Below are 343,722 nucleotides of genomic sequence, written 5' to 3'. Positions count from 1 at the left end.
GTCGAGGCGACTCGTGTCGAGCAGCGCACCGACTTCGACAAGCTGATCGTCGACGTCGAGACCAAGCAGGCGATGCGTCCGCGTGACGCCATGGCGTCGGCTGGTAAGACCCTGGTCGAGCTGTTCGGGCTTGCCCGTGAGCTCAACATCGACGCCGAGGGCATCGACATGGGTCCGTCCCCGACGGACGCCGCGCTCGCCGCTGATCTGGCGCTGCCGATCGAGGAGCTGGAGCTCACCGTTCGGTCGTACAACTGCCTGAAGCGTGAGGGCATCCACTCCGTGGGTGAGCTCGTGGCTCGCTCCGAGGCCGACCTGCTCGACATTCGTAACTTCGGTGCGAAGTCGATCGACGAGGTCAAGGCGAAGCTGGCCGGCATGGGCCTGGCCCTCAAGGACAGCCCGCCCGGATTCGACCCCACGGCCGCTGCCGACGCCTTCGGCGCCGACGACGACGCGGACGCGGGTTTCGTGGAGACCGAGCAGTACTGATCTCCACCACCCTCCGGGGTTCGCGTCAGCGGGCCCCGGATCTCCGACAGGCGACCGCCTGCTCGGATACTGACCCCGGTACCTGATACGGCCGGGGCAGACACCTAGGAGAAACACCATGCCGAAGCCCACCAAGGGTGCCCGTCTGGGCGGCAGTGCCGCGCACGAGAAGCTGCTGCTCGCGAACCTCGCGAAGAGCCTCTTCGAGCACGGCCGTATCACCACCACCGAGGCGAAGGCCCGCCGTCTGCGGCCGTACGCCGAGCGTCTGGTCACCAAGGCGAAGAAGGGCGACCTTCACAACCGCCGTCAGGTGCTCCAGGTCATCACGGACAAGAGCGTCGTCCACACGCTCTTCACCGAGATCGGCCCGCGCTACGAGAACCGTCCGGGTGGCTACACCCGCATCACCAAGATCGGTAACCGCCGTGGCGACAACGCGCCCATGGCTGTCATCGAGCTGGTCGAGGCGCTGACGGTGGCGCAGCAGGCGACCGGTGAGGCCGAGGCCGCGACGAAGCGTGCGGTCAAGGAGGCCGAGGAGACCAAGGCCGCCGAGGCGACCGAGGTCGAGGACGCCGCCGAGGCTCCCGCCGAGGAGTCCAAGGACGCGTAAGCATCTGCGGGGTTCTGTTCGGTTGGCGGCTGCGGCTTCGCCGTGGTTGTTCGCGCAGTTCCCCGCGCCCCTTTAGGGCGTTGCGGGCCCGTTCCTTTCGAGGAGCGGGCCCGCTCTTGTGTTCCTGAGAGGATCTCCACGTGAGTGATGAAGTAGCACCCGGTCATGTCCGCGTCCGCCTCGACCTTTCCTATGACGGCACCGAGTTCTCCGGGTGGGCCAAGCAGGCCGGGGGGCGGCGGACCGTGCAGGGGGAGATCGAGGATGCCCTGCGGACCGTTACGCGGTCGAGGGACACCACGTACGAGTTGACCGTGGCAGGGCGGACCGACGCCGGGGTGCACGCGCGGGGGCAGGTTGCCCATGTCGATCTGCCGGAGGGGGTCTGGCGGGAGCACCACGAGAAGCTGTTGAAGCGGCTCGCGGGGCGGCTGCCGCGGGATGTGCGGGTGTGGGCGCTGCGGGAGGCGCCCAGCGGCTTCAACGCACGGTTCTCGGCCGTCTGGCGGCGGTACGCGTACCGGGTCACCGACAACCCCGGGGGCGTGGATCCGCTGCTGCGGAATCATGTGCTGTGGCACGACTGGCCGCTCGACGTCGACGCGATGAACGAGGCCGCCCAGCGGCTGCTGGGGGAGCACGACTTCGCGGCCTACTGCAAGCGTCGGGAGGGGGCCACCACCATCCGTACGCTCCAGGAGCTGAGCCTGGTCAAGGGTGAGGACGGGATCATCACCGCCACCGTGCGGGCGGACGCCTTCTGCCACAACATGGTGCGCTCGCTCATCGGGGCGCTGCTGTTCGTGGGGGACGGGCACCGGGGGGCGGAGTGGCCCGGGAAGGTGCTGGCCGCCGGCGTACGGGACTCGGCGGTGCATGTCGTACGGCCGCACGGACTGACGCTGGAGGAGGTCGGCTACCCGGCGGACGAGCTGCTGGCCGCGCGCAACAAGGAGGCGCGCAACAAGCGGACGCTGCCCGGGGCCGGGTGCTGCTGACCCGGCCCCGCTCGGAGGCAGTCAGGAGTTGGCGGCCGCGGACGCCTGGGCCTCGCCGCGCCTGCGGATCTGGCGGAACGTGAACTCGGCGAGGTCGTCGCCGGCCGAGAAGACGGCCGTGTCCTTCGTGGTCACGTCCTTGCCGTTGGTGAAGCCTGCGATGGTGAAGTAGGCGTAGCGGCCGTAGGCGTTGGTGGTCGAGCGGCAGACGGCGCCGTCGCAGAAGGCGCCCACGCCCTTGCCGGTGAGCGACTTCACGATGCTCTTGCTGTCGGCCTGCCCCTTGGCCTTGGTGGCCTGGGCCTCGGTGTCGAACACGGCCACGCCGACCGTCACCGCGACGCCGCCCTTGGTGTAGGTGACGCGCATCAGGCGGGTGCAGCCGTTGTCCTTGAGGACCTTGGGCAGCGTGCCCTGGACGGCCGAGGCGCAGTCGGTGGTGTCGCCCTTCGGACCCTTCTTGTACACGGTCGAGCCCATGGTGAGCTGCGTGCCCGGGAAGAGGATGTCCGGGCTGTTCGAGGCCGTGTCCTTGCCCTTGTCGGAGACGAACTCCTTCGGGTCCAGCGGGGGAGGGGCGCTGGTCGGCGCGAACGACGGTGCCGAGGCGGACTCGCTCGGAAGGTCCGAGGCCGCGGGCAGCGAGGACGTCGGCTTGTTCGCCTCGTCACCGCCGCTCGCCGACACCACGGCCATGGCCACGGCCGTGCCCACGGCGAGCGTGGCCACCACACCGCCGCCGATGAAGAACAGCCGACGGCGCCTGGCACGTGTCTCCGACGCTTCAGCGAGAGCGGCCCAGTCCGGAGAGTCGCCGCTACCGCCGTTCCACGGCTGCTGCGAATTCGGTTTCCAGGGATCCCACTGCGACTGAGGTCCCCCCTGCCCATAGCTCATGGGGCGCATCTTAGACGGGACATGGGGTGTGCTGTTCCGCTCCGACAGGCTTCGCAGCACCTAGCGTTCCGTCAATGAGGACGGGCAAAAACGACATCTCCGGGTGGTTGGTGCGACGGGCACCCTGGCAGTCGTGGGTGGTGCTCGCGGCCGTGCTGGGGGCGATGGCGGCTCATGTGGCGCGGGCGACCCCGGACGGCGGGATGGACAACGCGATCGTCGTCCGGGCGGCCCGGACCTGGCTGGCGGGGGGTTCGCCGTACGACGATCCGCACTTCCTGTATCTGCCGAGCGCGGTGCTCGCCGCCGTTCCGCAGGCGCTGTTGCCGCAGGACGTGCTGCGGGTGCTGGTGCCGCTCGCGGTCACGGGCTGCGTGGCCGTGGGCTGGGCCTGTGCCCTGCGTCTGCACGGTGTCCCGCTGCGCAGCCGCCTCGCCGCCCTGGGCCTGACCGGGCTCGCGGTCGGCTTCGCGCCCTTCGCGCACCTGGTCCTGCTCGGGAACTGGACCGTGACCGCGGCGCTCGCGCTGCCGCTGGGTCTGCTCCTGGCGAGCCGGGGCGGGTGGCCGGCGGCGGGGGCGGTGATCGGCGCCGCGGTGGCCCTGAAGCCGCTGCTGGCACCGGTCGCGCTGCTGTTCGTCTTCGCCCGCCGTCGGCGTGCGCTCGGTCTGCTGGTCCTGGTGCCGACGGGTGCGTCCGCCGTCTCGGCGCTCCTGCTGCCCGACCCGGCGGGCTTCCTCACCCGCACCCTGCCGTTCCTGCTGCGCGGCGACGACGCCTTCGTACGGCTCTACGAGGCGTCCCCGGCCGCGGTGCTGCCCCGGCTCGGGGTGCCGGTGCCTCTGGCCGAGGCCCTGGCCGTGCTCGCCTGCGCGGCCGGGGCGGTCTGCGCGTACCGGCGCTGGCGCCGCGCCGATCCGGGCCCGCTGCGCCTCGCCGAGACCGCCACGACCCTGATGCTCTCCGTGTTCCTTGTCTCAAGACCGTCGTACGACCACTACCTCCTGGTCGTGCTGCCGCTGCTGCTCGCCGGAGTGCCGTACGTCGGCTCGGCCGCCCGCGGTCCCTGGTTCTGGCTCGCGCTGGTGCCGCAGGTACCCGGCCTGACCTGGCCGTATCTGGAACCGGGGCGACGGCGGGCCTTCAAGGACGCGGTGACGCTGTGCGCTCTCGCGGTGACGGTGATGTGCCACTGCGCCCGGGCCAGGCCCTCCCGGGGCGCCGGGGCGTTCGTCGCGCCGCGCCGGGAGGGAGAAGCGGCCGGTAAGGTGAGAACCAGCAGTGATCCCGCGTTTTGACCCCTCAGGGGCGACACGGGTATCCTGCATGTTCGTTGTGTATTGGCTTGCTCATTCTCACGGGACGGGCCCTTACACCGGTCCACCGGGCCGATGACCAGCGACCAGCACGCGGTATGCGTCACCGCAGTGCGGTCTGGGCTGTCGTGATCGTCTTCGGTGACCTGTCAGGACCATTCACTGAAGAAGCGAAGGCTACGAACCGTGCGTACGTACAGCCCCAAGCCCGGCGATGTGACGCGCCAGTGGCACGTCATTGACGCTCAGGACATCGTCCTGGGCCGTCTCGCCAGCACTGCCGCCTCCATCCTGCGCGGCAAGCACAAGCCGATCTACGCCCCCCACGTTGACACCGGTGACTTCGTCATCATCATCAACGCCGACAAGGTGCACCTCTCCGGGAACAAGCGGACCCAGAAGATGGCGTACCGCCACTCGGGCTACCCGGGTGGTCTGCGCTCCGTCCGTTACGACGAGCTGCTCGACAAGAACCCCGAGAAGGCCATCGAGAAGGCCGTCAAGGGCATGCTTCCCAAGAACACGCTGGGCCGTCAGATGCTCTCGAAGCTGAAGGTCTACAAGGGTGACCAGCACCCCCACGCTGCGCAGCAGCCGGTGCCGTTCGAGATCACCCAGGTCGCGCAGTAAGTCCGGCCACCCCCTAAGACTGAACAGAATCTGAGGAGAATCGTGGCCGAGACCACCACCGAGCAGCCGGTCGAAGAGACTGAGCTCGTCGACATTGACAGCTACACCACGGAGTCGGACGTCCCCGTCGAGGGCGAGTACACCTCCGAGTCCATGGCCTCCCGCTTCGGCGACCCGCAGCCGGCCGCCGGCCTGGGCCGTCGCAAGAACGCCATCGCCCGCGTCCGGATCGTCCCGGGCTCCGGCAAGTGGAAGATCAACGGTCGCACCCTCGAGGACTACTTCCCGAACAAGGTGCACCAGCAGGAAGTCAACGAGCCCTTCAAGGTGCTCGAGCTCGAGGGCCGCTACGACGTCGTCGCCCGCATCGCCGGTGGCGGTGTCTCCGGTCAGGCCGGTGCGCTCCGTCTCGGTGTCGCCCGTGCGCTGAACGAGGCCGACGTCGACAACAACCGCGGCCCGCTCAAGAAGGCCGGCTTCCTCAAGCGCGACGACCGTGCGGTCGAGCGCAAGAAGGCCGGTCTGAAGAAGGCCCGCAAGGCCCCGCAGTACAGCAAGCGCTAATCGCTCGCTGCCTGCACGTACTCCGAACGCCCCGGCGGCACGCCTGTGCCGCCGGGGCGTTCGTTTATCACAGCCTTCGGGCGTATAACGGCACAAGACGCTCAAAGGCTTGTGCGATCGGATGATCAGGCATCGTAGGCCTGGTACGCGGAAGTCCCGTGCGTGGGCCGCACCGGCACACGACTTCCGTCACTGACGCTTCCTCAGGAGGACACGTGGGACGACTCTTCGGCACGGACGGCGTGCGCGGTGTCGCCAACGCGGATCTGACGGCCGAGATGGCGCTCGGTCTGTCCGTCGCGGCGGCGCACGTACTGGCCGAGGCGGGCACCTTCGAGGGCCACAGGCCGACCGCGGTGGTCGGACGGGACCCGCGAGCGTCCGGGGAGTTCCTGGAGGCCGCCGTGGTCGCCGGTCTCGCCAGCGCCGGCGTGGACGTCCTGCGCGTCGGCGTGCTGCCGACACCCGCCGTCGCCTACCTCACCGGCGTGCTCGGTGCCGACCTCGGCGTGATGCTCTCCGCGAGCCACAACGCCATGCCCGACAACGGCATCAAGTTCTTCGCCCGCGGCGGCCACAAACTCGCCGACGAGCTCGAGGGCCGGATCGAGTCCGTCTACGACGAGCACCGCACGGGCGCGCCCTGGGACCGGCCGACCGGCTCGGGCGTCGGACGCGTACGGACCTACAGCGAGGGCTTCGACCGGTACGTCGCCCACCTCATCGCCGTACTCCCCAACCGCCTCGACGGGCTGAAGATCGTCCTCGACGAGGCGCACGGCGCCGCCGCCCGGGTCTCGCCGGAGGCGTTCGCGCGGGCCGGCGCGGAGGTCGTCACCATCGGCGCTGAGCCGAACGGGCTCAACATCAACGACGGCTGCGGGTCGACGCATCTGGAGAAGCTGAAGGAAGCCGTCGTCGCTCAGGGCGCGGATCTCGGTATCGCGCACGACGGGGACGCCGACCGGTGCCTCGCCGTGGACCACACGGGTGAGGAGATCGACGGGGACCAGATCCTCGCGGTGCTCGCCCTCGCCATGCGGGAGCGTTCCGTGCTGCGGTCCGACACCGTCGTCGCGACCGTCATGTCCAACCTCGGCTTCAAGCTCGCGCTGGAGCGCGAGGGGCTGCGGCTCATCCAGACGGCGGTCGGTGACCGGTACGTGCTGGAGGAGATGAAGGAGCACGGCTACGCCCTCGGCGGCGAGCAGTCCGGGCACGTGATCATCCTGGATCACGCGACCACCGGCGACGGCACGCTGACCGGGCTCATGCTGGCGGCTCGGGTCGCACAGACCGGACGGACGCTTCGGGAGCTGGCGTCCGTCATGGAGCGGTTGCCGCAGGTGCTGATCAATGTGCCGGACGTGGACAGGACCCGTGTCGGGGACTCGGCCGAGCTTGCTGCTGCCGTCAGTGAGGCGGAGCGGGAGTTGGGGGCGACCGGGCGGGTGTTGCTGCGGCCTTCGGGGACTGAGCAGTTGGTGCGGGTGATGGTTGAGGCCGCGGACATCGATCAGGCTCGGTCCGTGGCTGGGCGGTTGGCGGATGTGGTGAAGTCAGCGCTGGGTTAAGAGCCGGTTGGGGTGGAGGGATCTGTGCGTTTCGGCCTGCGGATTCGTCGTGGCTGGTCGCGCAGTTCCCCGCGCCCCTTGGCGGTGCTGTTCTACCGCTTGATCGCACGTTGACGGGACCAGAGCCATTTCTGGGCCAGCAGGGTCATCGTTCCCGCCAGGATGATGCCCAGGAGGTTCAGGAGGAGTTGTTCTGTTGAGCCCCAGGTTTGTTTCGTGTCGCCGAAGCTGAGAGCCACTGCCGCGTTGGCGGCTGCGGGGACCGTCGTCACCGAGATGGCCACGCCTACGAGGGCGCCGGACTTGGCGGAGGTCAGGGAGAGGGTGCCCGCGACGCCGGCGAGGACGGCGACGATGAACGAGAAGGCGTCGGGGGCGTAGACGAAGCCGGTCTGGGGGCGGTCGGCCTCCAGCTGGGCTTTGCTGAACAGGTCGAGGGCGTCCATGAAGAGGCTGAAGCCCACGGTCACCGCCATGGCGACGGCGAAGCCCACCAGAAGTGCGATCAGGGAGCGCAGGGCCAGGCGGGGGGCGCGCTGCACGATCGAGGTGGAGATGCCGGCGAGCGGGCCGAACTCCGGGCCCACGGCCATCGCGCCGACGATCAGGACCGCGTTGTCCAGCACCACACCGCAGGCCGCGATCATCGTGGCCAGTGTGATGAAGGCGAGGTAGGTGACGGAGAGGGTCGACTCCTCGTGTGTGGCGTCGGTCAGGTGCTCCCACAGGACCGCGTCCGCGCCTTCGCCGGGAGCCTCCGCCTCGGCCTTGTCGGCCCGCATGGACAGCGACAGGTCGATGTTCTCGACAGCGATGGAGCCGCTTTTTTCGAGGCCCAACTCCTGAAGGGCGCTGAGGAGTTCGTCTCCCGCCTCGCGGGCGACGTCGCACATGACGACGTCCCCCGCCGGGTTGCGGGCGGCGCCCGGCAGCACGACGACATGCGTGGTGCCGACCGTCGTCTCGATCAGACGAACCACGTCGTCGGTCTTGTCGGACGGCGTGATCAGGCGCAGATGCAGCATGACGCCTATCTAACAGGTCGCCGTCACAGCTTCCGCAGCCGCAGGCGCTGCACCTTGTGGTCCTGGCCCTTGCGCACGACCAGGGTGGCCCGGCCGCGGGTGGGGGCGATGTTCTCCACCAGGTTGGGCTTGTTGATGGTGCGCCACAGCGTGCGGGCGTAGTCGAGGGCCTCCTCCTCGGAGACCTGGGTGTACTTGCGGAAGTACGAGTTCGGGTTCTGGAAGGCGGTCGCGCGCAGTTTGCGGAACCGGCTGAGGTACCAGTGCTCGATGTCCTCGGTGCTCGCGTCGACGTACACGCTGAAGTCGAAGTAGTCGGCGAGGCCGACGCGGGTGCGGCCGTCGCTGCCGGGGAGGGCCGGCTGGAGGACGTTCAGGCCCTCGACGATGAGGATGTCGGGGCGGCGGACCGTGAGGCGCTGGTCGGGGACGATGTCGTAGATGAGGTGCGAGTAGACGGGGGCCGTCACCTCGTCCTTGCCGGCCTTGATGTCGGCGACGAAGCGGGTGAGGGCGCGGCGGTCGTAGGACTCGGGGAAACCTTTCCGCGACATCAGGCCGCGGGCCTCCAGCTCTCTGGTGGGGAGCAGGAAACCGTCCGTGGTGACCAGTTCCACGCGTGGGTGCTCGGGCCAGCGGGAGAGCAGGGCCTGCAGGAGTCGGGCGACGGTGGACTTGCCGACTGCGACCGAACCGGCGACCCCTATGACGAAGGGCGTGCCCGACTGGGAGCCCTGTTCGCCGAGGAAGGTGTTGAGGGCGCCTCTGAGGCCGTCCGTGGCGCCGACGTAGAGGTTGAGGAGGCGGGAGAGCGGGAGGTAGATGTCCCGCACCTCGTCGAGGTCGATGACGTCACCGAGGCCGCGCAGCTTCTCGACCTCCTCCGCGGTGAGCGGCAGCGGCGTCTTGTCACGCAGCGCGCTCCACTCGGCGCGGGTGAGGTCGACGTAGGGAGTCGCCTCCGGCTTCTGCCGGTGGGCGCTCCGGGGTATCGAGGAGACCGGAGAGATCACAGTCCATTGTTAACGGAGTTTGAAGGCGATGGCGGGTGGGCTCCGTCACGCTCGGCGTTGTAGTGGGTTTTCGTGGTCGTTCGGGGCTGAAAATTTCCGAATTCGGGCACGCGGTGCCGGAAAATGCCGGGCTTCGGCCCGTAGGCTGCGGCTCATGTGCGGAATCGTGGGATACGTGGGGCCACAGTCGGCCCTCGAAGTCGTGATGGCCGGGCTGAAGCGTCTGGAGTACCGGGGGTACGACTCGGCGGGCGTCGCCGTGTTGGCGGACGGCGGGCTGGCCGCCGCGAAGAGGGCCGGGAAACTGGTCAACCTGGAGAAGGAGCTGGTGGACCGGCCCCTGCCGACGGGGGCCACGGGCATCGGGCACACCCGGTGGGCCACGCACGGCGGGCCGACCGACGCCAACGCCCACCCGCACCTCGACAACGCGGGGCGCGTCGCCGTGGTGCACAACGGCATCATCGAGAACTTCGCCGTGCTGCGGGCGGAGCTGACGGAGCGTGGGCACGACCTGACCTCCGAGACGGACACCGAGGTCGTCGCGCATCTGCTCGCCGAGGAGTACTCCTCCTGCGCCGACCTGGCGGAGGCGATGCGGCTGGTCTGCCGGCGCCTGGAGGGCGCGTTCACGTTGGTCGCGGTGCATGCCGACGATCCGGACGTGGTCGTGGGGGCGCGGCGGAACTCGCCGCTGGTGGTGGGCGTCGGACAGGGCGAGGCGTTTCTCGCCTCGGACGTCGCCGCGTTCATCGCCCACACGCGGTCGGCCATCGAGCTGGGCCAGGACCAGGTGGTGGAGCTGCGCCGGGACGGGGTGACCGTCACCGGCTTCGACGGCCGTCCGGCTGAGGTGCGCTCCTACCACGTCGACTGGGACGCGTCGGCCGCGGAGAAGGGGGGTTACGACTACTTCATGCTCAAGGAGATCGCCGAGCAGCCGAAGGCGGTCGCCGACACGTTGCTGGGGCGCATCGACGCGTCCGGTTCGCTGACGCTGGACGAGGTGCGGATCCCTACGGGGGTGCTGCGCGAGGTCGACAAGATCGTCATCATCGCCTGCGGTACGGCCTTCCACGCCGGGCTGATCGCCAAGTACGCCATCGAGCACTGGACCCGTATCCCGTGCGAGGTGGAACTGGCGAGCGAGTTCCGGTACCGGGACCCGATCCTCGACCCGCGCACGCTGGTCATCGCCATCTCGCAGTCCGGCGAGACCATGGACACGCTGATGGCGCTGCGGCACGCCCGGGAGCAGGGCTCCAAGGTGCTGGCGATCTGCAACACCAACGGCTCGACCATCCCACGCGAGTCGGACGCGGTGCTTTACACGCACGCGGGCCCGGAGGTCGCGGTCGCCTCCACCAAGGCGTTCCTCACCCAGCTGGTCGCCTGCTACCTCGTCGCGCTGTATCTCGGCCAGGTGCGCGGTACCAAGTGGGGCGACGAGATCTCGGCCGTGATCCGGGACCTGGCGCACATCTCCGGTGAGGTGGAGCGGGTCCTGGAGACGATGGAGCCGGTACGGGAACTGGCGCGGACGCTCGCTCGCAAGAACACGGTGCTGTTCCTGGGGCGGCACGTGGGCTACCCGGTGGCGCTGGAGGGCGCGCTGAAGCTGAAGGAGCTGGCGTACATGCACGCCGAGGGCTTCTCGGCGGGCGAGCTGAAGCACGGGCCGATCGCGCTGATCGAGGAGGACCTGCCGGTGGTGGTGGTCGTTCCGTCGCCGCGAGGCCGGTCCGTCCTGCACGACAAGATCGTGTCCAACATCCAGGAGATCCGGGCGAGGGGCGCGCGGACGATCGTGATCGCGGAGGAGGGCGACGAGGCGGTCGTCCCCTACGCCGACCACCTGATCTGGATCCCGGCCACCCCGACGCTGCTCCAGCCACTGGTGGCGACGGTGCCGTTGCAGGTGTTCGCGTGTGAGCTGGCTACGGCCCGGGGGAACGAGGTGGATCAGCCTCGGAACCTGGCGAAGTCGGTGACAGTGGAGTGAGTTGAGGGGGAGGGGCCGAGGGGCTGAGGCGTTGAGGTGCCGAGGAACTGGGGCGCGCAAGCGCGACACCGGCAGCGAAGCGGGCGGCCCCGACGGTCACTTCGCAGGCTGGGCAGGACCTAAGGTGCACCACATGAGCATCATCGGGGTCGGCATCGACGTAGCCGAGATCGAGCGGTTCGCGGCGTCGTTGGAGCGTACGCCTGGGCTGTTGAAGCGGCTGTTCTGTGAGAAGGAGTTGTTGTTGCCGAGCGGGGAGCGTCGGGGCGTCGCCTCGCTCGCCGTGCGGTTTGCCGCCAAGGAGGCTCTCGCCAAGGCGCTCGGGGCCCCGCCCGGGCTGCTGTGGACGGACGCCGAGGTGTACGTCGAGGACAGCGGGCGGCCCCGGTTGCGGGTGACCGGGACGGTGGCGGCTCGGGCGGCGGAGCTGGGGGTGATGTCGTGGCATGTGTCGTTGAGCCATGACGCGGGGGTGGCCTCGGCGGTCGTGATCGCGGAAGGGTGAGGCCGGTCTTGCCCGGCCCCACCCCGTCCGGCTCGCCTCAGCAGATGTTCTGGCTCGTGTTGACCCGGGTGATGTTGCGGAACGTCGTGTTCTCGCCGCACGGGCTTTCCCTGATGGCCGAGTTGGTGACCGTCAGGTTCTGGACGGTGATGTCCTTGTTGTTCGGGAACTCGGAGCGGGCCGCGAGGCGGATCTCGCCGCCGCCTGTGACGGTGCCGTTCTGAGCGGCGAGGGTCACGTTGTAGCAGTTCTCGATCAGGATCGCGTTGTTGCCGGTGTGGGACAGCGTCACCTTGTCGATGACAGCGCCGCCGCTCTCCGAGACGCAGAAAACGCCGCGTCCGCCGCCGCGCGCGACGACCTCGCCGACACGGATGTTGGCGGGGTAGCCGCTGCCCACGCGGCCGTTGCGGTTGGCCATGCGGAAGGCGGCGTAGCCGGTGCCGGTGCCCGCGTTCTCCGCGTCCACCTTCGTGACGGTGGCGTTGATGGTCTGGTTGAGCAGCAGCCCCGACTCGCCCACGTTACGGGCGGTGACCGTGCCGAGGGTGAGCCCGTCGACGCCGTACGTCTCGACCGCGTGGCTGGACGCGCCGGAGACGTACACGGTGTCGATGCGGACGTTCCGCGTCCACTGGCTGGTGTCGCCGCGGTTGTCGATGCGTACGCCGAGGCCGCGGGAGAGGCGCATGTCGAGCCGGCCGAGGACCACGTTCTGGACGTTGCGCAGGAAGACGCCGTACAGCGGGGTGCCGGTCAGGTTGAGGTGCTGGACCTCGATGTCCCGGGTGCCGCGGGAGTAGATCGGGGCCTGGTCACCGGATCCCGTACCGGTGACGTTGATGGTGCCGCAGACGTCGAGGGTCGTATAGCTGGGGAGTGAGATGCGTGAGCCGGCGGAGACGGAGCCGGAGCCGCGGACCACGACGCGTTCCTTGGCCGTGCGGCCGGCGGTGAGGCTGTTCACGGCCGCCTGGACCGCGGCGCGCAGGTCGGTGCCGGTGTAGACGGTGCCGCTGCCGCGCCGGGCGGTCCAGGTGCTGCCGTTGAGGACGGCTTCGGCCTGGTAGGTGCCTTCGCCGCAGGCGGCGGCCGGGGCCGGGGAGGGGGCCGCGGTGGCGGGGGCCGTCAAGGCGGCGGCAGCGGTGGCGAGGGTGGCGGCGGCTGTGGTGATGCGGCAGAAGAGCGCGGCTCTGCGTCCCATGGTCCGTACCGTCCGTCCTGTCGTCGAATCGAAAGGGCCCGCGTTCGACTGAATCGATTCATCCTGTGGGGGTCGCGAGTTTGGCAAAGGGGTGGCAAAGCGTCAATGGGTGCGGCGCGGTGGGCCCGGACGGGGAAGTTTCGTCGGGGACGGGGAAGACTCGACCGCATGCGTAGTGCGTACAGCGTGGAGACGGTCAGGACGGCGGAGCGGGAGCTGATGGCGAGGCTTCCGGAAGGGGCGTTGATGCAGCGGGCGGTGGCCGGACTGGCCGCCGCCTGCGCCGACTTGCTGGGCCGGGTGTACGGCAGCCGTGTCGTCCTGCTGGTCGGCAGCGGTGACAACGGCGGCGACACCCTGTACGCCGGAGCCCGGCTCGCCCGGCGTGGCGCGGGGGTCACGGCGGTGCTGCTGGCGCCCGAGCGGACCCATGCGGGGGGTCTGGCGGCGTTGCGGAGGGCGGGTGGGCGCACGGTCCCACCCAGCGCCGCGGACGCGCTGATCGAGCGGGCCGATCTGGTGCTGGACGGCATCGTCGGGATCGGCGGCAAGGGCGGTCTGCGGCCGGACGCGGTGCCGCTGGCGGCCGCGGCGCAGCGATCGCGGGCCGCGGTCGTCGCCGTGGACCTGCCGAGTGGCGTGGACGTGGACACGGGCGAGGTGCACGGCGCCGCCGTGCGGGCGGATCTGACGGTCACGTTCGGTACGCACAAGCCGGGGTTGCTCGTCGACCCGGCGCGGGAGTACGCCGGGGCGGTGCGGTTGGTCGACATCGGGCTGGAACTGCCCGCGCAGGCTGAATTGGAGGCCCTGCAGCACGCCGATGTGGCGCGGTTGCTGCCCAGGCCCGCCGCCGAGAGCGACAAGTACCGGCGGGGTGTGGTGGGAATCGCGGCCGGGTCCGCGCGCTATCCCGGGGCGGCCGTGCTCGCGGTGGCGGGGGCGCTGCGGGGCGGGGCGGGGGCCGTGCGGTACGTGGGCCCTGCGGGGAACGCTGTGATCGCCCGGTTCCCGGAGACGCTCGTGTCGGACCAGGGACCGCGGAGGGCGGGGCGGGTGCAGGCGTGGGTCGTCGGGCCGGGGGCCGGGGACGACGCGGCGACCGTGGCGGAGGTGCTGGAGGCGGAGGTGCCGGTGCTGATCGACGCGGACGGGTTGCGGTTGGCGGAGGTGGGGGCTGTGCGGGGGCGCGGGGCGCCGACGTTGATGACTCCGCATGCGGGGGAGGCGGCCGCGTTGTTGGGGGTCGCGCGCGAGGAGGTCGAGGGGGCGCGGCTGGCCGCGGTGCGGGAGTTGGCGGGGCGGTATGGGGCGACGGTGTTGTTGAAGGGATCGACGACGTTGGTCGCTGGGGCGGGGGGTGCGGGTGTGGTGCGGGTGAATGCCACAGGGACCGGGTGGCTGGCGACCGCAGGGAGTGGGGATGTGCTGTCGGGGCTGGCGGGGTCCCTGTTGGCGGCGGGATTGTCGGCGGTGGATGCGGGGAGTGTGGGGGCTTATCTGCACGGGCTGGCGGGGCGGTTTGCGGCGGAGGGGGCGCCGGTGGGGGCGCATGATGTGGCTGAGGCGGTGGGGCGGGCCTGGCGGGACGTCGTGTCGTGAGGGTTCTCGCTCCCGCCGCCCTCACCCGTCCCGTCCCGCGGGCGGCGCCCCGGACCCGGCCCCCGCTTCGGCCCGACGGGCCTCGTTCCCCAACCGCCGGACGGGCTGGATGATGTTGGTTGCCGTGGGCTGTCCGGTGGCTCTGAGACACTGGGTGCGCCATGAATGAGACAGCACCTGTGCCGACGGCGCCCCTGCGAGCCCGTGCCGAGATCGATCTGGCCGCGTTGCGGGCCAATGTGAGGGCCCTGCGCGCGCTGGCGTCGGGCGCGGAGCTCATGGCCGTGGTCAAGTCCGACGGGTACGGCCACGGCGCGATCCCGTGTGCGCGGGCGGCCGTGGAGGCGGGCGCGACCTGGCTCGGTACGGCCACGCCGGAGGAGGCCCTCGCGCTGCGTGAACGCGCCGGGGTGCCGGCCGAGGTGCGGATCCTGTGCTGGCTGTGGACGCCCGGCGGGCCCTGGCGGGAGGCGATCGAGGCCGATCTCGACGTCTCGGTGAGCGGGATGTGGGCCCTGGCCGAGGTGCGGGAGGCGGCGCGGTCGGCCGGACGGCCTGCCCGGATCCAGCTCAAGGCCGACACCGGGCTCGGGCGCAACGGCTGCCAGCCGGGGGCGGACTGGGCCGAACTGGTCGGCGAGGCCCTGCGCGCCGAGGCCGAGGGGCTCGTCCGGGTCACCGGGCTGTGGTCGCACCTCGCCTGTGCCGACGAGCCCGGGCATCCCTCCATCGAGGCCCAGGTCAGCCTCTTCCGGAAAATGGTGGCGTACGCCGAACAGCAGGGCGTACGCCCCGAGGTGCGGCACATCGCCAACTCGCCGGCCACGCTCACGCTCCCCGAGACCCACTTCGACCTCGTCCGCACCGGGATCGCCCTCTACGGCATCTCGCCCAGCCCCGAGCTCGGCGCGCCCGCCGACTTCGGGCTGCGTCCCGTGATGACGCTGTCGGCGTCCGTCGCGCTGGTGAAGCACGTCCCCGGCGGACATGGCGTCAGCTACGGCCACCACTACGTCACTCCGGGTGCCACCACCCTCGGTCTCGTCCCCGTCGGCTACGCGGACGGCGTCCCGCGGCACGCCTCGGGGGCCGGACCGGTCCTGGTCGGCGGTAAATGGCGTACCGTCGCCGGGCGCGTAGCGATGGACCAGTTCGTCGTCGACCTCGGCGGCGACGAGCCCGAAGTCGGCTCGGAGGCGGTCCTGTTCGGGCCCGGCGACCGCGGTGAGCCCACCGCCGAGGACTGGGCGCAGGCGGCGGGCACCATCGCGTATGAGATCGTCACCCGGATCGGAACACGCGTTCCCCGCGTCTACGTCAATGTGGCCACCTGAATGCGTCCACATGTGTGCGGCCGCACGGATGCGGCCATGTGAATAAGCAACAAGACGGGTAACCCGCACGGACACGGCATGGGCAACACCTGCATCACCCCCACCGGCGAGACCAGCGATTCAGCAGCGAAGAGGAGCGGTACGTGAGCGAGAGCAGTGCGGAGGCCGTCGCGCACGCCGCCTCGGTGGCCGTGGCCTCCGCCGCTGACGCGACAGCTGGGGGCTGGCGCAGGGCGACCGGCATCGCGGGCGCCGCGATAGGTGTCCTCGCCGCGGGCGCGGCCGCCGGGGTCGCCATCGAACGGATGACGGTCGGCCGGGGCATGCGCAGAAAGGCGCAGCTCGCCCTCGACTCCACCGGACCGTACGGGTCGCTGCGCGGGACGCCCGGCAAGGCGTACGCGGACGACGGCACCGAGCTGTACTACGAGGTCGACGACGTCGAGCCCGAGGGCGGCCCCGCCCCTCGTCGTCGCCGGCTCTTCGGCCGCAAGGCCCCCCTGCCGGTCACCGTCGTCTTCAGCCACGGCTACTGCCTCAACCAGGACTCCTGGCACTTCCAGCGGGCGGCGCTGCGGGGTGTCGTACGGACCGTGCACTGGGACCAGCGCAGCCACGGGCGGTCCGGGCGGGGGGCGGCGCAGATCCAGGACGACGCGCCCGTCACCATCGACCAGTTGGGCCGCGACCTGAAGGCCGTCGTCGACGCCGCCGCGCCGGACGGGCCGATCGTGCTCGTCGGGCACTCCATGGGCGGCATGACGGTGATGGCGCTGGCCGCCCTGTACCCCGACTTCATCCGGGAACGCGTGGTGGGTACCGCACTGGTCGGTACGTCGTCGGGACGGCTCGGCGAGGTCAACTTCGGGCTGCCCGTCGCGGGCGTCAACGCGGTGCGGCGGGTGCTCCCCGGAGTGCTGAAGGCGCTGGGGCAGCGGGCCGAGCTGGTGGAGAAGGGGCGCCGGGCGACGGCGGAGCTGTTCGCCGGGATCATCAAGCGTTACTCGTTCGCGTCCCGGGACGTCGACCCCGGGGTCGAGCGGTTCGCCGAGCGGATGATCGAGGGCACGCCGATCGACGTGGTCGCCGAGTTCTACCCGGCGTTCACCGACCACGACAAGACCGAGGCGCTCGCCCACTTCACCGGCATGCCGGTGCTCGTGCTGGCCGGGGTCGCCGACCTGGTCACGCCCAGCGAGCACAGCGAGGCCATCGCCGACCTGCTGCCCGAGGCCGAACTGGTCCTCGTGCCGGACGCCGGGCACCTGGTGATGCTGGAACACCCGGAAGTGGTCACCGACCGCCTCGCCGACCTGCTCACCCGCGCGGGTGCGGTGCCCGCAGGGGCTACCGTGGGTGGCTATGGAAGCACCAGCAGCACCGCGCAACCCGGCTGACCTCGAACTGACCGTCACCTCCCCCGAGCAGATGCGGGAACTGGGCCGCCGACTGGCCAAGCTGGCGCGCGCCGGTGACCTCGTGATGCTCAGCGGGGAGCTCGGCGCGGGCAAGACGACGCTCACGCGCGGGCTCGGCGAGGGCCTCGGCGTGCGGGGTGCCGTCACGTCACCGACCTTCGTCATCGCCCGTGTGCACCCCTCCCTCGGGGACGGCCCGCCGCTCGTCCATGTCGATGCCTACCGTCTCTCCGGGGGGCTCGACGAGATGGAGGACCTCGACCTCGACGTCTCGCTGCCCGACTCGGTGATCGTTGTGGAGTGGGGCGAGGGCAAGGTCGAGGAGCTGACGGAGGACCGGCTGCAGGTCGTCATCCACCGGGCCGTCGGGGACACCACCGACGAGGTACGGCACGTGACGGTGACCGGGCTCGGGGAGCGGTGGGCGACGGTGGATCTGAGCGTGCTCTCGGCTTGACGAGTCGGCGGGCGCTGAGAGGTTCGTATGAAGGTTCCGACAACACGTCGGCACGATGTTGCGCCGGGCGTCCCGGGCGTGGTCACATGGTATCCAGTCCGTAGTTAGGTGTACCTAACTACGTCCGCCCCCGGCCCTCCAGGAGGCGTCCATGTCCACTGCCGAGACCAAGGTGGTCCAGCCGCGGCCGTATGCGCTGCCCGGGGTGTCCATGCGCGACCTGCTGGCCTCCTGCGCGGCCGCCCACACGATCTCCACGCCGCCGCGCCTGCCGGGCCCGGAGACAGCGGAGCGGGCCGAGGTGCGCAGGAAAGCCGCCTAGGGCCTCTCGTTGGATCAGGCCGGACCCCGCTCCCTGATCCGGCCTGATCCAAGTGAAAGACCCCAGGCCCGTCCGGCGGATCACGCCGGAGAAGCGGGGGCAACGCGGGGTCAGGCACGCCCTCTCCCACGCTCGGCTTCGCTCGCACGGGGCCCCATGGCCCCGCTCACCTGTGCCCATGAGGCGCCGCGGCTTTGCTCCGACTTGGTCCGCCGGACAGGCCCTGGCAGATCACCGGAACGGCTGATCGTGGCGTCACCGGATCAGCGGACCACCACGATGCGCCGGCCGATCGTCGCGAACCGCCACATCGCCTCGCCGTCCGCGCGTGACTCGCGGATGCCGCCCGTGCGCACCGACGGGTCGGCCGATCGCGCGACACCGTTCGTGGCCGCGCTGAAGCCGACGGGCACGCCGTCCAGGATGGCGAAGCGCACGACGTGCTCGATGGGGATGCCGTCGGTGCCCGTGACGGCATTGGAGCGCGACGTGACCCGGTAGTGGCCCGGGGTCGGGTCGACCGTGCCGGGGGACACGGTGAACGTACGCCGGATCGCGCCGTCCTCGTCGACGAGCCACACCCGGTCGCCGCCCACCGAGTACACGACCCGCTCGCCCGTGCCGGAGCCGCCGGGGAGGACGGTGGGGTTCTTCTTCACCCGGGGGGCTTTCGTCACCGCGGGTGACGCGCTCGCCTTCGGCTTGCCGAGCGAGGCGGGCACGCTCGCCGACGCCTGGTAGGCGAGGAAACCGACCGCCCCGACGGCCGCCACGGTGAGCCCGGCCACGATTCCCGAGCTTCTGCTTGCCACCGTCGCCACCTCTGCCTTTGTGCGCCGCGTTTCGTCGTGCCGCGTTGTGCTTCGTCGTGCTTCGCCGGGCCCGGTCGCGCTTGATCGTGCTTCCAGGTGCTCCTTGGCGACGTTAGCAGTCACCGGGCGCCCGACCGTGACGGCCGACACGGGCCCCGGGGCGCCGTAGGCTGTTTGCGTGCTCTTGCTCGCTCTGGATACCGCCACCCCCGCCGTCACCGTCGCCGTGCACGACGGTACGGACGTCATCGCCTCGTCGAGCCAGGTGGACGCGCGCCGCCACGGCGAGCTGCTGCTGCCGGCCGTCGACCGTGTGTTCGCCGAGGCCGGGCTGAAGCTCGACGCCGTCACCGGGATCGTCGTCGGCATCGGCCCCGGCCCCTACACGGGGCTGCGCGTCGGGCTGATGACCGCCGACACCTTCGGCCTCGCGCTCGGCGTCCCCGTGCACGGCCTGTGCACCCTCGACGGCCTCGCCTACGCGTCCGACATCGACGGCCCCTTCGTCGTGGCGACCGACGCCCGGCGCAAGGAGGTCTACTGGGCGCGGTACGCCGACTCCCGGACCCGTCTGTCGGGCCCGGCCGTCGACCGGCCCGCCGACATCGCCGACCAGGTGGCCGGACTCCCGGCGGTCGGCGCGGGCGCGCTGCTGTACCCGGACACCTTCCCGAACGCCCACGAGCCGCAGCACGTGTCGGCAGCGGCCCTGGCCTCCCTGGCCGCCGAGAAGCTGGCGGCGGGCGAGGAGCTGCCCGCGCCCCGGCCGCTGTACCTGCGCCGGCCGGACGCCCAGGTCCCGAAGAACTACAAGGTGGTCACCCCCAAGTGACCGAGACGACCGTGACTCCTCGGCTGCGCGAGATGCGCTGGTGGGACATCGACCCGGTGCTCGAACTGGAGAAGGACCTCTTCCCCGAGGACGCCTGGTCGCGGGGCATGTTCTGGTCCGAGCTGGCCCACTCGCGCGGCCCCGAGGCGACGCGCCGCTACCTGGTGGCCGAGGTGGGGGACCGGATCGTCGGGTACGCCGGGCTGGCCTGCGCCGGCATCGCGTCCGACAGCGGCTCCGCAGTGGGCGCCGACATCCAGACCATCGCGGTCGCCCGCGACCACTGGAGCACGGGCCTCGGCAGCCGTCTCCTCACCGAGCTGCTGAAGGCGGCGACCGCCTTCGACTGCGCCGAAGTGATGCTTGAGTGCCGGATCGACAACGTCCGCGCGCAGAAGCTGTACGAGCGCTTCGGCTTTGAACCCATCGGGTTCAGGCGCGGCTACTACCAGCCGGGGAACGTGGACGCCCTGGTGATGCGCCTGACCGACCCAGCGACCTTTGTACAAGGAACCGAGATCAATGGCTGACGAACCACTCGTCCTCGGCATCGAGACCTCCTGCGACGAGACCGGCGTCGGCATCGTGCGGGGCCACACCCTGCTGGCCGACGCCGTCGCCTCCAGCGTCGACGAGCACGCCCGCTTCGGCGGTGTGGTGCCGGAGGTCGCCTCCCGGGCACACCTGGAGGCGATGGTGCCGACCATCGACCGCGCGCTGAAGGAGGCGGGGGTGAGTGCGCGGGACCTGGACGGCATCGCTGTGACCGCGGGCCCCGGCCTGGCGGGAGCGCTGCTCGTCGGCGTCTCGGCGGCGAAGGCGTACGCCTACGCGCTCGGCAAACCGCTCTACGGGGTGAATCACCTGGCCTCCCACATCTGCGTGGACCAGCTGGAGCACGGGGCGCTGCCGGAGCCGACGATGGCCCTGCTGGTGTCCGGGGGGCACTCGTCCCTGCTGCTGTCGACGGACATCACGTCGGACGTCCGCCCGATGGGCTCGACGATCGACGACGCGGCGGGCGAGGCCTTCGACAAGATCGCGCGCGTGCTGAACCTGGGCTTCCCCGGGGGTCCGGTCATCGACCGGTACGCGCGCGAGGGCGACCCGGAGGCGATCGCCTTCCCGCGCGGCCTGACCGGCCCGCGCGATCCGGCGTACGACTTCTCCTTCTCCGGTCTGAAGACGGCCGTGGCCCGCTGGATCGAGGCGAAGCGGGCGGCCGGCGAGGAGGTGCCGGTCCGTGACGTGGCGGCCTCCTTCCAGGAGGCAGTGGTGGACGTGCTGACGCGGAAGGCCGTACGGGCCTGCAAGGACCAGGGTGTCGACCACCTCATGATCGGCGGCGGCGTCGCGGCCAACTCGCGACTGCGGGCCCTGGCGCAGGAGCGCTGCGCATCGGCCGGCATCCGGCTCAGGGTGCCTCGCCCCAAGCTGTGCACGGACAACGGGGCGATGGTGGCGGCACTGGGCGCGGAGATGGTGGCCCGGGGGCGGTCGGCGTCCAGTTGGGACCTCTCGGCGGATTCCTCCCTGCCGGTGACGGACCCTCACGTGCCCGGCACCCATGAACATGTGCACGAGGTGAGCGCGGAGAACCTGTACTCATGACGGTCGCGCTGATGTGGGAGGCGCGGGCGGTTCCCGGGCACGGGGAGGAGCTGCTGGCCTGGGCACGGGCGCAGGAGCTGCCCGGGGCGGCCCTGCGCCGGGAGACCTTTCGGGCGCCGGGCGACCGGGTCCTCGTCATCACCTGGTGGGACGCGCCGTACGACGCCGAACTCCCGGAACTGCCGGAACCGGCGGGCGAATTGGTGGCGCGCGCCGTGCACCGGTGGCGGTTCGAGTCGGTGGAGACCCGGTAGCGGTCACGCCTTCGCACCTTGTCTCCGCCCGCGTCACATGCGTCTCACGTGACTTCGTCAACGCGGCAGAGGGAATTCACCCCCTCCAGCCGACCGAGGACTCGGCCCGGGACGGCACGTACGACCTGGACATCGATGCGGGAGGGATGGTGACAGGCCCAAGTGGATCGCCGAGTGAGTGTGGAGCTCGTCGTCGCCCCGCGCACCGAGGAGGTGAGGACGGCACTGGATGAGGCACCCGGCTGGCCCGCGTACGCCGCGGAGCTGCGCCGTCTGCTGGCGGCGGTGACCGAGGCGGGCGGCGCCGACACCCTGGAGGTGCGGGACCTGCTGGTGGGCCGGCCGCTTCCCGAGCGGTACGCGGGACTGCGCAACGGCTCGCGGGTGAGCTCGGCGCAGGCCGTCGACCTCGTGGAGGGAATGGCGGCGGGGCAGGGCCCGTACTGCGGGCTGGCCGCCCAGGGGCGGCTTCGGATCGAGTCCGGATGGGACGGGGCGGTGCACGTCTTCGTCCCGCCCGGGACGGCCGAGGCGGTGAGTGGCTTTCACGGCGACGCTCTGAGCGTCGAGCGGCGCACGGCAGAGCCGGAGCCCACAAAGGTGTCGAAATGCGTCACCGCCGCGGCGGACGACGCGTTCTGGGCCGAGGTGCGCGCGACGGCTGACGCGGTGGTCCTGCTGTGCGAGCGCTGGGCCCACGGGGCCTACGGGTGCACATGGTTCCGGGTCACGCCGGAGAACGCCGACGAGGTGGCCGCGGCGGTCCGCCCCCGGTCCCTGCTGTGCGTCGCCGTCGACCCGGACCTGCGCCTCGAACCGCTCTTCCTGGAGGACGACTGCACGGCCTTCCGTCCTCCCCTGGCCCCCGGCGAGCTGACGTACCGGGCCGGGCCCGGCGGTGCCGACGACCTGGCCGAGCTGACCGGTGACGGCTTCACCCTCCTGCTCAGGGATTCCCTCCTGGCCGCTTGGTGCGCCGTCGTGCCGGACCCCGACGGCGTGGTGAGAGGTCGGTGGGAGGACATCGAGGGGATGTGAGCTCCGGCGGGCGGGGGTGCCCCCGCCCGCCGTGCCTCACCCCGTCTCCGCCACCCGCGTCTCCGCCACCCGCGTCTCGCACCGCAACCGTCGATCAAGACCCAGTGCCCGCACCGGGCCGGTCAGGTTCAGCCGCGCCGCGTGCCTGACCTCCGCACTCGACGCCCCCAGCCGCAGCTCCAGCGTCCCCGGTTCGACGATCCGGCGGCCGGTGCGGTCGGTGAAGGCGGAGAGGTCCGCGTGGAAGGAGAAGGTCAGGCGCCGGGACTCGCCCGGGGCGAGTTCCAGCCGCTGATAGCCGATCAGGCGGACGTCCGGGCGGGTCACCGAGGCGACCGGGTCGTGCAGGTACAGCTGGACGACCTCCGCGCCCGCCCGGTCGCCGGTGTTGCGGACGGTGAGGGAGACGTCGTACGAGCCGTCCGTGGCGATCTCCGCCACCCCGTCGCCGCCCGTGAAGTCCTCCCAGGCGAAGGTCGTGTATGAGCGGCCGTGTCCGAAGGCGTACAGCGGGGTCGGGTCCAGGTTGCTGACCTCGTCGGCCAGGCCCAGGGGCGGCTGGAGGTAGGTCCACGGCTGGCCGCCCGGCACCTGCGGGACGCTCACCGGGAGGCGGCCCGAGGGATTGACGCGGCCCGACAGCACTCCCGCCACTGCCGGGCCGCCCTCCTCCCCCGGGAAGAAGGCCTGGACGGCCGCGCCGAGACGGCCGTGCCAGCGGCCGAGCGCGTAGGGGCGGCCCGTGAGGAGGACCAGGACCACCGGGACGCCCGTCGAGATCAGGGCGTCCAGCAACTCGCCCTGCGCGCCCGGCAGCCGCAGCTCCGTCACGTCGCAGCCCTCGCCCGAGGTGCCCCGGCCGAACAGGCCCGCGCGGTCGCCCAGGACCGCCACGCACACGTCGGCCTCCGCCGTCCGCGCCACCGCCTCCTCGAAGCCGGAGGTGTCCGGGTCGGACACCGCGCAGCCCTCGGCGAAGGTGACCTTCGCGTCCGGGAGTTCGGTGCGCAGGGACTCCAGCAGCGTCGGGATCTCGATGCCCAGCGGCACCTCGGGGTGGTGGGGCAGGACATGGGAGGGGAAGGAGTAGCAGCCGAGCATCGCCAGCGCGTCCGCCGCCCTCGGGCCCACCACCGCGATACGGGTGTCGGGGGAGAGGGGGAGCAGACCGTCGGGGTTGTCCAGCAGGACCACCGACTCCTCGGCCAGCCGGCGGGCCAGCACCCGGTTGGCCGCCGAGTCCAGGTCGATCCGCTCCGGCGACTCCGGGCGCCAGTCCTCGTCGAGGAGACCCAGCTCGCACTTCTGCTCCAGGACCCGACGGGCGGCGCGGTCCACCAGCGCCTCCGGGACCCGGCCCTCGCGGACGGCCGTGATCAGCGGCTCGGCGTAGCACTTCAGCGTCGGCAGCTCCACGTCGATGCCGGCCGCCAGCGCCAGGTGGGCCGCGTCTGCGGTGGATCCGGCCACGCGGTGCAGGGTCTGCAGGAAGCCGATGCCGAAGTAGTCGGCGACCACCGTGCCCGTGAACCCCCATTCCTCGCGGAGCAGTCGGGTCAGCAGGGCGGGGTCCGCCGACGCCGGGATGCCGTCGGTCTCCGTGTACGCGGCCATCACCGAGCGCGCCCCGCCCTCGCGCAGCGCCATCTCGAAGGGGGGCAGGGTCACGTCGGCGAACTCGCGGACACCCGCCCGGACGGGCGCGAGGTTGCGGGCGCCCGCCGAGGAGGCGTACCCGGCGAAGTGCTTGAGCGTGGCGACGACCCCGGCCGACTCCAGGCCGCGCACGTAGGCCGCGCCGACCGTGCCGACCAGGTACGGGTCCTCGCCGATGGTCTCCTCCACCCGGCCCCAGCGCGCGTCCCGTACGACATCCAGGACGGGCGCGAGGCCCTGGTGGACGCCGACCGAGCGCAGGTCGCGGCCGATGTGCCGGCCCATCTCCTCGACCAGCGGCGGGTCGAAGCTCGCGCCCCAGGCCAGGGGGACGGGGTACGCCGTGGCGCCCCACGTCGTGAAGCCGGCCAGGCACTCCTCGTGGGCCACGGCCGGAATGCCGAAGCGGCCCGCGTCGGCGATGCGGCGCTGGGCGCGGGCCAGTGCCTGCGCGCCCAGCGCCGGGTTCACGGGGGCCGTGCCGAAGGAGCGGGTGAGCTGGCCGAGGCCCCGGGTGATCAGCTCGTCCCAGTCGTAGTCGGCGGTCATGTCGTGCTGGTGCGGGGCGACGCCCTCGCCGTCCGTGTCGGCGCCCACCCACACGCCGTACAGCTGGGCGGTCTTCTCCTCCAAGGTCATCCGGGAGAGGAGGTCCTCGACGCGGGCGGCGGCGGGCAGGGCGGGGTCACGCCAGGGGGCGGTGGTCATGAAACTCCTGTCAGAGGTCGGTGAGCCACCAGGTGGACGTCCGGTTCGTCGAATGTTTCGTTGTGCACATCGAATGTTCCGGGAACCTATGGCGCCGCACGGGGTTCGTCAAGAGGTCGTGCGGGGATACGATCGCCGCCATGACACCCTCCGAGCCCGCTGAAACACGGACGGAAGACCGGCCGACACCACCGACGGGGGACCGGCCGGCGCAGACGGCGACGCTCGCCGAGATCGCCCGAGAGGCCGGCGTCTCGGCGCCGACTGTTTCGAAGGTCCTCAACGGCCGCGCCGACGTCGCCCCCGCGACCCGCACCCGCGTGGAGGAACTGCTGCGCGCCTACGGCTATCGGCGCCGCCGCGCCGAGGCCACCCGCTCGCCCCTGATCGACCTGGTCTTCCACGAGCTGGAGAGCGCGTGGGCGATGGAGGTGATCCGGGGCGTGGAGAACGTGGCGCGCGACGCCGGGCTCAGCGTCGTGCTCAGCGAGAGCGCGGGCCGGCTCACGCCGGGCCGGACCTGGGCCGACCAGGTCGCCGCCCGCCGGCCGCACGGGGTGATCCTCGTGCTGTCCGGGCTCGACGAGTCCCAGCGCGCGTTGCTGACCAGTCGGTCCATCCCGTTCGTCGTCATGGACCCGGCCGGTGATCCGGGCGCCGACGTGCCGTCCATCGGCGCGACCAACTGGCAGGGCGGGCTCGCCGCCACCCGGCATCTGGTCGACCTCGGGCACCGGCGGATCGGAGCCATCAGCGGGCCGCCGCAGATGATGTGCAGCCGGGCCCGCGTCGATGGCTACCGGGCCGCCCTGGAGACGGCAGGGCTGCCTGTCGAGCAGGACCTGATCAAGACCGGCGACTTCCACCACGAGGCCGGCTACCGGCTGGGGCGCGAACTGCTGAGCCAGGACGACCGCCCCACCGCGGTCTTCGCCGGCAACGACCTCCAGGCGCTCGGGCTGTACGAGGCCGCCCGCGAGCTGGGGCTGCGCATTCCGGAGGACGTGAGTGTGGTCGGGTTCGACGATCTGCCGGTGGCGCGCTTGGTGGGGCCGCCGCTGACGACCGTACGGCAGCCGCTGATGGAGATGGCCGAGGCCGCGGCCCGGCTGGTGCTGGAGCTGGGGCGCGAGGAGCAGGCTCCGACGGCGACCAGGGTGGAGCTGGCGACCAGTTTGGTGGTGCGGACGAGTACCGGGAGGCCGTTGGCCGGAAGTTGACGTATTGACGGGTGTGGGGGGTGCCTCCACACTCCTCCGAAGTCAATCGGTTACGCGACCGAAACTTTCGGAGGCACCCGCGCATGAGATCCTCCCGAACCTCCCGAAGCTCCAGCGCCCCCGGCACCTCGACCTCCCGGCCCTCCCTGCGGCGCCGGATCGCGGCGCTGTGCACCGGCGTGGTCGCCACGGCCGCCCTGCTCGCCGCCGGCACCACGGCCGCCAAGGCAGCCGACACCCCGCTGCGTGATCTTGCCACCGCCAAGAACAAGGTCATGGGCACGGCGGTCACCGGCTCCAAGCTCACCGGTACCTACGGCGACATCGCGGGGCGGGAATTCAGCTCGCTCACCCCCGGCAACGCCATGAAGTGGGGCTCCGTCGAGCCGACCCAGGGGAACTTCGACTGGACCGAGGCCGACCAGATCGTGGCCTTCGCGCAGGCCCACGACCAGCAGGTGCGCGGCCACACCCTGGTCTGGCACAACCAGAACCCGAGCTGGCTGACGAACGGCAGTTGGACGCCGGCCCAGCTCAGCAGCCTGCTCCAGAACCACATCACCACCGAGGTCGGCCGCTACAAGGGGAAGCTCGCCGCCTGGGACGTCGTCAACGAGCCCTTCAACGAGGACGGCACCTACCGCTCCACCCTCTGGTACAACGGCCTCGGCGTCGACTACATCGCGAACGCCCTGACCTGGGCGCGAGCCGCGGACCCGGCCGCCAAGCTCTACATCAACGACTACAACGTCGAGGGCGTCAACGCGAAGTCCACCGCCCTGTACAACCTGGTCAAGTCGCTGAAGGAGCGCGGAGTCCCGATCGACGGCGTGGGCCTCCAGGCGCACCTGATCCTCGGTCAGGTGCCCTCCTCCCTCCAGCAGAACATCCGGCGCTTCGCCGACCTCGGCGTCGACGTGGCGATCACCGAGCTGGACATCCGGATGACACTGCCCTCCGACAGCACCAAGCTCGCCCAGCAGAGGGACGACTACAAGGCGGTCACCGCCGCCTGCGTCGCCGTCGCACGCTGTGTGAACCTCACCGTCTGGGGCTTCACCGACTCCGACTCCTGGGTGGAGAGCACCTTCCCGGGAGAGGGGGCGGCGACGCCGTACGACGCGAACTACGCGCCCAAACCGGCCTACTACGGCATCGCCGAGGCGCTCGGCGGCGACACGACCACTGAGCCGCCCACCGGGGCGTGCACGGCGACCTACAGCGTGGGCAGTCAGTGGAACACCGGGTTCACCGGGAGCGTGACGATCTCCTGCTCGGGTGCCTCGCTCTCGTCGTGGAAGGTGAGCTGGGCCTACGGAGCGGGGCAGCGGATCACACAGGCCTGGAACGCGACGTGCAGTCAGTCGGGGGCGGCGGTCACCTGTTCCAACGCCTCGTACAACGGGACGGTTCCCAGCGGCGGTTCGGTGAGCTTCGGGTTCAACGCGTCGTGGAGCGGCAGCAATCCGGTGCCGACGGTGACGCTGGGCTGACTTCCGGAGGGCCGCCGCCCTCCCTCACCCGCGCGACAGGAGGCCGTCCACCACGGCCTCCAGTTGCGCGGCGACGTCGTAGGAGGCCGTCACGTCCCCCCACTGCGCCGACAGGGCTGTCAGGCGGGGGAGTTCACCGGCGTCGTCCACGGTGACGAGGGACGGGAAGAAGGGCTTGCGGCCCGGGTCCGCGGCACGCCGGTCCTCGGCGCGACGGAAGACCAGGGCGCCGTACACGACGTACCAGATCGTGCGGTACGCATGGATCGCGGCCTCCGGGGTCAGGCCGCAGGTGATGGCCGAGTCGACGATCTCCTCCGTCATCCACAGCGCGCTCTTGTCCGTGAGGTCACCTCTGCTCAGCACGTCGACGACCCACACCATCCCGCTCAGTGCGGCGTGCATGTGGACGGCGGTGGCGACGATGCGGTCGCGTGGGTTCTCGGGCAGGTCGGGGCGCGGGACGGTCGCCGCTACGCCCGCCAGGGTGAGCATCAGCAGTTCGTCCTTGTCGCGCACGTGGTGGTAGAGCGCCATCGGGGTGGCGCCGACCTCCTTGGCGACGCGGCGCATGGAGAGCGCCTCGACGCCCTCCTCCTGGATGATCCGCCGCGTCACGTCCACGATCTGCTGCCGCTCGATGCGCCGGGGCCGACCCGCCGCCCGTTTCTGCCCGTTGCCTGTCACCCGAGCATTCTCCACCTCCCCCTCCTTGCTCTTTCTTCCTCGCTCTCCGCTTCCTCTTCCTCTCCTCCTCCCCCTCCCTCGTCCTTTTCTGTACGCGTATAGCAATTTTCTGTACGCGTATATTAATGTGCTGGGCATGCTGAACTCGCAGACGCACGCCTCGCGTTGGTTACTGCCGGTGCTGCTCACCGTGCAGTTCCTCGTCTCCCTCGACATGTCCGTCGTCAACGTCGCCCTGCCGGACATCGGCAGCGGCCTGGGCTTCGGCACGGAATCGCTCGCCTGGGTCGTCAACGCCTACGCCCTGGCCTTCGGCGGGCTGCTCATGCTCGGCGGACGGCTCGCCGACGTCGTCGGCCGACGGCGGGTCCTGGTGACCGGCTTCGCCGTGTTCGGCCTCGCGAGCCTGGTCGGGGGACTCGCCCAGGCGCCGGGCCAGTTGGTCGCCGCACGGGCCGCGCAGGGCGCCGGTGCCGCCGCGCTCGCGCCGGTCGCGCTCACCCTCATCACCGTCACCTACGCGGCCGGGCCCGCCCGTTCGCGCGCCCTGGGCCTGTGGGGCGCCGCGGGGGCGCTCGGCGGGGCCGTCGGGGTCCTCGCCGGGGGACTGCTCACCGACTGGGCCGGCTGGCGGGCGGTGATGCTCGTCAACGTGCCGGTGGTGGCGCTCGCCCTGCCCCTCGCCCGGCTCGCCGTTCCCGCCGACGACCGGCGCCCCGGTGCCCGCCCCCGCCTCGACCTCTTCGGCGCGCTGCTGGCCACCGCCGGGACCACGCTGCTCGTGCTCGGTCTGGTACGCACGGAGACCCATGGCTGGGCGGCCTGGCAGACGGCGGGTGTCCTGGGCGCCGCCGTGGTTCTGCTGGCCGCCTTCGCGGTGGTCGAGACCCGGGTGTCACAGCCGCTGCTGCGGCTCGGGCTCCTCACCCGGGGACCGGTGCTCGCCGCCAACGTCTTCGCCCTGCTGATGTCGGCGGGCCAGTTCGCCGCCTTCTACTTCACCTCCCTCTACCTCCAGCAGGTCCTCGCCTACGGGCCGACCGCCGCCGGGTGCGCGTTCCTGCCGTTCTGCGCGGGCGTCGTGGTCGGTACGGCGGTCTCCGCCCGGGCGGTCGGGCGGCTGGGGGCCGGGACGCTGCTGGTGGCGGGCGGACTGCTCGGGGCGGCGGGCATCGCGTGGTTCGCGATGGCGGTCGCGGTCGACGGCGGCTTCCTGCTCTCCGTGCTCGGGCCGTCGGCGGTCGCGAGCGTCGGCATCGGCATGTGCTTCGTACCGCTGGGCACGGCCGCCACGGCGGGGGTCGCCCCCGAGGAGACGGGGATGGCCTCCGGGCTGCTCAACACCTCCCGCCAGGTCGGTGGGGCTGTGGGGCTGGGCGTGCTGGTGACGGTCGCCGCGGCCCGTGACTCAGCGGGCGGGGCCCAGGGGCTCGTCGACGGGTACGCGGCCGCGTACTGGGTGTCGGCGGTGCTGCTGGCGGTGGCCGCGGTGGCGGCCGGTGCGCTGTACGGCAGGCGCGTGAGGGGGCCGCTACCTGCGCAAACACCCACCGGAGAGAACTCGCCGGAAAAATCCGGTGAGCGTGTCGATCCGGATGTCTCCCGTTCGACGTACAGGTGAGAGGCGGGGAGAGGCCCCGCCCGCGAGACTCGTCACCGTACGGGTCACCGTTCCTGAGGAGGCACCATGCCCCGCTACCTGTCGCTCGTGAGGGTCGACGAGAACACCGCCCCCGCCGAGGGCCCCAGCCCCGAGCTGATGCAGCGGATGGGCGAGCTGATCGAGGAGATGACCAAGGCCGGCGTGATGCTGGAGACCGCCGGGCTGACGCCGACCGCCCAGGGCACCCGCGTGCACTACGAGGGCGGCGCGATCTCCGTCACCGACGGGCCGTTCACCGAGACCAAGGAGGCCGTCGGCGGCTACGCGATCATGCAGTGCAAGGACCAGGCCGAGGCGCTCGAGTGGACCAAGCGGTTCCTGAAGGTGCACGAGGACAAGTGGACCGTGACCTGTGAGGTGCGGGAGATCATGGAGGGCTGACGGGTTCCGCTTGGTGGTGTGCCGTCCGGGGTGTTCGATGGTGGGTTGTGGAACAGCAGCCCACCGCGGACGCCCGCGGTGCCACCGAATCCGTCTCCGGCCCGGACGCCCGCCGCGCCATCGAGACCGTCTTCCGTATCGAGTCCCCGCGTGTCATCGCCGCCGTCGCCCGCGTCGTGCGTGACGTCGGCATCGCCGAGGAACTCGCACAGGACGCCCTGGTCGCGGCGCTGGAGAGGTGGCCGCGGGAAGGGGTGCCGGACAACCCCGGAGCCTGGCTCACCGCCACCGCCAAGCACCGCGCCGTCGACCTCGTGCGCCGCCGGGAGAACTACGCCCGCAAGCTGGCGGAGATCGGCCGCGACCTGGAGACCGCGGCGCCCCCGGAGGAACCCGCCGCCTCCTACGACCCCGACGACATCGACGACGACCTGCTCCGCCTGGTCTTCACCGCCTGCCACCCCGTCCTGTCCGCCGAGGCCCGCATCGCCCTCACCCTGCGCCTGCTCGGCGGCCTGACCACGCCCGAGATCGCCCGCGCCTTCCTGGCCCCGGAGGCGACGGTCGCCCAGCGCATCGTCCGCGCGAAACGGACCCTCGCCGCCAGGAACGTCCCCTTCGAGGTGCCGTACGGCCCCGACCGCGAGGCCCGCCTCGGCTCGGTCCTCGACGTCATCTACCTGATCTTCAACGAGGGGTACGCGGCCACCGCCGGCGACGACTGGCTGCGTCCGGCGCTGTGCGAGGACGCCCTGCGGCTGGCCCGGCAGCTGGCCGCCCTCATGCCGAAGGAACCCGAGGTGCACGCCCTGGCCGCGCTGCTGGAGTTCCAGGCGTCCCGCACCGCCGCCCGCACGGGCCCCGACGGCGAACCGATCCTCCTCGCCGACCAGGACCGCCGCCGCTGGAACCGCAGGCTCATCGCCCGAGGCGTCACGGCCCTGACCCGCGCCGAGGCCACCTCCACGGGCGCCCCGGGCCCGTACGCCCTCCAGGCCACGATCGCCGCCTGCCACGCGCACGCGTACACCTACGAGGAGACCGACTGGGCGACCATCGCCACCCTCTACGGCCTTCTCGCCGCCCGCGCGCCCTCCCCGGTCGTCGAACTCAACCGGGCGGTCGCCGTGTCGATGGCGGACGGCCCGGCGTCGGCCCTGGAGATCGTCGACACCCTCTCCACCGAACCGGCCCTCCGCGACTACCACCTGCTCCCCAGCGTCCGCGGTGACCTCCTCCAGCGCCTCGGCCGTACGACGGAGGCGCGCGCGGAGTTCGAACGGGCGGCGGAACTGGCCCGCAATGAACGGGAGCGGGAGTTGCTGTTGAGACGCGCGGCCTCGGCTGCGGGTCAGGGCGTGGTGGGAAACACGCCCTAGGTGTGCTGTTCGGATCATGCCGGGCTCGCGGGCCCCGCTCCCTGATCCGGCCTGATCCAAACGAAAGACCCTAGGCGGGTCGGCCGATCAGCATCGTCGGCGCCCCCGCCACCCGGGTCAGGAACACCGTCGCCGAGTTGGGCCCCTGGGGCTTCACCTTGCGCCGGAGCTCTTCGGGCTCGACCGCCGACCCCCGCTTCTTCACGGTGAGGACGCCGACCTGCCGCTCCCGGAGCAGGGCCTTCAGCTTCTTGACGTTGAAGGGGAGTCGGTCGGTGATCTCGTAGGCGGTGGCGTACGGGGTCGCCCGCAGCTCGTCGGACGTGACATAGGCGATCGTCGCGTCGACCAGCCCGCCCGCCACCTCCTCGGCCACCTCGGCGACCAGGTGGGCGCGGATGACGGCGCCGTCGGGCTCGTACAGGTACCGTCCGACGGGCCGGACCTCGGGGTCGGGCAGCATCGTGTCGGGTGTGGCCCGCACGGCCGCGAGCGAGGGCAGCAGCATCGCCCGCCGCGCGCCGGGTACCGCGGCGCCGAACCACAGCACGGCCTCCTTGACGTCGCCCCGGTCCGAGATCCACTCGGCCTCGGCGTCGGGCGGGATCATCTCGTGCGGAATGCCGGGAGCGATCTTCAGGGCGGCCCGGGGTGCCCTGCGGGCGGCCTCGACCGCCCAGGACAGCGGCGGCGCGTACGCCTCCGGGTCGAAGATCCGCCCGCGTCCGCCGCGCCGCGCAGGGTCCACGAACACGGCGTCGTAGCCCTCCGTGTCCACCTCCGTGACATCGGCCTCCCGCACCTCGATCAGGTCCCCCAGCCCCAGCGCCTCCGCGTTGGCGCGCGCCACGGCCGCCGTCAGTGGATCCCGGTCCACGGCGAGCACCTGGATCCCGGCCCGGGCCAGCGCGATCGCGTCCCCGCCGATCCCGCAGCACAGGTCGGCGACGGACCGAACCCCCGTCGCACGGAAACAGTCCGCCCGGTACGTGGCGACACTCGTCCGCGTCGACTGCTCGACCCCGTTCGGCGTGAAGAACATGCGTTCCGCGTCCTCGGCCCCGAACTTCGCCGCCGCCCGCTGCCGCAGCCGCGCCTGACCGAGCGCCGCCGACACCAGCTCGGCGGGGTGCTCGCGGCGCAGCCGGGTGGCGACGGCCAGTTCCTGGGCGGGGTCGGTGCCGCGCACCTCGTCGAGGAGGGCGCGGCCCTCTGGGGCGAGCAGGGCGGCGAAGGCGAGGAGAGGGTCGTTCACCGGGTCATTGTGGGCCAGTCGGTGGATGGCGTGCCCGCGCCCGCGGTGTCGGGGAGGGTTCCGGAGCGGGGGCTGCGAGGATCCGGCACCATGCGAGTGGTCGTACAAAACGATAAAAATCTGGCGTGTCGGCGCGGGGTGAGCCGTGGTGTCCTCGCCGCCGTCACCGCCGCGACCGTCCTCTCGGGCTGCGGCCATGCCCCCGCCGACGGCACCGACACCCACCCGGCCCCGGGCCAACAGCAGCGCCTCCAGGCCCCCGCCGCCCGCGCCCTCGACGCCTACGCCACCGAACTGCGCGCCGCGTACAAGGCCCGCGTCGCCGCGGCCAGGCGCTGGGGACTGCGGCGGGTCCCGCTCACTCCCCCGCCGCCGCCCGCGAAGAAGCCGAGGATCACCACCCGCGAGGGCTTCGAAGTCGACGACCACGAGGAACTGGACCTGCCGCCCGTCTTCACCACGGTCCCCACAAAGCAGAAGGTCGTCTTCCTCACCATCGACGACGGCGCCGAGAAGGACCCGGCGTTCCTGCGCATGATGAGCGAGCTGAAGGTGCCGTACACCGCCTTCCTCAGCGACTACCTGGTGAAGGAGGACTACGGCTACTTCGCGAGGATGCAGGCCGGGGGAGTGACCCTGAGCAACCACACCCTGCACCACCCCTACCTGCCCGGGCTGTCCTACGCCCGCCAGAAGCGCGAGATCTGCGGCATGCAGGACGTGATCGAGAAGCGCTACGGCAAGCGCCCGACCCTCTTCCGCCCGCCCTTCGGCAACTACGACCAGGCCACCCTGCGCGCGGCGAAGACCTGCGGCATCAAGTACGCGCCCCTGTGGGACGAGGAGGTCTTCGTCGACCACTGGGAGTACCGCGAGTGGGACAGCGGCCTCCATCCCGGCGACATCGTCCTCAGCCACTTCCGCGGCCGGCGCGACTGGAAGGGCACGATGCCCGACATGATCCGCCGGTTCCTGAACAAGGTCACGGCGCAGGGGTACGCGGTGGCCCGGCTCGAGGACTACCTGTGAGGGGGCCACGGCTGCGGGGGCTTGGGGCGGGGGTGCTGGCGGCCGCCGTACTCCTCACCGGCTGCGCCCAGTCCGTCGACCCGATCGAGAGGCTGGGCAAGAAGGCGGCCCAGCGCGTACGGCCGCACGACCCGGCCGGAGAGCGCCCGTACGCCCGCTGGGGCCTGGTGGCTCCGCTGCCCCCCGCCCCCGAGCCACCGGCACGGGCCGTCGCCGGTGGCGCTGACGCGGGGCGCGGCGGCCTCCCACCCGTCGTCGACCACGTACCGACCCGCGACAAGGTCGTGTTCCTGACCTACGACGACGGCTCCGAACGGGACCCCCGGTTCGTCGACATGGTCCGCGAACTGCGGCTTCCGGTCAGCATGTTCCTCACGGACAGTGTCGTCGGCCCGGGCTACGGCCACTTCGCGCGCCTGCGCTCCGTCGGCGCCACCATCCAGAACCACACGCTCGACCACCCCTCCCTGCGCGGCCTCCCCTACGCCGGGCAACGCGCCGAGATCTGCGGCCAGCAGGACAAACTCAGGTCCCGCTTCGGCCTGCGCCCCCGCCTCTTCCGCCCGCCCTACGGCACGTACGACACGACCACCCTGCGCGCGGCCGCCGACTGCGGCATCGCGGCGGTCGTGCTGTGGCGGGTCTCGACGGAGAACGGTGAGCCCGTCTTCGCCGACGGCGAGCGCCGGTTGCGCCCCGGCGACATCGTCTCGGTGGCCTCCGGCGACGCGACCGGCCCGACCCTGCGGGAACGGACGACCCGGTTGCTGCGGGAGATCCAGGGGAGGGGACTGACGGTGGGACGGCTGGAGGACTACCTGTAGCGCCGGGCGACTTCAGCCGGCCTGCACCAGCACCGCGAGGGCCAGGAAGAGCCCAGCCGCCACCACCTGCCCGGCCCCGGCGCCGGGGTACCCGCGCCGGAACAGGAGGGTGGCACTTCCGAGAGCCACCAGCCCCATCACGCCCAGCCATGCCAGCATCCCCGTCGGATGCCCCGCCATCGCGAAGAGCAGCGCGAAGACGTACCCGAAGGCGACTTCCGCGACCATCAGGACGGCGAGGACGCAGCCGTCGGCCGGCGAAGATCCAGACGTCATGGGGGAACGGTACGAAAATCGGCCCGCCCGTGACCGCCGCACCGACACAGGCCACCGGACGCTCGGGTCAACCGGAAAGCGCGCCGCGCCCCGCGGGGATTGGCACTCCGCTTGACCGAGTGCTAATCGCGGTCATAGTCTCAGCTCTGGCACTCCCCCCTGGAGAGTGCCAACAACGCGACGGGCAGGTCCGGCACCCGCGACGACGGATCGACCTGGTCGCCACCTCAGACAGTTAACCCCGTGAGATCTCCGAAGGGGGAGGTCGGATCGTGACGACCACCAGCTCCAAGGTTGCCATCAAGCCGCTCGAGGACCGCATCGTGGTCCAGCCGCTGGACGCCGAGCAGACCACGGCCTCTGGCCTGGTCATTCCGGACACCGCCAAGGAGAAGCCCCAGGAGGGCGTCGTCCTGGCCGTGGGCCCGGGCCGCTTCGAGAACGGCGAGCGCCTTCCGCTCGACGTCAAGACCGGCGACATCGTGCTGTACAGCAAGTACGGCGGCACCGAGGTGAAGTACAACGGCGAGGAGTACCTCGTCCTCTCGGCTCGCGACGTGCTCGCGATCATCGAGAAGTAGTTCACCCGGCTTCATACCGAAGCACATTGCTTTGATCTGCGCCCCTGGCCCCCGCGACCATTAATCAGCCGGGCGCCCGGGGCGCAGTTCGTTTTCGTTCCCATTTTTCCGAGAGGGCTACGCTCCCATGGCGAAGATCCTGAAGTTCGACGAGGACGCCCGTCGCGCCCTCGAGCGCGGCGTCAACAAGCTTGCCGACACGGTCAAGGTGACGATCGGCCCCAAGGGCCGCAACGTCGTCATCGACAAGAAGTTCGGCGCCCCCACCATCACCAACGACGGCGTCACCATCGCCCGCGAGGTCGAGCTCGACGACCCGTACGAGAACCTCGGTGCGCAGCTGGTGAAGGAGGTGGCGACCAAGACCAACGACATCGCGGGTGACGGCACCACCACCGCCACCGTGCTGGCCCAGGCGCTCGTCCGCGAGGGCCTGAAGAACGTCGCCGCGGGTGCCTCCCCGGCTCTGCTGAAGAAGGGCATCGACGCGGCGGTCAAGGCCGTGTCCGAGGACCTGCTCGCCTCGGCCCGCCCGATCGACGAGAAGTCCGACATCGCCGCCGTGGCCGCGCTGTCCGCCCAGGACCAGCAGGTCGGCGAGCTCATCGCCGAGGCGATGGACAAGGTCGGCAAGGACGGTGTCATCACCGTCGAGGAGTCCAACACCTTCGGTCTTGAGCTGGACTTCACCGAGGGCATGGCCTTCGACAAGGGCTACCTGTCGCCGTACTTCGTGACGGACCAGGAGCGCATGGAGGCCGTCCTGGAGGACCCCTACATCCTCATCAACCAGGGCAAGATCTCCTCGATCCAGGACCTGCTGCCGCTGCTCGAGAAGGTCATCCAGGCGGGTGCCTCCAAGCCGCTGCTGATCATCGCCGAGGACGTCGAGGGCGAGGCCCTGTCGACGCTGGTCGTGAACAAGATCCGCGGCACCTTCAACGCCGTCGCCGTCAAGGCGCCCGGCTTCGGTGACCGTCGCAAGGCGATGCTGCAGGACATGGCAGTGCTCACCGGCGCCACGGTCATCTCCGAGGAGGTCGGCCTCAAGCTCGACCAGGCCGGCCTGGACGTGCTCGGCTCCGCCCGCCGCATCACCGTCACCAAGGACGACACCACGATCGTCGACGGCGCCGGCAACAAGGCGGACGTCGAGGGTCGCGTCAACCAGATCAAGGCCGAGATCGAGAACACCGACTCCGACTGGGACCGCGAGAAGCTCCAGGAGCGCCTCGCGAAGCTGGCCGGCGGCGTGTGCGTGATCAAGGTCGGCGCCGCCACCGAGGTGGAGCTGAAGGAGAAGAAGCACCGTCTGGAGGACGCCATCTCCGCGACTCGCGCCGCGGTCGAGGAGGGCATCGTCTCCGGTGGTGGCTCCGCGCTGGTCCACGCCGTCAAGGTCCTCGAGGGCAACCTCGACAAGACCGGCGACGAGGCCACCGGTGTCGCGGTCGTCCGCAAGGCCGCCGTCGAGCCGCTGCGCTGGATCGCCGAGAACGCCGGCCTCGAGGGCTACGTCATCGTCTCCAAGGTGGCCGAGCTCGAGAAGGGCAACGGCTACAACGCCGCGACGGGTGAGTACGGCGACCTCGTGAAGGCCGGCGTCATCGACCCGGTGAAGGTCACCCGCTCCGCCCTGGAGAACGCCGCCTCCATCGCCTCCCTCCTCCTCACGACCGAGACCCTGGTCGTCGAGAAGAAGGAAGAGGAAGAGCCGGCCGCTGCCGGCCACGGCCACGGCCACTCGCACTGACCCACGCCGACACAGCGTAGGTGAGGCCCGGCGCCCCTCGGGGGTGCCGGGCCTTCGCGTTGCCATGACGAGCTCACCCACCGCGCCGCCCCGAAGCCGATGACCAGCGGCTCCCAGCGGGAATGCGGAAAGGCTCAACGGCCGGACTGATCCGGGTGTGGCCGACGACTGACGCGGTGCGCGTGAAGTCGTACGACGGTTTCCCCGGCGCCTGTCGACCGCTCAGCGAACGCAGGCAACGGTGTTCGCCGCGAGCCGCCCGCTCAACCTCCGGACGGGTGCCTCTCCAGCCAGCGGCGGGCGCCGACTTCGCTCGGGTATTCGCGGACAGTGAGCGTGGCGACGGTCCAGCCGACGCCGAAGGCGGCGAGCGCCGGAAGGACGGGCGCGGCGAGCACGAGGAGGCCGCGGCCGAGCATGGCGAGCCCCGTGCTGCGTCTGACCTCGTCGCGCTTGGCGCTGCTGAACTCCGCCGGGGTGGGCGGGTCCAGAAGTTGTCTGTCGTGGGATCGGCGCTGCACCAGCCACCCCCACACCACGGCCAGGCAGGACGCGGCCACCTGCGCCCAGTCCCACACGGTGCGCACGGCCGGAGGCAGCACACTGCGGAATCCGTCATAGAACGCGAGCGCCATGAAGCAGCACAAGGCCATCACGGCGAGGAAGACGACGGCTGTGAGGACACGGCGCAACCAGTAGCGTGGGCCGCGCTCGTACCAGCTGGTACCGAGACCCTTCAGCGCCGGGATCTGGGCGGGGGGCCCGTAACCGGAGCGGGAGCGGGAGCGGGAGTCTTCAGAAGATGCTTTTGATGCCACTCCAGCAGTCCTTCGCCAGTCGTTTGCCGTCGTCCCAGGTCTCCGAGGCGACATGCCCAGAGCCGTGCAGGACACCGCCGACCACCCCGTGGTCGTGGATGTCCTCGCTCCAGTGTTCGTGGAAGCCGTGGTCGATGAGGCCGGTCGCACCGATCACGATGACGCCGCCGACACCGGCTACCACGGCGGCGGGCACCTCGACGGGCGCGAGGGCCACCACGCCCGCTGTGATGGCCGTACCGGCGGCCAGCCCGGCGAGGTTGGCACCGCCGTCGACGGCGATCGAGTGCTGCCAGGACCACCCCTGGTCATGGTCGCCCTTCGCCTCCAGCAGCCCGCAGGCACCGGCGGCGGCGACGTCCAGGACCGGGATCTCCTTGAGGAAGTCCGGCACCTTCTCCAGGCCTTCACCCATGCGCAGTGCCTCAGCCGCATCGGCCAGTTTGACGTTGAGGGCACGGTCGTAGGGGAGCTTGGTGCTGCCGTTGTCGGCGCCCGCGATCGCGTCTTCCAGGGAGTCGACCTTGGTCACCGCGTCGCGGTAGGCACTCTTGGCCGGGAGATCGTCAGGCATGGCGCGGCCCTGTTGCTGGAACACCCTGCGCTCCGCGCGGAGTTCCTTCTTGGCGGCCCGCGCCTCGGCCTTGGCCGCGTCGATCCGGGTACGGGCCTTGGCGCCGCCCGCCCGGGCGTCCTCGGCGTCGTACGCGTAGAGACCGCGCAGATAGTCGGCGATGGTGACCTTGTCCCCCGGGGACACCGCGTCGTCCCCGCCGTCCTCCGACGTCACCTGCGCGTACAGCCCGCGCAACTTGTCCCCCGCCACCAGCCGCGCGTGCTGCGCGGTGTGCAGGACCTCGGTGCGGACCGTCTCGTACTCCTTCAGGGCCGCGGCCACCTTGGCGTCGGAGGTGACGATCGGTGCGACGACGCCCTTTCCGGCCATCGGCAGGCCCTTGCGCGTGGCGACGTGTTCCGCGTTCTGGAGGGCGGTCTCGCAGGTGGTGAGGGCGTCGGCAAGGTCGCCGAGGACGGTGCCCACGGAGTGCACGAACGTGGCGAACGCCCCGACGGTGATCGCGTCGGCAGTCCACTGCGCGCGGAAGGTCGTGGCCGCGTCGCCCTTCCAGCTCCCGCTCGTGTCGTCGGCCAGTCGGTCGACGGCGTTGGTGAGCGGCTTCGCGACGCCGTCCAACTTGTCCTTGGCGTTCTTGAACGTGTCGGACATCGTGCGCAGCCCGCCGATGTCGCCGCCGACCCAGCTGTCGCTCATCAGCCGTCCTCCAGCTTCAGGTCGTCGAACAGGCCGTGCACGTCGATGTCGTGCCGGTGGAAGGAGTCCCGCGCGTATCCCACCTTGTCCCCGTGGTCGTCCAACGTGTCCGCCAGGCCGATGTGCAGGCCGACGATGAGGTCGGCGACCTCCTTGATCGCGTGGTCCAGCCCGCTGTCGCCCCCGCCGGCCACGGGCGGTGCCACGTCGGCGTGCAGCTTTCGCCAGTCGGTGGCCTGGTCGTGGAACGTCTTCGCCATCATGGTGAGGTCGTCGTAGATCGCCTTGAAATCGGCCGACATCAGCGCACCTCCCGCGCGTAGGCGGCCAGGTCGGCCGGCTGCCAGTTGTGGTGTCCGGGTGCCACCCGTGGGTCCAGGAGGACGGTGACGCCCTGCTCGTGCATGCCTTCGGCGAAAGGACCGATGGACGTGGCGACCCATGGCTGCGACTCGCCGAGCGCTTCCACCAGCCGTTCCGTGGTGGTGAAGGCGAAGGCCACGGTTCCGTTCGCCGGGTGCTCGAAGAGCTCGTAGACGATGTACGGCACGCGGGCCGGACGGCCTCCCGCGCCCACCGTCGCGAGTGACCTGGGGTGTGCCGGTACGAACACCGGCGTGTGGTAGGCGGGAACCCCCGGTTGCGGGCCCGTCAGGTAGTCGGCGTCCAGTCGCGCGGGCGGTGCCTCGTCGACGAAGTCCAGCAGACGCGAACGCCGCGGCTCGGGGGCCGGTTCCGGGGGAGCGACCGGATCCGGATGTGCCGCCGCCTGCAGGTCGACGTAGTCGAACAGGCGTGAGCGTATCGGCGTTCCCACCGCCGTCACCTCTTCCCCGTTGTCCTCCGCGCCGGTTGAGGCCTGCCACGGTAGCCAGCGGGCGCTGGTTCAAGTCCGCTTATGTCGGGTTACCGACCGGGGCTCACACGGAACTCATGCGATGTTTTGGCGGCGCGCTGATCAGCCCTTGACTGGTTGATGAGCCGGCAGCGGCGTGGTCCAGGCGTTCGCGGCCAGGCGCGCCAGCCGGGCGATCTTCGAGGCCCGACTGATCGTTTCAGAATGAGAGGACACCGCGTCATCCGAGGCCGCGCGCGTCCGCGCGCCTGCCGCGTCGGCTGCGAAAATCGCTGTCCGGTTGCCGGAGCGTGGTGATAGACACCCGGAGTGAAAAACACTCTGGAGTTCCCCGATCTGCTGCGGCTGATCGACGAACGGGCGGCTGCCTTCCGCGCCGCGGTCGCCTCCGCGCCCAGCCTCGACGTGCAGGTGCCGACCTGCCCCGAGTGGACGCTGTTCGATCTGGCGCAGCACATCGGTGAGGGGCGCCGCTCCTGGGCCGCCACCGTCGCCGCAGGGCCTGCTCCGGCCAAGTCCGCAGCGGAGGGCGCCCCGGCTGCGCCTCGGGAGCGCGAGGCGCTGCTGGCCTGGTTGGCGGAGTCCACGGAGCAACTGCTGGACGCACTGCGGAAGGCCGGCCCGGATCGCGGTTGCTGGACGTGGTGGGAGACGTCGCAGTCGCCGCAGACCTCCGGTGCCGTAGCTCGGCACCAGCTCCAACAGATCGCGGTGCACACCTACGACGCCCAGATCACCGTGGGTGCCCCGCAGCCGCTGCCGGACGAGGTGGCACTCGACGGTGTCGACGAGTTCCTGTCCACCTGCTGCGCAACGACGAGCGCCTGGCCGCATGGGCCTGCCGCCGTCGACTACCACGCCACCGAGGGCCGCTCCTGGCGTCTCCTGCTCTCCGCCGACGGCGCACGGACCGCCCGCCTCCCCGAACCCGGCACAACGCCCGCCACCGCTGCCGCCGAGGACCTGGACGCGAGCGATGCCTCCCTCCGGGGTACGGCCGGTGAGCTGGTCCTGGCCCTGCACGGCCGTATTCCGGTGGACTCCCTGAAGGTCGACGGCGACCGGCGTCTCTTCGACCAGCTCATGGCCTGGGACCCGGACGAGTAGGACGTGGCGTAGCCAGGCGAGGGCGCGCTCGACCACCCAGCGGACCTTGCCCAGTCCGGAGCCGTGGGCGACGACGCGTCGGGCGATCATCGGTTTGATGCCGCGGAGCCACAGCAGGCGGCGGTACTTGTCGAGGTCGTAGCCCCGGTCGGCGTACGACGCCGGGCTTGTGGCGAGGCCGTCCCCGCAGGCCCCGCATGGAGGGAACCGCGTCCAGCAACGGCAGCAGCTGGGTGACGTCGTGTCGGTTCCCGCCGGTGAGTGTGACGGCGAGCGGGGTTCCGTGGCTGTCGACGATCAGGTGGTGTTCGGAGCCGGGTCGGGCGCGGTGGACAGGTGAGGGGCCGACGTGATCCCCGAGGCAAGCAGCCCCGAGCCTGCCGCCGGCGAACTGAGCTGGTTCAAGAGCAGCTACGGCTCTGGCAGCGGCGGCGACCGCGTCGAGGTCGCGGACGCCGGTACGGCCGTGCTGGGGGCGGCCGGGCAACCGCGAGGCAGTCCGGCGCTCACTGCGGCAAGCAGCACACGAAGAAGCCCCCGTCCCGTAACCGGAACAGGGGCTTCTCCCCTCGCGGGCGACCTTGGGACCCAGGTTCCGGGTCCGTCCCCTACCTCTCCAGCGCGTCCAGCGCCCCCAGCTGCGCCATCAGCCCCAGGCGGTCGTACTGCCACCACGCCTCGGCGATCTTTCCGTCGTCACCGAACCGGTGGATGGTCGCGCCGGTCATGCTGACCTGCCTTCCGGTGGCCGGGAGCCCCATGAACTCGCCCTTGTGGGTGCCGCGCCAGGTCCAACGGCTGCACACGCGGTCGTCGTGGGCGATCTGGTCCTCCACGGAGAAGGCGAAGTCGAAGCCGCTGCGCCACATCTCGACCTCTCTTCGCATCGCGTCCATCCCCATGGTGTCCTGCTCGTTCGCCGGATCGTGGTCGTGGTAGCTCTCCGCGATCAGGCCGTCGAGCGGCGGCAGGTTCCCGTGGATCGCGATCGTGTCGAAGAACCGCCGGGCGGTGGCCGCGTCCAGCTGCTCGTCCCGCACCACGTCCAGATCGGTGAAGGTCGGCATCTCGTCACACAGGGCCACCAGATCCCGGAAGATCTTGTCGGTCTCCGGAAGGTTCGAGTTCCGCATCGCCTCCTCGTACGACGGGAACTCCACGATCTCGATGAAGTGCGACGCGTCCGAGCGGTCCTTGCCGACCACCGCGTGCGTCGCTGTCCGCTTCCCCTTGGTCTGCTCGACCCATGTGTCCATCAGCCGGTCCATCTCGTCGAACCGGCTGGTCCTGCAGTCGATGAGCTGTACGAACGTCATGGCACCGCCTCCGGCCCCCCTGGTCCGGTTCCGTCACGCCCATCTTCCCACCGGAGCGTCGGCCTCACCCGTTACGGCCGACCGCTCACTGCGGCCCGTACTTGCGCCCCGTCTTCGAGCTGATCCCGCCCAGCAGCGAGCGCGGGGTCACCTTCACCAGGCCCATCAGCGCCTTGTACCGCGGATCCGGGATGGACAGCGACTTCCCCCGCGCCAGATCGTTCAGCGCCGCCGCCACGAGCTTGTCCGCGTCCAGCCACATCCAGCCCGGGATGTTGTCCGTCCCCATCCCGGCCCGCTGGTGGAACTCCGTCCGTACGAACCCCGGGCACAGCGCCATCAGCCGCACCCCGCTGCCCGCCAGGTCCTTCGCGGCACCCTGCGTGAACTGCACGACCCACGCCTTTGACGCCCCGTACGTACCCCGGGGCACGAACGCGGCGACCGAGGCCACGTTCACCACCCCGCCGCGCCCCCGCTCCCGCATCGCCTCCGTCGCCGCCGACGTCAGCCGCAGCACCGCCTCGCAGTGCACCTTGAGCATCTTCAGCTCGTCGGCCATCGACACCTCGAGGTAGCGGCCCTTGTTGCCGAAGCCGGCGTTGTTGATCAGCAGGTCGACGGGGTTCCTGCGGTCGGCGAGCCGGTCGGCCACCGCCTCGATGCCCTTGTCCGTCGCCAGGTCGGCGGTCAGCACCTCCGCCTCGATGCCGTGCCGGTCATGCAGCTCGGTCGCCTGCTCCCGCAGCCGCTTGGTGTCCCGTGCGACCAGGACCAGGTCGTGCCCGTCCGCCGCCAGCCGCCGCGCGAACGCGGCGCCGATGCCCGCGGTCGATCCCGTAATAAGAGCCGTTGTCATGGCCCAAGCGTAGTTACCCGGACCGCGCGAATCCGCTCCGGCGCCTGGTCGGGCGCGGGATGGCCCCCGCCCCGCCCGACACCGGATGACGGCACGTCAGGCGCCATGTGCGGTGTCTCGTGGCGGCAGGCCAGGCGCCCCCCGCCCCTGCATCCGGCGCGGCTGTGTGAGGCGTCCCGTCCCTGCATCCGGCGCGGCTGTGTGAGGCGTCCAGTCCCTGCATCCGGCGCGGCCACGTGAGGCGTCCCGTCCCCCCGCCCGGCATCGGCACGCCAAGCGTCCGCCCCCGCGCACCGGCACCCGGTGCCCGTACATCAGACCCCGTACTTCTCCACGTATTTCCGCGCCTCCGCCAGCGACTCCGGATGCAACGCCTCGCCCGCCGCGAGCAGCCGCGGCAGCAGCTTCCGCTCCAGCGTCACCGCCCGGAACTGCAGGGCGACCGTCACGTCGTGGTCGGGGCGGTGCACGACCTCGATCGGGTCGCCCGCGCGGATCTCACCCGGCCGCACCACCCGCAGATACGCACCGGGCGCGCCCTTGGCGGTGAACCGCTTCACCCACCGCTGCTCACCCAGATGGCCCTGGAAGGTCAGGCAGGGGATCCGCCCGCAGGTGACCTCCAGCACCACCTCCGGCCCTATGCGCCACCGCTCACCGATCCGCGCGCCGGAGACGTCGAGGCCCTGTGTGGTGAGGTTCTCGCCGAACGAGCCACTGGCCAGCGGGCGCCCCAGTTCGTGTTCCCAGTCGTCGAGGTCCTCGCGGGCCACGGCGTAGACGGCCTGGTCGTCGCCGCCGTGATGGCGTGTGTCGCACACCGTGTCCCCGGCCAGTCCGCTCGCCCCGACCCCCTTGGGCCCGGGCGCCGCCACCCGCACCGGCCCCTGCACCGGCTGCTTGTCGATGCCGGTCAGGCCCGCCGCCTGGTCCGTGTACGGCACGGACCTCGGTCGGCCCAGGTTCAAGGAAAGAAGCTTCATGGCCCGCACGGTAGGGGACCGGGGCCCCAAGCGGCGACGCATTATTCGGCGTCGTACCCAAGGTTCACTTATGCTCGAAGGGTGATCGAGGCCCGTCATCTGCGTGTGCTGCGCGCCGTAGCCACCACCGGCTCCTTCTCGGCGGCCGGGCGCGAGCTCGGCTGCACCCAGCCCGCCGTCAGCCAGCAGATGAAGGCCCTGGAGACATCCGTCGGCACGCCCTTGCTGATCCGCAGTGGCCGCGAGATGCGCCTGACACAGGCGGGCGAGGCGCTGGTGCGGCACGCGACCGGCATCCTCGCCGGCCTCACCGCGGCCGAGGAGGAGGTCGCGGCCATCGCGGGCCTGCGCGCCGGCCGGGTCCGGCTGGTCTCCTTCCCCAGCGGCAGCTCCACGCTGGTCCCGACCGCCCTCGCCGCCCTGCGCGCCGCCCACCCCGGCACCCGCGTCTCCCTGGAGGAGGCCGAACCGCCGGCCTCCGTCGAGATGCTGCGCCAGGGTGACTGCGACCTCGCGCTCGCCTTCCGCTACGAGGGTGCGGCGGGCGCGGAGGAGTGGGACGACCTGGTCGTACGGCCGCTGCTGACGGACCGGCTCGTCGCCCTGGTCCCCGAACGGCACAGGCTCGCGCGTGCGGAGTCCGTCGCCATCGGCGAACTCGCCGCGGAACCGTGGATCGCGGGCTGCCCCCGCTGCCGCGGGCAACTGGTGGAGGTGTGCGAGGGCGCGGGCTTCACGCCCCGCATCGACTTCGCCACCGACGACTACCCGGCCGTCGTGGGACTCGTGGGCGCCGAACTGGGTGTCGCCGTCCTGCCCCAGCTCGCCGTCGAGTCCGTACGACCCAGGGGTGCACGCACGGTGACGCTGGAACCGGCGGTGCGGCGGGAGATCGTGGCGCTGACGCTGCCCGATCTGGCGCAGGTGCCAGCGGTGGTGGCGACTCTGGAGCAGCTGGCGCGGGCGGCGGAGAGGCCGCGAGGGCCCGAGGGGCAGCAGCAATAAAGGGCACGCGCGCGTGCCCTGCGTTGTGCGGCAAGCGTGTCCGTGCCCTGCGTTTCTGCGCGTGATTTTGCGCGTACCCCCGTGCGTACCCCCGGCCCCTGCGTACCCCCGGCCCCGTGCGTGCCCCGTGGGTGCTCTGGGTCTGTAGCCCTGTCTGTGGTCTGTAGCCCTGTCCGTGCCCCGTCTCTGCAGAAACGTTCCTTCAGGTGTTCGAGGCGGTGTCCCCGCCGGTCGGCGATGCCGACACCAGCCGGTTGCGCGCCCGCCCCATCAGCTCCTCGCGCTCGTCCTCGGTCAACCCGCCCCACACGCCGTACGGCTCTCTCACCGCCAGCGCGTGTGCCGCGCACTGGGCGCGGACCGGGCACCTCATGCAGACCTCTTTGGCCGAGTTCTCGCGAGCGCTCCGAGCCGCTCCGCGCTCGCCCTCCGGATGGAAGAAGAGCGAGCTGTCCACCCCGCGACAGGCAGCCAGCAGCTGCCAGTCCCACAGGTCCGCGTTCGGTCCGGGAAGGCGGGAGAAATCTGCCATTGCGTGACCCCTTGCAGCCGTTCTGAACGGATACGGTGCTCACGACCGTACATCTACGATCTAAGGAGATGAAAATATGACTCATTGCGAATCTAGCCTCAGACACCAAGAAATGGGAAGAAAAGGGTCTGAACGGGGCATAGGTTGTGATGAAACGTTGTGGGTCTGTCGCTCATATCTGCACCGTGTTGGCGCCCTCACGTAGAGTGCCGAAGACGGCATGTGGCCCCGTAACTCTTTCGAGTGACCGTCGTTGAGAGTGCGGAGGCGGTTGAGAACACAAACGCTCGGGCAAGCGTCCGAGGCGGTCGACCGCACAGGTGACGATTTCGTACCAGCCTGGAGGCACAAGGTGACGCGCATCAGCTGCGGAGGGCGGCCATGACTTCCGTCCTCGTCTGCGACGACTCCCCGCTTGCCCGAGAGGCGCTCCGCCGCGCGGTCGCGACCGTGCCCGGCGTCGAGCGCGTGACGACAGCGGCCAACGGCGAGGAAGTCCTCCGCCGCTGGGGCGCCGACCGCTCGGACCTGATTCTGATGGACGTACGCATGCCCGGCCTGGGCGGCGTCGAGACCGTCCGGCGGCTGCTGTCCGCCGACCCCGGTGCGCGCATCATCATGCTCACCGTCGCCGAGGACCTGGACGGCGTGGCCCTCGCCGTCGCCGCCGGAGCCCGCGGCTACCTGCACAAGGACGCCTCCCGCGCGGAACTGCGCGCCACGGTGACCCAGGCCCTCGCCGACCCGACCTGGCGGCTCGCCCCGCGTCGGCTGCGCTCGGCCGAGATGGGCGCAGCCCCCACGCTCACCGCGCGTGAGATCCAGGTGCTGGAGGGCATGAGCCACGGCCGCTCCAACGCCGAGATCGGCCGCGAGCTGTTCCTCTCCGAGGACACCGTCAAGACCCACGCGCGGCGGCTGTTCAAGAAGCTGGGCGCCTCGGACCGGGCCCACGCGGTGGCGCTCGGCTTCCGGTGGGGTCTGGTCCGCTGAAGCCACTCCGGCCGACCGGGCCGGAGGAAGGCGACGGCAGATGGGGCCCGCTGGTGCGGCGGGACCAGCCGGAGCCCCAGGCCGTGCAGAGTGTGTCGCAGCGGGGGTACGGAGGCCCGGGAAATCCCCGCTCACCGCAGGTGGGCGGGGGTGACGACCGGGCTCGCCGGGTGCCCGCTGCTCGTTTCGCCGCGGATGCCGCATCCTTGAGGGTGTGGAGTTCCTCGCGGACAAGTCGGTCGAGCGGAAGGGGAGGGCGCAGGGGATGAGTTCCGGCGCACCTGCTCATAACGCTTCGGTGCACAACCACGAAGGCGGTGCCGCGGACCCCGTGGCCGCAAGGCACCATGGTCCGATGCGCGAGGACGAGGCGGTCACTGCCCATGGGGCGATCGGTGCGCTCGTCCACCGCGCCGTCGACGGTGACGAGCAGGCCACGCACGACCTGCTCGCCCACGTCCACCCCCTCGCCCTGCGCTACTGCCGCACCCGCCTGTCCCGCCTGCCGGGCGACGCCCGCCACTTCGTGGAGGACCTGGCCCAGGAGGTCTGCGTGGCGGTCCTCCTCGCGCTGCCGCGCTACCGGGACACCGGCCGTCCCTTCGAGGCCTTCGTCTTCGCCATCGCCGCCCACAAGGTCGCCGACCTGCAGCGCGCGGCCATGCGCCACCCGGGTTCGACTGCCGTCCCCTCCGACGAGATGCCGGAGCGGCCGGATGACTCCCTCGGCCCGGAGGAGCGAGCCCTGCTCAGCAGCGACGCGGAGTGGGCGAAGAAACTGCTGGCCAACCTCCCCGAGAACCAGCGCGAACTGCTCCTGCTGAGGATCGCGGTGGGCCTCACGGCGGAGGAGACCGGCCAGATGTTGGGAATGTCACCCGGCGCGGTACGGGTGGCACAGCACAGGGCGCTCAGCCGCCTGCGCGCGCTCGCCGAGCAGTAGCAACAGCGGCAGTACTGCCGTGCTGGCGCCCGGATGAACAGGCGTCCACCTCATTCCGTACGACATTCCGTACGAACATACGAAGCCCGGAGCCATCCGGAACCGTGGAATTCGAGAGCCGCGCTTCCCGTTAGCATGGACATCCGCACCGATCAAGGCCATTTGGGGAAGGTGTCATGACTGCCAACGTCGACGGAGTACCCGGTAAATTCGCGACACTCGGGCTGACCTACGACGACGTGCTGCTGCTGCCGGGTGCATCCGAAGTGCTCCCGGGCGCGGTCGACACCTCGTCCCGCATCTCCCGCAACGTCCGAGTCAACATCCCGCTGCTCTCCGCGGCGATGGACAAGGTGACCGAGTCCCGCATGGCGATCGCGATGGCCCGCCAGGGCGGCGTCGGCGTGCTGCACCGCAACCTCTCCATCGAGGACCAGGTCAACCAGGTCGACCTCGTGAAGCGCTCCGAGTCCGGCATGGTCACCGACCCGATCACGGTGCACCCCGACGCGACGCTGGCCGAGGCCGACGCCCTGTGCGCCAAGTTCCGCATCAGCGGCGTCCCGGTCACCGACGGCAACAAGAAGCTGCTCGGCATCGTCACCAACCGCGACATGGCCTTCGAGACCGACCGTACGCGGCAGGTGCGCGAGGTCATGACCCCGATGCCGCTGGTCACCGGCAAGGTCGGCATCTCCGGTGCCGACGCCATGGAGCTGCTGCGCCGCCACAAGATCGAGAAGCTTCCCCTGGTCGACGACGCGGGCGTCCTCAAGGGCCTCATCACCGTCAAGGACTTCGTCAAGGCCGAGCAGTACCCCCACGCGGCGAAGGACGCCGAGGGCCGGCTCCTCGTCGGTGCGGCCGTGGGCGCCAGCCCCGAGGCCCTGGAGCGCGCCCAGGCGCTTGCCGAGGCCGGCGTGGACTTCCTGGTCGTCGACACCTCGCACGGCCACAACAGCAACGCCCTCAGCTGGATGGCGAAGATCAAGTCGAGCGTGCGCGTCGACGTGATCGGCGGCAACGTCGCCACGCGTGACGGCGCCCAGGCGCTGATCGACGCCGGTGTCGACGGCATCAAGGTGGGCGTGGGCCCCGGCTCGATCTGCACCACCCGCGTGGTCGCCGGCATCGGCGTCCCGCAGGTCACCGCCATCTACGAGGCGTCCCTTGCCGCCCGCCCGGCCGGTATCCCGCTGATCGGCGACGGCGGTCTGCAGTACTCCGGCGACATCGGCAAGGCCCTCGCCGCCGGCGCCGACACGGTGATGCTGGGCAGCCTCCTCGCGGGCTGCGAGGAATCGCCGGGCGAGCTGCAGTTCATCAACGGCAAGCAGTTCAAGTCGTACCGCGGCATGGGTTCGCTCGGTGCGATGCAGTCCCGCGGTCAGGCGAAGTCGTACTCCAAGGACCGCTACTTCCAGGCGGAGGTGGCGGCCGACGACAAGCTCGTGCCCGAGGGCATCGAGGGCCAGGTGCCCTACCGCGGTCCGCTGGCCAACGTCCTGCACCAGCTCGTCGGCGGTCTGCGCCAGACGATGGGCTATGTGGGCGCGGCCTCCATCGACGAGATGGAGACCAAGGGCCGCTTCGTCCGGATCACCTCCGCGGGCCTCAAGGAGAGCCACCCGCACGACATCCAGATGACGGTCGAGGCGCCGAACTACAGCAGCAAGTGACCCGCACGCGCGCGTGAGACATCCCGAGGGCGGCCACGGAGACTCCGGGGCCGCCCTCGTCGTACCCGTCGGCGATACTGGAAGACGCTGAAACGCATCAGGAAAGGCCACAGACGTGACTGAGATCGAGATCGGGCGCGGCAAGCGCGGCCGCCGGGCGTACGCCTTCGACGACATCGCCGTCGTCCCCAGCCGTCGTACGCGGGACCCGAAGGAGGTCTCGATCGCCTGGCAGATCGACGCCTACCGCTTCGAGCTGCCGTTCCTGGCCGCTCCCATGGACTCGGTCGTCTCTCCGGCCACCGCGATCCGTATCGGCGAGCTCGGCGGCCTCGGCGTGCTGAACCTCGAGGGCCTGTGGACGCGGTACGAGGACCCGCAGCCGCTGCTCGACGAGATCGTCGGCCTGGACGCGGAGACCGCGACCCGCCGCCTCCAGGAGATCTACTCCGCCCCCATCAAGGAGGAGCTGATCGGCGCGCGCATCAAGGAGGTGCGCGACTCCGGCGTGGTCACGGCCGCCGCGCTCTCCCCGCAGCGCACCGCCCAGTTCTCCAAGGCGGTCGTCGACGCGGGCGTGGACATCTTCGTCATCCGCGGTACGACGGTGTCGGCGGAGCACGTCTCCGGCTCGCACGAGCCGCTGAACCTGAAGCAGTTCATCTACGAGCTGGACGTCCCGGTGATCGTCGGCGGCTGCGCCACCTACACCGCCGCCCTGCACCTGATGCGCACCGGCGCGGCCGGCGTCCTGGTCGGCTTCGGCGGCGGCGCGGCGCACACCACGCGCAATGTGCTGGGCATCCAGGTCCCGATGGCCACGGCGGTCGCGGACGTGGCCGCCGCCCGCCGCGACTACATGGACGAGTCCGGCGGCCGGTACGTGCACGTGATCGCGGACGGTGGTGTCGGCTGGTCCGGCGACCTGCCCAAGGCGATCGCCTGTGGCGCCGACGCGGTCATGATGGGCTCCCCGCTGGCCCGCGCCACGGACGCGCCCGGCAAGGGCAACCACTGGGGCATGGAGGCCGTCAACGAGGAGCTGCCCCGCGGCAAGAAGGTCGACCTCGGCACGGTCGGGACCATCGAGGAGGTCCTGGCGGGCCCGTCCCACACCCCGGACGGCTCCATGAACCTCTTCGGCGCCCTCCGCCGCGCCATGGCCACCACCGGCTACAGCGAGCTGAAGGAGTTCCAGCGCGTGGAGGTCACGGTCGCGGACTCGCAGCACAAGCGGTAGGCGGTACGAGGACCTCGGAAGGGGCCGGTCATCTCACTCGGGTGAGGTGACCGGCCCCTTTTGCGTGGCCGGGCGGGCGCGGGGGCGTGTGGGGCGGGCTGGGGGCGCACGGTTGCCTTCGACGTCGATCTGCGCTGGTCAGCAGGGTCGAGAGCGATAACGTGCGCGTGGCGCCCCAGGTTTCTGGAGCGCCCCCTTCCAAGGACTTGTTCCGGGCCCCCGCCTTCGGGGCCCGGCCCGATTTCCGACGGACCGCCTACCGGGTCAATGGGTGGTGTCGTGGAAGGGGGCGCCCATGGGACGCCACCGCAAGCCCACTCGCTGGGATCGGATCCGGCTTTGGCTGGTGAAGTGCCGGAGGAGGTGGATCTTGCGGATCTTCGGATGGTGAGCGGCCGCCCCTACAAAAGCTAGGGGCGGACACTCCGTGATCCATCCTGGAGCCTGCCGCAGTACCCCCTGCGGTGGGCTCCGCCTTGTTGCAAGGATAGTGAGCGACCGCCCCTAAGGAACATAGGGGCGGACACTCCGTGATCCATCCTGGAGCCTGCCGCAGTACCCGCTGCGGTGGGCTCCGCCTGTTTCCACCGTACTGGCGCAGAGAACCGCATGCCACTAACCGCAGCGGTCGGCAACCCCACGCGCCCCCCTTCACAACCGATGCGCCGCCCCCGTAGGCGTGGCCCCCCGCGTGTCCAGCAGCAACTGTGCCTTCACCGAGAGGCCCTGGAGGTCGTACGTGCGGTGGTTCTGGAGCAGGATCGTCAGGTCGGCGTCGGCGGCGGCCTCGTAGAGGGAGTCCGCGCGGGGGACCGGGCGGTCGAGGACGTTCCAGGACGGGACGTGCGGGTCGTGGTAGCTGACGGCCGCGCCGAGGTCCATCAGACGGATCGCGATCTCCCGCGCGGGAGTCGCCTGCTGGTCGGCCAGGTCGGGCTTGTAGGTGACGCCGAGCAGCAGCACGCGCGCGCCCCTGGCCGACTTGCCGTGCTCGTTGAGCAGCGCGGCGGCGCGCTGGACGACGTACCGGGGCATCCGGCTGTTGACCTGCTGGGCCAGCTCCACCATCCGCAGGGGGTGGACGGGGCGGCCGTCCAGGCCCGCCAGGTCCTGCGGGGCGGAGTGGCCGCCGACGCCGGGGCCGGGGCGGAAGGCCTGGAAGCCGTACGGCTTGGTCTCGGCGCAGCGGATGACGTCCCACAGGTCGACGCCCAAGTCGTGGCACAGGACGGCCATTTCGTTGACCAGGGCGATGTTGACGTGCCGGTAGTTGGTCTCCAGCAGCTGCACGGTCTCCGCTTCCCGCAGTCCACGCGCGCGTACCACCTTGTCGGTGAGCCGGCCGTAGAAGGTGGCGGCGGACTCGGTGCAGGCGGGGGTGAGACCGCCGATGACCTTGGGGGTGCCGGCCGGGGTGACGTCCCGGTTGCCGGGGTCGACGCGGCTGGGGGAGTGGGCGAGGTGGAAGTCGCGGCCCGCGTGCAGCCCCGAGCCCTCCTCGAGAAGCGGACGCAGGAATTCCTCCGTCGTCCCGGGGTACACGGGCGATTCCAGGATCACCGTGGTGTGCGGGCGCAGGTGTGCGGCCAGGGTGCGGGCGGCCGCCTCCACCTGACTCAGGTCCGGCCCGCCGTCCGCGCGGCGCGGGGTCGGCGCACAGATGACCGCGGTGCGCACCCGGCCGAGCTCGGCGGGGTCGGTGGCGGGCCGGAAGCCCCCCGAGAGCATCCGGCGCAGTTCTGCGGGGCTGAGGGAGCCGGCCTCCGGCCCGGTCCGGTAACCGAGCGTGGAGATGCCGACGGCGACCGCGGCCTGCGCCAGCGGCAGACCGAACGGGCCGAGTCCGATGACGGCGAGATCTGCGGGCATGGCGTGGGCCGTCCTTCCCGATAGCCGAAGTGGGACAGGTACGCAAGCCCTGTGGACAGGATGGGCGAGCGCAATGTCAGACTAGGAGTAAATATGACCGTTATGCGGGATTGGTCGGCTGTGTTTCTTCGGCGGTCACGTGGCGGTTGTCCACAGGCTGGGAGTGAGTGGTGGCTGAAGTCGGGCAACCCGGTCAGGATTGTGGGCAGGGGGAACCGAACCGGGCCTCGCCCTGAGGATGCGGCCGGCCCGGCCGACAGCGGGAGGCAGCGGTGAGGACAGCGACACTGGGGCCGGCGCAGCGCGCCGAGTCACTGGCAGCCATGGCCGAGCGCGAACTGGACATCCTGGTCGTCGGCGCCGGCGTGGTGGGGGCGGGCACCGCCCTCGACGCCGCGACCCGCGGCCTGTCCACAGGACTGGTCGAGGCGCGCGACTGGGCATCGGGCACGTCCAGCAGGTCCAGCAAGCTGATCCACGGCGGACTGCGCTATCTGGAGATGCTCGACTTCGCACTCGTCCGCGAGGCGCTCAAGGAACGCGGCCTGTTGCTGGAGCGGCTGGCACCCCACCTGGTCAAACCCGTGCCGTTCCTGTACCCGCTCCAGCACAAGGGCTGGGAGCGCCTGTACGCCGGTTCGGGCGTCGCGCTCTACGACGCCATGTCGATGGCCCGCGGCCACGGCCGGGGCCTGCCCCTGCACCGGCACCTGAGCCGCAGTCACGCCCTGCGCGTGGCCCCCGCCCTGAAGAAGGACGCCCTGGTCGGCGCCCTGCAGTACTACGACGCCCAGATGGACGACGCCCGCTACGTGGCCACGTTGGTGCGCACGGCCGCGGCGTACGGCGCGAAGGTCGCCAACCGCGCGAGGGTCACCGGTTTCCTGCGCGAGGGCGAACGCGTCGTCGGCGCCCGGGTGCAGGACGTGGAGAACGGCGGCGAGTACGAGGTCCACGCCAAGCAGGTCGTCAACGCCACGGGCGTGTGGACCGACGACACCCAGGGCATGGTCGGTGAGCGCGGACAGTTCCACGTCCGGGCCTCCAAGGGCATCCACCTGGTCGTACCCAAGGACCGCATCCACTCGACGACCGGACTGATCCTGCGCACCGAGAAGTCCGTGCTGTTCGTCATCCCCTGGGGCCGGCACTGGATCATCGGGACCACCGACACCGACTGGGACCTCGACAAGGCGCACCCCGCCGCCTCCAGCGCCGACATCGACTACCTCCTGGAACACGTCAACTCGGTCCTCGCGGTACCGCTCACCAGGGACGACGTCGAGGGCGTGTACGCGGGGCTGCGCCCGCTGCTCGCCGGGGAGTCGGACGCCACCAGCAAGCTCTCGCGCGAGCACACCGTGGCGCATCCCGTGCCGGGACTCGTGGTCGTCGCGGGCGGCAAGTACACGACGTACCGGGTGATGGCCAAGGACGCGGTCGACGAGGCCGTGCACGGGCTCGACATGCGGGTCGCCGAGTGCGTAACGGAGGACGTCCCGCTGCTGGGCGCGGAAGGGTACCGGGCCCTGTGGAACGCACGGGCGCGCATCGCCGCCCGGACCGGGCTGCACGTGGTGCGGGTGGAGCACCTGCTGAACCGGTACGGCGTGCTGGCGGAGGAAGTCCTCGACCTCATCACCGCCGACCCCTCACTGGGCGAGCCCCTGAGCGCGGCCGACGACTATCTGCGCGCCGAGATCGTCTACGCCGCCTCGCACGAGGGCGCGCGGCACCTGGACGACGCTCTGACCCGGCGCACCCGCATCTCCATCGAGACCTTCGACCGCGGCACCCGCACCGCCCGTGAGGCCGCCGCGCTGATGGCTCGGGTGCTGGGCTGGGACAAGGACCAGATCGAGCGCGAGGTCGAGCACTACGAGAAGCGGGTGGAGGCGGAGCGGGAGTCCCAGCGGCAACCGGACGACCTGACGGCGGACGCGGCACGGCTGGGGGCGCCGGACATCGTGCCGCTGTGAGCAGCGGCCGGCCGGGGCGGCTTCACCCGAACGAGTGTCACGGATCGGGATCTCCGTTCGGAACCGGCTCGTTCAAGGAGTGCGAGGGCAGAACTCGGCGGCGAGCAGGGCCGGTTCGAGGCCGGGATCTGCGATCGCCGTCGTGTTCACCCGAAAGGTGAGGACACGTCGGCCGTCGACGGTGGCAGCGGTGCGCACGTAGCTGCCGGAGATCCGGCCGTTGTGCCCCCACACCGTGGTGCCGCACGGCAGCTTCACCGGAAACAGCCCCATGCCGTACGAGCCGTGTGCGGCACGGGTGTCGAGCATCTCGCGCAGTTGGCGCGCGGGCAGCAGCTCGCCCCCGAGCAGCGCCGCGTAGAAGCGGTCCAGGTCGGCGAGCGTGGTCACCAGCTCGCCCGCGGCTCCGGCCACCCGCGGGTCGAGTTCGGTGACGTCGGTTCCGTCGGCGGCGTAGGCCCGCCCGTGCGGAGAGGGCAGTGAAGTGCGGGAGCCCGGGAAGGAGGTGCCCGTCAGACGCAGCGGAGCGATGATGCGCCGCTCGGCCTCGGTCGCGTAGGAGCGGCCGGTGACCTGCTCGACGACCAGGCCGAGCAGCACGTAATTGGTGTTGGAGTAGGAGAAGCGGCCGGGGTCGGCCGGGGGGTGGGTGAGTGCGATGCGTACGGCCTGAAGAGGGGTCAGGGGAACGGCCCCCTCGGTGTCCCGGGTGAAGTCGTACAGGCCGCTGGTGTGGGTGAGCAGCGAACGAAGGGTCAGCGCGCGCCCGTCGTTGCCCGCTCCTCGCACCAGTTCCGGCAGATGCTCCTCCACCGTGTCCGACAGGGAGAGCCGGTGGTCGGCGGCCAGTTGCAGCACGAGTGTCGCGACGAAGGTCTTCGTGATGCTGCCGGCGCGGAAGTGGTCGGTGCGGGTGACGGCGTGACCGGCCCGGACGTAGCGGACGTCGGTCTCCTCCTGGGCCAGGAGCGCGGCGGCGTGGTCCTTGCCGCGGGGGACCAGCAGCGGGAGCAGCGCGTCCGTAGGCTTCGAGGTCGCCTGCGAGCCGGCCGCGGTCAGGGCGAGGAGCCCCACGGACACGGGCACGGCCAGGCGCGTTGCGAGCTGCGGCATCCGGGGCCCTTCCTTGTCACGGCCCATCATGCAGGGCGACGGGACCCGCGGTGGCGGCCGGGCCACCGCTGCGGGGACCTCGGACGGGGCCTGTGAAGGACTCGGGTGTCCCAAGAGCCACCCTGGGCGTTGGGCACTTGTCGGGTGAGGGACAATGGAGGCTCTGTCAGGGCGGGTTGCATGAGGGGACGCATGTCGGAGGCGGAGCGGGCGGGGACATCCCGTCAGGACAAGAGCGCACGTCTCCTCGCCGGGCGGTACCGGCTGGGAGAAGTGCTCGGCCGCGGCGGCATGGGTACGGTGTGGCGCGCGGAGGACGAGACCCTCGGCCGAACGGTCGCCGTCAAGGAGCTGCGGTTCCCGGGGAACATCGACGAGGACGAGAAGCGCCGGCTGATCACACGGACGCTGCGCGAGGCCAAGGCCATCGCCCGGATCCGCAACAACAGCGCGGTGACGGTCTTCGACGTGGTCGACGAGGACGACCGGCCGTGGATCGTGATGGAGCTCGTCGAGGGCAAGTCGCTCGCCGAGGTCATCCGCGAGGACGGCGTGCTGGAGCCGAGGCGTGCGGCGGAGGTCGGACTCGCGGTCCTCGACGTGCTGCGCTCGGCGCACCGCGAGGGCATCCTGCACCGTGACGTGAAGCCGTCGAACGTGCTGATCGCGGAGGACGGCCGGGTCGTGCTCACCGACTTCGGCATCGCCCAGGTCGAGGGCGACCCGTCGATCACCTCGACCGGCATGCTCGTCGGCGCGCCCTCCTACATCTCCCCGGAGCGGGCCCGCGGGCACAAGCCGGGACCGGCGGCCGACCTGTGGTCGCTCGGCGGACTGCTGTACGCGTCGGTCGAGGGCGCACCGCCCTACGACAAGGGCTCCGCGATCGCGACGCTCACCGCGGTGATGACCGAGCCGTTGGACGAGCCGAAGAACGCGGGGCCGCTGAGGGACGTCATCTACGGGCTCCTCACCAAGGACTCGGCCAAGCGGCTCGACGACTCGGGTGCCCGGGCCATGCTCAACGCGGTGATCCACGCGCCCGAGCCGAAGCAGGCCGAGCCGGAGCCGCCGCTCGACGCCACGAGGGTCGTGCCGCTGCCCGTGCAGCCGGACGGGCCCGGGGACGAGGGTGGTTCGGCGGGCGCCGGGGGCAAGCGGGGCGAGGAGGCCGCGGAGAAGCTGCGGGGCGCGCTGCGTTCCGTGCGGAAGGCGGCCGTCGCGGCGGGGGCGGCCACGTCGGCGGCTGCCGCCCGCGCCAAGTCCGGAAGCGGGACGGCGGCTTCGGGGTCGGGCGGTGGGGCTTCGGTGGGGGATGTCGACTCCGGGGCTTCGGGTGGTGCTGGTTCAGGTGCTTCGGGTGGTTCCGGCGGCTTGAGCGGGTCGGGCGGTTCTGGTGGCTCGGGCGTCTCTGGTGGTTCCGCGGCCGGTGTCCGGGAGCAGGGGGCGCGGAGCGCGCTCGGGGTTCCGGCAGCTCGGGGAGCCGAGGGGGCCGCGGGTGCGCGGAGCGCTCAGGGGGCGCGAGGGGTGCGGACTGCCTCTGGTGCTGAGGGTGCGTCGAGTGCGCCCAGCGCGTCGGGCATTTCTGGTACCCCGGGTGCTTCTGGTGCGAACGGGATTGGGAACGGGCGGAGTTCCGGGTGGCCTGTGATGACGCCACCGGATCTGGATCTGCCGCCGCGGCCCGTGCCGAGGGCGCCGCTCACCGATGTGGTGCCGCGGCGGACGCTGGTGATCATCGCGGTGGTCGTGGCGCTCGCCGTGATCGGTACCGTGCTGGCCATCGCGTTCGGCGACGACGAAAAATCGAACGGGTCGAAGGGCAGCGGTGGTTCGCAGACCGTCGCCAGCGAGAGTGCCCGTACGGACACCAAGGAGGACAAGAGCGGCGGGACGCGTACGGACGGTGAGACGTCCAAGTCCTCGACGGCCGGCTCGAAGTCCGAGGACACGCCCGGCACGGGGGTGAGCGCGTCCGGCGGCAGCGGGTCGCCCGCGGACGGGTCCGGTGGCTCCGGCGACAGCGCCGCGGCGAAGACTCACCGCGGGAGCCAGGGGTACTCGATAGGCCTGCCCGAGGGGTGGAAGTACCAGTCCACGGGCACGGCGGGGGACCGTTTCACCGGGCCTGACGGGCAGAAGCTGCTGGTCGCCTGGACATCCACGCCGAAGGGTGACCCCGTCTCGGACTGGAAGAACCAGGAGCGCTACATGGTGCGCTCGCAGTACGACCCGATCCGAATAGAGGAGGTGAACTACCGCGGCTGGAACACCGCCGACTGGGAGTTCACCTATGTGGAGAGCGGGACGAAGTACCGGACGATCGACCGGGGCTTCGTCGTCAACGGCCATCTCGGGTACGCGCTGATGTACACGGCGAAGGCCGATGACTGGGGTTCGCAACTGCGTGAGACCACGTGGCGGACGCTGACGGAGACCTTCCAACCGAAGAAGTGACCGGGCCGCCTCCCGGTTCGGGGCGGGTTTGGGGCGTCAGATCTGGCATCCCCTCCTTGCAGGTTGCCTCCGGCACGTATCGTGAATGGCTGCGGACCGTACGCAATCCAGTTCTTGCGGGAACGGGACGCGGGACGAGCGAAATTGAGCGACCGGGCGGCCGGGGGAGGCAACGTGGACGACTATGCGGGTCGGGTACTCGCCGACCGCTACCGCCTGCCGCTGCCGCCGTCCGACGCGTACGAACTCAGCGAGAGCCGGGCCTTCGACACCTACAGCGGGCAGGAAGTCCTGGTCAGGCAGGTGCCGTTGCCGGAAGTCGTCGAGGCGGAGGTGCTCGACGCGGAGGGGCTGCCCGACGGGTTCACGGCGCGTGACCGCGGGGCGCGACGCCCGCAGACGCGGGCAGGGAGCGGTACGCGGCGGCCCGCCGATCCCGTGGTGCGGCGCGCGGTCGAGGCCGCGCAGGCCACGGCCCGGATCCCCGACCATCCACGGCTCGACCAGGTCTTCGACGTGTTCGCCGAGGGCGGGTCGCTGTGGATAGTGAGTGAGTTCGTGGCCGCGCGGCCGCTTGCCGCGCTGCTCGCCGAGAAGCCACTGACGCCGTATCGCGCGGCTGAGGTCGCCTCCGACGTGCTCATGGCGCTGCGGGTGCTGCACGGACACGGCTGGGTGCATCGGAACATCACCGCGCGCACGGTGCTCGTCTGCGACGACGGCCGGGTCATGCTGACCGGACTGGCCGTCGGCGCGGCGGAGGAGGCGCTGTGCGGGTACGACCCGGTGCCGGCCGAGGAAGGTGAGGCGGGCGGTGGGGCCGGTGGTGTTGCCGGGCCAGGTGGTACAGGTGGCTTGGCCGGTGGCGGTGGTTCCGGTGGTGGCGTAGTCGGTTGGGGTGGTCCCGGTGGTGTGAGCGGTGGGGTGGACCCCGAGGCCGCTCGGCGGGCCGCCATTCAGGCGCGGGCGGCGGGAGCGTTGCCGGGGCCCGGGGCGGAAGCGGCGAACGGGGTGAGTGGGGCGGGCTCTTCGGCCGCGCTCGCTCGCAGAGCGGATCCGGAGAGCGGCGACGACATCCGCGCGGCGCGTGCGGGAGCGATCGCCGCGTACCGCGCGGGCGCGCGGGCCGCCGCCCGGGTACAGGAGGCGCAGGACGGCCGTGCGGCCCTGCCCGGGGCCCGGCCTCCCGCCGAGGGCGACCTCGGCACCCAGGCCAACGGGGCGTCGCGGTCGCCGTATGAGGTCGGCCCTGGTGGGACGGCCAACGGGTTGTCGCAGTCGCCGTACGAGGCCGGCCCCGGTACGAACGTCAACGGGGCGTCGCAGTCGCCGTACGGCTCGCGGACCGGTGGGGACGCGACGCACGCCGGTATGCCGTCCGGGCGGATCGCCGACCCCTTCGGCGTGCGCGGCGCGTCCGTTCCCGCTCAGGGGCACGGTCCGGACGGTCCCGCGCTGCCCGCTCCGGTGGCGGGTGCCCTCCCCGCCCCCTCGGCGGAGGCGCCCTCCACGGCCTGGGGCGAGCCGGCCGCCGCCGCGTCGGCGCGGCGAGGCCCTGCGACCGCGTTGGCCGCTGAGCGGGCGCGGCAGGCGCGGATGGCTGTGGTGGGGCCCGTGACCGAGCGGTGGGCGCCGGAGCAGGCCGGGCCGGTACATGAGAACTGGCAGTTGGCCGCGCCGATCGGCCCCGCGACCGACCTGTGGGCGCTCGGCGCGCTGCTGTTCAGGGCCGTACAGGGGCACGCGCCGTACCCCGAGGAGTCGACGGCCGAGCTGGTGCAGATGGTGTGCGCGGAGCCGCCCGCCTTCGCGGAGGAGTGCGGGCCGCTCAGGCCGGTCGTGGAGTCGCTGCTGCGTCAGGACCCCACCGAGCGCATCGACTTCGAGGAACTGCGCGGCTGGCTGCGGTCGCTGGTCCGCTCGGCGCCCGAGCCGGAGGCCGGCGCGCACATCATCGCCGCTCCGCCCGCCGATCCGAACCGGCTGCCGATCGTCCGGCGCCGGGGTGAACTGGTGCGCAGGCGGCGCGCCGGACTGCCCGTCTCCACGCACGGTCGGCACAAGCGGGGCCGACGGGAGGCGGGCCGTTCACCCCGCAGCCTCGGCCGCACACTGCTCGTGCTGATACTGCTGGCGCTGGCCGCGGCGATCGCGTACGCCGTGCTGTTCATGCCCAAATCCCACGAGAGCGGCGGCGCGAGCGGAAAGGACGGCGCCGAGCGGACGGGGGCCAGTGGTCAGGTCGGTCAGGCACCCGACGCGAGCAGCGAGCCCCGGCCCGACCAGAACTCGCCGAAGCCCGGCCCCTCCGGGTCCGCCGGCCCCTCCGAGTCCGCCGATTCCACCGAGACGCAGGCCGGTGACGACCCCGGCGTCCCCGACGGTTTCACCGTGCGCAAGGACGCCGAGGGCTTCCGCGTGGCCGTGGCGAACGGCTGGGACCGTACGCCGCGGAACGGGCTCGGGCAGGTCCGGTACACGCACGGTGCGTTCGAGCTGCTCGTCGTACCCGGGCGGGACTCCGCGAAGAAGTACGGCAGCGATCCGATGGTCTACCAGCGGGAGAAGGAGCTCGAACTCCAGCCGTACCGCGACTCCAGCTGGGCCACCTCCACCGGACTGCGCACCATCGAGGTGGGCGGACGGACCATGGCGGAGGGGCAGTTCACCTGGACCGCCGAGGGCAAGGACCTGTTCGTACGGAACATCGCGATCCTTCTCGACGGGCGTTACCACGTGCTCCAGGTGCGCGGCCCGGAGGCCGAACGGGACGAGGTGACACGGCTGTACGAGCAGGCGTCGGCGACCTACCGGTACACACGTTGAGCCACGGTTCCCCCGCGGTTCCCTCATCTTCCTGCAAGCGATAACCATCACAGTGCGGTTTCCTTGGGACCCCGCTTGTTCCCTGGACGAGGGCCGGTCCTTAGTCTGACCCTGTCAAGAGCATTGCGGGGCAACGTGAATCAGATGCAGGGCCAGCTCGTCGCGGGCCGCTACCGGCTCGCCGACTCCATCGGCAGCGGCGGTATGGGCCGTGTGTGGCGTGCCCACGATGAGGTGCTGCACCGGGCTGTCGCCATCAAGGAGCTCACCGCCGCGCTCTACGTCTCCGAGAGTGACCAGGAGAGGTTGCTCGCCCGTACCCGGGCGGAGGCGCGGGCGGCCGCGCGGATCAACCACTCCGCCGTCGTCACCGTCCACGACGTGCTCGAACACGATGGCCGGCCGTGGATCGTGATGGAGCTCGTCGAGGGCCGTTCGCTGGCCGACGCGGTGAAGGAGGACGGCCGCGTCGAGCCCATGGAGGCCGCGCGGATCGGTCTGTGGGTGCTGCGCGCCCTGCGCGCCGCACACTCCGCCGGAGTTCTGCACCGCGACATCAAGCCCGGCAACGTCCTCCTCAGCCACGACGGCAGGGTCCTGCTCACCGACTTCGGCATCGCCCAGATCGAGGGCGACACCACCATCACCCGTACGGGAGAGGTCGTCGGCTCCGTCGACTACCTCGCGCCCGAACGCGTGCGCGGCCACGACCCGGGCCCGTCCTCCGACCTGTGGGCGCTCGGCGCGACGCTGTACACGGCGGTGGAGGGCAGGTCACCGTTCCGCCGCACCTCACCGCTGGGCACCATGCAGGCGGTCGTCGAGGAGGAGGCCACCGAGCCGCAGTACGCCGGTCCGCTCGAGCCCGTCATCACCGCGCTGCTGCGCAAGGACCCCGCCGACCGGCCCAGTGCCCCGGAGGCCGAGCAGCTGCTCGCCGAGGCGGCGGAGGGACGGCGGCCCAACGGCGCGCAGATGTACGTGCCGACGCAGCACAATGGCTCCCGCTTCGAGTCGGCGACCCATGAGACCCGGGCGACCTCGGCGACCCACGCCGTACCGGGTGCGGGGACCGACGGTCGTCCCATGACGGGCGCCTCGGCCCGCCCCCTCCCGGATGCGACGGCCACGCCCCTCCTCCACATGACCGGTCCGACCTCCATCGGGCCCTCCGGACACGCGCCCGCCCCCCGGCCCGGACGCCGCCGACTGCGCACGCTCGCGCTCGTGGTGGCCGTCGCCGCCCTGGTCGGCGGCGGTACGGCGGTGGTGCTGCAGAAACTGGAGGACGGCAGACAGCGGGGCAACCAGGCCTCCGCCTCTCCGAATCCCACGTCGAAGGCCGGCTCGAAGCCCGGGGAGGGCACGTGGGTCACCGTCAAGGATCCCCTGGGCTTCGAGCTCTCCCTGCCCGACAAGACCTGGGAGCGGAAGGTCTTCAGTATCCAGGGCGACCTCAAGCAGATCGACTACACGCCCGACGGCGGCGAGCACTTCGTCCGCATCGCCGTCGACACCTCCTCCGACTTCAACGACGCGTACGCGCACCAGCTCGACCTCGAACAGCAGCTCCACCGGCTGGTCGACTACAAGCGGGTGAAGATGGAGAAGAACATCTACCGCGACCGTGAGGGCTCCCTGTGGGAGTACACGTGGACCGCGCAGGCGAAGGACATCCCGTTCCCGGGGCCGCGCCGCGCCGTCGAGGAGACGTACTTCAGCCGTGACGGCGTCGAGTACGCCATCTACATGTCGGGGCCCGCGCAGGACTGGGCGACGACCAGCAGGCAGTTCAAGACGGTCCTGCAGGGGTGGCGGCCGAACGCGGGCTGACCTTCGGGGCCGGCGGCCGAAAGGTGGCTGACGAGGGGCCCCTGTCTGTGGGGCATGATGGGGCTCATGGGGACCGAGGGGGCCGACTTCCGGGTCATCGCGGGCCGCTACCGGCTGGAGGCGCGGCTCGGGCGCGGCGGCATGGGCGTCGTCTGGCGCGCCACCGACCAGTTGCTCGGGCGGCAGGTGGCCGTCAAGGAGATCGCCCAGGACGACTCCCTCTCGGCCGAGGAGGCCCGCCAGCAGCGCGACCGCACGCTGCGTGAGGCCCGCGCCGTGGCGCAGTTGAGCCATCCGCACATCATCGTCGTGCATGACGTGGTCGAGGACGACGAACGCTCGTACATCGTCATGGAACTGATCAACGGCGGCTCCCTTGCCGACCGCATCTCCGCCAGCGGTCCCGTCGGCGCGCACGACACGGCCCGTATCGGCGTCGCCCTGCTGAGCGCCGTGAGCGCGGCGCACACGGCGGGTGTCCTGCACCGGGACATCAAGCCGGCGAACGTGCTCATGGAGTCGGGCACCGACCGTGTCGTCCTCACCGACTTCGGCATCGCGCAGGTCGCGGGCGCCACCACGCTCACCGAGACGGGCGCCTTCGTCGGCTCGCCCGAGTACACCGCGCCGGAGCGGATGTCCGGGGCCAGGACCGGGCCCGAGTCCGACCTGTGGTCCCTCGGCGCGTTGCTGTGCACGGCTCTGAGCGGGGAATCGCCGTTCCGCCGGGACTCGTTGGGCGGCATCCTGCACGCGGTGGTCTTCGCCGAGATCCGCCCGCCCGAGCAGGCCGCACCGCTCCTGCCCGTCGTACGGGGCCTGCTGGAGCGGGATCCGGAACGGCGGCTGGACGCGGCGGAAGCCGAGCGGATGCTGCGGGCCTTCCTGGACACCGGCCGCACCCCGCAGTCCTCGCAGACCCCGCAGCACGGCTACACGCCGACCCAGCGGGACCTGCCCCGACAGCCGCCGCCGACCACTGCGCCCCGCGCCGGGCAGTCCACACGGGGCATGCTGGTGGCCGCGCTGCTGGTCGCGGCGATGGCGGGCGCGGGCGTGTCCGCCGCGGCCCTGCTGATGAACGGGGACGGCGACGGAGGCGGCCGACCGAGCAGCTCGGGGCCCCGCACACCGACGAGCACGTCGTCCACGACCGCGCGTACGTCGTCCCCCGCCACGAGTACGCCCTCCACAGCGCCGAACACTTCAACCGCCCCCGCGCCTGCCCCCGCCCTCACCAGCGCCCCCTCCGGCTACCGCATCGCCCACGACCCCACCGGTTTCGCGCTCGCGATCCCGGAGCGCTTCACCCGTGCTCCCCAGGGCGAACGCGTCTTCTACCTCTCCCCGGGTGACACCTTCCGCATCGGCGTCAAGATCACCGACCTGGAACCGGGCGGCCCCCTCGAGGTGATGCGGCGTGCGGCCGCCAAGGGCCCGGACACCAACCCCGGTTACCGGGACGGCCGGGTCACGGAGACCACGCAGGGCGGGCGCCCCGCCGCGCTCTGGGAGTTCACCTGGAACGGCTTCAGCGCTGCGGAGGGCGCCCGGCACACCTACGACCTGTGCTGGGAGGAGGACGGCCGGATGTACGACGTGTGGGTGTCGGCGCCGGTCGGGAAGGTGCGGGAGGCGCGGGAGTACTTCGACGTGGCGGTCGACACGTTCGTACGTACGTGAAGGGTCACGGCTCTGTGACTGAAAAGCGCCCGAGGTGGATGCAGGAGCGCTTACCGCGATATGGATGGACGCATGAGCAACAACGGGGGAGCCCGCAACGGGACTGACGAGCCGACGAGTTTCGCTCTGCAACCGCCGAACCCGCAGGCCGCGATACCGCACCCGAACAACCCGTACGCGACACCCGCACCGCCCGTCGCGCCGCACCCCGCGCAGGGCGGCCCGACAAAAGACCTCGGCACCGGTCGCCTCATCGCCGGTCGTTACCGCCTGCTCGCAAAGCTCGGCCATGGTGGCATGGGCACGGTGTGGCGGGCCAAGGACGAGACGGTGGACCGGGAGGTCGCCGTCAAGGAGCCGCGCGTCCGCGACCACCTTCCCGAACGCGAACGAGCCAACGCGTTCGAGCGGATGCGTCGTGAGGCGCGTGCCGCGGCCCGGCTCGACCACCCGTCGGTCGTGAACGTGCACGACGTGGCGGTGGTCGATGATCGGCCATGGATCGTGATGGAGCTGGTGCAGGGACGTTCCCTCGGTGACGCCCTCCAGGAGGGCACCCTGAGCGCGCGTGAGGCGGCGACCATCGGCCTGGAGGTGCTCGGCGCGCTGGAGGCCGCGCACGCGGCGGGCATCCTGCACCGTGACGTCAAGCCGGACAACGTGCTGCTGGGCCGCCACGACCGCGTGGTCCTCACCGACTTCGGCATCGCCCAGATCGAGGGTGAGACGAACCTGACGGACACGGGCGGGTTCGTCGGATCGCCCGAGTACATCGCGCCGGAGCGGGTGCTGGGCCAGCGCCCCGGCCCGGCGTCCGACCTGTGGTCGCTCGGTGTCGTGCTGTACGCGGCGACGGAGGGCGTCTCACCGTTCCGCCGCAGCAACACCCCCGCGACCCTCCAGTCCGTCCTCAACGCCGAACCCGCGCCGCCCGCGGCCGCGCAGGGGCCACTCGCGGAGGCCATCAACGGACTGCTCCAGAAGGACCCGGCGCGCCGCCCCACGGCGGCCCAGGTCCGCGCGTTGCTGCAGGCGACCGTGAACCCGCCGGCGCCGCAGCCCATGCAGGCCACGCAGGCCGTGCGGTACGTGGAGGCGAGCGGGAAGGGCGTACGGCTGGGCCGCAAGGCGTGGTTCGGGCTCGGGGTCGCGGTCGTCGCGGCGGCGGTGACGGCGTACCTCGTGCTCGCCGACCCCTTCGCCGGGCCGCTGCCCGACGGCTGGAGGACGGCCCACGAGAAGGACGTCGCCGCGACCCTGGCGGTGCCCGCCGACTACCAGCGCAGTGTGCCCGACCGGAAGACGGACCAGACCCACTGGGTCGGCTACAGCGACTACAGCGGCGCGATCTCGGTCGTCCTCACCCTCACGAAGAAGTCCGAGGACACCGGCAAGACCATCGCCGACTCCGCCGCCGCCGAGATGTACGACGACAACGGCGACTTCAAGGAGAACGGCGACTACAACCTCGACATGCCCAAGGGTGCGAAGACCACCACCAAGCAGACGACGTACCAGGGCAAGCCGTCCGCCGAGAACACCATCGTCTACACCACCGACGACAGCGAGGACCCGCGCCCCCGCGAGCTGCGGATCCTCTACTACAAGACCTCCGCCGGCGACCTCTACAAGCTCACCATCGGCTACCCGGGCAAGGGCGACTTCACGGGCCGGGGACGCGAGGTGGCCCAGACGGCCATCACGAACCTGGACGTGGACGAGCTCTGACAGCGCGTGGACGCGGAGGGTTCGCGTCAATGATCCCTCGCCCTACCGACGTTCGGTGACCGGGATATCCGGCTATGCGCGTCGGGCGAGTGCGTGTTTCGTCACTTATCGCCTATTCGAACATGTGGCTGATTCCCTTTCTCCGGCTGCGCGGTGTTGTTTGACGTGCGCATGTGACGCGAGGCTAAAGTCCCCACACTTTCTGTGACTTGTGTGGCTCCTGGGTGGGGACTGTGGAGCTGGAGAGGCGGGGGAAATGCGCGCGTCCGCGGGGCGTCCGGGTGACAGACCGAATCGGGTGATCAAACCCCTGCTCGGTGTCGTGGCAATAACCCTGCTGTGGGGCGGCATACAACCGATGACCTTCGCTCCGTCCGCGGCTGCCGCGGAGCGGGTCGAGCCGATGCGGGCCGCACAGGACGCCGCCGAGGCCGGTGGCTCCAACGTGGAGATCACCTCCCTCCGCAGCGAGTCGGGTGAGGTGTACGCCACCCCGGACGGTCAGTTCGAGGCGGTGCAGCACCTCAAGCCGGTCCGCGCCCGTGTCGAAGGGCAGTGGAAAGCCGTCGACAACACCCTGGCCCGACGCGCCGACGGTGTCGTGACGCCGAACGCGTCCGCGGTTGGTATCGCCTTCTCCGGTGGAGGTACGGGCCCGCTCGTCACCTTGGAGCGCACAGGTAGGGAACTGTCGTTCTCCTGGCCGACCTCGCTGCCGGCGCCGGCGATCGAGGGCGACACCGCGACGTACGCCGACGTGCTTCCGGACGTCGACCTGAAGATGCGGGCCACCACGGACGGGTTCTCGCAGCTGTTGGTGGTGAACACGCCGGAGGCGGCGAAGAACCCGGCGCTCACAGAGCTGAGGCTGGCCGTCGACTCTCCCGGGCTCGACCTGCGGGCCACGGACTCAGGTGGTCTGCAGGCGGTGGACGAGACGGCGGGCGGTGTGGTGTTCCAGGCGGCCAAGCCCCTGATGTGGGACTCGGGTTCCCAGACGGCCACGAATGCTTCCGCCAGGACCCGCAGGATGACTCCCGCAGCCATGCCCGCAGCCGCCCCGGCCGAGTCCGACAGCACCGACGGCCCGGGCGACGCCGCCAAGGTGGCGCCCATCGACGTACACGTCACCCCGGACGGCAAGCAGCTCAAACTGACACCCGACCAAGATCTGCTGACGGACGCCGACACGACGTTCCCGGTCTACATCGACCCGCAGACCTACACCCCGAAGGCTGGGGAGTGGACGATGGTCTCGCGTTACTGGGCCACCGCACCGCAGTGGCGCTTCAACGGTGACTCGGACGCCGGTGTCGGGTTCTGTGGCTGGGACTACTGCGCTCCCCACGACGTGAAGCGAGTCTTCTTCAAGTTCCCCACCTCGAGGTTCTCGGGGAAGTCCATCCTCAGCGCGACGTTCGTGGGTCGCGAGACGTGGTCCGGCTCGTGCGACGCGCAACCCGTCGAGCTGTGGCGAACGAAGTCCTTCGACTCGGACACCACCTGGGACAACTCGAAGAACAACTGGCTCGACCACCTCGACACCAGGAACGTGGCCAAGGGGTTCAGCTCCTCGTGCCCCGGCGGGAACGTGGAGTTCGATGCCACGGCCGCCGTCAAGTACGCGGCGTCGCACGACTCGACGTACACATCCTTGGGTCTGAGGGCCAAGGACGAGGACGAGAAGATCGGCTGGAAGAGGTTCGCGGACGATGCGTACCTGCGGGTGAAGTACAACCGGCCGCCCCGGCAGATCGCCATGAAGCAGCTGTCGATGCAGCCCGGCGGCCTCTGCAAGAAGCCCGAGAGCAAGGTCGCGATCCGCTCACTGCCGAGACTGACGGCCAGCGATGTGAAGGACCCTGACAGCGACAGAGTCACTGTGCAGTTCCAGTTGTGGTGGGACGCCGGCAGTGGATTCAAGCCGCAGTGGACCTCCGACCGCATGACGCCGAAGGCCTCCGGCATGGACTTCAGCACGACGCTGGTGGAGACGCTGCCCAACGGAAAGAAGATCCCCAAGAACAAGACGGTGGCCTGGTTCGCGCGCGCCTTCGACTACGACGAGGGCAAGTACTACAGTTCCTCGCCATGGTCGGGCGCGGGAGCCGCGACGGGCTGCTATTTCGTCTGGGACACCACCGTGCCCGTCGGTCCCTCGATCAGGTCGGGCGACTACCCGGCTGCCAACGACAGCGACCCGAACGACCCTGTCTACGACGGGGTGGGACGGTACGGCACCTTCACAGTCGACTCCCCTGACACCGACGTGGTGAAGTACTGGTACGGCGTCAACGAGGACGCGTCCTCGGAGAACCAGGTGACGACCTCGGGCGGCGCGGCCAGGATGGTGAGCTTCCGGCCCACCCGCTCAGGGACGAACTTCCTGTACGTGCAGGCTGTGGATGCTTCCGGCCGGGTCAGTGAGCCCTCTCGTTATGCGTTCCGAGTGAAATCAGGTCAGCCGTCCCGAGCAACGTGGAAGTTGGCCGACGCCGCGGGCGCCACTCGGGCGGAGGGCAACGCCGGCAGTCGCACCCTGGACCTCAAGGGCGGCCCCACCCTGGGCGCCCCGGGCAAGAAGGGGACCGCGGTATCGCTGGACGGCGTGGACGACTACCTCGTGTCTGACATCCCGACCGTTGACACGTCGCTCAGCTTCTCGGTGTCCGCCTGGGTGAAGCTGGACAAGCTGCCGAGCACCGCGGCGGTGATCGCGGCGCAGCCCGGCAACAACGCCCCGGGCTTCGAGCTGTACTACTCGAAGGGCTATGACCGCTGGGTCTTCAACCAGTACACGGCCGACACCTCCACAGCCACGCCGGTACGGGCCATGCAGGCGGCCGGGGGCGGAGTCAGAGCGGGCGAGTGGGTGCACCTGGTGGGCACTTACAGCATGGGCGCCGATCAACTCGCCCTTTATGTCAACGGCGAGCTGGCCGGAACAGCCACGTATGCCACGCCGTGGGACGCCCCGCGGGGACTGCAGATCGGAGCGGCCAACCTCGCGGGAAGCGTGACCAACTACTTCCCCGGCACGATCGACGAGGTGCGCGTCTTCGAGAAGCCTCTGTCGCCCGTGGAGGTCAGTGACCTCTACAGCAAGAACTCCATCGGCGACGGTCGCCCGGCCCGTGCCGTGTTCACCCTGAACGAGCCGGCCGCGGATGGCGATGGCCAGCGGACCACGCAGGCGACCGGCCGAGCCGACGTGAACCCGGCGGTGCTCAAGGGCGGTGCGAAGCTCGGACAGCCGGGCCGCGCGGGCACAACGCTCACTCTGGACGGCGTGGACGACCATGCCGTCACATCCGGCCCCCACCTCAACAACCAGAACAGCTTCTCCGTGGCGGCCTGGGCCAAACTGCCCAGGACCAAACCCACGCACGGTGCGGTGATCGCGACGCAGGTGGGCACCGTCGTGCCGGGGTTCGAGCTGTACTACTCGTCGGCCTACGGCTGGACGTTCAACCAGTATTCGAAGGACAGCACGGACGCCACCCCCATACGGGCGTCCCAGGGCGACGCCGCCCTCGCCCCGGGCGGTGAGTGGACGTACGTCGTGGGCTCCTACGACGCCGTCACCGACGACCTGCGGCTGTACGTCCAGGGCAAGTGGGTCGCGACCGCCAAGGCCGACGCACCCTTCTACGCGGGCGGCCCGGTGATGATCGGGGCCAGCAGCTTCAGTGGTGCCGCGGCCAGCTTCTTCCCCGGGCAGATCTCGGACGTGCAGTTGTACGACCGGGCTGTGTCGGGCGCGGAGATCGCCGCGATGTTCGACAGCCGGCCCACGGTCGAGGGGCGTTGGAAGCTGGACACGTCCTCGGGCAGTCCCGCCACCTCGTCCGACGATCTGGTGCGGGAGGATCACAGCGCGCATCCGCTGGCCCTGGGCGCTGGTGCGAGCATCGACCGAACGGGCAGCAGCAACCTGATCGGCGAGGGCGGCCTCCTGCTGAAGGGCTCCAGCACCGGCTATGCCGCCACCAGTGTCTCGCCCGTGGACACCAGCAGGAGTTTCACCGTCTCCGCCTGGGTCACCACGCCCGCCCGACCGCAGAAGCCCGTCACGGTGATGAGCATGGCCGGGGCGAACGCCAACGGGTTCGCGGTGCGCTACGTCCCGGATGGGGCCGATCCGGCGAACGCCGGGCGCTGGCAGCTGGTCATGGCCAACGGTGACATGACGTCGGCAGTGGTCTCGACGGCCGAGCACACCGACTTCCAGGGAGTCGACGCCTGGGACCACATCGCCGTCGTCTACGACGCCTATGCCGGGCAGATGAGGCTGTACGTCAACGGCCTCACCCAGGTCAGGCCATGCGCAGACGACAACGACGACGGCCAGGCCGACGACCCGGACTGCACGGAGAGGGTGTCGTGGAACTCCTCGGTACTGCCGTTCGCGGCGGGTAAGGGGCTCCAACTCGGCCGGAGCAAGACCGGTGTCACCACGTGGGGCGAGTACTGGAGCGGGGCCGTCGATGACGTCTGGGTCCTCCAGGGTGCGGCGAGTGACACCCAGATCGCCGCACTGGCCAGCCGGGACTACGCGGGTCTGCCGACCATTCCCGGTCCGTGATCGAACGCCGGGTGGGGCAGCCTCCGACACGGCGGCTCCACCCCACGGCCTGAACAGCAAGCAGAGCAAGAGCACGACCACTTTCAGCGGTGCACCCCGCCGACGGGGTGAGTGCCGCATGCGCGGCACGGGACGGGGTGGACTGATGAGGCGAGGGATGACGGCGAAGGGACGCAGACGGATACGGGCGAGGATCGCCCTGACGGTCTCCGCGGTGATGATCGGCACCTTGCTGGACGCGACGGTCTCCCAGGCCGCGCAACCCGCCGACACACTGCCGAAGGTACCGGCGTCCGAGAAGCCGGTGTCCGGGCATGGCCTGAAGATGCTGCCCCGTAAGGACGACGGTGAGCCCAGGCTTCCCACCAAGGCGCCCGAGCGAGCCTGGCCCGCGCCCGGGGTTGCGACGGTGACGCTGGCGTCGGACGGCAAGGGGCGAGCCGTGCGCGCCGGGAAACTTCCGATCTCGTTCACGGCTCCGCCGAAGATGGGCGCGACGAAGAAGCGCACGCCGCTGACCGGGGAAGCGACGGTCCGCGTTCTCAACCGGGAGACCGCCGAGCGTGCGGGTGTCGACGGCATGTTGTTCTCCGTCCAACGCCAACCGGACGCGCAAGGCGACACCGTCGGCGTCCGTGTCGACTACTCCAAGTTCGTCCAGGCCTACGGCGGTGCATACGCGGCCCGGCTGAAGCTGGTTCGCCTGCCGGCCTGCGCTGCGACCCAACCGGGGACCGAGAAGTGCACCGCCTCTGCCCCAGTGGTCGCGAAGAACGACCCCACCACCAAGACGCTGACCACGTCGGCGCTCTCTTTGCCTGCCGCCGACGTCAGAAGTGGTACGGCGGCCCCGATTCTGCTGGCCGCGACCGCCGGCACCTCCAGCGACCACGGCGATTACAAGGCCACCCAGCTCTCCGCGTCCTCGGCGTGGCGGACCAACCTGAACACGGGTGACTTCACCTGGGCGTACGACATGCCCGTACCCCAGGTACCGGGCGCCTTCTCTCCGCAGATAGGACTTTCCTATTCGTCGGGCGGAATCGACGGCCGTACGGCGAACAGCAACAACCAGGCGTCCTGGGCCGGCGACGGCTTCGACCTGTGGCCCGGATTCGTCGAACGCAGCTACAAGCCCTGCGCCGACGAAGGAGTGAAGAACTCCGCCGGCATCAAAGTCGGTGACCTGTGCTGGGCCTACGACAACGCGACCCTGTCGTTCAACGGGCACTCCGGCGAACTGATCGCCACCGGCGAGAACACCTTCAAGATCAAGGGTGACGACGGGACCAAGGTCGAACGGGTCTACGGCGCGGACAAGAACGACGTCCGGGCCAACGGTGCCCGCAAAGACGAGTACTGGCTCGTCACCACCACCGACGGCACGCGCTACTACTTCGGCTACAACCGGCTGCCGGGCTGGGCCTCGGGCGATCCGGTGACGAACTCCGCCTGGACCACCCCCGTCTTCGGCAACGGGGACACCGAACCGTGCCACGGCGCCACCTTCGCGGAGTCCTGGTGCCAGCAGGGATGGCGCTGGAACCTCGACTACGCGGTCGACACCCACGGCAACGCCATCGCCTATTACTACGACAAAGAGACGAACCACTACGGCCGCAACCTCAAGCCGCAGGACGAGACCCCCTATGTCAGGGGTGGCTCCCTCGACCACATCGACTACGGCCTGCGCCACACGTCCGTCCTCTCGTCCAAGGCCCTGGGACGTGTGGACTTCACCACCGCCGAACGATGCCTGCCCCAGACCGGCGTGACCTGCGACGCCTCCACCATCGACGACAAGAAGTTCTACTGGTACGACACGCCCTGGGACCTGAACTGCAAGGCCAACGTGGACTGCACGAGCGCCCCGTCGCCCTCGTTCTGGACGCGTAAGCGACTGACCGGCGTGACGACCAACACGCTCAAGACGGACGGCACGTACGCGCCGGTCGACACATGGAAGCTCGACCACCGCTGGGGTCGGGCGGACATCGACTACCAGCTGCTTCTCGACTCGATTCAGCACACCGGCAGCTCGGCGACTCCAGAGATCGCCTTGCCGAAGGTCACTCTCGGCTACGACCAGCGTCCCAACCGTCTCGACGTCAGCGGCGACGACACGGCTCCCTTCATCAAAGAACGCCTGTCGACCGTCGTCGACGAGTCCGGGGGACAGATCGACGTCGCCTACTCGACGGCCACCTGCAACGCGTCGAACCTGCCCAAGCCCGAGACGAACAGCACTCGCTGCTTCCCGGTGTACTTCACCAAGGAAGGCGATGCGGACCCGAGCCTCCAGTGGTTCAACAAGTACGTCGTCGACGAGGTCGTTCAGACCGACCGGACCAAACTGTCCCCCGACATGGTCACCCGGTACAGCTATCTGGAGGGGGCGGCCTGGCACTACGACGACGATGACGGGCTGACCAAGGAGAAGCACAAGACCTGGTCCACTTGGCGCGGTTACGGGCACGTCCGGGTTCAGACCGGCGGCCAGGACCCGGTCGGCATGAAGTCGCAGACCGACCACTACTTCCTGCGCGGCATGGACGGTGACCGCGCCAGTCCGTCCGGCGGCACCAAGTCGGTGACCGTCTCCGACGACAACGGCGGCACTGTCACCGACCACGACTCCGCGGCCGGCTCCGAGTACAAGACGGAGACGTACAGCGGACCTGGCGGCCGAGTGTTGGAGAAGACCGTCAACACGCCCTGGCACCGCCAGACGGCATCTCGGGTCCGCAGCTGGGGGACTACGACCGCCAACCTGACCGGTACGGCGTCCACCCGCACATGGACCTCCCTCGACGACGGTGTCGGCAGCAAGTGGCGCACCACGTACAGGACCAACACCTTCGAGAACATCGTCGGCCGTGTCACCCGGACCGACGACCTGGGCGACGAGTCCACCGCGAAGGACGACCGGTGCACACGCACCACCTACGTGGACAACGCCGGTGCCTGGATCCGCGACTCGCCGTCCCGCGTGGAAACGGTCGCGGTCCGGTGCTCGCAGACTCCCGACCGGTCCAAGGACGTCATCTCCGACGTCCGCTCCGCATACGACGGCCAGAACTACGGGGTGGCCCCCACCAAGGGCGACACCACCCGCACCGCGACGCTGGACAGTCACGACGGCAAAACCGCCACGTATCTGGAGTCCGAGGACACCTACGACGCCTACGGCCGTCAGCTGACCAGCAAGGACATCTCCGCCGACGTCACCGCCACGGAGACCACCGCGCCGGTGCGCGTCGCACGCACGGATGGTCGTACCACCACCACCGCGTACTCGCCGGCCACGGGTTTCCCGACCACGTCCACGGTCACCACCCCGCCCGCCACGGCGGGCACGGCCTCCACCGCGCAGACAACCACGACGACGTATGAGCGGATGCGCGGCTTGCCGGTCACCGTGGTCGACACCAACGGCAAACGCACCGACACCACCCATGACGCTCTCGGCCGCAACCTGAAGATCTGGCTGCCGAACCGGTCCAAGGCCAACAACGACACCCCGAACTACCAGTTCACCTACACCATCGACGGCAGCGGCCCGGTCGCGGTCGGTACCAGGACTCTGAAGAAGGACGGCACCCAGCAGACCTCCTACACCCTGCTGGACGGCTTCCTGCGCCAGCGCCAGACCCAGGCTCCCGGGCCGTCCGGCGGCCGGTTGCTCACGGACACCTTCTACGACGAACGCGGCCTGACGGCCAAGGAGTTCGCGCCCTACTACAACACCGACGCGCCCTCCACATCCCCGCTCAAGCTGGACAACGCGCTGGCCGTGGAGACCCAGACGTGGAACACCTTCGACGGACTGGGCCGCGTCACCAAGACCCAGCAGGTCGCCGGCAACGGTGACCACGGCACGGTCCTGTCCACCACACTGACCGAGTACGGCGGCGACCGGGTCACCGTCACCCCGCCCAAGGGAGCCACCCCCACCACGACGGTCACGGACGCCCGCGGCAACACGACCGACCTGTTCCAGTACCAGGCGGCCACCCCGACGGGCGCGTACGACCAGACGCGCTACGAGCACACACCGAGCGGACAACTGGCCAAGGTCACGGACCCGTCCGGCACCAGCTGGAGCTACACGTACGACCAGCGCGGAAACCGGAAGGTGGAGTCCGACCCTGACAAGGGCGTCACGACCTTCGAGTACGACGACCGCAACCAACTGCTGTCCACCACCGACGCAGGCGGCAAGAAGATCACCCATGTCTATGACGGTCTGGGCCGCGAACTCGAGACGCACGAGGGGGAAGTCTCCGGCCCCTTGCTGACGAAGCAGGAATGGGACCCGACCAACTTCGAGGGACAGCTGGCCGCGTCCACCCGCTACGTCGGGGGCGCGAGCGGATCCGCGTACAGGAGCACGTACAGCATGTACGACAACCTGTACCGCCCCCAGCGCACCACGGTCACGGTTCCTTCCGTGGCGGGCGAGGAGGACCTGGCCGGCTCGTACCAGACGAGCACCGCCTACAACCTCGACGGCACGGTTCAGTCGACCAGTTATCCGGCGGCGGGCTCCCTGGCTTCCGAGATCCTGACACCGACGTACGACGAGATCCAGCGGCCCAAGACCCTCGGCGCCGGCGGCGGTGCCACCTACATCACCGACACCGTCTACAGCTACACCGGCAAGCCCCTCCAGTTCACCTACCAGTCAGCCGGCGCGAAGAAGACACAGGTCACCAACTCCTACGAGTGGGGCAGCCAGCGCCTGGCCAACAGTCGTGTCGACCGCGAGGACGTGGCCGGCACCGATCGGTCGGCCACGTACGGCTACGACGAGGCCGGGAACATCACCTCGCTGTCCGACGTGTCCCGCTCGGGCACGGATGCCCAGTGCTTTAAGTACGACTACCTGACTCGCCTGACCGAGGCGTGGACCCAAGGCACCACGGGCTGTGCCACCAGCCCGAGCGCCTCGGTGCTCGGCGGCCCGGCCGCCTACTGGCAGTCGTACACCTACGACAAGAGCGGCAACCGGACCGGCGACACCAAGCACGACACGTCCGGTGACACCACGAAGGACGTCAAGCGCACCTATCGCTACCCCACGCCGAGCGGCATCCGGCCGCACGCCGTCACCGCGATCGACACCACCGGCCCCACGGGTACGGCGACCGACAGTTACACCTACACCGCGACCGGCGACACCGAGACGCGCACCATCGGCGGAAACAAGCAGACGCTGGAGTGGGACGCCGAGGGCCATCTGTCGAAGGTCACCGAACCGTCGGGCAACGGCGGGACCAAGACGACCTCCTACGTCTACGACGCCGAAGGCAACCGCCTGATCCGCCGAACCAACGCCGAGACCACCCTCTATCTGGGCCTGACGGAACTCACGCTCACCAAGGGTGCCGACAAGGCCAAGGCAACCCGGTACTACGACCTCGGCGGTGGCAACCAGGCCATCCGCACCGACGACAACAAGCTCAGCTTGCTCATCGGTGACCGGAACGGCACCTCCGAACTGGCCATCAACGCGACCACCCTGTCGATGCAGCAACGCCGGTCCACCCCGTTCGGCGGCAGCCGGGGCACTCAGCCCACAAGCTGGCCCGGGCAGAAGGGGTTCATCGGCGGAACCCAGGACGCCACTACCGGGCTCACTCACCTCGGCGCCCGTGAGTACGACCCGTCCACCGGTCGTTTCCTCTCCGTCGACCCCGTGATCAACACGGCGAACCCGCAGCAGATGAACGGCTACTCCTACGGCGGCAACAGTCCGCTGACCCACGCGGACCCGTCGGGTAAGTGCCCCTACGTCGACTGCCCCACCCGCCCCTGTCCCTCATGCGAGAACACGACCCCCGGCCAGCAACCGGGTCCGCCCAGGCTCAGCGGCAACGCCCAGGCGGCGGCCGATGCCGCGGCCCGGCAGAACACCAGAGACGTCCAGCGCGCCCAGACGGTCAAGCACACGCCCGTCATCAAGGTCGTCAAGAAGGTCGGCTGGGAGTTGTTCAAGGGCTATATCGGATGGGACGACTTCAAGGGCTGTCTGAGTGGCAGCACCATGTCCTGCGTCAACCTCCTTATCGGCGCGATCCCCTTCACCGCGATGTTCAAGAAGGGCGGCGAGTTCCTCGGCGCCGCGTGGAGGGTCGCGAAAGCGGTAAGGAAGTGGCGCAAGGAGCAGAAATGGGCCGATGACATCCTGGAGTCCGCTGCCGCCTGCACAAGGCACAGCTTCCTGCCGGGCACCGAGGTCCTGCTGTCCGACGGCACGACGAAGTCGATCGAGGACGTGAAGACGGGCGACGTCGTCCTGGTCACCGACCCCGATACAGGCAAGACGGTGAAACGCAAGGTGGTCGCCACCATCACCACGGAGGACGACAAGGATTTCACCACCCTCACCATCGCCACAAAGGCCGGGCCCTCCGTCATCACCGCCACGGACACCCACCCCTTCTGGGTCCCCGACCTGAAGAAATGGGTGGACGCCGGCGACCTGAAGCCCGGCCAGTTCCTGCGAACGAGCGCCGGCACACACGTACAGATCACGGCGGTCACGCACTACACGAAGCGACAGCACACGCATGACCTCACGATCGACGACGTCCATACCTACTACGTGCTGGTGGGGGCCGCTCCCGTCCTGGTTCACAATTGCGGTGACGCCAGGTTTGCGGTGGATTCCAGCGGAGTTGTCGATGACCTGGACAACCCCGTGACGGCGACCGAACGCTACAATCGCAGCACGCACTACGGTGGCTCTCAGACGACTGGTCCCGCCGGCGTCGCCGCGAGGGCGGCTGGTGAAGGGCAGCCATGCCCCGAATGTGGCACCGCGATGGTAAGTGGAACGCGTCATGCACCTGTCCCAGAGCACGATCCCCCGTTGGTTCTCCACTACTATCGCGGGGGCGGATCGGCTATGACAAACGCGGAGCGCAGGGCCTATGCAAGGAATGACGGCATAAATGGCACCGCGTGTGGGGTATGTCAAAGGTCACAGGGTGCCGAAATGGCAAAAATATCCAAGGCAATTGCTAGGAATCTGGGGCTATGACTGATGAAGGTGCGCGGTTGGTTGCTCTCGAACGCCATGTTCGTGGTTTCTGGGATGGGCACATCGTGGAAGCTGCGACTTGGGAGCGCGGACCGATCCTGGAGCGGGTCCCACGCTTCTCTACCTACCGCGTGCTTCCCAAGCGGGCTGGTGAGGCTTGGATCTACGTGACGGTGGGGTGCTCGCTTCTCGGCCCTCCTGTCGGAGGGACGGAGTTCTTCGTCATGTCGCCTTTTGCTGACGAAGCCCACTCCGAAACCCTGGCAATGGTCGGCCATTACCACTCGTTTGAGTCTCACCGCCTCGGCGTTGGGTCGGTCATCCATATCGGTCGCCCGTGGATGGGGGATTCGCGGATGGATCACATGCTCGTCAGTCTTCCTTATCCGTACGGCCCGGATCTTGAATGGTCCCCGCCGGAGACCGGCGGGGCGCGATTCCTGTGGCTGCTCCCGATTCATCAGAGCGAGGCAGAATTCATTAAGGGCACGACCCTCGATGAGTTCGAATCCCTGATGGATATCAGAGGTGTGAACGTTCTGGATCCCAACCGAGGTCCGATCGTTTGAAATTAGCCTAAGGTGGTTTCCGGAGACCTTGCTGAGCTTCGCGTGGCTTCAAACTCTGCCCCTGGATGGATGAATGATGCCGAGTTAGGCAAGGGAGTGCTGCAGATCGTCGTCGGATGATTATCAAGACGGCGCTCTGCAGTGGTCGACGGCAACGTCAGTGGACGGTTGGAGGCATGACCGAGGAGTTCACTGATCACGAACGTCTCACCCGAGTTTGCCGGCAACCGCCTTGCGCAGATTCGTCTTGGCCATCACCAACGCGAACCGCTTTTCGTCCCCAGACCGCTTCGCGTACCAAGGCATCCCCCGCCGCCGCCACTTCGCCGGCCCCAGCGACTCCGGCAGCGGGGGCAGGGGTATCAACCAGTTGGCGAGGTGGAGTTCGCCGGTCCAGGTGCCCGGAGTGAGGTCCTCGACGGACACGTGGGCGGTGAAGACGTCGTAGTGCGGGGCGCGTACGGCGGGGATGGTGATCGAATCGCCGCTGTCGCTTCTGAGGGTGATGGTCGCGTCGACGTCCGGGTAGGCGTCGAAGGTGCTGACTCCAGTGATGACCAGTTCAGTGGGGTCGTTGGCGGACCAGCGGTAGTCGTGGATGGTGAGGTGCTTCGGGGCCTGGTGCTTCTGTTCGCCGAGGTCGAGGGTGAAGTTGCCGTACGGCTTGGTGGTGTAGAGGGTGAGCGCGCGGGGGCTCTCGGTTCCGGCCACGACTCGGGTGCGGGGCGCCGGGGAGACACGGCCGGTGCGCTTGCTGCCTATGCGGGTCAGGCGGGAGACGCCCTGGGCGCCGATGTCCAGGGAGATGTCCCACAGGCCGTCGGCGAGCGGCTTGCCCTCCGCCGCGGTCTCGATGTCGACGGCGGCCTCGAAGCCGGCGTTGTCGTAGACATACGTGCCCTCGTCCTCGTACCTGCCGACGCCGGGGGATGCGGTGTGCCGCACGGGAAGTCGGTACTCGATACCGCTGTCGCGCTCGCGCAGGACGAGTTCCGTGCTGACGTCCAGCGTCTCGACGCGGTGGATGTAGGCGTGGCCGGACAGGTGCAGGGTGGTGCCGCGGAGTTCGGCGCTGCTGACCTGGTGGCGGAGGCCGAGCTTGTCCGTGACGTCGTAGCAGCTGTCGGGGACGCCACGGGCCGGGTCGCGGAGGAAGGGGTAGCGGGCGTAGGCGCGGCCGTTGTCGAGGAGCAGGGGAGTGGAGACCTCGGTGGTCGCCAACCGCTGCTCGAAGCGGACCAGTTCGAGTACCTCGTCGAGCATCCGGTGTCGTACGAGGTGCAGACGCAGTCGAGCCATGGCCGAGAGCTGGTCGTTCATGCCCTCGTGCCAGAGGGGGGCCAGGTACTCGGCGGCTTGGGCGAGGGCCTTCTCCTGCTCGGTTCGGGATGCGTTCGCCATGCGCTCCAGGGCGACTGAGAGCTCGACGGTCAGGTGCCGGTGCGCGAGGTGGTCACGGCCGGGGCCGGGCGGCACGTTCTCGAGGATCATGTCGGCCAGGCGGGGGATGAACTTCAGCCGGGACTCGACGTCCGCCGTGGCCGTGATGTTGCCGCCGTCGTCGCGGTTGACCCAGTAGATGCAGTCGTAGTCGGCCACGACCGATATACCGGAGGCCTTGATGTAGGCGAAGCCCATGAAGAGCTGGTCCTCGCCGTACCGCAGGTCCGTCGCGAAGCGCATGCCGTGCTGCTCGATCAGACAGCGCCGGACCATCTTCGTCGGGTTGAGCGTCCAGTAGACGCGGGATGCGAAGACGTCGGTCTTCGGCTGGTTGCGCTGGAACATCGACTTCGGCGCGCTGCGGCCACCGATTCCGACCATTTTGCCGAGGATTACGTCGGTGCCGTTCTCCTGCGCCATGGTGATCATGCGTTCCAGGGTCTCGGGGCCCAGGTAGTCGTCCGCGTCGAGGAAGAAGACGAACTCTCCGCGGGCGAGGTCGAGGCCGACGTTCCTGGGCTTCGAGGGGCCGCCGGAGTTCTCCTGGTGGATGACGCGTAAGAGGTCGGGGTGGGCCTCGGCCAGACGGTCGAGCTCGTTCGCCGTGTCGTCGGTGGAACCGTCGTTCACGACGATGATCTCTAACTCGCCCTTGCCTAAGCTCTGCTCGATGACCGAGGAGACGCAGCGGGTTAAGTAGGGCATCGAGTTGTAGGCAGGGATGATCACCGAAACGGTGGGAACGGCCATCGTGACGTTCTCCCAGTGATGTCGAGGTGGGGGGTGGGGGCGCGCGGCGCTGCGGGAGCGCCACGCGCCTCAGTGTGAGAGCCGCGCGCGTCAGCGTGAGAGGCGTCCGAGTACCGCGCGGACCAGGTCGACCTTGTCGACGCGCAGCGCGAAGCTCTTGGTCTTGCCCTTGGTCGGGACCGACTTGGCGTACCAGGGCTTGCCGTGGTTGCGCCACTTGGCCGGCTCCAGGGTGAGCGGAAGGGGCGCGAGCGGGACCGACCAGACGGCACCGAGGCGGAGTTCCCCGCTCCACAGGCCCGGGGTGAGTCGGCCGACCTGGATACGGACGGTGAACAGGTCGGTGTGCGGGGTGCGTTCCGCCGTGAAGGCCGCGCTCTCCCCGCTGTCGCTGGTCAGGACGACCGTCATCTCGCCCTCCGGGAACGCCGCCAGCGTGCTGTGGCCGCTGATCACCAGCTCGGACGGGTCGTTGGCCGACCAGCGGGCCGAGTCGATGAGGAGGTGCCGGGCGACCTTGTGCTTCTGCTCGCCGAGGTCGAGGGTGTAGTTGCCGAACGGCTTGGTGGTGTACACGGTGGCGGCGCGGGAGCCCTTGACGGTCTGGACGACCTGGGTCTCCGGCTTGCCGCTGAGCCCCTTCGCGCGCTTGCTGCCGATGCGGACCTCACGGACCGCGCTCTGCGCGCCGATCGCGAGGGAGATGTCCCAGAGGCCGTCGGCGAGGGGCTTGCCGTCGGCGGCGGTGTCGATGTCGATGGCCGCCTCGAAGCCGGCGTTGTCGTAGACGTAGACGCCCTCGTCCTCGTCGGAGCCGAGGCCGGGCGTCTCGGTGTGCCGCACGGGCAGCCGGTACTCGACCTTGGTGTCGCGCTCGCGCAGCACCAGCTCGGTCGTCACGTCGCGGGTCTCCACGCGGTGGAGGTAGCCGTGCCCGGCCAGGTGCAGCGTGGAGCCGACGAGCTCGGCGCGGCTGACGTGGTGGCGTACGCCGATCGCGTTCGTGACGTCGTAGCACTCGTCGGGGACGACGTGCTCGGGGTCGCGGAAGAACGGGTAGCGCGCGTAGATCCGGCCGTTCTCGACCAGGACGGGCGTGGACACCTTGCGCTTGCCCAGCGAGCGCTCGAAGCGCAGGAGCTCCATGGACTCCTCCAGCATCTTGTGCCGGACGAGGTGCAGGCGCAGCCGGGCCATCGCGGAGAGGTGCTCGTTGATGCCCTCGTGCCACAGCGGCTCGATGGTGTCGGCGAGTCGGGCGAGGGTCTTGTCCGCCTCGTCGGCCGGTTCGCGCGAGATGTGGGCGAGGAGGTTCTGCACCTCGATGGTGAGGTGACGGTGGGCCAGGTGGTCGCGGTCGCGGCCCGGCGGCACGTTCTCGAGGAGCAGGTCGATCATGGTCGGCAGGAACCGCAGGCGGGGCTCCGAGCCCTTGGTGCGCGAGGTGGTGTTGCCGCCGTCGTCGCGCAGGGTGCAGAACAGGCAGTCGTAGTCGGCGATGACGGAGATGCCGCCCTTGGCGGCCAGGTACGCCAGGGCCGTGAACGGCTGGTCCTCGCCGATGGGCAGGCCGGTCGGGAAGCGCAGGTTGTTCTTCTCGATCAGCTCGCGGCGGAACAGCTTGAGCGGGTTGAGCGCCCAGTAGACGCGGGAGTGGAAGACGTCGGTCTTGGGCTGGGTGCTCTTGAACATCGACGCGGGCAGGCCGCGGCCGTTCACGCCGACCATCTTGCCGAGGACGATGTCGGTGCCGTTCTCCCGGGACATGGCGACCATGCGTTCCAGGGTTTCCGTGCCCAGCCAGTCGTCGGCGTCGAGGAAGAACACGTACTCGCCCCGGGCGTGGCCGAGACCGACGTTGCGGGGCGCCGAGGGGCCGCCGGAATTCTCCTGGTGGAAGACGCGTATGAGCTTCGGGTAGAGATCCGCGAAGCGCTCGAGCTCCTCGGGCGTTCCGTCCGTCGAACCGTCGTTGACGACGATCACTTCCAGCGCGGACTGACCGATGGTCTGCTCGACGACGGATTCGAGGCACCGCGTCAGATAAGGCATCGCGTTGTAGGCAGCGATAATTACCGAAACGGTGGGGCTGGCCATCGTCACGCTCTCCAGAAATTAAGGGGCAACACCCCACCTGGATGGACGGCCTGAACACCGACGGTATTGGTTCTGGTGCGACGGCTCGGGTGCCATTTGGTTGGGGAAGACGCCAATGGGAATGTGAAGGTACCATGAGATGGCTATGACCTGACGGTGAACTGGACGTCTAAAACCAGCCAATTGCGTGAGATGGATCACAATTTCCGCGGCTGCTTCGTCCTCGTTCGCCCCGAAGTGCGGCGCTTTGATCATTTGGCGCCCGTGAAGCCCAGGTAACGCACCGCAGGGCGGGCCGCATAACGGTATGGACTCAATGGGATACCGGGTACGCGGAATGCCTTATTCCACGAAACCGGCCCGGTGTGATTCCGAACTCACGGCTGAAGGCATGCGACAGCGCATAAGGGCTGCCGTATCCGGCTTCCCGGGCCACGGTCGCCAGCGGTGCGTCCGTGTCGCGCAACCGGGTGGCCGCGAGCGTCAGCCGCCACCACGTCAGGTACGCCATCGGCGGGCGGCCGACCAGTGACGTGAAGCGGCGGGCCAGTGTCGCCCGGGAGACGCCCGCCTCACCGGCCAGGCGCTCGTTGGTCCAGGGCGCGGCCGGGTCGGAGTGCAGGGCGCGCAACGCGGCCGTCGTCACCGGGTCGCCGAGCACCGCCGGCCAGGCGCCGGCCGCCCCCTCCGTCGTCGCGCCCGCCGCCTCCGTCATCCACGCGCGGATCATGTAGACGAGCAGGAGATCGAGCAGGCTCGGCAGCGCCAGGGACGACCCCGGGCGGCGACCGTCCAGGCCGTCCAGTTCCCCCGCCAGCAGGTCCACGGCCGCGCGGAGTTCGGGATGCCGGCCGACCCGGTTCGGCAGGTGCACCACCTCCGGCAGCTCGGCCATCAGCGGGTGCACCCGGCTGCGGTCCAGGCGGTACTTCCCGCACAGCAGCTCCACCTCACGGTCGCCGCCGCCCGGCCCGCGGGCCGGGACGTCGAGCGCCTCCCGCGCCTCCTCGAACGGCACCGCCCGGGCCAGTCCCGCCGCGCCCACCGGCCCGTCGGCCAGCACGTGCCCCACGCCGTGCGGCAGCAGCACCACATCGCCCGCGCCGAGTGTCACCGGGGCACCGCCTCCGCCGGGCCCTTCCGGCAGGAGCCAGCAGCCGCCCGACAGCACGACGTGAAAGCCGGCGCCCTCGTACGGATCGAGCCGCGTGCACCAGGAGCCGCTCACCCGCAGCCGGTTGGAGGAGGGGCGCCCCACGCGCACGGCGGAGATCGCGTCACTGACCACATCCATGAGCGGAAGGGTAGCTCGCCTGAGACGCATGCGTATTCAGCAGAGCTGATCAGGCATCGTGTCGCTCATTCCTGGCTGCCTACGCTGCGAAGCATGACCGACACCAACACCGCGCAGCGCATCGTCCTGGGGGACGTCGAGATCCTCCGCATCGTCGAATGGCAGGCTCCCTTCGCCCCCGCCCGCGACCTGGTCCCGGGCGTCGGACCCGAGGCATGGGAGACCAACAGGGAATGGCTCGTCCCCGACCACTGGGAGCCCGGCACCGACCGGGCGGTGGCCGCCCTGCAGACCTGGGTCATCCGCAGCGCCGGCCGCACCGTCCTCGTCGACACCGGAGTCGGCAACGGGCGGGAGCGTCCCGGCAATCCGCTGTTCCACCAGCGGCAGGGCGACTTCCCGGGCCGCCTGGCACGGGCCGGGATACGGCCGCAGGACGTGGACCTCGTCGTCAACACCCACATCCACGCCGATCATGTCGGCTGGAACACCCAGGCCGTCGAAGGCGACGGCGCGTGGCAGCCCACCTTCCCCAACGCGCGGTACCTGCTGCCCGCAGCCGACGACACCCACTTCGGGCCGGCGGGCGGGTACGGCGGCGGCGTACGGCCGGACGACCGGCTGATCTACGAGGACAGTGTCGCGCCCGTGCACCGCGCCGGGCAGGCCGTGCTGTGGGACGGGGAGTACCGCATCGACGACCACCTCACCCTGGAGTCCGCCCCCGGGCACACCCCCGGCTCGGCCGTGCTGCGCCTCTCCTCGCGCGGTGAACGCGCGGTGTTCGTCGGTGACCTGCTCCACAGCCCCGTACAGGTCCTCCACCCCGATTGCAGCAGCTGCTTCTGCCTGGACCCGCGCCAGGCGGCGATCAGCAGGCGCCGGGTCCTGGAACGGGCGGCGGACGAGGGTGAATGGGTGATCCCGGCGCACTTCGGAGGGCCAGGCGTGGTGCGACTGCACAGGCGGGGTGGTGGGTTCGGCCTGGAGCCGTGGGCCGTGGCGTAGCGGAGGCGCGCCCAGCGGTCGGCATGCCCGCGTCGACAAGCAGGGGCCCCTCAGGGTAGGCATGAGGCATGAGCAACGACGGGGGCCCCGGCGGCGGCAAGGGGCGGATGATCGGCGGGCGTTACCGGCTCGTCGAACGCATCGGCTCCGGCGGGATGGGCACCGTGTGGCGGGCTCACGACGAGCTCGTGGACCGTGAGGTCGCCATCAAACAGCCTCGGTTGGCCGGCGACCCCGAGGACGAGTACCACCGGCGGGCCGCCCACCGCCTCTACCGCGAGGCCCGCGCCGCCGCCCGCGTCGACCACCCCTCCGCCGTCACGATCCACGACGTCGTCGTCGAGGAGGAGGACGGGGCCGCCGAGGGCCTGGTGGACGGACTGCCCTGGATCGTCATGGAGTTGGTCCGCGGCGAGCCCCTGCACGAGGTGCTGCGGCGCGGCCCGCTGGAACCCGCCGAGTCCGCCCGCATCGGCCTCGCCCTCCTCGGCGCCCTGCGCGCCGCCCACGCGGTCGGCATCGTGCACCGGGACGTGAAACCGGCCAACGTCCTGCTCGGACCGCACGGCCGTGTCGTCCTCACCGACTTCGGCATCGCCCATGTCCAGGGCGAGGAATCCCTCACCGCCAGCGGTGAGTTCGTCGGCTCACTGGAGTTCGTCGCCCCCGAGCGCATGTCGGGCGGCGGCATCGCAGGCCCCGCCTCCGACCTGTGGTCCCTGGGCGTCCTGCTCTACGCCGCCGTGGCAGGAGGGTCACCTTTCCGCCGTTCGACCGTGGAGTCCACGCTCGCCGCGATCCTCGCCGACGACCCGCCCGAGCCGAAGCAGGCGGGCCCGCTCGGCCCGATCGTCGTACGGCTGCTGGAGCGGGACCCCGAGCGACGGCCCGGCGCGGAGGAGGTCGCCGCGGTGCTGGAGGCGGTGGCGGAGGGGCGGGCCGTACCGCCGGATGCGCTGGACGCGCCGCGTGCGCCGGACCCGGTCGAGCAGGATGCCCCGGCCTCGCCGGAGCCCGAGGAAACATCAGAAGGGCCCACACCCACCCCGACCCCCACACCCACCCCGACGCCCGCACCTGCGCAGCCCGAAGTCCGCCCCAAGCGCCGTACCGCCCCGGTCGCCGCCGTCCTGCTCGGCGTGCTCCTCGTCGGCGGCATATGGCTTGGCACCTCTTCCGCCCTCGTGGAGACCGAGGGCGGTTCCGCGTCCGCCGCCGTGGAGACCACGGGGCGCGGCGAGACCCCGAGGGGGCCCGGCGCCTGGAAGGCCCACAAGGAGGAGGACCTGGACGCCGTCCTCTCCGTCCCAACCGCGTACAAGCGGCTGTACGAGACGGGAGTCGCGAAGGGCCCCTCCCGACAGGTCGTCTACGGCGGCGAGGACGGCAAGATCGCGGTCGCGCTCATCCAGTGGGACGAGGCGCCCGGCTCGACGCAGGGGCAGGCCGAGCAGCCGGAACTGTGGGGCGAGTACGAGCACAGCACCCCCCAGTACACGCGCACCACCTTCGACGGCAACGAGGCCGTCCTCGCCGACACCACCTACGACCCCCACGGCAGGCCCACCCGCGTGCTGAAACTGGTCGTCCGTACCGACGCCGGCCCCATGTACGAGCTGCGCGTGTCCATGCCCAAGGGGACGCCGGACGAGAAGAAGGGGACGGCGGTGTTCAAGGGGGCCCGCGACCGCCTGGAGATCGAAAAAGACTGAAACACGGGCGGTCGCGTCGGAACAGCACCGTACAACGCCCTGATCAGCGGGTTCGTTGCCAGTGACCACTGGCGCCGTGTGAGCACTCGGTGAATCCCGATTACCGGCGGGTACCCAAAGTCTTCCGCGCGTCATACCCTGCGCGTCATGACGGACTCGCAGGCCCCCGAGAAGACCGGCACCGAGAAGACCGGCACCTCCTCCACCGGCACCAACCCGATCGCCCCCGCCCCCATCGGCGTCCGTACCGCCGAGGACGTGGTCACCCCCGAGCTGGTCGCCCAGCTCACCAAGGGGGTGACCGGCTCCGGTCGGACCGCCAACCACACGCCGTTCACCGGTGAGAAGCTCGCCGACCTGCCCGAGTCCACACCCGAGGACGTGGCCCTCGCCTACGACCGGGCCCGCGCCGCCCAGGCCGTCTGGGCGCAGACCCCCGTACGGCAGCGGGCCGCCGTGCTGCTCCGTTTCCACGACCTGGTCCTCGAACGGCAGGCCGAGGTCCTCGACCTGATCCAGCTGGAGACCGGCAAGGCCCGCCTGCACGCCCACGAGGAGGTCCAGGCCGTCGCGGTCGCGGCCCGCCACTACGGCCGCAAGGCGCCCGCCTACCTGCGGCCCAAGCGGCACGCCGGCGCCGTGCCCACCCTCACCAAGGTCACCGAACTGCGCCACCCGCGCGGGGTCATCGGCCAGATCGCGCCCTGGAACTACCCCCTGGAGCTGTCGGTCGGCGACGCGCTGCCCGCGTTCGTCGCGGGCAACGCGGTCGTGATGAAGCCGGACACCGAGACCTGCCTGACCGCCCTGTGGGCCCGTGACCTGCTCATCGAGGCGGGCCTGCCCGCCGACGTCTTCCAGGTCGTCCTGGGCGAGGGACCCGTCGTCGGCCCCGAGGTCGTCAGGCACGCCGACTACGTCTCCTTCACCGGCTCCACCCGCACCGGCCGCGAGGTCGCCCAGGGCGCCGCCGCCCGCCTGGTCGGCGTCTCCCTCGAGCTCGGCGGCAAGAACGCGATGCTGGTCCTCGAGGACGCCGACGTGGAGAAGGCGGCCGCGGGCGCGGTCCGCGCCTGCTTCTCCTCCGCCGGCCAGCTCTGCATCTCCATCGAGCGGCTGTACGTCCACGAGTCGATCGCGGACGCCTTCGTCGAGCGCTTCGCCGCCCGCACCAAGGCCATGCGGCTCGGCACCTCCCTCGCCTACGGCGCCGACATGGGCTCCCTGGTCGGCGACCGCCAGCTGGAGACGGTGACGCGGCACGTGGACGAGGCCGTCGCCAAGGGCGCGAAGCTCGTCGCGGGCGGTGTGGCCCGCCCGGACATCGGCCCGTACTTCTACGAGCCCACGATCCTCGACGGTGTCGCGGCCCCCATGTCCGTGTGCACGGAGGAGACCTTCGGCCCGGTCGTGTCGATCTACCGTTTCACGACGGAGGACGAGGCGATCGACCTCGCCAACTCCACGCCGTACGGCCTGAACGCGTCCGTCTGGACGAAGGACGGCCGCCGCGGCCGCGACGTCGCCACCCGCCTGCGCACCGGCACGGTCAACGTCAACGAGGGCTACGCCCCCGCCTACGGCAGCGTCCAGTCCCCCATGGGCGGCATGAAGGACTCCGGCCTCGGCCGCCGCCACGGCTCCGAGGGCATCCTCAAGTACACGGAGGCCCAGACGGTGGCGCAGCAGCGCCTGCTGCCGATGGCGCCGTCGCTCGGGATGGACGACGAGAAGTACGCGCAGTTCATGAGCAGGAGCCTGCGGCTGATGAAGGCATTCCGGTTCCGCTGAGGGTTTCGCTGACACGCCCCGCACGGACACTCAACGAGGAGAACACGTGCCCCAGGACGCTTACGACTACGACGTCATCGTCGTCGGCTCGGGCTTCGGCGGCTCGGTCACGGCTCTCCGCCTCACGGAGAAGGGCTACACCGTGGGCGTCCTGGAAGCCGGCCGCCGCTACACCCGCGAGTCCCTCCCGAAGAACTCCTGGGACCTGAAGAACTACCTCTGGGCCCCCAAGCTCGGCATGTACGGCATCCAGCGCATCCACCTGCTGGGCAACGTCATGGTCCTGGCCGGGGCGGGCGTGGGCGGCGGCTCCCTCAACTACGCCAACACCCTCTACGTACCGCCGAAGGCCTTCTTCGACGACCCCCAGTGGCGTGACATCACCGACTGGCAGGACGAGCTGAAGCCGTACTACGACCAGGCGCAGCGCATGCTCGGCGTACGGATCAACCCGACGATGACCCCCTCCGACGTCCATCTGAAGGCGGCCGCCGAGCGGATGGGCGTGGGGGACACCTTCCACCTGGCTCCGGTGGGTGTGTTCTTCGGCGACGGCAAGGACGCCGACGGGTCGGCGAAGGTCAAGCCGGGGCAGGAGGTGGCCGACCCCTATTTCGGTGGTGCGGGGCCCTCCCGAAAGGCCTGCGCGGAATGCGGCGAGTGCATGACGGGCTGCCGCCACGGCGCGAAGAACACCCTGAACGAGAACTACCTCCACCTCGCCCAGAAGGCGGGCGCGCAGGTGCACCCCATGACGACGGTCGTCTCGGTGACGGACGACTCAAGGGGCGGCTACGCGGTGGTGACCCTCCCCACGGAGAACCGCCGCAAGTCCGAGGGCCGGACCTTCACCGCTCGTCGAGTGGTCCTGGCGGCCGGCACGTACGGCACCCAGACCCTGCTGCACCGTATGAAGGCGAACCGGCAACTGCCGTACATCTCCGACCGGCTGGGCGAGCTGACCCGCACCAATTCCGAGGCGCTGGTGGGCGCGCAGACGGACAACCGGCGCTACCGCAAGGTGACGGGCGAGCCGAAGGCCGACTTCACCAGGGGAGTCGCTATCACGTCCTCGATCCACCCGGACGAGAACACCCACATCGAGCCGGTCCGCTACGGCAAGGGCTCCAACGCGATGGGTGGCCTGTCGATCCTTCAGGTCCCGTACGTGGAGGGCTCGTCGAGGGTCGTGGCCTGGCTGCGCAGTGCCGCCCGCCACCCGCTGTTGGTCCTCCGCTCCCTGTCCAACCGCCGCTGGTCGGAGCGGACCATCATCGGCCTGGTGATGCAGTCGCTGGACAACTCCCTGACTACGTACCTGAAGCCGGCGGGCGTGGGCAGGGGCCTGCTGACCGCCCGCCAGGGCCACGGCGCCCCCAACCCCAAGCAGATCAAGGCCGCCTCGGAGGCCGCCTCCGCCCTCGCCTCCGACATCAACGGCTTCGCCGGCTCCAACGTGGGCGAGCTGATGGGCACTCCTCTGACGGCCCACTTCCTGGGCGGCTGCCCGATCGGCTCCTCCCGCGACACCGGCGTCATCGACCCGTACCACCGCCTCTACGGCCACCCCGGCATCTCCGTCGTGGACGGCTCCGCGGTCTCGGCGAACCTCGGCGTCAACCCGTCCCTCACGATCACCGCCCAGGCGGAACGCGCGATGTCCTACTGGCCCAACAAGGGCGAGGCCGATCCCCGCCCGGCACAGGGGGCGGCCTACGAACGCCTGAAGCCGGTCGAGCCGAAATCCCCGACGGTCCCGGCGGCCGCGTTCGGCGCGCTGCGGCTGCCGTTCTTGGGGATGCCGGCGGTACCGCCGAAGAAGTAGGAAAAGGTACTGGGGTCAAAGAACCGGAAATGAAAGAGGGACTCGCGCTCCCCTCCGAGCGCAAGTCCCTCTCTCTGTGTCGCGTAAGCCTTACGCGCCGGCCTCGGCCTTACGCCGACGCACCACGAACACCGCACCCGCACCGGCGACGACGGCGACACCACCGACGAGCCCGATGATCGGCAGGGCGGAGCTGGAGCCGGTCTCGGCGAGGCTGCCGTTGACCTGCGGGGTGTTGCTGCTCGGCTTCTGGTCCGTGACCGGGGCCTTGCCGCCTTCCTGCGGCTTGGTGCCGTCGGTGTCGGTGCCGGCGGCGACGATCTGGAACTTGTAGGAGACGTCACCGAAGCCGGTGCACTCACCGTCGCTGTCGCCGTAGATCGTGGCGCCCAGCGAGAAGCCGGAGCCGACCGGGGCGGACTTCGTCACGTTGACACGCAGCGGGATGTTGACCTCGTAGTCGGGCTCCAGCGTGTCGGTGTACCCGACGTAGCCGACGGCGTAGCCACCCTCGTTGAGGTCTTCCCAGACCTTGTCCTCGGGGTTCCAGGCCTGGAGCTGGACCTGCTTGCTGGTGAACAGGTCCTCGCCGGCCTCGTCGGGGGAGGCCCCGGCGAAGAAGTCGAGGTCCTGGAGGGTGGAGTCGGAGTTGTTGGTGACGTTCAGCGAGAACTTGTGCCAGCCGCTGCCCGCAGCGATCTTGCCCGGCAGGCCGGAGATGCTGACGTCGACCTTGGTGTCCTCGCAGACGGAGGGCTCGGGCTCGGGCTCGTCCGACGCCGAGGCGCTCGGGGACGGCGTGGTGCTGCCCGACGCGGAGGCCGAGGCCGAGGCGGAGGCGGAAGCGGAGGCCGAGGTGCTCGCCGAGGCGGACGTGGAGGCGCTCGCGGACGACGAGGCGGACGCGGAGGTGGACGCGCTGGCGGACGCCGAGGAGCTCTCGGTGGCGGACGCGGACGAGCTGGCCGACGTGGAGGAGGTCGGCTCCTCCGCGAAGGCAGCAGGAGCCGAGAGCAGAGCGAGCGGGGCTATGGCAGCCGTCGCGGCCGCAACGGCCATGGCACGGCGAAGCTTCATGAAGACCTCGAAAGTCTGGTGTGCTGCGACCCTCGCAGCACGTGCTTTGGGTGAGGCCTCCGCGTGTGGGGCGCGGGTGTGGCCCGTGGTTCCGATGGTTTGATCAGTGAGGCCTGTGAATGGTTGCCCTCCCACTCACACAATTTTTATGTGACCTGGGTCACTGCTCCGGCCGCTCAGTGGCTGACGTACGCTCAGCTGCCAAAGTCAATTCGCAGAAGGGCACGGGGGAGTGGCCGACAAGCCGTCAGGGGACTCGATATCCGACGAGGAATGGGAGAAGTTCCTTCGGGACAGCGAGAGCGGGGCGGGGGCCGACGCTCCCAAGGAACCCTCCGCGCGGGCGCGGCTCGTTGCTCAGCGGTTGCGGGAGCAGGACGCGCGGGGGGAGGTTCCCGCGGGGTGGCGGACCGGGCCGGCGTCGCAGGAGATGAACGGGCGGAAGGCTCGGCGCAAGAAGGCGTGGGCGGTGGTCGGGGTGGTTGCCGCAATCGCCGTCGGCGTCGTGGCGCTCAAGCCGTCACTGCTGCCCGGCGACCCGCTCGGCAGCGGGGAACCGGATGTCGCCGCGTCCCCACTGCCCGCCGAGACCGCCGCCCCGACCGACGCCCCCGCCGAGGCGCCGCCCCAGACCCCCACCCTCGACGCGCCGTTCGCCGGTTCCCCCGCCCTGCGCTGGGCCGACGGCGAGGCCGGGATCGTGGTGCCCAAGGCGACGGCGGTCGGAGGGGCTTCGAAGGCGCGCGTGGAGGAGGCGCTGAAGCTCACCAGGAAGCTGCTCGTCGCTGCCAACCTCGACCCCAAGGTGCTGCGCGGTGAACGCCCCGAGGCCGCACTCGGCGTCCTCGACCCCAAGCAGCCCGAACTGGTCGACGATCTGAACACGGCTCTGCGCGCACCCAGTGAGAAGCGTGATCCGCTGCAGATGTTCAGTCGGTTCGATCCCGACGAGGTCCGCCTCGTGGGTGACGTGGTCAAGACGCGCGGACGCATCACCTTCAAGAAGGGCGAGTACAACGGCGTCGCCGTGCACGCCGACTACACCTTCGTCTACCCCGTCGTCCGCGCCGACGGCTCGACCGAGGTCACCCGCACCATCGTGCGCCGCGCCCTCGACGTCGAACTCCCCGACCCCGCCCACTACAACGTCACGCCCGGGCGGCTGGTCGTCCAAAGGTACGACCAGGAGACTGGCAACTCCTCCTGCGACGTCTACGACGGTTACCTGCATCCGGGGTTCCCGAGCGACGCGCCCACGAGCGCCCCGCCGACCGGGCCGACGACCGACCCGTACGACCGCAGCAAGGAACTCGGCGCCGACGGGTCGGCGGACTGCGGGACGGTGTCCCGGGTCTGACCCGGCCCGGGGCCCGACGCCGGACGCAGGCAGAGCGAGACGCGAGCAGAGCGAAGGGCCCCGCGGGACGGAGCCGCAGGGCCCTTCTTCGTCAGCACCAGCGTCAGGGCAGCGCCGGTGCCTTGGGAGCGGCGCCGGGGGGTTGCGCCGCTTGCCTCGAATGCCTCGGTCGGCGCCCAGGTGCAGTCGGGGCGCGTGGGTGGTCTCGACCTCTGGCGGTCGGTCGGCATCGCAATGTGGGGTGTCTGCGACGGGACTTGGGGGCTTTCTACGCATCGTGCTGGATGGGCGCGGCCTCCGCAACCGTTTGACCCGGCCTTGATGCATTTTTGCATTTTCCGCCGGTCGGCCCCGGGCGTCCCCGGAGCCGACCGTTCTCTTGAGTGACCGGGCTGCTGTCCCCTGCCGTCCGGTCACTTTCCTGGAGCGAGGTCCCACGGCGCACGGCACGTTCCGCACGCCTCATCGCTCCAGTGAGCCACGCGTGGTTCTTTCGGGCCCGCCCCTGGCTGACACGGACACCCCGACCAACGAACCTGCCCACAGCGTGGTCACGCTCCGTACGGGTGAGAACGGTTCCGAACTCAGATGCGGCCCCGGCACAGCTCAAGCAGTGTCATCGCGAGGGATGTGCCCGGCTTGCCCAGCGCCTCGCTGTAGTGGTTGAGGATCTCCATCTCGCGGGAGAGGTTCACGCGCCGCCCGCCGGAGGTGATCCGCGCGTCCTGGATGACGGCGGACACGGCCATCCGTTCCTGGATCAGCCCGATGATCCGGTCGTCCAGGGCGTCGATGCGTTCACGTGCGCCGGTGATCACGTCGGCGGCCTCGGAGGTACGGGCGCCGGTCACGTCGATGGCGGTCATGGGGGCTCCTCGATCGGTTCGGTACGGGGTGCCCCGGAGCGGCAGGATCCGGAAAACACCAGGCGCCCCGGACCTTGTCGGCCCGGGGCGCCTGGGAAGTCGCTTGTCAGTTGCTCAAGCAGCACGACCATGGCAGCCGGTGGGCCCGGTGCCATAGGTAAAGAGGAAGGTCGTGTGCGTGAGCATGCGGTCAGTATGCCGTGCCGCAGGGTGAGGTCCAACGCGGTTCGCATGCTGAGACGCTGTGGTGACGTCGGTGCTGGGACCGGCTCCACGCCCACTCGGTAGAATTGGCGAGCACAGAGACCCCGCCCCACCGCCGGAAGGCCCCCGTGTCATCAGCGACTCCCGCTGCCGCCGCCCCCGACACCGTCCTGGTCGTCGACTTCGGCGCGCAGTACGCCCAGCTCATCGCCCGTCGAGTCCGCGAGGCCCGGGTCTACAGCGAGATCGTGCCGAGCACCATGCCGGTCGCGGAGATGCTCGCCAAGAACCCGGCGGCGATCATCCTCTCCGGCGGCCCCTCGTCCGTGTACGAGGAGGGTGCCCCCCGCCTCGACCGCGCAATCTTCGAGGCCGGCGTCCCCGTCTTCGGCATGTGCTACGGCTTCCAGCTAATGGCCACCGCCCTCGGCGGCACGGTCGACAACACCGGCGCCCGTGAGTACGGCCGTACGGACCTGCACGTCAGCAAGTCGGGCTCCACCCTCTTCGAGGGCACCCCCGCCGAGCAGGCCGTGTGGATGTCGCACGGCGACGCCTGCTCCGCCGCCCCCGAGGGCTTCACCGTCACCGCGTCCACGGACGTCGTCCCGGTCGCCGCCTTCGAGAACGACGAGAAGAAGCTCTACGGCGTCCAGTACCACCCCGAGGTGATGCACTCCACACACGGACAGCAGGTGCTGGAGCACTTCCTGTACCGCGGAGCGGGCCTGAAGCCGAACTGGACCACGGGCAACGTCATCGACGAGCAGGTCGCCGCGATCCGCGAGCAGGTCGGTGACAAGCGCGCCATCTGCGGCCTGTCCGGCGGCGTGGACTCCGCCGTGGCGGCGGCCCTGGTCCAGAAGGCCATCGGCTCCCAGCTGACCTGCGTGTACGTCGACCACGGCCTGATGCGCAAGGGCGAGACCGAGCAGGTCGAGAAGGACTTCGTGGCCGCGACCGGCGTCCAGCTGAAGGTCGTCGACGCCGAGGAGCGGTTCCTCAAGGCGCTCGCCGGGGTCAGCGACCCCGAGGAGAAGCGGAAGATCATCGGGCGCGAGTTCATCCGCGTCTTCGAGCAGGCCCAGGCGGAGATCATCGCGGACGCGGGTCCGGCGGTGGAGTTCCTCGTCCAGGGGACCCTGTACCCCGACGTGGTCGAGTCCGGTGGCGGCACCGGCACCGCCAACATCAAGTCCCACCACAACGTCGGCGGCCTCCCCGAGGACCTCGAGTTCCAGCTGATCGAGCCGCTGCGCAAGTTGTTCAAGGACGAGGTCCGGATGGTCGGCCAGGAGCTCGGCCTGCCCGAGGAGATCGTCCAGCGCCAGCCGTTCCCGGGCCCGGGCCTCGGCATCCGGATCGTCGGCGAGGTCACCAAGGAGCGGCTCGATCTGCTCCGCGAGGCCGACGCCATCGCCCGCGAGGAGCTGACGGCGGCCGGCCTCGACCGTGACATCTGGCAGTGCCCGGTGGTCCTGCTGGCGGACGTCCGCTCCGTCGGTGTCCAGGGCGACGGCCGCACCTACGGCCACCCGATCGTCCTGCGCCCGGTCTCGTCCGAGGACGCCATGACCGCCGACTGGTCGCGCCTGCCGTACGACGTCCTCGCGCGGATCTCCACCCGGATCACCAACGAGGTCCGTGACGTCAACCGTGTCGTCCTCGACGTGACGTCGAAGCCGCCGGGCACGATCGAGTGGGAGTGACCCTGCTGGTCTAGGGCCTCTCGTTCGAGAGACCCTAGGTCCGCTTGAGAGTCCGCACCGGCTCTCCGGGCTTCCAGACCTGGGCGACCAGATACGTGTCGTCCTCGACGTAGGTCCGTACGACCTCCGTCAGCTCGGTGCGGAAGAGGTGGAACGGCTCCGGCGGTTCCACCTCTTTCACGTATCGGGCCCGCACCGCCGGGTCCTCCACCTCGATCGCCCGACCGCTGATCCGCACGTCCCCGCCGCCCATCCCGGTGCCCTCGCCCGGGTTGGCCTGGAGGGCGAAGCGCGGGTCGCGGAGCAGGTCGAGCGCCTTGAGGGAGTTCGGCATCATGCCGAGCCACAGCTCACCGCCGAGGAACCGCACCTCCAGGCCGCTGGTGCGCGGTGAGCCGTCCCTGCGCAGGGTCGCCAGGACATGGTGCGTGAAGGCGCCGAAACGCTCCTCGACGAGCGCGGCGAGATCGGGTTCGGCGGTGGCGAAGGCTGCCCAGTTCTCTGTCATACGGCGAGTCTCGCGCCGATACCCGACAGCTGCTGTCCGGTATCAGTGGCCTTGCGCCCCGTACGGCACCGGCCGTACGAACCGCTCACGCCCCGACTCGTCCCGTACCTGCGTGCAGCCCGCCGCTGTGAGCTGCTCGGCCAGCTTGGCGCGCCGGGCCGCGTTGACGCGCAGGGCGATCAGCAGGAACGCCGGCAGCAGGACGGCGAGCGGGAGCAGGACGACGTACTTGCCGGTCAGCACCGCCAGGAACAGGAACAGGAGTGGGAAGGCCCAGGCCATGGTCAGCAGCTGCTTGCGGTTGGCGGCGGCGCCGAGGCCGTCGTACCGGATGAGTGTCGTGATCAGGTCGACGTCCTTCTGCGTCTCCGGGATCGGGGTGAGCGAGCCCAGGTACATGCCGGGGACCGGGCGGCCGGGGCCCGGGTCAGGGAAGGCCGCCCAGTTGGCCGCCGCGCGCTGCCGCGCCCAGGGGCTCGGGTCGGGGACGAGATACACGTGCGCGATCTTGTGCTTGCCGACCAGGCGGACGTCCGCGTACCGGTAGCCGTAGCACTCGGCGATGTACGCGAGCGCGCCGAAGGTCGGCCACTCGGCGAACGGATGCACGAGCTCGATGGTGTCCTGGGTCGCGATCTGCCGCATCAGAGCGGTGATGTGCCGGTCGGTGATGCTCACGGAAGCCTCCGGGTGGCTGAAATGTGTGGCTGAATTTCGGATTCCGCACACCAGACCGGTGAGCAACGGCAAGGGTTGCATGCCCTTGGGCGCGCCATCTTTACAAAAGACCCCTGCCCTTTTGGGCTGACCGACGGTAACTTCCGCCCGTAAAGCAACCCCCCGCAGGAGGACCTATGCACGGGCCCACGCCGCCCCTCCCGCTGCCCACCGACCAGCTGCAGTTCGCGATGCCGCCGATGCACGACACGGTCGAGGACGAACGCCGGCACCGCAAGGAACGGCTGGCGGGCGCACTGCGGATCTTCGGACGGCTCGGCTTCGAGGACGGGGTCTCGGGGCACATCACCGCGCGCGACCCGGAGTTCAGCGACTGCTTCTGGGTCAACCCCTTCGGGATGCCCTTCAAACACGTCACCGTGAGTGATCTGGTGCTCGCCAACTCGGACGGACAGGTGATCGAAGGCCGCTACCACGTCAACCAGGCCGCGTTCACCGTGCACAGCCAGGTGCACGCCGCCCGCCCCGACGTCGTCGCGGTCGCCCACTGCCACTCCGTGCACGGGCGCGCCCTCTCCGCCCTCGGCGACCTGCTCGACCCGATCACCCAGGAGAGCTGTGCCTTCTACGAGGACCACGCCCTCTACGACTCCTACACCGGCGTCGCCGTCGACGCGCAGGAGGGCCGGCGCATCGCGGCCGCGCTCGGCTCCCGCAAGGCGCTCGTGCTGCGCAACCACGGGCTGCTGACCGTGGGGGACTCGGTGGACGCGGCGGCCTGGTGGTTCCTGTCGATGGAACGGTCCAGCCAGGTGCAGCTGACGGCACGGGCCGCCGGACGGCCGATCCTGATCGACCACAAACTGGCGGTGGCGACCCGCGAGCAGCTCGGCGGCGACCTGGTGGCGTGGATCAACTACCAGCCGTTGTGGCAGGACATCAGCCGGGGTGAACCCGATCTGCTGAGCTAGAACTCCGCGTTATCGAAATTCTTGCGGCCTGGTCAATACGGCGGCCGAACCCTCACCCGCACTGACCACACCTGCCGGACGCGACCCCGGGAACGTAGGGCACAATTCGCGTCATCGCAGGGGTGTGGCACGGGAGAAGTGCGGCGGTGGCCGGCGGCTGCGCAGGGCCACCGGTCGTCCTGGTTCGTGGGGAAGGCGGGCGGTGGACGTGGCGGTCCAAGAGGCGAGACAGAGCGCGGACATGGGCGCGCACTCAGGCGGCTGCACCTGCGGGGACTGCCCGCACGGGGCCCGCGCGGGACACCGGCGGGCCGTGGCCGAATTCCTGCTGAAACGGGACGAGTTCGCGGCCGGGCAGGGACTGCCCGCCGCCGTGGCCCACTCGGCCTCGGCCTCCCGCCAGTGGGTCTCGGAGGAACTGGCCCAGTCCGCGGAACTCGTCGCCGAGCGTGGCCGGGCCGAGGGCGCCGCCTGGCTGGCACGACTGTGGGGCCGGACCGCGTTCACCGTGTGGGCGTCGGTCGTCCTGCTGCTCCTGGTCCAGGCCCTCACTGCGATCGGCGTGGGCTGGACCGCCGCGCGAACGGCCGGACTGCTCGCCGCGGTGCTCTTGGGCGGCGCGCTGACGGCCGCGTCCTGGTTCCACCGCGCCCGGGGCGGGGCGCTGGCCCCCGTCATCGGCGAGGACAACCGCCTGTCCACCTCGCGTGCGGTGGCCACGGCGTGGGTGCTGTTCGTGGCCTACGCGGTGCTCGTACTCGTCGGACAGCTGGCCGCCGCCTCCGGGAACGCCCGGCGGGACGCGCTGATCTCCGGGCTCGAACTCGCCCGCGGCGCCGGTGTCGTGACCGTCCTCGCGGTGGTGTGCGGGATCGCCGTACTGGTGCGGAGGGTGGTCGGGCTGCGGGTGCTCGGCCAGCGGCTGCAGAAGGTACGGGCGGACCGGCCACGCGCCGCCGACCTGCTCACGGACGACTCGGGCCGGGGCACCTTCACCGACATCCAGTACGTCGTGATCAGCGCCGTCGCCCTCGCCTTCGCGGCGGTGCGCCTCGCCCGCCGCCCCGAGCAACTGCCCGACCTGCCATGGGGGCTCGCGGTGGTCGTGCTGATCTCGGCTGCCACCTACCTGGCGGGCAAGTACGCCGAGGGCGGCCGGCCCGTGATCCTCTCCGTGGTCCGGGCCCGCGAGGCCGGTGCCCTCGACGCCCCGATCCGCACCGGCGACGACATCGAGATCCGGGGCGCCGGTTTCGTGCCGCCGGGCGCGCACGCCGCCGACCGGCTGTCCCGGATGGTTGTCCGCATCGGCCCCGTCAACGTCCACGTCCCCCTCGTCCCGGTCACCGGCGGCTTCAACAACCCTACCGACGCCGTCCTGACCGTGCCCGTCCCCGCGGACGTGGAGCCGGGCCGGGTGGAGGTCCAGGTGGTGACCGCCGCGGGGGTGGAGACGAACCGGTACCCGATCGATGTGACGGAGTGAGCCGGGAGACGTCGGGCTGTCAAGAACCTGTCGGTGTGCACGAGAGGGGTGAGCGGGACCTCCGTTTCGTACGTATGGTCTGTTGAGGGGCCATGTCACGGCGGCGGAGAGGCGGCTAGGAGCCATGACTCACGGCATGCGTTCGGACACTCACACCCTCTATCAGGACGGTGGGCACAGCTGGCGGGACAGCGCCACCCGCTACGCCCTGCTTCCACTGCGCGTCTTCCTCGGCGTCACCTTCATCTACGCCGGCCTGGACAAACTCACCGACGGCGCCTTCCTCAAGGACTCCGGTGCCGGCTCCATCGGTGACACGATGCGCGCCGTCCGGGACTCCTCGGCCATCCCGGCCCTCGTCGACATGGCCCTGAAGAACCCCGTCGGCTTCGGCTACGCCATGGCCTTCGGGGAACTCGCCGTCGGCATCGGCACCCTGCTCGGCCTCCTCACCCGCATCGCCGCGCTCGGTGGCGCGCTGATCTCCCTCAGCCTGTGGCTGACCGTGAGCTGGGCCTCCGACCCGTACTACTACGGCAACGACCTCGCGTACCTCATGGCCTGGATCCCCCTCGTCCTGGCGGGCGCTCCCGTCCTCTCCGTGGACGCCGTGCTTCGGCGGCGACGGCGGGGCGGCGGGTACCGGTAGGCCGCGGGCCCGCCGCTCATACGGGCCCCCTCGGCCGGCCTGACGGAGGCTCAGCGGCGAGGGAACGGCGGCGTCGGCGTATCCCGCGGGTGAGGAAGGCGACCGCACCCGCCAGGCAGAGGCCGCCCGTGACGACCGGGATGATCACGAACCACGGGGTCTCCCAGAGGCCGCCCGCGTCCCCGGCGTAGATGACTCCCGCCAAGGTGAGGAACGCACCGGCGACCAGCCGCCCCGGCTGGAACTCATGACGCAGCACGACTCACCTCCGCCTGTCCCACGCCGACCCGGAGATCGAGGTCGAGCGTGCCGGTGCCCTTGACGCCCGAGGCCGGCGCCAGGGTCACCTCCTTGTACCTGCCCGGCTCCACGTCCACGTCCTTCTCGTCGTCGCCCGGCAACTGGACGTCCCCCAGTCCCACATCGATGTTCAGCTTCACCGTCACGTCCGGCGGCACGATCACCCGCAGCCGGCCCACGCCCACCTCGGCCCGGGCGGTCACCGTCTGCCCCTTGGCCGGGTCCAGCCGGGACAGGTCAAGGGTGCCGACGCCGGTACCGAGGTCGTACTTCTGCCGCATGTCCGCCACCGCGGCGGGCCGCCATGTCTCACGTATCCACTGTGTGCCGATGTCCTTGGGCAGCGCAGCCGAACCGGCGAGCAGCCCCGCCGTCACGACCGCCAGGAACACCGACCCGGCTCCCATGCGCCCGAGGAACGCGCTGACGGCCATGCCCACCCCGAAGACCACGAGCGCGAGGGACAGCCCTGTCTGCAGGCTGGTACCGAGCGGATGGTCGTCCCAGGTCAGCCGGGTGCCGAGGGTCCCGGCGAGCACGGCGAGCAGGAAGACCCAGCCGCCGATCCAGCGGGGGCCGCGCGGTTTCGGCCGGGGCCGGGCTCGCAGCGCGTCCATGTCCGCGCGGACGCGTCCGTCGGTGCCTCGGCCGATGTTGACGGCCGCCGCGATGTCGCGGTCGGCGGAGTCGAGGGGACCCCAGAGGTAACCGGTGCCTCCGACGTGGGTGCCGTCCTTGACGATGGGCTCGCGCCACCACGAGGGGTAGGCCGAGGGGACCGGCGGTGCCTGGGCCTCCGGGGGCGCGTCTGCCGCCGCCTGGGCGGCCAGCGGGTCGGGGTCGGGTGCGCCGCGCCGCGGCGACCAGTATCCGGCGCCCGCGAGGAGGAGAGAGAGGACCACGGAGAAGGTCAGCACGCCGCCGTTCTTCAACATGGACAGGAAGACCCCGCAGCCGACCAGCGCGAACAGCACGGCCGCCAGCGCCTGCCCGTCCACCCGGCCGGTGAGGAGCTTGCGCACCTCGTTCTGGTCCTCGCCCGCGTACGGCACGAAGAGCCAGGCGAAGCCGTAGAAGATGAGGCCGATGCCGCCGGTCGCGGAGAGCACAGCGAGCGTGATCCGGAAGATCACCGGATCCATGTCGCACTGCCGCCCGAGCCCCGCGCACACCCCGGCGATCATCTTGTGCTGCCGGTCACGCCGGAAACGGTGCGGGCCGTCGGCCTCGTCGATCGCTCCCTCGTCTTCGGCTCCGCCGGGCGCGGGGTCGCCGACACCGGCACTGCCGGCACCCGGACCGGCGGTGCCACCGGAATCACCGGCGGCGCTGCGGGGCGTCTCGCCGGATGCCCTTCCGGGTGCGGGGTGCGCGTCGGGTGGGGCACCCTCGTCGGGCACCGCGTCCGCGGCGTGCTGGTGATCGGTCATGCGTCCATGGTGACGGGCGAGGCGCCTCGGCGGCAGTCGGAACGACCCTGGTCGGACCCTGATATCGCCCCTGAGCCGACGCGGGGAACCGTTCGACGGACACGCCGTTCGAAGATCAGGGGCGTCTTAGGGGTCGACCCTGATGCTCCGGACCGCGCCACATGTGAACATCGATGGCATGCCGGAAGCCGCCGCAGTGCCACTCGCCGAACCGCGGCCCCCGCGCAAGCTCTACCGAAGCAGCGACGGACGCTGGCTGGGCGGGGTGGCGCGAGGGCTCGCCGGGCATCTCGGGCTGCCCGTGATCTGGGTGCGGCTCGTCTTCGTCGGCCTGTTCATGGCGGACGGTCTGGGCGCCCTGCTGTACGGGGCGTTCTGGTTCTTCGTGCCGCTCGGCGTCGGCGGCGTCGGCGACCAGAAACCCCCGTCGCTCGTCAGCGCCGAGACCTCGCCCGACGGCCGCCGCAGGCTCGTCGCGCGCAAGCCGGACAAGGGGCAGATCGTCGCCCTGCTGCTCATGGTCGTCGTCGCGATGGTCTTCGTCGGCAGCGTCAACCTGAGCAGCGGCGCCAAGGTGTATCTGCTGCCCGCGGTCCTCGTCGGCGCGGGCGTCGCCCTCGTCTGGCGCCAGGCGGACAACGCCCGCCGGGCCCGCTGGGTCGAGGTCGGCAGCCGCCGCCGCACCCTCACTCTGCTGCGCGCGGGCGCCGGTGTCCTCCTCGTCACCGCCGGTGTCTCCGGCATCTTCGTCCTGCAGGGCTCCGCCGCCCACCTCGGCTCCGTCCTGCAGGCCGCCCTCGCCGTCCTCGTAGGGATAACACTCCTCGCCGGGCCGTATCTCGTCCGCATGACGCAGGATCTCTCCGAGGAGCGCCTGATGCGCATCCGCGCCCAGGAGCGCGCCGAGGTCGCCGCCCACGTCCACGACTCCGTGCTGCACACCCTGACCCTGATCCAGCGCAACGCGGAGAACGCCGGCGAGGTGCGCCGCCTCGCCCGCGCCCAGGAGCGCGACCTGCGCACCTGGCTCTACAAGCCCGAGGGCACCGGCAAGGACGAGGCCGACGAACCGACCACCCTCGCCGACGCGGTCCGGCGCAACGCCGCGGAGGTAGAGGACAAGCACGGCGTCCCCATCGAGGTCGTGGTCGTGGGCGACTGCCCGCTCGACGAAGGGATCAGCGCACAGATGCAGGCCGCGCGCGAGGCGATGGTGAACGCCGCCAAGTACGGTGGCGAGGGCGGCGCCGTGCAGGTCTACGCAGAAGTCGAGGGCAGGACGGTCTTCGTGTCCGTCCGGGACCGAGGCCCGGGCTTCGACCTCGATTCGATACCCGCCGACCGCATGGGCGTTAGAGAATCGATCATCGGCCGCATGGAGCGCAACGGCGGCACGGCGCGGCTGCGCGCGGTGCCCGACGGCGGCACGGAGGTCGAGCTGGAGATGGAGAGGGCGGAGAAGACGTCATGAGCGACCCGACCGAGCAGAACACCACGGCGGGAGCGGGGGAGGCGCCCGAGCCCGAGCAGTCCACGGGCGGCGCGGGCGGACGCCATGTGCGCGTGGTGCTCGTCGACGACCACCGCATGTTCCGTACCGGCGTACAGGCCGAGATCGGCCAGACCGCGCAGACCGGCGTCGAGGTCGTCGGCGAGGCGGCGGACGTGGACCAGGCGGTCACGGTCATCACCGCGACCCGGCCCGAGGTGGTCCTCCTCGACGTTCACCTTCCGGGCGGCGGCGGGGTCGAGGTCCTGCGCCGCTGCGCCCCGTTCATGGCCGACGCCGAGCAGCCCGTGCGGTTCCTCGCCCTGTCCGTCTCGGACGCGGCGGAGGATGTGATCGGGGTGATCCGCGGCGGCGCGCGGGGCTATGTCACGAAGACGATCACGGGTTCCGACCTCGTCGCCTCCATCTTCCGGGTCCAGGAGGGTGACGCGGTCTTCTCCCCGCGCCTCGCCGGGTTCGTCCTGGACGCCTTCGCCTCCACCGACGCCCCGCCGGTCGACGAGGACCTCGACCGCCTCACCCAGCGCGAGCGCGAGGTGCTGCGGCTGATCGCCCGGGGTTACGCGTACAAGGAGATCGCCAAGCAGCTGTTCATCTCCGTGAAGACGGTCGAGTCCCACGTCTCGGCGGTCCTCAGGAAGCTCCAGCTGTCCAACCGACACGAGCTGACCCGCTGGGCGACGGCACGGCGCCTGGTCTGACCCGCGTCTCACCACCCGCGTCACACCACCCGTGTCGCCCCCGCGTACGGCATCTCGTCGAGCGGGGCCACCCTTACGGGGGCCGAGGGGTTGGGGGCGTGGATCATCATGCCGTTGCCGATGTAGATGCCGACATGGGTGATGCCGGAGTAGAAGAACACCAGGTCGCCCGGGAGGAGTTCGGAGCGGGAAACGCGCTGGCCGACGTTGATCTGAGTGTAGGTCGTGCGGGGGAGGGAGATGCCTGCGGAGCGGTAGGCGGCCTGGGTGAGGCCGGAGCAGTCGAAGGAGTCGGGGCCGGTCGCGCCCCACACATAGGGGCTGCCGAGCTTGCTGTAGGCGTAGGCGACCGCCGCGGCGGCACGGGAGTTGGGGGCACCGACGGCCGCCGATCCGGGGGCCTGGAGGCTGTCGCGGGTGCTCGTCGCGTCGCGTGAGGCGCGGTCCGTGCCCGAGCCGCCCGAACCCTTCGCGCCGAACCGCGCGCGTTCCTCGGCGCCGAGTTGGGACAGCAGCCGCCGGGCCGCGCCCAGCTTTCCGGTGACCGTCTTCTTGTGCCGTTGCAGCTGCGCTTGCTGCGACTTCAGCGAGGTCAGCTCGACGCGCGCGGCCCCGCGCAACTGCTCGATCTCGCGCAGCTGTTTGCGCACCCGTGCGACGGCGCCCGCCTGCCGGTGGCCGGCGCGTTCGGCGAAGGCGGCGCCGTCGAGGTACTGGTCGGGGTCGTCGGAGAGGGCCAGTTGCAGCGCGGGGTCGAGTCCGCCGCTGCGGTACTGGGACGCGGCGATCGAACCGAGCGCCTCACGCGCGACGTTGAGCCGTTCCTCCTTGCGCGCGGCTTGGTCCCGCAGGGAGTTCAGCCGTTGCTGGGTCGCCTCGGTCTTCTCCTTCGCGCCGTTGTACTTCTCGGTGGCGGCCTCCGCCTCCTGGTACAGCTGGTCCACCTTGGCCTTGACCTGCGCCGGCGTCAGATTCGGCTCGGCGTGTCCGGTTCCGTCGAAGCCGGTGGCGGTCGCCGCGCCCGCCAGCGCGAACGTTGCTGCTGTCCTAGCCGTGTTGCCGCTGAACGAGCGCTGTCTGGGCTTGCGGTGCGCTGCCACGTGGACCTGCACGTCCTTTCGTACGACCGCCATGTCCGTACGCCGGGGGAGAGCGTACGGCCGTCGAGGGGACGTAGCCGCGGGGGGAGCGGACGTACGACCGCCGGAGACGGTTCCGCGTCCGGCGACGGCCTGCACAGGGGGAGCGAGCCGCCGCCGGACCTTCTCGGCGGTGGTGGCCGACTGCCGCCCCTGGCCCGGGCGGCGGTGGGGAGCCGGTCACCTGAGGGAGGACGGTAGGACGCAGAGTGACGCACTTGTGACGGGTTGTGCGGAACTGGCGTGAGTGGACCGAAGGGTGACCGTAAGTGACCGTGATCCCGTTCCCAGCTCGGCGCCTTCACACAGAGCAATGACCGATGTCGGGAATCCGGGGTACGTGGCCCTGACGGAGTGCTATGGCGCATATATGCAACGTCCTGCACGTATCTCGAGCGGGCCGGTGTCGGGCGCTCGCCGGCCCCTGATTAGGCTCCGGCTCCATGGACGTACTCATCCATCTCTTCGTCGGCCTGCACATCATCGGCATCGCCTCCCTCCTCGGCGGCTTCCTCACACAGATGAAGGCGATGGGCCAGGGCACGGCCCGCTTCGTCCCCGCGATGCTGCACGGCGCGCTGACGATGCTGGTCACCGGCGTGATCCTGGTCGGCCTCAACCAGGCCGACGACCAGCCGGTCAACAACATCAAGATCGGCGTGAAGCTGGCCCTGCTGATCGTGATCCTGGGTCTCGTCTATGTGAAGCGGGACGACGAGAAGGTGGACAAGGGCCTGTTCGGGCTGGTGGGCGCGCTGACCACGGCCAACGTCTTCATCGCGGTGCTGTGGACGTGACCTCGGCCCGGACGGCCGCCGAGGCCGCCCGCACCGCGCCCCCGGCGAGGGCCGACCACACCGCCACCGCGATCCACAGCAGGGCCTGACCGGGCACCTTCAGCCAGGAGACGTCCAGGGCGTCGGCGACGGACAGCATCGCCGCCGCGGTCATCCCCATCGGGAACGCCGTCGCCCAGCGGCGCTCGTCGTAGTGCGGGCGACGCCGGACGCATTCGGCGGCCACGAGTACGGCGTACCAGCACAGGTCGAGCACGAGCAGGCCGACCGTCACGGTGCGCAGGACCCGGCTGTCGTCGTTGTTCCACAGGTACAGGCGCGCGCTGTCGGCGACGAGCAGCCTCGACCCGGCGAGCGCCGAGATGGAGAGGGCGCCGCCCGCGATCCACTGGTCGCCCGAGCCCACGGTCACCTGCCGGAGGTCGAAGCAGAACAGCGCGGCGCAGTAGAGGGCCAGGCCGAGCCAGAAGAGCACGAGAGCGGCGTGCGCGAGCCAGTCGGCCGCCTCGGCCCCGGCGAGGGCGGCGGCCAGCACGGCGAGCCCCTGCGCGGCCACACAGCCGAGGAACACCGTCCCCGGCATGCGCCGCCGCCAGTGCGGTACGACGGCGAGGAGCAGGCCGGGCCCCAGCGCGGCCGACAGCGCCAGCAGAGCCGCCGCGACGGTCTGCTGCCCCAGGGCCGAAAAACCGGTGCCGAGCACGGTGGTGGCGGCGACCGCCGTGAGCACGTCCGGCGTGGCCGCCTCCGCCACCCACCGCTCGCGTTCCCACAGCAGCCGTACGGCGAAGAGCACCGCCAGGACCAGCCACGCTGCGGACGCCGCTCCCAGCGCGATCCGGGACAGCGCCTCGTACCCCGCCAACCGCAGGCCGACCGCCACGATGCCGGTCGCCATGACAGCGGCGCCTGTCGCCGGTGAGCGCTGCGCCCACCAGGCGCGGAGGGGGGAGGGGCGGGGCATGCCCCGATGCTAAGGAGCCACCTCGCCGCGGGCGCGGAAAGGCGCTCCACGCGCGCGTGCCCCCACCCGGTCGGCCCCGGCGGGGTCAGGCCGGTCGTACGACGCTGTGGATCCCCGATTCGCCGTCGTAGTAGATGGACTCCTCGCGGACGTACGCGCCCGGCTTCGGGGCGTGGATCATCATGCCGTTGCCGATGTAGATGCCGACGTGGCTGATGTCGTCGTAGAAGAAGACCAGGTCACCGGGCTGGGCGTTGGCGAGGGAGACCGTGGTGCCGGCGTTGACCTGGTCGTAGGTGACGCGGGGGAGGTCCACGCCGGCGGCCTTCCAGGCGGCCTGGGTGAGGCCGGAGCAGTCGTAGGAGTCGGGGCCGGTGGCGCCCCAGACGTACGGCTTGCCGATCTGCGCGCGGGCGAAGGCGAGCGCCTTCTCGGCCTTGGTGGCGTACGAGGAGTCGGTGGGCGTCGACGAGGACGAGGACGACGAGGGGGACGAGGACGGCGAGGAGCTGTCCTGCTGGGCTGCTGCCTCCTCCTGGGCCTTCTGCTGCGCCGCCTGCTGCTTCGCCAGCTCCGCCGCCTTGCGCGCGGCCGCTTCCTGCTTCTGCTTCTCGATCGCCGCGAGCCGCGCCTTCTCCTCCGCCGTCAGCTTCGACAGCAGCCCGCGCGCGTCGGCGAGCTTCTTCTGGACGGTGCTCTTGGCGGTCTTCAGGTCGTTCTGCGAGTCGGTGAGCGTGGCGAGGCTCTCGCTCGCCTCCTGGCGCTTCTCCATCGTCGCCGACTGCTCGGCGAAGTAGTCGTCGACCTCCTTCTTCTGACGGCCGGTCATCCGGTCCATCAGCTGAGTCTGGTCGAAGTAGTCCTGTGGGGAGTCCGCCAGCAGGAAGGTCGCGGTGTCGGGCGCGGCCGCGCCGGTGCGGTACTGGGCCGCGGCGTAGGAGCCGAGCCGCTCGCGCTCCTCGTTGAGCTTCTGCGCGCGCTTCGCGACGTCGTCGAGGAGGGTGTCGACGTGCTCGCGCTGCTTCGCGGTCTTCTCCTTGGCCGCGTTGTACTTCTCGGTCGCCGACTCCGCCTGGCGGTAGAGGTCGTCGACCTTCTTCTCGACTTCCTCGAGGCTCGGCTTGTCGTCCGCGGGTGCGGCGTTGGCCGTCTGGGAGAGCAGGGCCACGGAGGTGAGGGCGGCCGTGGCGAGGGCGGGCGTGCGTATGCCCGCCACGCGCTTGCCCGCGGAGCGGGGCTTGCGGTGCTGCGACGCCAAGGGAGGCGACTCCTTCCATCGTCCGCCTACCGGGTTAGCTGTCGGGTTCGGGCGGGTGGTTCGGAAGGGTTGCCCTACGGCCTTGTCCCCGTCAGGGGAGTGGGCCGATTCACCCCAAGGTCTCGGTGGGTCCCCGGCTCCGGCCGGCACTGCGGCGCGGGCGGACTCGGCGGAGGCCGCGCGGCCCGGCGACGTTCGCCGGTGGGGGTCGTGCGGCCTGCCCGGCACGGTAGCCAACTGGTGTGGCCCTTGTGAAGGTTGATGGGTGATATGCCCGATACATTTTCGTGACCTGGGGTCAGGGCTTTACTTGTTGGGGCCCATGTGGAGATGTCTGTGACGGCTTGGGCGTATTTGCGCTCGCGAAGCAGGTTCGTCGCCGATCGTGACGGAGCGGTTCCGCAGGGTGTGAGGGCGGGTTTTCCGGGATGTTTTCGGGGTGGCGGCCCGTTGTCGGTGGGGCGCCCTAGACTCGGAGAGCGATGAGCAGCCTCTTTGACGACAGCTTCCTGGCGGACCTCCAGGCCCCGAAGGGCCATGGGGAAGAGCCTCCGCCGCCCGACGACGATCACGTACCGGAGCCGATCCCGGACGATCTGTTCGGCGGGAAGTTCGACGTGCCGCCGGACCGGGAGGAGTACTACCGCGACGGCGCCCCGCGCCCGGTGGTGGACCCGGCCGCGCTCCTGGAGGGGCTGAACGAGAACCAGCGCGCCGCCGTCGTGCACTCCGGCACCCCGCTGCTCATCGTGGCCGGCGCCGGGTCCGGCAAGACCCGCGTGCTCACCCACCGCATCGCCCACCTGCTCGGCGAGCGGAACGTCCACCCGGGCCAGATCCTCGCGATCACCTTCACCAACAAAGCCGCGGGCGAGATGAAAGAGCGCGTCGAGCAGCTCGTCGGCCCGCGCGCGAACGCGATGTGGGTGATGACCTTCCACAGCGCATGTGTGCGCATCCTGCGCCGCGAGTCCAAGAAGCTCGGCTTCACGTCGTCGTTCTCGATCTACGACGCCGCCGACTCCAAGCGCCTGATGGCCCTGGTCTGCCGCGACCTGGACCTCGACCCCAAGCGCTTCCCGCCCAAGTCCTTCAGCGCCAAGATCAGCAACCTCAAGAACGAGCTGATCGACGAGGAGGACTTCGCCGCGCAGGCCACCGACGGTTTCGAGAAGACCCTCGCCCAGGCCTATGCCCTGTACCAGTCGCGGCTGCGTGAGGCGAACGCCCTCGACTTCGACGACCTGATCATGACGACGGTCAACCTGCTGCGCGCCTTCCCGGACGTCGCCGAGCACTACCGCCGCCGCTTCCGGCACGTCCTCGTCGACGAGTACCAGGACACCAACCACGCGCAGTACGCCCTCGTCCGCGAGCTCGTCGGCACCTCCGAGCACCCCGTCGACGTGCCGCCCAACGAGTACGACGTCCCGCCCGCCGAGCTCTGCGTGGTGGGTGACGCCGACCAGTCGATCTACGCCTTCCGCGGTGCGACCATCCGCAACATCCTCCAGTTCGAGGAGGACTATCCGGACGCGACGACGATCCTGCTGGAGCAGAACTACCGCTCCACCCAGACGATCCTCAGTGCGGCCAACGCGGTCATCGAGCGCAACGAGTCCCGCCGCCCGAAGAACCTGTGGACCAAGGCGGGCACGGGCGCCCGCATCACCGGCTACGTCGCCGACACGGAGCACGACGAGGCGCAGTTCGTCGCCGACGAGATAGACCGCCTGACCGACGCGGGCGACGCGAAGGCCGGCGATGTCGCCGTCTTCTACCGCACCAACGCGCAGTCCCGTGTCTTCGAGGAGGTCTTCATCCGCGTCGGCCTGCCCTACAAGGTCGTCGGCGGCGTCCGCTTCTACGAGCGCAAGGAGGTCCGGGACGTCCTGGCCTACCTGCGGGTGCTGGCCAACCCCGAGGACTCCGTGCCGCTGCGGCGGATCCTCAACGTCCCCAAGCGGGGCATCGGCGACCGCGCGGAGGCGATGATCGACGCCCTCTCCCAGCGCGAGAAGATCAGCTTCCCGCAGGCACTGCGCCGGGTCGACGAGGCGTACGGCATGGCCGCGCGGTCGACCAACGCCGTCAAGCGGTTCAACACGTTGATGGAGGACCTCCGTACGATCGTCGAGTCCGGTGCCGGACCGGCCACCGTCCTCGAAGCGGTCCTCGAACGCACCGGCTACCTCGCCGAGTTGCAGGCCTCCACCGACCCGCAGGACGAGACCCGCATCGAGAACCTCCAGGAACTCGCGGCCGTAGCCCTGGAGTTCGAGCAGGAGCGGGGCGAGGGGGAGTCGGTGGCGCTGTCCGACTTCCTGGAGCAGGTGGCGCTGGTTGCCGACTCCGACCAGATCCCCGACGAGGACGAGGACGGCTCCGGTGTCATCACCCTGATGACCCTGCACACCGCCAAGGGCCTCGAGTTCCCGGTCGTCTTCCTCACCGGCATGGAGGACGGCGTCTTCCCGCACATGCGCGCCCTCGGTCAGACCAAGGAACTGGAGGAGGAGCGGCGTCTCGCGTACGTCGGCATCACACGCGCGCGGGAGCGGCTGTACCTGACGCGGTCGGCGATGCGCAGCGCGTGGGGCCAGCCGTCGTACAACCCGCCCTCGAGGTTCCTGGCGGAGATCCCGGACGAGCACGTGGAGTGGAAGCGGACGGGGGCCACGACGGCGCCGGCCGGCCCGGTCTCCGGGGTCGCGGCATCGCTGTCGTCGTCCCGCTCGCGCTCGTCGGCCTCGGGCGCGTCCGGCTTCGCCACGCGCCGGACCTCGGAGAAGCCGGTGGTCTCCCTGGCGGTCGGCGACCGGGTGACGCACGACCAGTTCGGCCTCGGGACCGTCGTCGCGGTCAAGGGCACGGGCGGGAACGCCGAGGCGACGATCGACTTCGGTGACACCAAGCCGAAGCGGCTGCTGCTGCGGTACGCGCCGGTCGAGAAGCTCTGACCCGAAGCCCTGACCCGAAGCTCTGACCGAGGCTTTGACGCACCGAGCCCCCGCCGAAGGGCGGGGGCTCGCAGGCTGCTTACGGCCGCGCAAGAACGTTTTACGTGGGGTCGAGTCCGTGACTGCGCAGCCAGGGGAGCGGGTCGACCGGCGAGCCTCCGCCCGGGCGCACCTCGAAGTGCAGGTGAGGCCCGGTCGAGTTGCCGGAGTTGCCGGAGTACGCGATGGGGGCGCCGGCCTTCACCGTCGTACCGGACGGCACCTGGTAGCTGGAGAGGTGGCAGTACCACGTCTCCGTACCGTCCTTCGCCGTCAGGATCAGCATGTTGCCGTAGGCGACGTTGTACTGCGTCCGCACGGTGCCGTCGGTCGCGGCCAGCACGGTCGTGCCGTACGAGACGGGGAAGTCGATGCCGGTGTGGACGGACATCCAGTTGATGCCGGCCTGGCCGTAGTAGGCGCTGAGCCCGTGCTGCGCGACCGGCAGCGCGTACTTCGGGCGCAGTCGCTCCTTGCGGGCCGCCTCCGCGGCCGCCTCCTTCTTCTCGGCCTCCTGCTGCGCCTTGAGGTCGATACGTTCCTGCGTACGGCTGGCCCGGTCGGCGAAGTCGTCCGCCTCGGCGCTCAGGCTCTTGAGCTGGTCGTCCAGCTTGTTGTTGGCGGTGGAGGGTTTCACCGCCTTCGTCTGCGCGTCCGCGGCGGAGGCCGTGGTCTCCTTGCCGTCGTCGGTCAGGGTCCCGACCGACGCGGCGGCGATCCCGGCGACGCCCATCACACATGCTGAGGGCACGGCGATGGTCAGCAGCGCGGAGCGCTTCGCGGGCGGACGGCGGCGGGAGCGGTTGCCGCGGGCCGCCGCGCGTGAGCCGGGAAGAGGGGTGACCTCTTCCTGGTCGTCGAGGAGCGGGGTGACGGCGGGCAGTTCGCCGGTCGCGGCGAGGTCGCCGTCGCCCGGGGCGGGCTCGTCGAAGGAGACGTGCTCGAAGGTCGCGGTGGCCATCTGGTCGAAGGGCACGGGCTGTTCGTCGAAGGACGCCTGCTGCTCGTCGAACGAGGGCTGCTGTTCTTCGTACGCGGCCTGCTGTTCCTCGTACGAGGCCTGCTGCTCGAAGGGTGCCTGGTGCTCGTACTCGCCGGTGGTGGGGGTGGCGCTCCCGTCGGAGTTCCACTGCGTGGCGTCGTAGGCGCCGGTTTCGAAGGTCTGGGTGCCCCAGTCCCAGTGCTGGGTCTGGTCGGCGGGGCCGCCGGACTGGTCGGGCTGGAGCCAGGCGCTCGCGTCCCACTGACCGCTGACGTCGGGGGCCGTGGCCTGCGACGGGATCACGGAGAGCTGCTGCGGGGCCGTGGGCCAGGCGCCGGTCTCGTGCGCACCGGTGTCGTAGGCGGCGTGGTGCTGGGCCGCGTACGGGTCCTGGTTCAGCGTGTGATGGCTGCCCGTGGACCACTGCGCCGCGTCGTACGAGCCGGTGTTCTGGGTCTCTCCGGGCAGGTCGCCGAAGAGCGGGTCCGTGGCGAAGGTGGTGGTGCCGTGGCCGCCGGTGTCAAAACCGCTGGCGTCGTAGCCGCCGTACGTGGTGAAGTCGCCGTGGTGGGCCTCCTGTCCGCCGTACGGCGCGTAGTGCGCCGAGGCGGCGTCCGAGGCCGGAGTCGGGGAGGCCATGGCCCCCGACGGGTGACGATCGTTCACCAACTTCTCTTTCGCCTCGACGACAGGGGCTGCCAGAGCAGTGCGGCGACTGTACCCGGCGGTACGCGGGCACGACAATCTTCGTCAGGTTTCGTGGCCGGGGGAAAGGGGCATTCGGCCGTGTTTCGGGGAACTGCGGACGCGGGTTTGGCCTTGTGTTCGAAGGATGTTCGATGTTGGACGGCTGTCGTGGCGCTGTGAGTCGGCTGTGAGTCGACTGTGACAGGGCTCGTCGCGCGGTTCTCACGCCACGGTCAGACCGCCGGCATGGGCGGCCGGCGCTTCCGTCCGCGCGGTGTCCGGGGAGTCGAGAGCCTGGCGTATTCCGGTCGCTACCGCCGGGTGCACGGGCAGGGCGAGATGACCCACTCCGGTGACCCGCACGTTCTCCGCGAGCAGATCGGCGTGGTCGATGCAGGCGGTCTCCAACGGGTCCATCAGGTGGTCGAGGTCGCTCCAGAAGCTGACGAACCGCGTACGACAGCCGGGCGCCGGCTGGCTCAGTTCCTCCAGGACCTCCGAGCCGGGGCGCATCTGGCGCACGATGGGGTGCGCGTTCGCCAGTGGCGCCACCCGGGTGCCCGCGTGCGGCGTGCCGAGGGTGACGAGGGTGCGTACCCGCAGGTCGCCGCCGAGCCGCTGGACGTAGTAGCGGGCGATCAGGCCGCCGAGGCTGTGCCCCACGATGTCGACCCGCGCGCTGCCCGTGCGGGCGCAGATCTCGTCTATGTGCCGGCCGAGCAGCTCGGCGGCGGTACGGATGTCGCAGGTCAGCGGCGAGTAGTTGAGCGACTCGATCTGCTGCCTGCCGTGCTGGGCCAGGTTGCGCCGCAACAGGACGAAGACGGAGCGGTTGTCGATGAACCCGTGCAGCAGGACGACCGGCGGCTTGGCCTCGGTCGGGAGGCGTGCCGCGTCCGGCGAGGAAGGAGAAGAAGGCGAGCAGGGGTCGGGGACGGCTTCGCCTCGGCGCTCCTGGGCGATGCCGGAGGGATAGAGGAGGAGGTGGCCCGTGAGGATCGCGATCTCCAGGGCGGTCGCCTTCAGCAGCGCCACGGAGATGCCCGCCAGCCGACTCGGCAGGAGCCGCTGGTAGAAGGGGAGAAAGGGCATCAGCACCTTGGTGACCTTCATGGCCGACCTCCTGTCGGCACGCCGGAGGACGGCCCTGTCCCCCGGGTGCTCTCGGGGGGAGTCGCGTGAAGGCGGTCGTCCTCACCCGTGCGGCGTGCCGGTCTCCTCGCTGCGGCTCCCCTTTGCGCCGGTCCCTGGGGAGCGGTGCGTGGCGAACGTTTGTCCCATCGTGTGATTTCCCCCTCGCTATCCACCGTGAAACTGCCGGTTGCGGGATGCTGGAGATAACGTTCGTTCACTTCCCCGGCCGGCGGGGTGCGGGTTGTCCTTGCCGCAGCGGCTCATCCGGTGCAGTGGGCGGAGGAATGTGCGGTACAGGCGAGCTGTAGCGGCACGCGTGACGTGTGCCGTAGTTGTCGGTACCCATGACTCGGTACACATGGATGTATCGGTACGGATGGATGTAGTCCTTCATGGAGGCAGTGATGGGTGTGGCAGCCGGTCCGATCCGCGTGGTGGTGGCCAAGCCGGGGCTCGACGGCCACGATCGCGGGGCCAAGGTGATCGCGCGGGCGCTGCGCGACGCCGGTATGGAGGTCATCTACACCGGGCTCCATCAGACCCCCGAACAGATCGTGGACACCGCGATCCAGGAGGACGCCGACGCGATCGGCCTGTCCATCCTCTCCGGCGCCCACAACACGCTCTTCGCGGCGGTGATCGACCTGCTCAAGGAGCGGGACGCGGAGGACATCCTCGTCTTCGGCGGCGGGATCATCCCCGAGGCGGACATCCCCCCGCTGAAGGAGAAGGGCGTCGCCGAGATCTTCACGCCCGGCGCGACGACGCAGTCCATCGTGGACTGGGTACGGGCGAACGTGCGGCAGCCTGCGGAGGCGTAGGGCCGGCGCGGCGCGGGATGGGCTTGGGTCCACCGTCGGTGGGTCGGCGACCGGCACTGGCCTGGCTGCGCCGGCGGGCCTGGCGACCGGCGTGGGTCCGGGGTGTGTCGGCGGGCCGTGTGACCGGCGTGGGTCCGCGGTGTGTCGGCGGGCTGGGTGACCGGCGTGGGCCCGGGGTGTGTCGGCGGCCTGGTGACCGGCGCAGGCCGGGGTGACTGGCGGTCGGCTGGGGGACGCCTCGGCGGGGCGGGTGGTCGCCACTGGACCGAGGCGGTCGGCGGTCGGCCGGGTGTGTCGGCGGGCTGGGTGATCGGCAGTGGGTTGGGGCGCGTTGGTGGGTGGGGTGGTCGTCACTGGACTGAGGCGGTCGGCCGGGTGGGTGTCGGGGGCCCGGGGGAAAGGGCCCGGGGCCTACGTCGGTTCCAGTTCCTCCGTCATAGCCGCGCGCAGGCGCAGTGTCGTGACCAGGCGCTGGAAGGCCTCCGCCCAGTACCCCCCGGCTCCGGGCGAGGCGTCCTCCGGTTCGTCCGGTACCGCGAGCAGGCCGTCGAGGCGGCCGGCCTCGGACGGGTCGAGGCAGCGCTCGGCCAGCCCCATCACCCCGCTGAAGCTCCAGGGATAACTCCCTGCGTCCCGCGCGATGTTGAGCGCGTCCACCACGGCCCGCCCCAGCGGCGCCGCCCAGGGCACCGCACACACCCCGAGCAGCTGAAACGCCTCGGACAGACCGTGGGTCCCGATGAACCCGGCGACCCACTCGGCCCGCTCGTCGGCGTCCAACGCGCCGAGCAGCTTGGCCCGCTCGGCCAGGGACACCGCCCCAGGACCGCCGGCCTCGGGCGCGCCGGGCACCCCGAGGAGCGCCCGCGACCACTCCGCGTCCCGCTGCCGCACCGCCGCCCGGCACCACGCCGCGTGCAGCTCGCCCTGCCAGTCGTCCGCCACCGGCAACGCCACGATCTCCCGGGCCGTACGCCCGCCCAGCCGCCTCCGCCAGGTGCCGAGCGGGGCCGCCTCCACCAACTGCCCCAGCCACCAGGACCGTTCCCCCCGGCCCGCGGGTGCCTTGGCCAGGACGCCGTCACGCTCCATACCCGCGTCGCACGCGTGCGGCGCCTCCACGCTGATCGTGGGAGCGTCACGCGTGTGGTCGACGGCCACGCAGGCCCCCGCCCGGTCCGCCATGCGCGCGGCGAGCGCAGAGTCGGGCAGCGCCGAGAGCAACTCCGCCGCCGTCGCCCGTACGTTGCGGCTGCGGTCGGACAGGGCCTGCTCCAGGAACGGCTCGTCCTCGGGGCCGAGGCCCATGCGCAGCGAGTCGAGGAACATCAGCCGGTCCTCGGCCCGTTCCGTCAACCACGTCGCCGCGAGCAGTTGCCGCGCGGCCGCCGGCTCACGAGCCCGTATCGCCGCGAGCAGCGCGACCCGCTCCGCGAACAGGCCCTCCTGCCACAACTGCTGCACCCGGGCGGTCTCCTCCGGGCCCGGCAGTGCCGCGCCCCCGCCGGGCGTGGCGCGCAGGGCGAACCGCCAGTCCGGGTTCAGCCGGGCGAGCCACAGCGCGCGCGGTCCCGCGAACTTCAGCGCCGCCGGCCTCAGGTCCGTACGCCCCCGGGCCGCGTCCAGCAACGCGGGCAACGCGTGCGGGGGCGCCGCGTAACCACGGGAGTTCGCCGCCGCGAGCCACTGGGGCAACAGCTCCATGAGGTCCGGTGCCGTACCTCTGCGGCCGCCACCGGCCGTGGCGGAACGGTCGGCCAGCAGCATCGCGAGCCTGCGGACCGCCGCGTCGGGCAGCGCCGGGCGCGGGTCCTCGGGAGCCGGCTCCGGGCGTCGCGCCGCCCGCGCGGGCCGCAGCCCGGCCCGCCGCCGTACGGTCTCCACGGCCGCCGCGTCCAGCAACGCCACCGGCGCCTCCCGCCCCGGCCCGAGGCCCGGGTGTGTACGCCGGTCCGTGCCGAGCAGTGCGGCGGTGACGAGGTCCTCCCAGGCGGAGGACGTGGAAGTCGTGTTCATCATGCCCACCCTCGGGTTGCTCTGCGGGACTTGACTGGGATGAGCACTCTTCAGCACAGCCGTACCGCCTCTCCCACGCCCTCCGGCCAGGCCGTCAAGGGGGTGAAGCCGCGGTGGCCGCACTCGCCGAAGACCTTCACCGGGGCACCGCCCGACAGGGCGACCAGGCGCCACAGGCCGGGGCGGGAGCGCGCGGCGGGGGTGAGCGGGAGCGCCGAGTCCTCGTCGGCGTCCACCAGTTGCCAGGAGTCGCCGTCCGGGGTCGGTATGACCCGGTCCAACGTCACCGGGACGGAGTCCAGCCAGGGGTCGTCGCACAGGGCCTCGCCATAACGGGCGGCCGCCTGAGCCGTCGTCACTCCCGGGGGCCGGAGCGCGATCGGCGCGGGCGGCGCGAACCGCTCGCCCAGGGCCGCACGCCGCTGGCCCGTGCCCGGATACGCGGACACCTCCGCCTCCAGGACCAGCCCGACCGGCAGTGTCAGCTCGGGAGCCCGGCCGGCGGCGCCGTAAGAGAGGAGCAGGGCCGTGCGGTGCGACTCGGCGCCGTGGAGCCAGACGCGACGGGTGGTCAGCTTCGCGTCCCCCGTGTCGTACTGCGCGAGGACCAGCCAGCGGTCGCGCACCGGCGGGCCGTCCGCCGTGGCCGGCAGGCCGACGCGGGAGCGGACCGTCGCCGCGAGACCGGCGGGGAGCCGCTCGCGGCGCAGCCAGCCCTGGTCGAGGAGATGCAGCAGCGCACACTCCTCCAGCAGACGCACCGGCCAGCCGGGCCCGGAGGACGGGATCGCGCCCAGCTCCCGCACCCGTGCGGCGAGTCCCGGAGCCTGCGCGTCGACCATGCGGGCCGCCGTCTCCTCCCACGGCCCGTACCCCGCCTGCTCCGCCGAGGCCAGCCCGCCGCGCAGCAGGTCCGCCAGGCGCTGCTCCAACTCCGTCGCTCCGGCCGTGACACGCTCGGCCCGGCGCTCCGCCCGGCGCCGCGCCGCCTCGGGGTCGGCGGGGCCTGACGCGGACCCCTCCAGGCCGGCCGCCCGCTGTTCCTCGGCGCGCCGACGCCGCCCGGCGAGCCACGGCTCCGCCCAGTCCGGCGCCTGCCGCCCCCGAGGCACCGCCCCGTCCGCGCCCGACCAGAGCAGCAGCAGCCCGAGCGCGTGCTTGCACGGAAACTTGCGGCTCGGGCAACTGCACTTGTACGCGGGACCGGACACGTCCCCGACATCCACGACCGTCTGGTACGGCGTGCTGCCACTGCCCCTGCACAGCCCCCACACCGCCCCCTCGTCGGAACTGCCCGCCCCCGACCACGGCCCGGCCGCGCCGAGTTTGCTTCCCGCTTTGCGTGACGCGGTGTCAGGCGCCAGTGCCAGCACCTGGTCCGCACTCCAGCGCACCCCCTGCTGAGTCATGCCCTCGAAGGTAGATCCCCCCACTGACAATCGACCCCGCGAGCGTCCGCCGCAGTGCGTTTCCGCAGGTCGGAACGCATTGTCAGTGGCGTGGTGCACGGTGGACACCAGATCCGAACCGGCCGAGCTGGAGGGGACCTCAGCCATGTCTGTGTCCGTCGATGCGACGTTCGTGGAACCGAGTGAGAAGCAGCCGACCGATGCGTTGCGCCCGCACGCCGAAAACGCCTTCGCCGGTGAACTCGTCGCGCTGTCCGCCCAGGACGACCGGCCGCGACCGGCCCGCTGGAAGCTGTCGCCGTGGGCGGTCGCCACCTACCTCCTCGGCGGCACCCTGCCGGACGGCACGGTGATCACACCGAAGTACGTGGGTCCGCGCCGCCTCGTCGAGGTCGCCGTCACCACGCTCGCCACCGACCGCGCCCTGCTCCTGCTCGGCGTGCCCGGCACCGCGAAGACCTGGGTGTCAGAGCATCTGGCGGCGGCGGTCAGCGGTGACTCGACCCTGTTGGTGCAGGGCACGGCCGGGACCCCGGAGGAGGCCATCCGCTACGGCTGGAACTACGCGCAGCTGCTCGCGCACGGGCCGAGCCGTGACGCCCTCGTCCCCAGCCCGGTCATGCGGGCCATGGCGGAGGGGATGACCGTGCGCGTCGAGGAGTTGACCCGCATCCCGGCCGACGTGCAGGACACGCTCATCACGATCCTCTCCGAGAAGACACTGCCGATACCGGAGCTGGGCCAGGAGGTGCAGGCGGTCCGCGGCTTCAACCTGATCGCCACGGCCAACGACCGCGACCGCGGGGTCAACGACCTGTCCAGCGCACTGCGCCGCCGCTTCAACACGGTGGTGCTGCCGCTGCCGGAGAGCGTCGAGGCCGAGGTGGACATCGTCTCGCGCCGTGTCGACCAGATCGGCCGCTCCCTCGACCTGCCGGCCGCGCCCGACGGCATCGACGAGATCCGCCGTGTCGTGACCGTCTTCCGCGAACTGCGCGACGGGGTCACCGCCGACGGCCGTACGAAGCTGAAGTCGCCCAGCGGCACCCTCTCGACGGCGGAGGCCATCTCCGTCGTGACCAACGGCCTCGCCCTCGCGGCCCACTTCGGCGACGGCGTGCTGCGGGCCGGCGACGTGGCCGCGGGCATCCTCGGCGCCGTCGTACGGGATCCGGCGGCCGACCGCGTCGTCTGGCAGGAGTACCTGGAGGCGGTGGTGCGCGAACGCGACGGCTGGAAGGACTTCTACCGGGCCTGCCGGGAGGTGAGCGCGTGAACGACCGGGGGCGTGCGGCGAGCGGGGAGCTGAGCATCGGAAGCCGCGAGGGCGGTGACCGGGGCGGAAACGGTGGTGACGACTCGAGTTGGGTCCGGAGGGGAGGGGGACGGTATGGCGACGGCGGGAGTTGAGGGGGCCGTGGGCGCGGGCTTCGAGGCAGCGCCGTTGCTGCTCGGGGTGCGGCATCACGGGCCGGGGTCCGCACGGGCGGTGCGGCGTGCGTTGGAGGCGGCGCGGCCGCGGGTGGTGCTGATCGAGGGCCCTCCCGAGGCCGACGCGCTGATCCCGCTGGCCGCCGACGAGGACATGCGGCCACCGGTCGCCCTCCTCGCCCACGCGGTCGACGAGCCCGGCCGCTCTGCCTTCTGGCCGATGGCCGAGTTCTCCCCGGAATGGGTGGCGATCCGCTGGGCGCTGGAGCAGGGGGTTCCGGCGCGGTTCATCGACCTGCCGGCCACGCACACGTTGGCGTGGGAGAGAGGAGCGGGGAAAGGGCCGGCGGGTGAGGGGGCCGACCCGAAGGAGACTGACGGAGCTGGGAGCGAGGGGGGCGGCGAGCACGCTCGTCGTGTCGACGTTCGTGTCGATCCGCTCGCCGTGCTCGCCGATGCCGCCGGTTACGACGACGCCGAGCGGTGGTGGGAGGACGTCGTCGAGCACCGGGCGGCGGGGGAGCGGGACGCGTTCGCGCCGTTCGTCGTCCTGGAGGAGGCCATGGGGGCGCTGCGGGAGGCCTACGGCAGTGGGGGGCACGACCGGGACCTCGTGCGGGAGGCGTACATGCGACTCCAGGTGCGGGCGGCGCAGCGGGAGTTCGGGGACGCGGTGGCCGTGGTGTGCGGGGCCTGGCACGTGCCCGCGCTGCGGCGGAAGGCCGCCGTCACTGCGGACCGGGCCCTAGTGAAGGGCCTGCCCAAGGTCAAGGCGGACATGACGTGGGTGCCGTGGACGTACCGCAGGCTGTCGCGGTTCAGCGGGTACGGCGCGGGCATCGACTCGCCGGGCTGGTACGGGCATCTGTTCGCCGCGCCGGACCGGCCCGTCGAGCGGTGGATGACCAGGGTGGCGGGGCTGTTGCGGGCCGAGGACCGGATCGTGTCCTCGGCGCACGTCATCGAGGCGGTGCGGCTGGCCGAGACGCTCGCGGCGATGCGTGGCCGCCCGCTGGCGGGACTGAGCGAGACGACCGACGCGGTGCGGGCGGTGATGTGCGAGGGCTCGGACGTGCCGTTGGCGCTGGTGCGGGACCGGCTGGTCGTGGGGGACGTGCTGGGGGAGGTGCCGCGGACGGCGCCGGCGGTGCCGTTGCAGCGTGACCTCGACCGGCTCCAGCGGCGGCTTCGGCTCAAACCGGAGGCGCGGGAGCGGGAGACGGAGCTCGACCTGCGCAAGGAGACCGACGCGGAGCGCAGCAGGCTGCTGCACCGGCTGCGGCTGCTGGGTGTGGGCTGGGGGGAGCCGGTCGTCTCGCGTGGCAGCACGGGTACGTTCCGGGAGACCTGGCGCTTGCGCTGGGAGCCGGAGCTGTCCGTGCGGGTCGCCGAGGCAGGGGTCTGGGGAACGACGGTGCCGGCCGCCGCGACCGCCAAGGCGGAGGCGGACGCCGTGGCCGCGCAGGGCCTCGCCGAGGTCACCGCGCTCGCCGAGCAGTGCCTGCTGGCCGGCCTGTCCGGCGCGCTGCCCGCCGTGATGCAGGCCCTCGCCGACCGCGCGGCGCTCGACACCGACGTCGGCCACCTCGCCCAGGCCCTGCCGGCCCTCGTCCGCTCCCTGCGCTACGGCGACGTACGCGGCACGGACACCGGCGCGCTGGCCGAGGTCGCCGCGGGCCTCGCCGAGCGCGTCTTCGTCGGCCTGCCCCCGGCCTGCGCCGCGCTGGACGCGGACGCGGCGGAGGAGATGCGGGGCCATGTGGACGCGGTCCACTCGGCGGTGGGGCTGCTGGGTGACACCTCCGCGCCGAACCAGAACGATCTGCGCGGCCGGTGGCGGGCCGTGTTGCGGGTGTTGTCCGGGCGGGACAGGGTGCCCGGGGTCGTGCGGGGGCGGGCTGTGCGGCTGTTGTTGGACGACGGAGGGTTGGAGCAGGGGGAGGCGGCGCGGCTCATGGGGCTGATGTTGTCTCCAGGGACGGCGCCGGGGGATGCGGCCGCGTGGATCGAGGGGTTCGTCGGGGGTGGGTCCGGGGGCGGGATGCTGCTCGTGCACGACGAACGGCTCCTCGCACTGGTCGACGCCTGGCTGACGGGCGTGCCGGCAGAGGCGTTCACGGATGTGCTGCCGCTGCTGCGGCGGACGTTCTCGGCGTACGAGCCCGGGGTGCGCCGGACGTTGGGCGAGCTGGTCCGGCGGGGGCCGGGGGCGCGGGGGAGCGCGGTGGGGGCGGCCGTCGGCATACCCGGCTTCGCACCCGGACTCGACGCCGACCGCGCGCATGCCGTCCTGCCGGTGGTGCGGTTGCTGCTGGGTCTCGAGGACGCGGATCGGGAGAAGGCCGACGGCAATGACGTGGGCATCGACGTGGTGAACGATCTGGTGGAGGTGGCGGGATGACGACCGAAGGACAGACGGGGCCGGGGAACACACGCTGTGAAAACGTCGTCCCCGGCAGGGACGGGCGCGGCGTCCGCGCCGAGGCCCGCCCGACCACGACCGTGACGGTGGTGCCGCTCTGGGACCGGCGCCGCACGGAGGTGCCCGGATGACGGCCGAGCCGACGGACCCCGCGCAGGAGCGGCTGCGCCGATGGCGGCTGGTGCTCGGGGGCGACGCGGCGGACGGTGTCGGGTGTGCGCTCGCCGGACGGGACGCCGGGATGGACGGAGCGCTCACCGCGCTCTACGGAAAGGGCGACAAACCGCAGTCCGGGAAGGACCGTTCGGCGGGGCTGGGGGCGTCGGCGCCGTCCGTGGCCCGTTGGCTCGGGGACATTCGGACGTACTTTCCCTCCTCCGTCGTCCAGGTCATGCAACGCGACGCGATCGACCGGCTAGGGCTGTCCACGCTGCTGCTGGAGCCCGAGATGCTTCAGGCGGTGGAGGCCGACGTGCACCTCGTCGGCACCCTGCTCTCGCTCAACAAGGCCATGCCGGAGACGACGAAGGAGACGGCACGGGCCGTCGTGCGCAAGGTCGTCGACGACCTGGAGAAACGGCTCGCCACCTGCACCCGGGCCACCCTCACCGGTGCCCTCGACCGCAGCGCACGCGTCAACCGGCCGCGCCACCACGACATCGACTGGAACCGCACGATCGCGGCCAACCTCAAGCACTACCTGCCCGACTACCGGACGGTCGTGCCGGAGCGGCTCGTCGGCTACGGGCGGGCGTCGCGGTCCGTGAAGAAGGAGGTGGTCCTCTGCATCGACCAGTCGGGGTCGATGGCGGCGTCGGTCGTGTACGCGTCCGTGTTCGGGGCGGTGCTCGCGTCCATGCGGTCGATCGACACGCGGCTCGTCGTCTTCGACACGGCGGTGGTCGACCTCACCGATCAGCTCGACGACCCCGTCGACGTCCTCTTCGGCACCCAACTCGGCGGCGGTACCGACATCAACCGGGCACTCGCGTACTGCCAGTCGCAGATCACCCGGCCCGCGGACACGGTGGTCGTGCTCGTCAGCGACCTCTACGAGGGCGGGATACGCACCGAGATGCTGAAGCGGGTCGCGGCGATGAAGGCGTCGGGGGTGCAGTTCGTGGCGCTGCTCGCGCTGTCCGACGAAGGGGCTCCCGCCTACGACCGGGAGCACGCGGCGGCGCTCGCGGCGCTCGGCGCACCGGCGTTCGCCTGTACGCCCGACCTCTTCCCGGAGGTGATGGCCGCGGCGATCGAGAAGCGGCCGCTGCCCGTCCCGGACACGGCGTGACCTGACGATATGTCGACCGAATTCGGCCATCGAAATCCGGACATGCCTACCCATCGGTAGCGGAGGGCTTGCGCAACCTCGGGCGTCCCGTGCAAGGATCGACGCCTCGTCAAGCGGTGCGCCACGCTCCGCCGTACGTGAGGACGATCCCTCTCTTGACCTGGCCAGCAGCCCTGTCCGGTGCCGCTCTGCGCGACCTGCGCACAGCGGCCGGTCGGCGTGTGCTGGAAGTGGCGCTGCTGATGGGCGGCTTGTTCGCGCTCGGGTTCCTCTGCGGAGGGCAGGCGCACGCGGCGGAGACCACAACGGCGGTGAGCACGGCGACCGTCACCGCCCCGGCGGTGACCACGTCGACCGCGACCGCCCTGACGGCGAGCGCGTCGGCGGGGCATGAGCAGGCCGTGGTGGAGGTTCAGTCCGCCGACAAAGTCCTCCACCCCGTCGGCGAACTGGTGAAGTCCGTCGCTGATGGTCTGGCGGAGCCGCAGCGGGAAGTACCGCCCCTCCCGCCGGTGTCGTCGACGCCTTCTCTGTCCAGCCTGCCGGGCTGGTCGGACGGCACTGACCTTCCCGGACTGCCCACGCTTCCGGGGGAGTCGCTGCCGAAGCCGGTCACCTCCACGCCCCTGCCTGCCGGGCAGGCGGCGGAGACGTCGCACACGCCGGTTTCGTCCTCGGACGAGCCGGGTCAGAGATCACCTCGGTATGCCGACGTGGCGGCAACGGCCACTTACGGGCCGCTCCCGGCCGTCGTAGGGGCGGGAGGCGCGGCGCACGCCGACACCTCTCGTCCCGCTCACCCCGCGCACGTACCGGAGCAGCACGCGCCCGGCGGTGGTTCGAGCGGCGTGCTGGGCAGCCAGGCGGCGCTCGACCACGGCACGTCGCGGCACGGCGACGGGCACGCCGTCACCGCCCATCACCCGGTGCCGCCGGCGCTCATGCCAGGCACCACCACGCGTACGGACGCGACCGGTACCCGGGACAGGTACCGGGACATTCCCGTTTTCCCCGCTTAGGGCAGGCCTCCCCGCGCCCGGACCTGCCGCGCGGGGGCGGCACAGGTCTGCCCACCCACCGGAATGTCTCCAAGCCTCCCGAAGTCCCGGATTCCCTAAGGATCTGACGTACGCATGAACAAGAACATCCGCCGTTCCATCGTCATAGCCGCCGGTGTCACCGGAGCCTGGGCGCTCGGCTCCACCGTCGCCAGCGCCGATGAGTTGCCCACTTCCTCCCTCTCCCTCACGGACCCGACGGCCGACGCCGACGCCGACGCCGGCGCGGACGCCAAGGGCGCCGTGGGTTCCCTGACCGACACCGTGAACGGGGTCGTCTCCGACGTACGGGACGCCGTCACCGTCACCGACACCGTCGGCCGGGCGACCGCCACCCCCGCCGCCTCCACCCCCGCCGATGCCAAGGTCACCGCCCCGCAGGCCACCAAGGTGAGGGGCGCGCAGGCCATCAACGGTGCCCGGGCGGCCCGTGCGGCGCAGCACAAGGCGCAGACCTTGACCACGGCGACGTCCACAGTCACGGCCGTCAACACGAGCACAGCAACGGCCGTCCAGGAGAAGACGACCGACGCCACCACCCCCGTCCCCACCTCCCCGCAGCACGGCATCGACTACCTCTTCGGCCCGCTCTCCGCCTTCGCCCCGGAACTGGAGGAGGCGCTGGCCGGCGCTCAGACCAAGCTCGCGGGCCTCCAGTCGGCGGCCCGTGGCCAGGCGCAGGGCGTCGACGGGGACGTACGGACGAAGGGGCGGTACGCGGCAGCGGGCGCGGGGCGTACGGCGACCGGTGCGCAGGGGGCGCTGCGGGGCGCGGCCGCCGGTGCCGAGGGCCGCGTGACCGGCGCGACCACCACCACCGAGGCCCTGGCAGGGGCGGCGGCGACCACCGCCGGCGCCACCGTCTCCGCCGTGCCGAGCCACGTGACCGGCACGGTCACGCCGATCGTCTCCGAGACGACCGACGCCGTCGTCCCGCCGATCGCGGGCACCGCCGTGCACGGGGTGCTCCCGGTGGCCGACCGGGCCGTGTCCGGCGCCCTGCCCGTGGCCGACGCCGCGGTGACCGGCGTCCAGCGCACCGCCACCACAGCCGTCTCCGGCGCTCAGCCGGTTGTCGGCGGTGTCGTCGCGGACGTACCCCCGTACGCCACCGGCCTTGTCGGCCAGGTCGCCGACGACGCCACCGCGGCCGTACTGCCGCCGGTCGTGAACACCGCTGTGAACACCACCGTGCACACCGCCGTCCACGGGGTCGTGCCCGTGGCAGGGCAGGCCGTGGTGGACGCAAGCGGGGTGGCGTACGGCGTCACGGGTGACGTCGAGGCCTTCGCGGGCGGGATCGCCGCGGGTGTGCCCCCGCTGGCGTACGGGGTGACCGGGCAGGCGGGGCCGTTCGCGGAGGGGGTCGCGGGGGAGGTGCCGCCGTTCGCGCAGGGGGCCACCGGGGCCGTCGAGCCGGTCGTCGACACGGTGACGGAGACCGTGCGGCCCGTCGTCCACGGTGTCGGCGGCAGTGCCACGTCACTCGCGTACGGCGTGACCGGCGACGTGGCCCCGTTCGCGGGCGGGGTGGTCGGCGAGGTCGACCCGTTCGTGCACGGTGCCGCCGGTCAGGTCGCGCCCTTCGCGCAGGGCCTGACCGGAACCGTCGGGGCCACCGCGGCTCCGCTGGCCCACCACGCCGTCACCGGCGCGGCGGGTGTCGCCGACTCGCTCGCCCCCGCCGGTCACAGCACTCCGTACGGCGTCTGACAGCCGTACAGCCATCGCCCCCGCGCGACGCAGTCCCGGACCGGCCGAAAGCCGTCGGCCGGTCCGGACGAGACCGCGCGGACCGGGCCGGATGGTCCCCATTGGGGTGGGGATCGCCCGGCCAGGGCCCCTTCGGGGCCGTTCAAGGGGCCTCACCGGGCCAACCCCAACCCGGTGAGGCCCCGCACTCGCGGCACGCCGTGCCAGTGAGGGCGGCATCATGTGACAGGTATCACCGCTCAGGTGTGACCGCCGATTTAGAGACCCCCGGGAAGCGGGGATAACCTGCGAGACGGACATGCCGCGCGCTCGGACACCGTGTGCGCCTCCCTTGTGACTGACAGACGGCGGACGTCACGTTGCCCTCGCGGCACGCCCACGCAGACAACGAACCGCGAGATCACTGATAGGGACGGAAGCGCGTGGACCTGTTCGAGTACCAGGCGAGGGACCTCTTCGCCAAGCACGATGTACCGGTGCTGGCCGGTGAAGTCATCGACACGCCTGAGGCGGCCCGCGCAGCCACCGAGCGTCTCGGTGGCAAGTCCGTCGTCAAGGCCCAGGTGAAGGTCGGCGGCCGTGGCAAGGCCGGTGGCGTGAAGCTCGCCGCCACCCCGGACGAGGCCGTCGCCCGCGCGACGGACATCCTCGGCATGGACATCAAGGGCCACACGGTCCACAAGGTGATGATCGCCGAGACGGCCCCGGAGATCCTGGAGGAGTACTACGTCTCCTTCCTCCTCGACCGTGCCAACCGCACCTTCCTCTCCATCGCGTCCGTCGAGGGCGGCATGGAGATCGAGGAGGTGGCGGCCACCCGTCCGGAGGCCGTCGCCAAGACGCCGATCGACGCCAACGAGGGTGTGACCCCCGAGAAGGCCCGCGAGATCGTCGCCGCCGCCAAGTTCCCGGCCGAGGTCGCCGACAAGGTCGCGAACGTCCTGGTCACGCTGTGGAAGACCTTCGTCGCCGAGGACGCGCTCCTCGTCGAGGTCAACCCGCTGGCCAAGGTCGCCTCCGGTGACGTCATCGCCCTGGACGGCAAGGTCTCCCTGGACGAGAACGCCGAGTTCCGTCAGCCGGAGCACGAGGCCCTCCAGGACAAGGAGTCGGCCAACCCGCTCGAGGCCGCCGCCAAGGAGAAGAACCTCAACTACGTCAAGCTCGACGGCGAGGTCGGCATCATCGGCAACGGCGCGGGTCTCGTCATGAGCACCCTGGACGTCGTCGCGTACGCCGGTGAGGCGCACGGTGGCGTCAAGCCCGCCAACTTCCTCGACATCGGCGGTGGCGCCTCCGCCGCCGTCATGGCGAACGGCCTGGAGATCATCCTCGGCGACCCGGACGTCAAGTCCGTCTTCGTCAACGTCTTCGGTGGCATCACCGCCTGCGACGAGGTCGCCAACGGCATCGTGCAGGCGCTGAAGCTCCTGGAGGACCGCGGCGAGGAAGTCACCAAGCCGCTGGTCGTGCGTCTGGACGGCAACAACGCCGAGCTGGGTCGTCAGATCCTCTCCGACGCCAACCACCCGCTCGTGCAGCGCGTGGACACCATGGACGGCGCGGCCGACAAGGCCGCCGAGCTCGCGGCTGCGAAGTAAGGAAGAGGGACTCAGACAGCCATGGCTATCTTCCTCAACAAGGACTCCAAGGTCATCGTCCAGGGCATGACCGGTGCCACGGGCATGAAGCACACCAAGCTCATGCTGGCCGACGGCACGAACATCGTCGGTGGCGTGAACCCCCGCAAGGCGGGTCAGTCCGTCGACATCGACGGCAACGAGATCCCGGTCTTCGGCACCGTCGCCGAGGCGATCGAGAAGACGGGCGCCAACGTGTCCGTCCTCTTCGTGCCGCCGGCCTTCGCGAAGGCCGCCGTGGTCGAGGCGATCGACGCGGAGATTCCGCTGGCCGTCGTCATCACCGAGGGCATCGCGGTCCACGACTCCGCCGCGTTCTACGCGTACGCCGTGGAGAAGGGCAACAAGACCCGGATCATCGGCCCCAACTGCCCGGGTCTCATCACCCCCGGTCAGTCGAACGCCGGCATCATCCCCGGTGACATCACCAAGCCGGGCCGCATCGGTCTGGTGTCGAAGTCCGGCACGCTGACGTACCAGATGATGTACGAGCTCCGTGACATCGGCTTCTCCTCGGCCGTCGGCATCGGTGGCGACCCCATCATCGGTACGACCCACATCGACGCGCTCGCCGCGTTCGAGGCCGACCCCGACACGGACCTGATCGTGATGATCGGTGAGATCGGTGGTGACGCGGAGGAGCGGGCCGCGGCGTTCATCAAGGAGAACGTGAAGAAGCCGGTCGTCGGTTATGTCGCGGGCTTCACCGCGCCCGAGGGCAAGACGATGGGCCACGCCGGTGCCATCGTCTCCGGCTCCTCCGGTACGGCTGCCGCGAAGAAGGAGGCCCTTGAGGCCGCCGGCGTCAAGGTCGGCAAGACGCCGACCGAGACGGCGAAGCTTGCCCGCGAGATCCTCGCCGGCTGAGTTTCCTGCTTGAGTGTCGGTGGGCCCGTTCCCCTGTGTGGGGACGGGCCCACCGGCGTTCTCGGCTAGCGGGGCAGTGGCAGCACTCTCTCCGGGCCGCTTGCCATCTTCTCCCTCAGCTTGTCCCGTAGTTCCTCCTCCTCCTCGGACAGCGCGCCTGGGGCCACCTTCGGCGGGACCCCTCGTACCGCCTCGCCCGGGGCCACCGGGGGCTCGTACCGCGTCGGAGCCGTTTTGAGCGTCAGCGCTGTCGTCCCGATGAGGGCGACGGTGAAGGCGATGGCGGCGCGGGTCCAGAAGCGGGCTCGGCGTTCGCTGGTGGTGCGGACCGCTGGGGGCTGGGCGGCGCGCAGGCGTTCCGCGGAGGCCAGTTCGGCGAGGCGTTGGTGGAGGAGGGCCGGGTCGGACAGTTCCGGGAGGCGGGCGGTGACGGCCTCGCGGGCGTGCAGGAGGCGGTGCGCGGTCGCCGGTGTGCTCGCCTCCGTCTCCGCCGCCGTCTCCGGCAGGTCGAGGCCGACCCCGTCGTACAGCACGAGCGTGCGGCGGTACGACGGCGGGAGGGTCAGGAGGACGTCCAGCAGGGCGCGGTCGCTCGCGGCGGCGGGCGGGGGTTCGGGGTGCCGGTAGCGGGGGCGGAACCGGTGCCAGGGGGAGAGAGCGCAGTCGTACGCCGTCGCTCGTACCCAGCCCGCCGGGTCGCGGTCCCGTGCCACCTCCGGCCAGCGCTGCCACGCCACCTGGAAGGCCCGCTCGACCGACTCGCGCGCCAGCTCCCGGCGCCCGGTGAGCAGATACGTCTGCCGTACGAGGGCGGGGGCGCAGAAGGCGTACAGGGCGTCGAAGGCCTGAGCGGGCGTCAGGGCGGGTCCCGGGTCCGGGGCCTGGGTCCCCGCCCACCTGCTGACGTCCAGTGAGGCCAGCAGTCTCGCGTACTCCTCCCCGTGCTGACCGCGGGGAGTCGTGCGGCCCGTCTCCCATCCGCGCACCGTCTTGAGGGAGACGCCCAGTCGCGCCGCGAGCTGTTCCTGCGTCAACGCGCCTGCCTCGCGCAGACGTCGCCGTTTCTTTGGCGGGGGGAGCGGGGTGGCAGGGCTCCTCATCACAGGACGCTCCTCATCACAGGGCGCCCCTCCTCGCGAGAACCCTCCATGCAGAAAAGAACATAAACGTATATTGAGCGACACTTCGGTGGTTCCCCTGTTACGACGGGAAAGCGCGTGTCGTTGGGAGCATGGCGGTCGTGACGCAGATGACCGACCGCCGACCGTCCTTGCCTCGCCTGCTCACCCGTGCGTGCGGCCGGTCGCCCGGGCTGGCCGACGGCCTCGTGGGTGGCGCGCTCGCGGCGGGGCTGGGGCTCGGCTCGTTCGCCGTACTGGTGACGATGCTGTGGATCAGCTCGCCTTACCCCGACAGCGGGCCGGGCGGGGCGTTGCATGTCGCCGCCGCGTTGTGGCTGCTGGCGCACGGGGCGGAGCTGGTCCGCACCGAGACGCTGTCCGGTGTCCCGGCACCCGTGGGCGTCACCCCGCTGCTGCTGCTCGCGCTGCCCGCCTGGCTGGTGCACCGGGCGGCGCGGGACGCGGTGGACGGGGACGAGGAGGGGGTGCCGGTGAGCGGCGGTACGGCGTGGGTGGGCGTCGTCCTCGGCTACCTCGCCGTCGGCGCTGTGGCCGCGCTGTACGCGGCGGGCGGTGATCTGCGTCCGTCCTGGGAGCGGACGGGCGTGACCATGTCGGTGCTCGTCGCGATCGCCTCGGCGGTGGGGGTGTGGACGGCGTACGGGCGCCCTCGATGGGGGGAGGGGGGAGCCGCGCCTCTCCTCGGTTCGCGGCGGCTGGTCCTCGGGGCGGACGCGCGCGACCGGCTCGGTGCGGCCGCGCGGGCCGCGGGAGCGGGCGTCGCGGTGCTCGTCGGGGGTGGGGCGCTGCTGACGGCGGTGTCGTTGGTGTGGCACGGCGATGTGGCGCGGGTGGCCTTCCTGCAGCTGACGGAGGGGATGTCGGGCCGCTTCACCGTTCTGCTGCTGTGCCTGGCACTGGTGCCGAACGCGGCGGTGTGGGGAGCCGCCTACGCGGCCGGCCCTGGCTTCCTCCTCGGCACGGGGCACGTCGTGAGCCCTCTCTCCTCGGCCCCCGCTCCCTTGCTGCCCCCGTTTCCGTTGCTGGCAGCCGTGCCGGACGCGGGTCCCGGCACACCCCTGACCTGGGCGGCGGGCGCGGTGCCGGTGGCGGCCGGCGTGACGGTGGGGTGGTTCGCGGCACGGGAGGTGGTCGGCTCCTCGCGGTCACGGGCGGTCGGTGTGGCCCTCCTCGCGGCCGTGCTGTGCGCGTCGGCGCTCGCCGCTCTCGCGGCACTGGCGGGCGGACCGCTCGGCGTGGCCGCCCTCGCCCGCTTCGGGCCGGTGTGGTGGCAGGTGGGCGCCGCGGTGCTGCTCTGGACGGCGCCGGTGGCGGTACCGGTCGCGCTGGGGGCGGGCCCCCGGACGCGGCATCGCCGGGGGCGGGTCCCAGGCGCCGAGGCCGTGAGCATCAGCAGGGCGCGCGCGGCGATGCGCGGGTTGCACGATCGCGGCGGTGCGAAGGACGCCGAGCGGGGCGGCCGGCGCGCTGTGAAGGATGCCGAGTGGGGCGGCCGCGGCGATGTGAAGGATGCCGAGCGGGGCGGTGCGAAGGACCCCGTACGAGGTGGTCGCGACGACCCGCACGATGCGCACGACGCCGTACGCCTCACGCCCCTCGTCGACGACACCTTCGAGCCCTACGACTTCCTGCCCGCCGACCCGAACCCTCCCGCGCACCCCGAGCCGTCATCGCCCCCGAACCCGGTGCATTCGGCGCCCCCGGAGCCGGGCTCGCCGAACGCTCCCTGAACCTGCGGAGCCAGACCTAGTGTCCTGCGCCCGAAGTTCGTAGGCAGTTCTGCTGCGCCACGAACGGTCAAGGCGCCTGGTCGGCCGCTTGAGTTGGGCCGATGCGGCATGTCGAAACTACCGACAGATTAACGGCGCAGGACACTAGCTCCCCGCCCCCAGAACCCCCCGCAGCTCTTCCGGCAGCAGCTGCTTGCAGGTCTGCTTCGCCTCGCTGGTGAGGGCGTCGTCCGTGCAGGTGTAGTAGTCGCGGTAGACGAGTTGGGCGGTGAAGGTGATGGCGACCAGGGCGATGGCCAGGGACGCGGTGACCAGTCCGCTCACCGCGGCCGTCGTCTGCGGGCGGGCGCCCATGTTCGCGGCGGCGGGGTCGGGGTTGCGGGGCTTGGCGCGCAGGGCGCTGATACCCCAGTAGAGGCCGAGGGCGCCCAGCAGCAGGGCCACGTACGGCCAGCTGAAGAGGGCGAAGAAGAAGGCCCACATACCGCACAGCAGCGCGTACCGCGCATGGCGCTGGACCGGGTCCTTGGGATCCCAGCGAGGGGGCGGGCCGGGAGTGCCGCCCGGTCCCTCGGGGCCCGCGCCGGGACGCTCGCCGAAGCCGCCGCCCTGCGAACGGCCGGGCTGGCGGTCGCTCCACTGGCCGCCCCAGGGGGACCCGGCGGGCGGGGTGTCGGAGGCGGAGTCGTCCTGGCCGCCGGGGGCGGGGTGCCGGGGCTGCCAGGGGCGGTCGGGGGTGCCTTCGGGGGGCGGGGCGAAGGGGTTGTCCTCCTGAGTGGGGGAGTCGCTCTGATCGTCGCCGTTCTTCTTCCCGGCGTCACCCGAGGCCGCGTCGGGCGGTGAGGCTGGGCGCTCCCGCAGCAGCACGGCGCCGCGCTGCCCTGCGCGCGATGACTGCGGGGGGAGCGTGGCGAGTCGCAGACTGCGGTCCGGCATCAAGTGAGCGTCTTCCCCTAGGCGAATACGACGGTCTGGCATGGCTCTGCGGGAGCTGTCACTACGGCAACGCACCGCACGACGACCGCGTTCCCGAACCCGCTCCTGGCAGACGCTACCTTCCGGCCACGCCCCCGTCCCATGGGGGCCGCCCGGTGTGCCGGTATCGTTGCTGACGGTCGACCGCTTCGTAGACTTCCCCGTATCCCGGGGCGCGAAGCATTCGTACGACCATACAAACGCTCCCCCGAGAAAGGGCCCCACCGTGGCCGCCAAGCCTGTGGCCAAGCGCCTCGTCGTGCTGGTTTCCGGATCCGGCACCAACCTGCAGGCGCTCCTGGACGAGATCGACCGGGTCGGGGCCGAGGCCTACGGCGCCGAGGTCGTGGCCGTCGGGGCGGACCGGGAGGGCATCGAGGGACTCGCGCGGGCCGAGCGCGCCGGGCTGCCGACCTTCGTGTGCCGGGTCAAGGAACACGGCAGCCGCGAGGAGTGGGACGCGGCACTCACCGAGGCCGTCGCCGCCCACGAGCCCGACCTCGTGGTGTCCGCCGGGTTCATGAAGATCGTGGGGAAGACGTTCCTCGCGCGCTTCGGCGGGCGGCTCATCAACACCCACCCCGCCCTTCTGCCCAGTTTCCCGGGAACCCACGGTGTGCGCGACGCGCTCGCGTACGGCGCCAAGGTCACCGGCTGCACCGTCCACTTCGTCGACGACGGCGTCGACACCGGACCGATCATCGCTCAGGGCGTGGTGGAGATCCGGGACGAGGACGACGAGAGCGCTCTGCACGAGCGCATCAAGGAAGTCGAGCGAAGGCTGCTCGTCGAGGTCGTGGGGCGCCTCGCCCGCAACGGCTATCGCATTGAGGGACGAAAGGTAGTTATCCAGTGACCGCCGAGAGCACTGTCACGGCCGAGAGCAACAAGCGGCCCATCCGTCGCGCGCTCGTCAGTGTCTACGACAAGACCGGGCTCGAGGAGCTCGCCCGCGGGCTGCACGAGGCCGGCGTCGAGCTCGTCTCCACCGGCTCCACGGCCGCGCGGATCGCCGCGACCGGCGTCCCGGTCACCAAGGTCGAGGAGCTCACCGGCTTCCCCGAGTGCCTGGACGGCCGCGTCAAGACCCTGCACCCCAAGGTCCACGCCGGCATCCTCGCCGACCTGCGCCTGGAGGACCACCGGCAGCAGCTGGCGCAGCTGGGCGTCGAGCCGTTCGACCTCGTCGTCGTCAACCTCTACCCGTTCCGCGAGACCGTCGCCTCCGGTGCCTCGCCCGACGAGTGCGTCGAGCAGATCGACATCGGCGGCCCCTCCATGGTCCGCGCCGCCGCCAAGAACCACCCGTCGGTCGCCGTGGTCACCAGCCCCGCGCGCTACGGCGACGTCCTGGCGGCCGTACAGGGCGGCGGCTTCGACCTCGCCACCCGCAAGCGGCTGGCCGCCGAGGCCTTCCGGCACACCGCCGAGTACGACATCGCGGTCTCCTCCTGGTTCGCCTCCGCCTACGCGCCGGCCGACGACTCGCCGTTCCCCTCCTTCCTCGCCACCAGCCTGGAGCGCGCGCACACCCTGCGCTACGGCGAGAACCCGCACCAGCCCGCTGCCCTCTACACCGCCGGCACCGGCGGCCTGGCGGAGGCCGAGCAGCTGCACGGCAAGGAGATGTCGTTCAACAACTACCAGGACACGGACGCCGCCCGCCGTGCCGCGTACGACCACGACGAGCCCGCCGTCGCGATCATCAAGCACGCCAACCCGTGCGGCATCGCGACCGGCGCCGACGTCGCCGAGGCGCACCGCAAGGCGCACGCCTGCGACCCGCTGTCCGCGTTCGGCGGTGTGATCGCCGTGAACCGGCCGGTCAGCAAGGAGATGGCCGAGCAGGTCGCGGAGATCTTCACCGAGGTCATCGTCGCGCCGGACTACGAGGAGGGGGCCCTGGAGGCCCTGACCAAGAAGAAGAACATCCGCGTGCTGCGCTGCCCCGACGGCCCCGCCCACCCCGTCGACGTCAAGCCGATCGACGGCGGCGCCCTGCTCCAGGTCGCCGACCGCCTCCAGGCCGACGGCGACGACCCGGCCAACTGGACGCTCGCGACCGGCGAGGCGCTGGCTGCCGACGAGCTCCAGCAGCTCGCCTTCGCCTGGAAGGCGTGCCGGGCCGTGAAGTCCAACGCGATCCTGCTCGCCAAGGACGGCGCCTCGGTCGGCGTCGGCATGGGCCAGGTCAACCGCGTGGACTCCTGCAAGCTGGCGGTGGAGCGGGCCGGGGCCGAGCGGGCCCGCGGCTCGTACGTCGCGTCGGACGCGTTCTTCCCGTTCCCCGACAACATCGACGTCCTGAGCGCCGCCGGCGTCAAGGCCATCGTCCAGCCCGGCGGTTCCGTCCGTGACGAGCTCGTCGTCGAGGCCGCTCAGAAGGCGGGCATCACGATGTACTTCACCGGGACCCGCCACTTCTTCCACTGAGCGTCACTGACGCGCCAGGGCCGTGTCTCCCCGTACGGGTGAGACACGGCCCTTGGAATTCGAGGGGATGCGAAACCGCTCAGTACTGCGGGCGGTTGAACCACGCCTTGCCGTTGGCGTTGCCGACGAACACGGCCACCAAAATGGCGAGCACGGTGTGGATCAGGCCGACGAGGACGAACGGGTATATGCCGAGCACCGCGGTGATGATGCCGAAGACGAGGAGCGTGATGCGGACGCCGTTGCGGCCGGTGTTGAACTTCGTCGCCAGCACGATCGCGAACACGGCCCAGGCCACCGCGAAGACGGTGATCCCCCACATCATGCCCGCACCCTGGTCGGCCAGGTCCTGGAAGGCGGGGCTGTCCTTGAACGCGTCGTCGTTCTTCGCGGCGTTGACGCTGACGGCGGCCAAGGCGAACAGCACCACGCCGATGAGCTGAAGACCCACGATGATCCACAGCAGCACACGGGCGGTGTTCACGGTGCCGGGCATCGTCGTCGGGGCGGGGGCACCGGCGTAGGCGCCGACCGGCGGGGCCTGCGGGTAGCCGTAGCCCGGGGCGGGGGGCTGCTGCTGCGGGTAGCCGTATCCGGGCTGACCGGGCTGCTGCTGCCCTTGGGGAGCGCCGTAGGGGTTGTTCGGGTCGCCGTAACTCATGGCGGTGTTTCCTCCGTCTGTTGCTAGTGCGGGGACGGCGCGCGGCCGTGGCGGAGGAAAGGTCACAGAAGCGGTGCGTCCCCCCCCGATACTGCCCGCGGCACTGTCCGTTCATCGTTCTTCAGGCGCCGCCGCCTTGTCCAGCCGCAATTCGTATGTGTTGTGCAAGTGCAACATCACCGATCATGGCGGGATTCGACACGAGTGGCGCCGTGTCCGCACAGGGGTTGCAGGGGCTACCCGGATTGGAACCGGGGGCCGGTCATCCGGGAGGATGGAGTCATGACCGCCCAGATTCTCGATGGCAAGGCCACCGCAGCAGCGATCAAGTCCGATCTGACCGTCCGCGTGGCGGCGCTGAGGGAGAAGGGGATCACACCGGGCCTCGGCACGATCCTCGTCGGAGACGACCCCGGCAGCCGGAAGTACGTCGCCGGCAAGCACCGCGACTGCGCCGAGGTCGGTATCGCCTCCATCCAGCGCGAACTGCCGGGTACGGCGACGCAGGAGGAGATCGAGGCGGTCGTACGGGAACTGAACGAGGACCCGGGGTGCACCGGGTACATCGTCCAACTGCCGCTCCCCAAGGGCATCGACGAGAACCGCATCCTCGAACTGATGGACCCGGACAAGGACGCGGACGGTCTGCACCCGATGAACCTCGGGCGCCTGGTCCTGGGCGAGCCGGCCCCGCTGCCCTGCACCCCGAACGGCGTGCTCACTCTGCTGCGCGCCTACGGCGTCGAGATCAAGGGCGCCGAGGTGGTGGTCGTCGGCCGCGGTGTGACCATCGGCCGGCCGATGCCGCTGCTGCTGACCCGGCGCAGCGAGAACGCCACGGTCACCCAGTGCCACACCGGCACCCGGGATCTCTCCGCCCACCTCAAGCGCGCCGACATCATCGTCGCCGCGGCCGGTTCCGCGCACCTGATCCGCGCCGAGGACGTCAAGCCGGGCGCGGCCGTCCTCGACGTCGGCGTCTCGCGCAGTGCCGAGGGCAGGATCGTGGGTGACGTCCACCCGGACGTCGCCGAGGTGGCCGGCTGGATCTCCCCGAACCCGGGCGGCGTCGGCCCCATGACCCGCGCCCAGCTGCTCGTCAACGTGGTGGAGGCGGCGGAGCGCAGTGTCAGCTGAGCCGGAGGGGACCCACGAGCCCCGCGAGGCCGGCGAGGCCCGCGAGCTTCACGAGACCCACGAGCCCCGCAGGACTCCCGAGACGCCCGAGACTGCGGAGCCGATGGTCCGCGACGCGATCAGCGCGCCCGACGCCGAGGGCCATCCGCGTCGCACCACCCGCCGCTTCCCCCTGTTCACCAAGGACACCGCGCGCCCCGAGGGCGGCGGCCGGGCCGCGCCCCGGGACGCCCCGGCACCTGCCCGGCAGTGGCCGATGCTCGCCGTGCTGTCCCTGGTCGCGCTCGGCCTGCTGCTGACCGCCTTCGACCTGTTCCGCGTAGGCACCCTGCTCATCGGTGTCGCCCTGCTCGGCGGGGCCGTACTGCGCTGGGTCCTGCCCGGCGTCGGCATGCTCGCGGTGCGCTCCCGCTTCACGGACATCGTCACGTACGGCAGTCTCGGCCTGGTGATCGTGCTGCTGGCGTTGATGGTCCAGCCGAACCCCTGGCTGCGGATCCCGTTCCTGAAGGACACGCTGCACTTCACCGTCAGCAGCTGAGCAACCCGACGACGGCGGCCCGTCCCCTCCCCCGAGGAAGGACGGGCCGTCGTCGCGCACCACGCTCCCGCACCGTGAAGTGCCTGTTCAACGGCTGTCCGCGCGCTGTGTCTCGGAGGTGACCGTTCCGCTACGGTGTCCGCGCCCTGCCACAGCCGAGGAAGCCGCCGGGAACCGTTCGACCGCCTCGCGTCGTCACTTGATCGGACCAGATCGGATCAGGTCGGATCAGGTCGGACCAGACCGGATCGAGTCGGGAACGACACGGGCGACGACGCCGTGGAGGTGGGTGATGGGCGCCTGGCAGCCGCTGCCGGACGAGCTGCCGCCGGAGGTACGGAACTTCGTGGAACAGCTGCGGCAGCTGAAGGACGGCACGGGCCTCAGCCTGGCCGCGCTCGGCGCCCGCACCGCCTACAGCAAGTCCTCCTGGCAGCGCTACCTCAACGCCGTCCAGCCGCCGCCCCGGCAGGCCGTCGCCGCCCTGTGCCGGGTCGCGGGCCTCACCGGACCGGACGCCGAACGCTGCGCCGTACGCTGGGAACTGGCCGTCGAGGCCTGGCCGCGCCCGGCGTCTCCGCACGTTCCCGAACCCGGGACATCCGGGGCCGCCGGCGTCTCCGGGGCCTCCAGCGGCGAGGGATACGAGGACGATCCCACGATCCCGTGGTGGGAGCGCCTGGAGGAGGAGGAGCCGCCGCCCCGCCCCGCCGGACGCCTCCTGCTGTACGCCGTCCTGCTCCTCCTCGCGCTGCTCCTCACCGCCGTCGCCGGCACCCTCGCGTTCGGGTGACATACGGGAGTGTCCAACGCCCCAGTGGCGTAAGAGGTCACGCGCGTGTGCTGGTTGTGTCGAAGCATTGACAAGTTCGTGGATAGACCCCAATTCACCCGTACGGCAGGGCTAACGTGTCCAATCTGGACGAGCCGGGAACCACATTCCTTAGTGGGCGCATCCCTTGGGTAGTCACACGGGGACTCGGCGGAGGCAGTACGCACAGGGGGGAAGAGGGGGGTTTCATGCCTCGTTGGAGGGCCTTGCCGGATGAACTCGATCCGCAGGTCAAGGAGTTCGCCAGTCAGCTGCGGCGGCTCGTGGACCGCAGCGGGCTGAGCATCGCGGCGGTGGCCGACCGCACGGGCTACAGCAAGACGTCCTGGGAGCGTTATCTCAACGGCCGGCTTCTCGCGCCGAAGGGTGCGATCGTCGCGCTGGCCGAGGTGACCGGCACACATCCCGTCCATCTGACGACCATGTGGGAGCTGGCCGAACGTGCCTGGAGCCGCTCGGAGATGCGCCACGACCGGACCATGGAGGCGATCCGCATCTCCCAGGCGCGGGCAGCGCTGGGGGAGTCGGCCGTGTCCTCGGGGAACGTCAAGCCGGTCAAGGCGGCACGCAGGGGCGGCAGCGCGACGGTGACGCCTGGGATCGCGGGTCCGGCGGGTGTGGTCCCGACGATCCCGCCGGTCACATCGGCCTCTTCGGCCTCCTCCGCCTCCTCCGTCTCGTCGGTTTCGGCCGGGTCGTCGGTTTCCTCGGTGCCCGCGCAGCCGACGGCGACCGAGGCGGACGAGCGCGAGCGTGAGCGCGCCTCGCGGGGCGGTTCGTCGAACAGGCCCACGGGCGGTTCCCGGGGCGGCTCGGGACTGGGCGACCCGGTCGACAACTCGTGGAGGATGGCCGGATACAAGGGACCGTCGCAGCCGGGCCGAAGCGTCTCCGGACGCATCTCCGGAAGCTCGGAGTCCCCGGCGCCCTCCGCCTCCCCACCGGAGGCCGCGAGAGCGTTCGGGCCGCCCCGGCAGGTTCCCGGCGCCGGTGGTTCCTCCGGGGGAGCGGGCGGCCGGCGACGGCTGACGATGTTCCTCGCGGGCGTCGTCGGTGCGCTGGCCGTCATCGCCGCCGTCTTCTACTTCCCGGGTGACAGCGGGAAGAAGGATGAGGGCGGCCCCAGCTCGCCCGCGCAGTCCGCCGCCGCCGAACCCGACCTGCCGGCCGGAGTGAAGTGCAGCGGCGCGTCCTGCACCGGCAAGGACGCGGAGAGCATGGGGTGCAGCGGTGAGCTCGTGACCACCGCCAAGACCGCGACCGTCGGCACCGCCGTCGTCGAGGTCCGCTACAGCGAGACCTGCGGTGCCGCCTGGGGGCGGATCACCCAGGCCGCGCGGGGCGACGAGGTTCGCGTGACGGTGGGTACGGCCGCGCAGTCCGGGAGCATCACCACCGTCGGCGACACGATCGCCTACACGCCGATGATGGCCGTGAAGGACGCGGGCGAGGCGAAGGCGTGCGTGGCGCTGGCGTCCGGACAGAAGGGCTGCACGACGTAGCGAAACAGCCAGGGCGCGGAGCCCTGGCCGAAAAGTGGCGTGGGACAGGAATGGCCGCCGCGATCGTGGGCAGGCGAACGTTACCCCCACGGGAGTCCGGCAACCCGGTACCCCCACTCGGCGGCCGCCCGTCCCTCCTCTCCCGGACAGGCGGCCGCCTCTCCTTGTGTGCTGTGTGTTCGCCTCCGCTCTGTGGGGCGGACCACACACCACCCCGGACGTCCTGGATCCCGTATGCGCGATAGCCTGACCGCTGGATGGATCTCTTGATGCCAAGAGATCGATCAAACGTCCGGGGCAGGGACGCCCCACCGCCAGCTGTCATACGGAGAACGCCATGACCCGCACTCCCGTGAACGTCACCGTCACCGGCGCGGCCGGCCAGATCGGTTACGCCCTGCTCTTCCGCATCGCCTCCGGCCAGCTGCTCGGCGCGGACGTGCCGGTCAAGCTCCGCCTCCTGGAGATCACCCCCGCGCTGAAGGCCGCCGAGGGCACGGCCATGGAGCTGGACGACTGCGCGTTCCCGCTCCTGCAGGGCATCGACATCACCGACGACCCGAACGTCGCCTTCGACGGCACGAACGTCGCCCTCCTCGTCGGCGCCCGCCCGCGCACCAAGGGCATGGAGCGCGGTGACCTCCTCGAGGCCAACGGCGGCATCTTCAAGCCGCAGGGCAAGGCCATCAACGACCACGCCGCGGACGACATCAAGGTCCTGGTCGTCGGCAACCCGGCCAACACCAACGCCCTGATCGCCCAGGCCGCCGCCCCGGACGTACCGGCCGAGCGCTTCACCGCGATGACCCGCCTGGACCACAACCGCGCGCTGACCCAGCTCGCGAAGAAGACGGGCTCGACGGTCGCCGACATCAAGCGCCTGACCATCTGGGGCAACCACTCCGCCACCCAGTACCCCGACATCTTCCACGCCACGGTCGCCGGCAAGAACGCCGCCGAGGTCGTGAACGACGAGAAGTGGCTGGCCGAGGACTTCATCCCGACGGTCGCCAAGCGTGGTGCGGCGATCATCGAGGCCCGTGGCGCGTCCTCCGCCGCGTCGGCCGCCAACGCCGCCATCGACCACGTGTACACCTGGGTCAACGGCACGGCCGACGGCGACTGGGCCTCCATGGGCATCCCGTCGGACGGCTCCTACGGCGTCCCGGAGGGCCTGATCTCCTCCTTCCCGGTCACCACCAAGGACGGCAAGTACGAGATCGTCCAGGGCCTGGAGATCAACGAGTTCTCCCGCGCCCGCATCGACGCGTCCGTGAAGGAGCTCGAGGAGGAGCGCGAGGCGGTCCGCGGCCTCGGCCTCATCTGAGCCGACGGCGACCGAGCCGACTCGCGCTCTGTCACAAACCCGCACGGGCCTCGTTCCGGTCTCTCCGGAACGAGGCCCGTGGCCGTTTTCGTCGCGCCCCTCGGAAGAGGTGCCCGGCAGGGTGATTTCGCGGGTGCGACGCGATGAGCGGGTGGTGGTACGGCTACAGCTCCGGTTCCGGAGCGGAACACGAACCCTTACTCCGTCCGGACGTTCGGCTGCTTCTCGATCCCGCGGCCCTCGCTCGCCGCCAGCAACCGCCGCCCCAACCCCCGCACCGCCTCCCGCAGTTCCGGTGGGCCGATGACCCGGAACGGGACCCGGAGCATGGTGAGTTGCTCGGCGTACCACTCCGGTTCGTCGGTGCTGGCGCGGAGGCGGGTCGTGTGGGGGTCGATCGGTTCTGGCCGGCCCAGGCTGGGGGTGAGCCGGTGGGCGACCTGGTCGGCGGGGGCGTCGATGACGACCTCCACGTCGTAGGTCCAGCCCTGGGCCAGGTGTTCCTCCAGGGCGTGTAGCGGGTCGAGGCCGGTCGGCGGGGTGAACGTGCCGTCGAGGACGGTGACTTCGGTGATCCGGTCGACGCGCAGGACGCGCCGGGCGTCGCTCGTGTGGGACCAGCACAGCAGGTACCAGCGGCCGTGGTGGACGACGACGCCCCACGGGTCGACCTCCATGGCGCGTACGCCCTTCGCGCCCAGGCGGTAGCCGAGCCGCAGTCGGCGGCGCGCGGCGCAGGCCTGTACGAGGGCGGCCGTGGTGTCGGGGTCGGGGCTCGCGGCGGCAGGGTCCGCGGCGCGGGTGCTGATCCTGCGGACCGCCTCCGCCGGCCGGGCGACCGGTTCCGGCAGAACGCGCAGGAGCTTGTCCAGCGCGCTGCCCGCCGGGTCGGCCGGGTCCGTCGCGTCGCGGTTGCCGTCCAGGACCGCCATGACCAGCGCGAGGGCCTCGGCCGCGGTGAACATCAGGGGCGGCGGGCGCAGGCCGCGGCCGACGCGGTAGCCGCCGTACGGCCCCCGCGTGGACTCGATCGGCACGCCGGCCTCGCGCAGGATGCCGACGTAGCGGCGGGCGGCGCGTTCTGAGACACCGAGCCGGGCGGCGAGGCGGTCGGCGGTGATGCCGGGGCTGCTCTGGAGGAGCTCGAGGAGCAGGAGGGCGCGGGAGGTCGGGCTCTGGTCGTGCTTCATCGGCTCATCGGCCACCCTCACGAGTATTCCCGGTATTCCGGCAGTGGATCGTCCGGAACGGACCGTAGCCTGCCCGTCATGAGCGAGAACACCGAAACCGTTCTGTGGGAGCCGCCTGTCGCGGGCGACGAGGCGGACACCCTGATCGGCTCCCTGGAGCGGCTGCGCAGGACGCTGGCGTGGAAGTGCGGGGACCTGGACGCGTCCGGGCTGAACACGCGGCTCGCCCCTTCCACGGTCACCCTCGGTGGGCTGCTGAAGCATCTGGCGCTGGTCGAGGACGAGTACCTGACCCGGCGGCTGCTCGGGCGGGAGCTCGGTCCGCCCTGGGACACGGTGGACTGGGACGCCGAGCCCGACTGGGAGTGGAGCTCGGCTGCCTCCGACACCCCGGAGGAGCTGTACGCGCTCTGGGAGGGCGCGGTCGCCCGCTCCCGGGCCCATGTGCGGCAGGCGCTGGCCGAGGACGGCCCCGGCCGGCTCGCCGCCCACACCACCTCCCGGGGCGAGCACCCGAGCCTGCGGCGCCTGCTGATCGACCTCGTCGAGGAGTACGCCCGCCACGTGGGCCACGCCGACATGGTGCGCGAGTCCGTCGACGGCCGGGTGGGAGAGGACCCGCCCCGGTGAACGAGCCCGTGCCCCCGGAGAAGCTGGACGTCCGGCCCGCCAACGAGGCCTCCTGGGACGACGTGAGCGCCGTCTTCGGCACGACCGACTACCCGGGCCGCTGCCAGTGCCAGCGCTACAAGACCGTGGGCCACCACTGGAGCGCCGCGCCCCCGGAGGAACGCGCCGCGCGCCTGCGCGAGCAGACCGCCTGCGGGGACCCCGGCGCGGAGGCGACCAGCGGCATGGTCGCCTACCTGGAGGGCGAGCCCGTCGGCTGGGCCGCCGTCGAGCCGCGTACCGCCTACGCCGGGCTGTTGCGCACCCGTGTCCCGTGGACGGGCCGGCGCGAGGACAAGGCGGACGACGGTGTCTGGGCGGTGACCTGTCTGCTCACGCGCCGCGGCTTCCGCCGACGAGGCATCACCTACGGCCTCGCCCGGGCCACCGTCTCCTACGCCCGCGAGCGCGGCGCCCGCGCCCTGGAGGCGTACCCGATGCTCACCACACCCGGCGTGGAGGTCACCTGGGGCGAACTCCACGTCGGCAGCCGCCAGGTTTTCGCCGAGGCGGGCTTCACGGAAGTGAACCGGCCGACGCTACGCAGGGTGGTGATGCGGATCGACTTCTGACGCCGTCCGGTTCCTCCCACAAAGCCATCCAGTTTCGCCCTGTTTATCCCCATCTTCAGTGACGCGGCGCACTTTCGGCCAGGGATTGCGCATGCATTCGAGGGGCACGGGCAGATGCGCAGGTGCCACGTGAGTGACACACGTGTGACGCAGGGGGGCTGAACAGGAACGGAAGGCAGTACCGAGCATGGCGGACAGTACGCAGCAGCAGGCGCGGAAGACCATCCACGCGGGTGGGGAGTGGCGTGAAGCCGTCTCCGGCGCCACGCGCGAGATCCTCGACCCCGCGGACGGGCTGACGTTCGCCGTGGTCGCCGAGGGTGACGAGAAGGACACCGACCTGGCCGTCGCGGCCGCCCACAGTGCCTTCGCCGGTGGCCAGGGCGTGTGGCCGCGCACGCCCGCCCGCGAACGCGCCGCCGTGCTGCGCCGCGTGGCCGACCTCCTCACCCGCGACCGCGAGCAGCTCGGCCTGCTGGAGAGCCGGGACGCGGGCAAGACCGTCGAGGAGGGCCGCGTCGACATCGACTGTGTCGCCGACGCCTTCCGCTACTTCGCCGAACTCGTCGCCGCCGAGGCCCCCGGCCGGGTCGTCGACGCGGGCTCGACCGACGTCCACAGCGTCGTCGTGCACGAGCCCGTCGGCGTGTGCGCGATGATCACGCCCTGGAACTACCCGCTGCTCCAGGCCAGTTGGAAGATCGCCCCCGCGCTCGCGGCGGGCAACACCTTCGTGATCAAGCCGAGCGAGATCACCCCGCTGACGACGGTCGCCCTGATCGACCTGCTGCTCGAGGCGGGGCTGCCCGCCGGGGTCGCCAACGTCGTGACCGGGCCCGGCCATTCGGTCGGTGCCCGGCTCGCCGAGCACCCCGACGTCGACCTGGTCTCCTTCACCGGCGGCCTGCTCAGCGGCACCAAGGTCGCCCAGGCCGCCGCCCCCACCGTCAAGAAGGTCGCCCTCGAACTCGGCGGCAAGAACCCCAACGTCGTCTTCGCCGACGCCTGCGCCACCGACGGGGGCTTCGACACCGCAGTCGACCAGGCCCTCAACGCGGCCTTCATCCACAGCGGCCAGGTCTGCTCCGCCGGTGCCCGCCTCATCGTCGAGGAAAGCATCCGCGAACGCTTCGTCGCCGAACTCGCCCGCAGGGCAGAGAAGATCCGCCTCGGCCGCGGCACCGAGGACGGCGTCGAGTGCGGCCCCCTCGTCTCCGAGCAGCAGCGCGACAAGGTCGAGGCATACGTCGAGTCCGCCCTGTCCGAGGGCGCGGTGCTGCGCTCCGGCGGCCGGCGCCCCGAACCGTCCGCCCAGCGGCCCGCCACCGGCTACTTCTACGAGCCCACCGTCCTCGACCACTGCCACCGCGAGATGCGGGTCGTCCGCGAGGAGGTCTTCGGCCCGGTCGTCACCGTCGAGACCTTCCGTACGGAGGAGGAGGCGATCGCGCTCGCCAACGACACCGAGTACGGGCTCGCGGGCGGCGTATGGACCGCCGACGCGGGACGCGCCCGGCGCGTGGCCGGCCGACTGCGTCACGGCACCATCTGGATCAACGACTTCCACCCCTACCTCCCGCAGGCGGAGTGGGGCGGCTTCGGAAAGAGCGGCGTGGGACGCGAACTGGGCCCCGCCGGACTCGCCGAGTACCGCGAGACCAAGCACGTCTACCAGAACCTCGCGCCGAAGCCGGTGCGGTGGTTCGCGGGCTGAGCCCCTCCCCACGACACCCACCCCCGGCTGCCTCTCACCGCTGCCTCTCACCGCCGTTTCGACTCGACCCCCGTCCCGCCTACCTCCGGTTCACCACCCCGCTCACCCCCCTCACCGCATCCCTGGAGTACCACCCCCATGCCCGACAAAACCCACGAGTACGACTACGTCGTCATCGGTGGCGGCACAGCGGGCTCCGTCATCGCCTCCCGCCTCACCGAGAACCCCGACGTCACCGTCGCCGTCATCGAGGGCGGCCCCAGCGACGTCGACCGCGAGGACGTCCTGACCCTGCGCCGCTGGATGGGCCTGCTCGGCGGCGAACTGGACTACGACTACCCGACCACCGAACAGCCGCGCGGCAACTCCCACATCCGGCACAGCCGCGCCCGCGTCCTCGGCGGTTGCTCCTCCCACAACACCCTGATCGCCTTCAAGCCGCTGCCCTCCGACTGGGACGAGTGGGAGCAGGCCGGCGCCAAGGGGTGGGGCGCGGTGCCGATGGAGGCGTACTACGCGCGGCTGAAGAACAACATCGTCCCCGTCGACGAGAAGGACCGCAACGCCATCGCCCGCGACTTCGTCGACGCCGCGCAGAAGGCGACCGGCGTCCCGCGGATCGACGGCTTCAACCAGAAGCCGTTCACCGAGGGCGTCGGCTTCTTCGACCTCGCCTACCACCCCGAGAACAACAAGCGCTCCAGCGCATCGGTCGCCTACCTGCACCCCGTGATGGACGACCGGCACAACCTCCACATCTTCCTGGAGACCTGGGCCCACAAGCTCGACCTCGACGGCACCCACGCGCGGGGCGTCCACGTGCGCACCAAGGACGGCGAGGAACTCCTCGTGACCGCTCGCCGCGAGGTCGTGCTGTGCGCCGGCGCCGTCGACTCGCCCCGGCTGCTGCTGCACTCCGGCATCGGCCCGAAGGCGGACCTGGAAGCACTCGGCATACCCGTCGCGCACGACCTGCCGGGTGTGGGCGAGAACCTGCTCGACCACCCCGAGTCGGTGATCGTGTGGGAGACCGACGGCCCCCTCCCGGAGAACTCCGCGATGGACTCCGACGCGGGCCTCTTCGTGCGCCGCGACCCCGAACAGCCGGGCCCGGACCTGATGTTCCACTTCTACCAGATCCCCTTCACGGACAACCCGGAGCGCCTCGGCTACCAACGCCCGGAGTTCGGCGTCTCGATGACCCCGAACATCCCCAAACCGAAGAGCCGCGGCCGCCTGTACCTCACCAGCGCCGACCCGTCCGTGAAGCCCGCCCTCGACTTCCGCTACTTCACCGACGAGGACGACTACGACGGCCGCACCCTCGTCGACGGCATCAGGATCGCCCGTGAGATAGCCAAGGCCGAGCCGCTCGCCGGCTGGCTGAAGCGCGAGGTCGCCCCCGGCCCGGACGTGACGGGCGACGAGGAGCTCAGCGAGTACGCGCGCAAGGTCGCGCACACCGTGTACCACCCGGCGGGCACCTGTCGTATGGGCGCGCCCGACGACGAACAGGCCGTCGTCGACCCCCAGTTGAGGATCCGGGGCCTGCAGGGCATCCGGATCGCCGACGCGTCCGTGTTCCCGACCATGACCGCCGTCAACCCGATGATCGGCGTACTCATGGTCGGAGAGCGGGCCGTCGACCTGATCGGAGGTGAGGCGTGATGACCACGTCCATGGAACGCAAGACGACCGACGACACGTCCGACGAGACCGTCTTCTCGGTGGACGGCCTGTGGAAGGTCTTCGGCCCCAAGGCCGACGACATCCCCGCCGACCCCGAACTCGTCTCCCTCCCGCCCGCCGAGCTGCGCGAGCGCACCGGCTGCACGGCCGCCGTCCGGGACGTCTCCTTCGACGTCCGCAAGGGCGAGGTCTTCGTCGTCATGGGCCTGTCCGGCTCCGGCAAGTCCACGCTCGTGCGCTGTCTGACCCGGCTGATCGAGCCCACCGCCGGCACGATCGCCATCGACGGCGAGGACGTGCGCGCCATGGACAAGTCGCGGCTGCGCGAACTGCGCCGCCACCGCGCCGCGATGGTCTTCCAGCACTTCGGCCTGCTCCCGCACCGCTCCGTCCTCGACAACGTGGCCTACGGCCTGGAGATCCAGGGCATGGGCAAGGGCGAGCGCCGCGAGAAGGCCGCCGAGGTCGTGGAGAAGGTCGGCCTGGAGGGCATGGAGCAGCGCAGGCCCGGCCAGCTCTCCGGCGGTCAGCAGCAGCGTGTGGGCCTGGCCCGCGCCCTCGCGGTCGACCCCGAGGTGCTGCTGTTCGACGAGCCGTTCAGCGCGCTCGACCCGCTGATCCGGCGGGACATGCAGGAGGAGGTCATCCGCCTGCACCACGAGGAGGGCCGCACGATGGTCTTCATCACCCACGACCTGAACGAGGCCCTGAAGCTGGGCGACCGCATCGCGCTGATGCGCGACGGCGAGGTCGTGCAGCTGGGCACCCCGGAGGAGATCGTCGGCTCCCCGGCCGACGACTACGTCCGCGAGTTCGTCCGGGACGTGCCGCGCGACCAGGTCATCACCGTCCGCTCGGCGATGCGCGCCGGTGGCTGCGGCGGCCCCGACCACCCCGGCGCCCTCGCCCCCGACACCGTCGTCGCCGACGCGATCCGGGTCGTCTCCCAGAGCGGCCGAGCCGCCTGCGTGGTCGACAACGGCCGCTGCATCGGCGTCGTCGACCACGAGCGCCTGCTCGGCGTCGTGGCCGGGACGGGAACGTACAAGGAGGCCGCCTGATGGCCACGATCACCACGTCCGCCCCGCGCGTCGCCCTCCCGGGCATCCTCAAGCACCGGGCCGTCCGCAAGCTCCTGCTGCTCGCCCTCGCCGCGGCGATCCTCGTCCCCCTCGCCAACTCCCGCTGGGCGAGCGGCGCCTGGCCGCAGGAACTCACCGTCGACCTGACCAAGCCGCTGACCAGCACCAGCGACTGGATCATCGACAACCGCGACAGCCACCCGCTGTTCCTCTACTTCTTCGGCCACATCAGCAACGTGGTCGTGATCGCCGTACGCGCCGTGTACCTCACCCTCCTGGCCGTCGGCTGGGCCGGCGTGACGGCGATCGGCGCCCTCGTCGCGTGGCGCGTGGCCGGCCTCCGGCTCGCCGCCGGCACGGCGGCCGCCTTCCTCGCCTGCGGTCTGCTCGGCATGTGGCTGCCGACCATGCAGACACTGGCCCTGATGGTGGTCGCGGTCCTGGCGTCCGTCGTCGTCGGCTCCCTGCTGGGCCTCGCCGCCGGACTCTCCGACCGCATGGACCGCCTCCTGCGCCCGGTCCTGGACACCATGCAGGTGCTGCCGGCCTTCGCCTACCTCCTGCCGGTCGTCCTGGTATTCGGCATCGGCGTCCCCGCCGCCGTCCTCGCCACCGTCGTCTACGCCGCCCCGCCCATGGCCCGGCTCACCGCGCTCGGCCTGCGCTGCGCCGACCCACAGGTCATGGAGGCCGTCGAGTCGCTCGGCGCCACCGCGCGCCAGCGCCTGCTGACCGCCCGTATCCCGCTGGCCCGCAAGGAACTTCTCCTCGGCCTCAACCAGACGATCATGATGGCGCTGTCCATGGTGGTCATCGCCTCCGTGATCGGCGCGGGCGGCCTCGGTGACCGCGTCTACCAGGCGCTGGCCTCCGTCGACGTCGGCGCGGCCCTCGCGGCCGGCATCCCGATCGTGCTCCTCGCGGTCGTCCTGGACCGGGTGACCGGCGCCGCCGGAGCATCCGGCGACACCCACTCCGGCACCCCGCGCACGTACTGGCTGTACGCGCTGCTCGGCACCGTCGCCGTCGCCCTCGCCGGGCGTCTGCTCGGCCGACTGGAATGGCCCGACTCCTGGACGGTCGCCATCGCCGAACCGGTCAACCGCGTCGTCGACTGGATGACCGACCACCTCTACTCGGGCGTCCCCTACATCGGCGGCACAGCCGACTGGGCCGGCCACTTCACCACCTGGGTCCTCGACCCGATCCGCAGCGGCCTGCAGTGGCTGCCCTGGTGGTCGGTGCTGCTCGTCGTCGCCGCGCTGGCCTGGCTGATCGGCACCTGGCGCACCGCGCTCACCGCCGTCCTCGCCATGGCCGCGATCGGCGTGCTCGGAGTGTGGCAGCCGTCCCTGGACACCCTCTCCCAGGTCCTCGCCGCCGTCGCCGTGACCCTCGTCATCGGCTTCGCGACCGGCATCGCGGCCGCCCGCAGCGACCGCTTCGAACGCGCCCTGCGCCCCGTCCTGGACGTCTTCCAGACGATGCCGCAGTTCGTATACCTGATCCCGGTCGTCGCCCTGTTCGGCGTCGGCCGCGCCCCGGCGGTCGCCGCCGCCGTGGTCTACGCGCTGCCCGCCGTCGTCCGCATCACCACCCAGGGCCTGCGCCAGGTCGACCCGGCCGCCCTCGAGTCGGCCCGCTCGCTCGGCGCGACCAGCGGTCAGCAACTGCGCCAGGTGCAGCTCCCGCTCGCCCGCGAGTCGCTGCTGCTCGCCGTGAACCAGGGCGTGGTCCTGGTCCTCGCCGTCGTCATCATCGGCGGCCTGGTCGGCGGAGGCGCGCTCGGCTACGACGTCGTCTTCGGCCTCGCACAGGGCGACCTCGCGACCGGTCTGGTGGCCGGCGCCGCGATCGTCTGCCTCGGCCTGATGCTCGACCGGGTGACCCAGCCCACGGAACGCCGCGTGAAGAAGGGAGCCTGACATGCGAGTTCGTACGACATCGGTGACTGCCGGTGTGGCCGGCGTGTCGGCACTCCTGCTGCTGACCGGCTGCGGCGCCGCCGACATGACCAAGCAGGCCTCGCCCTTCGCCAACGCGCACGGGTCGAAGTCCGTGACCCTGTCCGTGCAGTCCTGGGTCGGGGCGCAGGCCAACGTGGCCGTCGCCCAGTACCTCCTGGAGCACGAACTCGGCTACCACGTCGACACCGTCCAGGTCGACGAGGTGCCCGCCTGGGACGCGCTCAGCCAGGGCCGCGTCGACGCGATCATGGAGGACTGGGGCCACCCCGACCAGGAACAGCTCTACGTCAAGGACAAGAAGACCATCACGCCGGGCGGCGGCCTCGGCGTCACCGGGCACATCGGCTGGTTCGTCCCCACCTACCTGGCCAAGCAGCACCCGGACATCACCAACTGGAAGAACCTCAACAAGTACTCCTCGCTGTTCCGCACCCCGGAGAGCGGAAGCAAGGGCCAGCTCCTGGACGGTTCGCCGTCCTACGTCACCAACGACAAGGCGCTGGTGAAGAACCTGAAGCTGGACTACCAGGTCGTCTTCGCGGGTTCCGAGGCCGCCCAGATCACCCAGATGCGGCAGTTCGCCAAGGAGAAGAAGCCCTTCCTGACGTACTGGTACGCCCCGCAGTGGCTGTTCAAGAAGGTCCCGATGACCGAGGTCAAGCTGCCCCCCTACAAGGAGGGCTGCGACGCGGACCCGGCGAAGATCACCTGCGCCTACCCGCACACCCCGCTCCAGAAGTACCTCAACACGGACTTCGCCAAGGACGGCGGCAAGGCCGCGGCCCTGCTGAAGAAGTTCAAGTGGACCACCGAGGACCAGAACGAGGTGTCCCTGATGATCGCCGACCAGAAGATGACACCGGAGGACGCGGCGAAGAAGTGGGTCAAGACCCACGAGTCGACGTGGCGGAAGTGGCTGTCCTGACGGTCAGGCTCAGCGGTGCCCGCCCGGCTGGTAGTGGCCGGGCGTCAGCCGGCAGGTCACCCCGAAGCGGTTCCACGCGTTGATCACGGTGATCGTGGCGACGAGGTGGGCGAGTTCGGTCTCGTCGAAGTGCTTGGCGGCCTTCTCGTACACCTCGTCGGCCACGAATCCGTCGGTCAGGACCGTGACCGCCTCGGTCAGCTCCAGCGCGGCCAGCTCCCTCTCGGTGTAGAAGTGCCGCGACTCCTCCCACGCGGAGAGCTGGATGATCCGCTCCACGCTCTCGCCCGCCGCGAGCGCGTCCTTTGTGTGCATGTCGAGGCAGAACGCGCAGTGGTTGAGCTGCGAGGCGCGGACCTTGACCAGCTCGGCCAGGGTCGGGTCGAGGCCCTTCCGGGCGGCCACGTCCAGCCGGACCATGCTCTTGAACACCTCGGGCGCGAGCTCGGCCCAGGCGAGGCGGGGGGCGGTCTCGGGGGCGTACGGGTTTCCGGTGCTGTTGATCTCGCTCGTCGTCATGCCCTCGACCCTAGGAGCGAAGCAGCCCGCGGGTATGGTCCATTTCCATGTCCGGAGCATGGGCCACTTTCGGTATCGACCTCCACCTGCAACCGGCGGGACCCGGGCTGCGCCGCGGCCTGACCGACGCCCTGCGCGAGGCGGTCCGCACCGGCCGTCTCGCCCCCGGCACCCGGCTGCCCTCCTCCCGCTCCCTCGCGGCCGACCTGGGCATCGCCCGCAACACGGTCGCCGAGGCCTACGCCGACCTCGTCGCCGAGGGCTGGCTCACCGCCCGGCAGGGCTCCGGCACCCGGGTGGCCATGGGGGCACCGCCCACGCCCTTGAGGCAGTGGGGGAGAGCGGTACCCCGCCCGCCGGACCGCCCGGCACGCCCGCGACGCGAGCCCGGCCGCCTCCCGTACAGCCTGATCCCCGGCAGCCCCGACGTCTCGACCTTCCCGCGCACCCAGTGGCTCAAGGCCGCCCGCCGCGCCCTCACCGCCGCCCCGAACGACGCCCTCGACTACGGCGACCCCCGCGGCCGCGTCGAACTGCGCACCGCCCTCGCCGGCTACCTCTCCCGCGCCCGCGGTGTCCGCGCCGACCCCGACCACATCGTCATCTGCTCCGGCTTCGCCCACGGCCTGAGACTCCTCGCCGAGGCCCTCCACACGGGCGGCGCCGACACGCTCGCCGTCGAGTCGTACGGCCTGGACAACCACTGGAACCTGCTGCAACGCGCAGGCCTGCGAACCGTCCCGCTGCCCTTTGACGCGCACGGCACGCGCACGGACGACCTGACCGGCTTCACGGCCGCCCTCCTCACCCCCGCCCACCAGTTCCCCCTGGGCGTCGCCCTGCGGTCCGACCGGCGGGCCGCCGTGGTGGAGTGGGCGCGGCGCAGCGGGGGACTGGTGCTGGAGGACGACTACGACGGGGAGTTCCGCTACGACCGGCAGCCCGTGGGGGCCGTGCAGGACCTCGACCCCGACCACGTCGTCTACCTGGGCACCGCCAGCAAGTCCCTCGCCCCGGGCCTGCGCCTGGGCTGGCTGGTGCTGCCGCCCCACCTCACCCCGGAGGTCACCCGGCTCGGCGGCGCCTGGTCCACCGGTGTCCTGGAACAGCTGACCCTCGCCGAGTTCCTCACCTCCGGCGCCTACGACCGCCACGTCCGCTCCGCCCGCCAGCGCTACCGGGCCCGCCGCGACGCCCTGGTCGAGGCGCTCGCCGCCCACGCCCCGGACGTACGCGCCACCGGCATCGCCGCCGGCCTGCACGCCGTCCTCCAACTCCCGCCCGGCACCGAGGAGTCCGTCGTCCGCGCGGCCGCCTGGCAGGGCCTGGCCCTGCACGGCCTCTCCCGCTACCGTCACCCCACCGCCGAGGCCCAGCCGATGGACGCCCTCGTCGTCGGCTACGGGACGCCACCGGAGCACGCCTGGTCGGGAACGCTGGAGGCGCTGTGCAGGGCGCTGCCGTGAAGGCGCCGGACAGTCAGTCCCCAGGCAGGGCCCGTCACTTCAACGCACCCGCACGTTCCTCGGCCTCCTCACCGGAGCCCACCTCCCCGAACCGCGCCAACCCCAACGCCCCCACCACAGCCACCACAAAACCCACCACCGCCAGCCACGCCAGCCCCTCCCTCGTACGATCCCCCAGCCACACCACCCCCACCACCGCGGGCCCGACCGTCTCCCCGATCACCATCCCCGCCGTCGCCGCCGTCACCGACCCCCGCTGCAACGCCGAGGTCAGCAACAGAAACGCCGCCCCACCACCCAACAGCAGCGCATACGTCGCCGGATTGCTGAACAACGCCCCCGGATCGAGATCGTCTATGAGCCGGACCGCCACCTCCACCACCCCGAACCCGAACCCCGACCCCAGCCCCAGCACCAGCGCCCGCCCCCGCTCCGGCAGCCGCCCGCCCACCAGGCCCAACAACAGCACACCGACCGCCGCGCCGAGCATCGCGTACGACAACCAGTCAGGCCCCGCCTCCTCGCCCTCCGTGCCCGACGCGAAACCCAGCATCCCCAGCCCCGCACACACCACCGCCACGGCGCCCCACTCGACCCGGCTCAGCCGCACCCGCAGCAACCGCGCCGCGGCCACCGCGGTCACCGCGAGACTGGAGGCGAGCGCGGCCCCCACGGCGTAGATCGGGATGGACCTGAGCGCGGCGATCTGCCACAGGAACCCGAACCCGTCCAGTGCGAGCCCCGCCAGATACCGCCACTGCCCAAGCGCCCGCAGCAGCAGCGCCGCCTCCCCGCCACCCCCACCGGCCGCCGCGCGCGCGGCGATCGCCTGCAACACCGTCGCCGTACCGAAGCAGACCGCCGCACCAAGCGCGCACACCATTCCAAACAGCACAAAGGGACTCTAGAGGCGGGCGCAACTGCGGGGGCCGATGCGCACGCTCTCTCACCGATCTCTAGGCTGACGGCCGGAAAACCTTGAACGGGGAGACAACGGGGAGACGGGGACATGGCGGAATCACGGAGGCGACTGCGCTCCAGCACGGTCGTACTGGGCGGCATGGGAGTCGTCGCGGCGACTCTGACGGCCTGCGGATCGGACCCCGACCGCCGCTGCGTGGACCGGGACAACTACGACTCCGTCTACGGCTACAAGGTCGTCGCCGACAAGAACTGCAAGTCCGGCTCCTCGTCGTCCTCGGGCAAGACAGGCAAGACGGGCAAGGGCGGCAGGAAGACCGACGGCGCCTGGTACTACGACGCCGACGTCAGCAGGGGCCGTGCCGACGACGGCACCTTCAGCCGCAGCGAGGCCGTGGACCGCGGCGGCTTCGGCTGCTCCGGCTCGGGCAGCGGCGGCGGCTGAGCCGTAGGAACACCACACGTGGAACGCCGCACCATAGAGCCGCGCCCCGACTGGCAGCAGACCGTCGAGGAGCAGGGCCTGGTCTACCCGCTCACCCGCCACCCCGACGGCGTGCTGCGGCCCTACTGGGACGAGAGCGCGTACTACGTCTTCACCCTCGACGAGGTCGAGGCGCTGGAGGAGGTCGTCGAGGAACTGCACCGGATGTGCCTGGCGGCCGCCGACCACATCGTCACCGCCGACCGTTTCGCCGACCTCGGCATCACCGACCCGCGTCTCGCCGCAGCGGTCGCCGAGGCCTGGCGCCGCCGCGCCGAACTCCCCTCCGTCTACGGCCGTTTCGACCTCCGCTACGACGGCACGGGCCCCGCCAAACTCCTGGAGTACAACGCCGACACCCCGACCTCCCTGGTCGAGGCTGCCTCACCGCAGTGGTTCTGGATGGAGGACCGCTTCCCCGGCGCCGACCAGTGGAACTCCCTCCACGAACGCCTCGTCGACGCCTGGCGACGGCAGGCCGCCCTCCTCCCGCCGGGCAGCCCGCTCTACTTCGCGCACTCCACGGCCGACGAACTCGGCGAGGACCTGATGACGGTCGCCTACCTGAAGGAGACCGCCGAACAGGCCGGCCTGGACACCGCCTGGATCCCCATGGAGGACATCGGGTGGGAACGCCTCTCCCGCCGCTTCGTCGACAACCGACTGCGCTTCATCCGCAGTTGCTTCAAGCTCTACCCCTGGGAGTGGCTCACCACCGACCGCTTCGCCGACCACGTCCTCGACACCCTCGACAACGGCGGCGGCACGGGCAGCACCCTGTGGATCGAACCAGCCTGGAAGATGCTCCTCAGCAACAAGGCTCTCCTGGCCATCCTCTGGGAGCTCTACCCCGACCACCCCAACCTCCTCCCCGCCTACCTGGACGGCCCCCGCGAGCTGGCCACCGAGAGGGGGTACGTGGCCAAGCCCTTGCTGGGCCGCGAGGGCGCGGGCGTGACGATCCACGAGCCGGGCGCGGACCCCGTACTACGCACCGACGAGCCTTGCTGTTACCAGCAACTGGCCCCCCTGCCCACTTACGACGGCAACCACGTGGTCCTGGGCGCCTGGGTGGTGGAGAACGAGTCGGCGGGCCTGGGCATCCGCGAGTCGTCGGGTCTGGTGACGGACGAGTACGCCCGCTTCCTGCCCCACGTGATCCTCTAGACGGTCAGTACCTCCCCGATCTGGCCCAGCCCCCACTCCAGATCCCTTTCACTGATGATGAGGGGCGGCACGATCCTGATCGTCGGCCCGCGCGTGTCCTTCACCAGCACCCCCCGATCCATCAGCCTTTCCGACACCTCACGCCCGCTGCCGTACTCCGGCGCGACATCGACCCCCGCCCACAAGCCCCGCCCCCGCACCGCCGTCAGCCTCCCGGTCCCGGCCAGCGCCTTCAGCTCCCCCAGCATCCGTTCCCCGAGCTCCCCTGCCCGCGCCTGGTACTCCCCAGACCGCAACATCGCGATCACCTCCAACGCCACCGCACAGGCCAACGGATTCCCCCCGAACGTCGACCCGTGTTCCCCGGGCCGGAACACCCCGAGCACCTCCGCGCTGGACACCACCGCCGACACCGGCACGATCCCGCCGCCCAGCGCCTTCCCCAGCACATACATGTCGGGCACGACCCCCTCGTGCTCGCATGCGAAGGTGCGCCCCGTCCGCCCCAGCCCCGACTGGATCTCATCCGCGACGAACAGCACGTTCCGCTCCCGCGTCAGCGCCCGCACCGCCGGCAGATAACCGGCCGGTGGCACCAGCACACCGGCCTCGCCCTGGATCGGCTCGAGCAGCACGGCCACGGTGTTCTCCGTCATCGCAGCGCGCATCGCGGTCAGGTCGCCGTACGGCACGATCTCGAAGCCCGGTGTGTAGGGCCCGTAGTCCGCCCGCGCCTCGGGATCCGTGGAGAAGCTGATGACGGTCGTGGTACGCCCGTGGAAGTTGTTGCCCGCGACGACGATCTTCGCCATCTCCGCGGGCACCCCCTTGACCCGGTACCCCCACTTCCGGACCGTCTTCACGGCCGTCTCCACCGCTTCCGTGCCGGTGTTCATCGGCAGCACCATCTCCATGCCGCACAGCTCGGCGAGCTCGGCGCAGAACGCGGCGAACCGGTCGTGGTGGAAGGCCCGGGAGGTCAGCGTCACCCGCTCCAGCTGGGCCTTCGCCGCCTCGATCAGCCGCCGGTTGCCGTGCCCGAAGTTCAGCGCCGAGTAGCCGGCCAGCAGGTCCAGATACCGCCGCCCCTCCACATCAGTCATCCAGGCACCGTCGGCGGTGGCGACGACCACCGGCAGCGGATGGTAGGTGTGCGCGCTGTGCGCGTCAGCGGCGGCGATGAGCGCATCCGTCGTGGTCACGGGACCTCCAAATGGCAAGGGTGATCTTCTCACGCGCAGCACCCCGGCGGTGTGAGTCCCCGCCCAGCGCGGGAGGCGGATGTGTGAGCCCTCCCTGCCGCCCACGAGCCGCAGAAGGGAATCTCCCTGCATCGGGCTTCCGCAGTGAGAGGAATCGTCACCCGCTCGCATGGTGGACGCGGGACCTTCGACGTTCGGCGCCCGGTAGGCTGATCGACGGGCCGTGACTGGCGCGCAAGGATGGGACGGACCATCGGGGAGCGGCCCACGAGTGACCGAGTGCCGTGCGCCTGGGCCAGACCGAGAATCGTGACCGCTTTCACGCCACGCCGCCCGGAGGCCGACGACATGTCAGAGCAGCAGCCCCTCTCCACCGAGTCCACGGCCTTCCGCGCCGCCCTCGACGTGATCCGCGCCGTCGAGCCGCGCGTCGCCGACGCGATCGGCCAGGAGGTCACCGACCAGCGCGAGATGCTCAAGTTGATCGCGTCCGAGAACTACGCCTCCCCGGCGACGCTCCTCGCGATGGGCAACTGGTTCAGCGACAAGTACGCCGAGGGCACCGTCGGCCGCCGCTTCTACGCCGGCTGTCGCAACGTGGACACCGTCGAGGCCCTCGCCGCCGAGCACGCCCGCGAGCTCTTCGGCGCCCGCCACGCCTACGTCCAGCCGCACTCCGGCATCGACGCCAACCTCGTCGCCTTCTGGGCCGTCCTCGCCGACCGTGTCGAGGCCCCCTTCCTGGAGAAGACCGGCGCTCGCCAGGTCAACGACCTCACCGAGGCCGACTGGGCCGAGCTCCGCCAGGCCTTCGGCAACCAGCGCATGCTCGGCATGTCCCTCGACGCCGGCGGCCACCTCACCCACGGCTTCCGCCCGAACATCTCCGGCAAGATGTTCGACCAGCGCTCCTACGGCACCGACCCGGCCACGGGCCTGATCGACTACGAGGCCCTGCGCGCCAGCGCCCGCGAGTTCAAGCCCCTGATCATCGTCGCGGGCTACTCGGCGTACCCCCGTCTGGTGAACTTCCGGATCATGCGGGAGATCGCCGACGAGGTCGGCGCGACCCTCATGGTCGACATGGCCCACTTCGCGGGCCTGGTCGCCGGCAAGGTGCTCACCGGCGACTTCGACCCGGTCCCGCATGCCCAGATCGTCACGACCACCACCCACAAGTCCCTGCGTGGGCCCCGCGGCGGCATGGTCCTGTGCGACGACTCCCTCAAGGACCAGGTCGACCGCGGCTGCCCGATGGTCCTCGGCGGCCCTCTCCCGCACGTCATGGCCGCGAAGGCCGTCGCCCTCGCGGAGGCCCGCCAGCCGTCCTTCCAGGACTACGCCCAGCGCATCGTCGACAACTCCCGGGCGCTGGCCGAGGGCTTGATGCGCCGGGGCGCGACCCTGGTCACCGGCGGCACGGACAACCACCTCAACCTGATCGACGTGGCGTCCTCCTACGGCCTCACCGGCCGCCAGGCCGAGGCAGCCCTCCTTGACTCCGGCATCGTCACCAACCGCAACGCCATCCCCGCCGACCCCAACGGCGCCTGGTACACCTCCGGCATCCGCATCGGCACCCCGGCCCTCACCACGCGTGGCCTGGGCACGGCCGAGATGGACGAGGTCGCCGGCCTCATCGACCGCGTCCTCACCACCACGGAGCCCGGCACCACCTCCAAGGGAGCCCCCTCCAAGGCGCAGCACGTCCTCGACCCGAAGATCGCGGACGAGATCTCCCGCCGGGCCACCGACCTCGTCGCCGGCTTCCCGCTCTACCCGGAGATCGACCTGGGCTGACACACGCCCTCTGTTGAGTTGTCAAAGACCGGCGACTCTCAGAGATCGATGAGTTCCTGTCGTGGCTCCTCCCGCGGCGGTCCGGCTCCCGGCCGGGCCGCCGCGCGGCGTATCAGCCGTGTGCCGCCGACACCGGCCGCGAATCCCACGGCGCCCCCGGGCACCGCCCACCAGATGCCGTGCCCCAGTCCACCGGGCCCCCCGCCTCCTGCGCGCCCGTCGGCGGTCTCGTCCCCTGTCCCTCTCTCTGCGGCTTGGAGCAGCCCCGTCCCGTTCACCTGCTCGAAGAGCGTCCGCGGCACCCGGTGCCAGCGGATGTCGTCGTCCTCTACCTCCGGTGCCGGATCCGTGCGCACCCACGGTGTGCCGTCCTCGGCCAGAAACAGCTGGTCCTGCCGCTCGACGGCCACGTCACCACCCGGTGCCGCGTTGGTCTGCGGCCAGCCTCCGACACCCGTCCGACCCCACACCACGGTGATCCGCACCTGCGGATACCGACCCTCGCTCCAGGCATCCGGCACCCGCTGCGTCCCGGCATAGGCCGGTTGCAGCAACCGCAAGAGGCGGGTGAAGCGGGGCTCGCCCGAGCGCAGGGTCGTCGACCGGCCCGAGGCGCCGACGACCATCGCCAGGTCGGGTCCGTCGCTGGGGGCCGAGGCCGGTCCCGTCCCCGGTGCTGCCCACGCCGCCGACGCCCCGAGCACAGCCACCCCCATCGCCACCGCCACCACGGTCATCGGCACCAACATCCGCGCTGTCATCCGTCCCCCTACAGTCCTCTCAGCTCAGCTCAGCTCAGCTCAGCTTCACGACTCACACATCGCGCAGCTCCTGCCGCGGCCCCGCCTCCCGGCGTCGCCGGTCCAGCGGCAGCCGTGCCACCAGCGGCCGCAGTACCAGGGCCAGTACGGCTCCGGCCGCCAGGCCCGGCAGCGCCCACCACCATCCGGCCCCTTCGCCCGCCCTCGGCGCCGGGCTGTTGGTCGCGGTCGTCTCCGTGCCCGAGGCGCCGGAGTCGGTGCCCGTCTCCTGCCAGGGCGCCGGGAAGATCGCGGCGTTTCCCCCGCCGGACGCCTTGCCCATCACTCCCAAGTCCGCCAGGAGAGCGCGCAGTTGCCTGGGATTTTGGGCCCGGTGCCAGTGGCCGTTGACCGAGTCGGGGAGATTCGCCGCGGTGTGGATCCAGACGGCGTCGGCATCGGCCAGCGGGAAGACCCGGTCCAGGCGCCAGGGCGAGACGTCGTGCGCAAGCCATGTGACGCTGATCTGCCGGGCGGCGGCCAGGTCGGCCTCCGGTGGCTTGTCCCGCGTGCCGGTACCTGGCGCGTCGAGCAATTGCTCCAACTCCCCGTACTCCTCGTCGGAGTAGTACAGCGACGCCGTCTCCGCGCTCATCGGTGAGACCACCAGCACGCTCGTCGGTCCACCGGCCGACGCCGAGGACGCGCCCCACACCATCAGAGCGAACGTCACCGCCAACGCGCCCACCGTCGCCGCCGCTGCCCGACATCGGCCGACCCCTGACCCGCGCATACCGACCCCCAACAGACGATCCCCGTGCGGCCCGTCCGCGAGCCGCGTGTCACTTCTGGTACACCGCCTGTCCCGCCCGGGTTCCCACCCGGCGCTCACGGATCTGAGGATCTCTCCGTCGGCTCCCCGAGGGACCTCGCGATCTCCACGGCCCGTCCCTTCGACGCCACACCCTCCAGCCGCAGCGTCACCTCCGGCACGTCCACGCCCGAGCCGTGCGTCCACAGCAGCGTCGGACCGGCCGTCCGCGTCCGGCGTGTGTACGGGGAGCCGTCCTCGTCCACCAGCCAAAAACTCAGCAGGTGAGGCCGCGGAAACCACAGAGCCGGGTCAGGGTCCGTGCCGAGGTCGGAGGAGTCCTCGCTCAGTGCGAGCCACTCCGGCTGCTCCCGCACACTCTTGGTGAAACCGATGTCCAGCCGGGCGGGGTACTCGTCCAGCCGGATCGTGTCCCCCTGTTCACGCCAGCACAGGCTCACCAGGGGCCGCCCCCGCGGCTCGGCCGTCACCGTCACAGCGTCCGGTACGCCGAGCGCCTCGGGCACCAGGGGCTCGAACCCCGCCCGCCGCTCGGCCTGCGCGAGTGTCAGCGACCGCCCGCAGCCGGGAACCTCGGCGCCCGGGGAGGGCACCGCCGAGGGGTCGTACCGCACCTCGACCCCGCCGAAGTCGAACCAGTCCAGGACCGCCGCCCTCACCGGAGGCGTGAGTGCGAGGACCGTCAGCAGGCCGCACAGCGTCGCCGTCAGCGAGCGCCACCGCGCCCGCGTCCACCGCCGCAGGGCCCGCAGCCGCTCACCGGCGCCCGGTGGCTCGGCCACCGGGACCGGTACGTGCTCGGCGAGTACTCGCTCCAGCACCCGCTCGACCATCGACTCGGCCCCGGCCGCGCCCGGCGCGTCCAGCGACCGCCCGAGCGCCCGCAGCTCCTCGGGCAGTTGGGAAGGACGCGCGCGCCCTCTCTCGGTGGCGCCGTCACCGTGGTAGGGCTCACTCACGCTCATCACCCCCCTCCCGAGGGTCGACGTTGGGCAGCAGTCGGCTCAGCTTGCGCAGGGCCCGGTTCAGCCGGGACTTGACCGTCCCCCGGGGCCAGCCCAGTGCCTGTGCGGTCTCGGACTCGTTCATCTCCAGCAGATAGCGGTAGGTGACGACCAGGCGGTGCTCCTCGCTCAGCTTCTCCAGGGCCGCGAGCAGGGCCGCGCGGCGCTCCGTCTCCAGCGTCGCCACCGCCGGGTCCGCCGATTCCGGTATCCGCGGCTCCGCCTCGGCGAAGGCCGCCTCACGGCCGGCGAGCGTGCGCTGGCGGGCCGCCGTGCGCACTGTGTTCCTCGTCTCATTGGCCACGATCGACAGCAGCCACGGCTTGAACGCCGCGCCGTCCCGGAACCGGCCCAACGCGCAGTACGCCTTGACGAACGCCTGCTGCACCACGTCCTCCGCGTCCGCCCCCGCCCCGAGCGCGGCGGCCGCTCTGAGCGCGATGCCCGTGTGGGCCCGCACCAGGTCCGCGTACGCCTCCGGCTCTCCGGCGCGTACGCGTGCGATCACCGCGGCATCCTCGACGATGCGGCCCCCCTCCCGCGTCTTCACATTCCTGGTACACCGCCCGGACACGATCGGTTCCCACCTGTGTCCCATCTGTTTCCGAGCGGTTCCGGAGCGGTCTCCCAGACCTGAGAGAATGGTGAGCATGGCCTCTGATCGACCCCGCGTGCTCTCCGGAATCCAGCCCACCGCAGGCTCGTTCCACCTCGGCAACTACCTCGGCGCCGTCCGCCAGTGGGTAGCCCTGCAGGAGACCCACGACGCCTTCTACATGGTCGTAGACCTGCACGCGATCACGCTGCCCCAGGACCCGGCCGACCTGCGCGCCAACACACGCCTCGCCGCAGCCCAGCTCCTCGCCGCCGGTCTCGACCCGGAGCGCTGCACCCTCTTCGTCCAGAGCCACGTCCCCGAGCACGCCCAGCTCGCCTGGATCATGAACTGCCTCACCGGCTTCGGCGAGGCCTCCCGCATGACCCAGTTCAAGGACAAGTCCGCCAAGCAGGGCGCCGACCGCGCCTCCGTCGGCCTGTTCACCTATCCGATCCTCCAGGTCGCGGATATCCTGCTCTACCAGGCCGACGAGGTCCCGGTCGGCGAGGACCAGCGCCAGCACATCGAGCTGACCCGTGACCTCGCCGAGCGTTTCAACGGCCGCTTCGGCCAGACCTTCACCATCCCGAAGCCGTACATCCTCAAGGAGACGGCGAAGATCTACGACCTCCAGGAACCGTCGATCAAGATGAGCAAGTCGGCGTCCACGCCGAAGGGCCTCATCAACCTGCTCGACGACTCGAAGGCGACGGCGAAGAAGGTCAAGAGCGCGGTCACCGACACGGACACCGTGATCCGCTTCGACCCGGAGGGCAAGCCGGGCGTCAGCAACCTGCTCTCGATCTATTCGACGCTCACCGGTACGGGTATCACCGAACTGGAGGAGAAGTACGTCGGCAAGGGCTACGGTGCGCTCAAGACGGACCTCGCCGAGGTCATGGTCGAGTTCGTGACGCCGTTCCGGGAGCGGACCGAGCAGTACCTGGACGACCCCGAGACGCTGGACTCGGTCCTGGCCAAGGGCGCGGAGAAGGCGCGCGCGGTCGCCGCGGAGACCCTCTCCCAGGCGTACGACAAGGTGGGCTTCCTGCCCGCCAAGCACTGACATGCGCGTACGCCCGTCGCATTGACGGGCACACCACCGGACAGAGCGCTGCACATCACTACGACTGCGCCTGCCCGCGACCCAGTCATGGCCGTACAGTCGATAGCCGGAAGGCTGAGACCGAGCCCGAGACCGCAGCCGACACGACGACAGGAGATGACGTGGGGACCGTAACGATCGGTGTGTCGATCGCGGTCCCGGAGCCTCACGGCAGCCTGCTCCAGGAGCGGCGCGCGGGCTTCGGCGACGCCGCTGCTCACGGCATCCCCACGCATGTCACCCTGCTGCCGCCGACCGACGTCGAGGGCAGCGACCTGCCCGCGATCGACGCGCACCTGACCGAGGTGGCGGGGTCGGGCCGCCCGTTCCCCATGCGGTTGTCCGGCACCGGCACGTTCCGACCGCTGTCGCCGGTCGTGTACGTGCGGATCGCCGACGGCGCCGAGGCGTGCACCTGGCTGCAGAAGCAGATCCGGGACGCCTCCGGGCCGGTGGCACGTGAACTGCAGTTCCCGTACCACCCGCACGTCACGGTGGCCCACGGCATCGACGAAGCGGCCATGGACCGCGCCTACGAGGAACTCGCCGACTACGAGGCCGAGTGGTCCTGCACCGGCTTCGCCCTCTACGAGCAGGGCGCGGACGGCGTCTGGCGCAAGCTCCGCGAGTACCCCTTCGGCGGCTCGGTGGTGCCCCCGCAGGCCTGCGCCCCGGCCGAACAACAGCGGCAGACTCTCTAAATCTCCGCCCGGCCGCCTAGGGCCTCTCGTTTGGATCATGCCGGGCTCGCGGGGTCCGGCACCGCGCCTCGCCGCGTTGTCGTCGGTCGGCAGGGCTCCGCCCTGCCGCCCTCCTCCGCCTTGCGATGCACGGCACCGGACCCCGCTCCCTGATCCGGCCTGATCCAAACGAAAGACCCTAGATCGGCAGTCGCCGGAACAGCGTGCGCGGTACGTGCCGCAGGGCCGACATCACCACGCGCAGGGCGCCCGGTACCCACACCGTCTCCGAGCGTCGTCGCAGCCCCAGCTCCACGGCCGTGGCCACCGCCTCCGGGGTGGTCGCGAGCGGCGCCTCCGGGAGGGCCGCCGTCATCCTCGTCCGGACGAAGCCGGGGCGTACGACCATGACGTGCACGCCCGTGCCGTGCAGGGCGTCGCCGAGGCCCTGGGCGAAGGTGTCGAGGCCGGCCTTGCTGGAGCCGTAGATGAAGTTCGAGCGGCGGGCCCGCTCGCCGGCGACCGAGGAGAGGACGACGAGGGAGCCGTGGCCCTGGGCCTGCAGCGCGCGGCCGCTGACCAGGCCCGCGGAGACGGCACCGGTGTAGTTGGTCTGGGCGACGCGCACGGCGCTGACGGGTTCGCGCTCGTCGCGGGCCTGGTCGCCCAGGATGCCGAAGGCGAGCAGCACCATGTCGATGTCGTCCTCGGCGAAGACCTTGCCGAGGACCGCCTCGTGGGAGTCGGGGTCGAGCGCGTCGAAGGCGACGGTGTGGACGTCGGCGCCCAGGTCGCGCAGGCCCTCGGCGGCCTGTTCCAGGGCGAGGGACGGGCGTCCCGCCAGCCACACCGTGCGGGTGCGCCGGATGATCAGGCGGCGCGCGGTGGCCAGCGCGATCTCGGACGTACCGCCGAGGACGAGGAGGGACTGGGGGAGGCCGAAGGCGTCCTTCACGACAGCTCCTGGAGGTTGAGGCGACGGGCGAGGTCGGACACGAACACCCCGCCCGGGTCGAGCTCCGCGCGCAGGGCGCGGAAGTCGGTGAGACGGGGGTACATCGCGGCGAGCAGTTCCGGCCGCAGCCGGGAGTCCTTGGCCAGGTAGACGCGGCCACCGGCGGCGGCGACCTCCTCGTCCAGCTCGTCGAGGAGGACGCCGAGGCCGGACAGACCGGCCGGGACGTCCAGGGCCAGGGTCCAGCCGGGCAGGGGGAAGGAGAGCCAGCCCGGATCGGCCTCTCCGAACCGCTTGAGGACGGCGAGGAAGGACGGGCACCGGCGCTCGGAGACCCGCCGTACGATCCGGCGCAGCGTGTCCTCCTGGCCGTACCGGACGACGAACTGGTACTGCACGAAGCCGCCGCGGCCGTAGATCCGGTTCCAGTGCGGCACGCCGTCCAAAGGGTGGAAGAAGGTGGAGATCTTCTGCAGTTCACCGGTCCGCGCGCGGGGCGCCTTGCGGTACCAGAGATCGTTGAACAATCCGACGGTTCTACGGGTGAGCAGTCCCTCGGGGAGAAAAGTGGGCGCGGCAGGGAGACGACCAGGGCGGAAGGCCAACGCAGTCCTGCGTGCTCGCGCGGGGAGCGCGTCGAGGGGAGCGTGGTCGCCGCGCGTCAGCACCGCGCGGCCCGTCGCCGCGCCGCGGGCGAGGAGGTCGATCCAGGCGACCGAGTAGCGATAGCGGTGGTCCGTGGCGGTCAGCCGGGCCATCAGGTCGTCGAGGTCGCTCGCGCGCTCGGTGTCCACCGACATCAGGGAGGTCTCGACCGGCAGAAGGCGCAGAGCGGCCCCCAGGATCACGCCGGTCAGGCCCATGCCGCCCGCCGTCGCGTCGAACAGAGGGGTGCCCGGCGTCACCGTACGGACCGAGCCGTCGGCGGTGAGCAGGTCCAGGGAGTCGACGTGGCGCGAGAAGGAGCCCGAGACGTGGTGGTTCTTGCCGTGGATGTCCGCGCCGATCGCGCCGCCGACCGTCACCTGGCGGGTGCCGGGTGTCACCGGCACGAACCAGCCGAGCGGCAGCAGCACCTCCATCAGCCGGTGCAGGGAGACCCCGGCGTCGCACCGCACGGTACCGGCGTCGGCGTCGATCACATGGATCCGGTCCAGGCCCGCCATGTCGAACACCGTCCCGCCGGCGTTCTGTGCCGCGTCCCCGTACGCCCGCCCCAGGCCCCTGGGAATGCCGCCGCGCGCCCCGCAGTCCCGGACGGCCGCCCGCGCCTCGTCGTAGGTGCGGGGGCGGACCAGGCGGGCGGCGGAGGGGGCGGTGCGGCCCCATCCCGTGACGGGAACGGTCTCGGCAGGCATGTCGGTGACCGTATCGCCCCGCTATAAGCGTTTGGAGGGCAAACATCACTTCCCTCCCCGAAATGGGTGATTAATGGGATGTCGCTCAATATTGCCGGAGTTCCAGCGGTGTTGACGTGAACAGTGAGTCCACATGGACGACCTCGACGACATGGACCACCGCATCCTTTCGGCGCTCCGCGCCTGCGGCACCGACCCGAGGATCGCGGGCGCCGCGCGCGCCCTGTCCCGAGCAGGCGAACACGGTGCGCTGTGGCTCGCGGCGGGCCTGACCGGAGCCGCCGTGGACCGCTCCCGGCGCGGCGCCTGGCTGCGCGCCATGGCGCTCACCGCGGGCGCGCACCTCGCCAGCATGGGGGTGAAGCGGATCGTGCGCCGCCCGCGCCCCGCACACGTCGAGCCCCTGGTACGCACCGCCGGGCGGCACTCCTTCCCCAGTTCCCACGCCACCTCCGCCGCGGCCGCCGCCGTCGCCTTCGGAGCACTGGGAGCCCACGTCGTCACGCCGCTCGCCGCAGCGATGTGCCTCTCCCGCCTGGTCGTCGGCGTCCACTACCCGTCGGACGTCGCGGCCGGCGCGGCCCTCGGGGCGCTCACCGCGCGCGCCGGAGCGCGCTGGATGAGGCACAGCACAAACGGGGCGGGGGCAGGCGCGCATGACTGAGACCGCGCCCCTGCACGACACCGTGGCCGCCCTTCCCGAGCAGCACACCCGGCCCGAGCAGCGCCCCGCACCCTCACGCCGAGGCCCCGGCACCATCCTGCGCGGCCTCCTCAGGACCGCCCGCCCCAAGCAGTGGGTCAAGAACACCCTGGTCGTGGCCGCCCCGGCAGCCGCGGGACGGCTGTTCTCCCTCCAGGCCCTCACCCAACTCGCGCTCGTCTTCGCGCTGTTCACCGCCTGCGCGGCCGCCGTCTACCTGGTCAACGACGCCCGCGACGCCGATGCCGACCGCGCCCACCCCACCAAACGGCACCGCCCGGTCGCCGCCGGACAGGTCCCGGTCCCCGTCGCCTACGCCGTCGGAGGGACCCTGGGGGCCCTGGCGCCCGCCGCCGCGGTCTGGCTGACCTCGCCCGTCGTCGCGGCCCTGCTGACCTCCTACATCGGCATGCAACTGGCGTACTGCGTCAGCCTCAAGCACGTCCTCGTGGTCGACCTCGCCGTCGTCACCACCGGCTTCCTCATGCGGGCCATGGTCGGCGGGCTCGCGCTCGGCATCCCGCTCTCGCGCTGGTTCCTGATCACCACCGGCTTCGGCGCGCTGTTCATGGTGGCGGCCAAGCGCTACTCCGAAGCGGTCCAGATGGCCGGAAAGGCGGGTGCCACGCGCGCGTTGCTCACCGAGTACACCACCGGCTACCTCCGCTTCGTCTGGCAGCTCGCCGCCGGTGTCGCCGTTCTCGGCTACTGCCTGTGGGCCCTGGAGGAGGGCGGCGTCCCGCACACCAGCGTGCTGCCGTGGCGCCAGCTGTCCATGGTCGCCTTCATCCTGGCCGTCCTCAGATACGCCGTCTTCGCCGACCGGGGCACCGCAGGCGAACCCGAGGAGGTCGTCCTGCGCGACCGCGCGCTCGCCCTCATCGGGCTGGTGTGGATCGCGATGTACGGGCTGGCGGTGGCCAATTGGTGAAGCCGGCGCCCCGGCGGAGCGAGCTGCTCGGCTTCGCCGCCGTCGGCCTGCTCGCCTACGCCACCGACCTCGCCCTGTTCACCTGGCTGCGCGGCCCCGCCGGCCTCGGCCCGCTCACCGCCAAGGCCCTGTCCTTCCTCGCCGGCTGCACCATCGCCTACCTGGGCAACGCGCTCGGCACCTATCGGCACGCGCGCGTACGGGGCCTGCGCCCGTACGCCGTCTTCTTCGCGGTGAACATCGCCGGCGCCCTCGTGCAGCTCCTCTGCCTCACCGTGAGCCACTACGGCCTCGGCCTCACCTCGCAGCGCGCGGACACGGTCTCCGGCGCCGGAATCGGCATGGCACTGGCCACGGTCCTGCGGTTCTGGGGTACCCGTACATGGGTGTTCCCCGACGAGGGCAGGGTCGGATCATGGACTGGCTGAAAGGGCTCCCCGGAATCGGGCCGTACGTCACGCGCCTGATGGCCACGCACGCGTGGAGGTCGTACGAACGGCTGGATCGCGTGAAGTGGACGCGGCTGGCCGCCGCGATGACGTTCGTCAGCTTCGTCGCGCTCTTCCCGCTGCTGACGGTGGCCGCCGCGGTCGCCGCCGCCACGCTCAGCACCGGCGCGCAGAAGCGGCTCGAGGACAAGATCACGGACCAGGTGCCCGGTATCTCCGAGCAGCTCGACGTCGCCGCCCTGGTGCAGAACGCCGGCGCCATCGGCCTCATCGCGGGCGCCGTCCTGCTGTTCACCGGCATCAACTGGGTCGGCCAGGTGCGGGAGTGCCTGCGCGCGGTGTGGGAGCTGGACGACAGCGAGGAGAACCCCTTCGTGCGCAAGGCCAAGGACGCCGGCGTCCTCGTCGGCCTCGGCGGCGCCGTGCTGGTCACGCTCGGCGCCTCCACCTTCGCCTCGGCTGCCGTCGGCTGGTCGGCCGGACAGCTCGGCCTCGAAGAGCACGGCTGGGGCACCGTCCTGCTGCGGATCGTCGCGTTCGCCGTCGCCGTACTCGCCGACTTCCTGCTCCTGCTGTACGCCCTCACCCTGCTGCCCGGCGTCGAGCCGACCCGGCACCGCCTCTTCGTCGCCGCCCTCGTCGGCGCGGTCGGCTTCGAACTGCTGAAGCTGCTGCTCAGCGGCTATATGCAGGGCATCGCCACAAAGAGCATGTACGGCGCGTTCGGCGTGCCCGTGGCGCTGCTGCTGTGGATCAACTTCACCTCGAAGCTCGTGTTGTTCTGCGCCGCCTGGACGGCGACCGGCAGCAAGCAGGAGGAGGGCGTCACACAGGCACCCGCACCCGCACCCGCACCCGAGCCCGAGCCCGTCAGCGGCGGCGGCGTACCAGGTCCGGCAGCGGCCACCGGCGGTTGACCAGGAACGCCCCGGCCGCGAGCAGCACCAGCACCCCGCCCGCGATGCCCAGCGCCGTCCCGATGCCGCCGACGCCGCCCTTGGCCGAGGCGGCCGCCGCGACGGGCTTGCCGGAGGCGTTGCCGGTGCCACCGGACTCCCCGCCTGCCTGCCCCTCGTCCTGCGATCCGGGCGGGGCGGACTGCACGGCGCCCTTGGGGGGCACCAGCTCGCCCACCGGCGTGACCTTGCCGGCCGCCTTGAAGCCCCAGTCGAAGAGGGCGGCGGTCTCCTTGTAGACCTCGTTGTGGCCGCTCTTCTCCGGGTTCATGACCGTGACCAGCAGCACCCGGCCGTCCCGCTCGGCGACCCCGGTGAAGGTGGCGCCCGCGTTGGTGGTGTTGCCGTTCTTGACGCCCGCGATGCCCGGGTACTGGGAGATGTCGTAGTCGCCGCGCAGCAGCCGGTTGGTGTTCTGGATCTCGTAGGTCCCGCGGGTCGTCTTGCCCTTCTTGTCCTTCTTCGTCTCGCCCGGGAACTTGGCCCGGACGGTCGAGCAGTACTCGCGGAAGTCCTTCTTCTGCAGCCCGGAGCGGGCGAACAGCGTCAGGTCGTACGCCGACGAGACCTGCTCCGCCGCGTCGTAGCCGTCGGGGCTGACCACGTTCGTGTCGAGGGCCTGCAGCTCCTCGGCGTGCTCGTTCATCTCCCGGACGGTGTTGTCGACGCCGCCGTTCATCTTCGACAGGACGTGCACGGCGTCATTGCCGGACATCAGGAACACGCCGAGCCACAGGTCATGGACCGTGTACGTCTCCCCCTCCTTTATCCCGACCATGCTGGAGCCGGACCCGATGCCCTCCAGCTCCTCCCGGGTGACCTTGTGAGGGGTGCTCTTGGGGAACTTCGGCAGCACCGTGTCCGCGAACAGCATCTTCAGCGTGCTCGCCGGGGGCAGCCGCCAGTGGGAGTTGTGCGAGGCGAGCACCTCGCCGGACTCCGCGTCCGCGACGATCCACGACCGGGCGGTGAGGTCCTTCGGCAGCACCGGAACGCCGCCGCCCAGGTTCACCTGTGTCCCCGGTTGCCCGAGGCGGGTGCCGCCGACGGACGACATGTTCGCCGGGGGAGTGGCGGACGGGCTCGTCGACGGCTTGGGCGACGGCTTCGGGGCCGCCACGGCGACGGGCGCGGTCAGCGCGAGGGCCACCAGGGTCGAGGTGACCAGCAGGGATCGCCTGATGGTCTTCTTGGGTGCGGGCACGACGGAGAACGTACCTGCCGCACGCCGGGAAGTCCCGCCGCCCTCCCCACCCCGGTCATGGAACCGGACACCGTGCGGAGATACTGAACGCATGAAGCTCAGCCGCCCGGTCTCCTGGTTCCTGCTCGCCTTCGGGGTGTGGAGCTGGGTCATCTGGGTCACTTTCGTCAAGAACCTGGTCAAGGACAGCAGCGGGCTCGCCTTCGACGACGGCCACCCCACGGCGTACTTCTGGGTGCACCTGCTGCTGGCCGTCGTTTCCTTCGTATTGGGGACGGTCATCGGGGTCATCGGGTTGCGCGGAGTGCGCGCACTGCGCCGAACGTCATAACGGGGGAGCCGACACCGTGGTCATCCTTTTCGCGCTGCTCGCGCTCGCCGTCCTGGTGACGGGCAACTGGTACCTGTGGCGCCGCCTGTTCCGCGACACCACCCGGGGGCCGGGCTGGGCGCGCCGTACCGGCGCCGCGGTGATCGCAGGTGGCTGGATCCTTGCCATCGGCGCACTCGTCGGCGAACGCACGGGAGCCCCGTTCTGGCTCCAGCAGGTCATGGCCTGGCCTGGCTTCCTGTGGCTGGCGTTGTCGATATACCTGCTGCTCGCGGTGGTGGTCGGCGAGGCCGTACGGCCGCTGCTGCAGCGCTACCTGGAGAGACGGGCCCCGGCCGCCGTGACCGCCGTACCGCGACCGGAGCCCGTGCGGTCGGGTGCGGCCAACGAGACGACGGCCACTGAGCAGCCCGAAGACAACGACACACCTCAAGAGGTACTGCTGGCGGCCCCCTCCCGCCGCCTCTTCGTCTCCCGCGTGGTCGGCGGCGCGGCCGCCGCGGCCGCCGTCGGTACGGTCGGCTACGGCACCTACGGCGTCCTGCGCGGCCCGAAGGTGAAGCGGGTCACCGTTCCGCTGGCCAAGCTGCCCCGCGCGGCGCACGGTTACCGGATCGCCGTCGTCAGCGACATCCACCTGGGCCCGGTCCTCGGACGCGGCTTCGCCCAGAAGGTCGTCGACACGATCAACGCGACCCAGCCCGACCTGATCGCGGTCGTCGGCGACCTGGTCGACGGCAGCGTCAAGGACCTCGGCCCGGCCGCCGCGCCCCTGAGGCAACTCCGGTCGCGGCACGGGGCGTTCTTCGTCACCGGCAACCACGAGTACTTCTCCGGCGCCGAGCAGTGGGTCGAGGAGGTACGCCGGCTGGGCCTGCGCCCGCTGGAGAACGCCCGCACCGAGCTGCCATGGTTCGACCTGGCGGGCGTCAACGACATCGCCGGAGAGAGCGACGGCCAGGGCCCCGACTTCGCCAAGGCCCTCGGCGACCGCGACACCACGCGCGCGTGCGTCCTGCTCGCCCACCAGCCCGTGCAGATCCACGACGCCGTCGAGCACGGCGTCGACCTCCAGCTCTCCGGCCACACCCACGGCGGCCAGCTCTTCCCCGGCAACCTCATCGCCGCCGCCGCGAACCCGACCCTGGCCGGCCTGGACCGCTACGGCGACACCCAGCTCTACGTCTCCCGCGGCGCCGGCGCCTGGGGCCCACCCACCCGCGTGGGCGCCCCCTCGGACATCACGGTGATCGAACTGGCGTCGAAGCAGGCGTGACCATACGCACGAACAGCGTGACCATACGCACGAACAGCGTGACCGTACGCACGAACAGGACGGGGACGCGATGGGCGTCGACGTGATGCTGATGCGGGTGGACCAACCGGGCACAAGCCCCCGGCGTCGCCGGCTCACCAGGATCGACGCCCACCTGGACACCGCCGACACCTTCGCCCGCCTCTGCGCGAGCAGCGGCCTGCCCATGCTGGGCCGTGTCGACCTCTACGGCTCCCTGCGCCTGACACCGGGGCAGATGGACCAGCTGACGGACGAGCTCACCGTCCTCGCGGGCCGGGTCCCTCTCGCGACGGACCGCGAAGTCCTGCGCCAGGTCGCCGCGCTCGCCCACCGGTGCGCGGCGGACCCGGCGACCGAGCTGCACCTCGAAGGGGACTGACGGGTTCCGCGGCCGCCCACGCCGATGCCGAGAGAAAGCTGTGAAACCCCCCTGACACACCCTTGGGTAAGAGCTTTCTCATCTCACCAGAATCCTCTTCCCCCGGCTGAAACCCGCGTGATTAGGTGAGCCGCGCCACTTAGGTGAGTGGCATTTTTGGAGGCACACCACCATGCGATCAATTCGCATGCGCGTTCTCGCGGGACTGCTGGTGCTGGCGGCCGCGGGAATCGGCGGCTGGCAGCTGTTGCCGTCGCAGGAGGACACGGGCAAAACCATCAGGGTCGGTACGACAGACACCGTCACCTCGCTCGACCCGGCCGGCGCCTACGACGCCGGCTCCTGGGCCCTGTTCAGCAACGTCTTCCAGACCCTGCTGACGTTCGGTCCGGGCGGCGCCGAGCCCGTGCCGGACGCCGCGAAGAGCTGCGGCTTCCAGGGCAGCGGCCTGCGTACCTACCGCTGCGAACTGCGCGGCGGGCTGAGGTTCCCCGGCGGCCGCGCGATGACCGCCGAGGACGTGAAGTACTCCTTCGACCGGGTCAAGAAGATCAACTCCGATGTCGGCCCGGCCTCCCTGCTCTCCACCCTCCAGTCCGTGGACGCCGACGGCATGACCGTCACCTTCCACCTGTCCTCCGCGGACGCCACCTTCCCGTTCAAGGTGGCCACCGGCGCCGGTTCGATCGTCGACCGTGACAGCTACCCGGCGGCCTCCCTGCGCACCGGCAGCTCCGTCGACGGCACCGGCCCCTACGAGCTGAGCTCGTACAAGAAGGGCCGCGAGGCCGTGCTCAAGCCCTACGGCGACTACAAGGGCGCGGTGAAGCCGGGCCCGCCGATCGAGCTGCGCTACTACGCCGACGGCGAGGCCCTCGACAAGGCCTGGAACGCCAAGCAGGTCGAGGTCGCCACCCGCCAGCTGCCGCCCAAGGTCCTCGCCGGTCTCAACCCCAGCGACCCCGGCCAGCGGGTCTCCGAGGACGACAGCTCCGAGACCCGCAACCTCTACTTCAACACCCGCAAGGGCTCGCCCCTGCACGACGTCCGCGTCCGCAAGGCCATGGCCTGGCTGATCGACCGCGACCAGCTCGCCGCGACCGTCTACGACGGCACGGTCGACCCCCTCTACTCCCTCATCCCGACCGGCATCACCGGCCACACCACGTCCTACTTCGACGCCTATCCCAAGCAGGACCCGAAGCAGGCCCGCAAGCTCCTCGCCGAGGCCGGCGTGAGCCTCCCCGTCCGCTTCACCTACGGCTACGGCCTGGGCAGCGGTTCCGCCGCCGACGAGGCCAAGGAGATCAAGCGGCAACTGGAGGCGACCGGCCTGTTCAAGGTCACGGTCAAGGGTTACGAGTGGACCGACTTCCAGAAGCGCTGGGCCACCGGCAAACTCGACGCGTACGCCGTCGGCTGGGTCGCCGACTACCCCGACGCGGACACCTTCACCGCGCCGCTCGTCGGCACGGACGGCACCATGAACACCGGCTACAGCAACAAGACCGTCGACAACCTCATCAAGAACAGCCGGCAGTACGCCGACCGCGGCCAGGTCTCCCTTGTCTTCCGCGACCTACAGCTGACGGTCGCCGACGACGTGCCGGTCATCCCGCTGTGGCAGCGCAAGGAGTACGTCGTCACCAGCGAGGACGTAGGAGGCGGTCAGTACCTCGACGACGGCGACGGCGTGTTCCGGCTCTGGAAGCTGAACTGGATCTAGGGGGCGACGCGGGCGGGCGGTCAGTCGGTCTTCACCCGACGGTGATCACTCGCCCTGCCTCTTGACGGCCGGATCCGGCAACACCTTCGTCATCCCCGGCAGGAAGTCCGTGAACAGCTCGTGCACCTCCCGCACCAGCGGCCGCAGCACCCGGAACCGGGCCAGTACGACACCGCGCGCGGTGAGGCGGGCGCCCCGCTCCGCCAGCCGGTAACTCCGCTCGCGCCCCTCGGTCCGGTCGAAGATCCAGTACAGGACGAGCCCCATCTGGGAGAGCCACATCAGCTCGGGCAGGATGTCGCGCAGCTCCTCCGGCACCTTCGTCTTCGCCCCCGCCAGCACCTCCCGGTGCACGCTGATCGCCTCCACGCGCGCGTGCTCCGACTCGGGGGAGAAGGGGCTGAGCGGGCTGTCCGGGTCAGCGGCGTTCTTGAAGAACTGCACGGCGAACTCGTGGTAGGGAGTGGCGACGTCCAGCCAGACCCTGAGGACCCCCGCAAGCCGCTCGCCCAGGTCGGTCTCCCGCTCCAGGACCTCGCGGACCGCCGCCCGGTGCTCGGCGGCGAGGCGGTCGTAGAAGCCCTGGATCAGGTGTTCCTTGCCCTCGAAGTAGTAGTACGCGTTGCCGACGGAGACCCCGGCCTCCTTGGCGATGGCCCGCATGGTCGTCTTGTCGTACCCCCGCTCCTGGAACAGCCGCATCGCGGTCTCGAGGATCAGCGCACGGGTCTGCTCGGACTTGGTCTGGGCGGGGCCCTGAGCGGGGCCGTCGTGGTTCGCAGGCACGTAAGGAGCCTAACGAGTGACGCAGCCGCCGCTGTCACAGCCCGGTGGGGACCAGCTCCAGCCGGCGCTCGGGTGGTACGACCACCCGTCGGACCTGCGGTACACCTGCCCGCCCCACAACGTGCCGCCCCGCTGCGTCCCGCGCCACTTGGCGGCGGCCAGCACCGCGCCCCTGGCGAGCCGGGCTCCGGCCGGGGTGCTCAACCGGTGGGCGAGCGGCCGGTGTTCACGCAGCGCCCAGAGCGTCACGATCCAGGCGGCGGCGTCCCGGTAGACCTGCCCCGAGTCGCCGACGACGGTGACCTCGTCGAGCGTGGCCCGGTGGTCGAGCCCGGGGAAGCGCCGCCGGGCCTCCTCCGACCCCGCGGGCACCATCTCCAGCGGCACCAGCTGGGGCTGTCGTACGAGCCAGTCGCGCAGATGGGTGCACAGGCCGCACTCGGCGTCGTACAGGACGGTGAGCCGGCGGACCGGGGCGCGAGCGGCGCCCCGGTCCTCGGTGGTCGTCACGGTGCTCACGCCCCCTGCGTCCCGACCCAGCCCTGCGGCGCCACGGGCGGTACCTGCTCCCGCTCCATCACTCCCCGCCGCCGGATCTTGTTGAGCACGTACACGTTGCCCAGGTGCATCACACCGAGCACCAGCAGCACCACGCCCAGCTTGGTCGACAGGGCCTCGAAGATCTCGCGTGTGTCCGTGATGGTGTCGTCACCACTCAGATACAGCGCCACGAAGCCGAGGTTGACGAGGTAGAAGCCGACCACCAGGAGGTGGTTGACCGCGTCGGCGAGCTTCTCGTTGCCGTGCAGGACGTCGGCCAGGAAGATCCGCCCGTTGCGGCTGAGCGTGCGGGCCACCCAGACGGTCAGCGCGATGCTGACGACCAGGTAGATGACGTAGGCGATGACGGTGCGGTCCATGCCCCACCCCTTCTTGAACGCGTTCAAAACGCTGACAGGGGTGACTGTAGACCTGTTTTTGAACACGTTCAACCGGGGGGCGTGGGAGGGCTGGTGTCAGGCCCTGCGCCCCAACTCCGGGCGCTTGGAGTAGTCCGTGAAGCCGATGACGTTGCCCCATGGGTCGGCGACCTCGACGGTCCATCCGGTGGCGACGGAGAAGGGGCCGTCGAACGGCGGGATCCCGGCATCGGCCAGCCTCTTCGCCGCCGCCCGTGCGTCCGGCACCTCCAGCCACACCCGCGGAGACGGCCAGGGCGGCGGCCGATGCCCCACCCCCTCTTCCTGCTGCAGCAGGATGCCGGGCGTCTCACCCCCGACCTTCAGCGACGCGATCCCGCCCTCGTCGAACCGGAACCCGAGCACGAACCCGGCGCGCTCGTAGAACCTCACGGCCTCACCGAGATCCCCGACCGGCAACAGCACGTTGTCGAAGCCGAGCAGCTCGTACGACTCTTCATCTGACATGCCATCAGATTAGGTGGATGGGACGGCGATGCCGGGGCAGACAGGCCGAGGGCCGCCGGACGTGGAGTCCGGCGGCCCTCGCCCTGGTGCTGCGGTGGCCCGGTGGGCTATCCGATGGCGATGCGGGTCTTCCAGTAGCTCGCCGCGCCGACGATCTCCGTTCCGGAGCCCGACAGGACGGTCTTGCCGCCGGAGTAGAAGCGGACGGACCCGTCGGAGCGGACGGCCCAGATGTCGGGCACGGCGTCGCCGTTGGCGTCGGGCGTGCCCATCAGCAGCGGGATGCCGGCGCTGGACCAGCCGGCCGCGCCGTACTCGGTGTCCGCGCCGCCGGCGGAGTTCGCACCGGCCGCCAGGGAGTTGAGGTCGACCCCGCCCCCGCTCGCGGCGATGCCCTTGCGCAACAGCAGCCGCGAGGACGCGTCCGTGCGGTAGACGATGTCGGTGACGCCGTCGCCGCTGACGTCCATGACTGTCACCAGGTCACGCTCGGTCCACGCGGAGGAGGACAGGCGGACGGCCTGGTCGATGGTGGCGCCGTGGTAGCCGGTGAACACCCACAGAGCGTCTCCCACGGTGGCGAGGAAGTCGGTGCGGCCGTCACCGGTCATGTCGCCCGCGGCGACGATCTGCGTGAGGGTCGACGGGCTCGGCGCGCCCGCCGGCAGCAGGATCTCCTGGCGGCGGTCGATGTCGACCGCGCCGTAACCGTCGCCGGGGTAGACGAAGAGCTTGCCCTCGACCCGCACGACGAGGTCCTGGAGGCCGTCGCCGCCGTAGATGTCGCCGTTGTGGGTGATCAGGGCGCCCTTGAAGTGTCCGTTGGGCGCGGCCACGTACGGCGGCAGGTCGTCGCCGTTGGGGTCCTTCTCGGGGTTGGCCCGGTAGGCGCCCGGCATCGAGTAGTCCAGGTCCCCGGAGCCCTTGGTCAGGTCGGTCGTGGCCTGGGAGGGGTACAGGGCGAGGTTGCCGCCCTCGGTGACGACCATCATGTCGGGCAGCTTGTCGCCCGTGAAGTCGCCGGGGGTGTCGGCCTGGTCGCGCGGGGTCACGTAGAAGAAGTACTTCGTGGCCTCGGAGACGTTGCCCGCGCTGTCGACGGCACGGACGTACAGCACGTTCGGGCCGGCTGTCGGCGGCTTGGCGCCCGAGATGGTGGCGCTGACGCTGGTGGCCGTGCCGTTGGTGCGGGCGAGGCTGCCGGTGTAGCTGGCCGAGTTGAAGCCGTACTCGTAGCGCACGACGTCGGTGTTCAGGGCGCGCACGGTGAAGGCGCCGGCGGTGCCGAACTTCTTCGTCGACCAGTTGGCGTCCTCACCGTCGTTGCCGAAGCCGTTCTCGCTGCCGTCGGCGTTGGGGAAGTCGGTGGAGGACACCTTCGGCGGACGGGGAGCGGTGGTGTCCAGCACGAACCGGCAGGGCGTCTTCGGGTACCAGCCGGAGGTGGTGCCCGCGTCGTCGACCGCCCGCACGCGCCAGGAGTACGTGGCGCCGCTCTTCAGGCCGCTCGTGGAGAACTTGGGCGTGGTGCGCAGCGCGGTGTCGGCGTCGCCGCCCGCGGACACCTTGCCGGTCGACTTCAGCAGGTCGCCGGTGGTGTCCCACTGGCCGGTCTGCCACAGGTCGAAGTCGAAGTAGTCGAGGTTCTTGTCCTTGTCGGCGGCCTTGGCTGTGAAGGTGAGGTCGCCGGAGCCCATGCGGACGTACGGCTTGGTGGTGGTGCACTTGCCGTCCGGGCCGAGGTCGAGGGAGTTGGAGACGATCGACGGCTTGCGGTTGTAGACCAGTTCGAGCACGGGTGCGAAGTCGCCGTTGGCCTGGAACTTCTTCCACGCGTACTGGGCGTTCTCGTCACGGGCGCGCATCCCGAAGGTGATCATGTCCTCGCCCTTGTCGGCTGCCTTCTGGGCACCCTTCTTCACGTCGAAGGTCTCGAAGGCGTCCCGGCAGCCGGACTTGTAGCCGTGCGCGAAGCTCTTGGTGGCGAGCTTGTTGCCGTCGTGCAGCTTGGGCGCGTTCTTCCAGTTGGTGTGTGAGTCGATCTCGCCGGTGAGGTGCACGCTCATCGAGCGGGACTGGCACGACCAGGAGTAGGTCTCCAGCATCCGCAGCTTGGCGCTGGTGATCTTGGTGCCCTTGAGGCCCTTGTCGAAGGAGATGTTGAAGAAGGAGCGCGAGGTGCCCCAGGTGTCGGACTCGAAGCCGACGCGGGCCTCGTGGGTGCCGCCCTTGTTGAAGCCCTTGCCGTTGTAGAACGTGGCGTTGGGGTGCCGGTTGTAGGCGGTGGTCCAGTTCTGGGTGTGCTTCTTGACCGACGGGTCGATGAAGACCGGGTAGGTGGTGGCCGGGTCGTTCAGGAAGTCCTGGTCGGGGGTGAGAGTCCACTGGCCCGCGGAGAGGTCCGCCTCCACGAGGTCGCCGCGCGAGTCGGGGGACGGGCCGTCCAGGGAGGGCAGGCTCAGGGTCGCGGAGGAACCGCTCTGCGAGGGAGCGGGGGTCGGCTCGGCCGGCGCGGAGGGCAGCGGGGACTCCGCCACCGTCGGCTCGGGTCCGTCGCTCGCCGACGGCAGCACCTCGACGTCCGTGTCGCTCTGCTCGTCGGACTCGACCGCCTCCTCGGAGGGGCTCGCGGTGTCCGAGGGCGACTCGCTCGTGGAGTCCGTCGGGTCCGGGGACTCGGGCGTGGTCGGCTGGGCGGTCGCGCCGACCGTGCCGTCGGTGACGGCCGGGGCGCCGCTGCTGTCCCACATCAGCGGAGTGGGGGAGACGGCCACCTCGTCGCCGTAGGCGCTCTCGGCGCTGACCACGCCGCTGACCGGGTCGAGCCGGAAGGTCAGGTCGGCCGAGTGCAGGCCGTAGGAGAGCTGCTGCACATGCGGGTCGGCGGCCGCCTGACGGTTCTTCACCACGACGACCTGTCCGAAGCCGTCGTCGTCGGCGACCAGCACCAGGTCGCCGCCGGGGAAGATCTCCGGATACAGGATCCGGTTGCCGTCGACGATCGGCGTGGGCACGGCGCCCGGCCAGGTCAGCTGGATCGCGTAGTCACCGCCGCCGACGTACAGCGTGGCCAGCGGTGTTCCGGTGTCGGCGGCGGCGGTCCTCACGAGGGAGACGCGCCGCACCGTCGAGCGGGAGGAGCGCTCACCGCTGCCTTCGGCCCCGGCGGAGAACACCACCCGGGTGTTGGTGGCCTTGGGCTCCCAGCCCTCCTTGGTGCGGTGCAGGCTCGGGTCGATCTTCCGCCACTCGCCGCCCACCTTGGCCCGGATCGGGGAGGAGTACAGCCGCTTCGTCATCAGGCCGTCCGGCTGTGCCCACGTGGTCGAGGACGCGGTGCGCGCCGTCGTGACCTCGACGCTGCGGCCCGTGCGGGCCGCCTGCGCGAGGGCGGTGGACTCGCTGACCGTCTTCGTCCGGCGATCGTCGCCGGCCCTGTCGTGCGGTGCGTCGCCGGACAGTTCGAAGCCGGCGTAGGCGATGCCGGTCGCGGCGATGGCGCTCGCGAGCAGTGCCGCGGTGGCCCGACGGCCGGGTCTGCGACGCAAGTTGCGCGTCATCGGACGGGTTCCCCTTCCCCCAGAGAGACCGGCGGACCGGACGCAGTGCCCCCACCGGACCTGCCCCCACCGGACGGCTGATGATGACTCAAGAAGGTGTTGTCGTCACCCTGTGAAGATCGATGGCCATCGCGCGGGCCACCACCGAGGTGTGTGCGCGGCGGAGGGTGACCGGACGGTGATGCCGGTTCAGAAATGACTGATTTCGCATCAGGAGAGACAAATCCTGGTCGGATTCGGGTACTTGTAAGTAAGTTTTCAGTAAGAAGACTGAATGCGGCGCGATCACCCGTTACGCACTGTGATCGTGTTCACATGAACACGTGGGACCTGGTATTCGTTCACACCTTGACCACAGAATCTGCGCTGTCTGAAAGTCATCACGCGTGGTCCTTCACCGGCCCCGCTTCGAGTGGTCCGGGGGAACCTCTTCGTGTTCGGCCGCCGCCTTCCGCATGCCCGCCGCAGCGTCGCACGCACCGCCATACCGACCGCGGCAGCCGCCCTGCTGGTGGGGCTGTTGCCCACCCAGTCGCTGGCGCTGCCACCCGATCCCAACCCGACGTACGACGAGAGCGGCCGGGAGACGGTTCCGCTGGAACAGCTGGAGAACGAAGTGCCCATCGAGGGCAAGGTGTTCTCCCGTCACCTGGACACCCTCAAGGGCCAGGTACCCGACGACCTGCTCGCGGCACCGACCAACACCACGTCCCCGCCGTCCAACCTGGCGGGCTCGGTGACCTTCGGCGCGCCGGCCACGACACCGACGGCGCTGCGCTCCTCCGCCTCGGCCCAGCAGGTCGCCCTGACCCCCGTGGGAACCCTCCCGGTCAGCCTCGGCCAGGCCCCCGACCAGCCGGTGCCCACCGGGACGTGGCAGGTCTCGATCCCGGACCGCACCTCCGCCGTCAGCCAGGGTGTCGACGGTGCCGTCCTGAAGGTGCAGGCCCCGGCCACCGGCGCGGTCCCCGTCTCCGTGAAGCTCGACTACACGAAGTTCCAGAGCCTCTACGGCGCCGACTGGGCCTCCCGGCTGAGTTTCGTGCAGTTCCCCGAGTGCTACCTGACCACGCCGGACGACGAGGCGTGCCAGACGTACGAGGAGCTGGAGACCACCAACGACACGGCCTCCAACTCCCTCACCGCCACCGTCGACCCGGCAGCCGACGGCACGGTCACGCCGGCCTCGGCACCGTCGGCCGCCTCTGCCACCGGTTCCGGTGTGTTCCAGGCCGCCTACCGCGACTCGAACTCCGCGACCCCGGCGGCCGCCACCGGCGACACCGCCGTCATCGGCGCCGTCGACTCCGGCACCGGCAACGGCGGCACTTTCAAGGCGACCCCGCTCGCCTCCGACGGCAAGTGGGAGGTGGCCGGGTCGTCGGGCGCGTTCACCTGGTCCTACCCGCTGACCGTCCCGCCCGCGCCCGCGGGCCCCGCCCCCAAGGTCTCCTTCGAGTACAACTCGCAGACCGTGGACGGCCGCACCGCGGTCTCCTCACCCCAGGCGTCCTGGATCGGCGAGGGCTGGACCTACGACGCCGGCTACATCGAGCGCCGCTACCGCACCTGCAAGGACGACCGCAAGACGCTCGACTCCGGCACGCCCAACAACACGGCGAAGAAGGACAAGACGTCCGACCTGTGCTGGGTGTCGTACAACGCGGCGATGTCCCTCAACGGGAAGACCACCGAGCTGGTCCGCGCCGCCGCCTCGGGCAGCGACCCCGAGACGGACACCGAGACCTACCGCCTGATGCAGGACGACGGCACGCGCGTCGAGCACAAGGTCGGCGCCACCAACGACGACAACAACGGTGAGTACTGGGTCGTCACGACCCGGGACGGCACGAAGTACTACTACGGCCAGAACCAGGTCGGCGGTGGCCACGCCGACACCAACTCCGTCTCCACCGTGCCCGTCTTCGGCAACCACCCGAAGGAACCCTGCCACGCCGACGCCTTCGCCGACTCCCGCTGCGGCGCCGGCAAGCAGCAGGCCTGGCGCTGGGGCCTGGACAAGGTCGTCGACGTCCACGGCAACACGATGGTCGTCACCTGGAAGCAGGAGTCGAACCACTACGCCGTCCGTAAGAAGTTCAAGTCGCCCGAGCAGTACGACCGCGCCGCCTACCCGACCGTCATCGAGTACGGCATGCGCAGCGACCTCACCAAGCCGTCCGCGAAGGTCGAGTTCGGCGTCGAGCAGCGCTGCCTGAAGTCCACGACCGCCTGCGACGCGGCCAACTTCGCCAAGACGGACGACCCGGGCGCCTACCGGCCGTGGTGGGACACCCCCGGCAACCTCAACTGCAAGTCCACGTCCAAACTCTGCCCGCAGTTCCCGTCGTTCTGGACGCAGATGCGCCTGGACACGGTGACCACCAAGGCGGCACGCGCGGGACAGACCGGCCTCGGATCCGTCGACAAGTACACGCTCCACCAGTCCTTCCCGGAGGACTGGTACGACACCGCGCCGGGCCTGTGGCTGAACTCCATCACCCGCACCGGCTACGCGCCCGGTGACACCACCGGCACCGCCCAGTCCGCGGACGGCGTCAGCTTCTCCGCGTACACCGTCGGCTCCACCTCGCCGCTGCACACCCGGCTGAAGGACCGCCAGCTGCCCAACCTGGTCCTCACCGGCAAGAGCGACCAGCGCCCCGCCTTCACCCGCCCCCGCATCGGCACCGTCTCCACCGAGTACGGCGGCGACATCGAGGTCGAGTACACCGGCGGCTGCGCGAGCGAGCCATCCGAGGACAAGGGCCGCAGCAACGGCACCTGCTACCCGGTGCGCTGGTCCCCCGACGGCGACGAGAAGACGCCCGCGAAGGCCTGGTTCAACAAGTACGTCGTCTCCTCCGTCACCGAGACCGACAAGGTCACCTCGCACGGCAAGCCCGTCATCACCACGTACAAGTACTCCGGTTCCGCCTGGGCCAAGAGCGACGACGAGTTCACCCGCCCGGCACTGCGCACCTACAGCGACTGGAAGGGCTACCGGCAGGTCTCCGTCCGTAAGGGCGGCAAGACCGTCTCGGAACAGGGCGACGTCAACCCCCAGTCGTACACCGTCACGCGCTACTTCCAAGGCGTCGGCGGCGAGGTCAAGGACTCCACCGGCACCTACACCCTCCTCGCCGACGACGCGCCGCAGTTCGCGGGCATGACCGCCGAGGTCATCACCTACCTGAACTCCGACGGCAAGGTCCAAAAGCGTGCCCTGACCTTCCCCTACTCCAAGCAGACCGCCTCCCGCGCCCGGGAGAACGAGGACGGGACGGCCGGCGAGCCGCTGCTTGCCCACCGCGTCGGCGTCAAGCGCACCGACGAGATCCAGACGGCGGACCCGACCTGGCGTGCCGTACGCAGGATCACCACGGTCGACGACACCTACGGCCTGCCCCTCCAGGTGGAGACGGTCGTCGTCAAGCCCAACGGCAGCTCCGAGACCCTTTCCGACCAGACCTGCACCACCACGTCGTACGTGCACAACACCTCGGCCTGGCTGATCGGCCTGGCCAAGGAGCAGCGCGTCACCGGCACCAGCTGCGCCACCCAGGCCGCGGCCGACCCCGCCACCAAGGTCAAGTCGATCGAGCAGAACACCTACGACAACCTCACCTACGGCGACGCGCCCACCAAGGGCCTGGTCACCTCCAAGGCCGAGAACGACGGGGCCGGCACGGCGGTGTCCTTCGTCGTCACCACGACCTACGACCCCCTGGGCCGGGTCCGCAAGGTCACCTCGCCCGGGACCGGCACCACCGAGACCCAGTACACCCCCGCCGACGCGGGCGGCCCCGTCACCGAGGTCAAGTCGATCAACGCCAAGGGCCACACCACCACCACGACCTACGACCCCGGACGTGGCCTGGCCCTGACGCTCACCGACCCCAACGGCCGCGTCACCCGCAACGAGTACGACGCCCTCGGCCGGCTGGTGAAGGGCTGGTCGCCCTCGCGTCAGTCCGTCGGCCAGTCGCCGTCCGTGCAGATCTCCTACCAGATGGCGGTGGCCACCCCCGACCAGAACCGCCCGGCCGCGATCACCGTCCAGAGGCTCAAGGACGACGGCACCTACGCCCGCGAGATCACCCTCTACGACGGTCTCCAGCGCGAGGTCCAGAAGCAGACCGAGGCCCACGGCCCCGGCCGGATCATCGTGGACACCTCGTACAACGACCACGGGCTGGTCGACGAGAAGACCGCCTCCTACCTGGCCAAGGGCGAGCCGAGCACCGAGCTGTTCGCGCCCCGGTCCAAGTCGCTGATCCCCAGCTACGTCAAGCACCGCTACGACGGCCTGGAGCGCGAGGTCCGCGCCTCGACCTACCACAGCGGCGACTACAAGTACGCTACCTACACCAGCTACAGCGACACCAGCACCTACGTGGACCCGGTGGGCTCCACGGCCCCGCGCACCCGGACCTACTACGACGCCCTCGGCCGGGTCACCTCGATCAAGCACTACAGCAAGGGCGACTCCGACTCCACCAACGGCCGCACCACGACGTACGACTACGACGCCCGCGGCCTGCGCAGCAAGGTCACCGACCCGGCCGGCAACGTCTGGTCCTACGTGTACGACGCTCGCGGCCGGGTCACGTCCGCCACCGACCCCGACACCGGCACCACGAACACCTGGTACGACGCCGCCGACCGCGCGAACCGTGTGAAGAACGCGCGGCAGCAGGAGACGTTCACCGAGTACGACGTGCTGGGCCGGGTGCGGTACGTGCGGCGGGGCTCCGCCACGGCGACCCCGGCCAAGGAGTACACCTACGACGAGTCGCCCGGCGGACTCGGCAAGCAGACCGCCGCGATCCGCCACACCGACGGCGGCGACTACGTCCAGCGTGTCACCGGCTACGACTCCGAGTACCACGTCAGCGGCAGCGAGACGGTCGTCCCGGCCAACGCCCTGACCACCGGCCTGTCCGGCACGTACACCTACGCCTACACCTACACGCCCACCGGCAAGCCGCAGTCCGTCACCCTGCCCGCGAAGGGCGGCCTGAAGAGCGAGAAGGTCGTCACCCGCTACAACCGCGACGGCCTCGCCGAGTCGACCTCCGGTCTCACCTGGTACACGGCCGACGCCACCTACTCGCCCTACGGCGAGGTGCTGCGCACGGTCTCCGGCTCACAGCCCTACCGGGTGTGGACGACGAACTTCGTCGACCCGCACACCGGCCGTCTCCAGCGCACGGTGACCGACCGCGAGACCTCGGGACCGCACCGCATCACTGACGGCTACTACTCCTACGACGCCTCCGGCACCATCACCTCCAACGCCCGCCAACTGTCGGACGCGGCCTGGGACACCCAGTGCTACACCTACGACGTCATGGGCGAGCTGGTGCACGCCTGGACGTCGAAGATCACGCCGACCGGCACCGGCACCGGCTGCAAGACGGCCGACGGCACGGCGTGGGGCCACCGCACCGACTACGCGCCCTCCTCCGGCCCGGTCGCTGACGCCCCCGACGAGGGCACGGACGCCCTGAGCCCCGACTCGGCGCTGACGTCGACGCTCGCGGCCGCCGCCCCGGACGCCACCACCGTCTCCACCGGCAGCACCGCCTACCGCCAGTCGTTCACCTTCGACTGGATCGGCAACCGCGCCACGCTGACCGACCACGACACGGCGGACGCGACGAAGAACGTCACGTACTCCTACGGCTACGGCAAGAACTCGACGCAGCCGCACACGATGACGTGGACCAGCTCCACCCCTGCCGGCAAGGGCAGCGCCTACACCTACGACGCGACGGGCAACACCACCGTCCGCGACCTGTCCACCACCACGCAGGACCTCGTCTGGTCCTCCGAGAACAAACTGGAGTCGATCACCGACGACGGCAAGAAGACGACTTACGTCTACGACGCCGACGGCAACCGCATCCTGGAGAACTCCCCCTCCGGATCCACCCTGTACCTGGGTGACACGGAGCTGACCACGGACACGGCGGGCACCATCACCCGCGCGTCCAGGTCCTACGCCCAGGCCGGTGCGCCCACCGTCGTCCGCACCACCACCAACGGGGCGACGACCGGCCACAAGCTCGGCGTCCTGCTCGCCGACCAACTGGGCACCTCCGACACCTCGGTGGACGTCGCCTCCGGCCAGGCCGTCACCCGCCGCGCCTTCAAGCCGTACGGCGAGAACCGCGGCACCAAGCCGGCGAGCTGGCCCAATAAGCGCGGCTACCTGGGCACCGGCATCGACGACGCGGCCACCGGCCTCACCCACATCGGCGCCCGCGAGTACGACCAGACCTCCGGCCGCTTCCTCTCCGCGGACCCGGTCATCGACGTCGCCGACCCGCTCCAGATCAACGGCTACGCCTACTCCCGCAACAGCCCGATCTCGACCTCCGACCCGGACGGCCTGCGTCCCGTCGGCGTGTGCGAGGGGGGTGGCGGCTGCCCGCCCGGCACCAGGGAGTGGTTCACCCAGGACAGCAAGGGCCACTGGGTCCAGCACATGGTGCAGCAGGACATGACGTCCCGCTCCGACGGCTCCACACTGTTCACCTACACCCACACCGCCGGGCGCCTGAAGGCCAAGACGTACGTCTCGGTCGGCAAGTACGGCATCTACAACGGCATCGCCCCGCTCGGCGAGAACCGGAGGAAGCAGCAGGCCAAGGAGCTGTTCAACTTCTTCGTCTTCGACACCGAGCAGGCCGGTCAGTGCAAGGACGACGTGTCCTGGGGCAACTGCGGGCCCATGGCAGCGGACCTGCCGTGGGGCAAGGTCTTCAAGCTCCTGAAGCTGGGCAAGGCCAAGAAGGCGGACGACGTCGTCGACGCGGCCACCGACGCCAGGAAGACCCCCAGCTGCAACAACTGCTTCCTGGCCGGCACCGACGTGCTCATGGCCGACGGCTCCACCAAGGACATCGAGGACGTCGAACTCGGTGACCAGGTCCTGGCAACCGACCCGGAGACCGGAAAGACGGCCCCCCGGAAGGTCACCCGCCTCATCCGCACGGACGGCGACAAGTACTTCAACGAGCTGTCCATCGCCACACGGGACGGCATCGAGAAGCTCACCGCCACGCACGAGCACCCGTTCTGGTCGCCTTCCGCGAAGAACTGGGTGGCCGCGAGGGACCTCAAGCCGGGCATGAGCCTGCGCACCGACAAGGGCGACACCGTCGTCGTGACGGGCAACCGCCCGTTCACCGGGCACACCCGGACGTACAACCTGACGGTCGACGACCTGCACACGTACTACGTGCTGGCCGGCTCGACGCCGGTGCTGGTCCACAACTCCACGCCCTGCGATCCGTGGACCTCGTACCGCAAGGTCGACGAGGACGGCCACCCCGTGAACAACACGAGGATGCCGACCGACGAGGTCCTCGACGCGGCGGAGCGGTGGCTCGGCCCGGGCTACACCGAGCCGGTGGCCGGCAGCGGACGGTACGTCTCCGCGGACGGCACCCGTGTCGCCCGCATGGGAGAGACGGACATCACCGGCCAGCACGGCGGCGGACCCCACATGAACTTCGAGCGGCTGGTACCGAATCCGAGGAAGCCCGGCAAGATGATGATCGTCGAGAACCGCCACATCTACCTCGAATAGAAACGATGAACTGATGGATCGCACGATCGATGTCCCCGACCACCGCCCCGGCGAGGCCCTCCGCTTCGCCTGGGAGGACGGTTTCGAGATCGAGCTGAAGGTCAGCGCGACGGAGGTCGCCATCAAGGCGAACCCCGCCGGCCTGGTCTCCCTCGCCCGCCACCTCCTGACCCTCGCCCAGGACGGCGTCACCAACGGCGCCCACCTCCACCTGACGGCGGACCAGGAGATCGAGGGAGAGCACGACCTGATCCTCGAACGCGGAGAGTTCTGAGCGAGCGTTCTGACCGAGTGTCCTGAGCGAGTGTCCTGAGCGAACGGCCAAGGCCCCGCTCCCCATGCGCAACCGGGGGGCGGGGCCTTGCCGTTGGCCACGGCAATGACGGAGAAGTCGCGGTCGGCGTAGCTGGCCCCGTTGTCCGACGTCGTGACCCGGGCTTTCCTGCGATCGCTGCGAGCAGCAACAGCGTTCCCGTGTCCTCCTACTGCGGACGGGACGGCGATGCCGGCGCAGACAAGGCCGAGGGCCGCCGGACGTGGAGTCCGGCGGCCCTCGGGTCAGCGTTCCGGGAGGGGGCTAGCCGATGGCGGCTGCCGCCCCGGCCTCCACCGCCGTCTCCACCGGCGGCACCGCCTACCGCCAATCGTTCACCTTCGACTGGATCGCCAACCGCGCGACGTCGACCGACCACGACACGGCGGACCCGACGAAGAACGTCAAGTACACCTACGCCTACGGCGGCACGACCCAGCCCCACACGATGACCTCGGTCAGCTCGTCCCCGACGGGCAAGGGCAGCACGTACAAGTACGACGCCACGGGCAACACGACGGACCGCAACCTGCCCGGCACCACTCAGGACCTGGCCTGGTCCCCCGAGAACAAGCTGGACTCGATCACCAACGCCGGCACGAAGACGACGTACGTCTACGACGCCGACGGCAACCGCATCCTGGAGAACTCGCCCTCCGGCTCGACGCTGTACCTGGGCGAGACGGAACTAACGACGAACGCCTCGGGCACGATCACCAAGGCGTCCCGCTCGTACGCCCAGGCCGGTGCCCCCACGGTCGTCCGCACGACGACCAACGGCTCGACGACCGGCCACAAGCTCAGCGTCCTGCTCGCCGACCATCTCGGCACGGCCAACACGTCGGTGGAGGTGGCCTCCGGCCAGACGGTCACCCGCCGCGCGTTCAAGCCGTACGGCGAGGTACGGGGGGCGAAGCCGACGGCTTGGCCGAACAAGCGCAGCTACGTCGGCACCGGCATCGACGACACGACTACAGGTCTGACCCACATCGGCGCCCGCGAGTACGACCAGGCCTCGGGCCGCTTTTTGTCAGCGGACCCGATCATCGATCTCACTGACCCGCTTCAGATCAACGGGTACAGCTACGCGAAGAACAGCCCGATCAGCAGCAGTGACCCGACCGGCCTTTGCCCGAAAGATATATGTGACGGCTATGGTCAAAACACGGATACGCCCTCGTACACATCCGGCAGCGGCAGCGGCAGCGGCAGCGGCAGCGGCAGCGCGCCAAGCAGTGCCAGCAAAGCGACGTCTGGGAATAATGGTCGAGACCCTGCTGAAATTCGAGAGGACACGATCCGCCACAATGCAGCTGTGAAGACCATAGCCACGTATCTCCGAGCCTTCTACTGGCAGAATCCCGCAGTACAAGTAAGTACCGGTGTGAAAATCCCCAACGGCGGTACCGGTAAGACCAAGGATGGATTCGCGGACATTGTCGTTTACTTCGACGATTACATTTTTATTTGGGAGGTGAAGTCGGCTAAGACTGCTGAAAAAGCTGCACCGGCACAACTAAGGCGCTATGTCAACGCAATGGGGAAGGAGCAGCGTAAGTATGGAAAAACCGTCCAGCGGGGCTTTGAGCTCCCGCAAATGGCGACCATGGATCCGCTGAACCCGAAGCAGCAGCTGGTCATGCAGTCGACGAGAGCAAGGGTCGGTTCGCCGCACACGGACCGTCGTTACGAGGGGGTCGTCGGCTGGTGGACGCGCAAACAGTCCTCCCGAACTCCCAAGGGCATGGAGCCCTCTACCGTCCCAGCTCCGCTTACCATCCAGGTGTGGCAGCCTACCCCCGCACAACAGAGGCAAATCGCGTGGTCCGCCATGGCGGCGGGCACCGTGTACGTGCTGGGGAAGATGGTGACCAGTCCCTTCGGTCTTGAGTAGGGTGAACAAGTGGATATCATCAGCTCTCTCAACGCCAACCTCTCTCATGCGTTGGTGATCGAACTGACTGTGTTCGACACTGACCAGGTCAGACTGTCCGAGTGTGCGGCCCAGTGGCTTACGGATGGGGTGCGGGAATTCGCGGGGAGGGACATCCTAAGGGAGGTCGGGCGATATCGGATCTCCAAGAAGGGGTCATTGAGCTACCCTGCTTTGAGTCGGCGCGGCGGGGCCAACCGATGGGGGTGTGTTGCTGTGGCACCGCAGGACACACTCGAGGTCCGTTACAACCCTTACACCCTGGACGTCCTGCCTTGGCTGAGGCAAGCCATAGTCGACCGAGCCGAATCGATCTCAGTGACGAGCGGTGTGTTCAGACGGGACGGGGAGATTGGCGAATCAGACCTCGACCTCGCCGCCAAGTTCGACAACGAACTTCCGGAATACGTGAAGTTGATTGTGGAAATGGACGAACAAGAGCTGCGCGCGCCGAAGGGTGCCTCGGCTGTGCAGGATAACCTCCTGCGGACCGTCCGGTGGGCCTGTGATCGATATAACGTGGTCTTCGGGCATGTTTCCTACAGGCATGCCTGTGAGGAGACCGAGTTGGAATACTTCCTGAGAGGTAGCGACGGCGACCCGACGGCTAACACACCTCATTGGAAATCGCATTTGCGTGGCTACTCGTGGCTTATGGTTGTCCCTGAGCAGGTCGCCCGTACGCTGGGCGGCGCCGACGCCTTGCGGGCTTCCGGCGCCTTCCACTCCGTTACAGCTCTGCCTAACCAGGCGCTGCTGCTTCAGGCCACCCCAACGTTCCGGGAGTACCGCGGAGCAGCTGTGGCGAAGGTCCATCGTGTGATGCGGGACGTGCTGATCAGTGGTGAGTTCCGCAAGCCGGCTCCTTTGCCGGGCTTGCCGCCGCCCGACATGATCGTGCTACCGGCTTAGAACCACTAACAAATGAGCGATGGGGAACGCTAGGCTCGTGGCATGAGTCAGAGCGGTTCGCAAGCGGCAGCATTCTTCCGAGATGCCCGTCAGAGTGAAGTGGTCTGGTTTGTTCGGGATGACGAGGGAAGCCCGGCTCCCCTCTCCGCGGACGGCACGCGAAGTCTTCCCTACTGGTCGACCTCAGCCCGGCCCAGAGGGCGGCGAAGATCTGGGGGCATGGGCTACGTGTTGAATCCATGTCCCTGGATGCCTGGTGTGATCGCGATCTGCCTGAAGCCGCCCAAGAGGGATACATGATCGGCATCAACTGGAGCGGACCGCGCCTCGTCGGCTGGAGCTTCACCCCGATGGAAGTTCTCAACCGGCTGGCGGCGGCTGACTAGCTCACGGGATCGCTCGCCAGAGCGCGCGGTCGCCGCTGGCAGATGAGTCGCATCGTAGGTTGAGGAAGGTCGCACGTACTGGGCGGTGCCGACGCTCTGCGCCCCTCCGGCACCTTCCACTCCGTCGCCGCTCTGCCAACGAGGCGCTGCTCCTCCAAGCCACGCGGACGTCCGGGAGTACCGCGGAGTGGCGGTGGCGAACTACCTTGTGTGGTGTGGGATGTGAGTAGCAGTGAGCTCCGTAAAGCGTCCTCTCTGACCAGTGTTCTGCCGCCCGACATGATCGTGCTACCGGATCAACCAATGCGGCGTCCGGATCGCAGGGTGGCTATCAGTGCTCCTATCTGACGGGGGCTGGTAGTGAGGATGGTTCCCGGGGCGTCGCTTTCTCGTAGGAGGATCGTCCCGGTGGGAGCGGCGGCGAGGTAGACGCAGGCGGAGCCCTCTTCGCTGTAGGACGACTTCTGCCAGTTCAGTTCAGTCATGTCTCGTCTCTCAGATGTCCCGGGCGATGTGGTGGATGAGGTCGCGGGAGGCGGAGGGTTTCAGGGCGACTGCCTCCATGCGGTCCAGGACGAGACGGTACTTCTCCAACTGCCCGACCGCGTCGACCAGTTCGCTGCCGTGTGCTGTGTCGACCTCCACGGTGTCGAGCGTCTGCACTGGACCATGGAAGTAGTCGACGGCATGTCCCGTCGTGGGGAATGACGTGCCGTTGAACGGGATCACGTGGACGCTGACATTGGTCAGCTCGCTGACCTCGGTCAGGCGCTCCAGCTGAGCCTTGGCCACCTCGCGGCCTCCGAACTGCATGCGCAGTGCGGCCTCATGGACGATCGCGGTGTACGGCGGTGGCTGCTCGCGGTGGAGGAGGGCTTGGCGCTTGATGCGGTGGGAGATGCGGTACTCGATCTCGTGAGGGCGCAGAGCCGGGACGGCCTCGCGGAACAAGGCACGGGCGTGCTCGGGGGTCTGGAGCAGGCCGGGGATGTTGATGACCTGGGTGACGCGCAATGCAGTGGCGTGGTGTTCCAGCTCCGCCAGGTCGAGGAGGCGGGGCGGCAGGGCGTCCCGATACTCCTCCCACCAGCCGCGTGTACGGTCTGCCGCCATGCCGGCGAGGGCGTCGACGAGCGGTTCGTCCGTGCAGCCGTAGATGTGGGCCAGGGTGCGCACGCGTTCCGCGCTGATGCCAAAGCGGTTGGCCTCGATGTTGCTGACCTGGGCCTGGGTGGTGCCCAGGGAACGGGCGGCCTCGGCTGCGGTCATGCCGGCGCGTTCTCGCAGGCGGCGCAGCTCGATGCCGATGCGCAGGCGGCGTGCGGTGGGGACGCTTCGTGGCGCCATGTCCTCGCTCCGTTCCGTACACCTGGTGGGGTGGTCACCCGCACGAGGTAAATCCCTGAACCTTTTGCTGATAGGTGCAAAACCATCAGGGATTGCAGTCTACGGTGAGGACCGAACCGCTCAACCGGCCCCGCCAACGCCCCGGAAGCGCACCGCGCCATACCCACGTGCGCGGCACTGCCACCGGCCGACGGGGTCGTCGAACGAACCAAGTCCCCCCACCGCAGGAGGCGTTCATGGTCACCGTATCCCCGTCGGAGTGCGAAGAGGGCCCAACGTGGGCATACGCGCTTCAACTGCCCCACGATCCGCGGGCCGCTCGCATCGCCCGGGTTACTCTCAGGGCTGTTCTGGCCGGGCACGGCATGACCCAAGTGCGGGACACGGCTGAACTGTTGACCTCCGAGCTGGTCACCAATGCCTACCGGTACTCCACCGGTCCCGCGACTCTCCGTCTCAGAGGCCTGGGCCGGAGCCGGCTGCGGGTGAGTGTCTGGGACGCCAACCCTCACATCCCGTCGCCCTTCGACAAGCGGTCGGGTCCCCTACGCCCAGTCCCGGCGGGAGCGGACGGTGGGCGTGGGCTGTTCCTCGTCTGTCACTACGCGCAGGCGTGGGGCGGCTACCCGCTCGGGGGCGACCTCTTCGGGCGGGGCGGGAAACTGCTGTGGTGCGAGGTCGGGCCCTCGGTCGACAGCGGTGCGGTCGCGCCGGTTCTGAGAGTCGGGCGGCACGGGGAGCCCGGCGCTATCGTGGGAACGCGACACGCTCTGTAATCAGTGGAGGACCGTGGTGACCATCATGGCCGAGCGTCCGACAGCCATAAACGCTGCTCAGCCCGGAGCGTTCGAGGACATGCTCCGGATTGTCGAGCAGATGGACACACCGGCTGGCTACAAGGCCGAGCTCATTCGGGGGAAGATCGTCGTGTCGCCGTGGTCGAAGCTGCGCTACAAGAAGGTGATGAAGTCGCTGCGGCTTCAGCTGGAGCGCCATACCCCGGAAGGGCATGACGTCGACGTGGCGCCCTTCCTCTTCACCTTTCCTGGATCAGAACGTGCGTTCGGCCCTGATCTCCATATCGCTGACGAAGCCGCCTTCGACGCTGACGGCAGGCACGCTGACGGCGAGGCGCTCTCCCTCGTGGCCGAGCTGACCTCCGACTCCACCAAGGACGTCGACTGGCTGGACAAGCTGGACACGTATGGCCGTGTCGTGCCCGTGTATCTGCTGCTCGACATGAAGATGCAGGAGATCAACGCGTTCTGGGATCCGTCCCCCAAGGGGTACCGATCACGCACCAACATCCCGTTCGGACGGTCCCTGCATGTTCCCGCCCCGTTCGACTTCGAGCTCGACACATCGGAGTTCGTCGGCGACTCCGAGGACGCCTCACGCCAGGTAATTGAGTGAGTGTACGAGGGAGTACTGGTGAGCGCCGCGTCCGACGACGGGCTGGAGGATGAGTTGGCGTACCGGCGGCCGATCCCGCCCCCGGAGGGCTGGACCGCGGACGACCTTGACCGGATTCCGGGCCTCCCGTCGCATACGGAGTTGATCGACGGGAGTCTCGTCGCGAGGAGTCCGCAGACCGCGTTCCACGCGCGCACTGCGCGCCTGCTGGACAACGCGCTGCTGGCGCAGGTTCCTGACCACCTCGATGTCGACCGGGAAATGACAGTCAGGCTGGACAACAAGAACCGGCCGGAGCCGGACATCGTGGTGTTCGCCGTGGAGGCGGTCACTGGTCCCGACCAGACCTGGTACGAGCCCGAGCACATCGTCCTCGCCGTCGAAGTCGTCTCGGCCGACTCCCGGGAACGTGACCGCGAGGTAAAGCCGCGTAAGTACGCGGCAGCCGGGGTCCATCACTTCTGGCAGGTCGAGCAGGACGACAACGGCCTTCCCGTCGTCTACGTCTACGAACTCGACCCGGCTACGAAATCCTACGGTCTCACCGGCATCTTCCATGATCGGCTCAAGGTGTCTGTTCCCTTCGACGTCGAGATCGACCTGACAGCGATCAACCGACGCGGGGGCGAGTCCTGAAGCACAGCGCCGCGGTCAGAACGCCGCCTCCGCGATCCGCATCACGTACGGCAGCTCCGGGGTCCGGCCCGTCGGGTTGAGGGAGTACACCAGGAGTCGGCCCAGGTCGCGGGTCGCGAAGACGCCGCTCGTGTAGCCGGGGTAGGAGCCGCTCTTGCCCCAGACGGTGGTGCCGCCGGGGAGGACCGTGCGCTGGAGGCCGCCGTAGCTGAACTGTTTGTCGCCGGTGACTCCGGTGGGGAGGGTGAAGAGGGGCTTCTGCTGCGCGGGCGGTAGGAGACGGCCCCGGTAGAGGGCCGTGAAGAAGCGGGACAGGTCCGGGGCGTTGGAGATCATGCCGCCCTCGGCCCAGGCGTACGGGCTCTGGACGCTCACGTCCGTCAGACCGTCGGAGCCCGGTTCTCCGCCCGAGCCCGGCCGCACGATCGCTCCCCGCGTGTACGGCGCCGGTATCGACCAGTCGTCCAGTGCCGGCACCGAGGTGTCGCGCAGGTGCAGGGGGCGCAGGATGCGGGCGTGGACCTCGTGGGCGTACGAGTGGCCCGTCACCTTCTCCACGATCAGGCCCGCGATGAAGTAGTTGATGCCGTTGTACTGGGTGACCTTGCCGGGCTCGGTCGGGTGTCCGCAGGAAAGCGCCGACTCGACCACCTCCCTCGGGGCGACGTCCTCCTTGGCGCAGACGGGGATCTGGAGGCCGCTGGTGTGGCTGAGCAACTGGCCCACGGTGATGGGGCGGTAGTCGGAGGGGAGGAGCCCTGGCAGCAGGTCCTGGACCGTGTCATCCAGGCTCAGGCGTCCCTCGGCGGCCAACTGCAGCACGACCGTGGACGTGAAGATCTTCGTGATGCTGCCGATTCTGAAGTGCGCGTCGGGGGACGGGACGGAGGGGCCCGCGGTGCCCGTCCAGCGGCCGTCCCGTCCGGTCATCCGGATCAGGCCGCCCGTCACGTTCGGGTCGGGCAGACCGGAGAGGGCCGCCCGCAGGGCCGTCTCGTCCAGTCCCGGGTACTGGTGAGCAGCTGAGGCTGTGCTGGAAGTCGGCACCGCCCCGGCCGCCACCGCCGGTGCGGTGCCGAGCGCCAGGACGGCCGACAATGCGCCGACTGCCACTACGAGGGCTCCGCCTCGACTCCCCCTGCGTAACGATGAGTTCGCCATGCACACGAGTCTCGCGTCCACCGTCGGATCCGGCATCGGGAAGATCCCTGACACGTCCCTGGCGTAGCCCCGAGCCTGCCCCGACTCAGTCCTTCGGCTTCGATCGGCCCGCCTTGAGAATCTCGGCCACGTCCAGCGTGACCTCGGCGCCGATCGAGTCGGGGAGGGTGACGGACTGACCGGCGGCGTAGATCTGGTGGCTGTCGTACCCGTCCGAGAGGGGGCTCGTCAGGATGTGGAGGAGCTCGTCTTTGCGATCGACGATCACGTAGACCGGGATCGCGGCGGCTGCGTACGCACGGGCCTTGTGGCGGAGGTCCAGTTGGGGGTTCTCCGCGGTGACCTCCAGGACCAGTCGAAAGCATGAAGGGGCGTAGCAGTTGTTCTCGATCATGTGGGCGTCGATATCCGCGTCCACGACAGCCAGGTCGGGAATGGCGTAGTCCTCCGGGCCTGTGGGGAGCCAGACCGCGACCTTCTGGATGACGCAGACTTCGGAGCCGTCCAGCCCGGCGCGTAGGCACGCGACCGTTACGTCCGTGAGAACGGCTGCGTGCGGGCCGTCGGGCAGTGGGGTCAGCGCCAGCACGCCGTCGATGATCTCGAAGCGGTGGCCCGGGTTGCGTTCCATGAGCCAGTCGGCCCAGGTGATGAGAGGGCGGGCCGGGTGAGGCGTCGACATGCTGACATCCTCCCGGCGGGCCGCCCAGGAGCAGGGCTCCGCCCGCAGCATCTCACCCGAATGGGAATCGGTCGGCACGCCCGAGGGCCCCGCCCCCGGCGCGAACCGGGAAACGGGGCCCTCGTGGACGTACGGAGGAAACGACCTCAGTAGCGGCGCGTGATCAGCGCCCTCTTCACCTCGGCGATCGCCTTCGTCACCTCGATGCCGCGCGGGCAGGCGTCCGTGCAGTTGAAGGTGGTGCGGCAGCGCCACACGCCGTCCTTGTCGTTCAGGATCTCCAGGCGCTGCTCGCCCGCTTCGTCACGGCTGTCGAAGATGAAGCGGTGCGCGTTGACGATGGCCGCCGGGCCGAAGTACTGGCCGTCGTTCCAGAAGACCGGGCACGAGGACGTGCAGGCGGCGCAGAGGATGCACTTCGTCGTGTCGTCGAAGCGCTCGCGGTCCTCGGCCGTCTGGAGGCGCTCACGCGTGGGCTCGTTCGTGTCCTTCGTGATGAGGAAGGGCATGACGTCCCGGTACGCCTGGAAGAACGGCTCCATGTCCACGACCAGGTCCTTGAGGACCGTCAGGCCCTTTATGGGCTCGACCGTGATCGGCTTCTCGGGGTTGATGTCCTTGATCAGCGTCTTGCACGCGAGGCGGTTCTTGCCGTTGATCCGCATCGCGTCGGAGCCGCAGATGCCGTGGGCGCAGGAACGGCGGAAGGTGAGGGTGCCGTCGATGTCCCACTTGATCTTGTGGAGGCCGTCGAGGACGCGCTCCTTGGGGTCGATCTCCAGCTGGAAGTCTTCCCAGGTCGCCTCCGCCGAGACTTCCGAGTTGAAGCGGCGTACCCGGAAGGTGACGGTGATGTAGGGCGAGTCGGCGAAGCCGGGCTCGGGCGTGCCGGCCGCGTCCGCCTTGTCCAGAGTCGGGGTTGCCATCAGTACTTACGCTCCATCGGCTGGTAGCGGGTCTGGACGACCGGCTTGTAGTCCAGGCGCACGGTCTCGGTGCCGTCGTCGCCCACCTCGCGGTACGCCATGGTGTGGCGCATGAAGTTGACGTCGTCGCGGTTCGGGTAGTCCTCGCGGTAGTGACCGCCGCGGGACTCCTTGCGGGCCAGGGCGGAGACCGCCATGACCTCGGCCAGGTCCAGGAGGTTGCCGAGCTCGACGGCCTCCAGGAGGTCCGTGTTGAACCGCTTGCCCTTGTCCTGGATCGAGACGTTCTTGTAGCGCTCGCGCAGCTCCGCGATCTTCTCGACCGCCGTCTTGATCGTCTGCTCGGTGCGGAACACCATGACGTTCGCGTCCATGGTCTCCTGCAGCTCGCGGCGCAGCTCCGCCACCCGCTCGGTGCCCGTCGCGTCGCGCAGCCGCTCGATCTGGGCGACGACCAGCTCCGCCGGGTTCTCCGGCAGCTCGACGAAGTCCGCCTTCTGCGAGTACTCCGCCGCCGCGATGCCGGCCCGCTTGCCGAACACGTTGATGTCGAGGAGCGAGTTCGTGCCGAGGCGGTTCGCGCCGTGGACCGACACGCAGGCGACTTCGCCGGCCGCGTACAGGCCGGGGACGACTGTCGTGTTGTCCGCGAGGACCTCACCCTCGACATTCGTCGGGATGCCGCCCATCGCGTAGTGCGCGGTGGGCTGGATCGGGATCGGGTCCGTGTACGGCTCGATGCCGAGGTAGGTGCGCGCGAACTCCGTGATGTCCGGGAGCTTGGCGTCCAGCTGCTCCGGCGGGAGGTGCGTGAGGTCCAGGTAGACGTGGTCGCCCTCGGGGCCACAGCCACGGCCTTCGCGGATCTCCGTGTAGATCGAGCGGGACACCACGTCTCGCGACGCGAGGTCCTTCATGACCGGCGCGTACTTCTCCATGAAGCGCTCGCCGTCCTTGTTGCGGAGGATGCCGCCCTCACCGCGGGCGCCCTCCGTCAGCAGGATGCCCATGCGCCAGATGCCGGTCGGGTGGAACTGGAAGAACTCCATGTCCTCCAGCGGCAGGCCCCGGCGGTAGACCGCCGCCTGGCCGTCACCCGTCAGCGTGTGCGCGTTCGACGTCACCTTGAAGAACTTGCCGCAGCCGCCGGACGCGTAGATCACGGCCTTCGCCTGGAAGACATGGATCTCGCCGGTCGCCAGCTCGTACGCCACGACACCGGCCGACTTCTTGACGCCGTCGACCTCGGTGATCAGCTGGTCGAGGACGTAGAACTCGTTGTAGAACTCCACGCCCTCCTTGACGCAGTTCTGGTACAGCGTCTGGAGGATCATGTGGCCCGTGCGGTCCGCCGCGTAGCAGGACCGGCGGACGGGCGCCTCGCCGTGGTTACGGCTGTGACCGCCGAAGCGGCGCTGGTCGATCGTGCCGTTCGGGGTGCGGTTGAACGGCAGGCCCATCTTCTCCAGGTCGAGGACCGAGTCGATGGCCTCCTTCGCCAGGATCTCGGCGGCGTCCTGGTCGACCAGGTAGTCACCGCCCTTGACCGTGTCGAAGGTGTGCCACTCCCAGTTGTCCTCCTCCACGTTCGCCAGCGCGGCGGCCATGCCGCCCTGCGCGGCGCCCGTGTGGGAGCGGGTGGGGTAGAGCTTGGTCAGCACGGCGGTGCGGCTGCGCTTCGTGGACTCGATGGCCGCGCGCATGCCCGCGCCACCGGCGCCGACGATGACGGTGTCGTACTTGTGGATCTTCATGATTCTCGCAACCCCGTGCCTAGCGGATGTTCGGGTCGAAGGTGAAGATCACCAGCGTGCCCAGCAGGATGGTGAACACCGTGGCGGTGTAGAGCAGGCCCTTCAGCCACAGCCGGGTGTTCGCGCGCTCCGCGTAGTCGTTGATGACCGTGCGCAGGCCGTTGGCGCCGTGCAGCATGGCGAGCCACAGCATGAGGAGGTCCCAGACCTGCCAGAAGGGACTTGCCCAGCGGCCCGCCACGAAGGCGAAGCCGATCTTGGAGACGCCGCCGTCCAGGACGAGCTGGATCAGCAGGTGGCCGATGACCAGGACGACGAGCACGACGCCGGACAGGCGCATGAACAGCCAGGCGGCCAGCTCGAAGTTGCCCCGGGTCGACTTGGGCGTCTTCTTGGTCCGCTTGCGCGGGGCCTCGATGAACGGCGCCGGGTTGTCGACGGAGTAGCCGGTCCCGCCCTCGACGGGGCCGATCCCGGACGCGGTGGTGTCAGTGGTGGCCATCTGTCTCAGCTCCCGAACACTTCACGAGCGGCGTGGCCGAGGACGGGGTAGATCGCCCCGAGCATCAGCACGACCCAGACGCCTACGACGGTCCAGAGCATCTGCTTCTGGTAGCGCGGGCCCTTCGACCAGAAGTCGACGGCGATGACACGCAGGCCGTTGAGCGCGTGGAAGAGGATGGCGGCGACGAGGCCGTACTCCAGCACGGCCACGATCGGCGTCTTGTACGTGGCTACGACCTTGTCGTAGTCCTCGGGGGAGACACGCACGAGAGCGGTGTCCAGCACGTGTACGAACAGGAAGAAGAAGATGAGGACGCCGGTGACTCGGTGAGCCACCCAGGACCACATTCCTTCCCGGCCGCGGTACAGCGTTCCAGCCGGCACGGAAGTCCCTCCGGGAGCGGGGTATTGGGGCCGCGCCGGCTTGTGCTGTCGGTCGGGCCCGGCCGGGTACGGTCCACCGGCCCCCAGCATCGTAGCGACGGTTGCCTGCGGCGCTTACGGCGGGCCTACCTGTGTGATCAAAGTGGCACGCGTATGGGTCAGGCGGGGCGGCTTCTGGGGCGGGTTGTCCGGTTATCGGCCGTCTGCGGGTTCGTTTGGGCTGGTCGCGCCCACGCGGCGGAGCCGCATATCGACTACAGCCCCGCGCCCCTGAGGGTCTCCAGCAGACGTCCTCTTGCGATGCGGCGGAGTTCGTCTGCCGCCACCACCCGCTCGTCCTCCGGATCGTTTGCCAAACGTGACCGGATGACCTCAAGGACGCGGTCCAGGACCTCGTCCGGCGGGACGCCGTCCAGGCAGATGACGAACGAATGTCCGAAGCGGGACTCGTACGCCGCCTGGGCCGCGTTCAGTGCCATGTGGGCCGCTCCGTACGCGTCCTCCGGGAGGGGAGGCAGGGTCTCCGCGGCCAGGGCCTCCGCCAGGTCGCCCCAGGTCAGGTCGTAGGCCGCCTCGTCGGATGCGGCCAGGAGGGAGTCGGCGTCCGGGTAGGGGCGGTGGGTGGTGAGGCGGTGGGCCCAGTGGAGGCTGCGCAGGCAGGTGAGGAGGGTGCGCTCGGCCTCGGCCGCGGGCGCGTAGTTGAACGCGTCCAGCAGGGCCGGGGGCGGTGTACAGCGGCTCTGCTCGGGTAGCGCGGGTATGGCTACTCGGCCGGGAAGGTGCGCAGGCAGCGTGGGTCCTCGCGTCACGTGTGTTTAGGCAGGGGATGCCGTGAAAGGTGTGTCGTCAGGCTATCGAGAATGGTCACGTCGTGTCCGACGGATACACGAATTTCACCCGAACGGAAGAGTTTCAGAACGTGCGGTGTACGCACTCCGGTCGACTCGGTCATAGGTTGGCATGGTGAGCCGCCACAGGCGTCGCCGGGCGCCGGAGCAGAAAGTACGGCGGAGGGCGCTGGTCGTCGGGGCCGCGGCCGTCGCCTTCGGCGTGGGGCTGGGCGTGTGGGCGTCGGGCGACGAGGGCGTGCCGGCGGGCTCGGCGGCGCCGCGGCCCTCCGAGGCTCCGCGGGCTCCCTCGGCCGCCGCACCGCCCGAGCCGGCGCCCAGTCCGACGCCGAGCCCCACGCGTTCCTACCCGCTGTCCAAGACGCCGCGGACCATACCCGCCGTCAGCGCCCACACCCCCGCGCGGGGGCCGGGGTGGCGGCCGGCGCGTGATCACCGGGTGGTCGTGAGCGACAAGGACCTCGCCGACGAGGGGCGGCTCATCGCCGGTGAGCTGGGGATGAAGTACGCGGGCGAGAAGGACGACGTGAAGGCCGGGGACGTACGGCTGGCGCTGAACGACGACAAGGGCGCGAACCCGGAGTCGTACTCCATGACCGTGAGCGGCGGGCGGGTGACCATCAGCGGGCCGGGCGACGCCGGGGTGTTCTACGGCACCCGCACGCTGAAGCAGGAGGTGCACGGCGGCGGTACGGCGCCGGAGGGAGTCGTACGCGACGAGCCGGCCAAACCGCAGCGGGCCTTCTCGTTGGACATCGCGCGCAAGCCCTTCACGGCCGGCTGGATCGAGGACCGGGTCCGGGAGCTGGGCGACCTGAAGTACAACCAGCTCGGCCTGCACTTCTCCGACGACCAGGGGTTCCGGATCCAGTCCGACACGCACCCGGAGATCGTGTCGCAGCAGCACCTGACCAAGGCGCAGGTGAAGGAGATCGTCGCGCTGGCGGCCGCCCGGCACATCACCGTCGTGCCGGAGATCGACTCGCCGGGCCACCTGGGCGCGGTGCTCGCCGCCCACCCCGACCTGCAGCTGCGCAACGCGCAGGGAGGCGCGGTGAGCGGCGCGATCGACATCTCCAAGGGCGCGTCCGCCGACATCGTCGACGACCTGCTGAACGAGTTCGCCGGCCTCTTCCCCGGTGGGCAGTGGCACCTCGGCGGCGACGAGTACCAGGCGCTCGTCGTGTCGAACCCGGAGGCGTCCTTCCCGCAGCTCGCCTCCACCGCGCGGGAGAAGTACGGCTCCGGCGCCACCGTCGCCGACCTCACCACCGGCTGGCTCAACGACCGCGCCGACACCGTGCGGGCCCACGACCGCTCGATACGGGCCTGGAACGACGGCTTCTTCCGGGCGACCTCCGTGCAGCCCGCGAAGGACCTGAAGGCCGCGTACTGGACGGGCAAGGAGATCGGGGCGCGGCTGCCCGTGGAATACCTGGACGCGGGCCGGCAGGTGATCAACTACAACGACGAGTACCTGTACTACGTCCTCGGCGAACCCCAGACCTTCGTCTATCCGACGGGGCAGCGGATCTACGAGCAGTGGACGCCGCGCGTGCTGCGCGGGAACGTCGCCGTGGCGTCCCGGTACGACGACCAGATACTCGGCGGGTCCTTCTCCGTCTGGGGCGACCTCCCGAACGCGCAGACGCAGGACCAGGTCGCGGCGGGGATACGGATGCCGCTGCGGGCCACCGTGCAGAAGCTGTGGGACTCCGGGAATCCGCCGCTGTCGTGGACGCAGTTCCAGGCGCTGGCGAACGAACTGGGCTGAGCGATGAGTGATGCGTTGGCCGGAAACGTACTGTGACACTGTGGGGCCGTAGCGCGCAGTAAGGGGAAGTGCGGGCTCCGCAACCGATGGCGCCCCGGTGAGGGAGGCGTGGATGAGCCTGGTGGATCTCATCGCTCAGGCCGACGACCGTGGACTGGCCGCGAGCGGGTTGGCTTGTCTCGATCGGTGCGTGCCTCTGCTGGGCGGGGACGACGAGGTGCTGCGGCCCCTGTGGGGGAGTCTCGCGGACGGATCCGACGCGGCCGCCTGGAGCGAGCTCCTCGAGCAGGCGCGCGGCAAGCTGGACCCCGTGGAGGGCACCGACGACGAGGCCGCGCTGCTCGCCGGCCGGATGCTCGCGGCGGCGCCCGACGTCCCGTCCGCCGAGGAGGTGCGGATGTGGGCCGACGCCTGCTCCGTCGCCTCCCTCCAGATCCACCGCCTCCTCGACCCGGCCAAGGCCGCCTCCCCGCTCGACGGCTGCCGCGAGGGCCGCACCGAGGGCATACCCCCACTCGTCGCCGCCGAACTGCGCCGCCAGGTCACCGTCCTCGAAGTACTCGCCGGTCACGGCACAGCCGGCCTGCGCCGCGCCCTGGAGGTGTCGACGGAAGGGCGCCGGGTTCTGCGTGCGGTGGTGTCGCGCAGGGCACGGCGGCGGGGCTGAGGCGACCGGGGCACCCGGCGGGGGATTTGTCGGGTCGAGAACGCCCCTTCAGATCATCAGCCACTTCACCACCGCGTCCCCGGACCGCGCCGTCTGGGCGTAGAACGCGGTCAGGTCGCGGTGGGCGCCCTTGAAGAGGCCGTGGGTCCGGTGCTCGGTGGTGGGGCCGCCGTAGCGGGGGACGAGGGTGGGGCGGGCGGCCTGCCAGAGGGCCTCGAAGTCGGTGGTGGTCAGGAACGCGGCCGCGCGGACCACTTGGGCGGCGGTCAGCATGAGGAAGGGTGGGAGGTGGCGGTCGGGGTGGAGCACCGGGCGGCCGCCGAGGACGACGTGGGATCGGGGCCCGTCGGGGGTTTGGTGCGGGGGAGCGCCGACGTAGAGGAGTTCATGGTCGAGGTAGCCCTTGTCCAGCACCTCCTCACGGTGCCGTCCGACGCGCTCGCGCACGGTGTCCCAGTCGTCCTGGAAGAGCCTCTGCAGCCAGGGCGCGCTGTTGCGGAGCGCGGGCGGCGGCACGGACCGGAGATGGAAGTACATGCTCATCGGTGAGAGGAGCGCACGGGGGCGCCGAAGCGTCACTCCGGAGCCAAACCCCCTGTGCGGCAAGGGTCTTGTGTCGGTCGTGCGGCGGACGTGGGGCAATCCTGCGGCGGTCTCGAACAGCGGCCCAGATCCAGTGACACGAGCCCACCTGCCCTCGCTTTTCCTTGTATGACCACAGGGACGAGTGTGACGACGAGGACGATGAGCGAGAGGGCCCCGCAGGCGAACCGGCCCCACGCGGCGACGAAGCCGGTGCGGTGGGCGGCGGACGTGGTGGCGACCATGCGCGAGGGCGCGCGGGTGCGCCTGGACTACTCGGCGCAGAGCGTGTGGCGCGTCGACCGGATGATCGAACAGCTGCGGCACGAGGGGACACCCGCCGCCGCCCTCGACAACGTGCTGCGCGGCTTCGGCGCGTACGCCGGTGAGGTGATCGTCCGCGAGACCGGCGCCGAGTGGTGGGCGACCGGCGGCGACCACTGGGTCCGTACGCCGGACGGCCGCCTCTGGGACCCCGTCGACGAGGCCCGCCGCTGCTTCGGCGGCCACGGCTCGCTCCGGCTCATGTGCCGGGACGCGGCGACCGGCGAGCGGGGCTGACACCACCGGCTCCACAGCCTGGGCCGCCCGGGTGTGGCGATCGACACGTCCGTGACCCGTGATGTTTGCGGGACCGCGTCCGCTTAGCAGCGAGGGGAGCCGTATCGGCCCCGTGCGGAGTGGAGGGGTGGGACCGGCATGGACGAGGTGGACGTGCGCGCGACGTGCGCGAGAGACATGCGCCGGCACGCGACGGTGTTCGTCACCCGTGTCACCGCCCGCAGCAGGCTCCCCCTGGACTACTCCGTGGCCAGCCTGCGCGTCGTCGACTTCCTGATCGACGGGCTGCGCAAGGGCGGCGCCGACCGCGAGGGCGCACGCGAGACGCTCCTCGGCCTCGGCGCGTACGTCGGTGAGGTGCTCGTGCGCCGCGCGGGGGCGGCCTGGGTGGACTTCGACGACGACCAGCGCGCCTACTTCGGCCGGCCGGTCGGCGTCCGCATGCCCGACGGCCGGGTCTGGAACCCCCTCGGCCGGGTCCTCAACCGCTTCGAATCGGGCGTACCGGAGGACTCCCTCCAGACCTTCTACCTCACGCTGCACGGGCGGATCCGGCGACCGCTGGCCCAGGGAGTGGTCGAATGAGACACCGGGGCCCTGTGGCAGCGGGCCTTCGCCGGTCTGGTCGAACTGCGCGTGCGTACGCCGGTCGAGTCGCCCTTCCGGGCGGCGTGGGGCGGGGATGAGGCGACGCTGTGGCTGAGCGTGCTGTGACACTTCGGACGGGCGCGACGCTGTTGAGCGTGGGGACGTGGACACGGCCGGAACGTGTCGCACGACCGGCGACTGACCACGGCTCCGCTCCGACCACCGCACGAACGAGGACAGTCTTGGGCCAGGGAGGGCAGCCCCGGCGCGCGCAGGCGTACGACGGGGAACTGGGCGCGGCGGTCGCGCGAGCCCAGGACGGCGACGAGTCGGCGTTCGCCGTCGCGTACCGGATAGTGCAGCCCGGGCTGCTCGGCTATCTGCGCGGTCTCGTCGGGGACGACGCCGAGGACGTCGCGTCCGACGCCTGGCTGGAGATAGCCCGGGATCTTGGGCGGTTCAAGGGGGACGGTGCGGGGTTCCGCGGCTGGACCGCGACGATCGCCCGGCACCGCGCCCTCGACCATCTGCGCCGCCAGCGGGTACGGCCGCGGGCGTCGGCGCTGGAGTCCGACCTGGTGGAACTGCCGGGCCCGCACAGCACCCACGAACAGGCCCTGGAGTCCCTGTCCACCGAGCGCGCCCTGGACCTGGTCCGCGGGCTGCCGCGGGACCAGGCCGAGGCCGTGCTGCTGCGTGTCGTGGTGGGCCTGGACGGCCCGGCCGCCGCCCGCGTGCTCGGCAAGCGCCCCGGCGCGGTCCGCACCGCCGCGCACCGGGGTCTGAAGCGCCTCGCCCGTCAGTTGGGCGAGGAGAGTGTGACGGATGACGTCCCCCGGACGCTGGGGGAGTCGAAATGAACGGTGACGGCGGCAGACCGTATGGATCAGTGGGATCTGGACCGGTCGGGTCCGGATCGGATCGATCCGGGTCGTTCGGGTCCGGGGCCGTCCGGTTCGGTTCCGTCCGGTTCGGATCGGTCGGGTTCGGATCGGTCGGGGTCTGGATCAGCTGCAGTGACAGGCTCCGAGCGGTTCGGTTCGCGCCGATGCGGCCGGGGGGCGGGACAGGGACCCAGGAGCACAGGAGTACAGGTACACAGGGACGGAAACGGACATGGGTGAACGGCTGAACGGCGGCGGGTTTCCCGGCCGTCGGCGGGTGCACCCTGGCGACGCCGGACCCGGCTCAGGACGGGTGGACGACGCGGCCGGGGTGGAGGCGCTGCTCGCCGCCGCCATGCGCGGGAACTGTGTCGACACCGAGGCCGAGCAGCGGGCCGTGGCCGCGTTCCGCGCCGCCCGCGACTCCGGGGAGCACCGGGCGCCTGCGCGTACGCGGCGCCGGGACGACTGGCGGCCGCGCGAGCAGCGGCGTGGGGCGCGGTCGGTGAAGACCACGCTGTCCGTGCTGGTCGCGAGCCTCACCCTGGGCGGTGTGGCGTTCGCGGCGATCGGCACGGGCGGCTCCTCGGACGACGGCGCCGGTGACGGCAGGGGCCGCTCCGAGCAGACGGCCGGCACCCCGGGCCTGTCCGGCGGGCGGCCCACCGTCACGCCGTCGCCCGCCGACTCCGGCCGACCGGACCACCCGGGCACCGCCCAGGACACCGAGGCCCAGTGCCGCGCGTACGAGCAGGTCGGCGGCCGGGGCAAGGCACTGGACTCGACGGCCTGGCAGCAGCTGATCGCGGCCGCGGGCGGCGAGGATAAGGTCGCCGCGTACTGCGCCGGGCAACTGGCGGGCAAGTCGGCCGCGCCCAAGCCGGGGAAGAGCGAGCAGGCGGGCGGCAACGGCCAGGGAGCCGAGAGCGGCAACGGCCAGGAGTCCGGGAACGGCAGCGGCCAAGGGGCGCAGAGCGGCGGCCAGAACGCAGGCGACGGCGGCCAGAACGCAGGCGACGGCGGCCAGAACGCAGGCGACGGCAGCCAGAACGCAGGCGACGGCAGCCAGAACGCAGGCGACGGCGGCGGTCAGGGTGCCGGTAACGACGGCGGGGAAAAGGCCGACGCGTCCAAGGACCAGAGCAAGGAGCAGGGCCGGTAGCGTCCGGGCGCGGCCCTGTGCATGTCCACACGCGGTGCATGTCCACATGCACCTGGGCGTGTGGACATCCGCGTTTCCAGGGGCCAAGGCAACGACCGGGGCCGCCACCCCCCACAGGAGAGGCCCCGGCCGTCGCACGGCACGGGCGGCGCACGGCGGCCCGTACTCACTACAGCGCCGAGCGTGCGGTTTGTGTCACACCTCATGAGTCACGAGTTAGTTGCATGCTCTACGGACATGGACGCGCGGCGGTTTCACGCCGTAACGTGCCTTTCGCGCCGGACTGTGGAGGCCGGAGACCAACGCGACCACCGCGGTCCCGCAGGCCGCGACCATCGATCGAGGAATTACGACGGCGAGAACCCGGTCCGCGACAGCGGTGCCGGATTGGGCGCAAGAGGGGCGCGCGGTGCTGGGGGACGACGCGGAGCTGACAGCCGCGGTGCTTGCGGCACAGAACGGCGACGAGACCGCGTTCCGGGCTGTGTACCGCACGGTGCATCCACGGCTGCTCGGATACGTCCGGACACTCGTCGGCGATCTCGACGCCGAGGACGTCGCCTCCGAGGCGTGGCTGCAGATCGCCCGTGACCTCGCGCGGTTCAGCGGTGACGCGGACCGGTTCCGGGGCTGGGCCGCCCGTATCGCCCGCAACCGCGCGCTGGACCACATCCGGATGCGGGGGCGGCGGCCGGCGATCGGCGGTGACGAGACCGAGCTGACCGGGAAGGCGGCCGAGTCCGACACGGCGGGCGAGGCGATGGAGTCCCTGGCCACCGACCACACCCTCTCCCTCATCGCCCGGCTGCCGCAGGACCAGGCCGAGGCGGTCGTCCTGCGGGTGGTCGTGGGCCTCGACGCGAAGACCGCCGCGGAGACGCTGGGCAAGCGGCCGGGGGCGGTCCGCACGGCGGCGCACCGGGGGCTGAGGAAGCTCGCCGAGTTGCTCGGCGGCGATCCCGAATCGGCCGACGCACTCGACGCACTGCCCTCGCAGCGGGACTCGCGTGGCCGTGCGGTGACGCCAGCGGGTGTGACGCCGGCGAGCGCGCGGACGCAGAAGGGCATGTGATGGCCGACGAGCGCTGTGTCTTTCCGGGGGACAACCCCCGGACCCCCGGCCGGTGGCTGAACCGCGACACGGCGGAGCGTCTGCTGCGCGGGGAGCCCTTGGACAACGCTGTCGCCCCCGACGCCCGTGACCAGGCACAACGCCTCGCCCAGGCCCTCGCCGCACTCTCCACGCCACCCCTCCCGGCCGACGCCGAGCCATCGGGGGAGGCCGCGGCGCTGGCAGCGTTCCGCAAGGCGCGGGACGAGAGGGCGGCGGAGGCGTTCCCGGAGACCGGCGAGGTCCGGGAGCTCGACGCAGGGATCGTCCGGATCGGTGGGCGCATCGGCGGACGGAGTGATGGGCGGGCCGGTGGGCGGGCCGGTGTACGGGCCGGTCAGGGTGAGCGGCGGTCCCGATGGGGGCGGTCGCTGCGGCTCGGGTTGTCCGCCGTGCTGGCCGCCGGGATGGTCGGAGGGGTCGCGGCGGCCGTCGGGGTGGGCGTTCTGCCGAAGCCCTTCGGCGGCGTCGAACCCGCACCCGGCGCCTCCGTGTCGGCCCCCGCGACGCCCGACGAACATCCGCTGCTGTCTCCCTCGCCGGAACTCGCACCGGGCGGCGAGGCCGGTCCGGCCACACCCGACGGCTCCTCCGGCAGCGCTTCGCCGAGGGAGACGGCCGGCGGCACGCGGGGCGAGGACTCCGACGACCCGAGTGCACCCGACACCGGCTGGCGCGGGGCCGCCTCCGCCTGCCGCGACCTGCGCGACGGCCGGGAACCGGACGCGACCCGCCGGCGCATGCTGGAGGCGGCGGCCGGCGGCTCGTCCCGCGTCCGTGGGTACTGCCGGGAAGTCCTCGCCGGTGACGCGGCCGGCCAGGACACCGGGAACGAGGGCAGGAACAAGGGCGACGAGCAGGACAGGGGCCGCCGGGACAACGGCCAGGGCCGGGGTCATGGTGGCAAGGGCGGCAGGGGAGGCGACGAGAACCCGGGCGGCAACGACGCTCCGGGTCACAGAGGCGGCCGGGGCGGCAAGGACGGCAAGCCCCGCGCAGGCGACCACGGCGGCGCCCACCGCGGCGACCATGGCGGCGGCCACCGCGGCGACCATGGCGGCGACCACCGCGGTGGCCACCACCCGGGCACCGGCTCGGGGCATCACCTGGGCCCGGGCCATCACCCCGGCACCGGTAAGGGCCACCACCCGGGCACCGGCACAGGCCACCACAACGGCGCCCTGGCTCCCACTCCCCTCCACGCCCTGGCAGCCACGCCCTGGCAGCCCGGCACAGCACGGCCCTAGCACCCGCCCTCGCCCCGCCGCGCGACTTCCCCGCCGAGCGAACAAGTCGCCGTCCGCACCCACTCCTGGCGAAGGGCTCGACCTACGCCGTCCTCCGATCCGCCGACCGGGCCCCCGCCTTCTGAACTACCGACCACGAAGCGCCGCTTCCCCCCCACCCCCTCACACCCCACCCACCCCTCTGACCTGCGACAACACCCCCCGCCGAAATTTTTTCGCGCGGGGTGTGACGTTTTGGAGCGGTGGTGCGCAGTACTCAGTGAGCCGACTGGTCATCGGCCCTCGCACAGAGCCGGGGTTCCCCCCGTACCCACGGCTCGTGCACCTGGCGCGGGCGGGACACGTTCCCCCGGTCCCGTCCGCGCCCCAAACCCTTCCCAGTGCCTCGGCAGTAGCGCTCACCAGTAGACGACGACCTTGTCGCCGTTCCTCACCTGGGCGAACAGCGCCGAGATCGCCGCCTCGTCCCGTACGTTCACACAACCGTGCGACGCACCGGCGTAGCCCCGGGCCGCGAAGTCCGCCGAGTAGTGGACGGCCTGGCCGCCGCTGAAGAACATGGCGTACGGCATGGGGGAGTCGTAGAGCGTGGACACATGGTCCCGGGACTTCCAGTAGACGTGGAAGACACCTTCCCGGGTCGGTGTGTACTGCGAGCCGAAGCGGACCGCCATCGTCGACACCGTGCGCCCGTCGACCATCCAGCGCAGTGTCCGTGTCGTCTTGCTGATGCACAGCGCACGGCCCGTCATACAGCGCGGGTCCGGCGCCGCGGCCGGCTGACCGCCGGTCAGGTACAGCTCCCACCGCCCCGGTTCGTGCGTCATCCGCACCAGCCGCTGCCAGGTGACCGTGTCCGTCTTTCCCGTCTGCGGCAACCCGCGCTTGCCCTGGAAGCCCCTGACGGCCTTCTCGGTGGCCGGGCCGTACGTCCCGGTCGGCCCCTCGAAGAGCCACGCGACCTGCCGCAGCCGCGCCTGGAGTTCCCGGATGTCCCGCCCGGTGTCGCCGCGGGACCACAGGACCCGCGCGGGCGGCGCCGTCGGGGCGGGCGGCGCGGCGCTCGGCTTGTCGTCGTCCTCCGCGGGTGAGGACTTGGGAGTGGGTGTCCGCGTCGACGGACCCGTCGGCGTCGCGCTCGGCACCTCGACGTGCACCGGCGACCGCGACCGCCCCTCCGCCCCTCCGCCCTCGACCTTGCAGCCGCTCACCGCCACCAGGGCCGCCACGCCCGCGAGTACCGCGATCGATCTCCCCATGCCCGTAGTACGCACCTCTGCCCCCCATCGACTCACCGTTGACCCGCGCACGAGTCCCCCCTGAGATGTTTCCCCCGGAAGACGGGTGGCGAACGGGACGGCATTGCGGTGTCCGGGACCGCGGCGCAGGCTGTGAGACAGGTCCCAACAAGGCTGTGAGGAAGGTCCCAGCGTGCTCCCCTCCACGGGGTGCACGCCCGCCGCTACAGTCCGTCGAAGGGTCGGTCTGTACCAGCAGGTAACTGCGAAGAACTGCTCAGCGGGAGGCATCACACCATGGCGCGCGAGTCGGAGTCCGGACTGCCCATCGAACCGGTCTACGGGCCCGACGCCCTGGCGGGCTGGGACCCCTCGGAGAAACTGGGTGATCCGGGGTCGTACCCCTACACCCGTGGCGTGTACCCGTCGATGTACACCGGCCGTCCCTGGACGATGCGCCAGTACGCCGGCTTCGGCACCGCGACCGAGTCCAACGCCCGCTACAAGCAGCTCATCGCCAACGGCACGATGGGCCTCTCGGTCGCCTTCGACCTGCCCACCCAGATGGGCCACGACTCCGACGCCCCGATCGCGTCGGGCGAGGTCGGCAAGGTCGGCGTGGCCATCGACTCGCTCGACGACATGCGGGTGCTGTTCGGCGGGATCCCGCTGGACAAGGTCTCCACGTCGATGACGATCAACGCGCCGGCCGCCCTTCTGCTGCTCCTGTACCAACTGGTCGCCGAGGAGCAGGGCGTCAGCGCCGACAAGCTCACGGGCACGATCCAGAACGACGTGCTGAAGGAGTACATCGCGCGCGGGACGTACATCTTCCCGCCGAAGCCGTCCCTGCGCCTGATCGCCGACATCTTCAAGTACTGCAAGGCCGAGATCCCGAAGTGGAACACCATCTCGATCTCCGGCTACCACATGGCGGAGGCGGGCGCGTCCCCCGCGCAGGAGATCGCGTTCACCCTCGCCGACGGTATCGAGTACGTCCGCACGGCCGTGGCCGCGGGCATGGACGTCGACGACTTCGCCCCCCGCCTGTCGTTCTTCTTCGTCGCCCGTACGACGATCCTGGAGGAGGTCGCCAAGTTCCGCGCCGCCCGCCGGATCTGGGCCCGGGTCATGAAGGAGGAGTTCGGGGCGAAGAACCCGAAGTCCTGGATGCTGCGCTTCCACACGCAGACGGCGGGCGTGCAGCTGACGGCCCAGCAGCCGGAGGTGAACCTGGTGCGTGTCGCCGTCCAGGGCCTCGCGGCGGTCCTCGGTGGCACCCAGTCCCTGCACACCAACTCCTTCGACGAGGCGATCGCCCTCCCCACCGACAAGAGCGCGCGCCTGGCCCTGCGTACCCAGCAGGTCCTGGCCTACGAGACGGACGTGACGGCGACCGTCGACCCCTTCGCGGGTTCCTACGTCATCGAGAAGATGACCGACGAGGTCGAGGCGGCGACGCTGGAGCTGATGACCAAGGTGGAGGACCTCGGGGGCGCGGTCTCCGCGATCGAGCACGGCTTCCAGAAGGGCGAGATCGAGCGCAGCGCCTACCGCATCGCCCAGGAGACGGACGCGGGCGAGCGCGTGGTGGTCGGCGTCAACCGCTTCCAGCTCGACCTGGAGGAGCCGTACGAGCCCCTGCGCGTCGACCCGGCGATCGAGGCCCAGCAGGCGGAGCGGCTGGCGAAGCTGCGCGCCGAGCGCGACCAGGCGGCGGTGGACTCGGCGCTGGCGGCCCTGAAGAAGGCCGCCGAGGGCGAGGACAACGTGCTGTACCCGATGAAGGACGCACTCAAGGCCCGGGCGACCGTGGGCGAGGTGTGCAACGCGCTGCGGGAGGTCTGGGGGACCTACGTCCCCTCGGACGCGTTCTGAGTCTCGAATACGCCGGAGGGCATTGTCGTACCCCCGTGCGACACTGCCTCGCATGTTCGGCATCATCGATCTGCCCACCTACCTGGCGGGCCTCGTCCTCATCATCCTGCTGCCCGGCCCCAACTCCCTGTACGTGCTCTCCGTCGCCGCCCGACGCGGTACGCGCACCGCGTATCAGGCCGCGGCCGGGGTGTGGTGCGGGGACACGGCGCTGATGACGCTGTCGGCGGCCGGGGTCGCCTCGCTGCTCCAGGCCAACGCGGTGCTGTTCGGGATCGTGAAGTACGTCGGCGCGGGCTATCTGGCGTGGCTGGCGGTCGGGATGCTGCGTGCCGCCTGGGCGATGTGGCGGACGCGCCGGGAGAGAAGCGCGGAGGAGGGCGGGCCGGTGGTCGCCGACGAGCGGCCCTTCCGCCGGGCGCTGGTCATCAGCCTCTTCAACCCCAAGGCGATCCTGTTCTTCGTCGCCTTCTTCGTGCAGTTCGTCGACCCCGGGTACGCCTATCCCGGCCTCTCCTTCGTCGTCCTGGGCGCGTTCGCGCAGCTCGCCAGCGTCCTGTACCTCAGCGCGCTGATCTTCGGCGGCACTCGCCTGGCCACCGCCTTTCGCCGCCGCAAGCGCCTCGCGGCAGGCGCCACCTCGGCGGCGGGCGCCCTGTTCCTGGGCTTCGCGGTGAAGCTGTCGCTGGCCAGCGCGTAGGGCGTGTCGCGAACGTCCCGCCTGCCCTCTTGGCGTGTTCAGCGGGGCAGGGCGCGGCGTGCTCCCGCGCGGGGGGCCGGGCCGAGGGCGTCGCGCAGGTCCTGCAGCGCGGTGACGAGGGTCTGGCCTGTCTGGTCGACGGGCGCGAGGCGGTCGATGACGGCGCGGCTGCGGGCGGTGTCCTCCGCCTCGATGCGATCCATGATCTGGTCCAGCGTGGACCTCAGGCGCTCCTGGTGTCGCCTGTGGTGTTTCTCGACCGCGTCGATCAGCAGCCGGCCCTGGCTGCGGGTCACGTCCTCGAAGGCGGTACGGGCCTGCTTCACCTGTTCGTCGATCATGTTCTTGCGCTCCTGGCGCGCCTGCTGGACCTGGGACTCCCGGTCCTTGAGGAAGTCCGTGATCTTGGCGATGGCGATGGCCGTGACGACGGCGGCTCCCACCGGGACGGCGATGGTGGCGAGGCTGAGGCTGGTCGTCAGCCACACGGCACCGCCAGCGATCGGACCCGCCACGCCGACGGTGTTCGCCGCGGCCTGCACCACGCCGTAGACGGTCAGGGGCCGCTGCCCGTCCGTCTCCATGGGGAAGTAGCTGGTGTCGAGCGGCTCGGGCGAGACCAGCTGGGTACCGCGAAAGGGGTCAACTCCCGTCATCGAAGGTCAGATTGTGATATCGCGCCTACCCGGAGCCGTGCGAGATGCTCTCCCGGACCGGCCGCGGTGTCGCCCGCCCAGCCGACGTAGCCGTCCGGTCGTACGAGGAACAGCCCGGGGCCGTACGCGGCGGGGGCGGGGCCCTGTACGACGTGCACCGGCCCGTCGACCGGCGGGGCCTCGGTGTCCAGGGCGAGGAGTGTCCAGTGCGGTCCCCGGAACGCGTCGAAGAGGCGTACGCCGTTCACCGTCGCGTCGGGGGCGCGGTCGCCGGCCCGTAGGGGGCCCGGCGTCGTGCGGGTCTCGGCCGTGAGGGACGACTCCCGGTAGCCCAGCCCGAGTTGCCGGGTCGCCTCACCGCGGCGGGCCTCGCCGCGGTGGACGCGGGTGGACAGGCCCAGCATCTGGGCCGCGACGGCCCGCCGCTCCTCCTCGTAGGAGTCCAGCAGGGCCGGGTCCGCCCCGTCCCGCAGGACCGCGCCCAGCTTCCAGCCCAGGTTGTAGGCGTCCTGGACGCTGGTGTTCAGGCCCTGTCCGCCGGCGGGGGAGTGGACGTGCGCCGCGTCCCCGGCGAGGAACACCCGGCCGGAGCGGAAGCGGTCGGCGAGGGCGGCGCGGGGGCGGAAGTCCGAGGCCCAGCGCACCTCGGTCACGTCCTCGGGGGCGAGGTGGGAGCGGGCGGCGACGACCTCGCGGATGCCGTCGAGGGAGAGGTCGACCTCGGTGCCTTCCGGGAACTGCGCGACGACCTGGAAGTCCTCCGTGCCCGTGAGCGGGCAGATCGCGAGGAAGCCGTCGCCCTCCCCGCGCGGTGGGAAGACATGCCAGTGGTCGCGGTCCAGGCCGCTGATCCGCGTGTCCGCCACCAGCATCGGGCTCGGGTCGACGGTCTCGCCGGTCATCGGGATGCCGAGCGCGCGCCGCACCGCCGAGCGGCCGCCGTCCGCGGCGACGACGTACCGGGCGCGCAGTGCCCCACCGGAGGCGAGGTGCAGGGTCACGCCCTGCTCGCCCTGGGCGACGGAGACGACTTCCCGCCCGAAGGCGACCCGCCCGCCGAGTTCCGTCAGCCGCGCGTAGAGGATCTCCTGCGTGCGCCACTGCGGCACCATCCACGGCGCGGTGTACGGCGAGTCCTCGCTCGCCTCGGCCGGGTCGAACATGCGGTGCTCGCCGACGCGCTCACCGTCCTGCCAGATCGCCCCGACGGGATAGTCGCCGCCGGCCGCGAGGATCGCGCCGAGGACCCCGAGGTCGTCGAAGACCTCCATCGTGCGCGGCTGGATGCCCTTGCCGCGCGACCCCGGGAACAGCCGCTCGGCCCGTTCCACCACGAGCGCGTCCACGCCCCTGCGCGCCAGGTCGATGCCGAGCGCGAGGCCGGTCGGGCCGGCGCCGACGATCAGCACCTCCGTGTCGACCGCCATGGGATCGGTCAGGGGATCAGTCATGGGATCAGTCATGGGACCCACTCTCCTTAACGTTGTTAAGTGTCGCTGGGCATGAGCGTGCCCTTAACGCTGTTAAGCTGTCAAGCGTGGTTACGGAACGACGCGCGCCCCTCGACCGCACCAGGGTCGCGGACACCGCCCTGAGGCTCCTGAACGAGGTCGGTCTCGACGGCCTGACCCTGCGCGCCATCGCCAAGGAACTGGACGTCAAGGCGCCCGCGCTGTACTGGCACTTCAAGGACAAGCAGGCGCTGCTCGACGAGATGGCGACCGAGATGTACCGCCGGATGGTCGCCGGCACCGCCCTCGACCCGGACGACACCTGGCGGGAGCGGCTGCTCAAGGCCAACCGCGGCCTGCGCTCCGCGCTGCTCGGCTACCGCGACGGCGCGAAGGTCTTCAGCGGCTCACGCTTCACCGGCATTGAGCACGCCGGACAGATGGAGGAGACCCTGTGCCTGTTCACGGCCGCGGGCTTCACCCTCGCCCAGTCGGTCCGCGCCACCACGACCGCGTATCTCTACACCCTCGGCTTCGTCACCGAGGAGCAGGGCGTGCGGCCCCTGCCCGACGAACGCCGCGAGGGCTACGACGTCGAGGAGCGCGCCCGCATGATGGCCGACTTCCCGCTGTCGGCGGCCGCGGGCGCGGAGATCTTCGAGGACTACGACCGGCATTTCGAGGAGGGCCTCGCGCTGGTGGTGGCGGGAATCGAGGCCCGGTACGGGATCACATGAACGGGGCCGGCGTCAGCGCCCCGAGTTCCGGGCGTTGCGCAGGGCCCGCGTGACGACGGGCGGCAGCAGGTCCTTGGCGATCCGGCGGGCGTAGCGTCCGCGAACCGGAGCGGCGGGCGTGGCCGCCCGGGGCTCCGCGGGGGCCGGGGCGACCACGGGCTCCTCGACGTGGTGCCGGGACGGCGGGAACTCCGGGGCCTTCATGCCCTTGGACTTGAGGCGGATGATCCGGTGTCCGGCCGCCTCCTGCACGCTGAGGTGACAGTCGGTGCGGGCCCGCACCATCGCCAGCAGCTCCTCCTGGACCGGGCCCGGGTCCTCCCAGGTGCCGTACAGCTTCTGGGTGCTGAGGCAGATCGGGCGCAGCCCCCGGTTGAGCACGGCCTCCCAGACCGCTATCGAGACGCCGGGCGTGTGCTCGGAGCGGAAGTCGTCCAGGACGACCATGCCGCCGGGGAGCAGGGCCTCCCGGGCGGCCGTGATGTCGCCCTCCACGTGCTCGTACAGGTGCGAGGCGTCCACGTGCACCCACCGGCAGGAGCGCGGCTTCACCTCGGTCGGCACCACGGAGCTCGGGCCGTGCAGGACGCGCGGCAGCTCGTCGTGGAAGGCGAGGTAGTTCTCCTCGAAGGCCCGCCGGGTGAGGGCGGAGTACGACTTCGCCGACTCCGCCCGGTTGGCGTCGTCCGGCGCGTCGCCCTCGAAGAGGTCGCACACGGTGTAGTCCTCGCCCTCGCGGCGATGGCGTCCGGTGAAGATCGCGCTCTTGCCCATGTACACCCCGACCTCCAGCAGGTCGCCCCGCAGCCCGGCGCTCTCCTGCCGGTCGAGGAACCAGTCGAAGAGCATTTGGTCGAGGACGGGGAACCAGCCCTTGACGTCGTCGAGCGTGTGGGGCGGATGGATCGAGCCTGATGTCGCTGTCATGAGAAAGAGCACTCCCTGGTTCGGCCGTGAACTGCCTGGCGCCTGCCCGACCGGCGGATTTCACTCCTCGCCGCGGATGAATTCCGGGCCAACTCCAGCTTTCGCGCGACTTACCGGACCGGCGGGCGCGAGAGCGCCTTGCGGATCCTCGGGGTGAAGCGGTCCTCCACCAGCTTGTTCAGCAGCCACGCCAGCACCAGCATCGAAACGACGGTCAGTGCGAACGTGGCGTACGACGGGATGCCCAGCTTGCGGTGCAGGACCTCGACGACGACCCAGCCCAGGTGCTCGTGCACCAGGTAGAAGGGGTACGTCAGCGCGCCCGCGACGGTCAGCCAGTGCCAGTTGGCCCAGTGCAGCCAGCCGAGCGCGATCGCCGTGACGGCCAGGAAGCCCAGCGTCACCACCAGCATGATCCCGACGGACGTGCGGTACGAGAAGAACTCCGGGTTCGGCGCGTGCCACAGCCGGTCCACCGCGTAGTGCTGGCCGATCAGCCAGCTCACCACGACGATGCCCCAGGCGTACGGGTCACGCCGGTCCCGGTGCACCAGGTGCAGGCCGACTCCGCCGATGAAGAACGGCGCGTACTCGGGCATCAGGACGATGTCGAGCAGCGGCATCTTCGCGTTCTCCGCGATCGCGGCCGCCAGGGTCCAGCAGGCGCAGAACATGATCACGCGCCGGCGGTTGGCGCCGGGCAGCACCACGCACAGCGCGAACAGCGCGTAGAAGCGGACCTCCGCCCACAGCGTCCAGCACACACCGAGCACCCGGTCGACGCCCAGCGGCATCTGCAGCATCGTCAGGTTCACCAGCGCGTCGCTCGGTGAGACGGCCTTGTAGGTCACCACCGGCAGCGCGAACACCGCCGTGACGAGGATGATCGCCGCCCAGTACGCGGGCAGCAGCCGGGCGGCGCGGGAGGCGAAGAAGGAGCGCAGCGGACGCCCCCAGCCGCTCATGCATATGACGAAGCCGCTGATCACGAAGAAGATCTGCACGCCCAGGCAGCCGTAGGCGAAGTACCCGTGCAGCGTGGGGAACTGGAGCTTCGGCGAGGTGCCCCAGGCGTGCGCTATCTCGCCGTCCCGCCCGCCGTAGTGGTACGCGGCCACCATCAGCGCCGCCACCAGGCGCAGCCCGTCCAGCGCACGCAGCCGGGTCTCCCGGGGCCTGCCGGGCTTCACGGACTGCGGCGGGCCGGGCGTGCCCGCGGCAGGCGTGCCCGCGGCAGGCGTGCCCGCGGCAGGCGTGTCCGCGGCAGGCGGGAGGACGGCGCGGACCACGGTGCCCGTGGACGTCACGCGGGTGTCCCCGGGCGTGTCGATCACAAGATTCCCCTCGCTGGAACTCAGCCGGATCACAGCACACTAATTCGATTCAAACGTCGGCTTTGGTTGACGACGCAAGGCTTCGCCCGGCTGTCCACGCGTGTTCACCCGGGCGTCGCCTCCCGGCCCGACACCGGTCGCTCATGAGGGCCGGCCCGACAGGCCTCAGCGCCCCACGGCCCGCCGCAGCGACCGGGCCCGCCGCGCCACCCGGCGCACCGTCGCGTTGCGCGGGATGAAGGCGAGCTGGGCCGGCACGGCGCCGGGCAGCCCTAGGGAGGTGAGGCGGCGGCGCTTGAAGTACCGCCAGGTGTGCGGGTTCAGATGCCGCGCCAGATACGTTTCGGCGGCCGCCCGCAGGCTCGGGTAGATCTTCGCCTGCATCGCGAAGCCGACCGCCCGCACGAGCTCGTTCAGGCCGTCCACGTCCATGCTCCGGCGCTGGTCGGCGACCGCCTGCCGGTCCGTCAGCTCCGGCAGCAGCGCGTCCACGATCGTCACCGGCACCCGGTTGCTGTTCTCGTACGGCGTCAGCCGCTCCAGGAGCGTGGCGGTGCCGACGCGGGCCACGGGCAGGTTGAACAGCGCGGAGGCGGTCAGCAGGGCGGTGGAGAAGCACCCGACGACCAGCGCGGGACGCATCCGCTGGTAGAGCACCTCGGCCAGGACCGGGGTGTCGAGCACCGTCAGCTCGGCGCCCAGCTTCTCCGCCTCCTGCTCCAGCGCGCGCGACCAGCGGGCCGGCGCCGAGGGATGCGGCTTGAACACCACGCGCGTGTGGCCGAGCCCGACGGCGCCCTTCAGCATCCGTACGTGCAGGTCCTCCTCCTCCTCGGGGGTGAGGATGCCGAGCGCGGAGAGGTACTGGCCGAGCAGCAGCGCCGGTTCGTCGATGGACGGCAACACGTCACCCGTGTCGACGAGCTCGGCCAGGACCTTCACGAAGGCGTCCGTCGGCACGATCTCCGGCGCGACGCCGAACTCCGTGAGCAGCAGGGGCGTCAGGCCCGGCACGAGGTCCAGGTGGAGAAGGCGGTCGATGCGGGTGCCGACCAGCGGGTCGATCTTGTTGCGGGTGGGTCCGTAGCTCATCAGGCCGTCGGCGTAGACGGTGACGGGCGCGCCGGTGAAGATCTGGGTGAACCCGAGCGCGGGATTGACCTGGATCGACTCGACGGCCAGCTCCACATCGTCCTCGCCCAGCCCCCACAGCAGCCGCAGATGCCGCTCCCACAGCGGGACGTCGTCCATGCGCGGCGACCAACCGCCCGGGTGGAAGGGGGAGATGGCCTCGTTCCACGACACCACGTCGTCGAAGCGCGTACGCAGCTGCGCGAAGCCCGGCATCTCGTCCAGGGCCGGCGAGACCTCCGGGGTCGCCGCGTTGTTGCAGACGAGCAGGATGCGCCGGTCGGCGGGGCGGAAGCAGTCGGAGTCGAGGGCGGCGGCGAGCGTGGCGGTGCCGTACAGCGTCGACGCCATGAAGATCTGCGTGGTCATGCGGCGACCCCCGTGGCGGCCGGGCGGCGGCGCAGCCGGCGCAGCCGGGTCGCGCGCTGCACGTCCATGGAGTCCAGCGCCTCGTCCAGGACGTCCTGCGGCATGCGGCGCAGGGCCACGGAGCTCATGGACTTGAGTTTTCTCGCCACCGCGGGCTCGAACCTTTCGATGGATCCCAGATGATGGGAAATGATGGCGCAATACGTACGAACGGCCTTCGGCAGGAGTTTCTCCGCCTCGCGGTCCTGCGCGGTTTCCGCGATGACCTGGTCGAACGCCCGAATGAAATCGAGTTGTCGCACATCACCGATCTGGGTGAGCGATGAGGCGACGCCACGCCGGTAGTAGACGCCCAGCAGCCCCACCGTGGCGAACGAATCCGCCTCCCGGTGCAGCTTCCAGATCCACGGCCGGTCCTCCGCGGTGCGCAGCCCGTCGGTGAAGTGCAGCACCCCCTTGTCGACCAGCCGGCGGTGGTAGACACCCGCCCACGCGTAGGCGTAGTCGACGGAGGTGGAGCGGTCGGCGGGCAGGATCGCGTCCCGCGGGTTCATCACCACGTTGCGCCGACCGTGCGGCACCCGGTGGATCGAGCGTGCCCGCGCGGTGCACTGCACATGGTCGGTACGCAGGAAGTCGCAGCCCAACTCCTCTATCGCGGAGACCAGTCGGGGGTAATAGCCGGGTGCGAGCCAGTCGTCCCCGTCGAGGAACGTCAGGTACTCGCCCCGCGCCTTGTCGATCCCGGTGTTGCGCGCGGTGGCCAGCCCTCCGTTCTTCGCGTGTCTGACGAGCACCGCGCCTGGCAGCTCGCGCTCCGCGCGCGCGAGAATGTCCGGCGTCTCGTCGCGCGAGCAGTCGTCGACGAGGATGAATTCGAAGTCCTCACGCGCGTTCGCACGCAGGCTCTTCAGGGTGTCGGGCGCGTATTGCTGCACGTTGTAGAACGGCACGATGACGGAGAGCTTGACCACGAGGTTGACGTTAGGCGCAGGCCCGGCATTCGTCTTTACCGTCGACTTGATGCCAGGTGAACGGCATGTGGCGAAGCAGTGAACCGGGTCTTTTTGCGGGCCGTTGACGGCCCGATTCGCCATTCGTCGATGTGCTGTTAACCGTTTGTTGTATTCGGGTTGGGCGGAACCTCGGAATGCCTTCCTACGGTCTTCGACGTGCCAGCAAGTGCAACGAAGGGCCTGCGAGTCGCCGTTCTCGCGGATTCCGACACCCGGTGGAAATGGGGTGCGCTCACCGCGAAGCGCACGGTTTCCGCCGAATCGGACATCCGTCTGGACGGCTACCTCCTGCGCGGCCGAGCCACCCCCACCGCCCGTCAGCTCCGCGAGGTCGGCGTCCACGCCGACTCCCTGCGCGAGGTGACCGCCGTGGAGTTCCTGCGCGCGATGAGCGAGGAGTCGTACGACGTTCTCGTCCTCTCGCTCGTCGGCGGCGGCGTCCAGGCGATGCTGCACGGCCTGCGGCGCGCCTGGGACGGCCGGTCGAAGCGGCCCGTCGTCGTCACCGGCTACGTCGGTGTCGTCTACGAGAAGCTCGCCGACGGACTGCTGCTGCGGCACGGCGCGGACCTGGTCCTCGCCAACTCCCGCCAGGACGCGGAGCGTTTCCGCGACGTCTACGAGGGAGTGGGCGCCGACGCCTCGTCCGTCACCGAAGTAGCCCTGCCCTTCCTGGGCGGAGCGCCCTACGAAGGTGAACACGACCCGTACACCGTGGTGTTCGCCGCGCAGCCCTCCGTGCCGGACAGCCGCAAGGACCGTACGTACCTCCTCGACCGGCTCGTCCAGCACGCGCGGCTGCACCCCGAGCGAGAGGTGCTGCTGAAGCTGCGCTCCAGGCCCGGCGAGCACACCACGCACCTGGAGGAGCTGCCCTACCAGAAGCTGGCGCAGCGCTCCGACCTGCCGCCCAACTTCCGCCTGGTGTACGGGCACATGGGCGAGGTGCTCGACCGCACCGACCTGCTGGTCACGGTCAGCTCCACGGCCGCCCTGGAGTCCCTGCACCGCCGCATCCCCACCGTGGTCCTCACCGACCTCGGCGTGCGCGAGGTGCTCGGCAACCACCACTTCGTCGGCTCCGGCTGCCTCGCCTCCTGGGACCAACTCGACGCAGGACACCGCCCGGTGCCCGACGAGGAGTGGGTCGCCCGGCAGGGCGTCGCCGCCGACGGCTCGTACGAGACCGCCTTCGACGCGGCCCGCGAGCGGATCGCCAAGCTGCTCGCCACACCCGAACTGACCCCGCTCGCGCCGTACTACACGCCCGAGACCGCGCCCGGCTATCTGCCCGGCATCCTCGCCCGCCACCACCTCGGCCCCGACGGCACCCCGCTGCCCGGCGCCCCCGCCGCCGACAAGGAGCCCGGACCGGTCCGGCAGATCGTGCGCCGGGCGGCGCGCGGCGCCTACCGGCACGGCGTGCAGCGGGTGGCCCCCGTCATCCGGCGGATGGGCGAGCTGTGAACGAGCCGAACCCTGCCCAAGGAGTAGACCCCATGTCCCAACCGGAAGCGGGCCCAGGCACCGCGGTGCGCCGGGTGCTCGCGGTGATCCCCGCGCGCGGCGGCTCCAAGGGCGTGCCCGCGAAGAACCTCACCCCCGTCGGCGGCATACCGCTGGTCTCCCGCGCCGTGCGCGAGTGCCGCGCCTCCCGCCTGGTGACCGACGTCGTCGTCTCCACCGACGACCAGGCGATCGCCTCCGCCGCCCGCCAGGCCGGCGCCGAGGTCGTGCTGCGGCCCGCCGCCATCGCCGGCGACACCGCGACCTCCGAGGCCGCCGTCCTGCACGCCATGGACGCCCACGAGGCGCTGCACGGCGACACGGTGGACGTGGTCCTGCTCGTGCAGTGCACCAGCCCGTTCATCGTCCGCGAGGACATCGACGGGGTCGTGGGCGCGATCGTCGAGAACGGCGCCGACACGGCCGTGACGGTGGCCCCGTTCCACGGCTTCATCTGGAGGGACGCCGACACCGAGGCCAACTCCGGTGAGACGACCGGCGGTTACGGCGTCAACCACGACAAGTCCTTCCGCCCTCGCCGCCAGGACCGCCCCCAGGACCTCCTGGAGACCGGCGCCGCCTACGCGATGCACGCGGCGGGCTTCCGCAAGCACCAGCACCGCTTCTTCGGCCACACCGAGCTCGTACGGACCGACCCGGCCCGCGTGCTGGAGATCGACGACCCGCACGACCTCGCCCGCGCCCGGGCCCTGGCGCCGCTGTTCGACGCCGACCGGCCCGGCGCCCTCCCAACCGCCGACGACATCGACGCGGTCGTCCTCGACTTCGACGGCACCCAGACCGACGACCGGGTGCTGGTCGACTCCGACGGACGGGAGTTCGTCTCCGTGCACCGCGGGGACGGACTCGGCATCGCCGCGCTGCGCAGAAGCGGCCTGAAGATGCTGATCCTGTCCACGGAACAGAACCCTGTGGTCGCCGCCCGGGCCCGGAAGCTCAAGCTCCCGGTCCTGCACGGCATCGACCGCAAGGACCTCGCGCTGAAGCAGTGGTGCGAGGAGCAGGGCATCGCGCCGGAGCGCGTGCTCTACGTCGGCAACGACGTCAATGACCTCCCGTGCTTCGCCCTCGTCGGCTGGCCCGTGGCGGTCGCGAGCGCCCACGACGTCGTGCGCGGCGCCGCACGCGCGGTCACCACCGTCCCCGGTGGCGACGGCGCGATCCGAGAGATCGCCAGCTGGATCCTCGGCCCCTCTCTCGATTCCCTCACCAAGTAAGGACACCCCTGTCATGAGCAACTTCCGCCTCCGCCAGTTCGGTTCGAAGACCGCCGGCCCCGGTCACCCCGTCTACGTCGTCGGCGAGATCGGCATCAACCACAACGGTGAGCTCGAGAACGCGTTCAAGCTGATCGACGCGGCCGCCGAGGCCGGCTGCGACGCCGTGAAGTTCCAGAAGCGCACCCCCGAGATCTGCACCCCGCGCGACCAGTGGGACATCGAGCGCGACACCCCCTGGGGCCGGATGACCTACATCGACTACCGCCACCGCGTGGAGTTCGGCGAGGACGAGTACCGCCAGATCGACGAGTACTCCAAGGAGAAGGGCATCGCCTGGTTCGCCTCCCCGTGGGACACCGAGGCCGTCGCCTTCCTGGAGAAGTTCGACGTCCCCGCCCACAAGGTCGCCTCCGCCTCCCTCACGGACGACGAGCTGCTGCGCGCCCTGCGCTCCACGGGCCGCACCGTCATCCTCTCCACCGGCATGTCCACCCCGAAGCAGATCCGCCACGCCGTCGAGGTCCTGGGCAGCGACAACATCCTGCTGTGCCACGCCACGTCGACGTACCCGGCGAAGGCCGAGGAGCTCAACCTCCGCGTGATCAACACCCTGCAGGCCGAGTACCCGAACGTCCCGATCGGCTACTCCGGCCACGAGACCGGCCTGCAGACCACGCTCGCCGCGGTCGCCCTCGGCGCCACCTTCGTCGAGCGCCACATCACCCTCGACCGCGCCATGTGGGGCTCCGACCAGGCCGCCTCCGTCGAGCCGCAGGGCCTGACCCGCCTCGTCCGCGACATCCGCACCATCGAGGCCTCCCTCGGCGACGGCGTCAAGAAGGTCTACGACTCCGAGCTCGGCCCGATGAAGAAGCTGCGCCGCGTCGCCGGCGTCGTCGCCGAGGCGGAGATCGCGGCGGCGGCGGGCGAGCCGGTGGCGGTGTGAGTCCAAGAGACTCCGACTTACGGGACGGTCACACGCCGATGAGCCCCCGCGCCGGGAAACCCGGCCCCAGCCCCCACACCCTGGCCTTCGTCGAAAGTCCGGTCCAGCTGCTCAACACGCTGGAGTGGGCGCACGCACACGCACCCACGCTCCGGACCGAGGAGGGTCCCGGCGCGGGGTTCACCCTGGTCGTCCTGTCCCCGACCGACCCGATGACCCGTGGCCAGCTGCGCCGTATGGCCGAACTGGCCCGCGAGGAGGGTCATGACGTGCGCTGGGAAGAGGCGCGGGGCGGTCCCGCGGCCCCGTTCCAGACGATAGGCGGACTGACCTCGCTGCTGCGGCGGGCCCGGCGGGTGGTCATGGGGGACCCGTTCTCCCGCTATGTGCAGCTGCTGCTGACCATCACCCGCGCCCGTGAGCTGGTCGTCGTCGACGACGGCACGGCGACCATGGAGTTCGTCGGCCAGCTCTCCCGGGGCGAGCGCCTCGTGCGCTGGCACCGCAAGGGCGGCCGCCCCGGCCCCCGCGACCTGCTCTTCGCCCCCGTGTCGTCCTCCGCCCGGCGCCGGCTCACGCCGGGCGGGGACCGCCGCGTCGAGGTCTTCTCGTCGATGCCGATCGAGGAGACGCCCCGGGGCGTGACGGTCACCGCGAACGACTTCGCCTGGACCCGCTCCCGCTTCGGCCCGCCCCGCATCACCAAGGGCGCGGACATGGTGGGCACGTCGCTGGTGGAGACCGGCGTGGTGGACGGAGACCGGTACCTGGAGGCCGTCAAAGCGCTGGCCGGCGCCCATGGTGCGGCACGGTATTTCGCGCACCGCAGGGAGAGCGCGGAGAAGCTGCACCGGCTGGCGGCCGAGACGGGCCTCGAGATCGTCCGCCCGGACCTGCCGCTGGAGCTGATCGCCCGCCGTGGCCCGATCGGCCGAACGATCCTGAGCTTTCCCTCGACCGTCGTCCACACCCTGCCGCTCGCCCTGGCCGGTACCGACGTCAAGGTCGCGGTCTGTGACATCGACCCCGCCTGGCTCACGGAGAACGCCTCCCCGAGGGCCCAGGGCTTCCTGTCCGGGGTGACGGGCACGGCACGGGACGTGCACCGGCTGTCGATGGTTCGCGCGGTGTAGGGCGGCACGGATTACCTCAGGGGTAATCGCCGTGGGCGGGCGGTCCTGCCTACGTTCGGCCCAACGTCCCCCGCCGGGACGCGCCCGAACGAGCGACCGAGGGAGCCACCGTGTCCGCCACGCCCGCCTACGGCTTCGCCCACCTGCGCAGCCGCCGCCCCCACCCCGACATCCTCGCCTACCTGGAGCGCATCCAGGCGACCCTCGACCCCTTCCAGGGCCGCTTCGTCATCCACGGACCGCCCACCGAGGTCGTCGAGGGAACCTGGCCGGGCAGCATGGTCCTCATCGAGTTCCCCGGCCTCGCCGAGGCCCGCGCCTGGTACGCGTCGCCCGCCTACCAGGCCATCCTGCGCCTGCGCACCGACCACATCGAGGGAGACGTCCTCCTCATCGAGGGCGTCGGCCCCGACTACGACCCGCGCGAGCGGGCGGCGAAGCTGCGCACGCAGGACACCTAAGGTCTTTCGTTTGGATCAGGCCGGACCCCGCTCCCTGATCCGGCCTGATCCAAACGAGAGGCCCTAGAGCTCGCCCGAGCCCGTCCCGGAGTCCGGGCGCTGATCCCGCGTACTGGACAGATCGGCGTGATGCACACGGGGCGTGGTATCCGTGAAAGGAGTGGATGGGCTCTGAAGATCCGGTCGACGTGCCGAAAATCACGGAGTTTACCCATCACCCCTGGTTCCTATGCGTCGGGCCGCCAATTTTTCTTCCCGGAAGGGTTGAATTTTTGTTGATCGAGCCAGTTGGCGGCTTCGGCGTCCTACCCTTCAAAGGGTGACGCAATTGATGTCCTCAGAGTCCGAGGTCGATCCGGCCGGGGAAGCGACCCTCCCCGGCGAACTGCCCGAGGCGCTCCGCGCCGAGCTCATCGCGTTCCGACGCGACCTGCACATGCACCCTGAGCTCGGCAACCAGGAGTTCCGTACGACCGCCGCGATCAAGGCCCGGCTGGAGAAGGCCGGGCTCAAGCCGCGCGTACTCGCCGTCGGGACCGGACTCGTCTGTGACATCGGCGTACCCGACGGGGGCCGGGTCGACGGGCCACCGATCCTCGCCCTGCGGGCCGACATCGACGCCCTGCCCATCCCGGACGTCAAGACGGAGTGCCCGTACCGCTCCACCGTGCCCGACCGCGCACACGCCTGTGGACACGACGTGCACACCACCGTCGTCCTCGGGGCCGGGCTGGTCCTCGCCGAGCTGCACCGGCAGGGGCGGCTGCCCAGGCCCGTGCGGCTGCTCTTCCAGCCGGCCGAGGAGGTGCTGCCCGGCGGTGCCGCCGACGCCATCGACTGCGGGGTGCTCGAAGGGGTCGGCCGCATGATCGCCGTGCACTGCGACCCGCGCGTCGACGCCGGGAAGGTCGGGCTGCGCAACGGAGCCATCACCTCCGCCTGCGACCGCCTGGAGATCGCCCTCGACGGACCCGGCGGCCACACCGCGCGCCCCCACCTCACCACGGACCTCGTCACCGCCGTCGCCCGCGTCGTCACCGACGTGCCCGCGCTGGTCGGCCGCCGCGTCGACACGCGCGCCGGGCTCGCCGTGACCTGGGGCCGGATCGAGTCCGGCCACGCCCCGAACGTGATCCCGCAGCACGCCGAGCTCTCCGGGACCGTGCGGTGCCTGGACATCGACGCCTGGCGGCAGGCCCCCGACATCGTGGTCGCCGCCATCGACGAGGTCGCCAACCTGCACGGCGCCAAGGGCGAGATCAACTACATCCGTGGCGTCCCGCCCGTCGTGAACAACGGGGAGGTGACCGATCTGCTGCGGGAGGCCATGGTCGCCCGGCGCGGGGACGACTCCGTCGAGACCACCGAGCAGAGCCTCGGCGGCGAGGACTTCTCCTGGTACCTGGAGCACGTGCCCGGAGCCATGGCCCGGCTGGGCGTCCGCCCCCCGGGGGAGCGCACCGTGCGGGATCTGCACCAGGGTGACTTCGATGTCGACGAGTCGGCCATCACGGTGGGCGTCGAGTTGTTCACCGCGGCGGTTCTGCTGGACGCGGCGACCCGAACGGTGTAGGCCGAAAGGGTGTCCGTTCGGCACCCTTTCGTCTATTTGTGTCACGGGGGTGTAACCGCTGGTAGAAGCTTGTAACTCGCCGGCGCCACGAATCGATAACGGCCCCGGAAAACCCCGTTCCCCTGCCCTTCTACGCGCGTTACCGTTCGCCGCAATCGCCACCTGAGGCGGCACAATTGGGGAAGCGGGCCGGCGACGGTGCCGTGGGGACGAAGGGGTGCTTGCTGTGCGTCTGAACTCTCGGAGGACCAGGTTCTCTCAAGCAGCGGTGACCGTCGCGGTCGTCGCACTCGCGGCCGCCGGCTGCGGCGAGTCCAGCTCGGGCTCGAAGAGCAGCGACACGTCGTCCGGCGCGTACTCCGGCAAGGGCATCGGCCTCGCGTACGACATCGGCGGCAAGGGTGACCAGTCGTTCAACGACGCCGCCTACGCCGGCTTCCAGAAGGCCGAGAAGGAGTTCAAGATCGGCGGCCGGGACATCGAGCCGCAGGACGGCGAGTCCAACGCCGACAAGGTCCAGCGCCTCACCCAGCTCGCCCAGGCCGGCTACAACCCGGTGATCGGCGTCGGCTTCGTCTACGGACCGGCCGTCAAGGAGGCCGCCGCCAAGTTCCCCAACACCACCTTCGGGATCATCGACGACGAGACCGTCAAGGCCAAGAACGTCGCCGACATGGTCTTCCACGAGGAGCAGGCCTCCTACCTCGCCGGGGTCGCCGCGGCCAAGGCCACCAAGAAGAACCACATCGGCTTCATCGGCGGTGTCGACATCCCGCTGATCCACAAGTTCGAGGCCGGGTACGTCCAGGGCGCCAAGTCGGTCAACCCGAACATCAAGATCGAGTCGCAGTACCTGACGGAGACCGCCCAGGAGGGTGGCTTCTCCAGCCCCGACAAGGGCAAGGACGCGGCGAGCGGTCAGATCGAGGCGGGCGCCGACGTGCTCTACCACGCGGCGGGCCTGTCCGGTCAGGGCGTGATCTCCGAGGCCGCCGGCAAGAAGGTGTGGGCCATCGGCGTCGACTCCGACCAGTACTCGCAGAGCGCGCTCGCCGCGTACAAGGACTACATCCTCGGCTCCGCCCTCAAGAACGTCGGCGGCGCGGTCTACGACCTCGTCAAGTCCGTCTACGAGGGCAAGCCCCTCGCCGGCGTCGTCCGCGGCAGCCTCTCCAACAACGGCGTCGGCTTCGCCGACACCAACCCCAAGTACCAGTCCATGAAGGACGTCGTCGCCGCCGTCGACAAGGCCAAGCAGGACATCATCGACGGCAAGATCACGGTCAACACGAAGTGACCCACCCGTGAGACAAGCCCCCCTACGCCGGACCGGCACGGGGGGCTTCGTCATGCGGGCGCGCGCCATGCCGTGACGGAGCCCCTCGAAGCCCGGCCAGGAGCCTGGGCACGGCGGGCGGCGCGCAGCTTCGACGGGGGCTGCCCTTTCGGTGAGGCCTGGGCGTGGGTGTGTGGGGCTCAGGCGGGGGCGGCGGGGCCTGGCTGTGACGGTCGCCGCTTTTTGGCGAGGCCACCTGTCCGGCGAGGCCACGGCGCGGGGAGCGGTCCGGCCCAGGAGGGGGCGGTCCAGCGCGTGGGCCGCCCCCTTCGGCGACGCCGCTCTTGCTGTTCGCTGCTGTCTCCGCGCGGCCGTCTGTCCGGCGAGCCGGCTCGACAACCTGCACCCCTCCCTCGGGTGCCCTGGAGGGGAGCGCCAGCTGTCGGGCCGCCCCGAGCGGGCGTTCCTGCGTACCGGGGTTCCAGTCCCTCGGCAGTGCGGTGAAGCCCCGCTTCCGTGGCCGATTTCCGCCTGCGGCGCGTATGAGCGGGGTTGCGCTCCGAAGTCGCCCCAGGTGGCGCGGGGGTGGCCGCGGATGGGGTGGTGATCCGTTCAAAACGGTCGGATAACACTGTCGCCAGCTGGGTTTCATGTTGAATCTACGCGCGTTACGCTGCGGCGGAACCAGCGCCTGGTACGGGCGCTTGCACAAAGGAGTCTCGTTCCATGCGCCGGGTGTCCCGAATTGCCGCTGCGGGTGTCGCAACCGCGGCCCTCGCTGTCACCGTTTCCGCCTGTGGAAGCTCGTCCACCTCGTCGTCCAACTCGTCCTCCTCCGGTGGCGGCGACAAGGGCCTCGCCCTGGCGTACGACGTCGGCGGCAAGGGCGACCAGTCCTTCAACGACGCCGCCACGGCCGGCCTGGACAAGGCCGACAAGGAGTTCGGCTACAAGAGCACGGCCGTCGAGCCGCAGGACGGCGAGTCGGACGCGGACAAGGTGCAGCGCCTGGAGCAGCTCGCCAAGTCCGGCTACAACCCGGTGATCGGTGTCGGCTTCGCCTACGCGTCGGCCGTCAAGGAGGTCGCCGCCAAGCACCCGAAGACCACCTTCGGCATCGTCGACGACGAGCAGATCAAGGCCGCCAACGTCGCCGACCTGGTCTTCCACGAGGAGCAGGCCTCCTACCTCGCCGGTGTCGCGGCCGCCAAGGCCACCAAGACCAACACCGTGGGCTTCGTCGGCGGTGTCGACGTCCCGCTGATCCACAAGTTCGAGGCCGGCTTCAAGCAGGGCGTCGAGGACACCAAGAAGGGTGTCAAGGTCAAGTCGCAGTACCTGACGGAGACCGCCCAGGAGGGTGGCTTCGCCAGCCCCGACAAGGGCGAGAACGCCGCCGAGGGCCAGATAGACGCCGGTGCGGACGTCGTCTACGCCGCCGCCGGTCTCTCCGGCCAGGGCGTCATCAAGGCCGCCAACGCGCACAAGATCTGGGCGATCGGCGTCGACTCGGACCAGTACAAGCAGGCCGCGCTGGCCAAGTACAAGGACTCGATCCTCACCTCGGCCATGAAGAACGTCGAGGGCGCGGTCTACGAGCTCGCCAAGTCGGTCCACGACAAGAAGCCCGCGACCGGCGTGGTCCGCGGCAGCCTCAGCAACGGTGGCGTGAGCCTGTCGAACTCCAACCCCGCCTTCGCCGACAACACCGCGATCCAGGACGCGGTGAAGAAGGCCGAGGAAGGCATCAAGAACGGCACCATCAAGGTGAAGACCTCCTGACCTTCCGGTTGTGGCCCGGTCAGGGTCTTGGCCGAAAGGGCGCTGTGATGACAGCGTTGCGGCCACCGAACGGGGTACGGGGAGGATGCCTCACCGTACCCCGGCCGCCACGCTCCCGTCTGTCGCGCGAGAGTGGCGGCCGGGGCACCCCGTCCGCGCGGCAGAATGCTCGGAACGGATCGGGTACTGAAAGAACCGGTCAGGTCCGGGCACTATTTAAAGCAGGGGCGCTACGCGCGTAGAGCGGCCCCTTTCCCAAGGAGAGTGCGCCATCGACGCGTCCAGCAGCCCTCCGCTCACCGCACAGTCGACGATCGCGGTCGAGCTGGCGGGGATCACCAAACGATTCCCGGGTGTCGTCGCCAACCACGACATTCACCTGACGGTCCGAAAAGGCACCGTCCACGCCCTCGTCGGCGAGAACGGCGCCGGCAAGTCGACGCTGATGAAGATCCTCTACGGCATGCAGAAGCCGGACGAGGGCACCATCGCCGTCGCGGGGAACCAGGTCTCCTTCTCCTCGCCCGCCGACGCCATCGCCCGCGGCATCGGCATGGTCCACCAGCACTTCATGCTGGCCGACAACCTCACTGTCCTGGAGAACGTCGTCCTGGGCAGCGAGAAGCTGCACGGCATCGGCGGCGGCGCCCGTAAGAAGATCAAGGAGATCTCCGACCGCTACGGCCTCGGCGTCCGCCCCGACGCCCTCGTCGAGGACCTCGGTGTCGCCGACCGCCAGCGCGTCGAGATCCTCAAGGTGCTCTTCCGCGGCGCCACCACCCTGATCCTCGACGAGCCGACCGCCGTGCTGGTCCCGCAGGAGGTCGACGCGCTCTTCGACAACCTGCGCGAACTGAAGTCCGAGGGCCTCTCCGTCATCTTCATCTCGCACAAGCTGGGCGAGGTGCTGTCGGTCGCCGACGAGATCACCGTCATCCGGCGCGGCACCACGGTCGGCTCCGCCGTCCCCTCCGAGACCACCCCGCGCCAGCTCGCCGAGATGATGGTCGGCAGCGAGCTGCCCACCCCGGAGACGGCCGAGTCCACGGTCACCGACAAGGCCGTGATCCAGGTCCGGAACCTCACCGTCTACGCCAGCGGCGGCGCCTCCCTGGGCGCGGACGCCGAGCCCTCGGGCGGCGTCAACCTGGCCCCGGAGGGCGGCGAGGTCAAGCGCGTCCTGGACGACGTCACCTTCACCATCCACGCCGGTGAGGTCATGGGCATCGCCGGTGTCGAGGGCAACGGCCAGACCGAGCTCATCGACGCGCTGATCGGCACCAAGAACGCCGACTCCGGCGTCATCCACTTCCTCGGCGAGGACATCACCCCCTGGCCCACCCGCAAGCGCCGCGAGTCCGGCGTCGGCTACATCCCCGAGGACCGCCACCGCCAGGGTCTGCTCCTGGAGGCCCCCCTCTGGGAGAACCGCATCCTCGGCCATGTCACCGAGGCCCCCAACGCCAAGGGCTTCTGGCTCAACCCCAAGGGCGCCCAGGCCGACACCCGCCGGATCGTCGAGGAGTACGACGTCCGTACCCCCGGCATCGACGTCACCGCCGCCTCCCTCTCCGGCGGCAACCAGCAGAAGCTGATCGTCGGCCGCGAGATGAGCCACAACCCGAAGTTCCTGATCGCCGCCCATCCCACCCGCGGTGTGGACGTCGGCGCGCAGGCCCAGATCTGGGACCGTATCCGCGAGGCCCGCCGCGAGGGCCTGGCCGTCCTGCTGATCTCCGCCGACCTGGACGAGCTCATCGGACTGTCGGACACCCTCCGCGTGATCTACAACGGCAGGCTGGTCGCGGACGCCGACCCGGCCACCATCACCCCGGAGGAACTGGGCTCGGCCATGACCGGTGCCGCCTCCGGTCACCTGGAACACGTGGAAACCGTGGAAACCACTGAGGAAGCTGCCGGTCCGGAGGACGAGGCCCGATGAAGAAGTTCGACAAGGACCGCGTGCTCATCGCGGTGGCCGGCCCGGTCATCGCGCTCGTGGCGGCGATCCTGCTCACCTCGGTCGTACTGATCGCCTCCGGCAAGAACCCGTTCGAGCCGTACCGGTTGATGCTGGAGCAGGTCGGTTACTCCGACGTGCAGGTGCTGATCATCAACCAGGCGTCGCTGTACTACATCGCCGCACTGGGTGTCGCCCTCGGCTTCCGCATGAACCTGTTCAACATCGGTGTCGACGGCCAGTACCGCCTCGGCGCGATGATGACCGCGGTGGTCGGCGCGCACGTGGCGCTGCCGTCCTTCCTCCAGATCCCGCTGTTGCTCCTTGTCGGCGCGCTCACCGGCGCCTTCTGGGCCGGCATCGCGGGCGTGCTGAAGGTGACCCGCGGCGTCAGCGAGGTCGTGGCGACGATCATGCTCAACGCGATCGCCACCAGCCTCATCGGCTACCTCACCCTCCGCGAGAACTTCGGTGTCCTGGTCGGTGACAACGTCACGACCGGTGAGATGAAGGAGTCCGGCTGGGTGCCCGGCATCAACCTGGGCGCCGACGTCGGCGAGATCTACGGCCTGGTCTTCCTCGCCGTCGCCCTCGGCATCGGCTACTGGCTCGTCCTCAACCGCACCCGCTTCGGCTTCGACCTGCGGGCCACCGGCGAGTCCGAGACGGCCGCCGCGGCCTCCGGCGTCAGCGCCAAGCGCATGGTCCTCACCGCGATGCTGATCTCCGGCGCGGTCGCCGGCATCTCCGGCCTGCCCCTGCTGCTCGGCGACGCCCACACCTACAGCCTGAGCTTCCCCGCGGGCCTCGGCTTCACCGCCATCGGCATCGCCCTGCTCGGCCGCAACAACCCGGGCGGCATCGCCCTCGCGGCCCTCCTGTGGGCCTTCCTCGACAAGGCCTCTCCCGCCCTCGACTACGCGACCCCGGTGGCGTACGAGAAGGAGATCGCCACGATCATGCAGGGCCTGATCGTCTTCGCGGTCGTCATCTCGTACGAGGCCGTACGCCAGTGGGGTCTGCGCCGCCAGCAGAAGCGGGTCGGCGCCGAACTCGCCGCGGCCGCCCAGAACCAGAAGAAGGAGGTGGCGGCCTGATGAGCACCGTGACCACCGCCAAGCCGCAGGCGAAGCAGCCCGGCAAGGGCCGCCGCATGTCTCTCCCGGTACTCCTGCTGATCATCGCGGGCGTGCTGGTCCTCACCTCGGTCGTCCGCCTGATCAGTGGCGCGGACGGCATCACCTCGACCGGCCAGATGTCCACCGCGCTGCGCCTCGCCGTGCCGATCGGCCTCGCGGGCCTCGGCGGTCTGTGGGCCGAGCGCGCGGGCGTCGTCAACATCGGCCTCGAGGGCATGATGATCCTCGGCACCTGGTTCGGCGCCTGGGCCGGCTACCAGTGGGGCCCGTGGACCGGTGTCGTCTTCGGCATCATCGGCGGCGCGCTGGGCGCCGTCCTGCACGCCATCGCCACGGTCACGTTCAACGTCAACCACATCGTCTCCGGTGTGGCGCTGAACATCCTGGCCCTCGGCACCACCCGGTACCTGTCGAAGTTCACCTTCGAGAACGCCCCGCAGGGCTCCTCCAAGCAGTCCCCGCCGATCGACTCGCTCGGCACCTTCGACATCCCGGGTCTGACCGACTGGCTGGACACGCTCAACGAGAAGCACTGGTTCCTGATCTCCGACATCGCGGGCCTCGTCGGCGGTCTGGTCACCAACCTGTCGCCGCTGACGGTCGTCGCCGTCGCCCTCGTACCCACCACGTGGTACGTGCTGTGGCGCACCGCCTTCGGTCTGCGCCTGCGCTCCTGCGGCGAGAACCCGGTCGCGGCCGAGTCCCTCGGTGTGAACGTCTACAAGTACAAGTACATCGCCGTGATCGTCTCGGGCGGCTTCGCCGGTCTCGGCGGCGCCTTCCTGTCGATCGTCGCGTCCAACGTGTACCTGGACGGCCAGACCGCCGGCCGCGGTTACATCGGTCTCGCCGCGATGATCTTCGGCAACTGGATGCCGGGCGGACTGGCGCTGGGCGCGGGCCTGTTCGGCTACACCGACAGCCTCAACCTGCGCGGCGGCACCACCAACGTGCACGCGCTGATCCTGCTCCTGGCGATCCTGCTGGTGATCGGGGCGGCGTACCTGGTGTGGAAGAGGAGGGCCGTCAGCTCCGCGATCACCCTCGGGGTCTCGGCGCTGATGTTCCTCTGGTACGCCAGCGTGGACGAGGTCCCGCGCCAGGTCGTCTCCGCGGCCCCGTACGTCGTGACCCTCCTGGTGCTCTCCCTCTCCGCCCAGCGGCTGCGCATGCCGAAGGCGGACGGCATGCCGTACCGGAAGGGGCAGGGCAAGTGACCCCCGCCGCCACGCCTGCCGACTCGGTCGACTGGCAGAAGCTGCGGACGGTGGCCCGGGACGCCATGTCCCGGGCGTACGCCCCGTACTCCGGCTACCCGGTCGGCGTGGCGGCCCTCGTCGACGACGGGCGGATCGTCTCCGGCTGCAACGTCGAGAACGCCTCGTACGGCCTCGGCCTGTGCGCGGAGTGCGGGCTGGTCTCGGAGTTGCAGAACACCGGCGGCGGCCGGCTCACGCACTTCACCTGTGTGGACGGCAAGGGCGACGTCCTCGTCCCGTGCGGTCGCTGCCGCCAGCTGCTGTACGAGTTCGGCGGCCCGGGCCTGCTCCTGGAGACCCCGGCGGGAATCCTGCCGCTGTCGGAGATGCTGCCGCAGGCCTTCGGGCCGGGCCATCTCCCCAAGTAACTCCTGTGCGGCCCCTCTGAAGCACTCAGGGGGGCCGCGCACTTTTCTGAACGTTCGGAAGGAAAGCCATGGCCATGGACGCCGTCTCCGTCATCCGCACCAAGCGGGACCGCGGTGAGCTCAGCGACGAGCAGATCGACTGGGTCATCGACGCGTACACGCGCGGCGGGGTCGCCGACGAGCAGATGTCGGCCCTCGCGATGGCCATCCTGCTCAACGGCATGAACCGCCGCGAGATCGCCCGCTGGACGGCCGCGATGATCGCCTCCGGCGAGCGCATGGACTTCTCGTCGCTGTCCCGCCCCACCGCCGACAAGCACTCCACGGGCGGCGTCGGCGACAAGATCACGCTGCCCCTGGCCCCGCTGGTGGCGGCCTGCGGCGCGGCGGTCCCGCAGCTCTCGGGTCGCGGGCTCGGCCACACCGGCGGGACGCTGGACAAGCTGGAGTCGATCCCCGGCTGGCGCGCGCTGCTCTCCAACGAGGAGATGCTGTCCGTGCTGGACGGGACGGGCGCGGTGATCTGCGCGGCCGGCGACGGCCTCGCCCCCGCCGACAAGAAGCTGTACGCCCTGCGGGACGTCACCGGCACGGTCGAGGCGATCCCGCTCATCGCCTCCTCGATCATGTCGAAGAAGATCGCGGAGGGCACGGGCTCGCTGGTGCTGGACGTGAAGGTGGGCACGGGCGCCTTCATGAAGACGCTGGACGACGCCCGCGAGCTGGCGTCCACGATGGTGGGCCTGGGCACGGACCACGGCGTGAAGACTGTCGCGCTGCTGACGGACATGTCGACCCCGCTGGGCCTGACGGCGGGCAACGCCCTGGAGGTCCGCGAGTCGGTCGAGGTCCTGGCGGGCGGCGGCCCGGCGGACGTGGTGGAGCTGACGATCGCCCTCGCCCGCGAGATGCTCGACGCGGCGGGCGTGAAGGACGCCGACCCCGCGAAGGCCCTCGCTGACGGCTCCGCGATGGACGTCTGGCGCCGCATGATCGCGGCCCAGGGCGGCGACCCGGACGCCCCCCTGCCGACGTCGCGGGAGCAGCACGTGGTGAAGGCGGGCGCATCGGGTGTCCTGACTCGTCTCGACGCCTACGACATCGGCATAGCCGCCTGGCGCCTCGGCGCGGGCCGCGCCCGCAAGGAGGACCCGGTGCAGGCGGGAGCAGGCGTGGAACTCCACGCCAAGCCCGGCGACACGGTCACGGAGGGCCAGCCCCTCCTGACCCTCCACACGGACACGCCGGAGCGCTTCGAGTACGCGCTCCAGGCGGTGGAGGGCTCGTACGACATCGAGGCCGCGGGGACGGAGTTCACGCCGTCCCCGGTGGTGCTGGAACGTATCGCCTGACCAGGCGATTTCCCTTTCGGGTGAACGGGATCGGTGGACCACCGCCGGTCCCGTTCGGCATGCTGGGATCGGTGACGCACCGATTGGAGACACCGCCATGAGCGCACTCAGCGTCGAGCCCGAGTCCCCAAGGGGAACGGGCTGGGACGAGATCGTCCGTGTCTGGGAGGAGACGGACGCCCCCGAGGGCAGCAAGGTGGAGATCATCGAAGGGGTCGTCACCGTGTCGCCTCCACCGTCCGAAGAGCACAACGACACTGCTGAGCTGGTTCAGGAACGCCTGTACGGCGCAATTCCTCCTGACTGCAACTGGGGCATTTATCAGACACTCGGGCTGTCATGCCCCGAGACGGGCAGCTTGTTCATGCCCGACCTGTGTGTGGTACCCAGGGAAGCATTGCGTCGCGGGACGCGAGTACACGCCGGCGAGGCTGAACTGGTGGTCGAGGTCACGTCTCCGAGCAATGCGAACCATGACCGGATCAAGAAAGCCCACGGCTATGCCGTAGCCGGTGTGCCGCTCTACCTCCTCTTGGATGCCTGGCAGTCCGGTCGCCCGACAGCGACGCTGTACGGTGAGCCGCAGAACGGCACTTACCGTGTGCTTGCCTCAGTGGAGTACGGCGAGGAGTTGACACTGCCCGCCCCGTTCAAGTTGGTTCTGGACACCGGCATCTTCCCGCTCACCTGAATCGACTTAGCCCGCCAAGTCGTCCCCGATGAGTTGTGGTTCCCCACCAGGTCTACAAATCGTGGACGCCACGACACCCCCCGTACTCGTACTCGCAGGCCCCGTCACCCGGGATGAGGTGACGCGGCTGTGTGATGGCGTGCGGGCGCTCATCGCGGACACCGGGGCCATAGTCGTCGTATGTGACGTGGGAGGGCTTGGCCCACCGGGCCTCGGGATCGTCGATCTGCTCGCGCGGCTTCAGCTCGCCGCGCGGCGGGCCGGGGGACGGATACGGCTCCGCGACCCCGATCCGGGGCTACACGCTCTGCTGGACCTCGTCGGGCTTCGGTTCGAGGTGGAGGGGGAGGTCGAAGAGCGGGAACCAGCGCTGGGTGTCGAGAAAGCAGTGGAACCCGGTGATTCGGCTGTCTGAGAGTTCGAGGACCTGGACCGCCCAGGCAGTGAATCCGCCGTTCTCCTCGTCGGGCTTGTACTGGGCGAAGCCCGGCAAACCGTTGACCTGGACGGGCACCAGGTGGGATCCCTCGCAGGCGGAGCCGAGGGTCGTCATGAAGCCGGTGATGTCGGCGGTGCCGCGCAGCCACAGGTCGAACGGCGGCATCGTCATGATCGCGTCCTCGTGGAGGAGGGCGGTCAGGGCCGTCATGTCGTACCCCTCGAACGCCGCCACATAGCGCTCCAGGAGTTTCTGCTGCTCCTCGTCCAACGGGTCCGAGACGGAGCCCTCGGGCCCCTGGCCGTCCCGCTCGGCGAGGGTCGCCCGGGCCCGCTGCAACGCGCTGTTGACCGACGCGACCGATGTGCCGAGCAGCTCGGCGACCTCGCTCGCCTTCCACGCCAGCACCTCACGCAGGATCAGCACCGCCCGCTGCTTCGGCGGCAGCTGCTGCAGCGCCGCCATGAAGGCCAGCCGGACCGACTCCTTGGCGACGGCCGCCTCCGCCGGGTCCTCCACGGTCGGCAGCACCCGGGTGTCCGGCATCGGCTCCAGCCAGGTGTGGTCGGGGCGCGGGGAGAGGGCCGCCTGGGCGAGCGGGGTGGACTCGCTGAGGTCCATCGGCCGGGCGCGCTTGTTGCCCGCCGTCAGCATGTCCAGGCACACGTTCGTCGCGATGCGGTAGAGCCAGGAGCGGAGGCTGGAGCGGCCCTCGAACTTCTCGAGGCTCTTCCAGGCGCGGACCATCGTGTCCTGCACCGCGTCCTCGGCCTCGAAGGAGGAACCGAGCATGCGGTAGCAGTACCCGGTCAGTTCGACCCGGTATTTCTCCAGCTGGAGATCGATGTCTGTCGTCGCCGTGCCGTTGCTCATCGTGGTCCACCCACCCCTGTGGCCGTTCTGTCACACCCTTGTGCGCCCAGTACTTCGGAAGCTATCGCACCCCACTGACAATGGCCCCCCGAGCGCGCGAAAGCGCAGGTCAGACCAGTTGCCGTACGGACATCAGCAGATGCCGGTGCGATCCGTCCGCGACCCCGTCCGCCGCGACCGACTCCAGCAGCGCCCGCTGCCCCGCCCCCAGCAGCTCAAGCCGCAGCCGGGGCGCCTCGAAGGAGTTCAGCGCGTCCAGCAGGTACGCCGGGTTGAACGCTACGGTGACCTCCTCGGCACCGCTCAGCGACGCCGGCAGCCGCTGTGCCGCCACGTCGTCGCCGTACCCGGCGCCCAGCAGCACCGACCCCGGGCCGGGCCCGCCGGAGAAGTCCAGCCGCACCGGGCTGTTCGCCTCCGCCACCACCGCGACCCGCCGCACCGCGTTCCGCAGCTCCTCGCACCCCATCTCGGCGACCGCGGCCCCCGCCGTGTCGAAGAGCGACCCGTACGCGGGCAGCCGCCCCTCCAGCTGCCGAACGACGCTGCGCATCCCGCCGCCCTCGAACCCGACAAGACCACCGCCCGCCGTGGCGTCCAGCCCGATCCGCACATCACCGCACCGCGCCAGCGACCGCGTCACGTCCAGCAGCCGCCGCGCCGGCAGCAGTGCCTCCGCCTCCCCCTCGACCGCTCCCGCCTCCGGCTTCCACTCCAGCCGCCGTACCGCGTACCGGTAGCGGTCCGACGCGGCCAGCGTCATCGTGTCCCCGGCCAGCCGCACCTGGACTCCGGTGAGCACGGGAAGCGTGTCGTCGCGGCCCGCCGCCACGGCGACCTGGCCGACCGCGGCCGCGAACGCGGCGGCGTCCACGGAGCCGTACACCTCGGGCGGCAGCGGCGGTGTCGGGTACTCCTCGCGGGGCAGCGTCGACAGGCCGAACCGTGTGCCGCCCGCCTCCACCGTGAACCGCGTGCCCTCAAGGGCGCAGCTCACCGGCCCGTCCGGCAGCACCTTGCAGATGTCCAGCAGCCTGCGCCCCAGGACGAGCACGGTGCCGTCCGCCACGACCTCCGCGTCGGTGTCGATGCGCGCCGCCGTCTCGAAGTCGAACCCCGAGATGCTCAGCCGGCCCGCCGCCGCCTCCAGCAGCAGCCCGCCCAGCACCGGCACGGGCGTACGGGCGGGCAGCGCGCGTGCCGCCCATCCGACCACCTCGGCGAGGACCCCGCGCTCGACCCGGAACTCCATGAACAAACCCCCTGCTCGGCCCAGTTGACCCGTGGACGCTATCCGCGCCCACTGACAACCGGCCCCGAGCAGGGGGAACGTACGCGCAGAGGGAAGGAATCAGGCAGCCAGCATCTGCCGCCGTCGCTCCACCCGGGCCGCCCGCGACCCGAAGGCCGTGATCGTCACGACCCCGAGCACCGCGAGGACACCGACGCCGACCGTTCCGGCCCAGCCGCCCGCGTGGAAGGCGATCGCGCCGACCGTGCTGCCCGCGCTGGAGCCGATGTAGTACGCCGACTGGTAGAGCGCCGAGGCCTGCGCGCGGCCGGTCGTGGCCGTCTTGCTGACCGCCGAGGACGCCACGGCGTGGCCCGCGAAGAAGCCCGCCGTGATCAGGACCAGGCCCAGCAGGACCAGCGGCAGGGAGTCGGCCAGCGACAGCAGCAGGCCCGTCGCCGTCGTGCCGCCGCCCAGGTACAGGGCGCCCCGGCGGCCGAAGCGGCCCACCAGCCGGCCCGCGGTCGACGCCGACAGCGTGCCCACCAGGTACACCAGGAAGATCGAGCCGACGATGCCCTGAGGCAGGGAGAACGGGGCCTCCGTCAGGCGGTAGCCGATGACGGTGTACACACCGCCGAAGACCGTCATGAACAGCGCGCCGATCGCGTACAGGCGGCGCAGCAGCGGGTTGGCCAGGTGGTCGCGGACCGTACGGGCCAGCACCCGCGGCCGCAGCGAGCCCGGCGTGAAGTGCTGGGGCGCCGGGAGCAGCAGCCGGAACGCCACCGCGCACGCCACCGCGAGCGCGCCGATCACTCCGACGGCGACCCGCCAGCCCCACTCCTGGGCGACCCATCCGGTGATGACGCGGCCGCTCATGCCGCCGACGCTGTTGCCCGCGACGAACAGGCCGATCGCCGTGATCAGCGCCTTCGGCCGGACCTCCTCCGCGAGGTAGGCGGTCGCCGACGCGGGCAGCCCGGCCAGTGCGGCACCCTGGAGCGCCCGCAGCACGACCAGGACACCCAGCGAGGGAGCGAAGGGAACCAGCAGTCCGATACTCACCGCGACCGCGAGCGACGCCGTCATGACCGCACGCCGCCCGAACCGCTCCGACAGCGCGCTCATCGGCAGGACGAACACCGCCAGACCGCCCGTCGCGGCCGCCACCGTCCAGCTCGCCTCGCTCGCCGCGACCCCGAACTCGCCGGAGATCAACGGAAGCAGGGCCTGGGTGGAGTACAGCAGCGCGAAGGTCGCGACACCGGCGAGGAAGAGCGCGAAACTCATCCGGCGGTAGCCGGGCCCGCCGGGGGCCATACGGGAGTCGGTGGTGGCGGGAACGGAAGCGGTGGCGCCCACGACGGTGGACGCCCCGGTATCGGCGGGAGTCATGCTTCGACGGTACGGACGCAGCCGATCATCCGTCCAATGCATGGAATCGTCATAATCGTTCCCATGGTGCATCAACCAAGGTCACAGCAGCGGCTGTCACCAAGCAGTGACACAGAAGACATGACGATGTTGCTGGCTCCCCGCCTCGCCTACTTCGCCGGAGTCGCCCGCACCGAGCACGTCACGCGCGCCGCCCAGGAGATGAACGTTCCCCAGTCCACCCTCTCCCGCGCGATGGTCCGCCTCGAACAGGACCTGGGCGTCGACCTGTTCGCCCGCCACGGCCGTACGGTCTCCCTGACCCCCGCCGGCCGGACGTTCCTCGCCTCCGTCGAACGCGCCCTCGCCGAGGTCGAGCGCGCCGCCGAGGAGGTCCGCGCCGACGCCGACCCCGCCACCGGCAAGGTCGCGTTCGGCTTCCTGCACACCATGGGCGCCGAAACCGTCCCCGGCCTCCTGCACGCCTTCCGCGCGGACCACCCCCGCGTCCGCTTCAGCCTCGTCCAGAACTACGGCGAGGCCATGATCGAACGCCTCCGCGCCGGTGAACTCGACCTCTGCCTCACCTCGCCCGTCCCCGACGCCCCCGACCTGGTCGCCCGCCGCCTCGACGAACAGAAACTCCGCCTGGTCGTCCCCGCCGACCACCGCCTCGCCGCGCGCCGCCGCATCCGCCTCTCCGAGGCCGCCGACGAAACCTTCGTCACCCTCGAGCCCGGCTACGGCCTCCGGCGCATCACCGACGACCTCTGCCGAGACGCCGGCTTCACCCCGAGAATCGCCTTCGAGGGCGAGGAGGCGGAAACCCTACGAGGCCTGGTGGCAGCGGGCCTGGGCGTAGCCCTCCTCCCCCCACCGGCAGTCCCACGCCCAGGAGTGGCGGAACTGACGGTCACGGGCCAGAGAGCGGTAAGGGAAATCGGCGTGGCGTGGCTGGCGGGCCGCCCGGACACACCCCCGGTGGCAGCGTTCAAGAAGTTCCTGCTGTCCAAAAGGGGCCAGCTGCTGCCGACCTGAAAGGGGCGCGGGGCTGTGTCGATGTGCGGCTCCGCCGCGTGGGCGCGATCAACCACACACCCCGTACTCCACAGCCGACCAAAAGCACCCCGCCCTACCGCTTCACCGACTTCCCGAACCCAGAAGCCAACGGCATCCGCAACCCCAACGGCGGCGGAGCGGCAAGCGCATCCTCGACAGGCCGGGCGAACGCCCGCCCGAACAAACACCCGAGCACAAAGTCCGCAGCCAGCGCATGCACCTCATCCCGGTACTGGTGCAACCCGTGCCCGTCGGAATGCACCTCGAACCGGCACACCTCCCGGTTCGCCTTCTTCGCCCGCGCAGCCAGCCGGAACGACAACTCCGGATCACTGCGCTCGTCATTCGTGCCGTGCACGATCAACACCCGCCGCCCCACCAGCTGCTTCACCGGTTCGGGTGCCACCGCCACATCCTCCTCCGGCAGCCAGGGAGCAATCGCCAGCACGGAGTTGACGGCATCGTGCCCGCCCGCGTGCAACGCGGCCCGTCCACCCATCCCGAGACCCACGAGGCAGACCGGCACATCCCCGTACCGCCGTACGACCTCGTCCGCGGCCCACGCCGCGTCCCGGGCCAGATGCGCCTCGCTCCCGTTCCACCCGCGGTAGCGGTAGTGCACGACATGCGTGGCCAGCCCCTCCTCCCGGCCCCGCAGGGACAGGCGGCGCCCGAGCGCGCGGACGGACGCGGCCGCGAACATCGGGGACGGCCTGCGGTCGGAGACCTCGTCGCCGCCGGGGAGCAGCAGCACCACCCCGCTCACCGTCGTCGGCTCCGGCCCGATCGCCTTGCCCAGCCGGGCCGTTCGGGCCGGCGTCGCTTGCTGTGCCATGACAGAACAGTGTCAGAAGTGCCGGTGTACGCCACTAGGACGTGCGGTCACCGTTACGTATCGACAGATTCGTACAACGAGCAATCTACGCGCGTAGGCGTTACAGTGCGAAAATGACGAGCCAGACTGACCGGACGGGAACCACCCCGAGCTCGGACCAGATCCGCCGGGCGCCCAAGGTTCTGCTGCACGACCACCTCGACGGCGGGCTGCGCCCCGCTACGATCGTCGACCTCGCCCGGGAGACCGGGTACTCCCACCTCCCCGAGACCGATCCCGGCGCGCTCGGCGTCTGGTTCCGCGAGGCGGCCGACTCGGGCTCCCTGGAGCGGTATCTGGAGACGTTCTCGCACACGGTCGGCGTCATGCAGACGCGGGACGCGCTCGTCCGGGTCGCCGCCGAGTGCGCCGAGGACCTCGCCGCGGACGGCGTCGTCTACGCCGAGGTGCGCTACGCCCCCGAGCAGCACCTGGAGGCGGGGCTGCGCCTCGAAGAGGTCGTCGAGGCCGTCAACGAGGGCTTCCGGGAGGGCGAGCGGCGAGCCAGGGCGAACGGCCACCGCATCCGCGTCGGCGCCCTGCTCACCGCGATGCGGCACGCCGCCCGCGCCCTGGAGATCGCCGAACTCGCCAACCGCTACCGCGACCTCGGCGTCGTCGGCTTCGACATCGCGGGCGCCGAGGCCGGCTACCCGCCCACCCGGCACCTCGACGCCTTCGAGTACCTCAAGCGCGAGAACAACCACTTCACGATCCACGCCGGGGAGGCCTTCGGGCTTCCCTCCATCTGGCAGGCCCTCCAGTGGTGCGGCGCCGACCGGCTCGGGCACGGGGTGCGGATCATCGACGACATCCAGGTCCACGAGGACGGCTCGGTGAAGCTCGGCCGGCTCGCCAGCTACGTCCGGGACAAGCGCATCCCGCTGGAGCTGTGCCCCAGCTCCAACCTCCAGACGGGCGCGGCGGCCTCGTACGCCGAGCACCCCATCGGACTGCTGCGTAAGCTCCACTTCCGGGCGACCGTGAACACGGACAACCGCCTCATGTCCGGGACGAGCATGAGCCAGGAATTCGAGCACCTTGTCGACGTATTCGGTTACACGCTCGACGACATCCAGTGGTTCTCCGTCAATGCGATGAAATCAGCGTTCATTCCTTTCGATGAACGACTCGCGATGATCAATGACGTGATCAAGCCCGGATATGCAGAGCTGAAGTCCGAATGGCTGTTCCAGCAGACCGCTCCCACCAGCGGTTCTGTGGGGTCGGAGGGCTGATCTGCGGATCGTGCGGGGATCGAAATGCGGCGAGGTTTTCACAATCCGTCCGCATTTCGATGTTTGCGGCGAGTGTGGTTGCGTGTTTACGGTCCATTACCGCTCGGTTCCCCGTCATCCCATTCGAGGACGCATTTCATGAAGCAGTCTGCTGCCAAGACCCTCGGTGTCGCCGCCCTCGGTGCCGCCTTCGCCGCCGCCGGTGCCGGTGCCGCCAACGCCGCCCCGGCCGTCCCGGACGCCACCCAGGCCCTGGACGGCGTCACCAAGACGCTGCCGGCGGAGAACGTCTCCAAGGCGCTGCCGGGCGCCGGCGACGCGCTGGCCCAGGGGCAGACCGCGCTCGGCACGGGCCTGACCGCCGCCCAGCCGGCCGTTCAGCAGGCCCAGGCCAACGGCCCGACCAAGCCGGTCGCCGGACTCCTCGGCGGTCTCCCGGTGGGTCAGGGCCTGCCCCTGCACGGCCTGCCCGTGAACGGCATCCCGCTGGGCTGAGCCGTACGCACCCGCATACGCCGTTGGGGCGCTCCCGTCAGTATCGGGAGCGCCCCAGCGGCGTTCGGGTACGGCGGACTCACCAGGCCGTGCGGGCTGCCTTGTCCTCCGAGGGCAGCAGGATCCACAGAGCGATGTAGAGCAGGAACTGCGGTCCCGGCAGCAGGCAGGACACCAGGAAGATCACCCGCATCGTCGTCGCGGAGGTCCCGAAGCGCCGTGCCAGCGCTGCGCACACTCCGCCGATCATGCGGCCGTGGGTCGGGCGGGCAAGGGCGGTCATCTGCGACTCCTTCGTGTTTGACGGCTCGATCACCTTCGGGGCGCTCTTCGCCCCTGCGGGTCACTCGCGGCCGGCGCGTTGGGGCAGTGGGTCTCGGACGGCCCTGGGCGTCGGTTGAGGCTGCCAGGTTGGTTGCCTCACTGTGCCTTCAACGGTACGGCGACGAAGGGGACGAAGCGTCGCTCTACGGGGCGATCCCGACCCTGGGAATCGTCGGGGTCATACCCTGAGCCGAGTCCTCCTGCCGGACCACCGCCTGCTCTCGCCGCTCCACCCTGCGGCGCAGTCGGCGGCGGACCGCCGGAACGATCGCGAGGTGGGCGAGGGCCACGCCCACGGTGTTCAGCAGCACCGAGTCGACATCCACGACCTGCCCGGGCACCCCGGTCTGCAGCAACTCGATGCCCAGCGACAGCAGCGCCCCCACGGTGACCGTACGGACCAGGGACGACAGGGGTGAGACCGCGGCCCTGCCGTGCGCCAGGGGCAGCAGCACGCCCAGCGGCGCGAGCAGCGCGAGCCCCTCACCGATACGCCGCGCCGCCTCGGGCCGGCCCAGTGCCAGGTCGGCGCGGATACCGGCGAACGGATGCAGGTTGGCCGGCATCACCCAGGGGACGTCGAGCGGCCGCAGCGTCAACCAGGCGACGAGCACGAGGTGTGCGACCAGGAGGACACCCCCTGTCACACGGATGCGGATCGCGGCGCTGCCGCCGATGGAGCCTTGACGCTGCACGCCCCCCTAGACGCGCCCCCCGGCACCTCCGGTTCCGGGAGACCCCCCGGCACACCCCATTTGTGGCTCGGTTCACCTTCAGGGGACGCTTCGGCTCATTCGTCCGGGTCGGACCCTCAGCCCTCCGTGACCGGCGAGGACGGTGGCTCCTTGCTGCCGGGGCGGGAGCGGACCTCGTCGGTGCACTCGTAGCGGTGCAGGGGGTCGGCGCCGGGGCCGCCGAGGATGACGGAGCCGTCGCCCTCCGCGGCCGCCGAGTCGGAGAACGTACAGACGATCTGCGCGAGGGCGTAGGAGGTGAGGTCGCCGGGCGGGGTGCTCAGCCGCAGCGTGTCCTCCGGGTCCTTGGGCGCGGGTCCGCGCACCGACATGCCGCCGCGTACGTCCGTCGTGTACCCGGCCTCTTTCTCCGCGGACGTCGGCGTCCCGGCGAGCTGGTCCAGCAGGCCCTGCGCCACCAGCATGCGCCGCCGGGTGTCCGCCGTACCGTCCGGGACGCGTACGGCCCGGTCGACGGCCACCAGCGACGAGCCGCACAGCAGGAACACCCGCACGGGGACCCCGCTCGAGGACTGCGTCGAGATCTCCGGCCCGGTGAGCGAGCAGCGCGCCCGCGAGGGCGCGGGGCCGAAATCGGTCGGCACCTCCGTGGCCCTGATCCCGCACCCGCTGAGCAGCCCGGCGAGCGTCCCGGCCAGCAACGCAAGCGCGAGCGCGCGGCGCACGTTCAACAGACGCACGTTCACGAGGCGTCCTCCTTGTCCTTCTCGCCCTGTTCCGCCAGCTCGGAGGCGTCCCGTGGCAGCCGCAGCGTGAACACCGCACCGCCCTCCGGGGAGTTGGCGGCGGTGATCTCACCGCCGTGGATATGGGCGTTCTCCAGGGCGATGGACAGGCCGAGGCCGCTGCCTTCGGAGCGCGGGCGGGAGGCGCTGGCCTTGTAGAAGCGGTCGAAGACGTGGGGCAGGACGTCCTCGGGGATGCCGGGGCCGTGGTCGCGTACCGCGATCACGAGCTGGTCGTCCTCCACCCGCACCGCCACCCGCACCGGCGACCCGCCGTGCTTGAGGGCGTTGCCGATGAGGTTGGCGAGGATCACGTCCAGGCGGCGCGGGTCGAGCCGGGAGTGGATGCCGCGCTCGGCGTCGAGTTCGACCGCGTCCAGCCAGGCGCGGGCGTCGATGCAGGCGGTGATCTGGTCGGCGATGTCCACGTCGTCGAGGACCAGCCGGGCGGTGCCCGCGTCGAAGCGGGTGACCTCCATCAGGTTCTCGACCAGGGAGTTCAGCCGCCGGGTCTCACTCACCACCAGCCGCACCGCGGGCTCGATCATCGGGTCCATGCTGCCGGCCTCGGAGTCCAGCTCCTCCTCCAGCACCTCCGTCACCGCGGTGATCGCGGTGAGCGGCGTACGCAGCTCGTGCGACATGTCCGCCACGAACCGGCGCGAGGCGTCGTCCCGGGCGGACATGTCCGCGACCCGCTTCTCCAGCGCCTCGGCCGCCAGATTGAACGTCCGTGACAGATCGGCCAGTTCGTCCGTGCCCGACACCCTGAGCCGCGTGTCCAGCTTGCCCTCACCGAGCCGGCGCGCGGCGATCCCCAGCCGGTGCACCGGCTTCAGTACGGTCGTGGCGGCGGCCTGCGCGAGCAGCGCGGCCCCTATCAGCGCCAGGCCGGTCGCGATCCCCAGCGACCAGGCCAGCGAGTTGAGGTCCTTCGCCTCCGGCTCCAGCGACTTCAGCATGTAACCGGTCGGCCCACCGCCGATCACGCGCGTACCGGCGACCAGATACGGCGTGCCGTCGTCGACGACGCGCTGCCAGTACAGGTGGTACGGCGACTTGTTGCTGTCGCTGACGTCCTGCTGCTTGTTCACGGCCGCCCGCAGAGACCGGGGAACGTCCTCCAGCGAGAAGCCGCTCAGGCCGCCGGAGCTGCCGTAGACGGTCTTGCCGCCGGAGTCCTGGGCGACGAGCAGCACGCTGAAGTGCTGGCTGCTGTTGGCCATCTGGCCCGCGGTGTGCTGGAGCTCGTCCTGCGACGGGTGCTCGGGCAGCGCGCCCGCGCGGTTCTGCATCTCCTGCTCGAAGTCCCGCAGCACCGCGCCCTGGGTACGGGTGAGCACCGCCTCCCGGTTGAGCCAGTAGGCGATCCCGGACGCGGACACGGCGGCGGTCAGAGCCACCAGACCGAAGACGACGACCAGCCGCAACCGCAGGCTGGTGAAGCGCAGCCGTGACAGATGTCCCTTGCGTACCGCGGACCAGCCGCGGCCCCCCTGCTTGCCTTGTGTCACTGAGGAGTGTCCAGCCGGTAGCCCACGCCACGCACGGTACGGATCAGCGTCGGCGACGACGGCACGTCCTCGACCTTGGCGCGCAGCCGCTGCACGCACGCGTCGACGAGCCGCGAGTCACCGAGGTAGTCGTGCTCCCACACCAGCCGCAGCAACTGCTGCCGCGACAGCGCCTGCCCGGGGCGCCGGCTCAGCTCGAGGAGCAGCCGCAGCTCGGTCGGCGTGAGCTGGAGGTCCTGGCCGTTCTTGGTCACCGTCATCGCCGCGCGGTCGATGACCAGGCTGCCGAAGCTCGCCGCGTCGTTGGACTCGCGCTCGCCGCGCCGCAGCACGGCCCGGATCCGGGCGTCGAGCACCCGCCCCTGGACGGGCTTGACCACATAGTCGTCGGCACCGGACTCCAGCCCGACGACCACGTCGATGTCGTCGCTGCGCGCGGTCAGCAGGATGATCGGCAGCTGGTCCGTGCGCCGGATGCGCCGGCACACCTCGAACCCGTCGATGCCGGGCAGCATCACATCCAGCACGATGAGATCCGGCCGCTGCTCCCGCAGGAGCTTCAGACCGTCCTCACCGCTCGCAGCGGTCGCCACACGGTGCCCCTGGCGCGTCAGTGAGAGCTCCAGGGCCGTACGGATGGCGTCGTCGTCCTCGATCAGCAACAGGGAAGGCACGGGCTCATTCTGGCCCATGGCAGGCCGGGGTAGCGACACCTGTACGGCTACGTCCCGGTACCGCTCTTCTCCGTGACCGGACTGTGCGGATCCTGTCAGCGGCGCGGGACGACGACCCCTGTGACAGCTCTGTGACAGTCGGCGGACACGGCCATGAAGTGGGCTCGGCAAGCTTCTCGGCACAGGCAAGGAAGCACGGCCGAACACCGGTAAGTCCACGACGGGGGGCGCGAGATGAGCACGCTGCACGGCATCAGCACCAGGGCAGTGGTCACGCGTCTCCACGACGTGAACGGGGGCCGGGGTTCCGAGAAGTCCGGTGTCGTGAGCGGGCGGGGGTGCGCTCGCGGCGCCGGGCGTCAGCACACCACATACATGTCGGTGGTTGACGCACACACGGGGGAAGCTCACGGGGGAGCGGCGTACGGGGAGGCCACGGGGGAGCGTCGTTCACTGTCGGAGGCGGAGTTCACCGCCTACGTCCAGGAGCGCCGCGCCTCCCTGTACGCAACCGCCTACCACCTGACCGGCGACCGCTTCGAGGCCGAGGACCTGCTGCAGAGCGCGCTGTTCTCGACGTACAAGGCGTGGGACCGGATCAGTGACAAGGCGGCCGTCGGCGGATACCTCCGCCGCACGATGACCAACCTGCACATCAGCGCGTGGCGCCGCCGCAAGCTGAACGAGTACCCGACCGAGGAACTGCCGGAGACGCCCGGCGACACGGACGCGATGCGCGGCACCGAGCTGCGCGCGGTCCTGTGGCAGGCGCTGGCCCGGCTGCCCGAACTCCAGCGCACCATGCTGGTCCTGCGCTACTACGAGGGCCGTACGGACCCGGAGATCGCGGAGATCCTCGACATCAGTGTCGGCACGGTGAAGTCCAGCATCTGGCGGTCGCTCCGCCGGCTGCGCGAGGACGAGGTCCTCAGCTTCGGCCGTGACGAGGAGAACGCCTTCGGCGAGCTCGTCGCCTGAGGCTGGGGGGACACGGGGGAGCAACAAAAGAGGGGGACTCACGGGGGAGTACGGGGGACACGGGGGAAGTACGGGGGAGCACGGGGGAAAGGGAGCGGGACTGGAGGGCCGGGGGGTCCGTCCAGTCCCGCTTTTCGTGTGCGTGACCTCTTCGGCCGCGCTCGCTCAGGCCGCCGTGCGCGTCTGCGCGGAGCGCCCCGCCGCCGCGGCTGCCAGGCGGCCCATCGCCTCGTCCCGGTCGCAGGCGTACGCGCCCAGCGCCGTCTGGCGGGCCACGATGGAACGCTCGGCGCGCATCAGGCGCCAGCCGCGCCGCAGCAGGAACGGCACCGACTTGCGGCCCTCCTGCAGGTCCCGCAGGAAGCGCCGCCGGAAGGTCGTCACCGGGCCGCGGCTCAGGCACAGCGCGTCGGCGAGGACGCCCAGTTCACGGCAGCGGTTCACGATCTCGGCGGCGAAGATGCCCTCCGCGATGAACAACGGGGTCCGCCCGATGTCCACGGCGTCCTCACCGGTGCGGGCGCTCAGCGCGATGTCGTACACGGGGACGTTCGTACGACCGCTGCGGCACAGCTCCACGATCGCGGCGATCGCGGTGTCCGCGTCCCAGGAGTCGGGGTGGTCCCAGTCGATGTCGGAACTGCCCGGCACCAGCGGCAGCGTGGGGTCGTCGCCCTCCTTGTAGAAGTCGTCGAGCCGCAGCACCGGGAGGCCGGAGCGGGCCGCGAGAAGGGACTTGCCGGAGCCCGAGGGGCCGCAGAGCAGCACGACGCGCGCGGATATGGGCGGATGGGAACTCACGGGACACCAGTGTGAGGCATGGAGGGCACCCCGACGACACCGCGGGTCCGCTTTGAAGCCCGCGTCACACCTCAACTACCCTTCGTGTCGACACCATTACCTTACGCAGTAGAAAGTGGGCACCCGCGATGGCCCGACACGCTTTCCCCCGGACCCCGACCGGCCGCCGTGCCCTGGCCGCCCTCGCGACGGCGGGGGTGGCGCTGGGCGTGGGTGCGACGGCCGCGGCCGCCGCCGAGGCCCCGGTCAGCGCGATGCCCGCCTCGCTCGGCACGATCGACCCGCAGGCGGGCGCGGAGGCTCTGTCCGACACGGTCGGCCACGTCACGGGCTCGGTCGCGGGCGTCAAGCCCAACCCGCTCGCGGGCACCGGCGTCGACCCCCTCGACAACGGCGTCGGCACCCAGGTCGCCGACTTCCAGCCGCTGGACTCCCAGGCCGTGACGAGGCCGGTGGCGCAGGCGGAGTCGATCGGGGCGGTTCCGGTGGTGGGGCAGGCGACGGGGCCGCTGGGCGGCTGACCCGCGCGCAGGGAAGCAGGCCGCGCCCCTTCGGACGGAGAGGGGCGCGGCCTGCTCGTTCCTGCTTCGCGGGGGGGGGGGGGCCTACTGCTGCGCAGGGGCCGCCGTCAGTACGACGAGCCCGAGGCGCCGAGCGATCCGGTCGGGTGCCAGACCGTCTTCGTCTCCAGGAAGGCGGTCATGCGGTCGATGCCGGGAGTCGCCGACCAGTCGACCTCGTCCACAGGCTGTGGACGCAGGACGCGCTTCAGGTTGTCGGCCGCCGCGATCTCCAGCTCCTTCGCCAGGTCGTCGCCCGCGCCCGCGAGGTCGATCGCGTTGACGTCCTGGTGCGCGGCGAGCGGCGTCGCGATCTCCGCCGTACGGCCGGACAGGACGTTGACGACACCGCCGGGAACGTCGGAGGTGGCGAGCACCTCGCCCAGGGAGAGGGCGGGGAGCGGCGACTTCTCGGAGGCCACCACGATCGCGGTGTTGCCGGTGGCGATCACCGGGGCGAGTACCGAGACCAGGCCCAGGAAGGACGACTCCTGGGGGGCCACGACGGCCACGACGCCGGTCGGCTCGGGGGAGGAGAGGTTGAAGTACGGGCCCGCGACCGGGTTGCCGCCACCGATCACCTGGGCGATCTTGTCGGTCCAGCCCGCGTACCAGACCCAGCGGTCGATGGTCGCCTCGACCTGCTCGGCGGCCTTGGACTTCGACAGGCCCTCGGCGTCGGCGACCTCGTGGACGAACTGCGCCCTGCGGCCCTCCAGCATCTCCGCGACACGGTAGAGGACCTGGCCACGGTTGTACGCCGTGGCGCCGGACCAGCCGCCGAACGCCTTGCGGGCGGCCACGACCGCGTCACGGGCGTCCTTGCGGGAGGAGAGCGGGGCGTTCGCCAGCCACTTGCCCTTTGCGTCGGTCACCTCGTACACCCGGCCGCTCTCGGAACGCGGGAACTTCCCGCCGACGTACAGCTTGTAGGTCTTGAAGACAGTCAGGCGGTCAGACATCGAGGTACGCCTCCAGGCCGTGGCGACCGCCCTCGCGGCCGAAGCCCGACTCCTTGTAGCCGCCGAACGGCGAGGTCGGGTCGAACTTGTTGAACGTGTTGGACCAGACGACACCCGCGCGGAGCTTGTTCGCCACCGCGAGGATGCGGGAGCCCTTCTCCGTCCACACGCCCGCGGAGAGGCCGTACGGGGTGTTGTTGGCCTTGGCGACCGCCTCGTCCGGGGTGCGGAAGGTGAGGACGGACAGCACCGGGCCGAAGATCTCGTCCCGGGCGATGGTGTGCGCCTGGGTGACGTTGGTGAAGAGCGTCGGGGCGAACCAGTAGCCGGCGGAGGGGATTTCGCAGGCCGGGGACCAGCGCTCGGCGCCCTCCGCTTCGCCCTGCTCGACGAGCGAGGTGATGCGGGTGAGCTGCTCCTCGGAGTTGATCGCGCCGATGTCGGTGTTCTTGTCGAGGGGGTCGCCGAGGCGGAGGGTGGAGAGCCTGCGCTTGAGGGACTCCAGCAGCTCGTCCTGGATCGACTCCTGGACCAGCAGACGGGAACCCGCGCAGCAGACCTGGCCCTGGTTGAAGAAGATGCCGTTGACGATGCCCTCGACGGCCTGGTCGATCGGGGCGTCGTCGAAGACGATGTTCGCGCCCTTGCCGCCCAGTTCGAGGGTGAGCTTCTTGCGGCTGCCCGCGACCGTGCGGGCGATCTCCTTGCCGACAGCCGTGGAGCCGGTGAAGGCGACCTTGTTGACGTCCGGGTGCGCGACGAGCGCGGCGCCCGTGTCGCCGTAGCCGGGAAGGATGTTGACGACACCCCTCGGCAGGCCCGCCTGGCGGCAGACGTCCGCGAAGAACAGGGCCGAGAGGGGAGTGGTCTCGGCGGGCTTGAGGACGACCGTGTTGCCGGTGGCCAGCGCCGGGGCGATCTTCCACGCCAGCATCAGCAGCGGGAAGTTCCAGGGGATGACCTGGCCGGCGACGCCCAGCGGACGCGGGTCCGCGCCGAAGCCGGCGTGGGCGAGCTTGTCGGCCCAGCCCGCGTAGTAGAAGAAGTGGGCGGCGACCAGGGGGAGGTCGGAGTCGCGCGTCTCCTTGATGGGCTTGCCGTTGTCCAGCGTCTCCAGAACGGCCAGTTCGCGGCTGCGCTCCTGGATGATGCGGGCGATGCGGAAGAGGTACTTGGCGCGCTCGGTGCCGGGCAGCGCCGACCACTTCTCGAAGGCCCTGCGGGCCGCCTTGACCGCGCGGTCGACGTCCTCCGCGCCCGCCTGGGCGATCTCGGAGAGGACCTCCTCCGTCGCCGGCGAGACCGTCTTGAAGACCCTGCCGTCGGCCGCCTCCGTGAACTCGCCGTCGATGAACAGGCCGTAGGAGGGCGCGATGTCGACGATCGCGCGGGACTCGGGAGCCGGGGCGTATTCGAATACGGGTGCCATGGTGATCAGTCCACCGTCACGTAGTCGGGGCCGGAGTAGCGGCCGGTGGCCAGCTTCTGGCGCTGCATCAGCAGGTCGTTCAGGAGCGAGGAGGCGCCGAAGCGGAACCAGTGGTTGTCCAGCCAGTCCTCGCCGACGGTCTCGTTGACCAGGACGAGGAACTTGATCGCGTCCTTGCTGGTACGGATGCCGCCGGCGGGCTTCACCCCGACCTGTACCCCGGTCTGGGCGCGGAAGTCGCGGACGGCCTCCAGCATCAGGAGCGTGTTCGCGGGGGTGGCGTTCACCGCCACCTTGCCGGTCGAGGTCTTGATGAAGTCGGCCCCGGCCAGCATGCCGAGCCAGCTGGCGCGGCGGATGTTGTCGTACGTCGAGAGCTCGCCGGTCTCGAAGATGACCTTGAGGCGGGCGGAGGTCGCGCAGGCTTCCCGCACGGCGACGATCTCGTCGTACACCCTCATGTACCTGCCCGCGAGGAACGCCCCGCGGTCGATGACCATGTCGATCTCGTCGGCGCCCGCGGCGACCGCGTCGCGCACGTCGGACAGCTTCACGTCGAGGGCGGCGCGACCGGCCGGGAAGGCGGTGGCGACGGAGGCGACCTTCACGCTCGAACCCGCGACGGCCTCCTTGGCGGCGGCCACCATGTCGGGATAGACGCAGACCGCGGCCGTGGCGGGGGTGGTGCGGTCGGTCGGGTCGGGGTGGACCGCCTTGGCGCCGAGCGCCCGGACCTTGCCCGGGGTGTCGGCGCCTTCCAGCGTCGTCAGGTCGACCATCGAGATGGCGAGGTCGATGGCGTACGCCTTGGCGGTCGTCTTGATGGAACGGGTGCCGAGCGAGGCGGCGCGCGCCTCCAGGCCGACCGCGTCGACGCCGGGCAGCCCGTGGAGGAAACGGCGCAGTGAGCTGTCGGACGCGGTGACGTCCGCCAGAGCGTTTGCTGCGGTGGGTGCATTGGTGGGCATGGTCACCAGACGAGCATATCTACGCGCGTAGCGGCTGTACAGCCCCGGGTGCTCGTTCCGTGCTGTGCGACCACACATGAGCACCGCTGTGTCACCGCTGTGCCACCACTCATGAGCGCCCTCCACCCCGTCGTGCAGAATCGGGACCATGACGACCCCCGACGACCAGTCTCCCGCGCCGCAGCCCCCCGTGCCCGAGCCCAAGGACCGGATCTACCGGTCCCCCGCGGCCATCGCCGGTGGCGTCCTGCTGCTCGCCATCGTGGGCTGGCTCGGCATCGACGCGCTCGTCGCGGGCCGCGACCGCACGCCGTGGCTGGCCCTCGCCACCATGATCCTCGTCTTGCCGCTGGTGGTCGCCTTCACCCTCCGGCCGGCCGTCTTCGCCAATCAGGACCGGCTGCGCATCCGCAACCCGTTCCGCGTGATCGTGCTGCCCTGGGGGCAGGTCTCCGGGCTCCGCTCCGGCTACTCCAACGAGGTCGTCGCCAAGTCCGCGACGAAATACCAGCTGTGGGCCATCCCCGTCTCGCTGCGGGCTCGCAAGAAGGCGGCGCGGAGGCAGGCGCGGGCGGCGGAGGGGGGTTCGGGTGGTCGCGGTCGGTCGGCCCGGGGCTTGGGGGACGGTCTGGGCGGCTTCTCCGGTGGGGGCCGGGGAGGGGTCGTCGCGGACGGGCCCATGCGGGCCGAGACCGACAAGGTCATGGACGAACTGCGCGAGCTCTGGGAAGCCCGGGAGAAGGAGGCGTCCGCGCAGGGTGAGGTGACTGTGCGGTGGGCGTGGGAGATCGCGGGGCCGGCGGTGGCGGGGGCGGCATTGTTGGGGATTTTGCTGGCGGTGAGGTGAGTTTCTTGTAGGGCGGCCGAGGGGGCGACGTCGGTCGAGGTCGTACGGCGGCTTAGGGTCCGCTGTGGTTGATTCGCGCAGTTCCCCGCGCCTCTTGTCGGCGCTTCGCGTGGCCGGAGATGGAGAGAAACACATGACTACGGCCCCCGGGCGCCCCTTGCCCCTGCCGCCCTCCGCGATACCCGACGGCTGTCCGCCCTGGGACGCGGAGCAGGCGCTCCGCTGGACGGAGGCGTTGCCGCCGCGCTGGGTGCCGGTGCGGGTGCGGACGTCGGCCGTGGTGACGGTGCTGCTGTTCGCCGCCGGAGCGGCCGGACTGTTGGCCTCCTTCACCGAGCTGCCCGCCTGGGTCGCCGCGGGTTGCGCGCTGCAACTCGTCTGGCTGGTGGCGCGGCCCGAGGCCCTACGGTTCTCGGCGCCGGTGGTCGTAGGTCTGGTTCTCGTGTACCGGGGAGCGCTGCCGTGGACGGGGGCCCTGGGCCTCGTACTGGCGTCGGCGCTGCTGTGGGCGCCCGCCGAGCTGCGGCTGGCCGCGCGGAAGCGGCAGCGGGAGGCGGTGCGGGCGGCCACCGGGGGCGTGGCGGCCGAGCTGCCGGACACGGGAGGCCCGGTGCGGCGCGGGCAACTGCTCGGCTTGGTCGGGGCCGTCCTGGCCGTCGTCGGTGTCGTACTGGTCGCCACCGCAAGGCTCTGGGACGGGACCGGGGGCCGGCAGTCGGCTTTGGTCCTCGGCTGGTACGTCGTCGGACTCGGCGTCACCGTCGCCCTTTCCGCCGCCCTGGGCCGCAGCCGCGCCGCAGCCCTGCGCCGGGCGCCCGCACCGGTGCTGCGGGTGCTGGTGCGGCAGAACGCGGACATCGACGCCGAGGTGTACGCGGCTGACGACACGGCGGCGCTGCGGCCCCTGTTCACTGTCGCGACCACGGAGGTGGATGAGGAAGAGGACGAGGACGGGGACGAGGACTCCGGCGAACCGGACGACCCTGAGGCCGACGCGAAGAAAGTGGCCGAGATCCTCGACCGTCTCGACGACGACACACCAGGCCCCCTGCGCGAGGCCGTCCTGTACGGGCTGCCCTGCGACGGCGCCGAGATCCTGCTGGTCAGCGCCGCTGAGGAGCCGGACGAGCCGCTCGTGGTGGAGCGGTCGACGGGGCCGGTACGCCCCCTGTCCGACGGTTCCGTACGGCAGCGGATCGCGCACCAGAAGCAGAGCGCGGCCGGAGAGGCCCGGCAGGAGGAGCTGCGGCTGGTGGCCGCGGCTGCCGTCACCGAGGCGCCGGGCGGCGCGAACCCCGACTCCGTGCGGCACTGGCGCGCCGGGTGGGCCGACTGGCTCTACGCCGCGCTGGGACTGCTGTGGTGCGCCGTGCTGGTCTGGGGCGAGACCGGCCTCTGGCGTTACGTTCCCGGCGCTGTCACCGGCGCCGTGGCCGTGTTCATGCTGCCGAACCTCCTCGCCTGGCGGGTCACCGCCGACAGCACCGGCCTGTGGGTCAGTGGGCTGCGCCGGACCCAGCACGTCGCCTGGGACCACATCCGGGTCGTCCTGGCCAAGCGGGGCGAGCTGGTGATCGACAGCCACCGGGCGTCCTTCGACGAGTGGACGGTGCCCTCGGCCCGCTGGCGGTGGCTGGAACGCAGGGCCGACCTGCTGCATCCGCACGAGCGGACGGCCGCCGAGATCGCCGCGATGTGGCGTGAGCCCTCGGCCAGGCCGGGCGGCGAGAGCGACGAGGGGCGGCGCGGGCGGGCGCTGTGGCCGCTGGCGGTGGTCGTCGCGGTGGCGTGGACGGCGGCGCTGGTCCTGCTTCCGTAGGCAGCGTCAGGGCGCGCTCGGCCAAACCAGCGCCATGTACGCGCCGCAGTACGCCGAGCCCGCCACGGCTGCCGTAAGGGCGAGCAGCCGGCAGCGGCGGGAGGTGCGGGAGAGATGCAGGGCGAGGGGGAGGAGCAGCGGGAAGGCGGGCAGGAGGAAGCGGGCGCGCGGAAAGTACACGCCGCCGCTGCCCAGCACGATCGCCAGCAGGACACCCGTGAAGACCAGCAGCGGAACCGGCTGCCGGTCCGCCACCGCGAGGCCGAAGAGGACCACCGAGGCGATCAGCGTCGCGGTCACCACCACGAGGAACAGCTCGGGCGTCGAGTCGTACGCCAGCAGCTCCCGCATCCTTCGCAGGGTCTCCCGGCCGCCGTCCCACTCGTTGTGCCACAACCGCTGTACGGCGAAGTACCCGTCCCAGCGGCCCAGCCTGAGCCCCACCCAGCCGACGTACGCGCACCAGCCGAGCGGCGCGAGGACGCCGGCCACCAGCGCCGAGGGCCTGCCGCGCAGGGACAGCAGGGCGGTGACGGTGACCGCGGCCGCCACCGCGATGCCGGTCGGCCGGGCCACCCCGGCCAGCGCGGCCAGGGCACCCGCCCACAGCCACCGGTCGGCGAGGACGGCGTAGGACGCCCAGGCGGCGAGGGCGGTGAAGAGGGACTCCGTGTAACCCATCCACTGCACGAGGCCGACCGGGAGCGAGGCCCACAGCACAGTGAGCAGCACACCGACGCGCCGCCCGTGCAGCCGGTCGCCGACGGCGAAGATCCCCCAGGCCGCGACCAGCGAGGCGACGACGGCGAGACACAGCCCGACGGTGGCGCGGGAACCCGGGGTGACGCCCGCGACCGCCTTCACCAGGACCGGGTGGAGCGGAAAGAAGGCGAGGTTGTTGGCGTCGTACGCCGTGCCCAGCGCACGGGCGTAGCCATGATCGGCGATACCGAGATACCAGTCGGCGTCCCACCGCGTCGCCAGGATCGGCCAGACCCCGCGATGCTTGCGGTGCGCCCAGAGTGCGAGAACGAGCAGCCCGGCGGCGCGTACGGCGGTATAGGCGAGCAGCGCCGGGGCCGCGCGGCCGAGTGCCGGGACGGGGCGGCCGGGCTCAGGAGCGCGAGGACCTCTCCGGGTGCCCGGCACGAGGCCGCTACGGGCGGTTTCGGGGGCGGTCGAGGACACGGCACGGTCTCCAGGACTCGGCGGACGGTACCGGTCCACCGTTTCCCGGGGAGGGAGGCGGGGCGGGGAGCGTGCGTCAACTGTCGCGGGGAAATCACTCGATGGGGTGCGCGACCGGTCCCTCAGATCCTGTCTCGCCCGGCGCCGGGCCGAGGGCTGTCATCCATGCGCACCCCTACGGCTCGGCCCCACCAACCACACGAACCTACTGCTCTTCGGGACCGTGAGACGAGCAGGAACAGCAGGACCGGTCACCATGCGTTGATGACCGGCGCGTCGGGTTCGTGGTGCCGCCATGCCTCGTTGAGGCGCGTGAGCCGGTCCGCGGCGGCGATGCCGCGCAGGGACGCGACCTTGCCGTCGCTGACTTCGAACGCCACGGCGCCCACGACCCGGTCCTCGATCACGGCGAGGACGGCCGGGGAGCCGTTGACCAGCGCGATATGGATCGCGGGCGAGCCGCCGGCCAGCCGCCGCTTCGCCGGCGTGGGCCTGAAGCCGGCCCGCACGTAGGAGGCGATGCGTTCGGGCGTCTTGTACCGCAGCAGCCGCCTGGCCAGCCCGGCGCCGTCCGAGATCATCGTCGCGTCGGCGGTGAGCAGCGCCACCAGCCGTTCGGTGCGCCCCGAGGTGGCGGCGGTGAGGAATTCCTCGACGATCTTACGCGCGGACGCGGGGTCGACCTCGGTGCCGCCGCGGCGCTCGGCGGCGACCCGGCGTCGGGCCCGGTGGACATGCTGCTGACTCGCGGACTCGGTGATGTCGAGGATCCCGGCGATCTCGGCGTGCGGGTACGAGAAAGCCTCACGCAGGACGTAGACGGCCCGCTCGACCGGCGAGAGGCGCTCCATGAGGGTCAGTACGGCCAAGGACACCGATTCGCGCTGCTCGAAGGTGTCGGCCGGGCCGAGCATCGGGTCGCCCTCGAGGAGTGGTTCGGGCAGCCAGTCTCCGGCAGCGCGCTCGTGGCGCGCCTGCGCCGAGCGGAGCCGGTCGAGGCAGAGATGGGTGACGACCCTGGTCAGCCACGCCTCCGGCACCTCGATGCGTTCGCGGTCTGCGGCCTGCCAGCGCAGGAACGTGTCCTGAACGGCGTCCTCGGCGTCGGCGGCAGAGCCGAGCAGACGGTACGCGAGCGAGGCCAGCCGGCCCCGGCTGGCCTCGAACCGATCGATGGCTGCGCTGTCCATGCGCAGCAGCCTAGGGCGCGACGCGCCCTAGGCTGCGACCTTCACACCGGCCTGGTCGGGCGCGGTGGCCAGGCGGCGCTTGCGCTTCGGTATGCCGAAGGTCGGGTGGGCGATTCCAAATCCGGCCCCGTTGAGCACGCCCGCCTTGAGCCGCGCGGCGGTCCGGCCGCCCAGATACCAGGACTTCGACCGAGCGTCCCCGTCCACCATCTGGAAGATCGCGTCCCGCCGCCCGAGGCTGATGTGGTTGCCGTAGTACTTCAGTCCGACGGTCGGGACCTTGCTGCCCGTCAGGCGCGCGATGATCGCGGCGGTCGCCTGCATGTTGGTGAAGCCGGCCGAGGCGCAGGACATCGGCAGCGGCCGGCCGTTCTCGCCGATCGCGTAGGCACAGTCACCGGCGGCGTAGACGTCCGGGTGCGAGACCGAGCGCATGGTGCGGTCGACGACGATCTGGCCGGTCTGGGCGACCTCCAAGCCGCTGGCGGCCGCGATGGGGTGCACGGCGAACCCGGCCGACCACACGGTCACGTCGGCCGGGACGGACGTACCGTCGGCGGCGATCGCCCGTGTCGGCTCGACTGCTTCGATGCCGGTGTGCTCGTGGACGGTGATGCCGAGCCGGTCGAAGGCCTGGCGCAGGTGACGGCGGGCCTTCGGGGAGAGCCAGGCGCCCAGCTCGCCGCGGGCGGCGAGCGCGACCGAGAGGTCGGGCCGGGACTCGGCGAACTCGGTGGCGGTCTCGATGCCGGTCAGCCCCTCACCGACGACCAGCACGGTGCCGCCCTCGCCCAGGCCGGCCAGGCGCTCGCGCAGACGCAGCGCCGAGGACCGGCCGGTCACATCGAAGGCGTACTCGGCCACGCCGGGGACGCCATGGCGGGCGACGGAGCTGCCGAGCGTGTAGAGAAGCGTGTCGTACGTGAGCTCGCCGTCGCTGTCCTCGCCGGTCACGGCGACTGTCCTGCGCTCGGGGTCGACGCCGGTGACGCGCGCCAGGCGCAGCCGCACCCCGGTGCCCGCGAAGACGTCGGCGAGCTTGCGGAACGAGAGGTCCTGGCCGATCGCGAGTTGGTGGAGCCGCATCCGCTCGACGAAGTCGGGCACGGCGTTGACGACGGTGATCTCGGTGTCGGCGGGGGAGAGCCGACGGGCCAGGTTCCCGGCGGCGAAGGCCCCGGCGTATCCGGCGCCGAGGACGACGATGCGGTGCTTCATGGCGATGCTCCTGTCTCGTTCGCGTGCCCCTTGAACGAGACGGCGCCCCGATTGCTGACAGGAGCCGAGTGTGACGTGGGTCACCGCGCCCGGGTCTGCGAAGAGGCCGACGCGCATCTCGGGGTGGCCTGTCAGATCGGCGAGGTCGCGGACACGCAGGGCTTGAGAACCAGTTGCCCTCCGAAGCCGGGGGATCCGCAGGCGTACCCATGGAGGAAGGCCCCCGCCGATGTACGGCGCCAGGTCGGCACCTGACCAGTGATCGTCGGCAAGGTATCTTCCTCCAGCGGCACGTCGAGTGTTTCTCCGTGCCGCCTCAGGGAGGGAAGACATGCGCATATCACTGCTCCGGCGCCTGGCCGCGTTGGCCACGACGCTGGGGCTCACCTCGCTCGGGCTCCTCGGTGCGGGCGCGGCGCCCGCGCAGGCCGCGATCAGCGACTGCCCGGCGGGCTATTTCTGTGCCTGGAAGAGCGACAACGGCACGGGCACGATGTTCAAGACGAACACGAACAAGGCGACGCTGGGAACCTGGGACAACACGTTCCAGTCCGTAGTGAACCGGACGTCCAAGTTCGCCTGTCTGCACGACGATGCGAACTACAGCAAGACCGGCGGCGTCTCCTCGTGGGCCCCAGACCCCGCGGGCACCGAGTGGGGCTACTCGCACCGTAGCGTCAGCTCGGTGAGCTTCGTCGCCACCGAGCGGGAGTGCTGGTTCGCGGCCTACCCGGACTGGTACGCGCCGACCGCGCCCCAGGCGGCGGGCTTCGGTGATCTGAACGCCGACCGGCAGGCCGACGTCCTCGTCCGGGACAAGGCGGGCCGGCTGTGGTTCCTGCGCGGCGACAGCACCGGGCAGCTGGTCGGCAAGAGCGGCTGGAACGCCATGAACGCCCTCGTCCGGCACGGCGACTTCAGCGGTGACGGCCGTGAGGACGTGATCGCCCGCGAGGCGTCCACCGGGAAGCTGTGGCTGTACCCGGGCGCCGGCACCGGCAGCCTCGGTACGCGAAAGCTCATCGGCAACGGCGGCTGGAACGCCATGAGCCGGATCGTCGCCTACGGCGACCTCTCCGGCGACGGCCGCTCGGACGTGCTGGCCGTCGAGAAGGCCACGGGCAAGCTCTGGCTGTACCCCGGCACCAGCACGGGCACCCTCGGTGCACGCAAGCTCATCGGCAACAGCGGCTGGAACGGCATGAGCGCCCTGGTCGGGGCGGGCGACATGAACGGTGACGGCCGTGCGGACCTGATCACCCGCCAGGCCTCCACCGGGCAGCTGTGGTTGTACCCGGGCAAGGCCGGGGCCCTCGGGTCCCGTGTACTGATCGGCAACAGCGGCTGGAACGTCATGGAGACGTTCCTGGGCCTGGGCGATGTCTCCGGCGACGGCCTCGCCGACCTCGTCACCACCACCAAGAGCAGCTACATCGGCGAGAGCTGCCGGGGTGTCGGCTGCCAGCTCGTGTACCAGGGCCGCGGCAACGGCACGCTGGACTCGCGCGCGGAGACGGCCGACGGCTGGTTCGACCTGAACGGCTTCTTCTGACCGAGGGTGACCGAGGGAAAGGGCCTCCGCTTCCGGCGGAGGCCCTTTCGCATGAGCCCCGGCCCCCGGTTGGCAGCCGGGACCGTGCCTTCAGATGCCGGCCGCTGCCGACAGGTCGCGCTTGATCGTCGTCAGGAGGTCGGCCGCCTTGGCGCGGGCCGTCGGGAGGGCGGCGGGCGACTCGACCGGGACGACGACCTCCAGGTAGCACTTCAGCTTGGGCTCTGTGCCGCTGGGGCGGACGATGACGCGGGCGCCGTCGAGGGTGTAGCGCAGGCCGTCGGTCGGCGGGAGGTGGGCCGTGCCCTGCGTGAGGTCCTCCGCCTTGACGATCGGCAGGCCCGCGAGCTCGGTGGGCGGCTGCTCGCGCAGTCGGCGCATGGCGTCGGCGATGACCGACAGGTCCTGGACGCGCACCGAGAGCTGGTCCGTGGCGTGCAGGCCGTGTTCCATGGCGAGGTCGTCGAGGAGGTCGAGGAGGGTGCGGCCCTGCTCCTTGAGCTCGGAGGCCAGTTCCGTGATGAGGAGCGCGGCGGTGATGCCGTCCTTGTCGCGTACGCCGTCGGGGTCGACGCAGTAGCCGAGGGCCTCCTCGTAGCCGTAGCGCAGGCCGTCGACGCGGGCGATCCACTTGAAGCCGGTGAGGGTCTCCTCGTAGCGGAGCCCGGCCTTCTCGGCGATCCGGCCGAGGAGGGAGGAGGAGACGATGGATTCGGCGAAGGTGCCCTGGGCGCCGCGGGCGACCAGGTGGGCCGCGAGGAGCGCGCCCACCTCGTCGCCGCGGAGCATGCGCCAGTCCCCGCCTGCACCGCCGTCCTTGACGGCCACGGCGCAGCGGTCGGCGTCCGGGTCGTTGGCGATGATCAGGTCCGGGGCCGTCTCGCGGGCCTTCGCGAAGGCGAGGTCCATCGCGCCGGGCTCTTCCGGGTTGGGGAAGGAGACGGTCGGGAAGTCCGGGTCGGGCTCGGCCTGCTCGGCGACGAGGACCGGCTCCGGGAAGCCCGCGCGGGCGAACGCGGCGAGGAGGACGTCCTTGCCGACGCCGTGCATCGCCGTGTAGACGGTGCGGGCGGTACGCGGCGAGCCGTCGGCCAGCACGGCGTCCGTGCGGGCGAGGTACGCGTCGAGGACCGAGTCGTCGAGGATCTCCCAGCCGGAGTCGGGCCGCGGGACGTCGTGCAGGCTGCCGATCGCGTCGATCTCGGCGGCGATCTCCGCGTCGGCGGGCGGGACGATCTGGGATCCGTCGCCGAGGTAGACCTTGTAGCCGTTGTCGCGGGGCGGGTTGTGGCTGGCGGTGACCTCGACGCCGGCGGCCGCGCCCAGGTGCCGTATGGCGTAGGCGAGGACGGGGGTCGGGAGGGGGCGCGGGAGGACCGCGGCGCGCAGGCCCGCGCCCGTCATGACCGCGGCGGTGTCGCGGGCGAAGTCGGCCGACTTGTGGCGGGCGTCGTAGCCGACGACGACGAGACCGTCCGTACGGCCCTGCTCCTTGAGGTACGCGGCGAGACCGGCGGCGGCGCGGATCACGACCGAGCGGTTCATGCGCAGGGGGCCGGCGCCGAGTTCGCCGCGCAGACCCGCCGTGCCGAACTGGAGGGTGCCGCCGAAGCGGGCGGCGAGTTCGGTGTGGGCGCCGGTGTCGATGAGCTCGGCGAGTTCCGTGCGGGTTTCCGGGTCGGGATCCTCGGCGAGCCATGCCTTTGCCTTGGCGATCAGGTCGTCGTCGTGCACGTCGGGGTCAACCTCTCGTCGTCTTGTGTCCGGGCACCTGGGGGCTGCGCCCCCAGACCCCCCTTCGGCCTGGACGGCCTCGTCCTCAAGCGCCGGACGGGCTGAGATTGCCTGACCGGCGTCTCGAAGTGCTCGGCTCTACAGGCGGCCCAGCACCTGGGCCAGCAGGCTGCCCATCCGGGTCGCCGAGTCGCGGCCCGCCTGGAGGACCTCCTCGTGGTTGAGGGGTTCGCCGGTCATACCGGCGGCGAGGTTGGTCACGAGGGAGATACCCAGAACCTCGGCGCCCGCCTCACGGGCCGCGATGGCCTCCAGGACCGTGGACATGCCGACGAGGTCCGCCCCGATGGTACGGGCCATGCGGATCTCGGCCGGGGTCTCGTAGTGCGGGCCGGGGAACTGGGCGTAGACGCCCTCCTCCAGGGTGGCGTCGACCTCCTTGCACAGGGCGCGCAGCCGGGGCGAGTACAGGTCGGTCAGGTCCACGAAGTTCGCGCCGACGATCGGGGACGTGGCGGTGAGGTTGATGTGGTCGCTGATCAGGACGGGCTGGCCGGGGCGCATGCCCTCGCGCAGGCCGCCGCAGCCGTTGGTCAGGACGACCGTCTTGCAGCCGGCCGACACCGCGGTCCGCACGCCGTGCGCGACGGCGGCGACGCCGCGACCCTCGTAGTAGTGGGTGCGGCCCAGGAAGACCAGGGCCCGCTTGTTGCCCATCCGGTACGAGCGGATCTTGCCGCCGTGCCCCTCCACCGCCGGCGGGGGGAAGCCGGGCAGCTCGGTGACCTGGAGCTCGGCGTCGGGCGCGCCCAGCGCGCCCACGGCCGGCGCCCAGCCGGAGCCCATCACGAGGGCGACGTCGTGGGTCTCGGCGCCGGTCAGTTCGCGCAGGCGCGCGGCCGCGGCGTCGGCGGCGGCGTGGGGGTCGCCCTGGATGTCGTCCGGAAGAAGAGATGCGTTCACGCCGACGAGATTAGCCGGTCCCGGCCTACGCGCGTAGATGACAGAGCCAACGGGAGGGCGATCGTTGTCTTGTCGTTTCCAACCAAGGGGTCGCCGCGCGACCGTCAGACGTCCGTGATCAGGACGTCCCTGTCGTTGAAGACCTCGACGACGAAGATCAGCAGACGGCCGCGGCTGACCGTGTACTCCCGAGGATGTTCCGGGTGAGGCGGATCGTGCGGTCGTCGCCGGTGGACCCTATGGGCCGCGACTTCGAGAGGAACGGGGCGCGGGCCGGCAGGGCGATGCCCTTGTCGAACGCGGCGCGGTGCTGGTCGTCGAGCCGGTCGCGGGCCTCGGCCGCCTGCACCGTGCAGTAGACGTCGTACGTGAGGGGGGCCATGCGATCTCCCACGGGTACGCCGATGCCTCGAGTCCAGGAGCCACCCCCTTTCAGCAAGGCCTCTTCCGCAGCTCCATCACGTAATCGTGCGGCGCGCCCGCCGACTCCGCCGCGTCCGCGACCTCACCGAGGTAGCGGGCCGAGGGGAGTCCGCCCTCGTAGGCGTTCAGGACGTACACCCAGGCCGGCTCCTGGCCGTCGAGGGTGTGGACGCGCACCCGCATCCGCCGGTAGATGTCGAGACCCACGCCCTCCCAGCGGTCCAGCGACTCCTCGTCCATCTCGGCGATGTCGTAGAGCGCGACGAAGACCTGCCCGATCGGGTCCTCGACGATCGTCGCCAGCGCTCCCTCCCAGCCCAGCTGCTCGCCGCCGAAGGTCAGCCGCCAGCCGTTCAGCCAGCCGGTGGCGCGCAGCGGCGAGTGGGGGGCGCGGCGCGTCATCAGTCGGGCGTCGAGATTGCCGGCGTACGCGGCGTAGAGCGACATGCGTCGAGAGTACGGCAGCGGCTGGCCGGCCTCGCTCGTAACGGCGGTCTCGGCCGCCTCTCCGCAGCGGCATGGTCGCCTCTGCCTCTCCTGTAACGATCACTCGCTTCCACCTCTCCCGTAACAGTGGTGTCTCGGGCCGCCCCCCAGGCCGTCCTTCCCGGGGGCGTACGGGACAATGGAGTACGTGACTCGGATCGTGATCATCGGTGGCGGACCCGGCGGATACGAAGCGGCCCTGGTGGCCGCTCAGCTCGGCGCGGAGGTGACCGTCGTCGACAGCGACGGTCTGGGCGGAGCGTCGGTGCTCACCGACTGCGTGCCGTCGAAGACCCTTATCGCTACGGCCGAGGTGATGACCACCTTCGACTCCTCCTACGAGGAGCTGGGAATCATCGTCGCCGACGACACCCCACCGATGGAGCAGGCCGCCCGGGTCGTCGGGGTGGACCTCGACAAGGTCAACCGGCGTGTCAAGCGGCTCGCCCTCGCGCAGTCCCACGACATCACCGCCTCCGTCACGCGCGCGGGCGCCCGGGTCCTGCGTGGCCGCGGCCGGCTGGAGGGCATGCAGGCCCTCGACGGGTCGCGGAAGGTCGTCGTCACCGCCGCCGACGGCACCGAGGAGACCCTCCCCGCCGACGCCGTGCTCATCGCCACCGGTGGTCACCCGCGCGAGCTGCCCGACGCCCAGCCCGACGGCGAGCGCATCCTGAACTGGACCCAGGTCTACGACCTCACCGAGCTGCCCGAGGAGCTCATCGTGGTCGGCTCGGGTGTCACCGGTGCCGAGTTCGCCGGCGCGTACCAGGCGCTGGGCTCCAAGGTCACCCTGGTCTCCTCGCGCGACCGCGTGCTGCCCGGTGAGGACCCGGACGCCGCGGCCGTCCTCGAAGACGTCTTCCGCCGCCGCGGCATGAACGTCATGGCCCGCTCCCGCGCCCAGTCCGCCAAGCGCGTCGGCGACCGTGTCGAGGTCACCCTCGCCGACGGGCGGGTCATCAGCGGCTCGCACTGCCTCATGGCCGTCGGTGCCATCCCCAACAGCGCCGGGCTCGGCCTGGAGGAGGCCGGGGTCCGGGTGCGCGAGTCCGGGCACATCTGGACCGACAAGGTCTCCAGGACGACGGCTCCGGGTGTCTACGCGGCCGGTGACGTGACCGGGGTCTTCGCGCTCGCGTCCGTCGCCGCGATGCAGGGCCGTATCGCCATGTACCACTTCCTCGGCGACGCGGTGGCTCCGCTCAACCTCAAGACGGTCTCCTCCAACGTCTTCACCGACCCCGAGATCGCCACCGTGGGCTACACGCAGGCCGATGTCGACGGGGGGAAGATCGACGCCCGGGTCGTCAAGCTGCCGCTGCTGCGCAACCCGCGCGCGAAGATGCAGGGCATCCGGGACGGCTTCGTGAAGATCTTCTGCCGTCCGGGTACGGGGATCGTCGTCGGCGGTGTGGTCGTGGCGCCGCGCGCCTCGGAACTGATCCATCCCATCTCGATCGCCGTCGACAACAATCTGACGGTCGAACAGATCGCGAACGCCTTCACCGTGTACCCCTCTCTTTCGGGGTCGATCGCGGAGGTGGCGCGGCAGTTGCACACGCGCAAGGCGGGCGACGAGATCTGACGGCCGGATCCGACTCCCCGCTGGTCACGGGGAGTTGTGGCCCATGCGGACGGCATAGGCGACAGGAATGGGCTTCTATACCACCTCCCGCCCCTGTGTGCGAACAACTTCTGCTATTCGGCGCAAACTGCTGAAAGCAGACGGTCGCTGGGGTTACTGTCAGTTTCGTGTTCGCTGCTGAACGTCGCCAATTGATCCTCGAAATGGTGCGAGCGAACGGGGCCGTGTCGCTCCGTGAGCTCGCCCGCGTCGTCCAGACCTCCGAAGTGACCGTACGGCGGGACGTGCGGGCACTGGAGGCAGAAGGACTCCTCGACCGCCGGCATGGCGGTGCGGTACTGCCGGGCGGTTTCACGCGGGAGTCCGGCTTTCCGCAAAAATCCCATCTCGCGACCGCCGAGAAGACGGCCATCGCCGACCTCGCCGCCAACTTCGTGGAAGAAGGCGAGGCCATCGTGGTCGGGGCGGGTACGACCACCCAGGAGCTGGCCCGCAGACTCGCCCGCGTGCCCGGTCTGACCGTCGTCACCAACTCGCTGTTGGTGGCGCAGGCGTTGGCCCACGCCAACCGCGTCGAAGTCGTGATGACCGGGGGCACCCTGCGCGGCTCCAACTACGCGCTGGTGGGCTCCGGTGCCGAGCAGTCCCTCCAGGGGCTGCGGGTCTCCCGGGCCTTCCTCTCCGGGAGCGGGCTGACCGCCGAGCGGGGTCTGTCCACATCCAACATGCTGTCGGCGTCCGTCGACCGTGCGCTCGTCCAGGCCGCCGCGGAGGTCGTGGTCCTGGCGGACCACACCAAGCTGGGCACGGACACCATGTTCCAGACGGTCCCCACCGACCTGATCACCCGCCTGGTCACCGACGAGCCTCCCGTCCACGACGACCGGGCGGCCACGGAGCTTCAGGCTCTCGCGGACCAGGGGGTCCAGATCGCCGTCGCCGGCGCGTCCGGAGGCCCGGGAAACACGGGCGCCGACCCGGCCCCGCCCCGCTCCCGCCGTGACGTCCCCCTCCCGTCCCCCCGCCGCGGCCAACTCCCCGGCGCGGGCCTGCGCGCAGCCACATCCCTCGGCGACCAGCCCACCGACCGCCACCGGGTCGCGGACCTCCGCCGCCGGTGAGCTCTCCGGGTGAGAGCCGCGAACTCCCGGCAACGGGGCCGGGGGCACCAACCGAGTCGGCCCCGCCGACTCAGTTGCCGTCGGCAGTCCAGTTGCCGTCCATGCAGGCGCTGCTCCCACTCCGGCGGCGGTGCTGAAGAGGCGGATCGGGGGCGTCGTAGCGTATGGCCCACGGCTGGCTGCCTGGCTGGGTGGGTGGGTCGACAGCGGTTCGGGGGGCCTGAGGGCACCCCGCCGCTGTGCCGCCGCCTGTCGGGCGGCTGCTTGCAGCAGTGACCCGGCGCAGGGCCTCCCCACCGGGGGCCCTACACAGAGGCGCACCTCGCGGGGCCCCGTGTTGCGCGTCGGCCTGAGTCCGTTCGTGCCCGTTCGGGCCGGCTTTGTGAGGGCTGCGTTGGCCTCGCCGCCGGGTCGGTTGTGAGGCAGGCGGCGGCTGGACTGGGGCTACGGCCTTCTGGGTGGCGATGCCTGCGGGGGTCTGCCAGGGGGCCGCGGGGCAGAGCGCGACTTCCGTCGGAGCCTGGCGCGCGAGCGCCCGGCCCGGCTTGGGGTCCCGCGGCCGCCTGGGTGTGTTCCCGAGATCCGTAGAGGCCCGGGAGGGCCCGCCTCCCTCGACTCCGGTTGACGCCCCTCATGTGACGGCCTTCCCGGACAGCGGGCCCCGCCCGGAGCGGAGCAGGCAGAACGAAGCGCCCGGGCCCTGGGTTCAGGGCGCCGGGCGCTTCGCACGTGTGCGGGTCAGTCCTTGATTTCGCAGATCGCCGCGCCGGAGGTGATCGACGCGCCGACGTCCGCGCTCAGGCCCTTGATCGTGCCGGACTTGTGGGCGTTGAGGGGCTGTTCCATCTTCATCGCTTCGAGGACGACGACGAGGTCGCCTTCCTTGACCTCCTGGCCCTCCTCGACGGCGATCTTGACGATGGTGCCCTGCATCGGGGAGGCGAGGGTGTCGCCGGAGGCGACGGGACCGGACTTCTTGGCCGCGCGGCGCTTGGGCTTGGCGCCGGCCGCGAGACCCGTGCGGGCGAGGGTCATGCCCAGGGACGCGGGAAGGGAGACCTCGAGGCGCTTGCCGCCGACCTCGACGACGACCGTCTCACGGCCCGACTCCTCGTCCGCCTCGGCGTCGGCCGGCGCGGCGAAGGGCTTGATCTCGTTGACGAACTCGGTCTCGATCCAGCGGGTGTGGACCGTGAAGGGTGCCTCGGAGCCGGTGAGCTCGGGGGCGAACGCCGGGTCCTTGACCACCGCGCGGTGGAACGGGATGGCCGTCGCCATGCCCTCGACCTGGAACTCCTCCAGGGCGCGGGCGGCCCGCTGCAGCGCCTGCTCACGGGTCGCGCCGGTGACGATCAGCTTGGCCAGCAGGGAGTCCCACGCCGGGCCGATGACCGAGCCGGACTCCACGCCCGCGTCCAGGCGGACGCCCGGGCCGGACGGGCCGTTGAAGGTGGTGACGGTGCCGGGGGCGGGGAGGAAGTTGCGGCCCGGGTCCTCGCCGTTGATGCGGAACTCGAACGAGTGACCGCGCAGCGGCGGGTCGTCGTAGCCGAGCTCCTCGCCGTCGGCGATGCGGAACATCTCCCGCACCAGGTCGATGCCGGAGACCTCCTCGGTGACCGGGTGCTCCACCTGGAGACGGGTGTTGACCTCGAGGAAGGAGATCGTGCCGTCGTTGCCGACGAGGAACTCCACCGTGCCGGCGCCGACGTAGCCAGCCTCCTTCAGGATGGCCTTCGAGGAGGAGTACAGCTCGGCGACCTGCTCGTCGGACAGGAACGGCGCGGGCGCCTCCTCGACCAGCTTCTGGTGGCGGCGCTGGAGGGAGCAGTCACGGGTGGAGACCACGACCACGTTGCCGTGGCTGTCGGCGAGGCACTGCGTCTCGACGTGGCGCGGCTTGTCCAGGTAGCGCTCTACGAAGCACTCGCCCCGGCCGAAGGCCGCGACGGCCTCGCGCACCGCGGAGTCGTACAGCTCGGGAACTTCTTCCAGCGTCCGGGCCACCTTCAGACCGCGACCGCCACCGCCGAAGGCCGCCTTGATGGCGATCGGCAGGCCGTGCTCCTCCGCGAAGGCCACGACCTCCTCCGCACCCGACACCGGGTCCGGCGTGCCCGCGACGAGCGGCGCGCCCGCGCGCTGGGCGATGTGACGGGCAGCCACCTTGTCGCCGAGGTCGCGGATGGCCTGCGGCGGCGGGCCGATCCAGATCAGCCCGGCGTCCAGGACCGCCTGCGCGAACTCGGCGTTCTCGGACAGGAAGCCGTAGCCCGGATGGATGGCGTCCGCGCCGGACTCACGCGCGGCGTTCAGCACCTTCTCGATGTCCAAGTAGCTGGTGCCCGGCGTGTCACCGCCCAGGGCGAACGCCTCATCCGCAGCGCGGACATGCAGAGCGTCCCGGTCCGGGTCGGCGTAGACGGCCACGCTCGCGATGCCGGCATCCCGGCAGGCCCGGGCCACGCGGACAGCGATTTCGCCACGGTTGGCGATGAGCACCTTGCGCACGATGAGGCTCCCTCCTTGAAACAAGCCGAGTTTAGGGACAGCCGACACGGCACTTCGACCCGTCCCCAGTGGTGAGCTTGCCCACACGGAGCGTGATACGAGGCTCGCTCGACCCGCGAAATCCCATGTCGCACCTCGGTACGCAGGACTCCTCCCGGAAACCCTAGCCGTCTTGTGTGGTCAAGGTCTCTGTGAAGGCGTGCTGCGGGCCACTCGGTTTCTTTGTGGAGTCCCTACGAATGGCCCAACGATTCTTTGCCCGCCGCAGAACCCTTGTCCCGCGGTTTACCCGTTAGTAGCGTTCGCGATGTCCCGAACGTACGTGAGGCAGCGGCAGGCTCGCTCTAAGAACGCTCGAATGGCTCTACAGCTCGGAAGTGGGTGGACCGGTGGTACGCAGGCCGGTGGCGTGGGTGGTGGCCGTCGTTCTCTTCGCCGAGGCGTTCGGTGTCGCGGCGGTGAACTGGTTCCTCGGGATGGTCGTCGACCGGCAGGACATGTCGCTGGCCGGCCTCGATCCGGACGTGATGTCCACGTCGTCGAAGATCGGCGGGATCGTCTTCGGGCTCTACTTCGCCTTCTGCGGCCTGGTGGCGCTCCTGGTCGCCCTGCGCAACCGCCCCCCGGCCGGCGTCGGCCGCATCCTCCTGATCAGCGCGGCCGTGGTGCACGGCCTCCTCGGCGCGTTCGCGTGGGGCCTCCTGGGCTGGGTCCAGTTCCTGTTCATGACGGTCGTACTGGCGCTCATCGTGCTGCTGCTGATGACGTACGACCGTCTGCCCCGGACCGCCGCCGAGGAGCCCAAGGACGCCCCGGGCGGCGACGGCGGCTCCCCGCTCACGCCCCCGCCGGCGCCCAGCGCGTACTGATCAGCTCTCCCGGGGCGTCCACAAGTCGGTGATGCCCACGCCCAGGTCCGCCAGCAGTCGCCGCACCAGGGGCAGGCTGATGCCGATCACGTTGCCGTGGTCGCCGTCGATGCGGTCGATGAACGGGGCCGAGCGGCCGTCGAGGGTGAAGGCGCCGGCGACGTAGAGGGGTTCGCCCGAGGCGACGTACGCGGCGATCTCCTCGTCCGTCGGTTCGCCGAAGTGGACGACGGTGGAGGCGGTGGCCGAGGTGTAGCGGCCGGTCGCGGTGTCGTAGACGCAGTGGCCGGTCTGGAGGGTGCCCGCGCGGCCGCGCATCGACTTCCACCTGGCCGTCGCCTCCTCGGCGTCGGCCGGTTTGCCGAGGGCCTCGCCGTCCAGGTCGAGCACCGAGTCGCAGCCGATCACCAGGGCGCCCTTGACCTCGGGCTTCGCGGCGACGACGGAGGCCTTCGCCTCGGCGAGGGCGAGGGCCAGTTCGGCGGGGGTGGGGGCGGTGACGGCGTCCTCGTCGACGCCGCTCACGATCACCTCGGGGGCCAGGCCGGCCTGGCGCAGCAGACCGAGCCGGGCGGGTGACTGGGAGGCGAGGACGAGTCGGCGGCGCGGCTGATCAGTCATGCGGTCAGCGTATCCGGGTCGCCCGGCCGGGCTCATCTCCCGCCGCTCACACCGATGACGATCATCGCGAGCACCATCGCCAGCGCCATGAGAAGCCCCAGCCGCCGCAACATCTCCTGCGTGTCACGCAGTTCTTTGGGCGGCTCGTTCTCGGGGTCGGACCACAGCATGCCTCCAGCGTGGGGCTTGGCCGGTGGGGGGCGCCTGAGTAGGCGTACTCAAATTGGCGCCCCTTGTTGTTCCGCTGTGCGCGGTTCCTCGCACCCCTGGGTGTCCCGGGGCCCGGCCGGCGCCGCTAAGGGCCCCTAGCCGGGCCAGTAGGTGCGGGCCCATGACGCCTGCCCGGGCTGGGGCAGGCGGTGGCCCGCGATCCTCGACGGGTCGGACCACGCGGCCCTCGGGCCCTCCGCGCCGCTCGGCGTTGCTGCCGCCGCCGCGGCGCGGGCCCGGACCACCGCCAGTGCGGCGGCCAGCTCCTCAGGGGTCGGGTTGCCCCGTATGACCTTGATCGTCACAGCGTCTCCTTACAGGGGGATGTTGCCGTGCTTCTTCGGAGGCAGGGATTCCCGCTTCGTACGCAGCTGGCGCAGCCCGCGTACGACGTGGTGGCGGGTGTCGGACGGCATGATCACCGCGTCGATGTAGCCGCGCTCGGCGGCGACGTACGGGTTGAGCAGGGTGTCCTCGTACTCCCGGATGAGCCGAGCCCGGACCGCCTCAGCGCTTTCGGCGGTCTCACCGCTCGCCTCGGCCTCGGCGATGGTCCGACGATGCAGGATGTTGACCGCGCCCTGGGCACCCATCACCGCGATCTGCGCGGTGGGCCAGGCCAGGTTGAGGTCGGCGCCGAGGTGCTTGGAGCCCATGACGTCGTACGCGCCGCCGAACGCCTTGCGGGTGATCACGGTGATCAGCGGGACGGTGGCCTCGGCGTAGGCGTAGATCAGCTTGGCGCCGCGGCGGATGATGCCGTCGTGCTCCTGGTCGACGCCGGGCAGGAAGCCGGGGACGTCGACGAAGGTGATGACGGGGACGTTGAACGCGTCGCAGGTGCGCACGAACCGGGCGGCCTTCTCGCTCGCCTGGATGTCGAGGCAGCCGGCGAACTGCATGGGCTGGTTGGCGACGATGCCCACCGGGTGCCCCTCGACCCGGCCGAAGCCGGTGAGGATGTTCGGCGCGAACAGCGGCTGCGTCTCGAAGAACTCGGCGTCGTCCAGGATGTGCTCGATCACCGTGTGCATGTCGTACGGCTGGTTCGCGCTGTCCGGGACCAGCGTGTCCAGCTCGCGGTCCTCGTCGGTGAGGGAGAGGTCCGCCTCCTCCGGGAAGACCGGGGCTTCGGAGAGGTTGTTCGACGGCAGGTACGACAGCAACTGCTTGACGTACTCGATGGCGTCCTTCTCGTCCCCGGCCATGTGGTGCGCCACGCCCGAGGCGGAGTTGTGGGTGCGGGCGCCGCCCAGCTCCTCGAAGCCGACGTCCTCGCCGGTGACCGTCTTGATGACGTCCGGGCCGGTGATGAACATGTGCGAGGTCTGGTCGACCATGACGGTGAAGTCGGTGATGGCGGGGGAGTAGACCGCGCCCCCCGCGCACGGGCCGACGACCAGGCTGATCTGCGGGATGACCCCTGACGCGTGGGTGTTGCGGCGGAAGATCTCGCCGTACGCGCCGAGGGAGGCGACGCCCTCCTGGATGCGGGCACCGCCGGAGTCGTTGATGCCGATGACCGGGCAGCCGGTCTTCAGCGCGAAGTCCATCACCTTGACGATCTTCTGGCCGTACACCTCGCCGAGGGCGCCGCCGAAGACGGTGAAGTCCTGGGAGAAGACCGCCACCGGGCGGCCGTCGACGGTGCCGTACCCGGTGACGACGCCGTCCCCGTACGGCCGGTTCTTCTCCAGGCCGAAGTTGGTGGACCGGTGCCGGGCGAACTCGTCCAGCTCGACGAAGGAGCTCTCGTCGAGCAGGAGCTCGATGCGCTCGCGGGCCGTCAACTTGCCCTTGGCGTGCTGCTTCTCGACGGCGCGTGCGGAGCCGGCGTGCGTCGCTTCATCGATGCGGCGCTGGAGATCCGCGAGCTTGCCCGCGGTCGTGTGGATGTCGATCCCTTGGATCCCTTGGGTCTCGTGGATCTCGTGACGCTCTTCCGGCTCGGACATCGGGATGTGGCTCCCTGCCTGCTCAAAAGGGGGGACGGTTACTCATCCGTAGAGTAGTGGCGGCCCCATCAATCGGCAGTGCGGCGTTTGCCACACCTAGGGTTGCTTGCATGACGCCGCGAGATGCTTCAGACGACAACCGCTGGTCCGACCTGGACCGTCCGCCCCTCAACGCCGTGGCACTGCGGCGGGGACTGGTGCGGGAGGGGGGCCTGTGGTCGGAGGTGGAGGTGGTGCGGCGCACCGGATCCACCAACGCCGACCTGGTGGCCCTGGCGGACCAGGGCAAGGCCGCGGAGGGCGCGGTGCTCGTCGCCGAGGAGCAGACGGCGGGGCGAGGCAGGCTGGATCGGCAGTGGACCGCACCGGCGCGTTCGGGCCTGTTCTTCTCCGTGCTGCTCCGGCCCACCGAGGTGCCGGTGGCCCGCTGGGGCTGGCTGCCGCTGCTCACCGGAGTCGCCGTCGCCACGGGGCTGTCGCGGGCGGCGGGCGTCGACACTTCACTCAAATGGCCTAACGACCTGCTGGTGAATGTCGGGAGTGAGGAGCGGAAGGCCGGCGGCATCCTCGCGGAGCGCGCCGGCGACGACGGCGTCGTCATCGGCGTCGGCATCAACGTCACCCTCCGCGCGGAGGAGCTGCCGGTGCCGCAGGCGGGGTCGCTGGTGCTCGCCGGGGCGGTGAACACGGACCGGGATCCGCTGCTGCGTGCCGTCCTGAGGTCCCTGGAGGACTGGTACGGGCGGTGGCGGGCGGCCGGGGGCGATCCGGGGGTGAGTGGGCTCCAGGACACGTACGCGGCGGGGTGCTCGACGCTGGGGCGGGTCGTACGGGCGGAGTTGCCCGGGGAGCGGGCGCTGGTGGGGGAGGCGGTGGCCGTGGACGGTGACGGCAGGCTCGTGATCGCCACGGAGGACGGGGTACAGGAGCCGGTGGGGGCGGGGGACATCGTGCACCTTCGGCCGGCGTGACGGGTGCCCGGTGCTGTGGCTGGGGCGGGTGGGTCGCGCAGCCCGGCGCTGCGGGGTGCCGCCGCGCCCACCCGTGGCGCCCCAGCGGCACGACTGCCCGCAGCTACGTGGGAGCCGGGGCTGAGGGTGGCGGCGCCGGTTCAGGCGATCCGAGCCCGTCCGGCGATTGAGGACGAGGCCCGTTCAGGGCCGAGGCGGGGGCTGGAGGGCGGCAGCCCCCAGGGCCGGCAACCGCGCTGGGCGAGCTGACAGTGGGCGGGACCGGACCTTCGGCTGGACCTGACGGAGTGAGCTGCGGCACACCTGCCGTAGAGTTGAGGCCGGTCGATACCTGACCGCGGCAGATCGGAAGGGCAGCAGGCGTGACCGTCGACGACACGGGCTCCGGCATGGGTCAGAACCCAGCGCCCGACGGCACCGAGAGCACCGAGAACGACGAGGATCCCCTCGCGCTCCGCCTCGAACAGCTCATCCTGGGCGCGGAGCGGCGCTACACCCCTTTCCAGGCGGCCCGCAGCGCCGGCGTCTCCGTGGAACTGGCCACCCGCTTCTGGCGTGCCATGGGCTTCGCCGACATCGGCCAGGCCAGGGCCCTCACCGAGGCCGACGTACTCGCCCTGCGCCGCCTCTCCGGTCTCGTCGAGGCAGGGCTGCTCAGTGAGGCGATGGCCGTGCAGGTGGCGCGGTCGACAGGGCAGACCACCGCCCGCTTGGCGGAGTGGCAGATCGATTCCTTCCTGGAGGGGCTGACCGAGCCGCCCGAGCCCGGCATGACCCGCACCGAGGTCACGTATCCCATCGTCGAGCTGCTGCTGCCGGAGCTGGAGGAGTTCCTCGTCTATGTCTGGCGCCGTCAGCTCGCCGCCTCGGCCGGGCGGGTCGTGCAGGCCGCCGACGACGAGGAGATGGTCGACCGGCGCCTCGCCGTCGGCTTCGCCGACCTCGTCGGGTTCACGCGGCTGACCCGCCGGATGGAGGAGGAGGAGCTCGGCGAACTCGTCGAGGCGTTCGAGACGACGGCCGCCGACCTGGTCGCCGCGCACGGCGGACGGCTCATCAAGACGCTCGGCGACGAGGTGCTGTACGCCGCCGACGACTCCGGGATAGCCGCCGAGATCGGGCTGCGGCTCATCGAGACGATGGCCAACGACGACACGATGCCGGAGCTCCGCGTCGGCATGGCGTTCGGCACGGTGACCACCCGGATGGGCGATGTCTTCGGAACGACGGTGAATCTCGCCTCGCGCTTGACGTCGATAGCTCCACGCGACGCCGTCCTCGTCGACAGCGCCTTCGCCGAGGAGCTGATGCGTACGAGGGAGGCGCCGGCCTCGGAGGCCGCCGCCGCGGAGGAGGCGGCTGCCGCCGAGAAGGAGGGCGAGGAGCCGCCGACGTACCGCTTCGCGCTCCAGCCGACCTGGCAGCGGCCGGTGCGTGGGCTCGGCGTGGTCGAGCCCTGGCTGCTGCGGCGCAGGTCCGACGGGAGCGCGTAGCCCGGACGCCCGGGCGTCCGTTCAGTGGACGGTCGCCTTCAACGGGTTCAGGCACAGGCCGATGACCGGGACGCAGACGTCGCCGCTGCTCGGCCGCTCCGGCTCGCTCGGCTGGGGCGCGGCGGGTGGGGCGGGGTTGGTGGTCCGGGGCGGTGCGGGCGCGGGCTGCGCGGTCGCAGTGTTCCGCGGGGCTGTCGGCTCAGGGGGCGTGGCGGGCGCGGGGGCTGCGGGCGCGCCGGGGGCGAGGGCCGGTCCCGGGGGCGGTGAGGAACCTCCGTACGTTCCGCCTGATCCCTGTGATCCGTCTGATCCGTCTGTTCCTTGTGTGCCGTGGGTGCCCTGCGTTCCGTACGGGGTGAGTGCTTGGCTCGCTGCCGGGGGCGGTGCGGCGTCGGTTCCGCCCATCGCGGAGGCCGCGGAGGCGCTCGCCTCGGGAGCGGCCGGGACGGTGGCGGCCGCGTTGGTCGACCGGTCGGTGTCGGTTTCCGCTGCCGTGTCGGTGTCCGGGTCCGGGCGGGGCTCCGCTTCCGTCGTGCCGAGGCCGACGACGCCCGGGTCGGGTGTGACGCGGACGAGGCCCAGTACGCCGGCGGCGAGGGCGAGGCCGCCGAGGGCGAGGAGGGCCTTGCGGGGGCGGGGGCGGCGGTGACGGCCTCGGACACGGGGGACCCACGAGCCTCGGTCCCTGTCCCCCTTGAAGCCTTGGACTGCGTCGCCGTCCAGGTCGTCCAAGGCGTACCTGTCGTGCTCCTTGGTGTGCGTCATCGTGATCCCTCTGATCCCTCCCCGAGGCGCTCGCGCCCCCTGCGCCGTTGCGGAGCGCACGTTATGCGCTCCCGTGGGGGGTGCGGTGGGAGATGGGCGGGATGTCACTCGAACGGGTTGGCGGGCGGTGACGGGGGAACCGGCGGCGCGTGTCGGTCTTTCCCCGGAGGCGTGGGTGCCGCTCTTTCCCCGGCGGGGCCGGGCTGCGATGATCGGGCGAGTCGAAGTTGTTAACCGTCGTTAACCGGGAGGGTGTCATGAGTGAGGAGCGGTTCGGGGAGTTCGTCCTGGTGCGGCGGCACGGGAACGGGCATGTGGCGGAGCTCGCCCTCGACCGGCCCAAGGCCATGAACGCCGTCTCCAGCGAGATGGCCCGGTCCATCGCCGGGGCGTGTGCGGCGCTGGGGGAGGACCGGGACGTACGGGTCGTTGTGCTGACGTCGACCCACGAGCGGGCGTTCTGTGTCGGGGCGGATCTGAAGGAGCGCAACTCGTTCAGCGACGCCGAGCTGTTGCGGCAGCGGCCGGTGGCGCGGGGGGCGTACACCGGGGTGCTGGAGGTTCCCGTGCCTACGGTCGCGGCGGTGCACGGGTTCGCACTGGGTGGGGGGTTCGAGCTGGCGCTGGCGTGCGACGTGATCGTGGCCGACCGTACGGCGGTGGTGGGGCTGCCCGAGGTGTCCGTGGGCGTCATCCCCGGTGGGGGCGGTACGCAGCTGCTGCCTCGGCGGGTCGGGGCGGCTCGGGCGGCGGAACTGATCTTCACGGCGCGGCGGGTGGAGGCGGAGGAGGCGCGGGAGCTGGGGCTCGTGGATGTGCTGGTGGAGGAGGGGCGGGACCGGGAGGAGGCGCTGGCCATGGCGTCCCGGATCGGGGGGAACTCGCCGGTGGGGTTGCGGGCGGCGAAGCGGGCGTTGCGGCTTGGGCAGGGGTTGGATCTGCGGGCCGGGTTGGAGGTCGAGGACGCGGCGTGGCGGGCGGTGGCGTTTTCGGGGGACCGGGCGGAGGGGGTGGCGGCGTTCAACGAGAAGCGGAAGCCTTTGTGGCCTGGGGAGTAGGTGCGCCTGTGCTGGTCGGTGGGCCGGCGTTGGTGCGGGGCGGGGGTGGGCCTGTGCTGGTCGGTGGGCCGGTGTTGGTGCGGGGCGAGGGGTGGGTCGCGCAGCCCGGCGCTGCGGGGTGCTGCTGCGCCCACCCGTGCCGCCCCAGCGGCACGACTGCCCGCAGCTGGGGGGCGGCTGTCCGCGGCCGGGGCGGGCGCCAGCGGCATGACTGTCCGCAGCTGCGTGGCGATCCCTCGCTTCGCCCCGTGCGGCCGCACTCGCGTCCCCTTTCAGGCGGAATATACCTAGCCTGGAGTGATGGGTGAGGACAGACGGCTCGCGGCGGTGGTGGCGTTGGCGCAGGGGATGGCCGCTGCGCACAGTCCGCGGGAGTCGTGGCGGGCCGCAGCGCTCGGGGCGTGCAGGGCGCTTGCCGGGAGCTTTGCCGCGCTGTCGGTGTGGGAGCGGGAGCTGGGGCGGCTGAGGGTCCTGGTGAACGTGGGGGACCGGGCCTCGGGGGAGGAGGAGTTCCCCGAGGGCGAGGCCTATCCCGTGCACCAGTTTCCCGAGATCACCGAGTTCCTGCACGAGCGCTGGGCGGGCGGCGGTGAGCCCAACGCCTGGGTCGAGACCGCCGACGGACCCGCCGCGGGCCAGCCCGGCTACTGCCACCAACGCGTAGCCGCTCTGCGCCGCCGGGGCCGCGGCTCCTGCGTCGTCGCCCCGATCGTCCTGCACGGCCGCGCCTGGGGCGAGCTGTATGTCGCCCGCTCCACCGGCACCCCCGTCTTCGACCGCGCCGACGCCGACTTCGCCACCGTCCTCGGCTCGGTCGTCGCCGCCGGGCTCGCGCAGACCGAGCGGTTGGAGGAGGCCCGCCGCCTCGCCTTCACCGACGCGCTCACCGGTCTCGCCAACCGCCGCGCCGTCGACGTACGCCTGGACGAGGCGCTGGAACACCACCGCGGGCAGGGCGCTGTCGTCAGCCTCGTCGTGTGTGACGTGAACGGGCTCAAGCGCGTCAACGACACCCAGGGACACGCCGTGGGCGACCGGCTCCTGGAGCGGTTCGGGTCGGTGCTGTCGCTGTGCGGGGCGATGCTGCCGGGCGCGCTCGCGGCCCGTCTCGGCGGTGACGAGTTCTGTCTGCTCGCGGTCGGCGCGCCCGCCGACGACGTGGTGAAGGTGGCCGAGGAACTGTGCCGGCGCGCCGCCGAGCTGGAGCTCGGCGACGGCGTGGCCTGCGGTGTCGCCTCCACCGAGGACCCCATCGGCGTGGTGCACGACGCCCGCCGTCTCTTCCGGCTCGCCGACGCGGCGCAGTACCGGGCGAAGGCCGTACGGGCGGACAGGCCGGTTGTCGCCGGCCGGGCGGGGCCCGACGACCCCGTCGTACGCCTGGCCGACGAGCCGTCCCCGGAGCCGGGCGCCGAGCGCCGCCGCTTCCGAGGGCGCCCATGATGCCCGTACGGCGTGAGGTAAGGGGCGAACGGGCCACCCACTGGTGACATCTTCGAATTCACTGCGTACGCTCCTGAATATGGATATGCACACTGTGGTGGTGGGGACGTCCGGCGTGACCGCGTCCGACGTGCTCGCCGTGGCGCGCGGCGGCGCCCGGGTCGAGCTCTCCGGGGAGGCGGTGGCGGCCCTCGCCGCGGCCCGCGCGATCGTGGACCAGCTGGCGGCCAAGCCGGACCCCGTCTACGGCGTGAGCACCGGCTTCGGCGCCCTGGCGACCCGGCACATCAGCCAGGAGCTGCGCGCTCAGCTGCAGCGCAACATCGTCCGCTCGCACGCCGCCGGCATGGGGCCCCGGGTGGAACGGGAGGTCGTCCGGGCGCTGATGTTCCTGCGGCTGAAGACCGTCTGCTCCGGGCACACCGGTGTCCGCCCCGAGGTCGCGCAGACCATGGCCGACCTGCTCAACGCGGGGATCACACCGGTCGTCCACGAGTACGGCTCCCTCGGCTGCTCCGGCGACCTGGCCCCGCTGTCCCACTGCGCCCTCGCGCTCATGGGGGAAGGGGACGCCGAGGGCCCGGACGGCGTCGTACGGCCTGCCGGGGAGCTCCTCGCCGAGCACGGCATCGCCCCCGTGGAACTGCGCGAGAAGGAGGGCCTCGCCCTCCTCAACGGCACCGACGGCATGCTCGGCATGCTGGTCATGGCCCTCGCCGACCTTGAGACGCTGTACAAGTCCGCCGACGTCACCGCGGCCCTCAGCCTGGAGGCCCTCCTCGGCACCGACAAGGTCCTCGCGCCCGAGCTGCACGCCATCCGCCCGCACCCGGGGCAGGGGGCGTCCGCGGCCAACATGCTGGCCGTGCTGAAGGGGTCGAGCCTGACCGGGCACCACCAGGACGACGCCCCGCGCGTCCAGGACGCCTACTCGGTGCGGTGCGCCCCGCAGGTCGCCGGTGCCGGACGTGACACCCTCGCGCACGCCCGCATTGTCGCCGAGCGCGAGCTGGCGTCGGCGGTCGACAATCCCGTCGTACTGCCGGACGGGCGGGTGGAGTCCAACGGGAACTTCCACGGCGCCCCCGTGGCCTACGTCCTCGACTTCCTCGCCATCGCCGCCGCCGACCTCGCCTCCATCGCCGAGCGGCGCACCGACCGGCTGCTGGACAAGAACCGCAGCCACGGCCTGCCGCCGTTCCTCGCGGACGACGCCGGTGTCGACTCCGGGCTGATGATCGCCCAGTACACGCAGGCCGCGCTGGTGAGCGAGATGAAGCGGCTGGCCGTACCGGCGTCCGCGGACTCGATCCCCTCCTCGGCGATGCAGGAGGACCACGTCTCGATGGGCTGGTCCGCGGCCCGCAAGCTGCGCACCGCCGTCGACAACCTCACGCGCGTGCTCGCCATCGAGCTGTACGCCGCCACCCGCGCCGTCGAGCTGCGCGAGGGGCTCGCGCCGGCACCGGCCACCCGGGCGGTCATCGACGGTGTCCGCGCGGCGGGCGTTCAGGGGCCCGGACCCGACCGGTTCCTCGCTCCCGACCTCGCGGCGGCGGACGTCTTCGTGCGCGAGGGGCGCCTGGTCGCGACGGTGGAGACGGTCACCGGGCCGCTCCGGTAGACACGTCGGACACAGCGAACCCCGCCGTCGATCACGACGGCGGGGTCCGCGGACGTCACTTGAGCTTGGCCGCCTGGCCCTCGATCACGGCCGTCGGGATCTCGGCCGCCTTGCCGGTCTCCAGATTGGCGAAGTTCACCGTGTAGTACGTGGCGACGATGTTGCCGACGCGCACCACCTCGGTGTTGAAGGTGGCCGTGCCCTGGCCGTCCATGTCGGAGCCCACGGAGAACGCCACCGACTGGTCACCGGCGCCCGAGGCCTTGCCCTCGGCTACCTTGGTGATCTTCTGCTTCTCGCCCTGGGCCGTGATGCCGAAGCCGCCGGAGCAGGCCTTGACGCCGTCGGAGACGGCCTTGAGGGCCTTCTCGGCGCCGTCACCGTCGTAGGAGGAGAGGCCCACGAAGGTCATGTCGACCTTGAAGGCGTCCGCGATGTCGTCCTCGCTGATGTCCCCCGGGGACTTGGAGGCGGCGGCCGAGGCCTTGTCCTCGGTGACGGTGTTGCTCGCGTTCGCCTCCGTCTCGCCCGGTGCGAGACCGGACATGGCGTACGCGAGCGGCGCGCACTCGGCCTTGTCGGCCTTCACGTCGCTCTTCGACTTCGGCAGGGTGTCATCGCCCGAGGCGACCTTGTAGCCCTTGACCTCGCCCTTGGCGAGGAGCAGCTTCTCCAACTCGGCCGTGGTCCGCGCCTTCGCGGCCGGGGCCGACGACGAGGAGGAACCCGCGGAGCCCTTGTCCTTGGCGTCGTCCGACCCCTCGTCGGAACAGCCCGTGAGGAGGGTGAGCGACAGTGCGCCCAGTGCAGCCGTGGCGCACAGCCGCGCCCCCGATGATCTCTTCATGGGCGGACTATGAGCTGCCGGTCAAGAGCACGTCAAGCAATTTCAAAAACCGAGACGTTCCCGGCGTACCGAGTAGACGACGAACCCGGCTCCCAGCGCGAGGCAGATCGTGCCGCCGGCGACGTACGGAGTGGTGTCGAAGCTTCCCGTGTCGGCGAGTCGGGTGCCGCTCGCGGCGTCGGCCGTGGTGGCCTCAGTGGTGGTCGACGTGGTGTCGGACGCCGCCCGCGCCTGGCTGTCGGACGCCGCCCTCGCCTGCGTGACCTGCGTCGTCGTGGTCGCGGGGGCCTCCGTTCTGGCCGCGGCGTCCTGCGTCGCGTTGGCGGACGGGACGAACCACAGGGCCCCGAGGAGGGTCCCCGCGGCGGTGGCGGTCAGCAACGAACGGCAAGCAGGTGACACGGAATATCGATCCCCTTGTAGCGCTGGCGAATTGGCCGTGTGGGGCGATGTTAGTGAAAGGTGCGGGTCACGGGAAAGTCACGGAACCATCCGGCCTTACGCTCGCGGCATGAGCACTCCAGAGACATCACGATTTGTCCGCCTTCGCGTTGAACTTGTCCTCGAGATCGACGACGAGGACGCGCTGACCAAGGCCGCGTTGCGGCGCCTGGCCGACGACCAGGACATGCCGGAGGCGGAGCGGGCGCACGCCGAGAGCGCTGTGACGGAAGACACCGCGGAGGCCCTCGCCTACCTCGTCGAGCCGTTCGACCTGGTCAGCGAGGTGCCGGGGGTCGAACTCCAGCAGGCGTCCTGGTCGAGTGAGCCGATTGATTACGATCCGGACTCGCCGGACTGGGACCTCGACGAGGATGATGTGGACGAGGACGGCGACGACGAAGGTGTCGGGCGCGCGGGTGGTATCGGCTGAGCGTCTTGGGGAATTCGTGACCCCGGACGGCAACCGCCGCCCGGGGTTTCGTCGTCTCAGGGGGCGCACGGACCGACAGCCGCACCACCCACCCCAGCGGATCGCCAGGACCAGGCGGAGTGGTGTGCCCCACACATGCGAGGAATGTGGAACGGGACGAACCGGTCGTAGCGTTGAAGATTCTTAACGGGGACTCTCGGGCTTTTGGGGATTCGGCAACCATGGAGAAGCGAGTGATGACGAACAGTAAGCGGCGCAGGCGCCTGATGGCCGCGTCCGCACTGCTCGGCGGTGTGTTGGTGCTCTCGGCGTGTTCCGACGGTGACGCCGGCGCCTCCGACAAGGGAGGCAAGGACACATCGCAGGCCAAGGCCGACGAGGCGGCGGCCGAGAAGGCGTCCGAGGCCGACATCGAGATCACGCCCAAGGACGGGTCCTCCAACGCCTCGATCAACAACTCCGCGGCCGTCAAGGTGAGCAAGGGCACGCTCACTCAGGTGACCATGACGGCCGCCGACGGCACCGCCGTCGAGGGCCGGCTCTCCGCCGACAAGACCAGTTGGAAGCCCAGCACCCAGCTTGAGCGCTCGACCACCTACAAGCTGAACGCGACCGCGAAGGACTCCGACGGCCGCGAGGCCCACGAGAACGCGTCGTTCACCACGGTGTCCCCGGCCAACAGCTTCATAGGCAACTTCACGCCCGAGGACGGCTCGACCGTCGGTGTGGGCATGCCCGTGTCGATCAACTTCAACAAGGAGATCACCAACCGGGCCGCCGTCCAGAAGGGCATCACGGTCTCCACCAGCAGCGGCCAGGAGGTCGCCTGCCACTGGTTCAGCGGCCTGCGCATGGACTGCCGTCCCGACGACTACTGGAAGGAGAACTCCACCGTCACGCTCAAGCTCGCGCTTGACGGGGTGGAGGGCGCCAACGGGGTCTACGGCGTGCAGCAGAAGACGGTCACCTTCAAGATCGGCCGCAACCAGGTCACGACCGTCGACGCGAAGACCAAGCAGATGAAGGTCACGCAGGACGGCAAGACGATCAGGACCATCCCGATCTCCGCCGGTTCGCCCGACAACAAGACCTACGAAGGCATCATGGTGATGTCGGAGAAGTTCAAGGAGACGCGCATGAACGGCGCGACCGTGGGCTTCACCGACGACGACGGTAAGGGCGAGTACGACATCAAGGACGTGCCGCACGCCATCCGCCTCACCAACTCCGGCACGTTCGTGCACGGCAACTACTGGGGCGCGAAGTCCATCTTCGGCTCGGTGAACACCAGCCACGGCTGTGTCGGTCTCCAGGACGCCAAGGGCGCCAACGACCCCAGCACGCCCGGCGCGTGGTTCTACAACAACTCCATGGTCGGTGACGTCGTCATCGTCCAGAACACCGGCGACAAGACCGTCGCCCCGGACAACGGCCTCAACGGCTGGAACATGAGCTGGGAGCAGTGGAAGTCGGGTTCGGCGGCCTGAGCGGTCCCGCTCCGCTGAAGCAGGCCCACTGACCGAGAGGCGGCCACCCATGGAGGGTGGCCGCCTTCGGGCTTTCCAGAGCCACAGCCGCTGACCCTTGAGCGCCCAGGCGGAGCTGATGGCTCGTCGGTCAGCGTTCAGCCTCCCTGGGCGAGGTTGGTGACGAGCCCGGGGGTGGCGATGTCGAGGGAGCCCCGGAAGGCTTCCGTGGCTGCTTCGTGTGCGGCCTTCGGATCTGTCCCCGGCCACAGGTGGGTGAGCATGAGCCGGGCGGTGCCCGCCTGGCTCGCGTACCGGCCGGCCAGGCGCGCGGTCAGCAGATACGGCGCGTCCGCGGTCGGTACCTCGTGGACGTACGTGGCCTCCGACAGCAGCAGGTCGGCGCCCTGGGCGAGCCGTGGGATGTCGGGGCTCGGACCCGTGTCGCCGGTGTAGGCGAGCACGGCTTCCGGCGTGGTCAGTCGGATGCCGGCGTTGGGCACGAAGTGCGGCAGGAGCCAGGTATCGGTTCTGAACGGGCCGATGTCGAAGCGGTCGCCGGGCTTGAACTCGTGAAGGCGGTACGCCTCGGCGAGCATGCTCGGCTTGTCGAGCGCGAGAACGGCGTCGACCGCGCCGTGGGGTGCGTGGACCGGCAAGGCCGGCGGCGGCGTGTCACTCAGGCCTCGGGCACGCAGGAGAGGGTTGAGGTCGGCGCAGTGATCGGGGTGGCCGTGGCTGATCAGCACGGCGTCGATGGCGTCGACGGTGTGGTGCTCGAGCAGGCGTGGCAGCGTGGCGTACCCGGGGTCGATGAGCAGACGGAAGCCGGCGTACTCGACGAGGTAGCCGCTGCATGCCTGGACTGCGGTGGGCCACGCGCCGCAGCCGCCGAGAACGGTCAGTCGCATGTCACATGACAATAGTTCCCTCGGCGGTCAGGAGCGGGGATTTTTTCCGGCCGTCGGAGCGGACGTCAAGGTTCCTTCTTCTTCGACTTCTTTTTCTCCCCGGGGGCTTCCGGATCGCGGCCCGACGTCCTGACGTTCTCCAGCAGGAACTGGCCCTGACGGTCGACGGAACGGGTGACGGCTTCCTGGAGGATGCCGAAAGCGATGGCCCAGGCGATGATCTGGTCGGGTGTGTCGAGTGCTGTGAGGCCCGGGAAGAACTGTCCGCTGAGGAGGAGGATCCCGATCACGGCGGTGAGGGCGCCGACGGGAAGCCGTAGGAGGAGCAGTGCGGTTGCCACGTGATACGGGCCGGCCGTTCCTCGGACCTGGCGAAGGGAAACCGCTCCGGCGACGGCGGCCGCGAGCATGCCGACGAATTCGATGAACCACACGCCTTCCCAGTCCGGGCTGTCTCCGAATGGGCACACATTCATCTTCGACTTGGGGTCGTCGGGGTTCTCCGGAAAACAGAAGCGCGCACCGACGTCCGGTTCGGTGAGGGCCCACAGGGCGAGGGCGAGGGCGATCAACGCCATGACGGTCGTCGCCGCGCACAGGATCTGGGTGAAACTGCGGACCTTCGCCCGCTCCGACTCCTCCGCCTTGTATGCGGCGTGCAGGGTGCTGACGAGCAGTCCCCGGTGCTCTGCGGTGGCCTGTGTGGGGTCCGCTCCCAGGCTCTTCTCCAGGTGCTGCAACCGCAGGTCGTCCTGGTGCAGATGGAGCCGCGCCTCCGCGAGGACCGGCAGTCCCTTCCACCGCAGATCCTCGTCCGGGAGGATGCGCAGTATCGCGACTTCGGCCTCGTGGATGTTCGCCAGTGCCCTGTCCGTCGCTTTTCCTGTGAACCGTTCCTTACGGCTCTTCTGCTTCAGCGACCTTCTCGCGGCCTCGAGGTGTGTCTCCGCCTTTTTGAGGAATTCCGCGTCTCGAGCCGAAACCTGATTCCTCAGGCTGTTGATCTGCCCCTGAAGGTCGGCGATGTGGGCGGTGCTGCGCTGAGACCAGGAGGAATTTCTGTGTTCGGCGACATCGCCGTTCTCGTCCGTCGGTGGAACGCTTGGCATCTCTGCCCCCAGCCGGCTGTGGAGCGCCCCTACTTCATTGCACCCCAACACCGGGTGCTTCGCAATCCGGTGGCCTGGGCGCCCGCCCGCACAGGTCCCGCCCAGAGCCTTCTCATCCTCCTCTTATCCAGGCCTTATCCCTTCATCACGGACGGTCCCTACGTTGCGGCGCATGTTCTTCACCTACCTGAGGCGCGAGCTGCGCCGCCGCAGAAAGGCGGCCCTCGTCGTCGCCTCCGGGCTCGCGCTGGGCATCGCGCTGGTCATCGTGGTCAACTCCGTGTCCTCCGGGATGGGGAAGGCCCAGGACAAGGTCCTCGAGTCGCTGTACGGGCTGGGCACCGACATGACGGTCACCAAGGCGGCCGAGCCCACCGCCGACGCCTCTCAGCGGCCGCGTTTCCGGTTCGACGCGCAGGACAACGGCGACGACGCGGAGCAGAGCACCGACCGCGTGATGGTGCGGGGCTTTCAGACCCTGGCCACCTCGACCGTCACCAAGGTCGATGACCAGAGCGGGGTCTCCGAGGCGGTCGGCGGGCTCAGCCTCCAAGTCGTCAAGGTGAGTGGGCAGTTCACCCGCGGGCAGTTCGAGCGGAACGGCAACGGGGGCGGCCGGGGCGGTTTCGGCGGCCAGTCACAGGGCGAAGTGCGCGGAGGCGGCGCCGACTTCGACGTCAACAGCTACTCCGTCTTCGGTACCGACGTAGCCAAGCCGCAGCTCGGCCCGCTGACCTCCTCGAAGATCACCAGCGGCCGTACGTTCAAGACCTCCGAGACCGACGCCAAGGTCGCCGTCGTCGACTCGGCGTACGCCAAGGAAAAGAAGCTCAAGGTCGGCAGCACGGTCACCATCAAGAGCGTCAAGTTCAAGGTGATCGGCGTCGCGACGGCCGACAGCGGGGACTCGGCAGCCAACCTCTACGTTCCGCTGGCGCAGGCGCAGACGCTGAGCGACTCGAAGAACAAGGTCACCACGATCTACGTCAAGGCGACCGACTCGCAGAAGATCGACTCCGTCAAGTCCGCGATCCAGAAGAACGTCTCCGGTACGACCGTGACGACCTCCGCGGACCTCGCGGACACGGTGTCCGGCTCCCTCTCCACGGCGTCCAGCCTCGCCACCAACGTGGGCAAGTGGCTGTCCATCGCGGTGCTCGTGGCCGCTTTCCTGGTCGCCGGTCTGCTGACCTCGTCCGCTGTGTCGCGGCGGGTGCGGGAGTTCGGCACGCTGAAGGCGCTGGGCTGGAAGTCGGGGCGGGTGACTCGGCAGGTCGTCGGTGAGGCCATGGTGAACGGGCTGCTCGGCGGGGTGCTGGGCATAGCACTCGGGTTGGCGGGCGCGTACGTCGTCACGGCGGTCAGCCCGACTCTCCAGGCCCAACTGGGCGGCGGAGGAACGGGCGGGCCCGGTGGTGGCGGCGGCTTCGGTGGGCCCGGGCGGCAGGCGGCGGCCAGGACGCTGGACGTCGCGCTGACCGCGCCGGTGAGTCTGACGACCGTCGCGTTGGCGGTGGGGCTCGCGGTGGCCGGCGGTCTGATCGCCGGAGCGTTCGGTGGCTGGCGGGCGTCCCGGCTGCGGCCGGCGGACGCGCTGCGGCGCGTGGAGTAGCCGAGGCCGCAGGCCCGAACACCCGTATCCGACAACAGGAGTTGCACCCACCATGTACGAACTCAGAAGCGTCACCAAGCGCTACACCCGAGGCAAGGAAGCCGTCCTCGCGCTCGACGGCGTCGACCTGACGATCCCCGACGGCGACCGGCTGGTCATCCAGGGTCCCACCGGCGGGGGCAAGTCCACGCTGCTGCAGATGCTCGGCGGGCTCGACCGGCCCACCTCCGGGGAGGTCGTCCTGGACGGCACCGACCTGGGCAAGCTGTCCGAGGCCAAGCTCACCAAGGTGCGCAGCGAGAACATAGGCTTCGTCTTCCAGTCGTTCAACCTGATTCCCACGCTCACCGCGCAGGAGAACGTCGAGACCGCGCTCGTCCCGCTCGGAGTGAAGGGGAAGGAGCGGCGGGAGCGGGCCGCCGAGGCGTTGAGGTCGGTCGGGCTGGGGGAGCGGCTCGGGCATCTGCCCGGGGAGATGTCCGGCGGTCAGCAGCAGCGCGTCGCCATCGCCCGCGCGCTGGTGAAGCAGCCGAAGGTGCTGCTCGCCGACGAGCCCACCGGCAACCTCGACGAGGACATGCGGGACGAGGTGATGGACGTACTGGAGCGCATGTGGAAGGAGCTCGGGCTCACCTTCATCATGGTCACCCACGACTCCGCGATCGCGAGGAAGGCCCCCCGCGTGGCCACCATCCGCAAGGGCAGCATCACCGTGAAGGAGAACGTCGGCTCCTGAACGGCGTCTCCCCGAACGCTCCCTCACCACCTCTCAGGTGTATCGAGGCGCCTGTTCGCCCCCCGGCACACTGCGTGTTCCGGGGGGTTTGCACGTGTATGTACGGCTGGGGAGGCACGTGCGGCCCTACGCTCTGCCTTCGCCTTCGGGCCGCCCCTCGATCTTCCGCAGCAGCCCGAGCAGCGCCTCCCGCTCCGTCTCCGTCAGGCCCTGGAAGCACTCCGCGAGTACCGATTCCGCCACCTCGTGGCCCGCCTTCAGGATCCGCTCCCCCTCGGGTGTGAGGTGGTGCTCGATACGCCGGCCGCGCCCGGGGCGCCGGTCCACCAGTCCCTGCGCCACCAGTCGCCCGCCTAGCGTGCCGAACGCCTGCTCGCTCTGGAAGGTCGCCGCCGCGAGCTCCCGCGCGCTGGCGCCCGGCGTGCGGCCGATCGCCCGTAGTGCGTCCCACTGCGCGAGCGTGCTGCCGATGGACGTGAGGCGGGTGTCCAGTGCTCGGTGCTGGCGGTACTGGGCGGCCTTCACGGCTCTTCCGAGGATCTGCAGTTCAACGGGCATGTTCATCAGGCTAGCACCATGACTAAGCTTGCTTATATAAACATCCTTACTTAGAGTCCTGTCATGACCTCGGAGCTGACACTCACCGAATCCGGCCCCGCCGCCGGCCGCCCCGTCCTCGTCCTGCACGGCGGCGGTGGTCCCGTCACCGTCGCCCCGATCGCCGAGCACTTCGCCGCGACCGCCCATACCCTGCTGCCCACCCACCCGGGCTGGAACGGCACGTCCCGGCCCGACGGCTGCACCCGCGTGGCCGATCTCGCCGCCGCCTACCTCCGCCTCCTGCGCGACCGCCACCTGTCCGACGTCCTGGTCATCGGCTCCTCGCTCGGCGGCTGGATCGGCGCCGAGCTGGCCGCGGCCGACACGGAGGGTCTGATCAGCGGGATCGTTCTGATGAACTCGGTCGGCATCGAGGTCGACGGAGAACCGGTCCGGGACGTCTTCGCCCTCGACGCGCGGGGCGTCGCCGAGTACGCGTACCACGACTCCGAGCGCTTCTACGCAGACCCGGCGACCCTCCCGGCCGAGCGACTCGCCGTCATCCAGGCCAACATGGCTACCCTGCGCGTCTTCTCCGGCGGCCCCGCCATGAACGACCCCACCCTCCGCCCCCGCCTCGCGGCCGTCACATCCCCCACCCTCGTCCTGTGGGGCGAGAGCGACCGCATCGTGACGCCGGCGTACGGCAAGGAGTACGCCGCTTCCTTCGGAAACGCCCGCTTCGAAGTGGTGGCGGAAGCGGGCCACCTGCCCCATCTCGAACAGCCTGCGCGCACCTTCGCCCTGCTCGATGCCTTCGCCGCGGAGACCGGGCGCCGCTGAGGACGGTCAAACAGGCGCTGTCGCTGAGCGCTGAGCGAACAGCGCGCCGGAAGAGGAGCGTCCGGCAGGCCGTTCGTGCTTGCGTGACCCCATGACGGCTCAGACAGTCGAATACATCCGGTACCGCGTCCCCGAGGAACGGTCGGCCGAGTTCCTCGCCGCCTACGCGCGCGCGGCGACCCCGCTCGCCGCCTCACCCCAGTGCGTCGACTACGAACTCGCCCGCTGCGAGGAGGCCCCCGACCACTACATCCTGCGCATCACCTGGACCTCCACCAAGGACCACCTCCAGGGTTTCCGCACCTCCGAGCTGTTCCCGCCGTTCCTCGCCGAGATCCGGCCCTACGTCAGCGACATCGAGGAAATGCGCCACTACCGGCCCACCGACGTACGCGGCACGGGCGCGGCCGTCGCCACGCTGTACGACTGGGCGGGCGGCGCAGAGGCCTTCTCCCGCCTGACCGAGGTGTTCTACGGCAAGGTCGTCAAGGACGACCTCCTGGCCCCGCTCTTCGCCGGGCTCGCCCCCGACCACGCCGAGCACGTCGCCCTGTGGCTCGCGGAGGTCTTCGGCGGGCCCGCCCGCTACACCGCGACCCAGGGCGGCCACAGCCACATGGTCGCCAAGCACTTCGGCAAGAACATCTCCGAGACCCAGCGCCGCCGCTGGGTCAACCTCATCCAGGACGCGGCCGACGAGGCGGGCCTTCCCACGGACGCCGAGTTCCGCTCCGCGTTCCTCGCGTACATCGAGTGGGGCACACGCCTGGCGGTGTACTTCTCCGGCCCGGACGCCCAGCGGCCGACGGAGCAGCCGGTGCCGAAGTGGAACTGGGGTGCCGCGCCGCCGTACCAGGGATGACAGGGCCGCACGGGTGACGGGGCGGCGTCAGCCCCGAGGCGTCGCCGACCCCTTGCCCGCCCGGGTCGCGTCCGTGCCCCAGCTCGCCAGCAGGCGCAGCGCCTCCGCGGACGGGGAGCCGGGCTCGGCGTGGTACGTGATCAGCGTCTGCTCGCCGTCCTCGGTCAGGCGGAACGACTCGAAGGAGAGGGACAGGTCGCCGACGAGCGGGTGATGCATCCGCTTGATGCCGTAGCCCTTCTCCTTGACGTCGTGGGTGGCCCACAGCCGCCGGAACTCCTCGCTCTTCACGGAGAGCTCGCCCACCAGGGCGGACAGCTTCGGGTCGTCCGGATGGCAGCCCGCGTCCATGCGCAGATAGCTGACCACGTCGATCGCCTTCTGCTCCCAGTCCACGAACAGCTCGCGGTACTCGGGCCGCAGGAAGACCAGCCGTGCCCAGTTGCGCTCCGCCGGCGGCAGCTCCGCCCAGTCACCGAACAACGCCGCCGCCATCCGGTTCCACGCCAGGATGTCCGAGCGCCGCCCCCCGATGTGCGCCGGGACGTCCATCGCGTCCAGCAGGTGCCGCAGCGAGGCCCGCGGCTGCTGTGTGCGCGCCGCCGACTTCTTCTTGTGCTGCTTCGGCTTCGCCAGATGTGTCAGATGGGCGTGCTCGGCGTCGGTCAGCCTGAGCGCGCGGGCGATCGAGTCCAGCACCTCCGCCGACACGTTGCGCCCGTTGCCCTGCTCCAGGCGCGTGTAGTACGCCACGGACACGCCGGCCAGCTGCGCCAGCTCCTCCCGCCGCAGCCCCGGCACCCTGCGGCGGCGCGCGAAGTCCGGCAGCCCCACGTCCTCCGGCTTCAGCCGGGCCCGCCGGGTGCGCAGGAACTCGCTGAGCTCGGCACGCCGGTCCAGCGCCCCGGCTGCCGCGGGTTCGATGACGGATTCGGGCTGTTCGTCCATACGTCTCAGTATTCACGGTCGTACGCACACGAGCCTGCCCCCGCCAGTGGTAGGCACAGCGGACGTACGCAAAGCCGTGGCCTGGGTGGGCTCCCGGGGACCTGGCAGGCTGGGTCCCGTGCCCGGCAGAAGGCAGCCGGGCACGGAACCCTTTGCTAGGAGAACCCCCGGCATGACCACTGTTGCCGCTTACGCCGCACCCGCTGCCAAGGCTCCGCTGGAGCGCACGACGATCGAGCGCCGCACGGTCGGCGAGTTCGACGTCCTGATCGACGTCAAGTTCGCCGGAATCTGCCACTCCGACATCCACCAGGCCCGCGAGGGCTGGGGCGAGGCGATCTTCCCGATGGTCCCCGGCCACGAGATAGCGGGCGTCGTCTCCGAGGTCGGCCCGGGCGTGACGAAGTACGCCGTCGGCGACCGCGTGGGCGTCGGCTGCCTGGTCGACTCCTGCCGCGAGTGCGACAACTGCAAGGCCGGCCTGGAGCAGTACTGCACCGGCGGCAGCGTCGGCACGTACAACGCCCTCGACAAGAACGGCGAGCCGACCTACGGCGGCTACTCCGAGAAGATCGTCGTCGACGAGAACTTCGTGCTGCGCATCCCCGACGGCCTCAAGCTCGACGAGGCCGCGCCCCTCCTCTGCGCCGGCATCACCACCTACTCCCCCCTCCGCCACTGGAACGCGGGACCCGGCAAGAAGGTCGCGATCCTCGGCATGGGCGGCCTCGGCCACATGGGCGTCAAGATCGCGCACGCCCTCGGCGCGGAGGTGACGGTCCTGTCCCAGTCGCTGCGCAAGAAGGACGACGGCCTGAAGCTGGGCGCCGACCACTACTACGCCACCAGCGACCCGGAGACCTTCAAGAAGCTGGCCGGCACCTTCGACCTGATCCTGTCGACCGTCTCCGCCCCGCTCGACCTGGACGCCTTCCTGTCCCTGCTGCGCACCGACGGCGCCTTCGTCAACGTGGGAGCGCCCGAGGAGCCCGTCGCCCTGAACCTGTTCTCGGTGATCGGCGGCCGCAAGACCCTCGCCGGGTCCGGCATCGGCGGCATCCAGGAGACCCAGGAAATGCTGGACTTCTGCGCCGGGCACGGCTTCGGGGCGGAGATCGAGCTGATCCGCGCGGACCAGATCAACGAGGCGTACGAGCGGGTCCTCGCGAGCGATGTGCGGTACCGGTTCGTGATCGACACGGCGACGATCTGATCGCGGGCGGGTGTCGCGTTCCACGTCCCCGGCGCGGGTGTGCGCGCCGGGGACGCGCTGCGTCGAGGGGCGTCCGGGGGTTTGAGGCCGCGCAGGTGACCCCACACCAGCGCGGGCAGGCACAGCGACAGCACGAGCGCGGGCGGGGCCGGGCCTGCGCCCAGCCCCGCCCGTTCCGGCTGCCGGTCAGCCACAGCTTGACCTGCTCGGCGGCCCCCGGTTCGCTGTCCGCGAGGTACAGCTGCACGACGGCGGACGCCGCCACACCGATCCCGACACCGGTCAGCACGAACCGGCTCGGTTGCATACCGCGCCGCCGGGCGAGCAGGTCGCCTAGCGTGGGTGGTGGGAGTCCACGGCGTACACGCGTAGGGAGGCCCTCACCATGACCGTCCAGCTCAACCACACCATCGTCGCCGCGCACGACAAGAGGACCTCCGCCCGGTTCCTCGCCGACATCCTCGGCCTGGAGGTGAGCGAGCCGTACGGCCCGTTCATCCCGGTGGAGATCCCCAACGGCGTGACCCTGGACTACGTGGAGTCGCCCGACGAGATCACGCCGCAGCACTACGCGTTCCTGGTGTCGGAGGACGAGTTCGACACGATCTTCGCCCGCGTCCGCTCGGCCGGTCTGACGTACTGGGCCGACCCCTTCCACAGCCGCCCCGGCGAGATCAACCACAACGACGGCGGCCGGGGCGCCTACTTCGACGACCCGAACGGCCACAACCTGGAGATCCTGACGCGGCCGTACGGCAGCGGGAGCTGACCCGTCGGCGCCTCCGTCGCGGCGGCGCTCCGCATCGGTACCGGCAGCGCCCGGGCGCAGGACGAGGGCCTTCTCTCCCTGCTCGACGCACCCTCCGTCACGCTCGCCTGCTCCCCGGCGGGCCAGGTGGGCCCGGGCACCACCGTCACCGGCCCGCAGAACATCCCGTGCAGCCGGAGCGCGTCCCAGGGGACCGCCAGCGAGGGGCCCGACCACCAGGGTCGGGCCCCTCCGCGCGGGAGCCGGGTTCAGCCGGCCGGGTCGTCCAGCTCGTCCAGCAGTCCGGACACCGCGTCGGACCACGTCCAGCGCCCCGCGAGATCACTGCGCAGCTTCGACGCCCAGGCGAACGCCCCCTCCCGGTCCCGCAGTACGGCCTTGACGGCGTCGCTCCACGCCGCGACGTCCCGGGCGTCGTCCCCGGTCGTCTCCACCACGACACGGGCCGCGTCGTCCGGGGCGAGGAGCTTCTTGCTCAACAGCTCACCCAGCCCGCTGGCACTGCTCACCAGCACCGGCGCCCCCGCGGCGATGGCCTCCACACCGACGAGCCCGAAGCCCTCACCGCGGGACGGCATGAGCACCAGACTCGCGCTCCGCAGGTCGGCCGCCAGCCGTTCGTGCACGGTCGAGTACGGCCGTACCCGGACCGGCAGAGCCGGGTCCTGCGCCCACTCGCGCATGCTCGCCTCAAGCTGTCCCGACGTCCGCTCGGGGGCGCCCCGGACCAGCAGCTCGACGGCCGTCGCGCCGACGGGACGGCTCTGCCGCGCCAAGGCGAAGGCCCGGGCGGCCAGGTCGAGGCCCTTGAGGTAGTGGTCCTCGGCCCGCCCGAACAGAAGCGTCATCCACGGCGCGCCCGACGGCGGCGTACGGACGTCCGTGGTCTCGGCGTCGAATCCCGGATCGAACCGGAGGATCTTCCTCCGCTCGACCCCGCGCGCCTCCAGATCACGCAGGAACCAGTTGTACATCCGCGGCCCCACCACGACGGTGCGGTGCGCGCCCGCGCCCAACCCCAGCTCGATCTCCTGCCGTTCCTCCGCCAGGGCGCCGATGTCGACGCCCCGGTCGAGCTTGAGCCGCTCGATCTCGTCCGGGATCATGTGGATGAAGTGCAGGCGTCTTGCCCGGGGGAAGGCGTCACCGAGGTTCTGTGCGGCGGGGCCCGTGATGCGGCCGTGCCCGATGACGAAGTCCGGCTCGGCTCCGTCCGGCAACTCCGGCTTCAGGAAAAGTCGTTGCACGCCGGAGACGCCGGGCATCACCCGCGCCTCGACGAGCGTGACGCCTCTCGCCGCCGCGTCCTGGTGCTCCTGCGGTGACGCCTCCAGCACGACACAGAAGACCTGCGCCCCGGCCGCCGCCAACGCCGAACAGAGCTGGCGGTTGAAGGTGCTCAGACCGCCGTGCGCCGAGGACCACTCGGTGGCCAGGGCGAGGAAACGGATCCGGTCGTCCGGCATGGGCGCGCCGCTCGCTTTCTGGTGCTGGGGGAGAACCGGGCCGCCGTACTGGGGCCGGATCACTTCGGTGGGGAGACCGGTGACGGTCGGGGGCAGGACGGCATGGACCAGCGCCGGGGACGCCTCCCCGAATTGGCCGGACCGATGGTCCCAGTCGTACAGCAGTGCGGCGCGGATCCCGTCGGCCGTGGTGGGCGGAGCCGGTGTGTCGAGGTAGGCGCCGAGCAGTTGGGAGGCTCGGGGCAGGTCGTCGGCCAGCAGAGAGACGGCCGCCGCCAGCCATGTCAGGCTGCTTCCCGTTCTGTCGTCCGCCGGGGAGATCTTGGCGAGCGCCGTCCGCGCTCGGCCCACCTCACCGGCACCGAGCCAGCACATCACCTCGTGCATGGCGGGAGAGAGGTAGGTCGGGATCTCCGCACTGACCCGTCCCACGAACTCCGCGGCCTCCCGCCACAGACCCCGGCGTTCCAGCAACAGGGCTTCCGCGAGATTCGCCTGTATCTCCAGACCGCTTTTCCGCCGCAGCCAGCCGCGTACGTCTTCAAGCGGTTCGGCCGTGGGCTCGCCGGCGGCGTAGCGCACCGCCGTCTCCGCGAGCCGGTGCTGGTTGCCCTCCGAGCGTTCCATCCCCTCCTTCAGGACCTCGATCGCCTCGCCGATCCGACCTCGGTCGCGCAGACACAGGGCCAGCAACTGGTAGGCGCTGAACAGGTTCTTGGCCGGTGCCACATGCGCGACGGCCTTGCGTGCCGCCTCCGTGGCGGCATCCAGCCCCCCGCTGGCTCGCACGAGCTGCACCCACTGCACCCAGGGCTCGGCGCGGTCCTCCCCGACCGTGGAACGCTCCGCGTGCCGCAGGGCCTCGACGAGGTCGTCACGCCCACCCAGCCCTCGAAGGAGCTTCGCCAGGTGGAAGTGGGTGGCGGGGACGTCCGAGTGCGCGAGATAGATCCTGAGCAAAGCGATCCTCGCGTCACGTTCCCGGTCCGTGGACGGCTGTGGCGAGGACCAGTTGAACCGGCGCTCGACGTACTCGTGGACGGACCGCATCGCGGCCGCGAGGACGTCCTCCTTGCCGGCCTGTGTGAGATGGAACCGTGCGTGGTCGAGGGCCCCGGCGAGCACCAGGTCACGGGTGCGGACCCGGGCGGCCTCGTACAACGGCCGGGCGTACCACTCGCCGGCGCGGCGGTGCGCCTCGCGCCACGCCTCGCCGTCCCGCTGCATGCGCACGCCGTCGACCTCCCGGACCAGGGGATGGACCTGGTAGCGGGTGCGCGGGCCCGAGTCGCTCTGCCCTTCGGGGGCACGGGCGTTGAGAAGATAGCGTTCGAGCAGCTCGTCCACCCGCGTCTCGATGTCGACCGCGCCGCCGCCGATCGCCTCGACGAGCGGCCAGGGCGCCCAGTCCCGCAGCACGGACAGGTCCCGCAGGAACGCGCGCGTCTCGTCGGAGAGGCCTTCCGCCGCCTTCGCGAGCAGTTGGCGCTCGATGTCCTCGACGAGCTGCATCCGGAACGGGGCTCTGGGCAGGACCGCCGTGGGCGGAAGGAGGTCGTCCAGGGAGTGCTTCTTGAGAAGGAACCCCAGCAGGCGCAGGACTCGGGGGTTCGCGCCGAGGCGGCGGACCACCTCCACGCGACGCGCGACGGGGAACCGGACGTCGGCATCCTGCGCGGTGAGGCCCTTCAGAACGATCCTCGTGGCGTCCTCGCCGTCCGGGATCGGCAACTCCTCCACGTGGAAGGACTCGGTCCAGTCGGCGTCGACCCAGCGGTTCGACACCAGCCACAGACATCCGCCGTCCGGCGGCCGCTTCGCGAGCCGCTCCACCATCCTGGCCCAGGACTGCCGCAGTTGGCCGCCGGAGTCGAGCATGCGCTGGAACTCGTCGACGACGATCAGAGCGCCGCGCCGCAGCACCGCCCGCGCCGCCGACGCGAATTCCGCGTCGCCCGCGATCGAGGCCGCGAGGTCGTCGTGGCCGCCGTCCTCCAGCTGCTCCACGAGGCGGCTCACCAGCACGGCGTTCATGTCCGCGGCGTCGACGGGCACATCGATGCTCGCGGTCGGCACACCCGCGCGCCGCGCCCGGCCCACCAAGGGGCCGACCACCGCCCGTGTCTTCCCCACCCCCGACATCCCGGTCAGCACGGCCGCCCCGCACCCGTCACCGCGCCACGCCCCCCACAGCCTGCGCGCCGCCGCCTGACGCTCGTCACCGTCGAGGCCGGGAATCGGATCTGCGTCATGTCCCCGCGTCATAACCCTTTACTACAGCAGGCCGAGCTGTCGCCGCATCAGGTCGAACGGCGAAAGAGCAGGCGTACTCAGAGGTGGCGACCGGGTCACCCGATGAACCGAGGCTCCGGCCACCGGGTGATCGGCTCGTCGGCGATCGAGTAGATCTCCAGGCACGAGAGATAGCCCTCGTCCGTGAAGACCATGACCCCCGCGAAGTGCGGCCTGCCGTATGTGGCCTCAACGGCCGGATTCACGTGGGCCGTTGCCGGAGCTGCCGCCGTACGGTCCACGGCCAGGTCGACCGTCACGCATCCGCAACCGCAGCGGCCCACCACCCGCGTGTGGGGAAGCTGGGCGCGCAGGGCGCTGCGCACCGGATCCGAGCCGGCGAGCAGCGCCGCGAGGGTGGCGGACTCTTCCGGCGACAGTGGCTCAGCGATGGGACGGCTCCCGGGTCGGACGGACCAGGGGAACGGCCGTTGCGTTCTCGGTGGACTCCCGGAGGTCGCCGCGCAGGTGGGCCAGGAGTTCGTCGCTGGTGGGGTACGGGCGTTCCTGGGGGAGCAGGCGGGTCGCTGTGTCGAGGTCGCCCTTGCCCACGTGGGCGTGGATGGCGTGGGCGAGGGGCGTGACGTCGGTGATGCCGACCGTCCACTCGTCGGCGTAACGCCGTACGGCCTCGCTGGAGAGGCCGAGTTGGAGGGAGCGGTGAGGCAGGGGCCGTAGGCGCAGATCGCGTTCGGGGTCCCACTGGACGCGGGCGGGCGCACGCTTCAGCTGACGCTGCCAGGTGGCGCGGTCGGGGTGCACTCCGCGGGCGTAGCTCGACAGACAGGCATTGCGCAGCGCCCACTCGAAGCCGTCCCGGGTGATCTCCACGGCCAGGACGGTCTCCTGTCCTGCCTTGGTTCCCCACCCGCAGCGGTACATCATCCACAGGAACGACGGCTTGATCCACGTCATCCGGTCCCGCTTCCACGCGGCGGGAAAACGTCCCTCCCGGGCGGCGGGCAGACCGAGTCCGGGGGAGTAGGCCTGGTAGACGGTGATCGTGGCGTCCGTGTGGACGGCACGGATCTCGCGTTGCGCTTGTTCCATGGGTTACAGGGTGGGGTCCGTCGGCGTGGGCGGCCATTGATTTTCGACCGGGTGATTCCCGAGCAGCCACCGCCGGCGTGGGCGTTCCGTGACGAGGGTGGTGGCCACGAGAAGAGACACGAGGACCGCCGCGGGGACGGGCCATGCCGACCATGCGGCGATCACAGCCGCGGCAAGCTGGAGCAGCACGAGCAGGATCGTGACCGTACCCGAGACCGGGATGATCACCTGCGTCTTGTCCCCCGGCGTGGAGAAGACGGTCGGCAGGCCGATCAGTACGACCACCGCCAATACGGCGAGGGCCCATGAGTACGCGGACAGGGCCCACGGGGTGGCCACCCAGGCGACGAGTTCCGAGGCGAAGCGCAGGGCGGACGCGATGCGGTCGTCCGGTCTTTCCATGTGCGCGCCCCCGGGCTCTGCCGACCATCAGCGGAAGATCGTACGACGAGTCACACGACGCCGGGTACTCATTTGATGCGGAGCGTTCTTCGGGGCCGACGGTCCTACGAAAACGGCCCTCGAACTGCCATCAGCCACCCGGCGCGGGGTCGGCAGAGTCCGCGGGGGTGGAGGGCTGCAACTCGCCCGGCGGGACGGTCAGCTGCTCACGTACGTAGTTCCAGACCACCGCGATCAGCGCCGCGACCGGTACCGCGAGCAGGCTGCCCACGATGCCGGCCAGGCTGCCGCCCAGCGTCACCGCGAGCAGGACCACCGCCGCGTGGAGGCCGAGACCCCGGCTCTGGAGGATGGGCTGGAACACGTTGCCCTCGAGTTGCTGCACGACGACGATGATGGCCAGCACGATCAGCGCGTCGGTGAGGCCGTTCGAGACCAGCGCGATGAGCACCGCGACGAAACCGGCGAACAGGGCGCCGATGATCGGGACGAACGCGGAGACGAAGGTCAGTACCGCCAGCGGAAGCACCAGCGGTACCCCCACGATCCACAGACCGAGGCCGATCGCGACGGCGTCGAGCAGGCCGACGGCCGCCTGGGAACGTACGAACGCGCCCAGGGTGTCCCAGCTGCGCGCGGCCACGGTCGGGACGTCGATGGCGAGGCGGCCGGGCAACTGGCGGGCCAGCCAGGGCAGGAACCGCGGTCCGTCCTTGAGGAAGAAGAACATCAGGAACAGCGCCAGCACGGCTGTGATCAAGCCGTTGACCACCGTGCTCACTCCCGTGACGACAGCGGTGACCATGCTGCCGACGCCGTCCTGGGCGCGGGCGACCGCTGTGTCCATGGCCTTGGTGATCTGGTCGTCGCCTATGTTCAACGGCGGCCCCGCGGCCCACTCGCGCAGCCTCTGGATGCCCTCGACCACACCGTCGGTCAGCTCGCCCGACTGGGACGCCACCGGCACCGCGATCAGCGCCACGACCCCGACGGCGACCAGGAGGAACAGCACGGTCACCGCTGAAGCGGCCAGGGCGGGGGGCCAGCCGCGACGACGCAGGAAGCGCGCCAGGGGCCAGGTCAGTGTGGTGAGGAGCAGGCCTACGACGAGAGGCCAGACGACCGACCACATCCGGCCCAGCAGCCACAGCGCTGCCGCGAGCATCACAAGAACCAGCAGCAGGTCCACGGAAATACGCGCCGACGTGCGCAGCGCGGTTCTGGCTCTCGTGGGACTCAACGGGGCAGACATGGAGGTCACCCTATTGGTACTCAAGTCGTACTGGCCGGGGGTGGTTCGGGATGGGGTGCCGGTACGACTCGCTTGCGTCTGCCTGAGGTGCAATGAGGCGGGATGCTACGGGGTCTTCGTCAGCGGGGTGGACTCCGGGGAGGCCCGACCGCCCATGTCGAGACGGAACGGCGGGTACTCGTCCGTCATCAGCGCGGCGTAGGCGGCCACCCGCGCGACCCAGCGCGCCAGACCGATCAGGAAGTCGAACAGGTACATCGGATAACGGGCGGTGAACGCCAGGATGATCACGGCGACGAGAGAGAGAAAGGGAATCAGACCGCCGCCACTCCAGCGATCGCTCTCTCCTTCCCATCCCCAGTGCCCGAGGAAGATCCCGACCACGATGTACTGCGGAATCACCAGCAGCCACCACTTCACCAGGACCAGCCCGCGGGAGAGCCGCTCGGGATAGGCCACATCGAAACGCGCCGGGTAGTCGGGCACGTCCGCGAGGGTGAACGGCGGGTACTGGTCGGTGCCGAGGGCGGTGTGTGCGTAATAACTGACCCGCCAGTTCCACCTCAGTACACCGACACTGAACTCGAAGAGCGAGCGGGGGTACCGGCCGGTGAAAAGGATGGCGAAGAACGCGATCACGGTCACGACGGCGAACGCGATCCACAGGAAGAACAGCACGATGTAGTGCGGGATCGCGAGCAGCCACTTCACCAGCCACATCCACCGGGACAGCCGGGGATCCACAGATGCCTCGAGCCGTACAGCTGACGCACTGATCATGAATGCAGGCTCGCACGCTGAGCGGGAGGCCGCGACTCGAGGGAGTCACCTGGCCGCGACCCTCCACTTCTTGCACGTCATGCCCGTAGCGCTTTGAGGCCGTCGTAGGCGGCCATCAGGAACTCCACGCCCCGAGTGGCCTGGGCGGGTTCGCGCATGTGATTCGTCACGTACGCCACCGTCACACCCGAGTCGGGTTCGATCATGACGGTCGAGCCGCCCCAACCGCCCCATCCGTAGGTGCCGCCGAACCGGCCGTAGCCCAGGCCCCAGCTGATCGGCATGCCCAGGACGCGGTCCTCGCCGCTGAACTGTTCCTCCCACGCACGCTCACAGCCCGCCCGCGACAGCAGCCGCACCCCGCCCACGGATCCGCCGCAGGCCATCACCGACTGCACGAGGGCGACCGAACGGGCGTTGCCGAATCCGCTCGCCGCGGGGATCTGCGCCCGGCGCCAGGCCAGGCTGTTGCCGTCGCGGACGCGGATGCCGGTGGGGGAGGCCGGGGCCGCCTCGCTGCCGGGCGCGCTCGCGGTGTAGTCCTCGTCCCGGGACGGTGGCGGGACCGTCAACGCCACCCGGTGGTCGTGCTCGGCCGGCAGCCCGATACGGAAGTCCGCGCCCAGGGGCCCGGCCACCTCGTCGGCGAAGAACGCGCCCACGCTCCGACCCGTGATCCGGCGTATGACCTCGCCCACCAGGAATCCCTGGGTGAGCGAGTGGTACCCGGCCGCGCTGCCCGGCTCCCACTGCGGAGCCTGAGCGGCCAGCCGCGCCGTGGCGGACGACCAGTCGTACAGCTCGTCCACCGGACCGTCCCAGTCGGGCAGCCCGGCGGTGTGCGAGAGCAGGTGCCGCACCAGCACGCGCTCCTTGCCCGCCGCCGCGAACTCCGGCCAGTACCGGGCGACCGGCGCGGCCGGATCGAGTTCGCCGCGGTCGGCCAGCACCAGCGCGCACAGCGCCGTCATCGTCTTCGTGACGGACCAGACATTGACGATCGTGTCCCGCTGCCACGGCACCGTGCGCTCCGCGTCGGCGAACCCGCCCCACACGTCCACGACCGGCTCCCCACCCACGAACACCGCCACCGAGCCGCCCACGTCCCCCTCGTCCAGCAGCGCGGACAGCGCGTTGGGCACCGCGGTGAACAGACCGTCGTACGAGCCCTGAATGTCAGCCATGACCCATATCCAGCTCCCTCCGAGCGACGAAAGGCAACCGAATTACGGGCTGGGCTCGCCGACGGCCGACGAGCGCTCCCCCGGCGGCAGCTATTCGCTGCCCTGGATCCCGAGGGCAGCGCTCACCGGGCCCTGAGGTCAGCTGTCGGTCTTTGCCACACCGATCGGGCACGACACGCCCGTGCCGCCGATTCCGCAGTAGCCTGCCGGGTTCTTGTCGAGGTACTGCTGGTGGTAGGCCTCGGCCGGGTAGAAGGTGCGGCCCTCGGCGGGGAGGATCTCCGTGGTGATCGTGCCGTGGCCCGAGGACGTGAGGACCTGCTGGTAGGCCGTACGGGAGGACTCGGCGATGGCTGCCTGGGCGGGGGAGTGGGTGTAGATCGCGGAGCGGTACTGGGTGCCCACGTCGTTGCCCTGGCGGAAGCCCTGCGTGGGGTCGTGGTTCTCCCAGAAGGTCTTCAGCAGACGCTCGTACGAGATCAGCTTCGGGTCGTAGACCACGCGGACGGCCTCCGTGTGGCCCGTCAGGCCCGAGCAGACCTCCTCGTACGTGGGGTTCTCGGTGTAGCCGCCCTGGTAGCCGACCAGGGTCGTCCACACGCCCGCCGGGAGCTGCCAGAACTTGCGCTCGGCGCCCCAGAAGCAGCCCAGGCCGAAGTCGGCCACCTCCAAGCTCTCGGGGTAAGGGCCGAGGAGGGGGGTGCCCAGGACCGTGTGGCGGTCGGGGACCGAGAACACCGGCTCCGGGCGACCACGCAGAGCCTGGTCGGGCGTGGGCAGCTGAGGGGTACGGCTGTGCAGGAACATGCGGTCTCCACTTCGATCGAGGCTCCGGATGCGTCAACGTGCGGAGACGTCCCCGCATTCCGGCCCGCTGGTCCGGGAGACCGTCGCTCCCCGGACGGTCAGTGCGGCAGCGTCGCCGGACTGCCGCCGTTCGCCTCGAAGCCCGCCACCGCCAGCGCGCGGTAGACGGCGAACTCCGCGGCCGGGTCGGTGGACAGGGTCCAGGGCAGGGCGCCCACATGGCCGTCGACGTGGATCAGCTGGTTCATGGCCTCCGACCAGCGCTCGGCACGGACCAGGAAGAACACCAGCAGATGGCGTACGTGCGCGAGCATCGGGTCGTCCGAACGCGCCGAGTGCGCCGCGTGCAGCGCGCCGTGGATCGCCTTGGACACGACCTCGCTCCGGTAGAAGCCGGTGACCAGGTTCACCTCGGGCAGGTGCTCGAAGACCGCGAACAACGGCATCGCCGCCAGCAGGGAGCCGTGCGGAGCTCTCGCCGCCGCGGCCTCCGCGAAGGAGTACGCCAGCTCGCGCGAGCCGTGCCACTTCTCGCACCAGTAGTGCAGCGCCGCCAGATGCGCTCCCATGTGCGCCGGCGCGCGGTCCAGGATCTTCAGCCAGAGCTGCTCGAACTCCGACTGCGAGTACGCCAGCCCACGGGCCACCGACAGTTCGACGATGTACGGGATCGGGTCACCGGGGGACAGCAGCGCCGCCTGCCCGCAGGCGTCCCGCGCCTCCTCCATGATGATCCGGAACGCGTCGGTGCCCGGCGTGGCCGTGCGCCATGCCTGCTGCACCAGGAACTCGGCGTGCACCGCGGCCCCGCCCGCGTCCTTGGGTGCCTCGGCCCGCCACACCCGCAGCCACTGCCCGCCCGGCGCCTCGCTCACCCCACCGGGCCGCTGCTGCAGCTCCAGCGCGGCGGCACCGGCGAAGGCCTGCACACGCTGCCAGCGCAGCTCGCCCGCCGTCTCGGTCCCGGCGAGCAGTTGAGCGGCGGCCTTGTAGTCCTGGGTGCGCTGCACCAGGTCCAGGACGTCGAGCAGGTCCTGGTCGGGGCCGGGCATGCGGATGTCCAGCTCCTCCTGGCGCACGAACCCGTAGGTCGCGGGGTCCGCCGCGTCCGGGTGTCCCGGCGGGACCTGCTCGATCATGCCGCGCCTGCGCCTCATGACCGGCAGCAGCACGAAACCGATCATGACCAGGGCCATCAGGACCCAGAGAATCTCCATGTCTCAAGGGTTCCAGACGCCGCCGACAATTGGCCAACCTGATCGGCGGCCTGTGGAAAACCGGCGGTGGAAAACGCGCGGGGAAGTCGCACGGGGAAAAGGCGCACTACCCTCGGTGCCCATGAGCGACAGGCACATCAGTCAGCACTTCGAGACCCTCGCGATCCACGCGGGCAACACCGCGGATCCCCTCACCGGCGCGGTCGTCCCGCCGATCTACCAGGTCTCGACCTACAAGCAGGACGGCGTGGGCGGCCTGCGCGGCGGCTACGAGTACAGCCGCAGCGCCAACCCGACCAGGACCGCCCTGGAAGAGAACCTCGCCGCCCTCGAGGGCGGCCGCCGCGGCCTCGCGTTCGCGTCCGGACTGGCGGCCGAGGACTGCCTGTTGCGCACGCTGCTGAGCCCCGGTGACCACGTGGTCATCCCCAACGACGCCTACGGCGGCACGTTCCGCCTCTTCGCGAAGGTCGTCGCCCGCTGGGGCGTGGAATGGTCGGTCGCCGACACCAGCGACCCCTCCGCCGTCCGGGCCGCCATCACGCCGAAGACCAAGGTCGTGTGGGTGGAGACCCCCTCCAACCCGCTGCTCGGCATCACCGACATCGCCGCCGTCGCCCAGATCGCCCGGGACGCGGGCGCCAAGCTGGTCGTCGACAACACCTTCGCCACGCCGTACCTGCAGCAGCCGCTGGCGCTGGGCGCGGACGTCGTGGTGCACTCCCTGACCAAGTACATGGGCGGCCACTCCGACGTCGTCGGCGGTGCGCTGGTCGTCGGTGACCAGGAGCTGGGCGAGGAGCTGGCGTTCCACCAGAACGCGATGGGCGCGGTCGCCGGGCCCTTCGACTCCTGGCTGGTGCTGCGCGGCGCCAAGACGCTGTCGGTGCGCATGGACCGGCACAGCGAGAACGCCACCAAGGTCGCCGACATGCTCACCCGGCACGCGCGCGTGACGAGCGTCCTGTACCCGGGGCTGCCGGAGCACCCCGGTCACGAGGTCGCCGCCAAGCAGATGAAGGCGTTCGGCGGCATGGTCTCCTTCCGGGTCGCCGGGGGCGAGGAGGCGGCCGTCGAGGTCTGCAACCGGGCCAAGGTGTTCACGCTGGGCGAGTCCCTGGGCGGCGTCGAGTCGCTGATCGAGCACCCCGGGCGGATGACGCACGCGTCCGTGGCCGGTTCCGCCCTCGAGGTCCCCGCCGATCTCGTACGCCTCTCCGTGGGCATCGAGAACGTGGAAGACCTGCTGGAGGACCTCCAGCAGGCACTCGGCTAGCTGGTGAGCCCCTGCTTCGAGGGGCTCACCAGCCCGTGAGCGGTGGAGTCGTCTCCGACGGCGGCTCCACCCAGGGGCGGGCCGTCAGCGCCCACACCACGAACGCCACCGTCGCCGCGAACAGCAACAGCCACATCAGCCTGCGGGCGAGGACCCTGCGCCGCAGCATCCGCCCGCCGCGGCGCAGAACGTCCGCGTGCAGCTCCGGCGGCACCCGCGCCGGAGTGCGCTCCATGATCCGCCGTACGGCCGTCTCCCGCTCGGCCCGGTTCACGGCCGTCGCCCGTCAGGCAGTCGCCGTACGGTCTGCGCAGCCTGCGCAGCCTGCGCGGTCAAAGCGGCCCACGCGCTTCCCGCGGTTTCTTCCGCGCTCACGACGGCGCCACCTTCGCCCCCACCGCAGCCGCCGCCGGTTTGCGGGGCGGATGCAGCAGCGTGGCCGTCGCCCGGTCGCAGATCGCGTGGACGCGCTCCCTGGGTAGCCCGAGCAGCGCCGCCACCTGCTCCTCTGCAACCCCTTCGTACAGCCGCAGGACCAGGACCAGGCGCTCCTGCGGGGCGAGCCGGGCCAGGGTGCCACCGGCGTGCGGGCGGCCACGGGGGAAGGCGCCGTGCTGGTGCCAGGCGCCGCGTGCGAAGCGGGCGGCCAGGTACTGGCGGGCGAGGTCGTAGGGATCCTCGCCGCGCAGCCCGTCCCAGCACGCGTACGTGTGGGCGAGGGCGAGGGTCAGCAGACGCCGCGCGCGCGGATTGTCTTGCGGCGTCTCCGCGGTGAGCAGCGTCGCCGTGTGCAGCAGCCGACCCGCCGCACCCGCGACGAACGCCTCGAACTCCCTGGTCCGGCGGGCGCTCTGGGCCGCCTGCCGTTGTCCCATCACGCCTCCCGCCTGAGGACGACCCCGAGGAACCCGGTGCTGGCACCCGGGCCATACGTGTCTCATATGAGGTCAGGGTCGGCCCGCCGGTCAAGGGCCGCGCACGGGCGGGATTCGCCCGGGATCAGACGGGCGCCCGGGCTCAGGACGCGGACGGCGGCTCCGCCCCCGGCAGCCCCTGGGCCGCCATCCGGGTGGACAGCGCGGTGTTGAAGCGCGTCAGCAGCGTGCAGAACGCCTCGCGCTCCTCGGGCGCCCAGTCCTGCGTCAGCTCGGCCATCAGCTGACGCCGGGAGGAGCGCACCTCCTCCAGCCGCGACAGCCCGCGCGGGGACAGCTGGAGCACCACCGCCCGCCCGTCCTCGGGGTGCGAGGTGCGCTTGACCAGGCCGGTGTCGACGAGCGGAGCCACCTGCCGGGTGACCGTCGAGGAGTCGATGCCCATGCTCGCGGCGAGCGCCTTGACGCCCATCGGGCCCTCCTTGTCGAGCCGGTTGAGCAGGAGGTACGCGGCGCGGTCCATGGAGTTGCGCACCTGCCCGACGCCGCCGAGCCGGGTCTGTTCGGCACGGCGCGCGAAGACCGCCACCTCGTGCTGCAGCGTGTCGAGGAGACCTGTGTCACCAAAGGTCGTCATGTCCATCGACATTTCAGGTGTTGTGGGCATGGCCGGGGGCTCACTTCAGGAAGAGTGCTGGAGTTGGGGGACAGGTTACGCGGCCGGAAGGCAGGCCGTACGGGCGCTGCGCAAACCGGTCTCGGTGGTTGGTCACAACCGCGGTCGGCGCCTGTGAACTGCGATGCTTGAGTCATGAGCTACAGCACCGCTGACTCCTTGCGTCCCGTCACTCTCGACGATGTGCGCGGCGCCCAGAAGATGCTCGCGGGGGTGGCGCGGGTGACCGGGATGGAGGGCAGCAGGCGGCTGTCGCAGCTGGTGGGCGCGCCGGTGCACTTCAAGTGCGAGAACCTGCAGCGGACGGGGTCGTTCAAGCTGCGCGGCGCGTACGTCCGTATCGCCGGACTGCTGCCGGAGGAGCGGGCCGCCGGGGTCGTCGCCGCGAGCGCGGGCAACCACGCGCAGGGCGTGGCCCTCGCGTCCTCGCTCCTGGGCGTGCACTCCACGGTGTTCATGCCGAAGGGCGCTCCGCTGCCGAAGATCAGCGCCACGCGGGAGTACGGCGCCGAGGTGCGCCTGCACGGCCAGGTGGTCGACGAGACGCTGGCCGCCGCGCAGGAGTACGCGGCCGAGACGGGCGCGGTGTTCATCCACCCCTTCGACCACGCCGACGTCATCGCGGGCCAGGGCACGGTCGGCCTGGAGATCCTGGAGCAGTGCCCGGAGGTGCGCACGATCGTCGTCGGGATCGGCGGCGGGGGGCTGGCGGCCGGTATCGCGGTGGCGGTGAAGGCGCTGCGGCCCGACGTACGGATCGTAGGCGTGCAGGCGGCCGGCGCGGCCGCGTACCCGCCCTCGCTGGCGGCGGGGCGTCCGCTGGCGGTCGAGCACCCGGCGACGATGGCCGACGGCATCAAGGTCGGACGGCCCGGCGACGTGCCGTTCGGGATCGTCGGGGACCTGGTGGACGAGGTCCGCACGGTGACGGAGGACGAGCTGTCCACCGCGCTGCTGCACTGCATGGAGCGCGCCAAGCTGGTCGTGGAGCCGGCCGGGGCGAGCCCGGTCGCGGCACTGCTGAGCGACCCCGGCGCCTTCGAGGGGCCGGTCGTGGCGGTGCTGTCCGGCGGCAACGTCGACCCGCTGCTGCTCCAGCGCATCCTGCGGCACGGCATGTCGGCGCAGGGCCGCTACCTGGCCGTCCGGGTCCGGCTGACCGACCGGCCGGGCGCCCTCGCCGCACTGCTGGGGGTGTTGTCAGTGGTCGACGCTAATGTCCTCGACGTGAGCCATGTCCGGACCCACCCGCGGCTCGGGCTCACGGAGGCGGAGGTCGAGCTGCACCTGGAGACGAAGGGGCCGGCGCACTGCGCCGAGGTCGAGCAGTCCTTGCGCGAGGCGGGCTACACGGTCATCGGCTGAGGTCAGGGGCCTCTTGTCACTCGATCGGGCGTTGGTCCGGCACGTGCATTGAGAGACGCGATACATCGCGTTATGGTGTGTTGCGAACCCAGGCTTTCCGAAGTATCCGGCTCACCGAAGAATCCCCGATGACGTGGAGACTCATATGCCAGGCGCCATCTATGCCGAAGGTCTGGTGAAGACCTTCGGAGATGTAAGGGCTCTGGACGGCGTCGACCTCGATGTCCCCGAGGGCACCGTCCTGGGCCTGCTCGGGCCGAACGGCGCGGGCAAGACGACGACCGTCCGCTGTCTGACGACCCTGCTGCGACCCGACAGCGGCAGGGCCGTCGTCGCCGGCGTCGACGTGCTCAAGCATCCGAACGAGGTACGGCGCTCGATCGGCCTGTCCGGCCAGTTCGCCGCCGTCGACGAGTATCTGACCGGCCGTGAGAACCTCCGGATGGTCGGACAGCTCTACCAGATGAAGGCGAAGGTCGCGAAGGCCCGGGCCGTCGAACTGCTCGAACAGTTCGGCCTCGCGGACGCAGCCGACCGCCCCGCCACGACCTACTCCGGAGGCATGCGCCGTCGGCTCGACCTGGCGGCGGCGCTGGTCGTCTCCCCGCCCGTCATGTTCATGGACGAGCCGACCACCGGCCTCGACCCACGCAACCGGCAGATGCTGTGGGAGGTCATCAAGAGGCTGGTCTCCGGCGGTACGACACTGCTGCTGACCACGCAGTACCTCGAAGAGGCCGACCACCTCGCGCACGACATCGCGGTGGTCGACCAGGGCCGTGTCATCGCCCGCGGCACCTCCGACGAGCTCAAGGCTCGCACCGGCGGCGAGCGCGTCGAGGTCGTCGTGCACGAGCGCGAGCGCATACAGACGGCTTCGGAGGTCCTGCGCGGCTTCGGCAAGGGCGACACCACAGTCGAAGAGCACACCCGCAAGCTCACGGTGCCCGTCAGCGGCGGCGCCAAGCTGCTCGCCGAGGTGATCCGGGAACTCGATGCCCGCGGTATCGAGATCGACGACATCGGGCTGCGCCGCCCGACCCTCGACGACGTGTTCCTGTCCCTGACGGGCCATGTCGCCGAGACGGAGAACGAGAACGGCAAGGAGGCCGCCCAATGAGCGCCGTCACCGACACCGTGCGGGTCGCACCGCCGGGAAACCCGGTCACCCAGTCCGTCAGGGACTCCCTGGTGGTGGCCAAACGCAATGTGATCCGGATGTCCAGAATCCCGGAAATGGTAATTTTTGGGCTGATCCAGCCCATCATGTTCGTGGTGCTGTTCTCGTACGTCTTCGGCGGCTCCATGAACATCGGCGGCACCACCGACTCCGGCGTCTACCGCGAGTTCCTCATGGCGGGCATCTTCGCGCAGACCGTCACGTTCGCCACCGCGGGCGCCGGCGCGGGCATCGCCGACGACATGCACAAGGGGCTGATCGACCGGTTCCGTTCGCTGCCCATGGCGCGCGGCGCGGTCCTGACCGGGCGTACCCTCGCCGACCTCGTGCAGACGGCGCTCACCCTCGTCGTCCTGGCGGTCGTTGCCCTGATCGTCGGCTGGCGCACGCACGAGAACTTCGGCAAGGTGCTCGCCGGTTTCGGTCTGCTCCTGCTGCTCGGGTACGCGTTCTCGTGGATCGGCGCGCTCATCGGCCTGTCCGTGCGTACCCCCGAAGCGGCGACCTCGGGCGGCCTGATCTGGCTGTTTCCGCTGACGTTCATCTCGAACGCGTTCGTGGACGCGAACCAGATGCCGACCTTCCTGCGGCACATCGCGGAGTGGAACCCCTTCAGCGCCACCGTGCAGGCGTGCCGCGAGCTGTTCGGCAACCTTCCCCCGGGCTTCAAGGCGCCCGACGCCTGGCCCATGCAGCACCCCGTGTGGGCGTCGCTGATCTGGTCGCTCGTGATCATCGTCATATTCCGGACCCTGGCGGTGCGGAAGTACCGGTCGGCGGCGGTATGACGAAACCCCCGGCGCCTAATGACGCTGGGGGCCTCACGGGTCATACGGGGGCCCTGCGGGCTCAGCCGCTGTACGGCTCGGCCTTGAGGATCCGCACCGAGGCCTTCTTGCCGTTCGGCAGCTCGTATTCCGCGTCCTCGCCGACCTTGTGGCCGATCACGCCGGTGCCCAGCGGGGACTGCGGCGAGTAGGTCTCGATGTCGGAGCTCGCGTACTCGCGCGAGGCGAGCAGGAAGGACAGGGTGTCGTCCTCGTCACCGTCGAAGGCGATCGTGACGACCATGCCGGGCGCCACGGCACCGTCCGTCGAGGTCGGGGCCTCGCCCACCTTGGCGTTCTCGAGGAGCTGGGTCAGCTGGCGCACACGGAGCTCCTGCTTGCCCTGCTCCTCCTTGGCCGCGTGGTACCCGCCGTTCTCGCGCAGGTCGCCCTCCTCGCGCGCGGCCGCGATCTTGGCGGCGATCTCCGTGCGCGCAGGACCAGTAAGGTACTCAAGCTCATCCTTGAGCTTGTTGTACGCCTCCTGGGTCAGCCAGGTGACGGACTCGCTGGTCTGGGTCACAGGTGCTCCTCGTCGGTACTGGGAAATACAAAAGCGTCGCCCTACCCGGAAGCATGTTCCTCCAGGGATGGGCGAAACCACGAGCCTAACAATTCAGCGGGCGAAGGGGGAGGACATAAGCCACCAGAATTACGTCAACGCAGGTCAGCGCCTACGTATTCCGAACGACCTCAGTCGGCGTGGCAGCCGAGCAGCTCGGCGGTCGTCCCCTCGGACGTGGTACGGAGCGTCACGACCTTGTCGATGCGGGTGTCCGGCCCGGAGAACCGGAAGTCCGCCCGGCCGACCTCCGCACCGTTCTCGGCCTGCGAGCGGATCGTGCAGTAGCCACTTGCGCCGGCGTCCTTGCGGACCTCCAGATGCACCTCGACCGCGGTGCCGGAGGCCTTGAACGTGATGACCTCGGCACTGATCTTGTTCTGGCCGACGTAGTGGTAGGCGAAGTAGCCGATCAAGGCGAGCAGGACCGTGCCCAGTACGGCCGCGGCGATCTTGAGTCTGTGGTCGGCGCGCTCGTCCGAGGAGCGGCCGTAACGGCCCTCGGGTACTCGCGTGCTCGCCGTGGTCATGATCGTCCCTCTCGGCTGGGGCGGATGTCGGTCCGACGGCGGGCCGCCGGAATCCGGCCCCCGGAATTATTCGCCCCCCGATTCGGTCACTATAGAAGCGCCGATCGCACCCGCTCACACCGGGCGCCGACTTGACTGAGGATTGAGTCTTGACTGACCAGCTGCGACTGATGGCCGTACACGCCCACCCCGACGACGAGTCGAGCAAGGGCGCGGCCACCATGGCGAAGTACGTGTCCGAGGGGGTGGACGTGCTGGTCGTGACCTGCACGGGGGGAGAGCGCGGCTCGATCCTCAACCCGAAGCTCCAGGGCGACAAGTACATCGAGGAGAACATTCACGAGGTACGCAGGAAGGAGATGGACGAGGCTCGCGAGATTCTCGGCGTCGGGCAGGAGTGGCTCGGCTTCGTGGACTCCGGTTTGCCGGAGGGCGACCCGCTCCCGCCGCTTCCCGAGGGCTGCTTCGCCCTGGAGGACGTCGACAAGGCGGCCGGTGAGCTGGTGAAGAAGATCCGCTCCTTCCGTCCCCAGGTGATCACCACCTACGACGAGAACGGCGGATATCCGCATCCCGACCACATCATGACCCACAAGATCTCGATGGTGGCGTTCGAGGGCGCGGCCGACACCGAGAAGTACCCGGAGGCGGAGTACGGCCCGGTGTACCAGCCGCAGAAGCTGTACTACAACCAGGGCTTCAACCGCCCCCGTACCGAGGCGCTGCACCAGGCGATGCTCGACCGCGGCCTGGAGTCGCCGTACGGGGAGTGGCTCAAGCGGTGGAAGGAGTTCGTGCGCACCGAGCGCACGCTGACCACGTACATCCCGTGCGCGGACTTCTTCGAGATCCGTGACAAGGCGCTGATCGCGCACGCCACACAGATCGACCCCGACGGGGGCTGGTTCCGGGTGCCGATGGATCTGCAGAAGGAGGTCTGGCCGACGGAGGAGTACGAGCTCGCGAAGTCTCTCGTCGATACCTCCCTCCCCGAGGACGACCTCTTTGCGGGCATCCGCGACAATGCCTGACATGAGCGCAAGCGTGAGCCTGGCAGTGCCGCACCTCGTCTCCCTCGCCAAGGAGGTCGACGAGAACAAGGTCACCCCCGGCGTCCTCGGCTTCATCGTCTTCGCGGCGATGGCGCTGGCGGTGTGGGGCCTGATGAAGTCCATGAACCGGCACATGGGCAAGGTCGACTTCGAGCAGTCGCCGGAAGAGGGAGCGGAAGTCTCCGGCAAGGGAAAGCCGGGCACCGGCAAGCCCTCGTCCGCACAGGGCTGAGACCGCCCCAGGGCTGAGACCGAGCGCGGGGCCGGCGACTGACCGCCGTGCCGCCGCGCCCGGCTCAGCGGGAGTGATCGGCCAGCGACATCAGCAGGTGGGCCGTCTCCGGCCGCAGATGGTCGGAGTGGGCCCCCGCCGGGCCGCGCCCGCGGACGTAGACATGGCTCGCGTCGACGCTGACGAAGCGGTGGTCGAGGGCGTCGAGCGGATAGCCCTCGGTGCCGGACAGCATGCGGATCGCGGAGACCGGGGCGGGCGCGGTGCCGATGCCCGCGTGGCCGACGCCGACCCGCTTCTCCGCCCGTAGGTGCCAGAAGCCGGTGGCCCGGTCGTGGTGCGAGTACGTCGCCACCACGGGCCCCCGCAGGGGGGCCTCGGCCAGTGCCGGGAAGCCGGTGGAGAAGGCGTCGCGCGGTGCCGCCATCTGCAGCAGCAGCATCGAGTCGACGGTGAAGGGCCGGCCCGGCGGCTCCGGTGTGCTCCACCCCAGCGTCAGCGGCCCGTCCGCCGCCCACTGGACCGCCTCGCACAGGAACCGGCAGCCGAAGGAGTGCCCGACCAGGTGCAGATACTGGCCGTCGCGGTTGGCGAGGACGGGCGCCGAGGCCGGATCGGCGCGATGGGTGTCCAGATAGCCCAGCAGCCGGCCGATCACCTGGGCCGCGTGACCGCGCGTACTCATGGCGTGCGCCTGGTCGCGGATACGGCGGTAACCGCCGAGCGAGGGCAGCGAGCGGGAGGGCCAGCGGATCAGCACGCTCCAGGGCCGCCACGGCCGTAGCCGCGGATACAGGGTCGCCCCAGGGCCGTCGTACTGCCGCGCGCAGAGCGTCAGCAGGCGGTGCAGCGCGGCCCGTGCCGAGTCCCGGTCGGTCCGCCAGCCGTGGACGTACACCAGCAGGTCGGTCGCCCAGTCGGGAGGTGTCAGGTGCTCGGCGAAGTGATCGAGAAGCCGGGGTGCGGGCACCGGCCGCGGGCCGCGCACGGTGTCCTCGACCAGCCAGCCGTCGGTACCGAGGTCGACACACCGCACCTCGGACACGGCATCAGGTACGGGGTCGGATGCGGGGTCGGTGCTCATACGGCCGTCTCCTGTTCCTCGCCGGCTTCCTCGCCGGCTTCCTCTCCGAGATGCCGCTCCGCGCGGGGCAGCCGGGCGTCCATGCCGCAGTGCAGGGCGTAGCCGAAGCCCAGCGGGTTGTGCAGCTCGTCGGCGAAGTGCCGGGCGACGGCGTGGGCCACCTCGCCGGCCGTGCCCGCGCCGGGCAGATACCGGGTGAGGAACTCCAGCGCGTACTCCGCCGCGAACACCTGAGGCATCTCTATCTGCGGCCCCAGGACGCCCCGGGCCCCGGTCTCGATCAGGGCGTGCCCCAGATAGGCGAGATCGGCGTTGCCGGGCAGCCCCGCGTAACAGGCGTTGAGCAGGACGAACGGGCGGAACGGCGCGCACTCCGCGCGGTCGGGGCGGTGTGCCCGGACCGTGTAGGCGTCTATGGGGCGCTGGTCGGTCAGCTTGACGACCAGGGCCGGGGGCTCCGGCTCGGCGCCCTGGAAGTGCCCATGGCACCAGAAGTACATCAGCTGCTCGTCGAGCGTCGTGTCCCGCAGCGCCCGCTCCAGCTCCCGCCGGGTCGTCCGCTCGGCCAGGACCCCCTCGCGGGCCAGCAGCGCGGCGACGTCGGCGGCCCGGGTACGGCCGAGGACGTCGATGCCGGTGTCGTGGTTCAGGCTCATGACCGGGAGGTCGGGCGGCGGCTGCTCACGCCCGTCCGCGATCCCCGCGTAGTAGCCACCGGTCTGCTCGATCTGGTGGCGGTGCCCGAGGAACCGACGGAACACGCCACGCACACCGGGCTCGTCCGTCGCGTCCGGCGGCAGGCACAGCATGGGCCAGGGCACGAAGAGGTCGGAGTCGAAACGCACGCGCAAGGGGGTGTCCAGGCGCAGCACCTCGCTGAGCAGCCCGCGGAACAGCTTGATCTGCTCGCCCTCGCCGCCGAGCAGCACGTCGAACAGCAACTGGGAGCCGTACGTGGCCAGTTCCGTGAGCGCGTCCAGCAGTTCGTCCTGCGGCTCGCCGGTGAGGTCGACCTGGGTCGCGTACGGGAGGGAGGTGCGCCCCGGGGCGGGACGGCCCTGGGCGTCGAGGGGCTGTACGTCGATGAACTCGTCCTTCCACAGCCGCCGCAGGCGCGCCGCCGCGGAGCGCACCTGTGCGGGCGTCGCCTCGAGGAACGTCTTGTGCTCGGTGCCGCTCAGCGCGGGCACCACGGGGCCGTGCATACGGGCGAGGATGCGGTCCTCGCCGTAGGAGTCGATGCCCACCACCAGGTCGGGCGGCGGTACACGGTGGGGAAGGCGGGTGAAGCCGAGGCTGGGGTCCTGAACGACGCGGACCGGGAGTTCGCGGGCCACTGGACTAGGCCCTCCGGGCGGGCTCGGGGGCGGACGTCGGCGAGGACGCGGACAGGGCGTGCGGTTGTGGGGCGGCGAAGGGTGACTCCTCGGAGGCCCCCTGCACGTCGATGTCCGTCTCCACCTGCTGCAGGACGGTTCCCGACCGCTGGTGCTCCACGGTGAAGCGGACACGATGGCGGCCCGCCCGGCGCGCGGTGAAGTGGAACGTGGCCGTCCGTTTGATCGGGACGGAGTGCGCGGGTTCCACGTCGGCGCGCGTCAGCGGAACCGCGCGCACCGTCAGCAGGGGGCGGGCCGCGCGCAGCGCCGCCCAGGGGTGCTCGGGGCCCGGTTCGATGAGCAGCATGATGGCGGCCGACTGGTCGACGGCCGGGAAGTCGTCGAGGAGGGTGAGCCGCACCCGGGAGGCGGTGGGCGGGATGTCGTCGGCGAAGTCGTCCACGGTGAACGTGCCGGGCACGGGAACGAAGTGGCGGACGGCGTGGGGGATGTCGATCCGCGACCCCAGCCAGTCGACACCGGCGAGGAAATGCGGCGGATAGCAGCTGCGCAGGACCCTGATGGACTCGGCGCGCTGGTCGGGGCCGCGCTCCCGGTCGAGCACGGTCGCCCAGTGCTCACCGGCCGTGTCACCGACGGTCGCGAAGCGGTGTCGCGCGCTGCCGAGCAGCCGCCCGCGCGTCGTGGGACGCGTCGTCAGCACCGCCTCCCGTAGTTCGGCCCAGGCCCGGCCGCGCTCGTCGCCGCTCTTGGCGAAGGTGCCGGAGACCCTGTCGAACGGGGCGATCGAGGATCTCTGGAGGCCGCGGTGGTGCATCGCCCAGGCCAGCCCCGACCGGTCCGGAAGCATCTCGAAGAGGAACCAGGCCCGCTCCAGGGCCGCCACCGCCGCGTGCCGCCCCGCGTCCGCGTACGCCAGGCCCGCGAACAGCGTCGCCCAGGCCTCCCCGCGGACGTCACCGTGGTCCCGGTGCGCCTCGGGCATGGCCGCCAGTTCCTGCAGGAGCCGAGGCTGCGCGCCGTGCATCAGTACGGCCACCCGGTGCAGTTCGGTGTCCGCCCACGTGGCGCCGATCAGGTCACCGGTGTCGCGGAACAGCTGCCACGCCGTGTCGAGGCGTTTGCGTGCCTCCTCAAGGCCGCCGCGCAGCAGTCGCAGGCGCCCGTAGTGGAAGACGGCCCAGGCCTCGCCCCGCCGGTCGCCGCTCACCTGGTGGGCCTCGATGGCCCGCCGCAGCAGCCGCCCGACCGTGTCGACCTCACCCCGGTCGAGACGGATCCCGGCACGGATGTGCAGCGCCCAGCCGTCCAGGCCGTCGGCGGGGAGCGCGTCGAGCGTGGCCTCCGCCTCGGCCGGCCGGCCCATGTCGTGCCGGGTGAGGGCGAGTTCGCGTACAGCCGCCGGTGAGGACAGCTCCGTCAGCGCCCGTTCGGCGGCCTGCGGCCGGCCGGTCTGCCGGGCCGCCGCGGCGAGCGCGGGAGTGAGCGCGTCCGCGGCGCTGCTCCCTTGCGGCAGCTCGGCGCTGAGCGTCAGCAGCGGCAGGATCGCGGCCTCGGCCGCCAGTTGAAATCCCAGCCGGGCCAGGAAGTCGAGCGCCCGCGGGTCACCGCAGCGCAGCAGGCGCAGCGCGAGGTCGACCACGGGTCCGGCGGCGTCCCCGAGTTCACCGGTGCGGGCCGTGAGGGCGTCCGCGAGGGCGGAGTCCAGTCGTCGGGCGGTCCGTTCGAGGTCCCCGGGGCTACGGAGGCGTCTGAGCTCCTCGCGCACCTCGAAGGCCAGTTCGTACCAGCCGTGGCGGGACTCCTCCAGCAGTCCGGACCGATACAGCAGTTGGAACAGATGCGGCCAGTCGTCGGGTGTCCAGCGCTCGACGGGCAGAGGGAGGGGCGTGTCCAGGGCGAACTCCCGGCCGTCCCAGGCCGCCAGCGCCGACAGCGGCTCGGCGCCCGGGCCGGCGCGCATCCCGTCCAGCGCCTCGGCCCACCACTCCCGGACCAGCGCCGGCGGGTCCCACTCGTGGTGGGGGACGCCCAGAGCCGGGTGACTCGTCCGAGAGGTGGCCAGCACGACACAGCCCGTGCCGAGCGCCCCGGTGACCGCCCGCAGCAGCTCGTCGCCGCGCTCGCCGCCCGGCACGTCGTCCAGCACGACCAGCGCCGGACGGCCCTCCAGCGCCTCACGACACGTCGACGTGGTCAGCTCGGCGAGGCGTTGCGGGCCGGCGAGCAGCGCCGTGCGCATGCTTTCGTGCCGAGCCCCCGTCCGTAACAGCAGCCGCAGCAGCAGCGGTTCCGCACCGGTGAGGCGGTCCTCGACGGCGAACCGGTGCACGGGCAGGCGGCGCGCGGCACCGACTTCGGACACCAGCCGGGCGAGCGCGGCCGGTTGCTCGGATCCGGGCTGCCGGTCGTGCACCAGGACGACGAGCCCCCGGCCATGCTCCAGGGCGTGCCGCAGCGTCTGCCTGTGGGGGTCACCCGGCCGCTTGTACCCGCTCACCCGCCCCTCCTCCCCGTACGGGCGCCGTGCCGCCCCGGACCCGTCAGGACGTGGCGGCGACCGCCACCCCCATGACCTCCCGCGCATGCCGGTCCGGCACCATGCCCAGTCGCCAAGCCTGCCACCCCGCCTCCAGGCTCACCCCGCGTTCCAGCAACAGCTGGTACGCCTCCACATAGTCGTCGAGCTTCTCGTCCCGCAGGGGGTGTGCCGCGCGGGACAGCTGGTTCAACTCCTCCTGGGCCACCGCGGTACCGATCTCGACGCCGCCGGGAGCGGCGTAGGGCAGCAGGGTGCAGCGCAGGAAGCGGGCCCAGTCCGCGCCGCGGTCGTCGCCGTACGACGTGAAGAGCGCCGTCGCCTCGTCGCACAGGGCGAGTGCCTGCTGCGTACGGGCGTTGCCCGCGTCGACGACGGCCAGCTCCAGGCAGGTCCAGGCCTCGCCGTGGGCGACGCCGATGCGCTGGAAGTCGGCGCGGGCGTCGACCAGGAGCTGCCGGGCGAACCCGGAGTTGCGCAGGGAGCCCGTCTGGGCGGCGCGCTGGTCCCGGGTGACGCGCGCGGAGTGGTGGCGGGCGCAGGCCAGGCCGTAGACGTCCCGGATGCGGGAGAACATCGTCCGGGAGCGTTCGAGTTCCCTGACCGCGCGGTCCAGGTCGCCCGTCTCCTCCAGAGCCTGCCCCAGGTAGTACGCCGTCCAGGCCTCGCCGCGCGCGTCCTCGTTGTCGCGGTGCCGGGCGGCCGCGCCGCGCAGCCCGTCCACCGCCGGGGACGGGTCGCCGGCGACCAGGCGGGCGCGGGCCAGCTGGGTCAGTGCCCAGGCCTCGCCGCGGGCGTCGCGGGTGCGGCCGTACAGGTCGAGGGCCTGGCGCAGCTCGCTCTCCGCCTCCTCGACGTCACCGCGGCGCAGGTTGAGCTGGCCGAGCTGGAAGTGCGCCCATGCCTCGCCGTGCACCGAACCGCCCTCGCGATGCAGGACCAGGGAACGCGCGAGGAGGTCCAGGGCCTCGGCCGGATGCCCCCGGTCCCGCTCCACCGCGGCCAGCGCGTGCATCGTCCAGGCACGGTCCGTGGCCAGCTCGGGCGGCGCCTGGAGCTCCAGGGACTCCCGCAGCTTCGCCGCCGCCTCGGTGAGGTTGCCCTGGTGGTGCAGGGTGATCCCGAGCGAGGTCAGGGCGCGGGCCGCCCCCGCGTCGTGATGGGCCTGCAGGTAGAGGTCCACGACCGAGGTCAGCGTGGTGCGGGCCTTGTCCAGCTCGCCGAGCTGCCGGGCCGCGATACCGGTGCGCCACTGCACGGAGCGCAGCAGCAGCCCCCGGTCGACGGCCTGTGCCAGTTCGCTGATCTCGCCGAGCCGGTAGAGGTCACCGCGCAGCAGGCAGTAGTCGCACAGGGCGCCCAGCAGGTTCAGCACGGCCGCCTCGTTCACGCCCTCCGCGTGCCGCAGCGCCGCCGTGATGAAGCTCGACTCGTCGTCCAGCCAGCGCAGCGCCTCGTCGAGAGAGGTGAAGCCGTGCGGGCTGAAGCGGTCCGAGCGGGTCGACATGTTGCCGTCGACCAGGCGCAGTACGGAGTCGGCGAGCTCGGCGTAGCTGACGATCAGCCGCTCCTGCGCGGCCGTGCGCTCGGCGGGCTCCTCCTCGTCCAGGAGGCGGGCCCGGGCGAAGGCCCGCACGAGGTCGTGCAGGCGGTAGCGGTCACCGCGGACGTGGTCGATGAGGCCCGCCCGCGCGAGTGCCACGAGGTGCCGGGTGGCCTCCGGCCGGTCCGTGGCGAGCAGGGCCGCCGCCGCGGCCGCGCCCAGCGAGGCCCGGCCCGCCAGCGCGAGGCGCCGCAGCAGCCGTCGCGCCGGGTCGGCCTGGTCGGTGTAGCGCAGCCACAGGGCGCGCTCGACCGGCTCCACCGGGCCGTAGGCGTCCAGGTCGGAGGCGAGGGCGCGCGGGGAGCGCGGGCCGAGGGACGAGCCCGCGACCCGCAGCGCCAGCGGCAGCCCGCCGCACAGCTCGCGGATCCGGTCGGCGGACTCGGCGTCGTACGGGCCCGAATCGTCCTGTGCGACCGCGCCGAGGAGTTCCTCGGCGCCCGCCGCGTCCAGGGCCTCCACCGGCAGCTCGTGCAGCCAGGCCGGAAGGTCGGCCGACAGATCGAACGGGGCGCGCGCGGTGACCAGGACCAGGCTGTCGGAGCGCTCCGGCACGAGGGCGCGGACCTGCTCGGCGTCGAAGGCGTCGTCGAGGATCACGGTGACCGGCAGACCGGTCAGATGCTGGTGGTACAGCTCGCTCAGGCGCTTGACCTGCTGCTCGGGGGAGGAGCGCTCACGGAACAGCAGCTGCTCGCGCGGCGCGCCGAGACGATTCAGCAGATGCAACAGCGCGTCCCGCGTGGACAGCGGCTCCGTGCTGTGCCCGCGCAGATCGACCACGCACGCGCCGCGGAACTGGTCCCGCAGGTCGTGCGCCGCCCGCACGGCCAGGGTCGTACGGCCGCTGCCGGGCGTCCCGTGCAGCACGACCACCGTCGGCCGGGTCCGCGTGCTCGCGCGCGCCGCCTGCACCCACTGCCGGATCCGCGCCAGCTCCTGCCGACGGCCCGCGAACACCCCCGTAGGTTCCGGGAGTTGTCCGAACGACTGCTCCAGCACCTTCCGGCCGCGGGCCGCCGCGCTCTTGTCCACGCTGCGCAGCCGCGGCCCGGCCTTCGTCGGCCCGGTGGACGCGCTGATCACCCGTTGCTGGTCGAGGAACGGGCGGATACCGCGTACCTCCAGCGCCGTCAGCCACTGCAGACGCAGCTGCTCCGGGCCGCCGGGCTGGCCGGCCGCGCCCGCGCGGTGGTGCGCGGCGGGCAGGTGCGAGCCGGCCACCTTGACGACGGTGGCCGCCGCGCCGACGACCCCGACGGTCACGCCCGCGGCCAGCGCGGTGCCCGTGCCGGTGCCGAGGGCCAGGTCGGCCACCGCGGCCGTGGCCGCTGCGACCCCCGCGACCAGCAGCGGAGTGCCCCCGCCCTCGCGGGCGTAGCGCCGGCCGAAGCTGATCTGCCCGGCCTCCGCCTCGTCGAGGGCACGTGTGTAGGCCTCGTACTCCTCGGCGGCGGTCTGTGCCATGGTGTCCAGCGCGCCGCGCGCCCGTGACATGAGCACCTGGGCGTCGCCGCGACCGCCCGAGCGGCGCAGCTCCTCCTCCACCGCCCGTGCCAACAGCCGCTCGGCGTCCGCCCGATGGCCGTTCCGCATGTCCCGTCCCCCTCCGGCAGCAACAGCTTTCTCGGCCAAGTGTGCTGCGGACGGCCGATCGGCGCGAGGGTGCGGGCGGGCCGCGATCGGGGTACTGCGGCAGGATGGACACCATGCCGAACCGACTGGCCCATGAGACGTCCCCGTACCTCCTCCAGCACGCCGACAACCCCGTCGACTGGTGGCCCTGGTCGGCAGAGGCCTTCGAGGAGGCCCGTGAGCGGGGTGTGCCGGTGCTGCTCAGCGTCGGTTACTCGAGCTGCCACTGGTGCCATGTGATGGCGCACGAGTCCTTCGAGGACGACACCACGGCCGCATATCTCAACGAGCACTTCGTGAACGTCAAGGTCGACCGCGAGGAGCGCCCGGACGTCGACGCCGTGTACATGGAGGCCGTGCAGGCGGCCACCGGGCAGGGTGGCTGGCCCATGACGGTGTTCCTCACGCCGGAGGCCGAGCCGTTCTACTTCGGGACGTACTTCCCGCCGGCGCCCCGGCACGGCATGCCCTCCTTCGCGCAGGTCCTGGAAGGTGTCCACCACGCCTGGACCGACCGGCGGGACGAGGTCGCCGAGGTCGCCGGGAAGATCGTCCGGGACCTGGCCCAGCGGGAGATCTCCTACGGGGGCACCCAGGCCCCCGGCGAGCAGGAGACGGCGCAGGCTCTGCTCGGTCTCACCCGGGAGTACGACCCGCAGCGCGGCGGGTTCGGCGGTGCGCCGAAGTTCCCGCCGTCCATGGTGATCGAGTTCCTGCTGCGCCACCACGCGCGCACCGGCGCCGAGGGCGCGTTGCAGATGGCGCAGGACACCTGCGAGCGGATGGCGCGCGGCGGGATCTACGACCAGCTCGCCGGCGGCTTCGCGCGCTACTCCGTGGACCGGGACTGGGTGGTGCCGCACTTCGAGAAGATGCTGTACGACAACGCGCTGCTGTGCCGTGTCTACGCCCATCTGTGGCGGTCCACCGGCTCCGATCTGGCGCGCCGCGTCGCGCTGGAGACCGCCGACTTCATGGTGCGGGAACTGGGCACCGCCGAGGGCGGGTTCGCCTCCGCGCTGGACGCCGACAGCGACGACGGGACGGGAAAGCACGTCGAGGGCGCGTACTACGTGTGGACGCCGCAGCAACTCGCCGACGTCCTGGGCCCGCAGGACGCCGCGCTCGCCGCAAGGTACTTCGGCGTCACCGAGGAGGGCACCTTCGAGGAGGGCGCCTCCGTCCTGCAACTCCCGCAGCAGGACCAGTTCCTCGACGCGGAGAAGGTCGAGTCGATCAAGCGGCGGCTGAGCGAGGCCCGGGAGGCCAGGCCCGCGCCCGGCCGGGACGACAAGGTCGTCGCCGCCTGGAACGGGCTCGCCGTGGCCGCCCTCGCCGAAACCGGCGCCTACTTCGACCGCCCCGACCTGGTGGACGCGGCCGTCACGGCCGCCGACCTGCTCGTCCGCCTGCACCTCGACGACCGGGCCCGCCTGACCCGGACCAGCAAGGACGGCCACGCGGGGGCGAACGCCGGGGTGCTGGAGGACTACGCCGACGTCGCCGAGGGCTTCCTCGCGCTCGCGTCCGTGACCGGCGAGGGCGTCTGGCTGGAGTTCGCCGGACTCCTCCTCGACCACGTCCTCACCCGGTTCACCGACCCGGAGTCCGGTGCCCTCTACGACACCGCCGCCGACGCCGAGCAGCTGATCCGCCGGCCGCAGGACCCGACCGACAACGCGGCCCCGTCCGGCTGGACCGCCGCCGCGGGCGCCCTGCTGGCGTACGCCGCCCAGACCGGCTCCGAGCCCCACCGCACGGCCGCCGAGCGGGCCCTGGGCGTGGTCAAGGCGCTCGGGCCGCGGGTGCCCCGGTTCATCGGCTGGGGTCTCGCGGTCGCCGAGGCGCTCCTCGACGGGCCGCGTGAGGTCGCGGTCGTCGGCCCCGCGCTCGACGACCCCGCCACGAAGACCCTGCACCGTACGGCCCTCCTGGGCACCGCCCCCGGAGCGGTCGTCGCCTACGGCACCCCCGACAGCGACGAGTTCCCGCTCCTCGCCGAGCGCCCGCTCGTCGGCGGCGACCCGGCCGCGTACGTCTGCCGCAACTTCACCTGCGACGCCCCGACGACCGACCCGGAGCGGCTGCGGACGGCGCTGACCGGCTGAGACCGCGGTAGAGGGGTCAGGCGCCGCTGAGGATCATCGCGCCCAGCGTGAGCTGCGCCCCCCACTGCACGAGCACGGCCCCGCCCCGGAGGGGCGTCCACCGGGTCCGGGGCCACGCCAGTGCCGCCACGCCGGCGGCGAGGGAGGCGTAGAAGACCCCGTACAGGACGCTGCCCGGGACGGTCGAGCACTGTTCGCCGTAGGTGAGGCAGCGGCTGCCGCGCTCGGTGGCGAGGACGGCGAGCCAGGCGAGGACGACGGTCGGCAGGAGCAGGACGAGTCCGGCCACGGACCAGCCGGTGAGGTGGCGGTCGGCCGAGGGCTGCGCGGTGTTCATGGCTCCATCCCATCGCGCCGGCGGGCACCGGTGATCGGCCCGCGTACTCAACCTCCCTGAGTACCTCGGCTCAACGCCTCCTCCACGATGGCCTCCAGCTGTTCGTGGTGGGCGCCCTTCCAGTACGCGCGGCCGCACTCCTGGCACTGGGCGAAGACGTCGTAGTTGCGCTGGGTGCCGTGTTTGAGCTGGTCGGCGACCTCGTCCTTGGTGGCCTGCTTCAGCAGGCCGTTGCAGGCGGTGCAGCGGGTCCAGGGGCGCAGCTCGGGGGCGAAGCGGTCGAGGACGTCGCGGAGTTGGTCCTCGGGGCGGGTGCTGTAGATGAAGGCGCCCGCCCACAGTTCGCGGCGGCGCAGCAGGCCCCGGTCGCGGCTGAGCATGACCCGCTGTTCGGCGGCGGAGCGGGCGGCGAGGGCCGGGTCGCCGATGTCGGTGGACTCGTAGGCGGTGTCCACGCCGAGCAGGCGCAGGCGGCGGGCGAGGGTGCCGAGGTGGACGTCGAGGAGGAAGCGGAGGGGGGCGCCGGGGACCTGTTGGGGGCGCTCGACGGACCGGACCTCCACGGCGTCGCCGGCGGCGGGGACGTACGACGTCGGGACCTCGTGGCCGTTGACCCACAGGGCGCCGACCTCGGTCAGTGGGACGCCGGCCGACTCGACGACGTGGCCGAGTGTGGAGACGCCGTCGGTGGTGACGGGGGTGGCGCCCCGGCGGCGTCCGCTCGTGACGAACAGGGCCAGGTCGGGGGCGAACTCGACGTGGATCTCGGGACCGTTCACCCGGTCAGGATGCCACGGAGGAGGGCTGTGGCCTCAGGCGTTTTTCGGGGGGAGGCCGTGCTCCATGACGTCCAGGGCCCGGTCGACGAGGCTGCGGAGGTCGCCTTCGCAGCCGTTCTCGCCCCAGTGCATGTTGACCTCCATCAGGCCACCGATCAGCGACATCGCGTAGACGCGCACCTCGAGGCTCTCCGGGTCGAGACCGGAGCGCTCGGCGATGGCGCCACGCAGGTGCCGCGCGGTCTCCGAAACGCTCTCGTAGATCCGGGAGCGGACGGCGGGGACCTGGATCGCGAGGTGTGCCCGCATCCGGACCGATTCGGGGTCCTCCGCCATCAGCGCGTCGATGGCCTTGTGCATCACGTGCCGCAGCGAGTCCATCCACGGCTCGTCGGCGGGCCGGGAGCGCAACTCCTCGACCATCACCGGGTCGTACTCGTCCGAGAGGACGATGTCCTCCTTGGTCGGGAAGTACCGGAAGACGGTCGACGGCGACACCTCGGCCCGTTCGGCGATCTGTTCGATCGTCGTGGTGTCGTACCCCTGCTCCTTGATCAGCGCGTAGGTCGCGGTGCGGATCGCCTCACGGGTCTTGATCTTCTTGCGTTCACGAAGACCCAGCTGGGGGCGGTCGGCGGGGGAGGAGTAGGGGGAACGTGCGGCCGTCATGGGGTTCATTGTCAGGCATCCTCCGTGGCGGCGACCATGTCGGGGGCGGCGCCGTCCGTCTGCCGTGCGGCCGCCGCCTTCGGCAGGAAGGCCGCCGCCAGCAGCGCGGAGACCAGGGCGGCGATGCCGCAGACCAGCAGGACGACGTTCATGCCGTGGACGTAGGCGCTGTTCGCGGAGGCGGCGAGGTGGGCGGCATGGGCCTTGTCGGCGATCAGGTGCGCGGCGACCACGGAGTCCCCTGCGGTGTCGGCGGCCCGCGCGGGCAGTCCGGTGACGTCGAGCCGGTCGCGGAAGACGCCGGCGAGCAGGCTGCCCAGCAGGGCGATGCCGATCGCGGCGCCGACCTGGCGCAGCGTCATCAGCAGCCCGGAGCCGCTGCCCGCCCGGTCGCGGGGCAGGGTGCCGAGGGCGCCGTCCATCGCGGGGACGACGGAGAAGCCGAAGCCGAGGCCGGCGATCGAGAGGCACAGCGCGGTGAAGCCGTAGCCGGAGTCGACCGTCGTACGGCTGCCGAGCAGCGCGGCGAAGGCCAGCACCACCAGACCGGCGCTCACCGTGGCACGCGGGCCGAACCGTGCGACGACAGGCTGTGCGCCCCGCGCGGCCACCGTCAGACCGCCCATCATGGGCAGCAGGCGCAGACCGGTGCCGAAGGCGTCATGGCCGAGGACGGCCTGGAGGTACGGGGGCAGCACGAACAGCAGGCCGGACAGGACGAACATCACCAGCGTGGCGGCGAGCGTGTTGAACAGGAAGCCGCGCTGGGCCAGCAGGGTCATGTCGAGCATGGGCCGGGCGACCCGCCGCTCGCGCAGCACCAGCGCGGTGAGCAGCACCGCCGCCGCGGCGAACATCCCCAGCACCAGCGGGTCGCCCCAGCCCCGGCCGGGCGCCTCGATGATCGCGTAGATGAGGGCGCCGAGGCCGGTCGCGGTGAGCGCGGTGGACAGGAGGTCGACCTTGGGGGAGGCGGGGTCGCTGGTCTCGGGCAGCAGGAAGACGCAGGCGGCGATGCCGATCGCGGCCATCGGGACATTGACCAGGAAGACCGAGCCCCACCAGAAGTGGTTCAGCAGCCAGCCGCCGATGATCGGGCCGAGCGGCAGACCGAGCGCGGAGGCGGCCGAGATGACTCCGACGGCCTTGGTGCGCTCGTCGGCGCCGAAGAGCGAGGGCAGCACGGAGAGCGCGAGCGGGGTGACCAGCGCACCGCCGATGCCCATGACCGCGCGGGCCGCGATCACCCAGTTCACGTCCCCAGCCAGTGCGCCCACCACCGAACCGGCGAGGAAGATCCCCAGCCCGGTGATCAGCATCAGCCGCCGACCGAACCGGTCGCCCAGTAACCCGGCCGGAAGCATCAGCGCCGCGAAGACGACGACGTAGGCGTCCGCCATCCACTGCTGCTCGCCGGTGGTGGCGCCGAGATCGCCGGCCATCGTCGGCAGGGCCACGTTGAGGATCGTCATGTCGAAGCCGAGCGTCAGCATGCTCGCGACCAGGGCTCCGAGGGCCCACCAACGGCGGGGGTCGGGACGCACGGCGTTGCCTTGAGTGAGAGTAACCATGAAATGAGAGTAACTCTCAAAAGGTAGTGACCGTCAATACATGGACTCCGCGCATACGAAAAATGGCCACGGCTCAAGAGCCGTGGCCATTGCGGAGAGCGGGACTACGCGTGCTGGTATGCCACCAGCGAGATCCCGACGTAGTGCACCACGAAAGCGGCCAGCGTGAGCGAGTGGAAGACCTCGTGGAACCCGAACCAGCGCGGTGAGGGGTTCGGGCGCTTGATGCCGTAGACCACGCCGCCCGCGCTGTAGAGGAGGCCGCCGACGACCACCAGGACCAGCACGGCGACGCCGCCGGTGTGCATGAAGTCCGGCAGGAAGAAGACGGCGGCCCAGCCCATCGCGATGTAGCAGGGGGTGTAGAGCCAGCGCGGGGCGCCGACCCAGAACACCCGGAAGGCGATGCCGGCCAGCGCGGCCGCCCAGATGCCCCACAGCAGCCACCGGCCCTTGCTCGCAGGCAGGAGGAGCAGTGTCAGGGGCGTGTAGGTACCCGCGATGATCAGGAAGATGTTGGCGTGGTCCAGTCTGCGCAGGACGCCGTCCATGCGCGGACTCCAGTCGCCCCGGTGGTACAGCGCGCTCACGCCGAACAGCAGGCAGGCGGTCAGCGCGTAGATCCCGCAGGCGATGCGCCCGCGGGGCGAGTCGGCCAGGGCGGTGAGCACCAGGCCTGCGATGAGTGCGGCCGGAAACATGCCCAGATGCAGCCAACCGCGGAGCTTGGGTTTGATCGGGTGCGGTAGGGAGAGCGCGGCGGAGACGCGGCCGGCGGCCGTCGACTCCGTGGGCGCGTCGGGGGCGGACGCTGTCATGTGCCGCATCGTACCTACGGAGCCGTAAGTTACGGATCGGTAGAGCGACGGGACCGGCAAAGAGTGGTCATCATCTCATAGCAGTTCCGGTCCCGAAAGTTGAGTCAAGGAATCTTCAGCCGAACGCCATGCGGCCGCAAAGAGGCTTTTTTACACGTGGCGATCCTCACTCTGCTCACCTGTGCGCTCCTCTGGACATATGGGCGGGCTCGTCGGATGATCAAATGAGTGCGGTCGGCACCGGATGAGCGCCAGAAGATCGACATCGAAGCATCCGGGTCGCAGCCCCCACGGGGCAACAAGGACAAAAACCCTCATTTAGGAGCTATCGTGGCGCGCGACATCGCGGCTCCCACCGTCATCCCCACCCAGCACCAGGAACTGATCTCCTGGGTGAACGAGATCGCCGAACTGACCCAGCCGGACAACGTGGTCTGGTGTGACGGATCCGAGGCCGAGTACGAGCGACTGTGCGAGGAGCTCGTCGAGAAGGGCACCTTCAAGAAACTCGACCCGATCCAGCGCCCCAACTCCTACTACGCGGCTTCCGACCCGACCGATGTCGCCCGGGTCGAGGACCGCACCTTCATCTGTTCCGAGAAGGAGCAGGACGCGGGCCCCACGAACCACTGGAAGGCGCCCGCGGAGATGCGGGAGATATTCCAGGGCTCGGGCAACGAGGGCGGCATCTTCCGCGGCTCGATGAAGGGCCGGACGATGTACGTCGTCCCGTTCTGCATGGGCCCGCTGGGCTCGGACCTCTCCGCGATCGGCGTGGAGATCACCGACTCCGCCTACGTCGCCGTGTCCATGCGCACCATGACCCGCATGGGTCAGCCGGTCCTCGACGAGCTCGGCTCCGACGGCTTCTTCGTCAAGGCCGTCCACACCCTCGGTGCCCCGCTCGCGGAGGGCGAGGCGGACGTGCCGTGGCCGTGCAACTCCACCAAGTACATCTCGCACTTCCCCGAGAGCCGCGAGATCTGGTCCTACGGCTCCGGCTACGGCGGCAACGCCCTGCTCGGCAAGAAGTGCTACGCCCTGCGCATCGCCTCCGTCATGGCACGCGACGAGGGCTGGCTCGCCGAGCACATGCTCATCCTGAAGCTGACCCCGCCGCAGGGTGAGTCGAAGTACGTCGCCGCCGCCTTCCCGAGCGCCTGCGGCAAGACCAACCTCGCCATGCTGGAGCCGACGATCTCCGGCTGGACGGTCGAGACGATCGGCGACGACATCGCCTGGATGCGCTTCGGTGAGGACGGCCGCCTCTACGCGATCAACCCCGAGGCCGGCTTCTTCGGCGTCGCGCCCGGCACCGGTGAGCACACCAACGCCAACGCGATGAAGACGCTGTGGGGCAACTCCGTCTTCACCAACGTGGCGCTGACCGACGACAACGACATCTGGTGGGAGGGCATGACGAAGGAGACTCCGGCCCACCTCACGGACTGGAAGGGCAACGACTGGACGCCCTCCTCGGAGACCCCGGCGGCCCACCCCAACGCCCGCTTCACCGTGCCCGCCTCGCAGTGCCCGATCATCGCGCCCGAGTGGGAGGACCCCAAGGGCGTGCCGATCTCGGCGATCCTCTTCGGCGGGCGCCGCGCCAGCGCCGTACCGCTGGTGACGGAGTCCTTCGACTGGAACCACGGTGTCTTCCTCGGCGCCAACGTCGCCTCCGAGAAGACCGCCGCCGCCGAGGGCAAGGTCGGCGAGCTGCGCCGCGACCCCTTCGCCATGCTGCCGTTCTGCGGCTACAACATGGGTGACTACATGGGGCACTGGGTCGACGTCGCCAAGGGCAAGGACCAGGCGAAGCTGCCGAAGATCTACTACGTCAACTGGTTCCGCAAGAACGACGAGGGCGCGTTCGTCTGGCCCGGTTTCGGCGAGAACAGCCGCGTCCTGAAGTGGATCGTCGAGCGTCTGGAGGGCAGGGCCGAGGGCGTCGAGACGCCGATCGGCATCCTGCCGACCAAGGACGCCATCGACACCAAGGGCCTCGAACTGGCCGACTCCGACCTGGAGTTCCTGCTCACGGTCGACAAGGAGGTCTGGCGCGAGGAGGCATCCCTGGTCCCCGAGCACCTCAACACCTTCGGCGACCACACGCCCAAGGAGCTGTGGGACGAATACCACGCGCTGGTGCGGCGCCTGGGCTGACCACAGCCCGCCCCGAACTCCGCGGCCGGCCCGGATGTGCCCTGACCAGCGATCGTCACGGCCGGCCGCGGTTCGCCCCGCTGGGGCGCGGGTGCCCACGAGCTCGGGTGCTTGCCGCGCGTTGGCGGGTGCGGGTGCGGGTGCGTTGGGGCCGGTCGCGCACCGCGGCGGAGCCGCGAGACGGACAGAGCCCCGCGCCCCTGGGTCGGCTACTGTGAGCGGTCTTCCAAGTAGCGGGTGTGGGTCTCCTGGCGGCTCGCCTCCGTCTCCCTGAGTGCCGCCGCCAGCCGACCCGCCTCCTCGTGGAGCAGCGCGAGTTGCTGCTCCAGGTGCCTTTCCGGTGGTTCGAGGCCCGGGGTCAGCCGACTCCACCACCGCGTCCGTACGAAGCTGTCGACGGCCTCGGGGACGTCCTGCCGCACGGCCCGCGCGACCACGTGCACACCCTCCGGATCCGCCGCCAGCGCGTCGGCCACCCAGCCGGGCTCCAGCAGGGCGCCCAGCAGCGCCGTCAGTTCGGTGAGCCGGCCGGACGCGGCGGGTGGCAGCTCCACATCCGCCAGGTACCGGCCCAGCCTCTCGAAATCCCCCCGCAGCTCGTCCAGTTGCGCGGACACGTCGGGAAAGTCCGGCAGCGGCGGCCGCTCCGGCGGCGCGACCAGCGCGCCCGCGCCGTACAGTCCGGCGACGACGACGGGCCAGTACGCGCCCGCCACCCCGGCGAAGGTCAGCACGAGCCCGACGAGCCCGCAGACGCTGCCCGCGATGTTCTTGCGGGACTCCAGATAGCCCACGAATTCACTGGTAGCCACGGATCTCCTCGAAGGCGCCGCCCAGCGACGTCTTCTGCGCGTCGAAGAGCCGGCCGCCGGTCAGGTCGGCGATGTGCGCCAGCTCCTCGCGGTCGGAGTCGCCGAAGAGGATCGGGAAGACGGGGATCTGCTGCCGGGGGCCGCTCAGCCCACGGTAGAAGTCGTCGAAGTCCGCCGCGTCCGCGCCGGTGGTGTTCTCGCCGTCCGTCATCAACACGATCGAGGTGAACGTGGACCGGTCGTCGCCGAGGTGGTCGTACGCCTTCTGGAGCGAGGTGTAGATCGCGGTGTCGCCGTCGGCGTCCAGCTCCTCGGTGTCCCGCCGGATGGCGTCGAGTCCGGACTGCGGATCGGAGGCGCTGACCACATGCGTGCGCACGCTCTTCACGTCCGAGCCGAACGGCATCAGCGTGACCTCCTCACGGTGGCGGAAGTCGCCGGTGAGGCCGGTGAGCGCCTCCTTCAGCCGTTGCAGCCGGTCGCCGTCCATCGAACCGGAGGTGTCGAGGACGTACACGGTCCGCGAGGGCCGGCGCAGCTCGTTCTCGTAGGAGGCGAGCAGCCCGTCGGCGACGGAACGGCTGCCGGGGAAGGGCAGTTCACGCCGCCTGCCGGTGTCGAGTCCGGCGGCGGGCGGCACGGAGGCGACGACCGGGCGGCGGTGGGTGCGCTCGGTGATCAGCCGCTGGACGGGCGCGGTGCGCAGCGCGTCCGCCAGCCTGCGCACGTCCTCCCGGGTCCGGTCGTCCGTGGCGGCGAGGGAAGTCAGCGGGTAGTCGGCGGTGACGACCCCGTCGCGGGGGCGGATCACGGTCAGGCCCGGGAGGCCCTTGAGCACGGACTCGTAGTTGAGCAGCGCGTCGACGTCACCGCGGCGCCGGTAGGCGGCCGCCAGCCAGCCCGACGACCCCGAGGTCAGCTGCTGTCCCTGGAAGAACTCCTTCAGCCGCGGGGTCGCCTTGGCGGCATCCCCGTCCGTCAGCGCGGACTGGGCGCCGGAGAGCGCGGAGGCCACCGAGACCAGCGTGGCGAAGCCGGAGTTGGAGCGGGCCGGGTCGGTCATGCCGTACGTCAGCTTCCCGTCCCGCACCGCCTGCTCGACCTGCGCCCAGGTGACCTGCTCGGGCTTCCAGCCCAGCGCCTTCACGGTCGCGGACCGCACGCCGACGGCGACCGGGCTGGACATGACCGGAGTCTCCGAGACGACCTTCTTGGCCACGTCGGGGCGCAGGCGCAGGTAGTCGTTGGAGGAGAGCCACAGGGCGTCGTAGCGGCCGTCCGCCCAGCCCCTGGCGAGCGTGTTCACGGCGTCGAGGGTGCCCATGTAGGTGGGGCGTACCTCGATACCGGTGTCCTTGCGGACCTGCTCCAGGACCGGCGTCATGTCGGCGAGCTCGCTGGAGGCGAGGACGCGCAGGGTGCCGGGCCGGGCGGCGTAGGGATCCTCGTGCTTCTGCTCCGCGCTGCAGGCCGTCAGAAAGGCGACGGCGGCGAGGGCGGCGGCGAGCGGCCGTCTCATGCGAGCCCTCCCTCCAGCGCGGTCCTCGACCGGCTGCGCTCCAGGTGGGCACTGGCCTCCTGGAGTTCGGCGGTGAGCGACTCCACGGTCGCCGCCATCGACTCGGTCGCCTGGACCTTGTAGGTGTCGATCGCGTCGAGGGTCTGGTAGATCTGCTGGAAGGCGGCGCGCAGGGTCTCCGCGCCCACGGCGGGGTCGGCGGCGATGCGCTGGATCTCGCCGCTCTGCGTGGCCAGCATCTCCGCGTTGCCGCGGATGAGGTCCTCGGTCGTGCCGCGCAGGGCGTTGACCTGCTCGACGACCTTCTTCTGGTTGTCCAGCGCGGAGGCCAGCATCACGGAGATGCGCAGCGCCGAGACGGTGGTGGTGGCGGCCCGGTCCACGCCCTTGATCAGCTCGTCGTTGTTGCGGCGTACGACGTCCATGGCGAGGTAGCCCTGGGCGCACACGGCGAGCTGGGTGAGCAGGTCCTGGTGCTTCTGCCGGACGGGGAAGAGCACGTCGGCGCGCAGGGTGTCGGCCTGGGCCGGATCGGCCGCCTCCACCCCGGCGACGTGCTGTTCGACGGCGGAGTCCAGGGCCTCGGTGAGGACGACGTACTCCTGGAGCTTGCCCATCGTCTCCCACAGGCGGACCCGTTCCGTCTGCAAGGCGGCGTTGTCGCGCCGCAGCTCGTCCTGTCCGCCGCGCAGCGACCCCACGATGCTGTTGAGGGTGCCCTGCGCGGAGGCGTACTTGGCGACGTGGTCGCGCAGCTTGTTGCCGCCGGGCAGCCGGGAGAGGAACCTGCGCCCCCTGGCCGCGGGCAGATCACGCGGGTCCAGGTCCTCGACGACCCGCCTGAGTTCCACGAGCGAGCCCGCGACCTGCGACTGGGCGTCCCCGCCCTTGCTCGGCAGGGACCGGACGGTGCGTTCCAGCATGCGGTTGGACTGTGCGGTCGCGGTACGCATCTCGCCGGCGCCGAGGGCGGTGATCTCACCGACCTTGCCGGCGAACCCGGGGGAGCGGGCGTCGAGGGCGGCGAGCCCCTCGACGTAGGCGGCGGCCCTCTCGGCCATGTCCGCGCGGACGCCGTCCTCGACGGGTACGAGCCCGCCGGCCTTCTCCCGCGGCACGGGCGCGACGGCCTCCGGCGGGGTGAGAGTGAAGGTGTCGTTGTCTGTGGTCATGTGCGGTTCCCCCGTCATCCCCGGGCCCGGCGCGCCAGTTCGTGCAGCACCTTGGAGGTGGGCACGGGCGCCTGCCGGACGCCGGTCAGTTCCTGGTTGAGATAGGTGGCGCGGTCGGCGGTCGCCGACGCGAACTCGTCGGTGGCGCCCTGCGGGCGGAAGCCGTGCGCCACGGCGAGCTTCCGCAGTCCCGCGTCCGTGCTCAGAAGGTCGGCGAGTGCCCGGCCGTTCTCGGTGAGCGGTACGACGGTGTGGTCGCTGTTGACCGTGGTGTCCGGGTAGAGGACGACGAGGTCGTCGGGGCTCTGCCCCTCGCTCAGCAGCGAGGCGACCTGCGACTCGTACACCAGGACCAGCGGGTTGCCGGCGCCGCTGACGAAGTCCCGGAAGGCCGCGTCCGTGCCGGTCTGCTGGGCGCCCTGGACGCTGGTCAGCTTGCGCAGCAGGGGAGCGGTGCGCTCCACGTCGGCCTGGCTCGACACGACCCGGCCGCCGCCCGCGACGAAGGAGGCGGCGGCGAGGTAGAGGGCGCCGGAGTTGGACGCCTCCGGGTCGGTGCTGGCGATGTAGAGGGTGCCGGTCAACTCGCCGTACTTCGCGGCCCCCTTGAGCTGCTGCCAGGTCCGGTCGTCACGGGCGGCGTCGAGGTAGGCGGCCATCTTCAGGGTGCCGCGGTTCTTCGCGTCGAGCTTGGCGAGCCCGTTGCCCGCGAGCACGACGGCGGCGTTGCGATGGGCCACGACGACGAGCGGCGAGTAGAAGGGGCGCGGCAGGGTCTGTGTCACGTGGTACTTGCCGGCCAGCTCCACGGCGGGTGCCTGGCTGGACGGGAACGCGAGGTCGTACCCCTTGAGGTCGAGCCCCTCCATGGCCCACGACCCGGAGGTCTCGGCCTTCACGGTGAAGCCCTTGGCGGCCAGGGCCTTCACCACCCGTGGATCGGCGAAGAACTCCGCCTTCTCCGATCCGATCACCATCCGCACGGTCTTCGTTGCCGTGCCCGTGTCCTCGTTGTCCCGGCCCGCGACGACGGCAGCCACCACTCCGCCGACCAGCAGCACCGCGAGGACGATTCCTGCGATACGTCTCACAGGGGGAGCGTGCTCGCGGAACCCAACGTTCCCCGTGACCGGGGGTGAACGGGAGGTGTCCTACCGGTCCCGGTACAGCACGGGGACCGCAACGCCGTTCAGGGGCGCGGGGGTGTAACGATGTGCGGCTCCGCCGCGTGGGCGCGACAAGCCACGGACAACCGTCGGCCGCACACGAGCGAAGTTCCCACGGCGCACGCCCCGCATCCGACGGCACTTCACAACCCCGCGCGAGCAAGCCGGCCCGGCCGAAGCCAACGCAGTGCGTGGCACCCGGTCCGCGCGTCGCTGCGGGTGCACGCGGACCGGGGCCGAACGGGGAGTCCCCGGTGGGGACTAGCGGGCGCCGCTCAGGTGGTGCGGCTCGGCCAGCGCGGCGGAGTGCGCGTCCATGCGCTCCGCCGAGAGGATCGCCACCGCGGTGTCCGCCCGGGACGCCGCGACGACCAGCGCACGGGCCGCGAGGGTGTGCGCCCGTTGGTGCAGCGCGGCGAGGCGGGGCTCACGGCTGCCGGAGGCCACCGCCCGGACCGGCGCACGACCGCCCCGCAGCCGGGCCACCTGCTGCGCGAGCCGCTCGGCCGCGGTGTTCAGGTCGGTGTCCGGGTCGGTGTCCGGGGAGAGCGCGCGCAGCTCGTCGGTGACGGTGAGCAGCGCCGCGAGATGCCCGGCGAGCTGGATGTCCAGCTCCTCCTCGCGTGACCGGTGGGGGAAGTCCGAGGTGGTGCCGGCCATCGTGCTGTGCACCGACTTGGCACGGATCGGTTCGTACATGAGATGGCCTCCTGTGCTGGCAGGAAGCCATCCTAGCTTAGATTTCGTCTAAAGTTGAGTCTGTCACAAAACAGGACGGACGCTCCACGGAGCGTGAGTGATCGCTGTCGGGGTCAGGGCTGGCTGTATCCGTCCAGGAAGTGGCCGATCCGGCCGATCGCGTCCCTCAGATCACCGACCGACGGCAGCGTGACGACCCGGAAGTGGTCGGGTTCCGGCCAGTTGAAGCCGGTGCCCTGGACGACCATGATCTTCTCGCGGCGCAGCAGGTCCAGGACCATCCGCCGGTCGTCCTTGATCTTGAACGCCTTGGGGTCGAGCCGCGGGAAGAGGTAGAGCGCCCCCTTCGGCCGTACGCAGGTCACACCCGGGATCTGCGTCAGCATCTCGTAGGCGACGTCCAGCTGCTCCTTCAGGCGCCCGCCCGGCAGCACCAGGTCGTTGATCGTCTGCCGTCCGCTGAGCGCGGCGACCACGCCGTGCTGGCCCGGCATGTTCGCGCACAGCCGCATGTTGGCGAGGATCGTCAGACCCTCGATGTAGGAGTCGGCGTGCGCGCGCGGCCCGGAGATCGACATCCAGCCGACCCGGTAGCCCGCGACCCGGTACGCCTTCGACATGCCGTTGAAGGTCAGCGTCAGCAGGTCCGGGGCGACCGATGCGGTCGGGGTGTGCGTGGCGTCGTCGTAGAGGATCTTGTCGTAGATCTCGTCGGAGCAGACCAGGAGGTTGTGCCGGCGGGCGATGTCCGTGAGCCCCTTGAGCATGGCCTTGTCGTAGACCGCGCCCGTGGGGTTGTTCGGGTTGATGATGACGATCGCCTTGGTGCGGTCGGTGACCTTGCGCTCCACGTCCGCCAGGTCGGGCATCCAGTCGGACTGCTCGTCGCAGCGGTAGTGCACGGCGGTGCCGCCGGAGAGGGAGACGGCCGCCGTCCACAGCGGATAGTCCGGTGCCGGTACGAGGACCTCGTCACCGTCGTCCAGGAGCCCCTGCATCGCCATCACGATCAGCTCGGAGACGCCGTTGCCGATGAAGACGTGCTCGACGTCCGTCTCGATGCCGAGGGTCTGGTTGTGCATGACGACGGCGCGGCGGGCGGCGAGCAGGCCCTTCGCGTCGCCGTAGCCGTGCGCCGACGACACGTTGCGGAGGATGTCCTCCAGGATCTCCGGCGGGCATTCGAAGCCGAACGCAGCCGGGTTGCCGGTGTTCAGCTTGAGGATGCGATGCCCCGCCGCCTCAAGCCGCATCGCCTCCTCGAGCACCGGGCCCCGGATCTCGTAACAGACATTGGCGAGCTTGGTCGACTGGATCACCTGCATGTCTGGGAGCTTACGGCCCGGTAACGCCTCGTGGGTCGTGTTTTCCACCACGTGGGACGCGTCGGTTTGTACGGGTATCTCCGTCGGCTGTCCCACGGGTCCCACCCGTCCCTACAATGCGCCGCCATGTCCAGGCCACCGCAGCACGAGAACGGGGCGTACGGCGATCACGGTGCGCCCGGGGAGAGCGGTGCGCCCCGGATACGCCCGAACGTGTACCACCCGCCCGCCCCGGCGACCCCCGCGTACGAGGAGTACGTCGATCCGGCGGCCGCCCACGGCTGGCAGAACGCCTACGACGAGACGGCGGAACTCCCACGAACGGTCCCGGAGGAAACAGGCGAGCGTCCCCACTCACCGCAGCCCGCACCGCCGTCCGGGGCAACCGCCCGGCGGGAGGGCTCGGCAGCCGAGGGGCAAGGGTGGTCTGGCCCGGCGCCTGAGGGGGCTGGGTGGGCCGGTCCTGCGCCTGAGGGGGCTGGGTGGTCTGGGCCTGCGCCTGAGGGGGCTGGGTGGTCTGGGCCTGCGCCTGAGGGGGCTGGGTGGGTCGGCCCTGCGCCCGAGGGCGAAAGGTGGGCCGGCCCTGCGCCCGACGGGGCGAGGTGGGGTGGCTCGGACTCGGCGGCGTCCGGGTGGGGTGACGGCCCGGCGGTCGACGCGGCCGCCTGGGGCGACGGCGCGCTCAGCACCCGCTCCGGTCGCCGCGCACAGCGCAGGCGCGGGGCGCGGCGGCGGGCGGTGGTCGCGGCCGGTGCGGTGGGGGCCGTGTCGGTGGCTGCCCTGATCGCCGGGGTCTCGTTCCACGGGTCCTCGTCCGACGGGCGGCCGGGCACCACGGACGGCGGCACGCGTTCCGCTCCCGACGAGTCCGCCGGCTCCCCGCACAGGGCCGGGACCGGCACGACCGATCCCACCGGCACCGGCACGGCCCGCCCCGGCAGCCCGGCGGCGGACACGTCGTCCGGCGCGAGCGCCTCGCCGACGTCCTCCCCGGACCCGAGCGCGACGTCCGAGGCCTCCCCGGGCCCCTCAACCTCCACCGCTCCGCGACCGACCCCCACCCCCTCCACGTCGACGACTTCCGGCCCCGGTAACTCCGACAGCAAGGGGCGCGGCCACGGCAGTACGAAGGGCCCCCGGTAGCCGGGAGCGTGCGTGGCCGGAAACAGCTCCTTGCCGAAACCCACCCCTCTGCGATCACAATGCGCATGACAAAAAGCAAGAAGCAGCGGGCGGCCGGAAGATCTCCGGTCGCCTTGTCGTAAGAGGGGACCCCCACATGAGAAAGCCTCTCGTTGCCGCGCTGTTCGCCCTGGCGATCGCCGGGGCCGGAGCGGCACCCGCGGTCGCGGCGCCCATCACCGGCGCTCCGGCGACCGCGGAGAAGGCAACCGCACAGACGACCGACACCAAGGCCACGTCGCCCACGCTCAAGGCCGTCACCCTCGCCGGAACCGTCGCGCTGAGCAACTGCTCCGGCTCCGTCGTGCGCTTCCCGAACTCCCTGGACACCGACCCGGCGCTGGTGCTCACCAACGGCCACTGCCTGGAGACGGGCTTCCCGGAGCCCGGTGAGGTCATCGTCAACAAGGCGTCCAGCCGCAGCTTCGGCCTGCTCAACTCCTCCGGCACCCGGGTCGCGACGCTGCGCGCCAGCAAGATCGCGTACTCGACGATGACCGACACGGACGCCACGATCTACCAGCTGACCAGCACGTACGCGACCATCAAGAGCTCGTACGGCATCAGCCCGCTCACCGTGCAGGACACGCACCCCACCGCCGGCACCGCGATCACCGTGGCCTCCGGTTACTGGAAGCGGCTCTACAGCTGCAACATCGACGGGTTCGTGTACCGCATGAAGGAGGGCGACTGGACCTGGAAGGACTCCGTCCGCTACACCTCCGCCTGCCAGACCATCGGCGGCACCTCGGGCTCGCCGGTCGTCGACCAGGCCACCGGCAAGGTCGTCGCCGTCAACAACACCGGCAACGAGGACGGCGAGCGCTGCACGGAGAACAACCCCTGTGAGGTCGACGCCAGCGGCAACGTCACCGTCCGCAAGGGCATCAACTACGCCCAGGAGACGTACGGGTTCCCGGCCTGCTTCACGACCCGCAACCAGCTGAACCTCAGCGCCGGCGGCTGCACCCTGCCCAAGCCGTAGGGCGACACGGAGGGGCGTTCCGTCACACGGGACTGCGACGGACCGCCCTCCCCGCCAGTACGTCCGTCCGCCGGCCGTCCTCGATCACGAACCGGCCGTCGATGAGGACGTGCGGAATGCCGGTGGGCAGCGTGCGCGGAGCGTCGTACGTCGACCCGGCCGCCACCGTCCTCGGGTCGAACAGCACCAGATCCGCCCGGTAGCCCTCGCGGACCAGACCCCGGTCCGGCAGACGCAGCCGGGCCGCGGGGCGACCCGTGAGATGGGCGACGCACTCCTCCAGTGACAGGACCTCCAACTCCCGTACGTAGTGGCCGAGGTAGTGCGGGAACGTGCCGTACGCCCGCGGATGCGGCTTGGCGCCCTGCAGGATGCCGTCCGAGCCGCCCGTGTGGACGCGGTGGCGCATGATGGCCCGGACGTTCTCCTCGTGGCCGACGTGCTGGAGGATCGTCGGGGCGAGACGGTCCTCGATCAGCAGTCGGCGGGCGGTCGTCCAAGGGGGCTCGCCGCGCAGGTCCGCGGACTCCTGGACCGTACGGCCGACGTACGTGTCGAGTCCGGGGTCGCCGACGCCCGAGATCTCGATCGTGTCCCACTCGACGGGCACACCGTGACAGCCGTCCGCGCCGAGAACCTCCAGGTGGTGGCGGATCCGCTCGGCGATCTCCTCGTCCGCCAGGCGCCGCAGGATCTCCTGCGGACCGCCCTCGCTCGCCCAACTCGGCAGCAGGGCGGCGAGGGTCGTGCTGCCGGGCGTGTAGGGATACGTGTCGAGCGTGATGTCGGCACCGGCGGTCAGCGCGTCGTCCAACAGGGCCAGCAGCTGCGGCGCCCGGCCCTTGTTCACGCCGAAGTTCATCGTGGCGTGGGCGAGATGGAGCGGGCAGCCCGCCTCCCGGGTCAGCGCCACCATCTCCGCGTACGCCTCCAGGGCGCCCGCGCCGTAGGAGCGGTGGTGGGGGCAGTAGTAGCCGCCGTAGGACGCCACCACCCGGCACAGCTCGGTGAGTTCGGCGTCCTTGGCGTACATGCCGGGCGTGTAGGTGAGCCCGGAGGACAGGCCCACCGCGCCCTGTTCAAGACCCTCGGCGACCAACTGCCGCATCCGGTCCAGCTCTTCGGCGGTGGCAGCGCGGTCCTCCCAGCCGACGGCGAGGGCGCGGACGGTGCCCTGGGGGATCAGATAGGCGGCGTTGACCGCGATGCCCCGGCCGTCGATTCCCCGGTCCAGGCGGTCCAGGTACTCGCCCACCGACCGCCAGTCGAAGTCGATGTCGTCGCCGTACCCGTTCCAGCCGGTGATGGCCCGGCGGACCCCTTCCCGTGTGCGGTCGTCGACGGGCGCGTACGACAGCCCGTCCTGGCCGAGGACTTCGAGGGTGACGCCCTGCGCGGCCTTCGCGCTGTGGTCGGGGTCGCGCAGGAGGGCGAGGTCGCTGTGGGCGTGCATGTCGATGAAGCCGGGGGAGAGGACCAGCCCCTCGGCATCCAACTCCCGCATGGCACGGGGACGTTGGCAGCCGGCCGCCGCGGCCTCCTTGACGATGCCGACGACGCGGCCGTGGTCGACCACCACGTCGGCGCGGTACGACGGTCCGCCGGAGCCGTCGACGACGTCCGCGTCCCGGATGACGAGTTCTTCCACGCCGTACCCCCTAGAAGAACGTGCGGACGTAGTCGACGACCGTGCCGTCCGCCTCGGCCACCGGGATCAGCTGCCACTTGTCGAACGACGTGCACGGGTGGGACAGTCCGAAGCCCACCCAGTCGCCGACCTCCAGGTCCGCCTCCTCGGTCGTGCGCAGCCAGGCGTGCTGGTCGGACAGCGCGGTGACCGACAGGCCGGTGGCGGGGCGCTCGGTGCCGTCCCGGCGGACCACCTGCGCGAAGGGCAGGTCCAGGTCGTAGGCCGCGTCGCGCTTGCCCGCGTTGACGAAGGCCTGCTCGGCGGACGGACGGGACACCACCTGCGCCCACAGGCGGAACGCGGGCTCCAGCGCGCCCTCCTCGGGGACCCGGTTGAAGGGCGTCAGCCTGCGGTAGTGGCCGTCGTCGTGCGAGACGTAGGCGCCCGAGCGCAGCAACTTCAGCACGGGCAGGGAGAGTTCGGGGATCTCGGCGAAGACCTCGGCGACCGTGTCGAACCAGGCGCTGCCGCCCGCGCTGACGACGATCTCCTCGACGCCGGAGAACCGCCCCGCCTTGTCGAAGTCGGCGGCCAGCGCGACCAGCCGTCGCAGCCAGGCCCGCACCCGCTCGGGATCGGCCTGCGGCACCTCGCCCTCGTAGCCCGCCACACCCACCAGCCGCAGGGTCGCCGTGTCCGACACCGCGTCCGCGACCGCCGCGCACTCCGCCTCGGTCCGTACGCCGGTGCGGGCCCCGTCTCCGGCGGCCAGTTCGACCACCACGTCCACCGGGCGCGGTGCCCCCGCGAGGGCCGCGTCCATCAGTTCCACCCCGCGTACGGAGTCGACGTAGCAGACGAAGCGGAAGGCCGGGTCGGCGGCCAGCTCGGCGGCGACCCAGCGCAGGGCCACCGGGTCCAGCACCTCGTTGGCGAGGAACACCCGCTCGATCCCGAACGCCCGCGCCACCCGCACCTGGTGCGGCACGGCGAGCGTGATGCCCCACGCGCCGTGCTCGATCTGCCGCTGGAAGAGCTGCGGGGCCATGGAGGTCTTGCCGTGCGGGGCGAACAGGAGGCCGTGGCGCTCCGCGTACGTCTCCATGAGCCGCAGGTTGTGCTCCAGGCGCTCCGCGGACAGGGCGAGGACCGGGGTGGTGAAGCCGCCGGTGAAGAGATTGCGGCGCTGGGCGGCCAACTGGCCGACGGTCAGCCCGTCCGCGTCCGGCGGGAGGCCCTTGAAGCGGTGGTCGACGCGTTCCTCGGCAAGGCGGGCGAGCGCTTCGCTGCTCATGCAGAGCCTCCTGATCCGGTGCGTTGCATCATCTGCAACGTCCATTGCGTATGTCGCTTACCGCTGTCTAACATCTCGGCCACGTGGGGTCAACGAGGCCGCCGCGCCCCCACCGAGGAGCTTCGACGATCGTGACCCCCCACGGATCCCGCAACGCCCCCGACGTCGTCGACGTCGTCGCGCTCGGCGAGTCCATGGTCACCTTCCTGCCCTCCCGGCCGGGCAGCCTCGCCGACGTCCCCTCCTTCGAACGTGCCATCGGCGGCGCCGAGTCCAACGTCGTGTGCGTACTGGCGGCGGCCGGGCACTCGACGAGATGGGTCAGCCGGGTGGGGGCCGACGGCTTCGGCGACCACCTCGTCGAGGAGATCGGCTCGTACGGCGTCGACGTCGCGTCCGTACGGCGTGATCCCGCGCGCCCCACCGGCATCTACTTCCGTACGGCGGGGGACCGGGCCACCGACGCCCACGAGGTGGCCTACTACCGGGCCGGGTCGGCCGCCTCGGCGATGTCGGCGGACACCGTGGACCTGGCGGCGGTGCGCGCCGGGCGCGTGCTGCACCTGTCGGGGATCACCGCGGCGCTGTCCGACGACTGCCTCGCCCTCCTGTGGGAGCTGACCGAGCCCCGCCCCGGGCGGCCGCTCGTCTCCTTCGACGTCAACCACCGGCCCGGGCTGTGGCCCGACGCCGACGGCCCGCGCGTCCTGCTCGACCTCGCCCGACGTGCCGACATCGTCTTCGTCGGCGCGGACGAGGCACGCGAGGCGTGGGGACTGCACGGCACCGCTGCCGTCCGGGAAGCGCTGCCCGAGCCGGAGCTCGTGGTCGTCAAGCTGGGCGCGGGTGGTGCGGTCGCGTTCGACCACGGCACCGAAGGGGCGGAGGACGCCGACGGCACCGCCACCCTCGTCCGTGCCCCCCGCGTCGACGTCGTCGCCGCCGTCGGTGCCGGGGACGCCTTCGCCGCCGGGTTCCTCTCCGCCACCCTGCGCGGACTGCCCGTCCGGGACCGGCTGCGCCACGGCCACCTCACGGCCGCCGCCGCCCTCACCGCCCCCGGCGACCTCGCCACGCCCCCCGCCCGCGACCACGCCGACCGTCTGGCCGCCCTCGACGACACCGCGTGGGGGACACTTCGACTCGGCCCCGGCTGGACGCAAGCCGAAGTGGCCCCGGAGGAGGTACGCACCCCATGAGCCAGACCGTCGACCGCGCCCTGAGCATCCTGCCGCTGCTCGCCGAGGGGCCCGCCGACCTCGGGCAGGTCGCCGACCGCCTCGGCGTCCACAAGTCAACGGCCCTGCGCCTCCTGCGCACCCTCCACGAGCACGGCCTCGTCTACCGCCAGTCCGACCAGCGCTACCGCCTCGGCGCCCGCCTCATCGCCCTCGCCCAGGAGGCGATGGAGAACCTCGACATCCGCGAGATCGCCCACCCTCATCTCGTACGGCTGAACGAACAGACCGGGCACACCGTCCACCTCGCCGTGTACGAGGAGAACGAGGTCCTCTACATCGACAAGGTGGAGAGCCGCTACCCCGTACGCATGTACTCGCGCATCGGCAAGCCCGTCGCCATCACCGTCGCCGCCGTGGCGAAGCTGCTGCTCGCCGATCTCCCCGAGCACGAGCGCCGCGCCCTCGCGGAGAAGCTGGACTACCCCCTCTACACGGCCCGTTCGACGCCCAACGCGCCCGCGTTCCTGCGGGAGCTGGAGAAGGCGCGCGAACAGGGTT

At 70.8% G+C, this 343,722-nt stretch carries 298 protein-coding genes, 2 pseudogenes and 2 riboswitches (1 of these 302 only partly in view); of the genes and pseudogenes, 164 read left to right on the top strand and 136 right to left on the bottom strand.

All coding sequences use genetic code 11. The annotated features are described in order from the left end of the window. The 3 genes from AC067M_RS07300 to truA form a co-directional block, all read left to right on the top strand. A partial coding sequence (locus AC067M_RS07300) for a DNA-directed RNA polymerase subunit alpha C-terminal domain-containing protein (protein WP_350895554.1) occupies positions 1 to 492 on the top strand: 492 nt, incomplete at its 5' end. A 118-nt stretch (positions 493 to 610) separates the two neighbouring features. Beyond that, positions 611 to 1,108 (top strand): 50S ribosomal protein L17, encoded by a 498-nt coding sequence (rplQ, locus tag AC067M_RS07295; RefSeq protein ID WP_478695981.1) that lies wholly within the window; start codon positions 611 to 613, stop codon positions 1,106 to 1,108. A gap of 140 nt (positions 1,109 to 1,248) precedes the next feature. Beyond that, positions 1,249 to 2,106: a tRNA pseudouridine(38-40) synthase TruA gene (gene truA, locus AC067M_RS07290; RefSeq protein WP_478695980.1), complete on the top strand. Its 858-nt coding sequence runs from the start codon at positions 1,249 to 1,251 to the stop codon at positions 2,104 to 2,106. A gap of 21 nt (positions 2,107 to 2,127) precedes the next feature. Here the strand turns inward: truA and AC067M_RS07285 are convergent, their stop codons facing one another. Further along, positions 2,128 to 3,003 carry a hypothetical protein gene (locus tag AC067M_RS07285; RefSeq protein WP_478695979.1) on the bottom strand — a complete coding sequence of 292 codons (876 nt, stop codon included), beginning with the start codon at positions 3,001 to 3,003 and terminating at the stop codon, positions 2,128 to 2,130. Positions 3,004 to 3,077: 74 nt separating this feature from the next. On the opposite strand from AC067M_RS07285, the gene AC067M_RS07280 reads away from it, so the two are divergent. From AC067M_RS07280 to glmM, 4 genes are all read left to right on the top strand, one after another. Continuing rightward, on the top strand, positions 3,078 to 4,301 hold the full coding sequence (locus tag AC067M_RS07280; protein ID WP_478695978.1) for a glycosyltransferase family 87 protein: 1,224 nt from the start codon (positions 3,078 to 3,080) through the stop codon (positions 4,299 to 4,301). 204 nt (positions 4,302 to 4,505) lie between these two features. Beyond that, complete coding sequence (gene rplM / locus AC067M_RS07275) at positions 4,506 to 4,949, top strand: 50S ribosomal protein L13 (protein WP_478695977.1); 444 nt, start codon at positions 4,506 to 4,508, stop codon at positions 4,947 to 4,949. A gap of 42 nt (positions 4,950 to 4,991) precedes the next feature. Further along, complete coding sequence (gene rpsI / locus AC067M_RS07270) at positions 4,992 to 5,513, top strand: 30S ribosomal protein S9 (protein WP_478695976.1); 522 nt, start codon at positions 4,992 to 4,994, stop codon at positions 5,511 to 5,513. Positions 5,514 to 5,728: 215 nt separating this feature from the next. Next, positions 5,729 to 7,087, top strand: a complete 1,359-nt coding sequence (gene glmM / locus AC067M_RS07265; RefSeq protein WP_478695975.1) for a phosphoglucosamine mutase — start codon at positions 5,729 to 5,731, stop codon at positions 7,085 to 7,087. A 92-nt stretch (positions 7,088 to 7,179) separates the two neighbouring features. Here glmM and AC067M_RS07260 read toward each other — a convergent pair whose 3' ends face one another. Further along, on the bottom strand, positions 7,180 to 8,112 hold the full coding sequence (locus tag AC067M_RS07260) for a DUF389 domain-containing protein (RefSeq protein WP_478695974.1): 933 nt from the start codon (positions 8,110 to 8,112) through the stop codon (positions 7,180 to 7,182). 23 nt (positions 8,113 to 8,135) lie between these two features. Next, positions 8,136 to 9,125 carry a type I pantothenate kinase gene (gene coaA / locus AC067M_RS07255; protein ID WP_478695973.1) on the bottom strand — a complete coding sequence of 330 codons (990 nt, stop codon included), beginning with the start codon at positions 9,123 to 9,125 and terminating at the stop codon, positions 8,136 to 8,138. A 154-nt stretch (positions 9,126 to 9,279) separates the two neighbouring features. On the opposite strand from coaA, the gene glmS reads away from it, so the two are divergent. Further along, positions 9,280 to 11,127, top strand: coding sequence for a glutamine--fructose-6-phosphate transaminase (isomerizing) (gene glmS / locus AC067M_RS07250; protein ID WP_478695972.1), 1,848 nt, complete (start codon positions 9,280 to 9,282; stop codon positions 11,125 to 11,127). Positions 11,128 to 11,260: 133 nt separating this feature from the next. Further along, a complete protein-coding gene (locus AC067M_RS07245; RefSeq protein WP_478695971.1) occupies positions 11,261 to 11,632 on the top strand; it encodes a holo-ACP synthase in 372 nt (123 codons plus the stop codon). Positions 11,633 to 11,669: 37 nt separating this feature from the next. On the opposite strand, the gene AC067M_RS07240 is transcribed toward AC067M_RS07245, so the two are convergent. Further along, positions 11,670 to 12,836, bottom strand: a complete 1,167-nt coding sequence (locus AC067M_RS07240; protein WP_478695970.1) for a hypothetical protein — start codon at positions 12,834 to 12,836, stop codon at positions 11,670 to 11,672. Between the two features lie 168 nt (positions 12,837 to 13,004). On the opposite strand from AC067M_RS07240, the gene AC067M_RS07235 reads away from it, so the two are divergent. The 5 genes from AC067M_RS07235 to AC067M_RS07215 all read left to right on the top strand — a co-directional run bounded on the left by AC067M_RS07235 (position 13,005) and on the right by AC067M_RS07215 (position 17,969). Continuing rightward, entirely contained in the window at positions 13,005 to 14,438 is a 1,434-nt protein-coding gene (locus AC067M_RS07235; protein ID WP_478695969.1) for an NAD(P)H-hydrate dehydratase, read from the top strand. Positions 14,439 to 14,599: 161 nt separating this feature from the next. Further along, positions 14,600 to 15,772, top strand: coding sequence for an alanine racemase (alr, locus tag AC067M_RS07230; protein WP_478695968.1), 1,173 nt, complete (start codon positions 14,600 to 14,602; stop codon positions 15,770 to 15,772). A 143-nt stretch (positions 15,773 to 15,915) separates the two neighbouring features. Beyond that, a complete protein-coding gene (locus AC067M_RS07225) occupies positions 15,916 to 17,169 on the top strand; it encodes an alpha/beta fold hydrolase (protein ID WP_478695967.1) in 1,254 nt (417 codons plus the stop codon). Further along, positions 17,135 to 17,647: a tRNA (adenosine(37)-N6)-threonylcarbamoyltransferase complex ATPase subunit type 1 TsaE gene (gene tsaE, locus AC067M_RS07220; RefSeq protein ID WP_478695966.1), complete on the top strand. Its 513-nt coding sequence runs from the start codon at positions 17,135 to 17,137 to the stop codon at positions 17,645 to 17,647. The genes AC067M_RS07225 and tsaE overlap by 35 nt, the downstream gene beginning before the upstream one ends. A 151-nt stretch (positions 17,648 to 17,798) precedes the next feature. Further along, on the top strand, positions 17,799 to 17,969 hold the full coding sequence (locus AC067M_RS07215) for a hypothetical protein (RefSeq protein ID WP_478695965.1): 171 nt from the start codon (positions 17,799 to 17,801) through the stop codon (positions 17,967 to 17,969). 263 nt (positions 17,970 to 18,232) lie between these two features. On the opposite strand, the gene AC067M_RS07210 is transcribed toward AC067M_RS07215, so the two are convergent. Beyond that, the gene (locus AC067M_RS07210; RefSeq protein WP_478695964.1) at positions 18,233 to 18,781 is read right to left on the bottom strand and encodes a hypothetical protein; all 549 of its coding nucleotides are present in this window, start codon (positions 18,779 to 18,781) and stop codon (positions 18,233 to 18,235) included. A gap of 178 nt (positions 18,782 to 18,959) precedes the next feature. On the opposite strand from AC067M_RS07210, the gene tsaB reads away from it, so the two are divergent. The 5 genes from tsaB (at position 18,960) to AC067M_RS07185 (ending at position 22,516) form a co-directional block, all read left to right on the top strand. After that, on the top strand, positions 18,960 to 19,613 hold the full coding sequence (gene tsaB / locus AC067M_RS07205; RefSeq protein WP_133927629.1) for a tRNA (adenosine(37)-N6)-threonylcarbamoyltransferase complex dimerization subunit type 1 TsaB: 654 nt from the start codon (positions 18,960 to 18,962) through the stop codon (positions 19,611 to 19,613). Positions 19,614 to 19,645: 32 nt separating this feature from the next. Further along, positions 19,646 to 20,143, top strand: coding sequence for a ribosomal protein S18-alanine N-acetyltransferase (gene rimI, locus AC067M_RS07200; RefSeq protein WP_478696011.1), 498 nt, complete (start codon positions 19,646 to 19,648; stop codon positions 20,141 to 20,143). Continuing rightward, the gene (gene tsaD / locus AC067M_RS07195; RefSeq protein ID WP_478695963.1) at positions 20,136 to 21,224 is read left to right on the top strand and encodes a tRNA (adenosine(37)-N6)-threonylcarbamoyltransferase complex transferase subunit TsaD; all 1,089 of its coding nucleotides are present in this window, start codon (positions 20,136 to 20,138) and stop codon (positions 21,222 to 21,224) included. The genes rimI and tsaD overlap by 8 nt, the downstream gene beginning before the upstream one ends. Then, on the top strand, positions 21,221 to 21,478 hold the full coding sequence (locus tag AC067M_RS07190) for a hypothetical protein (RefSeq protein ID WP_478695962.1): 258 nt from the start codon (positions 21,221 to 21,223) through the stop codon (positions 21,476 to 21,478). The genes tsaD and AC067M_RS07190 overlap by 4 nt, the downstream gene beginning before the upstream one ends. A 174-nt stretch (positions 21,479 to 21,652) precedes the next feature. After that, a complete protein-coding gene (locus AC067M_RS07185; protein WP_478695961.1) occupies positions 21,653 to 22,516 on the top strand; it encodes a hypothetical protein in 864 nt (287 codons plus the stop codon). A 36-nt stretch (positions 22,517 to 22,552) separates the two neighbouring features. Here AC067M_RS07185 and AC067M_RS07180 read toward each other — a convergent pair whose 3' ends face one another. After that, a complete protein-coding gene (locus AC067M_RS07180; protein ID WP_478695960.1) occupies positions 22,553 to 24,880 on the bottom strand; it encodes a beta-xylosidase/alpha-l-arabinosidase in 2,328 nt (775 codons plus the stop codon). A 140-nt stretch (positions 24,881 to 25,020) separates the two neighbouring features. Here AC067M_RS07180 and AC067M_RS07175 point away from each other — a divergent pair, with 140 nt between their 5' ends. After that, a complete protein-coding gene (locus AC067M_RS07175; protein WP_478695959.1) occupies positions 25,021 to 26,100 on the top strand; it encodes a LacI family DNA-binding transcriptional regulator in 1,080 nt (359 codons plus the stop codon). Positions 26,101 to 26,183: 83 nt separating this feature from the next. Then, the gene (locus AC067M_RS07170) at positions 26,184 to 27,593 is read left to right on the top strand and encodes a glycoside hydrolase family 10 protein (protein ID WP_478695958.1); all 1,410 of its coding nucleotides are present in this window, start codon (positions 26,184 to 26,186) and stop codon (positions 27,591 to 27,593) included. A 24-nt stretch (positions 27,594 to 27,617) separates the two neighbouring features. Here the strand turns inward: AC067M_RS07170 and AC067M_RS07165 are convergent, their stop codons facing one another. After that, positions 27,618 to 28,295 (bottom strand): TetR/AcrR family transcriptional regulator, encoded by a 678-nt coding sequence (locus AC067M_RS07165; RefSeq protein ID WP_478695957.1) that lies wholly within the window; start codon positions 28,293 to 28,295, stop codon positions 27,618 to 27,620. 121 nt (positions 28,296 to 28,416) lie between these two features. On the opposite strand from AC067M_RS07165, the gene AC067M_RS07160 reads away from it, so the two are divergent. From AC067M_RS07160 to AC067M_RS07150, 3 genes are all read left to right on the top strand, one after another. Continuing rightward, a complete protein-coding gene (locus AC067M_RS07160; protein ID WP_478695956.1) occupies positions 28,417 to 29,901 on the top strand; it encodes an MFS transporter in 1,485 nt (494 codons plus the stop codon). Positions 29,902 to 29,967: 66 nt separating this feature from the next. Continuing rightward, entirely contained in the window at positions 29,968 to 30,324 is a 357-nt protein-coding gene (locus AC067M_RS07155; RefSeq protein WP_478695955.1) for a YciI family protein, read from the top strand. A gap of 47 nt (positions 30,325 to 30,371) precedes the next feature. Next, positions 30,372 to 31,703: an RNA polymerase sigma factor gene (locus tag AC067M_RS07150; RefSeq protein WP_478695954.1), complete on the top strand. Its 1,332-nt coding sequence runs from the start codon at positions 30,372 to 30,374 to the stop codon at positions 31,701 to 31,703. A gap of 70 nt (positions 31,704 to 31,773) precedes the next feature. Here AC067M_RS07150 and AC067M_RS07145 read toward each other — a convergent pair whose 3' ends face one another. Further along, positions 31,774 to 32,958: a class I SAM-dependent methyltransferase gene (locus tag AC067M_RS07145; protein WP_478695953.1), complete on the bottom strand. Its 1,185-nt coding sequence runs from the start codon at positions 32,956 to 32,958 to the stop codon at positions 31,774 to 31,776. Between the two features lie 90 nt (positions 32,959 to 33,048). Between AC067M_RS07145 and AC067M_RS07140 the strand changes: the two genes are divergently transcribed. Continuing rightward, positions 33,049 to 33,987 carry a polysaccharide deacetylase family protein gene (locus AC067M_RS07140; RefSeq protein ID WP_478695952.1) on the top strand — a complete coding sequence of 313 codons (939 nt, stop codon included), beginning with the start codon at positions 33,049 to 33,051 and terminating at the stop codon, positions 33,985 to 33,987. Next, positions 33,984 to 34,811, top strand: coding sequence for a polysaccharide deacetylase family protein (locus AC067M_RS07135; RefSeq protein WP_478695951.1), 828 nt, complete (start codon positions 33,984 to 33,986; stop codon positions 34,809 to 34,811). The genes AC067M_RS07140 and AC067M_RS07135 overlap by 4 nt, the downstream gene beginning before the upstream one ends. 12 nt (positions 34,812 to 34,823) lie before the next feature. Here AC067M_RS07135 and AC067M_RS07130 read toward each other — a convergent pair whose 3' ends face one another. Further along, on the bottom strand, positions 34,824 to 35,087 hold the full coding sequence (locus AC067M_RS07130) for a hypothetical protein (protein WP_478695950.1): 264 nt from the start codon (positions 35,085 to 35,087) through the stop codon (positions 34,824 to 34,826). 272 nt (positions 35,088 to 35,359) lie between these two features. Here AC067M_RS07130 and groES point away from each other — a divergent pair, with 272 nt between their 5' ends. Both groES and groL read left to right on the top strand, forming a co-directional pair. Then, a complete protein-coding gene (groES, locus tag AC067M_RS07125) occupies positions 35,360 to 35,668 on the top strand; it encodes a co-chaperone GroES (protein WP_003998759.1) in 309 nt (102 codons plus the stop codon). Between the two features lie 127 nt (positions 35,669 to 35,795). Beyond that, complete coding sequence (groL, locus tag AC067M_RS07120) at positions 35,796 to 37,421, top strand: chaperonin GroEL (RefSeq protein ID WP_478695949.1); 1,626 nt, start codon at positions 35,796 to 35,798, stop codon at positions 37,419 to 37,421. 263 nt (positions 37,422 to 37,684) lie between these two features. Here the strand turns inward: groL and AC067M_RS07115 are convergent, their stop codons facing one another. The 4 genes from AC067M_RS07115 to AC067M_RS07100 are packed head-to-tail and all read right to left on the bottom strand — an operon-like array spanning position 37,685 to position 40,329. Next, on the bottom strand, positions 37,685 to 38,239 hold the full coding sequence (locus AC067M_RS07115; RefSeq protein WP_478695948.1) for a hypothetical protein: 555 nt from the start codon (positions 38,237 to 38,239) through the stop codon (positions 37,685 to 37,687). Further along, the gene (locus tag AC067M_RS07110; RefSeq protein ID WP_478695947.1) at positions 38,217 to 39,512 is read right to left on the bottom strand and encodes a WXG100 family type VII secretion target; all 1,296 of its coding nucleotides are present in this window, start codon (positions 39,510 to 39,512) and stop codon (positions 38,217 to 38,219) included. Before AC067M_RS07110 ends, AC067M_RS07115 begins: the two co-directional genes overlap by 23 nt. Continuing rightward, entirely contained in the window at positions 39,512 to 39,814 is a 303-nt protein-coding gene (locus AC067M_RS07105; protein ID WP_478695946.1) for a DUF6317 family protein, read from the bottom strand. The genes AC067M_RS07110 and AC067M_RS07105 overlap by 1 nt, the downstream gene beginning before the upstream one ends. Continuing rightward, positions 39,814 to 40,329, bottom strand: a complete 516-nt coding sequence (locus AC067M_RS07100) for an SAV_915 family protein (RefSeq protein WP_478695945.1) — start codon at positions 40,327 to 40,329, stop codon at positions 39,814 to 39,816. Before AC067M_RS07100 ends, AC067M_RS07105 begins: the two co-directional genes overlap by 1 nt. 348 nt (positions 40,330 to 40,677) lie before the next feature. Between AC067M_RS07100 and AC067M_RS07095 the strand changes: the two genes are divergently transcribed. Then, positions 40,678 to 41,475: a maleylpyruvate isomerase N-terminal domain-containing protein gene (locus AC067M_RS07095; RefSeq protein ID WP_478695944.1), complete on the top strand. Its 798-nt coding sequence runs from the start codon at positions 40,678 to 40,680 to the stop codon at positions 41,473 to 41,475. Between the two features lie 9 nt (positions 41,476 to 41,484). On the opposite strand, the pseudogene AC067M_RS07090 reads toward AC067M_RS07095, so the two are convergent. The 4 genes and pseudogenes from AC067M_RS07090 to AC067M_RS07075 form a co-directional block, all read right to left on the bottom strand. Next, positions 41,485 to 41,833 (bottom strand): annotated as a pseudogene (locus tag AC067M_RS07090) (transposase); the annotation flags it as partial. A gap of 250 nt (positions 41,834 to 42,083) precedes the next feature. Continuing rightward, positions 42,084 to 42,791, bottom strand: coding sequence for an ester cyclase (locus AC067M_RS07085; protein ID WP_478695943.1), 708 nt, complete (start codon positions 42,789 to 42,791; stop codon positions 42,084 to 42,086). A gap of 85 nt (positions 42,792 to 42,876) precedes the next feature. Then, complete coding sequence (locus AC067M_RS07080) at positions 42,877 to 43,650, bottom strand: SDR family NAD(P)-dependent oxidoreductase (protein WP_478695942.1); 774 nt, start codon at positions 43,648 to 43,650, stop codon at positions 42,877 to 42,879. 314 nt (positions 43,651 to 43,964) lie between these two features. Continuing rightward, positions 43,965 to 44,633 (bottom strand): MOSC domain-containing protein, encoded by a 669-nt coding sequence (locus AC067M_RS07075; protein WP_478695941.1) that lies wholly within the window; start codon positions 44,631 to 44,633, stop codon positions 43,965 to 43,967. A gap of 81 nt (positions 44,634 to 44,714) precedes the next feature. Between AC067M_RS07075 and AC067M_RS07070 the strand changes: the two genes are divergently transcribed. After that, positions 44,715 to 45,638 (top strand): LysR family transcriptional regulator, encoded by a 924-nt coding sequence (locus AC067M_RS07070; protein ID WP_478695940.1) that lies wholly within the window; start codon positions 44,715 to 44,717, stop codon positions 45,636 to 45,638. A 202-nt stretch (positions 45,639 to 45,840) separates the two neighbouring features. Here the strand turns inward: AC067M_RS07070 and AC067M_RS07065 are convergent, their stop codons facing one another. Continuing rightward, positions 45,841 to 46,170: a WhiB family transcriptional regulator gene (locus AC067M_RS07065; RefSeq protein WP_478695939.1), complete on the bottom strand. Its 330-nt coding sequence runs from the start codon at positions 46,168 to 46,170 to the stop codon at positions 45,841 to 45,843. A 381-nt stretch (positions 46,171 to 46,551) separates the two neighbouring features. Here AC067M_RS07065 and AC067M_RS07060 point away from each other — a divergent pair, with 381 nt between their 5' ends. From AC067M_RS07060 to AC067M_RS07045, 4 genes are all read left to right on the top strand, one after another. Beyond that, complete coding sequence (locus AC067M_RS07060) at positions 46,552 to 47,163, top strand: response regulator transcription factor (RefSeq protein ID WP_003948568.1); 612 nt, start codon at positions 46,552 to 46,554, stop codon at positions 47,161 to 47,163. Positions 47,164 to 47,518: 355 nt separating this feature from the next. Further along, positions 47,519 to 48,106 (top strand): sigma-70 family RNA polymerase sigma factor, encoded by a 588-nt coding sequence (locus tag AC067M_RS07055; RefSeq protein ID WP_393621090.1) that lies wholly within the window; start codon positions 47,519 to 47,521, stop codon positions 48,104 to 48,106. A 176-nt stretch (positions 48,107 to 48,282) separates the two neighbouring features. After that, on the top strand, positions 48,283 to 49,785 hold the full coding sequence (gene guaB / locus AC067M_RS07050; protein ID WP_478695938.1) for an IMP dehydrogenase: 1,503 nt from the start codon (positions 48,283 to 48,285) through the stop codon (positions 49,783 to 49,785). 115 nt (positions 49,786 to 49,900) lie between these two features. Further along, the gene (locus AC067M_RS07045; protein WP_478695937.1) at positions 49,901 to 51,025 is read left to right on the top strand and encodes a GuaB3 family IMP dehydrogenase-related protein; all 1,125 of its coding nucleotides are present in this window, start codon (positions 49,901 to 49,903) and stop codon (positions 51,023 to 51,025) included. A 651-nt stretch (positions 51,026 to 51,676) separates the two neighbouring features. On the opposite strand, the gene AC067M_RS07040 is transcribed toward AC067M_RS07045, so the two are convergent. After that, a complete protein-coding gene (locus tag AC067M_RS07040; RefSeq protein ID WP_478695936.1) occupies positions 51,677 to 52,894 on the bottom strand; it encodes a nucleotide sugar dehydrogenase in 1,218 nt (405 codons plus the stop codon). Between the two features lie 272 nt (positions 52,895 to 53,166). Here AC067M_RS07040 and AC067M_RS07035 point away from each other — a divergent pair, with 272 nt between their 5' ends. Beyond that, a complete protein-coding gene (locus tag AC067M_RS07035; RefSeq protein WP_478695935.1) occupies positions 53,167 to 54,873 on the top strand; it encodes a glycerol-3-phosphate dehydrogenase/oxidase in 1,707 nt (568 codons plus the stop codon). Positions 54,874 to 54,945: 72 nt separating this feature from the next. Here the strand turns inward: AC067M_RS07035 and AC067M_RS07030 are convergent, their stop codons facing one another. Continuing rightward, complete coding sequence (locus AC067M_RS07030) at positions 54,946 to 55,986, bottom strand: serine hydrolase domain-containing protein (protein ID WP_478695934.1); 1,041 nt, start codon at positions 55,984 to 55,986, stop codon at positions 54,946 to 54,948. 192 nt (positions 55,987 to 56,178) lie between these two features. Between AC067M_RS07030 and AC067M_RS07025 the strand changes: the two genes are divergently transcribed. The 8 genes from AC067M_RS07025 to AC067M_RS06990 all read left to right on the top strand — a co-directional run bounded on the left by AC067M_RS07025 (position 56,179) and on the right by AC067M_RS06990 (position 78,712). Beyond that, positions 56,179 to 58,443: a serine/threonine-protein kinase gene (locus tag AC067M_RS07025; protein WP_478695933.1), complete on the top strand. Its 2,265-nt coding sequence runs from the start codon at positions 56,179 to 56,181 to the stop codon at positions 58,441 to 58,443. 174 nt (positions 58,444 to 58,617) lie between these two features. Next, complete coding sequence (locus AC067M_RS07020) at positions 58,618 to 61,269, top strand: protein kinase (RefSeq protein ID WP_478695932.1); 2,652 nt, start codon at positions 58,618 to 58,620, stop codon at positions 61,267 to 61,269. A gap of 144 nt (positions 61,270 to 61,413) precedes the next feature. Further along, the gene (locus tag AC067M_RS07015; RefSeq protein WP_478695931.1) at positions 61,414 to 63,102 is read left to right on the top strand and encodes a serine/threonine-protein kinase; all 1,689 of its coding nucleotides are present in this window, start codon (positions 61,414 to 61,416) and stop codon (positions 63,100 to 63,102) included. A 66-nt stretch (positions 63,103 to 63,168) separates the two neighbouring features. Beyond that, positions 63,169 to 64,785, top strand: a complete 1,617-nt coding sequence (locus tag AC067M_RS07010; RefSeq protein WP_478695930.1) for a serine/threonine-protein kinase — start codon at positions 63,169 to 63,171, stop codon at positions 64,783 to 64,785. A 72-nt stretch (positions 64,786 to 64,857) separates the two neighbouring features. Beyond that, a complete protein-coding gene (locus tag AC067M_RS07005; RefSeq protein WP_478695929.1) occupies positions 64,858 to 66,513 on the top strand; it encodes a serine/threonine-protein kinase in 1,656 nt (551 codons plus the stop codon). 298 nt (positions 66,514 to 66,811) lie between these two features. After that, positions 66,812 to 71,098 (top strand): LamG-like jellyroll fold domain-containing protein, encoded by a 4,287-nt coding sequence (locus AC067M_RS07000; RefSeq protein WP_478695928.1) that lies wholly within the window; start codon positions 66,812 to 66,814, stop codon positions 71,096 to 71,098. 157 nt (positions 71,099 to 71,255) lie between these two features. Further along, positions 71,256 to 78,143, top strand: coding sequence for a polymorphic toxin-type HINT domain-containing protein (locus tag AC067M_RS06995; protein WP_478695927.1), 6,888 nt, complete (start codon positions 71,256 to 71,258; stop codon positions 78,141 to 78,143). Next, positions 78,140 to 78,712 (top strand): suppressor of fused domain protein, encoded by a 573-nt coding sequence (locus tag AC067M_RS06990; RefSeq protein WP_478695926.1) that lies wholly within the window; start codon positions 78,140 to 78,142, stop codon positions 78,710 to 78,712. The genes AC067M_RS06995 and AC067M_RS06990 overlap by 4 nt, the downstream gene beginning before the upstream one ends. Positions 78,713 to 78,919: 207 nt before the next feature. On the opposite strand, the gene AC067M_RS06985 is transcribed toward AC067M_RS06990, so the two are convergent. The 3 genes from AC067M_RS06985 to AC067M_RS06975 all read right to left on the bottom strand — a co-directional run bounded on the left by AC067M_RS06985 (position 78,920) and on the right by AC067M_RS06975 (position 84,296). Further along, positions 78,920 to 80,905: a glycosyltransferase family 2 protein gene (locus AC067M_RS06985; protein WP_478695925.1), complete on the bottom strand. Its 1,986-nt coding sequence runs from the start codon at positions 80,903 to 80,905 to the stop codon at positions 78,920 to 78,922. Positions 80,906 to 80,995: 90 nt separating this feature from the next. Next, complete coding sequence (locus AC067M_RS06980; RefSeq protein WP_478695924.1) at positions 80,996 to 83,002, bottom strand: glycosyltransferase family 2 protein; 2,007 nt, start codon at positions 83,000 to 83,002, stop codon at positions 80,996 to 80,998. 313 nt (positions 83,003 to 83,315) lie between these two features. Further along, positions 83,316 to 84,296 (bottom strand): AraC family transcriptional regulator, encoded by a 981-nt coding sequence (locus AC067M_RS06975; RefSeq protein ID WP_478695923.1) that lies wholly within the window; start codon positions 84,294 to 84,296, stop codon positions 83,316 to 83,318. A gap of 93 nt (positions 84,297 to 84,389) precedes the next feature. Here AC067M_RS06975 and AC067M_RS06970 point away from each other — a divergent pair, with 93 nt between their 5' ends. From AC067M_RS06970 to AC067M_RS06955, 4 genes are all read left to right on the top strand, one after another. Beyond that, on the top strand, positions 84,390 to 85,304 hold the full coding sequence (locus AC067M_RS06970; RefSeq protein ID WP_478695922.1) for an MBL fold metallo-hydrolase: 915 nt from the start codon (positions 84,390 to 84,392) through the stop codon (positions 85,302 to 85,304). A 68-nt stretch (positions 85,305 to 85,372) separates the two neighbouring features. Beyond that, positions 85,373 to 87,016: a serine/threonine-protein kinase gene (locus tag AC067M_RS06965; RefSeq protein WP_478695921.1), complete on the top strand. Its 1,644-nt coding sequence runs from the start codon at positions 85,373 to 85,375 to the stop codon at positions 87,014 to 87,016. A gap of 147 nt (positions 87,017 to 87,163) precedes the next feature. Then, a complete protein-coding gene (locus AC067M_RS06960) occupies positions 87,164 to 88,807 on the top strand; it encodes a succinic semialdehyde dehydrogenase (RefSeq protein ID WP_478695920.1) in 1,644 nt (547 codons plus the stop codon). A gap of 46 nt (positions 88,808 to 88,853) precedes the next feature. Further along, entirely contained in the window at positions 88,854 to 90,632 is a 1,779-nt protein-coding gene (locus tag AC067M_RS06955; protein ID WP_478695919.1) for a GMC family oxidoreductase N-terminal domain-containing protein, read from the top strand. A gap of 90 nt (positions 90,633 to 90,722) precedes the next feature. On the opposite strand, the gene AC067M_RS06950 is transcribed toward AC067M_RS06955, so the two are convergent. Beyond that, positions 90,723 to 91,709 carry an LAETG motif-containing sortase-dependent surface protein gene (locus AC067M_RS06950; protein WP_478695918.1) on the bottom strand — a complete coding sequence of 329 codons (987 nt, stop codon included), beginning with the start codon at positions 91,707 to 91,709 and terminating at the stop codon, positions 90,723 to 90,725. Between the two features lie 232 nt (positions 91,710 to 91,941). On the opposite strand from AC067M_RS06950, the gene AC067M_RS06945 reads away from it, so the two are divergent. Further along, positions 91,942 to 93,066, top strand: coding sequence for a hypothetical protein (locus tag AC067M_RS06945; RefSeq protein WP_478695917.1), 1,125 nt, complete (start codon positions 91,942 to 91,944; stop codon positions 93,064 to 93,066). Positions 93,067 to 93,650: 584 nt separating this feature from the next. On the opposite strand, the gene AC067M_RS06940 is transcribed toward AC067M_RS06945, so the two are convergent. Further along, positions 93,651 to 93,932, bottom strand: coding sequence for a chorismate mutase (locus AC067M_RS06940; RefSeq protein WP_478695916.1), 282 nt, complete (start codon positions 93,930 to 93,932; stop codon positions 93,651 to 93,653). 332 nt (positions 93,933 to 94,264) lie between these two features. Between AC067M_RS06940 and guaA the strand changes: the two genes are divergently transcribed. Then, a complete protein-coding gene (guaA, locus tag AC067M_RS06935) occupies positions 94,265 to 95,845 on the top strand; it encodes a glutamine-hydrolyzing GMP synthase (protein ID WP_478695915.1) in 1,581 nt (526 codons plus the stop codon). 34 nt (positions 95,846 to 95,879) lie between these two features. Here the strand turns inward: guaA and AC067M_RS06930 are convergent, their stop codons facing one another. Continuing rightward, positions 95,880 to 96,353: a pyridoxamine 5'-phosphate oxidase family protein gene (locus AC067M_RS06930; protein WP_478695914.1), complete on the bottom strand. Its 474-nt coding sequence runs from the start codon at positions 96,351 to 96,353 to the stop codon at positions 95,880 to 95,882. A 42-nt stretch (positions 96,354 to 96,395) separates the two neighbouring features. After that, a complete protein-coding gene (locus tag AC067M_RS06925; protein WP_478695913.1) occupies positions 96,396 to 97,031 on the bottom strand; it encodes a hypothetical protein in 636 nt (211 codons plus the stop codon). 176 nt (positions 97,032 to 97,207) lie between these two features. Here AC067M_RS06925 and AC067M_RS06920 point away from each other — a divergent pair, with 176 nt between their 5' ends. The 3 genes from AC067M_RS06920 to AC067M_RS06910 all read left to right on the top strand — a co-directional run bounded on the left by AC067M_RS06920 (position 97,208) and on the right by AC067M_RS06910 (position 100,137). Continuing rightward, the gene (locus AC067M_RS06920) at positions 97,208 to 98,002 is read left to right on the top strand and encodes a class II aldolase/adducin family protein (protein ID WP_478695912.1); all 795 of its coding nucleotides are present in this window, start codon (positions 97,208 to 97,210) and stop codon (positions 98,000 to 98,002) included. Positions 98,003 to 98,210: 208 nt separating this feature from the next. Continuing rightward, on the top strand, positions 98,211 to 99,488 hold the full coding sequence (locus tag AC067M_RS06915; RefSeq protein WP_478695911.1) for a hypothetical protein: 1,278 nt from the start codon (positions 98,211 to 98,213) through the stop codon (positions 99,486 to 99,488). Between the two features lie 124 nt (positions 99,489 to 99,612). Then, entirely contained in the window at positions 99,613 to 100,137 is a 525-nt protein-coding gene (locus AC067M_RS06910; RefSeq protein ID WP_478695910.1) for a DoxX family protein, read from the top strand. A 16-nt stretch (positions 100,138 to 100,153) separates the two neighbouring features. Here the strand turns inward: AC067M_RS06910 and AC067M_RS06905 are convergent, their stop codons facing one another. Beyond that, entirely contained in the window at positions 100,154 to 100,396 is a 243-nt protein-coding gene (locus AC067M_RS06905) for a hypothetical protein (protein ID WP_478695909.1), read from the bottom strand. Further along, entirely contained in the window at positions 100,383 to 101,867 is a 1,485-nt protein-coding gene (locus AC067M_RS06900; protein ID WP_478695908.1) for a PspC domain-containing protein, read from the bottom strand. The genes AC067M_RS06905 and AC067M_RS06900 overlap by 14 nt, the downstream gene beginning before the upstream one ends. A gap of 178 nt (positions 101,868 to 102,045) precedes the next feature. Between AC067M_RS06900 and AC067M_RS06895 the strand changes: the two genes are divergently transcribed. Together AC067M_RS06895 and AC067M_RS06890 are read left to right on the top strand one after the other, a co-directional pair. After that, complete coding sequence (locus AC067M_RS06895) at positions 102,046 to 103,338, top strand: ATP-binding protein (protein WP_478695907.1); 1,293 nt, start codon at positions 102,046 to 102,048, stop codon at positions 103,336 to 103,338. Next, positions 103,335 to 104,078 carry a LuxR C-terminal-related transcriptional regulator gene (locus tag AC067M_RS06890; protein ID WP_478695906.1) on the top strand — a complete coding sequence of 248 codons (744 nt, stop codon included), beginning with the start codon at positions 103,335 to 103,337 and terminating at the stop codon, positions 104,076 to 104,078. The genes AC067M_RS06895 and AC067M_RS06890 overlap by 4 nt, the downstream gene beginning before the upstream one ends. A 20-nt stretch (positions 104,079 to 104,098) precedes the next feature. Here AC067M_RS06890 and AC067M_RS06885 read toward each other — a convergent pair whose 3' ends face one another. Beyond that, positions 104,099 to 105,178, bottom strand: a complete 1,080-nt coding sequence (locus AC067M_RS06885; RefSeq protein ID WP_478696010.1) for a C40 family peptidase — start codon at positions 105,176 to 105,178, stop codon at positions 104,099 to 104,101. A gap of 482 nt (positions 105,179 to 105,660) precedes the next feature. Between AC067M_RS06885 and AC067M_RS06880 the strand changes: the two genes are divergently transcribed. Then, positions 105,661 to 106,014 carry a hypothetical protein gene (locus AC067M_RS06880; protein WP_478695905.1) on the top strand — a complete coding sequence of 118 codons (354 nt, stop codon included), beginning with the start codon at positions 105,661 to 105,663 and terminating at the stop codon, positions 106,012 to 106,014. On the opposite strand, the gene AC067M_RS06875 is transcribed toward AC067M_RS06880, so the two are convergent. Both AC067M_RS06875 and AC067M_RS06870 read right to left on the bottom strand, forming a co-directional pair. Then, positions 105,992 to 106,978 (bottom strand): tellurite resistance/C4-dicarboxylate transporter family protein, encoded by a 987-nt coding sequence (locus AC067M_RS06875; RefSeq protein ID WP_478695904.1) that lies wholly within the window; start codon positions 106,976 to 106,978, stop codon positions 105,992 to 105,994. The genes AC067M_RS06880 and AC067M_RS06875 overlap by 23 nt on opposite strands. 85 nt (positions 106,979 to 107,063) lie before the next feature. Continuing rightward, a complete protein-coding gene (locus tag AC067M_RS06870; RefSeq protein ID WP_478695903.1) occupies positions 107,064 to 108,236 on the bottom strand; it encodes a C40 family peptidase in 1,173 nt (390 codons plus the stop codon). Positions 108,237 to 108,244: 8 nt separating this feature from the next. Continuing rightward, a riboswitch (cyclic di-AMP (ydaO/yuaA leader) is annotated at positions 108,245 to 108,403 on the bottom strand. A gap of 315 nt (positions 108,404 to 108,718) precedes the next feature. On the opposite strand from AC067M_RS06870, the gene pcrA reads away from it, so the two are divergent. Continuing rightward, positions 108,719 to 111,196, top strand: a complete 2,478-nt coding sequence (pcrA, locus tag AC067M_RS06865; protein WP_478695902.1) for a DNA helicase PcrA — start codon at positions 108,719 to 108,721, stop codon at positions 111,194 to 111,196. A gap of 100 nt (positions 111,197 to 111,296) precedes the next feature. Here the strand turns inward: pcrA and AC067M_RS06860 are convergent, their stop codons facing one another. Beyond that, positions 111,297 to 112,883 (bottom strand): M23 family metallopeptidase, encoded by a 1,587-nt coding sequence (locus AC067M_RS06860; RefSeq protein WP_478695901.1) that lies wholly within the window; start codon positions 112,881 to 112,883, stop codon positions 111,297 to 111,299. A 243-nt stretch (positions 112,884 to 113,126) separates the two neighbouring features. Then, positions 113,127 to 114,017, bottom strand: coding sequence for a lipase family alpha/beta hydrolase (locus tag AC067M_RS06855; protein ID WP_478695900.1), 891 nt, complete (start codon positions 114,015 to 114,017; stop codon positions 113,127 to 113,129). A gap of 425 nt (positions 114,018 to 114,442) precedes the next feature. On the opposite strand from AC067M_RS06855, the gene AC067M_RS06850 reads away from it, so the two are divergent. Beyond that, complete coding sequence (locus AC067M_RS06850) at positions 114,443 to 114,859, top strand: coenzyme B12-dependent isobutyryl CoA mutase small subunit (RefSeq protein WP_133927567.1); 417 nt, start codon at positions 114,443 to 114,445, stop codon at positions 114,857 to 114,859. 411 nt (positions 114,860 to 115,270) lie between these two features. Here the strand turns inward: AC067M_RS06850 and AC067M_RS06845 are convergent, their stop codons facing one another. Both AC067M_RS06845 and AC067M_RS06840 read right to left on the bottom strand, forming a co-directional pair. Continuing rightward, positions 115,271 to 116,875, bottom strand: a complete 1,605-nt coding sequence (locus tag AC067M_RS06845; RefSeq protein WP_478696009.1) for a DUF5691 domain-containing protein — start codon at positions 116,873 to 116,875, stop codon at positions 115,271 to 115,273. A 50-nt stretch (positions 116,876 to 116,925) separates the two neighbouring features. Next, positions 116,926 to 118,284 carry an SWIM zinc finger family protein gene (locus AC067M_RS06840; protein ID WP_478695899.1) on the bottom strand — a complete coding sequence of 453 codons (1,359 nt, stop codon included), beginning with the start codon at positions 118,282 to 118,284 and terminating at the stop codon, positions 116,926 to 116,928. 145 nt (positions 118,285 to 118,429) lie between these two features. Here AC067M_RS06840 and AC067M_RS06835 point away from each other — a divergent pair, with 145 nt between their 5' ends. From AC067M_RS06835 to sucD, 8 genes are all read left to right on the top strand, one after another. Beyond that, on the top strand, positions 118,430 to 119,560 hold the full coding sequence (locus AC067M_RS06835; protein ID WP_478695898.1) for an ATP-binding protein: 1,131 nt from the start codon (positions 118,430 to 118,432) through the stop codon (positions 119,558 to 119,560). Positions 119,561 to 119,674: 114 nt separating this feature from the next. Continuing rightward, positions 119,675 to 122,116: a DUF5682 family protein gene (locus AC067M_RS06830; protein ID WP_478695897.1), complete on the top strand. Its 2,442-nt coding sequence runs from the start codon at positions 119,675 to 119,677 to the stop codon at positions 122,114 to 122,116. Continuing rightward, positions 122,113 to 122,268 (top strand): hypothetical protein, encoded by a 156-nt coding sequence (locus AC067M_RS06825; protein WP_478695896.1) that lies wholly within the window; start codon positions 122,113 to 122,115, stop codon positions 122,266 to 122,268. Before AC067M_RS06830 ends, AC067M_RS06825 begins: the two co-directional genes overlap by 4 nt. Then, a complete protein-coding gene (locus AC067M_RS06820) occupies positions 122,265 to 123,428 on the top strand; it encodes a VWA domain-containing protein (RefSeq protein ID WP_478695895.1) in 1,164 nt (387 codons plus the stop codon). Before AC067M_RS06825 ends, AC067M_RS06820 begins: the two co-directional genes overlap by 4 nt. Positions 123,429 to 123,583: 155 nt before the next feature. Further along, entirely contained in the window at positions 123,584 to 124,447 is an 864-nt protein-coding gene (locus tag AC067M_RS06815; RefSeq protein WP_478695894.1) for a hypothetical protein, read from the top strand. 114 nt (positions 124,448 to 124,561) lie between these two features. Continuing rightward, entirely contained in the window at positions 124,562 to 126,199 is a 1,638-nt protein-coding gene (locus tag AC067M_RS06810; RefSeq protein WP_478695893.1) for a hypothetical protein, read from the top strand. 422 nt (positions 126,200 to 126,621) lie between these two features. Then, positions 126,622 to 127,800 carry an ADP-forming succinate--CoA ligase subunit beta gene (gene sucC / locus AC067M_RS06805; protein WP_478695892.1) on the top strand — a complete coding sequence of 393 codons (1,179 nt, stop codon included), beginning with the start codon at positions 126,622 to 126,624 and terminating at the stop codon, positions 127,798 to 127,800. Positions 127,801 to 127,821: 21 nt separating this feature from the next. Continuing rightward, on the top strand, positions 127,822 to 128,706 hold the full coding sequence (gene sucD, locus AC067M_RS06800) for a succinate--CoA ligase subunit alpha (RefSeq protein ID WP_478695891.1): 885 nt from the start codon (positions 127,822 to 127,824) through the stop codon (positions 128,704 to 128,706). A 65-nt stretch (positions 128,707 to 128,771) separates the two neighbouring features. On the opposite strand, the gene AC067M_RS06795 is transcribed toward sucD, so the two are convergent. Beyond that, on the bottom strand, positions 128,772 to 129,809 hold the full coding sequence (locus AC067M_RS06795) for a helix-turn-helix domain-containing protein (protein ID WP_478695890.1): 1,038 nt from the start codon (positions 129,807 to 129,809) through the stop codon (positions 128,772 to 128,774). Positions 129,810 to 129,937: 128 nt separating this feature from the next. Between AC067M_RS06795 and AC067M_RS06790 the strand changes: the two genes are divergently transcribed. Then, positions 129,938 to 131,578: a cell division protein PerM gene (locus AC067M_RS06790; protein ID WP_478695889.1), complete on the top strand. Its 1,641-nt coding sequence runs from the start codon at positions 129,938 to 129,940 to the stop codon at positions 131,576 to 131,578. Between the two features lie 144 nt (positions 131,579 to 131,722). Here the strand turns inward: AC067M_RS06790 and AC067M_RS06785 are convergent, their stop codons facing one another. After that, positions 131,723 to 132,514 carry a hypothetical protein gene (locus AC067M_RS06785; protein ID WP_478695888.1) on the bottom strand — a complete coding sequence of 264 codons (792 nt, stop codon included), beginning with the start codon at positions 132,512 to 132,514 and terminating at the stop codon, positions 131,723 to 131,725. Positions 132,515 to 132,779: 265 nt separating this feature from the next. On the opposite strand from AC067M_RS06785, the gene purN reads away from it, so the two are divergent. After that, entirely contained in the window at positions 132,780 to 133,409 is a 630-nt protein-coding gene (purN, locus tag AC067M_RS06780) for a phosphoribosylglycinamide formyltransferase (RefSeq protein ID WP_478695887.1), read from the top strand. After that, positions 133,406 to 134,986, top strand: a complete 1,581-nt coding sequence (purH, locus tag AC067M_RS06775) for a bifunctional phosphoribosylaminoimidazolecarboxamide formyltransferase/IMP cyclohydrolase (RefSeq protein ID WP_478695886.1) — start codon at positions 133,406 to 133,408, stop codon at positions 134,984 to 134,986. The genes purN and purH overlap by 4 nt, the downstream gene beginning before the upstream one ends. Positions 134,987 to 135,065: 79 nt before the next feature. Here the strand turns inward: purH and AC067M_RS06770 are convergent, their stop codons facing one another. Continuing rightward, the gene (locus tag AC067M_RS06770) at positions 135,066 to 135,647 is read right to left on the bottom strand and encodes a hypothetical protein (RefSeq protein ID WP_478695885.1); all 582 of its coding nucleotides are present in this window, start codon (positions 135,645 to 135,647) and stop codon (positions 135,066 to 135,068) included. A 282-nt stretch (positions 135,648 to 135,929) separates the two neighbouring features. Here AC067M_RS06770 and AC067M_RS06765 point away from each other — a divergent pair, with 282 nt between their 5' ends. From AC067M_RS06765 to AC067M_RS06745, 5 genes are all read left to right on the top strand, one after another. Further along, on the top strand, positions 135,930 to 136,784 hold the full coding sequence (locus tag AC067M_RS06765; RefSeq protein WP_478695884.1) for a bifunctional methylenetetrahydrofolate dehydrogenase/methenyltetrahydrofolate cyclohydrolase: 855 nt from the start codon (positions 135,930 to 135,932) through the stop codon (positions 136,782 to 136,784). A gap of 103 nt (positions 136,785 to 136,887) precedes the next feature. After that, a complete protein-coding gene (locus AC067M_RS06760) occupies positions 136,888 to 137,325 on the top strand; it encodes a DUF3017 domain-containing protein (RefSeq protein ID WP_478696008.1) in 438 nt (145 codons plus the stop codon). A gap of 292 nt (positions 137,326 to 137,617) precedes the next feature. Continuing rightward, positions 137,618 to 138,118, top strand: coding sequence for a helix-turn-helix domain-containing protein (locus tag AC067M_RS06755; RefSeq protein ID WP_478695883.1), 501 nt, complete (start codon positions 137,618 to 137,620; stop codon positions 138,116 to 138,118). A gap of 245 nt (positions 138,119 to 138,363) precedes the next feature. Beyond that, positions 138,364 to 139,659 carry a helix-turn-helix domain-containing protein gene (locus AC067M_RS06750; RefSeq protein ID WP_478695882.1) on the top strand — a complete coding sequence of 432 codons (1,296 nt, stop codon included), beginning with the start codon at positions 138,364 to 138,366 and terminating at the stop codon, positions 139,657 to 139,659. A gap of 337 nt (positions 139,660 to 139,996) precedes the next feature. After that, positions 139,997 to 140,986: a malate dehydrogenase gene (locus AC067M_RS06745; protein WP_478695881.1), complete on the top strand. Its 990-nt coding sequence runs from the start codon at positions 139,997 to 139,999 to the stop codon at positions 140,984 to 140,986. Between the two features lie 197 nt (positions 140,987 to 141,183). On the opposite strand, the gene AC067M_RS06740 is transcribed toward AC067M_RS06745, so the two are convergent. After that, on the bottom strand, positions 141,184 to 142,176 hold the full coding sequence (locus tag AC067M_RS06740) for a helix-turn-helix transcriptional regulator (RefSeq protein WP_478696007.1): 993 nt from the start codon (positions 142,174 to 142,176) through the stop codon (positions 141,184 to 141,186). 78 nt (positions 142,177 to 142,254) lie between these two features. On the opposite strand from AC067M_RS06740, the gene AC067M_RS06735 reads away from it, so the two are divergent. From AC067M_RS06735 to AC067M_RS06705, 7 genes are all read left to right on the top strand, one after another. Beyond that, a complete protein-coding gene (locus AC067M_RS06735; RefSeq protein ID WP_478695880.1) occupies positions 142,255 to 142,806 on the top strand; it encodes a mycothiol transferase in 552 nt (183 codons plus the stop codon). Continuing rightward, on the top strand, positions 142,803 to 143,417 hold the full coding sequence (locus AC067M_RS06730) for a GNAT family N-acetyltransferase (protein ID WP_478695879.1): 615 nt from the start codon (positions 142,803 to 142,805) through the stop codon (positions 143,415 to 143,417). The genes AC067M_RS06735 and AC067M_RS06730 overlap by 4 nt, the downstream gene beginning before the upstream one ends. Before the next feature lie 187 nt (positions 143,418 to 143,604). Continuing rightward, positions 143,605 to 145,131 carry an aldehyde dehydrogenase family protein gene (locus AC067M_RS06725; protein WP_478695878.1) on the top strand — a complete coding sequence of 509 codons (1,527 nt, stop codon included), beginning with the start codon at positions 143,605 to 143,607 and terminating at the stop codon, positions 145,129 to 145,131. A gap of 138 nt (positions 145,132 to 145,269) precedes the next feature. Next, complete coding sequence (locus tag AC067M_RS06720; RefSeq protein WP_478695877.1) at positions 145,270 to 146,799, top strand: GMC family oxidoreductase; 1,530 nt, start codon at positions 145,270 to 145,272, stop codon at positions 146,797 to 146,799. Then, on the top strand, positions 146,799 to 147,881 hold the full coding sequence (locus AC067M_RS06715) for a quaternary amine ABC transporter ATP-binding protein (protein ID WP_478695876.1): 1,083 nt from the start codon (positions 146,799 to 146,801) through the stop codon (positions 147,879 to 147,881). The genes AC067M_RS06720 and AC067M_RS06715 overlap by 1 nt, the downstream gene beginning before the upstream one ends. Continuing rightward, positions 147,881 to 149,827 (top strand): ABC transporter permease, encoded by a 1,947-nt coding sequence (locus tag AC067M_RS06710; protein ID WP_478695875.1) that lies wholly within the window; start codon positions 147,881 to 147,883, stop codon positions 149,825 to 149,827. The genes AC067M_RS06715 and AC067M_RS06710 overlap by 1 nt, the downstream gene beginning before the upstream one ends. 1 nt (position 149,828) lies before the next feature. Further along, entirely contained in the window at positions 149,829 to 150,794 is a 966-nt protein-coding gene (locus AC067M_RS06705) for an ABC transporter substrate-binding protein (protein ID WP_478695874.1), read from the top strand. Between the two features lie 9 nt (positions 150,795 to 150,803). Here AC067M_RS06705 and AC067M_RS06700 read toward each other — a convergent pair whose 3' ends face one another. Then, entirely contained in the window at positions 150,804 to 151,313 is a 510-nt protein-coding gene (locus AC067M_RS06700) for a carboxymuconolactone decarboxylase family protein (RefSeq protein WP_478695873.1), read from the bottom strand. Positions 151,314 to 151,360: 47 nt separating this feature from the next. On the opposite strand from AC067M_RS06700, the gene pdxR reads away from it, so the two are divergent. Beyond that, positions 151,361 to 152,779, top strand: coding sequence for a MocR-like pyridoxine biosynthesis transcription factor PdxR (gene pdxR, locus AC067M_RS06695; RefSeq protein ID WP_478695872.1), 1,419 nt, complete (start codon positions 151,361 to 151,363; stop codon positions 152,777 to 152,779). Positions 152,780 to 152,813: 34 nt separating this feature from the next. Here the strand turns inward: pdxR and AC067M_RS06690 are convergent, their stop codons facing one another. Continuing rightward, a complete protein-coding gene (locus AC067M_RS06690) occupies positions 152,814 to 153,662 on the bottom strand; it encodes a hypothetical protein (protein WP_478696006.1) in 849 nt (282 codons plus the stop codon). A 126-nt stretch (positions 153,663 to 153,788) separates the two neighbouring features. On the opposite strand from AC067M_RS06690, the gene AC067M_RS06685 reads away from it, so the two are divergent. Both AC067M_RS06685 and AC067M_RS06680 read left to right on the top strand, forming a co-directional pair. Beyond that, complete coding sequence (locus tag AC067M_RS06685; RefSeq protein ID WP_478695871.1) at positions 153,789 to 154,145, top strand: hypothetical protein; 357 nt, start codon at positions 153,789 to 153,791, stop codon at positions 154,143 to 154,145. An 18-nt stretch (positions 154,146 to 154,163) separates the two neighbouring features. Beyond that, positions 154,164 to 155,351 (top strand): glutathionylspermidine synthase family protein, encoded by a 1,188-nt coding sequence (locus AC067M_RS06680; RefSeq protein WP_478695870.1) that lies wholly within the window; start codon positions 154,164 to 154,166, stop codon positions 155,349 to 155,351. On the opposite strand, the gene rocD is transcribed toward AC067M_RS06680, so the two are convergent. Next, on the bottom strand, positions 155,348 to 156,553 hold the full coding sequence (gene rocD, locus AC067M_RS06675; RefSeq protein ID WP_478695869.1) for an ornithine--oxo-acid transaminase: 1,206 nt from the start codon (positions 156,551 to 156,553) through the stop codon (positions 155,348 to 155,350). The genes AC067M_RS06680 and rocD overlap by 4 nt on opposite strands. Positions 156,554 to 156,766: 213 nt before the next feature. Then, positions 156,767 to 156,856: riboswitch (ZMP/ZTP riboswitch) on the top strand. Positions 156,857 to 156,901: 45 nt separating this feature from the next. Between rocD and AC067M_RS06670 the strand changes: the two genes are divergently transcribed. Next, positions 156,902 to 158,353, top strand: a complete 1,452-nt coding sequence (locus AC067M_RS06670; protein ID WP_478696005.1) for a glycine hydroxymethyltransferase — start codon at positions 156,902 to 156,904, stop codon at positions 158,351 to 158,353. A gap of 38 nt (positions 158,354 to 158,391) precedes the next feature. Here the strand turns inward: AC067M_RS06670 and AC067M_RS06665 are convergent, their stop codons facing one another. The 4 genes from AC067M_RS06665 to AC067M_RS06650 form a co-directional block, all read right to left on the bottom strand. Further along, on the bottom strand, positions 158,392 to 159,114 hold the full coding sequence (locus tag AC067M_RS06665; RefSeq protein ID WP_478695868.1) for a hypothetical protein: 723 nt from the start codon (positions 159,112 to 159,114) through the stop codon (positions 158,392 to 158,394). Positions 159,115 to 159,166: 52 nt separating this feature from the next. Then, positions 159,167 to 159,826 (bottom strand): hypothetical protein, encoded by a 660-nt coding sequence (locus AC067M_RS06660; RefSeq protein ID WP_478696004.1) that lies wholly within the window; start codon positions 159,824 to 159,826, stop codon positions 159,167 to 159,169. A 155-nt stretch (positions 159,827 to 159,981) separates the two neighbouring features. Continuing rightward, the gene (locus AC067M_RS06655; RefSeq protein ID WP_478695867.1) at positions 159,982 to 160,884 is read right to left on the bottom strand and encodes a hypothetical protein; all 903 of its coding nucleotides are present in this window, start codon (positions 160,882 to 160,884) and stop codon (positions 159,982 to 159,984) included. Further along, positions 160,877 to 161,437, bottom strand: a complete 561-nt coding sequence (locus AC067M_RS06650; protein ID WP_478695866.1) for an RNA polymerase sigma factor — start codon at positions 161,435 to 161,437, stop codon at positions 160,877 to 160,879. The genes AC067M_RS06655 and AC067M_RS06650 overlap by 8 nt, the downstream gene beginning before the upstream one ends. A 142-nt stretch (positions 161,438 to 161,579) precedes the next feature. Between AC067M_RS06650 and trpS the strand changes: the two genes are divergently transcribed. Together trpS and AC067M_RS06640 are read left to right on the top strand one after the other, a co-directional pair. Beyond that, positions 161,580 to 162,593, top strand: a complete 1,014-nt coding sequence (gene trpS / locus AC067M_RS06645) for a tryptophan--tRNA ligase (protein ID WP_478695865.1) — start codon at positions 161,580 to 161,582, stop codon at positions 162,591 to 162,593. A gap of 161 nt (positions 162,594 to 162,754) precedes the next feature. After that, a complete protein-coding gene (locus AC067M_RS06640; protein WP_478695864.1) occupies positions 162,755 to 163,333 on the top strand; it encodes a 2'-5' RNA ligase family protein in 579 nt (192 codons plus the stop codon). A gap of 178 nt (positions 163,334 to 163,511) precedes the next feature. On the opposite strand, the gene AC067M_RS06635 is transcribed toward AC067M_RS06640, so the two are convergent. Further along, entirely contained in the window at positions 163,512 to 164,267 is a 756-nt protein-coding gene (locus tag AC067M_RS06635; RefSeq protein ID WP_478695863.1) for a decaprenylphospho-beta-D-erythro-pentofuranosid-2-ulose 2-reductase, read from the bottom strand. Further along, on the bottom strand, positions 164,264 to 165,625 hold the full coding sequence (locus AC067M_RS06630) for an FAD-binding protein (RefSeq protein WP_478695862.1): 1,362 nt from the start codon (positions 165,623 to 165,625) through the stop codon (positions 164,264 to 164,266). The genes AC067M_RS06635 and AC067M_RS06630 overlap by 4 nt, the downstream gene beginning before the upstream one ends. Before the next feature lie 133 nt (positions 165,626 to 165,758). On the opposite strand from AC067M_RS06630, the gene AC067M_RS06625 reads away from it, so the two are divergent. The 4 genes from AC067M_RS06625 to AC067M_RS06610 are packed head-to-tail and all read left to right on the top strand — an operon-like array spanning position 165,759 to position 168,625. After that, positions 165,759 to 166,289, top strand: coding sequence for a phosphatase PAP2 family protein (locus tag AC067M_RS06625; protein ID WP_478695861.1), 531 nt, complete (start codon positions 165,759 to 165,761; stop codon positions 166,287 to 166,289). Further along, positions 166,282 to 167,259 (top strand): decaprenyl-phosphate phosphoribosyltransferase, encoded by a 978-nt coding sequence (locus AC067M_RS06620; RefSeq protein WP_478695860.1) that lies wholly within the window; start codon positions 166,282 to 166,284, stop codon positions 167,257 to 167,259. The genes AC067M_RS06625 and AC067M_RS06620 overlap by 8 nt, the downstream gene beginning before the upstream one ends. Beyond that, positions 167,253 to 167,687: a GtrA family protein gene (locus AC067M_RS06615; RefSeq protein WP_478695859.1), complete on the top strand. Its 435-nt coding sequence runs from the start codon at positions 167,253 to 167,255 to the stop codon at positions 167,685 to 167,687. The genes AC067M_RS06620 and AC067M_RS06615 overlap by 7 nt, the downstream gene beginning before the upstream one ends. Further along, positions 167,675 to 168,625: a YihY/virulence factor BrkB family protein gene (locus AC067M_RS06610; protein WP_478695858.1), complete on the top strand. Its 951-nt coding sequence runs from the start codon at positions 167,675 to 167,677 to the stop codon at positions 168,623 to 168,625. Before AC067M_RS06615 ends, AC067M_RS06610 begins: the two co-directional genes overlap by 13 nt. On the opposite strand, the gene AC067M_RS06605 is transcribed toward AC067M_RS06610, so the two are convergent. Further along, on the bottom strand, positions 168,579 to 169,868 hold the full coding sequence (locus AC067M_RS06605) for a D-alanyl-D-alanine carboxypeptidase family protein (protein ID WP_478695857.1): 1,290 nt from the start codon (positions 169,866 to 169,868) through the stop codon (positions 168,579 to 168,581). The two genes, AC067M_RS06610 and AC067M_RS06605, sit on opposite strands and share 47 nt — an antisense overlap. 91 nt (positions 169,869 to 169,959) lie before the next feature. On the opposite strand from AC067M_RS06605, the gene AC067M_RS06600 reads away from it, so the two are divergent. The 4 genes from AC067M_RS06600 (at position 169,960) to AC067M_RS06585 (ending at position 173,601) form a co-directional block, all read left to right on the top strand. Then, entirely contained in the window at positions 169,960 to 170,199 is a 240-nt protein-coding gene (locus tag AC067M_RS06600; RefSeq protein ID WP_478695856.1) for an SCO4848 family membrane protein, read from the top strand. Between the two features lie 16 nt (positions 170,200 to 170,215). Further along, positions 170,216 to 171,475 (top strand): metallophosphoesterase, encoded by a 1,260-nt coding sequence (locus AC067M_RS06595; RefSeq protein WP_478695855.1) that lies wholly within the window; start codon positions 170,216 to 170,218, stop codon positions 171,473 to 171,475. A gap of 70 nt (positions 171,476 to 171,545) precedes the next feature. Next, positions 171,546 to 171,875: a hypothetical protein gene (locus AC067M_RS06590; RefSeq protein WP_478695854.1), complete on the top strand. Its 330-nt coding sequence runs from the start codon at positions 171,546 to 171,548 to the stop codon at positions 171,873 to 171,875. Positions 171,876 to 172,062: 187 nt separating this feature from the next. Further along, positions 172,063 to 173,601: an ABC transporter substrate-binding protein gene (locus tag AC067M_RS06585; RefSeq protein WP_478695853.1), complete on the top strand. Its 1,539-nt coding sequence runs from the start codon at positions 172,063 to 172,065 to the stop codon at positions 173,599 to 173,601. A gap of 45 nt (positions 173,602 to 173,646) precedes the next feature. On the opposite strand, the gene AC067M_RS06580 is transcribed toward AC067M_RS06585, so the two are convergent. The 5 genes from AC067M_RS06580 to AC067M_RS06560 form a co-directional block, all read right to left on the bottom strand. Next, positions 173,647 to 174,387, bottom strand: coding sequence for a TetR/AcrR family transcriptional regulator (locus AC067M_RS06580; RefSeq protein WP_478695852.1), 741 nt, complete (start codon positions 174,385 to 174,387; stop codon positions 173,647 to 173,649). 9 nt (positions 174,388 to 174,396) lie between these two features. Continuing rightward, positions 174,397 to 174,906: a thiol-disulfide oxidoreductase DCC family protein gene (locus AC067M_RS06575; protein ID WP_478695851.1), complete on the bottom strand. Its 510-nt coding sequence runs from the start codon at positions 174,904 to 174,906 to the stop codon at positions 174,397 to 174,399. Then, entirely contained in the window at positions 174,903 to 175,307 is a 405-nt protein-coding gene (locus tag AC067M_RS06570) for a hypothetical protein (RefSeq protein WP_478695850.1), read from the bottom strand. The genes AC067M_RS06575 and AC067M_RS06570 overlap by 4 nt, the downstream gene beginning before the upstream one ends. Positions 175,308 to 175,403: 96 nt before the next feature. After that, a complete protein-coding gene (locus tag AC067M_RS06565; RefSeq protein WP_478695849.1) occupies positions 175,404 to 175,814 on the bottom strand; it encodes a VOC family protein in 411 nt (136 codons plus the stop codon). Between the two features lie 107 nt (positions 175,815 to 175,921). After that, a complete protein-coding gene (locus AC067M_RS06560; protein ID WP_478695848.1) occupies positions 175,922 to 179,374 on the bottom strand; it encodes a DNRLRE domain-containing protein in 3,453 nt (1,150 codons plus the stop codon). Positions 179,375 to 179,807: 433 nt separating this feature from the next. Between AC067M_RS06560 and AC067M_RS06555 the strand changes: the two genes are divergently transcribed. From AC067M_RS06555 to AC067M_RS06535, 5 genes and pseudogenes are all read left to right on the top strand, one after another. Further along, positions 179,808 to 186,974, top strand: a complete 7,167-nt coding sequence (locus AC067M_RS06555) for a polymorphic toxin-type HINT domain-containing protein (RefSeq protein ID WP_478695847.1) — start codon at positions 179,808 to 179,810, stop codon at positions 186,972 to 186,974. 13 nt (positions 186,975 to 186,987) lie between these two features. Next, positions 186,988 to 187,248: an Imm32 family immunity protein gene (locus AC067M_RS06550; protein ID WP_478695846.1), complete on the top strand. Its 261-nt coding sequence runs from the start codon at positions 186,988 to 186,990 to the stop codon at positions 187,246 to 187,248. A 310-nt stretch (positions 187,249 to 187,558) separates the two neighbouring features. Next, a pseudogene (locus AC067M_RS06545) lies at positions 187,559 to 188,452 on the top strand (RHS repeat-associated core domain-containing protein); the annotation flags it as partial. A 738-nt stretch (positions 188,453 to 189,190) separates the two neighbouring features. Continuing rightward, positions 189,191 to 190,132 carry a hypothetical protein gene (locus tag AC067M_RS06540; RefSeq protein ID WP_478695845.1) on the top strand — a complete coding sequence of 314 codons (942 nt, stop codon included), beginning with the start codon at positions 189,191 to 189,193 and terminating at the stop codon, positions 190,130 to 190,132. A gap of 239 nt (positions 190,133 to 190,371) precedes the next feature. Continuing rightward, complete coding sequence (locus tag AC067M_RS06535) at positions 190,372 to 190,518, top strand: DUF2750 domain-containing protein (protein ID WP_478695844.1); 147 nt, start codon at positions 190,372 to 190,374, stop codon at positions 190,516 to 190,518. 296 nt (positions 190,519 to 190,814) lie between these two features. On the opposite strand, the gene AC067M_RS06530 is transcribed toward AC067M_RS06535, so the two are convergent. Next, positions 190,815 to 191,003: a DUF397 domain-containing protein gene (locus AC067M_RS06530; protein WP_478695843.1), complete on the bottom strand. Its 189-nt coding sequence runs from the start codon at positions 191,001 to 191,003 to the stop codon at positions 190,815 to 190,817. Between the two features lie 10 nt (positions 191,004 to 191,013). Continuing rightward, positions 191,014 to 191,865 carry a helix-turn-helix domain-containing protein gene (locus AC067M_RS06525; protein ID WP_478695842.1) on the bottom strand — a complete coding sequence of 284 codons (852 nt, stop codon included), beginning with the start codon at positions 191,863 to 191,865 and terminating at the stop codon, positions 191,014 to 191,016. 236 nt (positions 191,866 to 192,101) lie between these two features. Here AC067M_RS06525 and AC067M_RS06520 point away from each other — a divergent pair, with 236 nt between their 5' ends. The 3 genes from AC067M_RS06520 to AC067M_RS06510 are packed head-to-tail and all read left to right on the top strand — an operon-like array spanning position 192,102 to position 193,914. After that, positions 192,102 to 192,641 (top strand): ATP-binding protein, encoded by a 540-nt coding sequence (locus tag AC067M_RS06520; RefSeq protein WP_478695841.1) that lies wholly within the window; start codon positions 192,102 to 192,104, stop codon positions 192,639 to 192,641. A gap of 25 nt (positions 192,642 to 192,666) precedes the next feature. After that, positions 192,667 to 193,278, top strand: coding sequence for a Uma2 family endonuclease (locus AC067M_RS06515; protein ID WP_478696003.1), 612 nt, complete (start codon positions 192,667 to 192,669; stop codon positions 193,276 to 193,278). 18 nt (positions 193,279 to 193,296) lie between these two features. Then, entirely contained in the window at positions 193,297 to 193,914 is a 618-nt protein-coding gene (locus AC067M_RS06510; RefSeq protein WP_478695840.1) for a Uma2 family endonuclease, read from the top strand. Positions 193,915 to 193,929: 15 nt separating this feature from the next. Here the strand turns inward: AC067M_RS06510 and AC067M_RS06505 are convergent, their stop codons facing one another. The 7 genes from AC067M_RS06505 to AC067M_RS06475 all read right to left on the bottom strand — a co-directional run bounded on the left by AC067M_RS06505 (position 193,930) and on the right by AC067M_RS06475 (position 200,134). Continuing rightward, positions 193,930 to 195,027 carry a serine hydrolase domain-containing protein gene (locus AC067M_RS06505; protein ID WP_478695839.1) on the bottom strand — a complete coding sequence of 366 codons (1,098 nt, stop codon included), beginning with the start codon at positions 195,025 to 195,027 and terminating at the stop codon, positions 193,930 to 193,932. 133 nt (positions 195,028 to 195,160) lie between these two features. Then, on the bottom strand, positions 195,161 to 195,757 hold the full coding sequence (locus AC067M_RS06500; protein WP_478695838.1) for a Uma2 family endonuclease: 597 nt from the start codon (positions 195,755 to 195,757) through the stop codon (positions 195,161 to 195,163). Between the two features lie 146 nt (positions 195,758 to 195,903). Further along, positions 195,904 to 196,683, bottom strand: a complete 780-nt coding sequence (locus AC067M_RS06495; RefSeq protein WP_478695837.1) for a succinate dehydrogenase iron-sulfur subunit — start codon at positions 196,681 to 196,683, stop codon at positions 195,904 to 195,906. Further along, positions 196,683 to 198,437, bottom strand: a complete 1,755-nt coding sequence (sdhA, locus tag AC067M_RS06490; protein WP_478695836.1) for a succinate dehydrogenase flavoprotein subunit — start codon at positions 198,435 to 198,437, stop codon at positions 196,683 to 196,685. The genes AC067M_RS06495 and sdhA overlap by 1 nt, the downstream gene beginning before the upstream one ends. A 19-nt stretch (positions 198,438 to 198,456) precedes the next feature. After that, positions 198,457 to 198,939, bottom strand: coding sequence for a succinate dehydrogenase hydrophobic membrane anchor subunit (locus AC067M_RS06485; RefSeq protein WP_133927503.1), 483 nt, complete (start codon positions 198,937 to 198,939; stop codon positions 198,457 to 198,459). 5 nt (positions 198,940 to 198,944) lie between these two features. Then, on the bottom strand, positions 198,945 to 199,325 hold the full coding sequence (sdhC, locus tag AC067M_RS06480) for a succinate dehydrogenase, cytochrome b556 subunit (RefSeq protein WP_133927502.1): 381 nt from the start codon (positions 199,323 to 199,325) through the stop codon (positions 198,945 to 198,947). 254 nt (positions 199,326 to 199,579) lie between these two features. Then, entirely contained in the window at positions 199,580 to 200,134 is a 555-nt protein-coding gene (locus AC067M_RS06475) for a 2-oxo-4-hydroxy-4-carboxy-5-ureidoimidazoline decarboxylase (protein ID WP_478695835.1), read from the bottom strand. Positions 200,135 to 200,285: 151 nt separating this feature from the next. Between AC067M_RS06475 and AC067M_RS06470 the strand changes: the two genes are divergently transcribed. Both AC067M_RS06470 and AC067M_RS06465 read left to right on the top strand, forming a co-directional pair. Further along, positions 200,286 to 201,947, top strand: coding sequence for a beta-N-acetylhexosaminidase (locus AC067M_RS06470; RefSeq protein ID WP_478695834.1), 1,662 nt, complete (start codon positions 200,286 to 200,288; stop codon positions 201,945 to 201,947). Between the two features lie 112 nt (positions 201,948 to 202,059). Further along, the gene (locus AC067M_RS06465; RefSeq protein ID WP_478695833.1) at positions 202,060 to 202,614 is read left to right on the top strand and encodes a hypothetical protein; all 555 of its coding nucleotides are present in this window, start codon (positions 202,060 to 202,062) and stop codon (positions 202,612 to 202,614) included. A gap of 48 nt (positions 202,615 to 202,662) precedes the next feature. Here the strand turns inward: AC067M_RS06465 and AC067M_RS06460 are convergent, their stop codons facing one another. Next, complete coding sequence (locus tag AC067M_RS06460; protein ID WP_478695832.1) at positions 202,663 to 203,157, bottom strand: DUF1877 family protein; 495 nt, start codon at positions 203,155 to 203,157, stop codon at positions 202,663 to 202,665. Between the two features lie 201 nt (positions 203,158 to 203,358). Here AC067M_RS06460 and AC067M_RS06455 point away from each other — a divergent pair, with 201 nt between their 5' ends. The 6 genes from AC067M_RS06455 to AC067M_RS06430 all read left to right on the top strand — a co-directional run bounded on the left by AC067M_RS06455 (position 203,359) and on the right by AC067M_RS06430 (position 208,749). After that, entirely contained in the window at positions 203,359 to 203,757 is a 399-nt protein-coding gene (locus AC067M_RS06455; RefSeq protein ID WP_478695831.1) for a hypothetical protein, read from the top strand. A gap of 138 nt (positions 203,758 to 203,895) precedes the next feature. Next, the gene (locus AC067M_RS06450) at positions 203,896 to 204,342 is read left to right on the top strand and encodes a hypothetical protein (protein ID WP_478695830.1); all 447 of its coding nucleotides are present in this window, start codon (positions 203,896 to 203,898) and stop codon (positions 204,340 to 204,342) included. 245 nt (positions 204,343 to 204,587) lie between these two features. Next, entirely contained in the window at positions 204,588 to 205,205 is a 618-nt protein-coding gene (locus AC067M_RS06445; RefSeq protein WP_478695829.1) for an RNA polymerase sigma factor, read from the top strand. Positions 205,206 to 205,461: 256 nt separating this feature from the next. Beyond that, positions 205,462 to 206,391 carry a hypothetical protein gene (locus tag AC067M_RS06440; RefSeq protein WP_478695828.1) on the top strand — a complete coding sequence of 310 codons (930 nt, stop codon included), beginning with the start codon at positions 205,462 to 205,464 and terminating at the stop codon, positions 206,389 to 206,391. Positions 206,392 to 206,800: 409 nt separating this feature from the next. Next, positions 206,801 to 207,463: an RNA polymerase sigma factor gene (locus AC067M_RS06435; RefSeq protein ID WP_478695827.1), complete on the top strand. Its 663-nt coding sequence runs from the start codon at positions 206,801 to 206,803 to the stop codon at positions 207,461 to 207,463. Continuing rightward, the gene (locus AC067M_RS06430; protein ID WP_478695826.1) at positions 207,463 to 208,749 is read left to right on the top strand and encodes a hypothetical protein; all 1,287 of its coding nucleotides are present in this window, start codon (positions 207,463 to 207,465) and stop codon (positions 208,747 to 208,749) included. The genes AC067M_RS06435 and AC067M_RS06430 overlap by 1 nt, the downstream gene beginning before the upstream one ends. 398 nt (positions 208,750 to 209,147) lie before the next feature. On the opposite strand, the gene AC067M_RS06425 is transcribed toward AC067M_RS06430, so the two are convergent. After that, positions 209,148 to 210,008 carry a L,D-transpeptidase family protein gene (locus tag AC067M_RS06425; protein ID WP_478695825.1) on the bottom strand — a complete coding sequence of 287 codons (861 nt, stop codon included), beginning with the start codon at positions 210,006 to 210,008 and terminating at the stop codon, positions 209,148 to 209,150. Positions 210,009 to 210,284: 276 nt separating this feature from the next. On the opposite strand from AC067M_RS06425, the gene AC067M_RS06420 reads away from it, so the two are divergent. Beyond that, entirely contained in the window at positions 210,285 to 211,865 is a 1,581-nt protein-coding gene (locus AC067M_RS06420) for an acyl-CoA mutase large subunit family protein (RefSeq protein ID WP_478695824.1), read from the top strand. A gap of 52 nt (positions 211,866 to 211,917) precedes the next feature. Then, positions 211,918 to 212,565 carry a leucine efflux protein LeuE gene (leuE, locus tag AC067M_RS06415; protein WP_478695823.1) on the top strand — a complete coding sequence of 216 codons (648 nt, stop codon included), beginning with the start codon at positions 211,918 to 211,920 and terminating at the stop codon, positions 212,563 to 212,565. A gap of 38 nt (positions 212,566 to 212,603) precedes the next feature. On the opposite strand, the gene AC067M_RS06410 is transcribed toward leuE, so the two are convergent. Together AC067M_RS06410 and AC067M_RS06405 are read right to left on the bottom strand one after the other, a co-directional pair. Then, positions 212,604 to 213,221, bottom strand: coding sequence for a hypothetical protein (locus AC067M_RS06410; protein ID WP_478695822.1), 618 nt, complete (start codon positions 213,219 to 213,221; stop codon positions 212,604 to 212,606). Beyond that, positions 213,218 to 214,684, bottom strand: a complete 1,467-nt coding sequence (locus AC067M_RS06405) for an FAD-dependent oxidoreductase (protein WP_478695821.1) — start codon at positions 214,682 to 214,684, stop codon at positions 213,218 to 213,220. Before AC067M_RS06405 ends, AC067M_RS06410 begins: the two co-directional genes overlap by 4 nt. Positions 214,685 to 214,758: 74 nt before the next feature. Here AC067M_RS06405 and AC067M_RS06400 point away from each other — a divergent pair, with 74 nt between their 5' ends. Next, on the top strand, positions 214,759 to 215,409 hold the full coding sequence (locus AC067M_RS06400) for a TetR/AcrR family transcriptional regulator (RefSeq protein WP_478695820.1): 651 nt from the start codon (positions 214,759 to 214,761) through the stop codon (positions 215,407 to 215,409). Positions 215,410 to 215,421: 12 nt separating this feature from the next. Here the strand turns inward: AC067M_RS06400 and AC067M_RS06395 are convergent, their stop codons facing one another. The 4 genes from AC067M_RS06395 to AC067M_RS06380 form a co-directional block, all read right to left on the bottom strand. Further along, complete coding sequence (locus tag AC067M_RS06395; RefSeq protein ID WP_478695819.1) at positions 215,422 to 216,336, bottom strand: class I SAM-dependent methyltransferase; 915 nt, start codon at positions 216,334 to 216,336, stop codon at positions 215,422 to 215,424. Positions 216,337 to 216,446: 110 nt separating this feature from the next. After that, on the bottom strand, positions 216,447 to 217,670 hold the full coding sequence (locus AC067M_RS06390; RefSeq protein ID WP_478695818.1) for an acyltransferase family protein: 1,224 nt from the start codon (positions 217,668 to 217,670) through the stop codon (positions 216,447 to 216,449). Positions 217,671 to 217,835: 165 nt separating this feature from the next. Beyond that, complete coding sequence (locus AC067M_RS06385) at positions 217,836 to 219,170, bottom strand: alpha-2,8-polysialyltransferase family protein (protein ID WP_478695817.1); 1,335 nt, start codon at positions 219,168 to 219,170, stop codon at positions 217,836 to 217,838. Next, positions 219,167 to 220,144, bottom strand: coding sequence for a glycosyltransferase family 2 protein (locus tag AC067M_RS06380; RefSeq protein ID WP_478695816.1), 978 nt, complete (start codon positions 220,142 to 220,144; stop codon positions 219,167 to 219,169). The genes AC067M_RS06385 and AC067M_RS06380 overlap by 4 nt, the downstream gene beginning before the upstream one ends. 198 nt (positions 220,145 to 220,342) lie before the next feature. On the opposite strand from AC067M_RS06380, the gene AC067M_RS06375 reads away from it, so the two are divergent. From AC067M_RS06375 to AC067M_RS06305, 15 genes are all read left to right on the top strand, one after another. Then, complete coding sequence (locus tag AC067M_RS06375) at positions 220,343 to 221,653, top strand: DUF6716 putative glycosyltransferase (RefSeq protein ID WP_478695815.1); 1,311 nt, start codon at positions 220,343 to 220,345, stop codon at positions 221,651 to 221,653. A 32-nt stretch (positions 221,654 to 221,685) separates the two neighbouring features. Continuing rightward, complete coding sequence (locus AC067M_RS06370; RefSeq protein WP_478695814.1) at positions 221,686 to 222,930, top strand: cytidylyltransferase domain-containing protein; 1,245 nt, start codon at positions 221,686 to 221,688, stop codon at positions 222,928 to 222,930. 13 nt (positions 222,931 to 222,943) lie between these two features. Then, complete coding sequence (locus tag AC067M_RS06365) at positions 222,944 to 223,879, top strand: N-acetylneuraminate synthase family protein (protein ID WP_478695813.1); 936 nt, start codon at positions 222,944 to 222,946, stop codon at positions 223,877 to 223,879. Between the two features lie 38 nt (positions 223,880 to 223,917). Then, positions 223,918 to 225,012, top strand: a complete 1,095-nt coding sequence (locus tag AC067M_RS06360; protein ID WP_478695812.1) for a hypothetical protein — start codon at positions 223,918 to 223,920, stop codon at positions 225,010 to 225,012. A gap of 110 nt (positions 225,013 to 225,122) precedes the next feature. Beyond that, positions 225,123 to 225,473 carry a DUF1330 domain-containing protein gene (locus AC067M_RS06355; RefSeq protein WP_478695811.1) on the top strand — a complete coding sequence of 117 codons (351 nt, stop codon included), beginning with the start codon at positions 225,123 to 225,125 and terminating at the stop codon, positions 225,471 to 225,473. A 331-nt stretch (positions 225,474 to 225,804) separates the two neighbouring features. Next, entirely contained in the window at positions 225,805 to 227,046 is a 1,242-nt protein-coding gene (locus AC067M_RS06350) for a M20 family metallopeptidase (protein ID WP_478695810.1), read from the top strand. A 268-nt stretch (positions 227,047 to 227,314) separates the two neighbouring features. Beyond that, positions 227,315 to 228,343, top strand: coding sequence for a BMP family lipoprotein (locus AC067M_RS06345; RefSeq protein WP_478695809.1), 1,029 nt, complete (start codon positions 227,315 to 227,317; stop codon positions 228,341 to 228,343). Between the two features lie 705 nt (positions 228,344 to 229,048). Beyond that, positions 229,049 to 230,104, top strand: coding sequence for a BMP family lipoprotein (locus tag AC067M_RS06340; RefSeq protein WP_478695808.1), 1,056 nt, complete (start codon positions 229,049 to 229,051; stop codon positions 230,102 to 230,104). A gap of 271 nt (positions 230,105 to 230,375) precedes the next feature. Further along, positions 230,376 to 232,046, top strand: coding sequence for an ABC transporter ATP-binding protein (locus tag AC067M_RS06335; protein WP_478696002.1), 1,671 nt, complete (start codon positions 230,376 to 230,378; stop codon positions 232,044 to 232,046). Further along, positions 232,043 to 233,161: an ABC transporter permease gene (locus AC067M_RS06330; protein WP_478695807.1), complete on the top strand. Its 1,119-nt coding sequence runs from the start codon at positions 232,043 to 232,045 to the stop codon at positions 233,159 to 233,161. The genes AC067M_RS06335 and AC067M_RS06330 overlap by 4 nt, the downstream gene beginning before the upstream one ends. Then, positions 233,161 to 234,420, top strand: a complete 1,260-nt coding sequence (locus AC067M_RS06325) for an ABC transporter permease (RefSeq protein WP_478695806.1) — start codon at positions 233,161 to 233,163, stop codon at positions 234,418 to 234,420. Before AC067M_RS06330 ends, AC067M_RS06325 begins: the two co-directional genes overlap by 1 nt. After that, positions 234,417 to 234,830: a cytidine deaminase gene (locus AC067M_RS06320; RefSeq protein WP_478695805.1), complete on the top strand. Its 414-nt coding sequence runs from the start codon at positions 234,417 to 234,419 to the stop codon at positions 234,828 to 234,830. The genes AC067M_RS06325 and AC067M_RS06320 overlap by 4 nt, the downstream gene beginning before the upstream one ends. A 68-nt stretch (positions 234,831 to 234,898) precedes the next feature. Continuing rightward, on the top strand, positions 234,899 to 236,182 hold the full coding sequence (locus tag AC067M_RS06315) for a thymidine phosphorylase (protein ID WP_478695804.1): 1,284 nt from the start codon (positions 234,899 to 234,901) through the stop codon (positions 236,180 to 236,182). A 97-nt stretch (positions 236,183 to 236,279) separates the two neighbouring features. After that, entirely contained in the window at positions 236,280 to 236,873 is a 594-nt protein-coding gene (locus tag AC067M_RS06310) for a Uma2 family endonuclease (RefSeq protein WP_478695803.1), read from the top strand. A gap of 28 nt (positions 236,874 to 236,901) precedes the next feature. Beyond that, positions 236,902 to 237,288, top strand: coding sequence for an STAS domain-containing protein (locus tag AC067M_RS06305; RefSeq protein ID WP_478695802.1), 387 nt, complete (start codon positions 236,902 to 236,904; stop codon positions 237,286 to 237,288). Here AC067M_RS06305 and AC067M_RS06300 read toward each other — a convergent pair. The 3 genes from AC067M_RS06300 to AC067M_RS06290 all read right to left on the bottom strand — a co-directional run bounded on the left by AC067M_RS06300 (position 237,172) and on the right by AC067M_RS06290 (position 240,814). Continuing rightward, a complete protein-coding gene (locus tag AC067M_RS06300) occupies positions 237,172 to 238,185 on the bottom strand; it encodes a sigma-70 family RNA polymerase sigma factor (protein ID WP_478695801.1) in 1,014 nt (337 codons plus the stop codon). The genes AC067M_RS06305 and AC067M_RS06300 overlap by 117 nt on opposite strands. 109 nt (positions 238,186 to 238,294) lie before the next feature. Beyond that, positions 238,295 to 239,437: a DNA polymerase III subunit beta gene (gene dnaN, locus AC067M_RS06295; RefSeq protein WP_478695800.1), complete on the bottom strand. Its 1,143-nt coding sequence runs from the start codon at positions 239,435 to 239,437 to the stop codon at positions 238,295 to 238,297. Between the two features lie 99 nt (positions 239,438 to 239,536). Next, entirely contained in the window at positions 239,537 to 240,814 is a 1,278-nt protein-coding gene (locus AC067M_RS06290) for an MFS transporter (RefSeq protein ID WP_478695799.1), read from the bottom strand. 63 nt (positions 240,815 to 240,877) lie between these two features. Here AC067M_RS06290 and AC067M_RS06285 point away from each other — a divergent pair, with 63 nt between their 5' ends. Further along, positions 240,878 to 241,831, top strand: a complete 954-nt coding sequence (locus tag AC067M_RS06285) for a LysR family transcriptional regulator (protein ID WP_478695798.1) — start codon at positions 240,878 to 240,880, stop codon at positions 241,829 to 241,831. Between the two features lie 94 nt (positions 241,832 to 241,925). Here AC067M_RS06285 and AC067M_RS06280 read toward each other — a convergent pair whose 3' ends face one another. Beyond that, positions 241,926 to 242,687, bottom strand: coding sequence for an alpha/beta hydrolase (locus tag AC067M_RS06280; RefSeq protein WP_478695797.1), 762 nt, complete (start codon positions 242,685 to 242,687; stop codon positions 241,926 to 241,928). Between the two features lie 113 nt (positions 242,688 to 242,800). On the opposite strand from AC067M_RS06280, the gene AC067M_RS06275 reads away from it, so the two are divergent. After that, positions 242,801 to 243,964, top strand: coding sequence for an adenosine deaminase (locus tag AC067M_RS06275; protein WP_478695796.1), 1,164 nt, complete (start codon positions 242,801 to 242,803; stop codon positions 243,962 to 243,964). Between the two features lie 138 nt (positions 243,965 to 244,102). Next, positions 244,103 to 244,459 carry an ATP-binding protein gene (locus tag AC067M_RS06270; protein ID WP_478695795.1) on the top strand — a complete coding sequence of 119 codons (357 nt, stop codon included), beginning with the start codon at positions 244,103 to 244,105 and terminating at the stop codon, positions 244,457 to 244,459. Between the two features lie 79 nt (positions 244,460 to 244,538). Here the strand turns inward: AC067M_RS06270 and AC067M_RS06265 are convergent, their stop codons facing one another. From AC067M_RS06265 to afsQ1, 5 genes are all read right to left on the bottom strand, one after another. After that, the gene (locus AC067M_RS06265; protein ID WP_133927460.1) at positions 244,539 to 244,742 is read right to left on the bottom strand and encodes a PspC domain-containing protein; all 204 of its coding nucleotides are present in this window, start codon (positions 244,740 to 244,742) and stop codon (positions 244,539 to 244,541) included. Positions 244,743 to 244,926: 184 nt separating this feature from the next. Then, positions 244,927 to 245,478, bottom strand: coding sequence for a VanZ family protein (locus AC067M_RS06260; RefSeq protein ID WP_478695794.1), 552 nt, complete (start codon positions 245,476 to 245,478; stop codon positions 244,927 to 244,929). A 116-nt stretch (positions 245,479 to 245,594) separates the two neighbouring features. After that, complete coding sequence (locus AC067M_RS06255) at positions 245,595 to 246,209, bottom strand: hypothetical protein (RefSeq protein ID WP_478696001.1); 615 nt, start codon at positions 246,207 to 246,209, stop codon at positions 245,595 to 245,597. Positions 246,210 to 246,220: 11 nt separating this feature from the next. After that, positions 246,221 to 247,777: an ATP-binding protein gene (locus AC067M_RS06250; RefSeq protein ID WP_478695793.1), complete on the bottom strand. Its 1,557-nt coding sequence runs from the start codon at positions 247,775 to 247,777 to the stop codon at positions 246,221 to 246,223. After that, positions 247,774 to 248,451 (bottom strand): two-component system response regulator AfsQ1, encoded by a 678-nt coding sequence (gene afsQ1, locus AC067M_RS06245; RefSeq protein WP_478695792.1) that lies wholly within the window; start codon positions 248,449 to 248,451, stop codon positions 247,774 to 247,776. The genes AC067M_RS06250 and afsQ1 overlap by 4 nt, the downstream gene beginning before the upstream one ends. Before the next feature lie 234 nt (positions 248,452 to 248,685). Here afsQ1 and AC067M_RS06240 point away from each other — a divergent pair, with 234 nt between their 5' ends. Continuing rightward, complete coding sequence (locus AC067M_RS06240; protein ID WP_478695791.1) at positions 248,686 to 249,429, top strand: SigE family RNA polymerase sigma factor; 744 nt, start codon at positions 248,686 to 248,688, stop codon at positions 249,427 to 249,429. A gap of 165 nt (positions 249,430 to 249,594) precedes the next feature. Here the strand turns inward: AC067M_RS06240 and AC067M_RS06235 are convergent, their stop codons facing one another. Continuing rightward, positions 249,595 to 250,230: a uridine kinase family protein gene (locus AC067M_RS06235; protein ID WP_478695790.1), complete on the bottom strand. Its 636-nt coding sequence runs from the start codon at positions 250,228 to 250,230 to the stop codon at positions 249,595 to 249,597. A gap of 128 nt (positions 250,231 to 250,358) precedes the next feature. Between AC067M_RS06235 and AC067M_RS06230 the strand changes: the two genes are divergently transcribed. Next, positions 250,359 to 250,751 (top strand): hypothetical protein, encoded by a 393-nt coding sequence (locus AC067M_RS06230; protein WP_478695789.1) that lies wholly within the window; start codon positions 250,359 to 250,361, stop codon positions 250,749 to 250,751. Positions 250,752 to 250,858: 107 nt separating this feature from the next. Here the strand turns inward: AC067M_RS06230 and AC067M_RS06225 are convergent, their stop codons facing one another. From AC067M_RS06225 to deoC, 3 genes are read right to left on the bottom strand one after another with little or no spacing between them, the layout of a single operon-like run. Then, the gene (locus tag AC067M_RS06225; protein ID WP_478695788.1) at positions 250,859 to 251,752 is read right to left on the bottom strand and encodes an aldehyde dehydrogenase family protein; all 894 of its coding nucleotides are present in this window, start codon (positions 251,750 to 251,752) and stop codon (positions 250,859 to 250,861) included. Then, positions 251,745 to 253,181 carry an aldehyde dehydrogenase family protein gene (locus AC067M_RS06220; RefSeq protein ID WP_478695787.1) on the bottom strand — a complete coding sequence of 479 codons (1,437 nt, stop codon included), beginning with the start codon at positions 253,179 to 253,181 and terminating at the stop codon, positions 251,745 to 251,747. Before AC067M_RS06220 ends, AC067M_RS06225 begins: the two co-directional genes overlap by 8 nt. A gap of 5 nt (positions 253,182 to 253,186) precedes the next feature. Continuing rightward, positions 253,187 to 254,149: a deoxyribose-phosphate aldolase gene (gene deoC / locus AC067M_RS06215; protein ID WP_478696000.1), complete on the bottom strand. Its 963-nt coding sequence runs from the start codon at positions 254,147 to 254,149 to the stop codon at positions 253,187 to 253,189. A 148-nt stretch (positions 254,150 to 254,297) separates the two neighbouring features. Between deoC and AC067M_RS06210 the strand changes: the two genes are divergently transcribed. Together AC067M_RS06210 and AC067M_RS06205 are read left to right on the top strand one after the other, a co-directional pair. Further along, positions 254,298 to 254,996: a PH domain-containing protein gene (locus AC067M_RS06210; RefSeq protein ID WP_478695786.1), complete on the top strand. Its 699-nt coding sequence runs from the start codon at positions 254,298 to 254,300 to the stop codon at positions 254,994 to 254,996. Between the two features lie 133 nt (positions 254,997 to 255,129). Further along, positions 255,130 to 256,815, top strand: coding sequence for a hypothetical protein (locus tag AC067M_RS06205; protein WP_478695785.1), 1,686 nt, complete (start codon positions 255,130 to 255,132; stop codon positions 256,813 to 256,815). 6 nt (positions 256,816 to 256,821) lie between these two features. Here the strand turns inward: AC067M_RS06205 and AC067M_RS06200 are convergent, their stop codons facing one another. From AC067M_RS06200 to AC067M_RS06190, 3 genes are all read right to left on the bottom strand, one after another. Then, entirely contained in the window at positions 256,822 to 258,003 is a 1,182-nt protein-coding gene (locus tag AC067M_RS06200) for a hypothetical protein (RefSeq protein ID WP_478695784.1), read from the bottom strand. 251 nt (positions 258,004 to 258,254) lie between these two features. Continuing rightward, on the bottom strand, positions 258,255 to 259,193 hold the full coding sequence (locus AC067M_RS06195) for a sigma-70 family RNA polymerase sigma factor (RefSeq protein WP_478695783.1): 939 nt from the start codon (positions 259,191 to 259,193) through the stop codon (positions 258,255 to 258,257). Between the two features lie 27 nt (positions 259,194 to 259,220). After that, entirely contained in the window at positions 259,221 to 260,411 is a 1,191-nt protein-coding gene (locus tag AC067M_RS06190) for an NAD(P)/FAD-dependent oxidoreductase (RefSeq protein WP_478695782.1), read from the bottom strand. Between the two features lie 331 nt (positions 260,412 to 260,742). Here AC067M_RS06190 and AC067M_RS06185 point away from each other — a divergent pair, with 331 nt between their 5' ends. Further along, complete coding sequence (locus tag AC067M_RS06185) at positions 260,743 to 261,963, top strand: FG-GAP-like repeat-containing protein (protein WP_478695781.1); 1,221 nt, start codon at positions 260,743 to 260,745, stop codon at positions 261,961 to 261,963. Positions 261,964 to 262,053: 90 nt separating this feature from the next. Here AC067M_RS06185 and AC067M_RS06180 read toward each other — a convergent pair whose 3' ends face one another. From AC067M_RS06180 to AC067M_RS06165, 4 genes are all read right to left on the bottom strand, one after another. After that, entirely contained in the window at positions 262,054 to 263,697 is a 1,644-nt protein-coding gene (locus AC067M_RS06180) for a phospho-sugar mutase (protein WP_478695780.1), read from the bottom strand. 138 nt (positions 263,698 to 263,835) lie between these two features. Further along, the gene (locus tag AC067M_RS06175) at positions 263,836 to 264,660 is read right to left on the bottom strand and encodes a purine-nucleoside phosphorylase (RefSeq protein ID WP_478695779.1); all 825 of its coding nucleotides are present in this window, start codon (positions 264,658 to 264,660) and stop codon (positions 263,836 to 263,838) included. Between the two features lie 157 nt (positions 264,661 to 264,817). Continuing rightward, complete coding sequence (locus AC067M_RS06170) at positions 264,818 to 265,042, bottom strand: hypothetical protein (protein ID WP_478695778.1); 225 nt, start codon at positions 265,040 to 265,042, stop codon at positions 264,818 to 264,820. A gap of 50 nt (positions 265,043 to 265,092) precedes the next feature. Beyond that, on the bottom strand, positions 265,093 to 265,530 hold the full coding sequence (locus AC067M_RS06165) for a gamma-glutamylcyclotransferase family protein (RefSeq protein WP_478695777.1): 438 nt from the start codon (positions 265,528 to 265,530) through the stop codon (positions 265,093 to 265,095). A gap of 178 nt (positions 265,531 to 265,708) precedes the next feature. Here AC067M_RS06165 and AC067M_RS06160 point away from each other — a divergent pair, with 178 nt between their 5' ends. Both AC067M_RS06160 and AC067M_RS06155 read left to right on the top strand, forming a co-directional pair. Next, a complete protein-coding gene (locus AC067M_RS06160; RefSeq protein WP_478695776.1) occupies positions 265,709 to 267,157 on the top strand; it encodes an NAD(P)H-quinone dehydrogenase in 1,449 nt (482 codons plus the stop codon). Between the two features lie 167 nt (positions 267,158 to 267,324). Continuing rightward, the gene (locus AC067M_RS06155; protein WP_478695775.1) at positions 267,325 to 268,278 is read left to right on the top strand and encodes a DeoR/GlpR family DNA-binding transcription regulator; all 954 of its coding nucleotides are present in this window, start codon (positions 267,325 to 267,327) and stop codon (positions 268,276 to 268,278) included. Positions 268,279 to 269,016: 738 nt separating this feature from the next. Here AC067M_RS06155 and AC067M_RS06150 read toward each other — a convergent pair. Further along, entirely contained in the window at positions 269,017 to 270,789 is a 1,773-nt protein-coding gene (locus AC067M_RS06150; RefSeq protein ID WP_478695774.1) for an acetyl/propionyl/methylcrotonyl-CoA carboxylase subunit alpha, read from the bottom strand. A 389-nt stretch (positions 270,790 to 271,178) separates the two neighbouring features. On the opposite strand from AC067M_RS06150, the gene AC067M_RS06145 reads away from it, so the two are divergent. Continuing rightward, on the top strand, positions 271,179 to 271,658 hold the full coding sequence (locus AC067M_RS06145) for a hypothetical protein (RefSeq protein WP_478695999.1): 480 nt from the start codon (positions 271,179 to 271,181) through the stop codon (positions 271,656 to 271,658). Here the strand turns inward: AC067M_RS06145 and AC067M_RS06140 are convergent, their stop codons facing one another. The 4 genes from AC067M_RS06140 to AC067M_RS06125 form a co-directional block, all read right to left on the bottom strand. Continuing rightward, positions 271,659 to 272,279 (bottom strand): Maf family protein, encoded by a 621-nt coding sequence (locus tag AC067M_RS06140; RefSeq protein ID WP_478695773.1) that lies wholly within the window; start codon positions 272,277 to 272,279, stop codon positions 271,659 to 271,661. It lies immediately after the preceding gene. Between the two features lie 32 nt (positions 272,280 to 272,311). Next, positions 272,312 to 272,449: a morphogenic membrane protein MmpB gene (gene mmpB / locus AC067M_RS06135; RefSeq protein WP_478695772.1), complete on the bottom strand. Its 138-nt coding sequence runs from the start codon at positions 272,447 to 272,449 to the stop codon at positions 272,312 to 272,314. 135 nt (positions 272,450 to 272,584) lie between these two features. Next, positions 272,585 to 272,794, bottom strand: a complete 210-nt coding sequence (locus AC067M_RS06130) for an acyl-CoA carboxylase epsilon subunit (RefSeq protein WP_478695771.1) — start codon at positions 272,792 to 272,794, stop codon at positions 272,585 to 272,587. A 9-nt stretch (positions 272,795 to 272,803) separates the two neighbouring features. After that, positions 272,804 to 274,444 carry an acyl-CoA carboxylase subunit beta gene (locus tag AC067M_RS06125; RefSeq protein ID WP_478695770.1) on the bottom strand — a complete coding sequence of 547 codons (1,641 nt, stop codon included), beginning with the start codon at positions 274,442 to 274,444 and terminating at the stop codon, positions 272,804 to 272,806. 110 nt (positions 274,445 to 274,554) lie between these two features. On the opposite strand from AC067M_RS06125, the gene AC067M_RS06120 reads away from it, so the two are divergent. Beyond that, on the top strand, positions 274,555 to 275,415 hold the full coding sequence (locus AC067M_RS06120) for a biotin--[acetyl-CoA-carboxylase] ligase (RefSeq protein WP_478695769.1): 861 nt from the start codon (positions 274,555 to 274,557) through the stop codon (positions 275,413 to 275,415). 362 nt (positions 275,416 to 275,777) lie between these two features. After that, positions 275,778 to 276,908 carry an adenylate/guanylate cyclase domain-containing protein gene (locus tag AC067M_RS06115; RefSeq protein WP_478695768.1) on the top strand — a complete coding sequence of 377 codons (1,131 nt, stop codon included), beginning with the start codon at positions 275,778 to 275,780 and terminating at the stop codon, positions 276,906 to 276,908. Positions 276,909 to 276,929: 21 nt separating this feature from the next. Here the strand turns inward: AC067M_RS06115 and AC067M_RS06110 are convergent, their stop codons facing one another. Then, positions 276,930 to 277,673 (bottom strand): hypothetical protein, encoded by a 744-nt coding sequence (locus tag AC067M_RS06110; protein ID WP_478695767.1) that lies wholly within the window; start codon positions 277,671 to 277,673, stop codon positions 276,930 to 276,932. Between the two features lie 257 nt (positions 277,674 to 277,930). On the opposite strand from AC067M_RS06110, the gene AC067M_RS06105 reads away from it, so the two are divergent. From AC067M_RS06105 to hutH, 3 genes are all read left to right on the top strand, one after another. Further along, entirely contained in the window at positions 277,931 to 278,731 is an 801-nt protein-coding gene (locus AC067M_RS06105) for an enoyl-CoA hydratase/isomerase family protein (protein ID WP_478695766.1), read from the top strand. 300 nt (positions 278,732 to 279,031) lie between these two features. Continuing rightward, positions 279,032 to 280,174, top strand: a complete 1,143-nt coding sequence (locus tag AC067M_RS06100) for a GGDEF domain-containing protein (protein WP_478695765.1) — start codon at positions 279,032 to 279,034, stop codon at positions 280,172 to 280,174. A gap of 85 nt (positions 280,175 to 280,259) precedes the next feature. Then, positions 280,260 to 281,798, top strand: coding sequence for a histidine ammonia-lyase (gene hutH, locus AC067M_RS06095; RefSeq protein ID WP_478695998.1), 1,539 nt, complete (start codon positions 280,260 to 280,262; stop codon positions 281,796 to 281,798). 55 nt (positions 281,799 to 281,853) lie between these two features. Here the strand turns inward: hutH and AC067M_RS06090 are convergent, their stop codons facing one another. Together AC067M_RS06090 and AC067M_RS06085 are read right to left on the bottom strand one after the other, a co-directional pair. Continuing rightward, positions 281,854 to 282,645 (bottom strand): hypothetical protein, encoded by a 792-nt coding sequence (locus AC067M_RS06090; RefSeq protein WP_478695764.1) that lies wholly within the window; start codon positions 282,643 to 282,645, stop codon positions 281,854 to 281,856. 42 nt (positions 282,646 to 282,687) lie between these two features. Beyond that, a complete protein-coding gene (locus tag AC067M_RS06085; protein WP_478695763.1) occupies positions 282,688 to 283,047 on the bottom strand; it encodes an LAETG motif-containing sortase-dependent surface protein in 360 nt (119 codons plus the stop codon). Between the two features lie 109 nt (positions 283,048 to 283,156). Here AC067M_RS06085 and AC067M_RS06080 point away from each other — a divergent pair, with 109 nt between their 5' ends. After that, positions 283,157 to 283,519: a hypothetical protein gene (locus AC067M_RS06080; RefSeq protein ID WP_478695762.1), complete on the top strand. Its 363-nt coding sequence runs from the start codon at positions 283,157 to 283,159 to the stop codon at positions 283,517 to 283,519. A gap of 236 nt (positions 283,520 to 283,755) precedes the next feature. Further along, the gene (locus tag AC067M_RS06075) at positions 283,756 to 285,006 is read left to right on the top strand and encodes a L,D-transpeptidase (RefSeq protein WP_478695761.1); all 1,251 of its coding nucleotides are present in this window, start codon (positions 283,756 to 283,758) and stop codon (positions 285,004 to 285,006) included. A 137-nt stretch (positions 285,007 to 285,143) separates the two neighbouring features. On the opposite strand, the gene AC067M_RS06070 is transcribed toward AC067M_RS06075, so the two are convergent. Together AC067M_RS06070 and AC067M_RS06065 are read right to left on the bottom strand one after the other, a co-directional pair. After that, positions 285,144 to 285,896: an MBL fold metallo-hydrolase gene (locus AC067M_RS06070; protein WP_478695760.1), complete on the bottom strand. Its 753-nt coding sequence runs from the start codon at positions 285,894 to 285,896 to the stop codon at positions 285,144 to 285,146. Between the two features lie 65 nt (positions 285,897 to 285,961). Continuing rightward, on the bottom strand, positions 285,962 to 287,005 hold the full coding sequence (locus AC067M_RS06065) for a hypothetical protein (protein WP_478695759.1): 1,044 nt from the start codon (positions 287,003 to 287,005) through the stop codon (positions 285,962 to 285,964). Positions 287,006 to 287,177: 172 nt separating this feature from the next. Here AC067M_RS06065 and AC067M_RS06060 point away from each other — a divergent pair, with 172 nt between their 5' ends. Together AC067M_RS06060 and AC067M_RS06055 are read left to right on the top strand one after the other, a co-directional pair. After that, positions 287,178 to 288,617: an ABC transporter permease gene (locus tag AC067M_RS06060; protein WP_478695758.1), complete on the top strand. Its 1,440-nt coding sequence runs from the start codon at positions 287,178 to 287,180 to the stop codon at positions 288,615 to 288,617. Between the two features lie 52 nt (positions 288,618 to 288,669). After that, on the top strand, positions 288,670 to 289,353 hold the full coding sequence (locus AC067M_RS06055) for an ABC transporter ATP-binding protein (RefSeq protein ID WP_478695757.1): 684 nt from the start codon (positions 288,670 to 288,672) through the stop codon (positions 289,351 to 289,353). A 126-nt stretch (positions 289,354 to 289,479) separates the two neighbouring features. Here the strand turns inward: AC067M_RS06055 and AC067M_RS06050 are convergent, their stop codons facing one another. Further along, positions 289,480 to 289,911, bottom strand: a complete 432-nt coding sequence (locus AC067M_RS06050; protein WP_478695756.1) for a MarR family winged helix-turn-helix transcriptional regulator — start codon at positions 289,909 to 289,911, stop codon at positions 289,480 to 289,482. Between the two features lie 63 nt (positions 289,912 to 289,974). On the opposite strand from AC067M_RS06050, the gene AC067M_RS06045 reads away from it, so the two are divergent. Beyond that, entirely contained in the window at positions 289,975 to 290,736 is a 762-nt protein-coding gene (locus AC067M_RS06045) for an alpha/beta fold hydrolase (protein ID WP_478695755.1), read from the top strand. 91 nt (positions 290,737 to 290,827) lie between these two features. Next, on the top strand, positions 290,828 to 291,598 hold the full coding sequence (locus tag AC067M_RS06040; protein ID WP_478695754.1) for a globin domain-containing protein: 771 nt from the start codon (positions 290,828 to 290,830) through the stop codon (positions 291,596 to 291,598). Between the two features lie 27 nt (positions 291,599 to 291,625). Here AC067M_RS06040 and AC067M_RS06035 read toward each other — a convergent pair whose 3' ends face one another. Further along, positions 291,626 to 292,546, bottom strand: coding sequence for a helix-turn-helix domain-containing protein (locus tag AC067M_RS06035; RefSeq protein ID WP_478695753.1), 921 nt, complete (start codon positions 292,544 to 292,546; stop codon positions 291,626 to 291,628). A gap of 172 nt (positions 292,547 to 292,718) precedes the next feature. Between AC067M_RS06035 and AC067M_RS06030 the strand changes: the two genes are divergently transcribed. Continuing rightward, positions 292,719 to 293,759, top strand: coding sequence for an NAD(P)-dependent alcohol dehydrogenase (locus tag AC067M_RS06030; RefSeq protein WP_478695752.1), 1,041 nt, complete (start codon positions 292,719 to 292,721; stop codon positions 293,757 to 293,759). Here the strand turns inward: AC067M_RS06030 and AC067M_RS06025 are convergent. Next, positions 293,686 to 294,066, bottom strand: a complete 381-nt coding sequence (locus tag AC067M_RS06025) for a hypothetical protein (RefSeq protein WP_478695751.1) — start codon at positions 294,064 to 294,066, stop codon at positions 293,686 to 293,688. The two genes, AC067M_RS06030 and AC067M_RS06025, sit on opposite strands and share 74 nt — an antisense overlap. 78 nt (positions 294,067 to 294,144) lie before the next feature. Between AC067M_RS06025 and AC067M_RS06020 the strand changes: the two genes are divergently transcribed. Next, positions 294,145 to 294,528, top strand: a complete 384-nt coding sequence (locus AC067M_RS06020; RefSeq protein ID WP_478695750.1) for a VOC family protein — start codon at positions 294,145 to 294,147, stop codon at positions 294,526 to 294,528. A gap of 248 nt (positions 294,529 to 294,776) precedes the next feature. On the opposite strand, the gene AC067M_RS06015 is transcribed toward AC067M_RS06020, so the two are convergent. The 9 genes from AC067M_RS06015 to AC067M_RS05975 form a co-directional block, all read right to left on the bottom strand. Then, on the bottom strand, positions 294,777 to 298,259 hold the full coding sequence (locus AC067M_RS06015) for a glycosyltransferase (protein WP_478695749.1): 3,483 nt from the start codon (positions 298,257 to 298,259) through the stop codon (positions 294,777 to 294,779). Positions 298,260 to 298,342: 83 nt separating this feature from the next. Then, complete coding sequence (locus AC067M_RS06010) at positions 298,343 to 298,546, bottom strand: hypothetical protein (RefSeq protein ID WP_478695748.1); 204 nt, start codon at positions 298,544 to 298,546, stop codon at positions 298,343 to 298,345. A gap of 124 nt (positions 298,547 to 298,670) precedes the next feature. Then, on the bottom strand, positions 298,671 to 299,336 hold the full coding sequence (locus AC067M_RS06005) for a DUF4291 domain-containing protein (protein WP_478695747.1): 666 nt from the start codon (positions 299,334 to 299,336) through the stop codon (positions 298,671 to 298,673). 3 nt (positions 299,337 to 299,339) lie between these two features. After that, positions 299,340 to 299,738: a hypothetical protein gene (locus AC067M_RS06000; protein WP_478695746.1), complete on the bottom strand. Its 399-nt coding sequence runs from the start codon at positions 299,736 to 299,738 to the stop codon at positions 299,340 to 299,342. Between the two features lie 130 nt (positions 299,739 to 299,868). After that, positions 299,869 to 300,990 (bottom strand): AI-2E family transporter, encoded by a 1,122-nt coding sequence (locus tag AC067M_RS05995; protein ID WP_478695745.1) that lies wholly within the window; start codon positions 300,988 to 300,990, stop codon positions 299,869 to 299,871. Between the two features lie 105 nt (positions 300,991 to 301,095). Next, positions 301,096 to 301,770 carry a DUF4389 domain-containing protein gene (locus AC067M_RS05990; protein WP_478695744.1) on the bottom strand — a complete coding sequence of 225 codons (675 nt, stop codon included), beginning with the start codon at positions 301,768 to 301,770 and terminating at the stop codon, positions 301,096 to 301,098. 77 nt (positions 301,771 to 301,847) lie between these two features. Continuing rightward, positions 301,848 to 302,954, bottom strand: a complete 1,107-nt coding sequence (locus tag AC067M_RS05985; protein WP_478695743.1) for a serine hydrolase domain-containing protein — start codon at positions 302,952 to 302,954, stop codon at positions 301,848 to 301,850. Between the two features lie 138 nt (positions 302,955 to 303,092). After that, entirely contained in the window at positions 303,093 to 303,761 is a 669-nt protein-coding gene (gene msrA / locus AC067M_RS05980; RefSeq protein WP_478695742.1) for a peptide-methionine (S)-S-oxide reductase MsrA, read from the bottom strand. A 98-nt stretch (positions 303,762 to 303,859) separates the two neighbouring features. Next, entirely contained in the window at positions 303,860 to 304,978 is a 1,119-nt protein-coding gene (locus AC067M_RS05975; RefSeq protein ID WP_478695741.1) for a hypothetical protein, read from the bottom strand. A gap of 121 nt (positions 304,979 to 305,099) precedes the next feature. On the opposite strand from AC067M_RS05975, the gene AC067M_RS05970 reads away from it, so the two are divergent. Beyond that, positions 305,100 to 306,254, top strand: a complete 1,155-nt coding sequence (locus tag AC067M_RS05970) for a cystathionine gamma-synthase (RefSeq protein ID WP_478695740.1) — start codon at positions 305,100 to 305,102, stop codon at positions 306,252 to 306,254. Between the two features lie 25 nt (positions 306,255 to 306,279). Here the strand turns inward: AC067M_RS05970 and AC067M_RS05965 are convergent, their stop codons facing one another. The 3 genes from AC067M_RS05965 to AC067M_RS05955 all read right to left on the bottom strand — a co-directional run bounded on the left by AC067M_RS05965 (position 306,280) and on the right by AC067M_RS05955 (position 307,778). Then, a complete protein-coding gene (locus AC067M_RS05965; RefSeq protein WP_478695739.1) occupies positions 306,280 to 306,528 on the bottom strand; it encodes a hypothetical protein in 249 nt (82 codons plus the stop codon). Between the two features lie 97 nt (positions 306,529 to 306,625). Continuing rightward, positions 306,626 to 307,129: a sigma factor-like helix-turn-helix DNA-binding protein gene (locus AC067M_RS05960; RefSeq protein ID WP_478695738.1), complete on the bottom strand. Its 504-nt coding sequence runs from the start codon at positions 307,127 to 307,129 to the stop codon at positions 306,626 to 306,628. 142 nt (positions 307,130 to 307,271) lie between these two features. Then, positions 307,272 to 307,778 carry a MarR family winged helix-turn-helix transcriptional regulator gene (locus AC067M_RS05955; RefSeq protein WP_478695997.1) on the bottom strand — a complete coding sequence of 169 codons (507 nt, stop codon included), beginning with the start codon at positions 307,776 to 307,778 and terminating at the stop codon, positions 307,272 to 307,274. 162 nt (positions 307,779 to 307,940) lie between these two features. Between AC067M_RS05955 and ilvA the strand changes: the two genes are divergently transcribed. The 3 genes from ilvA (at position 307,941) to AC067M_RS05940 (ending at position 311,138) form a co-directional block, all read left to right on the top strand. Beyond that, the gene (ilvA, locus tag AC067M_RS05950) at positions 307,941 to 309,170 is read left to right on the top strand and encodes a threonine ammonia-lyase (protein ID WP_478695737.1); all 1,230 of its coding nucleotides are present in this window, start codon (positions 307,941 to 307,943) and stop codon (positions 309,168 to 309,170) included. A 145-nt stretch (positions 309,171 to 309,315) separates the two neighbouring features. Continuing rightward, on the top strand, positions 309,316 to 310,290 hold the full coding sequence (locus tag AC067M_RS05945) for an ATP-binding cassette domain-containing protein (protein ID WP_478695736.1): 975 nt from the start codon (positions 309,316 to 309,318) through the stop codon (positions 310,288 to 310,290). Further along, positions 310,287 to 311,138: an ABC transporter permease gene (locus tag AC067M_RS05940; protein WP_478695735.1), complete on the top strand. Its 852-nt coding sequence runs from the start codon at positions 310,287 to 310,289 to the stop codon at positions 311,136 to 311,138. The genes AC067M_RS05945 and AC067M_RS05940 overlap by 4 nt, the downstream gene beginning before the upstream one ends. Before the next feature lie 61 nt (positions 311,139 to 311,199). On the opposite strand, the gene greA is transcribed toward AC067M_RS05940, so the two are convergent. After that, complete coding sequence (gene greA / locus AC067M_RS05935) at positions 311,200 to 311,700, bottom strand: transcription elongation factor GreA (RefSeq protein WP_478695734.1); 501 nt, start codon at positions 311,698 to 311,700, stop codon at positions 311,200 to 311,202. 170 nt (positions 311,701 to 311,870) lie between these two features. Beyond that, on the bottom strand, positions 311,871 to 312,269 hold the full coding sequence (locus AC067M_RS05930; protein ID WP_478695733.1) for a DUF4307 domain-containing protein: 399 nt from the start codon (positions 312,267 to 312,269) through the stop codon (positions 311,871 to 311,873). A gap of 149 nt (positions 312,270 to 312,418) precedes the next feature. Here AC067M_RS05930 and mca point away from each other — a divergent pair, with 149 nt between their 5' ends. Together mca and AC067M_RS05920 are read left to right on the top strand one after the other, a co-directional pair. Continuing rightward, positions 312,419 to 313,300 carry a mycothiol conjugate amidase Mca gene (gene mca, locus AC067M_RS05925; protein ID WP_478695732.1) on the top strand — a complete coding sequence of 294 codons (882 nt, stop codon included), beginning with the start codon at positions 312,419 to 312,421 and terminating at the stop codon, positions 313,298 to 313,300. Then, a complete protein-coding gene (locus AC067M_RS05920; protein WP_478695731.1) occupies positions 313,293 to 313,553 on the top strand; it encodes a hypothetical protein in 261 nt (86 codons plus the stop codon). The genes mca and AC067M_RS05920 overlap by 8 nt, the downstream gene beginning before the upstream one ends. A gap of 64 nt (positions 313,554 to 313,617) precedes the next feature. Here the strand turns inward: AC067M_RS05920 and AC067M_RS05915 are convergent, their stop codons facing one another. From AC067M_RS05915 to AC067M_RS05900, 4 genes are read right to left on the bottom strand one after another with little or no spacing between them, the layout of a single operon-like run. After that, positions 313,618 to 314,637 (bottom strand): hypothetical protein, encoded by a 1,020-nt coding sequence (locus tag AC067M_RS05915; RefSeq protein ID WP_478695730.1) that lies wholly within the window; start codon positions 314,635 to 314,637, stop codon positions 313,618 to 313,620. Then, positions 314,634 to 315,974 carry a CHAT domain-containing protein gene (locus AC067M_RS05910; RefSeq protein ID WP_478695729.1) on the bottom strand — a complete coding sequence of 447 codons (1,341 nt, stop codon included), beginning with the start codon at positions 315,972 to 315,974 and terminating at the stop codon, positions 314,634 to 314,636. The genes AC067M_RS05915 and AC067M_RS05910 overlap by 4 nt, the downstream gene beginning before the upstream one ends. A 4-nt stretch (positions 315,975 to 315,978) precedes the next feature. After that, the gene (locus tag AC067M_RS05905; protein WP_478695728.1) at positions 315,979 to 318,477 is read right to left on the bottom strand and encodes a hypothetical protein; all 2,499 of its coding nucleotides are present in this window, start codon (positions 318,475 to 318,477) and stop codon (positions 315,979 to 315,981) included. Positions 318,478 to 318,520: 43 nt separating this feature from the next. Then, a complete protein-coding gene (locus AC067M_RS05900) occupies positions 318,521 to 321,715 on the bottom strand; it encodes a tetratricopeptide repeat protein (RefSeq protein WP_478695727.1) in 3,195 nt (1,064 codons plus the stop codon). A gap of 113 nt (positions 321,716 to 321,828) precedes the next feature. On the opposite strand from AC067M_RS05900, the gene AC067M_RS05895 reads away from it, so the two are divergent. Beyond that, positions 321,829 to 323,862: a thioredoxin domain-containing protein gene (locus tag AC067M_RS05895; protein ID WP_478695726.1), complete on the top strand. Its 2,034-nt coding sequence runs from the start codon at positions 321,829 to 321,831 to the stop codon at positions 323,860 to 323,862. Between the two features lie 16 nt (positions 323,863 to 323,878). Here AC067M_RS05895 and AC067M_RS05890 read toward each other — a convergent pair whose 3' ends face one another. The 5 genes from AC067M_RS05890 to trhA all read right to left on the bottom strand — a co-directional run bounded on the left by AC067M_RS05890 (position 323,879) and on the right by trhA (position 328,036). Beyond that, positions 323,879 to 324,199 carry a hypothetical protein gene (locus tag AC067M_RS05890; protein ID WP_478695725.1) on the bottom strand — a complete coding sequence of 107 codons (321 nt, stop codon included), beginning with the start codon at positions 324,197 to 324,199 and terminating at the stop codon, positions 323,879 to 323,881. Between the two features lie 47 nt (positions 324,200 to 324,246). Further along, positions 324,247 to 324,978: a Mut7-C RNAse domain-containing protein gene (locus AC067M_RS05885; protein WP_478695724.1), complete on the bottom strand. Its 732-nt coding sequence runs from the start codon at positions 324,976 to 324,978 to the stop codon at positions 324,247 to 324,249. 33 nt (positions 324,979 to 325,011) lie between these two features. Further along, the gene (locus AC067M_RS05880; RefSeq protein ID WP_478695723.1) at positions 325,012 to 325,647 is read right to left on the bottom strand and encodes a TetR/AcrR family transcriptional regulator; all 636 of its coding nucleotides are present in this window, start codon (positions 325,645 to 325,647) and stop codon (positions 325,012 to 325,014) included. A gap of 11 nt (positions 325,648 to 325,658) precedes the next feature. Continuing rightward, positions 325,659 to 327,218 (bottom strand): MFS transporter, encoded by a 1,560-nt coding sequence (locus AC067M_RS05875; RefSeq protein ID WP_478695722.1) that lies wholly within the window; start codon positions 327,216 to 327,218, stop codon positions 325,659 to 325,661. Positions 327,219 to 327,322: 104 nt separating this feature from the next. Next, complete coding sequence (trhA, locus tag AC067M_RS05870) at positions 327,323 to 328,036, bottom strand: PAQR family membrane homeostasis protein TrhA (protein WP_478695721.1); 714 nt, start codon at positions 328,034 to 328,036, stop codon at positions 327,323 to 327,325. A 330-nt stretch (positions 328,037 to 328,366) separates the two neighbouring features. On the opposite strand from trhA, the gene AC067M_RS05865 reads away from it, so the two are divergent. Further along, positions 328,367 to 330,199 (top strand): phosphoenolpyruvate carboxykinase (GTP), encoded by a 1,833-nt coding sequence (locus AC067M_RS05865; RefSeq protein ID WP_478695720.1) that lies wholly within the window; start codon positions 328,367 to 328,369, stop codon positions 330,197 to 330,199. A 209-nt stretch (positions 330,200 to 330,408) separates the two neighbouring features. On the opposite strand, the gene AC067M_RS05860 is transcribed toward AC067M_RS05865, so the two are convergent. The 6 genes from AC067M_RS05860 to AC067M_RS05835 form a co-directional block, all read right to left on the bottom strand. After that, positions 330,409 to 331,011, bottom strand: a complete 603-nt coding sequence (locus AC067M_RS05860; protein WP_478695719.1) for a hypothetical protein — start codon at positions 331,009 to 331,011, stop codon at positions 330,409 to 330,411. After that, positions 330,998 to 332,530 (bottom strand): substrate-binding and vWA domain-containing protein, encoded by a 1,533-nt coding sequence (locus AC067M_RS05855; protein WP_478695718.1) that lies wholly within the window; start codon positions 332,528 to 332,530, stop codon positions 330,998 to 331,000. Before AC067M_RS05855 ends, AC067M_RS05860 begins: the two co-directional genes overlap by 14 nt. Then, complete coding sequence (locus AC067M_RS05850; protein WP_478695717.1) at positions 332,527 to 333,702, bottom strand: toxic anion resistance protein; 1,176 nt, start codon at positions 333,700 to 333,702, stop codon at positions 332,527 to 332,529. The genes AC067M_RS05855 and AC067M_RS05850 overlap by 4 nt, the downstream gene beginning before the upstream one ends. A 14-nt stretch (positions 333,703 to 333,716) precedes the next feature. Beyond that, on the bottom strand, positions 333,717 to 334,793 hold the full coding sequence (locus tag AC067M_RS05845) for a hypothetical protein (RefSeq protein WP_478695716.1): 1,077 nt from the start codon (positions 334,791 to 334,793) through the stop codon (positions 333,717 to 333,719). 336 nt (positions 334,794 to 335,129) lie between these two features. Then, positions 335,130 to 335,567: an SCO4983 family protein gene (locus AC067M_RS05840; RefSeq protein ID WP_478695715.1), complete on the bottom strand. Its 438-nt coding sequence runs from the start codon at positions 335,565 to 335,567 to the stop codon at positions 335,130 to 335,132. A 113-nt stretch (positions 335,568 to 335,680) separates the two neighbouring features. Beyond that, positions 335,681 to 336,892, bottom strand: coding sequence for a pyridoxal phosphate-dependent aminotransferase (locus tag AC067M_RS05835; RefSeq protein ID WP_478695714.1), 1,212 nt, complete (start codon positions 336,890 to 336,892; stop codon positions 335,681 to 335,683). Positions 336,893 to 337,657: 765 nt separating this feature from the next. On the opposite strand from AC067M_RS05835, the gene AC067M_RS05830 reads away from it, so the two are divergent. Together AC067M_RS05830 and AC067M_RS05825 are read left to right on the top strand one after the other, a co-directional pair. Continuing rightward, positions 337,658 to 338,035: a hypothetical protein gene (locus tag AC067M_RS05830; protein ID WP_478695713.1), complete on the top strand. Its 378-nt coding sequence runs from the start codon at positions 337,658 to 337,660 to the stop codon at positions 338,033 to 338,035. 136 nt (positions 338,036 to 338,171) lie between these two features. Continuing rightward, complete coding sequence (locus tag AC067M_RS05825; RefSeq protein WP_478695712.1) at positions 338,172 to 339,059, top strand: S1 family peptidase; 888 nt, start codon at positions 338,172 to 338,174, stop codon at positions 339,057 to 339,059. A 22-nt stretch (positions 339,060 to 339,081) separates the two neighbouring features. On the opposite strand, the gene AC067M_RS05820 is transcribed toward AC067M_RS05825, so the two are convergent. Both AC067M_RS05820 and AC067M_RS05815 read right to left on the bottom strand, forming a co-directional pair. Further along, positions 339,082 to 340,707, bottom strand: a complete 1,626-nt coding sequence (locus AC067M_RS05820) for an N-acyl-D-amino-acid deacylase family protein (protein WP_478695711.1) — start codon at positions 340,705 to 340,707, stop codon at positions 339,082 to 339,084. Between the two features lie 10 nt (positions 340,708 to 340,717). Continuing rightward, the gene (locus AC067M_RS05815; protein WP_478695710.1) at positions 340,718 to 341,983 is read right to left on the bottom strand and encodes an amino acid deaminase; all 1,266 of its coding nucleotides are present in this window, start codon (positions 341,981 to 341,983) and stop codon (positions 340,718 to 340,720) included. 131 nt (positions 341,984 to 342,114) lie between these two features. Here AC067M_RS05815 and AC067M_RS05810 point away from each other — a divergent pair, with 131 nt between their 5' ends. Both AC067M_RS05810 and AC067M_RS05805 read left to right on the top strand, forming a co-directional pair. After that, positions 342,115 to 343,182, top strand: a complete 1,068-nt coding sequence (locus tag AC067M_RS05810; RefSeq protein WP_478695709.1) for a sugar kinase — start codon at positions 342,115 to 342,117, stop codon at positions 343,180 to 343,182. Then, a protein-coding gene (locus AC067M_RS05805) for an IclR family transcriptional regulator (protein WP_478695708.1) crosses the window boundary here: on the top strand, positions 343,179 to 343,722 show its 5' portion. Its footprint extends 218 nt past the window's final position; the window shows 544 of its 762 coding nt (coding positions 1-544); the start codon lies at positions 343,179 to 343,181; its stop codon lies off the right edge, out of view. The genes AC067M_RS05810 and AC067M_RS05805 overlap by 4 nt, the downstream gene beginning before the upstream one ends.

The organism is Streptomyces sp. NPDC043427, from assembly GCF_056436655.1.
This window is presented reverse-complemented; position numbering and strand designations above follow the sequence as displayed.

What these genes read in the sequence shown, in the direction of transcription:
- pcrA (WP_478695902.1), top strand. Translation starts at nt 108,719, where the DNA reads ATGAGCAGCCTCTTTGACGACAGCTTCCTGGCGGACCTCCAGGCCCCG.
- AC067M_RS06205 (WP_478695785.1), top strand. Translation starts at nt 255,130, where the DNA reads ATGACTACGGCCCCCGGGCGCCCCTTGCCCCTGCCGCCCTCCGCGATA.
- AC067M_RS06265 (WP_133927460.1), bottom strand. Translation starts at nt 244,742, where the DNA reads ATGACCGCCCTTGCCCGCCCGACCCACGGCCGCATGATCGGCGGAGTG.
- AC067M_RS07010 (WP_478695930.1), top strand. Translation starts at nt 63,169, where the DNA reads ATGGGGACCGAGGGGGCCGACTTCCGGGTCATCGCGGGCCGCTACCGG.
- AC067M_RS06900 (WP_478695908.1), bottom strand. Translation starts at nt 101,867, where the DNA reads ATGACCGATCACCAGCACGCCGCGGACGCGGTGCCCGACGAGGGTGCC.
- AC067M_RS06000 (WP_478695746.1), bottom strand. Translation starts at nt 299,738, where the DNA reads ATGGAAAGACCGGACGACCGCATCGCGTCCGCCCTGCGCTTCGCCTCG.
- deoC (WP_478696000.1), bottom strand. Translation starts at nt 254,149, where the DNA reads ATGCCCACCAATGCACCCACCGCAGCAAACGCTCTGGCGGACGTCACC.
- AC067M_RS06920 (WP_478695912.1), top strand. Translation starts at nt 97,208, where the DNA reads ATGCACGGGCCCACGCCGCCCCTCCCGCTGCCCACCGACCAGCTGCAG.
- AC067M_RS06820 (WP_478695895.1), top strand. Translation starts at nt 122,265, where the DNA reads ATGACGGCCGAGCCGACGGACCCCGCGCAGGAGCGGCTGCGCCGATGG.
- AC067M_RS06760 (WP_478696008.1), top strand. Translation starts at nt 136,888, where the DNA reads ATGGTCCGCGACGCGATCAGCGCGCCCGACGCCGAGGGCCATCCGCGT.
- AC067M_RS05945 (WP_478695736.1), top strand. Translation starts at nt 309,316, where the DNA reads ATGCCAGGCGCCATCTATGCCGAAGGTCTGGTGAAGACCTTCGGAGAT.
- AC067M_RS06535 (WP_478695844.1), top strand. Translation starts at nt 190,372, where the DNA reads ATGTCCCTGGATGCCTGGTGTGATCGCGATCTGCCTGAAGCCGCCCAA.
- AC067M_RS06125 (WP_478695770.1), bottom strand. Translation starts at nt 274,444, where the DNA reads ATGTCCGAGCCGGAAGAGCGTCACGAGATCCACGAGACCCAAGGGATC.
- AC067M_RS05970 (WP_478695740.1), top strand. Translation starts at nt 305,100, where the DNA reads ATGAGCGACAGGCACATCAGTCAGCACTTCGAGACCCTCGCGATCCAC.
- tsaD (WP_478695963.1), top strand. Translation starts at nt 20,136, where the DNA reads ATGGCTGACGAACCACTCGTCCTCGGCATCGAGACCTCCTGCGACGAG.
- AC067M_RS06365 (WP_478695813.1), top strand. Translation starts at nt 222,944, where the DNA reads ATGAGCAACTTCCGCCTCCGCCAGTTCGGTTCGAAGACCGCCGGCCCC.
- AC067M_RS06075 (WP_478695761.1), top strand. Translation starts at nt 283,756, where the DNA reads ATGACGAACAGTAAGCGGCGCAGGCGCCTGATGGCCGCGTCCGCACTG.
- AC067M_RS06280 (WP_478695797.1), bottom strand. Translation starts at nt 242,687, where the DNA reads ATGGCACAGCAAGCGACGCCGGCCCGAACGGCCCGGCTGGGCAAGGCG.
- AC067M_RS06720 (WP_478695877.1), top strand. Translation starts at nt 145,270, where the DNA reads ATGCCCGACAAAACCCACGAGTACGACTACGTCGTCATCGGTGGCGGC.
- AC067M_RS06165 (WP_478695777.1), bottom strand. Translation starts at nt 265,530, where the DNA reads ATGTCGCTCTACGCCGCGTACGCCGGCAATCTCGACGCCCGACTGATG.
- pdxR (WP_478695872.1), top strand. Translation starts at nt 151,361, where the DNA reads ATGTCCGGAGCATGGGCCACTTTCGGTATCGACCTCCACCTGCAACCG.
- AC067M_RS06840 (WP_478695899.1), bottom strand. Translation starts at nt 118,284, where the DNA reads ATGACTCAGCAGGGGGTGCGCTGGAGTGCGGACCAGGTGCTGGCACTG.
- AC067M_RS07240 (WP_478695970.1), bottom strand. Translation starts at nt 12,836, where the DNA reads ATGGGACGCAGAGCCGCGCTCTTCTGCCGCATCACCACAGCCGCCGCC.
- AC067M_RS06740 (WP_478696007.1), bottom strand. Translation starts at nt 142,176, where the DNA reads ATGAAGCACGACCAGAGCCCGACCTCCCGCGCCCTCCTGCTCCTCGAG.
- AC067M_RS06035 (WP_478695753.1), bottom strand. Translation starts at nt 292,546, where the DNA reads ATGGACGAACAGCCCGAATCCGTCATCGAACCCGCGGCAGCCGGGGCG.
- AC067M_RS06630 (WP_478695862.1), bottom strand. Translation starts at nt 165,625, where the DNA reads ATGCCTGCCGAGACCGTTCCCGTCACGGGATGGGGCCGCACCGCCCCC.
- AC067M_RS06965 (WP_478695921.1), top strand. Translation starts at nt 85,373, where the DNA reads ATGAGCAACGACGGGGGCCCCGGCGGCGGCAAGGGGCGGATGATCGGC.
- AC067M_RS06060 (WP_478695758.1), top strand. Translation starts at nt 287,178, where the DNA reads ATGTTCTTCACCTACCTGAGGCGCGAGCTGCGCCGCCGCAGAAAGGCG.
- AC067M_RS06565 (WP_478695849.1), bottom strand. Translation starts at nt 175,814, where the DNA reads ATGTCAGATGAAGAGTCGTACGAGCTGCTCGGCTTCGACAACGTGCTG.
- AC067M_RS06790 (WP_478695889.1), top strand. Translation starts at nt 129,938, where the DNA reads ATGGCGGTCGTGACGCAGATGACCGACCGCCGACCGTCCTTGCCTCGC.
- AC067M_RS06385 (WP_478695817.1), bottom strand. Translation starts at nt 219,170, where the DNA reads ATGACCACGCAGATCTTCATGGCGTCGACGCTGTACGGCACCGCCACG.
- AC067M_RS06850 (WP_133927567.1), top strand. Translation starts at nt 114,443, where the DNA reads ATGGGTGTGGCAGCCGGTCCGATCCGCGTGGTGGTGGCCAAGCCGGGG.
- AC067M_RS06030 (WP_478695752.1), top strand. Translation starts at nt 292,719, where the DNA reads ATGACCACTGTTGCCGCTTACGCCGCACCCGCTGCCAAGGCTCCGCTG.
- AC067M_RS06590 (WP_478695854.1), top strand. Translation starts at nt 171,546, where the DNA reads ATGGGCGTCGACGTGATGCTGATGCGGGTGGACCAACCGGGCACAAGC.
- AC067M_RS06330 (WP_478695807.1), top strand. Translation starts at nt 232,043, where the DNA reads ATGAAGAAGTTCGACAAGGACCGCGTGCTCATCGCGGTGGCCGGCCCG.
- AC067M_RS05890 (WP_478695725.1), bottom strand. Translation starts at nt 324,199, where the DNA reads ATGAACACCGCGCAGCCCTCGGCCGACCGCCACCTCACCGGCTGGTCC.
- AC067M_RS06875 (WP_478695904.1), bottom strand. Translation starts at nt 106,978, where the DNA reads ATGCCCCGCCCCTCCCCCCTCCGCGCCTGGTGGGCGCAGCGCTCACCG.
- AC067M_RS06500 (WP_478695838.1), bottom strand. Translation starts at nt 195,757, where the DNA reads ATGTCGACGCCTCACCCGGCCCGCCCTCTCATCACCTGGGCCGACTGG.
- AC067M_RS06160 (WP_478695776.1), top strand. Translation starts at nt 265,709, where the DNA reads ATGGAGTACGTGACTCGGATCGTGATCATCGGTGGCGGACCCGGCGGA.
- AC067M_RS06315 (WP_478695804.1), top strand. Translation starts at nt 234,899, where the DNA reads ATGGCCATGGACGCCGTCTCCGTCATCCGCACCAAGCGGGACCGCGGT.
- AC067M_RS06025 (WP_478695751.1), bottom strand. Translation starts at nt 294,066, where the DNA reads ATGCAACCGAGCCGGTTCGTGCTGACCGGTGTCGGGATCGGTGTGGCG.
- tsaE (WP_478695966.1), top strand. Translation starts at nt 17,135, where the DNA reads ATGGAAGCACCAGCAGCACCGCGCAACCCGGCTGACCTCGAACTGACC.
- AC067M_RS06185 (WP_478695781.1), top strand. Translation starts at nt 260,743, where the DNA reads ATGCGCATATCACTGCTCCGGCGCCTGGCCGCGTTGGCCACGACGCTG.
- AC067M_RS06285 (WP_478695798.1), top strand. Translation starts at nt 240,878, where the DNA reads ATGGTGCATCAACCAAGGTCACAGCAGCGGCTGTCACCAAGCAGTGAC.
- AC067M_RS06855 (WP_478695900.1), bottom strand. Translation starts at nt 114,017, where the DNA reads ATGAAGGTCACCAAGGTGCTGATGCCCTTTCTCCCCTTCTACCAGCGG.
- AC067M_RS06725 (WP_478695878.1), top strand. Translation starts at nt 143,605, where the DNA reads ATGGCGGACAGTACGCAGCAGCAGGCGCGGAAGACCATCCACGCGGGT.
- AC067M_RS06715 (WP_478695876.1), top strand. Translation starts at nt 146,799, where the DNA reads ATGACCACGTCCATGGAACGCAAGACGACCGACGACACGTCCGACGAG.
- AC067M_RS07055 (WP_393621090.1), top strand. Translation starts at nt 47,519, where the DNA reads ATGCGCGAGGACGAGGCGGTCACTGCCCATGGGGCGATCGGTGCGCTC.
- AC067M_RS05815 (WP_478695710.1), bottom strand. Translation starts at nt 341,983, where the DNA reads ATGAGCAGCGAAGCGCTCGCCCGCCTTGCCGAGGAACGCGTCGACCAC.
- AC067M_RS06420 (WP_478695824.1), top strand. Translation starts at nt 210,285, where the DNA reads ATGGCGCGCGAGTCGGAGTCCGGACTGCCCATCGAACCGGTCTACGGG.
- AC067M_RS07140 (WP_478695952.1), top strand. Translation starts at nt 33,049, where the DNA reads ATGCGAGTGGTCGTACAAAACGATAAAAATCTGGCGTGTCGGCGCGGG.
- AC067M_RS06270 (WP_478695795.1), top strand. Translation starts at nt 244,103, where the DNA reads ATGAAGCAGTCTGCTGCCAAGACCCTCGGTGTCGCCGCCCTCGGTGCC.
- AC067M_RS06425 (WP_478695825.1), bottom strand. Translation starts at nt 210,008, where the DNA reads ATGGGGAGATCGATCGCGGTACTCGCGGGCGTGGCGGCCCTGGTGGCG.
- AC067M_RS07065 (WP_478695939.1), bottom strand. Translation starts at nt 46,170, where the DNA reads ATGGCAGATTTCTCCCGCCTTCCCGGACCGAACGCGGACCTGTGGGAC.
- AC067M_RS07110 (WP_478695947.1), bottom strand. Translation starts at nt 39,512, where the DNA reads ATGAGCGACAGCTGGGTCGGCGGCGACATCGGCGGGCTGCGCACGATG.
- AC067M_RS06105 (WP_478695766.1), top strand. Translation starts at nt 277,931, where the DNA reads ATGAGTGAGGAGCGGTTCGGGGAGTTCGTCCTGGTGCGGCGGCACGGG.
- AC067M_RS06275 (WP_478695796.1), top strand. Translation starts at nt 242,801, where the DNA reads ATGACGAGCCAGACTGACCGGACGGGAACCACCCCGAGCTCGGACCAG.
- AC067M_RS07155 (WP_478695955.1), top strand. Translation starts at nt 29,968, where the DNA reads ATGCCCCGCTACCTGTCGCTCGTGAGGGTCGACGAGAACACCGCCCCC.
- AC067M_RS07040 (WP_478695936.1), bottom strand. Translation starts at nt 52,894, where the DNA reads ATGCCCGCAGATCTCGCCGTCATCGGACTCGGCCCGTTCGGTCTGCCG.
- AC067M_RS06770 (WP_478695885.1), bottom strand. Translation starts at nt 135,647, where the DNA reads ATGAGTTACGGCGACCCGAACAACCCCTACGGCGCTCCCCAAGGGCAG.
- AC067M_RS06350 (WP_478695810.1), top strand. Translation starts at nt 225,805, where the DNA reads ATGTCCTCAGAGTCCGAGGTCGATCCGGCCGGGGAAGCGACCCTCCCC.
- AC067M_RS05900 (WP_478695727.1), bottom strand. Translation starts at nt 321,715, where the DNA reads ATGCGGAACGGCCATCGGGCGGACGCCGAGCGGCTGTTGGCACGGGCG.
- AC067M_RS06610 (WP_478695858.1), top strand. Translation starts at nt 167,675, where the DNA reads ATGGACTGGCTGAAAGGGCTCCCCGGAATCGGGCCGTACGTCACGCGC.
- AC067M_RS06005 (WP_478695747.1), bottom strand. Translation starts at nt 299,336, where the DNA reads ATGGAACAAGCGCAACGCGAGATCCGTGCCGTCCACACGGACGCCACG.
- AC067M_RS06470 (WP_478695834.1), top strand. Translation starts at nt 200,286, where the DNA reads ATGGTGAGCCGCCACAGGCGTCGCCGGGCGCCGGAGCAGAAAGTACGG.
- AC067M_RS05955 (WP_478695997.1), bottom strand. Translation starts at nt 307,778, where the DNA reads ATGTCGATGGACATGACGACCTTTGGTGACACAGGTCTCCTCGACACG.
- AC067M_RS07005 (WP_478695929.1), top strand. Translation starts at nt 64,858, where the DNA reads ATGAGCAACAACGGGGGAGCCCGCAACGGGACTGACGAGCCGACGAGT.
- sdhA (WP_478695836.1), bottom strand. Translation starts at nt 198,437, where the DNA reads ATGAAGATCCACAAGTACGACACCGTCATCGTCGGCGCCGGTGGCGCG.
- AC067M_RS07245 (WP_478695971.1), top strand. Translation starts at nt 11,261, where the DNA reads ATGAGCATCATCGGGGTCGGCATCGACGTAGCCGAGATCGAGCGGTTC.
- AC067M_RS06705 (WP_478695874.1), top strand. Translation starts at nt 149,829, where the DNA reads ATGCGAGTTCGTACGACATCGGTGACTGCCGGTGTGGCCGGCGTGTCG.
- AC067M_RS06520 (WP_478695841.1), top strand. Translation starts at nt 192,102, where the DNA reads ATGGTCACCGTATCCCCGTCGGAGTGCGAAGAGGGCCCAACGTGGGCA.
- trpS (WP_478695865.1), top strand. Translation starts at nt 161,580, where the DNA reads ATGGCCTCTGATCGACCCCGCGTGCTCTCCGGAATCCAGCCCACCGCA.
- AC067M_RS06620 (WP_478695860.1), top strand. Translation starts at nt 166,282, where the DNA reads ATGACTGAGACCGCGCCCCTGCACGACACCGTGGCCGCCCTTCCCGAG.
- AC067M_RS05855 (WP_478695718.1), bottom strand. Translation starts at nt 332,530, where the DNA reads ATGAGACGGCCGCTCGCCGCCGCCCTCGCCGCCGTCGCCTTTCTGACG.
- AC067M_RS06090 (WP_478695764.1), bottom strand. Translation starts at nt 282,645, where the DNA reads ATGAAGAGATCATCGGGGGCGCGGCTGTGCGCCACGGCTGCACTGGGC.
- AC067M_RS06050 (WP_478695756.1), bottom strand. Translation starts at nt 289,911, where the DNA reads ATGCCCGTTGAACTGCAGATCCTCGGAAGAGCCGTGAAGGCCGCCCAG.
- AC067M_RS06880 (WP_478695905.1), top strand. Translation starts at nt 105,661, where the DNA reads ATGGACGTACTCATCCATCTCTTCGTCGGCCTGCACATCATCGGCATC.
- leuE (WP_478695823.1), top strand. Translation starts at nt 211,918, where the DNA reads ATGTTCGGCATCATCGATCTGCCCACCTACCTGGCGGGCCTCGTCCTC.
- AC067M_RS06710 (WP_478695875.1), top strand. Translation starts at nt 147,881, where the DNA reads ATGGCCACGATCACCACGTCCGCCCCGCGCGTCGCCCTCCCGGGCATC.
- AC067M_RS06460 (WP_478695832.1), bottom strand. Translation starts at nt 203,157, where the DNA reads ATGAGCATGTACTTCCATCTCCGGTCCGTGCCGCCGCCCGCGCTCCGC.
- AC067M_RS06835 (WP_478695898.1), top strand. Translation starts at nt 118,430, where the DNA reads ATGTCTGTGTCCGTCGATGCGACGTTCGTGGAACCGAGTGAGAAGCAG.
- AC067M_RS06300 (WP_478695801.1), bottom strand. Translation starts at nt 238,185, where the DNA reads ATGAGCAACGGCACGGCGACGACAGACATCGATCTCCAGCTGGAGAAA.
- AC067M_RS07260 (WP_478695974.1), bottom strand. Translation starts at nt 8,112, where the DNA reads ATGCTGCATCTGCGCCTGATCACGCCGTCCGACAAGACCGACGACGTG.
- AC067M_RS06985 (WP_478695925.1), bottom strand. Translation starts at nt 80,905, where the DNA reads ATGGCCGTTCCCACCGTTTCGGTGATCATCCCTGCCTACAACTCGATG.
- AC067M_RS05895 (WP_478695726.1), top strand. Translation starts at nt 321,829, where the DNA reads ATGCCGAACCGACTGGCCCATGAGACGTCCCCGTACCTCCTCCAGCAC.
- AC067M_RS06080 (WP_478695762.1), top strand. Translation starts at nt 283,157, where the DNA reads ATGAGCACTCCAGAGACATCACGATTTGTCCGCCTTCGCGTTGAACTT.
- AC067M_RS05920 (WP_478695731.1), top strand. Translation starts at nt 313,293, where the DNA reads ATGCCTGACATGAGCGCAAGCGTGAGCCTGGCAGTGCCGCACCTCGTC.
- AC067M_RS06550 (WP_478695846.1), top strand. Translation starts at nt 186,988, where the DNA reads ATGGATCGCACGATCGATGTCCCCGACCACCGCCCCGGCGAGGCCCTC.
- AC067M_RS07190 (WP_478695962.1), top strand. Translation starts at nt 21,221, where the DNA reads ATGACGGTCGCGCTGATGTGGGAGGCGCGGGCGGTTCCCGGGCACGGG.
- AC067M_RS07105 (WP_478695946.1), bottom strand. Translation starts at nt 39,814, where the DNA reads ATGTCGGCCGATTTCAAGGCGATCTACGACGACCTCACCATGATGGCG.
- AC067M_RS06665 (WP_478695868.1), bottom strand. Translation starts at nt 159,114, where the DNA reads ATGACAGCGCGGATGTTGGTGCCGATGACCGTGGTGGCGGTGGCGATG.
- AC067M_RS06825 (WP_478695896.1), top strand. Translation starts at nt 122,113, where the DNA reads ATGACGACCGAAGGACAGACGGGGCCGGGGAACACACGCTGTGAAAAC.
- AC067M_RS07015 (WP_478695931.1), top strand. Translation starts at nt 61,414, where the DNA reads ATGCAGGGCCAGCTCGTCGCGGGCCGCTACCGGCTCGCCGACTCCATC.
- AC067M_RS05930 (WP_478695733.1), bottom strand. Translation starts at nt 312,269, where the DNA reads ATGACCACGGCGAGCACGCGAGTACCCGAGGGCCGTTACGGCCGCTCC.
- AC067M_RS06290 (WP_478695799.1), bottom strand. Translation starts at nt 240,814, where the DNA reads ATGACTCCCGCCGATACCGGGGCGTCCACCGTCGTGGGCGCCACCGCT.
- AC067M_RS06950 (WP_478695918.1), bottom strand. Translation starts at nt 91,709, where the DNA reads ATGAAGCTTCGCCGTGCCATGGCCGTTGCGGCCGCGACGGCTGCCATA.
- dnaN (WP_478695800.1), bottom strand. Translation starts at nt 239,437, where the DNA reads ATGGAGTTCCGGGTCGAGCGCGGGGTCCTCGCCGAGGTGGTCGGATGG.
- AC067M_RS06830 (WP_478695897.1), top strand. Translation starts at nt 119,675, where the DNA reads ATGGCGACGGCGGGAGTTGAGGGGGCCGTGGGCGCGGGCTTCGAGGCA.
- AC067M_RS07030 (WP_478695934.1), bottom strand. Translation starts at nt 55,986, where the DNA reads ATGCCGCAGCTCGCAACGCGCCTGGCCGTGCCCGTGTCCGTGGGGCTC.
- AC067M_RS07180 (WP_478695960.1), bottom strand. Translation starts at nt 24,880, where the DNA reads ATGACCACCGCCCCCTGGCGTGACCCCGCCCTGCCCGCCGCCGCCCGC.
- AC067M_RS06465 (WP_478695833.1), top strand. Translation starts at nt 202,060, where the DNA reads ATGAGCCTGGTGGATCTCATCGCTCAGGCCGACGACCGTGGACTGGCC.
- AC067M_RS05975 (WP_478695741.1), bottom strand. Translation starts at nt 304,978, where the DNA reads ATGGAGATTCTCTGGGTCCTGATGGCCCTGGTCATGATCGGTTTCGTG.
- AC067M_RS07130 (WP_478695950.1), bottom strand. Translation starts at nt 35,087, where the DNA reads ATGACGTCTGGATCTTCGCCGGCCGACGGCTGCGTCCTCGCCGTCCTG.
- AC067M_RS07085 (WP_478695943.1), bottom strand. Translation starts at nt 42,791, where the DNA reads ATGACGTTCGTACAGCTCATCGACTGCAGGACCAGCCGGTTCGACGAG.
- AC067M_RS06020 (WP_478695750.1), top strand. Translation starts at nt 294,145, where the DNA reads ATGACCGTCCAGCTCAACCACACCATCGTCGCCGCGCACGACAAGAGG.
- trhA (WP_478695721.1), bottom strand. Translation starts at nt 328,036, where the DNA reads ATGACAGCGTCCGCCCCCGACGCGCCCACGGAGTCGACGGCCGCCGGC.
- AC067M_RS05940 (WP_478695735.1), top strand. Translation starts at nt 310,287, where the DNA reads ATGAGCGCCGTCACCGACACCGTGCGGGTCGCACCGCCGGGAAACCCG.
- AC067M_RS06940 (WP_478695916.1), bottom strand. Translation starts at nt 93,932, where the DNA reads ATGACCGCCATCGACGTGACCGGCGCCCGTACCTCCGAGGCCGCCGAC.
- AC067M_RS06225 (WP_478695788.1), bottom strand. Translation starts at nt 251,752, where the DNA reads ATGTCTGACCGCCTGACTGTCTTCAAGACCTACAAGCTGTACGTCGGC.
- AC067M_RS06220 (WP_478695787.1), bottom strand. Translation starts at nt 253,181, where the DNA reads ATGGCACCCGTATTCGAATACGCCCCGGCTCCCGAGTCCCGCGCGATC.
- AC067M_RS06980 (WP_478695924.1), bottom strand. Translation starts at nt 83,002, where the DNA reads ATGGCCAGCCCCACCGTTTCGGTAATTATCGCTGCCTACAACGCGATG.
- AC067M_RS06785 (WP_478695888.1), bottom strand. Translation starts at nt 132,514, where the DNA reads ATGCCGGACCGCAGTCTGCGACTCGCCACGCTCCCCCCGCAGTCATCG.
- AC067M_RS06015 (WP_478695749.1), bottom strand. Translation starts at nt 298,259, where the DNA reads ATGACGCGGGGACATGACGCAGATCCGATTCCCGGCCTCGACGGTGAC.
- AC067M_RS05835 (WP_478695714.1), bottom strand. Translation starts at nt 336,892, where the DNA reads ATGCAGGTGATCCAGTCGACCAAGCTCGCCAATGTCTGTTACGAGATC.
- AC067M_RS05915 (WP_478695730.1), bottom strand. Translation starts at nt 314,637, where the DNA reads ATGAGCACCGACCCCGCATCCGACCCCGTACCTGATGCCGTGTCCGAG.
- AC067M_RS07025 (WP_478695933.1), top strand. Translation starts at nt 56,179, where the DNA reads ATGTCGGAGGCGGAGCGGGCGGGGACATCCCGTCAGGACAAGAGCGCA.
- AC067M_RS06765 (WP_478695884.1), top strand. Translation starts at nt 135,930, where the DNA reads ATGACCGCCCAGATTCTCGATGGCAAGGCCACCGCAGCAGCGATCAAG.
- AC067M_RS06370 (WP_478695814.1), top strand. Translation starts at nt 221,686, where the DNA reads ATGTCCCAACCGGAAGCGGGCCCAGGCACCGCGGTGCGCCGGGTGCTC.
- AC067M_RS06440 (WP_478695828.1), top strand. Translation starts at nt 205,462, where the DNA reads ATGGGTGAACGGCTGAACGGCGGCGGGTTTCCCGGCCGTCGGCGGGTG.
- AC067M_RS07280 (WP_478695978.1), top strand. Translation starts at nt 3,078, where the DNA reads ATGAGGACGGGCAAAAACGACATCTCCGGGTGGTTGGTGCGACGGGCA.
- AC067M_RS06530 (WP_478695843.1), bottom strand. Translation starts at nt 191,003, where the DNA reads ATGACTGAACTGAACTGGCAGAAGTCGTCCTACAGCGAAGAGGGCTCC.
- AC067M_RS05880 (WP_478695723.1), bottom strand. Translation starts at nt 325,647, where the DNA reads ATGACGGCCGCACGTTCCCCCTACTCCTCCCCCGCCGACCGCCCCCAG.
- AC067M_RS06405 (WP_478695821.1), bottom strand. Translation starts at nt 214,684, where the DNA reads ATGACTGATCCCATGACTGATCCCCTGACCGATCCCATGGCGGTCGAC.
- AC067M_RS07075 (WP_478695941.1), bottom strand. Translation starts at nt 44,633, where the DNA reads ATGAAGCTTCTTTCCTTGAACCTGGGCCGACCGAGGTCCGTGCCGTAC.
- AC067M_RS06745 (WP_478695881.1), top strand. Translation starts at nt 139,997, where the DNA reads ATGACCCGCACTCCCGTGAACGTCACCGTCACCGGCGCGGCCGGCCAG.
- AC067M_RS07060 (WP_003948568.1), top strand. Translation starts at nt 46,552, where the DNA reads ATGACTTCCGTCCTCGTCTGCGACGACTCCCCGCTTGCCCGAGAGGCG.
- AC067M_RS07285 (WP_478695979.1), bottom strand. Translation starts at nt 3,003, where the DNA reads ATGAGCTATGGGCAGGGGGGACCTCAGTCGCAGTGGGATCCCTGGAAA.
- AC067M_RS06685 (WP_478695871.1), top strand. Translation starts at nt 153,789, where the DNA reads ATGGCGGAATCACGGAGGCGACTGCGCTCCAGCACGGTCGTACTGGGC.
- AC067M_RS06100 (WP_478695765.1), top strand. Translation starts at nt 279,032, where the DNA reads ATGGGTGAGGACAGACGGCTCGCGGCGGTGGTGGCGTTGGCGCAGGGG.
- AC067M_RS07170 (WP_478695958.1), top strand. Translation starts at nt 26,184, where the DNA reads ATGAGATCCTCCCGAACCTCCCGAAGCTCCAGCGCCCCCGGCACCTCG.
- AC067M_RS06755 (WP_478695883.1), top strand. Translation starts at nt 137,618, where the DNA reads ATGGGCGCCTGGCAGCCGCTGCCGGACGAGCTGCCGCCGGAGGTACGG.
- AC067M_RS05995 (WP_478695745.1), bottom strand. Translation starts at nt 300,990, where the DNA reads ATGTCTGCCCCGTTGAGTCCCACGAGAGCCAGAACCGCGCTGCGCACG.
- AC067M_RS06845 (WP_478696009.1), bottom strand. Translation starts at nt 116,875, where the DNA reads ATGAACACGACTTCCACGTCCTCCGCCTGGGAGGACCTCGTCACCGCC.
- AC067M_RS05990 (WP_478695744.1), bottom strand. Translation starts at nt 301,770, where the DNA reads ATGATCAGTGCGTCAGCTGTACGGCTCGAGGCATCTGTGGATCCCCGG.
- groL (WP_478695949.1), top strand. Translation starts at nt 35,796, where the DNA reads ATGGCGAAGATCCTGAAGTTCGACGAGGACGCCCGTCGCGCCCTCGAG.
- AC067M_RS06585 (WP_478695853.1), top strand. Translation starts at nt 172,063, where the DNA reads ATGCGCGTTCTCGCGGGACTGCTGGTGCTGGCGGCCGCGGGAATCGGC.
- hutH (WP_478695998.1), top strand. Translation starts at nt 280,260, where the DNA reads ATGCACACTGTGGTGGTGGGGACGTCCGGCGTGACCGCGTCCGACGTG.
- AC067M_RS06515 (WP_478696003.1), top strand. Translation starts at nt 192,667, where the DNA reads ATGGCCGAGCGTCCGACAGCCATAAACGCTGCTCAGCCCGGAGCGTTC.
- AC067M_RS07175 (WP_478695959.1), top strand. Translation starts at nt 25,021, where the DNA reads ATGACACCCTCCGAGCCCGCTGAAACACGGACGGAAGACCGGCCGACA.
- AC067M_RS06690 (WP_478696006.1), bottom strand. Translation starts at nt 153,662, where the DNA reads ATGGTGTGCGCGCTTGGTGCGGCGGTCTGCTTCGGTACGGCGACGGTG.
- AC067M_RS06960 (WP_478695920.1), top strand. Translation starts at nt 87,164, where the DNA reads ATGACGGACTCGCAGGCCCCCGAGAAGACCGGCACCGAGAAGACCGGC.
- AC067M_RS06810 (WP_478695893.1), top strand. Translation starts at nt 124,562, where the DNA reads ATGAACAAGAACATCCGCCGTTCCATCGTCATAGCCGCCGGTGTCACC.
- AC067M_RS06890 (WP_478695906.1), top strand. Translation starts at nt 103,335, where the DNA reads ATGAGCGACCCGACCGAGCAGAACACCACGGCGGGAGCGGGGGAGGCG.
- AC067M_RS05985 (WP_478695743.1), bottom strand. Translation starts at nt 302,954, where the DNA reads ATGGCTGACATTCAGGGCTCGTACGACGGTCTGTTCACCGCGGTGCCC.
- AC067M_RS06045 (WP_478695755.1), top strand. Translation starts at nt 289,975, where the DNA reads ATGACCTCGGAGCTGACACTCACCGAATCCGGCCCCGCCGCCGGCCGC.
- AC067M_RS06560 (WP_478695848.1), bottom strand. Translation starts at nt 179,374, where the DNA reads ATGACGCGCAACTTGCGTCGCAGACCCGGCCGTCGGGCCACCGCGGCA.
- AC067M_RS06120 (WP_478695769.1), top strand. Translation starts at nt 274,555, where the DNA reads ATGACGCCGCGAGATGCTTCAGACGACAACCGCTGGTCCGACCTGGAC.
- rplQ (WP_478695981.1), top strand. Translation starts at nt 611, where the DNA reads ATGCCGAAGCCCACCAAGGGTGCCCGTCTGGGCGGCAGTGCCGCGCAC.
- AC067M_RS06990 (WP_478695926.1), top strand. Translation starts at nt 78,140, where the DNA reads ATGACTGATGAAGGTGCGCGGTTGGTTGCTCTCGAACGCCATGTTCGT.
- AC067M_RS06495 (WP_478695837.1), bottom strand. Translation starts at nt 196,683, where the DNA reads ATGGCAACCCCGACTCTGGACAAGGCGGACGCGGCCGGCACGCCCGAG.
- AC067M_RS07160 (WP_478695956.1), top strand. Translation starts at nt 28,417, where the DNA reads ATGCTGAACTCGCAGACGCACGCCTCGCGTTGGTTACTGCCGGTGCTG.
- mmpB (WP_478695772.1), bottom strand. Translation starts at nt 272,449, where the DNA reads ATGCTGTGGTCCGACCCCGAGAACGAGCCGCCCAAAGAACTGCGTGAC.
- AC067M_RS06735 (WP_478695880.1), top strand. Translation starts at nt 142,255, where the DNA reads ATGAGCGAGAACACCGAAACCGTTCTGTGGGAGCCGCCTGTCGCGGGC.
- AC067M_RS05875 (WP_478695722.1), bottom strand. Translation starts at nt 327,218, where the DNA reads ATGGTTACTCTCACTCAAGGCAACGCCGTGCGTCCCGACCCCCGCCGT.
- AC067M_RS06210 (WP_478695786.1), top strand. Translation starts at nt 254,298, where the DNA reads ATGACGACCCCCGACGACCAGTCTCCCGCGCCGCAGCCCCCCGTGCCC.
- AC067M_RS06395 (WP_478695819.1), bottom strand. Translation starts at nt 216,336, where the DNA reads ATGACAGCGACATCAGGCTCGATCCATCCGCCCCACACGCTCGACGAC.
- AC067M_RS06700 (WP_478695873.1), bottom strand. Translation starts at nt 151,313, where the DNA reads ATGACGACGAGCGAGATCAACAGCACCGGAAACCCGTACGCCCCCGAG.
- AC067M_RS06230 (WP_478695789.1), top strand. Translation starts at nt 250,359, where the DNA reads ATGGCCCGACACGCTTTCCCCCGGACCCCGACCGGCCGCCGTGCCCTG.
- AC067M_RS06485 (WP_133927503.1), bottom strand. Translation starts at nt 198,939, where the DNA reads ATGGCCACCACTGACACCACCGCGTCCGGGATCGGCCCCGTCGAGGGC.
- rimI (WP_478696011.1), top strand. Translation starts at nt 19,646, where the DNA reads ATGCGCTGGTGGGACATCGACCCGGTGCTCGAACTGGAGAAGGACCTC.
- AC067M_RS06140 (WP_478695773.1), bottom strand. Translation starts at nt 272,279, where the DNA reads ATGACTGATCAGCCGCGCCGCCGACTCGTCCTCGCCTCCCAGTCACCC.
- AC067M_RS05960 (WP_478695738.1), bottom strand. Translation starts at nt 307,129, where the DNA reads ATGGGACAACGGCAGGCGGCCCAGAGCGCCCGCCGGACCAGGGAGTTC.
- AC067M_RS06190 (WP_478695782.1), bottom strand. Translation starts at nt 260,411, where the DNA reads ATGAAGCACCGCATCGTCGTCCTCGGCGCCGGATACGCCGGGGCCTTC.
- AC067M_RS06970 (WP_478695922.1), top strand. Translation starts at nt 84,390, where the DNA reads ATGACCGACACCAACACCGCGCAGCGCATCGTCCTGGGGGACGTCGAG.
- glmS (WP_478695972.1), top strand. Translation starts at nt 9,280, where the DNA reads ATGTGCGGAATCGTGGGATACGTGGGGCCACAGTCGGCCCTCGAAGTC.
- AC067M_RS06600 (WP_478695856.1), top strand. Translation starts at nt 169,960, where the DNA reads ATGAAGCTCAGCCGCCCGGTCTCCTGGTTCCTGCTCGCCTTCGGGGTG.
- AC067M_RS06455 (WP_478695831.1), top strand. Translation starts at nt 203,359, where the DNA reads ATGAGCGAGAGGGCCCCGCAGGCGAACCGGCCCCACGCGGCGACGAAG.
- AC067M_RS07215 (WP_478695965.1), top strand. Translation starts at nt 17,799, where the DNA reads ATGTCCACTGCCGAGACCAAGGTGGTCCAGCCGCGGCCGTATGCGCTG.
- AC067M_RS06930 (WP_478695914.1), bottom strand. Translation starts at nt 96,353, where the DNA reads ATGACAGAGAACTGGGCAGCCTTCGCCACCGCCGAACCCGATCTCGCC.
- AC067M_RS06895 (WP_478695907.1), top strand. Translation starts at nt 102,046, where the DNA reads ATGCCGGAAGCCGCCGCAGTGCCACTCGCCGAACCGCGGCCCCCGCGC.
- AC067M_RS06570 (WP_478695850.1), bottom strand. Translation starts at nt 175,307, where the DNA reads ATGGACCGCACCGTCATCGCCTACGTCATCTACCTGGTCGTCAGCATC.
- AC067M_RS06325 (WP_478695806.1), top strand. Translation starts at nt 233,161, where the DNA reads ATGAGCACCGTGACCACCGCCAAGCCGCAGGCGAAGCAGCCCGGCAAG.
- AC067M_RS06070 (WP_478695760.1), bottom strand. Translation starts at nt 285,896, where the DNA reads ATGCGACTGACCGTTCTCGGCGGCTGCGGCGCGTGGCCCACCGCAGTC.
- AC067M_RS06040 (WP_478695754.1), top strand. Translation starts at nt 290,828, where the DNA reads ATGACGGCTCAGACAGTCGAATACATCCGGTACCGCGTCCCCGAGGAA.
- AC067M_RS05840 (WP_478695715.1), bottom strand. Translation starts at nt 335,567, where the DNA reads ATGTACGAACCGATCCGTGCCAAGTCGGTGCACAGCACGATGGCCGGC.
- AC067M_RS06995 (WP_478695927.1), top strand. Translation starts at nt 71,256, where the DNA reads ATGACGGCGAAGGGACGCAGACGGATACGGGCGAGGATCGCCCTGACG.
- AC067M_RS06525 (WP_478695842.1), bottom strand. Translation starts at nt 191,865, where the DNA reads ATGGCGCCACGAAGCGTCCCCACCGCACGCCGCCTGCGCATCGGCATC.
- sucD (WP_478695891.1), top strand. Translation starts at nt 127,822, where the DNA reads ATGGCTATCTTCCTCAACAAGGACTCCAAGGTCATCGTCCAGGGCATG.
- AC067M_RS07080 (WP_478695942.1), bottom strand. Translation starts at nt 43,650, where the DNA reads ATGACAACGGCTCTTATTACGGGATCGACCGCGGGCATCGGCGCCGCG.
- AC067M_RS06975 (WP_478695923.1), bottom strand. Translation starts at nt 84,296, where the DNA reads ATGGATGTGGTCAGTGACGCGATCTCCGCCGTGCGCGTGGGGCGCCCC.
- ilvA (WP_478695737.1), top strand. Translation starts at nt 307,941, where the DNA reads ATGAGCTACAGCACCGCTGACTCCTTGCGTCCCGTCACTCTCGACGAT.
- AC067M_RS06625 (WP_478695861.1), top strand. Translation starts at nt 165,759, where the DNA reads ATGGACGACCTCGACGACATGGACCACCGCATCCTTTCGGCGCTCCGC.
- AC067M_RS06055 (WP_478695757.1), top strand. Translation starts at nt 288,670, where the DNA reads ATGTACGAACTCAGAAGCGTCACCAAGCGCTACACCCGAGGCAAGGAA.
- guaB (WP_478695938.1), top strand. Translation starts at nt 48,283, where the DNA reads ATGACTGCCAACGTCGACGGAGTACCCGGTAAATTCGCGACACTCGGG.
- AC067M_RS06360 (WP_478695812.1), top strand. Translation starts at nt 223,918, where the DNA reads ATGAGCCCCCGCGCCGGGAAACCCGGCCCCAGCCCCCACACCCTGGCC.
- AC067M_RS06195 (WP_478695783.1), bottom strand. Translation starts at nt 259,193, where the DNA reads ATGGACAGCGCAGCCATCGATCGGTTCGAGGCCAGCCGGGGCCGGCTG.
- AC067M_RS06305 (WP_478695802.1), top strand. Translation starts at nt 236,902, where the DNA reads ATGAGTTGTGGTTCCCCACCAGGTCTACAAATCGTGGACGCCACGACA.
- AC067M_RS06065 (WP_478695759.1), bottom strand. Translation starts at nt 287,005, where the DNA reads ATGCCAAGCGTTCCACCGACGGACGAGAACGGCGATGTCGCCGAACAC.
- AC067M_RS05825 (WP_478695712.1), top strand. Translation starts at nt 338,172, where the DNA reads ATGAGAAAGCCTCTCGTTGCCGCGCTGTTCGCCCTGGCGATCGCCGGG.
- AC067M_RS06310 (WP_478695803.1), top strand. Translation starts at nt 236,280, where the DNA reads ATGAGCGCACTCAGCGTCGAGCCCGAGTCCCCAAGGGGAACGGGCTGG.
- AC067M_RS06910 (WP_478695910.1), top strand. Translation starts at nt 99,613, where the DNA reads ATGACTCACGGCATGCGTTCGGACACTCACACCCTCTATCAGGACGGT.
- msrA (WP_478695742.1), bottom strand. Translation starts at nt 303,761, where the DNA reads ATGTTCCTGCACAGCCGTACCCCTCAGCTGCCCACGCCCGACCAGGCT.
- AC067M_RS06340 (WP_478695808.1), top strand. Translation starts at nt 229,049, where the DNA reads ATGCGCCGGGTGTCCCGAATTGCCGCTGCGGGTGTCGCAACCGCGGCC.
- AC067M_RS06450 (WP_478695830.1), top strand. Translation starts at nt 203,896, where the DNA reads ATGGACGAGGTGGACGTGCGCGCGACGTGCGCGAGAGACATGCGCCGG.
- AC067M_RS05850 (WP_478695717.1), bottom strand. Translation starts at nt 333,702, where the DNA reads ATGACCACAGACAACGACACCTTCACTCTCACCCCGCCGGAGGCCGTC.
- AC067M_RS06240 (WP_478695791.1), top strand. Translation starts at nt 248,686, where the DNA reads ATGAGCACGCTGCACGGCATCAGCACCAGGGCAGTGGTCACGCGTCTC.
- AC067M_RS06410 (WP_478695822.1), bottom strand. Translation starts at nt 213,221, where the DNA reads ATGACGGGAGTTGACCCCTTTCGCGGTACCCAGCTGGTCTCGCCCGAG.
- AC067M_RS06170 (WP_478695778.1), bottom strand. Translation starts at nt 265,042, where the DNA reads ATGGCCCCCCTCACGTACGACGTCTACTGCACGGTGCAGGCGGCCGAG.
- AC067M_RS06670 (WP_478696005.1), top strand. Translation starts at nt 156,902, where the DNA reads ATGTCAGAGCAGCAGCCCCTCTCCACCGAGTCCACGGCCTTCCGCGCC.
- alr (WP_478695968.1), top strand. Translation starts at nt 14,600, where the DNA reads ATGAATGAGACAGCACCTGTGCCGACGGCGCCCCTGCGAGCCCGTGCC.
- AC067M_RS06110 (WP_478695767.1), bottom strand. Translation starts at nt 277,673, where the DNA reads ATGACGCACACCAAGGAGCACGACAGGTACGCCTTGGACGACCTGGAC.
- AC067M_RS07235 (WP_478695969.1), top strand. Translation starts at nt 13,005, where the DNA reads ATGCGTAGTGCGTACAGCGTGGAGACGGTCAGGACGGCGGAGCGGGAG.
- AC067M_RS06430 (WP_478695826.1), top strand. Translation starts at nt 207,463, where the DNA reads ATGGCCGACGAGCGCTGTGTCTTTCCGGGGGACAACCCCCGGACCCCC.